This is a genomic window from Bacillus sp. NTK074B (genome assembly GCF_017303375.1).
Lineage (GTDB): Bacteria > Bacillota > Bacilli > Bacillales > Bacillaceae_B > Rossellomorea.
On record NZ_JAFKOH010000002.1, the window covers coordinates 115,344 to 524,158 of the forward strand.

Genomic DNA, 408,815 nt, shown 5'->3' on the forward strand with positions numbered 1-408,815 from the left:
CATCTTCACTGGTATCCGCCTGGTCAATGAACTGATCAGCTTCTCCCAACAGAAAAGGGAAATGATTCGTCAATGTGATAAGACGGGTATAGAATGGCTTGGGTACCTTCTCGAGAAGGGACGCTGTCTGTTCAAAAAAAGGAATATCCTTTATTCCGTAATTGACCGAGTTATCTTCTGTTACCGAGTAATCCCTCTTGGAGAAATAACGATCGTATCCCAGCGTATTATACATGTATTCACGGTTCCAAAATGTCCGGTCATTACCATGAAATACGGCTGCATAATAATTTTCTTTCTCTTTCAGGAGATGAGGAAGGCTCCTGAAGGTATTATCCGGTTTCCTTACAAAAGCTGATCCACTTGATAAAGGGTATAATCCAGTGTCAATCATAAATTCTGCATCCGATGTTTTCCCTTGTGCCGTCTGGTCATAAATATTGCTGAAGTATAAGCTGTCCTTGATCAGTGAATTTAAAAAAGGCGTAATATCTTCACCATTGATTTGTTGGTTGATAACAAAATTCTGGGTGGATTCCATGCTGACTAAAATCAGATTTTTACCTTCAGCAACTCCAAATAAGTCCGACGGTTTTTTCTTTGAAGATTTTGTATATGCAATGGATGCCTTTGTGTCCGATTTACTTGCTAGAAGATGGGACAATGGGTTTGTTGCTGCAATCCCGATATCATACAGATGGTAATTAAACGGGCCTACATATTTCACCAACTGCTCTCTGTCATATGATTCAGCAAATAAATAAGGGGATTTCACCAATCCAATTACTAAAGTAACCAATAATAAAGATACACTAAAGCCTACGTAGGTGAATTTCCATCTTCGTGACAAATTAACGAAATTCGCCTTCTTTGTCTTGAGTATCCATCCTGCTAATATAAGATCCGATATTAATAGAAGATCCCAGGGACTCATCAATTCAAAGGTACTCGGACCAATACCCCCCACATTTTTAAACTGAAAAAGAATAGGGACCGTTACGAAATCCGAATAAAACCGGAAGTAAAGAAGATCCCCGTACAGTAGACCGGTTGCGATCCCCATGATAAGGACAAGAAGGAGCGGCTTAACCCTTTTAAAGAAGTAAAAGCTGAATCCGATCAGGAGCATTAACGATCCAACGGGGTTGAAAACAAGAAGTAAAAAGTCCGGGAAAGATTCAATATGAAGATTAAAACCGATAAGCGATACGACGATGGTTTTGAACCAAATGGACAGAATTGCAACGCCAAGCAATGGATCTTTATATAATACAGGAAGAAAATCTTTCATCCTGCTCATTGCATTACCTTAGAATCTTTCATTTTATGGAATTCTTTGTTGACTATCACCATTGCATTCAAAACCTTTCTTTCATTATGGAATCCCATAAGCGCTACTTGTACCCAATTTCTGTTGATCAGGTATCCACTTTCATAGCTCAATAAGATGCCATTCTTTTTACAGGCATCCCCGAATTGTCTACTACACTGTTCCCTATTTAGTTCAATCGTAATCACACAGGGTGAATACGATTCACCCTCTAATATTGTGAAACCTCCTTCCTTTAATAACTGCCTTACCTTTCTTGATAGGCTCAGATTTTTTTCATAATCAATTACCCTCATCGATTCTTTAAGGGCACCCAGAAGGTTGGAGGAGTGTGTATATGGAATTCCATTGTTCTCAGCGTACATTCCCACATCCAGGTATCTTGGGATGGACTGATTTGGTTCCAATTCATCACGATGAAAAACAAGGGCCAGTCCCGGATAAGAGCCGAGTGCCTTACCGCTAACCGAAGTGGCAAGATAGACATTATTAAAATCCACCGGAACTGCTCCAACTGAACTGCAAGCATCTATACAGAGTTCTACGTTGTATTTATGGCAAAGGGAAAGGAGTTCCCCAATATCATATAAATATCCCGTAGAGGTTTCACAATGAACCGTCCACAGCCATTTTATCCAAGGATCACGTTGGAGTACGCTTTCAATTTCATTTAATGTGATTTTTTCATTCCATTCCTTTTCAATGGTATAAAAGGATAAATCGAATCGTATTGCATGGTTCATCAACCTCGATCCAAATTCTCCATTTACAAGAATGAGGCCATTTCCAGGAACCCTTTTCAGTTGTGCAGCCACCATATCATTCGCCAAGGTGCCGGTGCCCACTGCAACCTGTACATGATTCGCGTGTGTCATTTCACGTAAGGTCATTCTTACTTCTTCCATTTCTTGCTGAAATGCGCTGCTCCTATGAGATGATGCGTCTATCCTAAATGCTTCTTCAACCTTTTTATGACGAGGTACGGGACCTGGGAGTAGTGAATATGGACGTTCTTCACCCGTCTTCCGTGTCATTAATCGATGAAACGCTTTTGTCGAATTCTCAAAGCTTTCACGAGTCAAATACATAGGCTGAAACTTCGCATGCTCATCACCGACCAGTTCAGCAAACGGACGAAACCCTATACGTTTATATAATTTAAGTTGACGAACGGTACCTGAAATGAGGGCTGTCGTATATCCCATCTCTAAACAATAAGATACCAGGCAGTCACATAATTGATAAAATACCCTCGTACTCCTATACTCTTCCTTTACCGACAAAAGCCTGATTTCACATGGAACGGAATGTAAAGGTAAATACTGATCCAGATCCTCAAGCTTTAGATCTAACGAGAAAGGGCGTACTGACCGAACAGCGATCATTCCGACAACTTCAGTTTCAGCCTTTGCTATCACATATGTATTTTCATCATGGAACCTATCTTTAAGCTTACGGCTATCATTCTTTTTATGCTGTGGGATTTCCTCTACGAAAGTTTGGTAATTTAACGAATATATTTGTTGAAATTCATCCGGATCGCTAGCAATCTTATATTGAAGAGTCAGATTACTCATTATTGTACCTCCTATGCTTAAACTGAATGATGAAAGGATCGATTGTGGAATGCCAGGACAGTCATGAATAGAAGCCCCAATCCTGCTGATAGAATGAATGAATCCTCAATCATAAATGATGAGATCGGTATGGTCCCCATTGAAATGAAGCCCACTAGGGTGTACCTTCTGATAACCAGGTATAAAATACCCATCATGATGGCGAAAATTCCGATACAGAGCGGGCAGAGGAATAAAGCTGTAGCCAAGTATGCGACAACCCCCTTTCCTCCATGAAATCCGAGTTGTACAGGAAACAGATGACCCAACAACACCATAATCGAGCTTAAGATCAGATAGCCTTCTCCCTTTAGTAGGATGGAGGTGATAAGTAATGCCAGAATTACTTTACCTGCATCAATCAGGATTGTCAGTAAGAACCCAATTATGCCTGTCACCCTTCCTGCGTTAGTAGCCCCCACGTTGCCGCTTCCAACCTCCCGGATATCTTTTCCACTGAGTATCTTTACTATATAATAAGCTCCTGTTATACTACCTAGCATATAAGAAAGCACTAGAATTACACTTACTGTCAAACTATGAATCATCTTCCCTGCTCCCTGCATTTCATATATGTTAATAGACGTTTGAATGAAGAAAAAAGTTTCATTAATTTACCTTTCCCTGACTTCGTTTATCCCTCATTAAAAAAAAAGGGGCATAGAGAATGAGAAAAAGAAAAAAGCTGATTGCTTCAAGTGAAATGAGGTACCATGGATATTCCCCCAAGTAGTCGATCGGACTTGTATTGTTAGGTTTATGCATTAGAAACATGTAATTGGCCCCTACCAGTTTATTAACCGTATAGGCTAATACCGCAATTCCATTCAATGTGAAAAATGCCCTGATCACCGAACCGAGAGTCAGACTGTATCCCTCTATCCACACCATGTATAAACAAGCCAATATAATCGTCAAATGTGCCAGGAAAAACTGAAAATACCTGAAGTGAGGAAATCCAAAAAACAACTCTGGAGTAAGAATGGCAATAAATGCACCAGACATACTGGCAAAGAAACTCACTTCAAAGATCCTATAGCTTTTGGTTAACAACATGAAGGTACAGAGATACAAGGATAGGGAACATAATTGGAAAGGAAGATTAATGGTTAAGTCCCAATGATCATAAATGTAATACCACGCCTGAAAAGACACCTCACTCAAGATAAGTAACACAACCAGCAACCATTTAAAAAAACTCTTCAAACTTCCCTGAATTCGATTTCTACTTATATATAAACCCATCATGCATCCCACCGACACAACAATGGCCGCAATATGAGAAACCGAAAACAACTCAAACGGATACTCCCCATACCTGAAATTCAACATCTCACGAAACAAACCCTCACCCCCCCATCAAACTACCATCCTTACTATATTCTCCCAACATCCCTTCAAATCCTTTAAGGGACGGACCTCATTTTCCCAGTTCCCACCCCTTATTTATAGCTACTCTCCACCAATTTCATAGGGACGGACCTCCCCCTTCCTTGATCCTTTATTTGAATATTCCTAAAAGATCACCTATAAAACAGCAAAAAAATCCCATTCCAAGATGAAAATGGGATTCCAGACTATTGAACCTTCCGCAGCGGAAGATCTTGATTATTGAAGATAAAATCCAGGGCTAGGCGGTTGAAATCAGTCGGCTTTTCTACGTTACAAACGTGTCCGCAATCTTCAAGAAGTACTTTCTCGGCAGAGGGATCATCTTTTGTATCTTCATCAAGTGATTTAACGAAAAGATGATCTTCTTTTCCAGATATGTAGAGCTTAGGAATATGTGATGCCCTTTCCTGTACGGAGGCATAAGTAGCTTTAATATAGGGTGTAAGTCGATACCACGCCAGAAAATCCTGCCGCTTCATTCTCTTCGCTTCCCGAATGAACAATTTCCTTGAAATACTATGATTGCTTTTTGGCATCATGACATAAGCGAATAATTTATATAACCACATGAATGGGATCATGTTTTTCACAGCATGACCAATCTGCAACAAGGTGTTTGAGAACAGCGTAAAACGAGTGATGCATCCTCCCAAAACAGCCGATTTCACACGATCCGGATTCTGTTGCATTAAATGATGAATGACCACTGACCCGAGGGATATCCCGATAAAATGGGCCCGTTCAATATTGATCTCATCAAGCACTTCCACGACTTCACGTACAATTAAATCAATCGTAAAAGGTTCATCAAATGATTCAACCCCTGGTGATTTGCCATGACCGGGCAAGTGAATCGTCACTACATTGTAGTTCTTTTTGAAAGTTTCCAATTGTTTACAGAATATCTTTGAGGTCCCCCCTATTCCATGAAGGAAAACTACATATTCTTTGCCGACTCCCTGATGTACGATGTATTCTAGCATCCACTTCTCCTTAAAAACAGCACAACCTACCAAAAGAATAGAATGAATCATGGAAATGAATCAATGGCCGTTGTATCGAACATAACGGTTTTTGCACACTTGCACAATTCAACCAACACTCTTGAAGCCTTACCTTAATGTATCTTTATTCTATCCTACATAAAGGCTCTTTGTCATATAGAATCTAAAGAAATTCCGAACTTTTTGTGATATCAGAGGTTTACTATCCATTTATTGGATTGCACTCTTTTCTTTCAAAACTTCAAAAGATTATCTTATAGTATAAAAAGCCGATAATCCCGCTGAAAATTTATACCTAACGAAGTTTTTTAATCTATTCTTCAAAACATCCTCATTAAGCACTGTAAAGATTGCTACTAAAAATACAAAAAACATTTTTGAATACATCATTCTCCTCCTACTATTTTAATCATTTAAGTTGCCCCAACCATGCTCCTGGGGAGGCTTCTCCATCCAGCCCCTTTCCACCAATAATTTCAGACCGTCCGAACCATATTTCATGATTTCAGTCACAAATAACGTGTAATGGATGGCGAGATCCTTTCTAGTGGACATCGTAATCGCATGGCAGAGTGTCGAAAGACCGACTGTATTCGACGAAGATATAAAAAATAGCATCAATTTCTCCGAAAAAGGAGCTTTCGTGGAAGAAGTGAGTTCCATTGAAACAGGATATGTTGGAAAGGCATCGTCTTTCATAAGCACATGGTTAAACGTCGTAATCTGCCTCTCACTCAGCTTCTTTCCTTTTTTTAAATATTCTTTTACTTCTTTGTCTTTAGAGGTTTGTATAAACCCTTTTAATAGGATGATGCCTATGCAATTACGCTCAATCACAAAGAATAGTTCACTCAGTTCGAGTGCATTGAGGGGTCTTCTTTCTCCCAGCCAGCTTTCCATCAGAGTGGGCTGGTGAGAAATATACTCACTGGACCGGGGATAGTTGATTTTGGGGGGACGGTCATATACCCCCTTTATTAACATCAGTTGCAGAGCTTGTTTGTATAGAGAGAGTGATCTTGTCAGGCACTTTTCGAAGAAATCATAAATATCAGAGCGGGCAACAGTTCCTACAATCAATGTGAAGTGACTATTCGTAACCTGTAAGCCCCTATACACAAAACTTAGTGCAAATAGATCCGTATACAAAGGAGGGGCAGATGTATCTACATCTTTTTCTGTGAAGCCGTTGGGAATTGGAAAGCCTTCAGATAGAAAGATGCTCCTGATTTTCTCCATCGTTTCTAGATTGATTCCCAAATTTTCCTCAATTAAGGATTTAATTCCCTCGTCATTCAGGTATGTAAGAAAATGAGTATAGAAGCAATTCATTGCCGAGCACTTAATATATGTCGTCCATAAAGCGGAGATTTCTGCAGTTGTCATTCTGATTTCATGGTCCTCCATCTTAAGACTCCTTTTCTTTTTATTATAGTGTTTTCCTTATGTTGTGAATTATTCTTCAATCTTTGGACCCTCGTCTATCGACTCAGCTGTCATATTCCATTAATGAAATGTTCACAACAACTTTGCAAACTTGAGGATTTCCTTTCACATTCAATTTATATCCTTGTTATGAGGTTTTAAAAGAAAGGAGACTGTAAAATGAAAACACTCGTAAAAAGGGTTTGTTTATCTGCAGCTATAATAGGGATAGGGGTTTCTTCCGTCCAACCTGTATTTGCCGATACAAGGCACCCCTCAATGAATGACAACAAAATAATAAACATAGCACATAGAGGAGGTTCGGGCTATGCTCCGGAGCACACTCTTCCATCCTATGAAGTAGGTGATGAATTGGGAGGAGACTACATAGAGCTTGACCTACAAATGACAAAAGACGGTGAATTGATCGCGATGCATGATGAAACACTCGACCGTACAACGGATGGAACCGGTCTCGTAAAAGATTATACACTTGAGGAAATAAAAGCTTTGGATGCAGGCTCCTGGTTCAATGACATGTATCCTGATAAAGCTAATTCTGAATATGAAGGACTAAAGGTACAAACACTTGAAGAAATCATTCAACATTTCGGTGAAAACAAGCGTTACTACATTGAAACAAAATCACCTGAAGTATATCCGGGTATGGAGAAAAAATTACTGAAAATATTAGATGAGTACAACCTGACAAGGCAAAATGGCCCTTCAAGTAAAGTGATCATTCAGTCTTTCAGTGAAGCAAGTCTCCATAAAATTCATGACATGAATGAGGACATCCCCCTTGTTCAGTTAATTGATTATAAGACCGATGCTACCATCACAGACAGAGAGCTTAATCATTATGAGGAATATGCGGTGGGTCTGGGAATGAGCTTCAAGAAAATCGATGAAGAATATGTTGATAAAGTCCGAGATCATGACCTTCTTATTCACCCTTATACTGTCCTGGAAAAAGAAGATATGAAAAGGTTGATTGATTGGGGTGTGACGGGAATGTTCACCAACTATCCCGATCGGCTCCAAGAAGTATTGAAAGAAATGAAAAAGAAATAATTCCTATTGAAAAGAGCTGCCTTAACCGGCAGCTCACTCTTTATGATCCTCGCTTATATTCATATTTAACGAAAAATGGAAGGAAAAGTGAAATAACAAACGCCATTAACACGATAAGGCCGAATGTAACCGGTTTGGACAATCCTTGCTGTGGTGCAACCAGTAAGCCAAATACCACCGCCGGAACCAGAATGAGAAACGAAACGATGAATTTTGAAACAAAATTAATCGTATGCCTTTTTCCACACTGACTGCATTCAATTGGTCTGTACGACCTCCAAATCGAAAATAATAACTCTTTCCATCCAAATTGATTGTTGCATATATTACACTTCTGCAAAACACTTCCCCCTAGGTGTGACGACTCTTTTTCTCTAGTTTATCATCTTCAGTATAAGTCGAATAGATAAAATTCGAGGTACGTCCCTCTTGACTCTGAAAAATAGGCAACAAATGCCCGTCTACTATAAAGTCCATCATCAAAGAAGGATCCTAAAAGGTGCACCCTTTGCATTTGAGGGACGGACCTTCCATTCAATAATTCCCCAGACGTGTGAGTCTCCCTTTAATATCAAGGTTGATCATGACGTCCACTATCCTAGTCCCGACATACTGGCATACAATGGCATATAAAATGATGCTAAAATCGATGACGAATCCCGTCAGCAGGAGGACACCTCCATTAATAATGAATAACGTTCTCCCAGGGGTATAGCCTCTCAAGCTAGAAATGATAAGAGCTAATATGTCCATTCCCCCTGAAGAAGCCCCCATTCTAAAAAGAGTCCCGACCCCGATCCCAAAAAGGATGCTTCCAATCAGAAGGTCCACTAGTAGAAAAGAAACTGTACCTGTGATTAGTGAACCTGACACGTCAACCACTCCGGAGGTGACAGTAACGCAATACATGGTCCACAGGGCGCTTTCCTTTCCCAGCCATTTCACCGCTGCCCCCAATAAACATACATTCAGCACCCATAGGGTAACGGCAAAAGGAATATGAAGTACGTAATTACATAAAACACTCAGACTTGCCGCACCACCCGATGGGATGAAGTGGGGGAATAAAAACACAGCCATGGCTAAGCCTTGTATACTTGATGCCAATCCCAATATAGCAGCTTTCCTCAAAATTTCCATATGTATTTTGCACCCTATTCTGTAAACGACTCTAATCAATAGTCTAGTAGCTATTGATAGAGTCCGCAACATCCTGTACTCATAAAATGCCAGCCCTTCTATTTACCCGGCAAACTCATTCTATCTGCTATCTTCCTTTCATGTTCAATCAACCATTTCTTTCTGGTAAGGCCTCCTGCATATCCTGCAAGATCCCCATTCGCCCTGATTACTCTGTGGCAAGGAATGATGATGGAAAGCTGATTACAACCATTGGCTCTTGCCACTGCACGAACGGCTGATGGATGATTGATCTTTTCTGCCACTTCTGAGTAGGATCTGGTTTGACCAAGTGGAATTTTCTTTAGTTCACCCCAAACGTCCTTTTGAAATGGCGATCCTTGTATAAATAGAGGAGTTTTAAACTCTGATAAATTACCATTGAAATAAGCAGTCAGCTCTTCCTCAATCATACGGAGTGGCACCGAGGTTCCAGGAATGATTGCCGCCTTTGTTTTTTTCCTCATTCTTTCCACTTCCCTCTCAAGCCCGCGTCTGTCAACAAACTCTATTAAAAATAGAGAATTTTCATCAGAAATCCCAATCATCGGTCCCAGTTTTGTATCGATCCAAGATGCTATCAATACTTTACTGACCTTGGAGGAAGCTGGAGGGGTTCCCATTATCTTTGAAAAAGCATCCCTAAAGCCGCTTCCTGATTCATATCCTGTTGCAATCTGAGCATCAATGACCTGGGAACCTGACCTGATTTCTTTCATCGCAAGTCCCATTCTCCTTGCTCTTGCATATTCAACAAATGTCATTCCGAACCTTTTCTTAAATTGACGGCGTGCAGTGGACACATCTATGGATAAATCATTGAAATCCTTATTCTTCCACCGCTTCTCCGGATTACTTTCTATAGCTTCTACTAACTTCCTCACCACTTCAGAAACACTATTCGGGTGGGATAAAGGCTTACACCTCTTGCAAGGTCGATAAGACGCAAGCATTGCTTGTTCTGCCGTCTCAAAGAATTCACAGTTTTCGAACTTCGGTTTTCTGGCAGGACAAGCCGGTCTGCAAAAAACACCTGTTGTCTTTACTCCCACATAAAATATACCTTCATATTCTGTCCTTTTCTCCAACAAAGCCTGATAGTACTCATTTTTTACCTCCACCGATATCATGATCAGTCCCTCCTTATCCCATTCATAAATCTATTATATGATATTTAATTAACGTTGCAGCCGAAAATCAGGCATCGTTTTTTTAAAGAGGGGGTGCACTTGGGATTCTCCCCTATATCATGCAGGAAATTACCCTGACGATAGTAAATATATTAATAGTGACAATTTAAAAAAAGGAGTTTTCCATATGACCCTCTCCACCCAACAATGGAAAAATGCGAGAGCATATATGAAGAAATATGCCAGACCCCTTGAACAAAAGTTATACAGCTTTTACTTCGAGGGCGGAAGTAGGGATGATGTGATCCAAGAGTTATTATCCTTTCAAAATGAAGATGGAGGTTTCGGTCAAGCCATCGAACCTGACTTTCGGTTGGGAGATTCCTCTCCTCTTGCTACAACTGTTGGTCTTCAAATTGCGAAGGACTTAGCACTTCCTGCCAACCATCACATAATTCAAAAGGCAATGGAGTACTTAAATAACACCTATGACGAAGACCTCCAGGGATGGAATGCAGTTTCGGACAAGGTGAATACAGTACCACACGCTCCGTGGTGGCACTTCGATGAGGACAAGGGGCATTGCGGCGTACAAACCACTTGGGCGAACCCCAATGCAGAAATCGTAGCCTATTTCCATAAGTATTTCCCTCGGCACTTTCGCCTCACGGACTGGACGGATAAAGCCCTACAGGAGCTTAATGATTTAACCCTCCCCTTCGAAATGCATGATTTCCTCTGTTATCAGAGGCTATCTCAAGAATTGAGCGGGGAAAAGAAAAAAAATGTGCTGGAATTTCTCATTTCCAACGTAAAAGATACAGTCTGCACCGATCCTTCAAAGTGGAATCAATATGTGGCAAAACCACTTCAGGTTGCGAGTGACCCATCCTCTCCGTTTTATGAGTTACTTAAAGAAGAAATACAAATGCAGTTGAATTGGGAAGCAGAAAACCAGCATCCAGAAGGATATTGGCAACCCAATTGGTCCTGGTTCGGGCAATATGAAAATGAGTGGAAGGATGCGGAAACAGAGTGGCGGGGGATTCTGACTCTTAACATGTTAAGGATATTCCGGGCATATCGAATGAACTCCACACCATGAATAATCGTAAAAAACCTCCGGGGACATTTGTCTCACCCGGAGGTTCTCCCTTATTGAAAGTTTCCCTCAAACCACCGCTTCGCCTCTTCTACTTCCTCCCGACGTAGTTCATGGCCTCCATCTGTCCAAAATTCAGTAACAGATGAGTGGGCACTCATGAGATTCTTTACAAGCTCCTCGGTTTCGTCCATTGGTATAAGAGGATCACGCTTCCCTGCCCCTATGAATACAGGAACATCACCTAAATCAGGGAGATCAACACCCCTGCGAGGAACCATGGCATGAAATAAGATCCCTCCTTTTAGAGATTTACCAATATGATACATCAAGCTGGCTGCAATGTTTGCACCATTCGAATACCCCAGAGCTACGACATTGTCACGATCAAATTCATAATCTGTGGCGCTCTTATCAATAAATGCATTCAATTCACCCGTACGAAAGAGAAGATCCTCTTCATCGAATACCCCTTCTCGTAAACGGGCAAAAAATCGGGCCATGCCATTTTCATCCACGTTTCCTTTTACACTCAATAAGGAAGCTTCAGGAGCTATCATAGCGGCAAGGGGAAGTAGATCCCGTTCATCCCCTCCTGTTCCATGAAGCAATAAAAGTGTAGGCAACTTCTTATTACCCTGCTTGTAAATATGTTTCAAATTATTTCCCTCCTTATTCTTTTGTATCCAACGGTTTCAATTTCGCTTCAATAGAATCTCTTTGAGCTTCGAAGTAAGGTGGGAGTGATAAATTCCCGCCTAATGTATCAAATTCCTCGTCCGTTTCAAAGCCGGGACCGTCTGTGGCAAGTTCAAAGAGGATTCCATTTGGCTCACGGAAATACAGGGAACGGAAATAGTAGCGCTCAACAAAACCGGAGTTCGGCAATCGGTTTTGAGTGATCCACTCCACCCACTTTTGCAGTTCACTTTCGTCTTCTACACGGAAAGCAACGTGGTGAACACTTCCTCGACCAGGTCTTTCACGGGGGATATCGCTTCTTTCTTGAAGATACACTTCTCCTCCAGTTCCACCTTCCCCTGTTTCGAATACGCGTATATCCGGCTGCCCTGATAGATCTGAAGGAATGCTCCTTGTTTCTTTAAATCCCAATACTTCTGTCAACACAGCTGCTGTATCATCCCCGCGGGCAACGGTTAAGGTGACGGGACCTAATCCGACAACCCCGTGTTCAACAGGAACCGGACTCTTATCCCACGGTTTCCCCCCAGCCACTCCATCATTCATTTCGTCTGATACAAGCATGAGTCGCTGTCCTTCAAAATCACGGAAGCTCAATGTAGCACGCCCGGTATGATGGGCAATATCGTCATGCTCTACACCAAATTCTTCAAAACGTTGTTTCCAGTAAGCCAATGAATTATCATTACTTACTCTTAATGCCGTCAATGAGATGCTGTTCGTACCAGGATATGTGTGTCCTGCATGCGGAATCTCAAAGAATGTAAGGTCCGTCCCTGGATTTCCCCTTTCATCTGCATAGAAAAGGTGGTAAACAGAGGGATCGTCTTGGTTAATGGATTTCTTCACTAATCGTAATCCTAGGATCTTGGTATAAAATTCATAGTTCTTCTTTGCATTGGCCGTAATGGCAGATACGTGATGCTGTCCCTTTAATGGTTTAAGGTTCATTATGAGTTCACTCCTTGAATAATAGTATTTCCTTATACGCATATCATACACAATCTTTATCTTTAATTCAAGATATTTTATTTCGAGACTTATGGATACATATATATTGTGAAAAGTTCCTATTAATCGCTTCAATCATTGAGTTCGGGACAACTTGATCAAATTAAAAAACCGAACGAGTTGATTTTTACCAAATCACTCGTTCGGTTTTTTCTTTACATAAAATTCTTTTGTCCCAACCTCTTTCTAGATTACAAGACTTCATTTTGTTTAATGGTCAGTGCCTGTGACAAAGTGGATGTAATGGTGAGATTTTCAAAATTCAGTCCAAGTTGAACCGCAGTTTGCGCGATCTCCGGTCTCAGCCCTGATAAGATCGGTTTCACTCCGATCAGCTGAAGTGCATCGATTAGTTGAAAGATTTGATGAGCTACCATCGTGTCAATTAAAACGACTCCTGATAAATCAATAAAAAGTTGGGAGACTTCCATTTCAACACATTGTTCCAGAGCGTGTTCTAAGATCAGCTCAGCTCTGGAAGGGTCAATATTTCCGACCAGAGGCAAAAGAGCGGTTTGGGAATTTAATGAAATGAGTGGTGAGCTTAGTTCATTGATGATTTCCTGCTGGTTCTGTATCTGCTGATCTACGACTTCAGACTGCAACTCAACAAAGCGCAGCATCACTCGATCAAATGCTTCAATGAGCACCTTGCTCCACATATTCAACGAATCAAATATACCCTCGCTTGTATGCCCTTCAACATATTCTTTCAGAAAATCCAGATATTGATTTCTAACCCTCATAAATTCCTTAAGAATATGATGAGTGGGCGTCTCTAGATGTTCTTTATCACTGGCAACGGACAAAACCCATTTATCTAATTTCCTATGGAACGTTTCCATATCCTCGGCAAAAACATGACATAGGATGCCGTGAAACTGAAAGTTTTGACTTTTTAATTTTTCTATAACCATTGGATCCTTTGAAGAATAAACACCGCTTGTCGCATTTTTATCCAGCGAGTCATACCATTCATCTGTTAATTGACGAGCCTTACTTAATAAAAAAGTATGTAATTCTTTGTTTCTATGCATGTATGATTCCTCCTACGATATCGAACAAAATGAGTAATTTCTTATTCCCTATCTGACATTATGAGCAGTCTGGAAATCATACTCTCTTGAAGGAGCATATCCCTAAAAAAAGCGTTGATACTACTTTTACTCTCCTTTATTATATACACAATCATGGAACAAAGTCATTCCAGAGGCTATAACGCTAATGAAATATCCATGACAACCCTCACTTGAATTACATAGGCTGTTTTCGCAAATATTGTTGCTATTCATATACAAACTATGAGTGGCAACCTTTCCACGGACGTTCGGCCTGGCCTCCCCCGCAGAGGCGGCTCACGGCAAGCCACGAGGAAATCTAGCACCTCTCGCTACATTCAAGAGCAACAAAGTTTCGAATACAGCCTTTTCATATTTAATGAATTATACTATTCAGAAGAATGTATATTTTCCAAAATAATTACAACATTTTGTAAATTACCTCTACAATTCACTATATAAAGTGTATAATGATGATATTGATAGTGAAACTGGCAGTATGGATATTTCTCGATATACTATTTTGATGTGCAGGGATCTCCTATTGAAACTACCCCCGAATCTTAATATGATGTCGTAAAGGTACTATTGAGTCATATATCAAAATCGTTGGGAGCTGATGAGAGAATGAAAGAAAAACTGACACGAAAGTGTATCGATACACTTGCTATCCGAAGTGCCTTTCATTTTTGTTTGTCAATCGGAATCAAACCGAGTTTACTTAATCTATCGATGGTCACGGGATTCTCAGATGAAAGAATATTGGAAATAATTGAAACATCGTACAGTAAACAGAGTATTAAAGCAGAAAAACATTCTTTTTAAATCTCTGTTTCCCCTTTATTATTCTACAAGGCGATTATCCTTCATTCTATAACCCTTAACTTTAAGTTCTTACATTATCCAAGTATCCATTTTTATTTTTTATAATGAATTCCTTAGATTCTACCTGCGGTTTGATAAAAATAGAGTTTTGAACCTAGCCACATAAAAGGCAACTTCACTATGAGAAGTTGCCTTTTTACTATGCCTTTATAGTACATTGAAATACCTTGCTTCGGGGTGAGCAAAGACCATGGCTGTTACGGATGCTTCCGGTTCCATCATGCAGCCGTCTGTTAACTGAATTCCGATTCTTTCAGGTTGAATCAGCTTAAACAACTTCTTCTGATCCTCAAGCTCAGGGCATGCAGGATATCCAAATGAAAAACGTTGCCCTTGGTAATGAGTCCTAAACCGATCCTGCATGGTAAAGTCAACAGGGTCCGGGAATCCCCAACGTGTTCTCATCATTTCATGAACCCTCTCAGCCAGTCCTTCTGCTGTCTCTAAAGCAATAGCCTGAAGTGCGTGGCTTTCAAGGAACCTGCCTTGATCCTTCAATTCCTTTGCCCACTGCCTGATTTTTACACCGGCTGTGACGGCAAAGAAACCGACATAATCCATTTCTCCACTTTCTACTGGCCTCAAGTAATCCGCTAAACACAAATGCTGGTTTCCGCTTTGTCTGGGAAAATGAAATCTTTCTATTTCTGTGGAAGAATTTTCAGGGTGATATATGACAACCTCATCACCTTCGGATTGAGCAGGAAAGAATTGGTATCGAGCAGATGCCTGTATCATCCCTTCCTTTTTTGCCTTTTGGAATAATTCATCTGTCACTGCTTTTAGACCGATTGTTCTTTCGTCTCCTTCTTCCAGTAATCTTGAAATTTTCCCTTTGATCCCTAAATGATGCCCAAGAAGCATTTGCTGATTAATGTAGGGATGAATTTGGTCTAGTGAAAAATCTTTAATGGTGTGCGGAATCAAGTCAGAAGGAACATGGACTTTTACATTTTTCGAAACGGTAGAACGTACTTTCACCGCAACAGAAGATGGAATTCGATTCGGAGATTCTTCAGTCAAAACGACTTTTCTTACCTTTTCGCGACTCTCCTCTTCCAGCTGCAACCTCGTTTCTTCATGTTGAATCCCGTTCATGATGCTAAGTCCCTCCATTGCATCCTTCGCATAAAGAACCAGTCCTTCGTATTCCCTGCCAATTTTGTTTATAGCGAATTTTCGTGTGAGGGCCGCCCCTCCAACTACTAGTGGAACTGATATACCAGACTGTTTTAAATCTTGGGCGGTAATGACCATTTGCTGGGCAGACTTCACAAGGAGCCCGGACAAACCTACAATATCGGGCTTTTCTTCACATATGACGCCAATCAATTCCTGAGGTGTTACTTTAATGCCTAGATCGATCACTTCATATCCGTTATTACTGAGGATAATATCAACAAGATTCTTACCTATATCATGAACATCTCCCTTAACCGTAGCCAAGATCACTTTTCCCTTCGAAGCAGAATTTTCCGATTGTTCCATATGCGGTTCTAAGTGAGCTACGGATGTTTTCATTACTTCGGCACTTTGTAATACTTCCGCTACGATCAACTGGTTATCATTGAACAACCTTCCGACTTCACTCATTCCAGCCATAAGGGGACCATTGATGATTTCAAGAGGAGCATTATATTTTTCCAAGGCGATATCCAGATCCGCAATCAGTCCTTCCTTCGTCCCTTCCACCACATAATGAGCCAGTCTTTCTTCCAGCGTCATCGTATTGACTGCTACCTTTACTTCTTTCTTTTTCCCCCTATAAAACGCTGTGAATTCTGCCAGGGTTTCATCAGTCGTCGTGAATAAAAGTTGCTCTGCCATCCGAATCTCATCCTCAGGAATGGAGGCATAACGCTCTAATTTTTCCGTATTGACTATGGCATAATCAAGGCCGGCTTTCGTACAATGGTAAAGGTATACCGCATTTAGAACTTCCCTCCCGACAGGAGGCAGTCCAAATGAAATGTTACTGACCCCTAAGATATGAGGGCACTCAGGAAAAGCTTTCTTAATCTGTCTAATCCCTTCCACGGTAGCATTGGCTGAGCCGATGTATTGCTGATCCCCTGTTCCCACAGGGAATACAAGAGGGTCAAAGATGATGTCTTCAGAGGCTATTCCATATTTCTCTGTTAAAAGTTTATGTGAGCGGATGGCAATGTCTACCTTACGCTCTACAGACACTCCCATTCCTTTTTCATCAATCGTTCCTACCACAACCGCCGCTCCGTATTCCTTCATCAGTTTTGTTATTTTCTCGAAACGTTCTTCGCCGTCTTCTAGATTAATCGAGTTTATGATTACTTTTCCTTGAGAATACTTCAAGGCAGTCTCAAGTACTTTCTCATCCGTCGAATCAATGACAAGGGGAACTTTTACTTTTTTCACCACTTCCTGGATAAAAACATTCATATCTTCTACTTCTTCACGATCGGGATCCGCAAGACAGATATCGATTACCTGTGCTCCATTTTTCACCTGTGCTCTGGCAATTTCTGACGCTTCTTCTATTTTATTCTCTGCAATCAATCGTTTGAATTTTCGTGAACCGATGACATTCGTCCTTTCGCCCACCAGAATCGGCCTTCTGTCTGCATCTTCATAGATGAACGCTTCAATTCCTGACACTGCATGAGGATGAGACTCATTTGGTTTACGAGGAGGTAATCCCTTCACCACTTTTGAAAGGGCATGAATATGCTCCGGTGTGGTTCCACAGCACCCTCCAACAAGATTCAGCCAGCCTTTTTCAGCAAAACCTTTCATTTTCACACTGAGTGAATCAGCGGTCTCATTGTAATTCCCCTCTTCATCAGGAAGTCCCGCATTCGGATAACAGCTGACATAGGTAGTGGCCAAACTTGATAAGGTACGGATATGATCCCGCATAAATTCAGGTCCGGTTGCGCAGTTTAGACCAACTGCCAAAGGGTTTAAATGTTCCAGGGATAAATAAAATGCTTCGATTGTTTGCCCGGCGAGTGTGGTGCCCATCGGCTCAATGGTTCCTGATAACAGAATGGGGATCTCTTTCCCTCTGGATTCAAAGGCCGTTCGAATTCCGAGGTTTGCCGCTTTTACATTTAAAGCATCCTGACTCGTTTCAAGCAGAAGTACATCCACCCCTCCATCTAGAAGACCTTCTGCTTGAACACGATAGCTTTCTACTAGCACATCGAAAGTTACTCCCCCCGTTACGGAAAGTGTTTTCGTAGTCGGGCCGAGGGATCCCGCTACAAACCTGGGCCAATCATGAGTTGAGAAGGCTTTCACTGCTTCTTTGGCAATTTCGGCTGCTACTTTATTAATTTCGTATGCTCTAGAACCTATATTATATTCGTCCAGCACAATGGGGGTTGCTCCAAACGTATTGGTTTCAATCACATCAGCCCCTGCTTTCAAATACTCCAGGTGAATCTGATAAATGACCTCCGGAGCTGTCAAAACCAGATTCTCATTACATCCTTCAAGCTCCTCTCCCCCAAAATCCTCTCGGGATAAATTCGCTTGTTGAAGCATCGTTCCCATTGCTCCATCCAGTACGAGTATTTTTTTCCTAAGCTGTTCTTCAAACAATGTGATGGCCATAGGGAACCTCTCTTTCTGAATTGGTTTTCTCTTGTATATGATGAATCAGTTCAATGCTCATATCGTACCTGACAAAAGGGGTGATAAGATAAATCCCATTAAAAAGTTCTATTGCTGTATCAAGTAAGTCTTTCGCAATCTCCATTCCAACAGCTCTTGCTACTATGGGATCACTTCCTGCTTCCTTCATCCTTTGTCTTGTTTCTTCCGGAACATGGATTCCTGGTACTTCATGATGGAGAAACTCTGCATTTCTTGAGCTGATTAATGGCATGATTCCGATAAAGATCGGAACATCTAAATGCTTCGTAGCTTCATGTACTTGAATCAGCTGTTCTTTCCCAAAGATCGGTTGAGAAATGAAATAGTCAGCACCCGCCTTCTTTTTCTTTTCAAGTCTTTTTACAGAAGCGTCTAAATGACGGAAATTCGGATTAAAGGCTGCACCTACTGAAAATTGAGTACGTTCACGGAGTGATTTTCCTGAGAAGGAGATCCCCTCATTGTTCTGTTTAATCAACTCAATGAGTTCAAGAGAAGATAAATCATAAACGGATGCCGCACCAGGAAAATCTCCAATCTTCGCAGGATCCCCAGTAATGGCTAATATATTGTGTATTCCTAACGTGTGTAATCCCATTAAATGGGATTGAAGTCCAATGAGGTTTCGATCCCGGCAAGTGATGTGAACCAGCGGTGTAAGATCAAATTTGGACCTGACCATGCTGCCGATGGCGTCATTACTTATACGAGGCGATGCTAACGGATTGTCTGCAAGCGTGAGTGCGTCAATCCCAGCTTCCTTTAAAGCCTCAGCCCCTTGGAAGAACAGCTTCGTGTCGAGATGCTTAGGTGGATCGAGTTCAACAATGATCGTTTTCTTTTCCCTTACTTCCTCATGCAGCAGGCTTCCCTTGATTGAGGGTGAAGATAACTGAACAACCTTTTTTGTTTTCACCACTTTTTCTTTCACTGGCTCCCGGCTTCTTAACCTGCTTGCTACAGAACGGATGTGATCAGGTGTGGTTCCACAGCATCCCCCGATGATCCTTGCACCTTGCAATCGCAATTCATTGCTTATATCGCCAAAGTAATCTGGCTCAGCAGAGTAATAGAATCGACCTTCTTCATAGTTTGGCAGACTGGCATTGGGATAGACGGATAGAAATGCCCTTTTTGGTAATGGAACTTCCTCTAATGAGTTCACCATATGAAATGGCCCCATGCGGCAATTGATGCCGACAACATCGGCCCCCAATAACTCTAATTGTTGAAGAGCGTCTTTTATTTCCATGCCATTTTGAAGAACTCCCGTTTCATGTAGAGAAACTTGAGCAATGACAGGAATGTTCGCTTCACGTTTGGCAATATTTAACACCGTGGTTAATTCTTCGAAATCATAATAAGTTTCAAGAAGAATGCCATCTACACCCTCTAATAATAAGCAGTATAGCTGTTCCCGAAAGCTTCTCTTGATTTCTTCCAGCGACACATTTTGCTTGATTCCCCTGATTCCTCCGACGGTGCCCAGAATATAGGTGTTTTCTCCCGCTGCTTTTCTTGCCAGACGAAATGCTGCTGTATTTATTTCTTTCACCGAATCCTCCAATCCGTATCTGGAAAGCTTTTGATAATTGGCTCCATACGTGTTGGTTTGAATAATATCTGCTCCTGCATGAATATACTCTTTATGGACTTTCAATACTTCATTTGGGTGGGAAAGATTCAGCTCTTCAAAGCATCTGTCCACTCCATATGAATATAACAACGTTCCGATGGCACCATCTGCAATTAAGATCCTCTCCTTCAGTGCTTCCAGCAACGGCTTCATGACATTCCCTCCTTTTTATAAATTTATTACGCTGTTTCTTTTGATTGATCGTATACTATCTAATCCGTTCTGAAGATCTTTAATTAATTCATCCACGTTTTCAAGCCCTACGGATAATCGTAATAAACCATCTGTAATCCCTCTTTTTTCACGTTCTGCTTTTGGCAAGGAAGCATGTGACATTTTTGAAGGATAGGAGAGAATCGATTCTACAGCTCCTAAACTGACGGCGAATACGGGAATGTTTACATTTTGTATGAGTTGCTTCACTTCCTCTTCCCCCTTTAATCGGAAGGAAAGAACCGCTCCAGGGCCCTCAGCTTGTCGAACTTGTATTTCACGACCGGGATGATAGCTCAAGCCTGGATAGTACACTTCTTCTACTTCTTTTCTGTTTTCAAGGAAGCTGGCAATCTTATATGCTGATTCTGAGGATTCCTTCAATCGTACATGCAGAGTTTTGAGTCCCCTCAAGAGAAGCCAGCAATCCTGTACCCCGAGTACCGCTCCGAACGAATTCTGAAGGAATGAAAGCTTCTCGGCAATCTCTTCATTTCCCGTTACCGCAAGCCCGGCCAGGACATCACTATGCCCTGCGAGGAACTTCGTGGCACTGTGAAGGACAACATCGACGCCCAGACTGATCGGTCTTTGCAGCAACGGAGTCATGAATGTGTTATCGAGAAACGTTAAGCACCCATTCGCCTTCGCAAGCTTAACGACTCCTTCTATATCCGTGATGTTAAGGAGTGGATTAGACGGTGTCTCCATATAGATCACCTTCGTATTGTTCTTAATTGAACAAGCGACTGCGTGTAAATCTTTCATGTTTACAAAGGAGTACTCAATCCCAAATTTAGTGAGGACCTCTGTAATCATCCGGTATGTCCCACCGTACACTTCTTCTGAGACGAGTACATGATCTCCACTTGACAATAATAAAAAGCTTGTGGAGATTGCCGCCATACCTGATGAAAAGGCAAAGCCCCTTACTCCTCCTTCTAATTCTGCAATCGTTTCTTCAACGGTTTCCCTCGTCGGATTTCCCGAACGACTGTAGTCATACGTTCCATATTGATCAAAATCCTGTTGATGAAAGGTTGTGGCATGATGAAGGGGTGTAGAGACCGCGCCTGTTTCTTTATCGAATCCATGAGAATGAATCAGTGACGTCTGAAGTGAAAATGGTTTTTTACTCATACGTAAGCACCTCTTTTTCCAATTGTTGAAAAACATTCTCCAGGTCTTCAATCAGGTCATCAATATACTCAATTCCTACAGAGAACCGTAAAAGTCTGTTGCAGATCCCCAGTCTCTTTCGCTCTTCTTCAGGAATGTCTGCATGTGTTTGAGTGGCAGGATATGTGATAAAGCTTTCGACCCCTCCTAAACTTTCCGCAAACGTAATAATGTTCAGGTGGTGGAGAAAGGGAGCCACCCATTCTTCCTTTGCGATACGAAAGGAAAGCATGCCTCCTTTACCAGGATATAAAACGTCTGTTACACATTCATGTGAATCAAGATACTCCTTAACTTTTCTTGCGTTTTTTTCGTGCTGGGCCATTCTGAGACTCAGGGTTTTCATTCCTCTTAATAAGAGCCAACAATCGAATGGTGAGAGGACTGCACCGATTGAATTTTGGATGGTGTAGATTTTTTCCCCCAATTCCTCTGTATTTACAATCACAACACCTGCCAGTACGTCATTATGTCCCCCTAAGTATTTTGTGGCGCTGTGAATAACAATGTCTGCTCCTTCAGTAAGTGGCTTCTGCAGGATTGGTGTGTAGAAGGTATTATCTACAATTAAAAGCAATCCGTTACGCTTAGCGAGTCCAGCAACCAAAGAAATACTCGCTTCATTCATTAATGGATTGGTCGGCGTCTCAAGAAAAATGGCTTTGGTTCTGTTAGAGAGTTGTTCTTCTATGGAGCCGGAAACACTTGTATCGACGAAATGAAATTTTATACTGTATTGTACCTCATACTGCATGAATAAACGGTAACTCCCACCATACAAGTCTTTTGAAACGATCAATTCATCCCCGCATCCAAATAAGCTGAGGGTTGCCTGAATCGCTGCCATACCCGAACTGAAGGCAAATCCTCTATGACCCTCCTCCAATTGAGTGAGGGTGTCTTCCAAGGTGGCGCGCGTAGGATTTCCTGTTCTCGAATAATCATAGCCAGTCGATTGCCCAATCCCCTTATGTTCATAGGCAGTCGATAAATGAATGGGCAGGCTGACTGCACCCGTTGCAGCATCCCTCCGATTTCCTGCCTGAACAAGCATTGTATCAATGTGTTTTGTCAACGTTCTTCTCTCCTTTTCTATCTTGAATACGAAAAGGGAAAAAACAAAAAAACCTTCTTAATAAAAATAAGAAGGTTTTGTACATTCGTTCTCCCTCTTATCGTCCAAGTTGACATCAACTTGCTGGAATTAGCACCATACCAAAACTCGCGGCTGGTTGCTGAGGTGTCTTCGGGCCAGTCCCTCTACCTCTCTTGATAAGAAACTATATAATTTTGTGAAACATAACTTTCCCATAATTTATAACAAAGATGAACAAATGTCAATGAGAATTATGAATTATCCGAAAATAAAGTATACGTTGTAATATCACTTTTATTAGCCGCGTTAGATCTGCTCCTCTATACAAACATAGGACCGCCTATCCCCCTCCAAACTTCTCAGGAAGGATGGTTGGATACAAAAACTAAAAAGACCGATATCATTATATTTAATGGAAGATACCTATTTTTCTTTTAATTTCTTTCATAAATGGAATCGTCTTTTCTCTTGCTTTATAGGCTCCTTCTTGTAAAACGGCATCCAGCCTTTTGGGGTTGGCTATTAGTTCATCATATTTGGATCGAGGTTCCTCTATAAATGAATTCATAACTTGGAATAGCTCTTTTTTCGCTTCTCCCCACCCTATTCCGCCTTCAAATTCCCTTTTCATTTCTTCAACTTGAACGGAAGTTGCAAATTCTTTATAAAGGGCAAAAATGACGGAGGAGTCGGGATCCTTTGGCTCCTCAGGGGGTGAAGAATCTGTTTTGATTTTATTGATCAGTTTTTGGAGTTTTTTTGGTTCTTCAAATAATGGGATTGTATTGTTATAGCTTTTACTCATTTTTCGTCCATCAAGTCCCGGTAGAACGGATGTTTCTTCCTGTATGACGTATTCGGGTAGAACAAACGTTTCGCCATACTCCTTATTAAAGTTTTCTGCAATGTCCCTTGCAATTTCAACATGCTGAATTTGATCTTTCCCGACAGGAACCAGTTCTGTTTGGAATAAAAGGATATCCGCCGCCATTAATATTGGATAGGTGAATAAGCCCATGTTGACCCCTGCATCTACTTCCCTCCGGCTGTTTTGATTATCTTCAACCATTGATTTATATGCATGGGCCCGGTTCATTAATCCTTTCGGTGCAAAGCAAGCGAGGACCCAGCTTAATTCAAAAATCTCAGGTACATCAGATTGACGATAAAAAATCGCTCGATCAGGGTCCAAACCCAATGCTAACCAGGATGCCGCCACTCCATAAGATAGTTCTTTCATTTCATTCTGATTATGTATCTTCGTTAATCCATGATAATCCGCAACAAAATAAGCGGTGTTGAAGGATTGATTCTCTGCCAATTGTAATGCCGGTTTAATCGCACCAATATAATTCCCTAAATGGATACGGCCCGTTGGTTTGATACCAGTCAGAACTTGTTTCTTCATCAAAATTCCCTCCGTTCATAATAGAAAAACGCAAAAAGGGCTTCCCATCCTTGAAAAAGGACGAGAAACCCGTGGTGCCACCTTCATTCGTTTACATTCTGTAAACGCGCTTTTCATGTACACAAGTTCAGACTTGTATACATTGTCTCTTTTACCGGTGAGACTTTCCGCCATAACCTACTGTTTTCAGCCTGGTAGCTCCAAAGCCCATTCAACGACCTTCCCACACTGATTTCCACCAGCCATAGCTCTCTGAAGTGTTTCGTTCGTCTACTCTTCTTTATCATTGCATTTCGAGTATTCATTTGTTTCCATTATTTTAATTCATAGGGAAATAATGGTCAAGTGGATGCAAGAACATTTTAGATTTCTCTCGAGGAAAGTGGCAGGAAAAGTTTAATGCCTCTTTTGTTAAAAGGAAGAAATTTCATATCCGCGATCAGGTGACTGGCATATCCGATGACACACGCTTCGAAAACTCCATCTATCATTAAGGAAGACTCCAGATATTGGGCAATCACTCCATAATAGATGATTCCAAGAATTGAGTGGGTATAACTCCTATGTGGAACGAATGAGGCAATGAATATATATATCCCCAACAACCATAACCACGTCTCATTCAACTGCCAACCGCAAGCAGTCACGCCGATCCCACTGATCATCAGCATCCTTCTCTGAGTGATGAAACTGGAAAGAATGAGCATGCCCGCGCCATAACCAATCCCAAGCCACCGTTCTTTCCCGATTCCTTCAAGATAGCTGTACACCATCATTAAAAAACCAATGATTTGTGCCACTGCTCTTATCATTTTGGGTGAAAAAGTAACCTTATTACTAAGCTTTCCATCAATATCCATATCAGGCATGAGTCCGGATACCCCGCCTATTGCCACCAGTGCAGCGGTAATGTCCGGTTCTGACCCAATTGAATTCGCCACCATAAATCCTGTTGCTGCTCCAATTGCCATATGTGCTGTGCCGTTCAAGGGTGTCCTCCTACTCTCTTATCTCTTTATGTATGTACCAGATTACTATAATAGCCTTTATTATCCACGGTGACTATGGGAAAGATGCATTACTTCCTTAAAGTTTCCGTGCTATCCGTCTGATGATTTCTAAAAGGTAGGACCTTTCGTGGGGGACAAAATGGTGGTAACCCACCTTATGACACAACCATTCTTTGCTCCCTTCTTTACTTACAAGGAATCCCTCTATATCGATTTCTTGTTTGATATCTAGAATGAGCGATTGAAAATCTTTCACCGTTGAACGGAAGATACCTGAGACTTCGTCCCGCTGAAGGTGGAATTGTTCATATGGTGTCGGCTTTGTATAGAGAAATACGTTAGAAAACTCCCTGTCTGCCATACCTTCTTGAAAGAGCTCACCTTTTACGATTCCCAGAGGTAGCAGTTCCTCAAACGGTACGGGTATCCCCAGCTCTTCATGGACTTCCCTCACACCGTCTTCAATCTTCTCATGAGCCAGGATATGGCCTGCGGCTGTAATATCCAAAAGACTGGGATAATCTTTTTTATTGTCACTTCTTAATTGAAAATAAATAAATGTTTCTTTCCTGATGTCATCATAATGAGCAAGCCAGCAGTGAAAGGTCTCGTGCCAATACCCCTTTGCATGTACCTCAGAACGGCTTGCAACACCTATCCTCTCACCACTTCCGTTCAAAACGGCCAGTTCTTCGTCCTTCAAGGAATCCCTCCCTCTATCTCCCATCATTTAACCTTTTCCAAATACTCTCTGATCTCCATCAGATCACCTACCACTATGTCAGCTTCAAGCAACTCCTTTTCCTGTGAAAAATCAAAGGCACAACCTACTGAAAGAAAGTGATTCACCTCTGCCCCCTTAAAATCCTGTATTCTGTCTCCAATCACCACTCCGTGTGTGAGGTCATGATCCTCTTTTACTTCCCTTATTAAATCACCTTTATCATCCGAGTCTATATCCTGTAGGCTATAAACGGACGTAATCCATCTGTCCAATCCATAATGCTTCACGATCGTTTGTAAATAATGAGTATAACCATTCCCTGCCACAATGATGGGAAATCCCCTGTCTGCCAAATAGGATAATAATTCCTCTGTGTGCGGGTATAATGATCCACTACCATTTAAAGTATTCAGGATGAGCCTTGATTGAAATCGTTCATTCACTTTTTCTTGTATGTTTATAGGATGGTCAGGTAGCAGTGATTTCCACACAGAAGCAAGTGGTACATCCATGACTTCCTTATATGACACAATGGGTGCTTCCTCCGTCCACACCCCCTCATCTCTAAGTGATTGGAAGGTATCCTGAAGCGCACCTTCAAGTATACGATGTGTTTGAAACAACGTCCCATCCATGTCAAATATCATTGCAGCTTTCATCTATATTCTCCTTTATTGCCTTCAAGCACAATCAGTATGTTTAGTGTTTTAGTCAGAACTGGTCCCTCATATAAGCGAACTCTTATCATTTCCAATTTACGATGATTCAGTATCCATCAGTGTTAATGTTCGATACGATACAATACAAGTCATCGGCAGTTCATTTCCCCCATGGAACACTATCCACATACAAAAAAAGACACTCGAGACCCCTCTTGTGTCCTTTGATTTCATTGTTCTTCCATGTTCTTCAGGATGCGTTGGGCAGGTAAAAAAGGACCGTGAGCATCATGCCGATCACAGAGAAGATTACAATTGTGACGGCCACCGATTTGTGATACTTGGAAACACGCTTCTTCTTCGAAACGTTGAAAAACGTAAATGCCATTAACGAAAGAACAAACAAAGCTATAAACAACAGCTCGCTCATGGACAATCCCTTTCTTTTAGTAAGGTGTGTTTATCTTTACTATATGAGAACACTTTACCATATTTTCTTATTCAACAAAAATTTTATATCTCCGACTGGGCTAAAAATAATAATAGATCCAGTTTGGTGTTTTTTGTAAAATCCTTTCCCATTTTGGTAAATCATCAAAGGCTTTCCTGGTCAATTTTTCACTATCCTGTATATCTTTGTTGATAAGGAATTCCAACTTCGCGGCAATTTTTTCATCTCTAATGATACAATTGCTTTCGTCATTTAAATGAAAGCTCCGGGGATCCCAATTGGCTGTTCCGACGTCAGCCCAGTCATGGTCTATAACCATGACTTTCCCATGGAAGAATCCTTTTTGATACAGATACAGATTCACTCCATCCTCCAAGAGGCTTTTTTCTATCCGATAGCTGGGAGGTTTGGTAAACCAGGCATCGGTATCGTCAGGAACAAGAATATTCACTACGACACCTCTCTTTGCGGCTTTTTCCAATGCGGTAACCAGCTTTTCATTTGGAATGAAGTAGGGAGTTGTAATGGTCACGCTCTCTTTTGCTTCATCGATCCATTCAACGGTTCTCTCAACCAATGGATTTCCTGTAGAGAAAATGAAATGTACATTGCCCTCATTATCATCATCTGAGGAATAATTAGATTGAACACTCTTCATACTGCCTCCACCATCCTCAATCCAATCCCTTTTGAACTGCTTGTTTATCTCTTTCGCGGAAGAGCCTTCCAACCTCAAATGGTAATCCCTCCAGAAGCCAAGCTTTGGATCTTCGCCGAGATATTCATCCCCCATATTGAAGCCTCCAATATAAGCAATTTCTTCATCTATGGAGATGAGCCTGCGATGGTTTCGATGATGAAGGGAATAAAATGCATTCTTAAAGGAAATGGGCCTGCTTTTCAGGACCTTGACCCCACCTTTTTTCAATTTCTTAATGGTATCATCCTTGATATCCGATCCTAGAAAATCGACTGATAGACGAACGTCGACTCCACTTTTGGCCTTATCAACCAATAGGTTAAAAAAGTTATTGGAAACCTTATCATCCCGTATGATAAAAAAATGAATCCAAATGTGTTGATCAGCCTTCTCAATATCCTTAAACAGATTCTTATAGAAACTGCTGCCTGTATTGTAAATATCAATAGAAGCGTTCCCGGAAAGGGTTTCTGTAATCGGGTGGGTTTTCGTATAGTTTATTACACCATGTCTTACATCCCAATGCATGATAAGAATGAATGTCACGAGGATTCCAGCAGTGACCACGATACCTTGCAACCATTTTTTCAACATGAGACCATACCCTTTCCTATTTTTTGTTAGTTTTTGTTTATAGGAAAGGACTATACATGGACAGTGAAAGTTTGTTTATAATGTATACAAAAATAGCGCCACCTTCATGTTGACATTTCATCTGATTACTTTATTGATTTTCAACAATTTATAAAGTAATCGCGCAAGGGTGAAGAGTATGCCTCCAATCCCTGCCCCAAGTGTATTCATGATCCAGTCATCAATATCCGTCGCTCTTCCCAATGGAAGGTAAAATTGAGCAAGTTCAATAACAAATGAAAATATTCCCCCTAAAAAAGTGACCATTATGATCAGTTGTTTAGATTGTCTCATCCACCATGCGAGGAAAAAGGTAAAGGGAATAAACAACAAAATATTGGCAAGGAGATTCCTGATTGGCACATCCAGGTGGTTACGATAGATTAAGTTCAATTTCAAATTGGAGAAGGGATCAAGATTCACGGATCCTTCAGACACACTGCCTCCGGTCAGGGGAGTAAGCGTGATCAAACATATACCTCCTATTGAAAGGCACGTAAATAAAATAGGGAGCAGATTCATCCATCTTCCTTTTCCCTTTCTTCTCTTCCAAAAGGAGATCGCAAAGAAAAGGGTAATCGTCACAATGATCATGATTGGAAGAACCCATCCAAATGCGCCCCATAATTCTTTCATAATTCTTTAGCCTACTTTCCTTTATACTTCTTTTCAACCTTATGAACACTGCTTATCCATTTACGTCTTCCGTCCATGCGGATCGTCAAGCCTTCCTTATCCAGCTTTTCTAAAAGCGGAATCATGTACTTTCTTGATACCCCCAACACTTCCTTTGCTTCTCCAATATGAAATGTATCATTTGTGTGGTGCTTCAATCTCGTAATGGATTCGCTAAAGACTTTTGATGAGTATGCTTTGCGGTCATCCAAAGGTACAATTTTCTTTTCCTGTACAAAAAAATGATAAAAGTCCGAACGCCATTTATGCGGTATTCCCACATGTTCGAAATACTCTTCCATATCTTTCACTTCATTTCCATCATTCTCCATTAATGAGAGAAGCTGTTTGCATCTTTTTTCCCATTCAGGGGGAATGTGAGGTGAAAACCCTTTTAAATAAACGCGTCCACTTTCTTGTATGTACTTTCCATTTTCCAACGTATAATCAATTAAGGATCCAGGGTATTCTTTCAAGTATTGTTTTAATTCCCCGGAATTGATTCCTTTGTACAACGGAAAATCCTTGTGATACTTCGAAACAACCCGGTCAATCATATTCTTACATTCTTCAGCGAACTTACAATGGGTGATTGTTGAATCATGAAGCTCGAACCAATCATCTCCCTTGAGTAGTTCTTCCATAGTCTCTTCTGACAGAGAAGTTTCCTTCAGTAGAAATCCCCTATCTGCAGATTTAAATCGATCAAGGACTTTCAGAATCCGTTCCTCTGAAGTCCCCTCTGTTTGTGCTTCAAGGAGCGCAATCGTTTCTTTACCATACCGATACTTCCCCCCGTTCGGTTGAATCACCCATCCTCCTCCGATGGTTTCAACCGGGGATGGCCGTCTCACAATAAACCGGTCACCCCTCTTTGCCATGATGGGTTCGCTAAGTTGGATTTGACAGAGTATATTACGTGCGCCGCCTATTGCTCTATTCCGATCAAAGAATACGAGTTTCCCCATGACTTCACAAGTCCCTGCATGAACGATGACCTGCATTCTCTGCTTGATATCATATTGAACATTCGTTAAAATTTCAAGGCAAACATCAACGGTTTCAGACACATAAAGATGGGGCGTGGAGACCAATACATTTCCCCGCTTAAGTTTTTTATAGTCCACTCCGGAAAGGTTGACAGCCGTACGTTGACCAGCATACCCCGCTCTTCTCTTATCGTTGTGGACTTGAATTTGTTTCGCCTTCGTATGTATTCCCTGTGGGAGGATCATCAAATCCTGACCCGTTTCCAAGCTGCCTTCATAAATGGTTCCTCTCACCACGGTTCCTTGGCCTTTCACCGTAAAAACCTGATCAACAGGCAGTCTTAATTCACCTGACATACTTCTCGAAGGGAGACTGTTCAAGGAATGAATGATGGCTTCTTTAAGTTCATTCACCCCTTCTCCAGATATGCTATCCACCAAAAAGAACGAGGAGCCATCAAAATCAGTACCTTTTACTTCTTCCATCATTTCTTCAAGTGCCAGGTCCACCATATCCCTTTCAACTCTGGATATTTTCGTCAAGACGACAATGGTCTGCTTAATTCCTAAAAGGGACAAAATATCAAGATGCTCCTTCGTCTGAGGCATCACTCCCTCATCCGCAGCAACAACCAGTATAACCAGGTCGATCCCTGCTACACCTGCAATCATTTGCCTGATGAAGCGCTCATGTCCAGGTACGTCCACAACGGAAATTTCAATGTGATCATTGTTATACAATGGAGCATATCCGGGTTCTATAGAAATATTGCGTTCCTTTTCCTCTTTAAGACGATCGGTATCAACAGATGTAAGTGCTTTTGTAAGAGTCGTTTTTCCATGATCAATGTGCCCGGCCATCCCGATCGTGTAATATCTCTTTTCCATACCCGCCCCTCCTATTCTTTCTTTTTGAACCTGAATATCAGCACTCCCGCCATGACGGCAAAACATACGCCAAATAACAATCCTTTCCACACTTCACCCTCCCAAAAGGATTTTACGACCCAGATGGAAATGAAAAGGGTTATGAATATATCAAAAATGAGGATTCCTCTAGAATATCGAATTTGTTTTCACCTGCAGTCCATATGTTTAAAACTGTACTTCCTTCACTTTATCATATTCCTTCTTCACAGCTCCACCTTGCCGAAATCTAGCCAAGCAATATTCTCCAGCATAACGCCCGTTTTGAACAATGGAGCCATGTTTAAAGCCCTCATTCACAAATCCTAATTTCTCATATAAGGCTTTTGCTCTAGGGTTGTTGTCGATGACAGTTAATTCGATCCTATCGATCATTAACCAATTCTCCGCTAAATCGATCGCATTTTGAATGAGAGCCGTTCCGATTCCCTTTCCGTGGTATTCTTCATCAATGAAAATAAATAGGCTTCCAGTATGTGAACGCCTACCGCTACCCTGGTTCAATCCGCATAGTCCCACTACCTTGCCGTCCACTTCCGCCACGAAGTCATGCTGATTTGCAGAAGGACTCTTTAATCTCTCTTCAAATGTATCTGTCCTTAAACTCGGCAAGGCTATGATGTTTGGTAACACCGCTTTTTGACGCATGATTTCCACTAGTCTTTCAGCATCTTTCACTTTTATCGGTCGAATATTCATTTTGTCCATTCCCCCTACCCTTTTTCATTATTATAAGCGCTGACATCCTGATTTTGGAATGAAAAAACCAAAAAAAGGAGGATCACTGTTTTTCAGTGATTCTCCCTCGGGGAACTATTCTGTTCCTTCTTTAATTAATATTTTCATATCCTGGACAATTTCATCGTAAGGAACATCGCTATTACCGCTGTAGGTTTTTACTACTGTGCCTTCCTGATTCACCAGGTAGAAGCTCGTTCCATGGATCATCTGATCTGAATTGGGGTCGTCCGCTACGATCGAACGAAATGAATGCTCGGCAAGGTCCTTCACTTCATCGAATTTGTAGCCCGTTAGAAGATCCCATTTACTCGTGTCTGCTTCAAAGTTTGATATGTATTCTTTTAACGCGTCTGGTGTATCTTTTTCAGGATCTACACTGAAGGAAACCATTTTGTAATCCTTTACACCTTCTTCTTTTAGCTTCTTCTGCAACTTGGTTAAATTGAACGTCATTGGAGGGCAAACTGTTTCGCAGCTGGTGAAGATGAAATCTGCAATCCAGACCTGTCCTTTTAAATCCTTTAAGCTGACTGATTGATTATTCTGATTCGTATAGGAAAAATCCTTCACTTCATAATCTGTTTCTGCTTGAAAGTCACTATTGCTGCAACCTGCAAGGAGAATCCCGATGATCGTCATCACCACAATGAACGTTTTGGTTTTTGACATCTATATCTCCTCCGACTTTTAACTTTCTCTCCCATTCTATGTTAGTAAAAAGAAGATAAAAAAACAATTCCTACAGGTAAGATTGATTGTCTATTTTGTGAAACCTGATTTCACGGTATTATTTAACGTATATGATACACGCTTCTATCCATCAGGATTCAATCGATAAGCTGTGCGTATTAATCTTCACGTTCCTGCATCTTCTTCTTTGAAAATAAATAATGCAGAGTGAACCCATGAACGACCATAATCGTAAGGAAGGCAAGGAAATAATAGAATACCCCTATCAACCCGTCAGAGAGGTCCTCTGTTATGAGCCACCACACAGACGCAAATAGAAGGAAAAGAAATTGGAGTGCAACCCCTTCTAAAAAAGGTTTCTTATAGGTGTTAAAGTCCAATAATCTCTTCCAGCTCCAACCTATTGCAACGACAGCAGACACGATTAATAACAATATATAAATAATTATTTTCATATTGCTTAATCCCCCTTTCTATTTACATACCTTAATGTTATGCAAACTCATTGGAAAATGAAAGAGAAAAAGGAAAATGATAGTGTTTTTTTCTTCTTCTCTTTCATTATTATTTCGTTTCTTTACTATATCGAGTGCACTGAAAGGTAGGTGCTCTTTTTAAGAACTTTCCATATATTTCATCAATTTACCTCTATTTATGTCAACGATATGTACTTTAAAACCTCTTGCAGGTTATTTCAATGCTATCCCCATATAAAAAGGTCAAGGATATTGATCCTTGACCTTTAAAGGGGTATAAACATTTTAAGCTAAGAATTGAAATTCAGTCCTGCTTCCACTTTGTGAAGATATAACCTCAAGTCGGGCATCGATTCTCTCTTTCAGCTCTGGAACATGCGAAATTAACCCAACCAATCGGCCGCTGCTTTGTATATCCATCAATGCTTCGATTGCATGATCGAGGGATTCAGGATCGAGAGTACCGAAACCCTCATCTATAAACATCGTTTCAAGGGAGACTCCACCGGCATATTGCTGGACAACATCCGCCAGTCCAAGTGCCAATGCCAGGGATGCCTTAAAGCTTTCCCCACCGGATAGCGTCTTAACATGCCTTTCCTGACCTGTATATTGATCAAAAACCAGGAGTTCTAAACCACTCTGCACATTTCCTTTACTTCGATCAGTCTTACGGATCAATTGATAACGGCCAGAAGTCATTTTAAGCAGTCTCTCATTGGCGACGTGAAGGATGTCCTCAAGGAACGACGCCAGGACATATCGTTCAAATGTGATACGGTTGGCATTCTGCCCCCGTGCTACTTCTGCCAGATGTCCGACGGTTTGATATTTAGATTCTAAATGCTTGATCCCTTCGTTAATGGCCGTCACTCTGGTGAGAATGAGTCCATTCTCCTTTTTATCTGTCATGATCTTATTAAGATCATCATTTACGCTCCTGAATTCCTGAGTGATCCCGACTATATTTTCCTCGATTTTCTTTACATCTGGCCGCTCTTTATCTTTTAATAGTAATTCGATATCAGTTAGACGGTCAGAAACCGAGCGTAGATCTTCCCCGAATCTTTTCACTCTGTCTTGCAATTCTTTGATCTCCTTTTCAGGTTTCTTCGCTTCCAGGAAGGCTTTATAATGGGAGAAACCTTGTTCTGTAAGTAGTGCTAGAAAAGTTTCCCTTTCATTCTTCATCTCTTCATCTACTTTATTCATAGTACTCTCTTTGTCTTTGATTTGAGACTCCTTTACACTATCCAGGTTCGTAAACTCATAATACTGCTTTTGAGCGGCTTCAAATGACGCCTTTAAATCTTTCAATCTTTGCTTCTCGCGCTCCAGGACTTTTATAAACTGGGATTTTGTTCTCAGCTCTTTTGGAATGGAGTCCTTTACTTTTTCAAGCGTCGTATTTTTTGTGTGAAACAATGAATTTAGTTCTTGAAGAGTTTCCTGGTTCTTCCCTCTTGCGATTTCAAACTCTTCCAGTTTCCCCCTTCCCTTCCTCACTTCCTCCCTCATGACCTTCATTTTTTCTACTTCTTTTTCTTTTTCGGCAATGGCAGCCTTCAAGAAGTGTATTTCTTCTGTCATCTCAATAAGGGTTTCCTCAACTTCGAAAGGATTAAAGCCTTGTCTCTTTCCCCTTATTTTTTTGACGGTATGATCAATCTGCTCCTGAAGGCTTTGAGTCTTGGTTTCTTCCTGGGCCATGGCCAAACTCAACTTTTTCTCTTCTCTCTCCAACTCCTGGTGCTTTCCTTTAGCCTCTTTTAAATCCTCTTCGGAAGGCAGGGAATCTACCCCGGAGGCAGGATTCGGATGATGCTCTGATCCACACACAGGACAGGGAGTAAGATCTGATAAGCCCCTAGCAAGTGAAGCAGCTTGAGCTGATTTCCACTTTCCTTCTAGAAATCCAAGAGTTTCAGAAGCATCGTGAAGACGGTTCTGAAGTTGACGATATTGTTTTTTTAACGTTTCATCCTGTTTTTTGACACGCTGCAGGTTTTGTTCCATCTTTTGGATGTCCTTGAACTGCTCCAGCAAGGATTGCTTCTCCTGAAGTATTTTCTCAAACTGAAATAAATCTTCCTGACCCGTTTCTCCTTCATTAAGGCGTATTTCCCGTTCCTTGATTCCTTGATGTAAGAACGCAATCTGATCGTTCTGTTTTGCGACAATCTCTTGTTGCCTTTCGTACCTTTCTTTCAATTCCTGCGTTTCTTTTATTAAGCTGTCTAAAGAATCTATATCTTTTTCCATATTTTCAAGCTGGGTGACTTTCTTAGAAGCTTGATCTCTTATATTTTCCTTTTTCGTTTCTTCTTCTAATGTTAATTTAGCTGTCATTCGCTTTTCGGCTAATTCTTGCTTTTCCTGGGATAGCTTGGCTAATTGACTCTTCAGTTCAATAAGATTCCGATTTAGTTTGTGGCAATACTCATCTTGCTGAACCAGACGGGCAGCCCTCTCTGCCAATAGAATCTCTTGATCGATCAATTCAATTTCAGGCATTAATGTTAACAGGGATTCTTTCTGATTCTTAAGTTTTTCTTGAAAATCGTATTGTTCGACCAATCCTTTTGCTTCTGCCAGGTCTTTTTGAAGAACATCTCTTTTCTCCTGAACTTTGGCGTATTGTTGCTTGAGTTCCTTCTCCTTTTTATCCATTATTTGTATTTGAGGGGAGAGAAGTTGAAGTATACGATGATCATTCAAAGGATTCTCTAATAATAGCGATTGAAGCTCTTCATTTCCTTCAAAATGAATTCTTAGCAATTCCCTGGTTCGTTCTTCCACTGAGGTTTCGACGGATTTCTTCAAATCATCGGCTTCTGACTTCAATTTTTCCTGGATGATCTTATAAAGTTCTGTATGAAACAGGCGTTGAAGAATCAGTTCTTTGTCTTTGCTGTCTGATGTGAGAAGCTTTCGAAATTCACCTTGAGGGATCATAAGGATTTGCCTGAATTGGTTGGCGTCCAGCTGAATCAATCCTTTAATCTTCTCATCTACTTCTCTCACATTCGCTGCAAGAATAAGCTCCTTGCCTTCTTCATCATGCACATACAGTTCTGATCTGGCATTGATGGTTGTATATCCCTCACCCCTTGCCTTTTTTTTGTCTTGTTGGGGGGATCGCCAAATACGGTACGTCTTCCCACGTAAACTAAAGAGAAGTTCTATTTCTGTTACAATATCTTCATGAGCAAATTGACTTCTCAGTTCGGTCGGATTGCGGTCTTCCCCACTTGCCTTCCCGTATATCGCATAGGAAATACCATCGAAGATCGTTGTCTTCCCTGAACCTGTTTTACCGGAAATCACGAACATGGTGCGGTTACCCAGCTCGCGAAAGTCAATGGTCTCCCTGCCGGCATAGGGTCCAAATGCTTGCAAAACCAGTTGAAGTGGTTTCATACAAGATCGGCCTCCCTTCTCGCTTTCTCAATCACATTTTCTATGACTTCTTCCTTTTCTTCCGTGAATTCACCTGTGGTCATGTCCTTGTAAAATTCTTTAAACAAGTCCATTTCAGACCGTGTTTTATCCTCTAAAACATCATGAAACGTATGTTTTTGTTTGGCATCTGTCAGATCGCGTTTCCTTTCCAGATGAAGAACGTTTGGGTAGACCTGGCGCAGTTGATTAATCGGATCGATTAACGTGCCCTCATCATGAAGGGTAATTTTCAGATAGTCATCCACTTTCTGAGACTGATAGAAAGATGGGTCCAGCAATTCTTCCATATGTCCTTGCAGTTCCCTCATATCCAATTTGGGCTGAAGCACTTTCTCCCTTAATTGGAAAGTTCCGTCCTTCTCCATATCAACTATGGTGACCGATTTCCTTTGAGAAGCTTCAGAAAACGAATATTTCAAGAGGGAACCTGAATACCGAATCGTATCATGTTTAATGGCATCCGGACTATGCAAATGTCCAAGGGCAGTGTAATGAAAAGGTCGGAACACCTCTGCTCCCACACATCCAGATCCTCCGACAGAAAGCGTGCGTTCAGAATCCGTTGTCTTCCCCCCGAGTACGAAGGCATGACCAACAAAAACATGTGGTTCATCCCGATTCATTTGTTCCTCAATTCTCTTGACAATGGCTTCCATCGCTACATGATGACTATTGATTGAGTCTTCTTCAAGAACTTGTCTGACCGTGCCTGGTTCTGCATAGGGAACACAGTGAAAGTTCACACCTTGGATGTTGATTGGTGTAAAGTCCTTCGTTACCTTCCCCTTTAAATAAAAACGACTATGTTTGTACCATGAAGATCCAAACGATAGCCTTTCTGCACTATCATGATTGCCTGAGACAGCTACAATCGGTGTGTCGAGCTCTACATTTATTCGATACAACACCTCATCTAATAACTCCACTGCTTCTGTGGGTGGAACAGACCGATCATAGAGATCACCTGCAATGACGACTGCATCGGGTTTTTCTTCTTTCACAAGATTTATGAATTCCTCCAATATGTATCGTTGTTCTTCTGTCATATAAATGCCATGCACCAGTTTACCAAGGTGCCAGTCAGCGGTATGAATGAATTTCACTGTTTGATCTCCTCTCCGGCCAATAATGAATCTATCTAAATTATAGCAAACTCCCAGGGTCTCTGTGTATGGGAAAACCCTGATAGAACATTCGTTCCAACCATTACATGTTTTTCTATAAGCACCCTGAAAAAAGAGACCGCAAAAACGGTCCCCTTCCATTATTCTTTGAGTTGCTGAGGTAGTGTTTGAATCGATGTGATGACAGCATCGAGCTTTGTCTCGATTCGATAAAGAAGATACATCGTGACCACAATCGGAAAGCCTACTTCAGATACAAAGGAAATAATCGATTCCATGCTCTCCCCCCTTTCATCCTCTATATAGGTAATTGGAGAAGAAAAGGGTACAAAACCAACAAAGAAAAAGCGAACCCATGACAAATTGGATTCGCTTTTTTAAAAATGGTAGTAACAGATTGTTTGTGAGTAAACCTTTTTGGATTGGTTTTAGCCGTTTATGTCGCTGATTAAGCTTGAGCTTACCAGTCCTGCTTCATCAAGGATCTCTTTAATTTGGTTTTCTGCTTCATTTAATTTTTCATCAGCCGCCGTCAAATCTGCTTCTCCATCCGCAGCGAGTGCTTCAGCTTTCATGTTATATGATTCTGCAAGGGTGGATTTGAATGATTCCAGAGCTTCCTTTTGATCATCCAAGCTTTCAGGAATCTCCATACCTTCTACAGCTTCAGCAGATGCTTTCGCAGATGCTGCAGCAGAGTCTTTCAAAGCAGCCAATTCGTCTCCAGCAGGAGGCTCTTCTCCTGCCATTGCTTCTTCATAGCCATTTAAATCAATATCGACACCATTAACGGTTGTAGTTAAATTTAAGTAGAAATCCATTAGATCACCAGCTACATTCTGGTTTTCTTCCGAACTTGCTGCATCGTCCTTTTTTTCTTTGTCAGAACCGGAATCAGAACATCCAGCCAGTGCCAATGATAATCCCAGACCTAATAACCATACTTTTTTCATACTTGTTTCCCCTCTCTGTCTATATCAATATGTTCAAGTATTAATAGCAAGCAACACCTATCAGGAAATCGCTTACTTTATCTTTCATAAGCCGGCAAAAAGTATCTTATCACGGGAATATTCCAAAGGTAAAGAAATATTTGCAGATTTCACCAAAGTTTAAATCTTATAAATATTTCAAATTAACAGCATACATCCTCTCAACTATTACATACCTGAAACAGGTCATCCACAAGGGCTTTTTGTAAAACAATTGAACAACCTTCCCTTCCATGGTATAACTAAAATATAGGTACATTGTGGGGCTGATTGTTGAGCTGGTGCTTGCCTGAGTCTTCAAAACTTTTGAGAGGCGCGTGCCGTCTCTGCTGGGTTCGATTCCCAGGCAGTCCCGCCATAAAAATTCATACATATACAAAGTAAAGCACCCTTATGTCGATATAAGGGTGCTTAGTTTAATGATTTTGAACTATTTCGCGTTTCTTCCTTTCCGAAGCCCGTACTCCATCAAATAATAAGTGGAATGTTGTCCCTTCACCCTGTTCACTATGTACCCTTATATCCGCTCCGTGATCCCGCAGAATCCTTAGGCATATTGTAAGACCCAGGCCGGTTCCTTTGGTTTTAGTCGTAAAGAAAGGCTCACCGAGTTTATCAATCGTTTCCTTCTTCATTCCGACACCTTCATCTTTAAATGTCAATTGTACTTTATTTTGTACATTGACAGCAGCATGAATGGAGATTGTACCTCCATGTGGCATGGCTTCTATGGCATTTTTAATCAAATTGATGAAGACCTGCTTTAATTGATTTTCATCACCGCGGATAAACATCTCTCTTTCACGGAATTTTGTTTGAATTTCTATATTATATAAAATGGCATTCGTATTCAGTAATTTCGATACATGATCCAGTGTCTCGATGATATTGATTCGCTTGTAGGTGACAGATTGTGGCTTTGCCAGTATCAATAGCTCGCTCAGCACAAGTTCGATCCGTTTGATTTCTGAAAAGACAATCCCTAAGTATTCATTTGTTTTCTCATCGGCGCTGTCTTTCAATAATTGCAGAAATCCATTGATTGAAGTCAGGGGGTTTCGAACTTCATGGGCGATTCCGGCAGCTAATTGCCCTGCTACTGAAAGTTTTTGAGATTCGATAGCCAGGGTTTCATTCATTTCAATCAATTCTTCCTCGTTATGCACTCTTTCCGTAATGTCTGAAATGGTCCCCACTATTCCCGAAAGTTCACCATCCACATTATAGTTTAGCTTGATATTGACTTCACCCCATCTGAACTCACCATCCCTTTTATGATATGAGAAATCCATCTTGGTCTTATCCTTTTTCAAACTGATGCTTTGTCTTACCAGTCGGAGAATTTCGTGGCGTTCGGTGAGGGAGATAAAATGAAGGGCATTCTTGTGAAGGCTTTCTTTGATCGAATATCCCGTGAATTCTTCCCATGAGTGATTGAGGAATTGAAACTCCCCTTTGGCATTCGTATGAAATACCACTTCATCAATGCTTTGGAGGACATGCTGCATTTCTTCATTGAGGATCCTCACTCTCTCTTCACTTTCTTTTAAGGAGGTCAATGTCTTCTGGCTGACGTCATAACTTTTACCCATATAGTAGCTGACAAAGAGGATCAATATAGTAAAAACCATATCTACTTTCAAATCAACGGGGTAATGAAGAACAAAATAATAAATAAAATCCCACGTGATGACCAATAAAAGTCCAGTGAGTATTGATATGATCCTACCCCTGTATATCATCTTACGAGCCTCCTGTCTGTACTATCTTTAGAATCTATCGAAATAGAAAGAATTTTCACGATATTTGCTATTTATTAGTATATCATTTCTAATTAAGAACAGTATAGACTTCTTTTATAAAAACCATGATAATCTTGTCACGGGCAATCTCGTTGTCTATAATTGAATACGATACGCTGTATACTGAGGTGAAAACATGCTGGAAGGTTGGTTTTTATATTTCATCCTTTTTTGGGTGGTTTTTTTAGTGGCTTCTTTCGCTATAGGCGGGTTTTTTATGTTCAGGAAATTCTTAAAGAGGTTTCCAAAAGAAGATGGAAAGTCTGATTTGGATTGGGAAGAACATTATGTGAATGAAACCATTCATTTATGGGGAGACGATGAAAAGAAAATGCTTAATGAGCTTGTGACCCCGGTTCCTGAATTATTCAGGGATGTTGCGAAACAAAAAATCGCAGGGAAGATTGGTGAACTGGCATTAAAAGAAAGGGCCGGTGCCATTACTCAAGAACTGGTCATTAAAGGATACATTTTAGCGACCCCGAAACGAGATCATAAGTTTCTAAGGAAAAAACTTGAAGAGATGCACATAGAAGTTACTCCTTATGAACATTTATTCTAACAAACAGGCAGGGAACAACATGGGACCGATACTTGTAATCCCAATTGTGTTATATTTAATTTTTATTGTCGGTGCGGCTTTTCTCTATGTAAGGTCGAAGAAATCCAAAAGAGGTAAACGTTAATCGTTTACCTCTTTTTATGCGTTCAATCGATGGGATCTTCTGCTTTGCCGAAGCGAACTACATCAAGGATCGCTTGGCCATCACTCGGTTTACCTTCCCCATTTCTGAAAGGGAATAGTGAAAAGAATATAAAGTAAACAGAAAAATAGACAAATTGATAGAAAAAGATGTGAACGGGTATGACCCCTGCATATATGAGGAAGTTGATCAATAAAATGGCGAGTAAATTAAATAAACTACCTGCCATATAAATTAGCACATGTACCCACACTTTATCATACTTTAAATCTCTATATTGGCACCATCCTTCCATAAAGTACATCCTTTTGACTTCCAATGGTCCAATTTTCATTAAATGTTTTCCTGTTCCAATCGCAAACTTGATCTTTGCCCCGAATAATCGTGCGACGATAATATGACCTGCTTCATGTACAATGGTTACCAATGGCAATGTAAGAAAGAATGCCAGGAAAAATGTCCATATGTCTGCTAACGTAAACAACCTTAACCCCACCAATAACTCTTAAAATTTTAATCTTTCCTTACTATTGCCCTTTAAGATTCAGAAGTAAGCATATTTATCACTATTGTAATAAAATCGTAATCTCTTGGTTTTCTCCTTTTCATGTTTTGTCAACGAGTTTGTACTATAGGGTGAGCCCGTAAGAGTCAACTCACGCCCCACGGAAAAGCAGAAACTAACTTTGGGGATAGAGCCAAAAACAAAAAAAGGCAGGTGGCGTCCACCTGCTCATTTTATGTTGTATTATATTGAATTGGTCGTAAGATCCTGATTTTCCTGGTGGAGCTTTTTATATTGAAAATACATGGTTATTCTCCATGGAACGATCATCCCAAAAGCAAGTATCCAGAACATTCCGCTCAGCTCGCCGTAATCAATGGAAGTACTGAGTATGGACTTTGCAACAATACGGATTAACAGAAGGCCGATCAAAATGAATGCAAACGCTTTGGAGCGTTTCAGATAAATATCATTCTCACGTATTTCAAACTTAGATGTCTTGATTAATAATAGGGAAAATACCATACCGACCGTAATGGCCTCTAAGAATTCACTTATACTGACACGAAAGACAGGGAATAAAAACATCAATGCACCAGTACTCATAAAGAGTGGTGGTAAGATAATCTTTTTACCGCTTACAGGTCTTTTCTGTGCTTTCATCCGAATAAAAATCACCATAAATCCCATACAAATCGCTACAATGGATGAAGCAATCATCATATAGCATCATCATCCTTTTATAATCTACTTTAAAGTACCTTTCCTTATTATAGCTTAATTTAAGAAAAAACAAAAACACAAAAAAAAGAGAGAATGAATAGAAACTTCAATCTCTCCTTTGATTTATGATCCCAACACCCTTTTAATGGCTTCATCTACACGAACTTCGTCAAATGGTTTAACAACAAAGTCCTTGGCTCCTGCTTCAATGGCTTCCACTACAACCTTTTGCTGTCCCATTGCAGAACACATGATCACCTTTGCTTGAGGAAACTCTTCCAGAATCTCCTTAACCGCTTCAATCCCATTCATCTCAGGCATGGTGATATCCATCGTTACCAGATCTGGCTGAAGCTCACGATACTTCTCGACGGCAATAAGTCCATTCTCAGCTTCCCCAACTACTTCGTGTCCGCTGGATGCAAGCATGTTTCCAAGAGTCAATCTCATAAATTTCGCATCATCCACTACAAGTATCGTTGCCACAGATGTTTCCTCCTCGTATACTCTATCGATGTCCATTGTGTGAAATTACCTGAATAATCCATTTAAACTATACCATAAAACGTAAAGATGATTCAATTTATTCTATACATCTTCCTCTTAAAATCCGAATTAAAACCCTTGAAATCCACCAAATATCGTCGTAAAGTATGCAAGAATGACCGTCATCCAATCAAAGAATAACATGATTCCTACAACAATCATGACGTATCCCCCTATTTTCACGATCTTCCCACTGTTCTTCCTGATCCATTGCATCTTTCCGACAAAAAATGACAGAATGAAGAAAGGGATGGCAAACCCTAATACGTACGCTGTCATATACATGACGCCTGAACCCGGATTAGTTGCCGCCAGTGCCAGTACCGAAGCAAGGATCGGGCCTGTGCAGGGAGTCCATCCGGCAGCGAAAGCCATACCGATCAGAATGGAACCAATGAATCCTGCTGGCCTATTCTTAAATTCAAATCTGCGGTCCTTCATCAAAGATTCAGGTGTAAAGACGCCGATGACGACTAAACCAAATATAACGATAAAAATGGCCCCAAGCTGTCGAATCAGGTCTTTATAGTTTAAAAAGAAGTTCCCAATAAATGTTGCCCCAAATCCTATGGCGATAAAAATGGCAGAAAAACCGATCAAGAAAAATAACGTGTGTAATAAACTTCTTCTTTGAAGCATGGCATTATCCGTTTTCAGTTCATTGACACTCATCCCGGTTATGTATGATAGAAAAGCGGGATATAAGGGTAAGCAGCATGGGGATATGAAGCTTAAGAATCCTGCCCCGAATGCTAAGAAAATATTAATGTCAGACATTTTTACATCTCCTACAATTCAGTATATATATCTATTCTATCAAACAATGCCCTGAACTATGAGGGATGTTTGTGTGAAAGATTTGTGACCATTTGATTACAATTCCCTATAACTCTTTCATTTGTATTAAAGTCTCTTTTCTTTTTTTAAAACCGCTAATTTTACTTTGAAAAAAAGTGCTCTTTTCGTTATACTAATAAAAAGTTACAGTTATTACTAGTTTTGTATTCCTCTTGTCAGGACATACAAAAGAAAGGAAACAGCCGTGTCTAAAAAAGAGCTTCTCGAACGAATTGAAAAAAAGCGTTCTCAATTAATTGATATTGTTGCTGAAAATGGACTCACCTCACCTCAAGCTATTCAATTTAGTCAGGAACTTGATCGTCTGTTAAATAGCTACAACTCTCAATACATAAAAAAATGCTGCACCCCCCAAATGAGCTAAACAATTTTTCATATAAATGGATGATTTTCTATTTAAATATAATAAGGGAGACTCCTATATATACGGAGTCTCTTTGTTTACCCATATCCTTTTAATCCCCGGACACGGCATCTTTCTTCCTATGAGTCAAACCGTTTTGAAGGAGATACATTTTATGATAGATCCCTTTTTGAAGGAGAAGTTCCTGATGACTCCCGCGCTCTACAATTTCTCCCTGATGTAATACAAGGATAAGATCCGCATCCTGGATGGTCGATAACCTGTGAGCAATGGCGATGGTCGTTCTCCCTTTTCTCATCTTGGTCAGGGCACTTTGGATTGCTTCTTCCGTTTCTGTATCAATATTAGCTGTGGCTTCATCAAGTAAAAGTATTTTAGGACTGGTCGCCATTGTACGGGCAAACGCAATCAATTGCCGTTGACCACTCGAAAGTGTAGAACCCCTTTCAACAACAGGATGATGGTACCCTTCAGGAAGCTTCTCGATAAAGGCATTCGCCTGAACGAATTCAGCTGCCTCTTCAACCTGTTTGTCAGACATGTTGGTGTGATGCAGCTTGATATTATCCCTTATGTTCCCATAAAAGAGGAAAGGATCCTGAAGGACCAGCCCCATTTTATTACGAAGTTCGACCATCGGGTAGGACTTAATGCTCCTGCCATCAATTAGAATGGTACCCCGGTTGAATTCATAGAATCTCATAAGCAGATTAATGATGGAGCTCTTACCGCTTCCTGAATGACCTACAAGGGCTACCGTTTCACCGGGTCTTGCTATGAATGATATATCTTTTAGAACATCCATTTCTCCCTCATAGGAGAATGAAACATTGGCAAATATAATCTCCCCTTTGCTGATCGTTTCATTCCTTCCGTTCTGTATGGTCTGCCCAGGCGATTCCTGGGCTTCATCCAACAAGTTGAAAACACGTGAAGAGGCAATGATGGCCTGTTGGAACATGGATAATCTCATCATGATTTGATTTACTGGTTCAAAAAAACGATCCAGATAATTCACAAACGCATAAAGGACACCTATTTCAATCGGGGAAACAAATGATGTTATACCAAAATAAGTTAAAACTGCTATTAAGGCTGCGACATACACAAGATCGATGGCAGGCCTTAATAATAATCCGTCCACCTTAATATTTTTCATTCCTGCCAGATAGTGTTTCTCGTTTATATCCCCGAACTCTTCCCTCAGTCTTTTTTCCTGCCGAAATACTTGAATGATCGCCATACCCTGTAATGATTCACTGAGCTTTGAATTAAGCTGACTCAATCTCTCCCGCATCTCCTTATAGAAAATGGAGCAGTATGTGCGATACAATTTCATAATCATAATGATAACCGGTAGTATAAATAGACATAAGAATGCCAAACGATGGTTAAGGACAAACATAGCAATGAAAATACCTGTTAGAAGGAAAGCTCCTTGAATGAACGATACAAGGACACTCACGAACATATCCTTGATTGCTTCTGTATCGTTCGTTACACGGGAGACAATGCTTCCTGTCGGCGTATGATCAAAGTACTTCATTCCAAGGCCCTGAACTTTGGTAAAGACATCCACCCTCATTTGCTGGATAATCTGCAGGGCAATTTGCTGAAATGTTAACAACTGAAAGTATGAAATCAATACATTCCCAACCTGAATAAATAAATATGCTGCGGCTAATCCTGTGAGCGGGCCGTATGGGAAGACCCTGGGAGTCAAATAATCATCAATGAAAATTTTGATGATGATCGGACCATAAACATCTCCGATGGTGGTCAAAAGCAATAATGAAAATGCCACCACTATCATCTTTTTGTGGGGCTTTGTATACCTCATGAGGCGGTAAAAGATTTTCCTCTGTTCTTTCGGTGTCATCGTCTGTATCCCATTCATCGCTTATCCTCCATGCTCCACAAGTTTTGCTAATTGTTGGCGGAGATACATTTCTTTATACCAGCCATTTTCCTTCATCAATTCACTATGGGTACCTCTTTCAATGATCTCCCATCTTCCAGGACGATAATTATGTCTGCATGTTGAATGGCACTTAAACGATGAGTCGTGATCATTGTTGTCTTACCGGTACGATTTTGTTTTAGGGATCTCAAAATGGCTTCTTCTGTTTTGGCGTCCACTGCAGACAGAGAGTCATCCAAGATTAATACTTCAGGCTTTAATAACAGGGCCCTTGCAATGGAGATTCTCTGTTTCTGTCCACCGGATAATGAAACTCCCCTTTCACCTACCACTGTCTCATATCCTTTCGGAAACCTGCTGATGTCGTCATGTATATGAGCAAGTTTTGCAGCCATTTCGACCTCTTCCGGTGAAGATAAGGGATTAGAAAACGCTATATTCTCTCCTAGCGTGGCAGAAAATAAGAAGTGATCCTGGGGCACATATCCAATACTTTCACGCAAATAGCTTAATTTATAACGTTGGATGATTTCGCCTCCAAACCTGAGTTCACCTTCGTATCCTTCAAATTCTCTCAAGAGGAGCCTTAACAGAGTGGTTTTTCCTGCCCCTGTTTTTCCAATGATACCAATGGTCTGACCCTCTTTTATCATTAAATGAATATCTTGAAGAGCCTGTACTTCCTCACCTGGGTACGAATAAAAAGCGATATGGTATTCTATATCCCCCGATATCGCTTGCTCAAGTGCATCTGGACCGTCTTGAATGTCCACCCGTTCATTCAACAGGGCTGAAACACGATCATAAGATGCACGGCCCCTTTCTACTATGTTAAATAGCCATCCGAAGGCAAGCATAGGCCAAATTAAGAGTCCTAGATAAGTAGTAAAAGAAATCAATTCACCAATCGTCATCTCCCCGCTTATCACAAACCTGGATCCGAATACAACCGAAAGGAAAAAGGAAAGCCCGACGATAATCGAGATGGTCGGATCGAATAAAGAATCTACCCTTGCAACGGACATATTCTTCTGAACCACCTCTTCTGATTGAACCCTGAACGACTCAATTTCCTCTTTTTCCTGACCAAAGGTCTTAAGCACTTTAATGCCGGTAACACTTTCCTGGGTTTTATCATTCAATGCCGAAAACGCTTCCTGAGCGTGATGGAACCGTTTATGCAGGAGCGTCCCATAATAACTTGTTAAAATGGCCATGATGGGCATAGGGATCAGAACAATGAGAGTCAGCTTCCAACTAATAGTAATCGCCATAGCCAACAGGACAAATCCTCCCGTTGATAAAGAGTCTACAAGGGTTAATACGCCTACTCCCGCGGTTTGTTGAATCGCTTGCAAGTCATTTGTTGCGTGAGCCATCAAATCCCCTACACGCTTTTTTTGATAGAAAGCCGGTGACATTTTAGTGAAATGTTGATAAAGTTCGTTCCTCAATATTCGGGAAAGCTTCGTCGCGGAACCGAAGATCATGATTCTCCACACAAAACGGAGACCATACATCATTAGTGCTGTTGTTATCAAAATTAATATCCATTTCACCAAATCCCCTGTTGTCAACGAACGTTCTTTTATTGAATCGACCACGATTCCAACGATTTTGGGTGGAATCAATTGGAGAAAAGCGACCATCAACAGGAGGATGGTTCCGGATACATATGACTTTCTCTCCTGTAGAAAAAACCATTTCAAATCTAAAAAGGCTTTCATTCAATCCCCTCCGAATCATGAATAAATCGACTCTTTATTTTACCAAATTTCAAAATCTTGAGAAATATATTTTTTCTCGGAGGCTGCTGGCTAAAACCTATTTATGTCAATGGGTCTTTCGTAAGGATTGTGACCATGTATATAAAAATAGAGCACCTCTCTTCATTGAGAGGTGCTCTTTGTACTGGCTAAACCTTAATGGATTTCTACAAACGGTTCCTGGTCTACTTCTTTGACAATGGTCGCTTTAAGACCCTTTGGTGTTTTCACGTAAAGATAAACCGGTGTGTGAGGGAAGTAATCGACGATTTCAGGACCGATCGCCTGAGTAAACCCTATCAATTCGGTTTCTTTCACCATGCCGGTATGTACATCGATGACGAGTTTATTTAAGGAGTCTTTCTTATATAACCCTTTGCCGACAAATTCAATATCCTGATGAGAAAAGAATTTTGACACATAATCTTCGAGGTCCCGGATTCGATTATATAGATCGCGGTCCTTTTCTTCCCCTTCATCACTTGGGAAGTAATAATATTTGTCGGATAGATCATCCCACTTTTTAATTCTATTATCGTTCTCGTCCAAATAGGTTGTTGCAATATAATTCCCTGAAACGACACTATTTAATGGTTGAAGCTTGTAAATGGAAATCATGATGGGTACATTTTTTAATTCTTTTATCGTCTTTACCCTACCAGCAACTTTGGCGGCTATTTTTTTGCCGTATTCTTCCATCATTTTCTCGTTTATTTTGGCTTCGTCGAAGTGCATAAGCTTTTGATCATCTTCCACACGGATATAATCGACTGAATTCATAGCAAGCCCAAGTGAAATCCCTTTAATTTTACCTTCTGAGTCTACATAATTCTGTTCATGAATATATGCGAGGTACATTGGATTTTTCTTTTCGAGCTCCATCTGCTGTTCCCACGTCATATCGTCTGTTATCTTTAAAGGAGGATTAAGTCCTGATTTATTGGATTTAGATTCCCTTCCCAACCATGAACTTAATTTCTTTAAGTATTGCCCCTCTTGATAGACATATTTTTCAGGGGAAAAATGCTCAGTGGACAATGACATAAGCCCCGTCTCTATCTCATCCATATCACTGCGATTATTAATCGTCATGGTAATCATACCGCGATTTACCGATTTCTTTTCTTTGTCTACTTTATAATTTAAATATTCCCGTGCATCACTTGCTGCACTATTTTGAATTTCAAGCGTTTCTTCATCGATCACTTCTTGAGGCTTATTGCTGCATCCGGCAACAAGGATCAAAAGAGACAGTGAAACAATACTCCATTTTTTCATATATGATTCCCTCCGGACTATATTTTATCATATATTTTATTTCAACCTGAGAGATAAAGTTTAAGTTTTTATGAATCCATAAAAATAATTCCATTATCCTAAAAGAACGAATTTATCGGCAGTACCATCAGCATTCCCGAACAATAGAAAAAGCACTCATCACCTGAGTGCTTCCATCTATTACTTCATGTTCTTATTCATTGCATTCATCATTTGATTGATTTTCTTCTGGGATGGTTTTTGCCCCATTTGCATCATCATCATGCGTAACATTTGCTCGTTAATTGGTGGATTTTTCTTTAGGTAGCTCATCATATATTTACGAGCAATGAAAAATCCTAGTGCAACTCCAGCAAGTAATGCCAGAACTCCTACTAGAATGAGTAATCCAGTCGTTCCCATATTCTTACTTCCTCCTTCATGTTGTCCTTCTAAAAGTGTACTAAACCCTGAAACATTATACAATATTTTGGTCGAAATTTCATATTAATATATAAATTTTCTTTGCTTTATTGGTTTTAACCAGCCAAATTGTTCATTTTTTATATCGATAGCCAATAACTGGCCCATATTTCTTCGTAAAATTTCAAAGAAGATATACTCTGATATATCTTGTCCCCAGGCATGCAAAGTCATTGACTTTTCATTCAACACAAGCCTGGCACCCGACTCTTCTTTTTCTATAGTCGCGACCGAATCAATCCAGGCTGAACCGTCAACTTTCATGATTTCATGTTTAAGTAACCTCTGTGTAGGAAGGTAAGGAATAGGTTTTGTAATGTAATCTACTTGTTTGGAGACAATATCGTGATGATCCCCTGTACTTGACTCCCAATCAGAAAACAACTGATAGAACATCCTCTCACGACCATAATAGTGCTGGACAAACAATTCTTCAATCCAATAGATTTGATAATTTCGCACCATTTCTCCCTCCTGCCTTTCTTTTATATAGTATAAATCAACTAGAAGGGAGTCATTGTCATAAATTGTTGAAAATCTGCACTAGTTTTGTCGAAGGTATTCTATCTCTTGGTTAATTCGAAGAATATACGTATAAGAGTCTCTTACCCAACATCCATTCCTTTCAAAACCTGCAACACAAATCAAAGTTGTAAAAAAAAAGGCCAACTCCTTAAAGAGAGTAAGGAGCTGACCTTTCACATTGACTATTGCTGAAGTAAAGCTTTAATTCTTGATACCACATTTTCGGCAGTGAAGCCGTACTCTTCCAAGACTTTCGCTCCTGGAGCAGATGCACCATAACCATTTATCGCCAGGATGTCGCCCTCATCCCCAACATAGCGATCCCAGCCCATTGGAGATCCCATTTCAATTGCCAGGCGTTTTTTCACGCTCTTAGGGAGAATCGATTCTTTATATTCTTTTGATTGTTTTTCAAAGCGATCCCAAGATGGCATACTCACAACAGATACACTGATACCGTCTTTTTCAAGTGCGTTCTGAGCTTCTACAGCAAGATGTACTTCGGATCCCGTCGCAATTAGCAGGGCGTCCGGCTGATCTTTACCGGAAGCTGAAACCACATAGGCCCCCTTATCCACCCCATTGTATGCTTTATCGGCAGTACCTTTAAGAGTAGGAAGATCCTGACGAGAAAGAACTAACATCGTAGGCTGATCCTTAGTTTCTAAAGATAACTTCCAGGCAGCTGCCACTTCATTCCCGTCACCAGGACGGATGACTGAAAGGTTCGGCATAGCACGAAGGGATGCCAGTTGTTCTACAGGTTCATGTGTAGGACCATCTTCTCCGACTGCGATACTATCATGTGTAAATACATACGTTACCGGTAACCCCATTAAAGCCGCTAAGCGGATAGCAGGTCTCAAATAGTCACTGAAGACGAAGAATGTTCCTCCAAATACATGAAGGCCACCATGTAGAGCCATACCGTTCATGGCTGCACCCATTCCGAATTCACGGACTCCGAACCAAATATTACGTCCCTCATATGATCCAGGCATGAAATCTTTCTCATCCTTAATCATCGTTTTATTGGAACCTGCCAAGTCGGCGGAACCGCCGATAAATGAAGGGAGATTTTTAGCAATGGCATTCAATGCCTCACCGGAAGAAGCGCGGCTAGCCAGTGCTTTTCCTTCTTCATAAACAGGAATATCTTTATCCCATCCTTGTGGTAGTTCACCTTTGATGGCTGCCTCTAATTGAGTTGCCAATTCAGTGTGTTCTTCCTTGTACTTAATGAACAGATTGGCCCAATCTTGTTCTTTCTCAGAACCCGTTTGTTGAATTTTTTCTTCGAAACGGCTGTAAACTTCATCAGGAACATGGAAATCCTGCTCAAACGTCCACTGGTAAGCTTCTTTGGTGAGCTTCATTTCATCTTCACCAAGCGGAGCACCATGTACCGCAGATTTACCTGATTTATTTGGAGCACCGTATCCGATGACCGTTTTTACTTCGATCATGGTCGGACGGGTTGTATCCCCTTGTGCTTCTTCAATGGCCTTTGAGATTTCTTCAAGGTCATTTCCATCTTCAACCCGGATATATTGCCAACCGTATGATTCAAATCGTCCCTTAACACTTTCGGAGAAAGATTTATCAAGATCTCCATCTAGTGAAATATCGTTGGAATCATATAGAACAACAAGTCGACCTAATTTTAGGTGAGCTGCCAATGAAGCAGCTTCAGAAGAGACACCCTCCATTAAATCTCCATCCCCACAAATTGAGTATGTAAAGTGATCAACCATATTGTATTGGCCTTTGTTGTATGTACTGGCCAAATGTCTTTCAGCTAAAGCCATCCCTACTGCCATTCCAATTCCCTGACCAAGTGGTCCGGTCGTTGCTTCTACACCTGGAGTATGCTTATACTCAGGATGTCCCGGGGTTTTACTTCCCCATTGGCGGAATTCTTTAAGATCTTCCATGGACACACCATATCCAGAGAGATGAAGCAGGCTATATAATAGCATCGATCCATGACCTGCGGATAAAACAAAACGATCGCGGTTGAACCACTCAGGATTTTTAGGATTATGATTCATAAATCTTGTCCATAGGGCATACGCCATGGGAGCTGCACCCATAGGCATTCCCGGGTGACCGGAACCTGCTTTTTCAATTGCATCGATTGATAATGTACGAATTGTATTAATTGCTAATTGATCTGTGTTATCAAACATATGTCAGACATCCTTCCTTGTAATGTACCTTATTAATATTAATCTTCTTTGGTAGTTTATACAACTATCTTGAATGATAACATGACATTATCACCCTTGAAAAATAAAAACCCCTGTAAAAGTAATCACACTACCCTGTTTTAAAAGGAAATACGATCAGAATAGAGGGGAGATATAAATGTTCAATGCAAAAAGCTGACAAGTCTCTTAATGGGACTGTCAGCTCATATTTTAATGCATATTCTTTTTGGTTTGTATATCTTGAATTTTTTTAGGTGTAACTTCATTGCCTTCCGGATCGAAAATCCTTGTATTTTCGATTGTTCCTTTCATTGACTGACGGAACGTTTCTAGATATTCTTTCCTAAGCTTGGTCTGTTCCTTTGCTTCTTGTTCTGTAAGGCCACTGCTCTTTGACTTTTTTGCAAGCTCGTTGATACGGTTCATTTTTGTTTTTGAAAGCATCTATAAAAACTCCTTTATTGCTTTGTCGGCAAACGATAGATAATAATTTAAAGTGTACTTTATTCTAACGTCATGTTACTAGATTAAAGGAGATAAAACAAGGGTTATGCCTCTTCAAGGGACATCATATATTCCTTAAAACGTCTGTGTACCGTAGCTTTAGAGACATCATAGCCAAATCCCCTTAAGGTAGCAGCGATCTCTGCAAAAGTTAATTCATTCTTCCTTAAACGCACTATTTCCTCAACTGGAACTTCAATTCGTTCCCTGCCATCTACATTTCCTTTGTTCTTCAGATTTTTATGTGGCTGAAAACCATTTTCCACTGCCCTTTTCATACCCCTTTTGATTTTTAAATTGTGGAGTTTTCTTTGATATTCTTCTACCATACTGACAATGTTTATGACCATTGAATCAGATTCAGACAAGTGAAGTTCCCCATTATGAGTATGGCTGATAATCTTTACGTTTTCTTTTAACAAGCAGTGTATAAGGGCTATTTTAGCATTTCCCCTGCCGATTCTTGTCTCATCTTGAATGAGTACAGCTTCAATGCTATCATCTTTCACCAGGTCCAGTAGTTCTAATACACCAGGACGATCCAATTCAAAGCCGCTGGCTTGGTCTTTAATCACTGTAACTATATCAAAATGATACTCCTGCGCTAATTTGATCAGCTCTATTTCCTGACGCTCCAGGGATGTCTCCTGTGAATCTTTCTTCGTACTTACCCTGCAGTATATTACAGCTTTCATCTTATATCCCTCTATTCTTCATTCATTACCAGTTCGAAATCTGATTGTGTTGATAGGGTTGGATCTTCTATCGGTAGCACAAGTGAATCACCTGGCTTAATAGAATAAGAGTTTAAATCATTTTCGTTTCCCACCCAGGCAATAAAATCTTCCACTGTCATAGAATATTCCTGATTATACTGTTTGGCAATAGTCCAAAGAGTGTCGCCATCCTTGACGGTGATACTTTGATATGAAGGATGATTTGCTGTGTTTATTAATAAATAGGCCGCTGATAAAAAAACTAATGCAATAAATATGATGATGTATGAGAATCGGGACCATATATGTGTTAACATGAAATTACCTCCTATGCGAATGTTTGTTCTGTTTCGTTATGTCCATTGTAATACGAACATCCGTTTGGTGTCAATGGAAATTCGAACTTATGTTTGTATCAATAGAAATGACATGCTATAATGGGAACATAAGATCTATAATAGAGGTGCGTGAACATGACAAAATTGTCTAAAAGACAGCAAGACATACTCGAATATATTAAAATATCAGTTAGAGAAAAAGGCTATCCGCCTTCCGTACGTGAAATCGGCGAAGCCGTCGGTCTTGCTTCCAGTTCCACCGTACATGGACATTTGGCCAGGCTTGAAAGTAAAGGTCTGATTCGACGCGACCCTACTAAACCAAGGGCTATTGAAATTTTGGACTTAGACGAGGATACAATTCCTCGACAAAGAGTGGTGAATGTTCCCCTAATCGGGAAGGTCACCGCCGGTCAACCCATCACGGCAGTGGAAAATGTGGAAGAATTCTTCCCCCTACCCGAACGGATGGCTCCTTCGGATGAGCAGGTTTTCATGTTGGAAATCATGGGGGACAGTATGATTGAAGCCGGTATACTCGACGGGGACTTTGTCATTGTACGCCAGCAGCAAACAGCGAATAACGGGGATATTGTCGTAGCTATGACTGATGAAGACGAGGCAACAGTTAAACGTTTCTTTAAAGAACGGGATTATGTTCGTCTACAACCGGAAAACTCAACCATGGAACCGATCATATTGCGAAACGTCTCCATTTTAGGTAAAGTCGTTGGCGTGTATCGGCAAGTACATTAACGGTCATATCCGGTATGCACCATGCCTACACTACATGCTTTGCAATTACTAATAATCAAATAAAAAAACCGGGAATGAAGCCGATCAGTGCTCCATTCCCGGTTTTATGATCTGTTTCAAATCAAAAACTTTATCTGCGAACCACCTGTTCCCTGAAAGATAAAACCCCCAACACTCAAAGTGTCAGGGGTTCTTCTTATTAATACATTTGGATATATTGCTCGCGCTCCCAAGGATGTACTTGTGTACGGAACATATCCCATTCAATTTCTTTCGCTTCCACAAAGTGTTCGAAGATGTGTTCTCCAAGAGATTTAACGATGACTTCATTTGTTTTTAGAGTTTCAAGAGCTGCATGCAATGTTGCCGGTAGATCTACGATACCTGCTTCTTCACGCTCTTTTTTGTCCATTACATAAATGTTACGGTCAATCGGCTTAGGAGCTGGCAGGCTATTTTTTATGCCATCTAACCCTGCTGCCAATAATACAGCCATTGCCAGGTAAGGATTTGCTGCAGGATCGACACTGCGCACTTCAACACGTGTACTTAATCCACGGGAAGCAGGAATACGGATTAATGGGCTTCGGTTACGCGCAGACCATGCAACATAACAAGGTGCTTCATATCCTGGAACCAAACGCTTGTATGAGTTGACAGTGGGATTTGTAATTGCTGTAAAGGCAGTAGCATGCTTAATGATACCAGCTAGGAATTGACGTGCAGTATCACTTAATTGCAGGTCACCTTTTTCATCAAAGAAGGAGTTGACGCCGTTTTTGAATAGTGACATATTACAGTGCATTCCAGAACCATTTACGCCGAATAATGGTTTTGGCATGAAGGTTGCGTGTAAACCATGTTTACGTGCAATTGTTTTAACCACTAATTTAAACGTTTGAATATCATCGCAAGCCTTTAATGCATTTGCATACTTGAAATCAATTTCATGCTGACCAGGTGCTACTTCGTGGTGAGATGCTTCGATTTCAAAGCCCATTTCTTCTAATTCTAAAGCGATATCACGACGGCAGTTTTCCCCTAAATCGGTAGGAGCTAAATCGAAATATCCACCATTATCGTTTAATTCCAATGTAGGTTCACCATTAACATCTAATTTAAAGAGGAAGAATTCCGGCTCAGGTCCAAGATTGAAGTCAGTAAACCCCAGTTCTTCCATTTCACCTAAGATACGCTTAAGGTTGTTACGAGGATCTCCCTCGAATGGAGTTCCATCCGGATTGTAAATATCACAGATCAGTCGGGCTACTTTTCCTTTTTCAGCTGTCCATGGGAATACTAACCACGTGTCCAAATCAGGGAAAAGGTACATATCTGATTCTTCTATACGAACGAATCCTTCAATCGAAGAACCATCAAACATCATCTTGTTATCCAATGCTTTTTCAAGCTGACTTAAAGGGATTTCTACGTTCTTAATCGTCCCTAAAATGTCAGTGAATTGTAGTCGAATGAACTTAACTCCTTCTTCATTCGCTAATCTTAACACATCTTCTCTAGTATACTTTGCCATTTACGTAATTCCTCCTCAAGTGTATTAAAGGTTAATTTAATGAAAAAAGCGTGACATATCACCTTGACGAAGGGATGATCGATTGAATCGGCCAGAATGCATTAACTCATTTCGAAGCAATTTACGCAGCTCATCGTCTGATAGATCCTGTCGTGCTTTTTCTTCCTTTTCATTACTTACGTCAGATACTACTTTGTTTTCATTATGACTGGATACAGAAAAAATCTTCTTGATTCCGGCCATGTTGATACCCTGATCTAACAGATCCTTTACTTCTAATAACTTATCAATGTCATTCAAGGAAAAGAGCCGTCGATTTCCCTCAGTCCGTGCAGGGTTTATCAGCTGGTGCTCTTCATAGTATCGAATCTGACGAGCCGTTAAGTCCGTGAGCTGCATGACAATACTAATTGGAAATAATGCCATCGTTCGACGAATTTCACTTCCGCTCATCTTGATTCCTCCTTTTGTTTTCCTTCTTAAGTATATTATATGTAATGTCAGGAGTTCTGTCAATCATATGTTAGTTTTTCTTACATAAGCGATCAAAAGAAAAGGATAGTCGATTGTAGACTATCCAATTACTACTTTATTATCCTTTTCAAATAGTGATTAAACCTTTTTCGATTAAATTATCAACTGCCGAGCAAACAGCAATTTTGACATGTGAATATGTCAATCCCCCTTGAACGTACGCAACGTATGGAGGTCTTATCGGTCCATCAGCTGATAGTTCAATGCTCGACCCTTGAATAAACGTTCCTGCCGCCATGATGACGTCGTCCTCATAACCAGGCATATAGTTTGGATATGGGGTGAAATGCGAATTGATTGGTGAGGCAAATTGGATTGCTTGACAGAAGGCAATCATTTTATCTCTATCATCGAACTGCACCGACTGGATTAAATCTGTACGAACGGCGAATGGTGAAGGATCAGTGTTCATCCCAATCTCTGTTAAAAGGGCCGATGTGAAGACAGCACCCTTCAGTGATTGTGCCACCACATGTGGTGCGAGAAAGAATCCTTGATACATTTCTTGCAGACTGTATAGGGATGCCCCAGCTTCCGCACCGATTCCGGGTGATGTCATCCGGAATGAACAGGCTTCTACGTATTCTTTCTTACCCACGATATAGCCTCCTGTCTTAGCAAGACCTCCTCCGGGATTCTTAATAAGGGACCCTGCCATAAGATCTGCCCCGACATGACAAGGTTCTCGGTCCTCTACAAATTCACCGTAGCAGTTATCTACAAAGACAACGATTCCTGGGTTGATTTCTTTAATAAAGTCAATCATTTCCCTTATCTCTTCTATTGTAAATGAAGGTCGGTTGGCATAGCCTTTAGAGCGCTGAATTCCCACCATTTTTGTTTTTGAAGAGATGGTCTTCGCTACCGCTTCAAAATCGACTTTTCCTGACTGTTCTAAATCCACACTTTGGTAACCAATATGGAAGTCCTTGAGAGACCCTGTGCCCTCTCCCCGTATACCGACAATTTCCTCGAGTGTGTCATAAGGCTTTCCTGTAATGTACACAAGTTCATCCCCAGGTCGAAGCACCCCAAACAAGGCGATGGAGATTGCATGTGTACCCGAAATGATTTGTGGCCTGACAAGCCCCGCTTCCCCGCCGAATACATCAGCGTAGATGCTCTCCAACGTGTCTCTCCCCGCATCGTCATATCCATAGCCGGTTGAAGGGATAAAGTGAGAATCACTCACCCGGTGTTTTTGAAAGGACCGTAGGACGTTAAATTGATTACTTTCAGCACGTTGATCAATTTGGCTATGTATCTCTTTGATTTTTGATTCCACTTTGGACACAAGTGGTTTTAGTGTATTCCCGTTGAGTAATTGTTCATACATAAGATTTTTGTTTCCCTTCTACCTTTGAAATTTCTTGATGCTTCCTGCTACTGGATGGTCTTCCAGATGATATCCGGTCAATTCATAAACAGTACTTTCTTCCAGGAATTCTATTTTCCTTAAGATGGTTTCATTCTTCAATTGTGAAAGAAGTTTTCCTTCATTCGCAGGTATAAACGCATGATAAGGTATCATATGTGTTTTCACGATTTCTTCTATTTTTAATAATAGCTGTCCCCGATCTCCTTCGTTCAGGGCACTGATCAGGATGCTGTCGGATTCCCCGGAAGGAACAAAATCTGGAATGATGAAATCCCTCTTATTATATACTGTTAATTGTGGCAATGCGTCCATACTCAATTCCGACAATAAAGATTGAACGGTCTTTTCATGCTGATTGTAATCAGGATTGGAGCTGTCCACAATATGAAGAAGAAGGTCAGCTTCCTTCACCTCTTCCAGGGTCGACCTGAAGGCCGCCACGAGAGTTGTCGGTAAATCTTGAATAAATCCTACGGTATCCGTTAGTAACGTTTGATAACCGCAGGGTAAAGGCATCTTCCTGGTCATTGGATCCAATGTAGCGAATAACTGATTTTCTTCATATGAATCTGTCATAGATATTCTATTGAACAACGTGGACTTCCCAGCGTTTGTATACCCGACAAGAGCAATTTGAAAGGTTTTATTACGTTTTCTTCGTTCCCGGTACCTTACTCTATGTTCGACAATCGTTTGTAATTGCTTCTTTATGTCGTCGATTCTACGGTAAATATGACGGCGATCACTTTCTAGCTTCGTCTCACCCGGTCCCCTCGTTCCGATCCCTCCTCCTAATCTTGAAAGGGATGCTCCCTGACCGATCAGTCTCGGGAGCAGGTATTGAAGCTGAGCAAGCTCTACTTGTAATTTCCCTTCTCTTGAACGGGCCCTACCGGCGAAAATATCCAAAATCAGCTGGGTGCGGTCAATTACTCTCGCATTTAACTCTCTAGATAAGTTCCTTATCTGGCTGGGAGATAATTCATCATTAAATATGATGATGTCCGGTTCAAGTTGTTCTTCCAGGATGGATAGTTCTTCCACTTTCCCTTTCCCAATATACGTACTCGGATGGACCCGGTCTCGCTTTTGGGTGATGGAAGCCACGATTTGTCCTTGAGCGGTTTCAGTCAGCTCTTCAAGCTCTGCTAAACTATATTGAAAACGCAAATCATCTTCTTCCAGTTGGCAGCCAACCAGAATGACTTTTTCTATCGACTCATTCTTCAATCATCATCCTTCTTTCTTTACTTTTCAATCTAATTCCCATCATATCAAATCCACCCCGTAAACTCTATGTAAAAAGCAATGAAAAATGGTTGCAAATAAGCACATTCGTGTTAAAATCAGTATGCTTGATTATGACAAAACACCACTTCAAGATTCTACATAATGGCATGTAGCATATTGTATAGGGTGAGGAGGAATGAGTATGACGTGGGAAGTACTGAGTATCATCGGTACCGTTGCTTTTGCTATTTCAGGAGCTATCATCGCCATGGAAGAGGAATATGATATCCTCGGTGTTTATATATTAGGAATTGTCACTGCTTTCGGTGGGGGAGCCATCCGGAATTTACTGATTGGTGTACCGGTATCTGCACTTTGGGAGCAGGGAATGCTATTTCAAATCGCTCTTCTTTCCATTACAGCCGTATTCCTATTCCCTAATAATCTCTTAAAACATTGGAGGAAGTGGGGGAATTTTTTTGATGCAATTGGTCTTTCCGCATTTGCCATCCAAGGTGCCTTATATGCATCTGAAATGAACCATCCCATCAGCGCGATAATCGTTGCTGCCGTGTTGACGGGGAGTGGCGGTGGAATGATACGTGACCTTCTCGCTGGCCGAAAGCCGTTGGTCCTGAGATCTGAAATATATGCTGTGTGGGCCGTTCTTTGCGGTGCAGCCATAGGACTCGGCATTGTTCACACTGCCTTAGAGTTATATTCTTTATTCGTCATTACCACGGCATTGCGTGTCCTTTCCTATTTATATAAATGGAGGCTACCAAATCGAAGTTTACGCGCCCATGTATAAAAAAACCATGCATTCAAATGTGAATGCATGGTTTTTTGATAATCTCTTATTCTGAGGCTTTCGTAAACACGAGGTCGTTACTTCTTATGGTCAACAGATCATGTCGATCAAAACAATTCTCCATTAAGAGTCTCATTGCCTGGGTTCTTATGGATTTTTCAAGGATATTCCGAACATACCTGCCATTTGAAAATGCAACCGGAGATAGAGTATTCTTAGCTATATTCAAATGATCACGAATCTTTCTTTCTGCATCATGACTCAACAAGTACTGCTTCTCATCCAGCATTCTTTTACCGATTTCCATGAGCTGATCGACAGAATAGTCAGGAAAGTGAAACACAAGGGGAAATCGTGATTGAAGACCCGGATTCAACGTGAGAAAGTGCTCCATTTCTCTCGAATAACCTGCCAGGATCAAAATGAAATCATGCTGCTTATCTTCCATATGCTTCACAAGCGTATCGATGGCCTCTTTTCCAAAATCCTTCTCTCCCCCTCTTCCAAGCGAATATGCCTCATCAATGAATAGTATGCCGCCTAGAGCCTTTTTCACCAAATCCCTTGTCTTCTGGGCCGTATGACCAATATATTCACCAACCAGATCAGCCCTCTCTGCCTCGATCAAATGTCCTTTCGAAAGAACGTTCATTTTCAAGAAGAGTTTCCCTATTATTCTTGCCACAGTTGTTTTACCTGTACCAGGATTACCTTTGAACATCATATGGAGAGCTTGTTTTCCAGCTTTCAGACCCATAGCTTCCCGTTTTTTATTTACGTATATCCATGCATAAATCTCTTTTACCATTTTCTTCATATCTTCCATTCCTACAAGTGAGCCAAGTTCTTCTTCGATTTCTTTCAATGCTATGTGCTCTTGAGGGAGGGATTGTGGGACTGAATCCAGCGTTTCCCGTATTGAACTCCTTTTCTGAGAATTAAGTACAATGCTGATTTGACCGTTATTTTTCATTCTCATTGGTTGATCCAAACATTTCACCTCACGATTCTAAAAAACCATATCCGCTTATCGCATATAAGGGGAGTATTCGACTGCTAATTTACCCTGATTTTTTTCGACAAATAAAAAGAATCCTGTCTATTCCTGCGCTTTCCCGAGAAATAAATAGAATTTCGCTGCGAATAAATGGTTTGATCTGCACCCTTTGTTTATCAATCAACCTGTGTGATTTATTTCCAACCACTCAATTTTCAAATTTCAGGGTTCCTTTTCCATGAAGGCAGTAAAGGAGTAAATAAAACCCTCTCTTATCATCCTATTCACTCATAGTGCATTTCATTAATTATTCTTCTCCGGGTCATCACGCCCACCTCAATAAAAAAAGCTGCCCTAAGTGGCAGCTTTCCCATAAACCTTAATTCGTTTGTTCTTCAAAATTTATTTGAACATTTCGCTGTGGTGCGAATGTTGAGATGGCATGTTTGTAAACAAGTTGCTGTTTACCTTCCGTTTCAAATAGGACGGTAAAATTATCAAACCCTTTTACTTGCCCTCGGATCTGGAAGCCGTTTAAAAGGAATACTGTTACGAGTGAACCGTCTTTTCTCAATTGATTAAGGAATTGATCTTGGATATTAATGGATTGTTTCATGGTTAGTCCTCCTCTTCTATCTCTACATTAACTTATTCGACTTTAATTGAAGGTTTCCTGCAATAAATTCTGAAATCTCTTCAATAATTTTGGCATGCTTACTATCTTCTGTCATATCAAACCAGGCAACGTCCATTTTATTTCGAAACCAGGTGAGTTGTCGCTTGGCGTACCTTCTGGAATTTTGTTTAAGATTTTCGATTGCCTGATCAAGGCTGATGGTGCCATCAAAGTAATCATAAAGCTCTTTATATCCAATAGCCTGGACTGACTGAACCCCCCTCACACCTTCATCAAATAATCCTTTAACTTCATCCAGGAGACCCTGATTCATCATCAAGTCTACTCGAACGTTGATTCTCTTATATAACATTTCCCTGTCCATGGTTAAACCAATTAACGCTACATCGTACTGTAGCTCATGTGCTTGGTTTTCCTGATACTCACTCATGGTTCTACCGGTACAATGAAAAATCTCCAGTGCACGAATAACACGCCGTGTATTATTTGGATGGATATGGCCCGCGGATGAAGGATCTACCTCGACTAGCTTATGATGAAGCCACTCGGATCCATGCTTTGCAAGCTCTGCTTCTAATTCAGCGCGATACTCTTCATCTCCTGGTGTTTCTGTAAATTGATAATCATATAGAACCGATTGTATATAAAGACCCGTTCCTCCAACAATCAAAGGGACTTTCCCCCGTGAATGAATCTCGGATATCTTCTTCCTTACAATTTGCTGAAACTCGGCCACAGAAAATGACTCTTCAGGGTTTTTAATATCAACCAAGTGATGGGGCACGCCTTCCATCTCGTCAATGGTGATCTTTGCGGTCCCTATGTCCATTTTTCTGTATATTTGCATGGAGTCACCACTAATGATTTCTCCATTAAACCTTTTGGCAAGCTCAATACTCGTCTTGGTCTTCCCTACTGCAGTGGGACCTATAAGGACAATCACTTTCTCTTTCACCATATTTATCATATGTTCACTGCTTTCTATGTAAATGTCTCTTTACATATTATCGTACCATAATAATAGAAGGGATGAAATCACATCTTGTCAGTATGTCCGCTTCCCAACGTTTTATTCCGATTAATATCTCTTCTATGAAGAAAAGTACCCATTCCTCTCTTTCCTAAAACGTCATAAATCTGCTTGAAGGAATGCCCCTTCAAGCAAATTGTGTTTATTCCGGCTTCATGATCAATTGATCACCTCCGGATCTTTCAAGGGAGGTTTTATGATACTCTCCCTTTACCCAGGCGTCAATTTGATTTTGATACCATTCACTTTTGTAGTGACCTGCCTGTCCCGGGCCTACAATATGATATCCGTTGGCCATATCCGAGGTATCAATCAAGAATCTCCAGGAAGCACCGTGATTGACAATTCCTTCATCATTATAACTTGCAGCCTCGACTGTCACCCTGCTTCCTCCGACAGGAATAGGGTCTTTCGCGTTCAGGAACTTTTTAAGAATAGGAGAGGCACTTGATAATGGATGTTCGAAATACACTTTATGATACATCCCCCATTCCCAATCATTCATTGAAGTTCCATATAACTCCTTTAGTTCATTCAGTGCCTTTGTAAGTGACGCAGATACAAATGTTTCGTATCCGCCTCGATCCTCAAACCATTTTGACTCTTCCCCTTCGTGTGCTTTACGAATGAGTTCATCGACCACACTTTGGCGTCCTTCAAACAGTTTCATCATTTCTTCCGGAACCTCTTTTTGAAAGAGACCAGTAGAAATTTCATTCATCCATTGGTGAAAGATCAAGGGTGCTGCTGAATCCTTATCGTCTTGGTAATTCCAGGAGTTTAAAATCTCCAGAGCATCTGATTGTACGGCGGTCAACGTACTTTTTTCCAAATCTTCTGTCAGTACAGGAACAAATTCCCGGGCGTGCAAATTCTTTTGATCCATTTGCAGGTCTTCCATATCGGTAAGAGTCAGTTTGTTTTTATCTTTCAAGTATTCTGAGATTCTCATATAGCGATACGGCTGGGCCCAATGATGACTAATGTGGTATGGGTAATCATCTGTCACCACCTTATTATTCGCTGTCGCTACAAATCCTGATTCCGGGTTGATCACTTTCGGGAGTTCATCAAAGGGTATATAGCCTTGCCACTCATAATCAGGGTCCCAGCCTGGAACGGGCAATAGTCCATCCCCTTTCTTCCTGATGGGGATTTTTCCATTTGCTTTGTATGCAATCGTGCCATCCTTAGACGCAAATACGAAATTTTGGGTAGGTACATGAAAGTGCTTCAGAGCCTCTTCAAATTCACCCCAATTCTTTGCTTTATTGATATTGATGATGGCAGATAGTTCAAGACTTGGATCCAATGCTGTCCATCGCATTGACAAGACCTGCCCGGACTCCTGTTGTTGGGCAAACTCAGAAATCACAGGTCCATGCCTTGTTACGGTTACTGTATAAGGTATAGTCTCACTATCCTTTACTTTAATCGGCTCTTGTAAAATAGTCGCCTTTTCCCACTTCCCATCATACAAAAACAGCTCAGGATCCTCTTCATTGCGCTTCTCTATATACAAATCCTGGACGTCCGGACCCGTGTTCGTGACACCCCATGCGATCTGTTCATTGTGACCGAGGATAATTCCAGGAATGCCTGCAAAAATCACCCCACTCACATTAACTTCCGGGGATTCCAGGTGCATCTGATACCATATGGAAGGTGTCCCTAATGAAAGATGAGGATCATCAGCAAGGATTGGCTTACCATTCTCAGTCTTTTCTCCACTTACCACCCAATTATTGCTCCCGTTGAACTCAGGAGGGGTAACCGCTTCTGCAAAGGATTTCTCCAAATCCAGCTGACTCTCACCTATATCTGATAGAATGGTAGGTGCTCCTTCAGGATAGGAAGGAAATAAATCATACGCCTTCTCTTTCGGAAGATTTTCGAGTGCCCAATATCTGAAAGCCTGTCCCTGCCAATGACCTCCTAAATCAAAAGCCATGTATTTTCCAATGGTCAGTGAATCGATGGGAGTCCATTTTTCCGGCTTATACCCCAGGAGAGTAAACTCGAATGGAAGCCTGCCCTTATCCGAGGCTTCATCCATATAGGCATTGACTCCATCGGCATACCATTCAAGAAGCTGTTTTGCTTCATCTGGATAGGCGGTAAAGGAAACCTCGGCTGCCCTTCTCAAGCCGAATGTCCTGAAGAATTTGTCCCTGTCCACCGCCTTCTCCCCTACGACCTCACTCAATCGCCCCGATGCCTGCCGCCTGCTTAAATCCATTTGGAATAAGCGATCTTGAGCCTGAACATACCCTTGAGCCATATAAAGGTCTTTATCATTTTGAGCCTGAATATGCGGTACACCGTCTTTATCCCTTACTACTTTCACTTCATTTGATAAACCACTTAACGAAATAGTACCGGATGTAACCGGAAGAGACCTGTCGATATAATAGTTTGCAAAGATCACTAGACCAAGCAGGAGAAATAATATACTTCCCGCAGTCCACAACGTAATTGTAAGACGCTTATTCTTTTTCTGTTTCTGAAGCTCAATGCCTCCATTCATTTCATTTCCCCCTATTATATATATGGAATTTTCTGAAAACAATATTATATATCTATTATTATCCTTTTAGGGGGGGAATTCCTTCTCTTAAGCAGGAGAATTTTATCATGGTCGAATCACTTAAAAGGTATATCAACCAAAAGCCTTTCACCCCTTACCTTGCTTTCGCAATGATACCGTTATGAACTTTAATATAACCGTGCTGTAAGATATCCGCTCCATTTTCATATAAATAAAGACCCATTTGTTCAACGGTCATCAGTTCCCTATATGTGTGATTCATCACATCTGCCATCACTTCATAGTACACTTTGGATTTTAGCTGAGCCCTCGGTGTCGTCAGCACCATATATCCATTCGGCTTCAAGAATTTCCGATGCCACTCCACCACTTCTGATTTATATTCATCCGGAAAATGTTCTAATAGTCCAACACTCAACACAATGTCAAACTCTTTTCCAAATGCCAAGTCCCTGATGTCCGCAACGATGTATGTGGTCTTGAAGTCACTTTTATAATATGTCTTAAATCCACCGGTTGAAGGATTGGGACCGAGGAAGGGGTAGCTTTCCGGAAATTCCTGATAACGGGTATCACGACAAAATGAATCGTAATCAACCATCACGATTTCACTGCCGGGATAAAGGGCTGAAAGCTGCATTGCTTCATATCCCTCTGCTGCCCCTAAGAATAATATCTTCGGCTTAACGACATCGAGGCCGCTGAACAAGGCTCTCTTCCCTCTCGGATCCCACACTCCATCCTGTATTCGATGCACATAATTCCATAGATGCAGCCTGAGGTGTTCTCCTAAAGCTTCAGTCGATTTTTTTAGATTCAATTTCAATGCATTCCTGACAATACTCTTTCTACTTTCTTTCATTTCAGCAGGGACATCTTTGACGAACCATTCGTGGAATGAGCGATTAAACATTTCCCATGATGTGTGTACAGGTAGAGATTTCCCATTTTCCTTTTCCCAATCTTTTTTTTCTTTGGAAAGAGACGTTACCTCATAAGGTTTCCCAACGTTTTTCCAAGTTAAGGTGGACCAATCTCTGACACCCTTCAATGTGACGAACTTATTATATTCCTTCTCGGAAAATTTCCTCTTATCCACTCGATGAGATGCTTCAAGATAGGTTTCTTCACAAAAAGTTTCATTGTTTAATGTTGTTTCAACCTCTATCAATTGAACCTTCCCCTTTCTCAGAAAACGTTTACATTTCTCCTTAATTACATTAAAGAAAAAGTGCCAAATCCCTTCTTTTATTCTAAACGTTCTTATTCAGTTACCATAATGTTATTATAGTTAATCTTCTGTGAGTTGTACTCGTTTATCCTGGTATTCGAATTGGGTAGAAGGATCTTAGGAGGTGGGCGCATGTCCTTCAATTACGAAATAGATTATGATTCCATAGACTTTCGGGAACATCCCGGTAAATACCGTGTCGGGCGTGGGGAACAGGGTGTTTTGCTTGTTGAGCCATACAAAAGCGAGATCCTGCCAGAGTGGCGTTTTAAAACACCTGATATAGCAGAAGAATCTTCAGATACCATCTATCACATGTATCTCCAATATAAAAAGGAAAATGATTTTGTGGGCATGGATATGGCAAGGAAATTCCTTCAGATGGGCTACACGAGGGCTAGAAGGTACGCCAATTATCCTGGGGGAAAGAAGTACAATGACGCTGGGGATATCAACGATCGAAAGATAGATGAACAAAAAGCTGAATCAGCCGCCATTTTTGAAACAAAATGGAAGCTGGTCAGAGAGGATAAAGACTACTTGAAGTTAAAAAAGGAACACCAGCGTAAATATGGATGAGGACCATTTAAAAAGGGGATGAAACACTTCATGTTCCATCCCCTTATTCATTCATTACATGATTCGTTTGAACATTTTTTCCATTTCGTAAGTCGAATAGTGAATAATGATTGGCCGGCCGTGTGGACAGGTGAAAGGATCGCTTGTCACCCTCAATTCATCCAATAAAGCCTGCATGTCCTCATTTCGCAGATGATGATTTGCTTTAATGGAACCTTTACAACTCATCATGATGGCTGCTTCTTCCCGCAGTTTTTTAATATCGACCCTGTTCATTTTTATGATTTGCTCAATCATATCTTCGATGGTTTGCTGCTCCTCCCCTTTAGGGAACCACTGTGGATGAGCACGTACGATATAGCTGTTGTATCCGAAATCTTCAAGAAACACCCCCACTTCTTCAAGGAGCGAGCGGTGTTCATTGATCTTTATAAACTCATCTGAAGAAAATTCAAGCGTGAGGGGGACAAGGAGTTCCTGAAGCTCTTTGGCCACTTCCCCTACCCTCTCTTTATAGAACTCATACTTGATCCGTTCCTGAGCTGCGTGCTGATCAATGATATATAGCCCCCGATCATTTTGAGCAAAAATATAGGTGCCATGCATTTGGCCAACAAGATAAAGTGCAGGGACCCTCGGTGTTTCCTTATCTTCCTCATTGGTTTGAATCTCTTGTACCAGGGTTTCTTCAAGGGTCTCATCCAGGAAAGGTTCTTGATTTGACACGTGACTTGTTGGTTCACTCACATCATTGGCAGCAGATTGCCGCTTATCCAGCTCAACCAATTCTTCATTAGGGAGCAATCTCTCCCGAACGTAGCCTCCGTTGCTTTGCCTGGCTTCTTGTCGTTTTGTGTAATGCTCAAGGTTCATAAATGTCTGCTCGGATTTTGGCTGGGCTGCTTTCGGGGTGATGGATCCGGAAGGGATCAATTCCTTCCCTCTAAACAACATTTTTATGCCTTCTGTCACTAATGAATTGAGCTCAGCTTCCTTACTGATGCGAACCTCCATCTTAGAAGGATGCACATTCACATCCACCAGTATCGGATCCATCTCTATACTGAGCAGTACGATAGGATGACGACCTATGGGGAGAAGTGTATGATAACCCTCCCCAATCGCTTTCGCCAGTGCATAGTTCTTTATGAACCTGCCGTTGATCATCGTAGAAATGTAATTCCTGGATGCACGGGTAACTTCAGGGAGGGATATATATCCTTTTACTTTAAAATCAAGGGACTCCACTTCGATCGGCAGCATTTTCTTTGCTATCCCCACTCCATAAATAGCGGCCAAAACCTGCAGGACATCGCCATTTCCATTTGTATGCAATAGGGATTTACCGTTATGAAGAAGTTTGATTGAAACGTTAGGATGAGCAAGGGCAATCCGGTTGACAACATCCGTAATGTTCCCGAGTTCGGTATGAATGGTCTTCATGTATTTCAACCGGGCCGGTGTATTGAAAAACAGTTGTGAAACTGTGATATCTGTCCCTTTTCTCGAAGACGTGCTTTCAATTGCGTTTACCTTTCCACCTTCAAGTTCAATGCTCGTACCCGGTCCATCACCCGTACTCGTCTTTAAAGAAAAGTGGGAAACGGAAGCGATACTCGGCAGGGCCTCCCCTCTGAATCCTAACGTACGTATGCGGAATAAGTCATTCTCATCTTTGATTTTACTCGTTGCATGTCTCTTAAAGGCTGTCGTGACATCTTCCTTTTCGATTCCGTCCCCATTATCTATGATCCGTATGGACTGTAAGCCTGCTTCCTCGATGTGAATTTCAATGACGTTTCCACCTGCATCGATACTGTTTTCAAGGAGTTCCTTCACGACGGATGCCGGTCGTTCCACCACTTCACCTGCAGCTATTTTGTTAGAAAGCGAATCATCAAGCTGAAATATTTTTACCACAGTTTCACCTTCTTAGTGTTTTAACTTTTTTTGGATTCCATAGAGAGTGTTCATGGCGTCTAACGGCGTCATTTCCATGATATCCAGCTTCTTAAGGTCATCTAAACATTTCTTTTCCTTAGAAGTGAACTTTTCCTTCTTATCCGATTTTTCTGTTCCAAAGAAAGATAGCTGGGCCAAATCTTCTTCACTTTTGACCGGCATCTCTGAAATTTCTTCCTTGGAAGCAGCCACTTCACTGGAAGATGTTAGGTCTTCTTTCCGTTCAAGATCAAGAAGAATTTCATTCGCTCTCCGAATTAAGACTTCCGGCAATTCGGCAAGCTCTGCCACATGTATTCCGTAACTCTTATCTGCCGCACCCTCTTTAATTTTGTGAAGGAAGACAAGCTTACCATTTTGCTCCATAGCACTTACATGAACGTTTTTCACTTTTGGCAGCTCTTCTTCAAGCACCGTCAGTTCATGGTAGTGAGTAGAGAACAACGTTTTCGCCCCGATATGTTCATGAATATATTCAATGATTGCTTGTGCCAGTGCCATCCCGTCATAAGTTGAAGTTCCACGTCCGATTTCATCAAAAAGAATCAGACTTTGTTGAGTGGCGTGAATGAGCGCATTCTTCGCTTCAAGCATTTCTACCATGAATGTACTTTGCCCGGAGATCAAGTCATCTGCAGCCCCGATTCGGGTGAACACTTGATCGAATATAGGTAAATTTGCCTCACTGGCAGGTACATAACAGCCGATTTGAGCGAGGATGCTCGTCAAGGCTACCTGTCTCATATAGGTGCTCTTACCTGACATATTCGGTCCTGTTATGAGAAACACTTCCCTCTCTTGGTCCATGAAGCAATCATTCGGGACATATTCCTGTGCTCCCATCACTTTTTCCACCACCGGATGCCGTCCCTCTTTTAGTAGTATCCTTCTTTCTTCATTGAACACAGGACGAGTGTAATGACGCTTCTCGCTTACTGTTGCAAAGCACTGCAGGACGTCCAACTCACTGACGAGTTTCGCGAGCTTTTGCAATCTCGGGATAAATTCCTTTACTTTTTCACGAATACCCAGAAACAATTCGTATTCCAAGTCCACGCTCTTTTCATCCGCTTGTAGGATAAGCGATTCTTTCTCTTTTAATTCTGGTGTGATAAAACGTTCAGCATTCGTTAACGTTTGTTTCCGTTCGTAGCGACCTTCTTCAAGGTGTTGAAGGTTCGCCCTAGTCACTTCAATATAGTAACCAAATACCCGATTAAACCCTACCTTCAGAGACCTGATTCCGGTGCGTTCCCTTTCATCCCGTTCAAGCTGAGCTATCCAGGACTTCCCATTTTTACTTGCATCTCGATATTGATCCAGTTCATCGTGATATCCGTCCTGAATCAAGCTTCCCTCTTTAATCGATAAGGGAGGGTTTTCTACTAATGCCTTTTCCAGAAGGTCTGTCAACTCTTCACAAGGATCCAATCTATCGACAAGCTCATCGGTTGCTTCATTTCCCAAAGACTCTACAAGTTGCTTTAACAGGGGTATTTGCTGTAAAGATTTTTTCAACTGGATCAAATCACGTGCATTTACATTACCGAAGGCAACCCGTCCCGCAAGCCTCTCCAGATCGTACACCTCTTTTAAACGTTCTCTCAAATCCTGTCTTTCGAAAAAACGTTCCAATAATACTTCCACTACGGTCTGACGCTTTTCAATTTCCTGTTTGTGGATAAGTGGGCGATCGATCCATTGCTTTAAAAGTCGACCTCCCATGGCCGTCATGGTTTCATCCAAAAGCCATAACAGAGATCCTTTTTTTCCTTTGGACCGGATGGTCTCCGTCAGCTCCAGGTTTCGCTTTGAATAGTAATCCATTTTCATAAAGTGATGAAGCTGATACGGCTCCACGATTTGCAAGTGATCCAAGCTCCTCTTCTGGGTACGGAAGAGATACTGAAATAGCAGGGACGAAGCTTTAATGAACTTCTCTTGATGCAAAGGATCAACGAGATGGACAAAAGCATACCCGGGGCTTGAATCCTTCTCGTATGATAAGGTAATTTCATTTCTTTCTTTAATCTTTCCTTGTACTTCTTCTGAAAGATCCGGGTGGATGACGACTTCTTTCCCTCCGATTGTTGATAATTCATTCAACAGAGCCTGAAGGCCATCCGACACGACGGTCACCTTGGTTTCACCCGTCGTTAAATCGCTATAGGCGAGTCCATAAGTGTGATCTCCAAAATCGGTTACTGAAGCAATATAGTTGTTTTCTTTATCATTCAACCCTTTACCATCCATAACCGTCCCTGGTGTAATGAGCTGAACCACTTCTCTCCGGACGACCCCTTTGGCATGTTTTGGATCTTCTGTCTGTTCGCATATGGCTACTTTAAATCCTTTATGAATGAGTTGCTCTATGTAATTAGGAGCAGAATGATACGGTACACCGCACATGGGAATTCGTTCCTTTCCTCCCCCATCACGGCTTGTCAGTGTTATTTCAAGTTCCTGCGAAGCTCTAACGGCATCGTCAAAAAACATCTCATAAAAATCACCTAAACGAAAAAATAAAAAGGCATCCTGGTATTCTGCCTTTACTTGTAAATATTGTTTTATCATTGGTGTGTATTGTGTCATGGTTCATCCAAACCTTTCCAAGTAAATCTGCTTTTCTCGACTATTCATTATATCATACGGATAAGGGTGGAAGCATGTAGTAGATTGAGGAAGCGCAGGGGATAACACAAATTCAAAAAAAATTCGCTTCCTACCATCAGGAGCGAACTTTCATCGTGCTATTCTGCTTGCTTAGCAATACTTGACTCATCTTGTAAACAATTGGACTTTGCTTTCCGCTTATACAAAAACTTATATAGTAAGTATCCGGTGATGACTACTGCCCCACCGATCAGAAGATAGGTTTGGACATGGCTCATCATGGATTGAACGGATTTCAAATTCCCATTTTTCCCGACAATTAACATTGTGACGGTAATCGGGAATATTCCTATGAAGGTTAATCCCCCGAATTTCCACTTATTTACTTTACTGATCCCTGCAACATACGAAATATAATTACCGATTCCCAAAGGCCTCGTTATGGCAATGCTCCATAAACCGCATTTACGGAACCATTTCTGACCCTTTTCGATTTTCTTTGAGCTCGTTTTCTCTTTTATCTTATCCTTTAACGTAAATCCGATGCCATATGGGATGTAACTAAAAACGGTATAGACTATACTGCTTGTGATTGACAATATAATTAGCTTTATCCAGGAAGGATCCAGTACATACCCATAAGTGAGAGTGACAAGGGCACCTGGAAAAGGCAGTGAAGATGCTTCAATGGCATTACCGGCGAATAGCCCCCACATTCCTAACTCCTTTATTAAATTCATGACCAACTCCAACATCTGCTCTTTCCCTCCACGATTCATTTATATACCCTTTTCCCTGTTTTGCCCTTTAAAAACGCAAATGAAGGATAAGATTTTTCATCCACTGGAGGGAAATATTGTTAGCTGAAGATTCCATCACTTTAACTCCCTGACAAATGTTTGCCCATCTATTCTCCACTGATCCTCCAATGTATCTTTGCGAAAATAAAACTGAATGTTTTTTTCCTCTTGGGCCTGATTGGAACGGATCCATTTCACCCTGAACTGGTATTTCATGGCCACCAGGACAGGCAAATCCTCTACGGGTAAAATCGACCTTTGTGTAACCTCAACGTGCTTCACAGATTCAAGGGTCTCTTTTATTGAACGTTTGTTTCCCGTCATTATGTGTGAAAGCAGCCCCACATCCTGTTGGTTAATAGCAATCTCCATTACACTGATCAATTCATAGGGATCTAAACGGTACAAGTACCTGTCCAGTTCCCCCCCTGCTTTCAATATCATAATCTTATGTGCTAAATCTGGAGTGGGTGTCTTATGTGTCGTACTTCCATAAAAATGGACACAGAAATGTCCTGGAAAATTATTTTGGAGGGCTCCGGCACCATGAGGCATTCCATTCATGGATGCAGATATGAGCTGGTCATTCACCAATACAAGTATCGCACGACGATCCCAGCTCCACCTTCCACCATAGATTTCTTTCATTATTTGCGTATCTTCCTCTGTAACGGGCTGCACATCGGCATGTTTGCTTCCTGCTCGTCTTTGGACTTCAAAAGATAGGCCTGTCTCTACATCAATAATTGTAAAATAGGATTTATTTGGAATGATTTCCTTTACTTGTCCCCAAGGAAGGATCTCCACTTGAAAACTTGGCATGGCTCCTGCCGGCTTTCCTCCTATGAAAAAGAGCAATGACGCGACAACGGCAAATCTCAACATATAAAGCATGTACGAAACCTCTTTTTCCTTTAGTTTTTGTCCGTCAATCACCGCTTCATTCACTCAATTTTTGGCAAATTAACAGGAACATGAAATGGACCGAGTTAACGGATACTACCAACGAAAGGAAGGGTTCACATGCTATTGTTTAAATTGGCTGCGATGGGAATATTAGTGTTTCCGGCGATGGAACACCATGATCAATTACATATCAAAATTCCGAATCAAACATATATTTCGGTTGATCGACAAGAATTGGATGTAAAGTTGTTGGATGAACCATTAATGAATGAAAAACACTTTGAGGAGGTTGTTTCCCACTTGCAGAATTTGGTCTATCTTCCTCCTCAAAATGCCTATATAAACGTACACGGAAGGATAGTATCGGAAGCGGCAGGATATAAGCTTAATGATAGGAAATTTCGTGAACTGGTGGATGATTTCCTTTTCTCAAAGGGATCAGCTAACGTCGAACCTCCCTTGATGACTCTGTATCCCAAGGTGGATAGTGAGATTCTCGCGCATATCCGAACACAAAAAATCGGACAATATGTTACGTACTTCAATCCTCATAATGTGGAGCGGACACAAAATATAACCCTTGCAACCGGAAAAATCAACAATACGGTTGTGTTTCCCGGGGAAGTGTTCTCGTTTAACGGAGTAGTGGGAAAAAGGACGAAAGAAAAGGGATATAAAAAAGCTCCTGTTATTGTAAAAGGGGAACTCTCTGAAGACATTGGAGGAGGTATCTGCCAGGTATCATCTACATTATATAATGCTGTGGATCAAGCGGGCGTAGCCATATTGGAACGTTACCATCATTCCAAACGAGTTCCATACGTACCAAAAGGCAGGGACGCTACTGTTAGCTGGTACGGTCCGGACTTTACCTTTAAGAATGCATACAATCAGCCGCTTCTTATTCAGGCAAAAATTACAGGGGGACAGGTGATCATCACCGTCCATTCATCGGATCTCATCAATGTAAAAAAAAGAAGGATTCCAAGTGCCTCCCAGAAATCACCTCAAGAAAAACAAGTCGATCACTCACTTCAAGATTAAACGGCACCTCGGTACTCTAGGAGGTGCGTTCAGTACTAATGAATTCCAAAAATTCAATCCGGTTTCCGAAGGGATCAGATACAAAAATACGGTTTCTTCCCTTAATTGGCGTATCTTCCTTTATCTCAATTTCATTCTTCTTTAAATTTTCCTTCAAAGTATCTAAATCATCCACAAGTAGCCCCGGGTGCGCTTTTGATGCAGGTACAAAATCTTTTTGTACCCCGATATGAATTTCCTGTGGTCCGAGCTGGAACCAACAGCCCCCCCTGCCTCGAAGATTTTCCGGTTTAGGGATTTCTTCCAACCCAAGTACATTTCCATAAAACATGCGGGCCTTCTCTTCACAATCTTTCGGTGCTGCAATCTGGATATGGTCGATCCCTTTAAATACAATACTCATGGTTCAGTGAATCTCCTTCCTCAATCATAGTCCCTTCCATTTTACCATAATATTCAATATTTACAGCATCATAAAAGACACCTGCATGTGCAGATGCCTTCATTTTGATTATGACAGTTGTCGAATTCCTCCTATGACAGTGGACACTAATCGATCTAGATCTTCTTCTTCGATATTCAGTGGGGGTGATAGTGTCAGGACATTATTGAACCCTGCGACAGTGGCACCATTTTTCCCGATGATGACGCCTTGCTGTTTACAATATAGAATGACCGTATTGACTTTATCAAGGTCTAACGGTTCCTTGGTATCCTTAGTAGTCACCATCTCAATCCCGATCAATAATCCCTTTCCTCTTACATTCCCTACATACGGGTGATCTTGCAGATGATTTTTTAACGTATTTAATGCTTTTTCCCCCAAATTCGCCGACCGTTCAAAAAGTCTTTCCTTTTCCATGATTTCAATGTTTTTCAGAGCAAGGGCACAGGCCGCAGGATTCCCTCCAAATGTGTTGATGTGGCGAAAATAATCATATTCCTCAGAACCCTTAAATTCTTCATAGATTTCCCGCTTCACTGCAGTAGCGGAAAGAGGTAGATATGCACTGGTAATCCCTTTTGCCATCGTAATGATATCCGGTTTGACATCATAGTTCATAAATCCAAACGCTTTTCCCGTCCTTCCAAAGCCACAAATGACTTCATCCACTATTAGAAGGGCACCATGCTTCTCACAAACTTCCTTGGCTGCCTTCATATAGCCCTCCTGAGGCATGAGGATTCCCCCGCCGGTGATGATGGGTTCCATAATCAGGGCAGCCACTGTTTCACTCAATTCCCATGTCATGGCCTGGTCAATGGCCTTTACTCCAGGCAGGTCCCGGGGATCCCCCCCTGTCACTTCATCACGATAGGCGTCCGGAGGGGCAACATGGTGAAATCCCGGAGCCAACGGTTCATACTTATATTTACGCTGAGCCTGGCCTGTTGCGGCTAATGCTCCCATAGAATTCCCGTGATAGCCTCTATATCTGGAGAAAATCTTATATCTTCCGTGATCCCCTCTTTGTTGATGGTACTGACGGGCGATTTTAAAGGCGGTTTCATTGGCTTCTGATCCACTGTTAGAGAAGAAAATCACATAGTCATCACCCAGTAACTGATTTAATTTCTCTGCAAGTTCAATGGCTGGACGATGGCTTTGTGTAAGAGGAAAGTAAGCCATTTCCTTTAACTGCTCGTAAGCGGCCTCTGCTAATTCCTGCCGCCCATATCCAACGTTTACACACCATAATCCCGCCATTCCATCAAGGTACTTCTGTCCATCCTGATCTGTAATCCACGATCCCCTGGATTCAGTCACAACCATCGTTCCCTGTGGATTATATGGTTTCATGGAATGCCAGATGAGCTTTTCATCCCGCTTTAACCAAACATCTTGAGATTGACCTGCTTTTACCATGAAGGTTCCCCCTAACCCTTTTTAAAAATCGAACCGGGAAGTGATCATTTTCTTCCTAGTATAGAAATTTACTCCGTCTTTACCGTTTACATGCATATCTCCATAGAAAGAATCCTTCCACCCCGAAAACGGGAAGAATGCCATTGTAGCAGGTACCCCCACATTGATACCAAGCATCCCTGCGTCTGCTTCCTCCCTGAACTGACGTATGGCACCTGCGTCTTTCGTATATATCGTTGCACCATTTCCATACCTTGACTGACGGATGTATTCCAGCCCCTGATCTAAATCATCTGCCCTCAATAAACTGAGGATCGGGGCAAACATTTCTTCCTTTGCAATCGTCATTTCCGGTGTCACATGGTCGAAGATCGTTGCACCTAAGAAATTCCCCTCCTTGAAATCCTCCATTTCTTTTCGGCCGTCTCTTATAAGGGACGCCCCTTCATTTATCCCTTTATCAATATATCCAAGGGTTTTTTCACGATTTTCTTTTCGAATGACCGGAGTAAGCAATACTTCCTCATCCATTCCATTTCCAATGCATAATTCATCTGCTTTTTTACTCAAAGCCTGCACGAACTTTTCATTGTCCCCTACCACGACAACCGCACTGCATGCCATGCACCTCTGACCTGCACTTCCGAATGCTGAGCTGATGATATGCTCTGCGGCTTTATTCAAATCCGCATCGGGCATGACAATGTGATGATTCTTTGCTCCGGAAAGTGCCTGCACCCTCTTCCCTTGTGAAGCGGCTTGTTGGTATACGTACTTCGCTACAGGCTGCGATCCCACAAAGGATATAGCAGCGATGTCCTTATTCTCCAGTAAGCCATTGACAACATCATGGGCCCCATGCACAACATTTAAGACCCCATCCGGCATACCCGCCTCTGTCAATAATTCTGCCAGCCTGTTGGCGAGAATCGGAGTTCTTTCAGACGGCTTCAACACGAAGGTATTTCCACATGCAATGGCAAGTGGGAACATCCATAATGGGACCATCATAGGGAAGTTGAACGGGGTAATCCCCCCTACAACTCCCAGGGGATAACGAAACATTTCCGAGTCAATATCTTCCGCAATCCCGCTGAGCGTCTCACCCATCATTAAAGTAGGTGCTCCGCAAGCAAATTCCACACATTCCAACCCACGCTGTACTTCTCCATAAGCTTCTTTGAAGGCTTTCCCATTTTCTTGTACCACAAGTTTAGCCAACTCATCGTGATGATCTGAAAGCAGGGCGTGATATTTATAAAGAATGCGGGCTCGTTTTGGCACAGGTGTCTTCTTCCAAGTTCGTGAAGCATCCTTGGCGGCTTTCACTGCCATCGCTACATCTTCTTTCGTTGAGATTGGCACTCTGGCAATCTCTTCATTCGTGGCAGGGTTCAGGACCTCCAATGTTTGTGAGCTGAGGGAATCCACCCATTTACCGCCAATATAATTCTTTAATACAGCTACATCCTTTTTTATTACAGTCATATTCAGTTCCTCCTTTATACTCTTTGTAATAAATGTCTTCAAAGAATTGCAGAACTTTCTGTATGCTCGATACTTTCATTATGAAAGAAATTGGCAGGGCTTTCATTAGACATTGTGTAAAATAACCATGCCCTTTCATAGGACACTTTCACTCTTTATTCAATTGAAACTCTACCGATCCACTGAATTTATCTTCATTTTTCCCGTAAAGCTATGTGGCTGCAAGTACTCATGAGCAGCAAGCAGAAATTCAATTGTCACCCGTTTATCCGAAGACATGAAATCCCCGCCAAGGAGATCTTCTATTTTCTTAAGTCGATGGTAAAGCGTTTGTCTTACAATAAATAACCTTTTTGAGGTTTCTTGTTTGGACCCCTGACATGACAGGAAAACTTTAAGGGTCTTCATTAAATTCCCATCATTCTCCCGGTCATAATGGAGTAAGGGGGCAAGGTACTCCTCTATCATTTCCCATAGATTCACATTCTCATTTACGATTGATATCAACCTGTACAAATGAAGGTCATCAAAGAAATAAAAATGTTCCCTTCCAGCCATTTTCGAACGGAACTTAAGTGTCTCTTTAGCCGTTTCATAACTTTTATGAATATCCATCAATTCCAATTGATATTTACCAGTAGCAAATACTGCATCGGAAGAAGATGTAAAGAAACCTGCTTTAAGAATCTTTTCATACGCATTGGTCAATCTGGACTTCCAATCGCCGGATCTCCGGGTATCTAAGAGTATAAAGATTAAATCTTTCCCCATTCTTTCAGGTACGACTTGGAAGCCGAATTGTTCAAAAATACTTTTTGTCACCAGATTGAAAAAGGTTAAATCTAATGTCTCTTTCTCTTCCAAGCTACGAGTCTGAAAGACACATACAACTCCACCATGAACGGCACCTTTCTGCTCATCCATAAACGCGGCAAGTCTCTCATATGATTGATCCCCTTTTAACCATGACATGATCCATTTCGATTCTTCCAGTCGTTTTTGTTCATGAAAATACAATTCCCTCATTAGGTATTGAGCGAGTGCCGTTGACGTCCGGTCCAAGACTAACAGCTCATATTCACTAAAAGGATGATTGAACCTGTACATGAAAAGCTCGGCATATTCCTGGTCAAAAAGGATCACCTTCGTCGAAGCAAAGTGATGATCATGTGCCTTTTTGTGCCTATAGTATTTCTGAAGGAGGATCTCTTCTTCAGATGAACACATATGTGGGTGAACCTCTACATCTTGCTCTTTCAACTGAAAAAGGACAGCCACATCCAACTCTTTATGTAACACTTGAAGAATATCTCTACAATGATTGATAGAAAGCAGCATTTTGTTCAACCTTTGAGCATATGAATCAAGTTTCTTAATCATCTCATATTGCTGATTGATCATGACTGCATGTATATCCTGCGTGATACTGACAAAAGGGACTTCTCTTTCAAAAACAATGATGGGGAAATTGAATGCGTCGGCACATTTCAATACAGATGATGGAATGGTTGAGATATTCGTATCCAGCTCGATACAAATCGCAGCTGCCTCACACTCTACCAGCTGATGTATAAGAGAGAGGAAATTCCCTTCTTCCTGGAGGGCAAGCCCTGTTGAAAGGATCAACTCATTTCCGTTAAGCAGGTTCTTTATCGAAGTGACTTCCACTACATGGACCCATTTGACTTGTCTAGAGAGGCCCTTTTGTCCAGCAATCACTTTGGCATGTTCAAAGTTTTTTCTTCCCAGAATATCTTCCACTGAAAAATAGTAATGACTCTTCATCCTCTTCTCCTTTCTCAGTAAATGGAGAAAAAGGATTGGCAGAACCAATCCTTCACTTTTCTTCAATATGGGGGATTGCAAACTGTATCTCTTCACTCCACCATTTCACTAAATCTTCTTCAGTCAGGTGTTCTGAAGACAAGACGGTTAACAGCCAGTGTATGAATTCATCCGTCGTCTGCATATTTTGAGTGCGCGGTGACCATTCATTACCAGAATCTAAAAGTAAGTCACTCATCAAAGGCCCCCTTTTATTCTTATTGTGCATGAAATAAGAGACTTGAAAAATACTTCCGTGCATTGGCCGTTTTCACATGCAAAGTGGCACTTCGATTGTTTTGAGTATGCTTAAACACGACGAACGCACCACTGAGATTTTCAGTGACTTTCTCAATTTTGAATCCTTTTTGCAAAAGAAAATCAATCTTATCCCTTTCACTTAAGAACTCTTGATAATCAGACATCCCGACACCCTTTCATTATCATTTATGGAGGTTGTATTTCTAATTAGAAAAACTTGTGCCAGTCGGGGATTTTTCGATGACGGGTTCATGCTCCTCTTCAATGACCCAATCCCGGCCTACAGACAGTCCCAGATATTTCTCATCACTCGGATCTGAAAGCTCTGCCTGCTCATACTTTTTGAACCACCAGAATTTCGCTAATACGTAATAACAGAGGGCACCGACACCAAATCCCACTAAAAACGAAAAATTGGGGACGAAATAGGAAGCAACCGCTCCAAGTATCCATGCAATAAACCCTGCAAGGTTGACTCCATTCATATAGCTGAACTGTCCTCTATCTTCGTATAAATCAGGCACATTGACCCTTCGTTTTCGAATAAAGTAGTAATCTGATATTAAAATTCCGACAATCGCAGATAAAATCCCCCCTACAAACAATAGTACCGGGATGATTACACCGAACAAATTCCATGGCTGTACGATCGTCCCTATAATACCGGCAGTTAAGACACCTGCCCAGAAAGGGAATTTCGGACCTCCTACATTGGAAAAGATAGTGGCTGCAGGAACAATATTCGCAGCAATATTCGTGGACCACTGTGCCAGGACGATCATAAGCAGGAGTATCCCTAAAACAAACCCGCCTGCTGCTTCCTGGAGGGCAACCACCGGATCATAATTTAAAACGGCGATATAAGAAATCCCACCTATCAATACCATAAATGCTTGAGTGATCGGAAGGGCTACAAGGTTACCAATCAATGAACTCCGATTTCTCTTAAACCAGTTCCGCTCATTACTTGGAGCTTTCATAAAGCGGGATATGGAAGGGATATCAGCTGAAAGTGTTGCCCAAAATCCCATATTACTAAAGATCACAACCAGAAATGCCGTAATAGTGGCTGCCCCCGTTACCGGACTCTCCACCCAGCTCCAAATATCTCTTCCCTGACTGGCAGCAGACTCAGATAAAGATGAATACATCCAAACCGAAATCAAAATGATGACTGGAGCCGCAAGGTCTGCAAAACGTTCTACCGCTTTAATTCCAAGGGCCGTGTTCACTAATTGAAGAACTGCAAAGATCAGGAAACAGACAAACCAATTATCAAAACCAGATAAAATATTAAGAATTCCATTCATCGCTGTCGCTCCGAAATAGGTGTTTATTCCAAACCACATAGAAGCCGCGAGTCCCCGAACAATAGAAGGGATATGGGTTCCTATCGTTCCGAATGGTGCCCTCATGTATACGGGGAATGATACTCCGTGCTCGATCCCAATATCACCGGTTAAGGTAATAAAGAAACCGATGGCAAGAGAACCGATGATCGTGGCAAGAACGACGAGTGGTAAAGGCAAAGATACGACCCCTGCCCCACCGATGGCGAAGGTGGCAAGTACGACAACCATCCCTACCCACATAAATGAATAACCAAGCTTCGTAATTTTTCTTTCACTTTCTTTAATAGGTAATAGATCAGGAGACTTTAGATAATTACTTTTCAACATGAACACCCCATTTTCGTTTGCTTCGAATGGCAAAACCAATCTTTGTTCAAGAGTGGCAAGCTGATGGAGGAATTGGCCATCCCTCCAATCAGCTCACAGGAGTAGTTCTACATGTAAGGTGGATGATTTAAGGAAAGTATGATCAGGACTTGGAGGATTGCAGTGCCTCACTCTCTTCATTTGAAAGAAGCTTACCGTATTTCGCTCTCTTCACGTAGTTTCCAGAACCCATTTTCCCTACGAACTGTTTATCTTTGATGACATAATTACCTCTTGATAAAACAGAAATCGGTTCTCCCTTCACCTTCATGCCTTCAAATGGGTTATAATCAGCGGCCATATGATGGGTCTCTGCAGAAATGACTCTTTCGGCATCTGGATCAAAGATGACAATATCGGCATCAGAACCTACGGCAACTGTCCCCTTCTGTGGATACAGACCAAATAACTTGGCGCTTCTTGTCGACATGATATCAACAAACTGGTTCAAGCTTATACGCCCTGTCTCAACTCCCTCTGAGAATAATATGGATACACGGTCCTCAATAATCGGTCCGCCATTCGGAATTTTAGTGAAATCTTCTTTCCCAAGATCCTTCTGCCCTTGGAAATCAAATGAGCATTGATCAGAGCCCAATGTTTGAAGCTGACCGCTTTTCAAGGCATTCCACAGAACATCCTGGTGCCATTTCTCCCTTAGTGGAGGCGACCAAACGTATTTGGCCCCTTCAAAGTTCGGGCGCTCTAAATAGGTTTGATCAAGGACCAGATACTGCGGGCACGTTTCTCCCCATACATTCAATCCTTTGCTTCTTGCAGCTGCTATCTGCTCCACTGCTTCAGAGCAGGAGACATGAACCACATATAATTGGGAATCAGCAAGACCCGTTAATTTAGCTGCACGGCCTGTGGCTTCACCTTCCAATTCAGGAGGTCTGGTCAGTGCATGGTAGATGGGTTCGGTTTTGCCTTCTTGTAAAGCTTTTTCGGTTAAGTACTCAATGACATCGCCGTTTTCAGCATGTACCATGACGAGGGCCCCCAGTTCCCTTGCAGCAACCAATGTTCTGAATAGCGTCTCGTCGTCTGCCTGGAATACATGTTTATAAGCCATGAATACTTTGAAAGATGTGATTCCTTCTTGATCCATGACTTCCGGAAGTTGAGAGAGGACGTCTTGATTGATCTCCCCGATCATCAAATGGAAGCTATAATCGATGACAGCTTTATCTTTTGATTTGGCATGCCAAGTATCTATGGCATTTTGAAGTGGTTCTCCCTTATTCGTTAAACAAAAATCAATCAACGTGGTCGTCCCTCCGAATGCAGCCGCAATCGTCCCACTCTCAAAGTCATCCTTTGAAACCGTCCCTCCGAACGGCATCTCAAGATGGGTATGTGGATCAACCCCACCGGGGAAGATATATTTTCCGCTGGCATCAATCACTTCTGCCTTGTCTGTTTCAAATCCTTTGCCGATTGCTGCAATCTTTCCGTCCTGAATGAGGACATCAGCTTTATACGTATCTGTTGCTGTTACGATTGTTCCATTTTGAATGATTTTATCCATTTCAATACCTCCTGATTTATTTCACTGCATCCATTTTGGATCCTGATAGGTTACTCATCACAGCCTGACGATCATTCCAAGTCATCGGCATTTGGCCACTCGGAACTTCTATCATTTCGATGGCACCATCAACCGGGCAGACAATCGAGCATAAATTACACCCGACACAATCCTCTTCCCTTACTTTCAGTATGCTATTCCCGTTTGGATCCTTGAGCATATCGATACATTGATGAGACGTGTCTTCACATGCAATGTGGCACTTATTACAATTGATGCAAACATCATTATTGATCTTGGCTACAACACTATAGTTAAGGTCAAGGTTACCCCAATCGGAAAATCTAGGGACGGATTTTCCGACGATTTCCTGCACGGATGATATCCCTTTTTCATCAAGATAATTATTCAAACCATCGAGCATATCCTCCACGATCCTGAAACCATGATGCATGGCAGCCGTACACACCTGTACTCCCGATGCACCCATTAACATGAATTCGACCGCATCCTGCCAGTTTGACACTCCACCCATTCCCGAAATCGGGACGTTGATTCTCGGGTTCCTTGCACACTCTGCAACCATGTTCAGGGAGATTGGTTTCACCGCAGGACCACAATATCCTCCGTGTGCGCCTTTTCCAGCAACGTGAGGGATGGTATTCCAGGAATCAAGATCAACTCCGGCAAGGCTATTGATCGTGTTGATCATGCTTACTGCGTCCGCTCCCCCCCGCACAGCAGCCTCAGCTGTAACGGTTATATCCGTAATATTAGGGGTCAGCTTTACAATGACAGGGGTCTTTGCCACTTCCTTGGCCCAATGGGTTTGTTTCTCTACAAGCTCCGGTACTTGACCGGATGCAGATCCCATTCCCCGTTCAGCCATCCCGTGGGGGCATCCGAAATTAAGTTCTAATCCGTCAACCCCAACATCTTCTACCTTCTTTACAATTTCATGCCACTTCTCCTGTTTCGGTTCGACCATTAAAGATGCAATGATGGCGTGCCCAGGAAACCTCTTCTTCGTCTCATAAATTTCTTTCAGATTCACTTCAAGTGGTCGGTCGGTAATCAGTTCGATATTATTGAATCCCGCTACCCTTTGCCCATTAAAGCTAACAGCTGCGAAGCGTGAGGAAACGTTTATGATCGGCTCTCCTAGTGTCTTCCAGACTGCTCCTCCCCAACCGGCCTCGAAAGCCCTCTGAACTTGATAACCCGAATTTGTTGGTGGTGCAGATGCCAGCCAAAATGGATTTGGTGATTTGATTCCAGCTAAATCGATGTTTAAGTTTGCCATGAAAATCCCCCCTCCAATACATTCTTAATTCACTTCAACAGATGAACATTTCTCATGTAAATGATAGGCTGCCTGTTTTCCTTGTTCAGCTGCCGTAACGACCATAGCCTCTCCTACACCTTTTCCGAACACAATATCCCCACAGGCAAAAATCCTTGGATTTGAAGTTTGGAGGGTTTTACGGTCAACACGCACAACACCATCTGAGTGTTCCAATCCGAATTGTTCAATCAAATTCAGATGCCGGGTCTGGCCGATCGCTTTGATGACGGCGTCAACAGCTAAAGTGAATTCAGAGCCATTAACAGGAATAGGTCTCCTTCTTCCATCCCTTCCTGCTTCCCCGAGCTCCATTTTGATGCACTCGATCCCGATAACTTTACCTTCTTCATTTCCAATAATTCTTTGAGGGGCCGTCAGCCAGCGGAATTCTACTCCATCCTGCTTGGCAAATTCATATTCAAAATCATAAGCTGTCATTTCAGCTTTTGTTCGTCGATATAGGATTTTTACATTCTCCGCTCCTAACCGCACTGAACAAGTGGCTCCATCAATGGCGGTGTTCCCTGCCCCAATCACGACCACTTTTTTACCCACATAGTTGTGACTTAAGGTGCCACTTTTGGTTTCCTTCACAAATTCGATTGCATCATGCACACCATGCAGGTCTTCGCCTTGAATTTTCAGATCTGGGATTGCGGACATTCCGGCAGCAAGAATGACAAAGTCATGTCTTGAGGTAATATCATCAGCGGATATATCTTGACCTACCTTTATATTCGTCCGGATATCAACATTCAATTTCTTTACTTGCTCCACTTCCCAGTAGGATATACTTTGAGGAAGACGGAAGGAAACGATACCATAGGTATTCAACCCACCTGCTTCTTTTTCGGCCTCATATATGGTGACTGCGTATCCAAAGCGAGCAAGCTCTCTTGCAGCAGAAAGCCCGGCTGGTCCCCCTCCGATGATCCCCACAGACTTCCCATTTGCTTCTCCTGCTTCGAATAAAACCGTTTCATTATGCCTTGCCCAGTCTGTTGCATACCTTTGTAAGTCGCCAATCATGATCGGCTTTGTGGAATGGTTCAATACACAAGCCCCTTCACATAGCTCCTCTGTCGGACAGACCCTGGAGCAGCTGGCCCCAACAGGATTGGCAGACATGATTGTCTTTGCGGATCCCTTTAAGTTCCCGGAAGCGATTTTTTTGATAAATGAGGGTATATCGATACTAGTGGGACAGGCTTGAATACAAGGCGCATCGTAGCAATACAAACAACGATTCGCTTCTTCCACTGCCTCTCTGCTTGATAAGCCCTCATGAGCTTCAAGAAAATTCTTCTCGAGATTGAGTAACGAAGGTGTACTGGACATACTGACTTCCCCCTCTTCATTTCATAGAGATATAAACCTCATTAGGTTCTAACTATGGAATATTGCATGATATTAAGGTAATAAAGCCGTCATATCATTATAGGTTTCCGGTCTGCGGTCACGGTAGAACTGCCATGTATCCCGTACTTCCCTTAATAATTTTTTATTCATCTCCCCTATGACCACCTCATCCTGGTCCCTGCTTCCAACTGAAACAAAGCTACCTCTTGGATCGACCAGATACGATTGGCCGTAAAATTCACCCATATTCCAGGGTCCTTCATATCCCACTCGATTGATGGCTCCTAAATAGTATCCATTTGCCACTGCATGAGCAGGCTGTTCAAGTTTCCATAAATATTCTGAAAGCCCCGCTACGGTAGCAGATGGATTGAACACGATTTCCGCACCCTTCAACCCAAGTAGACGTGCTCCTTCAGGAAAATGTCTGTCATAACATATATAGACCCCTACTTTAGCGTAAGCCGTGTCAAACACCGGGTACCCCAGGTTTCCTGGTTTGAAATAATATTTCTCCCAGAATCCGTATCCTTCTTCCCCGACTCCCACATGGGGAATATGCTGCTTCCTGTATTTACCGAGGTACGATCCATCTGCATCGATGACAGCTGCCGTATTATAATAAGTGGCAATGCCTTCCCGTTCATATATTGGCAGAACGATAACGACACTGAGTTCTTTGGCTAAATCCTGAAATTGTCTTGTAGTAGGTCCATTTGGGATTTCTTCTGCAGAGTCATACCATTTGGGATTTTGTTCGGAGCAAAAGTAGGGACCATAGAAAATTTCCTGCAGGCATATGATTTGAGCACCTTTTTTCGCTGCATCTCTCACCAAAGCCACATGCTTTTTAATTGCCTGCTCCTTATGGGTTTCAACCGCCTCACTTCCATCCACATCATGAGAAGCCTGAATCAGCCCAATCGTTACTAAATCCGACATTCCATTTCCCCCAATACGGTTAGATTATATAAAAATAGTAAGCGCTTTCATTATTTTTTTGCTTCATGAACTTGCACTTACTAGATTTCAAACTGTATTAATTTCTGAATTTTTACTATTTTCACTTTATTTTAACCGGTCCCTATCCTTATTGCATTAACCATTTTGTAACATGAACGATCTTCACCATTTGTCATTATGTATATCTTTCTTTTAAAAGCGTCTTCTTGTCCGTTACTCATAAAGTACCATACTCACGTTGCAAAAATTGTAGAATAATTTAATTAAATAGTAAAAATATTCAGTTTTTATTCGACAATATTCTTTTCTCCCGTGTTTTCCCCTTAATCCACAGTATTCCTGGCAGAGACATTCCACTCATAAAAAACAGCCTAATCTTTAGAAAAGGCTGCTTTTTGCCGAAGCTATGAATTTACAGATCTCATGTTCAAGGATTTCTGCCTTACTGGTCTATATTTTATTACTTGTATAATAAACCAAGTCAATACAGCCAACCATATGATTGAACCGAGCACCATTGAAATGGAATAGGAAAGTCCAAATCCTTCTGGAGCATAAAAAATGTATGAGCTTACCACTCCTGTCATAAATAAAGCTGGCAGACTGCATATCCAGTGAAACTTTGCTTTTTGTAATAAATAAATAGCAGCCGTCCATAACATGACTGTCGCAACTACTTGATTCGACCAGCCGACATATCTCCAAAGAAAGGTATAATCGATTTGAGTCAATAGGAATGTAGGTACTGCTACAGGCACAACCAAGAGTACCGGCAACCACTTTCCTTCAACATCTTTCTTTGTTAAATCAGTTAATAAATCAGCAAGCATCATTCGGGAGGACCTGAGTGCAGTATCCCCTGTCGTTACTGGCAGGATGATGACACCAAGGATGGCCAGCACCCCACCGAGCGTCCCTAAGGTCGTTTTACTTATTTCATTGACTACTCCTGCCGGTCCTCCCGAAGCCAATGCTTCTTGGAGTCCACCTGTCCCATTGAAGAATGCCATCCCTGCAGCAGCCCAGATCAAAGCGATGATTCCTTCTGCAACCATGGCCCCATAAAATACTTTGCGCCCTTCGCTCTCCCTTTTAAGCGTCCTTGCCAAGATCGGGCTTTGTGTGGAATGGAATCCGGAAATTGCACCACAGGAAACGGTAACCATTAAAAGGGGCCATAAAGGCAGCTCTGCAGGATGCAGGTTTTTGAATGTTAAATTCGGTACCGGATGTTCAAAGAAGAATAAACCGATTCCGATTGCAACCGCCATAAAAATTAAGATTGCTCCGAAGATTGGATAAATCTTACCGATGATCTTGTTAATCGGTAATACTGTTGCAATCAGAAAATATGTAAAAATAAGGACCAGGCATGTCATAAAATTAAGCGGTGTCACTTCTGCCATAAGTTGGGCGGGGCCTGAAGTGAAGGCAGCCGCTACTAGAATCATCAATACGATTGATAGAACGTTCATGAGAGATTGAGCAGACTTCCCTAAATATTTCCCTACAATGAAAGGAAACTGAGCCCCATTATGTCTAAGAGAAAGCATCCCGGAGAAATAATCATGTACAGCCCCTGCGAACAATGTGCCGACAACGATCCATATAAAGGCTACAGGACCATACAAAGCCCCCAGAATGGCACCGAAGATCGGACCTAACCCCGCAATGTTCAATAGTTGAACCAGGCTTGCTTTCCACCAGCTCATAGGCATATAATCCAAGCCGTCTTGTTTTGAAAATGCCGGTGTCAAATTGGAATCATCAACACCGAAAATCTTTTCTACCACCTTTGAATAAATGAAATAGCCAACTACCAGAATACAGATGGATGCAAGAAATGTGAGCATCACGATGTCCTCCCTTCACCAATTGAAATTACCGTTTATTCTAATACGGAAAACGACAAAAAACAACAGAATTTTCTAAAAATATTATTTTTTCAGAATAAAAGGACGCCAGTTCTTTTCATAAAGAACGATTATATCAATAATGAATGCGCATACATTATGTTGAAAAATTTTTATAATATAATCAAAAACGCATCCCCATGCAGGAATGCGCCTCACCTCCAAAAACTGTCATAACTTCCTTCTACTAAATTCCTCATGGGCCTTCAAAAAATCTTGATTATTTCTTTCAGTGGCAATCTCCAATGGCGATTGCGTCTTTTCTGACTGCATGCATGGATCTTCTCCATAAGCAAGAAGCATCGTTACGATCTCTGCACTTCCATCAAAAGCAGCAATATGTAATGGTGTATGTCCGGATGAATCGTGTTGATTTACATTCGCCCCCTGGTTCAGCAGAAACTCCACCAATTCTTTCGAAGCTTTCCCGGCAATTCCAGCATGCAAAGCAGTGTTTGAAGGAATATAAGATACTTTAGAATTGGAAACGGAATTGATATCGGCTCCGAAATTAAGCAAGAGCTCGACAATTTCCATATGGTCGAAATGCGCCGCCACTCCTAATGCCGTCAAACCATGCTCATTATCTGCATTACAAAGATTAGTATCATTTCTCAACGTTTGCTCCACTTTCGCTTTATCGCCTCTTTCGATTGCCTCAAAAAACTCTTGAATTGTAGTCGTCGTCATGAATCCACCTCTTTTTTACATAATTACAAATATTCTATCAATTAAACCTGACAAAAGATAGGGATGATTGCCAAAATAGGCAGTCATCCCTATGAATCACTACTGATCCAGTTTTAATTTAGCTAAAGCATCAGCCAATGCAGTATTGACAGGCTCTTCTTTTTGCTGTGTTTTCAAGTATTTATTTACATCCCGTTTGGTTGCTTTGCTGTTCTTTTCTTTCTTTTTCCGATCGTTGAAGGTTGATAGCTTTTCTCTATGTCCACATACACAGGTGAACATCTGGCCGTCTCCTTCTCCTCTTAGATCCAGACGTTTGTGGCAATTCGGACAGCGGGCATTCGTTTTCTTACTGATATGTTTCCGATGACCACATTCCCGGTCTTGGCATACCAGTTTCTTTCCATGTTTATTTTTGATTTCCAGCATTAAGTTCCCACAGTCCGGGCATTTCGTACCAGTCAGGTTATCATGGGAGAATTTCTTGGTGGAATTCTTGATTTCACTGACGGACTTTTTGGTGTAATCTTTAATTTCTTTCAGGAATTCCTGTTTCTTAAGGGATCCATCGGCGATTTTTTCAAGCTTCTGTTCCCACTCTGCGGTCAAAGTAGGGGACCTGAGTTCGGAAGGGGCGAGATCCAATAGTTGCTTCCCTTTGGAAGTAATGTGGATGTCTTTCCCTCTTGGTTCTATAACACCGGAATTGAAGAGCTTTTCTATGATATCGGCCCTCGTCGCAACGGTACCCAGTCCCCCTGCCTCATCTATCGTGGCCAGTAAGTCTTTATTGCTGGCTTTCATGAACTTTTTGGGATTCTCCATGGCGGATAATAGCGTGCCCTCATTAAACCTGCCCGGAGGATTTGTTTGCCCTTCCGTTTCTTTAATAGAAAGAACAGCATACGAGGTCCCTTCCTCCATTTTCGATAGAAGCTGATCTTTCTCAGAATCAAAATCGTACACTTCTTTCCATCCGGCGTCTACTATCCTTTTCCCTTTTGTCTGAAATGACACTGTGCCGATTGATGCTGCTACAGTCGTTTGCTCGTACTGATAGGGAGGAAAGAAGACGGCCAGGAAACGCTTAACGATTAAATCATACATTTTTCTTTCCCTGTCCTGTAATCGCTGAAGGGAAGGAGTTTCCTCTGTTGGGATTATCGCATGGTGATCGGTCACCTTCTGATCATCCACGTATGCCTTTGACAGCTGCATCGAACCCTGCAATGCACTGTGGGCCATCTTACGGTAAGGTTGAACATTCACCGCCTTCAATCTGTCCATAAGGGTTGATACCATATCGCTTGACAGATGTTTACTATCGGTCCTGGGATATGTGATCAATTTATGCTGCTCGTATAATTTCTGCATGATCGAAAGCGTATCTTTTGCAGAGAAACCAAAGATTTTATGTGCATCCCTTTGCAATTCTGTCAAATCATACAGGGAAGGAGCGTAGGTTTTCTTCAGTGCTTTCTTCACTGATTGGATGACGATTTCCTTCCTGCCTTTTAATGATTCCAAGACATGGGTGATTTCTTCTTTCGAGAACGTTTTCGTATCATTACTTTTCCCGTTGGACCATATAAATGTTCCCCTATCCGTCACAGCCTGTATCCCGTAATAGGATTGCGGGGTGAAATTCTTTATTTCTTCCTCCCGTTGGGCAATGATGCTCAGTGTTGGTGTTTGAACTCGTCCGCATGATAATTGGGCATTGTGCTTGGTTGTCAAGGCTCTTGTTGCATTCATCCCCACGTACCAATCAGCTTCGGATCTTGCCTGTGCTGCAGCATAAAGATTTTCATAGTTCTTTGCATCTTTAAGTCTCTGGAATCCGTCTTTAATGGCTTTGTCGGTTACAGATGAAATCCATAATCGTTTCAGCGGCTTGTTCACACGCGCTTTCTCGATAATCCAGCGGGCAACCAGCTCACCTTCACGGCCTGCATCGGTGGCGATGACGATTTCTTTTACATCCGGGCGGTTCATTTGGGCTTTGACTGTGCTGAACTGTTTCCCGGTTTTCTTGATAATGACAAGATTAAGGGACGGTGGCAGCATGGGAAGATCCTCGAGCTTCCAGGATTTATATCGATCGTCGTAGCTTTCAGGCTCTGCAAGGGTCACCAGGTGTCCGAGAGCCCAGGTGACGATATAATCGTTTCCTTCCAAGTATCCATTTCCATTTTTCGTACAGTGAAGTACTCTGGCAATATCTCTACCGACAGAAGGTTTTTCTGCCAGGACCAAAATCTTTTTCATGTAAAAAATCCTTTCATTACTGGGTCTATATTTTCTATATCTTTTCTATTTTAACATACAATACATAGAGTAGTGCATTTTGGTTCACGTCATTGGGGAGAATGTACTATACTTATACATGGTCGATTTTTAATAAAGGAGCTAATGAATTTTGCAGCATGACAAACACATAGGCTCCTTTCTTCCCAGTGAAGCCTGGGGCCTCTTCATCATCCTATTAATCAGTTTACTATCTAGAGGGTTGGGCACCCTTTTTCCACTGATCGGCAGCTTGTTATTTGCGATATTGATCGGGGCGATCCTTCAAAACACAATGAAACTCCCGAAAGCTTTCGATCCGGGAATACAGTTTACTTTGAAGGTTCTATTGAAAGTGGCCATCGTTTTTCTGGGTGTGGGATTGAGCCTTTATGATATCCTTCATATCGGTCAAAGAGCTCTATGGGTGATATTTTTCTCTGTCTCCATCGGCATTGCAGTCACATATTTTGTCGGAAAATGGCTCCGTATCGATAAGAGATTGAGCTTATTGATCGGTATCGGAACCAGCATATGTGGAGCCACAGCGATCTCAGCCGTTAAAGGGATCGTCGGTGCTAAAGAAGACGAAACGGCTTATGCATTATCTACAATAGTCTTCTTTAATTTAATTGCATTTGTTATGTATCCCATAATCGGACACTTTCTCCACTTGTCTGATTTATCGTTTGGGATCTGGGCGGGTACAGCCGTACATGATACTTCTTCTGCGGTTGCCGTGGGTTACGCATATGGAGACGAAGCAGGAGAAGTTGCGACGACGGTGAAGCTTGCCAGAACATTATTCCTGATTCCTGTGATGTTTATCCTCCCGTTTATCTTAAGAAAGAAAAGTACAGGGGGATCTCATTATAAGAAGGCCTTTCCTTGGTTCATATTTTTGTTCCTTGCCGTTTCTCTGCTTCATACGTTTGGATTGATTCCATTGACCATTGAGTCATACCTTAAGAGTTCGTCCAAGTTCATGATCATCATGGTGATGACGGCTGTGGGTCTACAAGTAAAAGGAAGAGATATCATCCGTCTAGGGATCAAACCTCTCCTGACGGGATTGATCGCTTCTATCACATGCGCTGTCATCAGTTTACTGCTTATCCTCTAAGCGAAGACCTGTCTAAAGTAGTTTCATTTTCATAAAAAAAGAGCATCTGCACAGATGCCCGTTGGTTATTATCCAATTTCCGACTGCTTACGTGCTAAGAAGAAAAAACTAGGAAGAGGCCGTCTTCCTAGTCTATTTTATTCTTCGTCGCCTTCTAAGAAGTCTGGATCTAACTCTTCAAACTCTTCATCATCCAAGTCGCAATCCCAGTCTTCATCGTCACAACCTTCCGGATTTACAAGGACACACACTTTCGTTTCTCCGATAACTTCCACTAGGAATTCACGTTCGACATGAACGATGATTTTGTTACCGTTTGGTGAAATGACCGCTTCGCAGCAATTCGGCTGTTGCAGTACTCGGGCACATACTTCAATGTCGTCCAGGCAATCAGGGTCACGGTATTTCAACTTGATGCAATCTGTATACTCTACTCTTTCAGTTACAACAGATGTCTTTGTGTTGTCACTGTGGGAGTACCATACGTTAATTTCGTATGAACCGTGAACTTCAACCTTCTTGCCTACTTTGTGTGCTTCATACTGATGATTAATGATCCAGCAGCCTAAAATGCTCGATGGATTATGCGGCGGGCAAATCGTATGATGAGACTGTGTAAATTTACGTCCCTTCGCTACGACCGCTTTAGTAATAATCTCTCTATATTCTGCCATTCGAGCGAACCTCCTCATTCATTTTCAATTCATCTTATGCGACTATCTAGGTGTTTGTGCGAGTAAATTTAATTACATGATGGGATTGTTGCGAGATAATGTATTGTATGCGAATACCCATTGAAGGTTCCGGAATGCACGACTTGGCAGCATAGAAAAAATGCTAAAACACACAAAAAAACGACCTTTGCTGGAAAGGGGATATCCCTTTTTAGCAAAGATCGTTTTTTGTCATTTTATACATCCCTGGAGTTAAGAACAGCTTCCAGGCGTTGAGTTTTTCACATGTGATCCCGTTTCACCGCGGAGTAAGTCTCCCCCGGTGGTTTCAATGATGTGATCGGTCACATTGTTTGAGATAACCGACGCAACGATTTGCAGTAAATCATTTACATCCGTTTGAGATTCCTTGAATTGTTGTACAACCGGAATTTCATCGATTTCTTTTTCAAGGTTGTCTATTTTCGCTTCAACCATTTTCAGCGCTTCGATCTTCCCATAATGTTGGAAGTTTACGGCTTGTTTTTGTAAGCTCTTGATACTCGCGATCATTTCACGGACCTTTTGATTTTCATGGATCTGTGCTTCGGCACGCTTGAAGAAATCCACTTCTTCTGTTTCCGCAATCATGGTTGCAAGTTCCTCTGCACGCTTCATTATATCGTCTTTTGTATACTTTGCCATATTATTTCACCTCTACCGCTTCCTGAAATTCTGTTCCGATCCTGCCTTCTTCAATCATTTCTCCATCCAATGACCAGGACTTGGCATCTGTGATCTTGACTTTTACAATCTTTCCGATGGCTGTTTTAGGGGCTTTGAAGTTTACAAGCTTACTGCGTCTTGTATAGCCCGCAAGAATGTCCGGATTCTTCTTACTTTCCCCATCCACCAGTACTTCAACGACTTGTCCGGTGTATTGCTTCATCGCGTGAGCAGAATATTCTTTCACAACTGCATTCAATCGCTGCAGACGTTCTTTTTTCACTTCCATCGGTACATTGTCATTCATCTTGGCTGCCGGGGTGCCTTCCCTTGGTGAATAAATGTATGTGTACGCGGACTCAAAGCCTACTTCCCTGTATAAGGAAAGGGTTTCTTCAAATTGTTCATTGGTTTCATTCGGATAACCCACGATGATGTCCGTTGTCAGGGCCACGTCCGGCATGGCTTCTTTAATTTTACGAACTAATTCAAGGAATTGTTCACGGCTATACTTACGCGCCATGATCTTCAGAACATCTGTCGAACCGGATTGAACCGGTAAATGAATATGCTCAACGAGATTTCCTTTCTTGGCAAGCACCTCGATTAAATGATCATCGAAATCCCGTGGGTGACTCGTTGTAAAGCGGATACGTGGAATATCCACTTTACGGAGGTCTTCCATCAGGTCTCCGAGACCGTATTCGAGGTCTTCGATATCTTTCCCGTAGGCATTCACGTTTTGACCAAGGAGAGTGATTTCTTGATATCCTTGTGCAGCCAGGTGACGGACTTCCTGAATGATCTCCTCAGGACGGCGGCTTCTTTCTTTTCCGCGTGTGTACGGTACGATACAGTATGTACAGAACTTATCACAGCCGTACATGATGTTGACCCATGCCTTGATGTTCCCACGGCGGACCTTCGGGAGGTTCTCAATGACGTCCCCCTCTTTCGACCATACCTCTACGACCATTGCCTTGGACATATACGCATCTGAAAGAATCTTAGGAAGACGGTGTATATTATGGGTTCCAAAGATCATGTCCACCTGTTGATAGGTTTTCAGAATCTTATTGACAACCGATTCTTCCTGGGACATGCATCCGCATACCCCAATCAGCAGCTCAGGCTTTTCCCGTTTTAAATGTTTCAAATGCCCTAATTCCCCGAACACTTTATTCTCAGCATTTTCACGGATGGCACAAGTATTTAAAAGGATGACATCCGCATCATCTGTCGAATTCGTCGCTTCATAGCCCAGTGCCATGAAAATCCCTGCCATCACTTCTGTATCATGTTCATTCATTTGACAACCATAGGTACGGATATAAAATTTCTTCCCTTCTCCGAGTCCTCTATATTGATCATCGATTGTAAAGTCATTATGATATTGAATTTCTTCTTTCCCACGCTTCTTTGCATCTTTTAAAGACGGCGGGATATAGACACTTTCAAAGTACTTGCTGAAATCCTTTTCGGATTTTTGGTCCGCTGGAGATCCAGGCTTCGATTGTTGTCCATGTTTTCGCTGTTCTTCGTTCATGAAATATCCCCTTTCTACCCCCATATCCAAACCGTTTTCTTCTATTATAAAAAGGCAGGATGATTGGGATATACATTCTTGCACATTATAATAGTATAAAGGTTTTGCTCCATAACTACAATAGATCAGGCAACGCTCAGGTAAATATCTGAATTTTCCTCCAAATGCACTTTCGCCCCTGGCGAAGATTTCAGTAAGAAAGAACCTTTTTCATAATGGATGAGTAAACATAATAAGAATCTTTAGTTGTTGAAATATGATGACTATTGGTGACTGACAAAGACCGAAAAACCAAACGTATAATCGATTTTGTTGCTTTAGAAACGCCCCTTTGAGTAAGAGTAAGGGTGATGACAATACTAAAATCATTCAACTTTACAAGCAGTGAGTTAAAAATATAGAGACAAGAAAATTAGAAGAACATATACAGACATTAAACGATTTAATGATCGAGATACAAAAAGACGTTAAAAAGATATTGAATCACTTAATCAGCTGAATGGCAAAAAAACCACAGGCAAATCAGGGCCCGTGGTTTTTTTGTCATTCAGCATTCTTTCTTAATGTTCCCCAAATCAGGATTACATAAATTCTTTCACCAATTCATCGAATTTGCTTTTATCCAATTTTAAATCATGTGTGCTTAGGGGATCCTCTGAGTAACCCGCGACAAGTTCCTGATAGGAGGGTTGCTCTTTATTCTGATAAATCAATCCCGTAACCAGGCCATCTTTCTCCATCAGGGTATTCATTGCCTGTTCCCGATTAGATGGGTCATAACCTTCTACATCAGAAAGCTTTGTAAGGTTTTCCTTGAACCAATCATAAGTATTGATCTTATTATATGTTACACAAGGACTGAACACATTGATCAGGGAGAAACCTTTATGATTTAGTCCCGCTTCAATTAATGCTGTAAGCTCTTTCAAGTCAGATGAGAAGCTTTGTGCTACAAAGGTTGCACCTGCTGTTAACGCCATTTCCATAGGAGCAAGCGCCGGCTCGATTGATCCCTCAGGCGTAGACTTTGTTTTAAAACCTGCGGACGATCTTGGAGACGTCTGTCCCTTCGTCAACCCATAAATCTGATTATCCATGACGATATAGGTTACATCGACATTTCGGCGGATCGCGTGGATCGTATGTCCAAGACCGATGGCGAACCCATCGCCATCGCCTCCTGAAGCGATGACCGTCAAGTCTTTATTTGCCATTTTCAAACCTTGAGCAATCGGCAGGGAGCGACCATGAATCCCATGGAAACCATAGGAGTTAATATATCCGGAAATACGACCGGAACATCCGATCCCTGAAACGACCGCTAACTGTTCAGGATCCAGACCCACATTGGCCGATGCCCGTTGAATCGCTGCTTGTACGGAGAAGTCACCGCACCCTGGACACCAATTTGGTTTAACATTATTTCTGAAATCTTTGAAGGTAGCCATGGATTAGTTCAACTCCTTACATCTTGAATGAATTTCATTTGGCAAGTATGGTGTTCCATCATACTTGGTCATTTTAACGATTTTATTCCCGTACCCTACATTCATTTTGATAATATTGGCTAATTGACCGGTAGCGTTATTCTCCACAACGACCACTTTCTTCGATGATTGCATCAAAGGGTCCAGTTCCGCTGACGGGAAAGGATGGATCAAACGGACATGGGCATGATTCACCTTTACACCATCTGATTCCAAGCGGCTCATCGCTTCTTCAATCACTCCACGTGTAGAGTTAAATCCGACTAATAATAAGTCTGCCTCTTCATGAGGTGCATGGGTGTGAACCGGATTCTGGAATTTGATTTCCCCAAGTTTACGCATACGTTTATCCATCTGTGCCTGTCTATTCACAGGAGATTCAGATGGTTTCCCGGTTTCGTCATGTTCTACACCCGTTACATGGTGAATCCCGTTTTTCATTCCAGGAATGACGCGGGGGGATACGCCATCTTCCGTTACTTCAAAGCGCTTGTAATACTTCTTGGGTTCTAATTCTTCCAATTCAGTTTCGTTTGCAGCAAGCTTTCCTCTTCGTATTTCCACCTTGCTGTAATCAAGGGGCTCTACCGTTTGTTTCCCCAATGAAAGCTGGAGGTCGGAAAGTATGATGACCGGACATTGATATTCTTCCGCCAGGTTAAAAGCCTCCACTGTATCGTAGAATGCTTCCTGAACGGTACTTGGTGCGAGGACGATCTTAGGAATCTCTCCATGTGTACCGTAAATCATCGCCATCAGGTCGGACTGTTCCTGTTTCGTCGGCAGACCCGTCGACGGTCCCCCGCGCTGTGTATCCACTACTACAAGAGGCTGTTCGGTCATCCCGGATAGTCCAATTGCTTCCATCATGAGTGAAAGACCGGGTCCTGCTGAAGCAGTGAACGAACGAATGCCGCCATAGTTCGCCCCGATCGCCATAGTGGCCGCTGCAATCTCATCCTCTGTCTGAATGACGGTCCCGCCTACCATTGGCAGTTTCTTAATGAGATACTCCATGATTTCAGAAGCCGGAGTGATCGGGTAAGCAGCCATTAGACGAACGCCGCCTGCCAAAGCACCAAGTGCAATGGCATCATTTCCGATCATGAACATGCGCTTGTTTCCGTCTGCTTCTTTCAGCTGGAGGGAACCGACTTTGTCACCAAGCTCTGCTTTCATCGTTTGATACCCCTGATTGATCGCTTCCATGTTCTTTTCCACTACTGTTTCACCTTTACGGCCAAAAATCTCTTCTACCACTTCCTTGAATACCCCTGGATCAAGGTTCAGAACGGCACATGTCGCACCTACTGCCACCATATTCTTCATAAGGGAAGTCCCAAGCTCTGTGGCTAATTCAGTGAAAGGCACAATGTATAGGGAGGCTGCCGTATCTTCCGGTTTCTCCGGCTTGAACTTTGCATCCGCTATGATTACACCATCGCTATGTAATTCCTTATAATTCACATCAATCGTTTCCTGGTCGAATGCGACCAATATGTCCAAATCATCCGCAATCGCACGAACTTGCGTGGTGCTGACCCGAATTTTATTATTGGTATGTCCTCCTTTAATACGAGAGGAGAAATGGCGGTAACCATATAAGAAGTACCCCAGACGATTGAGGGCCATGGAAAAAATCTCACCTGTACTCTCAATCCCTTCACCCTGCTGGCCACCAACTTTCCATGAAAGCTGTTCCTTCATTTATTACACCCCTTCAATCTATATTTGCAACGCCTATTTAAGAAAGCATCATTTCTTCATCAAGATCATTCATCTATTACGGTTGCAGCATTATCTTTTCATTCACTCTATCAGTTTATCACTTTTCCTTTTAAATCACTACTGAATTGAAGAGATTGTAAGTGCGTTTCACTTATTTTGAAACTCATAATGCCACTATCGGCAAACCTATAGGGGCCCGTTTGGTGATCAAACTGGTAACCTGTCATAAAAGTTTTGAAATAAGAACTTTTTCACTTGCTTATCACTATAGTATCTTTGCAGGGAGTTAATCAGGTTATCATATTGAATATATGTAGACAGTCCCTTTACGGTTTCATCTATGCCGTCGAAATCTGAACCGAATCCGATATGGTCCTCCCCTCCCAAACTGCATACATGTTCGATATGGCGGATGACATCGGAAATTTCCGCTGACCCTTTTCTGTTTAGAAACGGCGGGACAAAGGTGATTCCCATCACGCTGTTCTTTTTAATGAGCGCCTTGATTTGGTCATTCTTTAAGTTACGTGGATTAGGACAAATGGAGTAGGCATTGGAATGGGAAGCTATTGGATAATCAGCCGTTTCCATCACATCCCAGAATGCATTTTCACACAGATGTGAAACATCTGTCCACATGCTTTTCCCGTTTAAGAACGCAACCATTTCATGACCAAAGTTGGTTAACCCGCCTCCCCTTGGTTCAAGGGCACCATCTGCTGCAGCGTTTGCCCAATTCCATGTCAGACCGACTGAGCGGACTCCCATTCTGTAAAGGATTTCAAGCTTCGTGAGATCCTCCTCAATCGCTTCAGCACCTTCGAGTGTAAGCAATGCTCCTATTTCATCTTCCGAGAGCCGTTCTACCTCTTTTTTCGAGGTCACTAGTTTCAGCTTTGGATTCGGCTTAAGAACCTGATTGTAAAACGAGTTCACCATCTCAATCGCTGCTTGAAACCGTTGTCCGGGCTTAAGCTCTGATGGGATATAGATGGCAAACAATTGAATCTTACTGTTCCCCTGCAAAAGTTGTGGGTATGTAATATGCAAGGCATTTACAGATTGAAAAGCTCCACTGCCGGGTTCTAAGTATAGCTTCAACAAAACGTCACAGTGTGCGTCAAATATCATGCTAATTCTTCCTTTCAGCCGTTTACTTGTATGAGCATAATTCAATAGTATAAAGGCTGTCCATTAAAGGATCACCTTTAATGGACAGCCTATGGTCAGTTATCTTGGTTCTACGATCAACTTTATCGCCGTACGTTCTTCTCCATCAATCAGAATATCCGTAAATGCCGGGATGCATATTAAATCTAAACCACTGGGTGCCACAAAGCCCCTTGCAATGGCAACGGCTTTAACTGCTTGATTTAAAGCCCCTGCTCCGATTGCCTGGATTTCGGCTCCCCCTCTTTCACGAAGAACACCGGCGAGTGCACCAGCTACAGAATTAGGATTAGATTTTGCTGAAACTTTTAATATTTCCATTCCTTTTCCTCCTTGTCATTTCCCCCATACCGTATGTCCGTGGTAAAGAACAAACTTGGTATAAATGATTCCACTGATACTATATTCGGGAAATGGACAAATCATTCCGGGAACACTGAAAAAGGAAGGAAAACATTAATATTCTGTTATAAATGGATGGTCCTCGTTTATGAGAATACGCTCAATTTTTTTGGCTTTACCTGTTTTTTTATCAATATCGATTAAACATGCACTTAAGATCTTACGACCCGTTTTTGGTACTTCAAAACGGACGGGTAAGCTGGTTTGGAATCTCTTTAAGACGGAATCCTTGCTCATTCCCAATACTTCATCGTATGGTCCGGTCATACCTACATCACACATGAAGGCTGTCCCACTTGGCAATATGCGGTTGTCTGCCGTCTGTACATGCGTATGGGTTCCAACCACTGCCGACACACGGCCATCCAAAAACCATCCAACCGCCTGTTTCTCGCTTGTTGCTTCTGCATGAAAGTCAACAAAGATAATGGATGTTCTTTTCCTCGCTTCATCAACCAGATCATCCAGCGCCCTAAAAGGGTCATCCAAAGGAGGCATAAAGGTTCTTCCTTGAGCGTTGATGACCGCAACCTCTTTCCCGTATACCTCTCTGAACACCAAACCGCTTCCCGGGGTTCCCTCGGGGAAATTGGCCGGTCGGACCATTTGCTTTGAAGAATCAATAAAATTGAAGATATCTTTATTATCCCATGTATGATTTCCAAGGGTCACCATATTGGCCCCGTCTTGTAAAAATTGTTTGTATATTTTTTCTGTAATCCCTCTGCCTGATGCAGCATTCTCACCATTCACGATCGTAAAATCCGGTGAATGCTTCTTCTTTAGCTTTGGCAAATATTCTGTGATCATCTCCCGGCCCATAGAACCGACAACGTCTCCAACAAATAATATTCTCATGAAAATTCCCTTCTCTTTATGTAGTAAGCCATAAGGTTATTGTATCACAAAGAACCAGAGGACTATTCACCCGAAATAGTCTTGTTGATGCATAACATCTCCCGGGCACTAACAATAAAAAAAGCTGACTTGAAAAGGGACGTCCCTCTTCAAGTCAACCTCTTATTTCGCGTATTCGACGGCCCTTGTTTCCCGTATAACCGTAACTTTAATATGGCCTGGATAATCAAGTTCGTCTTCTATCCGTTTACGGATATCCCTTGCCAATCGGTGTGATTCCAGATCGTCAATGGCTTCCGGTCTGACCATGATACGTACTTCACGGCCAGCCTGGATCGCGAAGGATTTCTCAACGCCTTCATAAGACTCTGAGATCTCTTCAAGCTTCTCTAATCGACGGATATAGTTTTCAAGCGTCTCACTTCTTGCTCCCGGCCTTGCAGCGGACAATGCATCAGCTGCCGCAACCAGTACCGCAATGATGGACGTTGGTTCCGTATCTCCGTGGTGAGAAGCGATACTGTTGATGACAACAGGGTGTTCTTTATATTTCGTTGCAAGTTCCACACCAATTTCTACGTGGCTTCCTTCCACTTCATGGTCGATCGCTTTACCGATGTCATGAAGTAATCCGGCACGCTTGGCAAGTCTTTCATCCTCACCCAGCTCTGCTGCCAGTAATCCTGAAAGATAGGCCACTTCCATTGAATGCTTTAGAACGTTCTGGCCATAACTTGTACGGTATTTCAAACGTCCCAGGATCTTGATTAAATCCGGGTGAAGACCATGAACACCAACTTCAAAGGTTGTTTGTTCACCGATTTCACGGATATATTCATCCACTTCACGTCGGGATTTGTCCACCATTTCTTCAATTCGTGCAGGGTGGATACGTCCATCCTGTACTAATTTCTCTAATGCAATTCGAGCCGTTTCTCTACGAATCGGATCAAAACCAGAAAGAATAACCGCTTCAGGAGTATCATCAATAATAAGATCAATTCCTGTAAGTGTCTCCAGCGTACGAATGTTACGTCCTTCTCGTCCAATAATTCGACCTTTCATCTCATCATTCGGTAAGTTCACAACACTAACCGTTGTTTCTGCCACATGTTCAGCGGCACAACGTTGAATAGCCAGTGAAAGGACTTCTTTCGCCTTCTTATCTGCATCTTCCTTGGCGCGTGTTTCATGCTCTCTGACCATAATGGCGATATCATGGGAGAGTTCATTTTCGACGCGATCAAGAATGATTCCTTTGGCTTCATCACGAGTCAGGCTCGAGATACGCTCTAGCTCAGTTTGCTGTGATCGTACCATCTCGTCCACTTTGCTTTCCATCTCTTCAATATGTTGTTGTCTCTCGTTAAGAGTCCCCTCTTTTCTCTCGAGTAAGCCTTCACGCTTATCAAGCGTTTCATCTTTTCGATCGAGGTTTTCCTCTTTTTGCATCAAACGATTTTCTTGTTTTTGCAATTCATTTCTTCGTTCACGAAGGTCATTTTCCATTTCAGTGCGAAGTTTATGATTTTCATCCTTTGCTTCCAAAAGTGCTTCTTTCTTCAGAGCATCTGCCTCGCGCTTCGCATCTTCTAAAATCTGCTCCGCTGAACCTTTAGCACCAGCAATCTTTGCTTCAGCAATGGACTTACGAATTAGGTATCCAACAACTACACCGACGATTAGGCCAAGCAAAATGAAGATGATTGTAATAGGTTGCATTATTTCACCTCCTCTTGCTATGAACTGTCATGTTTTTTACATGTCGGCTTGTACATTGCTCAATTGAACAAAATATACAGCGCTAGGCTTTCAAATATTCATTCGAAAAATTTGTAAAATATACATGTTAATTTTAAATCTCTGAAAATTTATTGTCAAGGGGTTGAGCCCTCTATCACTAGATTTCTCAAGGGTTTTTTTGCAATCGACAAAAATTGACACTGTCACAGTGGGCTTAGTAATAGTTTTTCAGCAGAACCATCTTTTTCAATTTTTTTGTCCAGTTGCCATGACAATTGGTCAATCGCGGTATGCAACCTCTGATTTCAACTGATCACACAGTGTTATTGAGAAATAGGATTGTTACTATTTTCCACCAATACAACCATTCCCATACATAATAAAGAGAAGCAAACCAGATCACGGCTGCTTCTCTATCCTCACTAGTCTTCTAAAAGGCTTAATTCACCTTGATCATCCGTTTCGGCACGTCCGGTATCCAACCCGTAATGCTCACGGATTTTCAACATGATTTCATTACGGACCTCAGGGTTTTCCTTCAGGAAGATCTTCGCATTCTCACGACCCTGGCCTAAGCGCTCTTCGTTGTAGGAGTACCAGGCACCGCTTTTCTGAACGATGTCCAATTCAGATCCAAGATCGACGATTTCTCCTTCTTTAGAAATACCTTCCCCGTACATGATATCGACTTCGGCTACACGGAAAGGTGGAGCCACTTTATTTTTCACGACTTTAATCTTTGTTTTGTTCCCTACCATTTCATTTCCCTGCTTAAGAGTTTCGGCACGACGAACTTCCAACCGTACAGAAGAATAGAACTTAAGCGCACGTCCACCTGGAGTCGTCTCGGGATTTCCGAACATGACCCCTACCTTTTCACGAATTTGGTTGATAAAAATTGCAATGGTCTTCGACTTGTTGATGGCACCTGAAAGTTTACGAAGAGCCTGTGACATTAGACGGGCTTGAAGACCTACGTGAGCATCTCCCATCTCCCCTTCGATTTCTGCTTTTGGTACAAGGGCTGCAACAGAGTCAATAACGATTGCATCCACCGCTCCACTGCGTACAAGTGCCTCAGCGATTTCCAATGCCTGCTCACCTGTATCAGGTTGTGAAAGTAATAATTCATCTATGTTTACTCCAAGCTTTTGAGCATACTCGGGATCAAGTGCGTGCTCTGCATCGATGAAAGCTGCCTGACCACCCTGGGCCTGCACTTCAGCAATCGCATGAAGGGCTACTGTTGTTTTACCTGAAGATTCCGGACCATATACCTCGATGATTCGTCCACGAGGATATCCGCCTATTCCAAGAGCAGCGTCCAGTGCAAGTGAACCACTTGGACATGTTACTACGTTTCTATCCGTTTTCTCCCCAAGCTTCATGATTGAGCCTTTACCAAACTGCTTTTCTATTTGTTTTAACGCCATATCTAAGGCTGCTTTACGATCGCTCACAAATCTTCCTCCTTTGAATATAGAACTTGAAATTGACAACTTATAAGCTTGTCTCAAATCCAACCTATCTATACTATAAACGTTTTTTATCTAGAAAACAAGAAAAAAATCGAACATTCATTCGGTTTTTTTCTGATAGAGTGCTGGTCTGGTATGGAAGGATGAATAAGGTGAACTGCTGATTAACGATAGAAAACAGCCTCCTTTATTGGAGGCTGCCGAATGATGTCCTAACTTAATTCCTTGATCAAATAGTGCCAGCCATATTTGACTGTTCTATTACGGTTGCCATTTCTTCCCCCGCCAAGATTTAATTGGAACGCCTTGGTCGTTCCATCCTTTAAGGCTATTCCAATCCAGACTGTCCCTTCAGGCTGCCCTTCGAATGAGCCCGGACCTGCAACACCTGTAAAGCTGATCCCAATATCAGAGGAAAATAGATTTCTGACGTTTTCCGCAAGTTCCCGGGCACATTGTTCACTTACTGCAGAATACTGCTTCAAGGTATCCTCTTTAACTGATAAAATCTTTTTCTTGACCTCATCTGTGTAGCAGACCACACCACCACTCAATACTTCTGAAGCACCTGGAAGGGAAGTCAATTGCCCTTGGAACAGTCCTCCGGTCAAACTTTCTGCACATGATAGTGTAAGGGACTTCTCCTTCAACAAATTTAAACCTGCATGAACGAGGGAGTCTTCGTCGTAACCGTAAAAGTAGTCTCCGACGATGTGAAGGATTTCCTCTTCTACCGAGTCCAATAATGAGATGGCAATCTCCCTGGACTCGTGCTTTGCCGTCAGCCTCAGTGTCACTTCCCCGTCTCCGGCAAGAGGGGCAATGGTTGGGTTGGCTTGTTTATCGATCAACTCTTCTAATTCCGTTTCCAGTTGAGCTTCGCCGATTCCAAAAAAGCGAAGAACCCTAGAATGGATTACTTCTTTCTTGTCCAATAAGGTCAGAATCGCCTGTTTTCCATAATTCCCAAACATCGGCCTCATCTCTGATGGAGGCCCGGGAAGAAGCATATACGCCGTACCTTCTTTTTTCAGCAGCATCCCCGGAGCCATGCCATGTTCGTTCTTCAAAACGTGGGAGCCGGATAAAATCTGAGCCTGCTTCTCGTTATTGGGTGTCATTTCACGATTGGTTTTGTGAAAATAGTTCTTTATAGAATCCAAAGCATCTGTGTCCATGCTGAGAGTCGTACCTAGTGCTTCGGCTATCGTTTCCTTCGTCAAATCATCCTTTGTCGGTCCAAGGCCCCCTGTGAAAATCAGTAAGTCTGCCCGCTTCTGTGCGACTTCAATCGCGTGCTTCAATCGGGAAGGGTTATCCCCTACACTGGTATGATAATACACATTCACTCCCATATCAGCCAACTGTTCAGAAATGAATTGAGCATTCGAGTTGACGATTTGACCCAATAATAATTCGGATCCTACTGCGATGATTTCTGCATTCATCTTTATTCCCCCTAAATTTGGTTAAAAGAAGGGGATGATTCATGTCGAATCAATCCCCTGTATTCTCTCTTATTTCGAATTTACAAATGCTTTTTTGTTATGTTTAAAGTAATCCCACCCTGACCAAATCGTAAAGAACATCGCCACCCATAGAGCAATGGTCGCAAATGGCAGATTGATCAGTTCGAATATAGCATTATGCAGGAGCAGGGCTGAAATGGCGATGATCTGAGCCCATGTTTTAATTTTCCCGAGTTGACCTGCAGCCACGACTTCCCCTTCCCCTGCCAAGACAAGTCGAAGCCCTGTTACGGCAAATTCACGACTGATGATGATAATCACGATCCAGGAAGGGGCAAGTCCCAACTCGACCAACACAATTAAAGCAGCTGAAACAAGGAGTTTGTCAGCCAGGGGATCCAGGAATTTCCCGAGATTCGTCACAAGATCCAACTTCCTTGCATAATAACCGTCTATCCAATCCGTCGTTGCCGCTATGATAAAGATCAGGGCACCGACAAAATGTTTTACGGGCATTTCGGCACCGAGAAACATCATCTCACCCCAGTTTAACGGTACGAGCATAATGACTAAAAATAATGGAATTAAAAATATCCTTGATACTGTAATCTTATTAGGTAAATTCACCTTTCTACCTCCAATACTTAAAAAAACGGGTCTACATTTAGTATGTAAGAAAAAGGAGTTATTTAAAACTCCTCTCCTCGTCATTATTCCGCGGTTTGCGGTTCATAATTGATGATGATATCCTGCCTTACGACATCTGTGGCAGAGATTTTATACTCAAGTTGTTTGCCGTTCACTGTTATATCTGTGTTTGAAGCATCCCCAATGATGAGATATGCCTGCTTTTCGCCAGAGAAGTCAAAATCTTTTTTGTTATCTTTCTTTAATAAACCTTCAAATAACAACTTATCGTCAGCATTATAAACTCCCACCCAGGTGTCGCCTTTTGCTGACATTTGGAGCTTGAACTCTTCAGTATTTTTCAGTTCATACGTCGTTTTATAACCCGAAGAATTCACTGCCTCTATAGATTGTTCAGGTTTCTCTTTATCTTCATCCTTCTCATCTTTCGGATCCTCTGCTGGCTTGTCTTCGCCGGTTTCATTCTTACCGTCGGCTGCTTCAGGTTTTTCACCTTCAGCGCTCTTGTTTTCATCCACATCTACTTGCGTCCGATTTTCAGATGGATTGGCCTCAGGAGCCTTTTCCCCAACTTTCCCTTGCCAAAACACCCAAACTGCTATCAATGCACCCAAAACGAACAGAACAATGAGTAGCTTTGGAAGGAAATCAAGTACCTTCGTGGAGCCTTCTGATACACTTTTACGTGACTGAACCCTCGAAAGGGAGACCGGTATTTCATCTTCATAGGTTGTCGGGATGTCCTCCTTATGCTCTTCAAAAATCATTTCTGGAGGAAGACCTACCGCTTCACAGTATTGTTTAATGAATGCCCGTACATAGAATTTACCGGGCATTGCATCATAATTGCCTTCTTCAATTCCGATTAAATAACGTTTCTGAATCTTCGTTATCCTTTGCAAATCATCAAGGCTGTAATTTTTAGCCTCTCGTGCTTCCTTTAAACGATTTCCTAATTCCGTCACCACTTAACACCTTCCAATATTAAAAGTCAAAACCACCAAAATCGGAATTTTGAAATAGATTATTTTGTTCCACCAATTCGTATGTAATTTCTTCATCAGGATCGTTTCTAAGTTCAATGATATAATCAAAATCTTCAAGTGAATATTCAGAGTTTTGAACGAAAACATCAGGATGTTCGATTACTTTCACTGCAGGCAGCCTCATGATCTCCCTAACCAGCTGCCAATGCTTCTCGCTTGCACGTCGTGTAGATACAATACCGTCTATGATAAAAAGGTTCTCTGAGGAATATTCGTCCTCAATCAGTTTGCTTCTAATTGTCTGCTTTAATAAAGTAGAAGATACAAAAAGCCATTTTTTGTTTGCGCATACACTTGATGCCACGATGGATTCGGTTTTCCCTACACGGGGCATCCCTCTTATCCCAACAAGCTTATGTCCTTCCTGCTTGAACAGCTCAGCAAGAAAATCAACCAATAAACCGAGCTCATCACGAACAAACCGAAACGTTTTCTTATCATCGGCATCGCGCTGGATATAGCGTCCGTGACGAACGGCCAGCCGATCCCTTAACTTAGGTTCCCTGAGCTTTGTTACATTGATCGTATCCATTGTCTGAAGAATGGACTCAAGCCTCATGATCTGCTCGTCATTATTTGCAAGGAGAAGCATACCCCTTCTTCCTTCATCTACGCCATTTATGGTCACTATATTAATAGAGAGCATTCCTAATAAAGAGGAGATATCACCTAAGAGGCCAGGACGATTCTTTTGAATTTCATATTCTAAATACCACTCTTTCTGTTCCATTGGTCCCCTCCTAAATGCTGTGACATTCCGATTTCAAAAATGGTTCACATGTTTTTAAACATCTAGGTATTATAATATATGATTTTAAGGTAATAGAAAAGCAAAACCTATATAAATATGTAGAATTTCTCATTTCACAAGTGCTCTTTCTAATGGGCCATTTTCGGATATAATTATGTACGTTATCGAGGAAGTTCCTAATATAAGAAAAAAGAGAGGGAAATCCCTCTCCTTAGCGAGTACCATTGTTGTTAACAAGTTTCACCATCATGTTTGCGATGGCATGTTGCTCTTCAGGAGAAGCAACGGACCATAAATCCGCTAAAACCTTTTCCTGATCATTTTTAGCTTCTACTTGATTGGCAAGGTAGTCACCAATTTGGTAGGCTAAATCATTTACCGTTTCATTTTCCATGCCGCCGTGCTCTGCCTGGTGAAGACGGTCCCCTAAGAAGTTTTTCCAATCAGACCAGTTATCTAATACAGACATTTGTCATGACCTCCTTTATTGAAATACAACCTTAGTTTGTATCCCGGAGAAAAAATTATGCGTCATAAACAATGGGTCGAAGAATTTTTTTATGTATGCCACCCACCATTGACAGAAAGGGTTTGACCCGTGATATATGTTGACTTGGAGGATAGAAGGAACTGAATCGAATCGGCAACCTCGTTCGGTTGGGCGAAGCGGCCCATTGGAATCTCATCAGACAGGGAGTGTTGATCGTCGTCCGAGAATCCACTCATCATGGCGGTATCTACAACCCCTGGTGCTACTGCGTTGACTCTCACACCGCTAAGAGCGAGTTCTTTACTTAAAGATTTAACAAACGCCAATTGGGCACCTTTAACCGTTGAATATACAACCTCACAAGCCGCGCCTATCTGACCCCAGATCGAACTGACCATGACAATGCCCCCTTTCCTTTCAATGATCTTTGGCAGCAGCTTTTGAACAAGGAGTAAAGGGCTTTTAACATGTAGATTGATCATTTCGTCCATTTCAACTTCAGTATGATCCTGAAATAGTCCCCAGCTTGAATTCCCACTGCAATAAATGATGGCATCTAGCTGAAAAATCGAATCCACAAGCCTTTCCACTTCTTTTGGTGAAGACAGATCGGCACGGATGGGGATCGCCTCCACTCCCCACCCTTCCAATTTAGGTAGTAAATCTTCCACAGCCCTTTCATTGGTATGGTAATGCAAATAGAGATTCCATCCCTCTTCCGCAAGCTTAAGGGCTGTACTTGAGCCTATACCACCGGATGACCCTGTAATTAGTGCAAATTTCATTCTGTTCACTCCAAAAAAAAGATAACATTAAAGAGAGGAACTACCCTTTAAAAAGAATAGCTCCTCTCCTATCATGCTTTAGGTACTACCTGACACACGGTAAAACGTTCTTCACTGATAATCGAATCAGCTACCGCTTGGATATCTTCATATTTCAATGCTTCGAGAGTAGGTACTACTTCAAATAAATCCATTTCATTAAATGCGTAGCGTGTAAACTGATTGGCTATATATTCAGGAGAGTTAATAGCACGAAGGAATGAACCGATCTTCTTCTTCTTCGTTCTCTCAAGTCCTTCTTCAGTGAAGAGAGATTCCTCTTTCGCTTTCAGAAGGAGTGATTGTACTTTCTCAGCCAGTTCATCAGGTCTTTCCGTATCTCCACCTACGGTAAGGAACCCAAAGCCATTTTCCTGTGTGTAGTCATAATGGAAAGTTTCATCGATTAAGCCATCATTATAAAGTTCGGAATAATGTGGTGAGCTCTTTCCAAACACCATATCCAGGAATACATTCATCGATAGCTCCTGTCTTAGCATATCCTTTCCTTGTTGGTGTGGCTCCGGGGCTTTGAGGCCGACCAAACATTTAGGACTCTGCACATTCATCTTAAGGACTTGTTTCTTCTCTGCCACGGTCTCTGGTTCATCCTCAAATTTCCGTTTAATTTCAGGCATCTTTTCATAATCCTTCTTTTCCTGATTGGAGCGTATCTGATTCATGATTTGATCAGGATCTACTGAGCCCACTACAAAGAGAAGCATATTGCTTGGATGGTAGAAGGTATTGTAACACTGATACAGCATATCTTTCGTTATTGGAGTGATGGACTCAATGGTACCTGCGATATCAATCTTCACAGGGTGGTTCTTATACATATTCTGGATGACACCGAAATATAATCGCCAATCCGGATTGTCGTCATACATCGTAATTTCCTGCCCAATGATTCCTTTTTCCTTCTCCACCGTTTTTTCTGTGAAGTAAGGGTCCTGGACGAAATCAATAAGCGTTTCTAAATTTCGTTCTACATTGGTCGTACTTGAGAACAGATAAGCAGTCCGTGTGAAGGAAGTAAAGGCGTTAGCCGATGCCCCCTGCTTACTGAATTGTTGGAAGACATCTCCATCCTCTTTTTCAAACAGTTTGTGTTCCAAGAAGTGAGCGATTCCATCGGGTACCTTGACGAATTCATCTTCACCAAGAGGAACGAAATGATTGTCTATACTTCCATACTTCGTTGTAAAAGTGGCATATGTCTTATTGAACCCCTTTTTGGGAAGGATGTATACGTCCAGCCCGTTAGACATTTTTTCATAGTACAAATTTTCCTGTAATTGATCGAAGGAAATCTTCTTCATCTTTATCCCTCCATTCCTGTTAGAAAGTAGACTGTATCGAGTTCAACTTTATTTGCCGCCTTCACGATTTCTTCTTTCGTCGTTTTTTCGATTTCATCCAGCCAATGTTTTAAATCGATTTTTTCATGTGCTACAGCATTATGATATAAGACCTCAACCAAACCTCTTGAGGTATCAATCGTTTCAAGGAGCTGATTCCGGATGACTGCTTTCGTCTGTTCGATCTCACCATCTGTGAAATCCCCGTCCTTCATCGCTTGAAGTTGCTCATTGATAATGCCGACTGCTTGATCATATTTCTCGAATTCGATTCCTGACATGACCATCAATAAACCTTTATGACTCTCGAGTCGGCTTGCAGCGTAGTAAGCCAGGCTCGCTTTCTCCCTTACGTTTATGAACAATTTGGAATGGGAGAACCCACCGAATATACCATTGAATACTTGAAGGGCGAAATAATCAGCATCTCCATATTTTGTATGTGTGCGGTAGCCCATATTCAGCTTTCCTTGTTTCACATCCTGTTTCTCTTTCACGACGTTTTCATTCTCTTTTCTTTTCACCTCAGAAGAATCCACAGATTGAGGACTGCGTTCTTTCAATTCGAAAAGTTTATCACAGAGATTTTCAACTTCCGAAACGTCCACATCACCGATTACATATAGATCAAACTGATCCTCCGTTATCACTTTGCGATAATACTCGTATAAACTCTTGGCCGTAATGCTCTCCACTTCTTCACCCACACCATTTACATGAAGGGCAAATCTCTCGCCTTTACACATTTCTTCGACCAGTCGTGAATTGGCATAGCGCATTTTGTCGTCATAAACGGCCTGAATCCTCACCTTTTGATTCCGCTTTTCTTTTTCGACTGTCTTCTTGTCGAATCCATCCTCTTCAACATGAGGGTTTTGGAAGACATCAGCCAGGAATTCCATCCCTTTCTGAAGTAATGGTTCGGAGTCCTTCAGAAACTTTTCGTTAGCAATTTCAACAGACATACTGACCACATGATACTCACCTTTTTTTCCTAAATCCACAAAAAAGTTCGCCCCATACAGCTCGTCAAGATAGGAGCGTAGTTCCGTGGTGCTCTGATAGGTTTTGGAGCTGCTTTGCATAACATGGGGCAATAATCCCCGCAGTGTAACGGTTTCCGGATCAAGGGGTGCTTTCATTTTTAAAACGAGGCTGTTGGTTTTATACTTATCCGTTTGAACGATATGTAGCGTGTACCCATGTTTCTTCTTGACTATTTCGTTAATGGCTGTCATCGTACCGTCCTCCTTAGTTCCATGTTTCCATCATTTTGTATTCAAGCATTATAAACACCCTTATTGTGTGGTATTTATGTATTACTATACATGGAGTGAGAGATTGATTTCAAGCATCTTCCACTGTTGGTAAAATACTCTTTTAAGTAAATTATTATATGCTAATGGATTTTCCATTATGTTTCAAGCAAAAACCATATTAAACGCATTTTAAACAAAGAAAAAGGATATCCCTATTTTTCGGGATATCCTTTTTCTTTGATCTCGGTTTTATTAACGGTTTCCTTTGATGTACGGTGTACCTAGTGCTTTAGGTGCATCTGCACGACCGATGAAGCCTGTCAGTGCCAGGATGGTTAACACGTATGGTGCGATCAACAGGAAAACACTTGGGATGTTTTCAAACAACGGGATGCTTGATCCGATGATGCTTAAACTTTGAGCGAATCCGAAGAAGAGGGCCGCTCCCATGGCTCCAAGTGGATGCCATTTACCGAATATCAAGGCTGCAAGGGCCATGAACCCTTGTCCGCTGATGGTTGCATGGCTGAAGTCCGAGGAAATCGCCTGGGCGTAAACTCCCCCGCCGACACCTGCAAAAGCACCGGAAATGATAACTCCGATATAGCGCATTTTCGTTACATTGATTCCCATTGTGTCTGCAGCCATAGGGTGCTCCCCTACAGAACGCAACCTTAGACCGAACGGGGTTTTGAACATAATGAACCAAACGATGAAGGATACAAGAATCGCGACGAATGGTGGCCAGTATGTGTTAGAAAAGAAAATATCTCCGATGACCGGGATTCTGTGAAGTAAAGGAACATCGACCTTCCCAAACCCTTCAGAGATGATATCCGTTTGACCCTTTCCATAGATACGTTTGACTAAGAAGAGAGTCAACCCCACCGCAAGTAGGTTGATGGCTACACCTGATACTACCTGATCAGCCCTGAATGTAATGGAAGCAACGGCATGGAGGATGGCCAATAGCCCCCCCATCACCATGGCCACAAGCAGCGCGACCCAAGGAGTCGCTGCACCGAAAGTATCTGCGAAAGCGAGGTTAAATACAATACTTGAGAATGCACCGATGACCATAAGGCCTTCAAGTCCAATGTTTACTACACCTGAACGCTCTGAGAACGCCCCTCCCAAAGCAGTGAAAATAAGTGGTGTTGCCCAAAGCAATGTTGATGGGATGAGTATTGTCAAAATATCAATAAAACCCACTTATTTCACCCCCTTTTTACTAAATCGTTGAATCAGATAACGAATCATATAACCAGATGCTACAAAGAAAATGATAAGGGCAATGATGATGTCTACCAGTTCATTTGGAATCCCTGCATCGAGAGGCATATTCAGCGCCCCTACTTTAAGTCCCCCAAATAGAAGAGCGGCGAACACAACTCCAATGGCCGCATTACCACCAAGAAGGGCTACAGCGATCCCATCGAATCCGACCCCTGTAAATCCTCCCTTGATCGAAGCATAGCCGAATGTACCAAGACCTTCCATCGCTCCTGCAAGGCCTGCAAAAGCGCCTGAGATGACCATGGAAAGAATGATGTTCCCATTCACGTTCATACCGGCATATTGTGAAGCATGCTGGTTGAATCCGACAGAACGAAGCTCATACCCACGCGATGTCTTCTCAAGCAGGAACCACATAATGAACACACATGCAAGGGCGATGAAAATCCCCCAGTGCAGACGTGAGTAATCTGTCAAACTTTCAAAGAAAGGTGATTTCAATGAAGCTGTATCCGCAATCATTTCTGTGCGATCTTTACGGTCCGTAATCACATCACGGATAATGGCATTTGTAACATGGAGAGCAATATAGTTCATCATGATCGTGACAATGACTTCATGTACGCGGAATTTGGCTTTTAAAAGACCAGGAATAAAGCCCCAAAGTGCACCTGCCAATGCTGCCGCAATGATGGCAAGGGGCAGATGGATCAGCTTTGGTAAGTCATCAAAGGCAACCCCTACCCATACTGCTGCAAGCCATCCCACGATCAATTGACCTTCCACCCCGATGTTAAAGAGACCCGTCCTAAAGGCGAAGGCAACCGCAAGTCCTGCTAAAATGTATGGTGTCACTTGACGGATCGTTTCTCCTACATAATAGATCTCCCCGAAGATCCCATTCCATAATGCAGCGTATCCTGCAATCGGGTCATACCCACTCACCAGCATGATGATCGTACCGACAATGATACCTAAAAGGACTGAGATTACCGGGATTAATATATTTGTTAATCTGTTAGACATGTGATTCCCCTCCCGTTTCCTTCCTCTTCGAACCAGCCATTAAAAGTCCAAGTTCTTGTTCGGTTGTTTCCTTAGGATTAACTATCGCCACAATTTGACCTTCGTAGATAACCGCGATACGGTCGCTAACATTCATGATTTCATCCAGTTCAAATGATAGTAGAAGAACCGCTTTTCCATTGTCTCTTTGTTCGATCAGACGTTTATGGATAAACTCGATCGCCCCTACATCAAGTCCCCTGGTCGGCTGTGCAGCAATCAATAGATCAGGATCCCGGTCTACCTCACGGCCGATGATCGCTTTTTGCTGATTTCCCCCGGACAAAGCACGGGCAAGAGTGAATTCTGAAGGAGTCCTGACATCAAATTCCGATATCAATTTTCTTGCCTGATTGTAAATATTTTTATAACTTAGTACCCCTTTATTGGAATATGGTTTTTGGTAATAGGTCTGAAGAACCATGTTTTCCCCGATAGGAAAATCAAGCACGAGGCCATGTTTATGTCTGTCCTGTGGAATATGACCTACGCCTGATTCATAAATTTTACGGGGTTTCAAATTTGCGATTTCCTTCCCATTCAATTTGACTGAACCACTGTCGACTTTATGAAGACCTGTAATAGCCTCAATCAACTCGCTTTGTCCATTTCCATCCACACCGGCTATGCCGAGGATTTCTCCTGCTTTCACCTCAAGGTTTAAGCCCTTCACAACGGGGACATTTCGATGATCTTTCACGTTTAAGCCGCTGATCTCCAGGACATTTTCACTAGGTGTAGCTTCTTTCTTCTCCGTTTTGAACGTAACTTCCCGCCCTACCATCAAACTGGCAAGATGATTGGGGTCAGTTTCTGAAACCTTCACCGTCCCGATCCCTTTCCCTTTTCTGATAACGGTTACATTATCACACACTTCCATGATTTCTTTCAGTTTATGGGTGATGAGAATGATGGACTTACCTTCTTTAATGAGGGTTTTCATAATTTGGATGAGCTCTTTGATTTCCTGTGGGGTCAACACAGCTGTAGGCTCATCGAATATCAGGATTTCTGCTCCGCGATATAGCGTCTTTAATATTTCCACACGTTGCTGCATACCTACTGAAATTTCAGAAATTTTAGCGTTTGGATCTACTTTCAGACCATATCGTTCAGAAATGTCCAGAATATCTTTCTCAGCTTTTTTAATATCCACTGTCGCCCCGGACTTCGGCTCTCTTCCGAGAATGATATTTTCCGTTACCGTGAATGTATCAACGAGCATGAAATGCTGATGGACCATCCCGATTCCAAGATCATTGGCTATGTTCGGGTTGGTAATATTCACCTTTTTCCCTTTCACACGGATTTCTCCCTGCTCTGGCTGGTACAAGCCGAATAACACGTTCATTAGAGTCGACTTACCTGCTCCATTTTCACCAAGAAGCGCATGAATTTCACCTTTTTTGAGCTGGAGGGTAATGTTGTCATTTGCTACGATGCCTGGAAATTCTTTACGGATATTCAGCATCTCGATTACATAATCCATTGCTAATCACTCCTTGCATAGACTAGGGATATTTATCTAGTAGTTAGAGGTCAGACCTTAACATGCCAGAAAAAAAGGGGTTTCCCCGAATAAAAATCTAAATGAAAGATAGAAATGTTCTATACTTCAATTAAATTTCTATTAAAATATAACTCTGTTTTTTATCAGGATAAGGGGCCAGTGTTAGCTGGCCACCCATCCCATAAGGTATTAATTAGCTGAGAAAGCTTCTGCATCCTTGATCGTTTCAGGAACTGTTACTTCACCGCTAGTAATCTTTTCTTTCCATTCATCTACTTTTTTCATGACTTCATCTTTGTTGGAAAGCTCGGTATTTAATTCTGCAAGTCCAACGCCATCTTCTTTAAGACCATATAGGATTTGTTCTCCACCTGGGAAGTTTCCTTCTTTAGCTTTAGTGGATAGATCCACTACCGCGTTATCAACTCGTTTTAATGCAGATGTAAGGATGATATTATGATCCCCTACTTTACCTTCTGCAGATTGATCAGAGTCAACGCCGATAGCCCAAAGTTCACGTGAAGGATCTTTTTCTTTCAGATCGCGTGCTTCTTTGAATAAACCATTACCCGTTCCACCAGCTGCATGGAAGATTACATCTACATTTTGAGTGTACATTTTTGAAGCGATGGTTTGTCCAAGTTCAGCTTTGTCGAAAGCACCTGCATAGTCCGCAACGATTTCTGCATCAGGATTGACCGCTTTTACACCAGCAATGAAACCAGAGTGGAAGCGTTCGATAACCGGAATCTCCATACCACCGATGAATCCGATTTTGTTCGTTTTAGTCGCAAGTCCTGCTGTGACACCAGCAAGGAAAGAAGCTTCCTGTTCCTTGAACATAATGCTTGCAACGTTTGGTTGATCTACAACAGCATCAACGATTGCGAAATGTGAATCTTTTTGTTGTTGTGCAATTTCAGTGATCGCACCTTCCATAAGGAAGCCGATACCATATACTAAGTCAAAATCTTGACGAGCTAATTTGTTTAAGTTCGTAGCATAGTCAGCATCTGATTGTGACTGTAAGTAGTCAAATCCATCTTTACCTTTTTCCAAGTCATTCTCTTTACCGAAGGCTTTCAGACCTTCCCAAGCTGATTGGTTGAATGATTTGTCATCTACTCCACCAACGTCTGTAACCATTGCTACTGTGAATTGATCTTCTTTGTTCCCTTCACCACTAGATGTACCTTCTTTGTCCTCGCTTGTTCCACAAGCACCTAATAATGTACCTGCCGCCAGAACAAATGACAACGCTAAACCGAATTTACGTTTTTTCACCTAGAGTACCCCCTATTATTGTAATAAATTAGTAGTAAGATGGATTGCTGTTATATGCGCTTTCTTAATACTTGGAAGCTAAATTTGTCTGACCTGAAATAGTTTACGGAATACAGAATCGGCTCATCGTTTTCATCAAAATGCATTTGCTTTAAAACGAGTAATGCCGTCTCCGGTTCGCAATTTAGAATAGGGGAGATTTTATCGTGATATCCCATTGGTTCTATCTGAGCGACTGCATGAGTGATTCTCTTATTCTCTCGTTTTTCCAATACGGTGAAAATCGAATTATCCTCATGGGTGAAATTCCTTGGCATTACTTTCTCAGGAATCTTGTCTACACAATATACAACCGGTTCCCCATTTGCAGTTCGAACCCTTTCAATCAGGATCACGTCGTCCTCTTCATTGCATGTAAACCTTTTCACGTCATCCTCAGTAGCTTCTTGAGTTGTTGAGCTTAAGAAAATGGTCCCTGGCTCCATACCAGCCTGCTTAATCATGTTCGTTACACTATTCAGCTGCTCAATACCTGAAGTAAAGAGCGGCTTGGCGTTTACAAATGTACCGACTCCATGACGCCTTACGATGACACTTTCTTCCTCAAGAATTCTGAGAGCTTCCCTAAGAGTCGCCCTACTTACACCTAATTGTTTGGAAAGATCGAATTCAGATGGAAGCTTCTCTTTCTCTTTGTATACTCCCGCTTCGATATCCTTTTTCAAACGATCAATTACTTGTAAGTATAAATGCCGATTGTCTGTTTTTATTGTCACTGGAACCACCACCACATTTTCTCAAGACATCAGACCTCTGATGTATATCTTTCCTACTAATCGAAAATACTATAACACTTTTCTTTTGATAAATAAATAGCATTGTGTGATTTTGTCGAAAAAAATGATTAGAATGACAATTTAGAATCCTTTTTTGCAATATTTTAGAAAAAATACCCTTTTGAATGGGTTTACATGGTATATTTTACCTACTTTTTTACAAACCTATCGTGTTTCATTATCAATCTTTACATACGTGCAACAAGATCATTACTTTTGTAAACGCTTTTAATAGTATAACATATTCGTGGATAACTGCTTATTTTTTAATATTTCCACCACCTAAATAGGTTTATCATCATAAAAAATACCAAAAAAAGGTGTGTTTCCCCATTCTGAATCATTAGGGTAACACACCTTTTATTTTTATGAACTTTGTTCTTCTGATGGCTTGCCCACAAGGACCGTTCTCGGCTTGCTGCCTTCATAAGGTCCCACCACGCCTCTGACTTCCATTTCGTCGATCAGTCTGGCGGCTCTTGTGTAGCCGATCCTGAATCTTCTTTGAAGCATGGATACAGAAGCAGTCTGCATCTCTGCTATTAGCTGGACGGCATCATTATATAATTCGTCTTCGGCTTCCCCTGTTCTCCCATCTTCAGGCACTTCGTCGGGAATCATTTCTTCCTGATACTGAGCTTTTTGTTGAGAGATGACAAAATCAACGATTTCCTCAACCTCTTCATCTGATAAGAAAGCTCCTTGAACCCTGGTAGGTTTGGAAGCTCCCACCGGCATGAACAGCATATCTCCACGACCCAATAGCTTCTCTGCCCCCCCTGAATCCAATATGGTCCTTGAATCGGTTTGAGAGGATACGGCAAAGGCAATCCGTGACGGGATATTGGCTTTAATGACTCCAGTGATAACATCTACAGACGGACGTTGCGTCGCAATGATTAGGTGGATTCCTGCAGCACGTGCCATCTGAGCAAGCCTTGTAATGGCATCCTCCACGTCGCTCGAGGCCACCATCATTAAATCGGCAAGCTCGTCAACAATGACGACAATGTATGGAAGAAGGGGTTGCTTATCATCGTTCTCTTTATTTTGTCGCTTGACATATTCATTATAGCCTTCGATGTTCCGTGTGCCCGTATGAGAGAATAGCTCATATCTGCGTTCCATTTCACTTACAACCTTTTTTAATGCCTGTGATGCTTTCTTGGCATCTGTTACAACAGGTGCCAGGAGATGGGGCACACCATTATATACATTAAGCTCAACCATTTTGGGGTCAATCATCATAAGCTTTACTTCATGGGGCTTGGCCCTCATAAGGATACTGGTGATAATACCATTGATACAAACACTCTTACCGCTTCCGGTTGCCCCCGCTACCAGCAAGTGAGGCATTTTATTCAGCTCAGCAAGGACCGCTTCACCCGTTATATCCCTCCCTAAGCCTATCTGCAATTTGGCATCGGGTTTATTATGTTCCTTCGCTTCAAGTACCTCGCGCAGGGAGACCATGGCTACCTCTGAATTCGGCACCTCGATACCGATGGCAGACTTGCCTGGTATCGGAGCCTCAATTCGGATGTCTTTTGCTGCAAGGGCCAGGGCAAGGTCGTCACTCAAATTGACGATTCGGCTTACTTTGACTCCTACATCGGGATGCACTTCATATTTTGTTACCGCCGGGCCCAGGTGGACTTGTGTAACCTTGGCCTTTACACCGAAACTTTGAAATGTTCTCTCGAGCTTTGCGGCATTGGCATGAATCAACTGATATTCATTACTTTGATCTGTTTTTCTAGGGCTTTTCAATAAAGCGATTGACGGAAGCTGGTAATCTTTATTTTCCACTTCAGTAAAGGTGATGGGCGGCGCAGTATCCGCTTCTCCTTCTGACGGGGTGTGATTGTTTGACTCAACCTCTTCTTTTTCACCCGTTCCAGTTGCTTGAGATGGTGAATCATCTTTATGATTTTCGCCATATGCACGTTCTGCGAAATTTGAAATGATCGGTTCTCTTTTTTCTTCTTGGTGAGAAAGTACTGGTTCAGCCGGTTCCTTGCTCTTTTTTGGTGCATCTTGCTTCTTCTTCTCTTTTAACTCTTTTTTCTTGGATTGCTCTTCTTTCCATTCACTCATATCTTGCTTAAATGCTGACCATTGTCCGCCCATGAATGCACCGAAACGCTTCCCCGCTCTTCCAAGTACATCACCTATGGACTTACCTGTCACTAGAATGATACCGATCATGATGAAAGTGGCACTCACAATCCTTGCTCCTTGTGAATCAAAGAGAAAATAAGAAACAGCAAACAGAACGCTCCCGATCATACCTCCTCCAAGATCCGAAGTGCTGGTTTCACCTCTGATATCCATCCAATACAGATCCCACGTATTCATGATGACGCTGGGATTATTGAATGACCCGCCGTTGGATAGGAGATCAAATAATTTCACGTGACTTAATAGCAGGAAACTTGCAATGATGATGTAGATCCCAACCAGTCTGCGACTGAATAACATTGGTACTTCTCGCTTAATCATTAGGTAACCCGCTACATATAGCATCCATAGAAGGGCGATCATGTACCATTCACCAAGGAAGAAACGATAAAAATATACCAGTGCTTTCCCGACGGCTCCAAGCTCAATAATGGAGATCAAGCTTAGAGCTGACAGAATCAGTCCGATGATCTCATATTTAATCGTCTGTTTTAATGTGGAGCTCGTTTGAGAACGTTTTTTTCTTTTTTTTCGTTTTGCCAATCCATTCACCTAAATTCTGTTGAAGTCTATCAGAGTTATGTACATAAAGATGAAGAAAGGGCTGACCCTTTGGGGCAATGTGCGTGCCTAAGGTGTCAGACCCTTCCCGTGAACTTTTCGTATTAATAATCGTTTGCAAGTATATTATAGCATAACCACTATTTGGGGAAAATCCTCTTTCTCACTTAATTGTTGATAAATTCCCCTGGACATATTTGTTCATTCAAGTAATGTGCAGGATCACTGCTCATGACCCGGATGACTCGATACTTGTTTTCCACCTGTTGAACAAGGATAGGTATGCCCTGATAATCCATCATCATTTGACCGCTGAACTCACTGGCTTCTGTCGGGAATACAAGATCGTTGGGGACCACTGTATAAAGAATCATTGAACCAGCCCCTCTTGCTGATCTGACTGTTTTTTCAGATCAATCAATTCGTTGATTTTCTTGATGGCCGTACCAATTCCGCCAATACCATCTATCAATCCGTATTCCACAGCATCATCCCCCACCACATTCGTCCCTATATCCCTGGTAAGGTTACCTTTTGCAAACATGAGGTCCTTAAAATTTTCTTCTGTAATATTGCTGTGCTTTGTGACAAAGCTCACCACCCGGTCCTGCATTTTATCAAGATACTCAAATGTTTGTGGCACCCCGATGACTAAACCGGTTAATCGAACGGGATGTATCGTCATGGTGGCGGTGCTTGCAATGTAAGAGAAGTCACATGACACAGCAATCGGTACCCCGATGCTATGCCCTCCTCCAAGAACTACGGAGACTGTCGGTTTGGTTAGTGAAGCAATCATTTCTGAAATGGCTAATCCTGCTTCTACATCTCCCCCGACTGTATTCAAAATGACAACAAGTCCTTCAATTTTAGGATTTTGTTCAATTGCCACGAGCTGTGGAATGACATGTTCATACTTGGTCGTTTTATTTTGGGGCGGAAGCTGCATATGTCCTTCGATCTGTCCTACAATCGTCAGACAATGGATATTAGAGTCTTGAGAAAGCTGGGGAACATTGGTTTGACCTAACTGCTGTATCTTTTCCATTAACCCGGAAGGCTTGTCTTTTTGATCATCTTGTCCTTTATTCGGCTCGTCCTGCATACGTTCACGATTCTGTTCCATGAAAACACTCCTTTTTATTCCCATTCTCTTGTTATTATTTTAAAGTGAGAGTGTTTTCATACTTCATTCTTTCGCTGCAAATAAATATGAGACCATTTGTTCGTAAACAAATGGCCTCATACTTTATACTTCCATGATAATCGGTAAGATCATCGGTCTTCTTCTTGTTTTATTGAATAAGAAATAATTTAGTTGATCCCTGATATCCTGCTTGATGGTTGTCCATTCGAAGGAACCCTTTTGCAAATAGGAATGAACCACATCGGTCACGATGCCCCCTGCACCTTCGATCAATTCCTCGGACTCCCTTACATATACAAATCCCCGGGAGATGATTTCAGGTCCAGCGACAATTGATTTGGACCTTCTGTTGATGGTGACGACGACGGTAAAAACTCCATCTTCCGACAATAATTTACGATCACGAAGGACAATGTTCCCCACGTCTCCAACACCGCTGCCATCAATCAAAACATTCCCAGCCTGTACACGGCCGCTCATTCTCATCTTGCCGTCCTTGTATTGAAGAACATCTCCCTTATCCATAATAAAGATCTGCTTATACGGAAGCCCGGTATCATGTGCAAGCTGAGTATGTGCGACTAGCATCTTGTATTCACCCTGGATGGGAATAAAGTATTTAGGTTTCATGATATTCAACATGAACTTCAAATCTTCCTGACTCCCATGACCTGAAACATGAACCTTTTTATTGGCGGTCAATACATTTGCCCCGGCTCTATAAAGCATGTCGATCGTCCTGCCGACGATCACTTCCATGCCCGGAGAAGGTGAGGCCGTAATGAGGACCGTGTCTCCTTCTTCGATGTTTACCAGACGGTGGGAACGCTTGGACATTCTCTGAAGTGCCTCAAACGGTTCTCCTTGAGTCCCTGTCGCGATGATGAGGACTTCATCTTTGGGGTAATCACCAATTTCATCTATACCGATGATCATTTCATCCCTAACATGAAGATACCCCAGTTTCAAAGCTACATCATACACTCTTTTCAAACTTTTTCCGACTACCGCCACTTTGCGGTTATTCTGCTCTGCAGCATCAAATAGCTGCTGAAGCCGAATTAAATTCGAGGCGAAGCATGCCACAATGACCCTCCCTGATGCTTTCCGCAAGGCATTGGTAATATGCTGCTCTATGACTGCTTCAGATGTTGTAAACCCCGGTCTTTCTGCTTCTTTACTGTCAGATAACAGACAAAGGACGCCCTTCTCACCAATTTGCGCCATCTTGCCTAAATCCGGACGGTACAGGTGTTTGGCCGATTGATCAAATTTAAATTCGCCAGTATGAACGATGACTCCTTCAGAAGTATGTATGCAAACACCTACTGAATCCGGGATACTATGTGTGGTCTTAAAGAAAGTGACATTCACTCCATCAAAGGTAAGATAGCTATCTGAGTGAACCGTATAGAATTTCACATCTTCCCTGACATTTTCGTCCTTCAAACGTGCTTTTATAAGTGCATTGGTCAAGCGTGTGCCGTAAACAGGCGCTTTGATCTTACTTAATACATAGCCAATCGCACCGATGCTGTCCTCATGTCCATGGGTCAAGAAGATTCCTTTTACCCGATCTTTATTTTCAATCAGATACTGGATGTCCGGGATGACGATATCGATTCCAAGCATTTCATTTTCGGGAAACATGAGTCCTGCGTCAATCACGAATATTTCATGATCCACTTCTACCACATACATGTTCTTACCCATTTCTCCTACTCCCCCGAGGGGTATTACCTTAATACTTTCATTCTTTGTCTTACTCACTTTTATGTCCTCCTATGCTGTTCCTTCCCCGATCTTCAATCAGTTATATCCATTATACTTGATACCATTTTGGGAGTACAACCAATTTTATCCTCCCTCATCAAGATTAGGAAAAAGACCGCAATCATTTCTACTAGTTACTATTTCGATACCGCAGGAGCAAATCCTTCTTCTTTGGAGTAATTATATCTCTTTCAAGTGAAATGACAGGATCGTCTTTATTTAATGATGCCCTCGTCGATCTTTATTGCTTATTGATAGACGAGCAGTGGTTGAATTCCGTTCCAGTAAGCTCGTTTTCCTGGGGGCGTGAAACGCCAAAAGACTGCGAAGGTCATCGCTTCGCAGTCTCAAGGGTTTGGCAGGAGGTTGATATTATGATATTCTTTCGATGAGTTGGGACAGTTTTGCTCTTTCCACTTCTGTGAGCGGGATGAGTGGCAGGCGCACCGAGCCGACGTCAAGGCCCTTCATCTGCAGTGCAGTTTTGACCGGGGTCGGGTTCGGGCTCGTGAACAGTCCTTTCATGATCGGAAGGAGCCTTTGATGGAGCTGTGCTGCATGTGTAAGGTTTCCAGTTAAAAAGGCCGAGATCATCTCCTGCATTTCATTTCCGACGACATGGGATGCCACTGACACGATTCCCGTCCCCCCGATGGATAATACCGGCAACGTGAGTCCGTCATCTCCACTATATAACATAAAGTCGTCAGACGTATGCGAAATGATTTCAGTCATACTATCCAAATCGCCACTTGCTTCTTTTACGGCAACGATGTTCTCCACCTTTGAGAGCCGTATAACTGTTTCAGGCGCTACATTGACGCTTGATCTTCCGGGAATATTATACAGCATGACGGGTAGGTCAGTTGATTCTGCAATCACCCGAAAATGTTGAAACATCCCTTCCTGGCTGGGCTTATTATAATACGGGGCCACCAGCATGATGGCATCCACACCTGCTTCTGCAGCCTTTTTCGTAAGCTCGATCGAAGCATGAGTGTTATTGCTTCCCGTCCCAGCAATGACAGGGATTCTTCCATCCACTACTTTCACGACATGTCGGAATAGGGCAACCTTTTCCTCTTTCGTTAAAGTAGGAGACTCTCCAGTGGTACCGGCTACTACTAATGAATCCGAACCATTGTCGATCAGGTACTGAATTAATTGCGTCGTTTTAGTGAAATCAATATTTCCTTTACGGTCAAATGGCGTAACCATAGCCGTAGAAACGCGGCCAAAATTCAATCTAGTCACTCTCCTTGTAAGTTTATCCCACTCTGAATGTAGCATTTCTCTCTTGTAATTGAAACGTATCATGAAGTGCGTTAATGGCTAGTATCAAGTCCATTTCTTTCACCAGTACCCATATGGTCGTATGACTATCGGCTGACTGTAAAATGCGGATCCCTTCATCGGAAAGGGATGAAACAATGGCAGAGGTGACACCCGGGACACCCATCATTCCCGCTCCCACGACTGAAATCTTCGCACACTCCGATTCTACGATGGGGTTATGTCCTAACTTTCTTAATGCCTTGATCGCATCATCGGCTACTGAAGATCCCACGGTATAGACAACACCTCTGGGAGAGATGTTAATAAAGTCAACACTTATTCCCTCTTTGGCCATCGCCTTGAAAACTTGAGCTTGCAGATCGTATTCATCTTCCTTGGCGAATACTTTAATTTGGGTGAGGTTGGATACATGGGCGATCCCTGTGACGGGATGACTTCTAAACTCTTTATGTGCCTTTGTATTTTCCAGAGTCGTCACAAGAGTGCCTTCACCATTTGAGTAAGTTGAACGAATCCGAATCGGAACATTCGAATTCATGGCAATCTCAACCGCCCTCGGATGGATCACCTTGGCCCCCTGGTACGCCATATTGCATACTTCATTATACGAAACAACAGTGATGGGTCTTGCCTTTGTTGAAATACGTGGATCGGCAGTCATGACTCCTTCCACATCTGTAAAAATATCAATGTAGTCCGCTTTTAGAGCGACCCCCAGTGCCGAGGCGGAGGTATCGCTCCCCCCCCTGCCGATGGTTGTAACATCCCCATCTTTTGTTGCTCCCTGAAATCCTGCAACAACCACAGCATCATGATGCTCCAGTTCTTTTACCAATCGGCTGCATTTCATCTCGATAATCTTTGCATTGTTAAAATCATTATTCGTCCGGAACCCGGCTTGAGCACCTGTCAGGGCAGTGGACCGGATTCCATGCTCCAGTAGCATATTAGAAAATACCAGGCTCGATATGATTTCCCCACAGGACAAAAGAAGATCCTGCTCACGCTTACTGATGGAGGTGTTCCTGCCACCGATTAAGGATAATAAGGAATCTGTTGCGTACGGTTCACCTTTTCTCCCCATTGCAGAAACGACTACCACCACTTTATAACCTTTATCAATCGCTTGTTTCGTATGAGCAATTGCCTTCAGGCGACTTGCTTCGTCACGTACCGAAGTTCCACCAAATTTCTGAACGATCACTTTCATGACTACACCTCATTGTCATATGTTCAAGAGGTATCTAGAAAACGGGTAGTGGATTTATACAAATACTCAGCTGGAATGATCCCTCTTCATTGCTTAATTAGATCAAGCTTGATTAAACTTTCTGCGATTTGAACTGAATTCCAAGCCGCTCCCTTCAGTAAGTTGTCAGACACAACCCACATGTGGAAGCCTTTGTCTTCATCCAGATCTTTACGAACCCTCCCTACAAACACATCCGGTTTTCCAACAGCATGTGCAGGCATAGGATAAATTTGATCTTCAGGGCTGTCTTCCAAGGTCACCCCTGGTGCTTTTTGAAGAAGGGAGTGGATATCTTTCACTGAAACAGAATCCTTCTCAATCTCAATATATACACTTTCGGAGTGACCTGTTACAACTGGTAATCTGACACATGTGGCAGATACCTTTAACGAAGGCATATGCATGATCTTTTTCGTTTCATTAATCATTTTCATTTCTTCAAAAGTAAAGCCGTTGTCTTGAAATTTATCAATTTGAGGAATGGCATTATAAGCAATTTGATAATGTTTTTTGTCCCCTTTGACAGGTAACACCCCAGGCTCAAATGATTCACCGGATAAAATCGCCTGTGATTGGGCGTGAAGTTCATCAATCGCAACAGCACCTGCGCCAGACACGGCTTGATAAGTAGAAACGATCACTTTCTGTAAACCATATTGCTTGCGGATTGGCTCGAGTGCCGCAACCATTTGAATCGTTGAACAGTTAGGATTCGCAATGATTCCCTTGTGCTCCTTAATATCCTCTTCATTCACTTCCGGGACAACGAGTGGAACGTCCGAATCCATTCGGTAAGCACTCGTGTTGTCGACAACAACTGCCCCGCGTTTTACGGCTTCAGGAGCAAGAAGTTTGGATACACTTCCACCTGCACTAAATAATGCGATATCGACACCTTCGAAGCTTTCAGGCTTCGCTTCTTCAACCGTCCATTCTTTTCCTTTAAACATAACAGTAGATCCAGCAGAACGTGCTGATGATAATAAGGTCAATTGCTGTATCGGAAAATTCCTTTTTTCTAATGTTTGAAGCATTTGCTGTCCTACGGCCCCGGTGGCACCGACAACAGCTACATGTAATCCCGTTGTATTCAAAATCTTCTCTCCTTCCAACCATTCAGTATTTTCATAGTATAATAGGTAAATGAATTTAGTCTATTACTATAATAAAGAATATTTTAACATAAACAATTATTCGACAATAGGAATTTTTCATTTATCCGTCCGGGTTCTTTCATATAGCACCATTCTTATACATGCATGAAAAGAAGGCCATCATATAAGGATAATGAGATGACCTTCTTCATATTAATCCAAATATCTTTCAATGATGACGGGTTGAAGCTGCCTTCCTTCCATCGCTGCTTCTATTGTTTCCTGGATCAGTGTCATCCTGGCCACCATTGATTTCGGCTTAGCAACAGGCGCATCCTGCCCAAATGGAATGAAATAAATGTCTTTAGTCGATATTAACCGCATTAAGTTTATACCATTTAATCCAAGAGCATCATTTGTGGAAATACCGAGCACTACAGGTCGATGATTACGAATCGTTGCTTTAGCAGCCATCAATACAGGAGAATCAGTCATAGCATTGGCAAATTTACTCATTGAATTTCCGGTTAATGGGGCAATTACCATGCAATCCAGCGGTATCTTAGGCCCAAGTGGTTCTGCCTTGACGATTGAATCAATCACTTTATGACCTGTAACATCTTCGATCCGCTTGATCCAATCTTCTCCTTTACCGAATCTTGTTTCAGTATTCATAACGGTCGATGTCACAATCGGCATGACTTCCGCTCCATTATTCACTAATCGCTCGATTTCTGGGAATACTGCATCATACGTACAGTGAGATCCTGTCAAACCAAACCCGATACGTTTTCCTTTCACACTCATGATGAACTCTCCTTTCCTGAATCAAAATCATTCTCTAATAATTGACAAAGGACATTCGCCAGAATCTGCCCTGCCGTTTTCGGTGCTACAATTCCGGGGAGCCCCGGTGCTAATAGTGCTTTTATACCACGCTTCTCTGCATAACGAAAATCCGTACCACCAGGCTTTGAAGCAAGATCGATGATTAACGTATGCGCCGGCATCTTCGCAATGACTCCAGCTTTCACGATATGCACTGGAATCGTATTTATACAAATGTCACAATTCTCAACCTCTTTTTCCAGATTATCCAAGTAAAACGGCACTAATCCCATTTCTGTCACCCTGGCCAGATGTTCACTTTTACGTACCCCGACCTTCACTCTACCACCTAAATGATGAAACGTCCTAGCTACACTCATACCGACTCTCCCGAGACCTAATATGATGATGTCAGATCCATGTATAGTAAAGTCTGTATGTTGAATAGCCATCATAATCGTACCCTCTACTGTAGGAATAGAATTATAAATGGCAACGTCGTCCCTTTCAAATAACTGAACAAGTTTACGGTTCGTTGAAGTCATGATTTTATCCAAGTATGAATTACTAATTCCTGAATAGATCGTACAGTGCTCTGGCGTCTCAGCTACAATTTCCTCTGTTAACATGATTTTCTCATTGGAAAAAATCGTATCTATTTCTCCTTGAAGATTCGTGCCTGGTACAGGTAAAATGATGGCATCAATCAACGAAAAATCCACTTCATCAAGTTTCTCCTTCGAAGCCCCTGTAAAGGCATGATCTAGTTGTTCAAAACCTACGAGCGATATTTTGGCATCCAACTCTGTAAGCTTCCGAATAATCTCAAGTTGACGAGCATCTCCGCCTAGAACTGCGATCTGCATTCCAGTCAGCATCACTGATTTCACCTACTTTTAACATAATCGCTATTCTAAATCCCTTTTCACTTCAACAGTGTATGTTGCACCTGACCGATGGGTGAGTAGAAATGGGGCGTAGGAAAGTTTTGAAAAAATAAGCATAAAAAAAAACGGGTTTATACCCGTTTATATACAATCTCACTGTTTTAGTTACTCTTCCGATACTTCCAAAATGATCATATCTGCCCCTATCGTCCTAATTTGATGCCAGGGCACCCTGATTTCTCCACTTTGTTTTCTAAGCCACTTTCCTGTTGGTATGATGAGGGCATTGATACTGCCTGACTTATCATTGAACTCCAGATCAGTTTGACCAAGAATGCCTAAACGTTCCGCTTTCTTATAATCAACGATTTCTTTCCCGCTTAATTCGCTTAGCCTCATTATCGTATCCCTCCAAAAAAATGCTCTATAGTACAATGTATACACTGTCCACTATTTTAGAAGCAAAAAGTTTTCTACTCATTTGGAGTGGATTGGCATGTAAAAAAGCAGACCAATTGGGTCTGCTTTTCGATTAATGATTCATATTTTTTGGCAGAACGCCTTCAGGGCTGATAAGTGCCGAAGCATACTCATTTGTAAAGATGTCCAAGGCCAGCCTATTCACTTTATCCATTGTCACACCATCAATTTCTTCGACGATTTCATCGAGGGTCCGGTGACGTTTCAATAGTAATTCATTTTTACCATTTCTGCTCATGCGGCTATTGGTACTTTCAAGACTCAACATCAGGTTTCCTTTTAATTGCTCTTTGCTATTGAGTAATTCTTTAGAGGTGATTCCCTCTGCTTTCAGTGTTTCGAGTGTGCTGTTTATTGTATCAAACAATTGATCCAACTGGTTTGCCCCCGTGCCTCCGTAAATGGTTACCATGCCACTGTCCTCGTATGCGGAGTGGTATGAAAACACCGAGTAAGCAAGTCCTCTCTGTTCTCGAACCTCCTGGAACAGACGTGATGACATACTGCCGCCCAATACGTTATTTAACACTATCAAATTGTATATGTCAGGATGACCAATTTTAAGACCATCGAAACCTAAGCATAAATGTGCCTGTTCCGTGTCTTTCTTACGGGCGAGCTTATTGTTGTGAAAATCAGGTTTCAGACGATCTTCCGGGCCTTTACCACCTTCATAGGAACCGAATAGCTTTTCGATTTCCTTGATGAATGTTTCGTCGACATTGCCTGCAACAGAGACGACTACCTGGTCAGGAGTATACATATCATGCATGTACTCTTTTAACTTAGCCTGATTGAATGAGTTCAAAGTGTCTTCTGTACCAAGGATCGGATACCCCAGTGGATGCTCTTCATAGATGGCTTTACTTAGTAAGTCGTGAACGATATCGTCTGGAGTATCTTCATACATTTTGATTTCTTCGTATACTACATTTTTTTCCTTGGTCAGTTCTTCTTCAACATAAGTTGAATTAAAAAACATATCTGAAAGTGTATGTAATGCATAGTCGGCATGGTTATCCAACACTTTTGCATAATAACAGGTATACTCCTTTGAAGTGAATGCATTGACCTGTCCGCCGATACTGTCGAATGACTCTGCTATTTCGCGTGCAGTTTTCGTCTTCGTACCTTTAAAGAACATATGCTCCAGAAAATGTGAAATTCCGTTGTTTTGTTCTGTTTCATTTCGAGAGCCGGTACCAATCCAAACTCCAATTGCTACGGAGCGAACGTGTGGAATTTCTTCCAGCACGATTCGCAGTCCATTTTGGCATGTATATTTCTTAATCAAGAAAGTTCCTCCTATTCATGATGCAAAATTACTGCTTCTTCTTACTATTTCCCTGTTGTGACGAATTATCTGCATCATCTACGATTCTCTCTTCTTTTACTAAACTTGAGATCGTACCGAGCCGTAAATCTCTCTCTTTTATTTGAAGGATCAACGAATTTAAGGAATTTGCAGTGGAAGCTGTCGGATGCATGAGCACAATCGCCCCGTTGTGCATCTTTCCCATTACGCGTTCAATCAGTACATTCGGCTGTGGCTTTTGCCAATCAATCGTGTCCACACTCCACATGATCGTCCTCATCTGCATGTCATCTGCCATGTTCACAACCTCATCCCGGTAGCTGCCGCTTGGAGGAGCAAACCATTTTACTTTTTCACCCGTAGTCACTTCAATCATTTCGTTCGTCTTTTTTAATTCCTCTCGTACCTTGGCGGTTTCTAATGTCTTCATATCTGGATGGGAGTAGGAGTGGTTACCCACCTCATGACCCGCATCCACAATCATCTTCGCCAGGTCCGGGTTGTTCTTCACCCATCTCCCCTCTAGAAAGAACGTAGCATATACCTGATGTTTTTTCAAAGTTGCAAGCATATCGGGAATGTATTCATTGCCCCAAGCTACATTGATAATAAAGGACACCATAGGCTTATCAGGATTTCCGCGATAAACTGGTGAAGCGGGTAAATCAGGTAAATGTTTTTCAGGTGGTATTTGCTTGTACACCAGTTTATCTTCATCAAACGATTTTTCTTTTTTCATATTTTGCAGGGATGCCTCTACATCTACCTTTAATCCATTATATCCTGGTGTAGCTTTCCAAACCGTATCGATTACAGCATCCTGGGCTGGGATATCTCTCGATTTCGCTTCCTCTTTTATCATTCGGGTCAAGTCATCAGTCCCACTTTCCCCATTCACGACTACTGCTTCTTGTTTTAACCCAGTCACATATTGGTCTGTTAAAGGGTTTTCTACAACTACTAAAGTCAGAATAGCAATTAGACTAATTCCAATCAAGTGTTTTTTTTCCATCCCTGTCCACCTTCCTTCTCCTACAAACATATGTAGGAAAAGAATAGGGTAGAACATCCGGCTATAATGCCCATTAACAGATAAAAAAAGCCGTCCCGGAGGAGAGAAATTGCTCCTTACAGGACAGCCTGCCATTCATTAAACATCAATTTTGGTTTTGTTCTTCTTTTTCTCGTTGTTCCTTAAGAACAGCTTTTCTGGATAAGTTAACTCTTCCCTGATTATCGATATCGAGTACCTTCACAAGGATTTCATCCCCGATCGCCACTACATCTTCCACCTTGCGAATACGTTCTTCTGCAAGCTCAGAAATGTGGACTAGACCATCTTTACCACTGAAGATTTCTACAAATGCACCGAATTTCTCAATTCGCTTCACTTTCCCAAGATACATTTGTCCAGGTTCCACTTCTCTGACGATATCTTCAATCGTTTTCTTAGCCACTTTGTTCATTTCTTCATCCGTTGAAGAAATGAAGATTGTGCCATCCTGCTCAATATCGATCTTGACACCTGTTTCATCAATGATTTTATTGATTTGTTTACCGCTTGGTCCGATAACATCTCTGATCTTATCAGGGTTGATGTGCATCGTCAGGATCTTAGGTGCATATTGTGAAAGACTTGTTCTTGATTCTCCGATGGTAGCCAGCATGCTTTCAAGAATCTGTATTCTTCCTTTTTTCGCTTGTTGAAGGGCTTCTTCAAGGATCTCACGTGAAAGACCATCAATCTTGATATCCATTTGAAGAGCGGTTACTCCTTTAGATGTACCTGCTACCTTAAAGTCCATATCACCAAGGTGATCTTCCATTCCTTGAATATCCGTTAAGATAGAATAGTTTTTACCGGATTTAATCAGACCCATGGCAATTCCGGCTACAGGAGCCTTGATCGGAACACCGGCATCCATCATCGCTAACGTACTTGCACAAATACTTGCTTGAGAAGTCGAACCGTTTGATTCAAGTACTTCCGAAACAAGACGGATTGTATAAGGGAAATCTTTTTCATTTGGAATGATTGGATCCAGGGCTTTTTCTCCCAATGCCCCGTGTCCGATTTCACGACGGCCAGGTCCTCTGATCGGCCCTGTTTCCCCAACACTGAATTGAGGGAAATTGTAGTGGTGCATGAATCGTTTTGATTCTTCTATTCCTAACCCATCAAGAACCTGCACATCGCCTAAAGCCCCAAGCGTACAAATACTTAGCGCTTGAGTTTGTCCACGAGTAAATAATCCTGAACCGTGTGTTCTTGGCAATAAACCGACTTCTGAAGAGAGTGGACGGATTTCATCTACTTTACGACCATCAGGACGGACTTTATCTTCCGTAATCAAACGGCGGACTTCATTTTTTACAAGTTTGTCCAATACCTTTTTCACTTGCTTCAAGGTAGCTTCGTCAGCTTCCTTCTCCTCTTCATATACAGCCATCACTTTATTCTTAACCGCTTTGATGGCTTCTTCGCGAGCATGCTTTTCCTGGACTTGAATCGCAGGGATCAGTTCGCTTTCACATAATGAACGAACTTCAACTTCAACATCTTGATCAAGTTCAACAAGTTGAATTTCTGATTTCTCTTTACCGACTTTAGCAACGATTTCCTCTTGGAAGGTAACTAAACGCTTAATTTCTTCATGACCAAACATGATTGCTTCAAGCATTGTTTCTTCCGGAACCTCATCTGCCCCCGCTTCTACCATGTTGATGGCATCTTTCGTACCGGCAACAGATAAATGAATCTCACTCTTCTCTAATTCCTCTACTGAAGGGTTGATGATGAATTTCCCATCAACAAGACCCACGATCACTCCGGCAATCGGACCTTCGAATGGGATATCAGATACAGAAAGCGCTAATGATGAACCAAACATTGCTGCCATTTCAGAAGAACAGTTTTGGTCTACACTCATCACAATGCTGATTACTTGAACTTCATTACGGAATCCATCTGCGAATAATGGTCGGATAGGACGGTCAATCAAGCGACTGGCAAGGATTGCTTTTTCACTTGGGCGACCTTCACGTTTAATGAATCCTCCAGGGATTTTACCCACTGCATATAATCTTTCTTCATAGTTAACCGTTAATGGAAAGAAATCCAAAGGTTTTGGCTCTTTCGAAGCTGTAGCACTGCTTAATACTGCCGTATCACCATAGCGTACCATTACCGCTCCATTCGCTTGTTTGGCAAATTGGCCAACTTCGACCGTTAATTCTCTTCCGGCCCAATCAATGGAAAAGGTTTGTTTAGTTTGTTCCATAAAGTGTACCCCTCTCTTTATATATCACTAAAGGGTTCGGCCTGTACCCAACCCGGATAAATACTAAAAATAATCTATATCATGCACATGTGCGCTGTTATATTCATTTGAATGAAACCTTACTGACTATGTAAATACAGGATGCTGTACCATAGTGGATGACTGGACCGTTCGTTGGCCAATCGAGTACTCTATGTACATATTATGTATTTTAGACAAAAACGATCAAATTGAATACTGTAAATAAAGAAAATGTATAAAAAGAAGTGGAGGATCATACAAAGATTTCCACTTATGAAAGCTAAAGAAAAAGCGGGACATAATCCCGCTTCCTTTGTCTGTTTATCGACGTAAACCTAATTTGTTAATTAACTCACGGTAGCGTTGTACATCTTTCTTACGTAAGTAAGATAATAGATTACGACGGTGACCTACCATTTTAAGAAGACCGCGACGAGAGTGGTGATCTTTCTTGTGAACGCGTAAGTGATCGTTCAAATTGTTAATTTCTTCAGTTAGGACAGCAATTTGAACTTCTGGAGATCCAGTATCGTTCTCATGTACTTTGTATTCACTGATAAGTTCGTTTTTACGCTCTTTAGTGATAGCCATCCTTTTCACCTCCTAATAATTTCTTTCAAATCCCCTGTTACTGAGCAACCGTTGGTGAATCGTGATGCCAAGCAAAGGTTCATTTCATACGCTATTTAGAATACTACTCTTTTATATAAAAATCAAGTGTAATCGTTAAAATTTCGTAAAGTAGTCTATCGCCCGGTCCTTATCTTTCTGGATTTGAGAGATTAATTCATCGATTCCGGAAAACTTCTGTTCGTCCCTGATTCTATCATACCACTCAATGAACACTTCTTCTCCGTAAATGGACGTATGAAAATCGAAGAGATGAACTTCAATGGAGAGGGAATAGTCATCAGGATTCTTGAACGTTGGTTTATACCCGATGTTGCACACACCGTTGAACCATTTATCGTGAATTTTCATTCTGACAGCATATACCCCTACCTTTGGGGTCAGATAATTATCAGAAAGCTCGATATTGGCAGTAGGAAAGCCTATTTTCCTGCCCCTCTTATCTCCATGTATGACGGTCCCCTTCATTGTAAATGGTCTGCCAAGGAGCTTCTGCACCCTATAAACGTCTCCCTCTTTTAGACTTTCCCTAATTAAGGTAGAGCTTACTTTCAAATCCAGATCATCATCTGTCAATTTAGAAATGGTCGTGGAAGTGAATTTATCCCGTGAGTGAAATGGGAGAGTTTCCATCGTTCCTTTCCCTAATCTTCCATAGGAATAATCATATCCTGCTACTACATGCCTTACGTTAAGTCCGATAATATATTGATCGACAAAGTCCTGTGGAATCAAGCTTGCAAATTCTGACGTAAAGCGGACAATAAATAAATAATCCACGCCGTGTTCTTTTATGATTTCTTTCTTATCCTCAAGGGGAGTTATGTAGTGTATATGCTTGTGTTTATGCCCCAATACTACGGAAGGATGGGGGTCAAATGTCATCACAGCGCTACAGATGTTCAAACCCTTCGCTGTATCTACGGCTTCTCTGACCACCCTTTGATGACCTTTATGCACTCCATCGAAATATCCCAAAGCGAGCACCAGAGGCGGAAAATCATTCTTACTAATTGAATGCGGATGATGTACAGTTATTACTTTCAAAGTATTTCACCTTTTTCACTAGTCGTTGAAAAGCACTTTGACAGGCTTGATGATCCCAGGCTTGTCCGGATGCCGCTGATAGATGGCAATGGCCTTACCTTGATACTCCATCACTGCCTCGGGGCCTTCTGGCCAATCCTCAGGCTCTTCTAAGCGTGCTCCATTCTTCACTTTCTCTGCTAATGTATCACTAATTGCCATTTTCGGCAAATGAGAGAGCCCCAATTCCAGTGGAAGAAGAAGGTCTTTAGAACGTTCAATCAGAACGAACTCTTGTATCTCTTCGAAAGTGAAACAATCTTCTTTTCTAAAACTTGCCGATTGCGTCCGAGTAAGGGCGGACATATGAGCAGGATATCCGAGTCTATTCCCGATTTCAACAGCAAGGGTCCTGACATACGTTCCTTTACCACAAACGACTTCAAAAGAGAACGACAGAGCATCACGGTCCAACACCTCCCAATCCTCCAATAATCGAAGCTCATGAATCTGTACCTTCCGTGAGGGTCTTTCCACCTCTATCCCCTGTCTTGCATACTCATACAAACGCTTTCCGTTCACTTTGACTGCTGAAAACATGGGTGGTATCTGGGTGATCTCTCCGGTCATACTTTGAAGGATTTCCTCAACTTCCGTTCTAGTTATCACCCGGTCTACTTTCTTTTCTTCGACCTTCTCTCCCCAAGCATCTTCGGTTGTAGTGGAAAATCCAATCGAGACCTCCCCTTCATAGGTCTTTCCCGATGCGGTAATATACTCCGCTATCTTGGTTGCTCTTCCGACACAAATGGGCAGAACCCCTGAAACTTCAGGGTCCAAAGTACCTGTATGGCCAACTTTTTTCGTTCTGAGAAGCTTTCTCAGCTTGAAGACACAATCATGGGACGTCATTCCTCGTGGCTTCCATAAGGGCAGGATTCCATTCATCTGTATTACCTCCAGTATGTATTGTAGGGTGTTACCTTAAGGAAAACATAAAGGGCTGATCCACGGGAATTGTACTTCCGTCCGGATCAGCCCTGTCATATTACTCTTCTGTATCTTTAGACTCTTCTGGTTCATCTTGAACTTTTCTTAATAAAGATTCAATATGATTACCATAATCAATCGACTCATCAAACTCAAAAATAATTTCAGGTGTTTTACGCAGGCGGATTCTCTGTCCCACTTCAGAACGGATGAAACCTTTTGCCTTTGCAAGACCTTTAAGAGTGTTCTCTCTTTGGTCTTCCCCACCCAGAACGGTAATATACACCTTTGCCTGTTGTAAATCCCCGGATACTTGTACATCCGTAACCGTTACAAAGCCAATGCGTGGATCCTTTATTTTTCGTCCGATAATATCGCTGAGCTCTTTCTTCATTTGCTCGCTAACACGATTCGCACGATGGCTCATCAATATCACCTCTTATATATATGTCGTTAATGGTTATACGTTGAAATAAGGCGTTCCTTATAGTGACTCGATTTGGGTCTCCAGTCGTTCCCACTCAGGAAAAGAATCCATGAATTTCAATGCATGTTCAATCTCTCTTTCACTCGCTCCTTTGGAGGAAGCGACAGTGACGATGGCAATCCTTGTACGCTGCCATACATCCTGATGTCCGATTTCAGAAACCGATACATTGAATTTTTGTTTAAGACGTGACATGACCCTTTGCAGGACAGCCCGCTTCTCTTTTAATGAGTGAGAGCCATAAATCATGCACTCACATTCAACATATGTGATCATTTACGTGTAATTTCCTCCATGATGAAGGCTTCGATGACGTCGCCTTCCTTCACATCATTGAAGTTCTTGATTGTAATACCACATTCGTAACCTTTGGCTACGTCCTTCGCATCATCCTTAAAGCGCTTGAGGGCATCGAGTTCACCTTCAAAGATAACGATTCCGTCGCGGATGAGACGTACTCCGCTATTACGTGAAATCTTACCTTCTGTTACATAGCTTCCCGCAATTGTACCAACTTTAGACACTTTAAATGTTTGACGGACTTCTGCCTGACCAATGATCTTTTCTTCAAACTCTGGGTCAAGCATCCCTTGCATTGCCGACTCGATCTCTTCCATTACCTTATAGATAATACGGTGTAATCGAATTTCTACGCCCTCTGCTTCGGCAGTACGTTTGGCATTGACGTCAGGTCGCACATTAAAGCCGATTACAATGGCATTCGAAGCAGACGCCAGTGTAATGTCCGATTCATTGATCGCCCCTACACCAGTATGGATGATGCGAATATTAACACCTTCCACTTCAATCTTCATTAATGAAGCTGCCAAGGCTTCAACGGAACCTTGAACGTCCGCTTTAAGCACAAGGTTGAGGTCCTTCATCTCTCCCTGTTTCATTTGCTCGAACAGGTTCTCAAGACTTACCTTGGATTTTTCTCCACGCTGGGCTTGAAGCGCCTGGGAGGCGCGAGCTTCACCAACGGAACGCGCTGTTTTCTCATCTTCGAATACGACGAAGCGATCCCCTGCTTGTGGAACATCATTCAATCCCGTGATTTCTACTGGAGCAGATGGGCCAGCTTCTTTCACACGGCGACCAAGGTCATTGACCATAGCACGGACACGTCCGAAAGTATTACCTACTACAATTGGATCCCCTACTTTTAACGTTCCGTTTTGAACGAGTAAAGTAGCAACAGAGCCACGGCCTTTATCCAATTGAGCTTCAATAACTGTTCCTTGTGCAAGACGATTCGGATTCGCTTTTAGCTCTTCCACTTCACTTACAAGAACGATCATTTCAAGTAAATTATCGATTCCTTCGCCAGACAGTGCAGATAGTGGAACGAAGATTGTGTCCCCACCCCAAGCTTCAGGAACCAACTCATACTCTGTGAGCTCCTGCATTACACGATCTGGATTGGCAGCTTCTTTATCCATCTTATTAACAGCTATGATGATCGGTACTTCTGCTGCTTTGGCATGATTGATTGCTTCGACCGTTTGAGGCATGACACCGTCATCAGCCGCTACTACAATGATCGCAATATCCGTGACTTTGGCACCACGTGCACGCATCGTTGTGAAGGCAGCATGCCCCGGAGTATCAAGGAACGTGATTTTCTTTCCGTCCAATTCCACTTGGTAAGCACCGATATGCTGGGTGATCCCGCCAGCTTCCCCTGCTGTCACCTTAGTGTTACGGATGGAATCAAGAAGCGTTGTTTTACCGTGATCGACGTGACCCATGATGGTTACGACAGATGGACGTTCTTCTGATTGCTCTTTTGTATCTTCAGTAAAATATACTTCAAGATCGGTAGCGTCTACCTTAATCTCTTCTTCCACTTCGACTCCGTATTCCCCTGCAATCAATTCAATCGAATCTTTATCCAGTTCCTGATTAATGGTTGCCATGACACCAAGCATGAACAGTTTTTTTATGATTTCAGATGGTTCTTTATGAAGCTTTTTGGCAAGTTCTGAAACCGTCAGTGATTCTGAGAAAGTGATCTTTGATGGAAGCTCTTTTTTCTTGGCAGGCGTTTGCTGTTGAGGAGCCTGTTTGAAATTTTTATTCTGCTTATTTTGTTTGTTGTTTCTGTTTTTGTTGTTGCTATTATTGTTATTATTGAAGACCTTCTTCTCCTTTGATTGGTTCTGTTGCTCGTGTTTTTTTCCTTCACGGCTTTTCGGTGCTGTCTTTACTTTCTCCTTTTTCGGAGCTTCTTCTGACTTGGATGCACTTGATTTAGATTCGTTCGTGGCTTTATTCCCCTGCCCTTTTGAATCACCTTTGTACATTGCATCTAATTTTGTTACTGCGTCGTCTTCTATAGTTGCCATATGGTTTGATACCTCAATATTAAGTTGCTTTAATTTTTCGATTACATCTTTACTTGAAACATTATATTTTTTTGCATATTCATATACACGCGTCTTGCTCATATGTTCACCCCCACTGAGATTCATCGAGCAGTTCGGATAATTTTTTGGCAAAGCCTGCATCCATTATGGCTACGGCTACCCTTGCCTCTTTTCCAATGGCTTGACCTAGATCATGCCTGTCTTCCACTAAGCACACGGGGACATTATACGATTTACACTTGTCCGTGATTTTCTTGTTTGTATTAGCAGAAGCATCTTTAGAAAGAATGACAAGTTTCGCTCGTCCACTACGAACTTCTTTAATAACAAGCTCTTCACCTGAAATAATCTTACGTGCCCGATTCGCCAATCCTAAAAGTGACATCCAACGATTTTGATTCATACGCTAAACGTTACTCCTTCTCCACAAGGCTAATCAATTCATCGTAAAGAGATTCATCTATTTTCGCTTGTAATTGATTGGCTAAAGTATTTTTCTTTTTAGCTTGTAAAATGATTTCTTTATCCTTCGAAAGATAAGCTCCACGTCCGGATTTCTTTCCCGTCGGATCGATGGAAACCTCGCCTTCTTTGGACCTCACAATACGGATCATTTCTTTTTTTGGTTTCATTTCACCCGTTGCCACACATTTGCGCAAAGGAATCTTCTTATTAACACCCATCTTACTCACCTCTTAATCTTGATTTTCAAAATCAATATTTAAAGGCTCATTATCATCGTACTCTTCCTCTTCATCCTGTGGCAGAAAGGCCTCTTCGCGAGGATACATGCCTAATTCCCTTGCATCTGTCTCACTCTTGATATCAATCTTCCAGTTTGTCAACTTAGCTGCAAGACGGGCATTTTGGCCGCGTTTACCGATCGCAAGGGACAGTTGATAGTCGGGAACGACGACTCTGGTTGCTTTGTCTTCTTCATTCACCTGTACATCCAGCACCTTGGATGGACTTAAAGCATTGGCTACGAAAGTGACAGGATCTTCCGACCACTGAACGATATCAATTTTCTCACCTTTTAATTCATTGACAATGGCTTGAACACGCGAACCTTTCGTTCCTACACATGCACCTACCGGGTCCACTTCAGAATTTTCCGCATGAACAGAAATTTTAGATCGGTCACCGGCTTCACGTGCAACTGATTTAATTTCCACTGTTCCATCAAAGATTTCTGGAACCTCAATTTCGAATAGTCGCTTCAATAATCCAGGGTGTGTCCTTGAAACAAATATCTGAGGTCCTTTTGTCGTCTTCTCCACTTTCGTAATGAACACTTTAATCCTGTCATGAGGTTTATACGTTTCATTTGGCATTTGTTCACTTACAGGTAAAAGTGCTTCTATCTTTCCTAAGGCCACATAGATGAAACGATTATCCTGGCGCTGAACGATACCTGTCATAATGTCTTCTTCACGGTCAACAAATTCAGAATAGATAATTCCTCTTTCTGCTTCCCTCACACGTTGAGTCACAACCTGTTTAGCCGTCTGAGCTGCAATACGCCCGAAGTCCTTAGGAGTAACTTCAAGTTCCACAACATCTCCTACTTCGTAACTTGGGTTGATTTCTCCGGCATCTTCAACTGAAATCTCCAGACGTGAATCAAATACCTCATCTACGACTTCCTTCCGGGCGAAAACTCTCATCGTCCCCGTATCAAGGTTAAGGTCTACACGGACATTCTGTGCTTGGTTAAAATTTCGTTTATAAGCTGAAACAAGGGCTGCTTCAATCGCTTCGATGATGACATCCCTTGCGATGCCTTTCTCTTTCTCTAAAACAGTTAGAGCATCTAATAACTGCGTGCTCATGGTGGTTTCATCCCCCTTTATAATGCGGTTAGTTCCTATGAAAATGTAACAGCCAATCGTGCAATGGCTATCTTATCTGTTGGAATTTCAACCTTCTTTTTTCGAGTCTTAATGGTTACTTCTAATAATAAATGGTCTGAAGTATAGGAAAGAAGTGTCCCTTCGAAGGCTTTTTCGCCGTTTAACGGCTCATACGTTTTCACATAAACGTTTTTGCCTATGGCTTTCTCGAAGTCCTTGTCTTTCTTTAAAGGACGCTCAGCTCCCGGTGAAGAAACTTCTAAAAAGTAATTATGAGGAATTGGATCAATTTCATCTAACTTTTCACTAAGTCTTTCACTTACTATTCCACATTCTTCAATGTCAACACCTGAATCTTTGTCGATATATACGCGTAGAAACCAGTTGGATCCTTCTTTTACATATTCCATGTCGATGAGTTCCAAAGACATGTCATCTAAGATTGGTGTAACAATTTCTTCTACAAGTGTTGTTATTTTGCTCATACTTACCTCCTGGTCTATAGGAAAATCTTGCACCAAGACTAGAAATGATAGTTCAAAAAATCTCCATGTAATAACGAAAGAGTGGGGTGCGACCCCACTCTTCTACCTTTAGAGCTATCTTTAGTATTTCCAATAAAAATATACCATAATCAACATTTTTATGCAAACAATTCCCATGGTATCAACTTAAAAGAGGGATAACTGATTCTTTTCAGGCAATGCTTCCAGGCATCCGTGATTATCAAGATATTCTATAATCGTCTTGGATACGCGGCCTCTTTGTTGAAGGTCCTCTTTTGATAGAAACTCCCCATCTTTCCTTGCATTCACAATATTGATGGCGGCATTGGTCCCTAAGCCGGGTATAGAATTGAACGGCGGGATCAGTGTGTCTCCATCTATCACAAACTCGGCAGCTTTTGAACGATAAAGATCCACTTTCTGGAATTTATACCCTCTTTCACACATTTCGAGTGCCAGCTCCAGAACCGTCAGAGTATTCTTTTCTTTCGGTGAAGCATCCAGGCCTTTACTATTGATTTCCTCTATCTTGGCTCTTACAGCCTGAGATCCTCTTACCATGGCTTCGAGGTCGAAATCCTCTGCACGAACGGTAAAATATGCTGCATAGTAAAGAAGGGCGTGATGAACTTTGAAATAGGCAATACGAACGGCCATTAATACGTATGCTGCAGCATGGGCTTTGGGGAACATATACTTGATCTTCAAGCAGGAATCGATATACCAATCAGGTACCCCGTTCTTCTTCATCTCTTCCACCCATTCATCCTGGAGACCCTTCCCTTTTCGAACAAATTCCATAATTTTAAACGCAAGTGAAGGCTCGAGTCCCTGATAGATCAGATATACCATAATATCATCACGACACCCGATCACTTCGCTCAGATTGCATATATTGTTATGAATGAGTTCCTGTGCATTTCCAAGCCACACATCGGTACCGTGGGAGAGGCCTGAAATTTGTACAAGCTCGGAAAAAGTTGTCGGCTTTGTATCTTCAAGCATCTGCCGGACGAACCTCGTTCCAAATTCCGGGATACCGAGTGTGCCTGTCTTACACATGATTTGCTCTTCCGTCACTCCAAGTGATTCGGTACCGCTGAAGATTTTCATCACTTCAGGATCATCTGTCGGAATCGTCTTAGGATCTATCCCTGACAGATCCTGAAGCATACGGATGACAGTCGGATCATCGTGTCCAAGAATGTCCAGCTTCAAAAGGTTGTCATGTATCGAGTGGAAGTCAAAATGTGTCGTTTTCCATTCCGAGCTCGAATCGTCCGCGGGAAACTGTATAGGTGAGAAATCATAGATATCCATATAATCCGGCACTACGATGATTCCTCCGGGATGCTGTCCGGTTGTTCTCTTTACACCAGTGCACCCACTGACCAAACGATCAATTTCAGCTCCACGGATTTGGAGCTGATGATCATTCGCATATCCCTTCACATACCCGTAAGCGGTCTTTTCCGCCACCGTTCCGATTGTCCCTGCACGATATACGTTGTCCTCACCGAACAGAACCTTTGTATAGTTGTGGGCATTTGGCTGATACTCCCCTGAGAAGTTCAAATCGATATCCGGAACCTTGTCCCCTTTAAATCCAAGGAAGGTTTCAAAAGGAATATCGTGACCGTCTTTTTTAAAAGGAACGCCACAATCGGGGCAGTCCTTATTAGGCAGGTCGAATCCTGACCCCACTGATCCATCATCAAAGAACTCGGACTTCTTGCAGGACGGGCATACATAATGGGGGGGTAAAGGATTTACCTCCGTGATTTCCGTCATGGTCGCTACAAAAGATGAACCTACCGACCCACGTGAACCAACTAAATATCCGTCATCCAACGATTTCTTAACCAGCTTATGAGAGATTAGATAAATGACTGCGAAACCGTGTCCAATGATACTCTTCAATTCTTTTTCAATCCTGGCTTCCACAATTTCAGGGAGCTCTTCGCCATAGATGCTTTTCGCCATGGCATAACTCATACGACGCATTTCTTCGTCCGCACCTTCGATTTTCGGTGTGTAAAGATCATCTCTGATCGGCTTAATGTCGTCTACCATATCGGCAATCTTATTGGAATTATCCACAACAATCTCTTTAGCTGTGTCTTTCCCCAAGAAGGAGAACGCATCGAGCATTTCATTCGTTGTTCTGAAGTGAACATCAGGGAGCTCATGGCGGTTTAAGGGATTCGCCCCGCCTTGTGACCCTACCAGGATCTTGCGGTAAATCTTATCTGTTTCATTCAAGTAATGTACGTTACCAGTCGCCACTACAGGCTTATCCAATTTCCGGCCTAGATCAACGATGTTCTGGATAATATCTTCCAGGTTCTTCTGACTTTGAACAATGTCTAATTCGATTAAATGCTGGTACACTTCTTTAGGATGAACTTCCAGGTAATCATAGAATTGAGCCTTTTCTTCGACTTCTTCTTTCCCTTTCTGCATCATCCCTTCGAATACTTCACCTTTATCACATCCGGAGCCAACGAGGATGCCCGTGCGATACTTCTGTAATTGAGAACGCGGAATCCGGGGGACACGGAAGAAATAATTCATATGAGAAATGGAAACAAGCTTATAAAGATTTTTCAATCCTTCTTCTGTCTGTGCAATCAATGTACAGTGATACGGTCTTGATCGTTTGTATGAATCGCCTTTTCCCATATAGTCATTAAACTGTTTATGATTCGTAATCCCTTTTTCCAAAGCGTCTTTCAACATTTTCATTAAAAGATATCCCGTTGTTTCGGCATCGTAAATGGCCCTGTGATGCTGGGTCAATTCAATGTCAAATTTCTTAGCCAATGTATTTAAGCGGTGGTTCTTGAATTGCGGGTACAGAAGTCTTGAAAGTTCGAGCGTATCAATGACTGGATTGGTTGCCTTGGGGATTCCGGCTTTTTGATATCCCGCATTTAAAAAACCCATATCAAAGGATGCATTATGGGCGACCAGTATATCTTCGCCTGCCCATTTATGATATCTCTGAAGGACATCATTGATTTCTGGAGCTGTCTGTACCATGTCATCCGTGATTCCCGTCAGCTCTATCGTCGTGGCGGATAGCGGATGATGAGGATTGGCAAACGACTCGAATTTATCAATGACCTCTCCATCTTTGATTTTCACCGCTGCAAGTTCTATGATGGTGTCGTAAACAGCCGAAAGCCCGGTCGTCTCCACATCGAACACGATAAAGGTGCTATCTGCAAGAGGCAGGTCTCGGTCATTATACGCAATCGGAACCCCATCATCCACAAGGTTGGCTTCCACACCATAGAGGAGTTTTATATCATTTTTCTTGCTTGCGTTATAAGCTTCCGGGAAAGATTGTGCTACAGCATGATCCGTTATCGCAACCGCTTTATGTCCCCATTTTTTTGCCTGTGCCACCAGGCTGGCCACTGATGAAACGGCATCCATTTGACTCATCGGTGTATGCATATGAAGCTCTACTCTTTTTTCATCGGCCGGAGCCGTATCCAGTCTAAGAACAGGCTTGATTTCATTCACATCATTGGCGATCATCACAAGGTCGCGTACAAATGTATCATTTTGAATGCTTCCACGACAGCGGACCCACATCCCCTTTTTCATTATATTCATGACGGCAGCATCTTCTTTATCCCTGGAGAACATCTTAACAAGAATCGAACTTGAATAGTCCGTCACCTTAAAAGTCAGTAAGGTACGTCCGCTTCTGAGTTCCCTGGTTTCACAATCGAAAACATACCCTTCGATGGCGATACGCCGCTCTTCATCATAAATCTCTTCGATTTTTCGGAAGTCAGCATCGTCCTTGATCGTAAGACCAAGCATGAACGGACCGCTCGGCGCATCACTTGCACCCTCTTTTTCGGCTTTTTCCATTTCAATAAGAGCCTGTTTTGCTCTTTCCTGGTCCTCTTTAAGCTTTTCTTCTAAAAATTTCTCATATTCGTTGCTTTGTTCTTCTACCTGACTTACCTCTGCATCGAGCACCAATTTAGGGAAACCGAAGTTTTCAAATGTCGTGGTGATCATATCACCGTATTTTCTTTTCAACTGCGTCGCTTCTGTATCATTAGAAGCCTGTACAATGATTTTGTTCCCATTGATTTTAGGCTTTTGCGTATTTAATAATTTCAATAATGGCGGAGATATTCCTTGGATTTCTTTCACACAGTCCTGCCAGTAATCAAAAATATGCTGATCCGTCACATTCGAATTCAATACCCTGATAGTATAATCTACATTGGCGATATGTTTAAAGGATGTTTGCAATGCAATGGAAAATTTATTCCATACAGTACAAGGGATGATTTCTTCAAATGTGAAGTAAAAATGCCACTTCTTTTCTTTACGATAGACTGCCAATTTTTCAATTTCAGCATGTCTGAAATATTGTACAAAGGCATCTTCTGTTAAGCCTAACTGTTGCAACAGCAATTGAAACCTTTCTCTTTTGCCCAGGGGCTTTTCTTCCATATTCTTTTTCCCCCATTTCTATTCGTATATCGTACTTGTCTACAGAATAAAAAGGGCTGACAGCAAAAGGATTGCCTCCTTTAAAGTCGAGCCCTTTTAGGTTTACGAAAGTGTCTTGAATAGTTCTTGCAGCTTGGATAGAAGTTCCTCTTTATGAACCTCTAACATCTCTCCGGTTTTTCTTACCTTTATTTCGACGATCCCTTCTCCCGCTTTCTTTCCTACCGTGATACGGATAGGGAGACCTATCAGGTCTGAATCGGCAAATTTAACGCCTGGACGTTCAGCTCGATCATCCATTAATACATCATACCTGTTTTCTTTGAATGAAGCATATAATTCGTTTGAAAGGGATGCTTGTGCTTCATCCTTCATATTAATCGGAATCAAATGAAGGTCATATGGCGCAAGATTCGCTGGCCATACCAGACCTCTATCGTCATTGAATTGCTCTGCCACCGCAGCTAATGTGCGGGATACCCCGATCCCATAACACCCCATGATAATGGATTGAGATCGGCCGTTTTCATCCAGGAATGAGCTTCCTAAAGCTTCTGAATATCTCGTTCCTAATTTGAAAACATGACCGACTTCAATCCCTTTTGCAAATACAATCGTACCATTGCCGTCAGGAGAAGGATCCCCTTCCTGAATAAAACGGAGGTCTGCATATTGGGATACCTCGAAGTCACGTTCAGGGTTTATATTCTTAAAATGGAATCCATCTTCATTTGCTCCTGTAACACCATTGCGAATGTATTTAACTGCGTGGTCCGCTACAACCTTTACAGTGGCTGAGCAAGGGCCGATAGATCCAGTCTCACATCCGATTACCTCTTTCGTTTCTTCGGCTGACGCTAATTCAACCACATCGGCATTTAAAAGATTCTTCACTTTGATATCATTGATTTCGTGATCACCACGGGATAACACTAAAACATGTTCATCATCGACTTTAAATAGAAGAGATTTAATGCATTGGTCCTTCTCAACGGATAGGAAAGTGGATACTTCTTCAATGGACTTGCTTTCTGGTGTTGAGACCTTTTCCAATGACCGCAATTCTTCGGTTGATTCGTTGTATGAATCAACCACTTCAGCCATTTCGATATTCGCGGCATATTCAGATGAATCCGAATAGGCAATCGTATCTTCGCCTACCTCTGATAAAACCATGAATTCATGAGTATCCTTACCACCCATTGCACCTGAATCGGCGATGACTGCTCTGAAATTCAAGCCGCATCTACTGAAAATATTGGAATACGCCTGGAATAATCCATCATACGTTTCGTCCAGGCTCTCAAATGATGAATGGAAAGAATACGCATCCTTCATGATGAATTCCCTTCCCCTTAAAAGTCCGAAACGGGGCCGTTTTTCATCACGGAATTTCGTTTGGATTTGATACATTGTCAGTGGCAGACGCTTGTACGATTTGATTTCATCCCTCACTAAGCTGGTAATCACTTCTTCATGTGTGGCTCCCAGGGCAAACTCCCGGTCATGACGATCATTCATTCGCATCAATTCCGGTCCGTACGTTCCCCAACGACCCGATTCCTTCCAAAGCTCAGATGGTTGTAATGCAGGCATAAGCAATTCAACTGCACCTGCCCCGTCTAATTCCCCACGGATGATTTCTTCTACTTTTTTTAATACTTTATTTCCCAGCGGTAAAAAACTATAAATTCCACTGGCATTTTGTCTTATGAATCCTGCACGCAAGAGAAGCTGATGACTCTTTATTTCTGCATCAGCAGGTATTTCTTTCAGTGTTGGAATGAATGTATTTGTTTGCTTCATCTACTAGCACCTCAGTTACCATATATATTATTTATGTAGTGTAAGAATTTCCTTCTCACTATTTTAACTTAAATGAACAGGCAGTAACACCCTCAGTTTTTGAATACAAAGGGAGAAACTGCCTGTTTATGAATCATACGATTGAATTTTACAAGAAAAATCTCTGTATGTCGTTCCAAGTAACGACTAACATTAGTACCATGAGAAGGGCGAATCCGACAAAATGGACCATCCCTTCCATTTGACGATCAACCGGTTTCCCTCTAACGGCCTCAACCGCGAAGAATAGGAGTCTTCCTCCATCCAGGGCCGGGATTGGTAATAGGTTCATGATACCCAGGTTGATACTCAAGATGGCCGCCCATCTCATTAAATAGTATATGCCGGATTTCGCTACTACATCAGTTGACTGATAGATTCCGACAGGTCCCGATAAAGCGTCAATTGAAAATTCACCGGACACCAGTTTCCCCAGGAGGACAAAAATCATCTTCGTCCATTCATAGGTTTGCTGGGCACTGTTCGTGACCACTTTCAGTGGAGACTTTTCCACAGGGCTATGAACTCCAATGATTCCAATCTCTTCTCCTTCAATTTCCTGAGGTTTCGGTGTTACAGGAATTTCGGTGTTGGAACCCCCTCGGTCAACATTGAATCTCAGTTCATCTCCTGGATGCTTCTGAATGATTGTTACGATATCGTCCCATGTGGAGATTTCTTTCCCGTCAATGCTAAGGACCACGTCATCCTTTTGAAGCCCTGACTCTTTCGCTGCACCGTCTGCAGTCAATTCTCCAAGCACAGGGTCATTTGTCGGTACCCCTTGTAATAGGCCGACAAGGATGAAGATGAAGAAGGCCAATATAAAATTGAATAATGGTCCCGCAAAGATGGCCAGTGCCCTCTGAGGAAGAGTCTTGGAAGCGAACTGCCGGTCCCATGGGGCAATTTGCGTTTCCACACCATCCTCAATGAAAACAGCCTCTCTAGAAATAGAGAATGTTTTCAGCTCTTCCTCATCTTCTTCATATCCACGAATGTGAAGCCTATGCTCTAAATCCGCTTCTTCCACTTCGATGACACGGATATTTGGATAGCGATCTTTGTTATTCAATACGATTTTAACAATCTTTTCATCCTGGTCCAATACAAGCCCTACACGATGACCTGCTTTGAGTTCCACCATTTCCGGGTCTTCTCCCGCCATCCGTACGAAGCCACCTAGAGGCAATAAGCGAATGGTATAGGTTGTTTCATTTTTTTTATAAGAGAAGACTTTAGGCCCGAACCCAATGGCGAATTCCCGGCAGAGAATCCCTGCGCGTTTAGCGAAAATCAGATGGCCCAGCTCATGAAAAAATACTAAAGCCCCAAAAATAACAATAAAGGCAATCACCGTTTGCAAATAAAAAACCACCTTTTTTATAACCTGTTCATAACAGATTTAAATGTTTAAGTATAAACTATAAGAAACATGTCCACTATCAGTCTACGCTCCTGCCCATCTAAACATGCGCAGATAGTTGATTACACCCAGCCAGCAACGAGTCGGCGTGTATGTTGATCGATTTCATGTATGGTGTCAAGATCGGGGGTATGTATCACATTGTGTGCACTCAGAGCCTTTTCAATATAGGTTTCTATATCGAGGAAAGATATCTTATTTTCCAGGAAAAGCGCAACGCTTGCTTCATTTGCAGCGTTTAAAACTGTCGTCATGCTGCCTCCGATCCGTCCTGCTTCATAGGCAAAAGCAAGGCACCGAAAACGATTCTGATCCATTTCTTCAAAGTGCAGCTTACCGATCTCAACAAGGTTGAGCCGTTTCCCCGGCCTTTGAATTCTATCAGGATATGTTAGGGCATACTGTATCGGCACGCGCATATCCGGAGTCCCAAGTTGGGCCATCACAGATGAATCATGGAATTGAATCATGGAATGAATGATACTTTCCCGATGCTGCACAACATCAATTTGATCGTATGGGATATCAAATAGCCAATGAGCCTCGATCACTTCCAACCCTTTGTTCATCATGGAAGCAGAATCAATGGTGATCTTTGCTCCCATTGACCAGTTGGGGTGATTCAACGCTTCATGAACCGTCACATCGACCAATTCTTCCCTCGTCCTGTCCCTGAAACTGCCGCCTGATGCAGTAATGATCAACTTTTCTACATTCTTTTCCTTTTCCCCTTGAAGTGCCTGGAAAATGGCAGAATGTTCACTATCAACAGGCAGCAAGGATGTTCCTTTGCGCCTTGCCGCTTCCATCACAAGGTGTCCTGCAGTTACGAGGGTTTCCTTGTTTGCAATCGCAATCGTTTTCCCTGCCTCGATTGCCTGAAGCGTAGGATATAATCCTACGCTTCCCAGGACAGCATTGACGAGGAGATCAGCATCCTGATGACATGCAACCTCTACCAGCCCTTCTTCCCCATATAGTACCTTCACAGATGATGGGATTTCCCTCGATAATGTATCAGCATCTTCTTTACACTGTACAGAAACGAGACCGGGATTGAATTCCATGATTATTTTCCTGGCTTCTTCTATATTTTTACCAATTGACATGGCAGTCAGTTTGAATTCTTCCGGATGCTCGCGAACGACATCAAGGGTCTGAAGTCCAATCGACCCTGTAGCACCCATTAAACTGATATTCTTCAACTCCTACACTCCTCCCGAATGAAACTCCCCCTTTTTTGTCTATAGCAGAAAATGAAGAAGGGGCAGTACAAATAGTAAACTATCGAAGCGATCCAGCATACCACCGTGACCGGGCAGGAGGTTTCCTGAATCCTTTACTTTATAATGCCTTTTTAATGCAGATTCAACTAAGTCACCGACCTGTCCAAAGACAGATAGAATGGCAGTGACAATCACCAGCTTAGGTATGCTCATATCAAGGTCGGTGAAGAATGTCATAACGACCCCGACGATGACGGCACATATAATTCCTCCAACAAAACCCTCTATGGTCTTATTCGGGCTAATTTCCGGCCAAAGCTTTTTCTTCCCCATTGCCCTGCCGATGAAATAGGCACCTGAGTCGGTTGCCCAAATGATAAATAATGCATAAAAAACAAACTGGACTCCTTCTTCTAAGCGAATTTCCATGAAATAATAGAAACCGATTCCTACATATAGAACACTTAGAAGAGAGAAAGCGGCATCCTCGAAATTAAATCGATTCTTGGTCGCAACCGTATACGTTAAAAATAATAACACAGCAAGAAATGCCAACTCAATTTTGGAGTAGCCGAAATCTGTTATGATCCCAATCGTTTCTGTCGGAATGAGGAAGACCCACAAAAGGGCGAGGGATAGTAATCCGGGAATGGTTAAAATCCATTGCCCCTTCATCTTCAAAGCCTCATATAAACTGATGGATGCGATCAAGTACATTAAAAGGATAAAGGGTGTTTCACCAAATAGGATGATCGGTAAAAATATTGCTGCCGCTACCACGGCTGTAATAATTCTTTGTTTCATTAGGATTCCTCACTTTGTAACCCACCAAATCTTCTTGAACGACCTTGATATGCTTCAATGGCTTCAACTAAATGTTCCCTGCCAAAATCCGGCCACAGAACATCAGTAAAAAAGAACTCTGTATAAGCCAATTGCCAAAGCATAAAGTTACTTAAGCGGATTTCTCCACTCGTTCGAATAAGCAGGTCTGGATCTTTTAAGTCTTTTGTCATTAAATATTTTGAAAATACTTCTTCATTCAATTCTTCCTCATCTAGTATTCCATTCTGCACATCTTTTAAGACATGCTTCATGGAATCAATGATTTCCGAACGACTGCCATAATTCAAAGCAAAATTCAGAATTAGTCCATCATTATGCTTAGTCTCTTCCATGGCTTTTGTAACGGCTGCCTTCGTATGATTTGGCAAGGCATCCGGAGAACCCATCATTTTCACTTGTACGTTCTCTTCAACCAGCTCAGGAAGAAACGTTCCTAAAAATTCCTCAGGCAGCTTCATCAGAAACTCAACTTCCATTTTAGGTCGTTTCCAATTCTCTGTCGAAAAAGCATATAAAGTCAAGGCTTCCAGTCCCAGTTCATTTGCCAGTTTGGTAATTCTGCGTACACATTTCATACCTTCATGATGTCCAGCTACCCTTGGCAAAGCTCTTTTCTTTGCCCATCTACCATTGCCATCCATAATGATCGCTATATGACCCGGAATCGGGTGTTTTAATAGTTCCTGGAATCGAGCATCCGCTTCCTCGGAAGTTTGTTGTCGTTTCCATTGCTTAAGCTTGTTTAGCATAAAAAATCCTCCACCAACAATCCAAAAAATATTTGCCCTTACTATCATATCAAAAAACAATGAAGATATCTTTAAGAAAATAGATTATGTATATTCGTATCCATTTTGAACGTAGTGGCGTTAGGGATAAAAACTAAATACCAAGGGACCGCCCCATAAGGAATATAAGTTCACTTATAGGTCGGCCCCCGGGATTCGTTTATGAAAGATTATACTTCCAGCATTTCTTGTTCTTTATCTTTTGCAACATTATCGATCTTGACGATGCTTTCGTCTGTTGCCTTTTGAACATCGTCTGAGTATCCACGAAGATCATCTTCAGTAATATCTCCGTTTTTCTCTTTTTTCTTCAATTCATCGTTTGCATCCCGGCGAATATTGCGGATAGCAACCTTTGCTTCTTCGGCTTCTTTTTTCACTAACTTTACGAGCTCTTTACGACGCTCCTCTGTTAATGCAGGAACCACGATGCGGATGATGTTTCCATCACTTGTAGGTGTAATCCCAAGATCTGACTTCATGATTGCTTTTTCAATGTCTCCCAAAGCTGATTTATCATAAGGCTGGATGACAAGCATACGGGCTTCAGGAATTGAAATACCCGCTAATTGATTAACCGGTGTCGGTGCGCCGTAGTAATCAACCGAGATCTTGTCGAGAAGAGAAGCATTTGCTCTTCCTGCACGGATACTTGCTAGCTCACGCGAGAATGTTTGAATGGCTTTTGTCATTCTTTCTTTTGCATTTGTTATGATCGTGTTTGGCATCATGATTTCCCCCTTACGATTGTACCTATATTTTCACCGGTGATGGCTCTCTTAATATTCCCATTCTCCATAATAGAGAATACTATAAGTGGAATATCATTGTCCATACAGAGTGAAGAAGCTGTTGAATCCATTACTGCAAGGCCTTCTTTCAGGACATCTAAATAAGAAAGTTCTTCATATTTAACAGCACTCTCGTCCTTTTTAGGATCTGCTGAGTACACGCCATCTACGTTGTTCTTAGCCATCAGAATGACTTCTGCTTCGATTTCAGCTGCTCGAAGTGCTGCCGTTGTATCAGTAGAGAAGTATGGATTACCCGTCCCTGCTGCAAAGATCACAACACGTTTCTTCTCTAAGTGACGGATGGCTCTGCGCCTTATATATGGCTCTGCAACTTGACGCATATCAATGGACGTTTGGACTCTCGTTTCGATCCCCAGCTGTTCAAGGCTGTCTTGAAGGGCCAATGAATTCATAACAGTGGCAAGCATCCCCATATAATCTGCAGATGCCCGGTCCATTCCCATTTCACTGCCTATTTTACCACGCCAGATATTTCCACCGCCAACAACAACTGCCACTTCTACATCAAGTTCAGCAATTTCTTTCACTTCCTCTGCTACATTTTTAATAACAGAAGGATTAATTCCGAAGCCATCATCACCGGCCAATGCTTCTCCACTAAGTTTAAGAACGACACGTTTGTATTTTGGAACGCTCATGGGAACCTCCATAAAATAGAATTTTTCTTGAAAAATAGGGAACACGCTAGGTGTTCCCTACTAAAAACTGTTCAACTTTATCTGATCTTACTTGTTTACTTGGTTCATTACTTCTTCAGCGAAGTTTTCTTGACGTTTCTCAAGACCTTCTCCAACTTCGTAACGAGTGAAATCAGTTAAAGTAGCTTTATTTGCTTCAAGGTATTGACGTACTTTCTGATCTGGGTTCTTAACAAACGTTTGATCCAGGATGCAGATATCCTCGAAGTATTTTCCAAGACGGCCTTCCACCATTTTCTCAACGATGTTCTCAGGCTTTCCTTCGTTTAAAGCTTGTTGTTTAAGTACTTCACGCTCACGTTCTACTTCTTCAGCAGAAACCTGATCACGGGATACATACTTAGGATTCAATGCAGCAGCGTGCATAGCAACATCTTTCGCCACACTTGCATCAGTAGTGCCTTCCACGACTGTAAGAACAGCAATGCGTCCACCCATGTGCAGGTATTCACCAAACGCAGCATTATCTTCTTTAGTACGGATTTCAAATCGACGAAGTGTGATTTTTTCTCCGATTTTTGCGATAGCAGCATTGATGAATTCATTTACAGTTGAACCATTAGCCATTTTTTGCTCAAGAGCTACTTCCACAGATTCAGGTTTGTTTGCAAGAAGGTGGTCAGATAATTCTTTCACAAGGCTTTGGAAGTTTTCGTTTTTCGCAACGAAATCTGTCTCTGCGTTCACTTCAAGAATAATTGCAGTGTTTCCTTCGCTTGCGATGTACGTAGTTCCTTCGGCTGCAATACGATCAGCTTTTTTAGCTGCTTTTGCAATCCCTTTTTCACGTAGGAAATCAATTGCTTTGTCCATATCTCCGTCAGTTTCTGTTAACGCTTTTTTACAATCCATCATTCCAGCGCCCGTTTTTTCACGAAGTTCTTTAACCATTTGTGCAGTAATTGCCATAGTAGGTTTCCTCCTTAGTTTGACTATGTAGACTTTGATCACCGTTTGGTGTAAGTCATTAAATGTACTGCCTCTATAGTAGAGTGCAGTACATGTGAATACTCTTTAAAAAAAGGTGATAAGGGTAAGCCCTCTTATCACCTTTCATTCATTACTCAGCTGCTACAGCTGCTTCTTCGCCTTGCTTAGCTTCTAGAATAGCATCAGCCATTTTACCTGTAAGAAGCTTCACCGCACGGATTGCATCGTCATTGGCAGGAATGACAACATCGATTTCATCCGGATCACAGTTTGTATCAACGATACCCACGATAGGGATATGAAGTTTACGCGCTTCAGCTACAGCGATACGCTCTTTACGAGGGTCGATGATGAATAATGCATCAGGTAGCGTGTTCATATCTTTGATTCCGCCCAGGAATTTAACTAAGCGTTCATGTTCTTTTTTAAGTTGAACTACTTCTTTCTTCGGAAGTACTTCAAAGGTTCCGTCTTCTTCCATCTTCTCGATGTTTTTTAGACGTGTAATACGTTTCTGGATTGTTTCGAAGTTTGTAAGTGTTCCACCTAACCAACGTTGGTTGATGTAGTACATACCAGCACGTTCTGCTTCTTCTTTAACAGACTCCTGTGCTTGTTTCTTTGTTCCAACGAAAAGAACTTTACCGCCGTTACCGGCTAATTCTTTCACGAAGTTATAAGCTTCTTCAACCTTTTTAACTGTTTTTTGAAGGTCGATGATGTAGATGCCGTTACGCTCAGTGAAGATGTATCTCTTCATTTTTGGGTTCCAACGGCGAGTTTGGTGTCCGAAATGTACACCAGCTTCTAGCAATTGTTTCATAGAAATTACTGACATGTGTGTTTCCTCCTAAATGGTTTTTGTTTTCTCCTCCGTTTCCGTCATCTTGTAGTAGAAACTATCCAAGATAGCACCATCTACCTCAATCGGGAAACGTGTGTAATAACACCATGAATACTATAGCATACCTGCACCAGCCAATCAAGGACTTCCTACATAATTTGACGAAATTTCAGTAACAACTCGATTTCTGTCTGGCCTTTCCCAACAGACTTTGCTATTTCTTCCATAGACATCCCCATCTCCTTCATAGAGAGAACTTGATGAAGAAGAGGATCATGTTCCGATTTCCCTGGTTTCTTATCCAAATCGTCGATGGGCTCAGACTCAGGCCTTTTCGTCTGCAGATATGCCTCCGATGCACGTTTATATCCGGTTCCAGTCCAATTAGATTTCTTCTGTGCTTTACCATTAGGTTCCGGATTATTTCTTTGCGGTGAAGTTTTATCTTCGGTGTCGTTATGCTCTTGAGATTTAAAGCTTCGTATGAATTCATCATTTTCTTCTTTCATTTCGATCAGGTATGTTGAAATGACATCTTCCATTTCAGCGATGATCTTCTTCTGATTTTTTTCCATTTCGGAATAACGGTTTTGTCTGGAGTAAAGTATGACAATCGAAAACAGACACACGATATTGAGAAGAAAGAATAAAAATAGTAGAAACGGTACCATGTAATCACCTTGTTTTTTATATTTTACTACATGCAGTTCCCCGTTTTCCCTTGGCATTAAAAGAACTGCCCCTCATGTTCCATCCCGGGACAGTCCAACCGTCATGTCGCACCATTATCCTCTGATATTACGAGCCCAGCAGTTTTCGCAATTTAAAAATGGATTTTGAATGGATCTGTGAAATTCTGGATGTTGATAACTTCATGACTTCCCCTATTTCTGTCAGAGTAAGTTCTTCCTTATAGAATAAACTTAGCACAAGTTGCTCTTTCTCTGAAAGGGTTTCAATCGTTTTCTCTAACTCAGCCAGTTTTTCACCCTTTAAAACTTCTTCCTCAGGTGAAATTGTTTTGTGATCTTTAATTGAGTAGTTTTGAGATTCATGATCGTCATCTGTCAATTGCTCATCCATGGAAAGAACGTTGGCAAAGAAATGTTCATTAGTGGTTTGGTAAACTTCCTCAGGTGTCATCTCCAGGGAAACCGCTACTTCATCGGCAGTCACATGGCGTAAAAGCGATTGTTCCAATTCCAGGGTCTTGGCCTCGATTTTTTTTGCACGGTCCCTCGTGGAACGTGGTAGCCAGTCTTCTTTCCTAAGTCCATCTAGAATGGCTCCCCTGACCCGAAAGGAGGCATATGTATCAAACTTCAAATCCCTTGAAGGGTCAAACTTCTGAAGAGCATCCAATAATCCCATCAACCCAAGACTCTTTATATCTTCCCTCGAGACGTTCCTTGGCAGCCCAACGGAAATTCGCTGAACATGATACGAAACCAGGGGCATGTACTTCTTCACTAACATATCCCCCGCTTCGGTGTCGCGACTGTCTATCCATTTCTCCCAATATTTTTGTTCATCTGTTCGAGTGGGTTGTTGAGACATAAGAATCCTCCTTGCTAACTATTTTCTTCACGGAAACGTTTGGCTTCTTGTTCATTTAAACTGAAACGGGATCCATATCTTCATAATTCCTTCGTTCCTTCATTAACTGTCCGGACCTGCAGAATCCTTGTGGAGGTGAAGAATTCGATGGTCCTCCCTTTGTTGCCCCCTATATCCTCTGCAACTATAGGAACTTTATGTTTTAAGAGGGCTTCTCTAACGGATTCTGCATTCCTCGGTCCAATTCTCATCACATCACTCTTGGATTGGAATTGAAACATCTGTGCACCGCCCGCCATCTTGCACTGAAGTCTATTCAAGTTGGCTCCCCGGTTTTTTAACTGTCGTATGAGCTCTTCAATGCCTGTATCGGCATATTTGGCCAAATTGAGTGTTTGGTCATTCCCCAATGAGGAATAGGGAAGCATCACATGAACCATTCCGGCAAGGCCAATAAGATCATCGTACAAAACGACCCCTACGCATGACCCAAGACCCGAGGTACGAATTGAGCTTCCGTTCTCGATTATATTCATATCTGCAATTCCTACCTTGACTACGGAGCTTGTGATCATCATAGCTTTACACCTAATGCCTGAAATATGATTTCAAATGAATCCGGGTCGGGCAGCAGGAAAAAATGTCCCTTAACACTTTCCGACTCGTCCACTTCCTCCTCTTTCAAGGCAGTGTCTATGACGATTGCATAGTCACTTACCCGGGAGATTTCCAAAAGTCCAAAACCTATGATGGCACCTGCCATATCGACTGATAAAGCAGGAACTGAAGGTAATAGCTTAAGATTCGTGAAATCAGACAGAGAAGACAAATAAGAACCTGATAGAATATTCCCGAGTTCCTGCATGGCAGATAACCCCAGTTCTGAATATGGAGGGGCACTAAAGGAAAAGGTACGATCGTTTATCATGGTCCTGATATACATGGACGCTCCATCAAGGGGCAGCAAGAAGAACATACTTCCCGGTGCATCGCCTTCTATTCTTAGAAACACACTTACTGCCACGTTGTCAGGTCCGCCTGCCATGTCCATCATCTCATCAAATGATACAATTTTAACGCTGGGTACTTTCATATCGATCTTTTTGTCAAGCAGTGTTGATAGGGCGGTCGCTGCATGACCTGCACCTATGTTCCCAATTTCTTTCAAAATATCCAAGTGCATTGAAGTGATTTTTTTTTCGTATCCCAAACGTATCCCTCCTTTTAGATGGATTCAAGAATTTTATCTAAATGGAGGAGGATCAGGAGTCTCTTGTTCTGTTTTACAACTCCGCCTATGTACTCAGCCTCTAATACTCCAACTACTTCGGGTGAAGGTTCGATCGCTTCTCTTGAAACATCGAGTACATCATTGGCAGCGTCCACGATCAATCCAACTTCTTTATCATCTAATCCTGCTATGATCACTCGCGTACTCTCGGTTGGTTCTGAAGACGATAATTCAAACCGGTTCCTTAGATCAATAATGGGTGTAACCACTCCACGTAAATTAATAACACCTTTTACATAGGAGGCAGTCCTTGGAACTCTGGTAATATGTTCGAGCTTCTCGATGGATCGTACTTGATTCACAGGAATGGCATATTCCTTGTCAACCAGTTGAAAAACGATAAGCTTTAAATCTTCCACTGTATCTACTACTTCACTCATTACCCATACCCCCTACTTTATTAACGCATTACAATCAATAATCAGTGCTACCTGCCCATCACCCAGGATGGTTGCTCCTGAAATCGCAAAAACGTCATTTAAATAATTCCCTAATGATTTTAATACAACTTCCTGCTGTCCAATGAAGGAATCCACGACCAGCCCGGCCATTTTTTCTCCTTTTCGAACAATGACAACCGAAAATAACTCTTCATCCTTGGAGTGTTTCGGTACTTCAAACACATCTTCAAGAAATAGCAAAGGTACAACTTTCCCTCTGAAATCAATCACCCTCTGATTATGTGCTTTCATGATTTCTTCCTTTTTCACAATGGCGGTTTCGATTATAGAAGAAAGAGGGATGGCATACTTTTCACTCTCTATTTCAACAAGCATGACAGAAATAATGGATAATGTAAGCGGCAGTTGGATGGAAAACAATGACCCATGACCCGCCGTGGAGTCGATTGTAATCGATCCTCCGAGTGACTCGATCGTCGCTTTTACCACATCTAATCCGACACCTCTGCCGGAAATATCCGATATCTGCTCTGCGGTAGAAAAGCCCGATGCCAATATAAGCTCGTAAATTTGTCTATCTGATAAGGTTTTGGCTGTTTCTTCTGAAACAATACCTTTCTGGATTGCCTTATTGAGGACCCTCTCTTTGTTGATTCCTGCTCCATCGTCTTCAAGTTCGATAAACACATGATTTCCGCTATGATATGCTTTTAACTTAACGGTTCCTTGTTCGGATTTGCCATTTTTGAGACGGACTTCAGGATTTTCAATCCCATGGTCCAGGGCATTCCGGATTAAATGGACGAGGGGATCCCCGATTTCATCAATCACGGTCCGATCAAGTTCCGTTTCGGCACCTATGATTTCCAATTCAATCTTTTTATTCAAGTCTCTTGCAAGCTGCCTGACCATACGTGGAAAACGGTTAAATACCGTCTCTACAGGAACCATACGCATATTAAGGATGATGTTCTGAAGGTCTCCCGAAATCCTCGTCATCCTTTCCACCGTTTCATTCAACTCGGGATTATTCAAATCACGGGAAATTTGTTCCAGCCTTCCTCTGTCGATGACAAGCTCCTCAAAGAGATTCATAAGAACATCGAGTCGTTCTATGTTCACTCGTATCGTTTTGCTAGAAGGGTTGGATTGTTTTGACACGTTTGCGGGCGGTTTAGCTGCTTGATCCTCTCTATGACCTTTTTCCACCAGCTCTTCCTGTGAAGGCTCATTAATTGAAACTTCTGGTTTATTCTGCTTCTGCAGGTGCTCAGCCGTCAGTTCGAGAACAGAGACTTCTTCAACTTCCGATACTTTTCGAACATGTTTTTCGAGATCAACTGCCTCTTCTTTCGATACAACAGCTATAACGAAAGAATGATCGAACTGCTCTTCTTCCAGCTGATCAACAGTGGGAAGGGATTTAATGACCTCACCCATTTTCCCCAGGACTTCAAAAACCATATATACTCGGGCAGCTTTAAGCAGGCAATCCTCACGCAAGGTAACGGAAATTTCAAAGCAGCGGAACCCCTGCTCATAGGATTCCTGAATGACCGTCTGTTCGAACGCTTCGTACTGCATGGATAATAATTCTGTATCAGTCGTTGCGGCAGCCACAGCGACCTCATTCCCTGCACGAGAGGCCGGGGGAATCATCTCTCCTTTTTCAATCGCCTGGAGCATGGCTACTACTTCAGTAACATCACGTTTGCCATCCCCGCCATCTGCAATGGAAAACACCATGGCTTCAAGGTCATCAACGGACTTAAACACTATGTCGAGTATTTCGGGAGTTACCTTTATTTTTTCATTTCTGATGGCATCAAGGACATTCTCCATTTTATGTGTGAGGTTAGCTAAATCCTCAAATCCCATCGTGGCAGACATCCCTTTTAAAGTATGAGCTGACCGAAAGATTTCATTGACGATAGCAAGATTTTGCGGATTTTTCTCTAGTTCCAGCAGCTGTTCATTACAGGTTTGTAGATTTTCTTTGCTCTCTTCTATGAATACTTCTAAATATTGACTCAATTCCATATACTACACACCTCTCTACACCATGTACGTCATTATTGATCGAGGAATATTCCCGATATGTTCCACCTTGTCCACTAACTTTGTTGCAATTGCCGATTTCGGCATCCCAAACACAATACACGTATCTTCTGATTCTGCAATAGCCAACACATCTCCATGCTCTTTAAGCTTGATCAATCCATCGGAACCATCAGAACCCATGCCTGTCATGATGACGGCTATTTTGCTGTAATTCCGTATCAGACTCGCAGACTCGAACAACACATCAACAGAGGGTCTATGGCCATTTCTAGGAGCTTCATCCTTTGAAAGCTGAATCGATAAATATTTGCCATCATCGAATATTCTGGTGTGGAAACCGCCTGGGGCAATATAGGCTGTGCCATTTTGAAGAACTTCGCCTTCTTCGGCTTCCTTTACGCGAATGGCAGATTGACCATCTAAACGATTAGCGAGGGATTTTGTAAATCCCGGGGGCATGTGCTGCACCACAACGATGGGTGCTTCCAGATGACGGGGCAATGCTGTCAACACGTTTTGAAGAGCGCGCGGTCCCCCAGTCGATGTCCCGATTAATATTAATTTAGGGATATTCAATGCCCTGTGGCGGTCAATCGATAAAGTTTCTGACACTTTACTCACGGTTGATACAGGGGCAGACCCCGGGTTCTTTTGGTACATATCCCTTATTTTTGTGACACTCACCTTACTTGCTGACACAACTTTTCCTACCAGCTCTTCTTGAATCTTGTGAAGGTCCAAGGAAATGGTACCAGAAGGTTTCGCAATGAAATCAACAGCCCCAAGCTCCATCGCTTTGACGGTTTCCTCCGTCCCTTCTTTCGTTGTAGAAGAAAGCATCACAACAGGTACCGGACATTCCTCCATGATGCACTTCAAGGCTTCGATCCCATTCATCTTGGGCATCTCCACATCAAGGGTGACGACATCGGGATGGAATTTCTTTATCTTCGTGATCGCGTCTTCTCCATTCCTTGCAAAGCCAATCACTTGAAGTTCACCTGAGGCTGTAAGAAAATCAGTAATCAGCTTCCTCATAAATGCTGAATCATCTACAACTAAAACCTTTTTCATTCAGGACTTTTACCTCCCAAAAAATAATTTTCGAATAGTCTTTACAAAGCCTGTTCCTTTAGTACTCTCATATTCCGCTCCCGTCAGGTGGTGTACCATGGCTCGCAGGCTCAGCGTCATGTCTGAAGATGGGTGACCAACGACAATGGGCGTTTGAGTGATGACGGCCTTCCTTACTGCCGAATCCTCTGGAAGGACTCCAAGAGAAACGATTTCCTTATGCAGAAACTTCCTCACGGTTTCTTGTAATCTATTAATCGTTTCAAGGCCTTCTTTTTTGTGTTCCGCCCGATTGCATATTAGATAAAACGGTTTTTCCCCGTCTCTTAAATAAATATATTTCATCATTGAATAGGCATCTGTTACGGATGTAGGTTCAGGAGTCGTAACAATGATGATTTCATCCATGGCAAGGAGAAACTCCAGTGTTTCCCTTGTAGCACCTGCACCCATATCAAAAAGAATATAATCATAATGATGAATGGCATAATCCATCACCTCGAAGAAGCGTTGTACTTGCTTATCCTGCCAGCCCACTATATCTTTCAGGCCGTTTCCACCGCTTATGTAAGAAATACCATGAACATTCTCACATATAATCGTGTCGATTTCTAGTACTTTTTCCTCAATATAGTCCATGATGGAGTAAGAATGATGACTCCCTAGTAAAATATGAATATTCCCCATCCCTATATCCAGATCAAACAGGAGCACCTTTTTATTTTCTTTACCGAGAAGAATGGAGAGGTTCGTCGATATATTCGATTTACCAACTCCTCCCTTCCCACTTACAATGGCGATCGTCTTAGCAGGAGCAGAGTCAGTCAGGAGCATCTTTCTCCTTAAGTTATAGGCTTGATCTTTCATGACAGAATCCTTTCATAAGCAATCGAACGACTTCATCCTCATTCACTTCTGTAATGTCTTCGGGAACATCCTGGCCATTTGTTACATAAGCTGCACCAATACCCGCTTCAGACATCATATTGATCATGGATCCGTAGCTGGACGTCTCATCCAATTTCGTGAAAATAAACCGATCGATATGAATGGATGAAAATTGGGAAATGATCTCCCTCATGTCTTTTTCTTTACTTGTTAATGAAAGAACCAGGTAGGTTTCCATCTGATGATCAAAATCGATGATTTTTTGCAAATCATCTACATATTTCTTTTCCCTGAAGTTACGCCCTGCTGTATCAATGAAAACATGATCGTAGTCCACGAATTTATCGATGGCTTTCTTAAAGTCCTCTATTTTATAAACGACTTCAACTGGCACATTCAGAAGACCCGCATATGTTTTTAATTGTTCAATCGCCGCTATACGGTATGTATCAGTGGTGATGAATGCGATTTTCATCCTTCTTTCAATCACTGCTTCTGCTGCCATCTTGGCAAGGGTCGTTGTCTTTCCGACCCCGGTAGGACCTATGACATTAATATATTTCCGTTTATAGCTTATACCTCCCAATTCGATTCCTTTTAAATGATGATGAAGAAAATGTTTCACTTCTCTGATAGCCCACTCATCCCGCCCCTCAACCGGCAGCGTCCCACTTCGGATCTTCTTTTCCAGCTGGTCTCCCAATTGAAACAAAGCTGAATCACTCACATCATGGTTCATTAGGTGAAAAAGGATTTCCTGCACATCTTCAGTGAATTTTTCAAACTGATTTTTAGATTTCAGGGTGGTAATCATTTGTTTCAATTCCTTTAATTCAGCTTCTACTACTCGATTAGATTCATTGACTTCCTTTTTCTCAACAGCCGGCTGAATGATTGATTTTGAAGCCGGCTTCGTTTTCACTCTGCCCAATTCCATCTTTTCATGTTCAACATCCGGATCTATGGCAGCGATGACTTCAATAATTTTTTTCTTAAACAGCCCCATAAATCCGCCAATGTAGGTGACTTTAGAATTTAATATGACTGCATTTTCTCCCAGTTCAGACCTGACCTTCTTCATGGCTTCGCCCATCGTCGGAGCAGAATATTTCTTTACCTTCATCCTATATTCACCACCCCTAAACTTTGTACTTCTACATTTGCCTCTAATTCGTTATACGAAATGATCGGAACCTGAGGGAAATATCTTTCCGTCAGCTGTCTAACGTACATTCTCACTGCTGGTGAACAAAGAATGACGGGAGACTCCTCCATAAGGGACAGCTGCTCGACTTGATTTGCAACAGCTTCCAATATGCCTTGCGAGTCATTTGGATCCATGGATAAATAATTGCCATGTTCCGTTTGTTGAATGGCATCCGCAATCATTTTCTCCACCTTGCCGCTCATGGTGACCACCTTTAACGAAGTATCACCCTGAACATATTGATTGGTAATCTGTCTTGCAAGTGACTGCCTTACATACTCTGCTAATAAGTCTGTATCCGAACTCATCTTTCCATAATCTGCAAGAGTTTCAAATATGATGGGCAGATTGCGAATAGATACATTCTCTTTTAATAGTTTGGAAAGGACCTTTTGCACTTCCCCGACTGTCAATGGATTCGGTGTCACTTCCTCAACAAGGATAGGGTACGATTCCTGCAGATGATCAATAAGTTGCTTCGTTTCCTGTCTTCCGAGCAATTCGTGGGCGTTGTTCTTGATTATTTCCGTAATATGAGTCGAGACTACAGATGGAGGATCCACTACTGTATAGCCAAAGATCTCTGCCTGCTCCTTCCTTTCTTCTGAAATCCATTTAGCCGGAAGTCCGAATGAAGGCTCGATGGTATCGATCCCTTCAATGGAGTCGTCTTCCACCCCTGGACTCATGGCCAAGTAATGATCTAAGAGCAATTCGCCACGGGCCATTTCATTCCCTTTAATTTTCAACCGGTATTCATTTGGCTGAAGCTGAATGTTATCCCGGATCCTTACAACAGGGATGACAAGGCCAAGTTCTATGGCCAATTGTCGCCTGATCATGACGATCCTGTCGAGGAGGTCCCCTCCTTGGTTTGTATCAGCTAACGGAATCAATCCGTATCCGAACTCAAATTCGATTGGATCGACATTGAGAAGATTCACTACGCTTTCAGGACTCTTCATCTCATCCTGCTCCACTTCTTCTTCCATTTCCATCAGGTCTGTTTCATTTTCTTTAGGTGACCTCGACAGCAGGTAGCCCCCGACCCCTAACAGGGCTGCAACCGGGATTGTTAAGATATCATTTATGGGAGTAGCCACACCCAGCATGAAAATGGTGAACGCAGATACATAGAGCATGACGGGATACGCAAGCAGCTGGTTCATAATATCCTGACCAAGATTCCCGTCGGAGGCGGCCCTCGTCACCACAATTCCTGTGGCTGTCGAGATTAACAGTGCCGGAATCTGACTGACGATCCCATCTCCCACGGTCAGGAGTGAATAACGGGTTGCTGCCTCTGCAATCGGAAGCCCCTGCTGGGTCATACCGATGATGATCCCAAATATTAGATTGATCATGACAATGACGATCCCGGCAATGGCATCACCTTTAACAAATTTTGAAGCACCGTCCATTGCACCATAGAAGTCGGCTTCTTTCCCAACTTTCTCACGTCGGTTCCTTGCATCATGCTCAGAGATCATTCCCGCATTTAAGTCGGCATCAATGCTCATCTGTTTACCCGGCATGGCGTCGAGTGTAAATCGTGCTGCAACCTCCGATACACGTTCAGATCCTTTCGTAATGACGATGAATTGAATAACAATCAATATGATGAATACAACAAGTCCGACTAGTATATTTCCACCAACCACGAATGTTCCAAAGGTTTCCACAACGTCCCCTGCTTCACCCTTACTAAGGATTGATCTCGTTGTGGAAACATTTAGACCCAATCTGAAAAGCGTCAATAGTAATAATAGGGATGGAAAAATAGAGAACTGTAACGGTTCATTCATATTCATAGAGATTAGGAGGACAAGTAAGGCAAGTGAAATATTAATAATAATCAATAAGCTTAATAACCAGGATGGGAATGGAATGATAAGCATGGCAACGATTAATATGACACTGGCTAATACGGATAAATCTCTTGCTGACATTGTTTCTCTCCTAACTGCTTACATCTGATTTTTTATTCGGTAAACATAAGCTAAAATTTCTGCTACTGCCTTGAAAAATTCTTCGGGAACGGCATCCCCTATTTCGGCTGAATCATAGAGCGAACGAGCTAATGGCCTGTTCTCTACCATCACGACATCATTTTCACCTGCGATGTATTTTATTTTTTGGGCAAGGTAGTCGACGCCTTTTGCCACGACAAATGGGGCATCCATTTTATTCTCATCATATTTAAGGGCAATGGCAAAATGAGTGGGATTGGTGATGACCACATCCGCTTCAGGAACTTCCTGCATCATTCGACTCATGGCCATCTCCCGTTGTCTTTGTTTAATTTTTGACTTTATGAGAGGATCGCCTTCGATGTTTTTGTGTTCATCCTTCAAATCCTGTTTCGACATCCGAATGTTCTTCTCAAAGTCATACTTCTGATACAGAAAATCAAAAAGTGATAAAAATAATAGAGCCAAAGAAGCTGCAATGCCCATTTGGACCGTTAAACTTGCCATCGTCGTCAAGGAAACACCAACGGATTTAAAGGATAGACTCAGTACCCGGTCGATGTTCATCCAAAGGATGACAAACGTAATCGCTCCTACAAATGAAATTTTTAAAATTGATTTCATTAATTCTACAATGGCCCGCAATGAAAAGATTCGTTTAAATCCTTTTATGGGATCGATCTTCTCCAATTTAGGCTGTATAGGTTCTGTCGTGAACATAACGCCCACTTGTATATAATTAGCGACCAAACCGGCAAGGAGCGCAACGAGCATGATTGGTCCAAGAAGTAAGGCAATCTCCTTCATCAAGTCCATTGTGATGACGTGAACGGTATTTTCCGTAAGCTCCATGAGCATGTATTCCTGAAATGTCTGATGAAACAGGTCAAACACGATATCCCCAATATAGGAAGCACTAAAAGTCAGAAATAAAAATACGGCAAGGAGGATGATGGCCGTATTGACATCCTGGCTTTTCGCTGTTTGCCCTTTTTTCCTGGCGTCTTCCCTTTTTTTCGGAGTCGCTTTCTCTGTCTTTTCCCCACTGAAATACTGTAGGTCTAATGATAGCCACTGCAATTTACGTGCCTCCAATAATTTTCATTAAATCTCTCATGGTTACAAACACCATTTCAAACAACTGCTGCACGACGGCAAACGTGACCCCCATGACAATGAACAATACGATAAACGCTACGGCAATTTTAATGGGAAAACCCACGACGAATACATTTAACTGGGGGACGGTTCGTGCTACGATCCCCAGTGCCACGTCTACCAGGAATAATGTAGCGACTACTGGAATGGACATTTGGAAGGCTATGATAAACATGGAATTAAAGGCAGAAATGACGTAATCAGCTAAGTTCTCATTACCAAACGGAATCCACGGCCGATCGATGGGAATTAATTGATAGCTGTAGAAAATCCCATCAAGTAATAGATGATGACCATTAAGGGCAAGCAATAACAACAGGGCGAAAGTGTACAAATATTGTCCTGTCAAAGGGCTTTGGGCACCTGTTTGAGGATCGATCACGTTTGCAATGGCAAATCCCATTTGAAAATCAATGAATCCCCCTGCAATCTGAATGGCAGACACAATCATATATGCAACAAAACCGATCAACAGTCCGACCATGGCTTCTTTCATGATCAATAAGAAGTATTGCCCATTGATCTCAAAAGCCTTTGAATCAATCGTGTAATACATCACCCAGGAGAGCACAACTGAAAAGGCAATCCGGTGCTGTGCAGGTATATTCCGGTATGAAAACAACGGCAGCGTGACAAAAAATGCCGAAACCCTGACAAACACCAGCAGATATACCGATAAAACGGGTACGAGTTCTGCCATTCTCTTACCCTACGAACCTTGTTAAATCCGAAAAAATCTGAGATGTATATGTCACAAGCTTAGTCAACATCCACGGTCCAAAGAAAACAATACCGATCATGACGGCCACTATTTTCGGGATGAATGCTAGTGTTTGTTCTTGTATCTGTGTCGTAGCCTGGAAGATACTGACGATCAACCCGACAACAAGGGCCAGCAGCAGCAATGGTCCTGACACAATGAGGGTTACGTAAATCCCCCTCTCTGCTATGGCAATTACGGATTCAGCATTCATTGAAACTCACCTACTTAAAAGCTTTGTAAAAGAGATTTTATTACTAAATACCAACCGTCCACTAAAACAAACAGTAATATTTTGAACGGCAGGGAAATCATGACTGGCGGTAGCATCATCATCCCCATGGACATCAGGACACTTGCTACGACCATGTCGATGACCAGAAACGGAATGAAAATCATGAAACCAATTTGAAACGCCGTCTTGATTTCACTTAATGCAAAAGCGGGCACTAAGGATGTAAGGGGAATATCTTTCACAGACTCAGGGCGTTCAGCCCCGGAATATTCCAGAAATAACTCCAGATCCTTTTGTCTGGTCTGCTTACTCATAAACTCTTTAAATGGTATTGAAGCCTTGTCGTAAGCTTCTTCCAGATTAATTTCCTCATTAAACAGAGGAGTCAAGGCTTCAGCATTCACCTCTTGAAAAGTAGGAGCCATAATAAAGAATGTAAGAAATAAAGAAAGTCCGATTAACACTTGATTTGGCGGCATCTGCTGTGTGGCAAGAGATGTCCGTACGAATGACAATACAATCATGATCCGGGTAAAAGAGGTCATTAATATCAGAATACTTGGTGCGAGCGATAAGACGGTGAATAGCAATAATAGCTTTACACTTGTGGAAACATTATCTGCCGAACTGCTGTTAAAAAACTCCATGAATTCATTCATCTGAATGATTCCCCTTATTCTTTAACTCTTCAAGCATCTTTTTTCTTCCCTTGTTCATTTCCTCCAGCTGAGATTTCAACTGTGATTGAAATGAGCTGTCAGGAGATTTAGGAGCAGTCCCCTTGAACTTCGTCATCAAGCTCGATACCGTTGTTTTAGCATTAGGAAATTGGGGTTCTTTATAGTAAGAAAGAATCTCTTCTTTTTCCCCCTCATCCTTTACCTCTTTCAAAAGCTGTATGTCTTCACCTACACCGAGTACCAGTACCTGTTTGCCTACCTTCACAATCTGGACGGAGCGATTCCCTCCAAGAGGGGCTCCGCCTAAATGATTAATTAACTTTGTCTGTTGAAACGATCTTCCCTTTTGATTGATGAACTTCAATAATAAATAAATGAGTGCCACCACAAAGACTAGGGCAATGATCATCTTTAGGTAATCTACAAACGTAACGGAAGTAGCAATTCCTGCTTCTGAACCATCCCCTCCATTCGTTTTTTGCCCACTGCATGAATCCGGTTGCTCAATGCAGTCTTTCACATTACTCACTTCTGCATGTGCTGATTGTTGTACGGATCCAACTGTTAGGAAGAAAAGCAGAATACTTACTAGAATTTGAAACTTTTTCAATACATGCACCTTCTTACTGATGTTAGCTTAACGCTTTTTGAATCGCTTCAATGACGCGATCCGCCTGGAAAGGCTTTACGATAAAGTCCTTCGCACCCGCCTGGATGGCATCAATGACCATGGCCTGTTGTCCCATGGCAGAACACATGATGATTTTGGCACCGGCATCAATCGCTTTGATTTCTTTCAGAGCTGCGATTCCATCTTTTTCAGGCATTGTAATATCCATCGTAACAAGGTCCGGTTTTAATTCTTTATATTTATCGACAGCCTGACTTCCATCAGCTGCTTCTCCTACTACCTCAAACCCATTTTTTGATAAGATATCCTTGATCATCATTCTCATAAAGGCTGCATCATCCACGATAAGAATTTTATTTGCCATTATCTTCATCCTCCATCATCTAATTAAGAATCATTTCTATTACTTTAATTTTTTTATTCGATCACTTTGACTAACAATGTCTGTAATCCGGACACCAAAGTTTTCATCAATGACAACGACTTCTCCCTTGGCCATCAGCTGGCTGTTCACCAGTATATCCACCGGTTCGCCCGCTAACTTGTCAAGCTCGATGATCGATCCTGATGATAATTCCAGGATATCCCTCACAGAACGGTTTGTTCTTCCAAGCTCTACTGTTACCTGAAGGGGGATATCCAATAACATATTTAAATTTTTAGTTTCCTGCTGCCCTAAGACTGCCGGCTCAAAGTTACTAAATGTAGCTGGTTGCACATTTACCGGCTCAGTGTACGATCCTTGGCCACCCAAATGCTGAGGACTCGACTGTATTCTCTCTGGAATTTCGTGGGCATGATGGTTTAAAGGTTCAGGTTCAGGTTCAGGTTCAGGTTCAGGTTCAGGTGGGTCCACTGGTGAATCCGCAACTGCCACTTCTTCAGCACCGCCGTTCATCAATTCATCAACAAGGCTTCTTGCAAAACTTAACGGCAGAAGCTGCATGATGTTAGAATCGATCAAATCTCCAATCTTTAAAGAAAAGGATACCTTTACAAGAAGATCCTGATCCGGAAGATTCTCCTCACCTTCGCCTTGTGGAATATACATAAGATCAATAGACGGCGGTGAAATATCCACCTTCTTGCTGAACACCGTGGACATGGATGTAGCAGCAGAACCCATCATTTGATTCATGGCCTCCTGGACTGCACTGAGCTGAATTTCACCAAGATCGCCTGAAGGGTTTCTTCCGTCACCACCGAGCATTAAATCAGCGATGATAGACGCATCCGATTGTTCGATCACCAACAAATTCACACCTGAGAACCCTTCCGTATATTGAACCTGGATGGCTACATACGGGTGAGGAAACTCCTCTTCTAAGTAGTTCTTATTGATTATGCTTACCATAGGGGTCGTTATTTCCACCTTTTGGTTTAATAACGTGGATAGAGCCGTTGCAGAACTCCCAAATGAAATGTTCCCAATCTCACCCAAAGCATCTTCTTCCATCGAGCTGATGTAATCACTCATATTAATCTCTTTATTATCTTCTGTGTGCACTTCAGGCTCAGCTGAACCCCGAAGCAATGCATCTATTTCATCTTGCGATAACATGTCATCACTCATCATCGTCGTCTCCCCCCTTCAACGGATGTAAAATTTGGACCGCCATTTTTTTGTTTGATTTACCTGGCTGAGCCGTAAACTTAGGAATCTCCCCTACTCTGATGGTTAATGGATCATCAATTCGTGTATTCATTTCTATAACATCACCTATTGAAAGCATTAAAAATTCTTCAATGGTAATATCCGACTGTCCTAATTCAGCTATAATCGGTACTTGCGCCTTTTTAATTCTTCTTTCAAGTTGAGCGGTCTCTTCGGGGTTGCTTTCTTTCCGTTTGGATTCCATCCAATAACTGCCGGACAGCTTCGGAAGAATCGGTTCTAATACAACGTGGGGAATACAAATATTAATCATTCCACTGGTTTCTCCGATTGTTGTGTTCAACGAAATCACCACTACGGTCTCATTGGGAGAGACCATTTGGAGAAACTGAGGGTTCACTTCAAACTCAGCAAACAACGGATCAACGTCCACTACCGTACTCCAAGCTTCCCTAAGATTCTCAAACGCCTTTTCAAATAATTGACTCATGATCCTTGTTTCGATTTCTGTCAAGCTATCCACCTTATTGACGCTTATACCCCTGCCTCCCATGACACGATCCATCATGGAATAAGCAATATTCGGATTGATTTCCATGAGGATCCTTCCGTCAAGGGGAGGCAATTCATACACATTCAATATAGTCATTTTCGGAACGGAACGTATGAATTCTTCATAAGGAATCTGATCGGCAGAAGCCACGTTTATCTGAACGTACGTTCTTAATTGGGCTGAAAAATATGTCGTTAAAATTCTTGCAAAGTTCTCATGAATCCTGGTCAAACTTCTGATTTGATCTTTAGAGAACCGCAGAGCCCTTTTAAAATCATATACCTTTACTTTTTTCTCTTCTTCTTCTTTTTTGAAATCATCCGCACTCATCTCCCCTGTATTCAGGGCAGATAACAATGCGTCGATTTCGCTTTGAGACAATATTTCACTTGCCATCTCTCCACCTCCAAACCTTCCACTCGCTGGTGTCTCATTGAATCATCATAGAGGTGATATACACTTTTTCTACTGCGCCTTCCTGCATAAGGGAGTTCACTTTGTCTCTCACCTTGGCTTCGACCAATTCCTTACCTTTTTTCCCTTGCAGTTCTTCCGCTTTCAATTCTGAAAGCTCTTCTATGATAATATTATTTACCTGAAAGTCTCTCTTTTCTAATTCTTTCTTTGCTTTCTTGCTATCCGTTTGGATTTTAAATGAAATCCGGATAAAGTCGTTGCTCATTAAATTCGTTGTCGTTTCAGGTATATCCACCGAGTTTTCTATCACTTCTTCAATGGAAGGTCCTTTTGCTTTTTCTTCCCCGGAAAACTTGAGAATAACAACCAATGCAACGACACCGACGAGGGTTATGGTCACCAATGAAATTATCATGATGGTCAGGGCTTTGCTCTTCAACTTTTACTCCCTCCCTCCTGTTGTAAATTCAGTAGAGTTACTTTTTGATAGAAAGAAAGTGACAGGACATCCACCTCATCCACTGTTTCTTTCACAACATACCGTCTACCGTTCGTTAACAAGATGGTCGTATCAGGAAACGCTTCGATTGTTTCTATGTATAGGGCATTTAACGTAAACGATTTACCATTTAGTCTGGTTAAAGTAATCATTAGTTTTTTGGACTGACTGAGCGTAGCAACTGCTTACCGAGCAGTCAGTCCCTTCCTCCCTTTGTTACGAATTATCGTTTCAAGTTTACAAGCTCTTGCAGGATTTCATCTGACGTCGTGATGATACGCGTATTTGCCTGGAATCCGCGTTGGGCAGTAATCATTTCCGTAAATTCTTCGGAAAGGTCTACGTTGGACATTTCTAAGAATCCGGATTCAATGGTTCCTATTCCTGCACTACCAGGAAAATCAATGGTTGGAGTCCCGGAATTTGTTGTTTCTCTAAAGTAATTACTTCCTGTCTTTTCTAAACCACCATCATTTGGAAATTTCGCTAATGATAATTGCCCAGCGGTTTTTAGTACACCATCTTTATCAATAAAATTCACCGTGCCGTCTTGTCCAATACTCATACTTTTAGCATCTGATGGAATATTTATTTTTGGTTTAAGGTAAAGTCCATCGCCTGTAACTAAATCCCCTTTATTATCCATATAAAAATTCCCCGCTCTGGTATAGAAGGTTTCCAAACCAGCTTTATCAGTTGCTTGAAAGAATCCGGATCCAGAAACAGCTAAATCCAGTACCCTTCCAGTTGACTGCAAACTACCGGTTGTATGAATGGTGTCGATTGTAGATATTTGTGAACCTAATCCCACTTGTCTGGGATTAACTCCTCCTCTTGTATCACCTGAAGCACTGGCACCTGAAATATTTTGATTAATCATGTCTTTAAATACTACACGACCTTTTTTATAACCGTACGTATTTACATTGGCGATATTATTACCGATGACGTCGAGTTTTGTTTGAAAATTTTTCATTCCACTAATACCTGAATACATTGAACGTAGCATGAATGTTTTCCCCTTTCGTATGAGCTGCTTCAATCATTCCACAGCGTTAGGCTCCCTTTTTCAGGTCCGGCCTATGAATCAATTATTATCGTTCCGTTAATATTTGTGAATATTTGAGAATAGGCTTCTTCTCTGTCGAGTGCCGTGATCACTGTTTGATTCTTCGCACTTACGATCAATGCGGCGTCCTTCAATATTACGAGAGAATCCTTTACGCCTTTCCCTTTTGCCTCATTCACTCTCTCACCGATTTTAGCCCAAGTCTCATTAGAAATGGAGATTCCTCTTTGTTCCATCCTCACCTTTGCATGCTTACTGATCTGCATGGGACGTACATCTTGAATCGCTTTATCCAACTGAGCTGAAAACGATGTAGACGGCCTGGCAGATTGATTAACTGCATTCTTATGGTAATGAGACGCGATAGGTTGAGGTGAGCGATGAAATAACGCCTTTTCCAAAAAACCACTTCCTATGATTCAATTTTGATCAATGCATCACTGGAGATTTTCTCTCCATCAACTGTATGGATCCAGATTTTTGAATCTTTCTTTGAGACAGACTGAACTACTCCGCCAAGCTCTCCCTCTTCTCCGTTCCATGTCACTTTTTTACCTATTAACAAGGAAGCAGTTACTAGAGAAGAATCTCCGCTACCCTCTGTATTCACTTGAGAAATATTTCCCGGAGTCAATATTGTTCCGTCTTCCATAATGAATTCAACAGAATCCCCTTTAAATCGGACACCTTTTACAAGACCTTGTCCTTCCTGAATTTCTGGGTTTTCCGTCGATTCCGATTCGATGATTTTGTGCCATGTAACTTGTTTCCCTACAAATTGATTGTAAGCGATCAATTGTGTTTGACTTTGATTGTCTACAAACTTCTTCATTGTTTGAGTCAGATTGGTCATTTGCTCTAATGAAGAAAATGTAGCCATCTGAGCGATAAAGTCCTTATCCTGCATCGGATTTAATGGATCTTGATTCTGCAATTGAGTCATCAGGATTTTCAGGAAATCATCTTTCCCTAATATGTCCTTTCCTCCTTCACGTTGCTTTGTTTGAAGGGTGGAAAACAGTAAACCCGGATCGATTTTCGTCATGTCATCACCTATATTTCTGTATTTACGAGATAATCCTTAAAGGATTGATCTCCTTCTTCCTGGGGCATGCCAGGCTGGTCTGATTGTCGCTGTTTCTGATCTTGAGAAGCCTGTTGTTGCGATTGCCCTTTATTCTGTCGCTCCGCGTCTGTGAGTGTCTGCGATATCTCTATTTTCTCCACGTGCAGATTTTGAGAAGAAAACGCGTGCTTCAAGCCTTGGATTTGAGAATCCAGCATCTCTTTTGCCGTTGAAGTAGAGGCCAGTATTTTGGCTGTCATTACTCCGTTGTGCTGAAGAATCTCAATTCTTAATGATCCTAATTGCTCCGGATAAAGTTTAATCAATAATTTAGTCATGTTTGGTTGAGACATCATATTAGATTTGCCAAGAATATTCTGGAATTCTTTTGCAAATTGTTCGTACTGAACGGACCGATTATTCGTTGTCAGGCTCAGTGAAAGTGTTTCGGTTTTAGGGATGGCAAAATGAATTTGATTCCCCTGAACTGACTGGATGCTTTTCTTTTCTATGGTTGTCGCCTCTGTTTCAGCAGATTGAGTTTTCCCGTCAGCACCTTGGCGTCTATATGCCTCTTTAAGGAGAAGTGACCAATCCTTTGATTGATTAAACATTCCTGTTAATGTACCTTGAATGCCTTTTTGCAGGTTCTTCGACAGTTCTTTAAGTTCCATTGCCTTTGATGCTTCGGTAATGTGCATATCACGACTTTGAGTAAATATTTCAATCACCTTAGCCAGTCTGATGACATCCTCTATACGTCCTTTGCCTTCTCCCTGTTCTAGGGGCTTATTTTTGCTCATCAAGCTTTTTATATCATTGGTAATGGGAGATTGCAGAAGCTGCAGTGTTGCAAGCAGGATTTCATAATCGTCTTCTCCATCAGTCAGAGTTTCTGCTGTCCTCGTTCCCAATAGCGCTGTTTGCAGTTCAGAATAAAGTGTTTTGATTTCATCTAAATTCAAACCTATTAATTCAGCGATCTGACTTATGTCAAGCTCTTTTACTTTTGACAGATCCTCTATCTGCTGTGACGTAAGACCGATAGCTTCAAGATCAACACTTCCAAGAAGAGCTTCCAGATGGACGAGAAAGGTCTCTGAATCTTGGTTCGTTGATGGTTTCTTTACAGCATCCTGATTGGAGACAAACCCAAGAAGATGTCTTGAGAATCCTTCAATACCCGTATTGGGGGATGTCGACTTCTGACTCGTCGAATTTATACAATTCATTCTCTGAACACCTATTCCTATTTCCATCGTATCACCTCCTTTTCATGCAAATTCATTCATCGGTTGAAAGAAGACCCGTGTATCTTGCAGCATCTTCCGGAGGCATTTTCTCAAGTATATCTGCAAGAGTATCGGGTTTAATGCTAGAAAGAATCTTCATCGCCTTTTCATCTTCCATCTCCATGAGTACGGGTGCTGCGCTCTTTGCTGACATGGTTTCAAATGTGCTTACTACTTCTTTAAATGCACGCTTGTTTTCTTCACCAATCTGACGTAATTCTTCAAGCTCTTCTTTTTGCTGCTGAATGGTCGCCTGGAATTGTTCATTACTGTTATCTTTTTGATCCAATTCGCTTTGAAGCTGAGCCATTTTAGCTTTTTGATCTTCAATGGATGCATTTAAAGTGATGATCTTCTCTTGTAGTTGTTTTCGGTCCTCAACATCATTTGAAGGGATGACCTTGGCTAGGAAAGGAATGTCGGAACTTATTGTTTGTGCCTTTTCAAAAATATTTATCCCTGCAAACGTCATAATGACCAATGCGAAGGTGATTGCAAACAAGAGAGGAATGAGGATGATGAAAATGAATCTTTGTAATCGACTGTATGAATCTTTCTTTTCCTCTTCTATTACTTTTGCCATGAAATCACCTTACTCCCCGTTTCAAATATTGGGCGACGGACACTTCGTCTAACTGCTTATGTTCTGCATATTGAATATTCTCCAGGAAACGCTTAAAATCTTTTTCTTTCATCTTTTCATACTTTTTTACTTCTACATTCATATCAACAAGCTTCTCTTCGTACCAATTCATTCGATTTCTCGCTTGTATCACAAGATCCTGATAATAAGAAATGGTTTTTTCAAGATTGGTAATGAATTGTTGATGGTGACGGATATCCTGAACTGATAATCCACCCTGTAATTTTGTTTCCTGATGATTCTCAAGGGATTCTTTCTTTTTTAGAAATTCATAAAGTTTCCCGGCAACTTTTTCAAAGTTTTCGATTGATCCCCTGTACATCTCCTGTACTTCATCTTTTTCTTTTTCTTTTAAAGTTAATATTCTTTGAAACTTATATTGATAACTCATTTGAATCATCCACCTTTTTCCGATAGCTCGATAAGCTCATCAACGCTTGCAGTAAGTGTGATCTGTTCATATACTCCCTGCTTCAAAAAAGAAATGATTCCAGGATAATAGTTGATGGCTTCATCCACTTCACGGGAAGTCCCCTTTTTATAAGCCCCGATTTGAATCAAATCTTCCGAGTTCATATACGTACTCAGCAACTCTCTAATCCGGGAAGCAGCATGTAAATGTTCTTTTGAAGCCAGGTGATTCATTAATCGGCTGACACTTTTAAGAATATTGATTGCGGGGTACTGCCCTCTATTAGCAATTTCGCGGTCCAGTACGATATGCCCATCGAGTATCCCTCTCACTGTATCCGAGATGGGTTCATTTAAGTCATCACCATCAACCAGTACCGTATAAAATGCGGTAATGCTCCCATTAAGGTTGGTTCCTGTTCTTTCCAGTAACTTTGGTAATATCGCAAAGACTGAAGGCGTATATCCTTTGGTAGTAGGTGGCTCCCCCACCGCCAGTCCGATTTCCCTCTGTGCCATGGCTACCCTGGTTGCAGAATCCATCATCAGCATCACGTCCATACCTTTATCACGGAAGTATTCCGCAATCGCGGTTGCCGTGAATGCTCCTTTTATCCTCATGAGTGCAGGCTGGTCAGATGTAGCAGCCACAACAATGGTGCGTTTCAGCCCTTCCTCGCCTAAATCTCTTTCGATGAATTCTCTCACTTCCCTGCCACGCTCTCCTACAAGGGCAATAACATTCAAATCCGCTTTTGTATTCCTCGCGATCATTCCAAGCAATGTACTTTTTCCAACACCGCTACCGGCAAAAATCCCGACCCTCTGTCCCTTTCCAACTGTCAGCATACTGTCGATGGCTTTGACCCCAACCTCCATCTTTTCATCGATTGGAGGTCTGGATAATGGATTGGGAGGTTCCTGTTCCGTATAAGCTGTGCTTAACCCTGATGGTAATAGACTGCCATCGAGGGGGTGCCCCAGGGAGTCAATCACCTTTCCAATTAAAGAAGGGCCAATCTTAATTTCCAAAGGCTTTGATGTTGCCTCTACTAAGCTGCCTGGTGAAATATCCTGCATGTTGGTATAGGGCATTAGGATAACTAAATCATCATTAAAGCCGACAACTTCCGCCAGTATCACTTTTTGCTTGCCCCGGGATAATATATGGATATGACACACTTCACCTACAGAACTTTCAGGACCTTGTGACTCAATCATCAACCCTACAACCCTCTTCACCTTTCCAAACTTCTTAAAAGTCGGTATGTGGGGAATATGTGAGATAAGATCTACTGCTTTCACTCCGAATCACCTTCCAGGAGATGGTGTAGCTTCTGCTTTAATTCATTCAATTGAGAGTCGATGCTGATCATGACCCGTCCCTGATTCGTTTCAATGTAACATTCATCCATCCCCAAATCTTCATTCGCATAAATGTAGCATTGAATATCAGTAGGAAACATCACTTCAAGTTCGGATTTATTCTGTGCAAGAAGCCCATGCCGGGAAGGATGAACATGTATTTGGATGTGTGGTAAATCCCTCACTTCCTTCAATCCGCGTTTCACGATTGAGAGGAATACATCTGGTTCTTCATTAAGTTTTCGATTCATGATTTTCTCTGCACTTGTGATCCCAAGATTGAGAATCACTTGCTCAGCCCTCTGAATATGACTTTCATATTGTTCCTTATTCCATTCAGCTATTGTCTTGGCTTCCTGCAGTTTGGCCTGATATTCTTCGTAGCCTTTCCTTTTCCCTTCCTCTTCACCTTGAAGAAACCCTGCGTTATAAGCCTCCTGCATAAGCTGCTCACGTTCTGTTATCCAGCTTTCCTTTTCATACAGTAACCGCTCTTCTTCTTGTCTGGCATTTTCCCTGGCTGTCTTGATGATCCTCTCTGCTTGACTGGTCGCTTGCTCTATGATCTGTTCACTGTGCAGAGAAGCATTTCCAATGAGCATACTCTCCTCTGGGTTGACCTCTCCCATTGGCTTGAATTTCTTGAGGGAAATGACTTTTTGGTTTTCCCCATCACTTTGAGCTAAAGTAGACTTTATGATTCTAGACAATAATATCGTCTCCTCCACCACGGGCAATGATGATTTCACCTGAATCCTCTAATCTTCTTATCACTGCTACAATCCGTGACTGAGCTTCTTCAACATCGCGCAACCGGACCGGCCCCATGAATTCCATCTCTTCTTTAAGGGTTTCGACCATGCGATTGGACATGTTCCTGAAGACCACTTCTTTCACTTCATCACTTGACACTTTAAGGGACAGAAGAAGATCTTCATTATCACAATCACGAATGACCCTTTGAATGGACCTGCCGTCCAGGGTAACAATGTCTTCAAAGACAAACATTCTCTTTTTGATTTCCTCTGCCAATTCCGGATCTTGAATCTCCAAAGCATCAAGGATCGTTTTCTCCGTAGAACGATCTACCCCGTTCAACACTTCCACTACTGCTTCCACTCCACCGGTTTGGGTGTAATCCTGAGTAACGGTCGCTGAAAGTTTACGCTCCAGGATGGCTTCAACCTCACTGATCACTTCCGGTGAAGTACCATCCATCACAGCGATACGTCTTGCGATATCTGCCTGAACTTCCTGTGGAAGTTCAGAGAGAATCTGACCTGCCTGTTGGGGGTCAAGATAAGACAAAATCAAGGCAATCGTCTGTGGGTGTTCGTTTTGGATGAAATTAAGGATTTGTGCAGCATCCGCTCTCCTTGCGAAATCAAAGGGCTTAACCTGCAAAGATGAGGTCAGACGATTAATGATCGCTGAAGCCTGATCAGCCCCCAGTGCTTTTTCCAATACGGTTTTCGCATAGCCGATCCCACCTTGGGAAATATAGTCCTGGGCGATGGCAATATGATGAAACTCTTCTAAAATCTCTTCCTTTGCTTCCGTTTCCACCTTTTTCACTCCAGAAATCTCCAATGTCAATTTCTCGATTTCTTCTTCTGACAAATGCTTGTACACAGATGCAGAAACATCCGGACCAAGAGAGATCAGGAGAATGGCTGCCTTCTGTTTCCCAGTTAAGCCTTTCTCTCTTCTAACCATTGTTCATTCCCCCCTAATCCTCTGCTAACCAGGTCCGCAATAGTTTCGCGAATTCATCTGGTTTATCTTTGGCCATTCTTTCCAACTGCTTCCTGCGAATCGAGCCTTCTGTTTCTTCCTTTGGTTCAATATCCGGTATTTGAACGGGCTCTCTTGTTTCTTCAAATTCCATTTCTTCCATTGAATCTTTCTTACGTGAACGCAATAAGAAGAATACTAATAGTAGAATCACTACTAGAAGAATGCCCCCAATGACGTATGTCCACCATGGCAGGAAAGGTTTCTCTTTAGATGAGACATCCACCTTTCCATTAAATGGTTGGACCGAGACGACCACTTTATCCTGGATTAATTCGTCTGTCAGTTCAGGGTTTGCACCTTTATCAATGGACGTTCTGACGATCGTTGACAATACCTGGCGAATATCATCGACGCGATCCTGAGGTAATGATGTTTTTTCTTCTGGGTTCGGAGGTTCAACCATGACCTGAATGCCAAGGTCCCTTATTTTATAAGGACTTTCTACGATCTCTTTTTTTATACGATTAACCTCGCTGTTAATCGTTTCTTCCATACGCTCATAGTCACCATTTGATTCCGAGTTAGAACCGTATGTAACACCGCTATTGGTCGGTTCATTCGCGTCTCCGGCCCCGGCGGTTCCACCAGGATTCGCCCCTTCACCGGAGAAGGTCTCTGTGATCCGCTGTGCACTGACAGCGATCCCTTCCATGTTTTCTTTATCAACAGGCTCCACTATGTTTGCTTCACTGGTTTCCTGGGTAAAGTCAATGTCAGTGGTAACGGATACCACTACTTTATTAAACCCGATCAGCGTACCGAGCATATTCTGAACCTGGCGCTGAATATCCCGTTCGACTTCTTTCTTTACATTCATTTGTTGTGCAAAATTACCGCTTCCCATAGAATTATTTTGGGTTTCTAAATCGAAATACTCAAAATATTGATTCATGATGACGATATTCTCAGTAGGGAGATCTGGGACACTTTTCGAAACCAGGTGATAAAGTGACTTGATTTGTTTTGGATCAAATGTGAATCCAGGCTTTGTATCCAACACAATGGATGCAGATGCATTTTGAACATCATCACTTAAGAAAATCTCTTTCTCTGGAAGATTAATCATCACCTTCGCATCCTGGATACCATCAATCCCCTTCATCAAATTAGCCAATTCGGTTTGCATGGCATCCAGCTTCATTACGTTGAATTCATTATCTGTCATACCAAACCCGGCATTTTGACTAAAAAAAGTGTAGTCGATGCTTCCGGAGTTAGGGATTCCCTCTGCAGCAAGTTCAACCTTCAGAGTATCCACCTGTTCCTTTGGTACCATGATGGTCGATCCACTATCGGTAATTTCCGAAGGGATCCCCCTGCCATCCAAATTTTCTTTTATGGTTCCTGTTTCAGATGGGGATAAATTACTGTACAAAGGTTCGAGCTTCGTCCTTGTTGTAAAATAACTCACCGCCCCTATAAGAATGACTGATATCAGGAAGATGGATCCCATACTTATTTTTTGTTTTCTGGTTCTACTTGTCCAATACGTCTTTATCTGCTCTGTGTATTTCTTAAACGATTCATTCATTACAATCCTCCGGTACTCGACTGCATGAGTCTACTACATTGGCATTCTCATAATTTCTTGGTAAGCTTCCACTACTTTGTTACGCACTTCCATCGTTGTTTGCAGGGTGATACTAGCCTTTTGTGAAGCAATCATCACTTGATGAAGGTCAACATTTTCACCCCTGACAAGCTTTTCCGTTAATTGATCCGACTGCACCTGCATCTTATTGACTTCATCGATTGAATTTTTTAATAACTGACTGAAATTCCCTGCCCCCTCTGAAGGGGAATTGTTTTTTTTTGCAAGTGACGGACTAATGAACCCATGTGTTATCGAATTAATTTGATGAATTGCCATAGAACTAAAACCTCTTTCTATTTACCAATTTCTAATGACTTCATTAACATCGCCTTATTTGCATTAAAGACGGTTACATTCGCTTCATAGGACCGCGTAGCTGAAATAAGGTCCACCATCTCTCTCAATGGATCCACATTCGACAGTCGAACATATCCCTCATCATCTGCATCAGGATGTTCTGGATCATAAACCATCTTAAATGGAGTTTGTTCATCCTCCTTAATTCCTGATACTTGCACGCCTCCGAGAGAGTGACCGTCTCTCGTATTCATTGCCTGATTCAAAAAAGATGAAAACTGATTTCCCTTCGGCATCATAACGACAGACTTTCTTTGGTATGGCTGCCAATCTCCATCTACCATTTTTCCTCTTGTTGTATCGACATTCGCCATATTCGATGAAATGACATCCATTCTTAACCTTTGGGCAGTGAGGGCAGAAGCGGTTGTATTCATACCTGTAAACAAGGTCATGGTTATTTCCCTCCTCTTATGACTGATTGGAGACTGTTAAACTTCCCATTTATCCTGTCAGTCAGGGCATTGAAATAAATCTGGTTCGTCGCCATCTCTGACATCTCTTGATCCATGTCCACTCCATTACCATTATGGTTATACTGAAAAGCTGACTTCGTCTTGACTGAGGGATGTTGACTTTCAGAACGAAAAGAGAGGTGACGTTGATTTGTTCTTTTAGCTTCAATTTGTTGAAGGGACTGATCAAAAAACGTCTTAAACTCTACTTCTTTTGCTTTATAATTTGCGGTATCAGCGTTCGCGATATTTTGAGAAATGACTTTCTGATTTAATGAGGCATAATTCAACCCGTTTTCCAGGGTATTGATTGTATTGGAAAAAAGTTTCATGGCAGGCACCTCTATCCGTATTTTGACATGTTTCAACTATTTTTTACATATTTAGCATACAACAGTATTTATTGTAATGTTTAGCAAGATTAGTGTCTATGAATATTCCGTAAATTTTCATGAAAGAGAAGGATAATCATCAATTTCATGACTTTTTATCCACTTTTATCCCTTCTATTACCATGGTTGTTTTTAACATAATTAAATATATTTTACTTTTACTGTTACATTAACGTTACAATCAACAGTGGGTTTATACATAATCGGAGTATAAAACGTTTAAAAAAACACAATAAAACATCACCTTTCATTAGGTGAATGCTTTATTCTTTCAATCTGGAATCTTTAGGCTTCCTCTGTCGAAATGAGTCGTAATATTGCTGTAACTTTATTGTACTATCCGTAGAACAGATGACAATACTTAAAGAACGATTGCCTGTAGTTCATTCGGCTTATTTTCCCTAAACAGTCTAATATTTCAATACTTTCAGTCTACAAAATTCTAACTTGATAAAGTTTTTTTCAATACCCTCCTTATATCTCAAAATAGAAGCTGAGCATAACTAAAAACACCTCTCTATAGACGAACAATCAATACTTATGACCTCTTTTGGAATTGCTTGTCACACCACTGCCCGATTTCCGAACAAGACTCCCCTTTACTCGGGCATTCCGCTTCTGCATGCTTTAACAAACAATAAAAAATCCGAATGATTTCGAAATTCACAAAAGAATTTCGAAGAATCATTCGGATTTTTGTTTGGCTAAAAACCTTTTCTCAGCCTCTTCTACAATATTAGTTTGTACGTAATTTATCCAATTCAACTAAGAATTTATTATTCAATACTTTAATGTAAGTACCTTTCATTCCAAGGGAACGCGATTCAATGACACCGGCACTCTCCAGCTTACGAAGGGCATTAACGATTACAGAGCGTGTAATACCGACCCTGTCGGCAATTTTGGATGCTACGAGCAGTCCTTCATTACCATTTAGTTCTTCAAAGATATGCTCGATGGCTTCAAGTTCACTGTATGACAATGAACTGATCGCCATTTGTACCACGGCCTTACTTCTCGCTTCCACTTCGATTTCCTCGGCTTTCTCACGAAGAATCTCCATTCCGACTACAGTTGCACCATATTCAGCTAGAATCAAATCGTCATCTTCAAAGCTCGCCTCCAGACGGGCAAGGATCAGCGTACCGAGTCGTTCTCCCCCTCCGATAATCGGCACGATCGTCGTTAGGCCGTTCTTAAAGAATTCTCTATTTTCTACAGGGAAAGCAGTATATTCACTGTTCACATCCAGGTTAGGAGATGTTTCCTGAACGTTGAATAAGTTTTGAGTATACTCCTCAGGAAATTGACGGTCTGCAAGCATTTGTTTCATACGCTCGTTTTCAATTTGCTGATTGATGGCATAACCCAATAACTTACCGCGACGACTCACAACAAATACATTTGCTTCAATAACCTTACTTAGGGTTTCTGACATTTCTTTGAAATTCACCGGTTTACCAGCTGCTTTCTGCAACATGGCATTGATCGTTCTTGTTTTACCTAATAAATTCATTACGTTTCCTCCTACTACAACTTAAGTGTATCTATTATTTAATTTATTATTATCCTTGATCCAACTACCTTTACCCAATAGAGGGAAAGTGAAAACTTAAAGGATAAACTGACTTAAATCCTTATCTTTCGAGATTGCACCTAATTTATCATCGACATATTGTGGCGTGATCTTTACCATATCCAATGTGATATCAGGTGCTTCAAAGGATAAGTCTTCAAGAAGTTTCTCCAAAATGGTATGAAGTCTTCTGGCCCCGATATTATCGGTATTTTGATTAACATCATAGGCGATTTCAGCGAGTCTACGAATAGCATCGTCAGAAAATTCAATTTGTATACCTTCTGTTTCCATTAATGCGATATATTGTTTAATAATTGCATTATCGGGTTCAACCAGGATCCTTACAAAGTCATCAGTCGACAACTTCTGAAGTTCAACCCTGATTGGAAAACGCCCTTGTAATTCAGGAATAAGATCCGAAGGTTTACTCATATGGAAGGCACCTGCAGCAATGAAAAGGACATGATCTGTCTTGACCGAACCGTATTTGGTTACAACCGTCGAACCCTCCACCACAGGGAGGATATCACGCTGAACACCTTCCCTGGATACATCAGCTGAAGATTGGCCTGAGCTCTTGCTCGCAATCTTATCAATTTCATCGATGAAGATAATCCCGGATTGTTCGGCACGGATGATTGCCTCCTGGGTCACTTCATCCATGTCAATTAGCTTTTGGGCTTCTTCATTTGTCAGTACCACTCTTGCTTCTTTCACCTTTAATTTTCGCTTTTTCTTTTTCTTAGGCATGAAATTACTGAAGGCGTCCTGCATATTCATACCCATTTGTTCCATACCTGAACCTTGAAGCATATCAAACATGGATGCTTGCTGCTCCTCGACCTCTATCGTGATAAATTCTTCTTCCAATTCACCATTTTCGAGTCTCTTTTCCATCCTTCTTCTTTGCTCTTGAAGTGAAATCTCTTCTTGCTTCTCTTCCTCTTCTTGAGAAGTTGTCCCTTGAGACGCATTACCACCAAAGATCATTTCAAACGGATTCTTATACGAAGAGGCTTTCTTCTTAGATGGGACAACAAGTTCAACCAAGCGACGATTCGCATTCTCAGCGGCTCTTTCACGCACGCCGACCATTTTTTCCTCTTTTACCAGGCGAACGGACGTTTCAACGAGATCCCTGACCATCGACTCGACATCCCGCCCTACGTAGCCCACTTCAGTAAATTTGGTAGCCTCCACTTTTACAAAAGGAGCACGAACGAGCTTGGCAATCCTTCTGGCTATCTCTGTTTTACCGACACCGGTAGGTCCCATCATCAGAATATTCTTCGGAATCACTTCGTCTTTCAATACGTCTGACAGGAGGCTGCGTCTATAGCGGTTTCTAAGAGCGACAGCAACGGCTCTCTTCGCATCCTTTTGACCTACAATATATTGATCCAGTCTTTCGACTATTTGCCGAGGGGTTAAGTGATCAGTATTCTTCATCCAGTGACACACTCCTTACTCCTTATATTGTGGGAGAATATCGTTACAAAGTTAAAGATCGGCCGTTTAAAGCTCTTCAACAATAATTTGGTTATTCGTGTATACACATATATCGGCAGCAATCTGAAGGGAAGACCGGGCAATTTCTTTAGCAGATAAGTGATCACCTGCATAAAGTTTCAACGCCCTTCCGGCAGATAGGGCATAGTTTCCTCCTGAACCGATGGCAAGGATCCCGTCATCCGGTTCAATTACTTCACCTGTTCCGGAAATGAGTAGAAGGTGACTTTCGTCCATCACAATCAGCATTGCTTCAAGCTTTCTGAGCACCTTATCGCTTCGCCACTCTTTAGCAAGCTCGACTGCAGCTCTCTGGAGATTTCCATTGAATTCTTGAAGCCTGCCTTCAAACATTTCTGACAAAGTAAATGCATCGGCAACAGAACCCGCAAATCCGGCAATTACTTTTCCATTGAATAATTTACGCACTTTTTTTGCCGTGTGCTTCATGACTACGGAATTGCCGAATGTAACCTGTCCGTCACCTGACATGGCACATTCTCCTTTATGCTGTACTGCAAAAATAGTGGTTGCATGGAATTGTTCCATATCCTGACCTCCAACTCTTCTAAGCACGGGGATGATGTGCTAAATAGGTTTTTCTCAGCTGATCTTTTGTTACATGCGTATACAGCTGAGTGGATGATAACTGAGCGTGCCCAAGAAGTTCCTGGACCGTCCTTAAATCGGCACCATTATTCAATAAATGAGTAGCAAAGGTGTGCCGCAGCATATGAGGATGTATTTTCCCGGTTAAAGATGCATTCTCGATAATCTTATTTAAGATCAGGCGCACACCTCTTTGGGTTAAAGCTCCTCCCCGGTGATTGACTAACAGTTGTGTGTGGGTCTCATTCTTTATCAACATGGGCCTGGAATGTATTATGTATTGTTCAAGGGCATCGTGTGCGAAGCTGCCGAACGGGACATATCTCTCTTTATTCCCTTTTCCTTTCACCAGGATCGTAGATAAGCCAAAATCAATGTCAGCGAGCTGGATATTCGTACACTCACTCACACGGATCCCCGTTGCATAGAGCAGTTCAAATATAGCCCGGTTGCGTATTTCCATCGGGGTGTTCCCAGCGCACGCTTGAAGCAGAGCTTCAATTTCCTCCTCATAAAAGAAGTTAGGCAATCGCTGTTCTTTTTTCGGCAGATTGACAAACGAAAAAGGGTTATCGAGCAACTGCTTTTCCCGGTTTAAATAACGATAGAAACTTCTAATACTGGAAACCTTCCTTGAAATGGACGATCTCATTAATCCATGATCATGAAGCTTGGTTAAAAAAAGCCTCGCATCTGAATACTCTACATCTTTTAATGAACGTAAACCTTGTTCTTTCATAAATACGTAGAACTCTTCGATATCATGACGATATTGTTCAAAAGTATGAACAGAATAATGCTTTTCTATTTGTAAATATTCAGTAAAGGATTGTAATTGTTCATCTAATTGATTCTCCATGTTTAACACCTCACAAGGGCTACTAAATAGTAACACAAGAGAGCTACCCTTGCAATAAATTTTACACTTTTTTCACAAAGTTCTGAATTGTTTCTAATGCCCTGTTGGCATGCTGCTCATTCCGTTCTTTTTTACTTTTAACCTTTTTGGGAAGATCAGGGAAAAGACCGAAATTGGCATTCATCGGTTGAAAGTTATTCTTATTCGCAGTGGTAATGTATCTTGCCATACTTCCGATTGCCGTATCATACGGGAACACAAGGGGCTCTTCTTCCCTCGCAAGTTTCGCTGCATTGATCCCTGCGATCAGACCGCTTGCCGCAGATTCCACATACCCTTCCACCCCTGTCATTTGCCCTGCGAAAAAGAGCTGTTCATGACTCTTTAATTGATAAGTATCCTTAAGGACATTCGGTGAATTAATAAAAGTGTTCCTATGCATGACCCCGTAACGGACAATATCCGCATTCTCGAGGCCGGGAATCAATCGAAGCACCTCTTTCTGAGGCCCCCACTTTAGATGGGTTTGGAAACCGACAATATTATAAAGTGTTCCCGCAGCATCATCTTGCCTTAATTGTACTACAGCATACGGACGCTTTCCCGTTTTAGGATCTTCTAACCCAACCGGTTTAAGCGGTCCGAATAACATTGTCTTCCTTCCCCGTGCAGCCATGACTTCGATCGGCATGCAACCTTCGAAGAAAACTTCTTTCTCAAATTCTTTCAACGGGACCGTTTCTGCGGCGATAAGAGCTTCATAGAAAGTATTGAACTCATTTTCAGTCATCGGACAGTTCAGGTAAGCAGCTTCCCCTTTGTCATAACGGGATTTCAAATAGACCTTATCCATATCTATGGAATCTTTCTCGATGATTGGAGCAGCTGCATCATAGAAATATAAATGTTCTTCCCCTGTAAGATGTTTGATTTGTTTTGACAGATTTTCACTAGTAAGGGGGCCGGTCGCTATGATCGTAATCCCCTCTGGTATGTGTGTGACTTCTTCATTCATTACCGTCACATTCAGATGATTTTTCACTTTATCCGTAACCAACGCTGCAAATTCATGGCGATCAACGGCCAACGCCCCTCCAGCTGGTACGGAACAGGCATCAGCTGCTGACATGATGATTGAATCCAATCGTCTCATTTCTTCTTTCAACACTCCCACTGCATTCGTAAGAGTATTTGCTCTAAGTGAGTTACTGCACACAAGCTCTGCAAATTTATCTGTATGGTGGGCAGGCGTTTTAACAACGGGTCTCATTTCAAATAGATTGACTTTCATTCCCCTTTTAGCGATCTGCCAAGCGGCTTCACTACCTGCTAGCCCTGCTCCGATGACGTTTACTGACATGATTCTACCTCCTACAGTCCGGGCTTTATCCAATCTGCATTCTACATCACGGGACAATGATAAGAAAGATAAATGTATATTAAAAATGTATATCAGTTGTTTTTGAAAAAACACAAAAGGGCTGACCCATTAGGCAATAGAGAAATCACCTGTTGGGACAGTCCCTTGTTACATTGTATTCGTTCATTGTTCAACAATCAATCTTTTTTATTGACTCTGTAAACAATTCGCGTTAATTCGGCAGTTCTTAGTGATCATTGGATATTCTCCAACAGGTCCTCTCAGATCATATATCGTGGCCAAAAAACAAATCTATCTTATTTCTGAGTTTCTTCCTTATAATCACAGTTCGTACACTGAATTTGATTACCTTTTTTAAGCTTCTTCTCTACGAGCAATTCCGAACATTTAGGACATTTGCGTTCAATTGGTTTATCCCAGGATAAGAAATCACACTCAGGATACTGATCGCATCCGTAAAAAATACGTTTTTTCTTGCTTTTCCGTTCAATGATATTTCCTTTTTCGCATTTAGGACACTTTACACCGATCTCCTTGACGATCGCCTTTGTGTTCCGACAATCCGGAAAATTGCTGCAAGCCATAAATTTCCCGTATCTACCCATTTTGATTACCATCGGATGGCCGCATTCTTCACAATCTTCCCCGGCGGGTTCATCACGGATTTCGATTTTCTCCATCTCATTTTCCGCTCTCTCCAAGTGCTTTTCAAAGTCTTGATAAAAGCGATCGATGATCCTTTTCCACTTAACATTACCGTCTTCAATATCATCTAGACTGCGTTCCATGTTTGCTGTAAATTCGACATCAATGATATCCGGGAAGAATTCCCTTATCAATTCTAAAACAATTTCGCCAAGCTCGGTCGGAATAAAACGCTTATTATCAAGAGTCACATATCCCCTGCGCTGAATTGTATCGAGAGTCGGTGCGTAGGTGGAAGGTCTACCGATGCCGAGTTCCTCTAAGGTCTTAACCAATCTTGCTTCGGTATACCTTGGTGGCGGCTGGGTGAAATGTTGATTCGGATCAATGTTTTCACTTTTCACCTTATCGCTTTCTTCCAATTCTGGAAGGAAGTTATCCTTTTCTTCTTTTTGATCGTCAGATCCCTCTACGTATACTTTCATGAAGCCCGGGAACTTCACTTTCGAACCAGTCGCTCTAAACATGACCGTATTGTTCACAAGATCAACACTCATTGTATCCATGATTGCCGGTGCCATCTCACTGGCCACGAATCGTTCCCAGATCAATTTATAGAGCCGGTACTGATCTCTTGAGAGAAACTCTTTCACCGATGAAGGGTCCCTTAAGGTACTGGTTGGCCGAACTGCTTCGTGGGCATCCTGTGATTTTTGCTGTTTTTTCTCTTTGCGGTCAGACTGCTTCATAAATTCCTGACCGTATTTGTTCACGATATACTCATTTGCTTCTTTTTGAGCTACTTCAGAAATACGGGTGGAGTCCGTTCTCATATAGGTGATAAATCCAACGGTTCCTTGTTTTCCCATCTCAATCCCTTCATACAATTGCTGAGCCAGCATCATCGTCTTTTTTGCCCGGAAATTTAATTTCCTGGCAGCTTCCTGCTGTAGGGAAGAAGTAGTAAACGGAGGAGCCGGATTCCTTTTTCTTTCCTTCTTCGTCACTTTATTCACTTCAAAGGATTTCCCTTTTACTTTTCCGAGCACATCCTTTACATCGTCCTCGGTCTTCAATTCAACCTTCTTACCGTCGATTCCATAAAATGATGCTTGGAACGTATCGTTTCCTTTAGTGAATTCAGCTTCTATGGACCAGTATTCTTCAGGCGTGAAGTCTTTGATTTCATTTTCTCTGTCAATGATTAACCGGACGGCAACGGATTGCACCCTGCCGGCACTGAGCCCCTTTTTAACCTTTTTCCACAGTAATGGGCTAATATTGTAGCCTACCAATCGATCCAGAACCCTTCTGGCTTGTTGTGCATCGACCAGGTCCATATTAATCGCGCGGGGATGTTTAAAGGATTCTTTGATTGCATCCTTTGTGATTTCGTTGAATACGACACGGCACGCTGAAGAGGTGTCCATATCCAGACTGTGTGCAAGATGCCACGCAATCGCTTCCCCTTCTCTGTCGGGGTCGGCTGCGAGAAAGATTTTCTTTACCTTTTTCGCTGCCGTTTTCAGTTCTTTTAATACAGGTCCCTTACCGCGTATTGTAATATACTTCGGTTCGAATTCGTTTTCAACGTCCACACCCATTTGACTCTTTGGCAAGTCGATGACGTGACCCATTGAAGCCCTCACTTTATATTTTTTTCCTAAATAACGTTCAATTGTTTTCGCCTTAGCCGGCGATTCCACTATTACTAAATAATCTGCCATCCAATAAGCCTCCTTAAAGAGGAAAATAATCACTGTTTATAGTACCTTGGAATGAACAAGCTCAAACGGAAACGTTTACACTTACATTCACATAGGTATGAAATTGATTTCAGTGTAGAAAAGTACTGCGCTAAACTCTTTTTTTCTCTTAAATACAGTTTTTGATTCCTGTTGCAAAATGTATAACAGTTTTACCATAATTGCAACCATTTTGTATAAATAACTTGTATTTATTCAATTATACACATGTATAAAACGGTCTTGATATACTATTTTTTCTTCGTTTTTCCGATTTAAACACGAAGTTCTGAAATAATATCTTCTATTGATAAGACCATTTTTGCCCCTTCTTGAATGAGGGTGTTTGTTCCTTCTGCCAGAGGGTCATATATCGAACCTGGTAAACATAGGACTTCCCGTCCTTCATTCAATGCATAATCTGCCGTTATGAAGGTTCCGCTCTTTTTTTGGGCTTCTGTGACCAGAACAGCGTCACTAAGACCACTGATGATTCGGTTTCTGAATGGGAAATGCCATTTTTCGGGTTTTATATACGGTGGATATTCTGAAATAAGCAAGTCGTGCTTCATCATATATTCCGCAAGGTCAACATTCTGTTTAGGATAAATATGCTGGAATCCCCCACCCAGTACACCTATTGTTTTCCCCCCTGACCTTATCGCTTCTTTATGAGCGATCGTATCTGCACCCTTAGCGAGTCCACTTACAATCACCACGTTTCTTTCAGTCAGTTTAGGGATCATATTATGAAGAACTCTTTCAGTATAGGAGGTGGCGTTTCTCGAGCCGATCACAGCTAACTTTGTTGAGGATTGAAGCAGTCTTTTGTCCCCCTTTAGAAAGAGCAGGAAGGGTGGATCATATACGTTTTTCAACAATTCAGGGTAATCATCATCAAAGAGGGTGATCCACTCGATACCATTCTCCTCATAGAGTTTCATATAACGATGGGAAGGAAAGGAATGAAGGTCTTTATAGAAGAGTTCTATATTCATAGAGCTTGAAGTGGTTATTTGTTGGAGCTTGGTTGGAGATAGATGAAATATAGAGTGAAGGTGACGATAGCTTTCTATCAGTCGTTTGGTTTCTTTTATACCTATGCCCCGGCAATGATGAATATGAAAGAGCATTCTTCGATTATCTTTCATTTACAGCCTCCTGAACTTATTTAGTAGTTAAAGATAAAACTGAGACTGATAGCAATGCTATCAGTCTCAGATCTGGATTAATGGGTTTTACATTTATCGAGGATACCCTCTTCTTTCAATACTTTGATCAATGTTTCTCCCATATCTGATGGTGTCGGAGCCACCTGAATTCCACATTCATTCATAACACGGATCTTCTCATCAGCCGTTCCTTTACCTCCCGAAATAATCGCACCTGCATGGCCCATACGCTTCCCTGGAGGCGCCGTACGTCCACCGATGAATCCTACTACAGGCTTGGTCATATTGGCTTTGATCCACTCAGCAGCTTCTTCTTCAGCAGTACCGCCGATTTCTCCAATCATGATGACCGCATAGGTATCTTCATCTTCATTGAACGCTTTCAGTACATCGATAAAGTCTGTTCCATTCACAGGATCTCCACCGATACCGACTGCTGTAGACTGTCCGATGCCAGCTTGTGAAAGTTGGTGAACGGCTTCATACGTCAGTGTACCAGAACGGGAAACAACCCCAACGTGGCCTTTTGTGTGGATATAACCAGGCATGATCCCGATTTTACACTCGTCAGGAGTGATGACTCCGGGGCAGTTTGGCCCGACAAGACGTGTTTTCTTACCTTCCATATAACGCTTTACCTTTACCATATCCAAAACAGGGATATGCTCTGTGATACAAATAGCCAAATCAAGCTCTGCATCAACGGCTTCCATGATTGCATCTGCAGCAAATGGTGCCGGAACATAAATGACGGAAGCATTTACGCCAGTTGCTTTCTTTGCTTCTTCAACAGTATTGAAAACAGGTACGCCTTCAACCTCTGTTCCGCCTTTTCCAGGTGTAACACCTGCCACGATCTGTGTACCGTATTCAAGCATTTGCTTGGTGTGGAAAAGAGCTGTTGATCCTGTAATTCCTTGTACAACAACCTTGGTATCTTTATTAATAAATACGCTCATTAGTCCCCCGCCTTTCTCAGCCTACTTGCTCAACGATTTTTTGTGCGCCGTCTGCCATGGATTCAGCTGCAATAATATTCAATCCTGATTCATTAAGGATTTCTTTTCCTAAGTCAACATTTGTACCTTCAAGACGCACTACAAGAGGCACTTGAAGCCCGATTTGCTTAGCTGCTTCTACTACACCTGTTGCAATGACGTCACATTTCATGATTCCACCAAAGATATTGACGAAAATACCTTTGACGTTTTCATCAGATAGGATGATTTTGAATGCTTCTGTTACCTTTTCTGCCGTGGCGCCGCCCCCAACATCAAGGAAGTTAGCGGGATCTCCGCCATAATGCTTCACGATATCCATCGTAGCCATGGCAAGACCGGCGCCATTTACCATACAGCCGATATTACCGTCAAGGGAAATGTAGCTCAGGTCATATTTAGAAGCTTCGATTTCTTTTACATCTTCTTCTTCAAGATCGCGTAATTCAATGACATCCTTTTGACGGTATAATGCATTTGAATCGAAGTTGAACTTCGCATCAAGTGCCATAACGTCTCCGTCACCTGTCACGACTAATGGATTGATTTCAACAATCGAAGCATCCTTTTGGATGTACACATTATAAAGACCCATCATGAACTTTGCTGCTTTTCCAACAAGTTTTTGAGGAATATTGATATTGAAAGCGATACGTCTCGCCTGGAAACCCGTTAATCCAACTACGGGATCAATGTACTCTTTAAAGATTTTCTCAGGTGTTTTTTCTGCTACTTCTTCGATTTCTGTTCCGCCTTCTTCTGAAGCCATAAGGACAACTTGGGAAGTCGCACGATCGAGTACCAGTCCTACATAATATTCTTTCTTGATATCACAGCCCTCTTCGATAAGTAAGCGCTTTACTTCCTTACCTTCAGGACCTGTTTGGTGAGTGACTAAAGTTTTACCGATTAACTCATCTGCATATGTACGCACTTCGTCCAGGCTTTTAGCGATTTTAACTCCGCCAGCTTTACCTCGACCACCTGCATGGATTTGGGCTTTCACTACATACACGCTGGAATTTAACGTCTTCGCCGCTTCTACTGCTTCTTCAGCTGTAAAAGCCACTTTACCATTCGGTACGGACACCCCGTAATTTCTGAGGATTTCTTTACCTTGATATTCATGGATATTCATTTTCCATCCTCCTATCAAACTCTTCAAAAAATAGACTGCGCTTTCATTGTATTAAATGATAGTATATATGTCCACCATTATGCTAAAAATATTATATTAATTTAAAAATTCTGAACATATTTTAATAGAATTCTTCCTCGTTACGCCGTATTTAGCGGAAGTAGTACCCATAAATTATTATACTTAAAAAATATAATCCTCTTCGAAACTAGTGAATATATTGTAAGAACTACATGACTAAAACCATTATTTATTCCTTTTTGGATAGATCTCTGTCCAATCGGTAGATGAATGCAAAGACTTCTGCGACTGCCCCGTATAATTCCTCCGGGATGGATTCACCGATATCCAGGTTCCCGAGCAAGGACAACAAGCTCTTATCTTCTTGTACAGGTACTCCATGCTCATTCGCTTTTGAAAGAATGTTGTCAGCAATGATGCCTTTTCCTTTTGCCACGACTTTTGGTGCTGATCCTTCTTGCTGGTCATACCCTAATGCGATTGCTTCTCTCCGCTCACGCCGGCTTTTCATATTTTCACATCAACTCCGGAAAAGGTTTGATTACTCTCATCACCAAAGATTTTATCTGAAAGATTTGCGTGTTTATCAGGAGCCTTCACCTTTAGGGTAGACAACTGATAGTCAAGCTTATCCAGCCCTTCCTTCAACTCAGGAATGAATGATTGGGACAAAGTTTCGATCCGAGGATGGTCATTCCAAATGGTGAGGGAAATCACACGATTTTGAACCTGCATATCGATCAATGTCTCATTGATTCCCTCCAGGTTTAAATAAAATAATACACGGCAGTAGTCTCCGTCTATTACCCCCTTCTCTTTTTCTTTTCCTGTCCACTGCAATGTGATGTCGGTGTTTCGCCCGAACAGATACAGGGGAAATTGTTGCACGATTGTCAGAAATGGGGAATGGTCTTGGGATTGAAGAACTTGATGGTTCATTTTCAGAACAATGTCATCGGCTAATTGGCGGATATCTGATGCAGGGTGATTCAGGCTCAATCCAATGAGATGCTCCTTGAGTGTCTGACTTTGGATCTCATATCCTTTATGAAACTGAGCTTCATAGTTGATCCCGAAATCACCAATCACCCTTTTCAATACTTTAGCCAATTCTTCTCCCCTGAGTTTTTCTGTGAGTTCTAATACCGTTTGATGATGCAGCTGTTGAAAGACCTTCTCTTGATTGGACGAAGGGACACGCCCCCCCCACATCTCTTCAAGCCTGGTAAGATTCATCTCCACCAGGTTCTCCTTTCCTGCCAATCTGACAAGCTGTTTTGTCCCTGCTTCGGGGGCACCTTCTTTATTTACAGTCAGTGTGTTCAACCATTTTTCAACTAGTGAGTCAGCTGCTTTTTGGGATTCGGGCCCGTTGCCAACCTTCGCTAGCCGGTTCAGTTCATTCCGAAGATTCTCAGGTGAACGAATTGGAGGTGAAGTGCCTTGTAAAAGCTCTCCATTTTGCTTTCCTTCTGACGTTTTCCCTTCCAAAATCATCCCTGTTAACCCTTCCTTCCACTGATGCATGACGGTTTCTTTTGAAAAGAATCCAAGGGTCTTCAATAAATCAAAATGGCCCAATCGGCTTGAAAAGGTTTGTGAAGAATCTGCTAACCCAGTCAAGGCTTTAATGACAAGGTTTTCGGATATGTTCATACTGATGGGCTTTTGAAGCTTTTGAAGCAAATGAAGAGTGTCTGCATCCCTCCCTGTTTCCTTCAACCTCGAAGAAAGTGTGTCCAACATGGAAATAAAATCACCCTTTTCCCCGGATTTCATTGAAAAAAATATCCTGTCTGTAAACGGCATATTTCTTTTTGCCATTTCAACGATTATCTTGACGTTAAGAGATGCTTCTTTACCTTTAACATATTTCTCTGCAAATAGCAGCATTTCTTTATGAATGGGTATTTTATTCTTGACAAGTTCCATCACCAATGAAGTCATTTCTTTCTCATTGGCCGAAATGGATAAATGGTGTAAGAGTTTGGATGCAATACCCTCCCCATCTGCATTTTGAGATGGTATCAACTTGAGGCTTACTCCATTTTCCGTTTGCTTCACTTCAACCCAGTACCGCTCTCCTTCTTTCAAAGGTGCTTCGAGTTTTGCCACGAAACGCTGACCATTAGCAGACACTTCTGCAGTATCATCACCCAATAGCTTATGTACCTTTATATTTAAAACCTTTCCTTCTTGTAAAGAAAATGGTTTCCCCCCCGCAGAGGAGAGTGGGTGATTGCCTGCAGGACCATGAATGTGGGTCATCTTTTCATCCCCCTGTCCCATGATTTAGTCGTTATACTGGAACTCATCCTTCTGTATTTGGATGTTTTCGTAATCTTTGTGTTCTTCAGAAAGTGCCGGTTGATTTCCGCTCCTATCAACGCTAAGCATGGGTTTCTTGTGAAAAATAATGTACATGCTATACGTTAAACAACCATTATTTTCCAAAATGTTGAACAGTCATGTCTACTTTTATAGTAGATATCTTGTTCCATCAATGGCTTTTTGTTTCTATTGAGCTCAGTCACGCAAATCCACCCCGTTCAAACTGGTCGACAGAGCTTCGCAAGATTCAGTTTTCAAACTGATCATCTCTATGGAAATGCCTTCTATTTACTTACTTTCACTTAATGATCGGTGTGAAGTATCTCTTTTACTGGTGCAAAGCTTTTTCGATGAAGAGGTGTCACACCTAATTGCTCTAATCCTATTAAATGATCTTTTGTTCCATAGCCTGCATTTTTCTCGAAAGCATAGCCGGGATATTCCAGAGCATATTCCTTCATCATCCGGTCCCTTGTTACTTTGGCGATAATCGAAGCTGCAGCAATGGATATGCTTTTCGCGTCTCCTTTAATAATTGACTGACTCTGATATGGTGATTGAATTTCCATCGCGTCAATCAATAAATAATCAGGCTGAATGGGCAGCTGGACGATTGCTTCATTCATCGCCTTTTTCGTCGCTTGATAAATATTGATGGAATCAATTTCTTGCGCATGGACCATACCAATGCCAATTGAAATAGCATGCTTCCGAATATATTCATAATACTCTTCTCTTTTCGCCTCTGAAAGCTTCTTGCTATCATTCAATCCAGCTAAATAGAAGTCAGGTGGCAGGATGACGGCTGCCGTGACGACCGGCCCGGCAAGGGGTCCCCTCCCCACCTCATCGATCCCTGCGATATGGGTATAGCCTTGTAGGCGAAGCTCCGTTTCGTACCGTGTGAGAAGATCGAATTCTTCCTTCTCCTTCTTTTTTTTCATCCGTTCCCGTTCTAGCTGTATCAGAAGTTTCTGAACACCTTTTCTATCATCCCGTTTCAATTCCTCCAAAATCGGATCAGAATCAGACAGGTCCTCGATCAATTCTTTAATCTCTTTGATTGTTCTATGTACTTTCGTCACTCTTCTTCCCCCTCATTTATATCGGATCATCCCCACAAAAATAAAGAGGCTGTGTAAAAGGGATCTTTCCCCTTTTCCAGCCTCTATTCGTTATTCATCATCCTGTTCAGTTTCACCAATGAAATCAAACGTCATTGGCCCCAATTGAACATTTCGGATATCCCTGACGATGATTTCAGACGTCTTGTCATAGTCCACTTCTCCGCCTGTCATCAGACAGCCTCTTTTGGCCCCGATCCTATCGAAGCTATCCACAACCTCTTCAGGCATTCCATTAAGGCCGTAGCGCTCTTCCAGACGCTCAGGATAGTGTTCTTCAAGAAAGCGCAAACCATATACAGCAATATCCTGTAAATTCAGAATTGTATCCTTGATTGCACCTGTTAGGGCCAGTTTATAACCAACCTTTGGATCTTCAAACTTCGGCCAAAGTATCCCGGGGGTATCAAGCAATTCCAGCTCTTTACCGACTTTGATCCATTGCTGGGCTTTTGTCACACCTGGGGTATTCCCGGTTTTCGCAATATTTTTCTTCGCCAACCTGTTGATTAATGTAGACTTTCCTACATTAGGAATACCTACTATCATCGCTCTGATGGCACGTGGTCTCATTCCCCTCGACTTCATGCGGTCGAATTTATCTTTCAGGATTTCTTTAGCTGCCTGCACGATGACTTGAAGGCCCTTACCTGCCTGCGCGTTTACCGCAAGGGCAGTAATACCCTGCTCATTGAAGTAGGCAATCCACTCTTTTGTCCTCTTTGGGTCAGCCATGTCCGCTTTGTTTAACAAGACGAGTCTCGGCTTCTGACCAATTATTTCTTCAATCATCGGATTTCTCGAGGATAATGGAATTCTTGCATCTACTAATTCAATCACAATGTCTACAAGTTTCAATTTCTCGGTAACTTGTCTACGGGCTTTAGCCATATGCCCTGGAAACCATTGTATTGTCATATGACCACCTCCAAACGACTTTTTTCTATTATTTCACCAAACCGAAATCTTTAACAGGCCAATAAATCACTTTTGTGTCCCCGATCACTTCATCAGTCGAGACCGTCCCGATATGGCGACTATCCTTACTGAATCGACGATTATCACCCATGACAAAGATTTCCCCATCCGGAACAGTTTCTTCACCGGTAATATCCTTCAACGTGAAATCTTCGGTTAAGACACCGCCGTTCAATTGATCTTTGTATTCTTGTAAATACGGTTCAGCATAAGCTTTTCCATTAACATATAATGTATCGTTTTTATATTCAACCTTATCTCCAGGCAATCCAATGACACGCTTGATATAGTCCTTGTGTTCAGGCGCATGGAATACGACGATATCGAACCTCTCAGGCTCGCCAAGTTTACTTACAATCATTCGATCACCATTATGTAAAGTAGGCATCATAGATAATCCATCAACCACAATAGGTGCGAATAAGAAGAATCTGATAATAGCAGCTAAACCTACTGCAATCAGCAGTGCCTTCATCCATTCCCACCACTCGTTTTTTTCCTTAACCACATCTCCACCACCCAAAATATTTTCTATCTTTTTCTATTCTACTAGAAATCCTTCTAATTCTCATTAAAAAAAGGTGGTTTCCCTAAAATAGTCGAAATTCCGCCCTGTGCCGAATATTATGAGGGTTTTAGGAAAAGGAAAAGGAGCTTGTCTCCAAGCTCCTTTTCTTACGTTCTTATCGAATTTCTTTAATACGAGCCGCTTTACCACGTAGGTTACGTAGGTAATAAAGTTTCGCACGACGTACTTTACCGCGACGAATAACTTCTAATTTAGCGATCTTTGGTGTGTGTACTGGGAAAGTACGTTCAACACCTACACCGTAAGAAATTTTACGAACTGTAAATGTTTCGCTGATACCGCCACCGCGGCGTTTGATTACTACTCCTTCGTATACCTGAATACGTTCACGAGTACCCTCAACGATGTTAACGTGTACACGTACTGTATCACCAGGACGGAAAGATGGTAGATCAGAGCGAAGTTGTTCTTTCGTAATATCTTCGATTAATTTGTGCATCTTTTTCAACTCCTTCCAACAGATGCTCTTACAAAAGCGATAGATTGCAGCGGAACATCGGGATCAATGACTCTGGGAGCTAACTCCTCAAGCCACAAAGAATATATTATCATACGGGCATGGAGGATGCAAGGGTCTATTTAGACTTTCTCCATTCTTCTATCCATGCCTTCTGCCGATCTGTAAGTGTATAACTATCCAATAAATCAGGTCTTCTTTCAAAGGTTCTCCTTAGGCTCTCTTTCTCTCTCCATTCCTCTATGAGACGATGGTTTCCGGAAATTAATTCGCCCGGTACCTTCATTCCTCTGAAATCGGCTGGACGGGTGTAATGAGGATGCTCCAGCAATCCTGACGAAAACGAATCCAGTATAGGTGAATCCCCGTTCCCCAGAACCCCTGGAAGAAGGCGGACAACGCTATCGATGACCACCATTGCCCCAAGTTCCCCACCCGTAAGGACATAATCGCCTATTGAAATTTCATCTGTTACAACATGCTCCCTGATTCGCTCATCATAGCCTTCATAATGGCCACAAATAAACACGAGGTGATCTTCTTTCGCAAGCTCCTCTGCCTTTTGCTGGGTATAGCGTTCTCCCTGTGGGCACATGAGGATGACTCTCGGGTTTGATTTTTCTTCTTTCTTCAACGCCTCAACTGCATCAAATATCGGTTGGGGCTTCAAGACCATACCGGCTCCCCCGCCGTAAGGATAATCATCTACCTGATGATGTTTATTGTCCGCGTATTCCCGGAAGTTAATCACATTATACGAAACGGCTTCTTTTTCAGTCGCTTTTTTTAAGATTGAATCACCGAAGATACCTTCAAACATTCCAGGGAATAGGGACAGAACATCCATTCTCATCATGATAAAAGCCCTTCCATCGGTTCAATGGTAATGAGCTGCTCCTCGATATCGACACTGATCACTATATCCTCTATGTAAGGGATGAGGTACTCTTTGCCCCTCTCGCCTTTCACTACCCATACATCGTTCGCACCCGGGCTCAGGATCTCATTGACGGTACCCAGATCTTCCCCTCCCGTCGTCACGACCTTGCAGCCTACAATCTCGTGGAGATAGTATTCCCCTTCGCCGAGTTCCTGCAGCTGGTCTTCCTGAACCTTCAGTATTCCTTCTTTGAACTTCTCCACCTCATTGATATTTTCAAAACCTTCGAAGGTAAGTAAATCAAAGCTTTTATGATTTCTGTGAGATTTGATCACAAGTTCAGTGGGATTTTGTCCTTTATTTTGGAACAGATATAGGGTATTTCCTTTTTGATAACGCTCTTCAGGGAAATCTGTTGTGGAAACGACCTTAACTTCCCCTTTGACACCATGGGTATTGACAATCTTTCCTACATTAAACCACTTTTCCATCACATTCACCTCTTGCTTTAACGTATTTCTTTCACAATTCCATCTTCTATTACAATCGTCTTCGAAAGGGTCTCTTCCTCCCAATTGTCACCAACTTGGATGTCCATCATACCCTGGAGCTCCTTTTCCTTCAGCTCGCTTCCAATCGGCAGGATGTCCAGCTGTTCCATTTGAAAATCCAAAAGTTTGATTTTTTCTGAACGCTCATTTAATTCTTTTTCAAAATGCTGGTTTAATTTAGCAGACGGGTATTTCTTTCCACGCTCAATTTTTTTCATTTCGAATTGCAGCTGGTCACTTTCCTTTTTCAGATGAAACTTCTGGTTTTCATATCGTCTCATCAGCAAGTCCTTACTTTTTTCAGTCAGAACCTGTTTAATTGTAATTGTATGTATCACTTTCAAGAGTTCTTCCTCCTCCTTCTATTCACCCCTCACTGAAGTAAAGATCCTTAAGGGTGTTCTTAGGGGAGTGGCGGCATGTATGACGGTCTCATAGCCTTACTTACTATCATATCATTGAATGGCAATAATCCCTATGAAAAAGGGGACTGACGTCTTAAGGCTAACAAGTAACCTTTGTGGGTCAGTCCCCTAATTCCTAAAGATGATGTCAGGAGCTTATGAAAGCCTCCTCACTCCACTATCTCTAAAAAGATTTTCTTCTGTTGTGAAGATCCTGCTGCAGCGTATACCACAGTTCGAATCGATTTAGCTACTCTCCCTTGTTTCCCAATGACCTTTCCCATATCCTCGGGATGAACGGATAACTTATAGGTTAAACCGTTCGTACCTTCATCCAGATCGACGCGGACAGCTTCAGGATGGTCCACCAAGGGTTTCACAATCGTTAGAATAAGATCTTTCATCGACCTAATCGATTACTTGCTGTTTTTAGCATTGTGGAATTTTTCCATAATGCCTTGTTTAGAGAATAAGTTACGAACTGTGTCTGATGGTTTCGCACCATTAGATAACCACTTAAGAGCCAACTCTTCATCAATTTTCACTTCAGCTGGTTTAGCAACCGGGTTGTAAGTTCCAACTGTTTCGATTTGACGTCCATCACGTGGTGAACGAGAATCTGCAACTACGATACGATAGAAAGGAGATTTTTTTGCTCCCATACGTTTTAATCTGATTTTTACTGCCATTATTAAAGCACCTCCGAATAGTTTCACACAAGTTAGTATAATATCAAATGTGTATTTTGTTTGTAAAGTGTTTTTTCTTAACAGTTCAATTTTTTTTGAGGAAAATTGAACGAATCGCTTACATAAATGGGAATTTCATCCCTTTTTTCTTGCCTTTTCCTTGCATGCCACTCATCTGTTTCATCATTTTCTTCATATCCTCGAATTGTTTCAGAAGTCGGTTCACCTCTTGAATGGATGTCCCGCTCCCTTTGGCAATCCGTTTCCGACGTGAAGCATTAATGGTTTCCGGATGAATTTTTTCATCACCCGTCATGGATTGGATAATCGCCTCGACATGACTGATTTGCTTATCATCGACCTGAAGCTTATCCAAGCCCTTCATTTTGTTGGCGCCCGGCATCATTTTGAGCAACTCATCAAGGGGACCCATTTGCTTTACCTGCCCCAATTGCTCGAGGAAATCATCAAATGTGAAAGACATGGTACGCATTTTTTGTTCCAGTTCCTTCGCCTTCTCTTCATCCACATTGGCTTGGGCTTTCTCAATGAGGGACAATACATCCCCCATACCAAGGATCCTTGAAGCCATACGCTCCGGATGGAATGCTTCCAAGGCATCCATCTTCTCGCCCATCCCAACGAATTTAATTGGTTTTTCAGTGACGGAACGGATGGATAATGCTGCTCCGCCTCGTGTATCACCATCAAGTTTCGTCAGCACAACTCCCGATATACCTAGAGCTTCATTAAAGCTTTGGGCAACGTTCACTGCATCTTGACCCGTCATGGCGTCTACAACGAGGAAGATTTCATCAGGATTCGAGAGTTCTTTAATTTCTTTTAACTCTCCCATCAGGTTTTCATCAATGTGAAGTCGCCCTGCCGTGTCAATGAGCACATAATCGTGATGTTCTTCTTTTGCCTTTTCAATGGCCTTTTTCGCAATTTCCACCGGACTGACCTGATCGCCCATTGAAAACACAGGAAGGCTCAATTGCTTTCCGATGGTTTCAAGCTGTTTGATGGCAGCGGGACGGTATATATCGGCAGCCGCTAAAAGTGGTTTGCGGTTATGTTTCTTTCGAAGCAGGTTCGCAAGCTTACCAGTGGTAGTCGTTTTACCGGCTCCTTGTAAACCGACCATCATGATGACGGTAGGAGGACGTTTTGCCACGGCAATCTGACTTTGTTCGCCGCCCATCAAGTTTGTAAGCTCTTCTTGAACAACCTTAATGACCTGTTGACCTGGTGTCAGGCTCTTCATGACTTCCTGTCCGACAGCTCGTTCACTTACTTTCTTGACGAATTGCTTTACCACTTTAAAATTAACGTCCGCTTCTAAAAGAGCAAGACGAACTTCACGCATCATTTCCTTAACATCCGCTTCAGATATCTTTCCTTTTCCACGGATTTTTTGAATTGTACCTTGCAGTCGGTCGGCTAATCCTTCAAATGCCATTCATGCCGCCTCCTAATCCAATATTTCAAGATCATCAATGAGTTTTAAACAATGAGAAGAATCAATTGATGGCTCTTCTATTTTTTGTCTTAATTGATCAAGAATCTCGTTGCGTTCCTGAAATTTATTAAATAATAAAAGCTTTTCTTCGTACTCCTCGATCATGGCCTCAGTCCGTTTAATGTTATCGTACACTGCTTGCCGGCTAACACTATATTCCTCGGCGATTTCCCCCAATGAGAAATCATCCAGGTAATAGAGAGACATGTAGCTTCTTTGCTTTGGAGTTAACAAAGACTGATAAAAATCGTAGAGATAATTCATTCTGGTCGTTTTCTCCAGCACGGATATCCCTCCTTGTTAAGTGAAAAACCTTTACATATGAAGAATACAGTGTTTACAGGTGTTTGTCAAGGATACTTATGGATTATTCATAGGGAAAACCCATTAAATGCTCTACAAAAAAGAAGAGCAGCCTGAAGACCACATCTTCTGAGTCTCTCATCAGGCTGCACTATTGATTAGGATTTATTCTTCTTCTTGTTCTACAAGGTTTGAAAACAACCCATATACGTACTTTTCAGCGTCGAACGGCTGAAGATCATCCATCTTTTCTCCCAGACCTACATATTTCACAGGTATTTCTAGCTCGTTTCTGATGGCAAGGACAATCCCGCCTTTTGCTGTACCATCCAACTTCGTCAGGACAATGCCTGAGACATTTGTTGCTTCTTTGAAGGTTTTCGCCTGTACCATGGCATTTTGACCAGTTGTTGCGTCAAGAACGAGCAATACTTCGTGAGGTGCCCCCGGAATTTCTCTTTCAATCACCCGCTTGACTTTTTCCAGCTCTTTCATAAGATTTACTTTATTTTGCAATCTACCTGCTGTATCGCAAATAAGAATGTCTGCTTTTTTGGCTTTTGCAGATTGAACGGCATCAAACATCACTGCCGCAGGATCGCTTCCCGCTGCCTGCTTAATGACCGGTACCCCGACACGCTCACCCCATACTTCCAGTTGTTCGATAGCTCCCGCACGGAACGTATCACCTGCTGCAAGAACAACATTCTTCCCTTGTTCTTTAAACATATGAGCCATTTTCCCGATGGTCGTCGTTTTACCTACCCCATTCACTCCGACAAATAGTAATACCGTCAGCTGGTCTTCCTGAATGTTCAGGCTGCTGACCTCTTCACGGTCCCCCTGGTAGATTTCAACAAGTTTTTCCGAGATGACAGATTGGATATCTTCCGTATCTTGAATATTCTTTCGCTTCACTTCAAGCTTAAGTTCATCGATCAGTTCCATGACGGTATCAAAGCCGACATCCGCTCCGATCAGGATTTCTTCCAGCTCTTCAAAGAACTCTTCATCGACTTTGCGGTATCTCGCGACCAGGTCATTCACTTTAGAGGTGAAGTTGTTTCTCGTTTTACTCAAGCCATCTTTAAATTTCTCTGATACATTATCACTCGACTGTGTAAATTTATCTTTAAGCTTCTTAAAAAAACTCACTTTTCCACACCCTTATTTAAGTTTCAAGTAGTTCCTTAGTTTCCTGTAATCTGACAGATACTAATTTCGACACACCGGATTCCTGCATCGTTACACCGTAAAGTACGTGGGCTTCTTCCATGGTACCTTTACGGTGAGTAATGACGATAAATTGTGTTTCGTCACTGAATTTTTTTAAATATTGGCTGAACCTTTGTACATTGGCTTCATCCAGTGCTGCTTCCACTTCATCCAGTATACAGAATGGTACCGGCCGGATCTTCAATATTGAAAATAGCAGGGCGATGGCGGTCAGTGCCCTCTCCCCACCGGACATCAGTCCAAGATTCTGAAGCTTCTTACCCGGGGGCTGGGCTACTATATCCACACCTGTATGAAGAAGATCAGACGGATCCGTCAGCTTCAACTGCGCTCGCCCACCGCCAAACAATGCTTTAAACACACCTTCAAATTCCTGCTGGATACTCGTGAAGGTTTGATCAAATCGTTTGATCATTTCCGTGTCCATTTCATGAATGACTAAATAGAGAGTGTCTTTTGCTTCTGTCAGATCATTTTTTTGATCTACTAAAAATTCATACCTTTCCTTAACACGCTCATATTCATCAATCGCACCAAGATTGACCGTCCCCAGCTCCTCTAGTGCTAGTTTGACAAGTTTGACTTTCTTTCTCGCTTCATCGACTTCTATCGTAAGGGGATAGTCAGCCTTTGCCGCCTCAAACGAGAGCATATACTCATCCCGCAGGTGATCCAGACGGTTTTCAAGCTCCACATCAAGACGATTGATTTTCACTTCTTCATCTCTTAATGCCCCAACCAACCCTTTATGCTGACGCTTTAATTCTTTTAAGTCCAGCTCTTCGTCTTCCACCGTTTGTTGAAGGGTTGAGCGTTCGTCACGACGCACTGCAATCAATGAAGATGTTTCTTCCTTTTGAAGCGCGCATTCATCAGCTTTTTTACCGATTTGTTCCTCACCAGAGAAGTTATCCTTCATTTCGGTGTGCAGCCACTCCAGGTCATCCACTAAACTTTCTTTGCGCCTGGTTGTTTCCACGATCGAAGTTTGAACTCTGTTCAATTGATGGCGGCTGTTAACGAGCTGTTCATTCCTCACAGCAAGTTCTGCCTTAATGTCACTGATTTCATTCAACAAAGCATCTTTCGAGGTGCGCTCACTATTTTTCTGTATCGTTAACTCGCTAATCTTTTGATCAAGATTCGAAATCTCTTCACCTATTCCCTTGAGAGACTCCAGCAATTCATTTGTCCTGGAATCATGTTTTTCCTTAACTGATGCAAAATCTCTTTTTTCCACGTCGTATAAAGAAAGCCTTTCGTCCAGGTTTTGGTTGGACAGTTCGATTTCACGAAGCTGCGAAAGAAGTTCCTGCTCTTTGAGACGCAGGTTCTCTCCTTTCACTCTCATTTCTTCCAGTTTCTTCTCGCGGAAACTGCTCTCCTCCTTGAGAGACTTCACTTGAGATTGAAGCGCGCCTGTCTGGTGTTCCATAGCAGAAAGCTTTTCTTTCATCTCTTCAAGTTCACCTTTTCTGGAAAGGAGTGAATTTTTCTTCTGCTTTACGGTACCACCCGACATCGATCCACCAGGATTGACCACATCTCCATCCAACGTAACGATTCGATATCGATATTGAACAAGCTTGGCTATTTCGTTTGCACCTTTTAAGTTTTCCGTGATGATGACATTACCAACCAGGTTGGAGATGATCATTTGATAGCGATCCTCAAATTTCAAAAGATCCGTTCCCACACCCACATAAGAAGGATGCCCTTTTAGCATATTCCTTTGAGTTTCTGGAATTGATTTTCCTTTGACCACGTCCATCGGCAAGAAAGTGGCGCGGCCATATTGGTTCTTCTTCAAAAAGGCAATCGCTTTACGCCCATCTTCCTCGGTGTCTACTACAATATGTTGCATAGATGCAGAGAGAGCCGTCTCCATCGCCGTTTCATACGCCTTGGGAACAGTAACAAGCTCTGCAACAGCCCCTTGAATACCTGTTAACCGACCCGCACGCTCCTTGAGGATTTCTTTCACCCCTTGGAAGAATCCGGAATAGTCTTCTTCCATTTCTTCCAGCATTTCTTTGCGGGATTTAGCTTGTTGCAGGAATTGAAAGGCCTGGTAAAGGGTTTTTTCCTGTTTTTCATATTTGGATTTCACCGATTGAAGTTTTTTCTGTTCTTCCCGGTACAGGTAAATATGCTCTTCGATTCGTTCTTTTTGCTCCTGAAGTTCTTTTGACTTCTCCTTGTGGCGCAAATGTAATCCTTCACGCTGAGTGACATATTTTTCGTTTTCAGCCTCCAATCGGCCGTTTCGGCTCGATTGCTGTTCCAACTGCTGCTTCAAGTACTGTATTTCATTTTTCGCCGAAGCTTGTTGATTCAGTTTTTCGATATAATCACTTTTGTACGATTCAATGACATCTTCAATGTTTTCATTATAATGCTTGAATTGATTTTGTTTCGTAGCGAGGAATTCTTTTAGCCCCGATACTTCAGAATTGATTCTTTCAAAGTCAAGCTCTGCTTTCTCTTTTTCGGTAGCTAAAAGATTAATTTGAGTATCTGCTTCCTCTATGGATTGCTTCAACTGAAATTCATTTGTGGAAGAATTTTTCTTGCGTTCCACCAGAACCTGTTTTCTACCTTCGAGTTTCTCTAATTCCTCACTCGTAGCAAGGAGGACCTCCTGCAGGTTTGAGATGGACTCATCAAGAGCGGCAATTCTATCCCGCGTTTGAGTCAGGATTGCCTCTTTCGTTTGGATTGATTCCGAAAGGGACTGCTCCTCTTTCCCATGTTTCTCGAATTCGTCACTAAGACGTTCCCACTGCTTATGTAAATCCTCTATGTCATAAACGGTCAAGGCAACTTCAAACTTTTCAAGTTCTTCTTTTTTCTCCAGGTAATCCCTGGCCATAGAAGCTTGTATCTTAAGGGGTTCTACCTGTCCTTCCAATTCGTGAAGGATGTCATTCACGCGATTAAGATTTTCTTGAGTTTCAAATAACTTATTCTCAGCCTTTTTCTTACGTGATTTATACTTCAATACTCCTGCAGCCTCTTCAAAGATCGTTCTTCTTTCTTCAGGCTTACTATTCAGGATTTCTTCTACTTTCCCCTGACTAATGATGGAAAATGCCTCTTTCCCCAAACCAGAATCCATGAAAAGCTCGATGATGTCTTTCAATCTGCAGGGCTGTTTGTTCAGTAAATACTCACTATCTCCCGACCTGTAGACCCTTCTTGTGACACTGACCTCACTATAGTCGATAGGTAGTGCACCGTCCTCGTTATCCAAGACTAGTGTTACTTCCGCTATATTGAGTGCTTTTCTGGAATCACTGCCGGCAAAGATGACATCTTCCATTTTAGAACCGCGCAGACTTTTGGCAGATTGTTCACCGAGTACCCACCTGATCGCGTCAATAATATTGCTTTTCCCACTGCCGTTTGGACCAACGACTGCCGTGACACCCGGGACAAACTCCACGGATATTCTTTCTGCAAAAGATTTAAACCCCATTACTTCTAGTTGTTTGAGGAACATCTTCTTTCCCCCTATTTAGCGTCTAGCTTCTGTTTTAACTTATCTAGAGCCTTCTGTGCGGCTTGCTGTTCAGCCTCTTTTTTTGATCGGCCCTTTCCAATCCCCAGTTCTTCATCATTTAAACTCACTCTGGAAATAAATTGACGATTATGAGCCGGACCGCTTTCTTCCAAAATACTATATTCGATCATACCTGCACTGCCTCTTTGGACCAGCTCTTGTAACTGACTTTTATAATCCATCACATGAGAAAAAGCACCGACATTAATTTTTGGATAGACAACTTTTTCAAGGATTGACACGACTGTTTCTAACCCTTGATCCAAATATACCGCCCCGATAAATGCTTCGAAGACATCGGCAAGTAGCGCCGGTCTCTCCCGTCCCCCCGTCATTTCTTCCCCTTTTCCCAGGAGAATGAGTTCACCGAAGTTCAATTCGATCGAAAACTTCACCAAGGATGGCTCACAAACGATGGCCGCCCTTAATTTCGTAAGTTCCCCCTCGCTCATCATGGGATACTTCTTGAAGAGAAATTGAGATACCGTCAATTCCAGGACGGCATCACCGAGAAATTCTAAGCGTTCGTTGTCTTCATAAGGCTTGCGACGATGCTCATTCACATAGGATGAATGAGTAAAAGCTTGTTTAAGGAGTTTTTCGTCTTTAAATTGAATTCCCATTTGATTTTGAAATGTCTTGAATTTCACGTCATTTTTATGTTTAGATAATCCATTTCTGCTTTGCTTTCGCATAAGGCACTCCACCTTGCTAATATGTTCTCAATGTATACTAATCAAGTTTATTCTAAAAAAATCATTTACGCAAAAATTTCTTGAGTGTGAGGTTATAACACAAATAAACTTGGTAGAGGTGAAGCCCCTACCAAGTTTCAAATAGTTTGAATATAAGATGACAGGCGCCATCTGTCAATTCAATCTGACAATTAAGCCTTTGCTTGTATGTAGTTCACAGCATCACCTACTGTGCCGATTTTTTCAGCATCATCGTCAGAGATTTCCATGTCGAATTCATCTTCAAGTTCCATAACCAGCTCAACTACATCAAGGGAGTCAGCTCCTAGATCTTCTTTGAAAGAAGCTTCAAGAGTTACTTGAGATTCATCTACACCTAGACGATCAACAATAATTTTTGTTACACGATCTAATACTTTTGCCATTTTTGTCACCTCCCCTCAAGTATTATAGAGCATTTTGACCTCTAATGAAAAGAGTATACATGAAAACGATGAATATTTTATTTTTTCCTTGCCTTTACATGACCATTCCGCCATCGATGTGGAGAGTTTGTCCCGTCATATATGAAGCTGAATCAGAAGCGACAAAGGTTACTGTCTTTGCGATATCTTTAGGGTCCCCAAAACGGCTGAGAGGAATTTGCTTTAACATCTCATTGCGTACATCTTCAGGGAGCTGGTCCGTCATATCTGTAGAAATGAAGCCTGGTGCAATTGCATTTACCGTGATCCCCCTGGGTGCCAATTCCCTGGCGGTTGTTTTCGTCAATCCTATTACACCGGATTTGGCAGCCACATAGTTTGCTTGTCCTGGATTGCCACTCACTCCGACAATGGAAGAAATATTGATGATACGACCACTTCTCTGTTTCATCATTTGGCGTGTAACGGCTTTCGTACAAAGGAAAACACCTTTTAGATTGATATTGATGACATCATCCCATTCAGTTTCCTTCATTCTCATCAACAGATTATCTTTCGTGATGCCGGCATTGTTCACCAGGATATCAACGGAACCGAATTGAGCGATCGTTTCTTTCACCATTGCCTGAACTGCTTCACTATCAGAAACATTACACTGGACAGCGAATGCCTCTCTGCCTAATCTCTTGATTTCATCCACCACTTCATTTGCCTTTGCTTCACTGCCGGCAAAATTGACTGCAACATTACAGCCTTGCCGGGCCAGTTCAATGGCAATTTCTCTTCCGATCCCCCGTGAGGCTCCTGTTACGAGTGCCGCTTTACCATCTAAATTCATTTACGCTTCCTCCTTCAACGCTTGAATGGCTTGTTCCAAGGAAGCTTCATCTTGAACGGAATAAGTCTTCACTCGTCTGTTTACTTTTTTCACTAATCCCGAAAGGACTTTACCCGGTCCTACTTCCACAAATGTATCCACGCCCAATTCAAGAAGCTTCTCAACGGTACCTTCCCATTGAACAGGGGAGAATAATTGTTCAATCAATAAACGTTTGATTTCTTCACGTTCGGTCACAGGTTTCGCGGTCACGTTCGCTATGACCGGTACAGCCGCATCTTCAATCATAATCGAATCCAGGATCGATACAAATTTATCCGCTGCGGGCTTCATCAATTGAGAATGGAAAGGGCCACTGACTTGAAGGGGGATAACCCTTTTGGCACCGGCTTCTTTCGCTTTTCCTGAAGCAAGCTCCACACCCTTCACGGTACCTGAAATGACGATCTGCCCAGGGCAATTCAAGTTCGCGAGCCCGACAATATGCCCCTCTTTCGTCACTAGATCAGTAATCTCATTTAGGGGATCTCTATCCATACCCAGAACAGCCGCCATCGTGCCTTCTCCACCCGGTACCGCTTCCTCCATGAATTCCCCTCTTTTACGGACGGCATACACCGCATCTTCAAATCCTACGGCACCTGAAGCAACAAGGGCAGAATATTCACCTAAGCTGTGCCCTGCTGTATAGTCCGCGGTAATACCTGCAGCTTTTAAACGATCAAGTATGGCCATACTCGTCGTTAATAATGCCGGCTGGGCATTCGTAGTCTGGGTAAGTTCTTCCTGAGGACCTTCAAATATCACTGAAGAAAGCTTTGAACCCAATCGTTCATCAGCCTTCGTGAAATACGATTGTACGTCAGGATATTGTTCGGCTAAATCTTTTCCCATCCCGACCGTTTGGGACCCTTGTCCGGGAAAGATGAACGCAATTTTACTCATATTATTCCACACTCCCCTTAATAGCATCTTTAATAGTATTGGAAACGTCGTGTTTTACCATTTCCCTTGCCTGCCTCATGGCATTGTAAAGCGCCACTTCATTTGAAGAACCATGTGCTTTGATTACCGGGGCCTTAAGTCCAAACAATCCTGCTCCGCCATACTCTGTATAATCAAGCATATTCTTTAATCCTTTAAGATCATTCTTGACCAATCCGGCCGCAATTTTGTTTTTCGTTGATGAAGTAAAGGTCTTTTTTAGCATGGAAAAGACAGAAAGGGCCGTTCCTTCTATGGTCTTCAATACCATATTCCCAGTGAAGCCATCTGTTACGACTACATCGGCAGGTCCATCGAGTAAGTCCCTGGATTCTACATTTCCGACGAAATTGATCGGCAGGTCCTTTAATAACTGGAATGACCGCTTGGTTAATTCATTTCCTTTTTTATCTTCTGTCCCGATATTCAATAATCCTACCCGTGGATTTTTAATTCCTATCACGTTTTCGGCATAAATACTCCCCATGAGGGCATATTGAGCAAGGTGCTCCGGTTTCGCATCAACATTTGCTCCTAAATCAAGCATAAGGAATCCTTTCCCGTCCAGGGTAGGTAAAGTTGGAGCCAGGGCCGGGCGTTCGATGCCCTCGATTCTTCCGACGATAAATAGACCGGCCGTCATCAGAGCACCAGTGTTCCCCGCAGAGATACACGCATCTGCTTCCCCGTTTTTGACCGCCTGAGCCATCAATACCATCGACGCGTTCTTTTTACGCTTTACAGCTCTGACAGGCTCGTCCGTTCCTTCGATTACTTCATTTGTGTGCACGATTGTCAACCGGTCTAAAGGAGTGATATATTGTTTGATCTGTTCTTTATCACCGTATAATAGCACTTCAATATCATTAAATTCATTTAATGCACGCTTCACACCAAGAACGATCTCTTTCGGGGCATGATCTCCACCCATTGCATCAACGGCTAATTTCATCTACTCTTCATCCTTTACAGATTTTTTAGAGCGATACATTTCAAATTCACCAGTAAAAACGAGCTCACCACCGACTGCACTTTGAACTTCTACCGTTGTTCGGTCCTTTTGATCTTTCATATGTATCACTTTCGCTTTCGCTATAACCCGCTCCCCTTCTCTTACAGGCCTGGTGAATCGGATCATTGACTTGGCGGTTAAGGCCAGGTCATCATTAATGACGGCTACTGCAAGGGAGTTTGCTTGAGCGAACAGATGATGCCCCCTTGCAATTCCATTTCTGACAAATACATGCTCTCGCTTTACATCAAAAATAGAAATAGCACTTTGATCTAATTCTATATCAATAATTTCTCCAATAACTTCTTCAATGGGCAATGACTTTACTTCGTCTTCAAACGATTTCTCGGCCACATACTTTATTCGTTCACGAAGCTCAGGTATTGATAATTCCATACGATCCAAACGGATTGTTTGGACACTCACCCGAAATCGTTCGGCTAATTCTTCATCAGTAATGAAGGGATTCTCTTTAATCGTATCTGCCAGGTTTCCCTGTCTTTCTTTTTTTGAAAGTCTCAATATCAACACCGTCCAGTATTAGTACTAGGTACTAATAGTAGTATATAATCTAAAAAAGCAGATTGCAAGAAATAATCTCACAATCTACCTTTCTAGTCCAGCTTTTCCCCCTCTAATATTCCTGACCCGGCTAAATACTTCCTGAGCGGTTCAAACTCGGGATCATGCCAGAAATGATCTGATTGTATCAAAGTAGCAGCATCGTCCCTCGCGACTTCCAAAGCCCGGTAATCATGCACCATGTCGGCCACTTTAAACTCCGGCATACCGCTCTGTTTTCTGCCGAAGAAATCACCTGGCCCCCTTAGCTCAAGGTCTTTCTCACTAAGAACAAATCCATCATTCGTTTCGGTCATGATTTTCATTCGTTCTTTCCCGACTTCGGTCTTCGGTTCAGCAAGGAGAATACAATACGATTGATGTTCTCCCCGCCCTACCCGTCCTCTCAGCTGGTGGAGCTGACTCAATCCGAATCGTTCTGCATCATAGATGAGCATAAATGTCGCATTCGGCACATTCACACCGACCTCGACAACAGTAGTGGAAACAAGCACTTGAAGATGATTCGAACTAAACTCCCGCATGACTCCATCCTTATCTTCAGGATGAAGCCTTCCGTGCATGAGTCCGACTTTGTATCGACCTTCGAAATAGTGGGCCAATTGATTATAAACGTCAATGGCATTCTGCACATCCAGTTTGTCAGACTCTTCAATCAGCGGACAAATCACATAAGCCTGTCGTCCCTGATCTAATTCTTTATCCATGAATGAAAGCACCCTTGGTAACATATCTGCCTTCGCCCAATAGGTTTCAATCGCCTTTCTGCCCGCAGGCATCTGATCGATGATACTGACATCCATCTCACCGAATACAGTGATGGCAAGTGTCCTTGGAATCGGTGTAGCAGTCATGAACAATACATCAGGGCTCTCCCCTTTTTCTCTGAGGACCCGCCGTTGATTGACACCAAACCGGTGTTGTTCGTCGGTGACAACGAGACCAAGGTGTTTGAATTCGACATCCTCCTGAATGAGTGCATGGGTTCCAATGAGTATATCAATTTCGCCCTCTTTCAATCTGTCCAGTAATAGACGCCGCTTCTTTCCTTTTACAGAGCTTGTTAAAAGGGCGACGGAAAGCCCCATGGGCGACAGCAGTTCGCTAAGGGAGTTCGCATGCTGTTCCGCCAGAATTTCCGTCGGTACCATCAAGGCACCCTGATATCCTGCTGTTACGCTGGAAAATAGGGCAATGGCAGATACAACTGTCTTACCGGACCCCACATCCCCTTGGAGGAGACGATTCATCCGATAAGGGGATTTCATATCTGCTGATATCTCATTCACTACCCGTTTCTGCGCATCTGTCAATGGAAAGGGCAAAGATTCAATGAATGCTTTGAGCTTATCCAAATCGTAATGCTGTTGTATACCGGAAGAATGTTCCCTTTCAAACTTTCTCAATGCCTGCATCTTCAATTGAAACAACAGGAACTCCTCATACACAAATCGTCTTCTCGCCTGTTTCATATCTTCGGTGGAATCCGGAAAGTGAAGATGATACAAGGCATATTTTCGACTTGAAAGCTTATATTTTTCCAACAAATGGTTCGGGAGATTCTCACTGATCATATTGCTGTATTCACGGAAGCCCTTCTTGATGAATTTCCTGAGAGTATTGTTTTTCATCGTGCCCTTCAATGAGTAGACGGGTTCAAAATCACCCTGTTTGTCATGAGGGCCAGATTGGAAATACTGGACTGTTATGATTTGTCTGTTTTTATCCCATTTACCTGTCACAGTTACCGTATCATGAAGATTGATTTTCTTCTTCAAATAAGGCTGATTAAAAAACACAGCTTGCACTAAATTCCTGCCCACAAGGATCCTCACGGTCAACCGGGATTTCTTTCTGCCATAAAACATCAATGCAGGTTCAGAATGAACTTTCCCCTCCACCGTGATCCGCTCATCGTGGGTAACTTCTTCCAGGTCCCTAAGTCTGTAATCCTCGTAGCGGTAGGGTAAATATTCCAACAGATCCAGAATAGAAAATATCCCCATATCATTCAGCTGTAAAGCTGTTTCTTCACCAATCCCCTTGATGTTCTGGATTGTCAGTTCTTCATTACGAGTCTTCACGTTTACTCAGGGAAACCCCAAAGATTTTTGCTTCAAGCTCTCTACCGGTCGGCGTAGCCGCCAGCCCCCCTTGAGCCGTTTCACGCAGAGCCACCGGCATTGTTTGACCGATTTTATACATAGCATCAATCACTTCGTCACAAGGAATCCGACTAGTAATGCCAGCGAGAGCCATATCCGCTGCAACCATCGCATTGGCAGCACCCATGGCATTGCGTTTCACACATGGTACTTCTACTAGACCCGCAACAGGATCACAAACGAGACCCAACATATTCTTTAACGTGATCGCCATTGCTTCTGCTGACTGACTAGGCGTACCTCCTGCCATTTCAACGATGGCACCAGCAGCCATTCCACTTGCAGATCCAACCTCTGCCTGGCAACCGCCGGCTGCACCTGAAATCGATGCGTTATTTGCTACAACGAAGCCAAAGGCGCCGGATGCGAATAAAAAGCGTATCATTTCATCTTTTGTGGGATTCAGCTTGTTCTTTACAGCAAACAAGGTTCCCGGCACTACCCCCGCAGATCCTGCAGTAGGTGTTGCACAAATGGTTCCCATCGCTGCATTCACTTCATTTGTTGCTACAGCTTTACTGACCGCATCCAATATCGTTTCCCCGCAAAGTGAACGTCCTGTATCAATATATTTCTGCAGTAATACTGCATCACCACCAGTCAATCCTGAATGGGATTTGACACCTTCAAGACCTCTCGCTACTGCCTGCTCCATTACTTCCAGGTTCTTCTCCATCTGGCTGTATACTTGTTCAAAGGTTTTACCTGTAAACTCCATTTCCTGTTCAATCATAATATCAGATATTTTCTTATTTTGATTTTCAGCAAGTTCAACCAACTCTGCTACATTTCGAAACATTTCAATAACCTCCTCGCCTCATGTAAACGCTGTCATTATAGTAATTGTTTAATCGGAAATCCGTGTTACCTGGGTAATGTTCGGCAAAGAGCTCAATTCCTTGATGACAGCCTCATCAATCGGCTGATCGACTTCAATGGTCATCAAGGCCATTTGACCTTTCTCTTTCCGGGAAACATCCATGTGGCCAATGTTCAATTGGTGCTTGGCAATGATGTTGGAAACAGAGGCAATCGCTCCGAACCGGTCATCATGTACCACAAGTATCGCTGGATGATGTCCTGAAAGTTTAAGCTCAAAGCCGTTCAATTCGATGATTTCAACTTTCCCTCCACCAATGGAAATACCGACCAGCTCTATTTCTCCCTGGTCATCTCCCATGCGGATCCTAGCCGTATTCGGATGATCCGTCAAAGCCTCTTCTTCTTGAAATTTAATCTTTATCCCTTTTTCCTTGGCTACATTGATCGATTCGATGATTCGCTCATCAAATGTATCATAGTCAAGGATACCACCTACAATGGCAACGTCAGTTCCATGCCCTTTGTACGTTTTGGCAAACGAACCGTAAAAGGAGATCGTTGCCCATTTTGGTTCTCTCCGAAACAAATTCCTTGCCACTCTGCCAATTCTTGCGGCACCGGCTGTGTGAGAACTGGATGGACCAATCATAACTGGACCGATAATATCGAATACACTTTTGTATTTCATCGCATTTCCCCCAATCTAAGCATCTTATCTATACTACCATTCTAACATAGATGAAGGGGACAAACTCTTTATAGAGCTGCCCCCTCGCTTCATTCCTTATTCAACTGAGAATATATAGGAGTAAAGTGGCTGTTTACCATTATGAACTTCCACTTCGACATCTTCATAATGCTCTTCTATATGTCCTTTGAGAGACTCAACATCTCCTTGTGTTACATCCTCACCATAGAGAATGGTCAGTATTTCAGAGTCTTCATCCAGCATTTTTTCCAATAAGATTTCAGCAGATCTTTGGCGATCAGAATCAGAGACGACAATCTTACCTTCTGATATTCCCATGAAGTCATCCTTTGCAATCGACACACCATCAATTGTTGTATCTCTGACAGCAAATGTGATTTGACCAGTTTTGACCTGCCTGGAAGCTTCCGTCATTACCTGCTTGTTATCTTCAACCGTAGCTGATGGATTGAAAGCAAGCAATGCCGCCATGCCTTGAGGAACAGTCTTCGTTGGAACGACAGCCACTTCCATTTCAAGAACTTCAGCGGCTTGCTCAGCAGCCATGATGATGTTCTTGTTATTCGGCATGATGATCACTTTCCTGGCATTGACTTCTTCAACGGCTTTCACGATATCCTCCGTACTCGGATTCATCGTTTGTCCGCCTTCAATCACAGCAGTGGCACCGATACTCTTAAATAACTCGGCTATCCCTTCACCCATTGATACGGTAATAATGGCAAAATCGACTTCCTTGGTCTTTGCAGGAGCTTTGACCGGTTTGGACTCCCCTACAATGCTGCTATGCTGTTGTCTCATGTTTTCAATCTTGATATTGATGAGACTTCCATATCGATGACCATACGTTAATACATCACCAGGCTGTTCAGAGTGGATATGTACTTTAGCCAACTCATCATCATTTATAACGAGCAGTGAATCACCGAATTCACTCAAATCCTGACGGAAGTCTTCTTCTATGAAAGATTGTTTATCCTCTTCGAATCGGACCATGAATTCCGTGCAATAACCAAACTCAATATCTTCAGTGCTCATGAAATCCTGGGCTGCTTTATGATGCTCAGCGCTGACAAGATCATTCATGGACGGAAGTGATGACTGACTGGATACTTTTTCACCTTTGAGCTCAGCCAGGAAACCTTCGTAAACAAATAGAAGTCCCTGTCCACCACTATCGACTACTCCCACTTCCTTTAATACAGGAAGTAAATCAGGTGTACGATTCAATGAAGCCTGTGCTTCATCGACGATTGCCTGCATCACCTTAACGAAATCCGTTTCCGTTTCAGCTGCCGTCACACCTTTTCGTGCAGCATCTTTCGCAACCGTTAGAATCGTTCCTTCAACAGGTTTCATCACCGCTTTATAAGCCGTTTCTACACCTGTCTGAAGTGCGTTGGCAAACTCTGCACTCGATAAGGATTCTTTCCCTTCAATCGCTTTACCAAAGCCTCTGAACAATTGGGATAGGATAACACCTGAGTTACCTCTTGCCCCCATTAATAACCCTTTCGAAAGGGCAGTAGCCACATTTCCGATATGATCTTGAATATGGTTCTGGACTTCCTTTGCTCCAGAAGTCATTGATAAATTCATATTTGTTCCAGTATCACCATCAGGAACAGGAAAAACGTTGAGCGCGTCAACCAGCTGCGCGTTGGCAGATAATTGAGTGGCACCTTGTATCACCATCTGGGCAAAACGTTTTCCTTCCAAAGATGTAATCGACACGAATCTTCCTCCTCACTACGGGTTCGTGACACGAACCCCCTGCACAAAAATATTTACTGAATCTACCGCCAAGCCGACGGTCTTATCAAGAGTATATTTAACCTTGGATTGTACATTATGGGCAATCTCAGAAATTTTTGTACCATAACTCACAATAATATACATATCAATATGTACTTCCTCTTCATCTTGACGAACAATCACTCCGCGAGTGAAATTTTCTTTACGTAAGATATCTGTGAAACCGTCTTTAATTTGGTTCTTTGAAGCCATTCCAACAATTCCGTAGCAATCCACCGCTGCACCTCCAGCAATCATTGCAATGACATCATTCGTAATATCAATTTGTCCGTACTGCGTTTTTAATTCGATGGACATGGAATGTTTTCCCCCTTTAATTACATGCTTGGCTAAAAACATTTTACTATAAGTATGCTGTTTTTGAAAGCTAAACTATTATCTCAAGCTTCAATTGTTGGGTTTACCCTCTATTTTTTCCTTATTATTCAAAGATTAATCATTCTATACCAAGAGTATACGTCTCCCATAATACTGATTGGAATATTTGAAGAATGAAAAAAGACGCCTGCATGAGGCGTCTTTCCATTTTAAGTATTATACGCGTTCTACTTTACCAGATTTCAACGCTCTTGCAGAAACCCATACTTTCTTAGGCTTTCCGTCTACAAGAATTCGAACTTTTTGCAGGTTTGCACCCCAAGTACGCTTGTTCGCATTCATTGCGTGAGAGCGAGCGTTACCTGAGCTTGCTTTACGGCCTGTTACTACGCATTGTTTTGCCATAATATATTCCCTCCTCACTAACAAGAAGCTGAAGTTAATTTCAGTTCCACATTTCGCTTATTATCATAAAGATACTTTAATAATTTATCACACAACTTTCTATAATGCAATACTACAATTAAAACCTTTCAAGAAAAAATACTTTACACCCAGAAAAGCGGAGGCGGCTTGGGTAGAGGCGACAAGCATAAGACGAAGCAACCGGAAAGGCGCTCTTTGCCTTTTTGGTTGATTTGGCTTATGACCTCGAGCCTCTAGCCGCCGGAGCTGGACACCCAGAAAAGCGGAGGCGGCTTGGGTATGCCCGACAAGTTCAAGAGGGGCACCACCTTCTAGGTTGGGAGATCTGGTTAAGCATCATAGCTGATAAATTGCCGGAAAAATTCTGCTTATTTTTTGCTGGATCTTCTATAAAGGGTGGGACATCTTATGGTAAGGAAAATCATAAACAGTATTGAAAATAGAGATCACCTCAACATCACCCATCTCTTACAAAAAAAGAAGATGGCACCAATGCCATCTCCAACAAACCAGTCATTCTTTTTTGAACGTCCCTAACATCGCCCTCACAAGTCCACCCAGGAATTTCGGTAATTTAATTGTATAAAAGCGCATTTAAAGTCCCTCCCCACAATCTAAAGAACGTAATGTTTCGCTTGACAACAGTTCAGTCTATTCAAGCAGTTTCAGTTAAGTACATCTTCTTTTCTGTCTGGTCGATAGAAGCATTAATCACTGCTTCTTATCACCATTAATATGCCATTTGAAAAGGAAAAAGTACCAGATGATTGTATAAGTTCATTACTAATACATAGTGTGGATCCTCTTGGAATATTCCGATTATTTAAAGGATATTTAAAACCTGTGAGGGTTATACCTTCAACGTTTTCAGTAACGGGAACAAAGGAAATGTATTGGTATTCAGGGATTTCGGCAACTGAATGTTCCCCTGATTTCGCCAGGTATATTCGATTCTGGACATCTATGATTTCCACAGGGATGCCTTTTTCTAAGAGGCTCGGCATCATCAATAATTGAAGGTTGCCCATAAAGTGGTCCAGTCTTCCACCAGTAGCACCAAAAATGTTGATTTTCTCCGGTTTCTGTTCTATTGCCCAATTGAGTGCAAGTTCCAGATCCGTTTCGTCCTTCTCTGGCTGGAATCGATTGACCTCCTGTACTGTTCCCGTAATTTCCTCCAGTTCCTTCGAGCTTACAGAATCGAAATCCCCAAATGCTACCCAGGGTTTGATATGTTGTTCCATTAAAAAATATACCCCTCGGTCCACACCAATCCATTTGGTGATTTCACTTGAGTAGGCTTTCAACTCGGGTATGTATCTTTCCGGACCGCCTGCAACAATATTGATTTCCATAATCTCGACTCCCCTTTTTTATAAAAACAGACTGACCCTAAAAGGATCAGCCTGTTACCGTTTAAACGAGTGCTTTCTTCAATTCTTCAATTGCTGTCCTGCGGTCGGGCTTATTATAGATGGCAGATCCCGCAACAAACACATCTGCACCCGCTTCTGCACAAATTGCTGCTGTTTCAGGGTTGATGCCCCCGTCTACTTCTATTTCAAGAGCCGGATTAACTTTCATCGCCCACTCCCGGATTCGTTTAATCTTAGGAACAACGGATGGAATGAAAGACTGACCACCAAATCCAGGGTTCACGGTCATCAAGAGAACCATATCAACATCCTGCAGGATCGGTTTGATCACTTCTGCAGAAGTTCCGGGATTCAGGACGACGCCCGCTTTAACCCCTTTGCTTTTGATCATCTGTATCGTTCTATGCAGATGCGGATCTGCTTCTACGTGGACCGTGATATAATCAGCTCCAGCATCGGCAAAAGCTTCGACGTACTGACTTGGTTTTTCAATCATCAAGTGTACGTCTAGAGGTAATGTTGTCAGGGGTCTGATCGCACTTACGATCATAGGACCAAGTGTTATATTCGGTACAAAGTGACCATCCATGACATCTACATGGATATAGTCCGCTCCCCCTTTTTCCACATCTAGAATCTCTTTTCCCAGCTCGGCAAAATTGGCAGATAGAATGGATGGTGCGATTTTCATGATTAGTACCTCGGCTTTCTTTCTTTGATTTCTTTATGAAAAGTTAAGTAGTGATCATACCGGTAAGGAGGGATCTGCCCGCCTTCCACGGCGGCTTTCACGGCACATTTAGGCTCATTGATGTGAAGGCATCCCCTGAATTTACACTCTTTGGATGCTTCCACCATTTCCGGAAAACATCGGGGCAGTTCCTCTATTTCCAGCTCTGAAAACTCCAGTGAACTGAAGCCTGGCGTGTCCGCCACTAATCCATCTTCGATATCGATGAGTTCCACGTGTCGTGTTGTATGTTTCCCTCGTCCCAAGTGGGAAGAAATCATCGCCGTCTTCAGTTCCAACTCAGGTTTCATTGCGTTCAAAAGGGACGATTTCCCCACTCCGGACTGCCCGGCAAACACCGAAATTTTATCTTTTAAATACGGAGCAAACTCTTCAAGTCCATGTTCTGTTTTGGAAGACGTCATCAAAACTTCATATCCAAAAGAGCGGTACTCGCTCACATATTGTTCAATTTTTTCTGCTTCTTCCCGTGTCACTAAGTCCATTTTGGTCACGCAGATAAGCGGTTCGATTTCCTTGCTCTCCACTAGCACTAGAAAACGGTCCAGCAGCGCCGGACTGAAATCCGGTTCACTTGCTGAAAAGACCAATATAGCTTGATCGACGTTTGCGATTGGAGGGCGCACCAATTCGTTCTTACGATCATGCACCTTTAAGATGTACCCATCGGTTTTGTTTTCTGCTTGAAATTCTACATAATCACCAACAAGCGGGGTGATTTTATTTTTGCGGAAATTCCCTCTCCCGCGACATTGTGTAACGCTGCCTTCTGAAAGGACATAGTAAAATCCACTCAATGCTTTAACGATTTTTCCTTCAGGCATTCGAAACCTCCTATTCCAAAACATTTATCTGAATTATTTAGCTATCTCCATTATGTATCATAACCATTATAAAGGAAAATAAGAGGACTGTCCCGTAGGTTCATGAAAAACCCGGGTACAGCCCTTTGGAAGGTGAAATTTATTCTTCTTTAGGATATTCCGCAGTCCCAGAGTCAATTTCCTGACCATCCCTCAATATTTTATACTTACCGTTCTTACCATCCTCTAACTGAAATGAGAGAGTAAACTCGGTGTCTTTTGTTATGCCATCAAGTTGATCAGGTTCCTCATAGGTACTATCTATGTCTTCAATATAAATTTCAACTGGTTGCGGAGTTCCGTCTTCTTTTGTATATGGAACCATAATTTTTAATGTGACTTCTTTAGGAGGTGATTCTTCTTCCTTTTGTGGCTCCGGACCTTTTGACATTGTTACATAAACTGTTTCCCCTTGAAAAGTAGGGGTACCTGGTGATGGATCATGAGATTTTACTTTCCCAGCTTCTATAGTATCAGAGAATTCTTCCGGTCTTTGTTCAATCTTTAAACCTTTTAGGTCTGCATATTGATTAAGCTCTGCTTTCGTATAGCCTTCTAAATTTTCCATATCGAATGGCTTTGAGCCCTTACTTACTGTAAAGGTTATTGTCGTCTCTTCAGGTACGACTTCATCCCCTGGGGAAGGATCCTGATCGATAATAGTTCCAGAAGATTCATCTTCGTTAAATTCCTCTTCCTTTTCTATCGTAAAACCTTTATCCTCAAGTTCCGATACTATTTCATCAAAATTCTTTCCGGCATAATCCTCTACTTCTACCTTTTCTTTACCTGTACTGACATAGATATCAATTGATGAACCTTCATTCGCCATCCTGCCTGCTTTAGGATTTGTTTTGATCACTTCACCCTCAGGAACATTATTGCTTGACTGCTCCTTGGTTTCGCCAACAACAAACCCTTCTGAAACAATCATTGAAACGGCTTCAGTTGTGTTTTTGCCCGCCACATCGGGAACCTCAATCTCTTTCGGACCCAACAACCCAGGCACCAACGTAAATGCGGCAATCCCCAATAGAATCAACAAGAAGAACAAGCTGATGATGATGATCGGCCATTTTCTTTTGCGCTTGTCCTTCTTCGCCTTTTTGCCTTTATCTTTTTTCTTGTCCTTTTTCTTACCATTTTTAACAGGAGGGGTCGGCTTGGTTTGCACGATATCGGTATTGGTCTGATGTACGATCGTATCATCAAGATTAGAATATGCCTTTTGATCCGTAATGACAGGGATCGCTTTTGTAGCTTCGTCGTCAAGGGGAACTGCAAATTTTGGTTCATTCATACGATCAGGGTCCAGGGCTGAAGTCAGATCCACATCCATTTCCTCAAGGCTTTCATATCGTCTGAATGGGTCTTTGGCCGTGGCTTTTAACACAATATTCTCCACACTCTGGGGAATAGTAGGATTCCACCTTTTCAAGGATGGGGTTTCCGATTGCAGATGCTTCAATGCTATGGATACGGCTGATTCTCCAGAGAAAGGGAGTCTGCCCGTTAATAATTCAAACATGACGATACCTAATGAATAGATATCTGATTTTTTTGTCGCCATGCCGCCCCTTGCCTGTTCTGGAGACAGGTAATGGACCGATCCAAGAACTGAATTGGTTTGTGTAATGGACGTCGCACTGAGCGCCATAGCAATACCGAAATCCGTAATTTTCACATTTCCTTCTTCGTCCAGAAGAATATTATGAGGTTTTATATCGCGGTGAACGATATGATTTTGATGGGCATGAGACATGGCTAAAGTCAGCTGCCTCATGATATCGATTGCCTTGTCTACATTCACCGGCGAATGCTGTTGTATGTACTGCTTTAACGTCATGCCATGGACATATTCCATGACGATATAATAAAGGTCGTCCTCTTCCCCTACATCATAGATGCTCACGATATTCGGGTGAGCAAGGCTAGTGGCAGATTGGGCCTCCCGTTGGAATCGCTTAATGAATTCCTCTTCATTGGCAAAGTCGATCCGGAGCATTTTGATGGCCACTTCACGATCAAGAATCACATCGTGCGCTAAATAGACGTTGGCCATCCCACCGCCGCCGATCAGTTTAATAATTCTGTAACGCCCACTGATGCGCTTACCTTCCATCATGTTATCACCCGCTTTCCGTTTCAGCGGCAAACTCGACAATTACTACGGTAATATTATCTTCACCGCCATATTCATTGGCTAAATGAACGAGCGACTCCCCTTTATTTTGAAGAGAGCGATCCTGCGCTAATACCTCTTTCATTTCTTTTTCAGAGACTTTATTAGATAGACCGTCTGAGCATAGAAGAATGACATCTTCCTCTTCAAACATAATCGTTTTAATATCCATCGTAATCGAAGCTTCCGTTCCGATTGCTCTAAGTATCACATTTTTTCTTGGGTGATGTTCTGCATCTTCCCTTGATATTTCTCCACTTCTGACTAATTCATTCACAAGGGTATGATCTTCAGTAAGTTGGTGAAATCCATTCTCGTTCAGAATATAGCCTCTGCTGTCTCCAATATTCACGATTGTCGCAAATAAAGAGGTGCAAATGGCCCCGACGAGTGTCGTCCCCATTCCCTCACACTCAGAATTGGATTGTGAATAAGTATATACTTCTTTGTTTACTTCGTTAATAGTTGATTTTAACCAATTTTCAGCTTCATCGGCGGTGTGAAATTTCTCAGTTTTCTCCCATAAGTCCTTCAGGATGGAGATGGTCAGTTCGCTTGCAACGTCACCCGCTCTATGGCCTCCCATCCCATCTGCTACAACAGCTAAATGATCTCCATGATGATTCACGAATACGCCGGCACTATCTTCATTTAACTGGCGCACTTTCCCTTTGTCCGTAAAATAAACTGTCTTCACTTAGGTCACCTCTTCTCTTCTTATGCCCTTCTGTCTAGTAGATACTTACAGATGGAGCATCCTTCACATAAGAACGACTCGATTCCCGTAACAGTGATAACGGGAATTGAAAGATTCGATTCTATAAGGTCTGTTGTACTTTTACGACTTTACTAGTGGATTTTCCTGCTTTACTTTCCATCTTTGATGTAATCCTACTCAATTCTTTTTCTTGAAACAGGAAATGAAAAATCCGTCCCCTCCGAAATCCTGTGGAAAAACTTGCAGTTGATTCCCTTCGATGAATGGTGTAATCGGATCTGGAAGCTGATCCAGGGGATGAGGCTCAAATTCAGGGTGATCACTCAGGAATGACGACACGGTGCCTTCATTCTCATTTCGATCCACGGTACATGTGCTATAGACTAATAGCCCCCCTTTTTTCAGCAATGGAGCTACTGAAGAAAGGATGTCCAATTGAATCTTCTGTAGAGAATGGAGATCCGATTCTTTTTTAACGAATTTGATATCAGGTTTTCTTCTAAGCACACCGAGTCCAGAGCATGGTGCATCGACTAAAATCCTGTCGAAGCTAGTATGATCGAACTTCTCTCCAGCTTTCCGACTATCCAGGGCTGCTGTTTTTACATTGGTTAATCCAAGTCTCGATGCGTTGTCGTCGATCAATTTGACTTTATGCTTGTGCAGATCGAGTGCGTGAACTTCACCCGTTCCTGAAAGCTTCTCTGCAATGTGGGTGGTTTTTCCACCAGGAGCAGCGCATGCATCTAATACCTTCATACCTTTTTCAAGCTTTAATGCATACGAAACGAGCATGGAACTTTCATCCTGTATCGTGCATTGACCATTGAGATAGCTTTCTGTTTTTGCAAGATTCCCCCTCAACGACTGAATCGCTTCAGGTACGATTGGACTTTCTTTCACTTCAGTCCCGTTTTCGCGCAACTGTTGTACGAGCTCTTCACGACTGATTTTGGTCGTATTCACACGGGCCGTTTGATTTGGTGCGATTAGATTGGTTTCGCACATTGCTTTCGTTTTCTCCAAACCGAATTGTTCTTCCCATCTCTTCACCAGCCAATATGGATGACTCGTCTCGATTGCCACTCGTTCAACCGGATCCTTTATGGAGTCGAGAGTAGGCAGACCTTTTCTCTGCACTGATCTCAATACCCCGTTCACTAACCCTGAGATTCCTTTATGCCCTCTCTTTTTGGCGATTTCCACCGCTTCATAGAAAACGGCACGATCCGGGATCCGGTCGAGATACACAAGTTGGTAGAGGGATAATCGCAACAATTGACGTACCCAGTCATCGAGCTTTCCTTTAATGAAAGGAGCTAAGTAGAAATCAAGGGTCATTTTCCGTTGTATGGTACCATATGTCAGCTCCGTCAATAATCCGATATCCTTCAGTGGCAGTTCATTTTTTTCAATGACAGAATGAAGCAGTAAATTACTATATGATTGGTTTTTTTCAACCGCTGCGATGACATCCAGTGCTGCTTCCCGAACGGTTTTATTTCGTTTACTCATCGTTATCTCCTAACCTCATGCCGGCTTTCAAATGAGCTCCTGCTCCTCGGAGGTAATCCTTTGCACTCATTCTTTTTTTACCTGAAGGCTGTAAGTCGGTAATTTTGATGCCCGTAGAATTCCCGGTTGAAATGATGAAACCATCCTCCTCTAGCCTGATGATTTCTCCTGGTGAAGAACGTACTTCCCTCACTTTTTCACCCCACCATATTTTCATCACCGAGCCGTCCATAGTGGTGTAAGCAACCGGCCAAGGATGAAGGCCCCTGATATGGTTATAAATTTGTTCCCCGTCCTTCGTCCAGTCAATCTTCTCTTGTTCGCGTTTAATATTGCGTGCGAAAGTGGCTTGTGAATCATCCTGCTTAACGGGGGATATGTTCCCTTCCAGTAATGGCGGAATCGTATCAATCAACAGCTTAGCGCCTGCAATGCTTAATTTATCATGCAAGGTTCCCACATGATCCCGTTCTTCAATTTCTACTTCCACTTGACTGATGATGTCTCCTGCATCCAGCTTTTCCACCATATACATGATGGTGATTCCCGTCTTCTCTTTACCTTGAAGGATGGAATAATGAATAGGCGCCCCTCCTCTCAATTCCGGAAGAAGTGAGGCATGGACATTGATGCAACCATATTTCGGTGCCTCAAGGAGAGCATTAGGAAGGATTTGACCGAACGCTGCAGTCACTATAAGATCAGGCTTTAGTGCAAGTACCGGGTTTAACTCATCCTCATTCTTAATCTTTTCAGGCTGGTAAACAGGGATGCCATGCTTTTCGGCTGCCACTTTCACAGGCGGCGGGGTCAGGATCCTCTTTCTTCCCACCGGGCGATCGGGTTGAGTCACAACCGCGATCACGTCATATTTTTCATCTATTAAAGATTGAAGAACTGGAACCGAGAAATCCGGTGTCCCCATAAAAATCACTTTTGTCATTAAGCTTCATACCCTTCTAATTCTTCTTCTGTGATATATTTCTCTACTTTGGATGTAAATAAAATACCGTGAAGGTGATCGATTTCATGTTGAATCGCCCTTGCCATAAAGTCTTCGGCTTGAAATTCAACCGTTCGTCCCTTTCGGTCTTGCGTGCGCACCTTGATGGAGTATGGACGGGTCACTTCTCCATATAGGCCCGGGAAGCTTAGGCATCCTTCCAGGTCCGTTTGAGACCCATCTGCCTCGATGATTTCCGGATTGATCAATTCGATTGTTCCTGAATCATCCCCGATGTCCACGACGGCTACCTGCAGATCGATTCCCACTTGTGGGGCTGCAAGGCCGACTCCATCAGCTTCAACCATTGTGTCATACATATTCACAAGTAATTTCTTTAGTTTTTTATCAAAATCCGTTACCTTCTCACACTCTTTTTCGAGAATGGCATTTGGATGCATTACAATTGGAAGTATTGCCATAACTGTCCTCCATCTTTCTATTTGATTACATCATCACATATGGATTCACATCTATGGAGATGGTTAGCCCCTGTGATGCATATTGTTGCTGGAACTGATCGAGCACTGTTTTCAACGTAATGCCAAGATTTGGTTCCCGCTTGTATTTTATCAAACATTGGTATCGATATCTATTCTTGATTCTGGGAATCGGTGACGCCACCGGCCCAAGGATGATCGTCGTATCAGATAGCTTTGCACGGACGTAGGCCGTCATCTTCTCTGAAATATCCACCACCTTCATGACATCCTCATGACTTAATGTTATCAAGGTAATATAATAAAAAGGTGGGTATGAACCCATTTTCCTCATCATCATCTCTTGCTGATAAAATCGGTTATAGTCATGACCAGATGCCAACTCAATTGAGTAGTGCTCAGGGGTATAGGTTTGAATGACCACTTCACCGGGAAGCGTGTGCCTGCCCGCCCTTCCACTCACCTGTGTCAATAACTGAAACGTCTTCTCAGCAGCACGGAAATCCGGTAGATGAAGCATGGTGTCTGCACTAAGAACTCCAACTAACGTGATATTCGGAAAATCGAGACCTTTGGCAATCATTTGGGTGCCAAGTAGGATATCCGCCTTTCCTTCCCCGAAAGCCGTTAACAGTTTTTCATGGGATCCTTTTCGGGATGTGGTATCCACGTCCATTCGAATGATCCTTGCATCCGGGAGGAGCTTCGTCAATTCTTCCTCTACCTTCTGAGTCCCCGTTCCAAAGTAACGGATATGTTCACTCATGCATTCCGGACATGTGGAAGGTACACCTTCTTCATGGCCGCAGTAATGACATTTCATCCCGTTGGAGAATCGATGATAGGTCAAGGAAATGTCACAGTTTGGACATTGCAGGACAAAGCCGCAATCCCTGCACATGATGAAGGAGGAATGTCCTCTGCGATTAAGGAATAGAACGGTTTGCTCTCCTTTTTCAATCCGGGATTGAAGCTTTTCAAACAGGGTGGTTGAAAACATGGAACGGTTACCCTTCCTTAATTCCTCCCGCATGTCCACGATATCGACGGATGGGAGCGGGCCGTCATTCATACGTTTATCCAGTGTTAAGAGCTCATATACACCTTTTGAAGCCCGTGCGAATGTTTCCAATGATGGGGTCGCACTGCCTAAAATGACCGGACATCCATGGATTCCCCCTCGATAGATCGCCACTTCCCTCGCATGATAACGAGGGTTTTCTTCTTGCTTGTAACTCGTTTCATGCTCTTCATCGATGATGATGATCCCTACATTTTCAAAAGGGGCGAAAACGGCGGAACGTGCACCTACCACCACTTTCACTTCTTTCCGCTGGATCTTTCTCCATTCATCATATTTTTCCCCTACTGACAATCCACTGTGAAGAACGGCAACATCGTCACCAAAGCGTCCTTTAAAACGGTGGACCATCTGGGGTGTAAGGGATATTTCAGGAACCAGTACGATCGCTTCCTTCCCTTCCTCTAAGACACGCTGGATCGATTGTAAATAAATCTCTGTTTTCCCACTCCCCGTTACACCATATAAGAGAAATGTGTGATGCTCCCCTTGATCAATGGTACTCAGTATCGGACGAATCGCCTGATCCTGCTGTGGTGTCAATGGAAGGGGTGAAGTACTCTCAAAGACTCTATTTTGAAACGGATCCCGGTACATTTCAACATTCTTCTCAATGAGGATTCCTTTATTGACCAGCGACTTAACTGTACTGGAAGTCGTAGACATGTCATCCAAGAGCGTGGATGCAAGGATACCATCTCCACCAGGGGCAGCGTCGATCATATATTCAATAATTTGTTTTTGTTTACTTGCCTGGGGCGGCAGACTGTTTTTCACTTCATCCACTTTATCGGTCGGCACATTTAGATAAAGCTTGCGTACGGTTTTCTTATTGCCTTTTGCTTTCACTCTGTAAATGACTTCAAGGTTGCCTCGTTTTACTTCTTTATGTACGAGCGGGAGAAGGCCGCTTTCTTCAATCACTTTCCAGTCCACGTCTTTTCCATTCTGAAAGAACCGTTGCAGGGAGAGATGAAGTTCGCCTGGACCCTTGTTTTCTTCCAAGCGAAAGAATTTTTCATATTTTGCTTTCATCGCAGCGGGCAGCATGGCTTGAAATGCTGAGATTTTAAAGCAGAGCGTCTTCTCTGTAAGCCAGTTCCCCAGTGTCAGAAGCTCGTTATTCAATACTGGTTCAAGATCCATCGGCTCGATAATCGATTTAAGCTTCGAGACTTCCCCTTTTTCCTTTAATTCTATGACAAATCCCTGTATTTTTCTTGGACCAAATGGAACGATGACTCTCATGCCCGGAACAATGCTGCCCATCCACTCATCTGGGATGCTATAATCATACGTCCTATCCGTCTGCATGGCAGGTACGTCTACTATGACACTAGCTACGTTCATGTGAGTTACCTTTCTTCATTTGTCCAATTGCTTCTTTTAAAATTTCTTTAGCTATCTTTACTTTTGAAAGTAAAGGTAACTCACGATCCTGACCTCTCTTTGTCACTATGACTACTTTGTTCGTATCTGTACCGAATCCGGATCCCGACTCCTTCACATTATTTGCAACAATCATATCTGCCCTCTTTTTCTCAAGCTTAGCTTTGGCATACTCAATGACGTTTGTCGTTTCTGCTGCAAATCCGATCAGGAATTGATGGGTCTTTCTCTCACCAAGACTCATTAAGATATCCTTTGTCCGCTCAAATTCAATCACTAGATTTCCATCTTTTTTCTTTAATTTGTCTCCTAGAATTTCTTTAGGGCGATAATCAGCTACTGCTGCACTCTTCACAACGATATCAGCTGTCGGGAAAGCGTCATGGACGGCAATGTACATGTCTTCGGCACTCGTAACGGAAATATAATCAACACCTCTTGGAACAGGTAATTCAGAAGGACCGGAAATCAGCAACACCTCTGCCCCAAAGGAAACGGCCGCTTCTGCAAGGGAGAATCCCATTTTCCCCGTAGAGCGATTAGAGAAGAAACGTACAGGGTCGACCATCTCCCTCGTCGGTCCTGCTGTTATCACTACTTTTTTCCCTCGTAATAGCATGCTTTCCTTGTCCCCGTTTGTAAAATAATCACTAATCAATTCGACTACCTTCTCCGGTTCTTCGAGTCTTCCTTTCCCTACATATCCACATGCCAGATACCCTTCACTCGGTTCGACAAATCGGTATCCAAACTCAAATAGAGTATCAATATTGCGTTTTACAGCCGGATGATCATACATATGTACATTCATGGCCGGGGCGATCCATACTTTTGCCGTGGTTGCTAAGATCGTGGTGGTGATCATATCGTCCGCAATGCCGTTTGCAAGCTTCCCAATAATATTGGCCGTTGCAGGTGCCACCAGGACTAAATCGGCCCAATCCGCTAAATCAATATGAGCGATTTTGGAAGAATCCTTTTCATCGAAAGTGTCCCAGTATACATCTTGACGAGATAATGCCTGAAACGTGAGGGGTGCAACGAAATTTCGTGCTGACTCTGTCATGATCACTTTCACTTGTGCACCCTCTTGTACCAGCTTGCTCGTCAATGCTGCTGCTTTATATACAGCGATTCCACCAGAAACACATAATAGTATTTTTTTCCCCTGCATCATTATACTTTCCCCCATTACTCTTTATCCTCTTTATATTATGAAGGATTTTAATAGAAAAAGAAAATAGGGTTGTCCCGAAAGAAAATGAAATCTTTCGAGTCAACCCCTTGAGCTATTCAATATGCACACTGCATTTTATTCATCAGAATATACTGCTTTGGCATCTCTTTCTTTCATAGACAATTGCCCTGCATGAATTTCTTCCAGAGCTTTACCTACGAACTTATGAGAATCATAACGGTTCAAACGATAATCACCCGTATCTTGTAGGTTCCTTGCGCGCTTAGCTGCAATACTTACTAGCGAATATTTAGAATCAATCTTTTTCATTAATGAATCAATGGATGGGTTTAACATTTATTCAGCCTCCAGCATATTTAAGTATCGTTGTTGCACGCGTTCCCGCTTGCAGTGTTCCGCTTGAACGATGGATTTAATCTTGTCTACTGCATGTTCAATCTGATCATTTTCAACAATGTAATCATATAAGTTCATCATTTCAATTTCTTTTCTTGCTGTATTCATTCTACCCTGGATCAAATCGTCGGTTTCAGTTCCTCTGGTGACGAGGCGGTTTTGGAGTTCTGATAGACTTGGTGGTGCCAGGAAGATAAACAATCCTTCAGGAAATTTATCTCTAACCTGCTGTGCACCTTGAACCTCGATTTCAAGAAAAACATCTTTTCCTGCATCCAGGGTTTCACGTACATAGTCAACAGGAGTCCCGTAATAGTTCCCAACGAACTCTGCATACTCCAACAATTTCCCCTGGGTGATCAGTACTTCGAAGTCTTCTCTTGATTTAAAAAAATAATCTACACCATCCACTTCTCCTTCACGGGGTTTTCGTGTGGTCATGGAGATGGAATATTCGAACTTTGTATCTTCCTGGGAAAAAATCGCTTTACGAACTGTTCCTTTCCCTACACCTGATGGTCCGGAAAGAACGATCAGCAATCCTTTTTCTTTCATTTATTTACCCTGCCCTTCTTCTACTAAATCCTCTTTATCTGTCAAACGATGAGCAACGGTTTCGGGTTGAACAGCTGAAAGAATTACGTGATCGCTGTCCGTAATAATGACCGCTCTTGTTCTTCTTCCGTATGTAGCATCAACGAGTGTCCCACGATCCCTTGCATCTTGTATCAGGCGCTTGATCGGGGCTGATTCCGGACTTACAATTGAAATGATCCGGTTAGCTGAAACGATATTTCCAAATCCTATATTGATGAGCTTGATCGACATAACGCTCCTCCTAGTCAATAGTTTAGTTTCGCCGGAATGCCCGGAAACTAAACTTCTTATTCTACATTTTGCACTTGTTCTCTCAGCTTCTCAAGCGTTGATTTCAGTTCTACCACAATGGTGGCAATGAAGGAATCATTTGCTTTTGAACCAATTGTATTCACTTCCCTGTTCATTTCCTGGATCATGAAATCCAATTTTCTGCCTACAGGGCCTTCATTTGTCAAAGTGGAATGAAAATACTGAATATGACTTTTAAGCCTTGTCAATTCTTCGGTGATATCGGATTTATCGGCAAAGACTGCCACTTCCGTAAGGATACGACTTTCGTCAAAAGAATTTTCATTGTATTCAACGATTTTCTTTCTTAACCGTTCTCTGTAAAGATTGACCACTTCAGGTGCATGATTGGTCAGCTCCACTACGTTCAACTCAAATTGCTCAAGATGGGTGAGAAAGTCATTCTTAAGGAGCTCACCTTCTTTCTCCCGCATCCTTCTAAGGTCCGACACGGCTTCATCAACAGCTTTTAATACTAAGTGCTCAAGCTCTTCATTTTCTTCTTCCATCTCTTCCACCATCACGAATTCTTCTCTGTTTAAGAGGTGGGATAGTTGTACTTCGTCATTTAAAGAGAAGGTTTCTTTCACTTTAATTACTAACTGATAATAATCTTGAATGAGCTTCCAGTCAATATGCAGGTTTTTATGTACGAGGCCTTCACCGCTGATCGTGATGAAAATATCCACTTTCCCTCTTTTAACGCTTTGGGAAACTTGTTTCTTGATTTTATCCTCTAGCTTCAATAATTGACGGGGCATCCTTATATAACACTCACTGAATCTGTGATTGACGGATTTCATTTCTACCGTTACAGAATGTTGTTCAGACTCCACTTTGCTTCTGCCAAAGCCTGTCATACTGACAACCATTACGATCACATCCAATCCTTTGACGGTTTACGTATGTAGAACAACGCTGATCTTCCTATCTTGTCCTGTTCATTCAGCGAAGGGAACAATCCCTTTTGATCATTACATCATTAATTATATAAAAAAGGTAATAGAGGATTTTCTCTATTACCTTTTGGATTATACCACATTTCACTGTTTTTTTCTTGCAAAAAATGACCCTGCAAGCAAAAACGTCGGAACTGAGCTTAAACCGATGATCAAGAGCCAATCCTTTAACACGATCGGCACTGTATGGAAGATGGGTTGCAGTGATGGTACATAAATGACGATCAGCATTAATATTAGCGAAGATAATACTGCCCAGACAAGGTACATGTTCCCAAAAGGATTTCTCGAAAACACTGAAACTTCACTACGGCAATCAAATACATGGATCAGCTGAGCCATAACCAATGTAGCGAACGCGACGGTTTGGGCATATGCCAGGTGATCAGGGTGGGTCTTGTATGATAGCATAAACGCAAGTAGAGTTGCCCCTCCGATCAGGAATCCCCTTGATACGACTTTCCAGCCAAGCCCCCTTGCAAACACACCTTCCTTCGGATGTCTCGGTTCCCTCTTCATGACATCATCTTCCGGCTTATCAAGGCCGAGTGCCATGGCAGGAAGGCCGTCAGTCACAAGATTCACCCATAAAATCTGAATCGGTACCAATGGGAGTGGGAGGGCAAGAATCATGGCAAATAGCATGACGAGTATTTCACCGACGTTTGACGCGAGAAGGTACCGAATAAATTTCCGGATATTTTCATAGATATTTCTTCCTTCCTGGATCGCTGACTTGATCGTAGCGAAGTTATCATCCAAGAGGACCAACGACGAAGATTCTTTTGCAACGTCTGTACCGGTTATTCCCATGGCCACTCCAATATCCGAAGATTTAATGGCCGGGGCATCATTTACCCCATCCCCGGTCATCGCTACGACATGCCCCCTATTTTGCAATGCTTTGACGATCTTTAATTTATGTTCTGGAGACACACGTGCAAACACTGATACTTCATCCACTATTTCTTCAAGTTCATGCACTTCCATTTGATTTAAAGCCTTACCATCGAGGACTCGATCCTTATTTTTCAATATTCCCAGCTGTTTCGCAATGGCTTTAGCCGTCAATACATGATCTCCGGTGATCATGACCGTCTTGATGCCGGCTGCACGACACTCTTTTACCGCTTGCTTCACTTCCGGCCTTGGAGGATCGATCATTCCTTGTAAACCGATGAAGGTTACGCCTTCTTCAACATCCGTTTCCTTCAATGATTCCACAGTTCGATCTTTGATCGGTTTATACGCTATGGCAATATTTCGAAGGGCGTTGGATGACATGTCATGTATTGCTTCCTCCACTCTTTCCGTCATTCCGGATGATTTTCCTTGAAGGCTCCCTTCCCATAGGATCGATTCACTTTTACCTACCAATACATCTGGTGCACCTTTTGTAATAGAAAAGAGTTTTCCATTTTGATCAGCTACGATGATACTCATCATCTTTCTTGTAGAATCAAACGGGAACTCCTTGACGATCGTAAACTTCTTAAGTAATGAATCCCTGGATAAACCTGCTTTAAGCCCTGCCACAAGAAGTGCTCCTTCAGTAGGATCTCCATCGACAATAAAGCTTTCTTCACGGGTTACGAGTTCGGCATGGTTACAGAGCATTCCAAACGTCAATAATTGCTGTAAGGCATTCTCCCTATGAGGAATGACGCGTCGTTCCCCGTTATAGAATTGGCCGTCCGGGTCGTATCCTGTTCCAGTTACCGTCCACGTTTTCCCTCCGCTCCACAGATGGGTAACCGTCATTTTATTCTGAGTAAGGGTCCCTGTCTTATCCGAACATATAACCGACGCACACCCTAACGTTTCAACAGCCGGCAGTTTGCGAACGATTGCCTTCTTTTTGATCATGCGCTGAACACCTAGGGAGAGGGCCACTGTTACAATGGCGGGCAACCCTTCAGGTATGGCTGCAACGGCTAAAGAAACCCCTGCCAGGAACATGGTATACATATCGTGGCCCTGGATCACACCGATTCCCACCACAAGCGCCGTCAGTACAAGTGCAACCGTAATGAGGATTTTCCCTAACTCTTCAAGTCTTCTCTGAAGAGGGGTCGTCATGGTTTCAGCTTTTTGAATCATATCTGCGATCTGTCCCATGGCTGTCTTCATCCCAATCGAGGTCACGACACCAATCCCGTTTCCTCTTGTGACCATCGTTCCCATAAACGCCATGTTTTCCAAATCTCCAAGGCTCATATTTTCACCATTGACAGGTTGAGTGGATTTTGCAACTGGAACTGATTCACCTGTAAGCGCAGATTCCTCTATCTCGAGGTTATTCGCTTCGATAAGGCGGACATCAGCACCGATTCTGTCTCCGCTGCCAAACCGAATGATATCCCCGATGATGACCTCTTTTGAGACAATCTTCACCCACTTTCCGTCTCTCAATACCGAGACTTGTGGTGCAGAAAGCTCCTTTAATGCCTGCAGGGATCTTTCTGCTTTCCGCTCTTGGAAAAACCCTAAAAAACCGTTAATAAGTACAATGGCAATGATGGCAATCGCATCGATGTATTCTCCAAGCAATCCCGAAATGAGCGTGGCTGCCAATAACACGAGAACCATAAAATCCTTGAATTGACTGAAAAACAATAACAAAGCAGACTGCTTTTCAGCTTCTTCCAATTGATTGTACCCGAACTGTTTCCGTCTTTCTGTTACATGATCTGTTGAAAGTCCCTCTTGATAATTGGTATTTAATGACTGCTCTATGTCCTCTTGTCTCATCTCATGAAATTTCATGCAACCATGTCACTCTCCTCCTGCGATACGAAAAGTTATCCTTCTCATAGCATTCTTATTCAGACTCGTCCTAAAAAATGATATGATTTATGTAGGTTTTGCATTTCACCCTGGAATGAGGACAAATTGCATTCCAGGACTATTGTAACCTCAGGTAAACGGATAAAATGAAATTACACTGAAATTGATTAAAGCAGAGGATGTTATATATGTCATTTGATGGATTATTCACAAGAAATATGACGAAAGAATTGAATGAAAGCTTATTGCATGGACGTATTAATAAGATACATCAACCATATAAAAACGAAATCATCATGATCATCAGGGCAAACGGGAAAAACCACAAAGTGCTCTTGTCGGCTCACCCAAGTTATTCACGTATCCAGATAACCAACGAAAACTATGAAAACCCTTCTGTTCCACCGATGTTCTGTATGCTGTTACGAAAACACCTTGAAGGATACATCATTGAAGGCATCAATCAGGTTGAATTGGATCGGATGGTTATTTTCGAAGTGAAAGGAAGAAATGAAATTGGTGATATTTCATACAAACAATTAATCATTGAGATCATGGGACGACATAGTAATATTATCCTCGTGGATAAAGGACGAAATATGATCCTTGATAGCATCAAACATATTTCACCAAGCATGAATACACATCGTACTGTATTACCTGGCCATGTGTATGTACTGCCACCCCAACAGGATAAAAAAGATCCATTTGAAGCTACGAAGGATGATGTCCTGAGTGCCCTTGATTTCAATTCGGGAAAGCTCGACAAACAGATCGTTCAATCTTTCGCAGGAATTTCTCCTCTTTATGCGAAAGAAGTCATCCACCGGGCAGGGATCGGAAACCAGTCAACCATCGCTGAATCATTCTTATCTTTGATTCATCATGCAAAAACTTTTGACATGAATCCTACCCTTATCACTGGCGAGAAAGAAACGTTCTACTGGATGGCCCTTGATCATCTGAAGGGTGAAAAGCATACCTTTCCTTCTTTAAGTGAATTGCTGGACCGATTCTTCTATCAAAAAGCTGCACGGGATCGCGTCAAGCAACAAGGAAATGACCTGGAGCGCTTCATCCGAAACGAACAGGATAAAAATACCAATAAAATCGAGAAGTTAAAGAAGACGCTAGAGGACGCTCAACAGGCTGACCGCTATCAATTACTCGGCGAACTCCTTACATCGAACCTATACGCAGTGGAACGGGGTATGACGGAGGTCAGCGTAGTTAATTATTATGATGAAAATGGGGAAAGTATAACGATTCCACTAAATCCTCAAAAATCACCCTCTGATAACGCACAGAATTATTTCTCCCGTTATCAGAAAGCGAAAAATGCCATTAAGATCGTTCATGAGCAAATTGAAAAAGCTCAGGATGAAATTGTCTACCTTGAGCAATTGCTTCAACAGTTAGAATCTGCTTCTACGAAAGATGTGGAAGAAATCAGGGAAGAGCTCGAGGAAGAAGGTTACCTGAGAATCCGTAAGCAGACGAAAAAGAAAAAATCCATTGCCAAGCCTGTCCTTGAACAGTACACTTCAAGTGACGGTACACAAATTCTTGTTGGGAAAAACAACAAGCAAAACGACTACTTAACCAGCAGGGTCGCTGGAAGAGAAGAGATCTGGCTTCATACAAAGGATATACCTGGCTCACATGTTGTCATCAAGAATCCAAACCCTTCTGAACAAACCATCAAGGAAGCGGCCAATATTGCTGCCTACTTCAGTAAGGCACGTGAATCAAGTTCGGTTCCGGTAGATTTCACAGAAGTCAAACAGGTAAAGAAACCAAAAGGCGCAAAGCCGGGGTTTGTCATATATGACGGTCAGCAAACCTTGTATGTAACACCTGATTTAGATTTGGTTCGATCGTTGAAAGATTAATATCGAGAGGAAACACTTTCACTAAGTCATACTGTACTGGAGTGAGAGTGTTTTTTGTTTTGGGCATATTATCTGAGGGACAGGATTTGTTGAGCATTCTGTCAAGCAGCCAAGGTATTGATACTTTTTTAAAAGATCTTCAGCGGGTATGCCTAGCAAACAGAAGATGGGAAATGAGTTCTTCCCTTCGCAAAACATAAGAAGCAACTCACAAATGAGTTGCTTTCCCACTTAACTTCTCCAATTTTCCGGATCTTCTTTCCATCTCTTCAATTGTTCTAACTCATCTTCACGGATGATTTCATTCTGGAGCGCTACATCCAATAAACTTGAATAATCTGAAAGAGCATAGGATGTTATATCTTGTTCTTTAAGCATCCTTTTCCCTTTATCCAATTCATATGTGAAGATCGCGACTACTCCTAATACGTCACATCCCGCTTCCCTTAGGGCTTTAACCGCTGTTATACAGCTTCCTCCCGTTGAGATAAGGTCTTCCACTACGACCACCTTTTGCCCGGCAGACGCAATTCCTTCAATCTGTTTTCCTTTTCCGTGGGCTTTAGCTTTTGATCTGACATAGCACATAGGGAGGTTTAAATTATCACTTACCCACGCAGCGTGTGGGATTCCCGCCGTTGCTGTTCCTGCAATGACTTCTGCATCAGGGAAATGCTGCCGGATCATCTCTGACAGCCCCTCTGCGATGCTATTCCTTACTGAAGGATATGATAGTGTCAGTCGATTATCACAATAGATGGGTGACTTTATTCCAGATGACCACGTAAACGGTTCCTCGGGGTTTAAAAATACTGCTTTGATGTCTAATAATTTTCTGGCTATTTCTTGTTTCATGCTTTGCCCTCCCATTCCTTTACGATCCTTTCATAGGCCTCCACCGGCTGATCGGCTCCTGTGATACTTCTTCCAACGACTATGTAGGAAGATCCCAATTCCCTTGCCACATGCGGCGTAGTGACCCTTTTTTGATCTCCTGCATGATCTTCAGCTAAACGGATTCCAGGAGTGACACGTAAAAAGTCATTCCCACAATGCTCTTTAATCATCGATGCTTCATGAGGGGAACAAACCACTCCATCAAGCCCTGCTTGTTTTGCAAGGGTTGCATAGTGTAAGACAGATTCATTGATGGTTATAGGGATCAATTGCTCTTTTCGCATTTGTTCTTCTGATGTTGATGTCAGCTGTGTCACTGCAATTAGAGAAGCGCGGTCATGGTTGGCCGGTGTACCCGCATACAAACCTTCCAACGCCTTTTCCATCATTATGCTGCCACCTGCTGCATGCACATTCATAAGCTCCAGGTCGAATCCCGCAAGCCCCTTCATGGCTCCGTAAACGGTGTTGGGAATATCATGAAGTTTCAGATCCAGGAATATCCGGTGATTCTTACTTAAAATCTTCTCAAGTATGGCAGGACCATTTTGAAGATAGAGTTCCATACCCACCTTTACATGTAAACTTTCGGAAAATTGATCCAAAAAGTATGATGTGGTATCCCACGTAGGGAAATCAAGAGCTATAAACGGTTTTTGACACATTCTTCCCCCAGCTCCTTCCGGTTAATTGCGATATATGGTCGACTCCAAGTTCATCGAGTAATGGTGGTAAGTTATTTATGATCGTTTTACATACGAATGGATCGACGAAGTTTGCCGTCCCGACTGCGATGGCACTGGCCCCTGCATAGAAATATTCAATAACATCTTCAGCTGATTGGATTCCCCCCATCCCGATGATGGGAAGGTCCACTTGTTGACTCACTTCGTAAATCATTCGAATGGCAACGGGTTTAATCGCAGGGCCAGATAATCCGCCGGCTTTGTTTGCCAAAATCGGCTTCCCTGTCTTCATATCCAATCTCATTCCCAGGAGCGTATTGATCATCGTCAATCCATCAGCACCTCCTGCTTCGACAGCCTTTGCCATTTCAACGATGTTGGTTACGTTTGGGGACAGTTTTACATACAAAGGCACCTGGGAGACTTCTTTAACTCTCTCGGTCAATTCTTTAGCCACCTCAGGAATGGTCCCAAAAGCGATTCCACCCGTTTTCACATTTGGACATGAAATATTGAGTTCAAGGGCAGCCACGTTTTCAGCTGATGAGATGACTCTTGCCACTTCTACATAATCCTCGACTTTTGAACCTGCCACGTTTGCGATGATTGGTACATCATATTGTGAAAGCCATGGGAGTTCCTTTTCCATCACCCCTGTAAGACCGGGATTTTGTAACCCGATGGCATTCAACATGCCTCCATTCGTTTCAGCGACCCGGGGAGTCGGATTGCCAAAGCGCGCCTCTTCCGTCGTGGCTTTGATCATGATCGCTCCAAGCTTGCTTAAATCATAGAACTGACTATATTCCCTCCCAAATCCAAAACAACCTGAAGCAGGCATAACCGGGTTTTTTAGAGATAATCCGGGTAATTCGATTTGTAATGACTTCATAGGAGAACCTCCCCTACCGGAAATACCGGTCCGTCACTGCAAACCTTCACATAACTCGCCCCTTCCGGATCATCCTGTTTATGACAAACACAAGCGAAACAAGCCCCGATTCCACAGCCCATCCTCTCTTCCAGTGAAATGAAACCGCGATGGTGACCCAATTGGGATTCCAACGCTTTTAGCATCGGTGTGGGACCACAGGAATAAAATACATCAAAGGCAGGTTTTTCCTCTTGGATAACATCCGTCACAAATCCTGTTGTACCAAGCGATCCATCTGCAGTTGCAATATATGTGTCTCCAAGTTCCAGGAACTCATTTTCATAAAAGCTGACAGCTTCATTTTGAAAACCGAGGATATGCTTCACTTTCCAACCGTTATCAATCAGCTTTTTAGAAAGACCGTAAAGGGGAGGAACGCCAATTCCTCCACCAACTAGCAATGCGGTCTTATTTCCACCTTCTACGGTGAACCCATTTCCGAGTGGCCCTAATACATCTACCTGTTCAGTTCTTTTCACTTGGGAAAGGAGACTGGTTCCTTTCCCTTCCGCGCGGTAGATCAAGGTCATGATCTCCTCTGCGTGGTCATGAGAGGCGATGGAAATCGGCCTCCTCAATAAAGGGTCGATTCCCGTTCCGACTTTCACATGAACAAATTGGCCAGGGGCCTTTATTTCACTTACTAAATCTCCTTGAAGGACGATCTCGAAGATGTTTTCAGCAATCCTTTCATGAGAAAGCACGGTCATCTTTTCGTTTACGATCATTGAAACACCGCCTCTTTCGCTTTCAATTGTCCCGGCAGCGCCTCAGCAGAGAACGTCATGGATTCAATCACTCTCAGAATGGCTTCTGCAGTGTCCAGTGATGTTAGGCATGGTATGCCATTTTCTACTGATTCCCTTCGAATTTTGAACCCATCACGTGCAGGCTGTTTTCCTTTTGTCAAGGTATTGATGACAAGCTGTGTTTCTCCGCTCTGGATAATATCCAATAATGTAGGACCGCTGGATCCGATCTTATCCACTTCACGAACAGCGATACCTGCTTTTGTCAGATGCTCAGCCGTACCCTTTGTTGCAAGGATTTGATAGCCGATATCGATGAATCGTTGAGCCAAAAGCACCGCTTCGTCTTTGTCTTTATCCGCAACGGTCATAAGCACAGAGCCATATTCCTTCATTTGCATGCCAGCTGCAACCATTCCTTTATAGAGGGCTTTTTCCAATGTGAAATCTTTCCCCATTACTTCACCTGTAGATTTCATTTCAGGCCCGAGAGTAATGTCCACTCTCCTTAGTTTGGCAAAAGAGAAGACTGGAACTTTCACGTACACACCTTGCTTTTCAGGAATTAGCCCCGACGTGTAACCTTGTTCCTTCAAGGAAATCCCGAGGATCGATTTGGTCGCAATATTGGCCATCGGTACATTCGTGATCTTACTGATGAATGGTACTGTTCGGCTGGAACGCGGATTCACTTCCAGGACGAAGACCTCACCTTTTGAAATGACATATTGAATGTTCAAGAGGCCTACAATGTTTAAGCCTTTTGCGAGTCGAGTCGTGTAATCGGCAATGGTTTGCTTTTGTTCTGGAGTCAGCTGCTGTGGGGGATACACCGCAATCGAATCACCTGAGTGGACCCCTGCCCGCTCGATATGCTCCATGATTCCAGGTATCACGACGTCTGTTCCATCGGAAATGGCATCCACTTCAATTTCTTTCCCGATTAGGTAGCGGTCAATTAATACCGGGTGCTGCGGGTTGACCTTTACAGCATTCTTCATATACATCAGAAGCTCTTCTTCACGGTAAACGATTTCCATTGCCCTTCCGCCGAGAACGTATGAAGGCCTGACAAGGACCGGATAACCGATGTTGCTAGCAATGGATAAGGCACCTTCCACAGATACTGCCGTTTTCCCTTTTGGCTGAGGAACTCCCAGTTCGTTCAGAGTATGTTCAAATTTATCCCGGTTCTCTGCTCTGTCGAGATCCTCAAGTGTTGTCCCGAGAATCGTGACACCCCGTTTGACCAACTCATCTGCGAGATTAATGGCCGTCTGTCCACCAAACTGCACTACGACGCCCTTAGGTTTTTCAAGATCAATGATATGCATGACATCTTCTACCGTCAGAGGCTCGAAGTATAATTTATCCGAAATACTGAAGTCAGTCGATACCGTTTCCGGGTTGTTATTCACAATGATCGCTTCATAACCTGCTTCTTTAATTGCCCATACTGAGTGAACTGTTGCGTAATCAAACTCTACACCCTGTCCGATCCTGATCGGACCCGAACCAAGTACGATGACGCTCTCACGTTCCGTGACTCTGGATTCGTTCTCATCTTCATAGGTGCCGTAGAAGTACCGCGTTTCTGATTCAAACTCTGCGGCGCAAGTATCGACCATTTTATAAACAGGAGTTAGGTGATTTTCTTTTCTCCAGTTAAACACATCTGCTTCTGACCTCTCCCATAGCTTTGCCACGGTGATATCCGAAAAGCCCATGCGCTTAGCTTTTTGACCGATTTCAAAGCTGAAAGGATTCTGAGATAATTCCTTTTCAAACTCTACGATTCTATTCATTTTATATAAGAAGAAAAGATCGATTTTACTCCATTCATGTATGGTTTCAATTGTTACACCTCTTCTAAGAGCTTCACCGATGTAGAAAAGGCGTTCATCCCCGGCCTTTCGAATCCTTTTCTCGATCCACTCGTCCGTAAATTGGTGTGCATCACTGAGTTCCATGTGATATGTGTTGCTTTCAAGTGATCGGATCGCTTTCAGAAGTGACTCTTCGAATGTTCTTCCAATCGCCATTACCTCTCCTGTTGCCTTCATTTGGGTACCCAGGTTACGCTTGGCAGCTTCGAATTTATCAAATGGCCATCTTGGAATTTTAGTCACTACATAGTCAAGGGCAGGTTCGAATGATGCATATGTTTTACCTGTAACAGGATTCATCATTTCATCCAGGGTAAGACCGACCGCTATCTTGGCCGCAAGCTTCGCGATTGGATAGCCAGTCGCTTTAGAAGCAAGGGCAGAAGACCTGCTTACCCTTGGATTCACTTCAATGATATAGTACTGGAAGCTGTCAGGATCAAGGGCAAGCTGAACGTTACAGCCTCCTTCTATCCCCAACTCCCGGATGATATTCAAACTTGTATTTCGAAGCATCTGATACTCACGGTCACTTAAGGTCTGACTTGGTGCTACCACAATCGAATCTCCCGTATGAATTCCAACTGGATCGATGTTTTCCATGTTACACACCACGATTGCATTATCTGCTGCATCTCTCATAACCTCGTACTCTATTTCCTTGAAGCCGGCAATACTTTTTTCCAACAGGCACTGAGTTACCGGGCTGTATTTCAATCCCGAGCTGACGATCTCGACCAATTCGTCTTCATTGTGACAGATCCCACCGCCGGTTCCTCCCAGTGTATAAGCAGGACGGACGATGACTGGATAGCCAATTTCATTCACAAATTGATAAGCTTCATCCAATGAATGAATGATTTCACTATCCGGAACGGGCTCTCCCATTTCATTCATTAAATTCCTGAACAAGTCACGGTCTTCCGCTTTCTCGATGGCCGAAAGCTTCGTCCCGAGAATTTCCACTCCGCATTCTTCCAATACCCCTGATTGAGCAAGTTCTACAGCCAGGTTCAACCCCGTTTGACCACCTAATGTAGGCAGCAGTGCATCCGGTCGTTCTTTACGGATAATCCTGCTGACAAACTCCAATGTCAACGGTTCGATGTATACTTTATCAGCCATTTCGGCATCCGTCATGATTGTTGCAGGGTTCGAGTTCACCAGGATTACCCGGTAACCCTCCTCTTTTAAGGCGATGCATGCTTGCGTTCCCGCATAGTCGAATTCTGCCGCCTGTCCAATAATGATGGGCCCGCTTCCGATAACTAAGATGGTTTTAATGTCAGTACGTTTAGGCATGTTGAAGCTCCTTTCTTTTCTCTTCTTTCATAAGTTGTAAGAAATCATCGAATAAGTAATTAGAATCTTCTGGTCCGGGAGATGCTTCAGGGTGATACTGAACCGTAAAGGCCGGGAAATCCAAGTGCTTCAATCCTTCTACCGATCCATCGTTTATTGCAGTATGGGTCACCTGCAGTCTCGAACCCGCTAACGATTTTTCATCTACTGCATAGCCATGGTTCTGTGAGGTCAGCGCGACTTTCCCAGTTTTCAAATCTTTGACCGGATGGTTGCCTCCCCTGTGACCGAACTTCATTTTGAAAGAGTCTCCACCACAAGCGAGAGCAAATAATTGATGACCTAAGCAGATGCCGAAGAGTGGAATTTCACCCAGAATCTCCTTGATCGTTTCGACCGCTTCGGGTACATCCTTCGGATCCCCAGGTCCATTCGATAACATGATTCCGTCAGGCTGCAGGCGTCTTATTTCTTCTGCAGAAGTGTCATAAGGAACCACGATCACATCACAATCACGCTTATTTAATTCCCGTAAGATTCCATGCTTCATACCGAAATCCATCAACACGACGCGATAGCCTCTTCCCGGGCTTGCATAAGCTGTTTTCGTAGAAACCTGTTTTACCTGGTCATTCCTAAGGGTTGTATCCTGTAATTTATCCAGCATGTCTTGTGGATTTAATTCAGCAGAGCAGATGATGCCTTTCATGGCTCCATGCTTTCTGATGATCCTTGTTAACTTTCTGGTGTCGATATCAGAAATTCCTGGAATTCTTTTTATTTTTAATAATTCATCCAATGTGGATTCATTTCTCCAGTTAGAAGGGAAGTCTGCCACTTCTCTCACAATGAATGCTTTAATGGCTGGAGAGATCGATTCAAAATCGTCCCGGTTTATTCCATAGTTCCCTACAAGCGGGTAGGTCAGGGTTACAAGCTGTCCGCAATAGGAAGGATCGGATAGAATCTCCTGGTAGCCAGTCATGCTCGTATTGAATACAACTTCACCAATACTTTCTTCATTTGCTCCAAATCCTTCTCCCACGAAAACTGTTCCATCGTCTAAAATGAGTTGTCTTTTCATTGTTCGTTTCCTCCTTCATTCCATACAAGAGATCCCTGATAAAAAGTTGCTTTCGGCCATCCTTTGCACTCCCACTCTTTAAATGGAGTGTTTTTCCCTTTTGATAAGAATTCTGCAGGGTCGATCACTTTTTGTTCATTTAAATCCAAGAGCGTAAAATCCGCTTCTCCTCCTACTTCAAGTAGTCCAAACGGAAGGTTAAAGCTTGAACATGGTTTAATCGTCATCCAGTCGATTAACTGCTTCAGGGTAAAGATTCCTTTTTCCACAAAGTTGGTATAAAGCAACGGAAAGGCTGTCTCCAATCCAACAATGCCGAAGGGTGCGAGTCGCATCCCTTCTGATTTTTCAGCTTCTGTATGCGGTGCATGATCAGTAGCGATAAAATCAATCGTTCCATCCAGTAATCCTTCTATCAAAGCCTGTTGGTCCTCTTTACCCCTAAGTGGCGGATTCATTTTGAAGTTGGGATCAAGTCCCGGAATATCGTCATCACTCAACAGTAGATGATGGGGAGTTACTTCAGCAGTCACATTGATGCCGGCTTTCTTCGCGTCCCTTACCACCCTTACTGATTCTTTTGTTGAAATATGGCACACGTGATAATGGACTCCTGCTGCCTCTGCCAGAAGCACATCCCTTGCGATATGTACGGCTTCGCATATGGAGGGGATCCCAGGCAGGTCATGCTCCTTTGAGAATAGCCCTTCATGAACCGCCCCTCCATAAATCAATGTATTTTCTTCACAGTGGGCGACGATGGAGGCATCGATACTGGCTGCTATTTTCATCGCTTCAAACATCGTCCCAGCAGATTGTACCCCTACTCCATCATCGGTGAAGGCAAATGCCCCCTTTTTCTTTAAGGCAGGTATGTCATTGATGGTTTTTCCAATTTGACGTTCCGTAATGGCGGCATATGGTAAGACCCTGACGTTGCCTGTGTTCATGATTTTATTATTTAGAGACTCGAGGTTTTCAACTGTATCAGGAACCGGTCTAGTATTCGGCATAGCGGCAATGGTTGTGAATCCTCCCTTTGCAGCAGCATTTGTACCTGTTTCAATGGTTTCTTTATGTTCGCCGCCCGGTTCTCTTAAGTGGACATGTAAATCGACAAATCCCGGGGAAAGCAATAACCCTTCTGCTTGGAATTCCTGGTGATCTTTCCCTTTCAATTCTGGACCCATCTCGATGATTTTTGTATTTTCCACCTTGACATCCACGTTCTCAGAATCACCATTTTTTGTTAGAACACGTGCATTTCGGATGATCCACTTCATTTCAATTCCCCCTGGTTAGTTGATTTCAAGCGCTCTTTTTAAAACAGCCATTCTTACGAATACTCCGTTTTCCATCTGTTTGAAAATCCTTGACTGGTCACATTCAACCAATGAATCTGCAATTTCCACACCCCGATTGACCGGTGCCGGATGAAGGATGATTCCGGTTGGTTTCATTCGGGCTCTTCTATTTTCCGTTAAGCCGAATCCTTCATGATATTCTTCTTTCGTCATGTTGGATGTACTTTCGTGGCGTTCATGCTGGATACGAAGGAGCATGATCACATCTGAATCTGGTATACATTCATCTATAGGCATATAGTGATGTTGATCGTGGAAAGGGAACCATTCTCTCGGCCCGGAGAAAAAGACTTCCGCCCCAAGTTTTGTCAGGGCTTCGGCATTTGACCTGGCTACCCTGCTATGGGCTATATCACCGATGATGGAAACCTTGAGTCCTTCAAATCCACCGAACTCTTGACGTATGGTCAACAGATCCAACAGACATTGAGTCGGATGATTCCCACATCCATCTCCACCATTGATCACACTTATGTTGAGAGGCGCCAATTCAACAAAGTAACGTTCCAGGGAATGACGGATGACAACCGTTTCGACTCCGATGCTTTCCAACGTTTTCACCGTGTCATACAAGCTCTCACCTTTTTGAACGCTGGATGTCTGTGCTTCAAATGGAATGACTTCAAGACCAAGCTTCCTTTCAGCCATTTCAAAGCTGCATTTTGTCCGTGTACTTGCCTCGAAGAAAAGGTTGGCCACATATCTACTCGAACCATCCGTCCAGGTTTTTCCCTTTTTAAAGTGTTCAGCCTCATCCAATATCTGAAGTATTTCCTCTTTTGATAAGTCATTCATCGTCAACAAATTTTTCACCAAGAGCCCCCCTGTCTTCACTTTTATTTTCAAAAAAACACCCTGTCAATTTCCTGACAGGGTGTTTTTGAACATACCAACCTTGACAGTGCGGAACATTCCGCATGTCTTGTTCAAATTCACCCTTCCTAGACTCTCTGGACCATGTTAAAAGGTGGTTCTATGCAACGTCTTGCTTAGTATTCTCTTCTTGGAATAAATTGTTTTCTGCTTCACTTTCTTTCCTTCCCGGTAATACCAGGTTCAGGAACACTCCTACGATCGCGGCAAGTGCCATACCGGATAAGGATACATTCTCGTTTATTTTCACAAATGCTCCTCCCACTCCGATAACAAGGATGACACTTGAGATGACTAAATTCCGCTTGTTACCCAGGTCTACTTTATTATCAATCAGCATGCGGAGTCCGCTTGATGCGATGATTCCGAACAGGAGGATCGATACGCCCCCCATGACAGCTGATGGAATCGAGCCAATCAATGCCGTTATTTTCCCAATGAATCCGAACACGATGGCTAACATAGCTGCCCCACCGATGACGAATACGCTGAATACCCGTGTAATGGCAAGGACACCGATGTTTTCACCATACGTTGTATTTGGAGGCCCACCCAGGAAGGATGCGATCATCGTCGCAACCCCGTCTCCAAGAATCGAGCGGTGCAGGCCAGGCTTTTCAATGAAATTCCGTCCTACGACCTTACTTAATACCATCTGATCCCCCGTATGCTCTGCCAGGGTTACCAGTGCAACCGGCACCATGATGGATACAATCTCCCAAGAAAAGCTCGGCGTGTAATGTACAAACGGGATAAAGAAGTCAGGCATTTGGAAGAAGGGTGCATCCAATACCTGTTGAAAATCCACCAGTCCCGCAAATACTGCAATGATATAGCCTCCGATAATACCAGCCAGGATCGGGACCATTCCTAGAAAGCCTTTGAAGTAAATCGAGCAGATGACTGTAATGGCCAATGTTGCAAGTGCGACCATTAAGTGCGTGTTGCTGTATACCAATTGCTCTGCTCCCGGATTTTCATACATGGCCATATTCACAGCCGTTCCGGCAAGACCCAAACCGATGACCATGATGACGGGTCCTACAACAACCGGTGGCAGGATTCTAATCAGCCATTTCAAGCCAAGCTTCGAGATGAGTAACGCGACGATACCGTAAACGATACCCGCAAGGAAGCTTCCCATCATGGCAGCTTCTGGACCTCCAAGGCTCTTGGCTGCAAGGATGGGTGCAATGAAAGCGAAAGATGATCCCAGGTAAGCAGGTATTCTTCCTTTAGTAATCAAGAGATAAGCGAGTGTCCCAAGCCCACTTGAAATCAAGGCGACCCCCGGACTCAAACCCACCAGAAATGGTACAAGTACGGTCGCTCCAAACATGGCGAATAAATGTTGTATGCTCAGGGTGACCCATTTTCCTATATTCGGTACTTCTTCTACATCTAATACGATATCTTGTTTTTGATTCATATCTGTTTCCTCCTCTGATACCCATTTTTCCCCATTAAAAAACCCTCTTTGTCCTAAAGAGGGCACAAAGAGGGTACAAGAAGGCCAGTTTCCACCTTCAAATCCCATCCTTTGTCAGCCTCACTGGACCGCTCTTAAAAGGACTTCCTTTATTCTTTTTCGTGTATTGCGACAGCGTCTTCCTGATCTACTTCGGTTAAAGCAACCATGATTTTCTCAGAGCTTGAAGTCGGAATGTTCTTCCCGACGAAATCCGCCCGAATCGGCAACTCTCTATGTCCCCGATCCACAAGGACCGCCAGTTGGATCTGGCTTGGCCGCCCAAGATCCATTAAGGCATCCAAGCCCGCACGGACCGTCCTCCCAGTGAATAATACATCATCCACCAGAATGACTTTCTTGTTTGTAATATCCACCGGCAGGTCAGACCCCTTAACCTCTGGTTCGTGATCGTCTGTTTTCTTTGTTAAATCATCTCGGTATAGAGTGATGTCTATTTCACCGACTGGAATTTCTTCCCCTTCAATCGCATGAATCCGCTCGGCTAATCTATTGGCGATGTAAATGCCTCTTGTTTTGATTCCTACAAGAATGCAATCTTCAATACCCTTGTTTCGTTCAATGATTTCATGAGCGATCCTTGTGAGTGCTCTTCGAATGGCGGGTTGATCCAACACCGTTGCTTTCTTAGTCATTTACAGCCACCTCGCTTTCTAATTATCCACATAAAAAATCCCTCTCACCGCTATAGATGAGAGGGCAGATTTATCGTTATAATCCATTGCACACCAATAGAATTGGTCATACATTGCTCCTTCTCAGCCTCACGGGACCGTATTAAAGGTTACTTATTCAATTAATTACATCATAAAGGTCACGTCGAAATTTGTCAATGGTTATTTTCAAGATGGTTGATCAATTTTGTGAATTCTTCCGGTAACTTTGCATGGAACTCCATATATTCTTCCGTTCTTGGATGAACAAAGCCAAGTACTCCTGCATGAAGGGCCTGTCCATCAATACTTAACGTCTTACGGGGACCATATTTCGGATCTCCAGCAAGCGGAAAGCCGATGTACTTCATATGCACCCTGATTTGATGGGTTCTTCCTGTTTCCAATTCACATTCAACGAGCGTAAAATCCTTATATCGGTCCAACACTTTGAAATGGGTGACCGCTTGTTTTCCATTATCTACGACAGCCATACTCTGGCGATCTTTAGGGTCTCTTCCGATTGGAGCATCTATCGTTCCATATTCGTGTGGGATCAAGCCATGTACAATGGCCGTATATTTCCTGGTTACAGACTTTTCTACTAACTGGTTTACAAGATGTTCATGGGCCATATCATTCTTGGCTACCATGAGTAAACCGGATGTGTCCTTGTCAATTCTATGGACGATGCCCGGTCTTAAAATTCCATTGATGCCTGAAAGATCCTTACAATGATACATCAATCCATTTACCATTGTCCCCGAATAATGTCCAGGAGCGGGATGGACGACCATCCCTTTCGGCTTGTTCACGACGATAACATCTCCATCTTCATATGCAATATCCAGGTGTAAATTTTCAGGCTCTACATCCAATTCTTCCGGTTCCGGAATTGAAACCGTGATCACGGCGTTCAAAGTGCACTTCAAGTTTGGCTTGACACTTTCATCATTCACTTTGATATGACCGTCCTTAATCCATTGCTGGACCTGGGACCGTGACCATTCCTTATTCAATTGACTAACGACCTTATCAATTCGTTCTCCCTGTTCTTCTTCAAGTATGCTGTGCTGAATTACTTCCATTTTTGTTCTCCTTCTTTGCTTTTCGTTCGTCTAAATACATGTAAATGAGTAACAATGCCACTCCAATGGTTAATGCTGCATCGGCAATATTAAAAATCGGAAAATCATAGGAAAAAATGTATGTATTTAAGAAATCGACCACTTCTTTTCTAAAGACACGATCAATAAAGTTTCCAATTGCTCCACCAAGCATAAAAGCGAGGCTCAGACTAAACAACGGATGCCCCTTTGCATGGACTTGCATATAATACACGATACCTACAATTACAACTAATGTAATAATATAAAAAAACCACATTTGTCCTTGGAGGATTCCCCATGCTGCACCTTGATTCCGATGAGAAGTAAGATAAAAGACATTATTTATTATTGATATGCTTTCTCCCTCGGTCATTTGTCTCACTACCAACCATTTTGTTAATTGATCCAATCCAATAACAATCAAAGCCACTAAATAATAATACACAAAGGCAACCTCCGAACATCGTTAATTGATTACCTTTGCATTTTAGCATAAAAGGGGAAATAAAGACACTGAAACTAGAGGTGATTGGTGGAAACATGAGAGAAAATCAGGAGTAGGATGAAATCTTCCCAAACCTCCTCCAGTCTAAAGCATTTTGAATCGATGTACAGGTTGGATTCATCAGCATGAAATCAAAAGGAATTTCTTCGCCGCTCATTTCACAATATCCATATTCATTATCCCGGAAACGAACCAAAGCTTGTTTCACCTCTGTAATTTCCTCTTCTATATATTTCTGAATTAAAGGATGTTGAGATTGACTTGCCTCAAGTTCCTGCAAGGATGTCTTCAGCTCTTCTACAATGGATGTGTATCGGTCATATGTCATCTTGATCCCTCCACTTATAGTATGGAGGAAATGGCCATGAATATTGTGTTGCAAGATATAGCAATTATGGAATTTGAATGCGGGCGTATAAGACATAAAAAAGGTGACCGGCCAAATTGACAGGTCACCTTTTCGTTACGTCAAGTGAGAGTAGCTTTCTTTCACAACAGACGCACATCGTGTGCATAGAGTTGGATGATCTTTATCCTCGCCAACTATTGTAGTGACGATCCAGCAGCGGTCACATGTTTCACCATCGGCTTTTTCGACAACGATGTTGTTTTCACCAAGATTCAAGGCATCATCCGGGGCTTCATTTACCGCTCCACCTATTTCAAAGGCAGACACGATAAACAACTGCTTTAAGTCTTCTTTAATGGAGTCCAGTAAGCTTTTTGTTTCATCATTCACGTAAAGTGTTACTTTAGCCGTTAACGATTTCCCGATGATTTTCTGGTTACGAGCTTCCTCCAGGGCCTTTAATACATCATCTCTTAATTCGAGGAATGCACTCCATTTTTTCTTCAATTCATCAGCATCTGCGAATGTTTGCACTTCAGGCATATCTGTCAGTTGAACACTTTCTCCCTCAGCACCCGGGATATACCCCCAAACTTCATCTGCAGTGTGAGAAAGGATCGGAGACATAAGTTTCGTAAGAGCCACCAGACATTCATACAGTACAGTCTGTATTGCACGTCGTTCGTAATGATTTTCCGACTCGATATAAAGAACATCCTTCGCAAAATCAAGGTAGAATGAGCTTAAGTCCAAGGTACAGAAATTATTGACTGCGTGATAAATGCTGGCAAATTCATACTTATCATAAGAATTTTTCACGTTTTTTACGAGGTCATTCAGCTTCACAAGCATGAATTGATCGACTTCTCTTAGCTGATCGAAGGATACGGCATTGGATTTAGGATCAAAGTCAGAAAGATTCCCCAATAAGAAACGGAATGTATTACGGATCTTGCGGTAAACTTCAGCTACCTGCTTTAGAATAGGATCTGATACACGTACATCCGCCTGATAATCCACAGATGCAACCCAGAGGCGCAGAATGTCGGCACCAAGCTGTTTCATGACTTTCTCAGGAACCATGACATTGCCTAGTGATTTACTCATTTTCCTTCCATCACCATCCAGTGCGAATCCGTGACTCAATACTCCTTTATATGGAGCTTTTCCTGTTACGGCTACACTCGTCGTTAAAGATGAGTTGAACCACCCACGATATTGATCAGAGCCCTCTAAATAAAGATCTGCCGGACGTTGAAGATCATCTCGTTCCTCAAGGACTGCCTGATGAGAAGAACCTGAGTCAAACCACACATCCATGATATCCTGTTCTTTTGTGAACGTCCCATTCGGGCTGCCTTCATGAGTAAATCCTTCAGGTAGAAGGGCTTTCGCTTCTTTCTCAAACCAGATATTCGACCCGTGTTCACGGAAGAGATTAGACACATGATCAATCGTTTCATCTGTAATGATTTCCTGACCATTTTCAGCATAGAATACCGGAATCGGCACCCCCCATGCACGTTGACGGGAAATACACCAGTCACCACGGTCTCTGACCATGTTGTAGAGGCGTGTTTCGCCCCATGCCGGAATCCATTTCGTTTCATTTACCGCTTCTAATAATTCTTTACGGAATTTATCAATAGATGCAAACCACTGGGCGGTTGCTCTGAAAATAACCGGCTTCTTTGTACGCCAATCATGTGGATAGGAGTGAGTAATGAAGTTTAACTTGAGCAATGCCCCCAATTCCTGAAGCTTCTCAGTGATCGGCTTATTGGCTTTGTCATAAAATAACCCTTCAAATCCAGGCGCTTCCGAAGTCATAACCCCTTTATCGTCTACAGGACATAACACGTCAAGGCCATATTTCTTCCCTACAAGGAAATCATCCTCACCATGCCCTGGAGCTGTATGAACACAACCTGTACCTGAATCGGTGGTAACATGCTCACCAAGGACGACAAGTGATTCACGGTCGTATAGCGGGTGTTTTGCAACGATACGCTCAAGCTCGGCACCCTTTACCTTTTTGGATACAGAATAGTCTTCCCACTCTAGATTCTTTGCTACCTCTTCAAGTAAATCTTCTGCTACTACATAGCTGTTTCCCTTCACATTTACAACGACATAGCTAAGATCAGCATGAACCGCGATTCCAAGATTGGCAGGAATCGTCCAAGGAGTTGTCGTCCAGATAACGAGCTGGGTTCCTTCCTTCAGGACACCCTTTCCTTCTGTGACGGCAAATCCAACATAAATGGACGGGGAACGCTTATCCTGATATTCGATCTCTGCTTCAGCAAGTGCTGATTCACTTGATGGTGACCAATAGACCGGCTTCTTCCCTTTATAGATGTATCCCTTTTTCGCCATATCTCCGAACACTTTGATCTGCTGGGCTTCGTATTCAGGTCTTAGTGTAATATATGGATTATCCCAATCGCCTCGAACCCCTAATTGCTTGAATTGCTTACGTTGGTTATCCACCTGCTCATATGCATATTCCTCACATAATTTACGGAATTCTGCAACAGTCATTTCTTTGCGCTTTACGCCTTTATTTGTTAAGGCCTGCTCAATCGGCAATCCATGTGTATCCCAACCCGGAACATACGGTGCGTGGTATCCGTTCATGGATTTATATCGAACGATGAAGTCCTTAAGGACCTTATTCAGCGCGTGACCCATATGAATGTTACCATTCGCATATGGAGGTCCGTCATGAAGGATGAATAAAGGACGATCACTCGTTCTTTCCTGGACTTGTTGATAAATGTTCATTTCTTCCCATTTCTTCTGTGTATCCGGCTCTCGTTTCGGCAAATTCCCTCTCATCGGGAATTCCGTTTTCGGCATTAATAATGTATCTTTATAATCCATGAAACTCTTCCTCCTATATCGTTCATCTTTATTGCCATCATTTCTAAATCTTTCGCGTCTTAATCAGAACGGGTGCACTTCCTTATATTTATATTAAAATAAAAAAAGCTTACTCATCCCTGGAAAAAGGGACGAGAAAGCTTTCCCGCGGTACCACCCTCATAAAGACCATATAAGATCTTCACTCGTTAAGATTCGTAACGTGAATAATTCGCTAATCATTACTCTTCTAACCGAATTTCATGAGAAGGGCTCGAGGGTGATATTCCGCACTCTTTTCCTTATCGGGCTCACACCGTCCCCGACTCGCTAGAAAGGATTTATTTAATAAGAACGTACTGTCCCTGTCTTAACCTCTGACAATTAAGAATGTGTTGTTCAATTATATGAAAATATTGCGCTTTTCGTCAAGACAATGTCTCTTCTTCTTTTAAGGTTTTTAAATCCGTAGCATCCAGATCGAATTCCATCAATTGATCCCAATCATTTGTATCAAGAAGATCAAGCTGTGCTTCGATAAGCATTTTGAATCGTGTCCTGAACACTTTTGATTGTTTTTTGAGCTCTTCAATTTCAATGGCTATCTTCCGTGCCTTGGACAATGATTCGTTCACGATTCGATCAGCATTCTTCTCTGCTTCTTTAATGATCAGCTTTGACTCTTTCATTGCATTTCTCTTGACTTCTTCCCCTGCTTCTTGAGCAATGACGATTGATTTGTTCAACGTTTCCTCAATGTTGGTAAAATGACCTAAACGTTCATTCAAAGAGTTTAAACGTTCTTCCGTTTCTTTCTTCTCACGGATTAGAATTTCGTAATCTTTAATAATTTGATCTAAAAATTCATTGACCTCATCCTCATCATAACCACGAAAGCCACGACTAAATTCTTTATTATGTATGTCTAATGGCGTTAAAGGCATGGGAGCCACCTCCAGTACTTGGTGAATTACATATTTATTATAACTAAAATTTCGACAGTATGAGGGGGAATTCCTTTATTTTTCAGAAATTATTTCAGTATTCCAACAGAAATTCGCCATTTATCCCGTTTTGTTCTGCCTTCAATGGACAGCAACTTACTTCTTCCGTATCCTCTTGCGGATAAAACATCTGAAGCTTCCACATCGAAAGACGGATTTTCAACGGTTTTCCAGTTCACTTTCACATGACCGCTTTTAATCAATGTTTGAGCCTTTTGGCGGGAATCATTGTAGATTGCAGCGAGTACGACGTCAAGTCTTAATGAACTGACAGTCGTTGTCTTTTCCTGCCACTCTTCCTGACTCTTCATTTTTTCATGCAATGGTATATCCTTTAAAGATACCTTGGCTTTTCCAATTTGGGTGAGTTCCATGCGAACGTAGTCTGAGATTTCATCTGCAAGCAACAAATGAATGGTCTCTTCCCCGGTCACAATATCCCCGAATTTATCCCGCTTTAATCCAAGAGACATAAGGGTCCCTAATACCTGTCTATGTTCTATTGTAACAAACTTCGATGGATACTGTATTTCAAATGCCCTTATACCAAAATCTTCTTCCTCCGGTTGGAAATAGGAGGGATATATAAATGCTCGTTTCCGTTCTGAATCTTCCGGAGAGAAGGAAAGCATGATTTCATCGTTATTTCCTACAATCGACTCGACAATATGCTGTTGCCTTGGGTCCAAAAAATCCGTCAATTTCGGTGCATATTGTTGTTCCACAGAGTCCTTCCATTCTAAAACAGCATCTACAAACTCTTTTTCATCGGGTCTAAAGTGTTGATAAATGGAAGACAAGAGTTCAACACCTCCTTGATTATTACAGAATAAAAGGACTGAAACGGATTGACCGGTTTCAGTCCTTTATGGGTCTAAGCTTCCATTAAATAAGCCATCTAAATAATTGCGTTAAGCCTGATTGCGCCAGGTTTAACACAATGAATGCCACAATTGGTGAAATATCAATCATCCCGATTGATGGAACAATCCGTCTGAATGGCTCCAGGTAAGGTTCACAGATTCTTGCAAGGAACTGTCCGATCGACGTCTCTCTTGCATTCGGGAACCAGGACATTAAGATATAGATGATCAAAGCCCAAGAGTATATTTGAATTAAATTAATTAAAATTTGATAAACCCACAACATAATTTACATTACCACCTCGAATCTGATAGGTCTTCCTCTTTCAAGAACTCAGAAATATTGCCGCTTACTTCTACATTGTCTGGTGTGCAGAGAAAAATATTATCCCCTACACGCTGAATGTCTCCTCCGATGGCATACACTGTGCCACTGAGAAAATCGACGATCCGCTTTGCTTGATCATGTTGTATCCGCTGAAGATTCACAAGTACAGACCTGCGATTCTTCAGGTGGTCTGCTATTTCCTGGGCCTCAGCATAAACTCTTGGTTCAACAAGAATCATTTTTGAGGATTTTTGTACACTTTGAAGGCTCACAACATTTTGTTTGGAATTAGGCAGCTGCGACTTCATGGGCTTTTTCTCCTCGTATTCTTCTTCGTACTTTTCTTCTTCATATTCATATTCATCTTCGTCCAGCAAAAAGAATGTCTTGAACTTTGACTTAATACCCATTTTTATTCATCCCCTCTCAGTCATTTCCAACTAATGCAGTTCCAATACGAATAAACGTGGCACCTTCTTCAATTGCAATCATATAATCATTGCTCATCCCCATAGATAATTCTGTGCAAGGGGCGTGAGGAAGCTTCAATGAGTGTATTTCCTCCTGAATGGTTTTCAGCTGCCTGAAACAAGAGCGCAAAAATGCTTCATCATCTGTATGTGGAGCCATCGTCATTAATCCTGCGACTTTAATATTGGAATAGTTTTTCAAACGATCGATAAATCCCTTTACTTCATGGGGTGAAATACCATGTTTGGACCCTTCTCCGGACACATTCACTTGAACGAAACAAGAGACAGGCTTTTCAGCCCTTTTAGAAATTTCTTTCGCCAATGACAAACGATCCAGGGAATGTATGTATGATACTTTATCAATGATGTTTTTGACTTTCCTTGATTGAAGGGAGCCTATGAAATGCCAATGGGGCTTGTCCCGAAGTACTTCCCACTTGGAGCTCAGTCCTTCATCCCTGTTTTCACCTAAGTGAAGAATCCCAGCTTCGAGCGCCTCTTCTGCCCGTTCAATCGATACGTACTTCGTGACTGCGACAATGGTTATGTCTTCAGGGCTTCTTCCGCTTTGTTTGCAGGCACTTTGAATATTTTCCTTGATTGCCTTAACATTTTCTGATACGTTCATTTCATTTCTCCTTCCAGCCAATAAAACTCATTATTCTTCCCGTTTTGCCACCATCTCTACGATAAGAGAAAAATTCTTCGTGACAGGACGAACAAAAACTGGAAGTACGGATTTGATCAGGATTTAGCCCGCCCTGAATCAAGAGCTTTCGGTTAAGCTCTTTAAGGTCGAGATTATACTGTCCCTCTTCCTTTAAATTATAGGGTAAGTTGTTTTCATCTTCTAGTGTTTTTTTCACTTTATCGATAACATAATCGTCCACTACGTAGCAATCACGGCATATTGAGGGTCCGATCACCACTTCTAATGAAGAGATGGAGCTCCCTTTCCCGATGAATGATTCAACCATTTTCGGGCCTATACGAAGAACCGTCCCCTTCCATCCTGCATGAGCCAAACCGATCATTCCTGTTGCCCTGTCCAGGAAATAAAGGGGGACACAGTCTGCATAACACATGGTTAACAGAATATTCCTTTCGCGAGTCATGAAACCATCGGTGTCCTTGATGCTGCTCTTGTAGTCTTCTGCGCCTTTCCCGGCGTCCTTTGAACAGGGAGTATATATGGTACTCCCGTGTGTTTGTTCCGCCGCTACCCATGTAAAGAGTGGCATATTCAATCCTGTTGCAAGCAGGTGGCGATTGTGGATGACAGAAGTTTCCTCGTCTCCTACATGAAGCCCCATATTGAATGTATCGAATGGTCCTGAACTACTCCCGCCCCGTCTTGTAGTGATACCTGCGATTAATTGGGGGGTTCCTTCTGTCCATTCACCAATGGAGTAATAAGAGTCTGTTTCAAATACAAAAGGCTCTTTCAACACGTTGAATCTCCTTCTTTTTTAATTAAGTGTACCATAGACTTTGAAGATTCGTCATGTTTCGGGGGATTGTTTCGGTTCCTGCAGCTGTCCCTGAATATAGTGGCTGTCTTTATATCTGACCAGGATGACATCTTCTCCTATTTTCACAATACTGCTCCAGGGGATCACAATATCTTCTTCCTTGCCAAAAAACCCTAATATTTTCCCACCGCTGCCGATTACGATTGCCTCAATCCTTCCTGTATCAAGGTTGATTTCAATATCTCCTATATTCCCTAACTTCCTCCCGTCTGAAATACTCACCACATCTTTTACCTGAAACTCAGATATACGTACCATCTTTTTTCACCCTCTTTTCAAGTTGTTCCTTATGGGTTGATAATGGACAAAAGGCATAAAGACACCTTTCCACCTATTTTAATTAGATATTATAAGTGTATGCTACAAAAAGAAAGGCAGACCTTCCCGAAGGAGATCTGCCTTTCTTTTCTTTTTCCAGCTGCGGCGGCTAGCCCCTCGAGGTCACAACCGAAAAATCCCATAAGGCAAACAGAGCCTTTTGGGGATTTCCCAGTTGTGCTTGTCGGGGCTGAACGAGCCGCCTCCGCTTTTCTTTTTCCAGCTGCGGCGGCTAGCCCCTCGAGGTCACAACCGAAAAATCCCCATAAGGCAAAGAGCGCCTTTTGGGGATTTCCCAGTTGTGCTTGTCGGGGCTGAACGAGCGACCTCCGCTTTTCTTTTTCCAGCTGCGGCGGCTAGCCCCTCGAGGTCACAATGAAAAATCCCCATAAGGCAAAGAGCGCCTTTTGGGGATTTCCCAGTTGTGCTTGTCGGGGCTGAACGAGCCGCCTCCGCTTTTCTTTGTCCAGCTGCAGGGCTTAGAGGCTCGAGGTCATAAGTCAAACCACCCAAAAAGGCAAAGTGCGCCTTTCCGGGTGGTTCGCCTTATGCTTGTCGCCTCTGGGCAAAGCCCTTCCGCTTTTCTTATTTCATTGAATATTTTTGTTCATTTGTTTGATTGCTGCTTTTTCGAGTCTTGATACTTGGGCTTGGGAAATGCCGATTTCGTCTGCGACTTCCATTTGGGTTTTTCCTTGGAAGAAACGTTTGCTGATGATGAGTTTTTCACGATCATTTAATCGTCTCATCCCTTCTTGAAGGGCAATTTCTTCAATCCAGTGAAAATCCCGGTTCTTTTCATCGCTTAGTTGATCCATGACAAAGATGGGGTCTCCACCATCATTGTAGATCGGTTCGAACAATGAAACAGGATCTTGAATGGCATCGAGGGCAAAGACGATTTCCTCGTGTGATACATCCAACACTTTTGCAATTTCTTCTGCAGTCGGTTCCCTGGATGTTTCCCCCATTAATTTTTCTCTTACTTGTAAAGCCTTGTACGCAATATCTCGTAGTGAGCGGGACACTCTTATTGGGTTATTGTCCCTCAAATAGCGACGGATTTCTCCAATAATCATTGGAACCGCGTATGTAGAGAATCGGACGTTTTGACCTAAATCAAAATTATCGATGGATTTCATCAATCCAATACACCCTACTTGAAATAAATCATCAACATATTCTCCACGGTTATTAAAGCGTTGAATTACACTTAAGACGAGGCGCAGATTACCATTGACCAGTTTTTCACGTGCGGTGATGTCACCCGCTTGCATTTCTTTAAAAAGTATTCTCATTTCATCATTTTTGAGAACTGGCAATTTGGATGTGTCCACACCACAAATTTCGACTTTATTACGTGTCATTCTTTCCCCTCCTTGTAGGAGCTGCTGTACAAAATTCAGTATTTCCTTGAAGAGGAAAAATATGCATTTCAATCTGACAAGGGTTGGTCAACAATTCCTTAAACCCTTGCGCCATCTGGTTAAATGAATATGTTTTTTTAAAAAACAATGAAAAAAATAAAAAGCTGACCTTTTCCATGGAAAAGGTCAGCTTTAAAGCATTAAACCATTTTATTGAATTCCTTCTTTAAGCGCTTAATGATTCTTTTTTCTAAGCGGGATATATAGGATTGCGATATACCAAGCATATCTGCAACGTCTTTCTGGGTTTTTTCTTCTTCCCCCATCAAGCCGAAACGAAGCTCCATGATTTGTTTTTCCCGTTCTGATAGCTGATGAAGGGCATTGAAAAGCAACTTTTTATCAACGGTAGCTTCAAGGTCTTTCGTGATGATATCCTCTTCCGTACCAAGTACATCTGATAAAAGTAATTCATTTCCATCCCAGTCGATATTAAGGGGTTCATCAAATGAAACTTCTGACCTTATCTTATTATTCCTCCTTAAGTACATCAGAATCTCATTCTCGATACATCGTGAAGCATAGGTCGCCAACTTGATTTTTTTCTCTGGATTGAAGGTGTTCACTGCCTTTATGAGTCCGATCGTACCGATACTGATCAGGTCTTCAATATTTATCCCGGTATTTTCAAATTTCCGTGCTATATATACAACTAATCTCAAGTTTCGTTCAATCAATAATGATCTTGCTGCCTTATCTCCATTGGGCAATTTATTGAGTAGTACCTCTTCCTCTTCTTTCGACAATGGAGGAGGAAGAGCTTCGCTACCACCTATGTAGTAAATTTCATCTGTCTTCAGTCCAAGTTTGATTAATAGTTTGTACCAGTAGTATAAAAATTTGAATTTGAATTTTTTCATTGTTGCTCCCCCTTCTATTTCTTTAAAATGTGAGTATAGTAGTAGTAATTGAATCAAGAAACATTGAGTACCGGTTTACGCATAGCCATTTTTGGATGGAGGATTGCTTGGAAATTCCCATCTGCTGAAAGAGGTTCTTCCCTAAAGGCAATTAATCCATTGGGAATGATCCATTCTGATTCATGATCTTTCAATACTAATGAATCAGGCTTTATGGCAGCAAGAAGCTGACTTTTCCTTCCTACCGATTGTGCCGGTATTATACGCATCCTGTCAGACCAGCGGGTTCCGATTTCTTTCTCTCCTGAAAAAATTTCTTCGACTTCATGGCAAAGTGCTCTCATTTCATGAGGGATCTCACCCTCGATTTCTGCAATGGATAAAATCATGACCGGATTTTTGGAGATTGGGTCCTGAAGCTGATTTCCACTGTCTACAAGACCTGTAACGGTACATTGGAAATTATCAATTTTTATGTTCACTTCCAGGAGCTGATCGTATTGAAGCTTTACGTGCTCAATGCTATCCACCCTCGCTTTTGAAAAATACCAGGCAAGAGGCAGTGCGAGCATTACAAATACCCAGCTTATCGGGTCACCGAATCCACGTATACTTGCCAGCAGCATGGATGATTCCCTGCTTGGATCAAAACTAATAAAATAATGAGTCCCTATTAAAATTCCACCCGTGAAGAAGGTGACAAAATAGAACATAAGAAGATTTGATAAGTAAAAGCGCAATCTCCTATAACCAAAAGCTGAAAACACCATGACAACTGAAAATAATAATTTTACAAAAGGGCTCCCAGTGAAATGAGCATAGGGTGAAAAAGCCAGGAGAATAATGATAGAGCCTATCAAACTGCCGATTCCGATTCTCCAGAGGGCATATTGTCTCTTTAAGATGATCCCTGTTAACCATAGTAAGAAAAAGTCTACTAACAGATTCAACAACCAGATGACATCCAAATATAAAGTCAATCTCTACCCTCCTTTTTACATTTCACCTAGCAGCTTTTTAGTCACCAGAGGAATGACTTATCAGAAGTATATCGTACATACCTAATAAAAGTTGTCATTTTTTGTATGCTTTCAAGGAAAACTTTTCAGAGATATAAACGAAAAATGTCATTAAATATAGAGGGATTATGGCTATGTTTTAGAGGAGTATAATGATAAAGACAGCAAAAACCCCCAAGATAAAATACCTTGGGGGATTTTGCTTATCATCGGTTATTATCTCCGACGATTACGGTTGCGAAGGAATGTTGGGATGTCCAATGTTTCTTCAGCACCTTGATTGGAAGAGGTCCTCACAGGCTCTTGCTGTTGAGGCTGTTCTTCGCGTTTAGGATGTTCGCGTTTAACCGACTGGTTCGGGTTAGCACTTTGATTTGGCTTCATTGCACCAAATGTGGGGCGTGTTTGTTTTGGAGGCTGGATGACCTCTTCATTAAAACCTGTTGCAATGACGGTTACGACAATATCATCTTTTAAATCTTCATTGATTACAGAACCGAAGATCATGTTCACTTCTTGGTCTGATGCAGAGGCTACTATATCTGCCGCCTCCTGTACTTCGTATAGGCTTAATGACGTTCCGCCCGTGATGTTCATCAGGACACCCTGAGCACCGTCGATGGATGTTTCTAGCAACGGGCTGGAAACCGCTTTTTTAGCCGCTTCAGTGGCACGGTTTTCTCCAGAGGCTGCACCGATTCCCATCAAAGCTGAACCTTTATTGGACATGATCGTTTTAACATCTGCAAAGTCCAGGTTGATAAGACCAGGAGTGGCGATAAGATCTGAGATACCTTGAACACCCTGACGCAGTACATTATCCGCTTCACGGAAGGCTTCAAGCATTGGAGTGCTCTTATCCACGATTTCAAGAAGGCGATCGTTTGGAATAACAATAAGTGTATCTACGCCTTCTTTCATAGCTGCGATACCACCGCTAGCTTGATTTGAACGCTTTCTGCCTTCGAAGGTGAATGGCCGTGTTACAACACCCACTGTCAATGCTCCGATTTCACGGGCGATTTGAGCGATTACAGGAGCTGCACCAGTTCCGGTACCTCCACCCATTCCGGCCGTAACAAAGACCATGTCCGCCCCTCTAAGGGCCTCTTCAATCTGCTCTTTACTTTCTTCAGCAGCCTTTTTACCAACTTCAGGATTGGCACCTGCACCTAACCCCCTGGTTAATTTGCCACCGATTTGCATTTTAATTTCAGCTTTTGATAGATTCAAAGCTTGTGCATCCGTGTTAACGGCGATAAATTCAACACCCTGAACACCATGTTCGATCATTCGGTTTACAGCGTTGTTTCCTCCGCCACCGACACCAATAACTTTTATTGTCGCTAATGAATCTAAATTTGTATCAAACTCCAACATGACAAATCCTCCTAACTCGTCGAATCTATGGATTCCTTTTATTTATTCAAAGAAGTATCCAAAGAACTTTTTCACTTTTGACATGGCCTTTTCATCTTCATGTTCTTCTTCTTTTACCTTTGCAGGCTTCGGCTTTTTATTCACCGGTTTCGATTGACGCTTCTCAGCGGCCTCAACAGGCACTGGTTCCGCACTTACAGATCTTCCTTGCAATCTTGCATTCTTCTGAGCATATTTGATCAATCCAACTGCTGTCGTATACTGGGGTTCCCTCACTCCGATATAATCAGGAATGGCCACGCGTACACGATTTTGGAAAACGATTTGTGCTAATTCTAACACACCTGGAAGATTTGCTACACCACCAGTTAATACATATCCACCTGGCAGGTCCCTGATTCCCAATCGTTTCAGCTCATGGCTGATGAGGTCCAGGATCTCTTCCAGCCTTGCTTCTATGATATCAGAAATTTCTAATTGATTAAATTGCTGATGTTGATCACTGCCAATAATTGGCACGCTGAACACTTCATCTTCCGACGCATGGTCATAGAAAGCATGTCCATATTTGGTTTTGATTTTTTCTGCATCGTCTGTGGATGTCCGTAATCCAATCGATAAATCCTTTGTAATATGTTCCCCACCGACAGGAAGCACCGTCGTGGCCTTTAAATGACCTTGCTCGAACACTGCTATGGTTGTAGAGCCGCCACCAATATCGATTAACGCAGCCCCGAGGTTCTTCTCGTCCTTTGATAACGCTACGGTACCTGCGGCTAATGGCTGAAGCACGATATCTACTATTTCAAGACCGGCCTTTTCTACACATCGGAGAGTATTATGTAAAATAGTCTTAGATCCCGTTATGATCGTGCCTTCCATTTCCAGTCGAACACCGATCATCCCCCTCGGGTCAGTAATCTCATCCAATCCATCAACGATAAACTGCCTTGGGATTACATTGATGATCTCCCTTTCAGGGGGAATAGAGACAACCTGGGCTGCATCCATGACTCTTAAAACATCCTCATCACCAATTTCCCTGTTGTCACTCGATACCGCCACCACTCCGTGACAAGATTGAAGTGACACGTGATTGCCTGTAATACCTACGATGACCTGGCTTATAGATAACCCGACCATCCTTTCAGCTTGTTCAACTGCCTTCTTGATTGTATGAACAGTTTCGTCTATATCTACGATGGAACCTTTTCTGATTCCTTCTGAGTTCACATTTCCTACACCGATTATGTTTAAGGAATCATTTGTCATTTCACCAATGATTACTTTCACTGTGGATGTACCGATGTCTAGGCTAACGTAAATTTCATTGCTGTTCACTCTATGGCACCTCCTTAAAGAATGATTATTTGGAACAACAATCATAAAAAAACATGATTCTAAGTATATCTTAATATGATATTCGTCGTAACAAAAACGATTCCCTTTTAAAATTCTAATTTTTTTCTCTTTTTTCTTGATTATTTGACCAATTGCTAATCATTATTCGCCTAATCACTGCTATGTTCTGGAATAATCTTACTCCAAAAGCAAAAACAGCAGCCAAATATAAGTCTACACCAAGATGTACCCCCAGAAAAGCTAAACTTGCTGCTAGTAAAATATTAAAAAAGAATCCAGAAACAAAGACCTTATCATCATAAATATTTTGGAGGTGGGCACGAATACCGCCAAATAATGTATCCAATGCTGCCAGGACCGCAATCGATAAATAATTGGAATACTCTTCTGGAATTCTAATATCTGTGAGAAGCCCAAGGAAGACCCCTACTAGCAACCCTAAAACGGGAAGCCACATATTACTCGTTCCCTCCTCTTTCCTTAACCGGTTCCATGAAACGGACCCGGATTGTATCCTTATATTCCGGTAGTACCAGCTTTTCTAAAGGCTTTGAAATGTTCACACGAAGGTTATCGATAAAGAAATCTTCCACTGACCTTGAAACCTGCATGCGATTGTACAAATCCTTGGCTGCATTTATATCTTTGGTCAGCACTCTTACCTCGAAAGGAATTTTCTTGATCGTATTACCATCTACCTTCGTATCTCCGTTAATATCCCTTATGACTGAAGTATTGATCAAACGATGACCGTCAATCGCGATATCAACTGCATCATATTGATTCAGTTCATTTACGAGCCTTTCCAAAAGTTCCGGCGAAACGTTCTGAACCTTTTCTCCGAGAAGGATTTCCTCCATTGAAGGCTCAATGGTCAGGATGAGTCCGGGGCCAGTCTTTTCAGTCAGTCCCATTTCAGTCTTTAATTCCTCCAGCGTCTGCTTCAATGCCTGTTCAGGACTCGATTGTTGCTCTGTTTTGTATTGTTCAAGCTTGGCTTCCACGGAACGCGTTTCAGACAATAAATTGGAGTTTGCTTCCTTCTCTTTCAAAAGAGCTTCCCTGAGCTCCCAAATATCCCTTGTGTCCCGGACAACCGGCTCTTTTACAGTCTGAAACTGGATGGCAATCATAAATCCGATTATCACAGTAATGACGGTAAAGCTGATTTTCAGTTTGTTATCCATTTAGTGCACCTTACTTTCAAAGCTGAACCTCATCCTGAACAAAGTCTATCATCCGCTTCAATGGAAGCAGGATTACGATTCACCAACCGTAGGTTCCAGGATGACCGTATTCTCTTTTTTCATTTCAAAGATGATATTATCATTCACAAGTTGATCTTTCACTCCACCTGTAATATTCATGGCAGAGGATAGTACATCCGGATCACCGATTGCCGTGATTTTGAAAGGAGCAGGGTAATCGATCCCATCAATCTGAATGACAGGACCATTACAAAGTATGTATGAATCATGCTTCAGTCTTTGCCCATTAATGGCAACCACAGAAGCCCCTGCTATATATAGTTCGTTAATGACCTTGAAGACATGGTGTTCATGCACAATATAATTATTGGCATTCTCTTCTTCAGGATCATACTGGGCATCTGATAGAGTAATAGTTACGCCGGGGCCTTTCACTTTCGTTTTGCCCAGGTACATTCGGTACTTCTCGGCATCTTCTGCCAGATTAAAATAAATTTGTTTTTCTTTAGAAAATTCTTTTTCCATATTGCCGATCTTATCCTGTTGCTCATAAAGCTTTTCCTGCAGCTTATTGTTCTTCTGCTGGTACTCCAGGATTTGATCTCTTAATGCTTCTTCCTGTTTCCATTGACCATTCGTCCGATTCCCAAGTTCTGCTTGCTCTGTGTTTGCCAGACTGAATGAAAAAGCAAGGATGAAACCCAAAACCAGACAAACAAGAGAGAGGATCACGTGCTTACCTCTCACCTTCATCCTCTTCATTGCTTTGTTCACCTTCCGTTTCGTATGCTCTGAAATAAGAACCAACCTCTAAATCAATAACCCCTTTTACTTCAGGGTCCAATTGACTGACGATCGAAGGATAATGCACCATTTTCTCAGAGAAGCTTCTAATGGTTGCACTCACTTCGAAGCCATCGTTCATAAATAGTGTCAAATGGTATTGATCCGTTTTCTTAGGAACGAGATTGATCTCTGAGATGAGATGTTGGACTTCAACAGGAAGCTCACCTAATTCCTTCACCATTTTGACCAGGACCTTATCTTCTTCAAATCCCCTTAATAGGGGAGCATCGACGGGTACCGCCCCAGTCCCTTTATCCAGGACCTTCCCATTCGATAGTATCACAAAGAATTTGTTCCCCTTAGAGAGGTACGCTTTCTTACCATACTCACGAATAGTTATTTCGTAAGAATTCGGGAATGTCAATTCTACCTTCGCATCCTTCACTTCAGGCAGTTTCTTTAATTGGTCCACGGTCTTATCTTTGTTTACACTCCATACGTTCATGCCACTGTCAATTCCACTTTCTTGAAGAACTGTCTTATCCGAAATCAGTTCATTCCCATTAACATACACCTTCTTTACATGACTAAGGGGGGATTGGAAATAAACAACCGACAAAATCATCAGGAAGAATAAAGAAAGTAAAAACAGAAGTCTGCGATTGGCCTTCTTTTTTCGGTGTTGTTTTAATTTAGGAATTCGATCTTCAATGGAAACAACATTTTCTTTTTTCATTTCGTTCTCCTCAATTTCACTTTTAATTCATTATATAATGGATAAGGTCTACTCATCTCGTCTTATAATGAAAGTACTCTTTATATTGGGATACCCCCTATTTTAAACGAAGGCATCACATGTTGAAAGAGGAACAGAACGTTTTCTGCCATAAACCTTTTCTGAAAAAATAATTGTTACCCTGTGACTACAAGTCTTCTGAGTCTGCCTATACAAATCATCATGACAGGACTCACTAAGATGGATTGCTCATACCACTTTTAGCATATGTACGTTCATTCACTTTCCAAAAGGATGGCCATCTTATGTAATTCACTCTTGGACCCTATTTTAAACAACAATTGAAGCATTATGAATGCATGTCATTGAATTGTAAAAGTATTGGTTAACAAAAGTAACAAACTCTCCTTTATTTTGAAAAGGTATGATTATTATGAATTACGTATATGTAATTTATTGTAACATCTTATCTTTGAATATCCTATCGTTATTTCCTTAATACATATAATTTATTTGTTATATTTCACAATCAGAAAAATAGAGACTGACGAGGATAAAGGGAGGTACCAGAAGAGCAATCTTTATGGACCGCACTCCCTTTCACCCCTTATTATTTTCCCGTCAATCTCTATTCTGAATCGTTAATTCCTTGTGTAGCGGCTGATGTTCAACAGAACTCCAACAGCCATAAGCATAAGCGTCAAGGAAGATCCCCCGTAGCTCAGGAATGGTAGTGTGATTCCTGTCACCGGCATCAGCCCCGTCACTACCCCTACATTAATCATCACCTGAATGGCAATCATGGATACGATTCCTAAGGCGAGGAAGCTTCCAAACAAGTCGGGTGCACCCAATGCGATCCTGATCCCCCTCCATAAGATTAACGAAAACAGGATCAGTACCAGAGTTCCCCCAATAAATCCGAGCTCTTCTGCCAGTATGGCAAATATAAAGTCATTTTGTGGTTCCGGTAAGTAGAAAAACTTCTGTCTGCTCTGTCCCAGACCTAAGCCGAATAAACCTCCTGGCCCTATTGCATATAAGGATTGAATGATCTGGAACCCGCTATTTAACGGGTCCTGCCAGGGATCCAGGAAAGAGGTTATCCGTTTAATCCTGTAGGGTGCAGAAATGACTAGACCCACAAACCCCAGCAAACCGATCATTCCAAGACCTACGAAATGTTTAATCCTTGCTCCTGATATAAAAATCATTACAACGCTAGTCCCTACCATTACAGTTCCTGTTCCCAAATCCGGCTGCAGCATAATCATCCCAAAAGCTGTAAAGACGAGCAAAAGTGCCGGCATGACCCCTTTTCTAAAGGAGGTAATATACTTTTGATTCTCAGATAGATACTTTGACAGGTAAGCAATCATGGCTAGTTTCATGAACTCGGAAGGCTGAATGGAAAAGGCTCCGACACCTATCCAGCTTCTTGATCCATTCCTCAAAACGCCTACACCGGGTATTAATACAAGAACAAGAAGAACGAAACAAACGATGATAATGACTTTTGACCATTTTCTCCATGTCCAGTACTCTACGTTCATGATGAAGAACATGGCTAATAATCCCACACCAGCGAAGAGCACCTGCCTTTTTGCAAAGAAAAAAGAATCATTGAATTTGTAATCGGCCCAAACTGCGCTGGCACTGTACACCATGATCAATCCAATGGCAAGTAAAGTGAGTGTAACCATAATGAGAATAAAATCGGGAGTCGATTTTTTTAAAGGCAAGAGTAAACACCTCGAATAGACAAATTTAGAGCCGTTCGAGCAAAGAAAATCCCGGTGTCTAAAACCGGTTAAGAACGTATCGATGCTCTATAAAGACAAGCCCTTATTAAAGCTTATGCACGGCCTCGATAAAAATGTCACCACGTTGTTCAAAAGTACGATATTGATCCCAACTCGCACATGCCGGGGATAACAATACGGTATCCCCTTCCTTTGCATGCTCATAAGCAACCGGAACTGCCATTTCAACATTATCGACAGGAATGATCGTTTGTATCCCTGCAGCTTCTCCAGTTTTCACGAGCTTAGCTGACGTTTCCCCAAAGGTGATCAACGTTTTAACATTTGCCAGGTACGGGATCAGGTCATCGAATTCATTGCCCCGGTCCAACCCTCCCGCCAGCAATATGGTAGGCGAGTTAAATGCATCAAGGGCACTTTTCGTCGCCAGGCTGTTCGTTGCTTTAGAGTCATTATAGAACTTAATCCCCTTTACTTCCTTGACGAATTGGGTTCGGTGTTTCACTCCCCCAAACGTACTCAGTACCTTCCCGATACTATTGTTGGATACACCATATATTTTACATGCCGCAACGGCACATAGAATATTTTCAAGGTTATGAGCACCCGGCAGGACGATTGAGTCCAGTTCAACGACCCGTTCATCCTTGAAATATATCGCCTGATCTTTAATATAGGCTCCCCCTTGTACTTCTTTTTGGGTTGAGAAGAGAATCACCTGAGCTTTTGTAAAGCTGATCGCTTCGTGTACATGCTCCTGGTCCCCATTGATGATTAAATAATCATTTTCGGTTTGGTTTTTTGTAATATTGGATTTCGCTTTCCAATATTCTGTCAAGTTCCCATGATAATCAAGATGAGCATCATAGAGATTAGTAATTATCGCAATATGAGGAGCAAATTCTTCTATCCCCATCAATTGGAAAGAAGAAAGTTCAACTACCATTTTCTCGTCTTTTTTTGCCTTTTGTGCTACTTCAGAAGCGACGGTACCGATATTCCCTGCTATGAGTGGCTTTTGATTATCCTCCCTCAACATTTCGAATAGGAGAGTGGTCGTTGTCGTTTTTCCATTCGTTCCCGTGATCCCGATCATTTCTGCTTCAGATATTAAATAAGCGAGTTCGACCTCGGTTAAGATAGGAATATTCTTTTCCATCGCCTTTTTAATCAATGGGTTATGGTATGGGATTCCCGGGTTCTTGATCACATATTGAAAGCCCTCATCCATCAGCTCGATGGGATGACTCCCACATATGACTTTAATCCCTTCCTGCAGCAGCCCCTGCGCCTCAGGATTGTCTGATAAAGGCTTTTGGTCATTCACTGTTACAAATGCTTCTAACTTATGTAGGAGAGAGGCAGCACTTACCCCACTTTTTGCCAAGCCTAATACCAATACTTTTTTATGTTTGAATTTCGTTGTATTTTTCATTTATAACCACACCTCAATATAGATTCCCAAAACGGCAAACAGCAATCCCACAGTCCAAAATGTAACGACGACACGCCACTCCGACCATCCCACCAATTCATAATGATGGTGCAAAGGGCTCATCTTGAAAATCCGCTTTCCTGTTGTTTTAAAGGATGCCACCTGTAAGATGACGGAAAGAGTTTCGATTACAAAAACCCCTCCAATAAGAATTAAAATAATTTCAAGCTTGGTCAGGATGGCAATGGTAGCAATCGCCCCACCGAGTGCAAGGGATCCGGTATCTCCCATGAATACTTTGGCAGGATGGGCGTTGAATACGAGAAAGCCGAGGACCGCTCCCACTACTGCCACTCCGAATATGGCAACATCATATTGCGATTGGCTCCATGCAAGTACAGCCAATGCTCCAAATGCAATCGCACTTGTTCCCGATACAAGACCGTCCAGACCATCCGTCAAATTGACGGCGTTAGAGAAACCGACCAGCCAAAAGATAATAAATAAACAATAAAACCATCCTAATTCAACGGAATAATCCGTTAATGGAATCGACACAGTGGTCGGAAATTGATTCTGCTTAAAGATAAGATAAAAAATGACCGATATGATGATTTGACCGAGCAATTTCTGTTTAGATGTCAACCCTAGATTCCGTTTCATCACCACTTTAATAAAGTCGTCCAAAAATCCCAATAATCCGAAACCTACAGTCACCATGATCATTAAATATGTTTCCGGACCCGGCTCCGAGTATTTCCATGTCATGACAAATGTTGTAATGACAATCGAAACCAGGAAAACGATCCCGCCCATCGTCGGTGTACCGGTCTTTTTCTGATGTGATTGTGGACCTTCATCCCGGATGCTTTGTCCAAACTTCAATCTTCTGAGGAAAGGGATAAACACAGGGGCAAGCAGTACGGTTATTAAAAATGACATGATGATCGTAAATAGAATCACTTGTTCGATCATGACTACTCCCCTCCTCTTTCTCTTGTCGCATCCAGCTCATGGGAGGATTTGTTCAAGGATAAATCCAATGCTTGATCATTAGCTTCATTAGTAAATATAAACTTCGTCATAATTTCCCACTTTTCTTGATTGTAATTTTGTTTGTAAATCTCTAGTAAGTGTACATAAGCCAGGTATACATCATCAACTATAAATAATGGAAAGTGATTCGGAACATAAGAAGGAATGGGGGCCTCTTTCGACCAAAGGGAAGCGATTGCTCCCATTTCAATGCTCTTCAAAAGATCGATTTCATCACTAAAAGGGACATAAAGTCCCTTCTCCATTGTCATACTAGTTGAATTAGAAACTATTAAAAACGCAAACCCCGGCAGGTTAATTCCTTTGGTATCTGGAAACAATCTCTTCACTTCATCATAAAAAAGCATTGCTACATCCCCTTGATGAAGTTTCTTGCAACTTCCCGATCATCAAAATCGTACACATCGTTCCCTATGATCTGATACGTTTCATGACCTTTCCCGGCAATCAGCACCACATCTCCGGGTTGTGCAACATTCAAAGCTTCCTTGATCGCTTCTTTACGATCAATGATCATTTGATATTGTTTACCGAACACTCCCGATTCCATATCTTTCAATATACTCGCGGGGTCCTCTGTCCTGGGATTATCAGAGGTGAAAATCGCATAATCCCCGTAATCACACGCGATTTCCGCCATGATCGGCCTTTTGATCCTATCCCTGTCCCCTCCACAACCGACGACTACTATCACTTTGCCTTTTGTGATCGTCCGGGTGGTTTCGAGTACATTTTTCAATCCATCAGGGGTATGGGCATAATCGATGATGACTGAGTAAGGCTGACCTTCGGAAACCGTTTCAAATCGCCCCCTGACCCCTTTTGCCTTCTCAAGGCTCCTGATACTGTCTTCAATCGGTATGCCTGCAGCAAACGCTGCAGCTAAGGCAGCAAGGGCGTTGTATACATTGAATTTCCCAGCATATTTTAAAACCATCTCCCATTCCCCGAATGGGGACACAAGGGTGAATACGGACCCCGTTGCCCCGAGCACCAAATCTTTTGCAAAAAAATCAGCAGAAGAATGGAGACCATATGTAAGTACATGGGCGGCTGTAGACCGGATAAAATAATCCGCTGCTTCATCATCCTTATTAATAATGGCGTATTTAGGGGATTTCTTAAAATAAGTATTCCCTAATTGGGAAAACAATAAGCCTTTCGCGTTCCGATAATCATCCATGGACTTGTGATAATCCAGGTGATCCTGGGAGAGGTTAGTAAACACTGCGATATCATAGTCGCAACCGTGTACACGACCTTGATCCAGTGCATGTGAAGAAACCTCCATGATGGCGGAACGCACCCCCTTATCACAAAATCGTCTAAATGTCTTTTGAAGGGTTAAACTGTCAGGAGTCGTGTTATGGCTGACTTCCAACTCATCCCCGACTTTAATATGCATGGTTCCGATTAACCCTGTCTTCATCCCGCTCTGGCTGAAAACATGATCAATTAGATGGGTGGTCGTCGTTTTTCCGTTTGTGCCTGTCACCCCTACCAAGAGAAGCTGGTGGGAGGGCTGTTTATAGAAATAGTCTGCCAATATGGCCATCGCTTTCTTTGTATCAGGAACAATAATGACGGGAATATCTGCATCAAGTTTCCTCTCTGCAAGGATGGCTGCTGCCCCATTCTTCTCGGCCACTCCGGAAAGCGAGTGGCTATCGACCTCTAATCCATTGATACAGATAAATAAATCACCATTCTTCACTTTTTTATGGTGGTTCGCGATGTTTGAAATAGCTGGATTCCCTTCACCCTGTACTGAGAAAAACGGTAGTACTTCCAGCAAAGTGTGCAATCTCATCTTTTCAACTCCTCACAGGTAGAAAGCAACCTTTTTATATTTTACAAAAAAATACGTACGAAAGCTATCAACCTTTTAACTTAGTTCGATATCTTTATTGATTTCAGCACTCTCGTTTTACATTCCCGGGGACATTTTAATATCTAAGCCCCGTGATTGATGATATCGGTATCACATTTCTGCATAACTATTCTGATAGATAAACCCTCACTTTGGATCCTTGTTTGATTTTCACCCCGGGATCAGGAGACTGACTTACTACTTTTTCACCGTTTCCGCTTACATCCAGATCAAGGTTTACGAGTTGCTCCTGAAGCTCATTTTTCTTCAATCCCACCAAATCAGGTGTTTCGATCATAGGAGTGTCCGTCCACGTCAATTCTTTTTCAATTTGGCCTTTTCGCTTCGGTACCCCTAATGCTTCCAGACTATCACCAATGATACTCCCACCAATCGGGGCAGCAACGACACCACCAAATTGAATCGTCCCCTTGGGATTATCCACTGCTACGTACACGACAATTTCGGGATCATCCATAGGTGCTACTCCCATAAAAGAAACAATATGATTATTTTCAAGATATTTACCATCTTTGGCTTTCTGGGCAGTTCCAGTCTTTCCCCCTACCCGGTAACCATCTACGTAAGCTTTCTTACCGCTGCCTTTGGCAACGACACTTTCCAACGCTGCCCGGATCTGCTTGGAAGTCTCTTCAGAAATGACCCTCTTCTTGATTTGAGGTGTCTTTCTCATCACCACTTCACCCGTTGTAGGATCAATAAGCTCTTTTGCAATATAAGGCTGATACAATACGCCTCCGTTGACAGCCGCAGATACCGCTGCTACCTGCTGAATCGGGGTAACAGCCACACCTTGACCAAATGCGGTGGTCGCTTGCTCCACAGGTCCCACCCGATCAAGATTGAACAGAATACCCTTTCCCTCTCCTTGAAGATCTATGCCAGTCTTTTCACCAAATCCAAAATTATGGATATATTCGAAGAGTTTCTGTTTCCCTAACCTCTGTCCCAGTTCGACAAACCCCGGGTTACATGAGTTCTGTACGACTTCCAGGAAAGTCTGCGTGCCGTGTCCACCGCGCTTCCAGCAATGAAGGGTCGAACCAGCAACCTCGATATGACCGGGATCATGAAACGTTTCCTTATAGAGGTCCACCTTCTTCTCTTCGAGTGCCGCGGCCAGGGTAATAATCTTGAACGTGGAGCCCGGCTCATAAGTGCTCCAGATCGGCAGATTCCGGTTATAAATCTCTTGCGGGACATTCCGAAAGTTCGCCGGGTCGAACGTCGGCCTGCTCGACATGGCCAGTATTTCACCATTGTTTGGATTCATAGCAATAGCAATGATACCATCGGGGTTATACGTAGCCTCGGCAATATCCAACTCCCTCTCTACAATGGTTTGCACTTTGGTATCAATCGTTAATTTCAGATCCAATCCGTTTTCAGGTTTTTCAAAGTCATCCGCCATATCGGGCATTCTCTTTCCTTTTGCATCTGAGAAAAATTTAACATACCCTTTATCTCCACTAAGCTCTTCATCGTATGAAAGCTCAAGTCCCATCAGTCCTTGATTATCAATCCCTGCGAACCCAAGGACATGGGATAAATAGCTTCCGTAAGGATAATAACGTTTAGAATCCTCTCCTAAATAGACACCTTTTAAATTCAGGTCCCTTACTTCTTTTGCTTTATCATATGAAATCTTCCTTGCTTCCTTTATCAATACCATGTTGGCTTTCTGTGTTACATATTTATATGCAGATTCTACTGAAATATTAAGGACGGCCGCCAGTTTATCCGCTGTTGCCCGTGGGTCTGTGATTTGCCGTGGAACAACAAATATCGTTGGTGCACTTTCATTACCGGCAAGTTCCACTCCATTTCGGTCTACTATTTTTCCCCGTTCAGGTTGAAATGGGATATTTCGACTCCATGAGTCTTTTGCTAAGCCGGTAAGCCAGTCCCCTTTAAAAAACTGAACATACCCAAGCCTTATATCTATGATGGAGAATACAAGGACCCCTACTATAAGCGCTGCAGCCAACCTTTTCCTTACCGTTACATTGGATACTCTTTTCACAAATGGAACCTCCCCTTCTATGGCTCGTTCCATTATATGCTTGGACATATTGGGGTATGTTTGAAATCAATGAAAGACTCGTGACGGTATAGTAAATTCTACTTAAGTATCATTTGAGGGAAGGACTGAAAAAATAAAAAGGGTGACTTTCATGAGATTCCTCCAATCCTTTGCCTTATAAATAGACATGGCTAAGGTGGAGGATGTCTCATGCATCAGTCATCCCTTCATTATTCGTTTAGAGGTTGTTCATCATCCGCTCCCTGAGCAGATTCTTCTTCAGGAGTCTTGAAGTTGATAACAAGAGGCTCATCTTTCTTAACCTTTGCCCCAGGCTGGATGTTTTGGCTGACAGCATAACCATTGCCGACCATATTCATCTTCAGACCTGCGATATTGGCTACCTTGAAGACATCTCTGACAGACCATCCCTTCATATCCGGAATGGTCATGTCTCCGTCGGTTTTGATCACGACTCTTTCTCCTTCCAGTATGGCCTCACCACCATGGGGAAGCTGTTTGACCACTTGGGAACCGTTACCGACTACGATCGGGGTAACTCCTGCTTTTTCGAGCTCTTTTTTTGCTTCCTCCACGCTCATTTTTCTCGTTTCAGGCAGAGACTGTTTTTTTATGCTCACTTTTTCCTGAGGTTTGATATTCAGGTATTTTAAGCTGTTTTGCATGACAGGGTTGAAGACTTCGGATACTGGATCTGATCCAATTTCTGTCGGCTCCAATTCAGGCTGCTGGACCCCCACGTAAACAATTAATTGAGGATCATCGATTGGAGCCATCCCCATAAACGAGAAAAGATAATTTTCTTTCCCCACCATATACCTTCCATTTGCAGGATCAGGGATCTGGCCAGATCCCGACTTACCACCTACGCGGTATCCTTCTATCGCGAACTTCTGTCCTGTACCATTTTCAGAAGTTACAGTTGTTTCCAGGTACTTCCTAGTCTGGATCGCCGTTTCTTTCGAAATGGGACTTCCAGAAACTTCAGGCTTCGTTTCTTTGATCACTTTCTTCGTATTTGGATCCACGATTTTGGAAATGACATAAGGTTTCATCATTTTCCCATTATTCGCAATCGCAGACTCTGCCTGTACCATTTGAAGAGGTGTCACCGTTGTACCTTGACCAAAGATGGTCGTGTATTTCTCAATCGGATAATGATAGAGGATGGAACCTGAAGCTTCGTTTGGTAACCCTACATCGGTCGCTTCACCGAAACCGAAATCATGGAGGTAATCCTCATATTTCTTAAACCCTATCTTATCGAGAAGATTAGCAAATGCTACATTGGAAGACCTTTGCACACCCTCTAAAAATGTGATGGTCCCCCAGCCTTCTCCTCCATTATGATCTCGAATCGGGTTAGGGACATTGTCAACGTAGAACTTCCCTGATTCATACGTTTCATTGGGATTGAATTTCCCTTCATTCACCGCAGCAGCCAGGGAGAAGGACTTCATCGTCGATCCGGGCTCATACGTGTCTTCAACGATGATATTCGTCCAGTTATCCAGAAGTCCCTCTCTTGTGTCAGGGTGAAAAGTAGGTCTTTGAGACATAGCGAGAATCTTCCCCGTCTTCGGGTCGGATACGATCGCAAACATTTTCTTGGGCTTATATTTTTTTTGGACTTCATTCATTGCCTCTTCAAGAAACGTTTGAACTTTCTTATCAATAGTCAGATAAAGGTCATCCCCATTCTCTGGAGGAGTCACATGTTCATCTGCATTCGGGAGGAGATATCCCCATACATCACTCTTATATGCAACAGAACCATCTTTTCCTTTTAACACATCATTGAAGCTTGCTTCGACTCCCATTTTCCCCACGGTAGTGGAGTCACCATCTTCGTCGGACTTTTTTTGGGCAAACCCGATCAGATGTGACGCAAAGGAGCCGTTTGGATAGAAACGCTTCGCTTCTTTCCTGAATGTGATACCAGGAAGGCCCGCTTCTTTGATTTCAAGCATTTTCTGGTGTGATAAGTCTCTTCCGGGAGCTCCGAACTCTACTTGATAAGGTACTTTATCGTTCGTACCCTTCTTGGTTAAACGGTCGTAAATAGAACTCTCCTTCATATCAAGGAGTTTAGCAAGAACTTTGGCCGTTTTCTCAGGGTCAGTCACGTGCTTCGGTTTTTTCGGATCACTCGTGATACTTGGGTCCAGTATTGCTACAAGAGTATACGCAGAAGTATCCTCTGCAATGACCTCCCCTTTACCGTCAAATATTGTTCCTCGATGGGCTTCTAGAATATGACTCTTAATATATTTTTTTGCCGCCTGTGATGCCAGGACTTTCCCTTCCGCTTCCCCAGTGACCTGAATGGTGACAAAGCGGACCATTAATACAAAAAAGAGCAAGCCGAAAATCCCGAAAAGGATGGCTGCCCCTATGTTCATACTTGGTCTCTTTTTCATTATTGTTCAACAACCTTAACATTCTTTTCTTTTAAGTTAAGTCCAAGTTCTTTCGCTTTTTCAAGAATACGTTCATACGTACTTAATTCGCTCACTTGAAGTTTCAGGTCATTATTGGCCTTCTCCTGTTTTTCAATAGTGGTTTCAACGTTCTGAACTTCTTTGTTGACATCATAGATGGCTGCCTGTGTCGATACGATTTGAACGGCCAGGAAACAAAACACCATGGCGAATATGGCCACAAGGATCTTTTCACCCGGTGTGACGACGGACCTTCTTTCTTCATTCAGTCTTTGTGGTCTGGCTTGAACGGACTGATAAGATTTCTCCACTTTTTGTTGCTCGTAATTTCTGGCTAAGTTACTCAAAATTCTCCCTCCCGTTTCCTTCTTTTTATATATTTTTTTCTGCGATTCTCAATTTAGCTGACCTGGCACGATTATTTTCTTCTAATTCTTCTTCGCCAGGCAGGATCGGTTTTCTCGTAATCAGTTTAAGTTCCGCCTCATACCCCTCAGGGATAATAGGTAGTCCTGGAGGCAAGTCAGGCCCAGACGCTTTTTCCCTGAACATGGTCTTACAAATCCGGTCTTCCAGTGAATGAAACGTAATGACGCTCACCCTTCCACCCTTATGGAGAAGACCTATCGCCTGCTCCAAGGAATCTTCGAAAGATCCAAGCTCATCATTCACGGCAATACGGATTGCTTGAAAGACTCTCTTGGCTGGATGACCACCCTTTCGCCTTGCGGGTGCCGGAATTCCATCCTTGATCAATTCCACAAGTTCCCCCGTGGTTTCAATTGCATTCACTTCACGCGCTGCTTCGATCTTTCTGGCAATTTGCTTGGAGAATTTTTCTTCTCCATATCGATAAAAGATCCGGACCAAATCTTCAAACGACCAACGATTAACCACATCGAAAGCAGATACTTCCCCTTGTAAATCCATTCTCATGTCAAGAGGTGCATCATGGTGATAACTAAATCCTCTTTCTGGAGTATCCAGTTGAGGTGATGAAACACCAAGATCGTATAAAATCCCATCCACACTATGTACTCCGAGTAGTTCAAGTTCTTCTTTGATATGTCGGAAATTTGATTGGACGAATGTCACTCTGTCCTTATAAGCTGAAAGCTTTTCTTTTGCATGGTTGATGGCTGTTTCATCCTGATCAAAGCAATACAGATGTCCTTCGGGCGATAGCTGACTGACGAGATATTCACTGTGCCCTGCACCGCCTAGCGTACAATCTACATATACGCCATCTTTTTTGATATTAAGGCCGTCTACGGTCTCTTTCAATAATACAGTGGTATGTTTAAACATGTTGAATTCACCTTTCCAATCGAACGTTTTGCGGAGGGCTAAATATCAAACCCTTCCATATTCTCTGCAAGTTCAGCAAATGAATCTTCAGATTGTGTGAAATAGTCTTCCCATAATGATTTACTCCAAATCTCAATTCGATTGGAAACTCCTAAAATAATGCATTCTTTATCCAAATGTGCATAATTCACAAGTGTAGCAGGAATATTCACCCTGCCCGTTTTATCCAGTTCACTCTCGGTTGCTCCCGAGAAGAAAAATCGGGTGAAGGCACGGGCATCTTTCTTAGTCAGTGGCAGGGCTTTAAGTTTCTCCTCTAAGGAACGCCATTCATCCATTGGGTAACCAAATAAGCACTGGTCAAGCCCCCTGGTGATGACAAAGGCTTCACCGAGGTGTTCACGGAACTTGGCAGGTACAATTAAACGGCCTTTATTATCAATGTTATGTTGATATTCGCCCATGAACATATGCACTGCCCCCACTTTCTAACACAAATGTACCACATCCCCCCACTTTTCTCCACTCTTTTCTATATTCTTTTCTTGCATAATATTCCCTCTTTTTTTTGTTAGTCTTTTTCCTGCTTTTCCAGACAAATTTCCGGATGAAAAATTTGTCTTTATACAACAAAAAAAGGACCTTATTCGCACTTTAGAGCGAATTGGGTCCTTTTTTAATTAGCCGTTCATATATAGATCACTTTATGTGTTCCATCAAACGTAAAATCCTGGAGGGTCAAATCTTTCACGAAGGCTTGGCCGTATTTATTTAAGAAATAGAGGACATTCAAAGTCCTTTCCTGAGGTCCTTCATTCGGCCTGATACTGTTTTCTACTTTCATAAATTGAGAGAACGTTAATGAGTTCTTATCTTTCAGCGCTTTATTTATTTTTTTCCGTAAATAATCAAACTGGCTGTGATGGAACTCAAGATTCTTCTCAATAATGGGGGCCAACCCTTGATCAATCGAAATGGATTTTTTCCTGATTCCCTCATATTTGCGTGTGAGTTCTTCCTGGATTTCGTTCATTTCCTTTTCAAGTTCCGGATGTTCAAGTGTCTTCCAAAAAGCATCCCTGGCAGTCGTTACTCCTTCTGTGATGACTCCTTCGAGGGTCAACCTGAGTTCCCGTATCCTTTTATCAATTTCCCTTTCCACTATCGTGATGTTTAGCCGCGGCACAACTGGAGGCATCTTTAAATCTACATGCTCAAATGCCTTCTTCAATTCTCCCCAGTATGCAATTTCCCCCGGCCCCGCAATAAATGCGAGATTCGGGAATAACCACTCCTGCATCATTGGCCTTGTAACGACATTATTACTAAATGATTCCGGATTATTCTCTAAAATGGTCAGCAACTCGGCGGAAGAAAATGCCTTACCGCTACTTTTATCAATAAACCTGTCGCCATCTCTATCCAGAAGCGCTCTTTCGTTCTGGATCTGAAGGAATAGATTCGCGGCATCAGGTGATATTTCCAACTGAGTGCCGAACCCGCTTTCCCGGATGACTCTTTGTTGTGCCAGAACAGCATCTGTAATCGATTTACTGCTTTCAATCAAATGATGAAAATGTCCCCCTTCAAGTCTTCTAAGGGGAGGATAAGAAGAATCAATGACCAGTAGACCGAAATCTTTAAATAAGCTCATGACAAAATGCGCAAATAAACGTACAATCGTTTGTTCTTCATCAATCATCTTATTGAGTTCTGTCAGCAGTTCTTTTGTATACTCTGTCTCACCTAAAACGGTCAGGATGTCACCAACCCACTCCTTCATCACTGACTTTGTATACGTAATGTGAGAGGTCATCTTTTTTTCCAGTACCCTTTCAGGATATCCAACCTTCTCAAGCTTCGATTCTTTTTCAACGAATATATGATTCACTTCTTGATAATCGTGATCTTCTCCAGCAATCCAAAAAACCGGGACAACCGGGTGTTTTAATTCTGCTTCCTGCTGTCTCGCTAATTGAATGACTGAAATGATTTTATGTATGGTGTAGAGTGGACCAGTCATAAGGCCAGCCTGCTGCCCGGCCACGACGGTAACTGCATTATCCCTTAATTTCCCAAGGGACTCTTCCACTTTATTGGACGAAGGCAGTCCTTGCATATAAGAGGATATACACGTTGTCAATTCTTCTCTTGGGAATTGACGGGAATGCAGGTCCTTCATGCGTTCTTTGTAAACTGAAGGCATGTTAATATTATAGTGAAAAAAAGAAGTGACAGGCTCTTCTTGATTTAAGTATTTAGATGCAAACTGATTGATTGCAGGAATGTTTAAGCTTTCCAAATCCATATGATTGACTCCTTTTCTAGCTCTTTGTATCCTAACGATGAGTATATCATTCCACATAAGGAAAAGGAAAAAACTTGCCTGTTAATTTTAATTCAGTTCCAGAATACGGAGGATGAGACCAGTGATCATCAATGTGATATACGCAGTGAAAAACAAGAGGAAGTTGACTCTCCAAAAGCCTCTCAAAACTTTTGGGTAATGTATCTCACCTTTTGCCTTCCAATACATTAGGACAAACAACACTCCTATGGAACAGACCACTATAAAGATGAGCCACAGGTAAGATGTCTGCCAAATGGCTATGACAATGAAATGAACAGAAACAATTAATAGAAAGGTGGTTATATCAATGGCGATATGGACCGCTTTCCGGTGACTCTTCATAATTTCCTTTGCTAGAATAAAACTAATGAAATATCCCAAAAATGGAATCATAACGAACATGGCTATAATTGTAGAAAAAACAGACGCCATTTTATCCCCCCAGACCTTCTCTTTCTATTCCTTTAACTAATCTGTAAAGTACATTCATGTTGGGTACAAAATGGTGTTCTTCTTCTGCTTTATCCAGAAGTACGCCTAAGATCGATTCGATTTCCGTTTCTCTCCCCGACTCAATATCCTTTAACATGGAGGATTTGTTCAAATATGTATTCCTGCAGATGTCAGCGATTTTATCAAATGATATGACCTCTTCCATATGAGGGAATAAAAGCATCAACTCACCGAATACATCCCTTTGTAAATGATGAAAATATTGATTTTCGACCAGCTTACCGTTCGTTACACCGGTCAGTGCTGTCAATGGATTAATGCATACATTGACGAATAACTTAGTTAGGAGCATGTTCCCGAAGTCAGGTTGGATGGAAAAGGGAAATGAAAGGACACTCTGCGATACTACTTCTTCCATCACACCCCAATTTCCTCTAATTAACGCAATATTAGTTCCTGCTTCCCCTAAATGGTGAACTGTATTATCATTTTCTTTCATTGCGCCATGCTCGACCGAACCCGCTATCAAATGCTTATGGGGTAATGATTTCACCCACTCAATATGCCCTATCCCATTTTGGACAAACATAAGGGGCCGTTCTGCACCAAAATGGACGAGAGTCTCTTCAAGTGAGAAGAGATCATATCCCTTTACAGCGACTATCCCAAGGTCAAATTCATGATCTGTCTCGATCTGATTGACAGCCCGGACTCTTGTGTTGATGGTTGAGCCCTTTTTATGAATGGTTACTCCCTTATTTATCAGTGAGCGAGCCTGTGACTCTCTCCTCACAATCAGGGTGACATCGAATGATTGGCCCAAATACCCCGCAATCAAAAGACCAACCGCTCCTCCCCCTATGATTCCTATTCTCATAAAGACCCCTTCTCCTGCTTCATTTATGAACATTTTACCAAATTTCCTTCATGAAGAAACTATAGGCTAAAAGAATCATTCACCGTTTGAAAGAAAGGGTCCGTTCAAAAAAGAACGGACCCTTTCTTTCACTAGCTTTAGACAGGATATACTGGGTGTTTTCTTTCACTGAATTGTACATCCTTCGATTCATAAAGACTATATCGTTGAATCAATACAGAACGTAATTCATTCGGCGCTGTAATTTCATCTACGATTAATTCAGAAGCCAACTTGTATATGTCGATATGCTCTTTATATTCCTTCTGTTTTTCTTGGACATACTGAATTCTTTCCTTAGGATCTTCAATGGCTTGGATTTTATTAGAGTAAACAGCATTCACCGCTGCTTCAGGGCCCATAACGGCGATTTGAGCAGTCGGGAGGGCGATGCATACATCAGGATCGAATGCCGGGCCAGCCATTGCATATAAACCGGCTCCATAAGCCTTCCTGACAATTACAGAAATTTTCGTTACCGTTGCAGAACTCATAGCGGCTATCAGCTTTGCACCATGTCTGATAATTCCCGCTCTTTCCACTTTTGTCCCGATCATGAAACCGGGCACATCAGCGAGGAATAGTAACGGTATATGGAATGCATCACATAACTGGATGAATTTAGCGCCTTTGTCGGCAGAGTCATGGAAAAGGACCCCGCCTTTCACTTTCGGTTGGTTCGCAATGATTCCTACCACCTTCCCGTCCAGTCGTCCGAAACCAGTAATGAGTTCAGGAGCGAAGAGTTTCTTCATCTCAAAGAAGCTTCCTTCATCAATCAACGTATCAATGCAATCATACATATTGAATGGAGCATTTTGATGTTCAGGGATGATATCTTCCAACAGCTTTTCATGTTTAGGAGCTGATCCCTCCTCCACCTGTGGCTTGTGCTGATAATTCGCGGGGAAATAACTTAAGTATCTCTTCGCTTCCTCGATCGCTTCTTCTTCTGATGCTGCAAGAAGGTCTCCACAACCACTGACGGTACAATGCATTCTTGCTCCACCCATCTCTTCGAGTGTCACTTTTTCACCGATGACCTTTTCTGCCATTCGAGGAGAACCGAGATACATGGACGCATTACCATCTACCATGATGACGATATCACAGAAAGCAGGAATGTACGCCCCACCGGCAGCAGATGGTCCGAACAGGACACAGATTTGCGGAACCATTCCAGACATCTTCACTTGATTATGAAATATTTTACCGGCACCGCGTCGATTTGGGAACATATCCAATTGATCGGTGATACGCGCTCCTGCAGAGTCTACCAAATAGAAGATAGGTACTTTTAAATTCAAAGCGGTCTCCTGGATCCGGATGATTTTCTCTACCGTTCTCGCACCCCAGGAACCGGCCTTCACAGTGGAATCATTTGCCATGACACAAACAGTCTGTCCTCCCACTTTCCCGATGGCAGTGACAACCCCATCGGCAGGTAAATCTTCAGCCTTATTATTGGCAAACATCCCATCTTCCTGATAATCCCCATTGTCAAACAATTGTTGAAGACGATCACGGACAAACATTTTTTTCTGTTCTTTTAATTTTTCATGATATTTAGGCTGACCGCCAGACGCAATTCTGTCTCTTGTTTCTTCAAGAGTATTGATAATCGTTTTGGATGTCGACATAATATCCCTCCGTTTTATGTAAATGCATAAAAATCGATACAAGTCAGAAAATCTATAGATCTTCTGACTTGTTGAAACACTTATCCTTCAATAACAAGTAATACATCGCCTTCATTAACGAAGTCACCTATATTCACTTTAATTTCAGTCACTTTCCCTGCCGCTTCGGCTTCAACGGGAATCTCCATTTTCATCGATTCAAGCATAAGTACAGTTTCCCCGGTAGATACTTCTCCACCCTGTTCCACTAATACATTTAATACAGTTCCGGCCATTGTTGATGTGATTTCCTTCATGATTGATTCCTCCAGTTTTCCTCTTAAGTGATTTTGGAGCATTCCGCCCCTCATTATGTGCGTTCGGCTGTCAAAAAGTCCTGAAGCCATTTCGTGGTATAAAACCCTTCAATAAAACCTTTGTCTTCAATAACATCCCTGAAGAGAGTGACATTCGTCTTGACTCCTTCTATCTTTACACCTTCAAAGAAAATCTTCGCTTTATTCAATGCATCCGATCGGTCACTTCCCATAATGATACACTTGGAGATCATCGGATCATAAAACGGGGTGACCTTGTTACCCTCTTCGTACCCGCTATCGATACGGACACCCCCTCCTTCTGTCCATTGCAGTTTAGTTAATTGACCGGGAGAAGGGTAGAAGGTTTTCGGATCCTCTGCATATACTCTAAACTCAATGGCATGACCGTTGTTCTGGATTTCCTCCTGTTTACATAACGGGAGAGGTTTCCCTTCCGCCACAAGCAGCTGCCACTTCACAAGATCAAGCCCGGTGACCGATTCAGTGACGGGATGTTCCACCTGCAGTCGTGTATTCATTTCAAGGAAATAGAAATTCTCCTCTTCGTCAACGATAAACTCCACCGTTCCTGCATTGGTATATCCAACTGCCTTACCGGCCTGTATAGCTGATGCATACATCTTCTCTTTCGTTTCTTGAGATAGAGCAGGAGATGGTGATTCTTCAATCACTTTCTGATTTCTTCGTTGAACCGAACAATTCCGCTCGTAAAGATGAACCAGATTTCCATGGTGATCTCCGAAGATTTGCACCTCTACATGCCTCGCATTCTCTATACATTTCTCAAGGAAGACTTCCTCTTTTCCAAAATAGGTTTTAGCACGGTTTTTAGTAGAGTCAAAGCTTTGAACGAGCGCTTGCTCATTTTCACAGCGAATCATACCGATCCCCCCGCCTCCGCCACTCGCCTTCAACATGACGGGATAGCCGATTTGGAGGGCCACGGTTTTAGCTGCATCAATGGTTTCTACTCCACCCTCACTTCCTGGTACTACAGGAACCGATGCTTCCTGCATCACCTTCCTCGCCTCGACTTTATCTCCCATCTTGTCAATGATGTCGTGGGCGGGACCAATAAAGGTAATTCCTTCTTCAGTCACCCTACGCGCAAAATCGGCGTTTTCAGACAAGAGACCATACCCGGGATGGATACCATCCACCTTTTCCTTCCTTGCCACTTCCAGTATATTGTCCACTACCAAGTATGAACGATTCACTTGAGATTCACCTATGCGGTATGCAACATCCGCGTCTTTTACAAAGGGCATATCCTGATCTGCATCTGAATAAACCGCGACTGTTTGAATATTTAATTGTTTACATGTTTTGATGATCCTTGAAGCGATTTCTCCCCTGTTTGCAATTAGTATCTTCTGCACAATCTCTCCCCTTTCTTCACAGAACACATCTGTTCAATATACGAATTCTACAAAAATCGTCGAATTCCTTCTTCTCCATTGTAAACGTTTTCTAAAATAAGTGCAGAATTTTTTGTATTTTTGTTATATAATAATAATAAATATGTGCTCTACGTTCAGAGACATTGCAAACGGATACATGACATGTCACGTATCCCCAGATTTTTTAAGCATTATTAGGAGGTTATACTATGGCAGTTAAAGTAGAAAAACTGAAAGTAAATTATAAAACTCTTGAAGAGTTTAAGAAATTTAAAGAATATGGTGTCCAGGAACTTTCCATGCTTGAAGACTTACAGGCAAATATCATTGAAAACGATAGCGAATCTCCTTTTTATGGAATTCACTTCGGTGATACCCTAATTGCTAGAATGAGCTTATATCAAAGGAATGCCCGTTTCGATCAATATTTCGATCCTCCGCAAAATTATTTGGAGTTGTGGAAACTTGAAGTGTTGCCAAAATACCAGAATAAAAACTACGGAAAAGCACTGGTGGAGTTTGCCAAGGAATTTGGCTTACCTATCAAGACAAACTCCCGTATCAAATCACAGGGATTCTGGGAGAAAATGGGCTTTGAAGCTGTAACATACGAAGTGGAAAGAGATTTAGGAGAAAATCCATATGTCTGGTTCCCTGAAGGTGTTAAAGAACAGAAAATCAGTTAACACAAAAAAGGCTTGCTCAAATTTTTGAGTCAGCCTTTTTTTCTCTTCATTTATTCAGCCTTTGCAGGTTTCCATTCTTATCCATTTGGAACTTCACCTTGTCTTCATTCCCTTGAAGGAGAGCCATTTTTCTCGCTTTCTCAAAGATCGCCAATAAAGATTTATGATCCTCTTCCAGGAGTTTGTACTTCTCTTCATATTCTCTCAACTCTTCTTCTGTTCCTTTAAGTTTATCCTGAAGCTGTGAGATTTGTTCTGCGAGCTGACTGTTTTCATTCCTGACTCTCTCTTCATTCCTAACGGCTTCCTCCGCTTTTTGGAGATACTGAATCATACTGCCCATTGAAAATGCTTCAGGAGCATCCTGTGTGATCACTGTCTTCGGGTTTTCCTGCTTTCCTTCAAGGGTCTTAGTTAATGCTGAGTGCTTCTTTGAATGCTTTCTTTGTTTTTTGGCGAGTTCGATACCGGATTTATACTGTTTACGGACAAACGAGTTCCATCTAAAGCCACATGCCGCGGATGTCCTCGATAGTTTTTTTCCTACTTCATCAAACGCCTGAAGCTGTGTACCCCCTTCGCGGATATGGCGCAGTACCACTTCGGCCAACAATACATCTTCATCCTGGCTCCAGGCATCCTGTCTATTTGAAGACATTTGAATCCCCCCTGTTTAATCAGTTTCTCCATACATATGCTCTTACTAGAGAAGATAGAATCTTCACCACTATTTTTTAATCCACAAAAAAAAAGAACAGGCCTCTGCCTGTTCCTCTTGACATATTCTATTCCTTGTTAAAAAACTTGTCTACTGCTTGATGGTGTTCATCACTCGCCCATAGTACCGAGCATCTTTTTATTTCTTCCAGAATATTCTCTTCTATCTTCCCCCTATCCCACTTGACAAGGAGTTGATGCTTATAAGCTTCCAACACCCCTGCAGATTTTGATGAAATCATTTGGATAAACGGAATATCATGCAAAAGCACACTATCATCCACCACTTGATCTATAAAACCGATTTCATTTAAGACCTCTGCTGTTTCCAGCCTTGCAGTCATCAAGAGCGACAGGGCTTTTGATGCCGGAAGTCTCTCAAGGAGCAATGTGCCTCCTCCCCACCCGGTGGTGATGGCAAGATTCCCTTGAACGAACCCCATCTTGGCGGTTCTCTTCGCCACTCTAAAGTCACATGAAGCGGCGATCTCACATCCCCCTCCAACCGCTGTACCATTGATGAAAGCAATGGTAGGCTTCGGTAAAAAGGCGAGTCTTGTAAGGATGTCACCCATACGACTTAGCATCCCAAAACTTTCGCTTTCTGTTTTAAGAGTGTGAAACTGTGATAAATCCCCGCCGGAACAAAAAGCAGAATTTCCACTCCCGGTTATAACCAAAGCTTTTACCTGGTTGTTGTGAATGCTCTCTGCCATTGCCTCCTCAAGCCCAGTCATCACTTCATAGCTTACTGCATTTCGTTTTTCAGGTCGGTTGATGGTAAATGTCAATACCCCTTCTTCATCCATATGTATTAAATATGCGCCCAAGTGATACCCCCCTTATTATCTTACTTATAGTGTAAGGTGTTCTGATTGGGATGAACAGAAATTTCATCCCAAATGAAAAAAAAGCGTGAAGAGCCATGGTCTCTTCACGCTTTTACGCGTTGTAAACGATTATTTGTTTACAACTTCTTTTCCTTTATACGTTCCGCACTCTTTACAAACACGGTGTGCCAATTTCATTTCACCACAGTTTGGGCATGCTACCATACCAGGTACACGTAGTTTGAAGTGTGTACGACGTTGTCTTTTTGCTGTTTTAGAAGTTCTTCTAAAAGGTACTGCCATTCTTCCCACCTCCTTAAAAGAGATTCATACTCATTATGAAGCCAGTCGGACTGGTACTTCGCTTTTAAGAGTTCTTGTTTTGATCAAGAAGTTTTGCTAAGTCAGCGAGTCGGGGATCTACTTTCTTCTCTTCCTCTTCTTCGACTTGATAAGCTTGTTCTTCTGTCATCACTTCCCAGTTCTTACCAGAAGGCATCTCATCTTGTTCTCTCGCTTCATCACTGATCACTTGCATCGGAATCTCAAGTAACAGCAATTCTCTGATAGCCGGTTTTAAATCAATAACATCACCTTGTATACGATGTACTTCCTCTTCCTCATACTGATCATAATCAGCCTCATTTAGAAGATACGTCTCAATCGTATGAATGTCAACTGGTAAATCAACATCCACAAGGGTTCTTGAGCAAGGTAATACTAACTTCCCTTCTATATGAAGATGGAAAGTGACACGGTTTGAACCGATATCTGCCTTTCCAGACACCCGGATAGGAGAGACTTCTATAATTTGGGGATCCACTTCTTTCAGTTCATCCAAATTAATCGTTTCGTCTATGGAAAGTCCCTTGTCTCTAAATTTTTGTAATTGTATTATCGACCATTTCAATGTTATCACCTCAAGGCAACAAAAGTAATTATAGCTTTCATAATACCGTTTGTCAATATTTTTTCTTTACACTCTTTACAACCATAGTGTAGTAATTATAACGTTTTAATATAAGGTCTTTCAAATATTTTGTTACATTCGGTATGATTCTTCCAAAAAAGCGGAGTATTTAGTTCATTTCCTTATATAATGAACATCAGAGGCACGTATGAAGATTAGAAAGGATGTGGGAATTTATGAAAGCGACAGGTGTGGTAGTAGAATATAATCCCTTTCATAATGGGCATTTACATCATTTAAGGAAGACAAGGATAGTATCCGGTTCTGATATCGTGGTGGCAGTGATGAGTGGTCACTTCCTTCAACGGGGGGAACCGGCACTCGTTTCCAAGTGGTCACGCACCAAGATGGCTTTGGATGCCGGGGTGGACGTAGTGATCGAACTTCCGTATAGCTTTGCGACACAGCATGCTGAAATATTTTCAAAAGGGGCCATTACACTACTTGACAGGATTGGGTGTGAGAGCTTTTGTTTTGGTAGTGAAGATGGGGATATTCACACCTTTAACAATACGATTCAATTTATCCATTCCAATCAAGAGCAATATGATAAGTACATACGGGACTTTATTCAGGAAGGGATGAGCTACCCTTCTGCACTTGCAGGCGCATATCAAAGATTAGAGAAGAAAGGTTCACTGATCGATTTAAGTAAGCCTAATAATATTCTGGGATTCCATTATGTAGAGGCTAGAAATCGACTCTCCTCATCCTTGAAGGCATATACCATTACACGTGAATCGGCCGGGTACCATGATGAACATTTCGCATCACCATCAATCGCCAGTGCGACCAGCATCCGAAAAAGTATATTCAGCGACGGTGAAAATCACGCAATCAATTCTTATCTACCTGACAGTTCCGTCCAAGAACTTTATAGGTACAAAGAAGAGTATGGGGGTTTCCATAGGTGGGAGAATTACTGGAACCTTCTGCAATACAAAATCCTCTCTTCTTCAAAAGCCGAGCTTCAGGATATTTATGAAGTAGAAGAAGGGATCGAAAATCGAATGGTAGAATACGCCAAATCCTCTATGTCATTTGAAGACTTCATGACAAATCTAAAGACGAAGCGCTACACATGGACACGACTACAAAGAATGCTACTACACATACTGACCGATACACATAAAGAGGACATGAAGAAGAGGCATGCCACCCCCGAGTATATCCGCCTGTTGGGGATGAATAAGAAAGGCAGGGAATTCATCCGTCAACAGAAAAAGAATTTATCTCTCCCTCTGATCAGCAAACTTTCAAGCGCCGATCAACAATCCATAAGATTGGATGTCAAGGCAGCAGAGGTTTATTCATTGGGCCTCCAGAGTCGTTCCGCAAGAAAAAAACTCCTACATCAGGAGTGGTCTCAACCACCAGTCATGATGTAGCCAACCAGGTTTATTTACGCGAAAGAGACTGCCCAAGGATGGCAGTCTCTTTCATTATTTATCGATTGTTTCCAGGAAGGCAATGGCCTCCTCAAATGATCTGACCGGAACCACTTTCATATCTGTTCCAATATCTTCTGCGGTCCTTTTGGCAGCAATATAGTTTGATTCAAGATCAGGATATTTTTCCTTCATATCTTTCGTGATCGTTTCATCAGGGGCAAGGAAATATTCCGCTCCAGCTTTGTCAGCGGCGATTATCTTTTGTTCGATGCCTCCGATTCGCCCGACTTCCCCATCCTCAGAAATAGTCCCGGTGCCTGCAATTCTATGGCCTTTAGCCAGATCATCCTCCGTTAGCTGGTCATAGATCTCCAAACTGAACATCAAACCGGCAGATGGACCTCCTATTTCCTCAGTCTCTAGCTTTACCGGGGGATCTGTCATAATTTCTTTATCATCGCTTAACGTGATGCCGAGACCCACCTTATCAGGTACATCCGGAAATGCTTCCAATGGGATCGTTTCAATCTCTTTGCTCTTGTTACGAACGTAAGTGATTTCCACTTTATCCCCTTTCGCCTTACCGCTTACGTAGTCGATGAATTCCTGTGATGACTGAAACGATTGACCATCGATGGCTGTGATTCGGTCGCCTGGTTTCAGGACATCTTCAGCAGGCATGGAGGGATAAATATTCAGTACATAAATCCCTTTATAATTATATTTATATGGTTTTCCAGCTTTTTTATATGCTACTTCTATCGCATGGCTTTGCGAATTATTCATGAGTTGTAGTTGACGTAAATTATATTCTTCATCGCTTTCATGGGGACTTCTGATCTCGTCGACAGGAAAAATATACTCATATTTTCTTAAGCTGGCCATCAAGTAAGCATAAATATTCGCCCTTCCCATCCGTACTGTTGTCAGCATCAATTCTCCGTCATCCTGATACCCATTCTCCACATGAACAATTGGATCAAGTTCATGAGCACTTCCGGGTTTCGTCACATAATAAGGGAGGTAGTAAAAGGAACTGGCAACCATGATAATGGTCATGATGACGAGGGTTCTTATTAACGTTTTCGTTTTCATACTCTTTACTCCTTCCAATTGTCTAAAGCTTTCTGAATTGAAGGAATAACCTTCTTTGCTTCTTCTTCTCCCATATCGATGATTTCCTCAATGTTTTTAAAAGCCCTGGTGCTGTACATTTCAACATGGGGCCTGATCATGAAATCAGAAGCAAATTCCCGGTGGGCGACGATTTCTAATTGTAAGATATCGATACTTTGCATGATGACGTCATAGATGGTGGTGATTTCTGCATTTCGTTTTACGTGGGATACGTCCACTCCTATGACGATATCCGCTCCCATTTCTTTTACAACCGAGACCGGGACCCTGTCAATGACTCCTCCGTCCACCAATAAACGGCCATTTATCTTTTCAGGTACAAAAATTCCAGGGATGGCAATGCTCGCCCTGACAGCACTTGAAATGGGGCCTGTTGTGAACACGACCTTCTCACCGTTTGTTATATCCGTTGCCACCACGCTGACAGGGATATTTAAATCTTCAATATTTTTATTGTGAGTAAATAGTTGAATGAATTCTTTTATTCTTTTTCCTGAAATAAACCCCATCTTGGGCACGGTAAAGTCTAAATAATACTTCCTTCTGAAGGTGGTGGAAAGCTTGTATAAATCCTCCATCTTGTGCCCCACCCCATAGAAGCAGCCAACAAGAGCCCCCATACTGCTGCCGGCAATCATATCTATCGGTATTTTCGCTTCATCAAATGCCTTTAAAACACCTAAATGAGCAAATCCCCTTGCTCCACCCGAGCCGAGGGCTAATCCGATTTTTGGTCTATCCATGCCCTTCCCCCTTTTCCCGAGTTATCGGTATAGTCATCATATGGTCTATTTCAATTATGTATGAGTATATTGAATAATATGAGGACAAGTTGAATTAATCTCATTTTATCATTCTTTTCCCGTTTCACAAGGGATTGAAATAGAAGGAAGTATATTCTTAGGGGAGGAAATCCGGTTGTACAAATCTAAAATGAAAACCTTGGCCTTATCCATAGGCGTAACGATATTTGCAGCTTCTCTCATCCTGATGCCGGGGGAATCTCTCGAGGCATCTATCAGGGGTCTGGATATGTGGTGGGAGATCGTATTTCCATCTTTATTACCATTTTTCATTGTTTCAGAGATGTTAATCGGGTTTGGCGTTGTCCGATTCATTGGAGTCATGCTCGAACCCTTTATGAGGCCAATCTTCCGGGTTCCGGGAGTTGGTGGATTTGTGTGGGCGATGGGGATGGCATCAGGCTTTCCTGCAGGAGCTAAATTGACGGCCCGCTTGCGTCAGGAGGATCAGATTACTAAACTGGAAGGGGAAAGACTCGTTTCCTTCACGAACTCTTCCAATCCGCTTTTTATATTTGGGGCTGTTTCTGTTGGATTCTTTCAAAATGCAACCCTTGGTATTGTGTTAGCCGCGGCTCATTATATCGGGAATGTATGCGTTGGGGTCGTCATGAGGTTCTATGGAAGGAAAGAGGACCAAGAGATGACAAGGAGAAAAAAGGAGAAGAAAGGATTCATCATCAAGGAAGCCTTTTCGGCCCTTCACCAAACCAGGATAGAGGATAAACGGCCCATCGGGAAACTTCTCGGTGATGCTGTCACTTCATCCATCCAAACATTATTGATGATAGGCGGTTTCATCATCTTATTCTCAGTTATGAATAAAATGCTGTATCACCTTCACATTACGACCTTTTTTGCAGAGGGGTTATCAGCTTTATTTATTCTGTTTCAATTACCGGAACCGTTAAGCATACCTTTTATCTCAGGGCTATTTGAAATTACTTTGGGATCAAAGCTCACCAGTGGAATAACTGAGGCAACCCTGCTCCAACAGGCGATTATAACGAGTTTCATTTTGGGCTTCTCAGGATTTAGCGTTCAGGCACAGGTGGCGAGCATCCTTGCAGAGACAGATATACGGTTCAAACCTTTTTTCTATGCAAGATTTATTCACGGTCTCGCGGCATCGATGGCCACCATCCTCCTATGGAAGCCGATTTACGGAAGGTTCTCAGATGACCAGCTTTCCAATGCCATACCGGTTTTCGCCAGACATAACGACGCATTTTGGACCGACGTGCTTTATTGGTTGAAGTCAGTCGGTCCTGTCATCACAATCCTAAGCCTAATGGTATATATCATCCTATATGCAAAGAGAAGCAGTTCCTGAAGAAAATAGGGTTGGTTCCCGTTTACCATCCTTCTTGCCACCTTGAGTGAAAAATCGAGGTCCATTGCAGGAAACAACCCTGGTTCATTATTTGCTCTGATATTTTTTCTTTAACGACTCTTCCACTCTTTTAGGTACCAGTTCAGAGATATCGCCACCGTATTTGGCCACTTCTTTCACAATACTCGAACTTAAGAAAGAGTACTGGTTATTCGTCATGATAAAAAACGTCTCGATTTCATCATCAAGGACCCGGTTCATAGACGTGATCTGCATTTCATATTCAAAGTCCGAAACTGCCCGCAACCCTCTGATAATGGCTTTGGCGTTTACATTCTTTGCGTAGTCAACCAATAATCCCTGAAATGAATCGACTACCACATTAGGGATGTCCCGGGTGACTTCCCTGATTAACTCAATTCTTTCCTCAACAGAAAAAAGTGGTTTCTTTGAAGAATTATTCAATACTACTACATAGATTTGATCGAAGACCTTGGCCCCTCTAGTAATAATATCTAAATGTCCGTACGTAATAGGATCGAAGCTCCCCGGACAAACTGCTATGCTTGGCATATCCCTGCCTCCTGTCTATTAGTGACTTTCTTCATTCATTCTCGACCGAAAAAATAGAAATCCGTATGATTCCATACGTTTCTTCCCTCACCTTACTCAACCTGCCCGCAGTTTCTTCCAGAGTAATTTCAGAGCCATGCTCACACATGACGTAACCGCTTTCATTTAGAAGGTTGTGTTCATCGATGAACTCGAGGAGTTGTTGAAGCTTTTGCTGTTTATAAGGAGGATCAAGGAAAATATAATCAAAGACAATTTCTCTTTTTACGATTGCCTTTAACGCTCTTGTTGCCTCGTTACGATACACTTCACCCTGATTTAATAAATGGCAATCCTCCAGATTGGCCTTTATGGTTTGAAATGCTTTTGCGTCGCGGTCCACAAATATTACGGAATCAAGTCCGCGGCTTAACGCCTCTATTCCCAGTCCACCGCTTCCAGCAAACAAATCCAGTCCTGTCCCTCCATTGAAGTAGGGTCCTAACATATTAAATATTGACTCTTTTACCTTATCTGTTGTGGGCCTTGTCCCACTTCCGGGAACAGCCTTCAGCGGCCTGCCCTTTAACGTACCTGATATGACTCTCATAATCATCCACCATATATGTATTTTTTTCTTCACTATCCTATCATATCTCGACACATATCGCCACATTCTAAATTTGCTTGAAAAATGTATAAAATCATTATGATAGGTGATAATGAAGGTAACAGCATCCTTACTGATGTTGTTGCCAACCGCGGAGAAGACTTAAGATTCCCCATAAGTTCTTCCTCCGGTTTCTCCTCTCCCTTTGCCTTCTTTCCAGAGATGGATATAGAAGGACCCTGCAGAAAGTTCTGCAGGGCTTTTTTATGTTCATGTTGAAATTCTAATGACATCATCCTCTTCCTGCACATCCACCTTAAACAGCTTCTTCAACAAGTGAATATCTATATAAACCGGACCCCCTATCGTTTGAACCGGCTTCACTAAAGAACCGTAAATTTCTTCGTTGTATATAAAAAAGTCCTCATTTACATAGAACCTTAATGTATTCCCATTTAATGATGTAAAATATTCACCGGGTTCAACCTCTTTCATCTCGATCCCCAAATCTTTAACTGCTTCGGGGAACTGGATGAACTCGTTTTGTTTGTTTGAAACATACGATAGTTGTGTCGGTTCTTGATTAACCAAGATAGGTTTATTTCCTTTTAGGATGAAGGGCTTGTTCTCGTCCTTGTTGACATTTTCTTCAAAAAAAGTGGATGTATACCCTGTTACCCTACTGACTGCATCATCCAAGAATGCATGATCAATTGTATGATCCTTGGCGATTGTAGGATCCTTGACCATTTGTCTAAGATTCTCCCAATCGGAGAGACTTAAACCGTCTAATAACTGTTTATATGCCCAAGCAGGTTTACCAGTGGGCGGAACCTCGTTTAATAGAAGACCGACAACCAATTCCCTCAACCAGGTCTCACTGTCAAGTGAATACATTGCTTGATATAACAAACTTCGCCTAATATTATTCATATACTCTCCGCTGGATTCATCGCTCATTATGATCAGGTGAGAAGATAGGAAAGGTTTAATGTTTTTCGTTATGATGACAGTGACGAAGCCGTCATCGGGGTCGAATGAAGTCAACTGTTCTTCCAATCCGGAATGGTTCAGGTCGTTTGACATCACCCTTACAGATGAATATTCTTCTTCTTTCCATTCATCTTTTGTCCATAGTAAGGCAGAAGGTCCACCTTTACCCCTGAAGGAATAATAATCAATATAATCCAATTTCTTAAAGCTCTTTGATTGATATCCTGCTATCCATTCTCCTCTTCTAAGGCTCTTTTCCGTTAACTGGATATCGGTGCTGGTAGTTGAAACATCAGATAGCACAGGAAACCAACTCCCTAATAAGATATATCCGGATTTAGGAGATTGCTTTATCGAATAGGTTATGGTGATTTCCTGGGGAACAGGTTTAGGTGCATTTATTTGGAATTCACCGTTTTCTTTCGTTAAACAATTCTTTCCACCCTGATCCCTGCACGAGAAATTTTCTGACCCTTCAGGCCATTGAATCGTTATGGGATCAGAACTCCCTGCAGGAAACTGAATGGTTTGTTCAATCATAAATATGCCTTCATTATGAATGATGGAGTAAGATTGATCGACTTTTACAACACCTGATTCCCCGGCACTCTCAGTTGTAAAGCCCATCCATTGAAAGAAGAGAATGGATGAACTGATAAGGATCATCATTAAGCACAATGTAATTAAAAACCGTTTCATACTCTACCCCTTACCGTGTATGTTACTTAAAGAATAGCAGATTTTGAAGGGAAATGGTGATACATTTTTTTGTGAAATGATCGTATTCACCCCAATTCAAAATCCTTGCTGTCAATCAGGTGAGAAGAATTGTTCAAGAGATCCGTTACTACCGGATCCCATTTCCTTCATCAAGCAAACCATTATTCAGGAGAATATCCTGAAGTTCGTGTAAATCAGAACTACCAAACTCCTTTTTCAGTGCAATGGATAGAATTCCGTGAGCGGCCAAGGTGGAAAGGATTGCGGTGACGATAAATGAATCTCCATTTATAACCCAAGGACGATAAAAAACAATAACTATATCATGAACATCACCCCTATAAGTTATTTAAGCATCTTTACTTATAACTATATGTTTGAAATAATAAGGAATTGATTAACTAGGTAAGAAAAGGGGAATGAGAGAATGATTCAACGATTTATTGAATTAGGAGAAGGGTATTCAGATATTTACGAACTTATGGAACTTGCGAATGCGAATAAAGCACGTCTACAGCATATGCTCGCATTCCATACCGTCGTCAAAGACCGTCCTGTCACTTCAATCGCTCTTGTGATGAAACCAACAGAGGAAGGGAAATTTCAAGCCATATATATATGCAGAGAAGGGATCCCAAACCCTAATATCCAACCAAACCAGCGCTACACATTATTCGAGGAAACTGCCGCAATGCTTGATAAAGTAATTATCCAAATGGACGTGAAGCCCTCTACTCTATTTCCGGAAAACGCCCTGTATTATCAGCATTTGATAGCAATTTTACGATTAAATCATTATATCCTGCCATTACAGTAATCAAGATTGAGAAAAATGAGCAGGTTTTTGGCGGATGCGTTCTATTTATTCCTATGAAAAAAGCTGCCAAAACAACGCTCTTTGGCAGCAATCTCTAAAATCCCATTTTGTAATCATATTCCTTCGCTTTATCCGGTCGGGAATTTTCAAAAACCGACTTGATAAATGGCTTAAAGGAAGGATCTACTTTTTTCACATAAGAATACGCAGATATCCTCTCCATCACAGAGTCAATTTCATCCTGATTACAATACAGCACAACATATTTCATTTTCTTGGACACATAGTGGACATTCCCAAATCGCCTAAGGGACTTGGCATGCTTCAAACTATGTAACCAAACCACTAAACCTTGTCTTTCTGTTAACATATAGTTTCCCCTCTAGGAATCACTTTTTTATAAGTCTAGCATAATCATGCAGGGGTAAGCAATACGTAATGGTTTGAACTTTCATTAAATAGAGTGTGCAGTCATTACTGCCTATTGAAGTAAAGAACGGAGGACCGCCATGGACTTGAATGTGATATGGGACTTTTTCATTGAACATCTGAACGCGGAGGAAGGGATTGATGAGGCTTATGTGAAATGGAGCGCTGGAATCCCCTTCATCTATGTTCGATCCAAGAAAGGGAAAAGGGATATTGAGTACTCCATTAAAAAATGGTCTGCTAAGGCCATGCGGGGAAAGAGACTGCATTCTGATACCATTTTCTTCAGAGAAGAAGAATCATTATATGTCTACCGGCACCGATTCTATGTTCCCCAGGAAAAAATGTTCTGCTGCGGAAATCTCTGCGTTGATTGTGTTCGATTAAAGCAGTAGTTTTTTCATTCGTTGTAGTGAACGATTGTATTTAATCGTACTTACTTTAACCTTCCTTAACAGATGTTCAGGATCTATTTTGTTAGTCAACTACTTACTACCCTAGAGGATGAAGGGAATTGCGTAGACTCCTGCGGAAAACGGGCGTGCCGAGACCCCGGAAGCGGTTTTGCTGAGGAGGCTCAGCCGAACGTCCTTGGAAATCGAAGGCGTTCCCTTCCCCCTTCTGCACCACACCCTACATGACAGAGCATCGTAAATCTTAGTTTTTATGCAAATAGCAACATTCTTTGCGAAACCACATAAAAAGAGCAGACACGCGTGTCCGCTCTTTTTATGTGGTTTACGCCGAACAGCCACAGCTTCCGCCTGAACCGCATCCTCCCCCACAAGATCCTCCTCCGCTAAAGAAAGGATTACCTGAAGGAACCTTTACATTTTTAGATACGGAATGGCCAATCAACAAGCTTACTTGATCAAGAAGATCCTGTAACTCATTTTCAGCTCTGCGGAATTCTGCCACATTATCATCAAGGTCCATTTCTCGTTTTACTTCCCTGATTTCTTTCATGATCGTTTTGTAATCGGGATGATACCGGCCAAAACGCTGGACTTCTTCGTAACTCTCTTTCATGCGGGAAAAGGTTTGTACCTTCCGTTGAGTCTCAGAATTATTACGAAGTTTATATAAAGACTTACGATAATTTTCTGCCACATCGGATTCTAATATCCACTGAGATAATTCGTCAGCTGAATCCAATATTTCCATTCTTTCTATAGTAGCAAGCATAATGCCCACCTCCGTAACAATATTTTAACATGTTTAACGGAAGGAAGCGAATAGGCTTACTCATTTTTTAGATTGCCTCACTCATTTCTCTGCCGCCAAGTATTTCACGGCATACGCCTTTTATTGAATTGTCACATAGAACTGTTTTTTCATACCCAATGATTTGTTATTCTTTCCTACAATTTCAATATTGAGAAGATGCACACCCTTGGGCAGCCCTTTCACAACAAAGGCAGCAGTATGGTATTCCTTATACAAGTTACCAGTATTGGAACGAACGACAATTTTCCCTTTTTCCGCCCCTCTTTTTTCTGCAGTAAAGGTGACACCTGGGACAATACATTCAATATACACTTGATTTCCTTGTACCATATGTTTGACGGACATAGCCTTTTGTTCAGGATTGGCAGCTTCTACTTTCTGTGAGAAAGAGAAACTTTCCGGTTCAGGCATTTTTTCCTTACAGCCGCTTAATAAGATTACAAATCCGACGGTCATAATGATTTTTTTCATTGTCTACACCACTCCTTACCTTTAGCCTTGCCCAACCGCTTCTATTTTTACTCAAAATAATGGACGGTACGCTTTTCCTATTTTACGGCAAAAAAATAGTGCCTTAAGCATCGGCACTATTCATTGATTGAAACATACTGATCATCATGGAAGCCATCTGGACTCCATTTGAAAATTTCTGAACGCGGTGTGGAATCGTCTTCTGAAAATGATTAATGGACGCAATCTCAAATTTCTCTAATTCATTCGGATTTCGGGAAAGTGTGCGGTACCACAAGGGTTGATCCCTCAGGAATAATTTCAGATCTTCTTTGGCATAAATATATTCAATGATGTCAGGCCTCATCTTCCTTCCTCCTAATCTTTTCTGAATGAGAACGGATGCGAAGGTTTGGAGGGGGCTTCTGATTTAGTCGCTGTCCCTGATCCCCTGCTGTTACCCGATTGAAATTGACTGAGCACACCTTGAACAGCCCCAAGTGCTTCACTTAAGCTGTTAATATGTTGCTGCAGCTGATTCGCGTCCATTTTCTTAACCATTTCTCCCACTTGATCCATCCATCCCCCTTTGCTTTCAACATTTGTAGAAGGCTTTTCATTTTCTTTCACTGCTTCACTCTTATACTTATCCCATCTAGTGTCATCTTCCCCAAGCAAATACCAGTCTTCAAAGAGATCTTGCCAGTTAGCATCCCCGTTCCGGACATCTTTAACGATTTTCGGGTGCTTTTTCACAAAACCTTTAAATTGTTTGACTTTAGGGTGTAATGATTTACCCATCTTCTAAAACACCTCCATTACAGGCATATACCTATTACACTTTATGAAGAAATGAAAAGAATGGTGATACATTCCTTTTTGTAGTAATATTTACATGTATATTGGGCATTTCATTACTTAACAGTCACCTAGGCCCGTGAATACTTATAAAGGATGTATGATCATGAAAGAACAGGTAGAAAATTTATTCAATGAATGCCTTTTAAGAGCTTCTGATGAAGATCTTCGAATCATTAAGCAGCTCCTTGAAGGAGTACAACGAAAACAAAACAACAAAAATGAATCAATCATCGGTGGAATTTTCGCTATGGATAGGAAAACGGAAGACGGAAACCTCGAGGTGAGCATCCCGATCACACCGGTTATATACAATTCATTGGAGATTGTCCATGGAGGTGTGACGGCCACTTTAGTTGATACGGCTATGGGGACCTTGGCGAATATGATGCTTCCTGAAGGATATGGGGCTGTCACAACGAACCTAAACGTACATTACTTGGCGCCTGGTGTAGGGGAACGCCTATCTGCCCATGCATCAATTGTTCATCATGGAAGTAAAACGATTGTAGTGGACGGAAAAGTTGTCAGTTCAGATGGCAGGATTATAGCACACTCGACTGGTTCCTTTTTTATCTTTAAAAAGCAGAAGGAAACAATATAGAAAAAGAAAAGGTGGATTCCCTGTCAATACTGGGGAATCCACCCTTTTTAATCTTCGTCTTCGACTTTCTCAATGAAATTCTGGGTATAAAATCTTTTGTATACTCCTACGCCCAGATGCGTAAAATTTTGCTCCAACAAGGTTTTACGGTGTCCTTCTGAATTGAGCCAACCGTGCACAGCTTCCGGGGCATCAGTATATTGAGAGGCAATATTTTCTCCTGCTGCCTTAAACCGCACATCCTCCTGTTCAAGACGGTGCGAAAGATCGCCAAGGGTAGGGGAATCATGTGAGAAGTAATCTTCGTCATACATCTCTTTACTATGTCCTCTTGCTACCTGGGCCGTATCCTCATCCCACTGAAGCGTATCTTGATCAAATTGATGTCTGATCACGTTTGTGATTTCAAAGATCTGCTGTTCACTGGCAGCATTAACCTTATCCCATTCATCTTCGCTAGGTTCCATTTCCTCTGCCAGTTCACCACGATACATCATTTCATATGGATGCATCTCAATCAATGTCGGACTGTCCAGAAAGCGGATACTCGTCAGCCGGCCAGTAAATTTATCCAGATAAAGCTGGGCATAAATATTTCCGAGTGGGACGAGCAGGCGTGTGTTCAGGTCTTCTTCGTTCAATTCAAATTGATAAGAACCTGACTCGTCGTTCACCACGATTTCTGAATCGACGATTGTGAATCGATATATGTCTTCCAAGCGCTGGCCAAGCTTATAGGGGGCAACATCTACCTGGTTGCCGATTGCATAAAGGGTGACCACTTTATGATTGACAACGCCCATTTGTATGTATTGTTTATTTGAAATCGGATATACCCACCATTCATACCCATATGAACTGGGCTCTACTCTTTCAGGTTCACCGAATGCTTCTTTTACTTTTTTTGTATCCTTGCCTATCCACACAGATAAGCCTGAAGCTGGTCTTTCACCAGGTTTCTCAATCGTTTGATTCAGTTGATTATCTTTGTTTTCCTTTAGAGTTTGGGTTTCTGGTCCTTTTAATGGTTCGTTTTCCTGCTTTTGACCCTGATAAATTCCAATTATTAAAATAATGACAAGAATGATCAAAATACGCAAAACCGTTCTCAGAATTTTCCCTCCTCTCTACTTTCTCTATACGTTTTATGTTGCCGTTACTAGAAACAGTATACCATTAAAGTTTATGTTCGAAATGTCTATAATCAAGAATAGCATATTTCGCACCGTTCTAAAACTACGCACTCTTCAACCCTTCCTTGTTCAATGAAAAAGGGTGACCATGTCTGAAAACATGACCACCTCCCGAGGTTAAAATGGCTTATTCCTGAAGTTGGATTCTGAGATATTTTCCAATGCCACATATGCCTGTCTCCCTAATGATTCCCTAATGGCCAAATCACCTAAGGATATCATCCCCACCAAACGCTCACCTTCTACGATGGGTAGCCTCCTGATTTGATTTTCAGCCATAATGTGTGCTGCTTCCTCTGCTGATGTCTCCGGTCCTGCAACAATTAAATGTTTACTCATTATATCTTCCACCTTTGAAGAAGCCGGGTGTTTCTCTGCAATACATCGGAGGACGATATCCCTGTCAGTCATCACTCCCACGAGCTTCTCCCCATCCACGATAGGAATGGAACCAATATTGTGTTCTTTCATTTTAAGAGCAACCTCATACACATTATCGAGTAACGTACAGGTCTCAACTTCCTTGGTCATTATATCCTTGATTTTACTCATATATATCCTCCTCCTTCACCTGAGCATTTGCTCTTCTATTTTTCACTTTCCATGAAAAGATATTCACCTTTTAAAAAATCACCCTATTCAAATCATTCCAGACATTGCAAGATAAAGATTTTTCCACTATTATAAAGAATGAGAAATACTGCATTTAGTATCAATGTACATACACCGATATAAATGCTTCTACCATACTGCAAGCATGATATGATCATGCAAGCCAATATAGGAGGAAAAGATTATGCGTTTTGAAGCAACTGAATTTGAAAGCTTAAAAGTCGATTTAAACCGTTTAGATGAAATCATGGAGTCTCATGGTCTGGTACGTGCAGGGCAATGGGACTACGAGCGCGTGACTTATGATCGCAAATTCGAAATAAGAGAGGGTATTTTTTACTTACGTATCCAGGGACTGGCAGTGGAAGGCGATGTCGGGAAGCATGACGCTGTTATCCAATTAATGACCCCGCTGCTTGGCAAACATTATTACCCACATGGAGTGGAATATGGGGAAGGTGAAGAATTCCCTAAACACCTAGTCACTTCTTGTGAGAAGCTATTAGCGGATGTTAAAAAAGATGCTACGAACTTTGCATGGTAATTTGCTTTAGACTGTCTGTCTCACAGGCAGTCTTTTCTTTATGTCTTCTATTCATCCTTCTCTTCAAACACTCATCATACTTTAACAATAGATACAAAACCTTCAAAATTTCACTTTCTTCCCACTGTTCATTCTTCTCTGACTCTAATATAATGATAAGGAAGAGGTTCCTGTTAGAAAGGGGTACACAATTGTCCAAGTTTTTCACAAAAAAAGTTTTAATGATCTCTTTGATCATCTTACTGATAGCATTAATCGCTTTTTTTATACTTCCGGTTTCCGTAACCTTGATTACTGCGATCATCACCGCACTTTTTCTCGAACCTGCGGTGGGCTTTATTCAAAGACGCTTTTCAACTAAACGGAGGTTTGCCGTTCTTTCCGTTTTCATTCTGTTTTTGCTCCTCATCAGCGTATCCTCGTTTTTCGTCACCACTAAAGTGGTCGGAGAAGGAATCAAGCTTATTGAAGATGCACCCAAATATGTTAATCAATTAAGCGATATATGGCTCGATTATGAAGACCGAATGCTGAATGCAACAGAAGATCTTCCCGATGAATTGGTCAAGGGCTTCAGTGAAGACGTCCAAAGCTTCCTGGACAGTGGGAAAACGAAAATCCTAAATTCTTTCAATATCGAAAGAATCAGCCTTTTTTTGTCCTATATCCCGAATTACCTTGTAAGCTTTCTCGTCTATTTAATTGCTCTATTTCTATTCATGCTGGACTTACCAAGGATAAAGAGATCTATTTATGGTCATTTGACAGAACGAACTGCTGAAAAAGTTACCTTTATGACATCAAGACTTACATACGTCATTTTCGGTTTCTTTAAAGCGCAATTTCTGGTAAGCATCCTCATCTTTATCGTATCATTGATCGGACTTCTTTTCATTGCTCCTGATGTGGCAATCGTCATGTCGATCATTATTTGGATCATTGATTTCATTCCACTGATCGGATCAATCGTTGTGTTGGGTCCTTGGGCAATCTTCCATCTGTTGACGGGAAATATCGCTCTGGGAACTCAATTGGCCGTATTGGCCGCCATCCTCCTGATCATCAGGAGAACCGTCGAGCCAAAGGTGATGGGAAGCCACATTGGATTATCCCCCCTCGCTACTCTGATCGCCATGTATCTCGGCCTGAAACTCTTTGGGGTATTAGGATTCATCATTGGTCCATTATTACTCATTGTGTTTAACTCAGCAAAAGAAGCGGGAATTATTAAAACCAATTTCAAACTTTAAAAAGACAAATCCCATGAGACTGGGATTTGTCCTTTTAAGATTGTGTTTGCAAATCAGCTTTATCTGAATACCTAATCTTGGGAAAAGATAACTTAAAAAAACCTACTATGCGAAAACGCATAATAGGTTCTGGTTTTAATAACCGAGAATGGCTCTGATGACAGAAGTGGTCTCTCCGCCCTTGTAAAAAACGTAAAGAAGCATATAAACCGCAACACCCGTTATGGCTGTGAAGAACCAGATAAAGCTTGTGATCGGTCCAAGCTTCCGATGCCTTTTAAGCTTGTCTTTATACCCTGTCCACAGGCTCAAAATACCAAATACGGCGCCAACCGTTGCCAATGTAATATGAAAGACCAGGAAGACCGTATAATAAATCTTGATGTCGTCAGGACCACCGAATGAGGTATTCCCGACAAAAATCGTCCGGCTTAAATAAATAACGAAAAAGATAAGGGCAAAGATTCCCGCAAGTGTCATTGTTTTCTGATGTTGTTCAATCTTTCTCTGTTTAATCTGCCACCATCCTATCGCCACAGTGACAGCACTTAACACGATAAAGCTCGTGCTTATGGTAGGTAAAATTGGTAAATCCATCTCTTTTCCTCTCTTTTCTAAAAATTCTAACATGACGTTCATTTAGAACCCATAGTTGAATGCTATGTATATACAGGCATAACTCACCTGGCTACACCTGTATCATTTCATTGCTCCTGTAAGGGTGAATCTGCTACTGGTTCATAGGAATGTTTCTCCTGTTTCTCCTGCTGCTCCTGGTCCTTTTTGTACCACTGGAAGAATAAATTGAAAAGAACCACACCAAACACTATTTCCTGCACAATTTTCATCAACACTCCTCCAAGCTGTTGATCATTAAGTGTTGACATGGAGGTGAACAGTTCCGGTCCTGTCAGTGTCAGGCCTTCAAGTGTATCCACCGGTACACATAGAGACAACGCTTTAAGCCATTCATTTGGATCATAGTACGTGGCATACATCGGGTTTTCCGCGAAAATGATCAACCCGCATGCCGGTGTCAATAATACGGCACTTCCCAATATATAACCAATGCGTTTTAGCCCACTTAATTCAATATCTTCATCCACTGGATTGATCAATGGCCACCACATAAATACCGCTAAAAGGAATAATATGAAAGTGGTCAGTCCATGGAGAGTCACATCCGTTCGCACATTATCAAAGACTAATGGGATATGATAAATGGAAAAAACCAAATTGAATGACAGCAGGGAGATCAGAGGCTTTGTCATAAAGCTGAATACCGTTTTGACAACCGGCAGTTCAATCGTGGCTTTCCAAACCCATTTCGGAATACCTAAAATCAATAATGGCGTGAAGACCAGATATAAAAATGCCATTTGCGTCATGTGAGCAGAAAACAATATTCCACTAAGTACCTCAACAGGAGAGCCTTTAATCGCGTAGAGCAAAACCATGGATACGATAAAGAATGCTGCTTCTTTTCCCGTCAATTTTCTATTATCCTGAAAACTGTCCCTCCACTTGATCGTGATCAAAAAATAGAGGACAGTCAAAAACACCAACGTCATGAGAAAAAAAGGGCTCCATAACGCCATAAACCCAAAAATCGCTAAATGCATCATCTCACCTCATTTCACAATTAACACCTACCCCCATTATACTGACAACCCTCCCCCACTTCAATCTAAGGTAATGACAAGTTCATGAACAATTAGAAAAGTGGAGCCGAACTGGGCTGGCCCGACAAGCATAAGATGAATGGACCAAGAAGGTGTTCTTTGCCTTCTTGGTCCATTTAACTTATGACCTCGAGGGACAAGGAGGCGGAGCTGGACAATGAAAAGCGGAGCCGACTGTTCTGGCCCGACAAGCATAAGATGAATGGGCCGGGGAGGCGTTTTTTGCCTTCTTGGACCATTTAGCTTATGACCTCGAGGGACAAGGAGGCGGAGCTGGACAACGGAAAAAGCAGAGGTGCCTTGAACAAGCCCGACAAGCACCAAAAAAGCCAGCCAAAAGGCTGACTCATTCTTTAGATCCATACAATTGTTAAAAATGTTAACACTGTGATAAATGCAACAAGTGCACCAGAATACAGGAACAATGATGGTGCTTCGTGACCTTTATGACTCATGTGCATGAAGTAATAAAGTTGAAACACCAGTTGAACGACTGCAAGTAAGAGAATGAAAGGTACTACAAAGTACTTATCAAAATCTCCTGCCACTGCAATAAATGCCACCAATGTTAAGAAAATCATTAACATGAATGATGTTAACTGCATTCTCATATCTTCTGCATTCTTCTTACGACGGTATTCGTAATCTACACTTGGGTTACCTGAAGTTGATTGTTGATTCGCCATCAGTTTATCCCACCATTCCCATTAAGTATACTACTGTAAAGATAAATACCCATACAACGTCGATAAAATGCCAGTACAATGAAGCTAAATAGAACTTAGGAGCATTGTATAGATTTAAACCACGTTTGGCATTACGAAGCATCAAGCTGACAATCCAAAGAAGACCAAAAGCAACGTGTCCCCCATGGAAACCTACAAGAGTGTAAAAGGCTGAACCAAATGCACTACTAGTAAAAGTATGCCCGTATTCATGTACGTAATGATTGAACTCGTAAATCTCCAATCCCAGGAACCCGGCACCCAGTAGAACTGTAATCAATAACCAGGCCTGCATCCGTTGGAAATTATAGTTTTTCATATGATACATGGCATAAACACTTGTCAGTGAGCTTGTTAAAAGAAGCATCGTTGCTAAAAACGACAGCGGTAAATCAAATAAGTCCGTTGTAAGTGCATGACTGTCACTTGGAACTTTATTTTTAAGAGCCAAGTACGTAGCGAATAGAGATCCGAAAAGTACTGTTTCTCCACCAAGGAAAAACCAGAAGCCCATAAATTTATTTTTCCCCTCAAGGGTAGCCTTTTCAGGGGAGGCCGGCCAGGTCTTTGGCGTGAACTTTTCTTCAGCTTGCATTATGCCTTACCCCCTTTATCATCATCCATCAAATCTTCCTTGTGTACATGATAACCATGATCATCCAATACAGAACGAAGGAACATGGAACCCAATGTGATCATCATACCGATGATCAGCACCGGCAGTGCCCATGCTTTATCATCAACGTGATACATTGCACCGAATGCAGCAATGAACAATCCAAGTGATATAAAGAAAGGCAGGATGGAATTATTCGGCATATGAATATCACCGATAGGTTCAGCAGGCGTTAACCCTTTGTTGCCTTCCATTTTTTCTAACCAATAAGCGTCCAAACCACGGATAAGCGGAGTTTGCTTAAAATTGTAGAATGGCGGAGGTGACGGGATCGCCCATTCGATGGTACGTCCATCTCCCCAAGGGTCATTGGCTACCTTTACTCCTTTAACTTGAGTGACAATGATATTAATTACATAAACGATAACGGCTACGCCCATGAATCCGGCACCGATTGAACTTACTAAGTTTGCCGTTTCGAATCCTTGACCAGGCAAGAACGTCCAAACACGGCGGGGCATTCCCATAAGTCCTAGGAAATGCTGAATGAAGAATGTCAAGTGGAATCCGATAAAGAACAACCAGAAAGCAATCTTTCCTAAGAAGTCATTTAACATCGTTCCAAACATTTTCGGCCAATAATAGTGAGTACCTGCTAACAGGGCAAATACTACCCCACCTACGATTACATAATGGAAATGGGCTACAACGAAATAGGTATCATGGAACTGATAATCTGCCGCAGCAGAAGCCAGCATGATTCCCGTTACCCCACCCGCTACGAATGTAGGTATGAAAGCCACTGCATAAAGCATCGGAGTCGTGAATCTTAAACTTCCTCCCCACATAGTAAGGAGCCAGTTAAAGATCTTAATACCCGTCGGAACGGCGATTGCCATTGTAGCAACGGCGAAGATGGCATTGGCTATCGGACCCAAGCCTACTGTGAACATGTGGTGAGCCCATACCATGAAGCCTAAGAAACCAATCAATACGGTTGCAAATACCATGGATGAGTATCCAAATAAACGCTTTCTAGAGAAATGTGGAATGATCTCTGAGAAAATTCCGAATGCCGGTAATACAAGGATGTAAACCTCCGGGTGGCCAAAGATCCAGAAGAAGTGCTCCCAGATAATTGTATTCCCACCATTAGCTACATCGAAGAAATTCGCTCCGAACATACGATCAAATAACATTAGGAAAAGCCCTACCGTTAATGCCGGAAATGCGAAAAGAATAAGCGCAGATGTAACAAATACTGTCCAAGTGAAAAGCGGCATACGCATATATGTCATTCCTGGAGCACGCATATTAATAATGGTTACAAGGAAGTTAATACCACCTATCAGTGTACCTGCCCCGGCTATCTGTAACCCGAGTACATAGAAGTCAATTCCATGACCCGGTGATGCCAAGGATAGAGATGCGTATGAAGTCCACCCGGCATCTGGTGCTCCTCCCATAAACCATGAAAGATTCAGGAATACCCCTCCTAAGAAGAATAACCAGAACCCTAATGAGTTCACGAAAGGAAACGCAACGTCACGAGCACCGATCTGCAATGGTACGACTGCATTCATGAATGCAAATATAAGTGGCATGGCGGCCAAGAATATCATCGTTGTACCGTGCATGGTTAATAGTTCGTTGTATAAACCTGCACTAACAAAATCATTGTTAGGAACTGCAAGTTGTATACGAATGATAAGAGCTTCCAATCCACCGACAAGGAAGAAAAATCCTCCTGCCATTAGGTAAAGGATGGCGATCTTTTTATGGTCCACTGTTGTCATGTAGTCCCATACAGTCGCGCCGAAGCCTTTTTTCTGTGCATAGCTACTCACGATTAAACCTCCCTTTTACTAATCCCCAATTAATCTTGTACCTTTAAGCCCATTAAATACTCTGCAAGTGCATCGATTTCATCTTCCTGCAGGTTTCCATATGTACCTGTCATTTTATTTCCTGGTTTGTACTGCTCAGGGTCAGAAATCCAATTTTTCAACTCTTCTTCGTTATGATCCAATACTCCCGCGATTCTTGATCGTTCACCAAAGGTAGCCAGGTTTGGAGCTTTACGAGCTACTTCAGGTCGACCATCCTGCGGAGAAACTGCATGGCAAGCAAGACATTTTTGGTTGAAGATTTCTTGTCCTTGTTGTGCCAAATCAGAAGTAGGTTTAGGTTCTTCTGCATTTTTCATATCTTCAACCCATGCTGTGAATTCTTCTTTAGGAAGCGCTTTAACTTTAAAGTCCATTAAAGCATGTGAGGGACCGCAAAGCTCCGCACATTTACCATAGAATAATCCACCTGCCTCTTTGGACTTATCCCCGTCAAACTCAAGGAAGAATTTATTCACTCCATCAACGTTTGTATCGATCTTTCCTCCTGCAGCAGGAATCCAGAATGAGTGTTTTACATCTGAGGCTGTCACATTGAAATATACTTTCTGATCGGTTGGGACAACTAAGTCTTGAGATGTAATGATCTTTTCATCCGGATATTCGAATTCCCACCAATAGAGATTGGCACGTACATTTACGACCAATGCGTCACGATTTCCGTCTTTATCCTTTTTATCCATTGCCTTTGTATCTGCTAATTGGAATGTAGCTGTAACAGTAGGAACGGCTAGGATAAGAAGGAGAATGATCGGGATAACGGTCCACACGATTTCAAGTGTGTGACTTCCTTCTACTTGCTTAGGGATTTTTGTATCCCCTTTCTTTCTACGGAAACGAACAATCGCAACCATATAGACAGCGATGACTACAATGATGACCAATACCATAATTAATGTCGCAAGTATCATTAAATCATATTGTGTCTGTGCAACTTCACCGGCTGGCTGCAATGTGGAGAGAAATGGCTCTCCACAGCCAGAAAGAACCAGCGCTAACATTGCTACAATTGAGAATAAGCGCCACTTAGATAGCCTTGCTTTCATAGCTTAATCAAACCCCTCTTTCATGTAATGTACTTTGGAATAAAACAAGGACCCATAAAAATATCTATTTGGATTTCTTATCAGAAAGAATTCCCACTAATCTTAAAGTACCGTAACGATGACCATCGCTACGAACAAGATAGTCAAGTAGTTTAATGAATAAACGAACATAAGCTTTGACCACTTAATATCATCTTTCATCTTATAACCTGCCAATCCAAGTGCCAGCCAGCCAATATTAAAGGCCGTTGCAAGGACAAAGAAAAACATCCCGAGATCCATCAAGAAGAAAGGAAGTGGGAAAAGAGCTGCAACCCAGGCTACGATATGGTGCTTCGTTGTCGCAAATCCCTTCACTACTGGAAGCATTGGGATACTGGCTGCTCTGTATTCTTCCACTCTTTTCATCGCTAAAGCATAGAAATGCGGAGGCTGCCAGATGAACATCATCAGAAACAGTACCCAAGCAATCACATCGAGGTTTGCATCGACAGCAGCCCAACCGATCAATGGAGGAACCGCACCTGAGATACTTCCTACAATCGTGTTGCTCACATATTTTCTCTTTGACCACATTGTATATAATACAACATAACTAAATACCCCGATCAGCCCAATGACACCTGCAGTGATGGTCGTCATGAATAACATGATGAGACCGACTGCTATCATGATTAACCCAAGGGTCAATGCTTTTGGTCCATTGATCTTACCTGTTACGGTAGGTCTTTCCTTCGTTCGTTCCATCAAGTGATCGATATCCCGATCATACACATTATTGATGGAGCATGACCCTGCAATAATAAGGGAAGAACCTATCAACGTAAGGAACATGATGTCCAGGGAATTCAGAAAGTGTGTATTCGTGAAATAAAAAGCTAACCACATACCTGTAAAGGTAGTAATTAAGTTAGAATTAACGATCCCGATTTTAATGAGTGCCAAAAAATCTTTCCAAGCAGTTGAAGCTGTCACATCTGCTTTCTCAACGTCTGTCATGATTCGACTGTTAGACATTTTCTCTCTCCTCTCTATAAAAAGCAAAGAGGTTTGCTGCCACCTCTATACTATATAGGAAATGATTAACTATTTCTATATTCTTCTGTAAATTCATCCACAGATAAGAAATAGTATATATGCTATCAATATTATATTAAACCATATATTTTTTCCTTTTTGGGGGAGAATTAGACAATTATGTGAAGAAATTGTGAAGAAAGAAAGGCATACATGTTTCTTCAAATTTCTACAAACATTTTAATTCCATCATACCATAAAACAGGGCAAAGCGCTTACAGATTTTGTTTTTCCGTAAATTAGTCCTTCCCTACTATTACTCTTCTCCATTCAGCCTAGATAAATGCTCATAATTCTGTAACATTTTATCGGTTGAGTTTTTCAACCCTTTTATGTAATATCGTAGGGGCATATATATTTTTCTACTATATTTATTTATAGAAAGTGTGTAGAGTCTATTAATTAAGAAGGTGAATAGATTGCATAAAGGTGTTCACAAAGGATTAAAGTGGCTTGCCGTTTTAACTACATTGGGTATGTTATTTGTTCTTTTAGGTGGAGCCCTGGTAACAAAAACAGAATCAGGCATGGGCTGCGGGCGATCTTGGCCCCTTTGTAATGGACAGTTAATTCCAAGTGATATTACTTTTGAACTTGTTATAGAATTGGCACATCGCGTTGTATCCGGCGGTGTGGGATTATTAGTTCTCGCATTATCAATATGGTCATGGAAAGCGCTCGGATATAAGCGTGAAACAAAATTCCTTGCGGCACTATCATTCTTTTTCCTGGTATTGCAAGGATTGATCGGAGCTGCAGCTGTACTTTGGGGACAATCTGATTTCGTCCTTGCCCTGCACTTCGGTATTTCCCTCATTTCCTTTGCTTCCATATTACTATTGACACTTCTGGTATTTGAAATCGATCAGAAGTTCGATGCGAACTCATTGGTCATCGACAAACGGATGAGATTTCATACGGTCGGTGTGACGATTTATAGTTATCTTGTTGTTTATACGGGCGCTCTTGTACGACATACTGAATCGAGTTTGGTGTGTAAGGATTGGCCATTATGTGTCAACTCTTCTCCCGGTCTGCCGACAAATATGTATGAATGGATCCAGATGGGGCACAGGGCAGCAGCAGGTTTTATTTTCTTGTGGATTGCATACATTACCTATATTGCCATCAAGGAGCATAAGCATCAGAAAGTGATTTACTGGGGCTGGATCATTGCATTCATTCTCGTTTGTCTGCAAGTGATGAGTGGTGCGCTCGTAGTGTTCACAAGATTGAATCTGTCGATTGCGTTAATGCACGCCTTGATAATCTCTTGTCTGTTTGGATTATTATGTTACTTCAACCTGCTTGCTTCAAGAAGCAAGCGGAAAGAATAAAAAAAGATTCCGGGGATGATCCCCGGAATCTTTTTTATGCTTTATTTACTTCGATCAATAAATCCCCGGGACTGATGGCGTCACCATTTTGAACATAGATGTCTTTTACCACCCCTGCGAAAGGAGCCTGAACGGTCGTTTCCATCTTCATGGCTTCTGTGATCATGAGATGATCTCCCTTTTCGACGGTTTCCCCTTTTTCTGCAATGACCCTTATGACGGTCCCTGGCATGGAAGCCCCGATATGGTTTTCATTTTTCATATCGGCCTTCATCTTGGCAGCCACAGTAGACTTGATACTTTCATCCTTGATGACAACTTCACGGGCCTGGCCATTCAATTCAAAGTAAACGATCCGTGTACCATCCGCCTGTGCCTGACCTATGGAAACAAGCTTCACGATGAGCGTCTTGCCCGTTTCGATTTCCACTTCTATTTCTTCACCGAGTCTCATTCCGAATAGGAAGGTCGGAGTATCCAGAACTGAGATATCACCGAATTGGTCCATAGTGTTTGCATATTCCATGAACACTTTAGGATATAAAGCATAACCCAGGGCGTCAAAGCTGGTAACAGGACGCTCGAGATCCTCGAAGAGCTTCTCTTTAAGGGCAGCGAAATCCACATCATCCAACAACTCTCCTGGACGTACGGTCAAAGGATTTCGTCCTTTCAGGATCACCCTCTGTAAATCTTTCGGGAAACCGCCATGCGGTTGTCCCAGATACCCTTCGAATAATTCCACAACGGAATCCGGGAAATCAATCTTCTCACCCTTTTCGATTACATCCGCTTCGGATAGATCATTCTGAACCATGAATAAAGCCATGTCCCCCACGACTTTAGAGGAAGGAGTGACCTTGACGATATCGCCAAACATATGATTCACCCTTGCATACATTTCTTTAACCTCTTCCCAGCGGTTACCGAGTCCAACGGCTTTGGCCTGCTGTTGAAGATTGCTGTATTGTCCGCCAGGCATTTCATGCTTGTATACCTCTGAATGGGGGGACATCATGCCACTTTCAAAGTCAGTATAATACTTACGTATGTCTTCCCAGTAGTGAGACAGGGTTTCAAGTGAATCAATGTTAACATCCGGTTCTCTTTCGGTTCCTTTTAATGCATAATACAGCGTACTGGCACTTGGCTGAGAGGTTAAACCTGACATAGTACCGAGGGCGGTATCAACAATGTCTACACCCGCTTCTACTGCTCGTGCGTATGTGTAGATACCATTTCCACTCGTGTCATGAGTGTGCAGGTGAATTGGCAGGCTGATTGTATCTTTTAATTCCGAAATTAACCGGTAAGCTGACTGCGGCTTTAAGAGTCCCGCCATATCTTTAATGGCCAGGATATGGGCACCGCTCGCTTCTAATTCTTTTGCAAGATTTTTATAGTAGTCAATACTATATTTGGTACGGGTCGGATCATCGATATCACCGGTATAGCAAATGGCTGCCTCGGCAATCTTTCCGCTTTGCCTTACGGCGTCAATTGCCACTTCCATTCCTTTTACCCAGTTTAAGCTATCGAATATCCTGAATACATCAATACCTGCAAACGCTGATTTTTCAACAAATTCACGGATAACATTATCGGGATAGTTTTTATACCCTACTGCATTGGAGGCCCTGAGCAGCATTTGGAATAATACATTTGGAATACGCTCTCTTAGAGTCAATAATCGATTCCATGGATCTTCCTTCAGGAAACGATAGGCTACATCGAATGTCGCTCCGCCCCACATTTCATAAGAGAACATATCAGGCAGCAGTTGGGATGTAGGTTCGGCGATCTGTTTAAGGTCGTTTGTCCTCACACGCGTAGCCAGTAATGATTGATGTGCATCCCGGAACGTTGTATCCGTCAGTAATACATTGTTATGCTCTTTGACCCAATTCACAAGCCCCTCTGCACCATGCTGATCCAGAATTTGTTTTGTGCCGTGCTGTAATTCCTGCTTACCATTCAATGCCGGTATCCGCGGTTTCGGGAAGACAGGCTTTTTCTTCTTCTCTATTCCAGGGAATCCATTGACGGTTACATTTCCGATATAAGAAAGCATCTTCGTTCCCCTGTCCTTCCGTTTAGGGAAAATGAACAGTTCAGGGGTTGTGTCGATAAATGATGTATCATATTGACCTGTAATAAAATTTTCATGCTTTACAACATTTTCCAGAAAGGGAATGTTCGTCTTGATCCCACGTATTCTAAATTCCTGAAGATTTCTGACCATTTTGGATGCCGCCTGTTCGAATGTCAGTGCCCACGTAGAAAGCTTGACAAGAAGGGAATCGTAATACGGGGTAATGACCGCTCCCTGGAACCCGTTACCTGCATCGAGACGGACTCCGAACCCTCCCCCTGACCGGTAAGCCATGATTTTTCCTGTATCAGGCATAAAGTTATTTAGTGGATCCTCCGTTGTAACGCGTGACTGAATGGCAAATCCATTCGTTCTAATATCATCCTGAAGAGGAATGCCGAGTTTATCACTATGAAGGGCGTGTCCTTCCGCTATCATCAACTGTGATTGAACAATGTCTACTCCTGTTACCATTTCCGTAATGGTATGCTCCACCTGTACACGTGGATTAACTTCAATGAAGTAAAACTGATTATTCGCCACAAGGAACTCAACGGTACCGGCATTCACGTATTTCACATTGTCCATCAGGCGGACTGCCGCTTCGCAGATATCTTCTCTCAACTTTTCACTTAACGATACAGAAGGTGCTATTTCCACTACTTTCTGATGGCGTCTTTGAATGGAGCAATCACGCTCGTATAAGTGAACGATATTACCATCTTGATCACCAAGGATCTGAACTTCAATATGTTTAGGGTTTTCCACAAATTTCTCAACATAAATCTCATCATTTCCAAACGCCGCTTTGGCTTCTGATTTGGCTCGTTCATATGCTTCCTTCAAGCTATCCAGATTACGGACGATACGCATCCCGCGTCCGCCTCCGCCAAGTGATGCTTTAATGATGATCGGGAACCCGTGTTCCTTCCCAAATGCAATGACTTCCTCCAATGTCTCTACAGGACCATCCGTACCCGGTATAACAGGTATATTAGCCTCTTGAGCCTGATGTCGTGCCTTAACTTTGTCACCGAACATGTTTAAATGCTCCGAATCTGGACCTACGAAATTGATCCCTTCTTCTTCACAACGTCTGGCAAAATGTATATTTTCGGACAGGAAACCATATCCGGGATGGATGGCATCGACACCTGCATTTTTTGCAATTCGAATGATTCCTTCAATATCTAAATAAGCATCAATAGGCTTCTTCCCTTCGCCTACTAAATACGCTTCATCTGCTTTATAGCGATGATATGCACCAGAGTCTTCCTTGCTGTATATCGCCACGGTTCGAATATTAAGTTCAGTACATGCCCTGAACACACGGATGGCAATTTCTCCGCGATTTGCTACCAGTACTTTTTTAATTTTCTTCAATTCTCTCTCTCCTTTTAGCTATTCTTGATTGAATTTTCCAATAATGCAGTCTATTAAAAAGGGGCTGTCCCGAAAGATAGTAAAAAAGTATCTTAGGGGGCAGACCCTAGACTTAGAGAGTTAGAAACTCTATAAAAGTGACCTACATTTTTATACCATATATTTTTTTGCTATTATCCATATTCTCCGAAGGATAGTCATTTTCCTTCTTGATTTTATATTTTTCTTCATATTTTACAAACATCGACACATTCACAAGGACACCCATCGACAAAGATAGCACCAATAGGGAAGAACCCCCGTAACTTATGAACGGCAGTGGAACCCCCGTGATTGGAATCAAACCTGAGACCCCTCCCAGATTGATGAAAGCCTGTATACCTATCATACAGGAGATCCCTATGGCAAGCATCGTCCCAAAGGGATCCTGACACTTCACCCCGGTATAAATCCCGCGGAGCACAATATAGGAAAGCCCGAGGATGACAAAGCTTACCCCGAATACCCCCAGCTCTTCAGCAATGATAGCCATGATGAAATCTGTTTGGGGTTCGGGTAAATAACCCAGCTTTTGGACACTCTGTCCTAGACCAAGGCCTTTCACTCCTCCGGAACCAATGGCAAGATATGAATTCACCAGATGGTAGCCTTCACCTTGGGCATATTTAAACGGGGACAGATAGGCTTCAATCCTGCTAAGCCTTTCTTTAGTGAAAATGAAGCCCCTCGCAAGATAAATGACGGGAGACAACACAATCATAAAACCGATTCCGAGGCCCGCAAGCTTAAAAAATGTCTTATAGCTTATTCCAGAACAGGAAATGACGATCGCACCAATGGCGAATATAATTGCTGCCGTTCCGAAGTCAGGTTCTAAAAATACCAGGAAGCAAATGAAGCCTAGAAACAATAGCGGCGGTGCAAGTCCTTTATTAAAATCATCTATGTATGCCTGTTTCTTTGAGTATACGGAACCTAAATAAATAATAACGGCAAGCTTGGCGAATTCCGATGGCTGAATAGGCATGAAGCCTAAGTTGATCCAGCTCTTTGCATTGTTCACCTCATACCCGAATACATGGACCGCAAGTAACAATCCAATGATGACGACCATCAGACTCTTGATGATCTTACCGACTTGAAAGGCTTTGTACGGGAACCATGCTGCAATTGTAAAGGCAATGAAACCTATAATGATATTAACCATCTGTCGCTTATAAAAATGATCGCTATCCCAGCCAAAACGTTCAACGGCCATGACCATACTGGCACTATAGATCATGACAAGGCCAAATAAACATAGAAAAACATAGACAGCGATTAATGAGTAATCATAGGACTTTGCTATTTTTTTAATCATGACATTTCAATCCTTTTTTTCTTATATCATTTTCTTCTTTCTGTAACATTGACTGTAATTAACAAAAAAACTCAAACAACAGTTCTATGTATTGTTTGAGTTGTCATGACTATTTTACTTTTTTGTAAATGCTTCATGAAGGGCAGAAAGTTGTCTTTCCAAAGAATCAATCAGATCTTTTCCATCTTGATCATCCACTAGTCCCAACCGGACGGCAAATTCTATTTCACGGGATAATCCGAACATCTGGGTATCCAATACTTCCTCATAGAGAGGGCATTGGGGCATCGTTAAATTATCCATTTGAACTTTAATTAGTTGTAGTATCTTTTCTGCGTCGGCCTTTAATAGCTCATAGGCTTTTTCTCGATGATTAATTGTCATTTCTGACGCCACAGTGATCCCCCCATTCCGAACAAATAACCTTCCTGTCTTAAAATTTTATCGTTAAATCCGAGAAATTGCAAGAAAAATAAGTGTTCTGCCCGGGATTCAATGACAAAATTTCGAACGATTATTTTAATGGAATCAAGGGTCATTAAGCCATAAGGTTTTGATTCTTTGGTAGGCCTTGTTATTTCCCGCTGAGAAGTTAAAAAATACTCCATGAATATTCATCACTGAGCATCTGAAGCAGCTTTAATCCTGCACTGCTGTTACCGACATCATCCAAGGCAGGTCCAAAAATTCCGATCCCGCACTTACCAGGTACAGATCCCATGATGCCCCCTGATACTCCACTTTTGGCAGGGATCCCGACTTTTATGGCGAACTCACCTGATGTATTATACATGCCGCATGTTACCATAAAGGTTTTACACACTCTTGCCACATCCCTGGTAATCACTTCACGGCCGCTTTCCGGGTCAATTCCATCATTGGCGAATACCGCACCCATCTTTGCGAGATCAACACAACTCATTTCGACGGCACATTGCTTTGTGTAGAGCACGAGCAGATCTTCAACATTCCCTGTAATCACACCATGCTGCTTCATGAAATAACAGAGCGATCTGTTGAGGTTGGCCGTTTGCAACTCTGAGTAGGCCACGTCTTCATTATATGAGACCGTTTCTCCCGTCATATGGTTGATGAATTCAATGAGTCGCTGCCACTTTTCCGTTCCGGTGTTACCTTTAATCATGTTTGTCACTGCCAGTGCACCTGCATTGATCATTGGATTAAGTGGTTTTGATGGCTTATGGGTTTCCAGTTTTGCTATGGAATTGAAGGGATCACCTGTGGGCTCCATCCCAACTCTGGAAAATACATAATCTTCCCCATAATCCATTAAGACTAGTGCCAGGGTAATGACCTTCGAAATGCTTTGAAGTGTAAATTTCTTTAAATGATCCCCTGCGTAACAGGAGTGATTATCCAAGGTATAAATGCTGATTGCCAGGTCATTGGGGTTTTGATCCTTCAATGCCGGTATGTACTCCGCCACCTTCCCTTCAGCTGCAGAGGGTCTTGCTTTTTCGACTAATTCTTCCAACCATTCCTGAGTTTTTATCATTTATCCAACAGCTCCTTTTGTCCTACTTATAGTTTCCCTATTTTCGTTCATTGAAAACGCTGAAAATGCTTTCACCTGAATGTGACAAACCTTGTTTGAACATATATACTATTATTATCAGCGAGAGGAGGAATCTGAAGTGGAAAGCATCATACCGATAAAAGGGAAAGTGAAATTTCCGATTACATTGGATTCGGGAGTTTGGATATTTGATGATCGAAAAGTGGATTTAACTACATATTTTGATAATACAACAGAAAAAGTTGATGAATTAGAAGAATATACAAAAGCAGTTTCCAAGCATTGGTCAAGGGAGATTCAAGAAGGGGCAACCTATCCCCCTACTTTGAAGACCGAGAAGAAATACGAGAAGGAGAAAATCCTTAGCGGGACGTTCGCCATTCCGTTTTCTCCATTCCTTAAAAACGCAGAGCCTCATCCTGGGGCAGTGACTATCGTGATTGAAACAATAAACGGGGATCATGCTCTGGACATAATTCAGGCAGATCAGCTATTGATCGGATTCTCAAAAGACGGTAAGCCACTAAGGGAAAACGGTCCTGTCCATATTTTTTATATGGATGGTTCGAATAGAGAGCATCCCATAACGGATGTCAGGGCATTTAGAGTGGAATAACAGATATGAAAAAACCGGTTCAGGAACATCTGAACCGGTTTTTTCATATCTTATAATTGTGTTTTCGATACGTAATTTTTTATAATATATCCGCAGCAAGCTGAGCCAAGCCTGATCTTTCACCCTTCATCAACTTCACATGTCCAGCTAATTTTTGATCCTTGAACCTTTCTACAACATACGTTAAGCCATTGTTATATTCATCCAGGTAAGGATGATCGATTTGAGCCGGATCCCCCATTAAGACAATTTTACTTCGCTCCCCTACGCGGGTCAGAATCGTTTTCACCTCATGTTTTGTCAGGTTCTGGGCTTCGTCTATGATGATATATTGATCCGGTATGCTTCTGCCTCGAATATATGTCAATGCTTCCACCTCGATCGATCCCATACCAGCAAGAATATCATCAAGTTCGCCTGGTTTCTTTGTATTGAACAAGTATTCGAGGTTGTCATAAATCGGCTGCATCCAAGGTCGTAATTTTTCTTGTTTTTCCCCCGGAAGATAACCGATATCTTTCCCTACAGGGACGATTGGTCGTGCAACGAGTAATTTATTGAATTTATTGAAATCCTCTGTCTGCAAAAGGCCCGCTGCAAGAGCCAGAAGCGTCTTTCCTGTACCTGCCTTCCCTATCATTGTCACCAGTGAAATATCATCTCTCAATAATAACTCTGTTGCCATTGTCTGTTGGACATTCCGAGCTTTAATTCCCCACATATGTTCTTGATCATAAACCAGTTTTTTCACTTTTAGCCCACTTGAATCTACCATTCCGAGAGCTGAAGCCGAACTTCCGAGGGCATCTTTCATGATGAGGAACTGGTGGGAATAAAATCGCTGTTTCGTTATATCAGTAAGCGTCAATTCCCCTTTATCATAAAATTTATCAAGGAATTCTCTTTCTGTGTATAGTTCAACGAACCCCGTGTATATATCATTCACTTCGACAACTCTGTCACTAAGGAAATCCTCCGCTTGTAACCCCAGAGCATCTGCCTTTACCCGGACAAGGGTATCTTTACTGACAAGGATGACCGATTTCCCATCCTTCTTTGCCTCTTCCTCAAGTGAAAGGTTTTTAGCTACTGCAATAATCCGATTATCGTTTGTTTTCTCTACAAATATATCCTGAAGCTGCTGAAAGGAGCGGTGATTCAGTTCAATTCTTAATGACCCTCCTGTATAGAGAGGGATTTTTTCATGGAGCTTTCCTTCTTGCCGTAAATTATCTATCAGCTTCGATACATGTCTTGCGTTTCTTCCGATTTCATCCATATAACGCTTTTTGGAGTCCACTTCTTCTAAAACGACTGCAGGTATAACCACCTCATTATCCTGGAAAGAAAAGATGGCTTGTGGATCTTGTAATAAGACATTGGTATCTAATACATAAATTTTATTCAAATCGATGCCTCCTGCTCCTGATTTCTAATTACTATTGTATGTAGCCAATGATGTTCCGGTTATTCCCAGCTACTCAAATAGGACGGCCCGTTTCTTAAAATATATGAATAAACGTATAAAGATAGAAGAAAATTACACAATAAGAAAAGATATTGATTCTAAATCGGGAGGTATTCACATGTCTAAGCTCATCTCTCTTCTAATGGTAACCATCATCCTCGGAGCTTGTGCCAATAAAAATGAGGTCGGGTATAAAAATGATACGAACAGCAAAAACAATAAACCGATTACAGTTCAAGACAGCAATATTCAACAGGTGAAACGAAAGTCAGGACAACAAATCTCCAAGCACCTTGTGGAACTGACGACCAGCGTACCGGATGTGAAGGATGCAACGGCTGTCGTGATCGGCAAGTATGCATTTGTAGGGATTGACATCGATTCCGATGTTGAGCGTTCACAAGTCGGTTCAATTAAATACTCTGTCGCAGAAGCACTCCAAAATGATCCGTACGGTGCAGAAGCCATGGTCATTGCCGATCCTGACCTTTATGCCCGCCTGAAAGAAATCAGTAAAGATATTCAAAGAGGCGAGCCTGTTCAGGGGATCATGAATGAATTGTCCGATATATCCGGAAGATTGATGCCTGAAATCCCTAAATCGTTAAAGCAAACAGATCCTGAAAATGCCCCGAATGAACCTAAGAAAAAAATGAATAACGCGAAAGAAAAACAGCTTAGAAAAGAGCAAGAAGATCAAACATACAACAAAATCGATTAAACAAGCTTATAAAATTAGAAAAAGCCATGAAAAAGCTTAAGTATCTAAGCTTTTTTCATGGCTTCTATTACTTGACGATCCAACCGGTCAGCGGCCGTTTTATCATACGTCTTCTCATAGGCGGGCTCTGTGGAGATTTTCGAACCATAAAACATGACATCCCTCACTTCACGAATGACAAGTTGAACAAGAGTCAGCTTTAAAGGCACTCCAGAAAGACTTTCCAGTGAAACTCCTGCTTTACCGGCAATCGAATACGTTGATTCATTTGCGATTAAATTGACAACCACAAGTGGATTATCCTTTATATTCTTTACAATTCTCGAACGTTGGTCAACAGCAAATAACAATGTCTGTTCATCTTTGGCAAGAATCCACGATATCGCACTGACATTGGGTCCATTCGTTTCATAGTCGACCGTTGATATCGTCACAAACCGCTCTGATTGCAGCTCATCAAATAATGCAGGAATTAAGCTGGGTTCGACCTGGTTAGCCATAAAATCCCCCCTCTGGCGTATTCTAAACGCTTTCATTTCTAACACTATTCATCTTGATTATACTATATCAAATATATATGTTAAAAGCATACCGGAAAGTTTAATAAAGCGTTTGACTATACTACATGATATACTAATGAGACTAGACTTATGATAAGAATAGATAGAGGTGTACGCGATGAGAGTAAAATGCGCTTTATGTGAAGTAATTGAAAATATTGATGATTATTCCTTACAGGCCAAAAAGCTGCGAAACAGACCTATTCACACATATATGTGTGATAAATGCCACGAACGGATCAAAGAGAAGACGGAAGATCGTGTCTCAACTGGAAATTTCAAATTTTATCGTTCTCCCAAAATTGAAGATGACTTCTAAACAAATCTTTAAGGGATTTGTCATCGGCCTTATATCCGGTACCCTATTAGGGCTGTTCCTCAGAGGGATGCAAACATTGACCGGGATTAAGGTATACGTACTATTGCTAAATGTCGATTTCATCCCGATGTTTACTTCAAAAAGTCTGCCTGAATGGCTGGAATTTTCATTTCATTTGGCCATATCCTGTGTAATCGGTACGATCTTTGTTTACATACTGGAAAAACAGAATGTCACAAAAAAGGGGTCATGGATTCTTTCCCTTATTTTATCCTTCCCTACTTTATTCCTTTATTTTCCCTTATCGTATCTTGCCGTAAAGGATGTACCTGGTTTATTCGATAGCACAGCCATACTAATTTGGGCTGTTGGCCATATTCTATATGCCCTGAGTCTACCTGCCCTGTATATACCGTTGGTCAAAGCGAAATAAAAATAGAAAAAATCTGCAGCCCCTTCTTATCGGGACTGCAGATTTTTTTTAGCTTAAAACGTGCCTTTTTTCTTTTCATTCGTCAAGCGGATCTTATATATTATTAAAATCAGGGCCGCTACCACTAATCCCTCAGCTACAGGCAAAAAGATGCCAAGAAACGTAAGGACAGTACATCCCAGAATAAGAAAAGTATAAATCAAAATGGATTTCATTACTGGCAGTTTCTTTGCAAAACCGAGCTTATAAACTAAGATTGAGAGCCCCACTATGGTTATATAAAGCAACCACATACCCATTTCCGCGTTTTGATCAACACGGTAAAGGGATGCGAAAAAGGACAAACGCTCCGTTACATCCATTTCCTACTCCCCCTTCACTTAGTTTATTGAGTAACCTTATTTTTCTTTTCTGCTCTTTCACGCTCATTTTTATCAAGGATCTTCTTACGAAGGCGGATTGATTCAGGTGTTACTTCACAATACTCGTCATCGTTTAGATACTCAAGGGATTCCTCTAATGTCATGATTCTTGCTTTTTTGATCGTCACGGTTTGATCCTTATTAGCAGAACGTACGTTAGTCGCCTGTTTCAGCTTTGTGATATTAACGGTAATATCATTCTCCCTCGTATGTTCCCCGACGATCATTCCCCCGTAGATCTCTGTTCCTGATTCAACAAAGATGATACCGCGGTCTTCGACTTGCATGATTCCATATTGAGAAGCTTTTCCTGTTTCCATTGATACAAGAACACCTTGACGACGTCCGCCAACGCGGCCTTTTTGCAGGGGTTGATAACTGTCGAATGTGTGGTTGATGATACCATATCCACGGGTCAGGGTCATGAACTCGGTTGAATAACCGATTAATCCACGTGCAGGTACCATGAACATTAAACGGACTTGCCCGTTCCCATTATTCACCATATCCAACATTTCACCTTTACGTTGACCAAGGGATTCAATTACCCCACCCATATATTCTTCAGGAATATCGATTTGAACACGCTCTACCGGCTCACTTTTCACGCCATCGATTTCTCTGATGATGACCTGAGGTTTAGATACTTGTAATTCATATCCTTCACGACGCATATTTTCAATCAGGATGGAAAGGTGAAGCTCTCCACGACCGGAAACTGTCCATGCATCAGGTGAATCGGTTGATTCAACACGTAAGCTTACATCTGTTTGCAGCTGAGCCAATAAACGCTCTTCAATCTTTCTTGATGTCACGAATTTACCTTCTCTGCCTGCAAAAGGACTGTTGTTTACAAGGAATGTCATTTGAAGTGTAGGCTCATCAATACGTAGAACGGGAAGTTGATCCTGATGTTCTACCGGACAAACCGTTTCACCTACATTGATATCTTCCATACCGGAAACTGCGATTAGATCCCCGGCTTTTGCTTCTTGAATCTCTTCTCGTTTCAATCCGAAGAAACCGAATATTTTCGTTACACGGAATTGTTTAACAGAGCCATCAAGCTTCATTAACGCTACTTGCTGACCAACCTTCATTGTTCCTCTGAACACACGGCCGATTCCGATACGCCCAACATAATCATTGTAATCCAATAGTGCAACCTGGAATTGAAGTGGGTCTTCAGAGTTGTCAACTGGTGCCGGGATGTGTTCAATGATGGAATCATATAAACACTGCATGTTTTCATCTTGTTTCTCAGGATCCGGATCTGTACTTGCCGTACCATTGATAGCTGAAGCATATACAACCGGGAATTCAAGCTGCTCATCATTCGCATCCAGTTCGATGAATAATTCCAATACTTCATCAATGACTTCTTCAGGACGTGCTGAAGGTTTGTCAATTTTGTTTACCACCACGATCGGTGTAAGATTTTGCTCAAGTGCTTTCTTAAGAACGAAACGAGTCTGAGGCATACAGCCTTCATAAGCATCCACTACGAGTAAAACACCATCTACCATTTTCATGATACGTTCTACTTCTCCACCGAAATCAGCATGCCCTGGAGTATCAAGGATATTGATTCGGGAATCTTTATATTGAATCGCCGTATTTTTCGCAAGGATTGTAATACCGCGTTCTCTTTCTAAATCATTTGAATCCATCGCACGTTCTGAAACTGTTTCATTTTCGCGGAAGATTCCGGATTGCTTTAAAAGCTCGTCTACTAATGTCGTTTTCCCGTGGTCAACGTGAGCAATAATAGCAATATTTCTAAGGTCATTTCTTAATTTCATATTTCCACTCCTGAATATTGGATTTCTTTATAATGTTAAAGATAGTATTTTTCAGTTCAACTAGACCATTATATCACAGCATTGACAAAAGCCCTAATAAATATTTCACACTACCTATTCCATCTTACTAAAAGTTTCCATAAACATATCATTCGTTCTTCCTCTTTGTCACCGTTAGCCATTGCGCAATCTTAAATTGATAGGTAAAATTCAATAAGAACAGCATATAAAATCCTGGAGTAGACAATCTCTTTAATAGTGGATCGGTCTTATCAATTTTTTGGGGGTACTTTAGATGGCAAATATAAAATGGATCTTTGTTCTTTTTTCAATTTTAGCTGCAGTTTCTCTGATGGGGATTGCGATTTCGATCAGTTTACAAAGTATTATGCTTGCAGTGGCAAGTTTCATTTGTTTAATCATTGTAATGGGATTCGGCTTTAAGACAAAGAAGAAATACAGAGAAGAAGGAAGACTGTAATCGTCAAAAAAATGGAGGGGGAGCTATCAGTGCTCCCCCTCCATTTTTTCAATCGTTTTTATGCAGATATTCGGTCAGGATTGTTTTATGCAGACCAGGCTTGCCGACGAAAACCGAGCTTTTGGTCAGAGGATTTAATGGATTTCCCTCAAGGTCTGTCACGACACCGCCCAGCTCTTCAATCATGATCTTACCGGCTGCGAAGTCCCATGGGGCAAGGCGCATCGTTAAATATGCATCAAGCCTGCCCGAAGCCACATAAGCGAGCTCCATTGCAGCAGATCCATATGACCTTGTCCCTCTGACATTTTGTACCAGGGGAGCAAGAACAGACGGTTCGATACGCTTGTTCTTTGTCACCCACAGTGCATTTAAAGCGACGATCGCGTCTTCTACCGGGACACTTTCAAGCTTAGGGAGCTCTACGTCGTTCATAAAGACTCCTTTTCCTTTATTCACAAAATATAACTCATCATGAACCACATCATATATGTAACCTAACTTCCCTTCATCCCCATTGTATATCCCTATGGAGATGGCAAAGTTTCGTTGTTGATGAACAAAATTCATCGTACCGTCGATCGGGTCGATGATCCAGGTGATCCCGGATAACTCTTTAAAGTCATCACCATATCCTTCTTCGCCCAGGATTTGGTGATCGGGATATGTATTTCGAATGTTTTCCGTAAAGTAGCGCTCTGTGGCTTCATCCATATCCGTGACCAGATCATTTCGATTCGATTTGGTTTTTATGTTCAACTCTGATTTGAATGACTGACGAATCCTCTCGCCGGCTTCATGGATCCACGTTCTAACATTTTGATCTAATTCAGTCCAATTTGTCATGTGTTATTAGCCTCCAATGTGCATAACGAAATGAATATAGCATTTACTAATATGGTCTATTCAGATAATCTTAACCCTTAGTCTCCATTCATTCAAGTGAAGTGACTCCGTCTGGAAGATGATTTTACTCCATAAAAAAGCGAACTCTCCAACACTATGAGCTCGCGTTCAACAGTAGATTTTGTTATCAGCATACTTTAACACTTTGATCGTTAGAAGCTTTATAAAGCCTTCATTTTCATTAGCTCTTCCCTGATACTCATAAGTTTCTGTTTGGACTTGGTCTGGGCTTCTGTATTCTTCGTTTGGATTGCCTCGAATAATACGGCTAATTCATAATCCATTTCAAGTCTCAATACATTCATTCTTTGCTGCTGGACATCGCGTTTTTTTGAAGTATTCATTACTTGTTTCATGGCCATACACCCCTTCCGAGAATTAAATTTATCTGATTGTTCTGATAATATTTACTACATATTATGAAATACCGACTCATCTTGTAACTAAAATGTGCAGACACCTATGGATAAATCAATTGACTACAAGCCCGTGTCTCTTTATGGTACGATATTGTTGGAAATAAGGAGGCTACAACATGACGTTTAACGGTTTTACAGAAGAAGACTTCAACGTATTTAAGATTGACGGGCTCGACGCTCGGATGACCGGCATCCAAGAACAGATCAGACCTAAACTGGACTATCTGGGTGAACATTTAGCCCCCACTCTTAGCGCTTGGACCGGTGATGAGATGTTTTATCATGTTGCAAAACATGCCAGACGCTCTGTAAACCCTCCAGATGATACCTGGGTTGCATTTGCGAATAACAAGCGCGGTTATAAAAAACATCCTCATTTCCAGATTGGATTATGGGAAACCCATGTATTTATTTGGTTTGCAATGATCTACGAAGCTCCAGGTAAAGTAGAATTCGGTAAGAAAGTAGAAGTAAATGCTGATAAAATCAGATCCATGATTCCTGGTCATTTTGTTTGGTCTGGAGATCACACAAAACCCGATGCTGCACCATTCTCTTCTCTTTCACAAGATGAATTCATTGCTCTAAGTAAAAGAGTTCAACAAGTAAAAAAAGCAGAACTTCTATGCGGGCTTCATTTAGATCGGGACACTGCCATTAAGCTTAATGGAAATGAATTGATCCAAGAAGTTGAAAGTGCCTTTGAAACACTTTTACCCCTTTATAAAATGAACTAAACCATATGACTGTAGGGAATCATGCAGAAAGAACGACCGCCAAAAGTGGCGGTCGTTCTTTTTAATTCATGGATATTTTGTCTGCATCCTGAAGCTCTTTCATTTTCTTCACTACACGATAAGAGGAATATCCGCTGGACTCTTCGAATTCATTGCAGATTCTCTTTTCTTCCGCTTTCCCGGGGACGATTTCTTTAAATCGTTTATACCGATTCATCAGGTCCTCTCGTGAAACGCCTTTTTCATAGGCTTTCTCAATCGCTTCAAAAAAGGCAACTACGTCTATGACCTCAGTAGTTGACCAGTCTATATCAAATGGGTATTGATATTCCATTCTGTAAAACAACTCCTTTTTCACATTAATTCCACATCTTCCGAATGTCCTCACCTTGAGTGATCATTCTTTGAATGAGATCTTTAACTGAAGGGATGTCCTGAATCAACCCCATCACTTGTCCTGCCCATGCAAATCCTTTGTCTGCTTCACCATCGTATATATATCGCTTATTGGACTCGCCGCTTATGTATGATTTTAATCCTTCGTATCCAGGATTCAACGTTTCCGCATTAAGAATCTTATCGGTCCAGACGTTAGATATAGCTCTGGCAGGGGCCCCTAAAGATCGTTTAATGACTACTGTACCACTCTCTTCTCCTTCAATCAAGGCACGCTTGTACACTTCTGACGCATGGATACACTCTTTCGTCGCAATAAATCTTGTTCCCATTTCCACTCCCTCTGCTCCGAAGCTGAGGGCGGCCATAAGACCTCGACCGTCTCCCACACCCCCAGAGGCGATGACGGGGATTTTGACGGCATCCACTACCCGTGGAATCAGGACGAATGTACCGATATCATCTTTACCCAGGTGCCCTCCCCCCTCCTGACCGACGACCATCACAGCATCCGCGCCAAGTTCTTCTGCTTTTTCTGCCTGTCTTTTTGACGAGACCAGCACTAGTTTAACGATGTCCTTCCCCTCAAGTTGTTGAAACAGGGTCGTGGGGTTTCCTCCCGTTACAGAAACGACCGGGACGTTTTCCTGAATGGCAATGTCAACAAATTCTTTGAAAGGGCGCCCATGCTGGCCGATGGCAAAGTTCACCCCGAATGTTTTATCTGTTAAAGCCCTGACTTTTACAATTTCTCTCTGCAGCTCTTCAGGGTTATCCATAGACATGGCAGTGATCTGGCCAAGTCCTCCTGCATTTGACACTGCAGCGGCAAGCTCAGCATATGCCAAGTGAGCAAGCCCCCCCTGGATGATTGGATACTGTATATTCAATAGCTCTGTTACCCGTGTTTTCCAATTCATATGAATCCCTCCATATATTCTTCTATTCTCGATGAGGTGGGGGAAATCCTTTTCATTTATTTGTATAATAATATAAGATACGGTCAGTCTTACATGTAAGAGAGATTATGTTTGAATTGGTGAAGCAGTGTTGATTTTTGGCTCATTTCACGGGACGACCTTTCAGCATAGCTAAAAGGCGGGTGAAACGTACGTTTCACCCGAATGAGCCAAAGATCACCGGTATGCCCTCTTTTATTTGTGCTACGAAAAAATATCCCCCAGATGTGCGTATGTCACTATGCAAAGATTTTCTGAAGTGCTATAATTCTTTTGTTTGTTGAAAATATCGCAGGGGATGGCACGAAATTACGGTTAGAATCTTATATAATGATATCTTTAGCATTTAGCTTGTTATGAAGAATATAAAGAGGTGTTGAATGAATTGTCTCAGAATGAAACGCCGTTGTTTACCGGCTTAATTGAACATAGTAAAAAAAATCCCGTCCAGTTTCATATTCCAGGTCATAAGAAAGGTGCAGGGATGGATCCTGAATTTAGAGAATTCATCGGACATCATGCATTGTCCATTGATTTGATAAATATTGGTCCTTTGGATGATTTGCACCAGCCCAAAGGAATGATTAAAAAAGCACAGGACCTTGCTGCAGAGGCGTTTGGTGCCGACCATACATTCTTCTCTGTTCAAGGAACCAGCGGCGCGATCATGACAATGGTCATGAGTGTGTGTGGCCCCGGGGATAAAATCATAGTCCCAAGAAACGTTCATAAATCCGTTATGTCTGCCATCGTCTTTTCAGGAGCTACTCCAATCTTTATTCATCCCGATATTGATGAGGATCTTGGAATCTCTCACGGAATCACAACTGATGCTGTTGCAAAGGCATTGGATCAAAATCCTGATGCAAAGGGTGTACTCGTCATAAATCCAACCTATTTTGGGATTTCTGCAGACCTGAAGAAAATTGTTGAAATTGCTCATTCATATCAGGTTCCAGTTCTCGTCGATGAAGCACATGGTGTTCATATTCATTTCCATGATGAGCTTCCCCTGTCCGCCATGCAGGCAGGTGCTGATTTGGCGGCTACAAGTGTCCATAAGCTTGGAGGCTCCATGACGCAAAGCTCCGTTCTTAATATGAAGGAAGGACTCGTTTCTGCTAAACGTGTTCAAACCATCCTCAGTATGCTCACGACGACATCCACATCCTATTTACTGTTGGCCTCTCTTGATGTTGCCAGGAAACGGCTTGCGACTGAAGGAAGGGAGCTCATTTCTAAAACGATTGAACTCTCACAGAATATCAGGAAACACATCAATGAAGTGGATGGATTATACTGTGTGGGAGAAGAGATTCTGGGAACGAAAGCCACCTATGCTTATGATCCAACGAAACTGATTGTTTCAGTAAAGGACCTCGGGATTAGCGGATTCGATGCAGAAAAGTGGTTGCGAGAAGCTCATAACATAGAAGTAGAAATGTCTGACCTTTATAATATTCTTTGTATCATCACACCTGGTGATACGGAACACGAAGGAGATCAATTGGTTTCAGCTTTAAAGGAGCTTGTTACAAGCCTTAAGAAGCAAGGGGAACTGGACCCGATTAAAGTCATGCTTCCTGATATACCTGTCCTGTCCATTACACCAAGGGACGCGTTTTATGCAGACACTGAAGTGATTCCGATTGATGAATCCGTGGGTAGAACCATCGCCGAATTTATCATGGTCTATCCCCCAGGTATTCCAATTTTTATTCCAGGTGAGATCATCACCCAGGAAAACATTGATTATATCAAGACCAATATAGAAGCTGGCCTCCCAGTTCAGGGACCTGAGGATTATGATCTGAGGCATTTAAGGGTCATTAAGGAACATCGCGCCATTCGATAAAAAAAAAGGATGAAGAAGGGCTCCCCCTCTTCATCCTTTTTATTTATAAGAACCCCTTTAAGACAATGATAATTCCCGCTCCCCTAGCAGTTATTAATCATCTAATTCTTTATCGTCGTTGCAGTCACAGCAGTTAGAGAATAAAACAGAAACCTTCTCATCTTCGTAATGCTCAATTGTGCTAAGGCATGATTGACATACAATTGTTCCCATTCTTTTTCCTCTCCTTCGGGTTGTTTTGTAAACGCTTTATCTTATCTGCTTCTATAATAATATAACACATTTAAAATATCAAGCCTAAATTGTATAACATATTTAACTTTTTATTCTCATAATCAATCATACTATTTGTCATAAGATTTTATGTTAGTGTTTTCGTAAATATGAAAAAGAGGTATAAAAAACCGCATAAATGAAGTGACTCATCTATGCGGTTCTATTATTCAATTGTTTTGATGCGATTCGGATCTAGCATTTCATATCCCTTCGCACGGAGCCCTTTCACAATATCTGTCAAAGCTTCACTGGTCCAAGTCCGATCGTGCATGAGGAGGTTGGCACCATTATTGAGATATGGACTGTTTATCATGATATCCGCTATGGCTGCTTTGTTTTGGTATTGTTTTTCCCAATCATATCCATAAGTCCAATTCATCAATGACATTTTTTCTTCTTTCGCAAGCTGGCGACTGTAATCAGTGTTTTGGCCAAATGGAGCCCTGAAGAACTTTGGCCTCTCTCCTGTAATGGTTTCCACCAAATCGCTGACAGATAGTATTTCCTCTTTTTGTTTTTCCGGTGAAAGATCTTTTAAGCTGCTATGGCTATACGTATGATTTCCAATCATAAACCCCATATCATGAATCTTTTTTAATATTTCCTTTTCCTCCGGTGTATCAAGGAAATGACCATTCACAAAGAAGATGGCAGGAGCATTCAATGCTTTCAAATCTTTTGCCATTTGAAGTGCATGCTGATCTGGTGCATCATCAATAGTCAGCAGCACTACTTTAGGGTTGGAGTCACCAATTGGCTCAATGCTCCAATTGTTCTCATTAATCTTATAGTCCCGGGTCTGAATCACTTCTTTTGAAGGTTCGACCTTCTCTTCCTTATCCGTATCTTTCTTTTCGGTATTTGTGCTTTCCTTCGGTTTCTGAACCTCATTTTTCACTTCAGTCTGGCCAGACGTCTCATCTTCCTGGCTGGTGCCGGCTTGTTCACTGCCGCAAGCTGTTAATAGTAGAAGGGTTAAACCGGATGCTAGAATCTTTTTCATGTCTCTCACCTTTCCGCAGTCACTTTGAATATTTTAACATATTTCAAAGAGAATCTGGGGAAGAATTAAAATATTTCCATTATATTTTCAAATGCGATCTTAAATATAAAAAAGCAACTGAGACTGAAGGAAGTAATAAATAATGTAAGCCTTCTGGACTCCACAATTTTTTTGGCAGCCATAAAGGCAAGGTAAAAAAAGAGGACAAACATTATCCATTTATACTCTAGGTGATCTTTATCAGAGATCCACTCAGCAACCGAGAACACACTCCATAAAATCATCTGAACCAAAAAAGCAAGATACGATTTCATGTTCATAACACCCTTTAGAAAATTTATTTACATCAGCCTTGATTATCTATTACCCGCTCTTCGAAAATAAAACCTCTGGAAAGCTTACCTAGTCATCGTATTAACATAGTATATTCTTTTGACATTACTTTCATTATGTATGTCTTTTCAATTTTGTAACATTTTAATGACTCTGCGCATTTTAAATTACCCCTATGATAAAATGTGACGTAAGATCACTAAGAACATTTTTGTATTAATTGGAAATTTCGTTCATAGCATCGTTTAAGAAAAGAGGATGATGTATGAAACATATATTAACTTTTGTGATACTTACTTCCACCATGTTGCTTCTGTCTTCGTGTGATGATATCTCAAAAAATAAAGTTGCTTTAGCTCAGGATCAGTTTATCGAAAAACAAGTAATCTTTTTTACAGATGAAAGAAATGTCTCGAAAGAAATACCTTATTACGATGCTATCATTGAACTTAAAAGTCGTTATCCTGATCACTTTAAAAAGCTGAAGGTTGTCAGTTTAAACAGTAAAGCCACAGCTGAGATCGCCGATGCCCCGCCTGCTTCCCCTGCCATTGTAGTAGTGGAAAACAATCAGATCATATGTAAAGTAGAAGGCCACAATTCTAAGGAAAACATTATTCAGCCTGTTTCCAGGGCCATTAAGTCCTGGTAGCAATCAAATGATGATATAGTAAAAATGGGACCGGAGCTCAGTTAGCTCCGGTCCCATTTTACGACAAAATAAAAAGACCCTTTTTGCATCGATTGTTGATTTTGCTGAAATGAGAAGTGGCTGATTTCCACCCCAGGTGCTCGTTGAGGAGGCTCGATCGAACGGAAGCAGACCGTGACTAACGGGGCATGGAACAACAACCATCTTCACGAATAGAGCCAATAAAGAAAAGGATGGTCCCCGAAACCGGGGACCATCCTTCATAAGAACGATTATTTTATGATATGGATGGGGCTTCCCATCGCAACTTCTGCTGCTTCCATTGAAATCTCACCTAACGTTGGATGAGCATGAATCGTCATCGCAACATCTTCGGCAGTCATTCCGGATTCGATTGCAAGACCTAATTCAGCGATCATGTCTGATGCTCCAGAACCAACAATTTGAGCTCCGATGATTAAACCGTCTTCTTTACGGGTTACAAGCTTCATAAAGCCATCACTTGCATTAAGAGCTAAAGCACGCCCATTCGCAGCGAATGGGAATTTAGCAGCTGTTACTTCGATGCCTTCTTCTTTCGCTTCAGCTTCAGAATAACCTACTGTTGCAAGTTCAGGATCTGTGAAGCAGACAGCCGGGATACCAAGGTAATCGATTTCTGCCGGTTCACCTGAGATAACCTCTGCAGCAATTTTACCTTCGTAAGAAGCTTTGTGAGCAAGTGGTGGTCCATCAACGATATCGCCGATAGCGAAAATGTTAGGGATGTTCGTGCGGCATTGCTTATCAATTTTGATAACACCGCGGTCTGTCATCTCGATTCCAACTTCTTCAAGACCGATTTCATCTGTGTTTGGACGACGGCCAACCGTTACTAGAACGTAATCAGCTTCAACCGATTTCTCTTCGCCTTTCACTTCATATTTAACAACGACTCCGTTGTCGCTTTCTTCAACGCCTTTAGCCATAGCTTTCGTTACAACTTCAACGCCTTTTTTCTTGAGTTCTTTTTTCACGATGGATGTCATTTGCTTTTCGAATCCGCTAAGGATATCGTCAGCACCTTCCAGGATCGTTACTTCTGATCCAAGATTGGCATAAGCAGTACCAAGTTCAGTTCCGATGTAACCTCCACCGATTACAACAAGTTTACTTGGGATCTCTTCTAACGCAAGTGCACCTGTAGAATCAAGCACTCGTTTAGAGAATTTAAAGCTTGGGATTTCAATCGGGCGTGAACCAGTTGCAAGGATCAAGTTGTTGAACTTGTATGTTTGAGCTGAGTTTTCATCCATTACACGAAGTGTATTAGCATCAACCAGGTAAGCTTCACCGCGGACGATTTCAGCTTTATTCCCTTTAAGAAGTCCTTCAACACCACCGGTTAATTTCTTAACAACGCCAGCTTTCCATTCTTGAACTTTATCGAAATTCACTTTTACATTTTCAGCAACGATACCCATGTCATCAGAATGTTGCGCCTGGTGGAAACGGTGACCTGCTGTGATTAGGGCTTTAGACGGGATACACCCAACGTTTAGACAAACCCCACCCATGTTTTCTTTTTCGATGATTGTCACTTTTTGCCCGAGCTGTGCTGCACGGATTGCAGCTACATATCCTCCGGGACCTGAACCGACTACGATTGTATCTGTTTCAATTGGGAAATCTCCTACTACCATTGTATTACGCCTCCATTAATAATAATTCTGGATCGTTCAACAAACGCTTGATATGGTTAAGTGCATGTTGAGCAGTAGCTCCGTCGATCATGCGGTGATCGAAGCTCAATGATAATGCTAACACAGGTGCTGCTACAATTTCACCATTTTTAACCACAGGTTTTTCTGCAATGCGTCCAACACCCAGGATAGCAACTTCTGGATGGTTGATGACTGGTGTGAACCATTGTCCACCGGCAGAACCAATATTCGTGATTGTGCATGATGCACCTTTCATTTCATCGCCTGAAAGTTTACCATCACGTGCTTTTCCAGCCAATTCATTGATTTCATTTGAAATCGAGAACATAGACTTACGGTCTGCATTTTTCACAACCGGCACTAATAGACCTTTATCTGTGTCAGCAGCAATACCGATGTTGTAATAATGTTTCTGTACGATTTCGCTTGTTTCATCATCAATGGATGTGTTAAGAGCTGGATACTCGCGTAATGCACTTGTTAGTGCTTTGACGATGTAAGGTAAGAAAGTCAATTTCACACCTTTTTCAGCTGCAACTTCTTTGAACTTCTTTCGGTGAGCCCAAAGTTTCGTCACATCGATTTCGTCCATCAATGTTACGTGAGGAGCTGTATGCTTAGAATTTACCATCGCTTTCGCAATCGCTTTACGCATTCCGCTCATTTTCTCACGACTTTCAGGGTATTCACCTTCAGGAGCTTTAGGTGCAGACGGTTTAGATTCAGCTGCTGGCGCATTTTCTTCTGTTTTCGCGTCTTCCTGTGTAGAAGCAGACTTGCTGTCTCCACTTAAGAATGCATCGATATCTTCCTTCACGACACGTCCATTTTTACCTGATCCTGATACTTGACGGATTTCAACCCCGTTTTCCCTTGCATACTTACGCACGGAAGGCATCGCGATTACACGCTTATTAGGGTCTGCTTCTGCATCAGACTTCTCTTCTGCAGCTTCAGGGGATGCATCTTTCTCTACATCCTGTCCTTGTTCAGCAGTAGCTTGAACCTGACCTTCTGTTTTCTCTTCAGCTTTCGCTTCTTTCTTTTCTTCTTCTCCGCCTTTGAACTGAAGATCCTCATAACCTGGTGCATCGAACTTGATAAGAGTATCTCCCACAACGGCAACCGTACCTTCGTCAACAAGAAGTTCTTCAACGGTTCCTGCGACTGGAGAAGGAATCTCAACAACGGCTTTATCATTTTGCACTTCACATAGTACATCGTCTTCTTCCACTTTATCGCCCGGTTTTACAAACCATTTGACGATTTCACCTTCATGAATACCTTCACCAATGTCTGGTAATTTGAATTCGAATGACATGGACTCGACCTCCTGTATTGAATAATGATTAATAGATGAATGTAATGGTTCTATCTGTCTCTATCTCTGATATCTATAATTGGAAAAGAGAAGGGTGGAATGCCCTTCTGTTTTCATTTGAGTATCCAGGGAGGGCTTATTCCGCCCCTTCCCATTAGAAGTTTAGTACTTTTTTCGCCGTCTCGATAACGTCTTTGTGATTTGGTAACCAGATTGGCTCTGCTTGTGAGAAAGAGAATACTGTATCTGGCGCCGTTACACGAAGAACCGGAGCCTCAAGGCTAAGGATCGCACGGTCATTGATCTCAGCTACGACATTCGCTGCAATACCTGCTTGTTTTTGAGCTTCTTGAACCACGATGGCACGGTTTGTTTTTTCAACAGATGCCATGATCGTGTCAATGTCAAGTGGACTTACTGTACGCAAATCGATCACTTCAACTGAATGGCCTTCTTTTTCAAGTTCATCTGCAGCTTTCAATGATTCGTGCACCATAGCTCCGTAAGAGATGATTGTAAGGTCTGTACCTTCACGCTTCACATCTGCCTTACCGATTTCAATTGTATATTCCTCTTCAGGAACTTCTTGACGGAATGAACGGTATAATTTCATATGCTCTAAGAAGATGACTGGGTCATTATCTCGGATGGATGAAATTAATAGTCCTTTAGCGTCGTATGGAGTGGATGGAATAACCACTTTAAGACCAGGTTGTTGAGCCATCAAACCTTCTAAACTGTCCGCATGAAGTTCTGGAGTATGTACTCCACCACCAAATGGGGAACGGATTGTGATTGGAGATGTATACGTACCACCCGAACGGTAACGCATACGTGCCATTTGTCCGCTTACTGAATCCATTACTTCGTATACGAAACCGAAGAATTGGATTTCCGGTACTGGTCGGTACCCTTCCAATGCTAAACCGATTGATAAACCACCGATTCCTGATTCTGCTAGTGGAGTATCGAATACACGGTCTTCACCGAATTCTTTCTGAAGTCCTTCCGTTGCACGGAATACACCACCGTTTAGACCTACGTCTTCACCAAAAACTAAAACGTCTTCGTTGTTGCGTAGTTCTGTGCGCAGTGCATCAGTGATCGCTTGAATCATTGTCATTTGCGCCATGGCTTATTTCGACTCCTTCTCTTTGTAGATTTCTAATTGTTCTTTTAGATTATAAGGAAGTTCTTCATACATGTTGTTGATGAAGTCCGTCACTTTTTGTTTAGGAGCTGAATCTGCTTCCTTGATTGCTTTTTTGATATCTTCTTTTGCTTCTTCGATCACTTCATTTTCTTTCTCTTCACTCCATAGTCCTTTACCTTCAAGGAATTTACGGAAGCGTACCAATGGATCTTTCTTTTCCCAATCTGTATCCATTTCTGATGTACGGTAACGGGTTGGATCATCACCAGCCATTGTATGTGGGCCATAACGATAGCAAAGTGTTTCAATCAGTGAAGGACCCTCACCATTTACTGCACGTTTGCGGGCTTCTAAAGTTGCAGAATAAACCGCTAACGGATCCATACCATCAACTAAGATACCAGGGATACCTGCAGCAACCGCTTTTTGAGCAATCGTACGTCCTGCTGTTTGCTTATCACGAGGAGTAGAGATTGCAAATTGGTTATTTTGTACAACGAAAATCGCTGGGGCTGCATAAGAACCAGCAAAGTTGATTCCTTCATAGAAATCACCCTGTGATGATCCACCGTCCCCTGTATACGTGACGGCAACAGCCTTCTTACCACGTTTCTTAAGTCCAAGTGCCACTCCGGCAGTTTGGATGTATTGAGCACCGATGATGATTTGTGGTGATAGTACATTTACCCCTTCAGGAGCCTGATTCCCTTGGAAATGCCCGCGTGAGAATAAGAACGCTTTAGCCAGTGGAAGTCCATGCCAGATGATTTGTGGAACATCACGGTATCCAGGAAGGATCCAGTCTTCCTTCTCAAGTGCGAAGTGAGAAGCGATCTGAGAAGCCTCCTGTCCAGCTGTTGGTGCATAGAAACCTAAGCGTCCTTGACGATTCAGTGAGATTGAACGTTGATCAAGAATACGAGTATAAACCATACGACGCATTAATTCCTGAAGATCCTCATCAGAGATCTCCGGCATAGCGTCTTCGTTTACTACTTCGCCTTCTTCGTTCAAAATTTGGAACATTTCAAACTTGTCTTCAATTTGTTCGAGCGTCTTAACTGCATCGAATTGTGCCTTCTTTGATTTAGAAGCCATCGAAGTCACCTATCCTTTCTTTATACATTTATTTTGGTTTTTTTACATACATAGTTTAGATTACCCAAATTCAGTATGACCTACCACAGTACTTGCGGATACACACACTAATGGTAGTTTTCCACAAATACCAAGAAAGAAAACCCGAAATTACATTCGAGTCTATCTGTATCAGTCGAAACTATATATCGACTAATACAATTCTTAAATACCTTTCTTAGTTTACAATATTAAAAATCACTTAGTCAACGACAAAGTATCATAAATTCTTGTTTCTTAACATGATTTTAATTCATCCTTGCCAATTATTTTCAAAACTGTATCATTACTCTCAGCCACTCTGTTATATATAAACGTTGATCCCATACACAACTGTTATAGAGTAACGATTGCTTGGTTTCAAAAAAAAAAAAAAAGATGAAGGCGGACTCTTTGTCCGCCTTCATCTTTTATGTACCTGCTTACTCAGACTCTTTGACATCAAGTTCTGCCTTTGAGTAAAAATCTTGTTTTAGTTTGTTGAATTCATCTGTTTTTGTATTATAGTCCTTATTGAACTTCACGATTTTTTCATATTGTTCATTAATGGATGCAATCTGCTTTTCAAGTTCTTCCATCTTAAGGTCTTTCTTTTTGAACATATTATAAAGTTCTTTATCAAGAGACAAAGCCTCTAAATAAGAAGATGTAAGCTTATCATGGACCTGATACCGTTCCGTCATAGTCTCGTTGAGCTTTTTCGCTTCTTTTTTCAACTCTTCCGTTTCCAGTTCAGTAATATATTCCTCGGCTCCCTCAAACTCATCATTGGCTTGATTCATGGATTTACGTTCTTTTTTAATATACTCTTCTCTTTTGTTGATGTTTTCCAGAGCTTCATCGGAAAGTTTAACAATTTGGTCATATTGTTTCATTCCAAGATCCATGATTTTCGAATATAACTCTTTTTCTTTTTTCTCTGACTCTTGAAGAGGCTTTTGAACGTCGACATATTGACTTTCTTTAGCTACGGTTTCTTCAAGAACCTTATACAAATCTTCCTCGGGTGTAGAACCACCGACACATCCCATAAGTAAAAAGACAGCGGCTCCTAAAATGAAAGCAAAACGAAATTTCGACACAACTAGATCCCCCTTAACTATTTACCACCTTCTACTATATCTATGTCTACAACTTTTGACAATAGGGATTTACAACTGTGGAAAAAAATGTCGATTGGACTATTATTCCTATTAAAATGAATATGTATTTTGACTCGCAAGTATTCCTGCTAATTTCAAACCTCCTTCATTAACTTTTCAAAAGGATAATGGTAAACTATTATCATACATAATAGATTATCTTAATACGTAAAGTAGAAAAGGAAACATCCGGGCAATACTGTCTGGTATTACAAATCCTTTCATTTCATTCCCTACTTTGCGTGAGGAGGAAAAAGAATGATTACCATGAATGACATCATCCGTGAAGGTCATCCTACATTGACCATGGTGGCTAGGGAAGTACCTATTCCACCGTCCCAAGAAGACCAGGAAACATTGAGAAGCTTATTAGAATATGTAATAAATAGCCAAAACCCTGAAACAGCAAGCAAATATGGATTGAGGCCCGGAATAGGTCTCGCTGCACCTCAGATCAATGTGTCAAAACGAATGCTGGCTGTCAATGTCACGGACAATCAAGGAAAGTTATACAGCTATGCTCTGTTCAACCCAAAGATCATTAGTCATTCCATAGAAAAGGCCTATCTAACTTCAGGAGAAGGGTGTTTATCCGTTGATAGAAATGTTCCGGGGTTTGTCCCCCGCTATGCAAGAGTGACCGTCAGAGGATGGGACATAGACGGCAATGAAGTGAAGCTGCGCCTGAAAGGACTCCCTTCCATTGTGTTCCAGCATGAAATTGACCATCTGAACGGGATCATGTTCTACGACCATATTAACCCGAACAATCCGTTCGAGCCGATCCCAGATGCCATCGCAATAGAACGATGAACCTAAAAAAGCCTCCTGAATCAGGAGGCTTTTGCATATTCTAGATTAATTTAAGTTCCTTCAAGCCTTGAAATATCCCATCATCATCCACGTGTTTCGTGATCAAATCCGCATGGTTTTGGACTTCCCTGACCGCATTCCCCATTGCAACACCTGTACCAACTGATTGGATCATCTCAATATCATTCAAACCATCCCCGAATGCATAAACATCTTCCATGTTGAATCCTAGCCTGGCGATCATCTTTTTGATTCCTTCAGCCTTCGATCCGCCTTTTGGTAGAATATCCATGGAGTATTGATGCCAACGAATAAATGTGAAATCTGTATACTTCTCCCGGTAAAAGGCCTCTTCCTCTTTTGAACAGAATAACAGGGATTGATAGATGTCTCTTCCTTTGTAGAAATCGGGATCAAAACCCGGGTGGGGGAACTTCAGGCTATTCATACTTTTTTCAATATATTCATGATGTTGATGGTTCGATTTCATTGTTTGATGATTCAAATGGACAACTGGGTGTTCCTTCATGTACGTATCTTCTAATAACTCTTCCAACGTTTCAACTTTTAATGGATTTGTGTAAATGACTTCATTTTCAAATACAACGTACTGACCATTGAATGAAACAAAAGATTCGATTCCCAGTTCTTCCCTTAGACTTTCATACATAAACGGAGCTCTTCCAGTAGCAATGGCAACATATGTGCCGTTTGCCTGCAAAGTCTGGATGGCTTCCTTGGTTGCCTGAGGAAGTTTCTTATCGTGATCAAGCAGCGTACCGTCTATATCAAAGAAAACTATTTTAGACATGATCGTTCTCCTTTTCAAAATATTCGATTGCTAATCTATTTTACCCGTTTTTTAAAGTAAGCCTTTACGGTAGAAATGTCAATGAAGAGACACATACAGAACGATTTACCAAACTTAACCATGTAAGAGAATCCATAAATTCCGTACAATATAAGTAACACAACAGAGACGTCCGTATTATTGTTCCTTTACTTCATAGGAAAATCTCGGTAAACTATTAATAAGGAGTGATCCACCATGTTAAAGAAGCTAAGAAAGAAGCTTTTAAAACAGTGGAAAGAATTGCTTAGAAAAAAAACGATTGCATAATCTTTTTTCCCTGATCGACTTTATGGAGAAAGACTACTAAAATGCACGTATTTCGGATATACTGTCATACAATTGCACAATGAATAAGGGACTGACGCCACTAGTGAGCTTTTTGTCTCCATTGGTATTAGTCCCTCTTCTATCTTGCCACGATTTAATAAAGGATTATTCAAAACTTTATTTACACTGGAGAATCCTTTATAATTTAATACATACATCAACTGGCCGATTCGTTCCTACTTGAATAACAGGTTATAGTATAGGATTATTGAGGAATGAATGCAGGTATCTGACCATTGTTGTGAAATCTGATTTTTGCCGTGCTTCGTTAGGATCGTTAGCCTTGTGTTAAGAAAATGATTCCTTTATGATTATCGTTTTTTTACCACAGGGCGTAGATGAGCCATACCCGGACATAGACATGTTCAGGACCGCACAGGTATTTATACCGATTAGCTGGGATTCATTTTGCCTGCTAATGTCGTAGCTCCAGCACCCATCCCTGATGGACACGGAACACATCTCTAAAATAGGAGCCTCGCGTCATCAGGTACTTGAGGGTGCCGCTTATGTTATGTAGTTGATAACTTTTTTATCATAGATGAAAGTTAGATTTTTTGAAAACGGATAAGGAGAGAGAAAAATGATTTTTAAAGTATTTTATCAAGAAAGTAAAGCAGAAGTGCCTGTACGCGAATGCACTCAATCCCTTTACATGGAAGCAGATTCAGAACGTGAAGTACGCCTAAATTTAAAAGACAAACCGTATAATATCGAATTCGTACAAAAGCTTGAGGGCGCTTTTTTAGAGTATGAACAAAACCACCATTCTTTTGAGTTGGAGCAATAAGCAATGAAATTTGTAAAGAATGACCAAACCGCTGTATTTGCCCTTGGCGGTTTAGGTGAAATCGGTAAAAACACATACGGCGTACAATTCCAAGACGAAATTATTTTGATTGATGCAGGGATTAAATTCCCTGAGGACGAGCTGCTCGGTATCGATTACGTAATACCTGATTACACGTATCTCGTGAAAAATGCCGATAAGATCAAAGGTCTATTCGTGACTCACGGACACGAAGACCATATCGGTGGTATCCCATACTTACTGCGCGAATTAAACATTCCGATATACGGCGGAAAGCTCGCATTGGGATTGATCAAGAACAAGCTGGAAGAACACGGTCTGTTACGAAATGCGAAATTAAATGTCATCCAGGAAGATGATATCGTGAAATTCCGCAAAACATCCGTTACTTTCTTCAGAACAACACACAGCATTCCTGACTCTTACGGAATCGTTGTCAAAACACCACCTGGAAATGTCGTTCATACAGGTGACTTTAAATTTGATTTCACTCCGGTTGGTGAACCAGCGAACTTAACCAAAATGGCTGAAATCGGAAAAGAAGGCGTCCTTTGTCTGCTCTCTGACAGCACTAATGCTGAGGTTCCAAACTTCACTATGTCAGAACGCAAAGTCGGAGAAAGCATCAATGATATTTTCCGCAAAGTGGACGGTCGTGTAATATTCGCAACTTTTGCTTCTAATATTCACCGACTTCAACAAGTGGTTGAAGCAGCAGTCTTTCATAATCGAAAAGTCGCTGTTTTCGGTAGAAGTATGGAAGCGGCCATTACAATTGGACAAGAATTAGGATATATCAGTGCACCTAAAGATACGTTCATTGAACACAACCAGATCAATCGCCTTCCAGCGAATGAAGTGGCTATTCTTTGTACCGGTTCTCAAGGTGAACCGATGGCTGCATTATCACGGATCGCAAACGGCACACACCGTCAGATTCAAATCCAGCCCGGTGACACCGTTGTATTCTCTTCTTCACCAATCCCGGGGAATACAATCAGTGTAAACCGTACAATCAATCTTTTGTATCGTGCCGGTGCAGAAGTCATCCACGGACCATTAAGTGATATTCATACATCCGGTCATGGTGGACAACAAGAGATGAAGCTGATGCTTCGTCTGATGAATCCAACCTTCTTCATGCCGATACACGGTGAGTTCCGTATGCAGAAGATGCACGCCCAGCTTGGAGTGGATTGTGGCGTCCAAGAAGAAAACTGCTTTATCATGGATAACGGCGAAGTACTTGCATTGAGCAATGATTCCGCCCAGGTAGCAGGGAAAATCCCTTCTGGAAACGTCTATATTGATGGAAGCGGAATTGGTGATATCGGGAATATCGTCCTTCGTGACCGCCGTATTCTTTCAGAAGAAGGATTGGTCATTGTGGTTGTTAGCATCGACATGAAGGATTTCAAGATTGCTTCAGGTCCGGATCTTATCTCAAGAGGGTTCGTGTACATGCGTGAATCAGGTGATCTTATCAATGAAGCGCAGATGCTTATTTCTAAACATCTGAACAAAGTTCTTGAAAGAAGAACCTCTCAATGGTCAGAAATCAAGAATGAAATCACAGATACTCTGGCTCCATTCTTATACGAAAAAACAAAGCGCCGTCCAATGATCTTACCGATCATCATGGAAGTGTGATAATAAGAAGAGGCTGACCAAGTGGTCAGCCTCTTCTTTCATATTATAAAACTTTTTTCTCGAATCGGTTAATATCCGTATCGGCCCCAATAACGATGAGGATGTCCCCTACCCGTATCTGTTCATCCGCCTGAGGGGAAACAATGATATCTTTTTCCCTTTTAATTGCGACAATGTTAATTCCAAACTGGGCCCGGATATCTAGATCGATCAGGGAGTTTCCACTAAGATTTTCATTTGCGACAATCTCCACGATCGAATGTTCGTCAGACAATTCAAGATAATCCAGTACATTATTAGAAATGATATTATGAGCAATCCTTCTTCCCATATCCCTCTCCGGATGCACGACTTGATTGGCCCCGATTTTCCTGAGTACTTTTTCATGATAATCATTTTGTGCTTTTACCGTAATTTTCTTTACTCCAATTTCCTTTAACATTAATGTCGTCAGGATACTCGACTGAATATCGTCGCCAATTGCGACAATCACATGGTCAAAATTACGGATCCCGAGGCTCTTCAATACGGATTCATCCGTAGAATCTGCGACTACCGCATGTGAAGCAATGGAAGAGAACTCATTCACTTTATCTTCATCCTGGTCGATAGCCATGACTTCCATTCCCTGATCTGTCAAAGAACGTACAATACTGCCTCCGAACCGGCCCAATCCTATTACTACAAACTCTTTTTTCACCTATTATCCCCCCGCAGTCTCTATACACTATATTTTAGCATAAAAAAAAGGAGAAAATGAAATTTCTCCCTTCCCTTTTTGTGTTTTCTCCGGGGCATCTTCCAGGTTACTTGTTCCCTTTTACATAATCTGCATCAAATAAGAACAGCCTCATTAAAAGATAGAGGGACGGAATCAGAAGCAGCAGTCCAGCAATGAAAACGATAACAAGTGCCATCCCCATGGTTGGATTTGTAACGCTTGTTTCAATCGTGATAAAAGGCTTCAGGATGTACGGTAAATGAGACGCACCATATCCAAAGAAGGCAAAGAAGAATTGAAGCATGACAAGGGTAAAAGCCATCCCGAAAAGTTTCCTTCTATAAATGAGAAGCGACGCACCAAGGAAGCATAGTAGAGACAGCCCGAACATCCACCAAATATCGATGGCGCTGGTGAAATGCTCAGGATTATGTTCTCTCAAGGATACAAACACAAGTAAACTCGCCAATATAGTTGGAGGGCTCCAGAATAATGAAAAGTTTCTAAGCTCCTCCCTTGAATCCATATCCCCTGCCCGATTGGCATAATAGGTCAGAAACGTCGCACTGATGAATAAAACCGATACAATTGAGAGAACCACAACGCTCCATGAATATGGGCTGGTAAAAAGCTCCCTTGCAAGGAATACGACCTTATCCCCACGCTCTTCCAAAAATCCACCTTCTGATATCGTCAAAGCCGTAGACAAGGACGCAGGGATTAGTAATCCTGTTGCTCCATAAAGAAACAGGTAGACGATGTTGTCTTTTGAGCCATAGTTTCCGAAAGCATAGAAGCTCCCCCTAATCGCAAGTAGTATGATGGCAATACTCCCCGGGAGCAATAAAGCCGTTCCATAATAATAGGCCGTGTCAGGAAAAAAACCGACCAATCCTACAAAAAAGAAGACAAAAAAGACATTCGTGACTTCCCAGACTGGAGATAGATATCGACTGATCAGCACATTCAGTGTGTGTTCTTTCCCTTTCATTCTGCCATAAAAGGCATAGAATCCGGCTCCGAAATCGATCGAAGCCACGATCAGATATCCATATAGAAAAATCCATAAGACGGTAATCCCCAAGATTTCCAAACTCATACCCTTTCCTCCCTCAAAACAAAATCAAATAGCTGTATCTAAAACTAACTCGCTTTCTTAGGAAAGCGTTGCTCCAACTCAGCTTCTGCAGGCTTGTTTTTAAACATTTTTATTAATACAATCACACATAAGATGCCAAGCAGTATATAGAGACCCACAAACAGTGCGAACGTTAGGCCAACTCCATCTGCCTTTGTCGCTGCCTCTGCCACCTTCATATAACCACGCAGTATCCATGGCTGGCGGCCAACTTCTGCATAAATCCAGCCGAATTCGATGGCAAGCATCGCCAAGGGTCCACTCGCAACAATTCCCCACAATAACGGCTTATTCCACTCATTCCGTTTCTTCCACTTCCAGAACAGAATAAATACTGATGCAATGAAGATACTGTAAAATCCGATTGAAACCATCAGATCAAATAAATAATGGACCCATAAAGGGGGGCGTTCATCTTCTGGAAATTCATTCAAACCAATGACTTCTGTATCAAATGAACTTCCAGCAAGGAAGCTGAGGAAACCAGGTAAACGGATTTCATTGTGAACTTCATTGTTTTCATCCAGCGTTCCAAAAACAATCAGATCGGCATTCTTTTCCGACTCGAAATGCCACTCTGCCGCAGCCAGCTTTTCAGGCTGGTACTCTGCCAGGAATTTGGCCGACAAGTCTCCTGCCAATGCTGAGCCAAAAGCAAAAATCAGTGCAGATACCATAGTCAGACGAAGGGCTTTCTTATGATAGTCCCCACCTTTTTTACGAAGTATCGCAAATGCTGTGATTGCAGCTAATATGAGGGCTGATGTTAAGTATGCAGTCGTCAAAACATGAAATACTTTAGTGGGTGTCGCCGGATTTAACATCGCGGCAATCGGATCGATATTGATCGCCTTTCCATCTTTTAATTCAAATCCTTGCGGTGTATTCATGAACGCATTCACCGTCGTAATGAACAGGGCGGAAGCGGAAGAACCGATCATTACCGGAATCGTCAGCAGCCAGTGGATCCACTTATTCTTAAATCGATCCCACGTATAAAGGTAAATCCCCAAAAAGATTGCCTCAAAGAAAAACGCAAATGTTTCCATGAATAAAGGCAGGGCGATCACCTGTCCGGCTACCTGCATAAACGATGGCCATAACAGGGACAACTGCAATCCTATGGCTGTTCCGGTCACGACCCCGACAGCAACCGTAATGGTAAATCCCCTCGCCCATCTCCGCGCGAGCAAAAGATAATGAGGATCATTCCGCTTGATCCCCATAAACTCGGCTATCGAAATCATGATTGGAACCCCTACCCCAATCGTTGCAAAAATGATATGAAATGCGAGGGTTGTCGATGTGAGCATCCTACTTAAAATCACACTATCCAAAACCATTCTATACTCCCCCTACCGAATTACTTTTTAACGTAAACAGCTCTTTCTTCCTGTTTATCACTTATTGATCATTATAAAACCTACAGGCGAGTTTGTGAAGTATTGAACATGAATGTTTTGTGACGTTTTTCACAAAGTTTCATTTCTATGTGAGATTTGATTGAAGTTTTGTGGTAGTGAGTAGGTTCTTCCTTTGCCTTTTCCCTTTGAAGTAAGATTCATCGCATTGTGGAGTTTACGAGTAGTAAGTAATCAAATATTGCCTGTCGATGAGCTGCTTTATCACATGCACCACAATTTTCACAGTACCATGAAGCCTTTTTTCGCACCATGCTTAAAATTTTCGCATTCTTTGCACCTCACACCAGGTAAAATCTCCTCATGATTTTCCCTGAATGGATTGTATGGTGAATGTGCCTTAAGAATAGAATTGGCAATCTTTTTAAGTTCTTTTAATTCAAGACCAGAATTAGAACGAGAGAAATCCTTTTTAATAGAAAGAAACTTAGCAACTAAATTTTCAATTCTAATCGCTTTGTCCGTTGTTTTAAGAAGTTGGTTAGAGGTTGATAGTAGTGATGAGGGGTTTGTAAAAACAACTAAGTAGTCAATCGGGAGAATAGGGAGTTTTTTCTTTTGAAGCCAATGGGTGAGGTGAATCATATTTCGATTCGCTTGGGAAATGGGGTTTGGAAAGCCGGTTACTTCTCCTTTATAATGTCGGGAAAATTGCTCGAACTCTGCTCCGAATTCCATTGCCCCAGCAATATTTTTGATTTCTAAGATTAATATAAATGTTTTGGTGAGAATCAGTGTATCGATTTGGAAGAAAGTCTTGCCTACGTGGATGCTTAAATCATTAAGGATCAGCATATGTGGATCATCTATCGTACTTAATTGTCGGTCTGCTTTACATTCACCATGATATCCTGCCCATGCTTTCAGTAAATTTTCTTCAGTCTTGGAACTAAGTGCGGAGTTTAGTGGCTGCCTCCTTAAATAGGCTTCAAAATAGGGGATCATTAGGGGAATTTCTCTTTCTTTAATCAGCAAACAATCATTCCTTTCGTTTTAGTCATTAATATTATTCTACATTCCTACTGAAATTCCCTTTATTTTTGGAATTTTACTGTTATCTATTTTTTATCGACCGTTAGGGAAATTTATCAACCGATATTTGGATTTATCGACCGAAAATCAGATTTATCAACCGTTTTTACATTATATCAACCTTATTTTCACAATACCGACCGTTCCGCAAAATCCGACAAATTCCTCCGATCCTCACAGCTTTCATCCTTCCACCCCACCCCACAACCGAAAAAAACCCCACACACCAGTGCAGGGTCCCTCAAACTATAACTCACATCGCTTCCAGCATCCTGAACTGAGATTTCACCAGTGCAAAATAATCACCTTGCTGATCCATTAATTCATCATGGTTCCCGGACTCTTTAATCTTTCCGTTTTCAAGGACAAAGATATTATCGGATTCACGGATTGTGGACAGACGGTGAGCGATGATGATCGCTGTTCTACCGTTCAATAATTGCTTCAGGGCATTTTGAATCTTGACTTCAGTTTCGGTGTCGATGGATGCCGTCGCTTCATCCAGAATAATGATGCGCGGGTTCGCCAGCAGGGCACGTGCGAAGGACAATAATTGTCGTTCACCTACAGATAATACATTCCCCCGTTCCTCGACTTCGGTTTCGTACCCGCTGGACAGCTTTTCGATGAATTCATTGGCACCGATTGCTTCAGCTGCCTTTATGACCTCTTCATCGGATGCATCAGGGCGTCCGAACCGGATATTTTCCATGATCGTCCCGGAAAAGATGAAGGTATCCTGCAAAACGATGCTGATTTGATTTCGTAAACTTGAAACGGATGCATCTCGAAGGTTCACTCCGTCGATTTTCACAATTCCGTTAGTAGGGTCATAGAACCTGCTTATGAGGTTAGCAATTGTCGTCTTTCCTGATCCTGTATGTCCGACTAATGCAACGGTTTGGCCAGCTTTCATTTCAAGATTAATATTCCGAAGCGCTTTTCTTTTATCATCATATGAGAATTCTACATTTTCAAACTGAATTCCCCCTTTGATGTCCGTCAGATTCAAGGCGTTTGTCTTTTCATTAACTATCGGCTGTTCATCCAGGAATTCGAATATGCGTTCTGATGAAGCCATCCCGATCAATAGCTGATTGTATACTTGACCGAGTCTTGATATCGGCTCCCAGAACATTCCCAAATAGAATGCGAACGACACGAATTCACCAAGTTCCAGTGAACCATTTTGAATCAGATGGGCACCGAACCAGATGAGTACCGCCGTCCCGATGGCGTTCGTCAATTCCACGAGAGGTCGGAACATGGCATTCTTCTTTGTCGCCGTTCTCCAGCTATCGAAGTTTTCAGAATTGACTCCATCAAAAAACGCCATGTTTTCTTTTTCCTGTGTAAACGATTGAGTCACCCGGATTCCCTGGATACTTTCATTAAGATGGGAATTAAGCTTCGACTGCTTAAGGCGAACCATCTGCCAGGATCTGCGGATGTTTTTACGCAAGCTTGTCGAAATGAAGAACATGACTGGTAAAATAACCATGACGGCAAGTGTCAATTCTGGGCTTAATGTAAAGAGAATCACGATGATTCCTATGAGCAGAATGATGTCCATCAGAAGATTGATGACTCCATTTGTAAATAGCTCTTGCAGGGAGTTTATGTCATTCATGATCCGCACAAGGATCGAACCTGCGGAACGCTGATCAAAGAAACGATGAGAAAGCCACTGTACATGGCTGAATAGATGTTTTCTTAAGTCATAAATCACTCCCTGACCAAGTTGATTCATCCACTTGATCCTGAGGACGTTTGCCACATAATTCAGTACATAAAGCCCGGCAATGACCCCTACAAGTGTGAATAGGAGATTCCCATCTTTCTGCCTGATTGCTTTATCAAGTGTATAGACACCGATCAGAACCGGGATGATCAGCCTGACAGCTGTTGTGATCAGGACGGTAATGATGGACAATGGCAACAGTTTCTTTGAATAAGGTTTTAAGTATGTCAATAACCGATAGAGCTGCTCCCAGTTGAACGGCTTGTCTATCACCTGGTCTGTCGAATAGTGGAATCGGCTCAGTATATTTTTATTTTGTTTTTTTCTCTTACTCAATGGTCCTCACCTACCCTTCCTGAGTTTGTAATATTTTTTTCTGGTCTTTGTATTGGATGTCGTAGATTCTCTGGTATGGTCCGTTATTACTCAGTAAGTAATCATGAACGCCTCTTTCTACCACTTTTCCGTTTTCAAGGACAAGGATTTCATCCGCATGCTTCAGAGAAGAAATGCGGTGCGCGATGATAAAAGTCGTTCGATCAGACATGACTTCTTTCAGCGCTTTTTGAATCCTGAATTCAGTTTCCATGTCCACGGCACTTGTGGCATCATCCAGTATCAGAATTGACGGGTCCGTACAGATGGCACGTGCGATGGCAATCCGCTGTTTCTGACCTCCTGAAAGACCTAATCCCCTTTCACCCAACCTTGTTTCATAGCCGTCAGGAAGTTCAGTAATGAAATCATGGGCTTCTGCCCTTTTGGCCGCTTCAATGACTTCCTCCATGGACGCTTCCGGCCGACCATAGGAGATATTGGCTCTGATTGTGGAAGAGAACAGAAATGATTCTTGCAGAACAAAACCGATATTTCGACGTAGTGACTTCAGTGAGTAATCTTTTACATCCATTCCATCAATGAGGATCTCACCTTCTTCAGGTTCATAGAAACGCGTAATCAGCTGGGTGATACTTGTTTTCCCAGAACCTGTTGCCCCGATCAGCCCGATGACCTTACCGGGTTCCACTTTAAAGGAAATGTCCTCTAGGGCTGCTTCATCATGCACAGTGTAATTCAGTGATACATGGTTGAACTCCACTTCACCTTTCATTCGATCGACATGAATGACATCGCTATGATCTTTAATCTTTTCATCCACTTCGAGAATTTCCAGTAACCGTTCTCCTGATGCCTTTGATTGGGAGAATAGATTGATCGTGAATCCAAGATTCATGATTGGCCAGATGATATACCAAACCAGGCTGTAAAATGCGACAAGCTCTCCTGGTTGAAGATTGCCGTTCATCACCAAATACCCTCCGTATGCAAGTAGTGTCACCACACTCACATTGCCCAAAAACTCCATCAGTGGAAAGTATTTCGCCCAGATATCTGAGGTGAACAGATATTTATCTTTATAATCACCGTTAGACCGGTTAAATTTAGTGATTTGAAAATCTTCCCGGGACAATGATTTCACGGTATTGATACCTGAAATATTTTCCTGAACATTCGTGTTCAGTTTACCGAAAGACTTCCTTATTCCCCTGAAGGCAGGGTGGACTGCCTTATCGAATTTGTACACGGCAATGGCAAGAAACGGCAAGGAAATCAACGTGACAAATGTCAAGGATGGAGAATAGTAGAACATCACCCCAAAGCTGACCGTCACCAGCATGAAAAAGCGGAGCAATTCTGTGAAACCAAAAGATAAGAAAAAACGGAAGGCTTCTACATCCGCCGTCAACCGTGACATCAAATCACCAGTTTTGGCATTATCATAATAGCTGAATGGGAGAAACTGAAGCTTCTCATACAACTCGTTTCTCAGACGATAGACAGATGTAATACCGAATAAATCTCCATTGTATTGTTGAATAAAGGTAGCGATGCCTTTTAGTACCATGATGGTGATGAAGCCAAATGCCAAATATGGGATCCACCCATATTCCCCTTGCAATATGACATCGTCGATGGTTATCTGCAGGATCATCGGATAAACCACTGTGATGCCTGTAACAAAGATCAAAAAGATCATTGAAATGATAAAATGCTTTTTATAAGGCCAATAAAAGGCTTTCAGTTTTTTAAATGTATCCATAATCCCTCTCCCCTCTTTGTTCCAAAAAAAAACAACGTACTACTAAATATATCGGCTTTCGAAATAATTATCCACCCTTTTTTAGAATTTTTTACACTTTATGAATTATCACTGTAGTCCCATTATTCATATTTATTTTAACGGTGAATCCATCGAGAAAGATCAGCCTTTTGACCGATCTCACTTCACCTTTCATATAAGGCTCGCTTTCTCATTCAAACTATACTTCCTTTATTTCCGGCATGAATGTTTATCCTTATTCAATAAGGGAATAATTCAATAAGCTTTTTCAACCATCTCCTTTGACATACCCTATGTAGTTTTGTGTATACTGGAGTGGTCATCATTAAATAGGAAAGGATGTTTTGGTTTGGAATACATACTTGGTCTTACTGCTTTAAGTGATCGACTTTCCAATTTCAATTGGGGCGGTCTATTAGTGACGATCGGAATAGGTGCACTGCAAATCTTAGCGATTTGGATCGCTTTTATTATTGTAAAGGGCGCAGCAAACAAAGTGATTGAAAGGATTTTTGACAAATATCGAAAGAGAAATGATGTGTCAGATGGTCGTGCTCAGACATTACAAAGTCTTTCAAAAAATATCGTCGGCTATATCCTGATATTTGTTTTCTTCGTAACGATTCTGCAAATATTCGGTATCCAGGTAACTGCAATCCTCGCCGGAGCCGGGATCGTCGGACTTGCCGTCGGGTTCGGTGCACAAGGTCTTGTAAGTGACGTGGTCACAGGTTTTTTCATTCTTCTTGAAAAGCAGGTTGATGTGAGTGATTATGTTACGAGCGGCAGCTTCTCCGGAATTGTGGAAGAGGTTGGTTTGCGCACGACTCATATTCGTGGATTCGATGGGACCCTTCACTTTGTGCCGAACAGAGAAATTACTAGTGTCAGCAATCACTCCCGTGGAAACATGAGAGCACTCGTCGATATCGGTATATCTTATGATGACGACATTGATAAAGCGATGGTCGTGCTTCAGCAGGTATGCGATACAATCGCACAGGAAGATGATAATATTGTCGATGGTCCAAATGTGGTGGGTGTTCAGACACTTGGTGCCTCTGATGTTGTTCTCCGTGTATTATGTAAGACGAAGAACATGGAGCAATGGGGAGTGGAACGGAAGCTTCGTAAAGCGTTAAAAGAAGCACTCGACCAAAATGGGATTGAGATTCCTTACCCTCACCAGGTATACATTGAGAAAAAAGAAGATTAAGAACAAAAAGAGAAGGAGCTACCTTCTCTTTTTCTATTTCTCACTTCTCTTTTCGGCGAAAACGATATTATTCAATCAAATAAAAAATCACGAAAATGTATCCACGTGGATACGTTTTCGTGATGTGCAATTCGATTATATAGTCCTGATATAATCCGTGAGAAGTGAGATGGCGAAGTCAATCGCTTCTTCATTGGGATTTAATTTAGAATGATGAAGTCCATATGGGGAGTCGACTCCCAGCCAAAACATAAAACCGGGTATTTCTTCAAGCATATAACCAAAGTCTTCCCCCGTCATTGCCTCTTTACAGATGATCAGGTTTCTGTTTGTATCTTTTAAAAAGCCGATAAAATGATTTGTCCAATCAGCATCATTGAAAACTTGACGATACATACTTCCGTAATTCACTTCGATTTCACAGTCATAGCTGATTTTCATTCCTTCAATCAACGCTTCCAGCCGCTTTTTCACACTTTCCATAGATTGTTTTGAAAGCGTACGGATCGTGCCTTCAAGCCTTGCCGTTTCCGCAATGATATTCTGGACGGTGCCACTTTCCATCTTTCCTACCGTAATGACTGCACTGTCCAATGGATCGACATTCCTGGAGACGATAGTCTGCATTTGTGTGACGAAGGAAGAGGCTGCTACAATCATGTCCCTGGTATGATGAGGGTATGCCGCATGTCCTCCCTTTCCTTTAAAGTCAATGAATAATTCAGACGTGTTAGCGAACAGCAAGCCCTCTTTCACTGCAACCGTACCTACTTCATATTCCGGAGCAATATGTAGGGCGAATATACAATCAGGCTTCCATTCTTTCATAGTATCACTTTCAAGCATCGGCATTGCCCCGCCAGGCCCTTCCTCTGCCGGTTGGAAAATAAATAAGAGATCATCTTCGATTGGATGATGAACAAAATGGGTAAGGACCCCCAATTCAATCGTCATATGAAAATCATGTCCGCAGGCGTGCATCCTCCCTTCATGTGATGAAAGAAAATCCAAACCTGTTTCTTCCTGGATAGGAAGTCCATCAATATCTCCACGGTACCCGATCATCCTTGTGGGATTAGTACCATGGACTTTAACAAAAATACCTGTTTTCCAAGTCTTAATCACTAATCGGTCAGCAGGCAGGCTTTTCATATAATTCAATAAGTATCGCTGTGTCTTAAATTCTTGAAACCCAAGCTCAGGTATTTGGTGAAGATCTCTCCTGATAGACTTAAAGTCCATTTTTGACATTGGAATCCTCCTTATTCATAAATAGAATGTCAGTCCATAAAAAATGGGGACTCTACAAGAAAAGAACAGACGTCATCCGTCCGTTCTTTCTTGAATCATACGATTGAAAATAGAATTACAGTTGACGTAATTCCTGTTTAATTTCAGTCTTTGATTTTGTTTTGTCATCAATATCCTTCAATTTTTTTGCAGGGGTACCTGCTACAACCGTATAAGGCGCCACGTCGTCGACGACAATAGCCCCGGCTGCAACGACAGCCCCTTTTCCGACCGTTACACCTTCAAGCACTACAGCATTGGCACCAATGACTACATCATCCTCGATAACGACCGGTTTTGCAGATGGCGGTTCGATGACACCGGCAAGCACAGCGCCCGCTCCAATGTGACAATTCTTTCCGACCGTTGCACGTCCCCCAAGCACCACATTCATATCGATCATCGTTCCTGCTCCTACGACTGAACCAATATTGATCATCGCACCCATCATGATGACAGCATTGTCACCGATTTCCACCTGGTCACGAATGATGGCACCTGGCTCAATACGTGCTTTTATCCCTTTCAAATCAAGAAGAGGAATCGCAGAATTGCGACGATCATTTTCCACTACGTAGTCTACGATTTTATCTTTATATTCTTCCAGTATACTTGAAATCTCGCCCCACTCACCGAAGATCACACCTGAAGTTTCTTGAAGGAAAGTCTGGGAGGAGCCGAAATCGATAGCATCCAGATTCCCTTTTACATAAACCTTCACAGGAGTTGATTTTGTACTATTTTGAATAAAAGAAATAATTTCGTTTGCATCCATCATGTTCATAAGAATTCCCTCCGTAATTATGTATAAATTCAGAATTCATTTCTTGAATTACTTTATCAGAATAAAGGGTGGAAGACAACCCATAACCGCAAATCCTATGAGTTTTCATGGATGAATTCCTTTACAACTTCTACAAAGGCTTCCACTTGGCGCAATTGAAAGGCAGATTCGTAACCGAGTAACCATGTATCACGGTGGATGAGTGCATCATGCTCATCGATCAGCGGAATCTTATAAATATCTTCTTCCATGCCATCCAACGTAATGGCAGGCAGGATGGCATACCCGATCCCGTTTAACGTCATCTGCTTACACGTTTCAATTTGATCCACCACGATCGTTCGTTTAGGGGTTGTCTGGAAATGACGATGCCACCAGTCCTGTATCTCCTGATAATAATTGGAGTCACTCTTGAATTGAATAAACGGACGATCCGTTTTCATCACTTCATCGATGGTTTGAATCTCTCTATCCACCAAGTAGAGCGTATCCTGGAATAAATGGTGCTTTGGCCCCTTCCAATCAGGTGTCCCTCTAATGATCCCGATATGGACTTCATCTTCATAGATCGCTTTAAGAATTTCACTGCTCCATCCGGTCATTAATGAAATCTTCGCGTGGGGATAAGCCTCAACAAAGCGTTTAAGAACCTTCGGAAGCCAATTTTGACCCACAATCGAGGCACAGGCAATCTTCAATGTTCCGTGCACCTCAAATTCAAGGGCTTGTATGCGCTCCTTTACACTCTCTTCCTTTTGAAGCATTTCATCTGCCAGTTTCACGACGAGTTCTCCTGCAGGGGTCATGGACAGACCTTTTTGTGAACGGAGAAATAGTTTCGTCCCCCACTCCTTTTCAATTGTCTGCAGTCTTTGGGAGAGAGCCGGTTGGGATACGAATAACCGTTCCGCCGCTTTCCTCATATTCATCTCTTGAGCAAGAACGTGGAGCAGTTGATATTCCGAGAATGCCATATCCTTCACTTCCATAAGTTTTTCTTATATTATATCTTAACTTATATAAAATTTCATTATTAATTGGAATGGAATACACTGTGAGTAGATGGAAAAGAGGTGAAGTTTCTGTGGAGTTGATACTATTTTTCACTGGCTTGGTTGTTGCACTTGTAGGGACACTGGCAGGAAGCGGTGGACTGATTGGTATGCCGGTCATGCTCATTGTCGGATTACCGATTCATACGGCCATTGCGACTGCAAAATTTTCAAATATCATCAGTTCATTTTCGAGCTTTGTATATTTAGTAACAAATCGGAAAGTAACATGGAAGGAATGTTTGCCCATTCTGCCTATTGCACTGGCCGGAGGGCTTTCGGGGGCCTTTCTGTCTGATAAGATCCCCCCGTCACTGCTTGAATGGATGGCGTTCTTCTTTCTACTTATTGCCTTGTTATTAAGTCTTTACAAAGGACTGAAGCCTAAGGAGCAAATCAAGAAACACTATAGGGCATACGGATATCTGTACGTTATAAGTGTGTATGACGGTTTATTCGGACCTGGTCAGGCAACCATGCTCATGTACACTCATTTACTTCATGGGCTGTCTTATTTAAAATCCGTTGCCCTTACCCGTTTTCAAACCTTTGTCAGCTGTTTAGCGGCATTCACTATTTATTTTCATAATGGCCATGTAGAGTGGAACGTCGCCATACCTTTTGCATTAGGAGCACTGACAGGAGCTCAATTGGCAGTCAGACTGGCATCCAGGCTCTCTCTGAAACATTTACACATCCTATTAAACGCTTTGACTCTTATCCTCATTCTTCAACTCGGTAAGAACTTATTCTTCTAAGAAATGAAAAGCAAAGAGGATGACTCCGAGGTCATCCTCTTTGCTAGTGGACTTATGTAACTGCTATAAAGGGTTTAGTCCCTTTTGTACAGCTGTCGTTGAAGCTGCTTTAGCACAACTCTCCTCGTCATGATACCTTCAAAATAACCGTCTTCCGACACCACGCATAAAAAAGGGTGATCGACCAATAATTCTAAAGCCTTCTTGAAATCTGATTGTAAGGAGACAATCGGAAAATCTGTTGTCATGACTTCTTCTACCTTTTTTGCTTCAAGTTTCTCAAACTCAAAGCGTTCGAGGCCAAGTATCGAATCGGTGATTAAACTTGAACTGATCAGCCCCTGAAAGCGAAACGTTGGATCGAGGACAGGGATGGCTGAGTAACCACTTTTTGTAAGTAATAGCAACGCATGTTCCAGGGAATTTCCTACTTGCACATGAGCTACCTTCTCAGAAGGAATAATGAAATCTTTAATATTCGTTTCTAATAACTCCTTGCTACTCAATGAAATCATGTATAACCCCTCATTTATAAAAATAAGAATTGTACCGCCTCGTATCTTCCAAAGATGTAGACACTCTCCATTTTAACATATCGGAGGAAAAATGTATGCTTTCAGGATCGGTTCAAAGACTAAAAAAGATAACCGAATGGTTACCTTTTGCATGCATTAATCCTGTTGTGCTTCTTGCAGAAGTTCAAAAATCTCTATAGCTGTAATGTCTATGTTATCAAAAGGAAAGCTGTTTCCTTTTTCATTCATGACTTCGATTTCGAATGTATCCTGCTTTGGTAAATACTTTACCTCACAGATTTTCTTTCCATTGTATTCGAAGAATCGTTGTTGAGTTTCCCCTTGTTCACCTTGTTCCTGCAATGATTTTAATCTTTGTATAATTCCAAGAAGCTGAGACATAATCACTCTCTCCTTTCCTGATCTAATTCTTGGTCATAGCTTTTGCATTGTACCAGATTCTATCCTGTTAAATCTAATGTTTTGTCCTTTTTCTATCAAAATTCCTTTATAATGAAAAGGTATACGCATTATTCTCTTCCACTGAAAGGATTGATTCGATGAGTATTTACCGAATAGATTCCCGAATATCATTAGTTGATCTAATGGATTTATCATTAAAGGAACGCACAGGCAGTTATATATTGTACGAAAAGGCATTGACCGTTATTGAAACATCCGCCAGTCCTTCCATACCTCATCTAAAAAAAGGTCTCTCTAAGTTAAACATTAATCCTGAAGATATTCAATACATAATTTTGACTCACATCCATCTTGATCATGCCGGAGGTGCAGGTCTTTTCCTGAAAGAATGTCCAAATGCCAGGATTATCGTCCACCCGAAAGGAAAACGTCATTTAGTGGATCCTACTCGTTTGATAACAGGCGCTAAAGCGGTTTATGGAGATAAATTTGAAGAACTATTTCAGCCGATTGTTCCAATCCCTGAAGATCGGATCCTTGTTATGGCACATGGTGAACAGCTTTCTATTGGTGATGACTGTAAGTTGACGTTTTATCATACTCCGGGACACGCCAATCATCACATCAGTATTTATGATTCCACTTCAAATGGGGTATTCACTGGTGATACGTGTGGAATTCAGTATACCATAGGGGCAAAGCGTTTTTATTTCCCTTCCACCTCTCCCAATCAATTTGACCCGGAATGGATGAAAGATTCTATTCAGATGTATAAAGCCCTTCACCCCGACAGGTTGTATTTCGGTCATTACGGTGTGACGGAAGAGGTATCTTTTGCTCTTTCGGAAGTAGAAAAATGGCTGAATCTTTTCATGAAAAAAAGTGAGGAACAGTACTCTGCCCATGTTACAATGGAGGAGAATTTAACATCCATCACTTCTTCGTTATTTGAACTGACAAGCAGAGAATTGTTACAAAAGGGGATCGATCCCGATAACCCCGTTTTCCAATTATTACGTCTTGATATGAACGTTTCAGCAATGGGGATCGTAGATTACTTGAATAAACAACATAAAGGGGATCATTCATCATGAAAGAAGTCACTCTGTATTCACAACCAGAATGTCCACCTTGCGAAGTGGTTAAAATGTTTCTTAATGAACATAAGGTGAAATTTAAGGAAATCAACATAAAGGCAGACGAACAAGCGAGATACTTTCTTACTAATCAATTGAAGTCTTACTCGACTCCTACCGTTACCATAGGCCGGGAAATCATTACAGGCTTTGATCTGGAAGCTCTGACAGCTGCTTTAAATTTGTAAGAACTCCTAAGACCTCACAAAAAAAGTTGGCCCATGAACCTGAACATTCAAAGCTTCAGGGATGCATGGCCAACTTATTTTTTTATCGGGATAAAGCAGCTTCAGGTAAATCATACGTGATGGAAGAAACCTTCCAAGCACCTTCTTCTTCACTTAATACTACAACTTCGATGCCGCTTTTGGTTGAAACAGGACCCTCTTCCATATTCGCCCTTTCTTCATACACATACCATGTTCCATCTATGTATTTAGCCCTTGTAGATTCATCATACTGAAAAAATGGTATATAATGCGAGGCGAAATCAGAGCCGAATGTAATATAACCTCCGTCTACCTCATATAGATTTTCACTCATAAAGCTTGCTGTAAGATCCTTTGTGAGGTATTTTGAAAGCTTTTTTTCAATCTCCTTTTTCGACTGCGGTTGTTCAGCTAATGAAACTTGTGTATGAAATGCGTCTCTTACAAGATTCACTGCATGTTCTTTTGTGAATTCTGATGCTTGTGTCTGACCGACTTGTCCAGAAGCAGCTGTAATGAGACCTACTATTATTAATAATAACCATACCTTTTTCTTTTTCACGTGCTTCCCCTCCCTTAATCACTTGATGAAATAATTGTAGCAACGGAAAAATGTCGATAGGGTACCATTCATTCGTTAAATCGTAACAATGACTGACATATTTTTTGGTTTGGTTGTAAATTTCCCCCTGTTCCTGGCGGTTAAACACCATAACCAATGGTACATTTAACCAAAAAAGGATGCTGCATGAATTTCATGCAGCATCCTCCGTATTTTATGCTAAATAGCGAATAGACCAATAAATAATGAATAACGCAATCAGGATGGTCCCGATCAGGATAGACAAAAACACGGGATTGCGAATGTACGGGTGCTCCTTTACCACGTCGGGAATATCTGTATCAAAATCACCTTTCAACCGCTTCTCCTGACCGGCCAATCTATAGGTATACACAAGAGAATAACCGGCAACCGCCAGCACAATCAAGGCAAGCACAATCATAAAAATACTCATTACAGCCCCTCCTTACAAAATGTACTTAAGGATAATTTGTCCTAACAAGTCAGAGCTATACAAGAAAAGCGAAGGCGGCTTGCTCAGAGGCGACAAGCATAAGGCGAAGCAACCGGAAAGGCGCTTTTTGCCTTTTTGGTTGCTTCGCCTTATGACCTCGAGCCTCTAGCCGCCGGAGCTGGACAATCAAAAAGCGGAGGCGGCTCGCTCAGAGGCGGCAAGCATAAGGTGAGGCACCCGGAAACCTTTTAAAAAAGCAAACCGTCCTCTTCAAATAAAAAGTCATATGAAAGATCCATAAAGAGATAATGATCATTTCCAAAAGGATAGGAATATGTGCGGATGGATTCCCCCGAATCGATGTCACTATAAATATCAGATAATAGACCCTTTTTATTGATCCTCATGCGAATGATATTTTCCAGAAAATACGGTCTCCAACTCCAATTCTTGCCTTTGTATCCTGGTTCGACCAGCCATTTTTGATCCGATTTCACTACATTACTCGTGATTTGGAATCCATTTTCATCACATATATATAAACGAAAGCATTTGTCCTTAAAATGCATGGCCAGCTCACATAAAAGATCATCGAACTCCAAGGTTTGTTTCTTTAACATCATCAATGTCTGACTGATTTCTTTATGCAGGACTTCCGCGAATTCATAGCCGGCTTCCAGATGCTTCTTTTCATATCGGATATAGTCCTGACATTTTCCTTTGAGCTTTTCTTTTAGGATGCCTTCTTCCAGAAAGGAGTCCGACGGGTGCTTTAAATAAAAACCCTGATAATATCTTCCCCCATTCAGCCAAGCAAACTGAAGTTGATAGTTGATTTCAATATTCTCGAATAATAGGGACGCGCCGATTTTTCGTGCAAGCATGGATAAACTATATAAAATATCTTTATACACCTTGTTCCCCGCATCATTGCGTAATTGATACAGATCGACTTTTAAGATATCGGGGGAATAATGGGAAAGCCTATCCAATTGACCACTGTTACCTCCAATATTATCGATGGCAATCTTGATACCATATGTCTTGTAATAGAGGAGAAGATGAACCAACTGATCAAAGTCCCCTACAAATGTTTTTTCAGACAGTTCAATGACAGTACGTTCCAAATCCAGTCCTTTTTTTTCATAATCCAATAGAAGCTCAAGAAAGGATTCACCGTGGTCATGCATAAGTAATCTTGCATCCCGGTTTAGAAAAATGCAGCCTTTTTGTTCCTCTCCTAAAAATTTCTCCAGGGCAAGACGAGTGACGCGCTCATCCACTTCAATCTTATATTCATCCGGTATCTCTTCATCCCCGAAGAACGGGCCGAGACTCTCCACGGTACCATTTCCCGCATCCATTCTCCCAAGTACCTCGTACCCGATGATTTTATGTTCATCCGCACTGAAGATCGGTTGAAAGTACGGAATCACTTTTTCTATATTAGTTAATATCTCTAATGCATCCATTCGCACTCCCCCACCATCACTCATGTTTTTGCATAATTATAACACAACTTATAAGAAGAACTGAAAAATTCAAAAAGCCTTCCCTGCTCTGCCACATGGACATTAAAAGGGAAGGTTTTATCAAGTTTCATTTAGGTTACCCTTTCATTTGATGATCAAAAGGGAAAGGGATTCAGCCATTGGCCACCATCCATGGTAATACACTCTCCGTTAATATAGGCTGCTTTTTCCGAGGCAAGGAAATAGGCAAGTCCAGCGATTTCTTCAGGTGTCCCCAACCGTTTTAAAGGCACACTGTCGATAGTCCTTTTCGCTGCTTCCTCTGAAATCCAAAGTTTTTCTGCTCCACCGGTTCGTTCAATAGGTCCCGGAGCAATCGCATTTGTACGTATACCGTATTTATGTCCCCATTCAACTGCGAGGGTTCTCGTCAATGATAGAACCCCTGCTTTAGCTGCTGCCGAATGAGCGACACCTGCCCCTGCATTCCAAGCATAAGTGGCAACCATGTTGATGATTGATCCCTTTTGATCATTTTCAATCCAATAGTTCCCGACGGCATGTGAACATAGGAAAGTTCCATTTAGAACGATGTCTATGACGGACTTCCATCCATTAGGAGTAAGCTTTTCTACAGGACAGATAAAGTTCCCTGCGGCATTGTTAATGAGTACGTCGATTTTACCGAATTTCTCTGCCGTAAATTCGACCATGGCCTTAACATGCTCCTGCTCCCTTACATCCATTTGAAACACCTCGATATTTCCTTTAAGAGATGAAAACTCATCTTTCACCGCCTGAAGCCGTTCATCATTCCTTCCCGTGACGACAACGCTCGCACCGGTTTCCACGAAGTGCTTCGCCATATATTTCCCCATCCCATTTGATCCGCCTGTTACAATGACTACTTGCTTTTCTCCCATATGTAATCCCCCTTAGTAATGAATGAATACTCACTCATATATTATCATATAAAAAGAGGTTACAACCATCAATAAAGAAAAAAAGACTGATTTTTAAGAAAATGGCATTTTCTTAAAAATCAGTCCCTAAAACTAACTATCCGGATTATTCACGATGAGATCATGTAACTGTGCTATGGCCTTGATGATCGTCTTATTTCTCTTATATCCTTTTGCTTCAACTGAAACATCATTATATGAAACAACTACCTGACCTAAAGATCGAGGAGATTTAAAGCCGAATACATACACTTTAATCGTTCCTCTTTCGGTAGGGAGAAAGAGGATTTCCATACGTTTTGTCTTTTTCATAATCCCTCTCCTTTGTAGAGCATTCGGAACCTTGATTCATATCAAGAGCAAATACAGTATTATATATGAATCTTTTACTCTCCTCTTTTTAAAATAAGTCATAGGAATTACTCTGTCAAACATTCAGCAGGAACCTCCGTTGTTCATTTATGGTGTAATGATCATGAATACGTTTTCTGCATCATTACATAAGGACAAATTGTTTCTCCTCGATTTCTTGTGCGTTTATCGGTTTACTAAAGAAATAACCTTGGGCCTTCTGGCACTTTGCTTCTTTCAAGAAGTCGACCTGAACCTCCTGCTCTACTCCCTCGGCAATGACTTCAAGTCCCAGACTATGTGCAAGGTGTATGATGGTCGTTGTAATGGCAGAGTCCTTTTGGCTCATCCCGATCTCTTTTACGAAGGATTGATCGATTTTCAAGATGTCTATGGGAAAACGTTTCAGATAATGAAGTGAAGAGTAGCCCGTTCCAAAGTCGTCGACAGAAATATACACCCCAAGATCTTTAAGGTTTTTCAGCATTCTCAATGTTTGTTGTGTATCTTGCATGGCTCCCTCTGTAATTTCAATTTCTATGCAGGAAGCAGGTATAGTATACATTTTCAAATAAAAATCAATCGTCTCTACTAAATGCTCCTGTAGGAATTGCTTTGGGGAAATGTTGATTGCCACTCTCACAGAACTATATCCCTTGTTTCTCCATTTCAACAATTGCATACATACCTGCTCCAATACCCATTCTCCTATTTGATGAATCAGCCCCGTTTCTTCTGCCAGTGGGATGAACTGTGATGGAGACACGAATCCAAACTTTCGATTGTTCCACCGGATCAACGCTTCGAAACTGTCAGTGATCCCTGTCGATAAATTGACCTGGGGCTGATAATGCACGTACAATTCACCTTTCTCTATCGCTTTTCTCAAGTGCGACTCCATAATAATATAATTAGGAAAACTTGATTTCATATGGATCTGATAAAAACGATAATGGGCACGCCCTTTTTCCTTCACCTCAAACAGGGCCTGTGCCGCTTTTTGAATCAGGGAATTGGAGTCGTAACCATCAGCAGGGTAACGGCTGATTCCGATAGATGGGGATATGTAGAATTCCTGGTTCTCCATTGTAAAAGGGTCGATAAACAAAGCCAGGATTTCTTTTGCCTTTGTCTTTGTATCTTCATAATTACTATTTTTCAAAAGGAAGATAAATTCATCACCCCCTTGCCTGTACAACAAACATTCTTCGTTCGTCAAGGTGCAGAGGCGGTCGGTAATTTTCTTAAGAAACCGGTCTCCCCCCTTCAGTCCAAGCGTATCGTTCACAAATTTAAACCGGTCTAAATCCAGGTATAATAATGAAAGCTCAACTCCCCTTTCTTCCATATTGTGAATGATGAGGGGGATGTGATCATCCAGTGCCTTCCTGTTCCAAATGCCTGTTAACTGATCATGTAGGGCCATATAATGGATGGTTTCATTTTGTTCATGGTGGGTGGTCATATCCTTCACAATGATATAGCATCCGTCACATTTTTCTTGAACTACAATTGGGATCATTTTCAACCTGGTGATCTTTTCTTCTCCTTTTTCATTCACCAGAAGACAATCATCGATTGAAGTCGGAACTCCAGATAATGTTTGAAAAAGGGATTCCCCCAAGACTTCATTATTCCTAGGGTTGAATAACTCATAGATATTCATGTTGATTAACTTTTCTTTTGTATATCCGGAAAGAGAACAACAGGCTCCATTTGAACCTGTAATGATTCCATTCGAGTCCAATATAAAGATGGCATCGAGATTATGTTCGATGATGGATTTGTATCGTTCCTTCGCTTTCTCCAATTCCACCTTTTCTTCAATTGAAGATGTTATATCTCTTGTAATCGCTACGACATAACCCATTTGTCCTTCTTCATCCAGGATTGGTGTCAGGATGGATTCGTTTACTACCTTCTCACCATTTACATAAAAAGAATCCCGGTAGCTGATACAATCTCCCGTTTGGACCAATTGTAAATATCTCTTCTTTAATTCCAACGCCATTCCTACAGGCATCACTTCCTCCAAAAAAAGCCCCATGTCTTCCTTCTGGATTGACGTATACCTCCTTGCCGATTCATTGACGTATACATATCTGAATTCTTTTCCTTCTTCTACCTTCATAATAAAAATCATATCGTGTATATGCTCTAGAATAATTTCCTTCAACACGGTGTCAAAGAAATCATGACCTTGGTTCATGATGGGGTTACCGTCTGTCCATTCCATGGATTCTTCATCCTTTTGTACTCATATATTTATCAGCATCATACATACTGATTCCAACCCACAGGGTCCTTGATTATTTTCCTGCATTCGTGACTAAATATTAATTTCTGTTTTATAGTATGTGCCGCATACCTATCCCTTCCTCAAGCCCAATCTATTTGAGACAGGCGCACAGATTGAACACGAACCATAGACTAAATATAGAGAGAGGAGGTTTTTTCATTTATGTATCGACAATCATACTACCCATATAGAGGCTATCCACCATATAGAGGAGAAGATCAGCGTTTCTTCCCATTCTTTGGATTACCATTTTTAGCAGGTGGATTAGCAGGTTTGGCCATCAGCCCTTTCCTGTTCAATAGACCATGCTACGGTCCTGCATGCTACCCGCCTTATCCGCCATACGGAGGATACCCATATCCTGGAGGTTATCCACAACCCTATGGCGTTAACAATTACCAATCCTCACCGTATAATCTTACGGAGAATATCAATATATACCCCGGAAAATAACAACAAGGCTCACCTAAAAAATGTAACGCTTACATTATTTAGGTAGAGCCTTAATGACGACTTCATAATAGATTCCACCTCTTCTGGAATATAAACCCATACAGACATTTATGCATGTCTTTATCCGAAAATGATACCCCGTCCCCTTTCCAATCATAGGAAAAGAGGGTATAATAGAAAAGAATACATTAGAAAGGAGCAGATAACTTGAGAAACACTAGTAATCCCACCCCTTCTTCCACATCCGTCAGTACCCTCTCTCAAGCTATTTTCACTGTCAATCGTCATGCGAAAACAGCAGGAAACCCAAAATACTTATATTCATTAAAAAAACGTGCCTTAATGAAAATGATCCAAGAAGGTAAGGCGAAGAAAGTTGGGCTTCACTTCTCTAAAAATCCAAGGAATAGTCAGCAACAATCTGATGTTTTAGTTGATTGCGGAGAATACACCTTTCATCTCCCCCCAACAAAGGAAGACTTCAAAGAACTTCCACATATGGGTTCACTGGATGAAAGCTTGAGAAATCCAAAGTGTAAAATGGGTTTACAACAGGCTAAAAGAATCCTCGAACAATATACAGGAATGTCCGATCACAGCGATCAGATACGCAAAAGCGGAAAAAACCAGTATCAAAAGCCTGTATTTAAAAAATTGGGAGATAGCTTCTTTTAATATCCATAGATTTTAGTACAGTAAGGCATATATCTTCTAAAGGGTTTTGACTGACGTCAGAACCCTTTCTTTAGTTTCAGCAGTTATAGGATGTATTGATCGATCTTTAGAATAAGCTCTGCAATCTCAGGTTTGCTGATTTGATCCTCGGCCCCCACCATTTCTCCTTTATGTCTTAAATCATTCGTAATAAGGGATGAGAATATGATGACGGGGAGTGCCTGGAGCTTGGGATGTTCTTTAATACGCTTCGTCAAATGATGACCATCCATCTGTGGCATTTCAATATCAGTCAGAACAAGTTGTACAGATTCTGTGACGTCAATGGACTCCTCGCCAAGTGACTCCAGGTATTGATAGGCATCCGCCCCGTTCTCAAAGAATTCTACGTCGTCATACCCTGCTTCCATTAATGTGTCATTCAGAAGTTTTCGAAGTAAGGGCGAGTCCTCCGCAGCAACGATTCTCTTATTTCTTCTCTCCCGCGATCCTAATTTCTTTACCTGGTCGACCCGAATTCCTGTCTCGGGATTTATTTCAAGCATGATACTCTCGAAATCCAACAGCAGAATCATCGAGTCATTCCGCTTGATTACACCTATAATTCCTGAATGTACCCCTGAATACATATCAGAAGGCTTTTCAATCTGATTCCAGGATATGCGATGAATCTGGGTGACATTATGTACATGGAATATCACCTTTTGCTGATTGAACTCAGCAACAATATACTTGGACTTTTCCGTTTCCTCATCTTCAACGCCGAGTACCCTGGCCATGTCAACAACCGGAAGTACCTCGCCTCTCAATTGGACGAGTCCCTTGACATGGGGGTGTGAATGGGGAATCGGTATAACCGTCGTCGGCTGTATAATCTCCTTTACTTTAATGACATTAATACCAAATTTATTATTTTGAATTTCGAATTCCACAATTTCAAGCTCATTCGTCCCACTTTCAAGAAGTATTCCGTTTGATTGATTCAATTGTCTTCGCCCTTCCATACATTATTGCTCTCTCTTCTTATATCGAACAATTACCGAACTTCTTTACATTTCTTTTGCTGTTTTCTTAAACATTGTTGTTATTTTAAGGCTATTTTCGTATACATTGTTGCTTTTGGATGTAGCGAATGGCGGTTGATTGCACCGAGTGGTGCTCGCTTTCCGCGGGGCGGGAGTATAGCCTCTCCCTCTCGACCACATCGATTGACAGAGCATGCAGTAACCTACACACACTCGTTGACTTGCATTAAATCATGTTATGTTTTCCCGCGTAAAATTTAACACAGGAATCCATACTAAGATAAGGAGGTGTAGATATGAACAATCGATGGGATACCGACAGCAAAAGACTGCCTGATTACGATGATATAAGCGAACACATCCTGCCTGCTCAGAATACTCTTCCTCTTATTGCTCTTGGAAAGAACGCAGAAGGCAAGGATGAACCGGATGAACTTTCTTATATAGAGGGTAAAATGAGCAGGAATCAGGGAGAAGATGGACCAAGTTCTTAGCATGTCCACGTAAAAAAGCGATTGATCTCACTACCATCAATCGCTTTATCTCTTATACTCCACGCTTATTTCCCCATATAAGGGTATGAAGTTGCGGAAGTACACGCACGTTATTTAGTTCTTCTCTACTACATACTTTTTCTATGAGTGTTTCATAATCAATGAGCAATTCTGACACCAGTTTTCCTGTGTCACCTTCCGTTACAGAAGGATTTCCCGTTTGAATATAAAACGGGACGGCAGGATAGCGATGATGTATACCGGTGGCATATTCCAAATCCTTATCGTTGAAGACAACCACTTTCAAGCTGAATTGAGAGCCATGATCATGCAAGCGTTGAATGATATGGTCAAGCTTTTCATAGTCGGTCTTCATTCCCGAGCTTGGCGGCTTTGGTGAAAAGGTAAGATCACTAATATCATAAAACCAATCCTGCCAGCGGCTTCCTTGGGTTTCAAGGGCTGTTTCAATGTCATTTTTCTTCAAGATGTCAATAAGCTCTTTCAGATTAGCTAATAGAGCTGGATTCCCCCCTGAGATCGTTACATGAGAGAATCGATCTTCTCCAATGTCCCGCAGTTTATCCCACACTTCTTCGGCTGTCATAAGCATGATGTCCTCTTTGGCTGATCCATCCCATGTAAAGGCTGAATCACACCAGGCACAACTGTAATCACAACCAGCTGTACGAACGAACATCGTTTTCTGTCCTATGACCATCCCTTCGCCTTGAATGGTCGGACCAAACACTTCTAAAACGGGAATCTTTTTCATACCCGTTTCCCCCTTGGTCTATAAATACAATAGCTTGTTGGTGTCTCTCTTAAAAAAACCTGAAGACACTGAGGTCGGTGGGACAATGTGTTTAAATGCTCCTGAATGATTTCCCATATTACTTTGGCCATGACTTCAGTTGTAGGGAATACATCTTGATTGGATGAAAACATACGATCTTCATTGATCAACGAATGATCGAATCGTTTATGAATCAGTTTTTTGATATGTTGAAAATTAATAAGGAATCCTGAGTCATCGAGTTGATCTCCCCCAATTGTAATATTGGCAAAATACGTATGACCATGAATCTCTTGACAACCCCCTGCATCAGGATGTGGAATATAGTGTGCTGCGGCAAAATGAATATCTTTATTTAATTCATATTCATAAGGATGATCGGGAGTCGGATAAATCTGTTGAATCATTTGCCCTCTCCTCCTTTTTCACCATTTACATATTCATCTAATCCCTTTTGCCTCAGTTCACAAGCCGGACATTCACCGCATCCCCTACCCTTTACTCCATTGTAGCATGTAAGGGTATTCTCCTGGATATATTGAAAAGCCCCTAGATCGTCCGCCATTTCCCACGTCTCAGCTTTAGTGATCCACATAAGCGGTGTATGAATCACAAATTGGTCATCCATGGAAAGATTGAGGGATACATTCAAGGATTTAACAAAAATATCCCTGCAGTCCGGATAGCCGCTAAAATCGGTTTCGCATACACCCGTTACGATATGCTTCGCTCCGAGCTGCTTTGCCAGAATCCCGGCAAATGACAAGAATAGCAGGTTTCTTCCCGGAACAAAGGTAGATGGCCATTTCCCTTCTGTTTGGGTGATTTCTTCATCTGTCCTTGTCAACGCACTCGGTGCAAGTTGGTTCAATAAACTCATATCCAATATATGATGAGGGACCTGCAAATCCTCTGCAATCTCTCGTGCACAGTCCAGTTCCGCAACATGTCTCTGACCATAGTTAAATGTCACTGCTTCTACTTCTTTAAATGTTTTCTTTGCCCAAAATAAACACGTTGTACTATCTTGCCCCCCGCTGAATACCACTAACGCTTTCTCTGTGTTCATATATGGTTCTCCTTTCTTTTTTACAGGCTATTGCCGTGAAAAGAAGAAAGAGATTCTTTTAGACCCTATAATATCGGCAGTAGAATTGCCACTAACAAAAAATAACGACACCTAAGGATGCCGTTTTCCTTAGTTTTTTATAGAGGGTTGTGCTAGAACCTCTCGGGAATCGTCTTCTTCCCAATTCTTCTTCTATTGTCCTCCACCAATATAACGTTTTTCCACAAAAAAATCTACATTTTCGAACCAATTTTATCTTAATGCCTTCAAAGATCAGTTGCAGGATTCTTTATCACTCCTCATAATGAAAAAGGATAACAACGATTTGGAGGGTATGCCATGTTTGCTGACATGTTGAATTTCATTCAAGAAGTGGATAAATTAAAAACAATCAACCGTCGAACATATGTAAGTGATGGGAGCAGAAGAGAAAATAGTGGTGAACATTCCTGGCATGTATGTGTGATGGCCATGACCTTATTTGAAGTGTATGAAAGAAGGGAGAAAACAGACCTTTTTACTTCCATTCAAATGCTGCTTCTACATGATATCGTGGAAATCGATGCAGGGGATACTTATGCCTTTGATGTCAGTGGCTATGAAGACAAGCGGGAAAGGGAGGTACGGGCTGCCGAGAGAATCTTTGGGATCCTGCCTGAAGATACAAGAGACAAATACAGGTCTCTTTGGGAGGAGTTTGAAGAGGGAAAGACAAATGAGGCTCTATATGCATCAATCATTGACCATATTCAGCCCCTTCTTCTTAATGTATCGACTCAAGGAAAATCATGGTTGGAACATCATATTCATGCCCGTCAAGTACTAAACAGAAATCAATGGATTAACGACATTTCCCCACAAATTTATTCCCAGATAAGTGAATGGGTGCGAATTGGCATTGAAAAAGGATGGCTTATAAAGGACTAAAAGCATGGACAAGGGGGAGGCCATCCGGGATCCCCTTGTATGCACAGATCATTTCAATCGAAGCAGTCTTCTCCGCTTTCTTCGCTTTTTTGTGCTGAACCTGAGCCACCCTATTTTCATAAAGAAACCGAACATGATCAATGCGATAAGTCCCATGACCCCAAGAACGATGAAATATCCACTTCGTTCATCCAGTTCCGGCATATAGACAAAGTTCATACCATATAAACCTGCAATAAATGTAAGGGGCATGAAAATCGTCGTTATGACAGTCAGGGTCATCATTATATTATTCATTTTATCCGAATTGATGGAAAGGTAATTATCACGGATATCAGATGAAAATTCACGATAAGACTCAAGCATTTCCACGAGCTTTATTAAATGGTCATACACATCATTGAAGTATAGCTGTTCTTCTTTCAATGCATTTAGTCTTCCTGAATTGCTTATTCTATACAATAGATCCCTCATTGGCACAAGGGTTCGTCTGAGCTTGGACATATCATGGCGAATATCAAATAATTCATCCATTAAATCACTATCGGCTTCTTCGTTCGTGTTGTCCTCAATGGTATTGAGGCGATCCTCAATCTTATAGATTAGCGGGAAATATTCATCCACTAATCGGTCAACGATTCCATGCATGATCTTAAACGGACTAAGCTGTTCCCCTTCCTCCTTCACTTCCTCCCATAAATGGTTTAATTCATTGACGTTCTGTTTATGGAAAGTGACGATGAAGCTCGAATTCACAAACATATTCACCTCATGGGAATCATGGGTTTTAGGATTGATTCCGTGCATAAGGACAAATATATACTGTTCATAAAAATCGAGCTTTGGACGCTGACTGAAATCGTCCAAACAATCCTCGATGGCAAGGGGGTGAAATCTGAAATATAATTTAAGTAACCGGATATCTTTGCTGGTAGGCTCTGAAAAGTCCACCCAGTACCATTTCACATCTTTTTCTTTAATTCTGGATAAGGGTACATCACATTGAATGTCCCCATTTTCCTTTATTATACTCGTTCGAATCATATGGCTCTCCCTAACTGACTTTTTTCGTTTTATAACCTTTCCCTTTTTCTCTGCCATTCAAACAAAAGCACTACGTAAAAACTCAAATTAATGTTAGAATATGATTCAAATTGTTAAAGAAGGTGTACATATTGGAACAGCTTATTAACCCATTGGTCAGGGACATTCAAATTTCAGGAATACGAAGATTTTTCAACATGGTTGAGGGTATCGACGACATGATTTCACTAACCATCGGTCAACCCGATTTCCCCACCCCCCAGCATATTAAAGATGCCGGAAAAAAAGCGATAGATAATAATTTCACAACGTACACCCACAATGCAGGATTCCTTGAATTGCGTGAAGCTGCTGCTTCCTTCGTCAATGAAAAATACAATATACATTATGACCCGAGATCCGAAGTCATAGTCACAAATGGGGCCTCCCAGGGAATCGATGTGATTCTTCGTACGATTCTTTGCCAAGGAGATGATTGTCTTCTTCCAGGACCTGTTTATCCAGGATATGAACCCATTATTAAACTTTGCGGGGCAAATCCGGTCCATGTTGATATTACTCAAAATGAATTTAAATTAGATGCCTCTCTTATTGAAAAGAGCTTGACCCCATCAACCAAATGCATCATCATTCCTTACCCTTCCAACCCAACGGGGGTGAGCTTATCAAAGGAAGAATTGAAAGAGATTGCCGATTTACTTAGAAACCGGAAAATCTTTGTGTTGGCTGATGAAATCTACAGTGAACTTACCTTTGACGGTGTACATCATTCCCTTGCTGAATATTTAAGAGAGCAAACAATTGTCATAAACGGTTTATCAAAATCACATAGTATGACCGGGTGGCGGATCGGTCTTATTTTTGCTCCAGAAGCCATTTCCAGACATCTCCTGAAGGTTCACCAATATAATGTGTCCTGTGCTTCTTCCATATCGCAAAAAGCAGCGTATGAAGCTTTGACCATAGGGAAGAATGATGCGAAGGAAATGAAGGTTGAATATTGGAAGCGGAGGGACTATGTATATGAGCGATTAGTTCAAATGGGCTTTGAAGGTGTAGTCCGGCCACACGGAGCCTTTTACTTTTTCGTGAAAATCCCAGATGCACTACGTTTGAGCTCTTTTGATTTCTCCCTTGCCCTCGCCAGGGAGAAAAAAGTCGCCGTCGTACCCGGAGATGCCTTCTCAAATCTCGGTGAAGGATACTTCCGTCTTTCTTACGCCTGTTCCATGGATCAACTGACAGAAGGACTCAACCGACTTCAGGACTTCATCCAAAAATAAGAGGGACGGACCTTTTCAAGGTCCGTCCCTCTCCTTAAATTACCTTTTATATTCACCATTATTTTTTCGGGCTTTTTCTTTTTTTCCTTTATCACTGTGGATTTTATTTGTTGAAGCACTGCACTCATTTGCAAATTCTGAATTGAGCTTTGAAGGATGGAATCCTTTTTCATTTTTTGTGGTGGATCACTCTTTTTTGTTCTCTTCGCCATCGTTCATCCACCCCTTCTGTTGTAGTGCTGATTATCGTAAGAATCAGCATATGTTATTATTCATCGCAGGATTTGTCCTATTCTATTAACGATGATAAAACAAAAAAAGAACCAGCTCATAAAATTGAACTGGTTCAAAAAAAAAGGAAAAGGGGGTGTTAGTGAGAAATTAATCTCCAATTTCATGCTTAGTTATAGAATACCCGCTTTTACAACTGGTAAACCTTCCTTTGATCTTTTTTTTGAATTTTTTAAGATAATTACTTTATACCCTCAAGCACAGTATTTATAAAAAAGTTATTTTAGTAAAACACTTTAAAAAAGCGCTTTCATAAAGTATAATAAACAAGTGAATTCTTCGAAATGAGGTGCTGTCATGTATAGAAAGGAACAGTATGTCTTCAAGGACGACCATATACATAGAACCGTTATCAGAAATTGGGGGGAACCCTTTTAAAAAGAATTATATCCCTTAAAAATAAAAAAAGGATTGAAAGAACGATACGTTCCTTCAATCCACTAAAAAGGGGGAAATGAGAATAAAAGGCCCAAAGGGTGTGCCTCATCCTTATTCTTCAAAGATATAATACCCTTATTTCCACCTTTTAAACCTTTATTTACTCCATTGATGTCGCTTTTTTCACTAAAGAAATAACCGCATCATTGGTGTCTAATTGCAGTGCTTGTTCTGCGAGTTCTTTCATTTCAGCAGTGTTTAGCTGTTTGATTTGAGAACGGGCACGCAAAATGGAAGTGGCACTCATTGAGAACTCATCCAATCCTAATCCCAGAAGGATCGGTACAGCAATCTCATCTCCAGCCATTTCTCCGCACATACCGGCCCATTTCCCTTCTTTATGAGCCGCGTCAATCACCATTTTCACAAGGCGTAAAATGGCAGAATTGTACGGTTGATATAAGTAGGAAACGCGTTCGTTCATGCGGTCTGCAGCCATTGTGTACTGAATCAGATCATTTGTCCCAATCGAGAAGAAATCAACTTCTTTGGCAAATACATCTGCCAAGACAGCAGTCGATGGGATTTCTACCATGATCCCCACTTCAATATGTTCAGCTACGTTTGTCCCATTTTCAAGTAGAGCTTTTTTCTCTTCTTCAAGGATGGCTTTCGCTTCTCTGAACTCTTGAAGGTTTGAAATCATCGGGAACATGATTTTCAGGTTTCCAAACGGACTTGCCTTTAAAAGCGCTCTAAGCTGAGTACGGAAAATATCCTGCTCATCCAAACATAGACGGATTGCACGATACCCCAGGAACGGATTCATTTCTTTAGGCAGATTCAAGTAAGGAAGTTCCTTATCTCCACCTATATCAAGAGTACGAACCACAACAGGTTTCCCTTCCATACCCTCTAATACAGCCTTATAAGCCTCATATTGTTCGTCTTCAGAAGGTAATTCGTCACGACCCATGTATAGGAATTCTGTACGATACAGACCTACACCTTCTCCGCCGTGATTTTTAACCCCTTCAAGATCTTTTGGTGTCCCGATGTTAGCAGCAAGTTCAACATGCTCTCCATCCTTGGATACCGTTGGCTCGTTTACAAGCTTCGCCCATTCAGCCTTTTGTTCTTCATAACGGGCGTGCTCTTTCTTATACGCTTCAATGACTTCCGGAGTCGGATTAATATGTACTTCTCCATTTAATCCGTCTACGATGATCATGTCACCATTTTCAACAGAGGAAGTAATGGATTTTGTTCCCACTACAGCTGGAATCTCCATTGAACGGGCCATAATGGCCGAGTGAGAAGTTCTTCCACCGATATCTGTTGTGAATCCTTTTACAAATTCACGGTTCAGCTGCGCCGTGTCAGAAGGTGTCAAATCCTCTGCAATTACAATGACCTCTTCTGTCACCATGCTTGGGTTCGCGATTTGCACACCCAGCAAGTGTGAAAGAACACGTTTTGTCACGTCGCGAATATCAGCCGCACGTTCTTTCATGTATTCATTGTCCATGGATTCAAACATGGAAACGAACATATCCGCGGTTTCTTTAAGAGCGTATTCAGCGTTTACATTTTCTGATTTGATTTTGTCTTCAATAGGTGTCAATAATTCTGGATCGCTTAAGACAAGAAGGTGCGCTTCGAAGATTTGGGCTTTATCCTCACCTAAATCAACTCTTGCTTTATCACGAATCGCTTCAAGCTCTGATTTTGACGTGGCAATGGCTTCCAGGAAGCGTGTTACTTCCTCTTCAGCATTGTCTACGCTTTTCTTTTCAAAGCTTAAGTCAGGTTCAACTAAACGGTACGCTTTCGCGATGGCAATGCCATTCGATGCCGCAATTCCTTTTAAAAGACTTGACATTACTCAGCTAAACCTTCTTTGTTCAATGTTTCTTGCAGGCTGTTTAAAGCCTCTTCTTCGTCACTACCTTCAGTAATGATTGTAATTTCTGCACCTTTACCAACACCTAAAGACATAACACCCATGATTGATTTTAAGTTTACTTTCTTTTCTTTGTATTCTAGATGTACATCGCTGTCGAATTTGCTTGCCGTTTGAACTAGAAGCGTTGCCGGACGAGCATGAATTCCTGTTTCAGCTGTAACTGTAAATGTTTTTTGTGCCATGTGAATCGACTCCTTAATTTATCTTGTTTTTGGTTGCTTCATAAAAGTAATGGATTATGAAGAAAACGTCAACTATTTCTAGTGATTAATCCATTTTTCCTATAAAGCTGTTCAATAAAAAAGAATAGCATGCCATGAAGAGATACACAATTGTAAAGCTTGTTTTTTTTAGTATTTCATAAATTTGCCACTGTTATGAACCTATTTATGTAAAAAATTGATGATGTTCCAAATGGAACCATGAAAAAAACCAACCCTTTTAGAATCCATTTTAATTAGTGATGGAGTCCTTAGTATGAGTCAGTTTCTACATTGACATACTATTCTTTTGTTATCGGGTCCCTTTTTATCTTCACGAGATTGTAGCCGATCTTAGCTTTGATGACAGTTCCTTTCAAAGTCGTCTCGTGATCCTCTGAGGTGTTTGTGTAGACATTCACCAGGTCACAGATACATCGTGAAAACAATTCTGAGAGCTGCTTTAATTCCTGAACGTTCCTTTCTTCGTCCTTCATCAATTCTTCCATAACATCCAATGCCAGGCTTTTTACGCGAAGAGCCTGCTCTGTCTCATATTTCATATAGAACTCTCCCCTTACTATTATTCTTCCTCTAGCATATGCCCTGGAAAATAGATTAGAACGGAAATGCTATGTAATACGAGCCTAAATATTTAACACTGCGCCCTTGGTGAATCATCGCTTATATCCTAATAGGATAAAAAGAACCACCGTTAACGCTACACTCCCCACAATGCCTAACAAAATGGCTATTTGATATTCAATGGCAACGGGAGCTAATTCGTGATAGGATCTGACCGGTCATCTCGTAAATGGAATAACATAGAAGGTTCCTCCTCATATTGGAATAAAAATTCAAATAGCTGATGACAGGCCAGTCGCACCTGTATACACCAGCTTCTCCTATTAATCTTCCTTATCTGTCAATTCGTTGATATAAATGTCTATTAGATCCGTAAATTTTTCGACTTCATCATCATCAGGTGCAAGTTGTCCATATCTTACACGTTCATACACTGTGAAGAATTGTTCTGTTCCACGAAGGCTAATTCTGTTGAACCACGATTGAACATTCTCATTCGGGTGTCTTCCTGCCCCATTCATAAGGGCTTCTTTTTCAAGTTTTTCCATTGATAACCTAATAACATCTCTTGCTTTTGAATAAGAAATAGGTTGTTTATTGCTTTCTTCAAGTGGAGTAATGATGTTTTGAGTCGTCATGGTGTAAGAATTTCTTTCTCCATCAGGAATATGAAGGGATTTCTTTCGTTTCTTAATCAAATAAATGACCACAAACAAGACTAATAGGACTAGCAGAGCCTCGTCCAACCAGGAAAATGATATTCCCTGGCTTAGCTCGTACGTTTGAGTCTCATCGATATTCTGCTTTTCAAGTTCATTTCCTGTACTCTTTTCAGCATCACTCGAAAACATGTTCATGATTAAGTCTCTTAATTTTAATAGTTGATCATAAATCGGGTTCACCAGGAGGGAGAATACCAAAAATACTTTTTCGGCTCCCCAATAGATCCCTCTACTTGCCAATGAGCTGAACATTGCCAGTGCAGCACCTGCTACTATTACTAAAAACCACAGTCCCACTGGTTTGAAGAGCATTTTCCCCTGGCCTTGGCCTGATTTCACATCACTGAGCATCCTTTGAATTGGGGTGAGAGTGATGATGATCGAAAATAAGATAAACAGCAGTCCGTAAATGATATAAGCATTTCCCATATCCCTCATCGAACCTGTCAACAGTGAACTCGAAGCTATACATAAAAAGATAAGGATAGATCCACTGTCCACTTCAATGGAGGCATCTTTATTCTGCAGATAGGTCGTGGTTCTCCAATGTAGAAAAAACAGTGCACACACCATCACCCACCATGAAGCTGAGAAGAAGTAGATACTCAACCCTAGAGAGATAAGTAAAGCCCCTAACAATAGGTGGTATATGGTTTGATTCATCTTGCTTAGTGCGACGGAGACCATTATGATCACGTATGTCATGACAAAAGCCGGGACGTAGCTGCTTACTATCACTTCTTTCTGAAAGATATATGTGATGGCCAGCAAGGAAAATAACACATCTATTCCCACTAACAGCCCCAATTTAATCAGGAGCATTTGTTTATGTTTGGTCAGGAAGGTACTTTCAGCGAACGATTCCATAAAGTGACGACTCCTTGTTTTTGTTCTACATTCAACTTGAAAACTTGTATTTTTTGTTTCTCTATATTTGATAATAAAGATTCTTCCCGCTTTTCCATGACACCTGCTACGATAAAGATGGAAGGCACTAACTGACGAATGTAGAGAGATTTAAGAACAATATGGAATGGGACGGTAAACTCATCTGTTGAAAGGGCAGATAAGAGCTCCATGCCTCTTTGCCTGTGAATCCTCCCTATTCCCGGCGGGAGGTAATAATAAGGTGTCCTTCCCTGGGACCTTACATTTAGAACAAGTGAGAAAGTGATGTTTTGTTCTACTGCAATCTGCATCATATAGGACGTATACTTTATTATTTCTTCCAATTGATTGGTGATCGCATAACGATCGGAAATGTTGATGGCTATCATCCACTCTTTTTGGGTTGACGGTGCGTAGATCTTTGTTTGAAGGCTTCCGGTCCGGGCCGTTGCCTTCCAGTGAACGTCTTGGAACCGGTCTCCTTGAACGTAGTCTCTCGTCCCTATTTGGTGAAAGACATCATGAAATAATGAATGTTGAATAGGGACGTCTCCCTGCTTCCATGTAAGCTGTTGTCCCGCCATTCTAACAGGGGAATTTGCAGGAAATACGATAATAGTGGACGGGACATGATCAAGTAAATCCAATAGTACCTTTCCACTTCCGAATAAGTGAGGGATTTCCAACTGCATCTTGGTGATTCTGCAGAGCCCTCTCCTTTTTCCTATAATTGGTACGGAGATGATTCCTTCATCGTTTTTACGGATGGAAAAGGGAATAGATACTTCAATATTGTCCCCCACTCCAGTCGAGTACGGGTACCCCTTGGGAATGACTATATCTTTAAACGTGACCTTTAAAGTCGCCCCCCAAATCGATATGCCTGTGTTCTGGATCTGAAATTCCCACTTCTGCTCCTCATCAGCGTGGAGCTTTAGTCTTTTCATGGTTCTTCCAATACTGATACCTTCCCCGACTTTCAACATATACCATTGATGAACCCTGAAATAGAGCATCATCAACAGAAAAATACCCAACCCAACATAGGATTGAACATAAAAACTTGCTGCACCGACAATGACGAGGAGTACTAGGGTCATGGGTATGTATGGATCTTCAACTACCTCCCGTTTCCACCTCACTAAGCCTGCCCCGCTTCAACAGGGGTAACAGCCATCTCTACGATCTGTCCGATGACTTCCTCTGGCGTTCTGGTAAGTGATGATTCTATTGTTAATTGAATACGATGCTGAAGAACATAAGGAGCAACCTCTACAATATCCTGAGGCTTTACATAATCCCTGCCATCGAGGAAGGCTTTAGCCTGGGAAGCCTTGAGAAGTGCCAGGCTTGCTCGAGGACTTGCTCCAACCTCCACCCATTCATGCTCCCGTGTCCCCCTCGTAATTTGAAGAATATAGGTTTCGATATCCTCAGACACATGGACTTCTTTGACCAGCCGGGACAATGATTGAAGCTCTTCGAGACCCATAACTTTATTTACTGTACTCAAGGGTTCCGATGATTTAAATCGGTTCAAAATCCCTCTTTCCTCTTCAAAATCAGGATATGTAAACGGTATCTTTAATAAAAACCTGTCTAACTGTGCAGCAGGTAGTGGAAATGTCCCTTGTTGGGATTCGATGGGATTCTGGGTGGCCACCACGATGAAAGGAGGGGCTAACGGAACAGTCTCTCCATCTATCGTAATCTGCTTTTCTTCCATTACCTCCAAGAGACTCGCCTGGGTTCTCGGAGTGGCCCTGTTGATTTCATCTGCCAGTAAGACGTTCGTTACGACAGGGCCTGTCCTTAATTCAAATTCCTGGGTTTTTGGATTAAAAAACTGTATACCCGTTACATCGCTGGGTAACACGTCAGGTGTGAACTGAATTCTTTTGAAAGCTCCATCAATGCAGTGACTGAATGTCTTGGCGAGCAATGTTTTACCAGTACCCGGCACACTTTCCAACAGAACATGTCCTTCTTGAAGTAATGCAATCATCAAAAGGTCAATCTCTTTGTCTTTACCCACTAATACTTTATTCATTTCTTCCTTAATTAAGGCCAATCCACACATTCTTTTTCCCCCTAATTTGCATAAAAAAAATTTAATTTAATTTTCTAACAATATCCTATTCTTATTTTACCATAACTCTTTGTTAAATTATCCCTTTTCCCCCAAAAAAACCGACCACTCTTTGAGCAGTGAGTGGTCGGTTTTGTTCTCCATAAATCAATCTTTACAAATGTTTATTCTATTTCTTGAACGGAGCTTACACTCTTCCCATATTCTAGAAATAAAAAAGAAGGAGTGTAATAAAGAAATGGTTGTCAGCTTATTATTTGTCCTGTTTATCGGTCTCATTAATATTGTTGTGTTAAGACGGGGATAAGAGCCTTTATCCTGGTTCCATCATGCCATTAATGCTTATAAATCATCTTTCGTGTCATGCCGCCATCCACTACCAGATTCTCTCCCGTAATGAAATCATTTTCACGGTTGGCAAGGAATAAGCACGCCCTTGCAATGTCGTGAGGTTTCCCTACCCTGCCGGACGGATGCTGCTCATGATCTATGTCCCTCAAGGAAGCGTAATCCTTTGTTTGAATCCACCCAGGACTAATGGAATTGACCCGAATCCCCACTTCGCTGAGGGTGATGGCAAGTGAATGAGTCAGACTGACAATTCCGCCTTTGGTCGCTGAGTACGCCTCTGTATCCGGTTCAGCCATTGAAGCTCTTGTGGAAGCCATATTTATGATGGATCCTCCACGACCCTTCATTAACTCGGCTGCTTCCCGGCTGCAATAAAATACACTGCTTAAGTTAGCTGCTAAAATCTCGTTCCAATCCTCAGGCTTCATCTCCCAAAATGACATGAATCTTGACACACCAGCATTATTTATCAAAACATCGACCACACCGTGTTCTTCCTTGATCATCGTGAACACCTCTTTCACCTGATGGGGTACCCCTACGTTCACTTCATGAAAGCGAGTGCTATATCCGTCAGCATTAAGCCTTCTGGAAAGTTCCCTCCCCTTTTCTTCATCCATATCCAGGAATTCCACAATAGCACCTTGCTTTGAAAATTCTTCAACGAGGGTTTTCCCTATTCCGTTGGCCCCACCCGTAATGCATACAATATTTCCTTTCAATCTCAACACTCCCTTAAATTTCATTACTTCTATATAGGAAGGATACCCTTTCCAAAAGCTGACCAATCGTCATGAATAAAATTGAAAAAGGTTAACCTGCTGAAATCCCCTTGATGTAAGGATAGGGGATATCATAGGTTAACCTTTTATTTTTTAATTCTATTTATTGAATAATCTTTCTTTGTCTTGTCTTTTTAGAATCAATTCGTTGATGAATATTGATTAAGGCATCCAGCTCTTCACTCAGTTGAATGGTTGTTGGACTTCCCAACCCAAAACCAATACCCGACTGAATCATTTTCGTGCGTACGACTTCAATTTGTGTGGCTATTGTACCGTTCATCAACTTCACCTCTATTTCTTTTCTCTATTTTACTATTAAGTCTACATAGAGAAAAGGGAAAGGTACTTACGTTTCCAGATCGATTAGATCTGTACGTTATTTAGCAAATCGATGCTTTCCTATCGTCAACAGAGTTTCCCTGCTTGTAATCCAGTCACTTGTAGAGGTTACAGGATTATAGAAGAATAAAGATCCTTTCCCCTGTCCTCTGAAAGCCAGGGCTTCATCAACAGCCTCTTTGGACTCTTTTGAAGGTGCCTCGTTAATTTGTCCATTTTGTACGGGTGAAAATGCATAATGTCCATTAGAAACCTGATAGATGACGTTTTTAATAGAGTCAGGGAATTCTTTAGAATCCACCCTGTTTAATACAACCGTTGCGACTGCAACCTTACCTGCATAGGGTTCACCTTTTGCTTCTGCATGAACAAGTTTCGCAAGCAACTCCCGATCTTGTGCGGTTACATCACTGTCAGGAATAACGATTGATTGACCAGGATATATTTCATTTGATTTAAGATCATTTTCTTTTTTAAGTTGGATGACGGATACGGATTTCTCCTTACCAATATCCCAGAGGGACTCATCCTCTTCTACAGTGTGCACTCCCCCTGCAGCAAACGTTTGAGAAGAGACTGTAACAAAAGAAAGTGCAGCAATTCCTATCATTAAGCTTTTCTTCATCATACCTCTACCTCCTAATAAGTGTTCACAAATAAGATAACAATGAATAAGGAGGATTTCAGCAGGTAATGGTTACCACCGAGCGTTCAAGCCTTAATACTAAATACAGGAGCGGCCTCATATACTGATCGTAATCGAGGAACGAGCAGTGAGTGTTTGAAACAAAAAAAAGTGGGTTTCCCCACTCTTTTAACTTCTTTGTGTATCTAAATAATGAAAGAGGATATCTCCACCCTGCCGGGCTATTCCCCGAAAATGTTTAAAATCTTCTTGTTTGACCAATATCGCTCGAAAAGCGAGGAAGTCTTCTTTCAACACACTTATTTCATCAATTTCTCTTGTACGCAATAATCGCAGCTGCTCAAGAATCTCTCTTTCACTCATAACCAAACCTCCATTCTTACTATGACTATTGTAATTTCAAATGGTCAATCATCACAAGTCATAAATTTTAAACGAAATTGTTAGAAAACTCTTTACCTTTCCATAACTTTCCGTCAAAATATTAGTAATTGTTTGTAGAATTTTGGAAAAAAGGAGCGACATCTGATGAAAAAAGCAGAAATTGGGAATGTGATTGAATTTAAAGAAGGGTTAAAAGGAATCGTCGAAAAAGTGAATGAGAATTCAGTGATTGTCGATTTAACTTATATGAAAAATTATCGAGAGCTCGAGTTGGAGGAAAAGACCGTAGTGAATCACAAGAATTATAAAATTGTAAAGGCCTGATGAAAAATATTCCCTGATAAGGCGGAGGAGTTTCCTCCCCTATTTTTTTGAGTACTGAAACGAAAAGGTTTACGTTATCAGCTTTGAGGATATTCTTATAGCATACTGTTTATAAGGTGGATCCCTTGAGATGAATGTAAATATACATATTTTTAATAAAGCACAAAAAAGCTTTTGGTTTATCCCATTTTTATTCTCCATGATATCTTTATTGCTTTCTCTTCTCACTTTTTATTTTGATTGGTGGTTGAGTCAGCATGACTATCCCATATTCCCTAAAGTGTTGTTCTCAAATTTCAACCTATCCATGACGATCATCAGCACCATTGCTTCATCCATCATGACCATGACGACCATTACCTTTTCAACCATAATGGTTGTCCTTACCACGTTTCTGTCCCAGTATTCACCTAGGACTTTACAGAATTTCATCAACGACCGACCCACTCAACGTGTGCTTGCCATTTTTGTTTCGGGCGTTGTGTACTGTATTACATTGCTGGTTCTTCTTAAAGATGAATCAGGTCAAGAATTATATATTTCATCAGCATTTGCCGGAATCGTTGCGGTAATTTGTCTATTTGTCTTTGTTTATTTTGTCCATCATGTATCTAATTGGGTGAAGGTTAGTAATTTAATCCATAACATTACGATCAAGACAAATAAGAAAATTGATAATAGTTATTTATACAGAAGAAACGCCATTCAAGATGAGCCGTCGACTTTCAATGAATCGTTCTTTAGTGAGACCGAGCCCGTTACGATGTATAGTGAAGCATCTGGATATCTTCAACAAATCGATATAGAAGGAATGATCAAGAAAGCGGAAAAGGATAAGAGTATCGTCCGGATGGTTAAGACACCTGGTGAATACTTACTTGAAGGAACCCCCGTCATGACCATCTGGACAACAAAAGAGGATATAGATGGGGAAGATTATCTTAGCTACCTTATACTTGGCCCTGATAAGGAACCTATGGAAGATATAGAACTGGGAATCCGGAAGCTTGTGGAAATAGCCTTAAGGGCCATTTCCCCAGCCATCAATGATCCAAATACAGCGAAGAACTGCATCGAAGAGATTGGAATCATCCTATCGAAGCTCGCCAAACACAAACTTCCAGGCTCTTACTTGACAGATGATGAAAATCAGGTTCGAATCATATTAGAACAACCCACCTTTGTCGATCATCTATACAAGAGCTTTTATCAATTAAGGCATTACGGGAAACAGGATGTTTCCATCATTGCAGAAATCCTCCGCTCCTTGAGAATGATTGGTGAAAACAATAGCGAAGAAACACAGAAAATGGTATGGACCTTTAAAGATTATATCTTGGAAGGGATCGACTATGACAGCCTACAGAACCTTGATATTCAGTACATCATGAGACATCTTGATCAACTGGCCGAGGCATGCGGGAAAAGTGATTGGGATAAAGACGAAGTCCGAAATAAATACTTTCCTGAATCATACAAGACAGAGGACGCATATCAACATGATCAAGGGTCGTGAATCTAAGCGAATAAAAAAACGGATGCCGTCAAGCATCCGTTTTTTGTTATTGTTTTTCTTTTTTGACTTCTGAAAGCTCCTTAAACGAAGGAACTTTACCGTGCGGATGTTGCTCTTCTTTCCTTACATTCCACTGTCTTTCTTTTTCATGTTTGGACTGTGTCATGATTGCCACCCCTTTTCAATATTTACTCTCTCTTAACATTGGCAGCTTACACATTTTTTACTCTTTTGAATGATTATTTATTCGGTTTCATCCAAAGTAGAATGATGAATAACAAGCTCATGTACCCAAACAGAGGGTACAGATAGGATAAAAGTTCGCTATATTCAAAAAAGCTCAAAGAATATATCATCAAAAAAATACCGGTGAAAGTTATCAATGACGACCCCTTCCAATAATTGCTCAATTGCTTCTCAAGACCAAACACGCCTCCAATGACAGATGTAAAAATCTCACCATAAATAATGAGGATATAAACAAAGTAAAAGCCGGATACAAATGATTTCATCACCACGGCCATAGGAATCTGGTACTCGGTAACGTTCGGAATCAACACCAGGGTAATATGACTGGATATTAGGATAAGCGTCAAAAAAAATCCTCCAAGATATCCCCCATATTTAATGATTTCCCTATCCTTCACTTCTCCGGCAACAGGAACGAGAACAGCCTGTGCCATGGCAAGATTGAAGGCTACATAAGAAAAAGGGGCCACAACCGATTTCCAGCCATCTTCAGCATGAGGGATCATCAAAAATGCGTCTAAAAATGCTGCGTGGCGAACAGAATACACCATCAGAAACAGATTAAAGAAAATCATAAGGGGGACGACAAACGTATTCACAGCAAATAATCCTTTAATTCCCACCATCATTGTGAAAAAGCCCAAAGCGATGGTAAGCAGAATGCCCAATTGCTTGGATAATAGGAGCTGCTCCTGGAAAACGGCCCCTGCCCCTGAAAGCATAACAGCTGAAACGCCAATCAGCATGATCATCATGACAATATTCATGATTCTTGCAAACCATTTCCCGAATAAGTATTCGTTAAATTCTTCGAAAGACTTGGCTTTGATATCATGGGATTTCAGCATGATCTTCGTACCCATGGTAATGAATAAGTATCCGCTCAGTAAAATGGCAATAAACCCTACAAAGCCAAACCTGGTGAAAAACTCGACGATTTCCCTCCCCGTGGCAAAGCCGGCTCCTATGACAGTTCCTACATATACCGCTGCTATCTGAAACGATCCAGCAATTTTTTTCATCCCATCACCTCTAACACCTTCTACTTCACCTTATGTACAAGCAGTTGAAAACAGAAGCAAAAGTAGATAATTCTCTCAGAATTCAAAATGTCTGGAATGTGAAAGAAAAAAAGCAGCCGCAATAAAAACGGCTGCCAAACTTCATTTATAGGGATGTATCATCGATCCCATTTAACCATTGCCTGATCGGTTCAATCACTTTTTCCACTGTCCCCTCCTGGAACGGGGAATCTAAATCAGCGGCTTCCACTAGTGCGGTGAAAGAACGGCTTCCACCAAGCTTACATAAGGAGACATAATCGTCCCATGCTCCTTCTCGATCAAGATTCATTTTCTTCCAGAACTGAAAAGCACAGATTTGAGCCAAAGTGTAATCAATATAGTAGAAAGGTGAATTGTAAATATGAGATTGACGCTGCCAGAACCCTCCATTATTCAAATAGGAAACATGTTCATAGTCCTTATGGGGCAGATACTCTTTCTCGATCTTCCTCCATGCTGCATTACGTTCAGCAGGAGTGGCCTCCGGGTTTTCATACACGAAATGCTGAAATTCATCGACAGCAACACCGTATGGAAGAAATTGCAGTGCTTCACTCAGATGAGAAAATTGATACTTATCGGTATCCTCTTCAAAGAAATATTTCATCCAGGGCCATGTAAAGAACTCCATGCTCATGGAATGGATCTCACAAGCCTCGTACGTGGGCCAAATGTATTCCGGTATATCAAAACCACGGCTAGAGTAAACCTGGAAGGCATGGCCTGCTTCGTGGGTCAACACATCGATATCCCCGGACGTACCATTGAAATTAGAGAAGATATACGGAGATTCATGCTTGGCAATATACGTGCAATATCCTCCTCCCGCTTTCCCTTTCTTCGCTTCTAAATCCATGAGGTTCCCATCAATCATGAAATCAAAAAATTCCTTTGTTTCCGGTGATAACTCTTCGTACATTTTCTTCCCGTTGTCAATAATCCACTGAGGGTCCCCTTTAGGAGCAGCATTTCCCGATGTGAATTTAAATCCTTCATCATAAAACTTCATGGAGTCAATGCCGATCCGTTTTCCTTGTCTTTCTTTCAAGTCTGTAGCAAGGGGAACGATATGCTCTTTTACCTGATCACGGAATACCTTTACCATTTCCGGTGTATAATCCGTTCTCGTCATACGATAATATCCCAGTTCCACAAAATTTTTGTACCCTAATGCAGTAGCTATTTGATGTCTTAGTTTGACTAATTCATCGAATATACGGTCTAATTCTTGCTCGTTCTCTTCGAAGAAAGAGATGGTGGCCAGGGCCGCTTCTTTCCTTGTCCCCCGATTCACTGATTGTGTGAAGGGTCCCATCTGGGCCAATGTCCGCTCTTCCCCTTCAAACGGTATCTTTGCAGAAGCCATTAATTTTGTGTATTGGGAAGACAGCTTGTTTTCTTTTTGAAGCAACGTAATGATCTCAGGGGAAAACGTCTTGATTTCATTCTCTGCAAGAGAAAACAACTGCTTCCCCCATTTATCTTCTAATTCTTGGCGGAATGGAGAATTCACCAGCTCCTGGTAATATTCCGTCACCATACCTGAAACTTCAGGCATCATATCATCGATGTACTCTTGCTCCTCTTTGTAAAAGGCATCATTCGTATCAATGGAGTGCCTGATATAACAAATATTCTGCATCGTATCGATGTTAAGTCGGATTTCATTGATTTCCTTCATGGCTTCCACTTGCCCAGAGACATCCGCAGCAGATTTAAATTTCCGGAGAGCCTTCTCAAAAACCGGTTTAATCTCTTCCAGGTTTGGTCTTTCATATGTATAATCTTCAAACTTCATAAATCGTGCCTCCTTATAAATTCATCCCGAATATAGTTATTCGACTTCTCGCTCCGATTCTCCTGTTAATGTATAGAATTGATCATGGTTATTGAAAAAAGCCCCATCTGGAATAGACAGGGCAGGTTAGATAATAAAGCTTAATAGGACAGATCTTTAATGGATAGTCCCAACTTCTTGAGCATTTGTATCGTATCTTCTTTTTCATCAGGAGATAAAGCAGACATCAATTCGTGAATCCGCTCTTCATGATCCGGGAATATTCCGTCGATTAACTCTTTTCCCTTTTCAGTGATCTGAGCATAGGTCACACGACGATCCTTGGGACATGCGACTCGCTTAAGGTATGATTTTTGTTCAAGCTTATCGACTACATAGGTAATACTGCCGGATGCTAACAGAATCTTCCCGCCTATTTGCTGCAGGGGCTGATCTCCCTTATGATAGAGGAGCTCCAGGACGGCAAATTCAGTGGGATTTAATCCATTCTCTTGAATATTTTTATTTATCTCTTCATTCAAGGCTTTAAAAGCTCTTGAGAGGACTATGAAAAGCTTCAATGATTGTTTTGAATCCTGCGTTTGGTTCATGGCATTCATTCCTTTAAAAATAAATATCTCAGTTTCAAAACATTATACAAATAAATGCTTTCGTTGTCAAATTTCTGAATTCCCTCATGGATAAAAACCAAAGGACGGTGCATGCACCGTCCTTTGGTTTTTTGAAATAACGACAAATTAGAATGTTTGTCCAGATGTGAAAGAGGGCACAATCGAAGAATCTTTCTCTCTTGTAAACCATGAATGATGGGGAAATCTTGATGAGTGGTCACGATGCAGTCCGTTTTAATAAACTCTTAATGTACTGACCGAATTCACTTGATGATTCCTGGGATGTGAATGGTACAACATTATTTGTGCACTTTTCATAATCGTTTAAAAGCTGGTCCAATTGCTGGCTGCATTTGATTGTCTCCTCAGCACATAGCCCGAGACTCTCTCCAAGGTAAATCATTTCTGAGCGTTTTTGATTGATTTTCATTAATAACCATTTTTGTTTTAATAGGCGACCCATTTTCTACTAAACTCCTTTTTAGATCCTAGTCTTTATAAAGTAAAATCTTTACTTGAGAATTATCGCAAGTATTATCAGAAAAGTAAATAGATTCGCAAAACAAGACAAAATAACTAGTAATGTTTCTCTTTTTGACATTTTTCGTCAAGATCTCCATCTATTAAAACAATAAAATCCCAGGAAAAAACAGCAATAAAACAGTAAAAATCCGAACACATTCCATATTCATAAAAGAATTTCGAATGATCGCTCGGATTTCCCTTTCGTTAAAACCCCTTCTGTCCCAGCCACATCATGCTAGATGATCAATAGATTGGCACCCAGCCTTCCCGGGTTACGAAAATACGGACTGCGACAACCTTTTTATCTTCGCTTAAAGTGAAATAATGGCGGATATTTTCAGGAACGGAAATTAAGTCACCCGGATTCAGATGTACGTCAAAGAAATTCCCGTCACTTCCTTGAATGACAAATACTCCATGCCCATTAACGATGAAGCGGACTTCATCATCTGTATGATGATGTTCCTGTTGGAAATTCTTTAATAGTTCTTCAAGATTGGGTGTCTCTTCCGAAAGGGATATGATATCCCATGCCTGATATCCCCTTCTTCCTGAAATGTCTTCTATTTCATCTTTAAATGCAGACAATATTTGTTCTTTATCACTTTCCGTCAATACATATTTGTCATGGAGGCTTTCATCCAGTTTACCGATGTTCCAATGCTCATATAAGACTCCCTGTTCACTTAAATACTTTACTACCTCTTCTTGACTTTCAATGACTTTGTTCTCTCCCTGGATGTTGATTTTGGTCATGTTGTGAATCCTCCTTTAATAATGGATTGATTGCTGGTCAAAGATAATAGAGTGAGTTTATATTGAAACAAAAACTCACATGCTTCTAATAATTTTTTAGCTTCAAAACCGCTTCTTCCCCATACCGTAATCCCATGGTTTCGAATGAGTACTGCCCCTTTATCCTCTTTAATATGGGGTTGAAATGCATCACCCAGAGTTGGGATGTGGGCATGATTTTGAATGATTGGAATCGACAGTGAATCATGTTCCCCCCATTTATCCCATGCTTTGATCAGTTCCTGATTCCTAATGGTAATCACACCTTCGTCCCCATACAATTCACTGATCACGTTATTGGCGACTGTATGTACATGCAGGCTGCAACCTGCCGAACTTTTTGTAAAGACATGACTGTGAAGAAGCGTTTCGGCTGAAGGGTACAAATGAGTATCTTCCATTGCCTCACCACTTGCATTAACAAGGAGGAAGTCTTCTATTGTGTGCTTCCTTTTATCCTTACCGCTTGAAGTCACGAGGAAAGTAGCCGGAGAAGAACCGACTCGTATTGCGAGGTTCCCGCTTGTTCCCATAAACCAGTCCCTGTCTGCCAACTCTCTTTTTATTTCAGCAAGTTCTTCCCATTGTTCCTGATATTGATTCATCTCACCACTCCTTCTTTTGTGGATGGAGTCTGATCTAAGATGTCATCCTTGATTGCCTCCCATTCCCGTGGGGCAAATGCTTTCATCAACGAAATGAAATTATCGGTTTCTGTGATCGTTCCATCAAAATCACAGAAGATGATCGGACGCGTCACTATACTTTCACCTCTTCACCCCACAGGGATAGTGCTTTACGAAGTTCACTATGAGATTCTGCTGCCTCTCTCAGAGTCACTCCTCCTAATACCGCATCGATCGCTTGCAGGAATGCCTGCCCGCCACCAGTTGCCCCATCAGGATGACCATGTATTCCCCCGCCTGCATTAATGACACAGTCGATACCAAAATCCTTCACCAGGATCGGAACAAGAGCAGGGTGAATACCGGCTGAAGGTACTGGCAATACCCTCTTTAGATGGTCATCTTCTTTGGTCAACTCCTTGCTGATGGATAGAACCTGCTCCTTGTCCAGCGCGACACTTCCATACGGTGATGGAAACAGCGAAAAGTCAGCCCCGGCCATTCGAAGAAATTTGCCCAGCCATAAAGAATAGCTGACACCATACGATGGAGAGGCAGCGACAGCTCCGGCAAATGCAGGGTGGGCCATGATCGGGATGGAAATATCCTGATCCTCCCTCAATTCCTGGAGAACATCAAGCCCATAGGAGAATACATTGAATAGAAGGGCATCGGCCCCAAGTTCACGCGCCATTCTAGCTTTTCCCCTTAATTCTGAAGTCCTTCCTGAAATATTCACGGCATATAGTGTTCTTTTACCAGATTCTTCATACACTTCCTCTAACACTCTTCTCCCAGTCTTTATTCTTTCCGTGAAAGGTGTGAGAGGATTTTCAAAGAGAATCTCATCATCTTTCACAACGTCGACTCCACCCAATGCCTGAGCTTTTAGTTGGTTTTGTAAGTAAGTGAGATCCCTGCCGATGACCCCTTTAAAGATGCTCATCAGTAAAGGCCTTTCCTTTACACCGGTTAACTCCCTGATACCATCAATACCAAATCGAGGTCCAGGATACGTTTTTTTCAGATCATCGGAAAACTCTAAATCTACTAATTTCACTTCACCATCCAGAGACAGTTTCCCGAAAACGGTTGTAAGAACAGCCGGGAGGTCATTTGAAAAATTATGCCCGGGATAACCAATCTGCACCAAACCATAGGTACCATCTTTCCTTTCCGCTTCACTAACGGAAACTACTCTCCCCTTGTATTTGCGTAGTTGTTGTTGCTCCAACTGGGGTAAGTCCGTCCACGAACCGACCGTTAAGCCTAGGGCAATTCCTTCAGCCTTTTTTTCAAACGAACCTGTTTTCCCATTTATTTCATAAGTTGCGATTACTTCACTCAATGTATTTCATCCCCCTTACAATCTTCCTATCCACTGGACCTCATCTCACATTACAATAAAAAACCCCTTCCCGATAAGAAGAGGTATGCGATCATCACTCTTTCTTATCTGTCAGCTCATTAGCTGCAAGAATTAGCACCGTGCTTAAAAAAGTCGGTTGCCGGGCTTCATAGGGCTGGTCCCTCCGCCTGCTCTTGATAAGAATTTCATTATTAAATAATTCAGTTGGATTATTACACCATTTTCGACTGATGTCAATCCCCTTTGTGGAATAATTCTAAATTTTCTATACGATAAATCGCTTCTTTTATACGATCGTTTGAGGTTAACAGTCCAACTCGGACGTAGCCTTCCCCGAATTCCCCAAATCCGACACCCGGTGCCACAGCAACATGTATTTTTTCAAGTAAATAGGTCGAAAACTCTACGGATGTGAACCCTTCCGGCACCTTCAGCCAGGCAAAGAAGGACCCTTGTGGTGCTTTAACATCCCAACCTATCTCTTGCAAGCTTGAGATTAATAGATTCCTTCTCTCTTCGTATGTTGCAACCAATTTGGTTACGCAATCCTGTGAACTTAATAAAGCCGTGGTAGCTGCTTCTTGAATTGCCCCGAACAAACTGACGTACAAATGATCCTGCAGAAGATTGATCGCTTCTATGACACTCTTATTCCCAACAGCAAAACCCACTCTCCAACCGGCCATATTATACGTCTTAGATAACGTATAAATCTCAATCCCTACATCCTTTGCACCTTTTGTTTCCAGAAAACTTACAGGTTTCTTGCCATCGAATCCAATCGCTCCATAGGCAAAGTCATGGACCACACAGATCTCATGCTGTGCCGCAAATTCTACTGTCTCCTCGAAAAACGATGCTGGTGCAGTTGCTCCAGTAGGATTATTGGGATAGTTGAGGAACATTAATTTGGTTCTCTCTAATTCTTCTTGGGTATAATCCTGATAATCAGGAAGAAATCCGTTTTCTTCCTTCAGAGGCATCTTGATCATCTCAGCTTCCGCCAAAGCTACACCTGATACATAATCAGGATAACCTGGATCGGGTACTAATACCCCATCACCAGGGTTCAATAAGCATTGGGGGATTTCAACTAACCCGGCTTTCCCCCCGAAAAGGACGGCTACTTCAGTTTCCGGATCCACCTCAACCCCGTATTCACGGAAATAGAATTCAGAAATAGCCTTCTTAAAGGACGTTAATCCCCGAAAAGGAGGATATTTATGATTGGACGGAGAAGCTGCTGCTTCTGCCAATTTTTCCACAATATGCCGAGGCGTCGGCTGATCTGGATTTCCCTGCCCTAAGTTAATGACGTCATGCCCCTCTTTCAAAGCAGCATTCACTGTTCCTGCCAGTGATGCAAAAAATTGTTGAGGCAGTAAATCCAATCGTGTTGCCTTTTTAAAGTTTTTCATCTATTCACCTTCTCATTTTTTGAAAATTAATTACTTTCAAATTCTAGTCACAAATGATATAACGAAGAATAAAGAATGTAAAGGAATAAATTCCAAAAAGTACATGATGAGGTGAAATAAATGATTCAAAAGGTCGGTCTCGCCCAAATGGACATAGCTTTTGGGCATCCAGAAGAAAACAAAGTGAAAGTGGAGCAGTGGGTCAAAAAAGCAAAAGAAGATGGCTGTGATACGGTCGTCCTCCCCGAGCTGTGGACGACAGGCTATGACCTCACAAGGTTGGATGAAATTGCTGATGAAGAAGCAAAGGATTCCTATTCCTACCTGTCTTCTCTTTCAAAAAAACATTCCATACATATCATCGGCGGGTCTGTTGCGAACAAAACGAATGAAGGGGTAAGAAATACACTTTTAGCCGTTGATTCAAACGGAAGGTTGGTCAAACAGTATTCAAAACTTCACCTGTTTAAACTGATGGATGAACATCATTATTTACTTCCAGGACACGAGGACGGAATGTTTACGATTGATGATACCAAAATGGCTGGACTCATTTGTTACGACATCCGTTTTCCGGAATGGTTCAGAAAACATGTACTATTGGGAGCAAAGGTGGTATATGTGGTTGCTGAGTGGCCAAAAGCAAGAATAGATCACTGGCAAACACTCCTAAGAGCACGTGCAATCGAAAATCAATGCTTTGTCATCGCCTGTAACCGTGTTGGTCATGACCCTGACAATGAATTCGGAGGATGCTCCCTCATCATTGATCCCTGGGGCGAGATCCTTGCTAGAGGTACTCACGAAGAACAACTGGTCTCTGCTGAAATCGATTTGAAAGAGGTAGAAGAAGTCCGTAGAAAAATCCCCATCTTCCAGGATCGAAGGCCGGATTTCTATTAAATATAATTGATAAAAACCATTGACATGGAAAATACTTCAATGGTACCATTCAATTCAAATGAAACATTCTGAAAATTAATTAAATAGTGTACGCAACTCTTATCAAGAGCTGGCTGAGGGATTTGGCCCTATGAAGCCCAGCAACCGACCATAATACCGTTGTATAACGGGGCGCTTTATGCGCCGGATTGATCAATCCAGTAAGGCACGGTGCTAATTCCAACAGAAAGATAGTCTTTCTGAGAGATAAGAGGCGACGAAGATGATTCTTCAAGCCTCTTTCAAACATGGAAGAGGCTTTTCTATTGCCACGGAAAAGCCTCCAAAACACCCCAAAAGGTGCATTAAAAGGAGGAAATACAATGGCACTCACCAAACTCAATACCTATCAAACCCTTACTGAAGTATCGGCCATCTCCTTGGCCACCGGTTTAAGAACCTTTGAAGATGCTTCTCAATTAACATGTGAAGAAATCGGAGATGGAAACCTGAATCTGGTTTTTCATGTAGTTGATAAGGAGACAGATAAAGGAATCATCATAAAACAAGCCCTTCCTTATGCAAAAGTGGTGGGTGAAAGCTGGCCGCTGACAATCGAGAGGGCAAGAATCGAAGCGAGTGCCCTTACTCTTCAGCGATCCTTCGTAGGAGACCTCGTACCACAAGTGTATTATTCTGATCCAGTACTAGCCATTACCGTAATGGAAGATCTAAGCAAACTGACAATCGCACGTGCAGGCCTCATCCAGGGAGAAAAATATCCTCAGTTATCAGATGATATAGGGACATTCCTCGGGAATACATTGTACTTCTCATCTGATTATGCCCTGCATCCCTTTAAGAAAAAGGAATATGTGAAGGAATTTTCAAATCCTGAATTATGCAAAATTACCGAAGACCTTGTCTTCACGGATCCTTTCTTCAATAGCGTTACAAATGAATATGAGGAGGAACTAACCGAGGACGTTCAACAATTATGGAATGATTTCAAACTGAAACTCGAGGTGGCAAAATTAAAGAAAAGCTTTTTAACTGAAGGCGAAGCTCTTCTGCATGGTGACCTTCATACGGGCAGTATATTTGTAGATAACGACCAAACAAAAGTGATTGACCCGGAATTTGCATTCTATGGACCTATCGGTTTCGATATCGGTCAGTTTATTGCCAACCTCATTTTTCAAGTAGTTTCAAATCCTGATGAGAAAGAAACCATTCTCCATCATATTAGGAATACCTGGAACGTTTTTTCCTCAACGTTTGCTGGCCATTGGAAAGAAAGCGGAGATGCCTATACGAAAATCGATGGCTATCTGGAATACGTATTGGAGAAAAGTTTCCGGGACAGCATCGGCTTTGCAGGATGTGAATGTATCAGAAGAACGATTGGTCTTGCACATGTGGATGACCTGGAGAGCATCCGTTGCAAGGAGCGGAGACTAAAAGCCAAACGGGCCTGCTTGAACATTGGAAAGAAACTCATTGTAAACCGTACGGATATTCAATCGATCCAGGAACTTCTTTCAATTGTGCGGTCACATTCTGAATAAAAAGGAGATACTTATGACACATACTCTTACCATACCAACCTCACTCCAGTGGCATGAAGATCATTTACTGATCCTTAATCAACAAAAACTGCCGAATGTTGTTGAATATCTTAAACTTAGAAATCTTAATGAATATTTTGAAGCGATTGTCTCTCTCAAAGTAAGGGGGGCACCGGCAATCGGGATCACTGCTGCTTACGGACTTGCTCAAGCAGCAAGGCAATATGACACAGAGGATCTCAATGAATTCATCACTCTTTTTACACGTGATAAAAAATACCTTGCAGATTCAAGGCCGACTGCAGTCAATTTATTCTGGGCAATGGACCGACTGGATCAAGTCCTTGAACATGTCCACACCGTAAATGAAGCAAAGACCGATCTGTTTCATACAGCCATCCAGATCCATACAGAGGATGAGGAAGTATGCAGGATAATCGGGGAATTCGCCCTGACAGTATTGGGTGAAAGACGCAAGGTCTTGACGATTTGCAATGCCGGGAGCATTGCCACAAGCAAATATGGCACAGCCCTGGCCCCTTTTCACTTAGGGAGGGAGAAGGGACTTTTGTTTCAAGTGTTCGCCTGTGAAACACGACCTGTGCTTCAGGGTGCTCGTCTGACTGCATGGGAACTTCAGCAGTCAGGCGTTGATGTGACCCTTATTACCGATAGCATGGCCGCTCATACCATCAAGGAGAAAGGAATTGAAGCGGTGATAGTCGGTGCTGATCGTATAGCTGCAAATGGGGATACTGCAAATAAAATCGGAACCTCTATGCTTGCCATATTATGTAGCCATTACAATATTCCTTTTTACGTGGCTGCCCCTTCCTCCACGTTTGATCTGGACGCTAAAACAGGTGAGGATATCCCTATAGAAGAAAGAGCATGTGAAGAAATTACAACAATCGCCGGCTCTATCATCGCGCCTGAAAATGTTTCAGTCTATAATCCGGCTTTTGATGTCACATCTCATGAGTTGATTGCCGGTATTATCACAGAAAAAGGAGTGTTGTATCCGAACTTTAAAGAAAGCATAGGATGTGCCATTGGAGTAATTTAAAGAAGAGAAGGGCTTTTCCCTTCTCTTCTCCCCTATACATCCGTTTAAATAAGCTTGGTAGACGCCCACATTTCCCTCGGATTTACCTCATAGATGCCATTTTCACGGTACATGAACTGATGGATGATGAATTCCCTCCTTAAGGTGGCAAAGTCCTCATGGAATTGTTGAATATATTCATTCAATTCTTTTTCCTTATACTTTTCACCCACTTTGAGTCCTTCTACCATATGTTCCAGTATGAATAGTTTTTTCTTTTGTTGGGAAGGTATAATCTTGATTCTTCCATTTTTCTCCAGAAAATTATTTTTCACTTTCTGTCTCTCTTTCATTAGTTTTTCTGTCAACGTTATGTCCCCTTTCTCCTCATGAGCAAATCTGTGAAGAACATCCCCATGATGACTAAGTACTTTTTTATTCAGATAGTAGTAAATCGTGTTCTTCTCCCGCCTAGAGTACACAAGATTGCATTCTTTCAGTTTCGTCAGATGATGGGAGATGGTGGGAGGCGTAAGTCCAAGCTTCCCTGCAATGGCTCCTACGTGCAAGTTCTCTTCTGCCAGTAAGTAGACGATCCTAATACGTGATGGATCTCCCATCGTTTTATGGAAAGCCACTTGTTTGCTTAGTTGCAATAGTCTATCTCCATTCTTAATTAGATTATTATCTAATTAGATGATAATCTAATTAGTGAAATATATCAATATATTTTTCAGAATCATTCATGAATTCTCTAATCAATCGGCCAAACTGCATAAAAAAACAGGCATTCCCATAGGATAATGCCTGCTTATCTTACCTAATTTTCTAAAGACAATAAGATTTCTTTTTTATCGATTTGCGTTCCTGCATAGCCAGTAAGTTTTTTATTCTTTCCAATGACTCGGTGACAGGGGATGATGATGGGAAACCGGTTTGCTTTATTCGCCTGCCCCACTGCCCGCACGGCTTTAGGTCTGCGAACGGTTTCTGCTACATCTTGATATGAACAGGTTTTACCGTATGGGATGTCTTGGAGGGCATTCCATACCGCCATTTGAAAAGCTGTTCCTTCTAATTTCAAAGGAAGGTCAAATACTTTCCTTTCTCCATTAAAAAATTCATGCAGCTGTTTCATCGCCTTTAGAAGAATAGGATGATCCGTTTCAATGGACCCTTCTTCTTCAACGAATTGCACAGAAATCAATTGACTCTGATCTGCATAAAGCTTAAGGGTTCCGATGGGACTAGCTGTAGTGACTGTATGAATAGACATTTTGATGGACTCCTTTATGATTTTGGCAGATATATATGGAAGATGGTCCCCTCTCCAACAATGCTCTCAACCTGGACACTTCCTTTATGCTCTTTAATAATTTTAAAGCTTACCATCAGGCCAAGTCCAGTCCCCCGTTCCTTTGTTGTATAAAAGGGTTCACCTAGCTTTTTAATTTTATCCTTTGAGATCCCGCCTCCCTGGTCCTTAATTTCGATATGAATCATTTCTTCCTCTGTCTCATTGATGCTGATGGAAATGGCCCCGCCACCGGACATAACTTCAATGGCATTCTTAATGATATTGATGAATACTTGTTTTAATTGATTGGGTTCAGCTACGATAGACGGTAAGTTTTCCTGATAGTTCTCCTCATACTGAACATTATGCATGACTGCCTGGGCACTCAATAGTTCAACCGTATCCTTCATGATTTTGATGAGATTCGTTTCCTGATATTGGATTGCCTGAGGTTTTGCCAGTACAAGAAATTCCGTAATGATCGACTCAATTCGCTGAAATTCAGAAGTGATCACATTAAAGTACATTTCATGATCTTTGCCCACACTATTCTCCAGCAGTTGGATGAACCCTTTAAGTGCGGTCATCGGGTTCCTGATCTCGTGGGCGATCCCTGCAGCAAGCTCCCCTACAACACTTAGTGTATCTGATTTTCTTAATTGTTCCTGCATTTCAATCTGATCGGTAATGTCACGGATGATCGTTAAATTCAGGTTGGAAAGTAAATTATACTTAGATGATAGCTCCACATATTGAACTCTTTCCCTGTGGGATGATAACGTCTTTAAAAACGTTGCTTGACCGTCCTCTTTCAACTGTTGCAAATATTCATCATACGATTCTTCACCAGGCTCTATGTTTAATATTTCCCGTACATCTTTACCGATGAGCTGATCTTTTTCCATCTTGATGATTTTACTCACTTCAGGATTTGCATCTACGACAACATAATTATGATTAGTAAGCAGCAATCCGTCCAATGAACCTTCGAAAATCTTCCGGAACCGTTCCTCGCTTTCACGCAATTCCTTCTCCATTTGATACCGTTCACTGACATTACGAAATATCGTCATGTTATATCCATCAACGGAGTGAAGCTTGGAGGTGAATTCCAAATGCTTCAGCTGGTTGTTGGGCATGAGGAACAATACCTCATCCCGTACTGCTCCGCTTCTGTTCAATTGCTCCATGACCAAATCGAACTTTTGACTTTCTAAAGGATACACAAAGTCCCTGATTTTTTTTGAAAGGAGTTCGGCCAGGCTACACTCGAATATCTTAAGAGCAGATGAGTTCGCTTTTAGAACCCTGCCGTCATGATCCCATAATACAATGGCATCAATTGCTTCCTCAAACAGCCCCTTGAACAATTCTTCATTTCGCTTTAGTTGAATTTCCATCTGCCTCTTTTCCGTTACATCTCTAAGAATGGCCATGTGTAGTTTGTGATGAACATAGGGACTTGTTGTGAATTCGACGATCGATATGCTTTGTGATTTCTTAATCGGAATTTCACCCCGGGCTTTTTTATTCTGAGAAATCAATTCTTTGATTTTATCAATCTTATAGTGAGCATTCTCCGGAATGAAAGAGCTGATATTCCTGGAGGTGATCTCTTCTTTATCGAGTCCCACTTGTAAACTAAAGGCATGATTAACATCATTGATATTTCCATTGATATCGAATAAGACGATCCCTTCTGATGCATTTTGAAAAATATTGGATAATAAATGCACGTTCAAATGATCTTTGCGCTCTTTCTCCTTCAGTTCCGTTACATCCTTAAAGTATAAATAAGCATTAGGAGAAATGGTCGATTTTTTGAGCAATAATTCAACATGAATAATTTTATTGTCGTTTACATTCATCAGAGTTTCATCCTCTAATGTTTTCCCTGTTTCCATCACTTCTTTATAATGGGCCACGATAGGAGCTGGTACAGAGGAGAAAAATATGCTGAACAGCTTTCCAACTGTACTTTCTTCACTTACTTGCAGGGTGTCACATGCCTCGGGGTTGGCATAAACGATTTTCAATTCAGAATTGATGACAAGCATCGGCATGGGTGAAGCTAGGCAAATTTCCCTATCAACGGGATGACATTGTACCTCATTTTGCTCTTCCTTCAATTTACTGCTATTAGTCATTTCTTCATCCCCCTACTATTTTAAAAGACGACCATCGGCTTAACTCCTATAGAATTCGCATAGCTTCCCATACTTTTGGCGATAATTAACAATGAAATTCATGTTTTGCTCATTGTATCCTAGGGTAAGAATGAATGAGGATTAAACTATTCTAAAAGATGGTGAAGATATGACACAGCGCGACTATTACTTCGACAATGCAAAATTCATTTTGATCTTTTTAGTGGTATTTGGACATATTATCCGGTCCTATATTGAAAGTGACCCATTTATCCTTTCTCTGTATAAAACAATATACACCTTTCACATGCCCGCTTTCATTCTTGTGGCAGGATTTTTCGCAAAAGGGTTCTATAAAAAAGGATATATCCAAAAACTTGCAAAAAAGCTAATACTCCCTTACATTTTGTTTCAATTGATTTACACTGTGTACTACCATTTCCTTTATCAGGAATCAACATTCGAGGTTGATCCGCTCAATCCACACTGGTCATTATGGTTTCTTATTAGCCTTTTCTGTTGGAACGCTTTGCTTTATGCTTTCATCAAGTGGTTTAAGTTTAAACCGGGAATCGGCCTGACAGTGGCTTTCTCCCTTGGACTGGTTGTGGGATTTGCAGATGTCATTTCAAATTATTTGAGTCTGTCCAGAACATTTGTCTTCTTCCCCCTTTTCCTAATGGGCTACTATATGGAAAAGGAGCACTTCGAATATTTTAAAACGAAAAAAGCCCGTTTAGTGGCAGGTTCATTATTTGTACTCGTATTTTTAGGAATGTATTTTGTGCCTGAATTCTCAGATAAGTGGTTGCTCGGTTCGAAACCTTATGGAGACTTCGCATGGAATAATACGTTCAGTATGGCAATCAGGGCAGCAGTTTACTTATTAAATATCGTGATGATTTTCAGCTTTTTTACATTTGTGCCTACAAAGAGACAATTTTTCACTAAATGGGGGAAAAATACTCTCTATGTTTACTTGCTCCATGGTTTTCTCATACGTTTATTCCGTGAAAGCCACCTTAAGGACACGATTGACCCTACCACAAGTTTACTATTGTTACTCGGGGTCTCATTCGTACTAACGATGCTCTTTTCAACGAAGCTCTTTACCAGTATCACTCAACCTATCATAGAGTTTAAATCAACAAAATTGCAGAAACTGCTTTCAAAAAGGGAAATAAAAACAAGATAAACTTCAGTAGAAAGGGCTGACCCAATTATATGCACGGGTCAGTCCCTTTTCGTGTTAAACTATTCTCTTTACCAGGCAGACAAGTTTCTATATTACACAATTTTCGAAAAACTTTTATTTACTTAATATTATTCGCACATTTTCCTAAAATTCCTTCTAATAGTTACAAGAAATTTAAATTCATTTTAGACAAACATTGAGCTTTTTCGCAAGCTTCGATAAAATGATAATCATATGATGTACGAACATCTAAGGTCATCTGCCATATAGTAGAGGGAATTCGTATGGCTGATCGCCGGATTGATTTAGAATAGAGGAGATTATTAATGAAGAAAGTCGTCTTAAGTACGTTAAATGCAAAATATATTCACACGAATTTAGCCATTCGCTGTTTAAAGGCTTACGCTGAGCCCGAACATGAAATCGAGCTCTCTGAATACACTATCAAAGATCCAACTCTTAATATTGCAACTGACTTATTTTCAAAAAAGCCTGACATAATTGGTTTTAGCTGCTACATTTGGAATATTGAAGAAACCATTAAAGTGATTAAGATTCTCCGGAAAATCATGCCCGAGGTTACGATCATCCTCGGAGGACCTGAAGTGACCTATGATGTTCCATATTGGCTTGAGCGTCTTGTAGACGTTGACTTTATCGTCATAGGTGAAGGGGAAGAATCCTTCAAACAACTATTAGATCAGCTTAATGGGGACCAGGATTGGTCCAAAGTCCATGGAGTGGCATTTTTATCTGAAGGAAAGCCAGTCATTAAGCCACAACAAAATAAAATCGATTTACGGGACGTCCCTTCCCCATTTCGCTTTCAGGAAGATTTGCCTCAGCTTGGTAAACGGGTGACCTATATCGAGACAAGCAGAGGCTGCCCTTTCCGCTGTCAGTTCTGCCTATCATCTATTGAAGTTGGCGTGCGCTATTTTGACCGTGAGAAGGTAAAAGAAGATATCCGCTTTTTGATGAACCATGGTGCAAAAACCATCAAGTTTGTGGATCGCACCTTTAATATTAGCCGAAGCTATGCAATGGAGATGTTTCAATTTCTCATTGACGAGCACTTGCCGGGTACAGTCTTTCAATTTGAAATCACGGCAGATATTATGCGGCCAGAAGTGATTGAATTCCTGAACGAACATGCACCACAAGGGCTGTTCCGTTTCGAAATCGGAATTCAATCGACAAATGATGAAACAAATGACCTTGTCATGCGGAAACAAAATTATAAAAAGCTGACGAGAACCGTCACTATGGTAAAGGATGGAGGAAAAATCGATCAGCACCTCGATTTGATCGCAGGTCTGCCGGAAGAGGATTATCATTCTTTCAGGAAGACCTTCAATGATGTATTTGAATTGAGACCTGAAGAGCTGCAATTAGGGTTCTTGAAGATGTTACGTGGAACTGGATTAAGAATCCGGGCCAATGATCACCAATATACGTATATGGATCATTCCCCCTATGAGATCCTGGGGAATAACGTATTGAGTTTCGATGATATCGTCCGGATCAAGCAAGTGGAAGATGTATTGGAGAAATATTGGAACGACCACCGGATGGATCGCACGATTGAGTATTTGGTTACGGAATGTTTTGAAACACCATTTGATTTTTTCCAGCAATTCGGATCCTTTTGGGAAAACAAGGGGTGGTCACGAATCGGTCATCAATTAGAGGACTTATTCAGACGCCTGCATGAATTTTTATCCACTGAAACGAGCTTTCATATCCCAGTAATTGAGAGTCTGATGAAACTGGACTACTTGAAGAATCAGAAATATAAGCCTAGAAAACCATGGTGGACCCATGAGATGACAAAGGAAGAACGATCAACTATTTACCAAAGCCTGTTGGCTTCTCCTGTCATCGCCGGGGAAGGGTTTGCGAGCTTGAATCTGAATGAAAAAGAGTTGTATAAACATACTCTCCTAGAAACCATTCAATCTAAAAGTGGTCAGGAGCAATATGTACTGGCCTACTTCGAACCTTCGTCCGGTCAATCGACCGTGTTTGAGTTCGACCGTGCACTTGTTTGATGATACAGAAGAAAAAATGTTAAGCATTCGCTTAACATTTTTTCTTCTTATCTTGTGTTTTGGGTTGTTTTTGTGTCACTTCAAGAATCTTGGCAGCATTGATATCTCCAAATTCCTGACCAAATTCTTCACGAAAGGACTGTTTTTTTTCTTTCATTATCCTCTTCCCTTTTTCCCTTTTGAAGAGTTTCTATTATTACCTTTTGCCGGGTCTTCTCCCTGGGTAAATTCAGCCGAGAATTCAGTCTCTTGCTTATTTTTAAGCGGAGTTTGATTGTTTTTTTCTGCTGCATTGTATTGAGCTTTTCTCTTCATAATCACTCATCTCCTTTGCTGAACTTATTTTTCCCTTCTACTCCTTTTCCATTCTTCTAAATATAGGCAGTTCAGGCACGACAATAACCATCCACGCTTTTTTCGATTCTTGAATAAAACAAATATTTAACCAAAAACTAAACAAAAAGACAGAATGAGGATCTGCCATGATATTACTTTTATTACTGACATACGCTTTGATTGGATGGAAATTTGGCAACTGGAAGGATTTCTATCATTATTACCCCACGTTATTATTTTTCATTATAGGAGACTTACTTTCACAATTTCTCTTATATGACTATTCGATGTGGGAATTCCGTCCGGTTACTGCCTTCGGTAACTTCCTTCATCTAAATCATACACTGATTTCATTGAGCAAAATGATGATTCAATATACAGTGACGATCTCCATCTTTATTGGAAGACTTCCCTCCAGCCGTTTGGGGAAGATTGGGTGGATATTATTATGGACAGCTATTTATGGGCTTTCTGAAGGGATTTCCTACTTTTTTGGAATGATGTCATATCATCATGGATGGGATTTAAATTGGGATATCCTCTTTAATCTTATGATGTTCACAATGCTGATCGTCCACCATAAAAATCCAATCATTGGTTGGGTCCTTTCTTTTCCCATCATCCTATTCCTCCTCCTCTACTTCGACGTACCTTATTCTGCATTGAAATAAACAATATCCTTCCGTCTCACACTTTGTACCATTTATTAGTAGAAAAAAAGACTGTTTTTGGAAGGCTGTTTTCGCAAAGATTGTTGCTATTCGCATACCAACTAAGATTTACGATGCTCTGTCATTTAAGTTGTGGTGCAAGAGGGTGAAGGGAACAGTTCCGCTTTCCACGGACGTTCGGCCAATCCTCCTCAGCAAAAAACCGCTTCCGGGGTCTCGACACGCCCGTTTTCCGTAGGAGTCTACACAGTTCCCTTCACCCTCTAACGTAGTAAGTAGGTGACTAGCAAAATGGTTTGTGACCATCCGTTTAAAAAGAGTGAATGAAAAAGCAATGACATACGCAATCTACACATTTCCTTTGTGATTGTCAAACTTTTCGTCAGTTGATCCTCGCTGCAGGTGCTAGACTCCTGCGGAAAACACTGGACAGCACGAAAAGCGGAGGCGGCTCGTTCAGCCCCGACAAGCATAAGATGAGTGGGCTAAGAAGGCGTTCTTTTGCCTTCTTGGACCATTTAGCTTATGACCTCGAGGGGCTAGCCGCCGTAGCTGGAC

At 41.9% G+C, this 408,815-nt stretch carries 395 protein-coding genes, 1 tRNA gene, 3 pseudogenes, 4 riboswitches and 2 other annotated features (1 of these 405 only partly in view); of the genes and pseudogenes, 49 read left to right on the forward strand and 350 right to left on the reverse strand.

Annotated features, from left to right (window positions below; all coding sequences use genetic code 11):
• From JI667_RS03975 to JI667_RS04000, 6 genes are all read right to left on the reverse strand, one after another.
• A protein-coding gene (locus tag JI667_RS03975; RefSeq protein WP_244668194.1) for an LTA synthase family protein crosses the window boundary here: on the reverse strand, nucleotides 1-1,291 show its 5' portion. 554 nt of this gene lie to the left of the window's left edge; only the first 1,291 of its 1,845 coding nucleotides appear in the window; its start codon is at nucleotides 1,289-1,291; its stop codon lies off the left edge, out of view.
• A 5-nt stretch (nucleotides 1,292-1,296) separates the two neighbouring features.
• Nucleotides 1,297-2,907: an aminotransferase class V-fold PLP-dependent enzyme gene (locus tag JI667_RS03980; protein WP_206850789.1), complete on the reverse strand. Its 1,611-nt coding sequence runs from the start codon at nucleotides 2,905-2,907 to the stop codon at nucleotides 1,297-1,299.
• A gap of 17 nt (nucleotides 2,908-2,924) precedes the next feature.
• On the reverse strand, nucleotides 2,925-3,494 hold the full coding sequence (locus tag JI667_RS03985) for a glycerol-3-phosphate acyltransferase (protein ID WP_206850790.1): 570 nt from the start codon (nucleotides 3,492-3,494) through the stop codon (nucleotides 2,925-2,927).
• A 61-nt stretch (nucleotides 3,495-3,555) separates the two neighbouring features.
• Entirely contained in the window at nucleotides 3,556-4,290 is a 735-nt protein-coding gene (locus JI667_RS03990; protein WP_244668195.1) for a TIGR02206 family membrane protein, read from the reverse strand.
• Nucleotides 4,291-4,523: 233 nt separating this feature from the next.
• A complete protein-coding gene (locus JI667_RS03995) occupies nucleotides 4,524-5,321 on the reverse strand; it encodes an alpha/beta fold hydrolase (protein WP_206850792.1) in 798 nt (265 codons plus the stop codon).
• A gap of 426 nt (nucleotides 5,322-5,747) precedes the next feature.
• Nucleotides 5,748-6,749, reverse strand: coding sequence for a DUF3231 family protein (locus JI667_RS04000; protein WP_206850794.1), 1,002 nt, complete (start codon nucleotides 6,747-6,749; stop codon nucleotides 5,748-5,750).
• Between the two features lie 198 nt (nucleotides 6,750-6,947).
• Here JI667_RS04000 and JI667_RS04005 point away from each other — a divergent pair, with 198 nt between their 5' ends.
• Nucleotides 6,948-7,841 (forward strand): glycerophosphodiester phosphodiesterase, encoded by an 894-nt coding sequence (locus JI667_RS04005; protein WP_206850796.1) that lies wholly within the window; start codon nucleotides 6,948-6,950, stop codon nucleotides 7,839-7,841.
• 40 nt (nucleotides 7,842-7,881) lie between these two features.
• Here JI667_RS04005 and JI667_RS04010 read toward each other — a convergent pair whose 3' ends face one another.
• The 3 genes from JI667_RS04010 to JI667_RS04020 all read right to left on the reverse strand — a co-directional run bounded on the left by JI667_RS04010 (nucleotide 7,882) and on the right by JI667_RS04020 (nucleotide 10,150).
• A complete protein-coding gene (locus tag JI667_RS04010) occupies nucleotides 7,882-8,181 on the reverse strand; it encodes a TIGR04104 family putative zinc finger protein (protein ID WP_206850798.1) in 300 nt (99 codons plus the stop codon).
• A gap of 194 nt (nucleotides 8,182-8,375) precedes the next feature.
• Complete coding sequence (locus tag JI667_RS04015) at nucleotides 8,376-8,981, reverse strand: YitT family protein (protein WP_206850800.1); 606 nt, start codon at nucleotides 8,979-8,981, stop codon at nucleotides 8,376-8,378.
• A 98-nt stretch (nucleotides 8,982-9,079) separates the two neighbouring features.
• Nucleotides 9,080-10,150, reverse strand: a complete 1,071-nt coding sequence (locus JI667_RS04020) for a bifunctional transcriptional activator/DNA repair enzyme AdaA (RefSeq protein WP_206850801.1) — start codon at nucleotides 10,148-10,150, stop codon at nucleotides 9,080-9,082.
• 187 nt (nucleotides 10,151-10,337) lie between these two features.
• Between JI667_RS04020 and JI667_RS04025 the strand changes: the two genes are divergently transcribed.
• The gene (locus JI667_RS04025; RefSeq protein WP_206850803.1) at nucleotides 10,338-11,255 is read left to right on the forward strand and encodes a hypothetical protein; all 918 of its coding nucleotides are present in this window, start codon (nucleotides 10,338-10,340) and stop codon (nucleotides 11,253-11,255) included.
• 50 nt (nucleotides 11,256-11,305) lie between these two features.
• Here the strand turns inward: JI667_RS04025 and JI667_RS04030 are convergent, their stop codons facing one another.
• The 3 genes from JI667_RS04030 to JI667_RS04040 form a co-directional block, all read right to left on the reverse strand.
• Nucleotides 11,306-11,911 (reverse strand): alpha/beta hydrolase, encoded by a 606-nt coding sequence (locus JI667_RS04030; RefSeq protein ID WP_206850805.1) that lies wholly within the window; start codon nucleotides 11,909-11,911, stop codon nucleotides 11,306-11,308.
• A gap of 13 nt (nucleotides 11,912-11,924) precedes the next feature.
• Nucleotides 11,925-12,905, reverse strand: a complete 981-nt coding sequence (locus JI667_RS04035; protein ID WP_206850807.1) for a ring-cleaving dioxygenase — start codon at nucleotides 12,903-12,905, stop codon at nucleotides 11,925-11,927.
• A gap of 251 nt (nucleotides 12,906-13,156) precedes the next feature.
• Nucleotides 13,157-14,002: an STAS domain-containing protein gene (locus tag JI667_RS04040; RefSeq protein ID WP_206850809.1), complete on the reverse strand. Its 846-nt coding sequence runs from the start codon at nucleotides 14,000-14,002 to the stop codon at nucleotides 13,157-13,159.
• Nucleotides 14,003-14,650: 648 nt separating this feature from the next.
• Between JI667_RS04040 and JI667_RS04045 the strand changes: the two genes are divergently transcribed.
• Complete coding sequence (locus tag JI667_RS04045) at nucleotides 14,651-14,848, forward strand: hypothetical protein (protein ID WP_206850811.1); 198 nt, start codon at nucleotides 14,651-14,653, stop codon at nucleotides 14,846-14,848.
• 207 nt (nucleotides 14,849-15,055) lie between these two features.
• Here JI667_RS04045 and metH read toward each other — a convergent pair whose 3' ends face one another.
• The 19 genes from metH to JI667_RS04140 all read right to left on the reverse strand — a co-directional run bounded on the left by metH (nucleotide 15,056) and on the right by JI667_RS04140 (nucleotide 38,290).
• A complete protein-coding gene (gene metH / locus JI667_RS04050; protein WP_206850814.1) occupies nucleotides 15,056-18,502 on the reverse strand; it encodes a methionine synthase in 3,447 nt (1,148 codons plus the stop codon).
• Nucleotides 18,483-20,333: a bifunctional homocysteine S-methyltransferase/methylenetetrahydrofolate reductase gene (locus JI667_RS04055; protein WP_206850816.1), complete on the reverse strand. Its 1,851-nt coding sequence runs from the start codon at nucleotides 20,331-20,333 to the stop codon at nucleotides 18,483-18,485. The genes metH and JI667_RS04055 overlap by 20 nt, the downstream gene beginning before the upstream one ends.
• 15 nt (nucleotides 20,334-20,348) lie before the next feature.
• Nucleotides 20,349-21,533, reverse strand: a complete 1,185-nt coding sequence (metC, locus tag JI667_RS04060; protein WP_206850817.1) for a cystathionine beta-lyase — start codon at nucleotides 21,531-21,533, stop codon at nucleotides 20,349-20,351.
• Entirely contained in the window at nucleotides 21,526-22,647 is a 1,122-nt protein-coding gene (locus JI667_RS04065) for a methionine biosynthesis PLP-dependent protein (RefSeq protein ID WP_206850818.1), read from the reverse strand. Before JI667_RS04065 ends, metC begins: the two co-directional genes overlap by 8 nt.
• Nucleotides 22,648-22,741: 94 nt before the next feature.
• A riboswitch (SAM riboswitch) is annotated at nucleotides 22,742-22,851 on the reverse strand.
• A gap of 226 nt (nucleotides 22,852-23,077) precedes the next feature.
• Nucleotides 23,078-24,076: a tryptophan--tRNA ligase gene (locus tag JI667_RS04070; RefSeq protein WP_206850819.1), complete on the reverse strand. Its 999-nt coding sequence runs from the start codon at nucleotides 24,074-24,076 to the stop codon at nucleotides 23,078-23,080.
• 53 nt (nucleotides 24,077-24,129) lie between these two features.
• Nucleotides 24,130-24,372: a binding site (T-box leader), on the reverse strand.
• A gap of 66 nt (nucleotides 24,373-24,438) precedes the next feature.
• Nucleotides 24,439-25,065 carry a metal-dependent hydrolase gene (locus tag JI667_RS04075; RefSeq protein ID WP_206850820.1) on the reverse strand — a complete coding sequence of 209 codons (627 nt, stop codon included), beginning with the start codon at nucleotides 25,063-25,065 and terminating at the stop codon, nucleotides 24,439-24,441.
• Between the two features lie 97 nt (nucleotides 25,066-25,162).
• Complete coding sequence (locus tag JI667_RS04080) at nucleotides 25,163-25,789, reverse strand: NUDIX hydrolase (RefSeq protein WP_244668196.1); 627 nt, start codon at nucleotides 25,787-25,789, stop codon at nucleotides 25,163-25,165.
• Between the two features lie 23 nt (nucleotides 25,790-25,812).
• Entirely contained in the window at nucleotides 25,813-26,469 is a 657-nt protein-coding gene (locus tag JI667_RS04085) for an HAD family hydrolase (protein ID WP_206850821.1), read from the reverse strand.
• A 250-nt stretch (nucleotides 26,470-26,719) separates the two neighbouring features.
• On the reverse strand, nucleotides 26,720-26,899 hold the full coding sequence (locus JI667_RS04090; protein WP_206850822.1) for a hypothetical protein: 180 nt from the start codon (nucleotides 26,897-26,899) through the stop codon (nucleotides 26,720-26,722).
• 100 nt (nucleotides 26,900-26,999) lie between these two features.
• Nucleotides 27,000-28,214 (reverse strand): phospholipase D-like domain-containing protein, encoded by a 1,215-nt coding sequence (locus JI667_RS04095; protein ID WP_206850823.1) that lies wholly within the window; start codon nucleotides 28,212-28,214, stop codon nucleotides 27,000-27,002.
• A gap of 117 nt (nucleotides 28,215-28,331) precedes the next feature.
• Complete coding sequence (locus JI667_RS04100) at nucleotides 28,332-28,889, reverse strand: VanZ family protein (RefSeq protein ID WP_206850824.1); 558 nt, start codon at nucleotides 28,887-28,889, stop codon at nucleotides 28,332-28,334.
• Nucleotides 28,890-28,900: 11 nt separating this feature from the next.
• Nucleotides 28,901-30,805 (reverse strand): selenocysteine-specific translation elongation factor, encoded by a 1,905-nt coding sequence (selB, locus tag JI667_RS04105; RefSeq protein WP_206850825.1) that lies wholly within the window; start codon nucleotides 30,803-30,805, stop codon nucleotides 28,901-28,903.
• A gap of 207 nt (nucleotides 30,806-31,012) precedes the next feature.
• A complete protein-coding gene (locus tag JI667_RS04110; RefSeq protein ID WP_206850826.1) occupies nucleotides 31,013-31,543 on the reverse strand; it encodes a GNAT family N-acetyltransferase in 531 nt (176 codons plus the stop codon).
• 114 nt (nucleotides 31,544-31,657) lie between these two features.
• Nucleotides 31,658-32,254, reverse strand: a complete 597-nt coding sequence (locus JI667_RS04115) for an SCO family protein (protein WP_206850827.1) — start codon at nucleotides 32,252-32,254, stop codon at nucleotides 31,658-31,660.
• A gap of 179 nt (nucleotides 32,255-32,433) precedes the next feature.
• Complete coding sequence (locus JI667_RS04120) at nucleotides 32,434-32,730, reverse strand: hypothetical protein (RefSeq protein ID WP_206850828.1); 297 nt, start codon at nucleotides 32,728-32,730, stop codon at nucleotides 32,434-32,436.
• A gap of 306 nt (nucleotides 32,731-33,036) precedes the next feature.
• Nucleotides 33,037-36,171 (reverse strand): SbcC/MukB-like Walker B domain-containing protein, encoded by a 3,135-nt coding sequence (locus tag JI667_RS04125; RefSeq protein ID WP_206850829.1) that lies wholly within the window; start codon nucleotides 36,169-36,171, stop codon nucleotides 33,037-33,039.
• Nucleotides 36,168-37,316 (reverse strand): exonuclease SbcCD subunit D, encoded by a 1,149-nt coding sequence (locus JI667_RS04130; RefSeq protein WP_206850830.1) that lies wholly within the window; start codon nucleotides 37,314-37,316, stop codon nucleotides 36,168-36,170. The genes JI667_RS04125 and JI667_RS04130 overlap by 4 nt, the downstream gene beginning before the upstream one ends.
• 161 nt (nucleotides 37,317-37,477) lie before the next feature.
• Nucleotides 37,478-37,615, reverse strand: a complete 138-nt coding sequence (locus tag JI667_RS04135; protein WP_201713932.1) for a YvrJ family protein — start codon at nucleotides 37,613-37,615, stop codon at nucleotides 37,478-37,480.
• A 150-nt stretch (nucleotides 37,616-37,765) separates the two neighbouring features.
• Nucleotides 37,766-38,290, reverse strand: a complete 525-nt coding sequence (locus JI667_RS04140; RefSeq protein WP_206850831.1) for a hypothetical protein — start codon at nucleotides 38,288-38,290, stop codon at nucleotides 37,766-37,768.
• Nucleotides 38,291-38,591: 301 nt separating this feature from the next.
• Between JI667_RS04140 and JI667_RS04145 the strand changes: the two genes are divergently transcribed.
• A tRNA-Sec gene (locus JI667_RS04145) sits at nucleotides 38,592-38,687 on the forward strand.
• A 58-nt stretch (nucleotides 38,688-38,745) separates the two neighbouring features.
• Here the strand turns inward: JI667_RS04145 and JI667_RS04150 are convergent.
• Complete coding sequence (locus JI667_RS04150; protein WP_206850832.1) at nucleotides 38,746-40,071, reverse strand: ATP-binding protein; 1,326 nt, start codon at nucleotides 40,069-40,071, stop codon at nucleotides 38,746-38,748.
• A 196-nt stretch (nucleotides 40,072-40,267) separates the two neighbouring features.
• Here JI667_RS04150 and JI667_RS04155 point away from each other — a divergent pair, with 196 nt between their 5' ends.
• Nucleotides 40,268-40,693: a DUF2621 domain-containing protein gene (locus JI667_RS04155; protein WP_206850833.1), complete on the forward strand. Its 426-nt coding sequence runs from the start codon at nucleotides 40,268-40,270 to the stop codon at nucleotides 40,691-40,693.
• A gap of 146 nt (nucleotides 40,694-40,839) precedes the next feature.
• Here the strand turns inward: JI667_RS04155 and JI667_RS04160 are convergent, their stop codons facing one another.
• From JI667_RS04160 to JI667_RS04175, 4 genes are all read right to left on the reverse strand, one after another.
• Complete coding sequence (locus JI667_RS04160) at nucleotides 40,840-41,319, reverse strand: site-2 protease family protein (protein WP_206850834.1); 480 nt, start codon at nucleotides 41,317-41,319, stop codon at nucleotides 40,840-40,842.
• 264 nt (nucleotides 41,320-41,583) lie between these two features.
• A complete protein-coding gene (locus JI667_RS04165; protein WP_206850835.1) occupies nucleotides 41,584-42,063 on the reverse strand; it encodes a CcdC family protein in 480 nt (159 codons plus the stop codon).
• 123 nt (nucleotides 42,064-42,186) lie between these two features.
• Nucleotides 42,187-42,549: a response regulator gene (locus tag JI667_RS04170; protein ID WP_206850836.1), complete on the reverse strand. Its 363-nt coding sequence runs from the start codon at nucleotides 42,547-42,549 to the stop codon at nucleotides 42,187-42,189.
• 129 nt (nucleotides 42,550-42,678) lie between these two features.
• On the reverse strand, nucleotides 42,679-43,386 hold the full coding sequence (locus JI667_RS04175) for a cytochrome c biogenesis CcdA family protein (protein WP_206850837.1): 708 nt from the start codon (nucleotides 43,384-43,386) through the stop codon (nucleotides 42,679-42,681).
• 265 nt (nucleotides 43,387-43,651) lie between these two features.
• Between JI667_RS04175 and JI667_RS04180 the strand changes: the two genes are divergently transcribed.
• Nucleotides 43,652-43,831 (forward strand): Spo0E family sporulation regulatory protein-aspartic acid phosphatase, encoded by a 180-nt coding sequence (locus JI667_RS04180; protein ID WP_206850838.1) that lies wholly within the window; start codon nucleotides 43,652-43,654, stop codon nucleotides 43,829-43,831.
• A gap of 91 nt (nucleotides 43,832-43,922) precedes the next feature.
• Here the strand turns inward: JI667_RS04180 and JI667_RS04185 are convergent, their stop codons facing one another.
• The 9 genes and pseudogenes from JI667_RS04185 to yneA all read right to left on the reverse strand — a co-directional run bounded on the left by JI667_RS04185 (nucleotide 43,923) and on the right by yneA (nucleotide 53,530).
• The gene (locus JI667_RS04185; RefSeq protein ID WP_206850839.1) at nucleotides 43,923-45,728 is read right to left on the reverse strand and encodes an ABC transporter ATP-binding protein; all 1,806 of its coding nucleotides are present in this window, start codon (nucleotides 45,726-45,728) and stop codon (nucleotides 43,923-43,925) included.
• A 3-nt stretch (nucleotides 45,729-45,731) separates the two neighbouring features.
• Nucleotides 45,732-47,479, reverse strand: a pseudogene (locus JI667_RS04190) (ABC transporter transmembrane domain-containing protein).
• Nucleotides 47,480-47,674: 195 nt separating this feature from the next.
• Complete coding sequence (locus JI667_RS04195) at nucleotides 47,675-48,796, reverse strand: CamS family sex pheromone protein (RefSeq protein ID WP_206850840.1); 1,122 nt, start codon at nucleotides 48,794-48,796, stop codon at nucleotides 47,675-47,677.
• Nucleotides 48,797-48,976: 180 nt separating this feature from the next.
• Nucleotides 48,977-49,198, reverse strand: a complete 222-nt coding sequence (locus JI667_RS04200; protein WP_034759902.1) for a YneF family protein — start codon at nucleotides 49,196-49,198, stop codon at nucleotides 48,977-48,979.
• 84 nt (nucleotides 49,199-49,282) lie between these two features.
• Nucleotides 49,283-49,723 carry a sporulation inhibitor of replication protein SirA gene (gene sirA, locus JI667_RS04205; RefSeq protein WP_206850841.1) on the reverse strand — a complete coding sequence of 147 codons (441 nt, stop codon included), beginning with the start codon at nucleotides 49,721-49,723 and terminating at the stop codon, nucleotides 49,283-49,285.
• A gap of 242 nt (nucleotides 49,724-49,965) precedes the next feature.
• Entirely contained in the window at nucleotides 49,966-51,972 is a 2,007-nt protein-coding gene (gene tkt, locus JI667_RS04210) for a transketolase (protein WP_206850842.1), read from the reverse strand.
• A 231-nt stretch (nucleotides 51,973-52,203) separates the two neighbouring features.
• Nucleotides 52,204-52,437 carry a DUF896 domain-containing protein gene (locus JI667_RS04215; RefSeq protein WP_206850843.1) on the reverse strand — a complete coding sequence of 78 codons (234 nt, stop codon included), beginning with the start codon at nucleotides 52,435-52,437 and terminating at the stop codon, nucleotides 52,204-52,206.
• Between the two features lie 104 nt (nucleotides 52,438-52,541).
• Nucleotides 52,542-53,192, reverse strand: coding sequence for a YneB family resolvase-like protein (locus JI667_RS04220; RefSeq protein WP_206850844.1), 651 nt, complete (start codon nucleotides 53,190-53,192; stop codon nucleotides 52,542-52,544).
• 11 nt (nucleotides 53,193-53,203) lie between these two features.
• On the reverse strand, nucleotides 53,204-53,530 hold the full coding sequence (yneA, locus tag JI667_RS04225; RefSeq protein WP_206850845.1) for a cell division suppressor protein YneA: 327 nt from the start codon (nucleotides 53,528-53,530) through the stop codon (nucleotides 53,204-53,206).
• Between the two features lie 156 nt (nucleotides 53,531-53,686).
• Between yneA and lexA the strand changes: the two genes are divergently transcribed.
• The gene (lexA, locus tag JI667_RS04230; RefSeq protein ID WP_206850846.1) at nucleotides 53,687-54,307 is read left to right on the forward strand and encodes a transcriptional repressor LexA; all 621 of its coding nucleotides are present in this window, start codon (nucleotides 53,687-53,689) and stop codon (nucleotides 54,305-54,307) included.
• A gap of 199 nt (nucleotides 54,308-54,506) precedes the next feature.
• Here the strand turns inward: lexA and glnA are convergent, their stop codons facing one another.
• The 4 genes from glnA to hflX form a co-directional block, all read right to left on the reverse strand.
• Nucleotides 54,507-55,841: a type I glutamate--ammonia ligase gene (glnA, locus tag JI667_RS04235; protein WP_206850847.1), complete on the reverse strand. Its 1,335-nt coding sequence runs from the start codon at nucleotides 55,839-55,841 to the stop codon at nucleotides 54,507-54,509.
• Nucleotides 55,842-55,877: 36 nt separating this feature from the next.
• The gene (locus JI667_RS04240) at nucleotides 55,878-56,294 is read right to left on the reverse strand and encodes a MerR family transcriptional regulator (RefSeq protein ID WP_206850848.1); all 417 of its coding nucleotides are present in this window, start codon (nucleotides 56,292-56,294) and stop codon (nucleotides 55,878-55,880) included.
• Nucleotides 56,295-56,442: 148 nt separating this feature from the next.
• Nucleotides 56,443-57,711 (reverse strand): aminotransferase class I/II-fold pyridoxal phosphate-dependent enzyme, encoded by a 1,269-nt coding sequence (locus JI667_RS04245; protein ID WP_206850849.1) that lies wholly within the window; start codon nucleotides 57,709-57,711, stop codon nucleotides 56,443-56,445.
• Between the two features lie 18 nt (nucleotides 57,712-57,729).
• Nucleotides 57,730-58,983 carry a GTPase HflX gene (gene hflX / locus JI667_RS04250; RefSeq protein ID WP_206850850.1) on the reverse strand — a complete coding sequence of 418 codons (1,254 nt, stop codon included), beginning with the start codon at nucleotides 58,981-58,983 and terminating at the stop codon, nucleotides 57,730-57,732.
• Between the two features lie 202 nt (nucleotides 58,984-59,185).
• Here hflX and JI667_RS04255 point away from each other — a divergent pair, with 202 nt between their 5' ends.
• Nucleotides 59,186-59,794: a trimeric intracellular cation channel family protein gene (locus JI667_RS04255; RefSeq protein ID WP_206850851.1), complete on the forward strand. Its 609-nt coding sequence runs from the start codon at nucleotides 59,186-59,188 to the stop codon at nucleotides 59,792-59,794.
• 46 nt (nucleotides 59,795-59,840) lie between these two features.
• Here JI667_RS04255 and spoVK read toward each other — a convergent pair whose 3' ends face one another.
• The 5 genes from spoVK to JI667_RS04280 form a co-directional block, all read right to left on the reverse strand.
• A complete protein-coding gene (gene spoVK, locus JI667_RS04260) occupies nucleotides 59,841-60,785 on the reverse strand; it encodes a stage V sporulation protein K (RefSeq protein WP_206850852.1) in 945 nt (314 codons plus the stop codon).
• A gap of 385 nt (nucleotides 60,786-61,170) precedes the next feature.
• A complete protein-coding gene (hfq, locus tag JI667_RS04265; RefSeq protein WP_206850853.1) occupies nucleotides 61,171-61,407 on the reverse strand; it encodes an RNA chaperone Hfq in 237 nt (78 codons plus the stop codon).
• Between the two features lie 22 nt (nucleotides 61,408-61,429).
• Entirely contained in the window at nucleotides 61,430-62,395 is a 966-nt protein-coding gene (miaA, locus tag JI667_RS04270; RefSeq protein WP_206850854.1) for a tRNA (adenosine(37)-N6)-dimethylallyltransferase MiaA, read from the reverse strand.
• Nucleotides 62,396-62,600: 205 nt separating this feature from the next.
• On the reverse strand, nucleotides 62,601-64,985 hold the full coding sequence (locus JI667_RS04275) for a penicillin acylase family protein (RefSeq protein ID WP_211201195.1): 2,385 nt from the start codon (nucleotides 64,983-64,985) through the stop codon (nucleotides 62,601-62,603).
• Nucleotides 64,986-65,139: 154 nt separating this feature from the next.
• Nucleotides 65,140-66,177 carry a methyltransferase domain-containing protein gene (locus tag JI667_RS04280; RefSeq protein WP_211201196.1) on the reverse strand — a complete coding sequence of 346 codons (1,038 nt, stop codon included), beginning with the start codon at nucleotides 66,175-66,177 and terminating at the stop codon, nucleotides 65,140-65,142.
• Between the two features lie 192 nt (nucleotides 66,178-66,369).
• Here JI667_RS04280 and JI667_RS04285 point away from each other — a divergent pair, with 192 nt between their 5' ends.
• Nucleotides 66,370-66,816 (forward strand): DUF4385 domain-containing protein, encoded by a 447-nt coding sequence (locus JI667_RS04285; RefSeq protein WP_206850855.1) that lies wholly within the window; start codon nucleotides 66,370-66,372, stop codon nucleotides 66,814-66,816.
• Between the two features lie 54 nt (nucleotides 66,817-66,870).
• On the opposite strand, the gene mutL is transcribed toward JI667_RS04285, so the two are convergent.
• From mutL to JI667_RS04305, 4 genes are all read right to left on the reverse strand, one after another.
• Nucleotides 66,871-68,736: a DNA mismatch repair endonuclease MutL gene (gene mutL, locus JI667_RS04290; protein WP_206850856.1), complete on the reverse strand. Its 1,866-nt coding sequence runs from the start codon at nucleotides 68,734-68,736 to the stop codon at nucleotides 66,871-66,873.
• Between the two features lie 12 nt (nucleotides 68,737-68,748).
• Nucleotides 68,749-71,370, reverse strand: a complete 2,622-nt coding sequence (gene mutS / locus JI667_RS04295; protein WP_206850857.1) for a DNA mismatch repair protein MutS — start codon at nucleotides 71,368-71,370, stop codon at nucleotides 68,749-68,751.
• Nucleotides 71,371-71,528: 158 nt separating this feature from the next.
• Nucleotides 71,529-72,131 (reverse strand): DedA family protein, encoded by a 603-nt coding sequence (locus tag JI667_RS04300; RefSeq protein ID WP_244668197.1) that lies wholly within the window; start codon nucleotides 72,129-72,131, stop codon nucleotides 71,529-71,531.
• A 135-nt stretch (nucleotides 72,132-72,266) separates the two neighbouring features.
• Nucleotides 72,267-73,085: a hypothetical protein gene (locus JI667_RS04305; protein ID WP_206850858.1), complete on the reverse strand. Its 819-nt coding sequence runs from the start codon at nucleotides 73,083-73,085 to the stop codon at nucleotides 72,267-72,269.
• A gap of 129 nt (nucleotides 73,086-73,214) precedes the next feature.
• On the opposite strand from JI667_RS04305, the gene JI667_RS04310 reads away from it, so the two are divergent.
• Complete coding sequence (locus JI667_RS04310; RefSeq protein ID WP_244668198.1) at nucleotides 73,215-74,141, forward strand: VanW family protein; 927 nt, start codon at nucleotides 73,215-73,217, stop codon at nucleotides 74,139-74,141.
• Between the two features lie 16 nt (nucleotides 74,142-74,157).
• Here JI667_RS04310 and JI667_RS04315 read toward each other — a convergent pair whose 3' ends face one another.
• The 14 genes from JI667_RS04315 to JI667_RS04380 form a co-directional block, all read right to left on the reverse strand.
• A complete protein-coding gene (locus tag JI667_RS04315) occupies nucleotides 74,158-74,544 on the reverse strand; it encodes a VOC family protein (protein WP_206850859.1) in 387 nt (128 codons plus the stop codon).
• A gap of 108 nt (nucleotides 74,545-74,652) precedes the next feature.
• Entirely contained in the window at nucleotides 74,653-76,008 is a 1,356-nt protein-coding gene (locus JI667_RS04320) for an aspartate aminotransferase family protein (protein WP_206850860.1), read from the reverse strand.
• 21 nt (nucleotides 76,009-76,029) lie between these two features.
• Nucleotides 76,030-77,496 (reverse strand): CoA-acylating methylmalonate-semialdehyde dehydrogenase, encoded by a 1,467-nt coding sequence (locus JI667_RS04325; RefSeq protein WP_206850861.1) that lies wholly within the window; start codon nucleotides 77,494-77,496, stop codon nucleotides 76,030-76,032.
• A 171-nt stretch (nucleotides 77,497-77,667) separates the two neighbouring features.
• Nucleotides 77,668-79,281, reverse strand: coding sequence for a PucR family transcriptional regulator (locus tag JI667_RS04330; RefSeq protein WP_206850862.1), 1,614 nt, complete (start codon nucleotides 79,279-79,281; stop codon nucleotides 77,668-77,670).
• 52 nt (nucleotides 79,282-79,333) lie between these two features.
• On the reverse strand, nucleotides 79,334-79,519 hold the full coding sequence (locus JI667_RS04335; protein WP_206850863.1) for a hypothetical protein: 186 nt from the start codon (nucleotides 79,517-79,519) through the stop codon (nucleotides 79,334-79,336).
• A gap of 19 nt (nucleotides 79,520-79,538) precedes the next feature.
• Nucleotides 79,539-79,745 (reverse strand): hypothetical protein, encoded by a 207-nt coding sequence (locus JI667_RS04340; RefSeq protein WP_206850864.1) that lies wholly within the window; start codon nucleotides 79,743-79,745, stop codon nucleotides 79,539-79,541.
• 39 nt (nucleotides 79,746-79,784) lie between these two features.
• Entirely contained in the window at nucleotides 79,785-81,257 is a 1,473-nt protein-coding gene (locus JI667_RS04345; protein ID WP_206851159.1) for an NCS1 family transporter, read from the reverse strand.
• A gap of 145 nt (nucleotides 81,258-81,402) precedes the next feature.
• Nucleotides 81,403-82,830, reverse strand: a complete 1,428-nt coding sequence (gene hydA, locus JI667_RS04350) for a dihydropyrimidinase (protein WP_206850865.1) — start codon at nucleotides 82,828-82,830, stop codon at nucleotides 81,403-81,405.
• A gap of 16 nt (nucleotides 82,831-82,846) precedes the next feature.
• Complete coding sequence (gene preA, locus JI667_RS04355; RefSeq protein ID WP_206850866.1) at nucleotides 82,847-84,133, reverse strand: NAD-dependent dihydropyrimidine dehydrogenase subunit PreA; 1,287 nt, start codon at nucleotides 84,131-84,133, stop codon at nucleotides 82,847-82,849.
• 24 nt (nucleotides 84,134-84,157) lie between these two features.
• A complete protein-coding gene (locus JI667_RS04360) occupies nucleotides 84,158-85,513 on the reverse strand; it encodes an NAD(P)-dependent oxidoreductase (protein ID WP_206850867.1) in 1,356 nt (451 codons plus the stop codon).
• A gap of 72 nt (nucleotides 85,514-85,585) precedes the next feature.
• A complete protein-coding gene (locus JI667_RS04365; protein WP_206850868.1) occupies nucleotides 85,586-86,476 on the reverse strand; it encodes a nitrilase-related carbon-nitrogen hydrolase in 891 nt (296 codons plus the stop codon).
• Between the two features lie 425 nt (nucleotides 86,477-86,901).
• Entirely contained in the window at nucleotides 86,902-88,350 is a 1,449-nt protein-coding gene (locus JI667_RS04370) for a carbon starvation CstA family protein (RefSeq protein ID WP_206850869.1), read from the reverse strand.
• Nucleotides 88,351-88,581: 231 nt separating this feature from the next.
• Nucleotides 88,582-89,100, reverse strand: coding sequence for an ankyrin repeat domain-containing protein (locus tag JI667_RS04375; RefSeq protein WP_206850870.1), 519 nt, complete (start codon nucleotides 89,098-89,100; stop codon nucleotides 88,582-88,584).
• 99 nt (nucleotides 89,101-89,199) lie between these two features.
• The gene (locus JI667_RS04380; protein ID WP_206850871.1) at nucleotides 89,200-91,368 is read right to left on the reverse strand and encodes a DNA topoisomerase III; all 2,169 of its coding nucleotides are present in this window, start codon (nucleotides 91,366-91,368) and stop codon (nucleotides 89,200-89,202) included.
• 151 nt (nucleotides 91,369-91,519) lie between these two features.
• On the opposite strand from JI667_RS04380, the gene JI667_RS04385 reads away from it, so the two are divergent.
• On the forward strand, nucleotides 91,520-92,509 hold the full coding sequence (locus JI667_RS04385) for a YeiH family protein (protein WP_206850872.1): 990 nt from the start codon (nucleotides 91,520-91,522) through the stop codon (nucleotides 92,507-92,509).
• 137 nt (nucleotides 92,510-92,646) lie between these two features.
• Here JI667_RS04385 and JI667_RS04390 read toward each other — a convergent pair whose 3' ends face one another.
• The 141 genes from JI667_RS04390 to JI667_RS05090 form a co-directional block, all read right to left on the reverse strand.
• Nucleotides 92,647-93,183, reverse strand: a complete 537-nt coding sequence (locus tag JI667_RS04390; protein ID WP_060673296.1) for an outer spore coat protein CotE — start codon at nucleotides 93,181-93,183, stop codon at nucleotides 92,647-92,649.
• Between the two features lie 252 nt (nucleotides 93,184-93,435).
• Nucleotides 93,436-93,867, reverse strand: a complete 432-nt coding sequence (locus JI667_RS04395; RefSeq protein ID WP_206850873.1) for a RicAFT regulatory complex protein RicA family protein — start codon at nucleotides 93,865-93,867, stop codon at nucleotides 93,436-93,438.
• 1 nt (nucleotide 93,868) lies between these two features.
• Nucleotides 93,869-95,434 (reverse strand): tRNA (N6-isopentenyl adenosine(37)-C2)-methylthiotransferase MiaB, encoded by a 1,566-nt coding sequence (miaB, locus tag JI667_RS04400; RefSeq protein WP_206850874.1) that lies wholly within the window; start codon nucleotides 95,432-95,434, stop codon nucleotides 93,869-93,871.
• A gap of 581 nt (nucleotides 95,435-96,015) precedes the next feature.
• Nucleotides 96,016-96,882, reverse strand: coding sequence for a 2-oxoacid:ferredoxin oxidoreductase subunit beta (locus JI667_RS04405; protein ID WP_206850875.1), 867 nt, complete (start codon nucleotides 96,880-96,882; stop codon nucleotides 96,016-96,018).
• 3 nt (nucleotides 96,883-96,885) lie between these two features.
• Nucleotides 96,886-98,628 (reverse strand): 2-oxoacid:acceptor oxidoreductase subunit alpha, encoded by a 1,743-nt coding sequence (locus tag JI667_RS04410; RefSeq protein ID WP_206850876.1) that lies wholly within the window; start codon nucleotides 98,626-98,628, stop codon nucleotides 96,886-96,888.
• A 228-nt stretch (nucleotides 98,629-98,856) separates the two neighbouring features.
• On the reverse strand, nucleotides 98,857-99,780 hold the full coding sequence (locus JI667_RS04415) for a dipeptidase (RefSeq protein WP_206850877.1): 924 nt from the start codon (nucleotides 99,778-99,780) through the stop codon (nucleotides 98,857-98,859).
• A 99-nt stretch (nucleotides 99,781-99,879) separates the two neighbouring features.
• A complete protein-coding gene (gene spoVS, locus JI667_RS04420; RefSeq protein WP_034760060.1) occupies nucleotides 99,880-100,140 on the reverse strand; it encodes a stage V sporulation protein SpoVS in 261 nt (86 codons plus the stop codon).
• Nucleotides 100,141-100,275: 135 nt separating this feature from the next.
• A complete protein-coding gene (locus JI667_RS04425) occupies nucleotides 100,276-101,079 on the reverse strand; it encodes a TIGR00282 family metallophosphoesterase (protein ID WP_206850878.1) in 804 nt (267 codons plus the stop codon).
• 162 nt (nucleotides 101,080-101,241) lie between these two features.
• Entirely contained in the window at nucleotides 101,242-102,801 is a 1,560-nt protein-coding gene (gene rny / locus JI667_RS04430) for a ribonuclease Y (RefSeq protein WP_034760066.1), read from the reverse strand.
• Between the two features lie 443 nt (nucleotides 102,802-103,244).
• Entirely contained in the window at nucleotides 103,245-104,282 is a 1,038-nt protein-coding gene (recA, locus tag JI667_RS04435; protein WP_201713850.1) for a recombinase RecA, read from the reverse strand.
• A gap of 230 nt (nucleotides 104,283-104,512) precedes the next feature.
• Entirely contained in the window at nucleotides 104,513-105,748 is a 1,236-nt protein-coding gene (locus JI667_RS04440) for a competence/damage-inducible protein A (protein ID WP_206850879.1), read from the reverse strand.
• 69 nt (nucleotides 105,749-105,817) lie between these two features.
• Nucleotides 105,818-106,396, reverse strand: coding sequence for a CDP-diacylglycerol--glycerol-3-phosphate 3-phosphatidyltransferase (pgsA, locus tag JI667_RS04445; protein WP_206850880.1), 579 nt, complete (start codon nucleotides 106,394-106,396; stop codon nucleotides 105,818-105,820).
• Nucleotides 106,397-106,479: 83 nt separating this feature from the next.
• The gene (locus tag JI667_RS23035) at nucleotides 106,480-107,382 is read right to left on the reverse strand and encodes a helix-turn-helix domain-containing protein (protein ID WP_206850881.1); all 903 of its coding nucleotides are present in this window, start codon (nucleotides 107,380-107,382) and stop codon (nucleotides 106,480-106,482) included.
• A 19-nt stretch (nucleotides 107,383-107,401) separates the two neighbouring features.
• Nucleotides 107,402-108,193 carry a DUF3388 domain-containing protein gene (locus JI667_RS04455; RefSeq protein ID WP_206850882.1) on the reverse strand — a complete coding sequence of 264 codons (792 nt, stop codon included), beginning with the start codon at nucleotides 108,191-108,193 and terminating at the stop codon, nucleotides 107,402-107,404.
• Nucleotides 108,194-108,425: 232 nt separating this feature from the next.
• A complete protein-coding gene (locus JI667_RS04460; protein ID WP_206850883.1) occupies nucleotides 108,426-108,683 on the reverse strand; it encodes a DUF3243 domain-containing protein in 258 nt (85 codons plus the stop codon).
• Nucleotides 108,684-108,772: 89 nt separating this feature from the next.
• Nucleotides 108,773-109,489: an elongation factor P 5-aminopentanone reductase gene (gene ymfI / locus JI667_RS04465; RefSeq protein ID WP_206850884.1), complete on the reverse strand. Its 717-nt coding sequence runs from the start codon at nucleotides 109,487-109,489 to the stop codon at nucleotides 108,773-108,775.
• A 71-nt stretch (nucleotides 109,490-109,560) separates the two neighbouring features.
• The gene (gene yfmH, locus JI667_RS04470; RefSeq protein WP_206850885.1) at nucleotides 109,561-110,850 is read right to left on the reverse strand and encodes an EF-P 5-aminopentanol modification-associated protein YfmH; all 1,290 of its coding nucleotides are present in this window, start codon (nucleotides 110,848-110,850) and stop codon (nucleotides 109,561-109,563) included.
• A gap of 2 nt (nucleotides 110,851-110,852) precedes the next feature.
• The gene (yfmF, locus tag JI667_RS04475) at nucleotides 110,853-112,127 is read right to left on the reverse strand and encodes an EF-P 5-aminopentanol modification-associated protein YfmF (protein WP_206850886.1); all 1,275 of its coding nucleotides are present in this window, start codon (nucleotides 112,125-112,127) and stop codon (nucleotides 110,853-110,855) included.
• 273 nt (nucleotides 112,128-112,400) lie between these two features.
• A complete protein-coding gene (locus JI667_RS04480) occupies nucleotides 112,401-113,360 on the reverse strand; it encodes an ABC transporter permease (protein ID WP_206850887.1) in 960 nt (319 codons plus the stop codon).
• Nucleotides 113,361-114,410, reverse strand: a complete 1,050-nt coding sequence (locus JI667_RS04485; RefSeq protein ID WP_206850888.1) for an ABC transporter permease — start codon at nucleotides 114,408-114,410, stop codon at nucleotides 113,361-113,363. It lies immediately after the preceding gene.
• Complete coding sequence (locus tag JI667_RS04490) at nucleotides 114,403-115,938, reverse strand: ABC transporter ATP-binding protein (RefSeq protein WP_206850889.1); 1,536 nt, start codon at nucleotides 115,936-115,938, stop codon at nucleotides 114,403-114,405. Before JI667_RS04490 ends, JI667_RS04485 begins: the two co-directional genes overlap by 8 nt.
• Nucleotides 115,939-116,148: 210 nt before the next feature.
• Complete coding sequence (locus JI667_RS04495) at nucleotides 116,149-117,243, reverse strand: BMP family lipoprotein (protein WP_206850890.1); 1,095 nt, start codon at nucleotides 117,241-117,243, stop codon at nucleotides 116,149-116,151.
• 50 nt (nucleotides 117,244-117,293) lie between these two features.
• Nucleotides 117,294-118,019, reverse strand: a complete 726-nt coding sequence (locus JI667_RS04500) for a GntR family transcriptional regulator (protein ID WP_206850891.1) — start codon at nucleotides 118,017-118,019, stop codon at nucleotides 117,294-117,296.
• Between the two features lie 426 nt (nucleotides 118,020-118,445).
• Entirely contained in the window at nucleotides 118,446-120,803 is a 2,358-nt protein-coding gene (locus JI667_RS04505) for a DNA translocase FtsK (RefSeq protein WP_206850892.1), read from the reverse strand.
• 185 nt (nucleotides 120,804-120,988) lie between these two features.
• On the reverse strand, nucleotides 120,989-121,195 hold the full coding sequence (locus JI667_RS04510) for a YlzJ-like family protein (RefSeq protein WP_206850893.1): 207 nt from the start codon (nucleotides 121,193-121,195) through the stop codon (nucleotides 120,989-120,991).
• Nucleotides 121,192-121,926: a ClpP family protease gene (locus tag JI667_RS04515; RefSeq protein ID WP_206851160.1), complete on the reverse strand. Its 735-nt coding sequence runs from the start codon at nucleotides 121,924-121,926 to the stop codon at nucleotides 121,192-121,194. The genes JI667_RS04510 and JI667_RS04515 overlap by 4 nt, the downstream gene beginning before the upstream one ends.
• Before the next feature lie 144 nt (nucleotides 121,927-122,070).
• A complete protein-coding gene (locus JI667_RS04520; protein WP_206850894.1) occupies nucleotides 122,071-123,738 on the reverse strand; it encodes a ribonuclease J in 1,668 nt (555 codons plus the stop codon).
• A gap of 375 nt (nucleotides 123,739-124,113) precedes the next feature.
• The gene (gene dapA, locus JI667_RS04525; RefSeq protein WP_414635220.1) at nucleotides 124,114-124,986 is read right to left on the reverse strand and encodes a 4-hydroxy-tetrahydrodipicolinate synthase; all 873 of its coding nucleotides are present in this window, start codon (nucleotides 124,984-124,986) and stop codon (nucleotides 124,114-124,116) included.
• Between the two features lie 22 nt (nucleotides 124,987-125,008).
• On the reverse strand, nucleotides 125,009-126,247 hold the full coding sequence (gene dapG, locus JI667_RS04530) for an aspartate kinase (protein ID WP_206850896.1): 1,239 nt from the start codon (nucleotides 126,245-126,247) through the stop codon (nucleotides 125,009-125,011).
• An 86-nt stretch (nucleotides 126,248-126,333) separates the two neighbouring features.
• Entirely contained in the window at nucleotides 126,334-127,383 is a 1,050-nt protein-coding gene (asd, locus tag JI667_RS04535) for an aspartate-semialdehyde dehydrogenase (protein WP_211201198.1), read from the reverse strand.
• 213 nt (nucleotides 127,384-127,596) lie between these two features.
• On the reverse strand, nucleotides 127,597-128,193 hold the full coding sequence (gene dpaB, locus JI667_RS04540) for a dipicolinate synthase subunit B (protein ID WP_206851162.1): 597 nt from the start codon (nucleotides 128,191-128,193) through the stop codon (nucleotides 127,597-127,599).
• Complete coding sequence (gene dpaA / locus JI667_RS04545; RefSeq protein WP_206850897.1) at nucleotides 128,187-129,089, reverse strand: dipicolinic acid synthetase subunit A; 903 nt, start codon at nucleotides 129,087-129,089, stop codon at nucleotides 128,187-128,189. Before dpaA ends, dpaB begins: the two co-directional genes overlap by 7 nt.
• Before the next feature lie 174 nt (nucleotides 129,090-129,263).
• Complete coding sequence (locus JI667_RS04550) at nucleotides 129,264-129,497, reverse strand: YlmC/YmxH family sporulation protein (protein WP_206850898.1); 234 nt, start codon at nucleotides 129,495-129,497, stop codon at nucleotides 129,264-129,266.
• A 133-nt stretch (nucleotides 129,498-129,630) separates the two neighbouring features.
• Complete coding sequence (locus tag JI667_RS04555) at nucleotides 129,631-130,872, reverse strand: M16 family metallopeptidase (protein ID WP_206850899.1); 1,242 nt, start codon at nucleotides 130,870-130,872, stop codon at nucleotides 129,631-129,633.
• Between the two features lie 28 nt (nucleotides 130,873-130,900).
• Complete coding sequence (locus JI667_RS04560) at nucleotides 130,901-131,905, reverse strand: polysaccharide deacetylase family protein (protein WP_206850900.1); 1,005 nt, start codon at nucleotides 131,903-131,905, stop codon at nucleotides 130,901-130,903.
• A 145-nt stretch (nucleotides 131,906-132,050) separates the two neighbouring features.
• Nucleotides 132,051-134,174, reverse strand: coding sequence for a polyribonucleotide nucleotidyltransferase (gene pnp / locus JI667_RS04565; protein ID WP_206850901.1), 2,124 nt, complete (start codon nucleotides 134,172-134,174; stop codon nucleotides 132,051-132,053).
• A gap of 342 nt (nucleotides 134,175-134,516) precedes the next feature.
• Nucleotides 134,517-134,786, reverse strand: coding sequence for a 30S ribosomal protein S15 (gene rpsO, locus JI667_RS04570; RefSeq protein WP_034760125.1), 270 nt, complete (start codon nucleotides 134,784-134,786; stop codon nucleotides 134,517-134,519).
• Between the two features lie 135 nt (nucleotides 134,787-134,921).
• The gene (ribF, locus tag JI667_RS04575; RefSeq protein WP_206850902.1) at nucleotides 134,922-135,872 is read right to left on the reverse strand and encodes a bifunctional riboflavin kinase/FAD synthetase; all 951 of its coding nucleotides are present in this window, start codon (nucleotides 135,870-135,872) and stop codon (nucleotides 134,922-134,924) included.
• Between the two features lie 18 nt (nucleotides 135,873-135,890).
• Nucleotides 135,891-136,799 carry a tRNA pseudouridine(55) synthase TruB gene (gene truB / locus JI667_RS04580; RefSeq protein ID WP_206850903.1) on the reverse strand — a complete coding sequence of 303 codons (909 nt, stop codon included), beginning with the start codon at nucleotides 136,797-136,799 and terminating at the stop codon, nucleotides 135,891-135,893.
• Nucleotides 136,800-136,899: 100 nt separating this feature from the next.
• Nucleotides 136,900-137,268 carry a 30S ribosome-binding factor RbfA gene (gene rbfA, locus JI667_RS04585; protein WP_060669663.1) on the reverse strand — a complete coding sequence of 123 codons (369 nt, stop codon included), beginning with the start codon at nucleotides 137,266-137,268 and terminating at the stop codon, nucleotides 136,900-136,902.
• A gap of 57 nt (nucleotides 137,269-137,325) precedes the next feature.
• The gene (locus JI667_RS04590; RefSeq protein WP_206850904.1) at nucleotides 137,326-137,604 is read right to left on the reverse strand and encodes a DUF503 domain-containing protein; all 279 of its coding nucleotides are present in this window, start codon (nucleotides 137,602-137,604) and stop codon (nucleotides 137,326-137,328) included.
• Nucleotides 137,601-139,778: a translation initiation factor IF-2 gene (gene infB / locus JI667_RS04595; RefSeq protein WP_206850905.1), complete on the reverse strand. Its 2,178-nt coding sequence runs from the start codon at nucleotides 139,776-139,778 to the stop codon at nucleotides 137,601-137,603. Before infB ends, JI667_RS04590 begins: the two co-directional genes overlap by 4 nt.
• 4 nt (nucleotides 139,779-139,782) lie before the next feature.
• Nucleotides 139,783-140,100: a YlxQ family RNA-binding protein gene (locus JI667_RS04600; protein WP_206850906.1), complete on the reverse strand. Its 318-nt coding sequence runs from the start codon at nucleotides 140,098-140,100 to the stop codon at nucleotides 139,783-139,785.
• 10 nt (nucleotides 140,101-140,110) lie between these two features.
• On the reverse strand, nucleotides 140,111-140,380 hold the full coding sequence (gene rnpM / locus JI667_RS04605) for an RNase P modulator RnpM (RefSeq protein ID WP_206850907.1): 270 nt from the start codon (nucleotides 140,378-140,380) through the stop codon (nucleotides 140,111-140,113).
• 12 nt (nucleotides 140,381-140,392) lie between these two features.
• Nucleotides 140,393-141,529, reverse strand: coding sequence for a transcription termination factor NusA (nusA, locus tag JI667_RS04610; RefSeq protein ID WP_206850908.1), 1,137 nt, complete (start codon nucleotides 141,527-141,529; stop codon nucleotides 140,393-140,395).
• 35 nt (nucleotides 141,530-141,564) lie between these two features.
• Nucleotides 141,565-142,035 (reverse strand): ribosome maturation factor RimP, encoded by a 471-nt coding sequence (rimP, locus tag JI667_RS04615; RefSeq protein WP_206850909.1) that lies wholly within the window; start codon nucleotides 142,033-142,035, stop codon nucleotides 141,565-141,567.
• A 186-nt stretch (nucleotides 142,036-142,221) separates the two neighbouring features.
• Nucleotides 142,222-146,541 (reverse strand): PolC-type DNA polymerase III, encoded by a 4,320-nt coding sequence (locus tag JI667_RS04620; RefSeq protein WP_206850910.1) that lies wholly within the window; start codon nucleotides 146,539-146,541, stop codon nucleotides 142,222-142,224.
• Nucleotides 146,542-146,643: 102 nt separating this feature from the next.
• Nucleotides 146,644-148,347, reverse strand: coding sequence for a proline--tRNA ligase (locus tag JI667_RS04625; protein ID WP_206850911.1), 1,704 nt, complete (start codon nucleotides 148,345-148,347; stop codon nucleotides 146,644-146,646).
• A gap of 148 nt (nucleotides 148,348-148,495) precedes the next feature.
• Nucleotides 148,496-149,752 carry an RIP metalloprotease RseP gene (gene rseP, locus JI667_RS04630; RefSeq protein ID WP_206850912.1) on the reverse strand — a complete coding sequence of 419 codons (1,257 nt, stop codon included), beginning with the start codon at nucleotides 149,750-149,752 and terminating at the stop codon, nucleotides 148,496-148,498.
• A 122-nt stretch (nucleotides 149,753-149,874) separates the two neighbouring features.
• On the reverse strand, nucleotides 149,875-151,017 hold the full coding sequence (locus tag JI667_RS04635; RefSeq protein WP_206850913.1) for a 1-deoxy-D-xylulose-5-phosphate reductoisomerase: 1,143 nt from the start codon (nucleotides 151,015-151,017) through the stop codon (nucleotides 149,875-149,877).
• 39 nt (nucleotides 151,018-151,056) lie between these two features.
• Complete coding sequence (locus tag JI667_RS04640; protein WP_206850914.1) at nucleotides 151,057-151,842, reverse strand: phosphatidate cytidylyltransferase; 786 nt, start codon at nucleotides 151,840-151,842, stop codon at nucleotides 151,057-151,059.
• Nucleotides 151,842-152,633, reverse strand: a complete 792-nt coding sequence (locus tag JI667_RS04645; protein WP_206851163.1) for an isoprenyl transferase — start codon at nucleotides 152,631-152,633, stop codon at nucleotides 151,842-151,844. Before JI667_RS04645 ends, JI667_RS04640 begins: the two co-directional genes overlap by 1 nt.
• Nucleotides 152,634-152,842: 209 nt before the next feature.
• Nucleotides 152,843-153,400, reverse strand: coding sequence for a ribosome recycling factor (frr, locus tag JI667_RS04650; protein WP_206851164.1), 558 nt, complete (start codon nucleotides 153,398-153,400; stop codon nucleotides 152,843-152,845).
• A complete protein-coding gene (gene pyrH, locus JI667_RS04655; protein ID WP_206850915.1) occupies nucleotides 153,400-154,125 on the reverse strand; it encodes a UMP kinase in 726 nt (241 codons plus the stop codon). Before pyrH ends, frr begins: the two co-directional genes overlap by 1 nt.
• 87 nt (nucleotides 154,126-154,212) lie before the next feature.
• Nucleotides 154,213-155,094 (reverse strand): translation elongation factor Ts, encoded by an 882-nt coding sequence (gene tsf / locus JI667_RS04660; protein ID WP_206850916.1) that lies wholly within the window; start codon nucleotides 155,092-155,094, stop codon nucleotides 154,213-154,215.
• A 151-nt stretch (nucleotides 155,095-155,245) separates the two neighbouring features.
• Nucleotides 155,246-155,953 (reverse strand): 30S ribosomal protein S2, encoded by a 708-nt coding sequence (gene rpsB, locus JI667_RS04665; protein WP_034760179.1) that lies wholly within the window; start codon nucleotides 155,951-155,953, stop codon nucleotides 155,246-155,248.
• Nucleotides 155,954-156,108: 155 nt separating this feature from the next.
• Nucleotides 156,109-156,687 (reverse strand): hypothetical protein, encoded by a 579-nt coding sequence (locus tag JI667_RS04670; protein ID WP_206850917.1) that lies wholly within the window; start codon nucleotides 156,685-156,687, stop codon nucleotides 156,109-156,111.
• Nucleotides 156,688-156,757: 70 nt separating this feature from the next.
• Nucleotides 156,758-157,516, reverse strand: coding sequence for a FliA/WhiG family RNA polymerase sigma factor (locus tag JI667_RS04675; RefSeq protein WP_206850918.1), 759 nt, complete (start codon nucleotides 157,514-157,516; stop codon nucleotides 156,758-156,760).
• A gap of 80 nt (nucleotides 157,517-157,596) precedes the next feature.
• A complete protein-coding gene (locus JI667_RS04680; protein ID WP_206850919.1) occupies nucleotides 157,597-158,094 on the reverse strand; it encodes a chemotaxis protein CheD in 498 nt (165 codons plus the stop codon).
• A complete protein-coding gene (locus JI667_RS04685) occupies nucleotides 158,091-158,726 on the reverse strand; it encodes a chemotaxis protein CheC (protein WP_244668199.1) in 636 nt (211 codons plus the stop codon). The genes JI667_RS04680 and JI667_RS04685 overlap by 4 nt, the downstream gene beginning before the upstream one ends.
• Nucleotides 158,727-158,740: 14 nt before the next feature.
• Nucleotides 158,741-159,187 (reverse strand): chemotaxis protein CheW, encoded by a 447-nt coding sequence (locus tag JI667_RS04690; RefSeq protein WP_206850920.1) that lies wholly within the window; start codon nucleotides 159,185-159,187, stop codon nucleotides 158,741-158,743.
• Nucleotides 159,188-159,199: 12 nt separating this feature from the next.
• The gene (locus JI667_RS04695; RefSeq protein ID WP_206850921.1) at nucleotides 159,200-161,248 is read right to left on the reverse strand and encodes a chemotaxis protein CheW; all 2,049 of its coding nucleotides are present in this window, start codon (nucleotides 161,246-161,248) and stop codon (nucleotides 159,200-159,202) included.
• A gap of 15 nt (nucleotides 161,249-161,263) precedes the next feature.
• Complete coding sequence (locus JI667_RS04700) at nucleotides 161,264-162,343, reverse strand: protein-glutamate methylesterase/protein-glutamine glutaminase (RefSeq protein ID WP_206850922.1); 1,080 nt, start codon at nucleotides 162,341-162,343, stop codon at nucleotides 161,264-161,266.
• A 9-nt stretch (nucleotides 162,344-162,352) separates the two neighbouring features.
• Nucleotides 162,353-163,210, reverse strand: coding sequence for a MinD/ParA family protein (locus JI667_RS04705; protein ID WP_206850923.1), 858 nt, complete (start codon nucleotides 163,208-163,210; stop codon nucleotides 162,353-162,355).
• Nucleotides 163,191-164,354: a flagellar biosynthesis protein FlhF gene (flhF, locus tag JI667_RS04710; RefSeq protein ID WP_206850924.1), complete on the reverse strand. Its 1,164-nt coding sequence runs from the start codon at nucleotides 164,352-164,354 to the stop codon at nucleotides 163,191-163,193. Before flhF ends, JI667_RS04705 begins: the two co-directional genes overlap by 20 nt.
• The gene (flhA, locus tag JI667_RS04715; RefSeq protein ID WP_206850925.1) at nucleotides 164,351-166,387 is read right to left on the reverse strand and encodes a flagellar biosynthesis protein FlhA; all 2,037 of its coding nucleotides are present in this window, start codon (nucleotides 166,385-166,387) and stop codon (nucleotides 164,351-164,353) included. The genes flhF and flhA overlap by 4 nt, the downstream gene beginning before the upstream one ends.
• 18 nt (nucleotides 166,388-166,405) lie before the next feature.
• Complete coding sequence (gene flhB / locus JI667_RS04720) at nucleotides 166,406-167,488, reverse strand: flagellar biosynthesis protein FlhB (RefSeq protein ID WP_206850926.1); 1,083 nt, start codon at nucleotides 167,486-167,488, stop codon at nucleotides 166,406-166,408.
• Between the two features lies 1 nt (nucleotide 167,489).
• Nucleotides 167,490-168,266, reverse strand: coding sequence for a flagellar biosynthetic protein FliR (gene fliR / locus JI667_RS04725; protein WP_206850927.1), 777 nt, complete (start codon nucleotides 168,264-168,266; stop codon nucleotides 167,490-167,492).
• Between the two features lie 4 nt (nucleotides 168,267-168,270).
• Complete coding sequence (gene fliQ / locus JI667_RS04730; RefSeq protein WP_098351766.1) at nucleotides 168,271-168,540, reverse strand: flagellar biosynthesis protein FliQ; 270 nt, start codon at nucleotides 168,538-168,540, stop codon at nucleotides 168,271-168,273.
• Nucleotides 168,541-168,554: 14 nt separating this feature from the next.
• Nucleotides 168,555-169,220, reverse strand: coding sequence for a flagellar type III secretion system pore protein FliP (gene fliP, locus JI667_RS04735; protein ID WP_206850928.1), 666 nt, complete (start codon nucleotides 169,218-169,220; stop codon nucleotides 168,555-168,557).
• Nucleotides 169,213-169,851: a flagellar biosynthetic protein FliO gene (locus JI667_RS04740; protein WP_206850929.1), complete on the reverse strand. Its 639-nt coding sequence runs from the start codon at nucleotides 169,849-169,851 to the stop codon at nucleotides 169,213-169,215. The genes fliP and JI667_RS04740 overlap by 8 nt, the downstream gene beginning before the upstream one ends.
• Before the next feature lie 22 nt (nucleotides 169,852-169,873).
• Nucleotides 169,874-170,236 (reverse strand): response regulator, encoded by a 363-nt coding sequence (locus JI667_RS04745; protein ID WP_206850930.1) that lies wholly within the window; start codon nucleotides 170,234-170,236, stop codon nucleotides 169,874-169,876.
• Nucleotides 170,237-170,275: 39 nt separating this feature from the next.
• Complete coding sequence (gene fliY, locus JI667_RS04750; RefSeq protein ID WP_206850931.1) at nucleotides 170,276-171,448, reverse strand: flagellar motor switch phosphatase FliY; 1,173 nt, start codon at nucleotides 171,446-171,448, stop codon at nucleotides 170,276-170,278.
• On the reverse strand, nucleotides 171,438-172,436 hold the full coding sequence (gene fliM, locus JI667_RS04755) for a flagellar motor switch protein FliM (RefSeq protein ID WP_206850932.1): 999 nt from the start codon (nucleotides 172,434-172,436) through the stop codon (nucleotides 171,438-171,440). The genes fliY and fliM overlap by 11 nt, the downstream gene beginning before the upstream one ends.
• Nucleotides 172,437-172,470: 34 nt before the next feature.
• Nucleotides 172,471-172,872 carry a flagellar basal body-associated protein FliL gene (fliL, locus tag JI667_RS04760; protein ID WP_244668215.1) on the reverse strand — a complete coding sequence of 134 codons (402 nt, stop codon included), beginning with the start codon at nucleotides 172,870-172,872 and terminating at the stop codon, nucleotides 172,471-172,473.
• A gap of 20 nt (nucleotides 172,873-172,892) precedes the next feature.
• The gene (locus JI667_RS04765) at nucleotides 172,893-173,108 is read right to left on the reverse strand and encodes a flagellar FlbD family protein (RefSeq protein ID WP_206850934.1); all 216 of its coding nucleotides are present in this window, start codon (nucleotides 173,106-173,108) and stop codon (nucleotides 172,893-172,895) included.
• 71 nt (nucleotides 173,109-173,179) lie between these two features.
• On the reverse strand, nucleotides 173,180-173,965 hold the full coding sequence (flgG, locus tag JI667_RS04770; protein WP_206850935.1) for a flagellar basal body rod protein FlgG: 786 nt from the start codon (nucleotides 173,963-173,965) through the stop codon (nucleotides 173,180-173,182).
• Nucleotides 173,966-174,036: 71 nt separating this feature from the next.
• Nucleotides 174,037-174,426, reverse strand: a complete 390-nt coding sequence (locus tag JI667_RS04775; protein ID WP_206850936.1) for a TIGR02530 family flagellar biosynthesis protein — start codon at nucleotides 174,424-174,426, stop codon at nucleotides 174,037-174,039.
• 11 nt (nucleotides 174,427-174,437) lie between these two features.
• Complete coding sequence (flgD, locus tag JI667_RS04780; RefSeq protein ID WP_206850937.1) at nucleotides 174,438-175,070, reverse strand: flagellar hook assembly protein FlgD; 633 nt, start codon at nucleotides 175,068-175,070, stop codon at nucleotides 174,438-174,440.
• Nucleotides 175,071-175,078: 8 nt separating this feature from the next.
• Nucleotides 175,079-176,350, reverse strand: a complete 1,272-nt coding sequence (locus tag JI667_RS04785) for a flagellar hook-length control protein FliK (RefSeq protein WP_206850938.1) — start codon at nucleotides 176,348-176,350, stop codon at nucleotides 175,079-175,081.
• A 25-nt stretch (nucleotides 176,351-176,375) separates the two neighbouring features.
• The gene (locus JI667_RS04790) at nucleotides 176,376-176,966 is read right to left on the reverse strand and encodes a MotE family protein (protein ID WP_206850939.1); all 591 of its coding nucleotides are present in this window, start codon (nucleotides 176,964-176,966) and stop codon (nucleotides 176,376-176,378) included.
• A 4-nt stretch (nucleotides 176,967-176,970) separates the two neighbouring features.
• Entirely contained in the window at nucleotides 176,971-177,417 is a 447-nt protein-coding gene (fliJ, locus tag JI667_RS04795; RefSeq protein WP_206850940.1) for a flagellar export protein FliJ, read from the reverse strand.
• Nucleotides 177,418-177,422: 5 nt separating this feature from the next.
• The gene (gene fliI / locus JI667_RS04800; RefSeq protein WP_206850941.1) at nucleotides 177,423-178,742 is read right to left on the reverse strand and encodes a flagellar protein export ATPase FliI; all 1,320 of its coding nucleotides are present in this window, start codon (nucleotides 178,740-178,742) and stop codon (nucleotides 177,423-177,425) included.
• A complete protein-coding gene (fliH, locus tag JI667_RS04805) occupies nucleotides 178,739-179,512 on the reverse strand; it encodes a flagellar assembly protein FliH (RefSeq protein WP_206850942.1) in 774 nt (257 codons plus the stop codon). Before fliH ends, fliI begins: the two co-directional genes overlap by 4 nt.
• On the reverse strand, nucleotides 179,505-180,518 hold the full coding sequence (gene fliG / locus JI667_RS04810) for a flagellar motor switch protein FliG (protein ID WP_206850943.1): 1,014 nt from the start codon (nucleotides 180,516-180,518) through the stop codon (nucleotides 179,505-179,507). Before fliG ends, fliH begins: the two co-directional genes overlap by 8 nt.
• 13 nt (nucleotides 180,519-180,531) lie before the next feature.
• Nucleotides 180,532-182,130, reverse strand: coding sequence for a flagellar basal-body MS-ring/collar protein FliF (gene fliF, locus JI667_RS04815; RefSeq protein ID WP_206850944.1), 1,599 nt, complete (start codon nucleotides 182,128-182,130; stop codon nucleotides 180,532-180,534).
• A 33-nt stretch (nucleotides 182,131-182,163) separates the two neighbouring features.
• The gene (fliE, locus tag JI667_RS04820) at nucleotides 182,164-182,469 is read right to left on the reverse strand and encodes a flagellar hook-basal body complex protein FliE (protein WP_206850945.1); all 306 of its coding nucleotides are present in this window, start codon (nucleotides 182,467-182,469) and stop codon (nucleotides 182,164-182,166) included.
• Between the two features lie 17 nt (nucleotides 182,470-182,486).
• Complete coding sequence (gene flgC / locus JI667_RS04825) at nucleotides 182,487-182,945, reverse strand: flagellar basal body rod protein FlgC (RefSeq protein WP_206850946.1); 459 nt, start codon at nucleotides 182,943-182,945, stop codon at nucleotides 182,487-182,489.
• A 2-nt stretch (nucleotides 182,946-182,947) separates the two neighbouring features.
• Nucleotides 182,948-183,337, reverse strand: coding sequence for a flagellar basal body rod protein FlgB (gene flgB, locus JI667_RS04830; RefSeq protein ID WP_206850947.1), 390 nt, complete (start codon nucleotides 183,335-183,337; stop codon nucleotides 182,948-182,950).
• 796 nt (nucleotides 183,338-184,133) lie between these two features.
• Nucleotides 184,134-184,913 (reverse strand): GTP-sensing pleiotropic transcriptional regulator CodY, encoded by a 780-nt coding sequence (gene codY / locus JI667_RS04835; RefSeq protein ID WP_044337406.1) that lies wholly within the window; start codon nucleotides 184,911-184,913, stop codon nucleotides 184,134-184,136.
• A gap of 96 nt (nucleotides 184,914-185,009) precedes the next feature.
• The gene (gene hslU / locus JI667_RS04840; protein ID WP_206850948.1) at nucleotides 185,010-186,425 is read right to left on the reverse strand and encodes an HslU--HslV peptidase ATPase subunit; all 1,416 of its coding nucleotides are present in this window, start codon (nucleotides 186,423-186,425) and stop codon (nucleotides 185,010-185,012) included.
• A 66-nt stretch (nucleotides 186,426-186,491) separates the two neighbouring features.
• Complete coding sequence (gene hslV, locus JI667_RS04845) at nucleotides 186,492-187,034, reverse strand: ATP-dependent protease subunit HslV (protein WP_206850949.1); 543 nt, start codon at nucleotides 187,032-187,034, stop codon at nucleotides 186,492-186,494.
• Nucleotides 187,035-187,053: 19 nt separating this feature from the next.
• Nucleotides 187,054-187,953: a tyrosine recombinase XerC gene (gene xerC, locus JI667_RS04850; RefSeq protein ID WP_206850950.1), complete on the reverse strand. Its 900-nt coding sequence runs from the start codon at nucleotides 187,951-187,953 to the stop codon at nucleotides 187,054-187,056.
• A gap of 61 nt (nucleotides 187,954-188,014) precedes the next feature.
• Nucleotides 188,015-189,313, reverse strand: a complete 1,299-nt coding sequence (gene trmFO, locus JI667_RS04855) for an FADH(2)-oxidizing methylenetetrahydrofolate--tRNA-(uracil(54)-C(5))-methyltransferase TrmFO (RefSeq protein WP_206850951.1) — start codon at nucleotides 189,311-189,313, stop codon at nucleotides 188,015-188,017.
• A gap of 317 nt (nucleotides 189,314-189,630) precedes the next feature.
• Nucleotides 189,631-191,706 (reverse strand): type I DNA topoisomerase, encoded by a 2,076-nt coding sequence (gene topA / locus JI667_RS04860; RefSeq protein ID WP_206850952.1) that lies wholly within the window; start codon nucleotides 191,704-191,706, stop codon nucleotides 189,631-189,633.
• Between the two features lie 293 nt (nucleotides 191,707-191,999).
• Nucleotides 192,000-192,875: a DNA-processing protein DprA gene (gene dprA / locus JI667_RS04865; protein ID WP_206850953.1), complete on the reverse strand. Its 876-nt coding sequence runs from the start codon at nucleotides 192,873-192,875 to the stop codon at nucleotides 192,000-192,002.
• 77 nt (nucleotides 192,876-192,952) lie between these two features.
• Nucleotides 192,953-193,855 (reverse strand): succinate--CoA ligase subunit alpha, encoded by a 903-nt coding sequence (gene sucD, locus JI667_RS04870; RefSeq protein ID WP_098351794.1) that lies wholly within the window; start codon nucleotides 193,853-193,855, stop codon nucleotides 192,953-192,955.
• Nucleotides 193,856-193,871: 16 nt separating this feature from the next.
• The gene (gene sucC / locus JI667_RS04875; protein ID WP_206850954.1) at nucleotides 193,872-195,032 is read right to left on the reverse strand and encodes an ADP-forming succinate--CoA ligase subunit beta; all 1,161 of its coding nucleotides are present in this window, start codon (nucleotides 195,030-195,032) and stop codon (nucleotides 193,872-193,874) included.
• Between the two features lie 250 nt (nucleotides 195,033-195,282).
• The gene (locus JI667_RS04880) at nucleotides 195,283-195,564 is read right to left on the reverse strand and encodes an EscU/YscU/HrcU family type III secretion system export apparatus switch protein (protein ID WP_206850955.1); all 282 of its coding nucleotides are present in this window, start codon (nucleotides 195,562-195,564) and stop codon (nucleotides 195,283-195,285) included.
• Nucleotides 195,561-197,321 carry a hypothetical protein gene (locus JI667_RS04885; protein ID WP_206850956.1) on the reverse strand — a complete coding sequence of 587 codons (1,761 nt, stop codon included), beginning with the start codon at nucleotides 197,319-197,321 and terminating at the stop codon, nucleotides 195,561-195,563. The genes JI667_RS04880 and JI667_RS04885 overlap by 4 nt, the downstream gene beginning before the upstream one ends.
• 365 nt (nucleotides 197,322-197,686) lie before the next feature.
• Nucleotides 197,687-198,469, reverse strand: coding sequence for a ribonuclease HII (locus JI667_RS04890; RefSeq protein WP_206850957.1), 783 nt, complete (start codon nucleotides 198,467-198,469; stop codon nucleotides 197,687-197,689).
• Between the two features lie 90 nt (nucleotides 198,470-198,559).
• On the reverse strand, nucleotides 198,560-199,426 hold the full coding sequence (gene ylqF, locus JI667_RS04895) for a ribosome biogenesis GTPase YlqF (protein ID WP_206850958.1): 867 nt from the start codon (nucleotides 199,424-199,426) through the stop codon (nucleotides 198,560-198,562).
• 28 nt (nucleotides 199,427-199,454) lie between these two features.
• Complete coding sequence (lepB, locus tag JI667_RS04900) at nucleotides 199,455-199,994, reverse strand: signal peptidase I (RefSeq protein ID WP_368077879.1); 540 nt, start codon at nucleotides 199,992-199,994, stop codon at nucleotides 199,455-199,457.
• A 175-nt stretch (nucleotides 199,995-200,169) separates the two neighbouring features.
• Nucleotides 200,170-200,514: a 50S ribosomal protein L19 gene (gene rplS, locus JI667_RS04905; protein WP_032088854.1), complete on the reverse strand. Its 345-nt coding sequence runs from the start codon at nucleotides 200,512-200,514 to the stop codon at nucleotides 200,170-200,172.
• Nucleotides 200,515-200,650: 136 nt separating this feature from the next.
• Nucleotides 200,651-201,385, reverse strand: a complete 735-nt coding sequence (gene trmD, locus JI667_RS04910) for a tRNA (guanosine(37)-N1)-methyltransferase TrmD (protein WP_206851167.1) — start codon at nucleotides 201,383-201,385, stop codon at nucleotides 200,651-200,653.
• The gene (rimM, locus tag JI667_RS04915) at nucleotides 201,385-201,903 is read right to left on the reverse strand and encodes a ribosome maturation factor RimM (protein WP_206850959.1); all 519 of its coding nucleotides are present in this window, start codon (nucleotides 201,901-201,903) and stop codon (nucleotides 201,385-201,387) included. The genes trmD and rimM overlap by 1 nt, the downstream gene beginning before the upstream one ends.
• Nucleotides 201,904-201,920: 17 nt before the next feature.
• Nucleotides 201,921-202,307, reverse strand: coding sequence for a YlqD family protein (locus JI667_RS04920; protein ID WP_206850960.1), 387 nt, complete (start codon nucleotides 202,305-202,307; stop codon nucleotides 201,921-201,923).
• Nucleotides 202,308-202,537: 230 nt separating this feature from the next.
• On the reverse strand, nucleotides 202,538-202,771 hold the full coding sequence (locus JI667_RS04925) for a KH domain-containing protein (protein WP_206850961.1): 234 nt from the start codon (nucleotides 202,769-202,771) through the stop codon (nucleotides 202,538-202,540).
• A 12-nt stretch (nucleotides 202,772-202,783) separates the two neighbouring features.
• Entirely contained in the window at nucleotides 202,784-203,056 is a 273-nt protein-coding gene (gene rpsP / locus JI667_RS04930; RefSeq protein ID WP_032088859.1) for a 30S ribosomal protein S16, read from the reverse strand.
• Nucleotides 203,057-203,174: 118 nt separating this feature from the next.
• Nucleotides 203,175-204,518 (reverse strand): signal recognition particle protein, encoded by a 1,344-nt coding sequence (ffh, locus tag JI667_RS04935; RefSeq protein ID WP_206850962.1) that lies wholly within the window; start codon nucleotides 204,516-204,518, stop codon nucleotides 203,175-203,177.
• Between the two features lie 12 nt (nucleotides 204,519-204,530).
• The gene (locus tag JI667_RS04940) at nucleotides 204,531-204,842 is read right to left on the reverse strand and encodes a putative DNA-binding protein (protein ID WP_211201216.1); all 312 of its coding nucleotides are present in this window, start codon (nucleotides 204,840-204,842) and stop codon (nucleotides 204,531-204,533) included.
• Between the two features lie 204 nt (nucleotides 204,843-205,046).
• Nucleotides 205,047-206,036, reverse strand: coding sequence for a signal recognition particle-docking protein FtsY (gene ftsY / locus JI667_RS04945; RefSeq protein WP_206850964.1), 990 nt, complete (start codon nucleotides 206,034-206,036; stop codon nucleotides 205,047-205,049).
• A 16-nt stretch (nucleotides 206,037-206,052) separates the two neighbouring features.
• Complete coding sequence (gene smc, locus JI667_RS04950) at nucleotides 206,053-209,619, reverse strand: chromosome segregation protein SMC (protein ID WP_206850965.1); 3,567 nt, start codon at nucleotides 209,617-209,619, stop codon at nucleotides 206,053-206,055.
• Nucleotides 209,620-209,630: 11 nt separating this feature from the next.
• Nucleotides 209,631-210,374: a ribonuclease III gene (rnc, locus tag JI667_RS04955; RefSeq protein WP_206850966.1), complete on the reverse strand. Its 744-nt coding sequence runs from the start codon at nucleotides 210,372-210,374 to the stop codon at nucleotides 209,631-209,633.
• Between the two features lie 191 nt (nucleotides 210,375-210,565).
• On the reverse strand, nucleotides 210,566-210,799 hold the full coding sequence (gene acpP / locus JI667_RS04960) for an acyl carrier protein (protein ID WP_206850967.1): 234 nt from the start codon (nucleotides 210,797-210,799) through the stop codon (nucleotides 210,566-210,568).
• Nucleotides 210,800-210,893: 94 nt separating this feature from the next.
• Nucleotides 210,894-211,637, reverse strand: a complete 744-nt coding sequence (gene fabG / locus JI667_RS04965; protein WP_206850968.1) for a 3-oxoacyl-[acyl-carrier-protein] reductase — start codon at nucleotides 211,635-211,637, stop codon at nucleotides 210,894-210,896.
• Complete coding sequence (gene fabD, locus JI667_RS04970; RefSeq protein ID WP_206850969.1) at nucleotides 211,638-212,582, reverse strand: ACP S-malonyltransferase; 945 nt, start codon at nucleotides 212,580-212,582, stop codon at nucleotides 211,638-211,640.
• 1 nt (nucleotide 212,583) lies between these two features.
• Nucleotides 212,584-213,573, reverse strand: a complete 990-nt coding sequence (gene plsX / locus JI667_RS04975; protein ID WP_206850970.1) for a phosphate acyltransferase PlsX — start codon at nucleotides 213,571-213,573, stop codon at nucleotides 212,584-212,586.
• Nucleotides 213,574-214,155, reverse strand: a complete 582-nt coding sequence (gene fapR / locus JI667_RS04980; RefSeq protein WP_206850971.1) for a transcription factor FapR — start codon at nucleotides 214,153-214,155, stop codon at nucleotides 213,574-213,576.
• Between the two features lie 92 nt (nucleotides 214,156-214,247).
• Complete coding sequence (recG, locus tag JI667_RS04985) at nucleotides 214,248-216,299, reverse strand: ATP-dependent DNA helicase RecG (RefSeq protein WP_206850972.1); 2,052 nt, start codon at nucleotides 216,297-216,299, stop codon at nucleotides 214,248-214,250.
• Nucleotides 216,286-217,179 carry an L-serine ammonia-lyase, iron-sulfur-dependent, subunit alpha gene (sdaAA, locus tag JI667_RS04990; RefSeq protein ID WP_206850973.1) on the reverse strand — a complete coding sequence of 298 codons (894 nt, stop codon included), beginning with the start codon at nucleotides 217,177-217,179 and terminating at the stop codon, nucleotides 216,286-216,288. The genes recG and sdaAA overlap by 14 nt, the downstream gene beginning before the upstream one ends.
• A gap of 48 nt (nucleotides 217,180-217,227) precedes the next feature.
• Nucleotides 217,228-217,890 carry an L-serine ammonia-lyase, iron-sulfur-dependent subunit beta gene (gene sdaAB, locus JI667_RS04995; protein WP_206850974.1) on the reverse strand — a complete coding sequence of 221 codons (663 nt, stop codon included), beginning with the start codon at nucleotides 217,888-217,890 and terminating at the stop codon, nucleotides 217,228-217,230.
• Between the two features lie 96 nt (nucleotides 217,891-217,986).
• Nucleotides 217,987-219,645, reverse strand: coding sequence for a DAK2 domain-containing protein (locus JI667_RS05000; RefSeq protein ID WP_206850975.1), 1,659 nt, complete (start codon nucleotides 219,643-219,645; stop codon nucleotides 217,987-217,989).
• A 15-nt stretch (nucleotides 219,646-219,660) separates the two neighbouring features.
• Complete coding sequence (locus JI667_RS05005) at nucleotides 219,661-220,023, reverse strand: Asp23/Gls24 family envelope stress response protein (RefSeq protein ID WP_034755738.1); 363 nt, start codon at nucleotides 220,021-220,023, stop codon at nucleotides 219,661-219,663.
• A 237-nt stretch (nucleotides 220,024-220,260) separates the two neighbouring features.
• Entirely contained in the window at nucleotides 220,261-220,449 is a 189-nt protein-coding gene (gene rpmB / locus JI667_RS05010; RefSeq protein WP_034755741.1) for a 50S ribosomal protein L28, read from the reverse strand.
• 534 nt (nucleotides 220,450-220,983) lie between these two features.
• The gene (spoVM, locus tag JI667_RS05015) at nucleotides 220,984-221,064 is read right to left on the reverse strand and encodes a stage V sporulation protein SpoVM (protein WP_032088878.1); all 81 of its coding nucleotides are present in this window, start codon (nucleotides 221,062-221,064) and stop codon (nucleotides 220,984-220,986) included.
• A gap of 113 nt (nucleotides 221,065-221,177) precedes the next feature.
• Nucleotides 221,178-221,825: a thiamine diphosphokinase gene (locus JI667_RS05020; protein WP_206850976.1), complete on the reverse strand. Its 648-nt coding sequence runs from the start codon at nucleotides 221,823-221,825 to the stop codon at nucleotides 221,178-221,180.
• Nucleotides 221,826-221,886: 61 nt separating this feature from the next.
• Nucleotides 221,887-222,540 carry a ribulose-phosphate 3-epimerase gene (gene rpe, locus JI667_RS05025; protein ID WP_206851168.1) on the reverse strand — a complete coding sequence of 218 codons (654 nt, stop codon included), beginning with the start codon at nucleotides 222,538-222,540 and terminating at the stop codon, nucleotides 221,887-221,889.
• Nucleotides 222,540-223,421, reverse strand: coding sequence for a ribosome small subunit-dependent GTPase A (gene rsgA, locus JI667_RS05030; protein ID WP_206850977.1), 882 nt, complete (start codon nucleotides 223,419-223,421; stop codon nucleotides 222,540-222,542). The genes rpe and rsgA overlap by 1 nt, the downstream gene beginning before the upstream one ends.
• A gap of 139 nt (nucleotides 223,422-223,560) precedes the next feature.
• Nucleotides 223,561-225,585: a Stk1 family PASTA domain-containing Ser/Thr kinase gene (gene pknB, locus JI667_RS05035; RefSeq protein WP_206850978.1), complete on the reverse strand. Its 2,025-nt coding sequence runs from the start codon at nucleotides 225,583-225,585 to the stop codon at nucleotides 223,561-223,563.
• A 4-nt stretch (nucleotides 225,586-225,589) separates the two neighbouring features.
• The gene (locus tag JI667_RS05040; protein ID WP_206850979.1) at nucleotides 225,590-226,339 is read right to left on the reverse strand and encodes a Stp1/IreP family PP2C-type Ser/Thr phosphatase; all 750 of its coding nucleotides are present in this window, start codon (nucleotides 226,337-226,339) and stop codon (nucleotides 225,590-225,592) included.
• A 198-nt stretch (nucleotides 226,340-226,537) separates the two neighbouring features.
• Nucleotides 226,538-227,875: a 16S rRNA (cytosine(967)-C(5))-methyltransferase RsmB gene (gene rsmB / locus JI667_RS05045; protein WP_206850980.1), complete on the reverse strand. Its 1,338-nt coding sequence runs from the start codon at nucleotides 227,873-227,875 to the stop codon at nucleotides 226,538-226,540.
• Complete coding sequence (fmt, locus tag JI667_RS05050) at nucleotides 227,868-228,818, reverse strand: methionyl-tRNA formyltransferase (protein WP_206850981.1); 951 nt, start codon at nucleotides 228,816-228,818, stop codon at nucleotides 227,868-227,870. The genes rsmB and fmt overlap by 8 nt, the downstream gene beginning before the upstream one ends.
• The gene (gene def, locus JI667_RS05055; RefSeq protein WP_206850982.1) at nucleotides 228,818-229,300 is read right to left on the reverse strand and encodes a peptide deformylase; all 483 of its coding nucleotides are present in this window, start codon (nucleotides 229,298-229,300) and stop codon (nucleotides 228,818-228,820) included. Before def (JI667_RS05055) ends, fmt begins: the two co-directional genes overlap by 1 nt.
• 25 nt (nucleotides 229,301-229,325) lie before the next feature.
• The gene (gene priA / locus JI667_RS05060) at nucleotides 229,326-231,749 is read right to left on the reverse strand and encodes a primosomal protein N' (RefSeq protein WP_206850983.1); all 2,424 of its coding nucleotides are present in this window, start codon (nucleotides 231,747-231,749) and stop codon (nucleotides 229,326-229,328) included.
• A complete protein-coding gene (gene coaBC / locus JI667_RS05065) occupies nucleotides 231,736-232,965 on the reverse strand; it encodes a bifunctional phosphopantothenoylcysteine decarboxylase/phosphopantothenate--cysteine ligase CoaBC (RefSeq protein ID WP_206850984.1) in 1,230 nt (409 codons plus the stop codon). Before coaBC ends, priA begins: the two co-directional genes overlap by 14 nt.
• A gap of 135 nt (nucleotides 232,966-233,100) precedes the next feature.
• Nucleotides 233,101-233,322: a DNA-directed RNA polymerase subunit omega gene (gene rpoZ / locus JI667_RS05070; protein ID WP_034755771.1), complete on the reverse strand. Its 222-nt coding sequence runs from the start codon at nucleotides 233,320-233,322 to the stop codon at nucleotides 233,101-233,103.
• Complete coding sequence (gene gmk, locus JI667_RS05075; RefSeq protein ID WP_206850985.1) at nucleotides 233,323-233,937, reverse strand: guanylate kinase; 615 nt, start codon at nucleotides 233,935-233,937, stop codon at nucleotides 233,323-233,325.
• The gene (gene remA / locus JI667_RS05080; RefSeq protein WP_034755776.1) at nucleotides 233,938-234,210 is read right to left on the reverse strand and encodes an extracellular matrix/biofilm regulator RemA; all 273 of its coding nucleotides are present in this window, start codon (nucleotides 234,208-234,210) and stop codon (nucleotides 233,938-233,940) included. It abuts the gene before it with no gap.
• 56 nt (nucleotides 234,211-234,266) lie between these two features.
• Nucleotides 234,267-235,142 (reverse strand): YicC/YloC family endoribonuclease, encoded by an 876-nt coding sequence (locus tag JI667_RS05085; RefSeq protein ID WP_206850986.1) that lies wholly within the window; start codon nucleotides 235,140-235,142, stop codon nucleotides 234,267-234,269.
• A gap of 171 nt (nucleotides 235,143-235,313) precedes the next feature.
• On the reverse strand, nucleotides 235,314-237,995 hold the full coding sequence (locus JI667_RS05090) for a cation-translocating P-type ATPase (RefSeq protein ID WP_206850987.1): 2,682 nt from the start codon (nucleotides 237,993-237,995) through the stop codon (nucleotides 235,314-235,316).
• Nucleotides 237,996-238,204: 209 nt separating this feature from the next.
• Between JI667_RS05090 and JI667_RS05095 the strand changes: the two genes are divergently transcribed.
• Nucleotides 238,205-239,908 carry an Rqc2 family fibronectin-binding protein gene (locus tag JI667_RS05095; RefSeq protein WP_206850988.1) on the forward strand — a complete coding sequence of 568 codons (1,704 nt, stop codon included), beginning with the start codon at nucleotides 238,205-238,207 and terminating at the stop codon, nucleotides 239,906-239,908.
• A 231-nt stretch (nucleotides 239,909-240,139) separates the two neighbouring features.
• Here the strand turns inward: JI667_RS05095 and pyrE are convergent, their stop codons facing one another.
• The 46 genes from pyrE to JI667_RS05325 form a co-directional block, all read right to left on the reverse strand.
• Nucleotides 240,140-240,763 (reverse strand): orotate phosphoribosyltransferase, encoded by a 624-nt coding sequence (gene pyrE / locus JI667_RS05100; protein WP_206850989.1) that lies wholly within the window; start codon nucleotides 240,761-240,763, stop codon nucleotides 240,140-240,142.
• Entirely contained in the window at nucleotides 240,760-241,470 is a 711-nt protein-coding gene (gene pyrF, locus JI667_RS05105; protein ID WP_206850990.1) for an orotidine-5'-phosphate decarboxylase, read from the reverse strand. Before pyrF ends, pyrE begins: the two co-directional genes overlap by 4 nt.
• Complete coding sequence (locus JI667_RS05110) at nucleotides 241,442-242,383, reverse strand: dihydroorotate dehydrogenase (protein WP_206850991.1); 942 nt, start codon at nucleotides 242,381-242,383, stop codon at nucleotides 241,442-241,444. The genes pyrF and JI667_RS05110 overlap by 29 nt, the downstream gene beginning before the upstream one ends.
• Nucleotides 242,380-243,153, reverse strand: a complete 774-nt coding sequence (locus JI667_RS05115; RefSeq protein WP_206850992.1) for a dihydroorotate dehydrogenase electron transfer subunit — start codon at nucleotides 243,151-243,153, stop codon at nucleotides 242,380-242,382. Before JI667_RS05115 ends, JI667_RS05110 begins: the two co-directional genes overlap by 4 nt.
• On the reverse strand, nucleotides 243,150-246,362 hold the full coding sequence (carB, locus tag JI667_RS05120; RefSeq protein ID WP_206850993.1) for a carbamoyl-phosphate synthase large subunit: 3,213 nt from the start codon (nucleotides 246,360-246,362) through the stop codon (nucleotides 243,150-243,152). Before carB ends, JI667_RS05115 begins: the two co-directional genes overlap by 4 nt.
• Nucleotides 246,355-247,446: a carbamoyl phosphate synthase small subunit gene (locus JI667_RS05125; protein WP_206850994.1), complete on the reverse strand. Its 1,092-nt coding sequence runs from the start codon at nucleotides 247,444-247,446 to the stop codon at nucleotides 246,355-246,357. The genes carB and JI667_RS05125 overlap by 8 nt, the downstream gene beginning before the upstream one ends.
• Nucleotides 247,443-248,729 carry a dihydroorotase gene (locus JI667_RS05130; protein ID WP_206850995.1) on the reverse strand — a complete coding sequence of 429 codons (1,287 nt, stop codon included), beginning with the start codon at nucleotides 248,727-248,729 and terminating at the stop codon, nucleotides 247,443-247,445. The genes JI667_RS05125 and JI667_RS05130 overlap by 4 nt, the downstream gene beginning before the upstream one ends.
• 15 nt (nucleotides 248,730-248,744) lie before the next feature.
• The gene (locus JI667_RS05135) at nucleotides 248,745-249,623 is read right to left on the reverse strand and encodes an aspartate carbamoyltransferase catalytic subunit (RefSeq protein WP_206850996.1); all 879 of its coding nucleotides are present in this window, start codon (nucleotides 249,621-249,623) and stop codon (nucleotides 248,745-248,747) included.
• Nucleotides 249,624-249,783: 160 nt separating this feature from the next.
• The gene (locus JI667_RS05140) at nucleotides 249,784-251,112 is read right to left on the reverse strand and encodes a uracil-xanthine permease family protein (RefSeq protein ID WP_206850997.1); all 1,329 of its coding nucleotides are present in this window, start codon (nucleotides 251,110-251,112) and stop codon (nucleotides 249,784-249,786) included.
• A 149-nt stretch (nucleotides 251,113-251,261) separates the two neighbouring features.
• Entirely contained in the window at nucleotides 251,262-251,807 is a 546-nt protein-coding gene (gene pyrR, locus JI667_RS05145) for a bifunctional pyr operon transcriptional regulator/uracil phosphoribosyltransferase PyrR (protein WP_206850998.1), read from the reverse strand.
• A 194-nt stretch (nucleotides 251,808-252,001) separates the two neighbouring features.
• Nucleotides 252,002-252,913: an RluA family pseudouridine synthase gene (locus JI667_RS05150; RefSeq protein ID WP_206850999.1), complete on the reverse strand. Its 912-nt coding sequence runs from the start codon at nucleotides 252,911-252,913 to the stop codon at nucleotides 252,002-252,004.
• Nucleotides 252,885-253,379, reverse strand: a complete 495-nt coding sequence (gene lspA / locus JI667_RS05155) for a signal peptidase II (protein ID WP_206851000.1) — start codon at nucleotides 253,377-253,379, stop codon at nucleotides 252,885-252,887. The genes JI667_RS05150 and lspA overlap by 29 nt, the downstream gene beginning before the upstream one ends.
• 106 nt (nucleotides 253,380-253,485) lie before the next feature.
• The gene (locus tag JI667_RS05160) at nucleotides 253,486-253,767 is read right to left on the reverse strand and encodes a hypothetical protein (RefSeq protein ID WP_206851001.1); all 282 of its coding nucleotides are present in this window, start codon (nucleotides 253,765-253,767) and stop codon (nucleotides 253,486-253,488) included.
• Between the two features lie 135 nt (nucleotides 253,768-253,902).
• A complete protein-coding gene (gene ileS, locus JI667_RS05165; protein WP_206851002.1) occupies nucleotides 253,903-256,674 on the reverse strand; it encodes an isoleucine--tRNA ligase in 2,772 nt (923 codons plus the stop codon).
• A 124-nt stretch (nucleotides 256,675-256,798) separates the two neighbouring features.
• Nucleotides 256,799-257,034, reverse strand: a binding site (T-box leader).
• Between the two features lie 47 nt (nucleotides 257,035-257,081).
• The gene (locus JI667_RS05170; RefSeq protein ID WP_098350955.1) at nucleotides 257,082-257,597 is read right to left on the reverse strand and encodes a DivIVA domain-containing protein; all 516 of its coding nucleotides are present in this window, start codon (nucleotides 257,595-257,597) and stop codon (nucleotides 257,082-257,084) included.
• 89 nt (nucleotides 257,598-257,686) lie between these two features.
• On the reverse strand, nucleotides 257,687-258,457 hold the full coding sequence (locus JI667_RS05175) for an RNA-binding protein (RefSeq protein ID WP_206851003.1): 771 nt from the start codon (nucleotides 258,455-258,457) through the stop codon (nucleotides 257,687-257,689).
• Nucleotides 258,458-258,542: 85 nt separating this feature from the next.
• Complete coding sequence (locus JI667_RS05180; protein ID WP_206851004.1) at nucleotides 258,543-258,806, reverse strand: YggT family protein; 264 nt, start codon at nucleotides 258,804-258,806, stop codon at nucleotides 258,543-258,545.
• A gap of 8 nt (nucleotides 258,807-258,814) precedes the next feature.
• Nucleotides 258,815-259,258, reverse strand: a complete 444-nt coding sequence (locus JI667_RS05185; RefSeq protein WP_206851005.1) for a cell division protein SepF — start codon at nucleotides 259,256-259,258, stop codon at nucleotides 258,815-258,817.
• A 16-nt stretch (nucleotides 259,259-259,274) separates the two neighbouring features.
• Nucleotides 259,275-259,949, reverse strand: a complete 675-nt coding sequence (locus JI667_RS05190) for a YggS family pyridoxal phosphate-dependent enzyme (protein ID WP_206851006.1) — start codon at nucleotides 259,947-259,949, stop codon at nucleotides 259,275-259,277.
• Between the two features lies 1 nt (nucleotide 259,950).
• Complete coding sequence (pgeF, locus tag JI667_RS05195) at nucleotides 259,951-260,772, reverse strand: peptidoglycan editing factor PgeF (RefSeq protein WP_368077880.1); 822 nt, start codon at nucleotides 260,770-260,772, stop codon at nucleotides 259,951-259,953.
• 51 nt (nucleotides 260,773-260,823) lie between these two features.
• Nucleotides 260,824-261,111, reverse strand: coding sequence for a YlmC/YmxH family sporulation protein (locus tag JI667_RS05200; protein ID WP_206851007.1), 288 nt, complete (start codon nucleotides 261,109-261,111; stop codon nucleotides 260,824-260,826).
• A 650-nt stretch (nucleotides 261,112-261,761) separates the two neighbouring features.
• Nucleotides 261,762-262,538: an RNA polymerase sporulation sigma factor SigG gene (gene sigG / locus JI667_RS05205; protein ID WP_206851008.1), complete on the reverse strand. Its 777-nt coding sequence runs from the start codon at nucleotides 262,536-262,538 to the stop codon at nucleotides 261,762-261,764.
• A 200-nt stretch (nucleotides 262,539-262,738) separates the two neighbouring features.
• Entirely contained in the window at nucleotides 262,739-263,458 is a 720-nt protein-coding gene (gene sigE, locus JI667_RS05210) for an RNA polymerase sporulation sigma factor SigE (protein ID WP_206851009.1), read from the reverse strand.
• A gap of 53 nt (nucleotides 263,459-263,511) precedes the next feature.
• Nucleotides 263,512-264,438, reverse strand: coding sequence for a sigma-E processing peptidase SpoIIGA (gene spoIIGA / locus JI667_RS05215; RefSeq protein WP_206851010.1), 927 nt, complete (start codon nucleotides 264,436-264,438; stop codon nucleotides 263,512-263,514).
• Nucleotides 264,439-264,693: 255 nt separating this feature from the next.
• Complete coding sequence (gene ftsZ, locus JI667_RS05220; protein ID WP_206851011.1) at nucleotides 264,694-265,857, reverse strand: cell division protein FtsZ; 1,164 nt, start codon at nucleotides 265,855-265,857, stop codon at nucleotides 264,694-264,696.
• 42 nt (nucleotides 265,858-265,899) lie between these two features.
• Nucleotides 265,900-267,198 carry a cell division protein FtsA gene (ftsA, locus tag JI667_RS05225; RefSeq protein WP_061809829.1) on the reverse strand — a complete coding sequence of 433 codons (1,299 nt, stop codon included), beginning with the start codon at nucleotides 267,196-267,198 and terminating at the stop codon, nucleotides 265,900-265,902.
• Between the two features lie 115 nt (nucleotides 267,199-267,313).
• The gene (locus JI667_RS05230) at nucleotides 267,314-267,676 is read right to left on the reverse strand and encodes a small basic family protein (RefSeq protein ID WP_206851012.1); all 363 of its coding nucleotides are present in this window, start codon (nucleotides 267,674-267,676) and stop codon (nucleotides 267,314-267,316) included.
• A gap of 1 nt (nucleotide 267,677) precedes the next feature.
• Nucleotides 267,678-268,406, reverse strand: a complete 729-nt coding sequence (locus tag JI667_RS05235) for a DUF881 domain-containing protein (protein WP_206851013.1) — start codon at nucleotides 268,404-268,406, stop codon at nucleotides 267,678-267,680.
• Between the two features lie 72 nt (nucleotides 268,407-268,478).
• Nucleotides 268,479-269,189, reverse strand: a complete 711-nt coding sequence (locus tag JI667_RS05240) for a DUF881 domain-containing protein (protein ID WP_206851014.1) — start codon at nucleotides 269,187-269,189, stop codon at nucleotides 268,479-268,481.
• Nucleotides 269,164-269,949 (reverse strand): cell division protein FtsQ/DivIB, encoded by a 786-nt coding sequence (locus tag JI667_RS05245; protein ID WP_206851015.1) that lies wholly within the window; start codon nucleotides 269,947-269,949, stop codon nucleotides 269,164-269,166. The genes JI667_RS05240 and JI667_RS05245 overlap by 26 nt, the downstream gene beginning before the upstream one ends.
• 641 nt (nucleotides 269,950-270,590) lie before the next feature.
• Nucleotides 270,591-271,691 (reverse strand): stage V sporulation protein E, encoded by a 1,101-nt coding sequence (gene spoVE, locus JI667_RS05250; protein WP_206851016.1) that lies wholly within the window; start codon nucleotides 271,689-271,691, stop codon nucleotides 270,591-270,593.
• Between the two features lie 106 nt (nucleotides 271,692-271,797).
• On the reverse strand, nucleotides 271,798-273,147 hold the full coding sequence (gene murD, locus JI667_RS05255) for a UDP-N-acetylmuramoyl-L-alanine--D-glutamate ligase (protein ID WP_206851017.1): 1,350 nt from the start codon (nucleotides 273,145-273,147) through the stop codon (nucleotides 271,798-271,800).
• Nucleotides 273,148-274,122, reverse strand: a complete 975-nt coding sequence (gene mraY, locus JI667_RS05260) for a phospho-N-acetylmuramoyl-pentapeptide-transferase (RefSeq protein ID WP_206851018.1) — start codon at nucleotides 274,120-274,122, stop codon at nucleotides 273,148-273,150. It abuts the gene before it with no gap.
• A 2-nt stretch (nucleotides 274,123-274,124) separates the two neighbouring features.
• Entirely contained in the window at nucleotides 274,125-274,550 is a 426-nt protein-coding gene (locus JI667_RS05265; protein ID WP_206851019.1) for a hypothetical protein, read from the reverse strand.
• Nucleotides 274,551-274,552: 2 nt separating this feature from the next.
• Complete coding sequence (locus JI667_RS05270; protein WP_206851020.1) at nucleotides 274,553-276,013, reverse strand: UDP-N-acetylmuramoyl-L-alanyl-D-glutamate--2,6-diaminopimelate ligase; 1,461 nt, start codon at nucleotides 276,011-276,013, stop codon at nucleotides 274,553-274,555.
• A gap of 187 nt (nucleotides 276,014-276,200) precedes the next feature.
• Nucleotides 276,201-278,117, reverse strand: a complete 1,917-nt coding sequence (locus JI667_RS05275) for a stage V sporulation protein D (protein WP_368077881.1) — start codon at nucleotides 278,115-278,117, stop codon at nucleotides 276,201-276,203.
• 230 nt (nucleotides 278,118-278,347) lie between these two features.
• Entirely contained in the window at nucleotides 278,348-280,558 is a 2,211-nt protein-coding gene (locus JI667_RS05280; protein ID WP_206851021.1) for a penicillin-binding protein, read from the reverse strand.
• Nucleotides 280,558-280,926, reverse strand: coding sequence for a cell division protein FtsL (gene ftsL / locus JI667_RS05285; protein WP_206851022.1), 369 nt, complete (start codon nucleotides 280,924-280,926; stop codon nucleotides 280,558-280,560). The genes JI667_RS05280 and ftsL overlap by 1 nt, the downstream gene beginning before the upstream one ends.
• 25 nt (nucleotides 280,927-280,951) lie before the next feature.
• Nucleotides 280,952-281,887 (reverse strand): 16S rRNA (cytosine(1402)-N(4))-methyltransferase RsmH, encoded by a 936-nt coding sequence (rsmH, locus tag JI667_RS05290; protein WP_206851023.1) that lies wholly within the window; start codon nucleotides 281,885-281,887, stop codon nucleotides 280,952-280,954.
• 38 nt (nucleotides 281,888-281,925) lie between these two features.
• Nucleotides 281,926-282,357: a division/cell wall cluster transcriptional repressor MraZ gene (mraZ, locus tag JI667_RS05295; RefSeq protein WP_206851024.1), complete on the reverse strand. Its 432-nt coding sequence runs from the start codon at nucleotides 282,355-282,357 to the stop codon at nucleotides 281,926-281,928.
• Between the two features lie 218 nt (nucleotides 282,358-282,575).
• Nucleotides 282,576-284,195 (reverse strand): bacillithiol biosynthesis cysteine-adding enzyme BshC, encoded by a 1,620-nt coding sequence (bshC, locus tag JI667_RS05300; RefSeq protein ID WP_244668200.1) that lies wholly within the window; start codon nucleotides 284,193-284,195, stop codon nucleotides 282,576-282,578.
• Nucleotides 284,196-284,282: 87 nt separating this feature from the next.
• Complete coding sequence (locus JI667_RS05305) at nucleotides 284,283-284,669, reverse strand: DUF3397 domain-containing protein (RefSeq protein WP_206851026.1); 387 nt, start codon at nucleotides 284,667-284,669, stop codon at nucleotides 284,283-284,285.
• A gap of 1 nt (nucleotide 284,670) precedes the next feature.
• Nucleotides 284,671-285,567, reverse strand: a complete 897-nt coding sequence (locus tag JI667_RS05310) for a ketopantoate reductase family protein (RefSeq protein ID WP_206851027.1) — start codon at nucleotides 285,565-285,567, stop codon at nucleotides 284,671-284,673.
• Between the two features lie 137 nt (nucleotides 285,568-285,704).
• Nucleotides 285,705-287,246: an acyl-CoA carboxylase subunit beta gene (locus tag JI667_RS05315; RefSeq protein ID WP_206851028.1), complete on the reverse strand. Its 1,542-nt coding sequence runs from the start codon at nucleotides 287,244-287,246 to the stop codon at nucleotides 285,705-285,707.
• Between the two features lie 80 nt (nucleotides 287,247-287,326).
• Complete coding sequence (locus tag JI667_RS05320) at nucleotides 287,327-287,542, reverse strand: biotin/lipoyl-binding carrier protein (RefSeq protein WP_206851029.1); 216 nt, start codon at nucleotides 287,540-287,542, stop codon at nucleotides 287,327-287,329.
• Nucleotides 287,543-287,595: 53 nt separating this feature from the next.
• The gene (locus JI667_RS05325; RefSeq protein ID WP_206851030.1) at nucleotides 287,596-288,945 is read right to left on the reverse strand and encodes an acetyl-CoA carboxylase biotin carboxylase subunit; all 1,350 of its coding nucleotides are present in this window, start codon (nucleotides 288,943-288,945) and stop codon (nucleotides 287,596-287,598) included.
• 230 nt (nucleotides 288,946-289,175) lie between these two features.
• On the opposite strand from JI667_RS05325, the gene JI667_RS05330 reads away from it, so the two are divergent.
• Nucleotides 289,176-289,652: an N-acetyltransferase gene (locus tag JI667_RS05330; RefSeq protein ID WP_206851031.1), complete on the forward strand. Its 477-nt coding sequence runs from the start codon at nucleotides 289,176-289,178 to the stop codon at nucleotides 289,650-289,652.
• Nucleotides 289,653-289,698: 46 nt separating this feature from the next.
• Here the strand turns inward: JI667_RS05330 and JI667_RS05335 are convergent, their stop codons facing one another.
• The 4 genes from JI667_RS05335 to JI667_RS05350 form a co-directional block, all read right to left on the reverse strand.
• Nucleotides 289,699-290,310: an RsfA family transcriptional regulator gene (locus JI667_RS05335; RefSeq protein WP_206851032.1), complete on the reverse strand. Its 612-nt coding sequence runs from the start codon at nucleotides 290,308-290,310 to the stop codon at nucleotides 289,699-289,701.
• A gap of 127 nt (nucleotides 290,311-290,437) precedes the next feature.
• Nucleotides 290,438-291,199, reverse strand: coding sequence for an enoyl-CoA hydratase/isomerase family protein (locus JI667_RS05340; protein WP_244668201.1), 762 nt, complete (start codon nucleotides 291,197-291,199; stop codon nucleotides 290,438-290,440).
• A 129-nt stretch (nucleotides 291,200-291,328) separates the two neighbouring features.
• A complete protein-coding gene (gene rpmF, locus JI667_RS05345; RefSeq protein ID WP_044337494.1) occupies nucleotides 291,329-291,502 on the reverse strand; it encodes a 50S ribosomal protein L32 in 174 nt (57 codons plus the stop codon).
• Between the two features lie 64 nt (nucleotides 291,503-291,566).
• Entirely contained in the window at nucleotides 291,567-292,109 is a 543-nt protein-coding gene (locus tag JI667_RS05350; protein WP_206851033.1) for a YceD family protein, read from the reverse strand.
• A gap of 236 nt (nucleotides 292,110-292,345) precedes the next feature.
• Between JI667_RS05350 and JI667_RS05355 the strand changes: the two genes are divergently transcribed.
• A complete protein-coding gene (locus tag JI667_RS05355; protein ID WP_206851034.1) occupies nucleotides 292,346-293,557 on the forward strand; it encodes a nucleotidyltransferase in 1,212 nt (403 codons plus the stop codon).
• A gap of 54 nt (nucleotides 293,558-293,611) precedes the next feature.
• On the opposite strand, the gene JI667_RS05360 is transcribed toward JI667_RS05355, so the two are convergent.
• Nucleotides 293,612-294,655, reverse strand: coding sequence for a SepM family pheromone-processing serine protease (locus JI667_RS05360; RefSeq protein ID WP_206851035.1), 1,044 nt, complete (start codon nucleotides 294,653-294,655; stop codon nucleotides 293,612-293,614).
• Between the two features lie 5 nt (nucleotides 294,656-294,660).
• Nucleotides 294,661-295,440: a patatin-like phospholipase family protein gene (locus JI667_RS05365; RefSeq protein WP_206851036.1), complete on the reverse strand. Its 780-nt coding sequence runs from the start codon at nucleotides 295,438-295,440 to the stop codon at nucleotides 294,661-294,663.
• 175 nt (nucleotides 295,441-295,615) lie between these two features.
• On the opposite strand from JI667_RS05365, the gene ylbJ reads away from it, so the two are divergent.
• Entirely contained in the window at nucleotides 295,616-296,833 is a 1,218-nt protein-coding gene (ylbJ, locus tag JI667_RS05370) for a sporulation integral membrane protein YlbJ (protein ID WP_244668202.1), read from the forward strand.
• Between the two features lie 87 nt (nucleotides 296,834-296,920).
• On the opposite strand, the gene coaD is transcribed toward ylbJ, so the two are convergent.
• The 3 genes from coaD to JI667_RS05385 form a co-directional block, all read right to left on the reverse strand.
• On the reverse strand, nucleotides 296,921-297,406 hold the full coding sequence (gene coaD, locus JI667_RS05375) for a pantetheine-phosphate adenylyltransferase (protein ID WP_206851037.1): 486 nt from the start codon (nucleotides 297,404-297,406) through the stop codon (nucleotides 296,921-296,923).
• Nucleotides 297,407-297,437: 31 nt separating this feature from the next.
• Nucleotides 297,438-297,995, reverse strand: a complete 558-nt coding sequence (gene rsmD, locus JI667_RS05380) for a 16S rRNA (guanine(966)-N(2))-methyltransferase RsmD (protein WP_206851038.1) — start codon at nucleotides 297,993-297,995, stop codon at nucleotides 297,438-297,440.
• Between the two features lie 270 nt (nucleotides 297,996-298,265).
• The gene (locus JI667_RS05385; protein ID WP_206851039.1) at nucleotides 298,266-299,687 is read right to left on the reverse strand and encodes a hypothetical protein; all 1,422 of its coding nucleotides are present in this window, start codon (nucleotides 299,685-299,687) and stop codon (nucleotides 298,266-298,268) included.
• A gap of 448 nt (nucleotides 299,688-300,135) precedes the next feature.
• Here JI667_RS05385 and JI667_RS05390 point away from each other — a divergent pair, with 448 nt between their 5' ends.
• Nucleotides 300,136-300,525: a DUF7147 family protein gene (locus tag JI667_RS05390; RefSeq protein WP_206851040.1), complete on the forward strand. Its 390-nt coding sequence runs from the start codon at nucleotides 300,136-300,138 to the stop codon at nucleotides 300,523-300,525.
• A 94-nt stretch (nucleotides 300,526-300,619) separates the two neighbouring features.
• Here the strand turns inward: JI667_RS05390 and JI667_RS05395 are convergent, their stop codons facing one another.
• A complete protein-coding gene (locus JI667_RS05395) occupies nucleotides 300,620-300,895 on the reverse strand; it encodes a YlbG family protein (protein WP_206851041.1) in 276 nt (91 codons plus the stop codon).
• A gap of 139 nt (nucleotides 300,896-301,034) precedes the next feature.
• On the opposite strand from JI667_RS05395, the gene JI667_RS05400 reads away from it, so the two are divergent.
• Entirely contained in the window at nucleotides 301,035-301,349 is a 315-nt protein-coding gene (locus JI667_RS05400; RefSeq protein WP_206851042.1) for a hypothetical protein, read from the forward strand.
• 343 nt (nucleotides 301,350-301,692) lie between these two features.
• Here the strand turns inward: JI667_RS05400 and JI667_RS05405 are convergent, their stop codons facing one another.
• The 4 genes from JI667_RS05405 to JI667_RS05420 all read right to left on the reverse strand — a co-directional run bounded on the left by JI667_RS05405 (nucleotide 301,693) and on the right by JI667_RS05420 (nucleotide 303,432).
• Nucleotides 301,693-302,139, reverse strand: a complete 447-nt coding sequence (locus JI667_RS05405) for a YlbF family regulator (protein ID WP_206851043.1) — start codon at nucleotides 302,137-302,139, stop codon at nucleotides 301,693-301,695.
• A gap of 120 nt (nucleotides 302,140-302,259) precedes the next feature.
• Nucleotides 302,260-302,652, reverse strand: coding sequence for a hypothetical protein (locus JI667_RS05410; protein ID WP_206851044.1), 393 nt, complete (start codon nucleotides 302,650-302,652; stop codon nucleotides 302,260-302,262).
• A gap of 103 nt (nucleotides 302,653-302,755) precedes the next feature.
• On the reverse strand, nucleotides 302,756-302,998 hold the full coding sequence (locus tag JI667_RS05415) for a YlbE-like family protein (protein WP_206851045.1): 243 nt from the start codon (nucleotides 302,996-302,998) through the stop codon (nucleotides 302,756-302,758).
• An 11-nt stretch (nucleotides 302,999-303,009) separates the two neighbouring features.
• Nucleotides 303,010-303,432 carry a YlbD family protein gene (locus JI667_RS05420; RefSeq protein WP_206851046.1) on the reverse strand — a complete coding sequence of 141 codons (423 nt, stop codon included), beginning with the start codon at nucleotides 303,430-303,432 and terminating at the stop codon, nucleotides 303,010-303,012.
• A 163-nt stretch (nucleotides 303,433-303,595) separates the two neighbouring features.
• On the opposite strand from JI667_RS05420, the gene JI667_RS05425 reads away from it, so the two are divergent.
• Complete coding sequence (locus JI667_RS05425) at nucleotides 303,596-304,093, forward strand: PaaI family thioesterase (protein ID WP_206851047.1); 498 nt, start codon at nucleotides 303,596-303,598, stop codon at nucleotides 304,091-304,093.
• A 47-nt stretch (nucleotides 304,094-304,140) separates the two neighbouring features.
• On the opposite strand, the gene JI667_RS05430 is transcribed toward JI667_RS05425, so the two are convergent.
• On the reverse strand, nucleotides 304,141-305,193 hold the full coding sequence (locus tag JI667_RS05430; RefSeq protein ID WP_244668203.1) for a CAP domain-containing protein: 1,053 nt from the start codon (nucleotides 305,191-305,193) through the stop codon (nucleotides 304,141-304,143).
• Nucleotides 305,194-305,403: 210 nt separating this feature from the next.
• Nucleotides 305,404-305,838: a CBS domain-containing protein gene (locus JI667_RS05435; RefSeq protein WP_206851048.1), complete on the reverse strand. Its 435-nt coding sequence runs from the start codon at nucleotides 305,836-305,838 to the stop codon at nucleotides 305,404-305,406.
• A 244-nt stretch (nucleotides 305,839-306,082) separates the two neighbouring features.
• On the opposite strand from JI667_RS05435, the gene JI667_RS05440 reads away from it, so the two are divergent.
• Together JI667_RS05440 and ytvI are read left to right on the forward strand one after the other, a co-directional pair.
• Nucleotides 306,083-306,442 carry a YugN family protein gene (locus JI667_RS05440; protein WP_034755941.1) on the forward strand — a complete coding sequence of 120 codons (360 nt, stop codon included), beginning with the start codon at nucleotides 306,083-306,085 and terminating at the stop codon, nucleotides 306,440-306,442.
• 191 nt (nucleotides 306,443-306,633) lie between these two features.
• Nucleotides 306,634-307,692, forward strand: a complete 1,059-nt coding sequence (gene ytvI / locus JI667_RS05445) for a sporulation integral membrane protein YtvI (protein WP_206851049.1) — start codon at nucleotides 306,634-306,636, stop codon at nucleotides 307,690-307,692.
• Nucleotides 307,693-307,827: 135 nt separating this feature from the next.
• On the opposite strand, the gene JI667_RS05450 is transcribed toward ytvI, so the two are convergent.
• The 7 genes from JI667_RS05450 to cyoE form a co-directional block, all read right to left on the reverse strand.
• Nucleotides 307,828-308,289 carry a DUF420 domain-containing protein gene (locus JI667_RS05450; RefSeq protein WP_206851050.1) on the reverse strand — a complete coding sequence of 154 codons (462 nt, stop codon included), beginning with the start codon at nucleotides 308,287-308,289 and terminating at the stop codon, nucleotides 307,828-307,830.
• Between the two features lie 107 nt (nucleotides 308,290-308,396).
• Nucleotides 308,397-309,317 (reverse strand): cytochrome c oxidase assembly factor CtaG, encoded by a 921-nt coding sequence (gene ctaG / locus JI667_RS05455; RefSeq protein WP_306465436.1) that lies wholly within the window; start codon nucleotides 309,315-309,317, stop codon nucleotides 308,397-308,399.
• A 410-nt stretch (nucleotides 309,318-309,727) separates the two neighbouring features.
• The gene (gene ctaF / locus JI667_RS05460) at nucleotides 309,728-310,060 is read right to left on the reverse strand and encodes a cytochrome c oxidase subunit IVB (protein ID WP_159361829.1); all 333 of its coding nucleotides are present in this window, start codon (nucleotides 310,058-310,060) and stop codon (nucleotides 309,728-309,730) included.
• Between the two features lie 4 nt (nucleotides 310,061-310,064).
• Complete coding sequence (locus JI667_RS05465) at nucleotides 310,065-310,694, reverse strand: cytochrome (ubi)quinol oxidase subunit III (protein ID WP_206851051.1); 630 nt, start codon at nucleotides 310,692-310,694, stop codon at nucleotides 310,065-310,067.
• Nucleotides 310,694-312,511, reverse strand: coding sequence for a cytochrome c oxidase subunit I (gene ctaD / locus JI667_RS05470; protein WP_211201222.1), 1,818 nt, complete (start codon nucleotides 312,509-312,511; stop codon nucleotides 310,694-310,696). The genes JI667_RS05465 and ctaD overlap by 1 nt, the downstream gene beginning before the upstream one ends.
• 80 nt (nucleotides 312,512-312,591) lie before the next feature.
• On the reverse strand, nucleotides 312,592-313,668 hold the full coding sequence (gene coxB / locus JI667_RS05475) for a cytochrome c oxidase subunit II (protein WP_206851052.1): 1,077 nt from the start codon (nucleotides 313,666-313,668) through the stop codon (nucleotides 312,592-312,594).
• Nucleotides 313,669-313,770: 102 nt separating this feature from the next.
• Nucleotides 313,771-314,685 carry a heme o synthase gene (gene cyoE / locus JI667_RS05480; RefSeq protein WP_206851053.1) on the reverse strand — a complete coding sequence of 305 codons (915 nt, stop codon included), beginning with the start codon at nucleotides 314,683-314,685 and terminating at the stop codon, nucleotides 313,771-313,773.
• Between the two features lie 479 nt (nucleotides 314,686-315,164).
• Here cyoE and JI667_RS05485 point away from each other — a divergent pair, with 479 nt between their 5' ends.
• On the forward strand, nucleotides 315,165-316,082 hold the full coding sequence (locus tag JI667_RS05485; protein ID WP_280515461.1) for a COX15/CtaA family protein: 918 nt from the start codon (nucleotides 315,165-315,167) through the stop codon (nucleotides 316,080-316,082).
• 34 nt (nucleotides 316,083-316,116) lie between these two features.
• Here JI667_RS05485 and pyc read toward each other — a convergent pair whose 3' ends face one another.
• The 4 genes from pyc to glsA all read right to left on the reverse strand — a co-directional run bounded on the left by pyc (nucleotide 316,117) and on the right by glsA (nucleotide 322,433).
• Nucleotides 316,117-319,557, reverse strand: coding sequence for a pyruvate carboxylase (gene pyc / locus JI667_RS05490; protein ID WP_206851054.1), 3,441 nt, complete (start codon nucleotides 319,555-319,557; stop codon nucleotides 316,117-316,119).
• 142 nt (nucleotides 319,558-319,699) lie between these two features.
• Nucleotides 319,700-320,917: an FtsW/RodA/SpoVE family cell cycle protein gene (locus JI667_RS05495; RefSeq protein ID WP_206851055.1), complete on the reverse strand. Its 1,218-nt coding sequence runs from the start codon at nucleotides 320,915-320,917 to the stop codon at nucleotides 319,700-319,702.
• Between the two features lie 114 nt (nucleotides 320,918-321,031).
• Nucleotides 321,032-321,313 (reverse strand): YlaN family protein, encoded by a 282-nt coding sequence (locus JI667_RS05500; protein ID WP_206851056.1) that lies wholly within the window; start codon nucleotides 321,311-321,313, stop codon nucleotides 321,032-321,034.
• A 196-nt stretch (nucleotides 321,314-321,509) separates the two neighbouring features.
• Nucleotides 321,510-322,433: a glutaminase A gene (gene glsA / locus JI667_RS05505; RefSeq protein ID WP_206851057.1), complete on the reverse strand. Its 924-nt coding sequence runs from the start codon at nucleotides 322,431-322,433 to the stop codon at nucleotides 321,510-321,512.
• 139 nt (nucleotides 322,434-322,572) lie between these two features.
• Between glsA and JI667_RS05510 the strand changes: the two genes are divergently transcribed.
• Nucleotides 322,573-323,070: a peptidyl-prolyl cis-trans isomerase gene (locus JI667_RS05510; protein ID WP_206851058.1), complete on the forward strand. Its 498-nt coding sequence runs from the start codon at nucleotides 322,573-322,575 to the stop codon at nucleotides 323,068-323,070.
• Nucleotides 323,071-323,149: 79 nt separating this feature from the next.
• On the opposite strand, the gene JI667_RS05515 is transcribed toward JI667_RS05510, so the two are convergent.
• Complete coding sequence (locus JI667_RS05515; RefSeq protein WP_206851059.1) at nucleotides 323,150-324,478, reverse strand: PhoH family protein; 1,329 nt, start codon at nucleotides 324,476-324,478, stop codon at nucleotides 323,150-323,152.
• Nucleotides 324,479-324,656: 178 nt separating this feature from the next.
• On the opposite strand from JI667_RS05515, the gene JI667_RS05520 reads away from it, so the two are divergent.
• On the forward strand, nucleotides 324,657-325,259 hold the full coding sequence (locus JI667_RS05520) for a YhcN/YlaJ family sporulation lipoprotein (protein WP_206851060.1): 603 nt from the start codon (nucleotides 324,657-324,659) through the stop codon (nucleotides 325,257-325,259).
• A 44-nt stretch (nucleotides 325,260-325,303) separates the two neighbouring features.
• On the opposite strand, the gene JI667_RS05525 is transcribed toward JI667_RS05520, so the two are convergent.
• Entirely contained in the window at nucleotides 325,304-325,759 is a 456-nt protein-coding gene (locus JI667_RS05525; RefSeq protein WP_206851061.1) for a pyridoxamine 5'-phosphate oxidase family protein, read from the reverse strand.
• 178 nt (nucleotides 325,760-325,937) lie between these two features.
• On the opposite strand from JI667_RS05525, the gene JI667_RS05530 reads away from it, so the two are divergent.
• Nucleotides 325,938-326,138, forward strand: coding sequence for a YlaI family protein (locus tag JI667_RS05530; protein WP_206851062.1), 201 nt, complete (start codon nucleotides 325,938-325,940; stop codon nucleotides 326,136-326,138).
• Entirely contained in the window at nucleotides 326,080-326,571 is a 492-nt protein-coding gene (locus tag JI667_RS05535) for a hypothetical protein (protein ID WP_368077882.1), read from the forward strand. Before JI667_RS05530 ends, JI667_RS05535 begins: the two co-directional genes overlap by 59 nt.
• Before the next feature lie 53 nt (nucleotides 326,572-326,624).
• Here JI667_RS05535 and JI667_RS05540 read toward each other — a convergent pair whose 3' ends face one another.
• Together JI667_RS05540 and typA are read right to left on the reverse strand one after the other, a co-directional pair.
• A complete protein-coding gene (locus JI667_RS05540) occupies nucleotides 326,625-326,933 on the reverse strand; it encodes a YlaH-like family protein (protein ID WP_206851063.1) in 309 nt (102 codons plus the stop codon).
• Between the two features lie 23 nt (nucleotides 326,934-326,956).
• Nucleotides 326,957-328,795: a translational GTPase TypA gene (gene typA / locus JI667_RS05545; protein ID WP_206851064.1), complete on the reverse strand. Its 1,839-nt coding sequence runs from the start codon at nucleotides 328,793-328,795 to the stop codon at nucleotides 326,957-326,959.
• 295 nt (nucleotides 328,796-329,090) lie between these two features.
• On the opposite strand from typA, the gene JI667_RS05550 reads away from it, so the two are divergent.
• Nucleotides 329,091-329,276 carry a YlaF family protein gene (locus JI667_RS05550; protein WP_206851065.1) on the forward strand — a complete coding sequence of 62 codons (186 nt, stop codon included), beginning with the start codon at nucleotides 329,091-329,093 and terminating at the stop codon, nucleotides 329,274-329,276.
• 48 nt (nucleotides 329,277-329,324) lie between these two features.
• On the opposite strand, the gene JI667_RS05555 is transcribed toward JI667_RS05550, so the two are convergent.
• Together JI667_RS05555 and JI667_RS05560 are read right to left on the reverse strand one after the other, a co-directional pair.
• Nucleotides 329,325-330,122, reverse strand: a complete 798-nt coding sequence (locus JI667_RS05555; RefSeq protein WP_206851066.1) for an inositol monophosphatase family protein — start codon at nucleotides 330,120-330,122, stop codon at nucleotides 329,325-329,327.
• Between the two features lie 221 nt (nucleotides 330,123-330,343).
• Nucleotides 330,344-330,538 carry a hypothetical protein gene (locus JI667_RS05560; protein WP_206851067.1) on the reverse strand — a complete coding sequence of 65 codons (195 nt, stop codon included), beginning with the start codon at nucleotides 330,536-330,538 and terminating at the stop codon, nucleotides 330,344-330,346.
• A gap of 179 nt (nucleotides 330,539-330,717) precedes the next feature.
• Between JI667_RS05560 and JI667_RS05565 the strand changes: the two genes are divergently transcribed.
• The gene (locus tag JI667_RS05565) at nucleotides 330,718-331,338 is read left to right on the forward strand and encodes a YktB family protein (protein WP_206851068.1); all 621 of its coding nucleotides are present in this window, start codon (nucleotides 330,718-330,720) and stop codon (nucleotides 331,336-331,338) included.
• A 61-nt stretch (nucleotides 331,339-331,399) separates the two neighbouring features.
• Here JI667_RS05565 and JI667_RS05570 read toward each other — a convergent pair whose 3' ends face one another.
• Nucleotides 331,400-331,672, reverse strand: coding sequence for a UPF0223 family protein (locus JI667_RS05570; RefSeq protein WP_206851069.1), 273 nt, complete (start codon nucleotides 331,670-331,672; stop codon nucleotides 331,400-331,402).
• Nucleotides 331,673-331,697: 25 nt separating this feature from the next.
• Nucleotides 331,698-332,654, reverse strand: a complete 957-nt coding sequence (locus tag JI667_RS05575; RefSeq protein WP_206851070.1) for an NAD(P)H-dependent flavin oxidoreductase — start codon at nucleotides 332,652-332,654, stop codon at nucleotides 331,698-331,700.
• A 424-nt stretch (nucleotides 332,655-333,078) separates the two neighbouring features.
• Here JI667_RS05575 and JI667_RS05580 point away from each other — a divergent pair, with 424 nt between their 5' ends.
• On the forward strand, nucleotides 333,079-334,548 hold the full coding sequence (locus tag JI667_RS05580) for an aminotransferase class I/II-fold pyridoxal phosphate-dependent enzyme (RefSeq protein WP_206851071.1): 1,470 nt from the start codon (nucleotides 333,079-333,081) through the stop codon (nucleotides 334,546-334,548).
• A 93-nt stretch (nucleotides 334,549-334,641) separates the two neighbouring features.
• On the opposite strand, the gene JI667_RS05585 is transcribed toward JI667_RS05580, so the two are convergent.
• Both JI667_RS05585 and JI667_RS05590 read right to left on the reverse strand, forming a co-directional pair.
• Complete coding sequence (locus JI667_RS05585; RefSeq protein ID WP_079531615.1) at nucleotides 334,642-334,761, reverse strand: GapA-binding peptide SR1P; 120 nt, start codon at nucleotides 334,759-334,761, stop codon at nucleotides 334,642-334,644.
• A 226-nt stretch (nucleotides 334,762-334,987) separates the two neighbouring features.
• A complete protein-coding gene (locus JI667_RS05590; protein WP_206851072.1) occupies nucleotides 334,988-335,827 on the reverse strand; it encodes a polysaccharide deacetylase family protein in 840 nt (279 codons plus the stop codon).
• A gap of 598 nt (nucleotides 335,828-336,425) precedes the next feature.
• Between JI667_RS05590 and JI667_RS05595 the strand changes: the two genes are divergently transcribed.
• Nucleotides 336,426-336,812: a small peptidoglycan-associated lipoprotein gene (locus JI667_RS05595; protein ID WP_206851073.1), complete on the forward strand. Its 387-nt coding sequence runs from the start codon at nucleotides 336,426-336,428 to the stop codon at nucleotides 336,810-336,812.
• Nucleotides 336,813-337,084: 272 nt separating this feature from the next.
• Here JI667_RS05595 and lpdA read toward each other — a convergent pair whose 3' ends face one another.
• The 5 genes from lpdA to JI667_RS05620 form a co-directional block, all read right to left on the reverse strand.
• The gene (lpdA, locus tag JI667_RS05600; RefSeq protein ID WP_206851074.1) at nucleotides 337,085-338,494 is read right to left on the reverse strand and encodes a dihydrolipoyl dehydrogenase; all 1,410 of its coding nucleotides are present in this window, start codon (nucleotides 338,492-338,494) and stop codon (nucleotides 337,085-337,087) included.
• 4 nt (nucleotides 338,495-338,498) lie between these two features.
• Nucleotides 338,499-339,836, reverse strand: coding sequence for a dihydrolipoamide acetyltransferase family protein (locus tag JI667_RS05605; RefSeq protein ID WP_206851075.1), 1,338 nt, complete (start codon nucleotides 339,834-339,836; stop codon nucleotides 338,499-338,501).
• A gap of 154 nt (nucleotides 339,837-339,990) precedes the next feature.
• Complete coding sequence (locus tag JI667_RS05610; RefSeq protein WP_206851076.1) at nucleotides 339,991-340,968, reverse strand: alpha-ketoacid dehydrogenase subunit beta; 978 nt, start codon at nucleotides 340,966-340,968, stop codon at nucleotides 339,991-339,993.
• 3 nt (nucleotides 340,969-340,971) lie between these two features.
• Nucleotides 340,972-342,087: a pyruvate dehydrogenase (acetyl-transferring) E1 component subunit alpha gene (pdhA, locus tag JI667_RS05615; RefSeq protein WP_206851077.1), complete on the reverse strand. Its 1,116-nt coding sequence runs from the start codon at nucleotides 342,085-342,087 to the stop codon at nucleotides 340,972-340,974.
• A 461-nt stretch (nucleotides 342,088-342,548) separates the two neighbouring features.
• Nucleotides 342,549-343,208, reverse strand: a complete 660-nt coding sequence (locus JI667_RS05620; RefSeq protein WP_206851078.1) for a YkyA family protein — start codon at nucleotides 343,206-343,208, stop codon at nucleotides 342,549-342,551.
• Between the two features lie 318 nt (nucleotides 343,209-343,526).
• Between JI667_RS05620 and def (JI667_RS05625) the strand changes: the two genes are divergently transcribed.
• A complete protein-coding gene (gene def / locus JI667_RS05625) occupies nucleotides 343,527-344,081 on the forward strand; it encodes a peptide deformylase (protein ID WP_206851079.1) in 555 nt (184 codons plus the stop codon).
• Nucleotides 344,082-344,121: 40 nt separating this feature from the next.
• Here def (JI667_RS05625) and JI667_RS05630 read toward each other — a convergent pair whose 3' ends face one another.
• The gene (locus JI667_RS05630) at nucleotides 344,122-344,895 is read right to left on the reverse strand and encodes a Cof-type HAD-IIB family hydrolase (protein ID WP_206851178.1); all 774 of its coding nucleotides are present in this window, start codon (nucleotides 344,893-344,895) and stop codon (nucleotides 344,122-344,124) included.
• Between the two features lie 949 nt (nucleotides 344,896-345,844).
• On the opposite strand from JI667_RS05630, the gene JI667_RS05635 reads away from it, so the two are divergent.
• Together JI667_RS05635 and rnjA are read left to right on the forward strand one after the other, a co-directional pair.
• On the forward strand, nucleotides 345,845-346,051 hold the full coding sequence (locus JI667_RS05635; RefSeq protein WP_064092389.1) for a DNA-dependent RNA polymerase subunit epsilon: 207 nt from the start codon (nucleotides 345,845-345,847) through the stop codon (nucleotides 346,049-346,051).
• Nucleotides 346,052-346,054: 3 nt separating this feature from the next.
• Entirely contained in the window at nucleotides 346,055-347,722 is a 1,668-nt protein-coding gene (gene rnjA, locus JI667_RS05640) for a ribonuclease J1 (protein ID WP_206851080.1), read from the forward strand.
• 43 nt (nucleotides 347,723-347,765) lie between these two features.
• Here the strand turns inward: rnjA and JI667_RS05645 are convergent, their stop codons facing one another.
• The 6 genes from JI667_RS05645 to JI667_RS05670 all read right to left on the reverse strand — a co-directional run bounded on the left by JI667_RS05645 (nucleotide 347,766) and on the right by JI667_RS05670 (nucleotide 355,876).
• Nucleotides 347,766-348,422 carry a potassium channel family protein gene (locus JI667_RS05645; protein ID WP_206851081.1) on the reverse strand — a complete coding sequence of 219 codons (657 nt, stop codon included), beginning with the start codon at nucleotides 348,420-348,422 and terminating at the stop codon, nucleotides 347,766-347,768.
• A gap of 106 nt (nucleotides 348,423-348,528) precedes the next feature.
• The gene (locus JI667_RS05650; RefSeq protein ID WP_206851082.1) at nucleotides 348,529-349,542 is read right to left on the reverse strand and encodes a cytochrome d ubiquinol oxidase subunit II; all 1,014 of its coding nucleotides are present in this window, start codon (nucleotides 349,540-349,542) and stop codon (nucleotides 348,529-348,531) included.
• Nucleotides 349,543-349,586: 44 nt separating this feature from the next.
• Nucleotides 349,587-350,924: a cytochrome ubiquinol oxidase subunit I gene (locus JI667_RS05655; protein ID WP_206851083.1), complete on the reverse strand. Its 1,338-nt coding sequence runs from the start codon at nucleotides 350,922-350,924 to the stop codon at nucleotides 349,587-349,589.
• Nucleotides 350,925-351,224: 300 nt separating this feature from the next.
• Entirely contained in the window at nucleotides 351,225-351,977 is a 753-nt protein-coding gene (locus JI667_RS05660) for a nuclease-related domain-containing protein (RefSeq protein ID WP_206851084.1), read from the reverse strand.
• A 310-nt stretch (nucleotides 351,978-352,287) separates the two neighbouring features.
• Nucleotides 352,288-354,111: an ABC transporter ATP-binding protein gene (locus JI667_RS05665; RefSeq protein ID WP_206851085.1), complete on the reverse strand. Its 1,824-nt coding sequence runs from the start codon at nucleotides 354,109-354,111 to the stop codon at nucleotides 352,288-352,290.
• 10 nt (nucleotides 354,112-354,121) lie between these two features.
• The gene (locus JI667_RS05670) at nucleotides 354,122-355,876 is read right to left on the reverse strand and encodes an ABC transporter ATP-binding protein (protein WP_206851086.1); all 1,755 of its coding nucleotides are present in this window, start codon (nucleotides 355,874-355,876) and stop codon (nucleotides 354,122-354,124) included.
• Nucleotides 355,877-356,246: 370 nt separating this feature from the next.
• Between JI667_RS05670 and JI667_RS05675 the strand changes: the two genes are divergently transcribed.
• Nucleotides 356,247-357,113 (forward strand): mechanosensitive ion channel family protein, encoded by an 867-nt coding sequence (locus tag JI667_RS05675; protein ID WP_206851087.1) that lies wholly within the window; start codon nucleotides 356,247-356,249, stop codon nucleotides 357,111-357,113.
• 135 nt (nucleotides 357,114-357,248) lie between these two features.
• Here JI667_RS05675 and JI667_RS05680 read toward each other — a convergent pair whose 3' ends face one another.
• From JI667_RS05680 to JI667_RS05690, 3 genes are all read right to left on the reverse strand, one after another.
• The gene (locus JI667_RS05680) at nucleotides 357,249-358,364 is read right to left on the reverse strand and encodes an N-acetyldiaminopimelate deacetylase (RefSeq protein ID WP_206851088.1); all 1,116 of its coding nucleotides are present in this window, start codon (nucleotides 358,362-358,364) and stop codon (nucleotides 357,249-357,251) included.
• 115 nt (nucleotides 358,365-358,479) lie between these two features.
• A complete protein-coding gene (gene dapD, locus JI667_RS05685) occupies nucleotides 358,480-359,187 on the reverse strand; it encodes a 2,3,4,5-tetrahydropyridine-2,6-dicarboxylate N-acetyltransferase (protein ID WP_206851089.1) in 708 nt (235 codons plus the stop codon).
• 95 nt (nucleotides 359,188-359,282) lie between these two features.
• Nucleotides 359,283-360,161 (reverse strand): LysR family transcriptional regulator, encoded by an 879-nt coding sequence (locus JI667_RS05690; protein ID WP_206851090.1) that lies wholly within the window; start codon nucleotides 360,159-360,161, stop codon nucleotides 359,283-359,285.
• Between the two features lie 110 nt (nucleotides 360,162-360,271).
• Here JI667_RS05690 and JI667_RS05695 point away from each other — a divergent pair, with 110 nt between their 5' ends.
• The gene (locus tag JI667_RS05695) at nucleotides 360,272-360,997 is read left to right on the forward strand and encodes a sulfite exporter TauE/SafE family protein (protein WP_368077883.1); all 726 of its coding nucleotides are present in this window, start codon (nucleotides 360,272-360,274) and stop codon (nucleotides 360,995-360,997) included.
• Nucleotides 360,998-361,071: 74 nt separating this feature from the next.
• On the opposite strand, the gene cbpB is transcribed toward JI667_RS05695, so the two are convergent.
• Entirely contained in the window at nucleotides 361,072-361,512 is a 441-nt protein-coding gene (gene cbpB / locus JI667_RS05700) for a cyclic-di-AMP-binding protein CbpB (protein ID WP_206851092.1), read from the reverse strand.
• Between the two features lie 156 nt (nucleotides 361,513-361,668).
• Nucleotides 361,669-361,914 (reverse strand): YkuJ family protein, encoded by a 246-nt coding sequence (locus JI667_RS05705; protein WP_034756109.1) that lies wholly within the window; start codon nucleotides 361,912-361,914, stop codon nucleotides 361,669-361,671.
• Nucleotides 361,915-362,072: 158 nt separating this feature from the next.
• Between JI667_RS05705 and JI667_RS05710 the strand changes: the two genes are divergently transcribed.
• The gene (locus tag JI667_RS05710; protein WP_206851093.1) at nucleotides 362,073-363,029 is read left to right on the forward strand and encodes an MBL fold metallo-hydrolase; all 957 of its coding nucleotides are present in this window, start codon (nucleotides 362,073-362,075) and stop codon (nucleotides 363,027-363,029) included.
• The gene (locus JI667_RS05715; protein WP_206851094.1) at nucleotides 363,026-363,259 is read left to right on the forward strand and encodes a glutaredoxin domain-containing protein; all 234 of its coding nucleotides are present in this window, start codon (nucleotides 363,026-363,028) and stop codon (nucleotides 363,257-363,259) included. Before JI667_RS05710 ends, JI667_RS05715 begins: the two co-directional genes overlap by 4 nt.
• Before the next feature lie 82 nt (nucleotides 363,260-363,341).
• On the opposite strand, the gene JI667_RS05720 is transcribed toward JI667_RS05715, so the two are convergent.
• From JI667_RS05720 to JI667_RS05745, 6 genes are all read right to left on the reverse strand, one after another.
• Nucleotides 363,342-363,842 (reverse strand): DUF3993 domain-containing protein, encoded by a 501-nt coding sequence (locus JI667_RS05720; RefSeq protein ID WP_206851095.1) that lies wholly within the window; start codon nucleotides 363,840-363,842, stop codon nucleotides 363,342-363,344.
• Between the two features lie 214 nt (nucleotides 363,843-364,056).
• A complete protein-coding gene (locus JI667_RS05725; protein WP_244668204.1) occupies nucleotides 364,057-364,296 on the reverse strand; it encodes a hypothetical protein in 240 nt (79 codons plus the stop codon).
• 248 nt (nucleotides 364,297-364,544) lie between these two features.
• On the reverse strand, nucleotides 364,545-365,768 hold the full coding sequence (locus JI667_RS05730) for an EAL domain-containing protein (RefSeq protein WP_206851096.1): 1,224 nt from the start codon (nucleotides 365,766-365,768) through the stop codon (nucleotides 364,545-364,547).
• A 155-nt stretch (nucleotides 365,769-365,923) separates the two neighbouring features.
• Nucleotides 365,924-366,691 (reverse strand): 2,4-dienoyl-CoA reductase, encoded by a 768-nt coding sequence (fadH, locus tag JI667_RS05735; RefSeq protein ID WP_206851097.1) that lies wholly within the window; start codon nucleotides 366,689-366,691, stop codon nucleotides 365,924-365,926.
• A gap of 132 nt (nucleotides 366,692-366,823) precedes the next feature.
• Complete coding sequence (locus JI667_RS05740; protein ID WP_206851098.1) at nucleotides 366,824-367,042, reverse strand: hypothetical protein; 219 nt, start codon at nucleotides 367,040-367,042, stop codon at nucleotides 366,824-366,826.
• A 184-nt stretch (nucleotides 367,043-367,226) separates the two neighbouring features.
• A complete protein-coding gene (locus tag JI667_RS05745; protein ID WP_206851099.1) occupies nucleotides 367,227-369,317 on the reverse strand; it encodes a sensor domain-containing protein in 2,091 nt (696 codons plus the stop codon).
• A gap of 225 nt (nucleotides 369,318-369,542) precedes the next feature.
• Between JI667_RS05745 and JI667_RS05750 the strand changes: the two genes are divergently transcribed.
• On the forward strand, nucleotides 369,543-369,833 hold the full coding sequence (locus tag JI667_RS05750) for a hypothetical protein (protein WP_206851100.1): 291 nt from the start codon (nucleotides 369,543-369,545) through the stop codon (nucleotides 369,831-369,833).
• 207 nt (nucleotides 369,834-370,040) lie between these two features.
• Nucleotides 370,041-370,508, forward strand: a complete 468-nt coding sequence (locus tag JI667_RS05755) for a YkyB family protein (protein WP_206851101.1) — start codon at nucleotides 370,041-370,043, stop codon at nucleotides 370,506-370,508.
• 83 nt (nucleotides 370,509-370,591) lie between these two features.
• On the opposite strand, the gene JI667_RS05760 is transcribed toward JI667_RS05755, so the two are convergent.
• Nucleotides 370,592-371,494, reverse strand: a complete 903-nt coding sequence (locus JI667_RS05760) for a chemotaxis protein (protein WP_244668205.1) — start codon at nucleotides 371,492-371,494, stop codon at nucleotides 370,592-370,594.
• 335 nt (nucleotides 371,495-371,829) lie between these two features.
• Between JI667_RS05760 and JI667_RS05765 the strand changes: the two genes are divergently transcribed.
• Entirely contained in the window at nucleotides 371,830-372,027 is a 198-nt protein-coding gene (locus JI667_RS05765) for a hypothetical protein (protein WP_206851103.1), read from the forward strand.
• A gap of 52 nt (nucleotides 372,028-372,079) precedes the next feature.
• On the opposite strand, the gene queE is transcribed toward JI667_RS05765, so the two are convergent.
• Genes queE through queC form a run of 3 tightly spaced genes read right to left on the reverse strand, consistent with a single transcriptional unit; the run spans nucleotide 372,080 to nucleotide 373,892 of the window.
• Entirely contained in the window at nucleotides 372,080-372,802 is a 723-nt protein-coding gene (gene queE, locus JI667_RS05770) for a 7-carboxy-7-deazaguanine synthase QueE (protein ID WP_206851104.1), read from the reverse strand.
• Nucleotides 372,799-373,230: a 6-pyruvoyl trahydropterin synthase family protein gene (locus JI667_RS05775; RefSeq protein ID WP_206851105.1), complete on the reverse strand. Its 432-nt coding sequence runs from the start codon at nucleotides 373,228-373,230 to the stop codon at nucleotides 372,799-372,801. Before JI667_RS05775 ends, queE begins: the two co-directional genes overlap by 4 nt.
• Nucleotides 373,227-373,892: a 7-cyano-7-deazaguanine synthase QueC gene (gene queC, locus JI667_RS05780; protein WP_206851106.1), complete on the reverse strand. Its 666-nt coding sequence runs from the start codon at nucleotides 373,890-373,892 to the stop codon at nucleotides 373,227-373,229. The genes JI667_RS05775 and queC overlap by 4 nt, the downstream gene beginning before the upstream one ends.
• A 123-nt stretch (nucleotides 373,893-374,015) precedes the next feature.
• Nucleotides 374,016-374,060: riboswitch (PreQ1 riboswitch) on the reverse strand.
• A 171-nt stretch (nucleotides 374,061-374,231) separates the two neighbouring features.
• Here queC and JI667_RS05785 point away from each other — a divergent pair.
• A complete protein-coding gene (locus JI667_RS05785) occupies nucleotides 374,232-374,819 on the forward strand; it encodes an HD domain-containing protein (RefSeq protein ID WP_244668206.1) in 588 nt (195 codons plus the stop codon).
• A 48-nt stretch (nucleotides 374,820-374,867) separates the two neighbouring features.
• Here JI667_RS05785 and corA read toward each other — a convergent pair whose 3' ends face one another.
• Nucleotides 374,868-375,863 carry a magnesium/cobalt transporter CorA gene (gene corA, locus JI667_RS05790; RefSeq protein ID WP_206851107.1) on the reverse strand — a complete coding sequence of 332 codons (996 nt, stop codon included), beginning with the start codon at nucleotides 375,861-375,863 and terminating at the stop codon, nucleotides 374,868-374,870.
• A gap of 131 nt (nucleotides 375,864-375,994) precedes the next feature.
• On the opposite strand from corA, the gene JI667_RS05795 reads away from it, so the two are divergent.
• The gene (locus JI667_RS05795) at nucleotides 375,995-377,146 is read left to right on the forward strand and encodes an aminotransferase A (RefSeq protein WP_206851108.1); all 1,152 of its coding nucleotides are present in this window, start codon (nucleotides 375,995-375,997) and stop codon (nucleotides 377,144-377,146) included.
• An 829-nt stretch (nucleotides 377,147-377,975) separates the two neighbouring features.
• Here JI667_RS05795 and ptsP read toward each other — a convergent pair.
• The 11 genes and pseudogenes from ptsP to JI667_RS05850 form a co-directional block, all read right to left on the reverse strand.
• Nucleotides 377,976-379,697 carry a phosphoenolpyruvate--protein phosphotransferase gene (gene ptsP / locus JI667_RS05800; protein ID WP_206851109.1) on the reverse strand — a complete coding sequence of 574 codons (1,722 nt, stop codon included), beginning with the start codon at nucleotides 379,695-379,697 and terminating at the stop codon, nucleotides 377,976-377,978.
• Nucleotides 379,697-379,963, reverse strand: a complete 267-nt coding sequence (locus JI667_RS05805; protein ID WP_034756145.1) for a phosphocarrier protein HPr — start codon at nucleotides 379,961-379,963, stop codon at nucleotides 379,697-379,699. Before JI667_RS05805 ends, ptsP begins: the two co-directional genes overlap by 1 nt.
• A 320-nt stretch (nucleotides 379,964-380,283) precedes the next feature.
• Nucleotides 380,284-380,544, reverse strand: a complete 261-nt coding sequence (locus JI667_RS05810) for a hypothetical protein (protein ID WP_206851110.1) — start codon at nucleotides 380,542-380,544, stop codon at nucleotides 380,284-380,286.
• Nucleotides 380,545-380,658: 114 nt separating this feature from the next.
• A pseudogene (locus tag JI667_RS05815) lies at nucleotides 380,659-380,788 on the reverse strand (ABC transporter permease); the annotation flags it as partial.
• 101 nt (nucleotides 380,789-380,889) lie between these two features.
• Nucleotides 380,890-382,155 (reverse strand): hypothetical protein, encoded by a 1,266-nt coding sequence (locus JI667_RS05820; RefSeq protein WP_206851111.1) that lies wholly within the window; start codon nucleotides 382,153-382,155, stop codon nucleotides 380,890-380,892.
• Entirely contained in the window at nucleotides 382,125-383,318 is a 1,194-nt protein-coding gene (locus JI667_RS23040) for a DUF58 domain-containing protein (protein WP_206851112.1), read from the reverse strand. Before JI667_RS23040 ends, JI667_RS05820 begins: the two co-directional genes overlap by 31 nt.
• A complete protein-coding gene (locus JI667_RS05830) occupies nucleotides 383,318-384,256 on the reverse strand; it encodes an AAA family ATPase (RefSeq protein WP_206851113.1) in 939 nt (312 codons plus the stop codon). The genes JI667_RS23040 and JI667_RS05830 overlap by 1 nt, the downstream gene beginning before the upstream one ends.
• A gap of 344 nt (nucleotides 384,257-384,600) precedes the next feature.
• Nucleotides 384,601-385,344, reverse strand: coding sequence for an SDR family NAD(P)-dependent oxidoreductase (locus tag JI667_RS05835; protein ID WP_414635222.1), 744 nt, complete (start codon nucleotides 385,342-385,344; stop codon nucleotides 384,601-384,603).
• Nucleotides 385,345-385,501: 157 nt separating this feature from the next.
• Nucleotides 385,502-385,681: a Spo0E family sporulation regulatory protein-aspartic acid phosphatase gene (locus tag JI667_RS05840; RefSeq protein WP_206851115.1), complete on the reverse strand. Its 180-nt coding sequence runs from the start codon at nucleotides 385,679-385,681 to the stop codon at nucleotides 385,502-385,504.
• A gap of 96 nt (nucleotides 385,682-385,777) precedes the next feature.
• The gene (locus tag JI667_RS05845) at nucleotides 385,778-386,368 is read right to left on the reverse strand and encodes a cell wall hydrolase (RefSeq protein WP_306465438.1); all 591 of its coding nucleotides are present in this window, start codon (nucleotides 386,366-386,368) and stop codon (nucleotides 385,778-385,780) included.
• Nucleotides 386,369-386,554: 186 nt separating this feature from the next.
• Entirely contained in the window at nucleotides 386,555-386,749 is a 195-nt protein-coding gene (locus JI667_RS05850; RefSeq protein ID WP_206851116.1) for a hypothetical protein, read from the reverse strand.
• A gap of 165 nt (nucleotides 386,750-386,914) precedes the next feature.
• On the opposite strand from JI667_RS05850, the gene JI667_RS05855 reads away from it, so the two are divergent.
• Nucleotides 386,915-387,094, forward strand: coding sequence for a YkvS family protein (locus tag JI667_RS05855; RefSeq protein ID WP_206851117.1), 180 nt, complete (start codon nucleotides 386,915-386,917; stop codon nucleotides 387,092-387,094).
• A 130-nt stretch (nucleotides 387,095-387,224) separates the two neighbouring features.
• Nucleotides 387,225-388,610, forward strand: a complete 1,386-nt coding sequence (locus JI667_RS05860) for a DUF2254 domain-containing protein (RefSeq protein ID WP_206851118.1) — start codon at nucleotides 387,225-387,227, stop codon at nucleotides 388,608-388,610.
• Nucleotides 388,611-388,656: 46 nt separating this feature from the next.
• On the opposite strand, the gene JI667_RS22635 is transcribed toward JI667_RS05860, so the two are convergent.
• From JI667_RS22635 to JI667_RS05905, 10 genes and pseudogenes are all read right to left on the reverse strand, one after another.
• On the reverse strand, nucleotides 388,657-388,776 hold the full coding sequence (locus JI667_RS22635; RefSeq protein WP_244668207.1) for a DUF6254 family protein: 120 nt from the start codon (nucleotides 388,774-388,776) through the stop codon (nucleotides 388,657-388,659).
• Nucleotides 388,777-388,849: 73 nt separating this feature from the next.
• Nucleotides 388,850-389,881 carry a hypothetical protein gene (locus JI667_RS05865; RefSeq protein ID WP_206851119.1) on the reverse strand — a complete coding sequence of 344 codons (1,032 nt, stop codon included), beginning with the start codon at nucleotides 389,879-389,881 and terminating at the stop codon, nucleotides 388,850-388,852.
• Nucleotides 389,882-390,026: 145 nt separating this feature from the next.
• Nucleotides 390,027-391,721 (reverse strand): M3 family oligoendopeptidase, encoded by a 1,695-nt coding sequence (locus tag JI667_RS05870; RefSeq protein ID WP_206851120.1) that lies wholly within the window; start codon nucleotides 391,719-391,721, stop codon nucleotides 390,027-390,029.
• A gap of 140 nt (nucleotides 391,722-391,861) precedes the next feature.
• A complete protein-coding gene (locus JI667_RS05875; protein WP_206851121.1) occupies nucleotides 391,862-392,311 on the reverse strand; it encodes a MarR family winged helix-turn-helix transcriptional regulator in 450 nt (149 codons plus the stop codon).
• A gap of 238 nt (nucleotides 392,312-392,549) precedes the next feature.
• A complete protein-coding gene (locus JI667_RS05880; RefSeq protein ID WP_206851122.1) occupies nucleotides 392,550-392,795 on the reverse strand; it encodes an aspartyl-phosphate phosphatase Spo0E family protein in 246 nt (81 codons plus the stop codon).
• 305 nt (nucleotides 392,796-393,100) lie between these two features.
• Nucleotides 393,101-393,613 (reverse strand): 1,2-dihydroxy-3-keto-5-methylthiopentene dioxygenase, encoded by a 513-nt coding sequence (locus JI667_RS05885; protein WP_206851123.1) that lies wholly within the window; start codon nucleotides 393,611-393,613, stop codon nucleotides 393,101-393,103.
• Nucleotides 393,610-394,257: a methylthioribulose 1-phosphate dehydratase gene (locus tag JI667_RS05890; RefSeq protein ID WP_206851124.1), complete on the reverse strand. Its 648-nt coding sequence runs from the start codon at nucleotides 394,255-394,257 to the stop codon at nucleotides 393,610-393,612. The genes JI667_RS05885 and JI667_RS05890 overlap by 4 nt, the downstream gene beginning before the upstream one ends.
• Before the next feature lie 5 nt (nucleotides 394,258-394,262).
• Nucleotides 394,263-394,412: pseudogene (mtnX, locus tag JI667_RS05895) on the reverse strand (2-hydroxy-3-keto-5-methylthiopentenyl-1-phosphate phosphatase); the annotation flags it as partial.
• Nucleotides 394,412-395,626, reverse strand: coding sequence for a 2,3-diketo-5-methylthiopentyl-1-phosphate enolase (locus JI667_RS05900; RefSeq protein WP_206851125.1), 1,215 nt, complete (start codon nucleotides 395,624-395,626; stop codon nucleotides 394,412-394,414). The pseudogene mtnX and the gene JI667_RS05900, both read right to left, overlap by 1 nt.
• A gap of 101 nt (nucleotides 395,627-395,727) precedes the next feature.
• Nucleotides 395,728-395,830: riboswitch (SAM riboswitch) on the reverse strand.
• 50 nt (nucleotides 395,831-395,880) lie between these two features.
• Nucleotides 395,881-397,065, reverse strand: a complete 1,185-nt coding sequence (locus tag JI667_RS05905) for a pyridoxal phosphate-dependent aminotransferase (RefSeq protein ID WP_206851126.1) — start codon at nucleotides 397,063-397,065, stop codon at nucleotides 395,881-395,883.
• Nucleotides 397,066-397,185: 120 nt separating this feature from the next.
• On the opposite strand from JI667_RS05905, the gene JI667_RS05910 reads away from it, so the two are divergent.
• From JI667_RS05910 to mtnA, 3 genes are all read left to right on the forward strand, one after another.
• The gene (locus JI667_RS05910; RefSeq protein WP_206851127.1) at nucleotides 397,186-397,968 is read left to right on the forward strand and encodes a carbon-nitrogen family hydrolase; all 783 of its coding nucleotides are present in this window, start codon (nucleotides 397,186-397,188) and stop codon (nucleotides 397,966-397,968) included.
• Between the two features lie 96 nt (nucleotides 397,969-398,064).
• A riboswitch (SAM riboswitch) is annotated at nucleotides 398,065-398,221 on the forward strand.
• Nucleotides 398,222-398,330: 109 nt separating this feature from the next.
• A complete protein-coding gene (gene mtnK / locus JI667_RS05915; protein WP_206851128.1) occupies nucleotides 398,331-399,515 on the forward strand; it encodes an S-methyl-5-thioribose kinase in 1,185 nt (394 codons plus the stop codon).
• 13 nt (nucleotides 399,516-399,528) lie between these two features.
• Nucleotides 399,529-400,581 carry an S-methyl-5-thioribose-1-phosphate isomerase gene (mtnA, locus tag JI667_RS05920; protein ID WP_206851129.1) on the forward strand — a complete coding sequence of 351 codons (1,053 nt, stop codon included), beginning with the start codon at nucleotides 399,529-399,531 and terminating at the stop codon, nucleotides 400,579-400,581.
• A 44-nt stretch (nucleotides 400,582-400,625) separates the two neighbouring features.
• On the opposite strand, the gene JI667_RS05925 is transcribed toward mtnA, so the two are convergent.
• The 3 genes from JI667_RS05925 to JI667_RS05935 all read right to left on the reverse strand — a co-directional run bounded on the left by JI667_RS05925 (nucleotide 400,626) and on the right by JI667_RS05935 (nucleotide 404,004).
• Nucleotides 400,626-401,216 carry a metalloregulator ArsR/SmtB family transcription factor gene (locus tag JI667_RS05925; RefSeq protein WP_206851130.1) on the reverse strand — a complete coding sequence of 197 codons (591 nt, stop codon included), beginning with the start codon at nucleotides 401,214-401,216 and terminating at the stop codon, nucleotides 400,626-400,628.
• A 164-nt stretch (nucleotides 401,217-401,380) separates the two neighbouring features.
• A complete protein-coding gene (locus JI667_RS05930; RefSeq protein ID WP_206851131.1) occupies nucleotides 401,381-401,836 on the reverse strand; it encodes a methylated-DNA--[protein]-cysteine S-methyltransferase in 456 nt (151 codons plus the stop codon).
• Between the two features lie 14 nt (nucleotides 401,837-401,850).
• Nucleotides 401,851-404,004, reverse strand: coding sequence for a PAS domain S-box protein (locus JI667_RS05935; RefSeq protein ID WP_206851132.1), 2,154 nt, complete (start codon nucleotides 404,002-404,004; stop codon nucleotides 401,851-401,853).
• 169 nt (nucleotides 404,005-404,173) lie between these two features.
• Between JI667_RS05935 and JI667_RS05940 the strand changes: the two genes are divergently transcribed.
• Entirely contained in the window at nucleotides 404,174-405,199 is a 1,026-nt protein-coding gene (locus JI667_RS05940; protein WP_206851133.1) for an acyltransferase family protein, read from the forward strand.
• 326 nt (nucleotides 405,200-405,525) lie between these two features.
• Nucleotides 405,526-407,250: a B12-binding domain-containing radical SAM protein gene (locus tag JI667_RS05945; protein WP_206851134.1), complete on the forward strand. Its 1,725-nt coding sequence runs from the start codon at nucleotides 405,526-405,528 to the stop codon at nucleotides 407,248-407,250.
• 31 nt (nucleotides 407,251-407,281) lie between these two features.
• Here JI667_RS05945 and JI667_RS22870 read toward each other — a convergent pair whose 3' ends face one another.
• Complete coding sequence (locus JI667_RS22870; RefSeq protein ID WP_280515462.1) at nucleotides 407,282-407,407, reverse strand: hypothetical protein; 126 nt, start codon at nucleotides 407,405-407,407, stop codon at nucleotides 407,282-407,284.
• Nucleotides 407,407-407,565: a hypothetical protein gene (locus JI667_RS05950; protein ID WP_206851182.1), complete on the reverse strand. Its 159-nt coding sequence runs from the start codon at nucleotides 407,563-407,565 to the stop codon at nucleotides 407,407-407,409. The genes JI667_RS22870 and JI667_RS05950 overlap by 1 nt, the downstream gene beginning before the upstream one ends.
• Nucleotides 407,566-407,732: 167 nt before the next feature.
• Here JI667_RS05950 and JI667_RS05955 point away from each other — a divergent pair, with 167 nt between their 5' ends.
• Nucleotides 407,733-408,257, forward strand: a complete 525-nt coding sequence (locus JI667_RS05955) for a hypothetical protein (protein WP_206851135.1) — start codon at nucleotides 407,733-407,735, stop codon at nucleotides 408,255-408,257.
• The last annotated feature ends 558 nt before the right edge of the window (nucleotides 408,258-408,815 follow it).

Coding starts and splice junctions, on each gene's coding strand:
- JI667_RS03980 (WP_206850789.1), bottom strand. CDS start 2,907: ATGAGTAATCTGACTCTTCAATATAAGATTGCTAGCGATCCGGATGAA.
- JI667_RS03985 (WP_206850790.1), bottom strand. CDS start 3,494: ATGATTCATAGTTTGACAGTAAGTGTAATTCTAGTGCTTTCTTATATG.
- JI667_RS03995 (WP_206850792.1), bottom strand. CDS start 5,321: ATGCTAGAATACATCGTACATCAGGGAGTCGGCAAAGAATATGTAGTT.
- JI667_RS04000 (WP_206850794.1), bottom strand. CDS start 6,749: ATGGAGGACCATGAAATCAGAATGACAACTGCAGAAATCTCCGCTTTA.
- JI667_RS04005 (WP_206850796.1), top strand. CDS start 6,948: ATGAAAACACTCGTAAAAAGGGTTTGTTTATCTGCAGCTATAATAGGG.
- JI667_RS04015 (WP_206850800.1), bottom strand. CDS start 8,981: ATGGAAATTTTGAGGAAAGCTGCTATATTGGGATTGGCATCAAGTATA.
- JI667_RS04020 (WP_206850801.1), bottom strand. CDS start 10,150: ATGATATCGGTGGAGGTAAAAAATGAGTACTATCAGGCTTTGTTGGAG.
- JI667_RS04025 (WP_206850803.1), top strand. CDS start 10,338: ATGACCCTCTCCACCCAACAATGGAAAAATGCGAGAGCATATATGAAG.
- JI667_RS04035 (WP_206850807.1), bottom strand. CDS start 12,905: ATGAACCTTAAACCATTAAAGGGACAGCATCACGTATCTGCCATTACG.
- JI667_RS04040 (WP_206850809.1), bottom strand. CDS start 14,002: ATGCATAGAAACAAAGAATTACATACTTTTTTATTAAGTAAGGCTCGT.
- JI667_RS04045 (WP_206850811.1), top strand. CDS start 14,651: ATGAAAGAAAAACTGACACGAAAGTGTATCGATACACTTGCTATCCGA.
- metH (WP_206850814.1), bottom strand. CDS start 18,502: ATGGCCATCACATTGTTTGAAGAACAGCTTAGGAAAAAAATACTCGTA.
- JI667_RS04055 (WP_206850816.1), bottom strand. CDS start 20,333: ATGAAGCCGTTGCTGGAAGCACTGAAGGAGAGGATCTTAATTGCAGAT.
- metC (WP_206850817.1), bottom strand. CDS start 21,533: ATGAGTAAAAAACCATTTTCACTTCAGACGTCACTGATTCATTCTCAT.
- JI667_RS04070 (WP_206850819.1), bottom strand. CDS start 24,076: ATGAAGAAACAAGTTCTGACTGGTATCAAACCAACGGGCCGTATCCAT.
- JI667_RS04085 (WP_206850821.1), bottom strand. CDS start 26,469: ATGAAAGCTGCAATGATATTTGACATGGATGGGACGTTGTTTCAAACA.
- JI667_RS04090 (WP_206850822.1), bottom strand. CDS start 26,899: ATGAGCGAGCTGTTGTTTATAGCTTTGTTTGTTCTTTCGTTAATGGCA.
- JI667_RS04095 (WP_206850823.1), bottom strand. CDS start 28,214: ATGTTGAAAAAATGGTTGCAAGGTATCGTGGTCACTGCTGGAATCCTC.
- JI667_RS04100 (WP_206850824.1), bottom strand. CDS start 28,889: ATGAAAGAATTATGGGGCGCATTTGGATGGGTTCTTCCAATCATGATC.
- selB (WP_206850825.1), bottom strand. CDS start 30,805: ATGGAAAAGAGATATTACACGATCGGGATGGCCGGGCACATTGATCAT.
- JI667_RS04110 (WP_206850826.1), bottom strand. CDS start 31,543: ATGAATATTCGACCGATAAAAGTGAAAGATGCTGAAAGACTAGTGGAA.
- JI667_RS04115 (WP_206850827.1), bottom strand. CDS start 32,254: ATGTCAAAAACCAAAACGTTCATTGTGGTGATGACGATCATCGGGATT.
- JI667_RS04120 (WP_206850828.1), bottom strand. CDS start 32,730: ATGAAAATAATTATTTATATATTGTTATTAATCGTGTCTGCTGTCGTT.
- JI667_RS04125 (WP_206850829.1), bottom strand. CDS start 36,171: ATGAAACCACTTCAACTGGTTTTGCAAGCATTTGGACCCTATGCCGGC.
- JI667_RS04135 (WP_201713932.1), bottom strand. CDS start 37,615: ATGGAATCGATTATTTCCTTTGTATCTGAAGTAGGCTTTCCGATTGTG.
- JI667_RS04140 (WP_206850831.1), bottom strand. CDS start 38,290: ATGAAAAAAGTATGGTTATTAGGTCTGGGATTATCATTGGCACTGGCT.
- JI667_RS04150 (WP_206850832.1), bottom strand. CDS start 40,071: ATGATATACAGGGGTAGGATCATATCAATACTCACTGGACTTTTATTG.
- JI667_RS04155 (WP_206850833.1), top strand. CDS start 40,268: ATGCTGGAAGGTTGGTTTTTATATTTCATCCTTTTTTGGGTGGTTTTT.
- JI667_RS04165 (WP_206850835.1), bottom strand. CDS start 42,063: ATGATGATTGCTTCATCCATTGTAGCGATTTGTATGGGATTTATGGTG.
- JI667_RS04175 (WP_206850837.1), bottom strand. CDS start 43,386: ATGTCTGACATTAATATTTTCTTAGCATTCGGGGCAGGATTCTTAAGC.
- JI667_RS04185 (WP_206850839.1), bottom strand. CDS start 45,728: ATGAATGGGATACAGACGATGACACCGAAAGAACAGAGGAAAATCTTT.
- JI667_RS04195 (WP_206850840.1), bottom strand. CDS start 48,796: ATGAAAAAATGGAGTATTGTTTCACTGTCTCTTTTGATCCTTGTTGCC.
- JI667_RS04200 (WP_034759902.1), bottom strand. CDS start 49,198: ATGGGAACGACTGGATTACTCATTCTAGTAGGAGTTCTGGCATTACTT.
- sirA (WP_206850841.1), bottom strand. CDS start 49,723: ATGGTGCGAAATTATCAAATCTATTGGATTGAAGAATTGTTTGTCCAG.
- tkt (WP_206850842.1), bottom strand. CDS start 51,972: ATGTTTGATAACACAGATCAATTAGCAATTAATACAATTCGTACATTA.
- JI667_RS04215 (WP_206850843.1), bottom strand. CDS start 52,437: ATGCTTTCAAAAACAAAAATGAACCGTATCAACGAGCTTGCAAAAAAG.
- JI667_RS04220 (WP_206850844.1), bottom strand. CDS start 53,192: ATGAAAGCTGTAATATACTGCAGGGTAAGTACGAAGAAAGATTCACAG.
- yneA (WP_206850845.1), bottom strand. CDS start 53,530: ATGTTAACACATATATGGTCCCGATTCTCATACATCATCATATTTATT.
- lexA (WP_206850846.1), top strand. CDS start 53,687: ATGACAAAATTGTCTAAAAGACAGCAAGACATACTCGAATATATTAAA.
- glnA (WP_206850847.1), bottom strand. CDS start 55,841: ATGGCAAAGTATACTAGAGAAGATGTGTTAAGATTAGCGAATGAAGAA.
- JI667_RS04240 (WP_206850848.1), bottom strand. CDS start 56,294: ATGAGCGGAAGTGAAATTCGTCGAACGATGGCATTATTTCCAATTAGT.
- JI667_RS04245 (WP_206850849.1), bottom strand. CDS start 57,711: ATGTATGAACAATTACTCAACGGGAATACACTAAAACCACTTGTGTCC.
- JI667_RS04255 (WP_206850851.1), top strand. CDS start 59,186: ATGACGTGGGAAGTACTGAGTATCATCGGTACCGTTGCTTTTGCTATT.
- hfq (WP_206850853.1), bottom strand. CDS start 61,407: ATGAAACAATCCATTAATATCCAAGATCAATTCCTTAATCAATTGAGA.
- miaA (WP_206850854.1), bottom strand. CDS start 62,395: ATGATAAATATGGTGAAAGAGAAAGTGATTGTCCTTATAGGTCCCACT.
- JI667_RS04275 (WP_211201195.1), bottom strand. CDS start 64,985: ATGAATGGAGGCATTGAGCTTCAGAAACAGAAAAAGAATAAGCGTCTT.
- JI667_RS04285 (WP_206850855.1), top strand. CDS start 66,370: ATGTCCTTCAATTACGAAATAGATTATGATTCCATAGACTTTCGGGAA.
- mutS (WP_206850857.1), bottom strand. CDS start 71,370: ATGACACAATACACACCAATGATAAAACAATATTTACAAGTAAAGGCA.
- JI667_RS04300 (WP_244668197.1), bottom strand. CDS start 72,131: ATGAATTTAATAAAGGAGTTAGGAATGTGGGGGCTATTCGCCGGTAAT.
- JI667_RS04305 (WP_206850858.1), bottom strand. CDS start 73,085: ATGCTTTATATGTTGAGATTTGCCGTTGTCGCGTCATTGCTCTTTTTC.
- JI667_RS04310 (WP_244668198.1), top strand. CDS start 73,215: ATGCTATTGTTTAAATTGGCTGCGATGGGAATATTAGTGTTTCCGGCG.
- JI667_RS04315 (WP_206850859.1), bottom strand. CDS start 74,544: ATGAGTATTGTATTTAAAGGGATCGACCATATCCAGATTGCAGCACCG.
- JI667_RS04320 (WP_206850860.1), bottom strand. CDS start 76,008: ATGGTAAAAGCAGGTCAATCTCAAGATGTTTGGTTAAAGCGGGATGAA.
- JI667_RS04325 (WP_206850861.1), bottom strand. CDS start 77,496: ATGACTGTAATAAAAAAGGATGTAGCTGTATTAAAGAATTATATTGGC.
- JI667_RS04330 (WP_206850862.1), bottom strand. CDS start 79,281: ATGAAGAGTCATTACTATTTTTCAGTGGAAGATATTCTGGGAAGAAAA.
- JI667_RS04335 (WP_206850863.1), bottom strand. CDS start 79,519: ATGAGTGACTTACTTTTAGATTCTGGTAATGAATGGTCACCGCGCACT.
- JI667_RS04340 (WP_206850864.1), bottom strand. CDS start 79,745: ATGTCTGATTATCAAGAGTTCTTAAGTGAAAGGGATAAGATTGATTTT.
- hydA (WP_206850865.1), bottom strand. CDS start 82,830: ATGGATAAAATCATTCAAAATGGAACAATCGTAACAGCAACAGATACG.
- preA (WP_206850866.1), bottom strand. CDS start 84,133: ATGGCAAACTTAAACATCGATTTAGCTGGAATCAAATCACCAAATCCA.
- JI667_RS04360 (WP_206850867.1), bottom strand. CDS start 85,513: ATGTCCAGTACACCTTCGTTACTCAATCTCGAGAAGAATTTTCTTGAA.
- JI667_RS04365 (WP_206850868.1), bottom strand. CDS start 86,476: ATGTCGGATTTAGTAACGATTGGGCTGATTCAGGCTTCTCATGATGTG.
- JI667_RS04370 (WP_206850869.1), bottom strand. CDS start 88,350: ATGCTCACATTTCTTGCATCCATCTGTATTCTGGTAGTTGGCTATTTC.
- JI667_RS04375 (WP_206850870.1), bottom strand. CDS start 89,100: ATGACGACGACTACAATTCAAGAGTTTTTTGAGGCAATCGAAAGAGGC.
- JI667_RS04380 (WP_206850871.1), bottom strand. CDS start 91,368: ATGAAAAAGATTTTGGTCCTGGCAGAAAAACCTTCTGTCGGTAGAGAT.
- JI667_RS04390 (WP_060673296.1), bottom strand. CDS start 93,183: ATGGCAGAATATAGAGAGATTATTACTAAAGCGGTCGTAGCGAAGGGA.
- JI667_RS04395 (WP_206850873.1), bottom strand. CDS start 93,867: ATGGCAAAGTATACAAAAGACGATATAATGAAGCGTGCAGAGGAACTT.
- miaB (WP_206850874.1), bottom strand. CDS start 95,434: ATGAACGAAGAACAGCGAAAACATGGACAACAATCGAAGCCTGGATCT.
- JI667_RS04405 (WP_206850875.1), bottom strand. CDS start 96,882: ATGGCTACCTTCAAAGATTTCAGAAATAATGTTAAACCAAATTGGTGT.
- JI667_RS04410 (WP_206850876.1), bottom strand. CDS start 98,628: ATGAAGGAACAGCTTTCATGGAAAGTTGGTGGCCAGCAGGGTGAAGGG.
- JI667_RS04415 (WP_206850877.1), bottom strand. CDS start 99,780: ATGATATTTGACGCACACTGTGACGTTTTGTTGAAGCTATACTTAGAA.
- spoVS (WP_034760060.1), bottom strand. CDS start 100,140: ATGGAAATATTAAAAGTTTCAGCAAAATCTAATCCTAATTCTGTAGCT.
- JI667_RS04425 (WP_206850878.1), bottom strand. CDS start 101,079: ATGAGAATATTATTTGTTGGAGACGTTGTCGGTTCTATGGGCCGGGAG.
- rny (WP_034760066.1), bottom strand. CDS start 102,801: ATGCAACCTATTACAATCATCTTCATTTTGCTTGGCCTAATCGTCGGT.
- JI667_RS04440 (WP_206850879.1), bottom strand. CDS start 105,748: ATGAATGCAGAAATCATCGCAGTAGGATCCGAATTATTATTGGGTCAA.
- JI667_RS04455 (WP_206850882.1), bottom strand. CDS start 108,193: ATGGAACAGAAAGAGTGGTATTTAGAATATGAAATTCAAAAGAATCGT.
- JI667_RS04460 (WP_206850883.1), bottom strand. CDS start 108,683: ATGTCTGTATTAGATAACTGGTCTGATTGGAAAAACTTCTTAGGGGAC.
- ymfI (WP_206850884.1), bottom strand. CDS start 109,489: ATGAAATTTGCACTAATTACAGGGTCATCCGGTGGTATAGGCTCAAGT.
- yfmH (WP_206850885.1), bottom strand. CDS start 110,850: ATGAAGAAGATTTCCTTCGATCAATTACAGGAAAATTTGTACTATGAA.
- yfmF (WP_206850886.1), bottom strand. CDS start 112,127: ATGACAGCCATTAACGAAATAGTCAAGAAGAAACATGGGTACACGCTA.
- JI667_RS04485 (WP_206850888.1), bottom strand. CDS start 114,410: ATGTCTAACAGATTAACAAATATATTAATCCCGGTAATCTCAGTCCTT.
- JI667_RS04490 (WP_206850889.1), bottom strand. CDS start 115,938: ATGGATTATGTAATCGAGATGCTGAATATCCGTAAAGAATTTCCAGGC.
- JI667_RS04510 (WP_206850893.1), bottom strand. CDS start 121,195: ATGATTCTTTATACAGTGGTCCCCAACGATCTTGTATTCCCGACAGAA.
- JI667_RS04515 (WP_206851160.1), bottom strand. CDS start 121,926: ATGCAGGACGAGCCGAATAAAGGACAAGATGATCAAAAAGACAAGCCT.
- dapG (WP_206850896.1), bottom strand. CDS start 126,247: ATGAAAGTGATCGTTCAGAAATTTGGTGGAACTTCGGTACGTGACGAA.
- dpaA (WP_206850897.1), bottom strand. CDS start 129,089: ATGCTGACTGGAATGCAGATCGCAGTTCTAGGCGGAGATGCTCGTCAA.
- JI667_RS04550 (WP_206850898.1), bottom strand. CDS start 129,497: ATGAGGCTAAGCGAATTAAGCGGGAAAGAAATCGTTGATTATAAGAAA.
- JI667_RS04560 (WP_206850900.1), bottom strand. CDS start 131,905: ATGGAAAAAAAACACTTGATTGGAATTAGTCTAATTGCTATTCTGACT.
- pnp (WP_206850901.1), bottom strand. CDS start 134,174: ATGGAACAAACTAAACAAACCTTTTCCATTGATTGGGCCGGAAGAGAA.
- rpsO (WP_034760125.1), bottom strand. CDS start 134,786: ATGGCTATCACTAAAGAGCGTAAAAACGAACTTATCAGTGAATACAAA.
- truB (WP_206850903.1), bottom strand. CDS start 136,799: ATGAATGGAATCCTGCCCTTATGGAAGCCACGAGGAATGACGTCCCAT.
- rbfA (WP_060669663.1), bottom strand. CDS start 137,268: ATGAGCCATCGTGCGAATCGTGTTAGCGAGCAAATGAAGAAAGAGCTC.
- JI667_RS04590 (WP_206850904.1), bottom strand. CDS start 137,604: ATGATCACATATGTTGAATGTGAGTGCATGATTTATGGCTCTCACTCA.
- infB (WP_206850905.1), bottom strand. CDS start 139,778: ATGAGCAAGACGCGTGTATATGAATATGCAAAAAAATATAATGTTTCA.
- JI667_RS04600 (WP_206850906.1), bottom strand. CDS start 140,100: ATGAATCAAAATCGTTGGATGTCACTTTTAGGATTGGCGAATCGGGCA.
- rnpM (WP_206850907.1), bottom strand. CDS start 140,380: ATGGGTGTTAATAAGAAGATTCCTTTGCGCAAATGTGTGGCAACGGGT.
- nusA (WP_206850908.1), bottom strand. CDS start 141,529: ATGAGCACGCAGTTATTAGATGCTCTAACTGTTTTAGAGAAAGAGAAA.
- rimP (WP_206850909.1), bottom strand. CDS start 142,035: ATGAGCAAAATAACAACACTTGTAGAAGAAATTGTTACACCAATCTTA.
- JI667_RS04620 (WP_206850910.1), bottom strand. CDS start 146,541: ATGGAAGAAAAGCCCCTGGGCAAAAGAGAAAGGTTTCAATTGCTGTTG.
- JI667_RS04625 (WP_206850911.1), bottom strand. CDS start 148,347: ATGAAGCAAACAAATACATTCATTCCAACACTGAAAGAAATACCTGCT.
- JI667_RS04640 (WP_206850914.1), bottom strand. CDS start 151,842: ATGAAACAAAGAATTATTACAGCCGTGGTAGCGGCAGCAATATTTTTA.
- JI667_RS04645 (WP_206851163.1), bottom strand. CDS start 152,633: ATGCTAAACAAGCTTAAGCAATGGAAACGACAACAAACTTCCGAGGAA.
- frr (WP_206851164.1), bottom strand. CDS start 153,400: ATGCCAAACACGATCATAACAAATGCAAAAGAAAGAATGACAAAAGCC.
- pyrH (WP_206850915.1), bottom strand. CDS start 154,125: ATGAGCGTTCCAAAATACAAACGTGTCGTTCTTAAACTTAGTGGAGAA.
- tsf (WP_206850916.1), bottom strand. CDS start 155,094: ATGGCAATTACTGCACAAATGGTTAAAGAACTTCGTGAAAAAACGGGC.
- rpsB (WP_034760179.1), bottom strand. CDS start 155,953: ATGTCAGTAATTTCTATGAAACAATTGCTAGAAGCTGGTGTACATTTC.
- JI667_RS04670 (WP_206850917.1), bottom strand. CDS start 156,687: ATGCCAAGGGAAAACGGGGAACTGCATGTAGTAAAATATAAAAAACAA.
- JI667_RS04675 (WP_206850918.1), bottom strand. CDS start 157,516: ATGTCTCAACAACCCACTCGAACAGATGAACAAAAATATTGGGAGAAA.
- JI667_RS04680 (WP_206850919.1), bottom strand. CDS start 158,094: ATGATGATCACAAGCTCCGTAGTCAAGGTAGGAATTGCAGATATGAAT.
- JI667_RS04690 (WP_206850920.1), bottom strand. CDS start 159,187: ATGAGTGAAGTAGTAGATACAGTGGAAGATTTAAAGCTTATCGTTTTT.
- JI667_RS04695 (WP_206850921.1), bottom strand. CDS start 161,248: ATGGAATTGAGTCAATATTTAGAAGTATTCATAGAAGAGAGCAAAGAA.
- JI667_RS04700 (WP_206850922.1), bottom strand. CDS start 162,343: ATGAAAAAGGTTTTAGTTGTAGATGATTCAGCATTTATGAGGAAGCTG.
- JI667_RS04705 (WP_206850923.1), bottom strand. CDS start 163,210: ATGAAAGATCAAGCCTATAACTTAAGGAGAAAGATGCTCCTGACTGAC.
- flhF (WP_206850924.1), bottom strand. CDS start 164,354: ATGAAGGTAAAGAAATATTCTGCTCCGACGATGGGCGAAGCCATGAAG.
- flhA (WP_206850925.1), bottom strand. CDS start 166,387: ATGTCAGCAAGAGATTTATCCGTATTAGCCAGTGTCATATTAATCGTT.
- fliR (WP_206850927.1), bottom strand. CDS start 168,266: ATGGCAGAACTCGTACCCGTTTTATCGGTATATCTGCTGGTGTTTGTC.
- fliQ (WP_098351766.1), bottom strand. CDS start 168,540: ATGAATGCTGAATCCGTAATTGCCATAGCAGAGAGGGGGATTTACGTA.
- fliP (WP_206850928.1), bottom strand. CDS start 169,220: ATGAATGAATTCATGGAGTTTTTTAACAGCAGTTCGGCAGATAATGTT.
- JI667_RS04745 (WP_206850930.1), bottom strand. CDS start 170,236: ATGGCAAATAAAATTCTTATCGTGGATGATGCAGCCTTTATGAGAATG.
- fliY (WP_206850931.1), bottom strand. CDS start 171,448: ATGATGAGTGATGACATGTTATCGCAAGATGAAATAGATGCATTGCTT.
- fliM (WP_206850932.1), bottom strand. CDS start 172,436: ATGGCAAGTGAAATATTGTCTCAAAGCGAAATCGACGCATTGTTATCT.
- fliL (WP_244668215.1), bottom strand. CDS start 172,872: ATGATAATTTCATTGGTGACCATAACCCTCGTCGGTGTCGTTGCATTG.
- JI667_RS04765 (WP_206850934.1), bottom strand. CDS start 173,108: ATGATTACTTTAACCAGACTAAATGGTAAATCGTTTACGTTAAATGCC.
- flgG (WP_206850935.1), bottom strand. CDS start 173,965: ATGCTACGTTCAATGTATTCAGGTATTAGTGGAATGAAAAATTTTCAA.
- flgD (WP_206850937.1), bottom strand. CDS start 175,070: ATGACGAAAATCGATCCGGGTTTACTGTTTTCCACCCTTCAAACAAAG.
- JI667_RS04785 (WP_206850938.1), bottom strand. CDS start 176,350: ATGGAAATAGGAATAGGTGTTCAGAGAATGAATTGTATAAATTCGACG.
- JI667_RS04790 (WP_206850939.1), bottom strand. CDS start 176,966: ATGGCAAAAGTAATAGAAGAGGAAAAGAAAGATTCATACAGTCGATTA.
- fliJ (WP_206850940.1), bottom strand. CDS start 177,417: ATGAGTTATCAATATAAGTTTCAAAGAATATTAACTTTAAAAGAAAAA.
- fliG (WP_206850943.1), bottom strand. CDS start 180,518: ATGGTTAGAAGAGAGAAAGGCTTAACTGGGAAACAGAAGGCAGCCATT.
- fliF (WP_206850944.1), bottom strand. CDS start 182,130: ATGAATGAATCGTTTAAGAAATACACAGAGCAGATAAAGACGTATTGG.
- fliE (WP_206850945.1), bottom strand. CDS start 182,469: ATGGCAATTCATCAAATTAATTCGATAACACATGGGTTCATTAGTCCG.
- flgC (WP_206850946.1), bottom strand. CDS start 182,945: ATGACCTTGTTTACAGGTATGAATACAACCGCTTCTGCCCTCACTGCC.
- flgB (WP_206850947.1), bottom strand. CDS start 183,337: ATGAAACTTTTTTCCAATACAATCAATACCCTGGAAAACGGGTTGAAT.
- codY (WP_044337406.1), bottom strand. CDS start 184,913: ATGAATTTATTAGGTAAAACAAGAACGATCAATGCCATGTTGCAGAAA.
- hslU (WP_206850948.1), bottom strand. CDS start 186,425: ATGAAGAATACTGATCACTTAACCCCTCGGCAAATAGTCGAAAGACTG.
- hslV (WP_206850949.1), bottom strand. CDS start 187,034: ATGGAACAATTCCATGCAACCACTATTTTTGCAGTACAGCATAAAGGA.
- xerC (WP_206850950.1), bottom strand. CDS start 187,953: ATGGAGAATCAATTAGATGAACAATTACAATCCTTTACTGAATATTTA.
- trmFO (WP_206850951.1), bottom strand. CDS start 189,313: ATGTCAGTAAACGTCATCGGAGCAGGGCTAGCAGGTAGTGAAGCCGCT.
- topA (WP_206850952.1), bottom strand. CDS start 191,706: ATGGCAGATTATTTAGTAATAGTGGAATCGCCGGCTAAGGCGAAAACA.
- dprA (WP_206850953.1), bottom strand. CDS start 192,875: ATGAAAGATAATCGAAGAATGCTCTTTCATATTCATCATTGCCGGGGC.
- sucD (WP_098351794.1), bottom strand. CDS start 193,855: ATGAGCGTATTTATTAATAAAGATACCAAGGTTGTTGTACAAGGAATT.
- sucC (WP_206850954.1), bottom strand. CDS start 195,032: ATGAATATCCATGAATATCAAGGTAAAGAAATCCTCAGAAATTACGGG.
- JI667_RS04880 (WP_206850955.1), bottom strand. CDS start 195,564: ATGAAAAGCCGGCGTGAGCGGAGAGAAGCAATCGCATTAGGGTATGAC.
- JI667_RS04885 (WP_206850956.1), bottom strand. CDS start 197,321: ATGACCCACATTCATGGTCCTGCAGGCAATCACCCACTCTCCTCTGCG.
- ylqF (WP_206850958.1), bottom strand. CDS start 199,426: ATGACAATACAATGGTTTCCAGGGCATATGGCTAAAGCCCGTAGACAA.
- rplS (WP_032088854.1), bottom strand. CDS start 200,514: ATGCACAAATTAATCGAAGATATTACGAAAGAACAACTTCGCTCTGAT.
- trmD (WP_206851167.1), bottom strand. CDS start 201,385: ATGAGAATGGATGTTCTGTCCCTATTCCCTGGAATGTTTGAAGGTATC.
- rimM (WP_206850959.1), bottom strand. CDS start 201,903: ATGGAAAAGTGGTTTAATGTAGGAAAGATTGTCAATACCCATGGTGTC.
- JI667_RS04925 (WP_206850961.1), bottom strand. CDS start 202,771: ATGAAAGATCTTATTCTAACGATTGTGAAACCCTTGGTGGACCATCCT.
- rpsP (WP_032088859.1), bottom strand. CDS start 203,056: ATGGCAGTAAAAATCAGATTAAAACGTATGGGAGCAAAAAAATCTCCT.
- ffh (WP_206850962.1), bottom strand. CDS start 204,518: ATGGCATTTGAAGGATTAGCCGACCGACTGCAAGGTACAATTCAAAAA.
- JI667_RS04940 (WP_211201216.1), bottom strand. CDS start 204,842: ATGAATTATCTCTACGATTTTTATCAGTCTTTGTTAACTCCAAAGCAA.
- smc (WP_206850965.1), bottom strand. CDS start 209,619: ATGTTCCTCAAACAACTAGAAGTAATGGGGTTTAAATCTTTTGCAGAA.
- rnc (WP_206850966.1), bottom strand. CDS start 210,374: ATGCGAAAGCAAAGCAGAAATGGATTATCTAAACATAAAAATGACGTG.
- acpP (WP_206850967.1), bottom strand. CDS start 210,799: ATGGCAAAAGTATTAGATCGTGTAACAAAAATTATTGTTGATCGTCTA.
- fabG (WP_206850968.1), bottom strand. CDS start 211,637: ATGAATTTAGATGGTAAAGCGGCACTCGTAACAGGAGCCTCACGGGGG.
- fabD (WP_206850969.1), bottom strand. CDS start 212,582: ATGAGTAAAATTGCGTTCATCTTTCCCGGACAAGGGTCCCAAACGGTC.
- plsX (WP_206850970.1), bottom strand. CDS start 213,573: ATGAAATTAGCCGTTGATGCAATGGGTGGAGATCATGCCCCGAAAGAG.
- sdaAA (WP_206850973.1), bottom strand. CDS start 217,179: ATGTTTCGAAATGTAGCAGAGTTGGTTGAACTTGCTGAAAATCAAAAT.
- sdaAB (WP_206850974.1), bottom strand. CDS start 217,890: ATGAAATACAAAAGTGTATTCGATATTATCGGTCCAGTTATGATTGGT.
- JI667_RS05005 (WP_034755738.1), bottom strand. CDS start 220,023: ATGTCCATCGAATTAAAAACGCAGTACGGACAAATTGATATTACGAAT.
- rpmB (WP_034755741.1), bottom strand. CDS start 220,449: ATGGCAAAACAATGCGTAGTAACAGGCCGTAAAGCAAGCTCAGGTAAC.
- spoVM (WP_032088878.1), bottom strand. CDS start 221,064: ATGCGCTTTTATACAATTAAATTACCGAAATTCCTGGGTGGACTTGTG.
- JI667_RS05020 (WP_206850976.1), bottom strand. CDS start 221,825: ATGGAAATCAATATTGTTGCAGGCGGTCCGGAAAGATACATACCCGAG.
- rsgA (WP_206850977.1), bottom strand. CDS start 223,421: ATGCCTGAAGGAAAAATCGTTAAAGCATTGAGTGGATTTTACTATGTC.
- pknB (WP_206850978.1), bottom strand. CDS start 225,585: ATGATGGAAGGTAAGCGCATCAGTGGGCGTTACAGAATTATTAAACTG.
- rsmB (WP_206850980.1), bottom strand. CDS start 227,875: ATGAGTAAACGAAATAAAACCGTTCGGGAAGCAGCACTGGATGTCATC.
- fmt (WP_206850981.1), bottom strand. CDS start 228,818: ATGACAAAAGTGATTTTTATGGGGACACCGGATTTCTCGGTTCCAGTT.
- def (WP_206850982.1), bottom strand. CDS start 229,300: ATGGCAATACTTCCAATTGTAATGCATCCAAATGCCATTCTCGAAAAA.
- priA (WP_206850983.1), bottom strand. CDS start 231,749: ATGAACGTAGCTAGTGTCATAGTAGACGTACCTGCCATGCAGACGGAT.
- coaBC (WP_206850984.1), bottom strand. CDS start 232,965: ATGATGCAGGGGAAAAAAATACTATTATGTGTTTCTGGTGGAATCGCT.
- rpoZ (WP_034755771.1), bottom strand. CDS start 233,322: ATGTTAAACCCATCCATTGATTCATTAATGAAAAAGATTGATTCTAAA.
- gmk (WP_206850985.1), bottom strand. CDS start 233,937: ATGAAAGAAAAAGGATTGCTGATCGTTCTTTCCGGACCATCAGGTGTA.
- remA (WP_034755776.1), bottom strand. CDS start 234,210: ATGTCGATCAAGCTCATCAATATAGGATTTGGAAATATCGTTTCAGCT.
- JI667_RS05085 (WP_206850986.1), bottom strand. CDS start 235,142: ATGGTTGTCAGTATGACAGGCTTTGGCAGAAGCAAAGTGGAGTCTGAA.
- JI667_RS05090 (WP_206850987.1), bottom strand. CDS start 237,995: ATGAAATTTCATGAGATGAGACAAGAGGACATAGAGCAGTCATTAAAT.
- JI667_RS05095 (WP_206850988.1), top strand. CDS start 238,205: ATGTCATTTGATGGATTATTCACAAGAAATATGACGAAAGAATTGAAT.
- pyrE (WP_206850989.1), bottom strand. CDS start 240,763: ATGAAACAAGAAATAGCCAGAAAATTATTAGACATCAAAGCAGTATTT.
- pyrF (WP_206850990.1), bottom strand. CDS start 241,470: ATGTGTCAAAAACCGTTTATAGCTCTTGATTTCCCTACGTGGGATACC.
- JI667_RS05110 (WP_206850991.1), bottom strand. CDS start 242,383: ATGAAGTCATTACAAATCGAATTACCCGGATTATCTCTAAAAAACCCG.
- JI667_RS05115 (WP_206850992.1), bottom strand. CDS start 243,153: ATGATCGTAAACGAAAAGATGACCGTGCTTTCTCATGAAAGGATTGCT.
- carB (WP_206850993.1), bottom strand. CDS start 246,362: ATGCCTAAACGTACTGACATTAAAACCATCTTAGTTATCGGAAGCGGG.
- JI667_RS05125 (WP_206850994.1), bottom strand. CDS start 247,446: ATGAAAAGACAACTCATTTTAGACGATGGAACAGTTTTCGTGGGAGAA.
- JI667_RS05130 (WP_206850995.1), bottom strand. CDS start 248,729: ATGAAGTGGATCATCCGAAATGCACGTGTTCTAACAAAAAATGGTGAT.
- JI667_RS05140 (WP_206850997.1), bottom strand. CDS start 251,112: ATGAATCAAAAACAAGATATCGTATTAGATGTAGAAGAAGTACCGAAT.
- pyrR (WP_206850998.1), bottom strand. CDS start 251,807: ATGACTAAGAAAGCAACGGTGTTGGATCAACCCGCCATTCGAAGAGCA.
- JI667_RS05150 (WP_206850999.1), bottom strand. CDS start 252,913: ATGGAAGTAATTCAGCACAGCATACTTGAAGAAGAACAGGGAGAACGA.
- JI667_RS05160 (WP_206851001.1), bottom strand. CDS start 253,767: ATGACATATGACCGATACACATCCATTGTAGAAGAGCTGAAGACATCC.
- ileS (WP_206851002.1), bottom strand. CDS start 256,674: ATGGATTATAAAGATACATTATTAATGCCGAAAACGGAATTCCCGATG.
- JI667_RS05170 (WP_098350955.1), bottom strand. CDS start 257,597: ATGCCTTTAACGCCATTAGACATACATAATAAAGAATTTAGTCGTGGC.
- JI667_RS05180 (WP_206851004.1), bottom strand. CDS start 258,806: ATGTTGTGGGTTTATCAAATTTTAATTAATTTAATTCAAATATACTCT.
- JI667_RS05185 (WP_206851005.1), bottom strand. CDS start 259,258: ATGGGTATTAAGTCAAAGTTCAAGACATTCTTTTTGCTGGACGAAGAT.
- JI667_RS05190 (WP_206851006.1), bottom strand. CDS start 259,949: ATGAACGTATCAGAAAATGTTAAGGCAATCAAGGAAAATATTCAAAGT.
- JI667_RS05200 (WP_206851007.1), bottom strand. CDS start 261,111: ATGGTACGTATATCTGAGTTTCAGGTAAAAGATGTGGTGAGTATTTCA.
- sigG (WP_206851008.1), bottom strand. CDS start 262,538: ATGACACGTAATAAAGTCGAAATTTGTGGTGTGGACACATCCAAATTG.
- sigE (WP_206851009.1), bottom strand. CDS start 263,458: ATGAAAAAATTCAAATTCAAATTTTTATACTACTGGTACAAACTATTA.
- ftsZ (WP_206851011.1), bottom strand. CDS start 265,857: ATGTTGGAGTTTGATACAAATTTAGATTCATTAGCGACAATAAAAGTT.
- JI667_RS05230 (WP_206851012.1), bottom strand. CDS start 267,676: ATGTGGCTTCCCGTTTTAGGGTTGCTAGTAGGGGTCTTCCTTGGGCTT.
- JI667_RS05235 (WP_206851013.1), bottom strand. CDS start 268,406: ATGGATAACAAACTGAAAATCAGCTTTACCGTCATTACTGTGATAATC.
- JI667_RS05240 (WP_206851014.1), bottom strand. CDS start 269,189: ATGAAGAGGATGAAGGTGAGAGGTAAGCACGTGATCCTCTCTCTTGTT.
- JI667_RS05245 (WP_206851015.1), bottom strand. CDS start 269,949: ATGAAAAAAGAAAATGTTGTTTCCATTGAAGATCGAATTCCTAAATTA.
- murD (WP_206851017.1), bottom strand. CDS start 273,147: ATGAAAAATACAACGAAATTCAAACATAAAAAAGTATTGGTATTAGGC.
- mraY (WP_206851018.1), bottom strand. CDS start 274,122: ATGATCGAACAAGTGATTCTATTTACGATCATCATGTCATTTTTAATA.
- JI667_RS05265 (WP_206851019.1), bottom strand. CDS start 274,550: ATGCTTTTTTATGATGAAGTGAAGAGATTGTTTCCAGATACCAAAGGA.
- JI667_RS05270 (WP_206851020.1), bottom strand. CDS start 276,013: ATGAGATTGCACACTTTGCTGGAAGTACTACCGTTTTTCTCAGTACAG.
- JI667_RS05280 (WP_206851021.1), bottom strand. CDS start 280,558: ATGAAAAAGAGACCAAGTATGAACATAGGGGCAGCCATCCTTTTCGGG.
- rsmH (WP_206851023.1), bottom strand. CDS start 281,887: ATGTTTAAACATACCACTGTATTATTGAAAGAGACCGTAGACGGCCTT.
- mraZ (WP_206851024.1), bottom strand. CDS start 282,357: ATGTTCATGGGCGAATATCAACATAACATTGATAATAAAGGCCGTTTA.
- bshC (WP_244668200.1), bottom strand. CDS start 284,195: ATGGATTTGGAAAGCTTAAACATTCCTGCAATCAATCAGTTTGCATCT.
- JI667_RS05305 (WP_206851026.1), bottom strand. CDS start 284,669: ATGGCGTCTGTTTTTTCTACAATTATAGCCATGTTCGTTATGATTCCA.
- JI667_RS05310 (WP_206851027.1), bottom strand. CDS start 285,567: ATGAGAATAGGAATCATAGGGGGAGGAGCGGTTGGTCTTTTGATTGCG.
- JI667_RS05315 (WP_206851028.1), bottom strand. CDS start 287,246: ATGTCGACATCCAAAACGATTATCAATACTCTTGAAGAAACAAGAGAC.
- JI667_RS05320 (WP_206851029.1), bottom strand. CDS start 287,542: ATGAAGGAAATCACATCAACAATGGCCGGAACTGTATTAAATGTATTA.
- JI667_RS05330 (WP_206851031.1), top strand. CDS start 289,176: ATGGCAGTTAAAGTAGAAAAACTGAAAGTAAATTATAAAACTCTTGAA.
- JI667_RS05335 (WP_206851032.1), bottom strand. CDS start 290,310: ATGTCTTCAAATAGACAGGATGCCTGGAGCCAGGATGAAGATGTATTG.
- rpmF (WP_044337494.1), bottom strand. CDS start 291,502: ATGGCAGTACCTTTTAGAAGAACTTCTAAAACAGCAAAAAGACAACGT.
- JI667_RS05355 (WP_206851034.1), top strand. CDS start 292,346: ATGAAAGCGACAGGTGTGGTAGTAGAATATAATCCCTTTCATAATGGG.
- JI667_RS05360 (WP_206851035.1), bottom strand. CDS start 294,655: ATGAAAACGAAAACGTTAATAAGAACCCTCGTCATCATGACCATTATC.
- JI667_RS05365 (WP_206851036.1), bottom strand. CDS start 295,440: ATGGATAGACCAAAAATCGGATTAGCCCTCGGCTCGGGTGGAGCAAGG.
- coaD (WP_206851037.1), bottom strand. CDS start 297,406: ATGCCAAGCATAGCAGTTTGTCCGGGGAGCTTCGATCCTATTACGTAC.
- rsmD (WP_206851038.1), bottom strand. CDS start 297,995: ATGAGAGTCATATCAGGTACGTTAAAGGGCAGGCCGCTGAAGGCTGTT.
- JI667_RS05385 (WP_206851039.1), bottom strand. CDS start 299,687: ATGAAACGGTTTTTAATTACATTGTGCTTAATGATGATCCTTATCAGT.
- JI667_RS05390 (WP_206851040.1), top strand. CDS start 300,136: ATGATTCAACGATTTATTGAATTAGGAGAAGGGTATTCAGATATTTAC.
- JI667_RS05395 (WP_206851041.1), bottom strand. CDS start 300,895: ATGTTAACAGAAAGACAAGGTTTAGTGGTTTGGTTACATAGTTTGAAG.
- JI667_RS05400 (WP_206851042.1), top strand. CDS start 301,035: ATGGACTTGAATGTGATATGGGACTTTTTCATTGAACATCTGAACGCG.
- JI667_RS05405 (WP_206851043.1), bottom strand. CDS start 302,139: ATGCTTGCTACTATAGAAAGAATGGAAATATTGGATTCAGCTGACGAA.
- JI667_RS05410 (WP_206851044.1), bottom strand. CDS start 302,652: ATGAAAAAAATCATTATGACCGTCGGATTTGTAATCTTATTAAGCGGC.
- JI667_RS05415 (WP_206851045.1), bottom strand. CDS start 302,998: ATGAGGCCTGACATCATTGAATATATTTATGCCAAAGAAGATCTGAAA.
- JI667_RS05420 (WP_206851046.1), bottom strand. CDS start 303,432: ATGGGTAAATCATTACACCCTAAAGTCAAACAATTTAAAGGTTTTGTG.
- JI667_RS05425 (WP_206851047.1), top strand. CDS start 303,596: ATGAAAGAACAGGTAGAAAATTTATTCAATGAATGCCTTTTAAGAGCT.
- JI667_RS05435 (WP_206851048.1), bottom strand. CDS start 305,838: ATGAGTAAAATCAAGGATATAATGACCAAGGAAGTTGAGACCTGTACG.
- JI667_RS05440 (WP_034755941.1), top strand. CDS start 306,083: ATGCGTTTTGAAGCAACTGAATTTGAAAGCTTAAAAGTCGATTTAAAC.
- JI667_RS05450 (WP_206851050.1), bottom strand. CDS start 308,289: ATGGATTTACCAATTTTACCTACCATAAGCACGAGCTTTATCGTGTTA.
- ctaG (WP_306465436.1), bottom strand. CDS start 309,317: ATGATGCATTTAGCGATTTTTGGGTTTATGGCGTTATGGAGCCCTTTT.
- ctaF (WP_159361829.1), bottom strand. CDS start 310,060: ATGGCGAATCAACAATCAACTTCAGGTAACCCAAGTGTAGATTACGAA.
- JI667_RS05465 (WP_206851051.1), bottom strand. CDS start 310,694: ATGCAAGCTGAAGAAAAGTTCACGCCAAAGACCTGGCCGGCCTCCCCT.
- ctaD (WP_211201222.1), bottom strand. CDS start 312,511: ATGACAACAGTGGACCATAAAAAGATCGCCATCCTTTACCTAATGGCA.
- coxB (WP_206851052.1), bottom strand. CDS start 313,668: ATGAAAGCAAGGCTATCTAAGTGGCGCTTATTCTCAATTGTAGCAATG.
- cyoE (WP_206851053.1), bottom strand. CDS start 314,685: ATGTCTAACAGTCGAATCATGACAGACGTTGAGAAAGCAGATGTGACA.
- JI667_RS05495 (WP_206851055.1), bottom strand. CDS start 320,917: ATGATTAAAAAAATAGCAAAGTCCTATGATTACTCATTAATCGCTGTC.
- glsA (WP_206851057.1), bottom strand. CDS start 322,433: ATGATAAAAACTCAGGAATGGTTGGAAGAATTAGTCGAAAAAGCAAGA.
- JI667_RS05520 (WP_206851060.1), top strand. CDS start 324,657: ATGTCTAAGCTCATCTCTCTTCTAATGGTAACCATCATCCTCGGAGCT.
- JI667_RS05525 (WP_206851061.1), bottom strand. CDS start 325,759: ATGGCTAACCAGGTCGAACCCAGCTTAATTCCTGCATTATTTGATGAG.
- JI667_RS05530 (WP_206851062.1), top strand. CDS start 325,938: ATGAGAGTAAAATGCGCTTTATGTGAAGTAATTGAAAATATTGATGAT.
- JI667_RS05540 (WP_206851063.1), bottom strand. CDS start 326,933: ATGGATGTAACGGAGCGTTTGTCCTTTTTCGCATCCCTTTACCGTGTT.
- typA (WP_206851064.1), bottom strand. CDS start 328,795: ATGAAATTAAGAAATGACCTTAGAAATATTGCTATTATTGCTCACGTT.
- JI667_RS05550 (WP_206851065.1), top strand. CDS start 329,091: ATGGCAAATATAAAATGGATCTTTGTTCTTTTTTCAATTTTAGCTGCA.
- JI667_RS05555 (WP_206851066.1), bottom strand. CDS start 330,122: ATGACAAATTGGACTGAATTAGATCAAAATGTTAGAACGTGGATCCAT.
- JI667_RS05560 (WP_206851067.1), bottom strand. CDS start 330,538: ATGAAACAAGTAATGAATACTTCAAAAAAACGCGATGTCCAGCAGCAA.
- JI667_RS05565 (WP_206851068.1), top strand. CDS start 330,718: ATGACGTTTAACGGTTTTACAGAAGAAGACTTCAACGTATTTAAGATT.
- JI667_RS05570 (WP_206851069.1), bottom strand. CDS start 331,672: ATGGAATATCAATACCCATTTGATATAGACTGGTCAACTACTGAGGTC.
- JI667_RS05575 (WP_206851070.1), bottom strand. CDS start 332,654: ATGAATTGGAAAACACGGGTAACAGAGCTATTGAATATACAGTATCCA.
- JI667_RS05585 (WP_079531615.1), bottom strand. CDS start 334,761: ATGGGAACAATTGTATGTCAATCATGCCTTAGCACAATTGAGCATTAC.
- JI667_RS05590 (WP_206851072.1), bottom strand. CDS start 335,827: ATGAAAAAGATTCTAGCATCCGGTTTAACCCTTCTACTATTAACAGCT.
- JI667_RS05595 (WP_206851073.1), top strand. CDS start 336,426: ATGAAACATATATTAACTTTTGTGATACTTACTTCCACCATGTTGCTT.
- lpdA (WP_206851074.1), bottom strand. CDS start 338,494: ATGGTAGTAGGAGATTTCCCAATTGAAACAGATACAATCGTAGTCGGT.
- JI667_RS05605 (WP_206851075.1), bottom strand. CDS start 339,836: ATGTCATTCGAATTCAAATTACCAGACATTGGTGAAGGTATTCATGAA.
- JI667_RS05610 (WP_206851076.1), bottom strand. CDS start 340,968: ATGGCGCAAATGACAATGATTCAAGCGATCACTGATGCACTGCGCACA.
- pdhA (WP_206851077.1), bottom strand. CDS start 342,087: ATGGCTTCTAAATCAAAGAAGGCACAATTCGATGCAGTTAAGACGCTC.
- def (WP_206851079.1), top strand. CDS start 343,527: ATGATTACCATGAATGACATCATCCGTGAAGGTCATCCTACATTGACC.
- JI667_RS05635 (WP_064092389.1), top strand. CDS start 345,845: ATGATTTTTAAAGTATTTTATCAAGAAAGTAAAGCAGAAGTGCCTGTA.
- rnjA (WP_206851080.1), top strand. CDS start 346,055: ATGAAATTTGTAAAGAATGACCAAACCGCTGTATTTGCCCTTGGCGGT.
- JI667_RS05650 (WP_206851082.1), bottom strand. CDS start 349,542: ATGAGTTTGGAAATCTTGGGGATTACCGTCTTATGGATTTTTCTATAT.
- JI667_RS05655 (WP_206851083.1), bottom strand. CDS start 350,924: ATGGTTTTGGATAGTGTGATTTTAAGTAGGATGCTCACATCGACAACC.
- JI667_RS05670 (WP_206851086.1), bottom strand. CDS start 355,876: ATGGATACATTTAAAAAACTGAAAGCCTTTTATTGGCCTTATAAAAAG.
- JI667_RS05680 (WP_206851088.1), bottom strand. CDS start 358,364: ATGTCAAAAATGGACTTTAAGTCTATCAGGAGAGATCTTCACCAAATA.
- dapD (WP_206851089.1), bottom strand. CDS start 359,187: ATGAACATGATGGATGCAAACGAAATTATTTCTTTTATTCAAAATAGT.
- JI667_RS05690 (WP_206851090.1), bottom strand. CDS start 360,161: ATGGCATTCTCGGAATATCAACTGCTCCACGTTCTTGCTCAAGAGATG.
- cbpB (WP_206851092.1), bottom strand. CDS start 361,512: ATGATTTCATTGAGTAGCAAGGAGTTATTAGAAACGAATATTAAAGAT.
- JI667_RS05705 (WP_034756109.1), bottom strand. CDS start 361,914: ATGTCTCAGCTTCTTGGAATTATACAAAGATTAAAATCATTGCAGGAA.
- JI667_RS05710 (WP_206851093.1), top strand. CDS start 362,073: ATGAGTATTTACCGAATAGATTCCCGAATATCATTAGTTGATCTAATG.
- JI667_RS05715 (WP_206851094.1), top strand. CDS start 363,026: ATGAAAGAAGTCACTCTGTATTCACAACCAGAATGTCCACCTTGCGAA.
- JI667_RS05725 (WP_244668204.1), bottom strand. CDS start 364,296: ATGAGTATTTTTATGATTGTGCTTGCCTTGATTGTGCTGGCGGTTGCC.
- JI667_RS05730 (WP_206851096.1), bottom strand. CDS start 365,768: ATGGATGCATTAGAGATATTAACTAATATAGAAAAAGTGATTCCGTAC.
- fadH (WP_206851097.1), bottom strand. CDS start 366,691: ATGGGAGAAAAGCAAGTAGTCATTGTAACAGGCGGATCAAATGGGATG.
- JI667_RS05740 (WP_206851098.1), bottom strand. CDS start 367,042: ATGAAAAAGACAAAACGTATGGAAATCCTCTTTCTCCCTACCGAAAGA.
- JI667_RS05745 (WP_206851099.1), bottom strand. CDS start 369,317: ATGGAATGGACAGACGGTAACCCCATCATGAACCAAGGTCATGATTTC.
- JI667_RS05750 (WP_206851100.1), top strand. CDS start 369,543: ATGTATCGACAATCATACTACCCATATAGAGGCTATCCACCATATAGA.
- JI667_RS05765 (WP_206851103.1), top strand. CDS start 371,830: ATGAACAATCGATGGGATACCGACAGCAAAAGACTGCCTGATTACGAT.
- queE (WP_206851104.1), bottom strand. CDS start 372,802: ATGAAAAAGATTCCCGTTTTAGAAGTGTTTGGTCCGACCATTCAAGGC.
- JI667_RS05775 (WP_206851105.1), bottom strand. CDS start 373,230: ATGATTCAACAGATTTATCCGACTCCCGATCATCCTTATGAATATGAA.
- queC (WP_206851106.1), bottom strand. CDS start 373,892: ATGAACACAGAGAAAGCGTTAGTGGTATTCAGCGGGGGGCAAGATAGT.
- JI667_RS05785 (WP_244668206.1), top strand. CDS start 374,232: ATGTTTGCTGACATGTTGAATTTCATTCAAGAAGTGGATAAATTAAAA.
- corA (WP_206851107.1), bottom strand. CDS start 375,863: ATGATTCGAACGAGTATAATAAAGGAAAATGGGGACATTCAATGTGAT.
- ptsP (WP_206851109.1), bottom strand. CDS start 379,697: ATGTCAAGTCTTTTAAAAGGAATTGCGGCATCGAATGGCATTGCCATC.
- JI667_RS05805 (WP_034756145.1), bottom strand. CDS start 379,963: ATGGCACAAAAAACATTTACAGTTACAGCTGAAACAGGAATTCATGCT.
- JI667_RS05810 (WP_206851110.1), bottom strand. CDS start 380,544: ATGAAATATGAGACAGAGCAGGCTCTTCGCGTAAAAAGCCTGGCATTG.
- JI667_RS05820 (WP_206851111.1), bottom strand. CDS start 382,155: ATGGAATCGTTCGCTGAAAGTACCTTCCTGACCAAACATAAACAAATG.
- JI667_RS05830 (WP_206851113.1), bottom strand. CDS start 384,256: ATGTGTGGATTGGCCTTAATTAAGGAAGAAATGAATAAAGTATTAGTG.
- JI667_RS05840 (WP_206851115.1), bottom strand. CDS start 385,681: ATGAACGGTACAATAGCCACACAAATTGAAGTCGTACGCACGAAAATG.
- JI667_RS05845 (WP_306465438.1), bottom strand. CDS start 386,368: ATGATGAAGAAAAGCTTAATGATAGGAATTGCTGCACTTTCTTTTGTT.
- JI667_RS05850 (WP_206851116.1), bottom strand. CDS start 386,749: ATGAGTGAAAGAGAGATTCTTGAGCAGCTGCGATTATTGCGTACAAGA.
- JI667_RS05855 (WP_206851117.1), top strand. CDS start 386,915: ATGAAAAAAGCAGAAATTGGGAATGTGATTGAATTTAAAGAAGGGTTA.
- JI667_RS05860 (WP_206851118.1), top strand. CDS start 387,225: ATGAATGTAAATATACATATTTTTAATAAAGCACAAAAAAGCTTTTGG.
- JI667_RS22635 (WP_244668207.1), bottom strand. CDS start 388,776: ATGACACAGTCCAAACATGAAAAAGAAAGACAGTGGAATGTAAGGAAA.
- JI667_RS05865 (WP_206851119.1), bottom strand. CDS start 389,881: ATGAAAAAAATTGCTGGATCGTTTCAGATAGCAGCGGTATATGTAGGA.
- JI667_RS05870 (WP_206851120.1), bottom strand. CDS start 391,721: ATGAAGTTTGAAGATTATACATATGAAAGACCAAACCTGGAAGAGATT.
- JI667_RS05875 (WP_206851121.1), bottom strand. CDS start 392,311: ATGAACCAAACGCAGGATTCAAAACAATCATTGAAGCTTTTCATAGTC.
- JI667_RS05880 (WP_206851122.1), bottom strand. CDS start 392,795: ATGGGTCGCCTATTAAAACAAAAATGGTTATTAATGAAAATCAATCAA.
- JI667_RS05885 (WP_206851123.1), bottom strand. CDS start 393,613: ATGACCAAAATCAACATCCAGGGAGAGAACAAAGTCATTGAAAGTCAA.
- JI667_RS05890 (WP_206851124.1), bottom strand. CDS start 394,257: ATGAATCAATATCAGGAACAATGGGAAGAACTTGCTGAAATAAAAAGA.
- JI667_RS05905 (WP_206851126.1), bottom strand. CDS start 397,065: ATGAAAAACTTTAAAAAGGCAACACGATTGGATTTACTGCCTCAACAA.
- JI667_RS05910 (WP_206851127.1), top strand. CDS start 397,186: ATGATTCAAAAGGTCGGTCTCGCCCAAATGGACATAGCTTTTGGGCAT.
- mtnK (WP_206851128.1), top strand. CDS start 398,331: ATGGCACTCACCAAACTCAATACCTATCAAACCCTTACTGAAGTATCG.
- mtnA (WP_206851129.1), top strand. CDS start 399,529: ATGACACATACTCTTACCATACCAACCTCACTCCAGTGGCATGAAGAT.
- JI667_RS05930 (WP_206851131.1), bottom strand. CDS start 401,836: ATGTCTATTCATACAGTCACTACAGCTAGTCCCATCGGAACCCTTAAG.
- JI667_RS05935 (WP_206851132.1), bottom strand. CDS start 404,004: ATGACTAATAGCAGTAAATTGAAGGAAGAGCAAAATGAGGTACAATGT.
- JI667_RS05940 (WP_206851133.1), top strand. CDS start 404,174: ATGACACAGCGCGACTATTACTTCGACAATGCAAAATTCATTTTGATC.
- JI667_RS05945 (WP_206851134.1), top strand. CDS start 405,526: ATGAAGAAAGTCGTCTTAAGTACGTTAAATGCAAAATATATTCACACG.
- JI667_RS22870 (WP_280515462.1), bottom strand. CDS start 407,407: ATGAAAGAAAAAAAACAGTCCTTTCGTGAAGAATTTGGTCAGGAATTT.
- JI667_RS05950 (WP_206851182.1), bottom strand. CDS start 407,565: ATGAAGAGAAAAGCTCAATACAATGCAGCAGAAAAAAACAATCAAACT.
- JI667_RS05955 (WP_206851135.1), top strand. CDS start 407,733: ATGATATTACTTTTATTACTGACATACGCTTTGATTGGATGGAAATTT.